At 39.0% G+C, this 461,373-nt stretch carries 420 protein-coding genes, 1 other RNA gene, 14 pseudogenes and 4 riboswitches (1 of these 439 running past the window's edge); of the genes and pseudogenes, 297 read left to right on the top strand and 138 right to left on the bottom strand.

Annotation, left to right across the window (positions count from 1 at the left end):
* From ACYP5M_RS05450 to ACYP5M_RS05425, 6 genes and pseudogenes are all read left to right on the top strand, one after another.
* Nucleotides 1-595: the final stretch of a xylulokinase gene (locus ACYP5M_RS05450; protein WP_459734759.1), read on the top strand. 1,016 nt of this gene lie to the left of the window's left edge; only the last 595 of its 1,611 coding nucleotides appear in the window; the start codon falls outside the window, past its left edge; the stop codon is at nucleotides 593-595.
* 22 nt (nucleotides 596-617) lie between these two features.
* The gene (locus tag ACYP5M_RS05445) at nucleotides 618-1,313 is read left to right on the top strand and encodes an L-ribulose-5-phosphate 4-epimerase (RefSeq protein WP_101225142.1); all 696 of its coding nucleotides are present in this window, start codon (nucleotides 618-620) and stop codon (nucleotides 1,311-1,313) included.
* Between the two features lie 52 nt (nucleotides 1,314-1,365).
* Entirely contained in the window at nucleotides 1,366-2,790 is a 1,425-nt protein-coding gene (araA, locus tag ACYP5M_RS05440) for an L-arabinose isomerase (protein WP_434167109.1), read from the top strand.
* A gap of 316 nt (nucleotides 2,791-3,106) precedes the next feature.
* Nucleotides 3,107-4,501, top strand: a complete 1,395-nt coding sequence (locus tag ACYP5M_RS05435; protein ID WP_459734758.1) for a sugar porter family MFS transporter — start codon at nucleotides 3,107-3,109, stop codon at nucleotides 4,499-4,501.
* Nucleotides 4,502-4,786: 285 nt separating this feature from the next.
* Nucleotides 4,787-5,830: an aldose epimerase family protein gene (locus ACYP5M_RS05430; RefSeq protein ID WP_427574434.1), complete on the top strand. Its 1,044-nt coding sequence runs from the start codon at nucleotides 4,787-4,789 to the stop codon at nucleotides 5,828-5,830.
* A 531-nt stretch (nucleotides 5,831-6,361) separates the two neighbouring features.
* Nucleotides 6,362-6,769 (top strand): annotated as a pseudogene (locus ACYP5M_RS05425) (FMN-binding negative transcriptional regulator); the annotation flags it as partial.
* Nucleotides 6,770-6,962: 193 nt separating this feature from the next.
* Here the strand turns inward: ACYP5M_RS05425 and ACYP5M_RS05420 are convergent.
* Together ACYP5M_RS05420 and pdxR (ACYP5M_RS05415) are read right to left on the bottom strand one after the other, a co-directional pair.
* Nucleotides 6,963-7,133: an SMR family transporter gene (locus tag ACYP5M_RS05420; RefSeq protein ID WP_452445157.1), complete on the bottom strand. Its 171-nt coding sequence runs from the start codon at nucleotides 7,131-7,133 to the stop codon at nucleotides 6,963-6,965.
* A gap of 44 nt (nucleotides 7,134-7,177) precedes the next feature.
* A complete protein-coding gene (pdxR, locus tag ACYP5M_RS05415) occupies nucleotides 7,178-8,563 on the bottom strand; it encodes a MocR-like pyridoxine biosynthesis transcription factor PdxR (protein WP_459734757.1) in 1,386 nt (461 codons plus the stop codon).
* A gap of 118 nt (nucleotides 8,564-8,681) precedes the next feature.
* Here pdxR (ACYP5M_RS05415) and ACYP5M_RS05410 point away from each other — a divergent pair, with 118 nt between their 5' ends.
* Nucleotides 8,682-9,314, top strand: coding sequence for an FMN-binding negative transcriptional regulator (locus ACYP5M_RS05410; protein WP_459734756.1), 633 nt, complete (start codon nucleotides 8,682-8,684; stop codon nucleotides 9,312-9,314).
* Nucleotides 9,315-9,580: 266 nt separating this feature from the next.
* Nucleotides 9,581-10,219: a LysE family translocator gene (locus ACYP5M_RS05405; protein ID WP_434167106.1), complete on the top strand. Its 639-nt coding sequence runs from the start codon at nucleotides 9,581-9,583 to the stop codon at nucleotides 10,217-10,219.
* 587 nt (nucleotides 10,220-10,806) lie between these two features.
* Here ACYP5M_RS05405 and ACYP5M_RS05400 read toward each other — a convergent pair.
* On the bottom strand, nucleotides 10,807-11,079 hold the full coding sequence (locus ACYP5M_RS05400) for a hypothetical protein (RefSeq protein WP_034307327.1): 273 nt from the start codon (nucleotides 11,077-11,079) through the stop codon (nucleotides 10,807-10,809).
* A gap of 198 nt (nucleotides 11,080-11,277) precedes the next feature.
* Nucleotides 11,278-12,897 (bottom strand): ABC-F family ATP-binding cassette domain-containing protein, encoded by a 1,620-nt coding sequence (locus tag ACYP5M_RS05395; protein ID WP_095394509.1) that lies wholly within the window; start codon nucleotides 12,895-12,897, stop codon nucleotides 11,278-11,280.
* Nucleotides 12,898-13,240: 343 nt separating this feature from the next.
* Between ACYP5M_RS05395 and ACYP5M_RS05390 the strand changes: the two genes are divergently transcribed.
* Entirely contained in the window at nucleotides 13,241-13,642 is a 402-nt protein-coding gene (locus ACYP5M_RS05390) for an RDD family protein (RefSeq protein WP_101225130.1), read from the top strand.
* Nucleotides 13,643-13,825: 183 nt separating this feature from the next.
* On the opposite strand, the gene ACYP5M_RS05385 is transcribed toward ACYP5M_RS05390, so the two are convergent.
* Nucleotides 13,826-14,065: a hypothetical protein gene (locus tag ACYP5M_RS05385; protein WP_101225129.1), complete on the bottom strand. Its 240-nt coding sequence runs from the start codon at nucleotides 14,063-14,065 to the stop codon at nucleotides 13,826-13,828.
* Between the two features lie 320 nt (nucleotides 14,066-14,385).
* Between ACYP5M_RS05385 and ACYP5M_RS05380 the strand changes: the two genes are divergently transcribed.
* Nucleotides 14,386-16,644, top strand: a complete 2,259-nt coding sequence (locus ACYP5M_RS05380; protein WP_434167105.1) for a HelD family protein — start codon at nucleotides 14,386-14,388, stop codon at nucleotides 16,642-16,644.
* 40 nt (nucleotides 16,645-16,684) lie between these two features.
* On the opposite strand, the gene ACYP5M_RS05375 is transcribed toward ACYP5M_RS05380, so the two are convergent.
* Nucleotides 16,685-17,206 carry a GNAT family N-acetyltransferase gene (locus ACYP5M_RS05375; RefSeq protein WP_434167104.1) on the bottom strand — a complete coding sequence of 174 codons (522 nt, stop codon included), beginning with the start codon at nucleotides 17,204-17,206 and terminating at the stop codon, nucleotides 16,685-16,687.
* A gap of 141 nt (nucleotides 17,207-17,347) precedes the next feature.
* Between ACYP5M_RS05375 and ACYP5M_RS05370 the strand changes: the two genes are divergently transcribed.
* Nucleotides 17,348-17,539 (top strand): hypothetical protein, encoded by a 192-nt coding sequence (locus ACYP5M_RS05370; protein ID WP_034307314.1) that lies wholly within the window; start codon nucleotides 17,348-17,350, stop codon nucleotides 17,537-17,539.
* Between the two features lie 77 nt (nucleotides 17,540-17,616).
* Entirely contained in the window at nucleotides 17,617-18,033 is a 417-nt protein-coding gene (locus ACYP5M_RS05365) for a hypothetical protein (protein ID WP_452445152.1), read from the top strand.
* A 358-nt stretch (nucleotides 18,034-18,391) separates the two neighbouring features.
* On the opposite strand, the gene ACYP5M_RS05360 is transcribed toward ACYP5M_RS05365, so the two are convergent.
* A complete protein-coding gene (locus ACYP5M_RS05360; RefSeq protein WP_459734755.1) occupies nucleotides 18,392-19,582 on the bottom strand; it encodes an alanyl-tRNA editing protein in 1,191 nt (396 codons plus the stop codon).
* 346 nt (nucleotides 19,583-19,928) lie between these two features.
* Between ACYP5M_RS05360 and ACYP5M_RS05355 the strand changes: the two genes are divergently transcribed.
* The 3 genes from ACYP5M_RS05355 (at nucleotide 19,929) to ACYP5M_RS05345 (ending at nucleotide 21,578) form a co-directional block, all read left to right on the top strand.
* Nucleotides 19,929-20,288, top strand: a complete 360-nt coding sequence (locus ACYP5M_RS05355) for a diguanylate cyclase (protein ID WP_101225123.1) — start codon at nucleotides 19,929-19,931, stop codon at nucleotides 20,286-20,288.
* A 20-nt stretch (nucleotides 20,289-20,308) separates the two neighbouring features.
* A complete protein-coding gene (locus ACYP5M_RS05350) occupies nucleotides 20,309-20,584 on the top strand; it encodes a hypothetical protein (protein WP_459734903.1) in 276 nt (91 codons plus the stop codon).
* A 121-nt stretch (nucleotides 20,585-20,705) separates the two neighbouring features.
* The gene (locus ACYP5M_RS05345) at nucleotides 20,706-21,578 is read left to right on the top strand and encodes a CvfB family protein (protein WP_452445147.1); all 873 of its coding nucleotides are present in this window, start codon (nucleotides 20,706-20,708) and stop codon (nucleotides 21,576-21,578) included.
* Between the two features lie 45 nt (nucleotides 21,579-21,623).
* Here the strand turns inward: ACYP5M_RS05345 and cotJC are convergent, their stop codons facing one another.
* The 3 genes from cotJC to ACYP5M_RS05330 are packed head-to-tail and all read right to left on the bottom strand — an operon-like array spanning nucleotide 21,624 to nucleotide 22,706.
* A complete protein-coding gene (cotJC, locus tag ACYP5M_RS05340) occupies nucleotides 21,624-22,193 on the bottom strand; it encodes a spore coat protein CotJC (RefSeq protein ID WP_101225121.1) in 570 nt (189 codons plus the stop codon).
* Nucleotides 22,194-22,205: 12 nt separating this feature from the next.
* Nucleotides 22,206-22,472 (bottom strand): spore coat protein CotJB, encoded by a 267-nt coding sequence (locus ACYP5M_RS05335; protein ID WP_063234474.1) that lies wholly within the window; start codon nucleotides 22,470-22,472, stop codon nucleotides 22,206-22,208.
* The gene (locus ACYP5M_RS05330; protein WP_063234475.1) at nucleotides 22,473-22,706 is read right to left on the bottom strand and encodes a spore coat associated protein CotJA; all 234 of its coding nucleotides are present in this window, start codon (nucleotides 22,704-22,706) and stop codon (nucleotides 22,473-22,475) included. It abuts the gene before it with no gap.
* 257 nt (nucleotides 22,707-22,963) lie between these two features.
* Between ACYP5M_RS05330 and ACYP5M_RS05325 the strand changes: the two genes are divergently transcribed.
* The 4 genes from ACYP5M_RS05325 to ACYP5M_RS05310 all read left to right on the top strand — a co-directional run bounded on the left by ACYP5M_RS05325 (nucleotide 22,964) and on the right by ACYP5M_RS05310 (nucleotide 27,432).
* The gene (locus tag ACYP5M_RS05325) at nucleotides 22,964-23,779 is read left to right on the top strand and encodes a 3D domain-containing protein (protein ID WP_459734754.1); all 816 of its coding nucleotides are present in this window, start codon (nucleotides 22,964-22,966) and stop codon (nucleotides 23,777-23,779) included.
* Nucleotides 23,780-23,935: 156 nt separating this feature from the next.
* Nucleotides 23,936-26,062 carry a DNA helicase RecQ gene (gene recQ, locus ACYP5M_RS05320; RefSeq protein WP_459734902.1) on the top strand — a complete coding sequence of 709 codons (2,127 nt, stop codon included), beginning with the start codon at nucleotides 23,936-23,938 and terminating at the stop codon, nucleotides 26,060-26,062.
* Between the two features lie 126 nt (nucleotides 26,063-26,188).
* Nucleotides 26,189-26,395: a cold-inducible protein YdjO-related protein gene (locus ACYP5M_RS05315; protein ID WP_061463486.1), complete on the top strand. Its 207-nt coding sequence runs from the start codon at nucleotides 26,189-26,191 to the stop codon at nucleotides 26,393-26,395.
* An 842-nt stretch (nucleotides 26,396-27,237) separates the two neighbouring features.
* Complete coding sequence (locus ACYP5M_RS05310) at nucleotides 27,238-27,432, top strand: cold-shock protein (RefSeq protein WP_034307294.1); 195 nt, start codon at nucleotides 27,238-27,240, stop codon at nucleotides 27,430-27,432.
* Nucleotides 27,433-27,517: 85 nt separating this feature from the next.
* On the opposite strand, the gene ACYP5M_RS05305 is transcribed toward ACYP5M_RS05310, so the two are convergent.
* Nucleotides 27,518-28,390: a YitT family protein gene (locus ACYP5M_RS05305; protein WP_397315077.1), complete on the bottom strand. Its 873-nt coding sequence runs from the start codon at nucleotides 28,388-28,390 to the stop codon at nucleotides 27,518-27,520.
* A gap of 416 nt (nucleotides 28,391-28,806) precedes the next feature.
* Here ACYP5M_RS05305 and ACYP5M_RS05300 point away from each other — a divergent pair, with 416 nt between their 5' ends.
* The 7 genes from ACYP5M_RS05300 (at nucleotide 28,807) to ACYP5M_RS05270 (ending at nucleotide 37,155) form a co-directional block, all read left to right on the top strand.
* Nucleotides 28,807-30,939, top strand: coding sequence for a PAS domain S-box protein (locus ACYP5M_RS05300; protein WP_434167099.1), 2,133 nt, complete (start codon nucleotides 28,807-28,809; stop codon nucleotides 30,937-30,939).
* Between the two features lie 68 nt (nucleotides 30,940-31,007).
* Nucleotides 31,008-32,204, top strand: coding sequence for an MFS transporter (locus ACYP5M_RS05295; RefSeq protein WP_434167098.1), 1,197 nt, complete (start codon nucleotides 31,008-31,010; stop codon nucleotides 32,202-32,204).
* A gap of 391 nt (nucleotides 32,205-32,595) precedes the next feature.
* Complete coding sequence (locus ACYP5M_RS05290; protein ID WP_434167097.1) at nucleotides 32,596-33,387, top strand: SGNH/GDSL hydrolase family protein; 792 nt, start codon at nucleotides 32,596-32,598, stop codon at nucleotides 33,385-33,387.
* Nucleotides 33,384-34,298, top strand: a complete 915-nt coding sequence (locus ACYP5M_RS05285) for an ABC transporter ATP-binding protein (RefSeq protein ID WP_230175807.1) — start codon at nucleotides 33,384-33,386, stop codon at nucleotides 34,296-34,298. Before ACYP5M_RS05290 ends, ACYP5M_RS05285 begins: the two co-directional genes overlap by 4 nt.
* Nucleotides 34,291-35,271 (top strand): ABC transporter permease, encoded by a 981-nt coding sequence (locus ACYP5M_RS05280; RefSeq protein WP_459734753.1) that lies wholly within the window; start codon nucleotides 34,291-34,293, stop codon nucleotides 35,269-35,271. The genes ACYP5M_RS05285 and ACYP5M_RS05280 overlap by 8 nt, the downstream gene beginning before the upstream one ends.
* Nucleotides 35,272-35,806: 535 nt before the next feature.
* Nucleotides 35,807-36,643, top strand: coding sequence for an MBL fold metallo-hydrolase (locus tag ACYP5M_RS05275; protein ID WP_434167096.1), 837 nt, complete (start codon nucleotides 35,807-35,809; stop codon nucleotides 36,641-36,643).
* 80 nt (nucleotides 36,644-36,723) lie between these two features.
* On the top strand, nucleotides 36,724-37,155 hold the full coding sequence (locus ACYP5M_RS05270) for a CBS domain-containing protein (protein WP_101225112.1): 432 nt from the start codon (nucleotides 36,724-36,726) through the stop codon (nucleotides 37,153-37,155).
* A 42-nt stretch (nucleotides 37,156-37,197) separates the two neighbouring features.
* On the opposite strand, the gene ACYP5M_RS05265 is transcribed toward ACYP5M_RS05270, so the two are convergent.
* Both ACYP5M_RS05265 and ACYP5M_RS05260 read right to left on the bottom strand, forming a co-directional pair.
* Nucleotides 37,198-39,171 carry a S9 family peptidase gene (locus ACYP5M_RS05265; protein ID WP_230175809.1) on the bottom strand — a complete coding sequence of 658 codons (1,974 nt, stop codon included), beginning with the start codon at nucleotides 39,169-39,171 and terminating at the stop codon, nucleotides 37,198-37,200.
* 170 nt (nucleotides 39,172-39,341) lie between these two features.
* A complete protein-coding gene (locus tag ACYP5M_RS05260) occupies nucleotides 39,342-39,662 on the bottom strand; it encodes a YckD family protein (RefSeq protein WP_101225110.1) in 321 nt (106 codons plus the stop codon).
* 237 nt (nucleotides 39,663-39,899) lie between these two features.
* Between ACYP5M_RS05260 and ACYP5M_RS05255 the strand changes: the two genes are divergently transcribed.
* Nucleotides 39,900-40,046: a lmo0937 family membrane protein gene (locus ACYP5M_RS05255; RefSeq protein WP_459734752.1), complete on the top strand. Its 147-nt coding sequence runs from the start codon at nucleotides 39,900-39,902 to the stop codon at nucleotides 40,044-40,046.
* Nucleotides 40,047-40,138: 92 nt separating this feature from the next.
* Here the strand turns inward: ACYP5M_RS05255 and ACYP5M_RS05250 are convergent, their stop codons facing one another.
* Together ACYP5M_RS05250 and ACYP5M_RS05245 are read right to left on the bottom strand one after the other, a co-directional pair.
* Nucleotides 40,139-41,056: an NAD(P)/FAD-dependent oxidoreductase gene (locus ACYP5M_RS05250; RefSeq protein WP_459734751.1), complete on the bottom strand. Its 918-nt coding sequence runs from the start codon at nucleotides 41,054-41,056 to the stop codon at nucleotides 40,139-40,141.
* A 141-nt stretch (nucleotides 41,057-41,197) separates the two neighbouring features.
* A complete protein-coding gene (locus ACYP5M_RS05245; protein ID WP_101225109.1) occupies nucleotides 41,198-41,521 on the bottom strand; it encodes a winged helix-turn-helix transcriptional regulator in 324 nt (107 codons plus the stop codon).
* Nucleotides 41,522-41,783: 262 nt separating this feature from the next.
* On the opposite strand from ACYP5M_RS05245, the gene ACYP5M_RS05240 reads away from it, so the two are divergent.
* The 3 genes from ACYP5M_RS05240 to ACYP5M_RS05230 all read left to right on the top strand — a co-directional run bounded on the left by ACYP5M_RS05240 (nucleotide 41,784) and on the right by ACYP5M_RS05230 (nucleotide 44,459).
* Nucleotides 41,784-42,863, top strand: coding sequence for a nitric oxide synthase oxygenase (locus ACYP5M_RS05240; RefSeq protein ID WP_459734750.1), 1,080 nt, complete (start codon nucleotides 41,784-41,786; stop codon nucleotides 42,861-42,863).
* A gap of 61 nt (nucleotides 42,864-42,924) precedes the next feature.
* Nucleotides 42,925-43,197 (top strand): hypothetical protein, encoded by a 273-nt coding sequence (locus tag ACYP5M_RS05235; RefSeq protein ID WP_434167091.1) that lies wholly within the window; start codon nucleotides 42,925-42,927, stop codon nucleotides 43,195-43,197.
* Between the two features lie 323 nt (nucleotides 43,198-43,520).
* On the top strand, nucleotides 43,521-44,459 hold the full coding sequence (locus tag ACYP5M_RS05230; RefSeq protein ID WP_101225107.1) for a magnesium transporter CorA family protein: 939 nt from the start codon (nucleotides 43,521-43,523) through the stop codon (nucleotides 44,457-44,459).
* 248 nt (nucleotides 44,460-44,707) lie between these two features.
* Here ACYP5M_RS05230 and ACYP5M_RS05225 read toward each other — a convergent pair whose 3' ends face one another.
* Complete coding sequence (locus ACYP5M_RS05225; RefSeq protein WP_101225106.1) at nucleotides 44,708-44,899, bottom strand: hypothetical protein; 192 nt, start codon at nucleotides 44,897-44,899, stop codon at nucleotides 44,708-44,710.
* A 97-nt stretch (nucleotides 44,900-44,996) separates the two neighbouring features.
* Between ACYP5M_RS05225 and ACYP5M_RS05220 the strand changes: the two genes are divergently transcribed.
* Nucleotides 44,997-45,158, top strand: coding sequence for a hypothetical protein (locus ACYP5M_RS05220; protein ID WP_452445145.1), 162 nt, complete (start codon nucleotides 44,997-44,999; stop codon nucleotides 45,156-45,158).
* An 89-nt stretch (nucleotides 45,159-45,247) separates the two neighbouring features.
* On the opposite strand, the gene ACYP5M_RS05215 is transcribed toward ACYP5M_RS05220, so the two are convergent.
* A complete protein-coding gene (locus tag ACYP5M_RS05215; RefSeq protein WP_101225105.1) occupies nucleotides 45,248-45,382 on the bottom strand; it encodes a YuzL family protein in 135 nt (44 codons plus the stop codon).
* A gap of 98 nt (nucleotides 45,383-45,480) precedes the next feature.
* Here ACYP5M_RS05215 and ACYP5M_RS05210 point away from each other — a divergent pair, with 98 nt between their 5' ends.
* A complete protein-coding gene (locus ACYP5M_RS05210; RefSeq protein WP_434167089.1) occupies nucleotides 45,481-45,732 on the top strand; it encodes a YkuS family protein in 252 nt (83 codons plus the stop codon).
* A gap of 51 nt (nucleotides 45,733-45,783) precedes the next feature.
* Here ACYP5M_RS05210 and ACYP5M_RS05205 read toward each other — a convergent pair whose 3' ends face one another.
* Nucleotides 45,784-46,233: an OsmC family protein gene (locus ACYP5M_RS05205; RefSeq protein ID WP_459734749.1), complete on the bottom strand. Its 450-nt coding sequence runs from the start codon at nucleotides 46,231-46,233 to the stop codon at nucleotides 45,784-45,786.
* A 313-nt stretch (nucleotides 46,234-46,546) separates the two neighbouring features.
* Between ACYP5M_RS05205 and ACYP5M_RS05200 the strand changes: the two genes are divergently transcribed.
* Genes ACYP5M_RS05200 through ACYP5M_RS05190 form a run of 3 tightly spaced genes read left to right on the top strand, consistent with a single transcriptional unit; the run spans nucleotide 46,547 to nucleotide 48,884 of the window.
* Entirely contained in the window at nucleotides 46,547-47,308 is a 762-nt protein-coding gene (locus ACYP5M_RS05200; RefSeq protein WP_106027420.1) for an SDR family oxidoreductase, read from the top strand.
* A 27-nt stretch (nucleotides 47,309-47,335) separates the two neighbouring features.
* The gene (locus tag ACYP5M_RS05195; protein WP_434167088.1) at nucleotides 47,336-47,839 is read left to right on the top strand and encodes a hypothetical protein; all 504 of its coding nucleotides are present in this window, start codon (nucleotides 47,336-47,338) and stop codon (nucleotides 47,837-47,839) included.
* Nucleotides 47,832-48,884, top strand: a complete 1,053-nt coding sequence (locus ACYP5M_RS05190; RefSeq protein ID WP_434167087.1) for an alpha/beta fold hydrolase — start codon at nucleotides 47,832-47,834, stop codon at nucleotides 48,882-48,884. Before ACYP5M_RS05195 ends, ACYP5M_RS05190 begins: the two co-directional genes overlap by 8 nt.
* Before the next feature lie 182 nt (nucleotides 48,885-49,066).
* Here the strand turns inward: ACYP5M_RS05190 and ACYP5M_RS05185 are convergent, their stop codons facing one another.
* Nucleotides 49,067-49,666, bottom strand: a complete 600-nt coding sequence (locus ACYP5M_RS05185) for a nitroreductase family protein (RefSeq protein WP_230175816.1) — start codon at nucleotides 49,664-49,666, stop codon at nucleotides 49,067-49,069.
* Between the two features lie 250 nt (nucleotides 49,667-49,916).
* Here ACYP5M_RS05185 and ACYP5M_RS05180 point away from each other — a divergent pair, with 250 nt between their 5' ends.
* From ACYP5M_RS05180 to ACYP5M_RS05150, 7 genes are all read left to right on the top strand, one after another.
* The gene (locus tag ACYP5M_RS05180) at nucleotides 49,917-50,894 is read left to right on the top strand and encodes a ring-cleaving dioxygenase (protein ID WP_459734748.1); all 978 of its coding nucleotides are present in this window, start codon (nucleotides 49,917-49,919) and stop codon (nucleotides 50,892-50,894) included.
* A gap of 24 nt (nucleotides 50,895-50,918) precedes the next feature.
* Entirely contained in the window at nucleotides 50,919-51,866 is a 948-nt protein-coding gene (locus tag ACYP5M_RS05175; RefSeq protein ID WP_459734747.1) for a ring-cleaving dioxygenase, read from the top strand.
* Nucleotides 51,866-52,474, top strand: a complete 609-nt coding sequence (locus tag ACYP5M_RS05170; RefSeq protein WP_459734746.1) for an alpha/beta hydrolase — start codon at nucleotides 51,866-51,868, stop codon at nucleotides 52,472-52,474. The genes ACYP5M_RS05175 and ACYP5M_RS05170 overlap by 1 nt, the downstream gene beginning before the upstream one ends.
* A 17-nt stretch (nucleotides 52,475-52,491) precedes the next feature.
* Nucleotides 52,492-53,100: a flavin reductase family protein gene (locus tag ACYP5M_RS05165; protein ID WP_459734745.1), complete on the top strand. Its 609-nt coding sequence runs from the start codon at nucleotides 52,492-52,494 to the stop codon at nucleotides 53,098-53,100.
* A 224-nt stretch (nucleotides 53,101-53,324) separates the two neighbouring features.
* Nucleotides 53,325-53,427: riboswitch (SAM riboswitch) on the top strand.
* 83 nt (nucleotides 53,428-53,510) lie between these two features.
* Nucleotides 53,511-54,899: an S-methylmethionine permease gene (mmuP, locus tag ACYP5M_RS05160; protein WP_434167084.1), complete on the top strand. Its 1,389-nt coding sequence runs from the start codon at nucleotides 53,511-53,513 to the stop codon at nucleotides 54,897-54,899.
* Entirely contained in the window at nucleotides 54,896-55,858 is a 963-nt protein-coding gene (mmuM, locus tag ACYP5M_RS05155) for a homocysteine S-methyltransferase (RefSeq protein WP_434167083.1), read from the top strand. The genes mmuP and mmuM overlap by 4 nt, the downstream gene beginning before the upstream one ends.
* A 231-nt stretch (nucleotides 55,859-56,089) precedes the next feature.
* Nucleotides 56,090-56,257 carry a hypothetical protein gene (locus ACYP5M_RS05150; RefSeq protein ID WP_162878727.1) on the top strand — a complete coding sequence of 56 codons (168 nt, stop codon included), beginning with the start codon at nucleotides 56,090-56,092 and terminating at the stop codon, nucleotides 56,255-56,257.
* 431 nt (nucleotides 56,258-56,688) lie between these two features.
* Here ACYP5M_RS05150 and ACYP5M_RS05145 read toward each other — a convergent pair whose 3' ends face one another.
* Nucleotides 56,689-57,063: a helix-turn-helix domain-containing protein gene (locus ACYP5M_RS05145; RefSeq protein ID WP_101225092.1), complete on the bottom strand. Its 375-nt coding sequence runs from the start codon at nucleotides 57,061-57,063 to the stop codon at nucleotides 56,689-56,691.
* 229 nt (nucleotides 57,064-57,292) lie between these two features.
* On the opposite strand from ACYP5M_RS05145, the gene ACYP5M_RS05140 reads away from it, so the two are divergent.
* The 8 genes from ACYP5M_RS05140 to ACYP5M_RS05105 all read left to right on the top strand — a co-directional run bounded on the left by ACYP5M_RS05140 (nucleotide 57,293) and on the right by ACYP5M_RS05105 (nucleotide 65,957).
* Nucleotides 57,293-58,282, top strand: coding sequence for an asparaginase (locus ACYP5M_RS05140; protein WP_402940056.1), 990 nt, complete (start codon nucleotides 57,293-57,295; stop codon nucleotides 58,280-58,282).
* Between the two features lie 23 nt (nucleotides 58,283-58,305).
* Nucleotides 58,306-59,736: an aspartate ammonia-lyase gene (gene aspA, locus ACYP5M_RS05135; RefSeq protein ID WP_101225091.1), complete on the top strand. Its 1,431-nt coding sequence runs from the start codon at nucleotides 58,306-58,308 to the stop codon at nucleotides 59,734-59,736.
* A gap of 467 nt (nucleotides 59,737-60,203) precedes the next feature.
* Nucleotides 60,204-60,731: a DUF4309 domain-containing protein gene (locus ACYP5M_RS05130; RefSeq protein ID WP_434169678.1), complete on the top strand. Its 528-nt coding sequence runs from the start codon at nucleotides 60,204-60,206 to the stop codon at nucleotides 60,729-60,731.
* Nucleotides 60,732-60,885: 154 nt separating this feature from the next.
* Nucleotides 60,886-61,329, top strand: coding sequence for a CoxG family protein (locus ACYP5M_RS05125; RefSeq protein ID WP_434167082.1), 444 nt, complete (start codon nucleotides 60,886-60,888; stop codon nucleotides 61,327-61,329).
* A 171-nt stretch (nucleotides 61,330-61,500) separates the two neighbouring features.
* Nucleotides 61,501-61,764, top strand: coding sequence for a metal-sensitive transcriptional regulator (locus ACYP5M_RS05120; protein WP_054395644.1), 264 nt, complete (start codon nucleotides 61,501-61,503; stop codon nucleotides 61,762-61,764).
* Between the two features lie 207 nt (nucleotides 61,765-61,971).
* Nucleotides 61,972-63,429, top strand: coding sequence for a cardiolipin synthase (gene cls / locus ACYP5M_RS05115; protein ID WP_101225088.1), 1,458 nt, complete (start codon nucleotides 61,972-61,974; stop codon nucleotides 63,427-63,429).
* A 339-nt stretch (nucleotides 63,430-63,768) separates the two neighbouring features.
* Nucleotides 63,769-64,518, top strand: a complete 750-nt coding sequence (locus tag ACYP5M_RS05110; RefSeq protein WP_434167080.1) for a (S)-benzoin forming benzil reductase — start codon at nucleotides 63,769-63,771, stop codon at nucleotides 64,516-64,518.
* 176 nt (nucleotides 64,519-64,694) lie between these two features.
* Entirely contained in the window at nucleotides 64,695-65,957 is a 1,263-nt protein-coding gene (locus tag ACYP5M_RS05105; protein WP_434167079.1) for a LysM peptidoglycan-binding domain-containing protein, read from the top strand.
* Nucleotides 65,958-66,164: 207 nt separating this feature from the next.
* On the opposite strand, the gene ACYP5M_RS05100 is transcribed toward ACYP5M_RS05105, so the two are convergent.
* Nucleotides 66,165-67,391: an MFS transporter gene (locus tag ACYP5M_RS05100; protein WP_434167078.1), complete on the bottom strand. Its 1,227-nt coding sequence runs from the start codon at nucleotides 67,389-67,391 to the stop codon at nucleotides 66,165-66,167.
* A 220-nt stretch (nucleotides 67,392-67,611) separates the two neighbouring features.
* Between ACYP5M_RS05100 and ACYP5M_RS05095 the strand changes: the two genes are divergently transcribed.
* The 4 genes from ACYP5M_RS05095 to ACYP5M_RS05080 all read left to right on the top strand — a co-directional run bounded on the left by ACYP5M_RS05095 (nucleotide 67,612) and on the right by ACYP5M_RS05080 (nucleotide 72,634).
* Nucleotides 67,612-69,327 carry an ABC transporter ATP-binding protein gene (locus ACYP5M_RS05095; RefSeq protein WP_101225321.1) on the top strand — a complete coding sequence of 572 codons (1,716 nt, stop codon included), beginning with the start codon at nucleotides 67,612-67,614 and terminating at the stop codon, nucleotides 69,325-69,327.
* A 386-nt stretch (nucleotides 69,328-69,713) separates the two neighbouring features.
* Nucleotides 69,714-70,805 (top strand): non-hydrolyzing UDP-N-acetylglucosamine 2-epimerase, encoded by a 1,092-nt coding sequence (gene wecB, locus ACYP5M_RS05090; protein WP_459734744.1) that lies wholly within the window; start codon nucleotides 69,714-69,716, stop codon nucleotides 70,803-70,805.
* Nucleotides 70,798-71,784: a polysaccharide biosynthesis protein gene (locus tag ACYP5M_RS05085; RefSeq protein WP_434167076.1), complete on the top strand. Its 987-nt coding sequence runs from the start codon at nucleotides 70,798-70,800 to the stop codon at nucleotides 71,782-71,784. The genes wecB and ACYP5M_RS05085 overlap by 8 nt, the downstream gene beginning before the upstream one ends.
* A 1-nt stretch (nucleotide 71,785) precedes the next feature.
* Entirely contained in the window at nucleotides 71,786-72,634 is an 849-nt protein-coding gene (locus tag ACYP5M_RS05080) for a dTDP-4-dehydrorhamnose reductase family protein (RefSeq protein WP_434167075.1), read from the top strand.
* 538 nt (nucleotides 72,635-73,172) lie between these two features.
* Here ACYP5M_RS05080 and ACYP5M_RS05075 read toward each other — a convergent pair.
* The 3 genes from ACYP5M_RS05075 to ACYP5M_RS05065 all read right to left on the bottom strand — a co-directional run bounded on the left by ACYP5M_RS05075 (nucleotide 73,173) and on the right by ACYP5M_RS05065 (nucleotide 76,126).
* Nucleotides 73,173-74,087, bottom strand: coding sequence for an NAD-dependent epimerase/dehydratase family protein (locus tag ACYP5M_RS05075; RefSeq protein ID WP_101225080.1), 915 nt, complete (start codon nucleotides 74,085-74,087; stop codon nucleotides 73,173-73,175).
* 144 nt (nucleotides 74,088-74,231) lie between these two features.
* Nucleotides 74,232-75,452: a glycosyltransferase family 4 protein gene (locus tag ACYP5M_RS05070; RefSeq protein ID WP_459734743.1), complete on the bottom strand. Its 1,221-nt coding sequence runs from the start codon at nucleotides 75,450-75,452 to the stop codon at nucleotides 74,232-74,234.
* A gap of 233 nt (nucleotides 75,453-75,685) precedes the next feature.
* The gene (locus tag ACYP5M_RS05065; protein ID WP_101225078.1) at nucleotides 75,686-76,126 is read right to left on the bottom strand and encodes a hypothetical protein; all 441 of its coding nucleotides are present in this window, start codon (nucleotides 76,124-76,126) and stop codon (nucleotides 75,686-75,688) included.
* Between the two features lie 539 nt (nucleotides 76,127-76,665).
* Between ACYP5M_RS05065 and ACYP5M_RS05060 the strand changes: the two genes are divergently transcribed.
* Genes ACYP5M_RS05060 through ACYP5M_RS05050 form a run of 3 tightly spaced genes read left to right on the top strand, consistent with a single transcriptional unit; the run spans nucleotide 76,666 to nucleotide 79,103 of the window.
* Nucleotides 76,666-77,571 carry an NAD-dependent epimerase/dehydratase family protein gene (locus tag ACYP5M_RS05060; RefSeq protein WP_434167073.1) on the top strand — a complete coding sequence of 302 codons (906 nt, stop codon included), beginning with the start codon at nucleotides 76,666-76,668 and terminating at the stop codon, nucleotides 77,569-77,571.
* 57 nt (nucleotides 77,572-77,628) lie between these two features.
* Nucleotides 77,629-78,342, top strand: coding sequence for a glycosyltransferase family 2 protein (locus tag ACYP5M_RS05055; RefSeq protein ID WP_459734742.1), 714 nt, complete (start codon nucleotides 77,629-77,631; stop codon nucleotides 78,340-78,342).
* 35 nt (nucleotides 78,343-78,377) lie between these two features.
* Entirely contained in the window at nucleotides 78,378-79,103 is a 726-nt protein-coding gene (locus tag ACYP5M_RS05050; RefSeq protein WP_459734741.1) for a sulfotransferase family 2 domain-containing protein, read from the top strand.
* Between the two features lie 60 nt (nucleotides 79,104-79,163).
* Here the strand turns inward: ACYP5M_RS05050 and ACYP5M_RS05045 are convergent, their stop codons facing one another.
* A complete protein-coding gene (locus ACYP5M_RS05045; protein WP_434167071.1) occupies nucleotides 79,164-80,243 on the bottom strand; it encodes a glycosyltransferase family 4 protein in 1,080 nt (359 codons plus the stop codon).
* A gap of 300 nt (nucleotides 80,244-80,543) precedes the next feature.
* On the opposite strand from ACYP5M_RS05045, the gene ACYP5M_RS05040 reads away from it, so the two are divergent.
* The 12 genes and pseudogenes from ACYP5M_RS05040 to ACYP5M_RS04985 all read left to right on the top strand — a co-directional run.
* Nucleotides 80,544-81,263: a glycosyltransferase family 2 protein gene (locus ACYP5M_RS05040; RefSeq protein ID WP_434167070.1), complete on the top strand. Its 720-nt coding sequence runs from the start codon at nucleotides 80,544-80,546 to the stop codon at nucleotides 81,261-81,263.
* Between the two features lie 330 nt (nucleotides 81,264-81,593).
* Nucleotides 81,594-82,466, top strand: coding sequence for a sulfite exporter TauE/SafE family protein (locus ACYP5M_RS05035; RefSeq protein WP_434167069.1), 873 nt, complete (start codon nucleotides 81,594-81,596; stop codon nucleotides 82,464-82,466).
* A gap of 12 nt (nucleotides 82,467-82,478) precedes the next feature.
* Entirely contained in the window at nucleotides 82,479-83,075 is a 597-nt protein-coding gene (gene cysC, locus ACYP5M_RS05030) for an adenylyl-sulfate kinase (protein WP_101225071.1), read from the top strand.
* Between the two features lie 68 nt (nucleotides 83,076-83,143).
* Nucleotides 83,144-84,322: a sulfate adenylyltransferase gene (gene sat, locus ACYP5M_RS05025; RefSeq protein ID WP_459734740.1), complete on the top strand. Its 1,179-nt coding sequence runs from the start codon at nucleotides 83,144-83,146 to the stop codon at nucleotides 84,320-84,322.
* 29 nt (nucleotides 84,323-84,351) lie between these two features.
* Nucleotides 84,352-84,648: pseudogene (locus tag ACYP5M_RS05020) on the top strand (zinc-binding dehydrogenase); the annotation flags it as partial.
* Between the two features lie 183 nt (nucleotides 84,649-84,831).
* The gene (locus tag ACYP5M_RS05015) at nucleotides 84,832-85,365 is read left to right on the top strand and encodes a GNAT family N-acetyltransferase (protein ID WP_459734739.1); all 534 of its coding nucleotides are present in this window, start codon (nucleotides 84,832-84,834) and stop codon (nucleotides 85,363-85,365) included.
* Nucleotides 85,366-85,558: 193 nt separating this feature from the next.
* A complete protein-coding gene (locus tag ACYP5M_RS05010) occupies nucleotides 85,559-86,119 on the top strand; it encodes an HPP family protein (protein ID WP_260357799.1) in 561 nt (186 codons plus the stop codon).
* A gap of 222 nt (nucleotides 86,120-86,341) precedes the next feature.
* Nucleotides 86,342-88,660 (top strand): helix-turn-helix domain-containing protein, encoded by a 2,319-nt coding sequence (locus ACYP5M_RS05005; RefSeq protein ID WP_459734738.1) that lies wholly within the window; start codon nucleotides 86,342-86,344, stop codon nucleotides 88,658-88,660.
* 162 nt (nucleotides 88,661-88,822) lie between these two features.
* On the top strand, nucleotides 88,823-90,058 hold the full coding sequence (locus ACYP5M_RS05000; protein WP_459734737.1) for an MFS transporter: 1,236 nt from the start codon (nucleotides 88,823-88,825) through the stop codon (nucleotides 90,056-90,058).
* 14 nt (nucleotides 90,059-90,072) lie between these two features.
* The gene (locus ACYP5M_RS04995; RefSeq protein ID WP_434169677.1) at nucleotides 90,073-91,254 is read left to right on the top strand and encodes an amidohydrolase; all 1,182 of its coding nucleotides are present in this window, start codon (nucleotides 90,073-90,075) and stop codon (nucleotides 91,252-91,254) included.
* 69 nt (nucleotides 91,255-91,323) lie between these two features.
* Nucleotides 91,324-92,886 (top strand): L-serine ammonia-lyase, iron-sulfur-dependent, subunit alpha, encoded by a 1,563-nt coding sequence (gene sdaAA / locus ACYP5M_RS04990; protein WP_459734736.1) that lies wholly within the window; start codon nucleotides 91,324-91,326, stop codon nucleotides 92,884-92,886.
* A 230-nt stretch (nucleotides 92,887-93,116) separates the two neighbouring features.
* Nucleotides 93,117-93,394: pseudogene (locus ACYP5M_RS04985) on the top strand (DNA alkylation repair protein); the annotation flags it as partial.
* A 136-nt stretch (nucleotides 93,395-93,530) separates the two neighbouring features.
* On the opposite strand, the gene ACYP5M_RS04980 reads toward ACYP5M_RS04985, so the two are convergent.
* Nucleotides 93,531-94,445, bottom strand: coding sequence for a DMT family transporter (locus ACYP5M_RS04980; RefSeq protein ID WP_434167064.1), 915 nt, complete (start codon nucleotides 94,443-94,445; stop codon nucleotides 93,531-93,533).
* A gap of 251 nt (nucleotides 94,446-94,696) precedes the next feature.
* Here ACYP5M_RS04980 and ACYP5M_RS04975 point away from each other — a divergent pair, with 251 nt between their 5' ends.
* The gene (locus ACYP5M_RS04975) at nucleotides 94,697-95,188 is read left to right on the top strand and encodes an Lrp/AsnC family transcriptional regulator (RefSeq protein ID WP_230175854.1); all 492 of its coding nucleotides are present in this window, start codon (nucleotides 94,697-94,699) and stop codon (nucleotides 95,186-95,188) included.
* 437 nt (nucleotides 95,189-95,625) lie between these two features.
* On the opposite strand, the gene dapA is transcribed toward ACYP5M_RS04975, so the two are convergent.
* On the bottom strand, nucleotides 95,626-96,522 hold the full coding sequence (gene dapA / locus ACYP5M_RS04970; protein WP_101225060.1) for a 4-hydroxy-tetrahydrodipicolinate synthase: 897 nt from the start codon (nucleotides 96,520-96,522) through the stop codon (nucleotides 95,626-95,628).
* Between the two features lie 133 nt (nucleotides 96,523-96,655).
* Nucleotides 96,656-96,834, bottom strand: a riboswitch (Lysine riboswitch).
* Between the two features lie 727 nt (nucleotides 96,835-97,561).
* On the opposite strand from dapA, the gene ACYP5M_RS04965 reads away from it, so the two are divergent.
* From ACYP5M_RS04965 to ACYP5M_RS04945, 5 genes are all read left to right on the top strand, one after another.
* Nucleotides 97,562-99,820, top strand: coding sequence for a metallophosphoesterase (locus tag ACYP5M_RS04965; RefSeq protein WP_459734735.1), 2,259 nt, complete (start codon nucleotides 97,562-97,564; stop codon nucleotides 99,818-99,820).
* Between the two features lie 615 nt (nucleotides 99,821-100,435).
* Nucleotides 100,436-101,884 carry a sensor histidine kinase gene (locus tag ACYP5M_RS04960; protein WP_402937268.1) on the top strand — a complete coding sequence of 483 codons (1,449 nt, stop codon included), beginning with the start codon at nucleotides 100,436-100,438 and terminating at the stop codon, nucleotides 101,882-101,884.
* Nucleotides 101,881-102,567, top strand: a complete 687-nt coding sequence (locus ACYP5M_RS04955; RefSeq protein WP_434167062.1) for a response regulator transcription factor — start codon at nucleotides 101,881-101,883, stop codon at nucleotides 102,565-102,567. The genes ACYP5M_RS04960 and ACYP5M_RS04955 overlap by 4 nt, the downstream gene beginning before the upstream one ends.
* A 270-nt stretch (nucleotides 102,568-102,837) precedes the next feature.
* Nucleotides 102,838-103,539 (top strand): ankyrin repeat domain-containing protein, encoded by a 702-nt coding sequence (locus tag ACYP5M_RS04950; protein WP_434167061.1) that lies wholly within the window; start codon nucleotides 102,838-102,840, stop codon nucleotides 103,537-103,539.
* 75 nt (nucleotides 103,540-103,614) lie between these two features.
* Nucleotides 103,615-104,574: a DUF4822 domain-containing protein gene (locus ACYP5M_RS04945; protein ID WP_101225053.1), complete on the top strand. Its 960-nt coding sequence runs from the start codon at nucleotides 103,615-103,617 to the stop codon at nucleotides 104,572-104,574.
* 72 nt (nucleotides 104,575-104,646) lie between these two features.
* Here the strand turns inward: ACYP5M_RS04945 and ACYP5M_RS04940 are convergent, their stop codons facing one another.
* A complete protein-coding gene (locus ACYP5M_RS04940; protein WP_459734734.1) occupies nucleotides 104,647-105,612 on the bottom strand; it encodes a methyl-accepting chemotaxis protein in 966 nt (321 codons plus the stop codon).
* A 49-nt stretch (nucleotides 105,613-105,661) separates the two neighbouring features.
* Nucleotides 105,662-106,384 carry a hypothetical protein gene (locus tag ACYP5M_RS04935; protein WP_459734733.1) on the bottom strand — a complete coding sequence of 241 codons (723 nt, stop codon included), beginning with the start codon at nucleotides 106,382-106,384 and terminating at the stop codon, nucleotides 105,662-105,664.
* Between the two features lie 856 nt (nucleotides 106,385-107,240).
* On the opposite strand from ACYP5M_RS04935, the gene ACYP5M_RS04930 reads away from it, so the two are divergent.
* The 23 genes from ACYP5M_RS04930 to ACYP5M_RS04820 all read left to right on the top strand — a co-directional run bounded on the left by ACYP5M_RS04930 (nucleotide 107,241) and on the right by ACYP5M_RS04820 (nucleotide 129,897).
* The gene (locus tag ACYP5M_RS04930; protein ID WP_459734732.1) at nucleotides 107,241-108,269 is read left to right on the top strand and encodes a TRAP transporter substrate-binding protein; all 1,029 of its coding nucleotides are present in this window, start codon (nucleotides 107,241-107,243) and stop codon (nucleotides 108,267-108,269) included.
* 36 nt (nucleotides 108,270-108,305) lie between these two features.
* The gene (locus ACYP5M_RS04925; protein WP_434167058.1) at nucleotides 108,306-108,878 is read left to right on the top strand and encodes a TRAP transporter small permease; all 573 of its coding nucleotides are present in this window, start codon (nucleotides 108,306-108,308) and stop codon (nucleotides 108,876-108,878) included.
* Nucleotides 108,875-110,152 (top strand): TRAP transporter large permease, encoded by a 1,278-nt coding sequence (locus ACYP5M_RS04920; RefSeq protein WP_101225474.1) that lies wholly within the window; start codon nucleotides 108,875-108,877, stop codon nucleotides 110,150-110,152. The genes ACYP5M_RS04925 and ACYP5M_RS04920 overlap by 4 nt, the downstream gene beginning before the upstream one ends.
* 60 nt (nucleotides 110,153-110,212) lie before the next feature.
* On the top strand, nucleotides 110,213-111,256 hold the full coding sequence (locus ACYP5M_RS04915) for a TRAP transporter substrate-binding protein (RefSeq protein WP_230175860.1): 1,044 nt from the start codon (nucleotides 110,213-110,215) through the stop codon (nucleotides 111,254-111,256).
* 24 nt (nucleotides 111,257-111,280) lie between these two features.
* Nucleotides 111,281-112,531 carry a nickel pincer cofactor-dependent isomerase, group 22 gene (locus ACYP5M_RS04910; protein ID WP_459734731.1) on the top strand — a complete coding sequence of 417 codons (1,251 nt, stop codon included), beginning with the start codon at nucleotides 111,281-111,283 and terminating at the stop codon, nucleotides 112,529-112,531.
* A gap of 64 nt (nucleotides 112,532-112,595) precedes the next feature.
* A complete protein-coding gene (locus ACYP5M_RS04905) occupies nucleotides 112,596-114,800 on the top strand; it encodes a dihydroxy-acid dehydratase domain-containing protein (RefSeq protein ID WP_459734730.1) in 2,205 nt (734 codons plus the stop codon).
* 63 nt (nucleotides 114,801-114,863) lie between these two features.
* The gene (locus tag ACYP5M_RS04900; protein WP_101225470.1) at nucleotides 114,864-115,631 is read left to right on the top strand and encodes an IclR family transcriptional regulator; all 768 of its coding nucleotides are present in this window, start codon (nucleotides 114,864-114,866) and stop codon (nucleotides 115,629-115,631) included.
* Nucleotides 115,632-115,662: 31 nt separating this feature from the next.
* The gene (locus ACYP5M_RS04895; protein ID WP_101225469.1) at nucleotides 115,663-116,550 is read left to right on the top strand and encodes a fumarylacetoacetate hydrolase family protein; all 888 of its coding nucleotides are present in this window, start codon (nucleotides 115,663-115,665) and stop codon (nucleotides 116,548-116,550) included.
* Nucleotides 116,551-116,561: 11 nt separating this feature from the next.
* On the top strand, nucleotides 116,562-116,861 hold the full coding sequence (locus ACYP5M_RS04890; protein ID WP_230175863.1) for a UxaA family hydrolase: 300 nt from the start codon (nucleotides 116,562-116,564) through the stop codon (nucleotides 116,859-116,861).
* Between the two features lie 4 nt (nucleotides 116,862-116,865).
* Nucleotides 116,866-118,023, top strand: a complete 1,158-nt coding sequence (locus tag ACYP5M_RS04885; RefSeq protein WP_459734901.1) for a UxaA family hydrolase — start codon at nucleotides 116,866-116,868, stop codon at nucleotides 118,021-118,023.
* A 22-nt stretch (nucleotides 118,024-118,045) separates the two neighbouring features.
* Nucleotides 118,046-119,515: an alpha-ketoglutaric semialdehyde dehydrogenase GucD gene (gene gucD, locus ACYP5M_RS04880; RefSeq protein WP_275732616.1), complete on the top strand. Its 1,470-nt coding sequence runs from the start codon at nucleotides 118,046-118,048 to the stop codon at nucleotides 119,513-119,515.
* 67 nt (nucleotides 119,516-119,582) lie between these two features.
* On the top strand, nucleotides 119,583-120,731 hold the full coding sequence (dgoD, locus tag ACYP5M_RS04875; RefSeq protein WP_230175865.1) for a galactonate dehydratase: 1,149 nt from the start codon (nucleotides 119,583-119,585) through the stop codon (nucleotides 120,729-120,731).
* A gap of 17 nt (nucleotides 120,732-120,748) precedes the next feature.
* On the top strand, nucleotides 120,749-121,660 hold the full coding sequence (locus ACYP5M_RS04870; RefSeq protein WP_434167055.1) for a dihydrodipicolinate synthase family protein: 912 nt from the start codon (nucleotides 120,749-120,751) through the stop codon (nucleotides 121,658-121,660).
* On the top strand, nucleotides 121,657-122,604 hold the full coding sequence (locus ACYP5M_RS04865; protein WP_230175867.1) for a U32 family peptidase: 948 nt from the start codon (nucleotides 121,657-121,659) through the stop codon (nucleotides 122,602-122,604). The genes ACYP5M_RS04870 and ACYP5M_RS04865 overlap by 4 nt, the downstream gene beginning before the upstream one ends.
* Before the next feature lie 34 nt (nucleotides 122,605-122,638).
* Complete coding sequence (locus ACYP5M_RS04860; RefSeq protein WP_459734729.1) at nucleotides 122,639-123,598, top strand: C-terminal binding protein; 960 nt, start codon at nucleotides 122,639-122,641, stop codon at nucleotides 123,596-123,598.
* A gap of 14 nt (nucleotides 123,599-123,612) precedes the next feature.
* Nucleotides 123,613-124,476: a fumarylacetoacetate hydrolase family protein gene (locus tag ACYP5M_RS04855; protein WP_459734728.1), complete on the top strand. Its 864-nt coding sequence runs from the start codon at nucleotides 123,613-123,615 to the stop codon at nucleotides 124,474-124,476.
* A 21-nt stretch (nucleotides 124,477-124,497) separates the two neighbouring features.
* A complete protein-coding gene (locus ACYP5M_RS04850) occupies nucleotides 124,498-125,454 on the top strand; it encodes a sugar kinase (RefSeq protein WP_434167052.1) in 957 nt (318 codons plus the stop codon).
* Between the two features lie 13 nt (nucleotides 125,455-125,467).
* The gene (locus tag ACYP5M_RS04845) at nucleotides 125,468-126,100 is read left to right on the top strand and encodes a bifunctional 4-hydroxy-2-oxoglutarate aldolase/2-dehydro-3-deoxy-phosphogluconate aldolase (protein WP_101225487.1); all 633 of its coding nucleotides are present in this window, start codon (nucleotides 125,468-125,470) and stop codon (nucleotides 126,098-126,100) included.
* A gap of 175 nt (nucleotides 126,101-126,275) precedes the next feature.
* The gene (gene larE, locus ACYP5M_RS04840) at nucleotides 126,276-127,091 is read left to right on the top strand and encodes an ATP-dependent sacrificial sulfur transferase LarE (RefSeq protein WP_137017608.1); all 816 of its coding nucleotides are present in this window, start codon (nucleotides 126,276-126,278) and stop codon (nucleotides 127,089-127,091) included.
* A complete protein-coding gene (larB, locus tag ACYP5M_RS04835) occupies nucleotides 127,088-127,858 on the top strand; it encodes a nickel pincer cofactor biosynthesis protein LarB (protein ID WP_063593702.1) in 771 nt (256 codons plus the stop codon). Before larE ends, larB begins: the two co-directional genes overlap by 4 nt.
* Nucleotides 127,839-128,789, top strand: coding sequence for a nickel pincer cofactor biosynthesis protein LarC (larC, locus tag ACYP5M_RS04830; RefSeq protein ID WP_459734727.1), 951 nt, complete (start codon nucleotides 127,839-127,841; stop codon nucleotides 128,787-128,789). The genes larB and larC overlap by 20 nt, the downstream gene beginning before the upstream one ends.
* The gene (larC2, locus tag ACYP5M_RS04825) at nucleotides 128,786-129,262 is read left to right on the top strand and encodes a nickel pincer cofactor biosynthesis protein LarC2 (RefSeq protein ID WP_137017611.1); all 477 of its coding nucleotides are present in this window, start codon (nucleotides 128,786-128,788) and stop codon (nucleotides 129,260-129,262) included. Before larC ends, larC2 begins: the two co-directional genes overlap by 4 nt.
* A complete protein-coding gene (locus ACYP5M_RS04820; RefSeq protein WP_459734726.1) occupies nucleotides 129,259-129,897 on the top strand; it encodes an urease accessory protein UreH in 639 nt (212 codons plus the stop codon). The genes larC2 and ACYP5M_RS04820 overlap by 4 nt, the downstream gene beginning before the upstream one ends.
* A 386-nt stretch (nucleotides 129,898-130,283) precedes the next feature.
* On the opposite strand, the gene ACYP5M_RS04815 is transcribed toward ACYP5M_RS04820, so the two are convergent.
* A complete protein-coding gene (locus tag ACYP5M_RS04815; protein WP_101225455.1) occupies nucleotides 130,284-131,201 on the bottom strand; it encodes a DMT family transporter in 918 nt (305 codons plus the stop codon).
* Between the two features lie 392 nt (nucleotides 131,202-131,593).
* Here ACYP5M_RS04815 and ACYP5M_RS04810 point away from each other — a divergent pair, with 392 nt between their 5' ends.
* The 8 genes from ACYP5M_RS04810 to ACYP5M_RS04775 all read left to right on the top strand — a co-directional run bounded on the left by ACYP5M_RS04810 (nucleotide 131,594) and on the right by ACYP5M_RS04775 (nucleotide 139,760).
* Nucleotides 131,594-132,550, top strand: coding sequence for a sugar kinase (locus ACYP5M_RS04810; protein WP_101225454.1), 957 nt, complete (start codon nucleotides 131,594-131,596; stop codon nucleotides 132,548-132,550).
* 26 nt (nucleotides 132,551-132,576) lie between these two features.
* Entirely contained in the window at nucleotides 132,577-133,587 is a 1,011-nt protein-coding gene (allD, locus tag ACYP5M_RS04805) for an ureidoglycolate dehydrogenase (RefSeq protein WP_101225453.1), read from the top strand.
* Between the two features lie 8 nt (nucleotides 133,588-133,595).
* Nucleotides 133,596-134,615, top strand: a complete 1,020-nt coding sequence (locus tag ACYP5M_RS04800; RefSeq protein WP_434167049.1) for a zinc-binding alcohol dehydrogenase family protein — start codon at nucleotides 133,596-133,598, stop codon at nucleotides 134,613-134,615.
* A 13-nt stretch (nucleotides 134,616-134,628) separates the two neighbouring features.
* The gene (locus tag ACYP5M_RS04795; RefSeq protein WP_459734725.1) at nucleotides 134,629-135,249 is read left to right on the top strand and encodes a bifunctional 2-keto-4-hydroxyglutarate aldolase/2-keto-3-deoxy-6-phosphogluconate aldolase; all 621 of its coding nucleotides are present in this window, start codon (nucleotides 134,629-134,631) and stop codon (nucleotides 135,247-135,249) included.
* A 12-nt stretch (nucleotides 135,250-135,261) separates the two neighbouring features.
* Nucleotides 135,262-136,338, top strand: a complete 1,077-nt coding sequence (gene uxuA / locus ACYP5M_RS04790) for a mannonate dehydratase (RefSeq protein WP_101225450.1) — start codon at nucleotides 135,262-135,264, stop codon at nucleotides 136,336-136,338.
* Complete coding sequence (locus tag ACYP5M_RS04785) at nucleotides 136,335-137,171, top strand: SDR family oxidoreductase (protein WP_459734724.1); 837 nt, start codon at nucleotides 136,335-136,337, stop codon at nucleotides 137,169-137,171. The genes uxuA and ACYP5M_RS04785 overlap by 4 nt, the downstream gene beginning before the upstream one ends.
* Before the next feature lie 186 nt (nucleotides 137,172-137,357).
* Complete coding sequence (locus tag ACYP5M_RS04780) at nucleotides 137,358-138,359, top strand: LacI family DNA-binding transcriptional regulator (protein ID WP_101225448.1); 1,002 nt, start codon at nucleotides 137,358-137,360, stop codon at nucleotides 138,357-138,359.
* A 159-nt stretch (nucleotides 138,360-138,518) separates the two neighbouring features.
* Entirely contained in the window at nucleotides 138,519-139,760 is a 1,242-nt protein-coding gene (locus ACYP5M_RS04775; protein ID WP_101225447.1) for an MFS transporter, read from the top strand.
* A gap of 68 nt (nucleotides 139,761-139,828) precedes the next feature.
* On the opposite strand, the gene ACYP5M_RS04770 is transcribed toward ACYP5M_RS04775, so the two are convergent.
* Entirely contained in the window at nucleotides 139,829-140,695 is an 867-nt protein-coding gene (locus ACYP5M_RS04770) for a helix-turn-helix domain-containing protein (protein ID WP_459734723.1), read from the bottom strand.
* Nucleotides 140,696-140,889: 194 nt separating this feature from the next.
* On the opposite strand from ACYP5M_RS04770, the gene ACYP5M_RS04765 reads away from it, so the two are divergent.
* The 4 genes from ACYP5M_RS04765 (at nucleotide 140,890) to ACYP5M_RS04750 (ending at nucleotide 146,049) form a co-directional block, all read left to right on the top strand.
* On the top strand, nucleotides 140,890-142,395 hold the full coding sequence (locus ACYP5M_RS04765) for a UxaA family hydrolase (RefSeq protein ID WP_459734722.1): 1,506 nt from the start codon (nucleotides 140,890-140,892) through the stop codon (nucleotides 142,393-142,395).
* A 45-nt stretch (nucleotides 142,396-142,440) separates the two neighbouring features.
* Nucleotides 142,441-143,454: a zinc-binding alcohol dehydrogenase family protein gene (locus ACYP5M_RS04760; protein WP_101225444.1), complete on the top strand. Its 1,014-nt coding sequence runs from the start codon at nucleotides 142,441-142,443 to the stop codon at nucleotides 143,452-143,454.
* A gap of 80 nt (nucleotides 143,455-143,534) precedes the next feature.
* The gene (locus ACYP5M_RS04755; RefSeq protein ID WP_459734721.1) at nucleotides 143,535-145,022 is read left to right on the top strand and encodes a tagaturonate reductase; all 1,488 of its coding nucleotides are present in this window, start codon (nucleotides 143,535-143,537) and stop codon (nucleotides 145,020-145,022) included.
* 322 nt (nucleotides 145,023-145,344) lie between these two features.
* Nucleotides 145,345-146,049, top strand: coding sequence for a TerC family protein (locus ACYP5M_RS04750; protein ID WP_101225442.1), 705 nt, complete (start codon nucleotides 145,345-145,347; stop codon nucleotides 146,047-146,049).
* Nucleotides 146,050-146,238: 189 nt separating this feature from the next.
* Here ACYP5M_RS04750 and ACYP5M_RS04745 read toward each other — a convergent pair whose 3' ends face one another.
* Nucleotides 146,239-147,720: an aldehyde dehydrogenase family protein gene (locus ACYP5M_RS04745; RefSeq protein ID WP_241590872.1), complete on the bottom strand. Its 1,482-nt coding sequence runs from the start codon at nucleotides 147,718-147,720 to the stop codon at nucleotides 146,239-146,241.
* 510 nt (nucleotides 147,721-148,230) lie between these two features.
* Here ACYP5M_RS04745 and ACYP5M_RS04740 point away from each other — a divergent pair.
* From ACYP5M_RS04740 to ACYP5M_RS04705, 8 genes are all read left to right on the top strand, one after another.
* Nucleotides 148,231-150,063, top strand: a complete 1,833-nt coding sequence (locus ACYP5M_RS04740; RefSeq protein ID WP_459734720.1) for a sigma-54-dependent Fis family transcriptional regulator — start codon at nucleotides 148,231-148,233, stop codon at nucleotides 150,061-150,063.
* Between the two features lie 243 nt (nucleotides 150,064-150,306).
* A complete protein-coding gene (locus ACYP5M_RS04735; RefSeq protein WP_459734719.1) occupies nucleotides 150,307-151,437 on the top strand; it encodes a histidine kinase N-terminal domain-containing protein in 1,131 nt (376 codons plus the stop codon).
* A gap of 814 nt (nucleotides 151,438-152,251) precedes the next feature.
* Nucleotides 152,252-153,670, top strand: a complete 1,419-nt coding sequence (locus ACYP5M_RS04730) for an amino acid permease (protein WP_459734900.1) — start codon at nucleotides 152,252-152,254, stop codon at nucleotides 153,668-153,670.
* Between the two features lie 674 nt (nucleotides 153,671-154,344).
* Nucleotides 154,345-155,097 (top strand): hypothetical protein, encoded by a 753-nt coding sequence (locus tag ACYP5M_RS04725; RefSeq protein WP_230175878.1) that lies wholly within the window; start codon nucleotides 154,345-154,347, stop codon nucleotides 155,095-155,097.
* Between the two features lie 286 nt (nucleotides 155,098-155,383).
* On the top strand, nucleotides 155,384-156,379 hold the full coding sequence (locus ACYP5M_RS04720; protein WP_434167039.1) for a cation diffusion facilitator family transporter: 996 nt from the start codon (nucleotides 155,384-155,386) through the stop codon (nucleotides 156,377-156,379).
* A gap of 162 nt (nucleotides 156,380-156,541) precedes the next feature.
* Entirely contained in the window at nucleotides 156,542-157,291 is a 750-nt protein-coding gene (locus ACYP5M_RS04715) for a Cof-type HAD-IIB family hydrolase (RefSeq protein ID WP_260357994.1), read from the top strand.
* Between the two features lie 172 nt (nucleotides 157,292-157,463).
* Entirely contained in the window at nucleotides 157,464-158,462 is a 999-nt protein-coding gene (locus ACYP5M_RS04710; RefSeq protein ID WP_137017632.1) for an NAD(P)H-dependent flavin oxidoreductase, read from the top strand.
* 406 nt (nucleotides 158,463-158,868) lie between these two features.
* A complete protein-coding gene (locus tag ACYP5M_RS04705; RefSeq protein WP_459734718.1) occupies nucleotides 158,869-161,265 on the top strand; it encodes a YhgE/Pip family protein in 2,397 nt (798 codons plus the stop codon).
* Between the two features lie 196 nt (nucleotides 161,266-161,461).
* On the opposite strand, the gene ACYP5M_RS04700 is transcribed toward ACYP5M_RS04705, so the two are convergent.
* The 4 genes and pseudogenes from ACYP5M_RS04700 to ACYP5M_RS04685 form a co-directional block, all read right to left on the bottom strand.
* Nucleotides 161,462-162,061, bottom strand: coding sequence for an exonuclease domain-containing protein (locus ACYP5M_RS04700; protein WP_459734717.1), 600 nt, complete (start codon nucleotides 162,059-162,061; stop codon nucleotides 161,462-161,464).
* Nucleotides 162,062-162,130: 69 nt separating this feature from the next.
* Nucleotides 162,131-162,370 (bottom strand): annotated as a pseudogene (locus ACYP5M_RS04695) (transposase); the annotation flags it as partial.
* 590 nt (nucleotides 162,371-162,960) lie between these two features.
* Nucleotides 162,961-163,578: a helix-turn-helix domain-containing protein gene (locus tag ACYP5M_RS04690; RefSeq protein WP_459734716.1), complete on the bottom strand. Its 618-nt coding sequence runs from the start codon at nucleotides 163,576-163,578 to the stop codon at nucleotides 162,961-162,963.
* 282 nt (nucleotides 163,579-163,860) lie between these two features.
* Entirely contained in the window at nucleotides 163,861-164,487 is a 627-nt protein-coding gene (locus ACYP5M_RS04685) for a CAP domain-containing protein (protein ID WP_101225430.1), read from the bottom strand.
* 337 nt (nucleotides 164,488-164,824) lie between these two features.
* On the opposite strand from ACYP5M_RS04685, the gene ACYP5M_RS04680 reads away from it, so the two are divergent.
* From ACYP5M_RS04680 to ACYP5M_RS04640, 9 genes are all read left to right on the top strand, one after another.
* A complete protein-coding gene (locus tag ACYP5M_RS04680; protein ID WP_434167034.1) occupies nucleotides 164,825-166,057 on the top strand; it encodes an NAD(P)/FAD-dependent oxidoreductase in 1,233 nt (410 codons plus the stop codon).
* A 64-nt stretch (nucleotides 166,058-166,121) separates the two neighbouring features.
* The gene (locus ACYP5M_RS04675) at nucleotides 166,122-166,700 is read left to right on the top strand and encodes a GNAT family N-acetyltransferase (RefSeq protein ID WP_459734715.1); all 579 of its coding nucleotides are present in this window, start codon (nucleotides 166,122-166,124) and stop codon (nucleotides 166,698-166,700) included.
* Nucleotides 166,701-166,854: 154 nt separating this feature from the next.
* Nucleotides 166,855-167,289, top strand: a complete 435-nt coding sequence (locus tag ACYP5M_RS04670; RefSeq protein WP_137017639.1) for a DMT family transporter — start codon at nucleotides 166,855-166,857, stop codon at nucleotides 167,287-167,289.
* A 695-nt stretch (nucleotides 167,290-167,984) separates the two neighbouring features.
* Nucleotides 167,985-169,619, top strand: coding sequence for a peptide ABC transporter substrate-binding protein (locus ACYP5M_RS04665; protein ID WP_230175882.1), 1,635 nt, complete (start codon nucleotides 167,985-167,987; stop codon nucleotides 169,617-169,619).
* 133 nt (nucleotides 169,620-169,752) lie between these two features.
* The gene (locus ACYP5M_RS04660) at nucleotides 169,753-170,682 is read left to right on the top strand and encodes an ABC transporter permease (RefSeq protein WP_034311122.1); all 930 of its coding nucleotides are present in this window, start codon (nucleotides 169,753-169,755) and stop codon (nucleotides 170,680-170,682) included.
* On the top strand, nucleotides 170,682-171,611 hold the full coding sequence (locus tag ACYP5M_RS04655) for an ABC transporter permease (RefSeq protein WP_076369602.1): 930 nt from the start codon (nucleotides 170,682-170,684) through the stop codon (nucleotides 171,609-171,611). The genes ACYP5M_RS04660 and ACYP5M_RS04655 overlap by 1 nt, the downstream gene beginning before the upstream one ends.
* 49 nt (nucleotides 171,612-171,660) lie before the next feature.
* On the top strand, nucleotides 171,661-172,674 hold the full coding sequence (locus ACYP5M_RS04650) for an ABC transporter ATP-binding protein (protein WP_350298954.1): 1,014 nt from the start codon (nucleotides 171,661-171,663) through the stop codon (nucleotides 172,672-172,674).
* Between the two features lie 13 nt (nucleotides 172,675-172,687).
* Entirely contained in the window at nucleotides 172,688-173,680 is a 993-nt protein-coding gene (locus ACYP5M_RS04645) for an ABC transporter ATP-binding protein (RefSeq protein ID WP_048679436.1), read from the top strand.
* A 205-nt stretch (nucleotides 173,681-173,885) separates the two neighbouring features.
* Nucleotides 173,886-174,740, top strand: a complete 855-nt coding sequence (locus ACYP5M_RS04640; RefSeq protein WP_202190653.1) for a crotonase/enoyl-CoA hydratase family protein — start codon at nucleotides 173,886-173,888, stop codon at nucleotides 174,738-174,740.
* Between the two features lie 219 nt (nucleotides 174,741-174,959).
* Here the strand turns inward: ACYP5M_RS04640 and ACYP5M_RS04635 are convergent, their stop codons facing one another.
* The gene (locus tag ACYP5M_RS04635; RefSeq protein ID WP_029714163.1) at nucleotides 174,960-175,160 is read right to left on the bottom strand and encodes a cold-shock protein; all 201 of its coding nucleotides are present in this window, start codon (nucleotides 175,158-175,160) and stop codon (nucleotides 174,960-174,962) included.
* Nucleotides 175,161-175,344: 184 nt separating this feature from the next.
* Nucleotides 175,345-176,301: a D-2-hydroxyacid dehydrogenase gene (locus tag ACYP5M_RS04630; RefSeq protein ID WP_452445348.1), complete on the bottom strand. Its 957-nt coding sequence runs from the start codon at nucleotides 176,299-176,301 to the stop codon at nucleotides 175,345-175,347.
* 121 nt (nucleotides 176,302-176,422) lie between these two features.
* Here ACYP5M_RS04630 and ACYP5M_RS04625 point away from each other — a divergent pair, with 121 nt between their 5' ends.
* The 5 genes from ACYP5M_RS04625 (at nucleotide 176,423) to ACYP5M_RS04605 (ending at nucleotide 181,828) form a co-directional block, all read left to right on the top strand.
* Entirely contained in the window at nucleotides 176,423-176,971 is a 549-nt protein-coding gene (locus ACYP5M_RS04625; RefSeq protein WP_459734714.1) for a GNAT family N-acetyltransferase, read from the top strand.
* Between the two features lie 195 nt (nucleotides 176,972-177,166).
* Nucleotides 177,167-178,624 carry a CoA-acylating methylmalonate-semialdehyde dehydrogenase gene (locus ACYP5M_RS04620; RefSeq protein ID WP_459734713.1) on the top strand — a complete coding sequence of 486 codons (1,458 nt, stop codon included), beginning with the start codon at nucleotides 177,167-177,169 and terminating at the stop codon, nucleotides 178,622-178,624.
* A gap of 71 nt (nucleotides 178,625-178,695) precedes the next feature.
* On the top strand, nucleotides 178,696-180,036 hold the full coding sequence (locus ACYP5M_RS04615) for an aspartate aminotransferase family protein (protein ID WP_452445350.1): 1,341 nt from the start codon (nucleotides 178,696-178,698) through the stop codon (nucleotides 180,034-180,036).
* Between the two features lie 285 nt (nucleotides 180,037-180,321).
* Entirely contained in the window at nucleotides 180,322-180,936 is a 615-nt protein-coding gene (locus ACYP5M_RS04610) for an NUDIX hydrolase (protein ID WP_101225421.1), read from the top strand.
* Nucleotides 180,937-181,030: 94 nt separating this feature from the next.
* Nucleotides 181,031-181,828 (top strand): endonuclease I family protein, encoded by a 798-nt coding sequence (locus tag ACYP5M_RS04605; protein WP_459734712.1) that lies wholly within the window; start codon nucleotides 181,031-181,033, stop codon nucleotides 181,826-181,828.
* Nucleotides 181,829-181,887: 59 nt separating this feature from the next.
* Here ACYP5M_RS04605 and ACYP5M_RS04600 read toward each other — a convergent pair whose 3' ends face one another.
* The 3 genes from ACYP5M_RS04600 to ACYP5M_RS04590 all read right to left on the bottom strand — a co-directional run bounded on the left by ACYP5M_RS04600 (nucleotide 181,888) and on the right by ACYP5M_RS04590 (nucleotide 185,331).
* Nucleotides 181,888-182,946, bottom strand: a complete 1,059-nt coding sequence (locus ACYP5M_RS04600) for a lactonase family protein (protein WP_459734711.1) — start codon at nucleotides 182,944-182,946, stop codon at nucleotides 181,888-181,890.
* Between the two features lie 149 nt (nucleotides 182,947-183,095).
* The gene (ade, locus tag ACYP5M_RS04595; protein ID WP_459734710.1) at nucleotides 183,096-184,847 is read right to left on the bottom strand and encodes an adenine deaminase; all 1,752 of its coding nucleotides are present in this window, start codon (nucleotides 184,845-184,847) and stop codon (nucleotides 183,096-183,098) included.
* A gap of 31 nt (nucleotides 184,848-184,878) precedes the next feature.
* Nucleotides 184,879-185,331, bottom strand: coding sequence for a nucleoside deaminase (locus ACYP5M_RS04590; RefSeq protein WP_101225484.1), 453 nt, complete (start codon nucleotides 185,329-185,331; stop codon nucleotides 184,879-184,881).
* A gap of 255 nt (nucleotides 185,332-185,586) precedes the next feature.
* Here ACYP5M_RS04590 and ACYP5M_RS04585 point away from each other — a divergent pair, with 255 nt between their 5' ends.
* From ACYP5M_RS04585 to ACYP5M_RS04535, 11 genes are all read left to right on the top strand, one after another.
* Nucleotides 185,587-186,489 carry an AEC family transporter gene (locus ACYP5M_RS04585; RefSeq protein WP_101225417.1) on the top strand — a complete coding sequence of 301 codons (903 nt, stop codon included), beginning with the start codon at nucleotides 185,587-185,589 and terminating at the stop codon, nucleotides 186,487-186,489.
* Between the two features lie 234 nt (nucleotides 186,490-186,723).
* Nucleotides 186,724-187,134, top strand: a complete 411-nt coding sequence (locus ACYP5M_RS04580; protein WP_101225416.1) for a hypothetical protein — start codon at nucleotides 186,724-186,726, stop codon at nucleotides 187,132-187,134.
* A gap of 422 nt (nucleotides 187,135-187,556) precedes the next feature.
* On the top strand, nucleotides 187,557-188,285 hold the full coding sequence (locus ACYP5M_RS04575; RefSeq protein WP_048687119.1) for an amino acid ABC transporter ATP-binding protein: 729 nt from the start codon (nucleotides 187,557-187,559) through the stop codon (nucleotides 188,283-188,285).
* Nucleotides 188,286-188,304: 19 nt separating this feature from the next.
* Entirely contained in the window at nucleotides 188,305-189,132 is an 828-nt protein-coding gene (locus tag ACYP5M_RS04570; RefSeq protein ID WP_101225415.1) for a transporter substrate-binding domain-containing protein, read from the top strand.
* A gap of 106 nt (nucleotides 189,133-189,238) precedes the next feature.
* Nucleotides 189,239-189,877: an amino acid ABC transporter permease gene (locus ACYP5M_RS04565; protein WP_048687123.1), complete on the top strand. Its 639-nt coding sequence runs from the start codon at nucleotides 189,239-189,241 to the stop codon at nucleotides 189,875-189,877.
* Between the two features lie 14 nt (nucleotides 189,878-189,891).
* Nucleotides 189,892-190,542 (top strand): amino acid ABC transporter permease, encoded by a 651-nt coding sequence (locus tag ACYP5M_RS04560; protein WP_459734709.1) that lies wholly within the window; start codon nucleotides 189,892-189,894, stop codon nucleotides 190,540-190,542.
* 15 nt (nucleotides 190,543-190,557) lie between these two features.
* Nucleotides 190,558-190,806, top strand: coding sequence for a hypothetical protein (locus ACYP5M_RS04555; protein ID WP_452445010.1), 249 nt, complete (start codon nucleotides 190,558-190,560; stop codon nucleotides 190,804-190,806).
* A gap of 67 nt (nucleotides 190,807-190,873) precedes the next feature.
* Nucleotides 190,874-191,155, top strand: coding sequence for a DUF4190 domain-containing protein (locus ACYP5M_RS04550; protein WP_459734708.1), 282 nt, complete (start codon nucleotides 190,874-190,876; stop codon nucleotides 191,153-191,155).
* Between the two features lie 110 nt (nucleotides 191,156-191,265).
* Nucleotides 191,266-191,586 (top strand): hypothetical protein, encoded by a 321-nt coding sequence (locus tag ACYP5M_RS04545; RefSeq protein WP_137020179.1) that lies wholly within the window; start codon nucleotides 191,266-191,268, stop codon nucleotides 191,584-191,586.
* 625 nt (nucleotides 191,587-192,211) lie between these two features.
* Nucleotides 192,212-192,634 carry a nucleoside 2-deoxyribosyltransferase gene (locus ACYP5M_RS04540; RefSeq protein ID WP_157831145.1) on the top strand — a complete coding sequence of 141 codons (423 nt, stop codon included), beginning with the start codon at nucleotides 192,212-192,214 and terminating at the stop codon, nucleotides 192,632-192,634.
* A 110-nt stretch (nucleotides 192,635-192,744) separates the two neighbouring features.
* Nucleotides 192,745-192,867, top strand: coding sequence for a hypothetical protein (locus ACYP5M_RS04535; RefSeq protein WP_272492815.1), 123 nt, complete (start codon nucleotides 192,745-192,747; stop codon nucleotides 192,865-192,867).
* A 400-nt stretch (nucleotides 192,868-193,267) separates the two neighbouring features.
* Here ACYP5M_RS04535 and ACYP5M_RS04530 read toward each other — a convergent pair whose 3' ends face one another.
* Nucleotides 193,268-194,011, bottom strand: a complete 744-nt coding sequence (locus ACYP5M_RS04530; protein ID WP_452445008.1) for a L,D-transpeptidase family protein — start codon at nucleotides 194,009-194,011, stop codon at nucleotides 193,268-193,270.
* Between the two features lie 220 nt (nucleotides 194,012-194,231).
* Here ACYP5M_RS04530 and ACYP5M_RS04525 point away from each other — a divergent pair, with 220 nt between their 5' ends.
* Nucleotides 194,232-194,684 (top strand): YueI family protein, encoded by a 453-nt coding sequence (locus tag ACYP5M_RS04525; RefSeq protein WP_452445007.1) that lies wholly within the window; start codon nucleotides 194,232-194,234, stop codon nucleotides 194,682-194,684.
* A gap of 243 nt (nucleotides 194,685-194,927) precedes the next feature.
* Here the strand turns inward: ACYP5M_RS04525 and ACYP5M_RS04520 are convergent, their stop codons facing one another.
* Entirely contained in the window at nucleotides 194,928-195,995 is a 1,068-nt protein-coding gene (locus ACYP5M_RS04520; protein ID WP_101225409.1) for an AI-2E family transporter, read from the bottom strand.
* A 501-nt stretch (nucleotides 195,996-196,496) separates the two neighbouring features.
* Entirely contained in the window at nucleotides 196,497-197,765 is a 1,269-nt protein-coding gene (locus ACYP5M_RS04515; RefSeq protein WP_230175891.1) for an L-lactate MFS transporter, read from the bottom strand.
* Nucleotides 197,766-198,409: 644 nt separating this feature from the next.
* Here ACYP5M_RS04515 and ACYP5M_RS04510 point away from each other — a divergent pair.
* Nucleotides 198,410-199,498 carry a branched-chain amino acid aminotransferase gene (locus tag ACYP5M_RS04510; protein ID WP_101225407.1) on the top strand — a complete coding sequence of 363 codons (1,089 nt, stop codon included), beginning with the start codon at nucleotides 198,410-198,412 and terminating at the stop codon, nucleotides 199,496-199,498.
* 348 nt (nucleotides 199,499-199,846) lie between these two features.
* On the opposite strand, the gene ACYP5M_RS04505 is transcribed toward ACYP5M_RS04510, so the two are convergent.
* Nucleotides 199,847-200,533 (bottom strand): response regulator transcription factor, encoded by a 687-nt coding sequence (locus tag ACYP5M_RS04505; protein WP_101225406.1) that lies wholly within the window; start codon nucleotides 200,531-200,533, stop codon nucleotides 199,847-199,849.
* Nucleotides 200,534-200,670: 137 nt separating this feature from the next.
* On the opposite strand from ACYP5M_RS04505, the gene ACYP5M_RS04500 reads away from it, so the two are divergent.
* Both ACYP5M_RS04500 and ACYP5M_RS04495 read left to right on the top strand, forming a co-directional pair.
* Nucleotides 200,671-201,558, top strand: a complete 888-nt coding sequence (locus ACYP5M_RS04500) for a R2-like ligand-binding oxidase (protein ID WP_434167021.1) — start codon at nucleotides 200,671-200,673, stop codon at nucleotides 201,556-201,558.
* A gap of 125 nt (nucleotides 201,559-201,683) precedes the next feature.
* Nucleotides 201,684-202,895 (top strand): iron-containing alcohol dehydrogenase, encoded by a 1,212-nt coding sequence (locus ACYP5M_RS04495; protein WP_459734707.1) that lies wholly within the window; start codon nucleotides 201,684-201,686, stop codon nucleotides 202,893-202,895.
* A gap of 122 nt (nucleotides 202,896-203,017) precedes the next feature.
* Here the strand turns inward: ACYP5M_RS04495 and ACYP5M_RS04490 are convergent, their stop codons facing one another.
* On the bottom strand, nucleotides 203,018-203,272 hold the full coding sequence (locus tag ACYP5M_RS04490; protein ID WP_434167019.1) for a small, acid-soluble spore protein, alpha/beta type: 255 nt from the start codon (nucleotides 203,270-203,272) through the stop codon (nucleotides 203,018-203,020).
* A gap of 212 nt (nucleotides 203,273-203,484) precedes the next feature.
* Here ACYP5M_RS04490 and ACYP5M_RS04485 point away from each other — a divergent pair, with 212 nt between their 5' ends.
* The 8 genes from ACYP5M_RS04485 to ACYP5M_RS04450 all read left to right on the top strand — a co-directional run bounded on the left by ACYP5M_RS04485 (nucleotide 203,485) and on the right by ACYP5M_RS04450 (nucleotide 215,124).
* Nucleotides 203,485-204,219, top strand: coding sequence for a YqcI/YcgG family protein (locus tag ACYP5M_RS04485; RefSeq protein ID WP_101225402.1), 735 nt, complete (start codon nucleotides 203,485-203,487; stop codon nucleotides 204,217-204,219).
* Between the two features lie 163 nt (nucleotides 204,220-204,382).
* Nucleotides 204,383-205,057 carry an FMN-dependent NADH-azoreductase gene (locus ACYP5M_RS04480; RefSeq protein WP_452445005.1) on the top strand — a complete coding sequence of 225 codons (675 nt, stop codon included), beginning with the start codon at nucleotides 204,383-204,385 and terminating at the stop codon, nucleotides 205,055-205,057.
* A gap of 117 nt (nucleotides 205,058-205,174) precedes the next feature.
* Nucleotides 205,175-206,971 carry an oligoendopeptidase F gene (gene pepF, locus ACYP5M_RS04475; protein WP_452445004.1) on the top strand — a complete coding sequence of 599 codons (1,797 nt, stop codon included), beginning with the start codon at nucleotides 205,175-205,177 and terminating at the stop codon, nucleotides 206,969-206,971.
* 230 nt (nucleotides 206,972-207,201) lie between these two features.
* Nucleotides 207,202-209,448 carry an AAA domain-containing protein gene (locus ACYP5M_RS04470; protein ID WP_101225400.1) on the top strand — a complete coding sequence of 749 codons (2,247 nt, stop codon included), beginning with the start codon at nucleotides 207,202-207,204 and terminating at the stop codon, nucleotides 209,446-209,448.
* 287 nt (nucleotides 209,449-209,735) lie between these two features.
* The gene (locus tag ACYP5M_RS04465) at nucleotides 209,736-210,734 is read left to right on the top strand and encodes an LLM class flavin-dependent oxidoreductase (RefSeq protein ID WP_434167016.1); all 999 of its coding nucleotides are present in this window, start codon (nucleotides 209,736-209,738) and stop codon (nucleotides 210,732-210,734) included.
* A gap of 93 nt (nucleotides 210,735-210,827) precedes the next feature.
* Nucleotides 210,828-211,850 carry an LLM class flavin-dependent oxidoreductase gene (locus tag ACYP5M_RS04460; protein ID WP_230175897.1) on the top strand — a complete coding sequence of 341 codons (1,023 nt, stop codon included), beginning with the start codon at nucleotides 210,828-210,830 and terminating at the stop codon, nucleotides 211,848-211,850.
* A gap of 92 nt (nucleotides 211,851-211,942) precedes the next feature.
* A complete protein-coding gene (gene pabB / locus ACYP5M_RS04455) occupies nucleotides 211,943-213,691 on the top strand; it encodes an aminodeoxychorismate synthase component I (RefSeq protein ID WP_459734706.1) in 1,749 nt (582 codons plus the stop codon).
* Between the two features lie 101 nt (nucleotides 213,692-213,792).
* Entirely contained in the window at nucleotides 213,793-215,124 is a 1,332-nt protein-coding gene (locus tag ACYP5M_RS04450) for a D-serine ammonia-lyase (protein WP_459734899.1), read from the top strand.
* 487 nt (nucleotides 215,125-215,611) lie between these two features.
* Here ACYP5M_RS04450 and pdxR (ACYP5M_RS04445) read toward each other — a convergent pair whose 3' ends face one another.
* On the bottom strand, nucleotides 215,612-217,006 hold the full coding sequence (gene pdxR, locus ACYP5M_RS04445) for a MocR-like pyridoxine biosynthesis transcription factor PdxR (protein WP_434167014.1): 1,395 nt from the start codon (nucleotides 217,004-217,006) through the stop codon (nucleotides 215,612-215,614).
* 135 nt (nucleotides 217,007-217,141) lie between these two features.
* On the opposite strand from pdxR (ACYP5M_RS04445), the gene pdxS reads away from it, so the two are divergent.
* From pdxS to ACYP5M_RS04370, 15 genes are all read left to right on the top strand, one after another.
* Nucleotides 217,142-218,029, top strand: coding sequence for a pyridoxal 5'-phosphate synthase lyase subunit PdxS (pdxS, locus tag ACYP5M_RS04440; RefSeq protein ID WP_101225395.1), 888 nt, complete (start codon nucleotides 217,142-217,144; stop codon nucleotides 218,027-218,029).
* A 1-nt stretch (nucleotide 218,030) separates the two neighbouring features.
* Nucleotides 218,031-218,630, top strand: coding sequence for a pyridoxal 5'-phosphate synthase glutaminase subunit PdxT (gene pdxT, locus ACYP5M_RS04435; protein WP_260357991.1), 600 nt, complete (start codon nucleotides 218,031-218,033; stop codon nucleotides 218,628-218,630).
* Nucleotides 218,631-218,783: 153 nt separating this feature from the next.
* A complete protein-coding gene (locus ACYP5M_RS04430) occupies nucleotides 218,784-219,530 on the top strand; it encodes an SDR family NAD(P)-dependent oxidoreductase (RefSeq protein WP_434167013.1) in 747 nt (248 codons plus the stop codon).
* A gap of 174 nt (nucleotides 219,531-219,704) precedes the next feature.
* Complete coding sequence (locus tag ACYP5M_RS04425) at nucleotides 219,705-220,292, top strand: TetR/AcrR family transcriptional regulator (protein ID WP_101225392.1); 588 nt, start codon at nucleotides 219,705-219,707, stop codon at nucleotides 220,290-220,292.
* A 190-nt stretch (nucleotides 220,293-220,482) separates the two neighbouring features.
* Entirely contained in the window at nucleotides 220,483-221,016 is a 534-nt protein-coding gene (gene ssuE / locus ACYP5M_RS04420) for an NADPH-dependent FMN reductase (protein WP_434167012.1), read from the top strand.
* Between the two features lie 281 nt (nucleotides 221,017-221,297).
* Nucleotides 221,298-221,406: riboswitch (SAM riboswitch) on the top strand.
* A gap of 170 nt (nucleotides 221,407-221,576) precedes the next feature.
* Nucleotides 221,577-221,720: a YezD family protein gene (locus ACYP5M_RS04415; protein WP_072273036.1), complete on the top strand. Its 144-nt coding sequence runs from the start codon at nucleotides 221,577-221,579 to the stop codon at nucleotides 221,718-221,720.
* Nucleotides 221,721-221,901: 181 nt separating this feature from the next.
* The gene (locus ACYP5M_RS04410; RefSeq protein ID WP_434169672.1) at nucleotides 221,902-222,606 is read left to right on the top strand and encodes a phosphoadenylyl-sulfate reductase; all 705 of its coding nucleotides are present in this window, start codon (nucleotides 221,902-221,904) and stop codon (nucleotides 222,604-222,606) included.
* Between the two features lie 29 nt (nucleotides 222,607-222,635).
* Entirely contained in the window at nucleotides 222,636-223,784 is a 1,149-nt protein-coding gene (gene sat / locus ACYP5M_RS04405) for a sulfate adenylyltransferase (RefSeq protein WP_101225389.1), read from the top strand.
* 42 nt (nucleotides 223,785-223,826) lie between these two features.
* Complete coding sequence (gene cysC / locus ACYP5M_RS04400) at nucleotides 223,827-224,426, top strand: adenylyl-sulfate kinase (RefSeq protein WP_230175904.1); 600 nt, start codon at nucleotides 223,827-223,829, stop codon at nucleotides 224,424-224,426.
* 16 nt (nucleotides 224,427-224,442) lie between these two features.
* On the top strand, nucleotides 224,443-226,068 hold the full coding sequence (locus ACYP5M_RS04395) for a nitrite/sulfite reductase (protein ID WP_459734705.1): 1,626 nt from the start codon (nucleotides 224,443-224,445) through the stop codon (nucleotides 226,066-226,068).
* Nucleotides 226,069-226,088: 20 nt separating this feature from the next.
* Nucleotides 226,089-226,304 carry a DUF3906 family protein gene (locus ACYP5M_RS04390; protein ID WP_101225386.1) on the top strand — a complete coding sequence of 72 codons (216 nt, stop codon included), beginning with the start codon at nucleotides 226,089-226,091 and terminating at the stop codon, nucleotides 226,302-226,304.
* 19 nt (nucleotides 226,305-226,323) lie between these two features.
* Nucleotides 226,324-227,100 (top strand): uroporphyrinogen-III C-methyltransferase, encoded by a 777-nt coding sequence (gene cobA / locus ACYP5M_RS04385; RefSeq protein ID WP_402937146.1) that lies wholly within the window; start codon nucleotides 226,324-226,326, stop codon nucleotides 227,098-227,100.
* Nucleotides 227,100-227,861, top strand: a complete 762-nt coding sequence (locus tag ACYP5M_RS04380; RefSeq protein WP_434167010.1) for a sirohydrochlorin chelatase — start codon at nucleotides 227,100-227,102, stop codon at nucleotides 227,859-227,861. The genes cobA (ACYP5M_RS04385) and ACYP5M_RS04380 overlap by 1 nt, the downstream gene beginning before the upstream one ends.
* Nucleotides 227,842-228,456, top strand: coding sequence for an NAD(P)-binding protein (locus ACYP5M_RS04375; RefSeq protein WP_434167009.1), 615 nt, complete (start codon nucleotides 227,842-227,844; stop codon nucleotides 228,454-228,456). Before ACYP5M_RS04380 ends, ACYP5M_RS04375 begins: the two co-directional genes overlap by 20 nt.
* Nucleotides 228,457-228,616: 160 nt before the next feature.
* Nucleotides 228,617-229,516, top strand: a complete 900-nt coding sequence (locus ACYP5M_RS04370; RefSeq protein ID WP_260357738.1) for a sulfite exporter TauE/SafE family protein — start codon at nucleotides 228,617-228,619, stop codon at nucleotides 229,514-229,516.
* 278 nt (nucleotides 229,517-229,794) lie between these two features.
* Here the strand turns inward: ACYP5M_RS04370 and ACYP5M_RS04365 are convergent, their stop codons facing one another.
* A complete protein-coding gene (locus ACYP5M_RS04365) occupies nucleotides 229,795-230,940 on the bottom strand; it encodes a glycosyltransferase (protein WP_434167008.1) in 1,146 nt (381 codons plus the stop codon).
* Nucleotides 230,937-231,224 (bottom strand): hypothetical protein, encoded by a 288-nt coding sequence (locus ACYP5M_RS04360; RefSeq protein ID WP_402937141.1) that lies wholly within the window; start codon nucleotides 231,222-231,224, stop codon nucleotides 230,937-230,939. Before ACYP5M_RS04360 ends, ACYP5M_RS04365 begins: the two co-directional genes overlap by 4 nt.
* A 449-nt stretch (nucleotides 231,225-231,673) precedes the next feature.
* Here ACYP5M_RS04360 and ACYP5M_RS04355 point away from each other — a divergent pair, with 449 nt between their 5' ends.
* From ACYP5M_RS04355 to ACYP5M_RS04290, 14 genes and pseudogenes are all read left to right on the top strand, one after another.
* Nucleotides 231,674-232,048, top strand: a complete 375-nt coding sequence (locus ACYP5M_RS04355; protein WP_434167007.1) for a hypothetical protein — start codon at nucleotides 231,674-231,676, stop codon at nucleotides 232,046-232,048.
* A 13-nt stretch (nucleotides 232,049-232,061) separates the two neighbouring features.
* On the top strand, nucleotides 232,062-232,277 hold the full coding sequence (locus ACYP5M_RS04350; RefSeq protein ID WP_434167006.1) for an LSm family protein: 216 nt from the start codon (nucleotides 232,062-232,064) through the stop codon (nucleotides 232,275-232,277).
* Between the two features lie 243 nt (nucleotides 232,278-232,520).
* The gene (locus tag ACYP5M_RS04345; protein ID WP_434167005.1) at nucleotides 232,521-233,039 is read left to right on the top strand and encodes a mismatch-specific DNA-glycosylase; all 519 of its coding nucleotides are present in this window, start codon (nucleotides 232,521-232,523) and stop codon (nucleotides 233,037-233,039) included.
* A gap of 137 nt (nucleotides 233,040-233,176) precedes the next feature.
* Nucleotides 233,177-233,326: pseudogene (locus ACYP5M_RS04340) on the top strand (AzlC family ABC transporter permease); the annotation flags it as partial.
* A 62-nt stretch (nucleotides 233,327-233,388) separates the two neighbouring features.
* A complete protein-coding gene (locus ACYP5M_RS04335) occupies nucleotides 233,389-233,550 on the top strand; it encodes a hypothetical protein (RefSeq protein WP_434167004.1) in 162 nt (53 codons plus the stop codon).
* A 773-nt stretch (nucleotides 233,551-234,323) separates the two neighbouring features.
* Nucleotides 234,324-235,337, top strand: a complete 1,014-nt coding sequence (locus ACYP5M_RS04330) for a glycoside hydrolase family 15 protein (RefSeq protein ID WP_434167003.1) — start codon at nucleotides 234,324-234,326, stop codon at nucleotides 235,335-235,337.
* A gap of 258 nt (nucleotides 235,338-235,595) precedes the next feature.
* Nucleotides 235,596-237,524 carry a 1,4-alpha-glucan branching protein GlgB gene (glgB, locus tag ACYP5M_RS04325; protein WP_434169671.1) on the top strand — a complete coding sequence of 643 codons (1,929 nt, stop codon included), beginning with the start codon at nucleotides 235,596-235,598 and terminating at the stop codon, nucleotides 237,522-237,524.
* Nucleotides 237,524-238,690, top strand: a complete 1,167-nt coding sequence (locus ACYP5M_RS04320; RefSeq protein WP_311735942.1) for a glucose-1-phosphate adenylyltransferase — start codon at nucleotides 237,524-237,526, stop codon at nucleotides 238,688-238,690. The genes glgB and ACYP5M_RS04320 overlap by 1 nt, the downstream gene beginning before the upstream one ends.
* 18 nt (nucleotides 238,691-238,708) lie before the next feature.
* Complete coding sequence (glgD, locus tag ACYP5M_RS04315; RefSeq protein WP_260357730.1) at nucleotides 238,709-239,815, top strand: glucose-1-phosphate adenylyltransferase subunit GlgD; 1,107 nt, start codon at nucleotides 238,709-238,711, stop codon at nucleotides 239,813-239,815.
* A gap of 16 nt (nucleotides 239,816-239,831) precedes the next feature.
* On the top strand, nucleotides 239,832-241,268 hold the full coding sequence (gene glgA / locus ACYP5M_RS04310; protein ID WP_459734704.1) for a glycogen synthase GlgA: 1,437 nt from the start codon (nucleotides 239,832-239,834) through the stop codon (nucleotides 241,266-241,268).
* A 127-nt stretch (nucleotides 241,269-241,395) separates the two neighbouring features.
* Nucleotides 241,396-242,901 (top strand): cardiolipin synthase, encoded by a 1,506-nt coding sequence (cls, locus tag ACYP5M_RS04305; protein WP_459734703.1) that lies wholly within the window; start codon nucleotides 241,396-241,398, stop codon nucleotides 242,899-242,901.
* A gap of 75 nt (nucleotides 242,902-242,976) precedes the next feature.
* A complete protein-coding gene (locus ACYP5M_RS04300; protein ID WP_452444999.1) occupies nucleotides 242,977-243,732 on the top strand; it encodes an exodeoxyribonuclease III in 756 nt (251 codons plus the stop codon).
* Nucleotides 243,733-243,795: 63 nt separating this feature from the next.
* Nucleotides 243,796-244,200, top strand: a complete 405-nt coding sequence (locus tag ACYP5M_RS04295) for a cytosolic protein (protein ID WP_459734702.1) — start codon at nucleotides 243,796-243,798, stop codon at nucleotides 244,198-244,200.
* Between the two features lie 15 nt (nucleotides 244,201-244,215).
* Complete coding sequence (locus tag ACYP5M_RS04290) at nucleotides 244,216-244,494, top strand: HNH endonuclease (protein WP_459734701.1); 279 nt, start codon at nucleotides 244,216-244,218, stop codon at nucleotides 244,492-244,494.
* A gap of 42 nt (nucleotides 244,495-244,536) precedes the next feature.
* On the opposite strand, the gene ACYP5M_RS04285 is transcribed toward ACYP5M_RS04290, so the two are convergent.
* A complete protein-coding gene (locus ACYP5M_RS04285; RefSeq protein WP_101225365.1) occupies nucleotides 244,537-245,058 on the bottom strand; it encodes a DUF2179 domain-containing protein in 522 nt (173 codons plus the stop codon).
* Between the two features lie 241 nt (nucleotides 245,059-245,299).
* Between ACYP5M_RS04285 and ACYP5M_RS04280 the strand changes: the two genes are divergently transcribed.
* The 8 genes from ACYP5M_RS04280 (at nucleotide 245,300) to ACYP5M_RS04245 (ending at nucleotide 251,566) form a co-directional block, all read left to right on the top strand.
* Nucleotides 245,300-245,644 (top strand): n-acetylglutamate synthase, encoded by a 345-nt coding sequence (locus tag ACYP5M_RS04280; protein WP_101225364.1) that lies wholly within the window; start codon nucleotides 245,300-245,302, stop codon nucleotides 245,642-245,644.
* A 27-nt stretch (nucleotides 245,645-245,671) separates the two neighbouring features.
* Nucleotides 245,672-246,244 (top strand): histidine phosphatase family protein, encoded by a 573-nt coding sequence (locus tag ACYP5M_RS04275; RefSeq protein WP_434169670.1) that lies wholly within the window; start codon nucleotides 245,672-245,674, stop codon nucleotides 246,242-246,244.
* A 41-nt stretch (nucleotides 246,245-246,285) separates the two neighbouring features.
* On the top strand, nucleotides 246,286-246,957 hold the full coding sequence (locus ACYP5M_RS04270) for an oxidoreductase (protein ID WP_459734700.1): 672 nt from the start codon (nucleotides 246,286-246,288) through the stop codon (nucleotides 246,955-246,957).
* A gap of 333 nt (nucleotides 246,958-247,290) precedes the next feature.
* Entirely contained in the window at nucleotides 247,291-247,707 is a 417-nt protein-coding gene (locus tag ACYP5M_RS04265; RefSeq protein WP_101225362.1) for a BlaI/MecI/CopY family transcriptional regulator, read from the top strand.
* Complete coding sequence (locus tag ACYP5M_RS04260; protein ID WP_459734699.1) at nucleotides 247,707-248,558, top strand: M56 family metallopeptidase; 852 nt, start codon at nucleotides 247,707-247,709, stop codon at nucleotides 248,556-248,558. Before ACYP5M_RS04265 ends, ACYP5M_RS04260 begins: the two co-directional genes overlap by 1 nt.
* Before the next feature lie 71 nt (nucleotides 248,559-248,629).
* Nucleotides 248,630-249,058: a DoxX family protein gene (locus tag ACYP5M_RS04255; RefSeq protein WP_101225360.1), complete on the top strand. Its 429-nt coding sequence runs from the start codon at nucleotides 248,630-248,632 to the stop codon at nucleotides 249,056-249,058.
* 412 nt (nucleotides 249,059-249,470) lie between these two features.
* Nucleotides 249,471-250,079 carry a ClpP family protease gene (locus tag ACYP5M_RS04250; protein ID WP_101225359.1) on the top strand — a complete coding sequence of 203 codons (609 nt, stop codon included), beginning with the start codon at nucleotides 249,471-249,473 and terminating at the stop codon, nucleotides 250,077-250,079.
* A gap of 1,061 nt (nucleotides 250,080-251,140) precedes the next feature.
* Nucleotides 251,141-251,566, top strand: coding sequence for a VOC family protein (locus ACYP5M_RS04245; RefSeq protein ID WP_260357723.1), 426 nt, complete (start codon nucleotides 251,141-251,143; stop codon nucleotides 251,564-251,566).
* A 216-nt stretch (nucleotides 251,567-251,782) separates the two neighbouring features.
* Here the strand turns inward: ACYP5M_RS04245 and ACYP5M_RS04240 are convergent.
* Nucleotides 251,783-251,875 (bottom strand): annotated as a pseudogene (locus ACYP5M_RS04240) (hypothetical protein); the annotation flags it as partial.
* 225 nt (nucleotides 251,876-252,100) lie between these two features.
* Between ACYP5M_RS04240 and ACYP5M_RS04235 the strand changes: the two are divergent.
* Nucleotides 252,101-252,880, top strand: coding sequence for a hypothetical protein (locus ACYP5M_RS04235; RefSeq protein ID WP_452444997.1), 780 nt, complete (start codon nucleotides 252,101-252,103; stop codon nucleotides 252,878-252,880).
* A gap of 248 nt (nucleotides 252,881-253,128) precedes the next feature.
* On the opposite strand, the gene ACYP5M_RS04230 is transcribed toward ACYP5M_RS04235, so the two are convergent.
* Nucleotides 253,129-253,761: a 2OG-Fe(II) oxygenase gene (locus tag ACYP5M_RS04230; protein WP_101225356.1), complete on the bottom strand. Its 633-nt coding sequence runs from the start codon at nucleotides 253,759-253,761 to the stop codon at nucleotides 253,129-253,131.
* Between the two features lie 481 nt (nucleotides 253,762-254,242).
* Between ACYP5M_RS04230 and ACYP5M_RS04225 the strand changes: the two genes are divergently transcribed.
* From ACYP5M_RS04225 to speD (ACYP5M_RS04200), 6 genes are all read left to right on the top strand, one after another.
* Nucleotides 254,243-255,418 (top strand): acyl-CoA dehydrogenase family protein, encoded by a 1,176-nt coding sequence (locus ACYP5M_RS04225; protein WP_459734698.1) that lies wholly within the window; start codon nucleotides 254,243-254,245, stop codon nucleotides 255,416-255,418.
* A 208-nt stretch (nucleotides 255,419-255,626) separates the two neighbouring features.
* Complete coding sequence (locus ACYP5M_RS04220; RefSeq protein ID WP_427574284.1) at nucleotides 255,627-256,781, top strand: betaine/proline/choline family ABC transporter ATP-binding protein; 1,155 nt, start codon at nucleotides 255,627-255,629, stop codon at nucleotides 256,779-256,781.
* Between the two features lie 12 nt (nucleotides 256,782-256,793).
* Nucleotides 256,794-257,447: an ABC transporter permease gene (locus ACYP5M_RS04215; RefSeq protein ID WP_133346510.1), complete on the top strand. Its 654-nt coding sequence runs from the start codon at nucleotides 256,794-256,796 to the stop codon at nucleotides 257,445-257,447.
* An 11-nt stretch (nucleotides 257,448-257,458) separates the two neighbouring features.
* Complete coding sequence (locus tag ACYP5M_RS04210) at nucleotides 257,459-258,376, top strand: osmoprotectant ABC transporter substrate-binding protein (protein WP_286141459.1); 918 nt, start codon at nucleotides 257,459-257,461, stop codon at nucleotides 258,374-258,376.
* Nucleotides 258,377-258,393: 17 nt separating this feature from the next.
* Nucleotides 258,394-259,056, top strand: a complete 663-nt coding sequence (locus tag ACYP5M_RS04205; protein ID WP_434166994.1) for an ABC transporter permease — start codon at nucleotides 258,394-258,396, stop codon at nucleotides 259,054-259,056.
* A 161-nt stretch (nucleotides 259,057-259,217) separates the two neighbouring features.
* A complete protein-coding gene (gene speD / locus ACYP5M_RS04200; protein ID WP_260357721.1) occupies nucleotides 259,218-260,054 on the top strand; it encodes an adenosylmethionine decarboxylase in 837 nt (278 codons plus the stop codon).
* 23 nt (nucleotides 260,055-260,077) lie between these two features.
* Here the strand turns inward: speD (ACYP5M_RS04200) and ACYP5M_RS04195 are convergent, their stop codons facing one another.
* A complete protein-coding gene (locus ACYP5M_RS04195) occupies nucleotides 260,078-261,103 on the bottom strand; it encodes a YeiH family protein (protein ID WP_459734898.1) in 1,026 nt (341 codons plus the stop codon).
* A gap of 133 nt (nucleotides 261,104-261,236) precedes the next feature.
* Here ACYP5M_RS04195 and ACYP5M_RS04190 point away from each other — a divergent pair, with 133 nt between their 5' ends.
* The 13 genes and pseudogenes from ACYP5M_RS04190 to uvsE all read left to right on the top strand — a co-directional run bounded on the left by ACYP5M_RS04190 (nucleotide 261,237) and on the right by uvsE (nucleotide 280,220).
* Nucleotides 261,237-262,130 carry a selenium metabolism-associated LysR family transcriptional regulator gene (locus tag ACYP5M_RS04190; RefSeq protein ID WP_434166993.1) on the top strand — a complete coding sequence of 298 codons (894 nt, stop codon included), beginning with the start codon at nucleotides 261,237-261,239 and terminating at the stop codon, nucleotides 262,128-262,130.
* Between the two features lie 239 nt (nucleotides 262,131-262,369).
* Complete coding sequence (locus tag ACYP5M_RS04185) at nucleotides 262,370-263,275, top strand: hypothetical protein (protein ID WP_459734697.1); 906 nt, start codon at nucleotides 262,370-262,372, stop codon at nucleotides 263,273-263,275.
* A gap of 498 nt (nucleotides 263,276-263,773) precedes the next feature.
* Nucleotides 263,774-264,400, top strand: coding sequence for a metal-dependent hydrolase (locus tag ACYP5M_RS04180; RefSeq protein WP_459734696.1), 627 nt, complete (start codon nucleotides 263,774-263,776; stop codon nucleotides 264,398-264,400).
* A 222-nt stretch (nucleotides 264,401-264,622) separates the two neighbouring features.
* Nucleotides 264,623-265,066 (top strand): C40 family peptidase, encoded by a 444-nt coding sequence (locus tag ACYP5M_RS04175; protein WP_230175920.1) that lies wholly within the window; start codon nucleotides 264,623-264,625, stop codon nucleotides 265,064-265,066.
* A gap of 763 nt (nucleotides 265,067-265,829) precedes the next feature.
* Complete coding sequence (locus tag ACYP5M_RS04170; protein WP_459734695.1) at nucleotides 265,830-267,959, top strand: ATP-dependent Clp protease ATP-binding subunit; 2,130 nt, start codon at nucleotides 265,830-265,832, stop codon at nucleotides 267,957-267,959.
* 386 nt (nucleotides 267,960-268,345) lie between these two features.
* Nucleotides 268,346-270,232 (top strand): annotated as a pseudogene (gene pulA / locus ACYP5M_RS04165) (type I pullulanase); the annotation flags it as partial.
* Between the two features lie 176 nt (nucleotides 270,233-270,408).
* Nucleotides 270,409-273,372, top strand: coding sequence for a formate dehydrogenase subunit alpha (gene fdhF, locus ACYP5M_RS04160; protein WP_459734694.1), 2,964 nt, complete (start codon nucleotides 270,409-270,411; stop codon nucleotides 273,370-273,372).
* Nucleotides 273,365-273,886, top strand: a pseudogene (locus ACYP5M_RS04155) (helical membrane plugin domain-containing protein); the annotation flags it as partial. The gene fdhF and the pseudogene ACYP5M_RS04155, both read left to right, overlap by 8 nt.
* Nucleotides 273,887-274,319: 433 nt before the next feature.
* Nucleotides 274,320-275,807, top strand: coding sequence for a spore germination protein (locus tag ACYP5M_RS04150; protein ID WP_459734693.1), 1,488 nt, complete (start codon nucleotides 274,320-274,322; stop codon nucleotides 275,805-275,807).
* Between the two features lie 26 nt (nucleotides 275,808-275,833).
* Nucleotides 275,834-277,027 (top strand): Ger(x)C family spore germination protein, encoded by a 1,194-nt coding sequence (locus ACYP5M_RS04145; protein WP_452444992.1) that lies wholly within the window; start codon nucleotides 275,834-275,836, stop codon nucleotides 277,025-277,027.
* A gap of 22 nt (nucleotides 277,028-277,049) precedes the next feature.
* Nucleotides 277,050-278,153: a GerAB/ArcD/ProY family transporter gene (locus ACYP5M_RS04140; protein WP_452444991.1), complete on the top strand. Its 1,104-nt coding sequence runs from the start codon at nucleotides 277,050-277,052 to the stop codon at nucleotides 278,151-278,153.
* 415 nt (nucleotides 278,154-278,568) lie between these two features.
* The gene (locus ACYP5M_RS04135) at nucleotides 278,569-279,072 is read left to right on the top strand and encodes a PCYCGC motif-containing (lipo)protein (RefSeq protein WP_452444990.1); all 504 of its coding nucleotides are present in this window, start codon (nucleotides 278,569-278,571) and stop codon (nucleotides 279,070-279,072) included.
* A 176-nt stretch (nucleotides 279,073-279,248) separates the two neighbouring features.
* Complete coding sequence (gene uvsE / locus ACYP5M_RS04130) at nucleotides 279,249-280,220, top strand: UV DNA damage repair endonuclease UvsE (RefSeq protein ID WP_452444989.1); 972 nt, start codon at nucleotides 279,249-279,251, stop codon at nucleotides 280,218-280,220.
* Nucleotides 280,221-280,472: 252 nt separating this feature from the next.
* Here uvsE and ACYP5M_RS04125 read toward each other — a convergent pair whose 3' ends face one another.
* Nucleotides 280,473-281,024, bottom strand: a complete 552-nt coding sequence (locus ACYP5M_RS04125; RefSeq protein WP_434166983.1) for a helix-turn-helix domain-containing protein — start codon at nucleotides 281,022-281,024, stop codon at nucleotides 280,473-280,475.
* A gap of 310 nt (nucleotides 281,025-281,334) precedes the next feature.
* Between ACYP5M_RS04125 and ACYP5M_RS04120 the strand changes: the two genes are divergently transcribed.
* The 14 genes and pseudogenes from ACYP5M_RS04120 to ACYP5M_RS04055 all read left to right on the top strand — a co-directional run bounded on the left by ACYP5M_RS04120 (nucleotide 281,335) and on the right by ACYP5M_RS04055 (nucleotide 294,251).
* Nucleotides 281,335-281,463: a hypothetical protein gene (locus ACYP5M_RS04120; RefSeq protein WP_434166982.1), complete on the top strand. Its 129-nt coding sequence runs from the start codon at nucleotides 281,335-281,337 to the stop codon at nucleotides 281,461-281,463.
* Between the two features lie 165 nt (nucleotides 281,464-281,628).
* A complete protein-coding gene (locus tag ACYP5M_RS04115) occupies nucleotides 281,629-282,060 on the top strand; it encodes a hotdog family protein (protein ID WP_459734692.1) in 432 nt (143 codons plus the stop codon).
* A 5-nt stretch (nucleotides 282,061-282,065) separates the two neighbouring features.
* Nucleotides 282,066-283,376, top strand: a complete 1,311-nt coding sequence (locus tag ACYP5M_RS04110) for a sigma-54 interaction domain-containing protein (RefSeq protein ID WP_434166981.1) — start codon at nucleotides 282,066-282,068, stop codon at nucleotides 283,374-283,376.
* Nucleotides 283,377-283,811: 435 nt separating this feature from the next.
* Nucleotides 283,812-284,966 carry an acyl-CoA dehydrogenase family protein gene (locus tag ACYP5M_RS04105; RefSeq protein ID WP_434166980.1) on the top strand — a complete coding sequence of 385 codons (1,155 nt, stop codon included), beginning with the start codon at nucleotides 283,812-283,814 and terminating at the stop codon, nucleotides 284,964-284,966.
* 209 nt (nucleotides 284,967-285,175) lie between these two features.
* Nucleotides 285,176-286,018, top strand: coding sequence for a 1,4-dihydroxy-2-naphthoyl-CoA synthase (menB, locus tag ACYP5M_RS04100; RefSeq protein ID WP_434166979.1), 843 nt, complete (start codon nucleotides 285,176-285,178; stop codon nucleotides 286,016-286,018).
* 17 nt (nucleotides 286,019-286,035) lie between these two features.
* Nucleotides 286,036-287,673: an AMP-binding protein gene (locus ACYP5M_RS04095; protein WP_434166978.1), complete on the top strand. Its 1,638-nt coding sequence runs from the start codon at nucleotides 286,036-286,038 to the stop codon at nucleotides 287,671-287,673.
* Between the two features lie 52 nt (nucleotides 287,674-287,725).
* Nucleotides 287,726-288,472, top strand: a complete 747-nt coding sequence (locus ACYP5M_RS04090) for an SDR family NAD(P)-dependent oxidoreductase (protein ID WP_452444987.1) — start codon at nucleotides 287,726-287,728, stop codon at nucleotides 288,470-288,472.
* Nucleotides 288,473-288,676: 204 nt separating this feature from the next.
* The gene (locus tag ACYP5M_RS04085) at nucleotides 288,677-288,805 is read left to right on the top strand and encodes a hypothetical protein (RefSeq protein WP_452444986.1); all 129 of its coding nucleotides are present in this window, start codon (nucleotides 288,677-288,679) and stop codon (nucleotides 288,803-288,805) included.
* Nucleotides 288,787-288,925, top strand: a pseudogene (locus ACYP5M_RS04080) (3-hydroxyacyl-CoA dehydrogenase family protein); the annotation flags it as partial. The gene ACYP5M_RS04085 and the pseudogene ACYP5M_RS04080, both read left to right, overlap by 19 nt.
* A 94-nt stretch (nucleotides 288,926-289,019) precedes the next feature.
* The gene (locus ACYP5M_RS04075) at nucleotides 289,020-290,168 is read left to right on the top strand and encodes an acyl-CoA dehydrogenase family protein (protein ID WP_434166976.1); all 1,149 of its coding nucleotides are present in this window, start codon (nucleotides 289,020-289,022) and stop codon (nucleotides 290,166-290,168) included.
* A gap of 14 nt (nucleotides 290,169-290,182) precedes the next feature.
* Nucleotides 290,183-290,962: an enoyl-CoA hydratase/isomerase family protein gene (locus ACYP5M_RS04070; protein ID WP_434166975.1), complete on the top strand. Its 780-nt coding sequence runs from the start codon at nucleotides 290,183-290,185 to the stop codon at nucleotides 290,960-290,962.
* Between the two features lie 62 nt (nucleotides 290,963-291,024).
* Nucleotides 291,025-291,267: an SDR family NAD(P)-dependent oxidoreductase gene (locus ACYP5M_RS04065; RefSeq protein ID WP_434166974.1), complete on the top strand. Its 243-nt coding sequence runs from the start codon at nucleotides 291,025-291,027 to the stop codon at nucleotides 291,265-291,267.
* A 152-nt stretch (nucleotides 291,268-291,419) separates the two neighbouring features.
* Nucleotides 291,420-293,507, top strand: a complete 2,088-nt coding sequence (locus ACYP5M_RS04060) for a (Fe-S)-binding protein (protein ID WP_459734691.1) — start codon at nucleotides 291,420-291,422, stop codon at nucleotides 293,505-293,507.
* A gap of 216 nt (nucleotides 293,508-293,723) precedes the next feature.
* Complete coding sequence (locus tag ACYP5M_RS04055) at nucleotides 293,724-294,251, top strand: acyl-CoA thioesterase (RefSeq protein ID WP_459734690.1); 528 nt, start codon at nucleotides 293,724-293,726, stop codon at nucleotides 294,249-294,251.
* A gap of 577 nt (nucleotides 294,252-294,828) precedes the next feature.
* On the opposite strand, the gene ACYP5M_RS04050 is transcribed toward ACYP5M_RS04055, so the two are convergent.
* The gene (locus ACYP5M_RS04050; RefSeq protein WP_459734689.1) at nucleotides 294,829-294,990 is read right to left on the bottom strand and encodes a hypothetical protein; all 162 of its coding nucleotides are present in this window, start codon (nucleotides 294,988-294,990) and stop codon (nucleotides 294,829-294,831) included.
* A 402-nt stretch (nucleotides 294,991-295,392) separates the two neighbouring features.
* Here ACYP5M_RS04050 and ACYP5M_RS04045 point away from each other — a divergent pair, with 402 nt between their 5' ends.
* Nucleotides 295,393-295,965 carry a tyrosine-type recombinase/integrase gene (locus tag ACYP5M_RS04045; protein ID WP_206665233.1) on the top strand — a complete coding sequence of 191 codons (573 nt, stop codon included), beginning with the start codon at nucleotides 295,393-295,395 and terminating at the stop codon, nucleotides 295,963-295,965.
* Nucleotides 295,966-296,556: 591 nt separating this feature from the next.
* Here the strand turns inward: ACYP5M_RS04045 and ACYP5M_RS04040 are convergent.
* Together ACYP5M_RS04040 and ACYP5M_RS04035 are read right to left on the bottom strand one after the other, a co-directional pair.
* Nucleotides 296,557-297,267, bottom strand: coding sequence for a Dph6-related ATP pyrophosphatase (locus ACYP5M_RS04040; RefSeq protein ID WP_452444985.1), 711 nt, complete (start codon nucleotides 297,265-297,267; stop codon nucleotides 296,557-296,559).
* A 323-nt stretch (nucleotides 297,268-297,590) separates the two neighbouring features.
* Nucleotides 297,591-297,986 carry a GyrI-like domain-containing protein gene (locus ACYP5M_RS04035; protein ID WP_434166970.1) on the bottom strand — a complete coding sequence of 132 codons (396 nt, stop codon included), beginning with the start codon at nucleotides 297,984-297,986 and terminating at the stop codon, nucleotides 297,591-297,593.
* Nucleotides 297,987-298,276: 290 nt separating this feature from the next.
* Here ACYP5M_RS04035 and ACYP5M_RS04030 point away from each other — a divergent pair, with 290 nt between their 5' ends.
* The 6 genes from ACYP5M_RS04030 to ACYP5M_RS04005 all read left to right on the top strand — a co-directional run bounded on the left by ACYP5M_RS04030 (nucleotide 298,277) and on the right by ACYP5M_RS04005 (nucleotide 302,930).
* Nucleotides 298,277-298,951, top strand: a complete 675-nt coding sequence (locus ACYP5M_RS04030) for a GntR family transcriptional regulator (protein WP_063233736.1) — start codon at nucleotides 298,277-298,279, stop codon at nucleotides 298,949-298,951.
* A gap of 14 nt (nucleotides 298,952-298,965) precedes the next feature.
* On the top strand, nucleotides 298,966-300,183 hold the full coding sequence (lhgO, locus tag ACYP5M_RS04025) for an L-2-hydroxyglutarate oxidase (RefSeq protein WP_459734688.1): 1,218 nt from the start codon (nucleotides 298,966-298,968) through the stop codon (nucleotides 300,181-300,183).
* 27 nt (nucleotides 300,184-300,210) lie between these two features.
* Complete coding sequence (locus ACYP5M_RS04020; protein WP_459734687.1) at nucleotides 300,211-300,540, top strand: DUF3870 domain-containing protein; 330 nt, start codon at nucleotides 300,211-300,213, stop codon at nucleotides 300,538-300,540.
* A gap of 340 nt (nucleotides 300,541-300,880) precedes the next feature.
* Nucleotides 300,881-301,819 (top strand): glutarate dioxygenase GlaH, encoded by a 939-nt coding sequence (glaH, locus tag ACYP5M_RS04015; protein WP_434166968.1) that lies wholly within the window; start codon nucleotides 300,881-300,883, stop codon nucleotides 301,817-301,819.
* Nucleotides 301,820-302,169: 350 nt separating this feature from the next.
* Nucleotides 302,170-302,685: a hypothetical protein gene (locus tag ACYP5M_RS04010; protein WP_459734686.1), complete on the top strand. Its 516-nt coding sequence runs from the start codon at nucleotides 302,170-302,172 to the stop codon at nucleotides 302,683-302,685.
* Nucleotides 302,685-302,930, top strand: a complete 246-nt coding sequence (locus tag ACYP5M_RS04005; RefSeq protein WP_459734685.1) for a hypothetical protein — start codon at nucleotides 302,685-302,687, stop codon at nucleotides 302,928-302,930. Before ACYP5M_RS04010 ends, ACYP5M_RS04005 begins: the two co-directional genes overlap by 1 nt.
* A 237-nt stretch (nucleotides 302,931-303,167) precedes the next feature.
* Here the strand turns inward: ACYP5M_RS04005 and ACYP5M_RS04000 are convergent.
* Nucleotides 303,168-303,482: pseudogene (locus tag ACYP5M_RS04000) on the bottom strand (transposase); the annotation flags it as partial.
* A gap of 396 nt (nucleotides 303,483-303,878) precedes the next feature.
* On the bottom strand, nucleotides 303,879-304,991 hold the full coding sequence (locus ACYP5M_RS03995; RefSeq protein ID WP_459734684.1) for an NAD(P)/FAD-dependent oxidoreductase: 1,113 nt from the start codon (nucleotides 304,989-304,991) through the stop codon (nucleotides 303,879-303,881).
* Between the two features lie 173 nt (nucleotides 304,992-305,164).
* Between ACYP5M_RS03995 and ACYP5M_RS03990 the strand changes: the two genes are divergently transcribed.
* A complete protein-coding gene (locus tag ACYP5M_RS03990; RefSeq protein WP_434166965.1) occupies nucleotides 305,165-305,758 on the top strand; it encodes a branched-chain amino acid aminotransferase in 594 nt (197 codons plus the stop codon).
* A 239-nt stretch (nucleotides 305,759-305,997) separates the two neighbouring features.
* Entirely contained in the window at nucleotides 305,998-306,936 is a 939-nt protein-coding gene (locus ACYP5M_RS03985) for an MBL fold metallo-hydrolase (protein ID WP_459734683.1), read from the top strand.
* 221 nt (nucleotides 306,937-307,157) lie between these two features.
* Here the strand turns inward: ACYP5M_RS03985 and ACYP5M_RS03980 are convergent, their stop codons facing one another.
* Nucleotides 307,158-308,765, bottom strand: coding sequence for an FMN-binding glutamate synthase family protein (locus tag ACYP5M_RS03980; RefSeq protein ID WP_101222205.1), 1,608 nt, complete (start codon nucleotides 308,763-308,765; stop codon nucleotides 307,158-307,160).
* A 144-nt stretch (nucleotides 308,766-308,909) separates the two neighbouring features.
* Nucleotides 308,910-310,004, bottom strand: a complete 1,095-nt coding sequence (locus tag ACYP5M_RS03975) for a CdaR family transcriptional regulator (protein WP_434166963.1) — start codon at nucleotides 310,002-310,004, stop codon at nucleotides 308,910-308,912.
* 301 nt (nucleotides 310,005-310,305) lie between these two features.
* Between ACYP5M_RS03975 and ACYP5M_RS03970 the strand changes: the two genes are divergently transcribed.
* The 4 genes from ACYP5M_RS03970 to ACYP5M_RS03955 all read left to right on the top strand — a co-directional run bounded on the left by ACYP5M_RS03970 (nucleotide 310,306) and on the right by ACYP5M_RS03955 (nucleotide 314,291).
* Nucleotides 310,306-311,451 carry a glycerate kinase gene (locus tag ACYP5M_RS03970; protein ID WP_434166962.1) on the top strand — a complete coding sequence of 382 codons (1,146 nt, stop codon included), beginning with the start codon at nucleotides 310,306-310,308 and terminating at the stop codon, nucleotides 311,449-311,451.
* A gap of 6 nt (nucleotides 311,452-311,457) precedes the next feature.
* Nucleotides 311,458-312,804, top strand: coding sequence for a GntP family permease (locus ACYP5M_RS03965; RefSeq protein ID WP_101222202.1), 1,347 nt, complete (start codon nucleotides 311,458-311,460; stop codon nucleotides 312,802-312,804).
* Nucleotides 312,805-312,964: 160 nt separating this feature from the next.
* Nucleotides 312,965-313,312 carry a PadR family transcriptional regulator gene (locus ACYP5M_RS03960; RefSeq protein WP_034306796.1) on the top strand — a complete coding sequence of 116 codons (348 nt, stop codon included), beginning with the start codon at nucleotides 312,965-312,967 and terminating at the stop codon, nucleotides 313,310-313,312.
* Nucleotides 313,299-314,291, top strand: a complete 993-nt coding sequence (locus ACYP5M_RS03955) for an HAAS signaling domain-containing protein (RefSeq protein ID WP_434166961.1) — start codon at nucleotides 313,299-313,301, stop codon at nucleotides 314,289-314,291. Before ACYP5M_RS03960 ends, ACYP5M_RS03955 begins: the two co-directional genes overlap by 14 nt.
* Nucleotides 314,292-314,424: 133 nt before the next feature.
* Here the strand turns inward: ACYP5M_RS03955 and ACYP5M_RS03950 are convergent, their stop codons facing one another.
* The gene (locus ACYP5M_RS03950) at nucleotides 314,425-314,955 is read right to left on the bottom strand and encodes an IseA DL-endopeptidase inhibitor family protein (RefSeq protein ID WP_230175935.1); all 531 of its coding nucleotides are present in this window, start codon (nucleotides 314,953-314,955) and stop codon (nucleotides 314,425-314,427) included.
* Nucleotides 314,956-315,620: 665 nt separating this feature from the next.
* Here ACYP5M_RS03950 and ACYP5M_RS03945 point away from each other — a divergent pair.
* The 5 genes from ACYP5M_RS03945 (at nucleotide 315,621) to ssrS (ending at nucleotide 320,825) form a co-directional block, all read left to right on the top strand.
* Nucleotides 315,621-316,013 (top strand): sporulation protein, encoded by a 393-nt coding sequence (locus tag ACYP5M_RS03945; RefSeq protein WP_230175936.1) that lies wholly within the window; start codon nucleotides 315,621-315,623, stop codon nucleotides 316,011-316,013.
* Between the two features lie 22 nt (nucleotides 316,014-316,035).
* Entirely contained in the window at nucleotides 316,036-316,917 is an 882-nt protein-coding gene (locus tag ACYP5M_RS03940) for a mechanosensitive ion channel family protein (RefSeq protein ID WP_434166960.1), read from the top strand.
* 650 nt (nucleotides 316,918-317,567) lie between these two features.
* Nucleotides 317,568-318,821: an MFS transporter gene (locus ACYP5M_RS03935; protein WP_101222199.1), complete on the top strand. Its 1,254-nt coding sequence runs from the start codon at nucleotides 317,568-317,570 to the stop codon at nucleotides 318,819-318,821.
* Between the two features lie 212 nt (nucleotides 318,822-319,033).
* Nucleotides 319,034-320,515, top strand: coding sequence for a UDP-N-acetylmuramoyl-L-alanyl-D-glutamate--2,6-diaminopimelate ligase (locus ACYP5M_RS03930; RefSeq protein WP_459734682.1), 1,482 nt, complete (start codon nucleotides 319,034-319,036; stop codon nucleotides 320,513-320,515).
* A 123-nt stretch (nucleotides 320,516-320,638) separates the two neighbouring features.
* Nucleotides 320,639-320,825, top strand: a non-coding RNA gene (ssrS, locus tag ACYP5M_RS03925) — 6S RNA.
* A 145-nt stretch (nucleotides 320,826-320,970) separates the two neighbouring features.
* Here the strand turns inward: ssrS and ACYP5M_RS03920 are convergent.
* Nucleotides 320,971-321,513 carry a ribonuclease H-like YkuK family protein gene (locus ACYP5M_RS03920; protein WP_230175939.1) on the bottom strand — a complete coding sequence of 181 codons (543 nt, stop codon included), beginning with the start codon at nucleotides 321,511-321,513 and terminating at the stop codon, nucleotides 320,971-320,973.
* Nucleotides 321,514-322,209: 696 nt separating this feature from the next.
* Here ACYP5M_RS03920 and ACYP5M_RS03915 point away from each other — a divergent pair.
* From ACYP5M_RS03915 to cobA (ACYP5M_RS03900), 4 genes are all read left to right on the top strand, one after another.
* Nucleotides 322,210-323,415, top strand: a complete 1,206-nt coding sequence (locus tag ACYP5M_RS03915) for a nitrate/nitrite transporter (protein ID WP_459734681.1) — start codon at nucleotides 322,210-322,212, stop codon at nucleotides 323,413-323,415.
* 54 nt (nucleotides 323,416-323,469) lie between these two features.
* The gene (gene nirB / locus ACYP5M_RS03910) at nucleotides 323,470-325,791 is read left to right on the top strand and encodes a nitrite reductase large subunit NirB (RefSeq protein ID WP_459734680.1); all 2,322 of its coding nucleotides are present in this window, start codon (nucleotides 323,470-323,472) and stop codon (nucleotides 325,789-325,791) included.
* A gap of 87 nt (nucleotides 325,792-325,878) precedes the next feature.
* Entirely contained in the window at nucleotides 325,879-328,029 is a 2,151-nt protein-coding gene (nasC, locus tag ACYP5M_RS03905) for an assimilatory nitrate reductase catalytic subunit NasC (protein ID WP_459734679.1), read from the top strand.
* 110 nt (nucleotides 328,030-328,139) lie between these two features.
* Nucleotides 328,140-328,910 carry a uroporphyrinogen-III C-methyltransferase gene (gene cobA, locus ACYP5M_RS03900; RefSeq protein WP_459734678.1) on the top strand — a complete coding sequence of 257 codons (771 nt, stop codon included), beginning with the start codon at nucleotides 328,140-328,142 and terminating at the stop codon, nucleotides 328,908-328,910.
* 180 nt (nucleotides 328,911-329,090) lie between these two features.
* Here cobA (ACYP5M_RS03900) and ACYP5M_RS03895 read toward each other — a convergent pair whose 3' ends face one another.
* Entirely contained in the window at nucleotides 329,091-329,417 is a 327-nt protein-coding gene (locus tag ACYP5M_RS03895; protein ID WP_101222264.1) for a MerR family transcriptional regulator, read from the bottom strand.
* A gap of 204 nt (nucleotides 329,418-329,621) precedes the next feature.
* Here ACYP5M_RS03895 and nirB (ACYP5M_RS03890) point away from each other — a divergent pair, with 204 nt between their 5' ends.
* The 16 genes and pseudogenes from nirB (ACYP5M_RS03890) (at nucleotide 329,622) to ACYP5M_RS03815 (ending at nucleotide 348,840) form a co-directional block, all read left to right on the top strand.
* Entirely contained in the window at nucleotides 329,622-332,036 is a 2,415-nt protein-coding gene (nirB, locus tag ACYP5M_RS03890; protein ID WP_459734677.1) for a nitrite reductase large subunit NirB, read from the top strand.
* A gap of 17 nt (nucleotides 332,037-332,053) precedes the next feature.
* Nucleotides 332,054-332,371, top strand: coding sequence for a nitrite reductase small subunit NirD (nirD, locus tag ACYP5M_RS03885; RefSeq protein WP_101222192.1), 318 nt, complete (start codon nucleotides 332,054-332,056; stop codon nucleotides 332,369-332,371).
* 445 nt (nucleotides 332,372-332,816) lie between these two features.
* Nucleotides 332,817-334,433, top strand: a complete 1,617-nt coding sequence (locus ACYP5M_RS03880) for a family 14 glycosylhydrolase (protein WP_459734676.1) — start codon at nucleotides 332,817-332,819, stop codon at nucleotides 334,431-334,433.
* 668 nt (nucleotides 334,434-335,101) lie between these two features.
* Entirely contained in the window at nucleotides 335,102-335,527 is a 426-nt protein-coding gene (locus ACYP5M_RS03875) for an OsmC family protein (RefSeq protein ID WP_101222189.1), read from the top strand.
* Between the two features lie 355 nt (nucleotides 335,528-335,882).
* Nucleotides 335,883-336,203, top strand: coding sequence for a hypothetical protein (locus ACYP5M_RS03870; protein WP_063593579.1), 321 nt, complete (start codon nucleotides 335,883-335,885; stop codon nucleotides 336,201-336,203).
* A 723-nt stretch (nucleotides 336,204-336,926) separates the two neighbouring features.
* Nucleotides 336,927-337,379 carry a hypothetical protein gene (locus ACYP5M_RS03865; protein WP_434166953.1) on the top strand — a complete coding sequence of 151 codons (453 nt, stop codon included), beginning with the start codon at nucleotides 336,927-336,929 and terminating at the stop codon, nucleotides 337,377-337,379.
* 753 nt (nucleotides 337,380-338,132) lie between these two features.
* Nucleotides 338,133-338,459 (top strand): annotated as a pseudogene (locus tag ACYP5M_RS03860) (ArsR/SmtB family transcription factor); the annotation flags it as partial.
* Nucleotides 338,460-338,852 carry an SRPBCC family protein gene (locus ACYP5M_RS03855; RefSeq protein WP_230176014.1) on the top strand — a complete coding sequence of 131 codons (393 nt, stop codon included), beginning with the start codon at nucleotides 338,460-338,462 and terminating at the stop codon, nucleotides 338,850-338,852.
* A gap of 81 nt (nucleotides 338,853-338,933) precedes the next feature.
* Nucleotides 338,934-339,527 (top strand): YdeI/OmpD-associated family protein, encoded by a 594-nt coding sequence (locus ACYP5M_RS03850; RefSeq protein WP_427574229.1) that lies wholly within the window; start codon nucleotides 338,934-338,936, stop codon nucleotides 339,525-339,527.
* A 785-nt stretch (nucleotides 339,528-340,312) separates the two neighbouring features.
* A complete protein-coding gene (locus ACYP5M_RS03845) occupies nucleotides 340,313-342,256 on the top strand; it encodes a transporter substrate-binding domain-containing protein (RefSeq protein WP_434166952.1) in 1,944 nt (647 codons plus the stop codon).
* Between the two features lie 24 nt (nucleotides 342,257-342,280).
* Nucleotides 342,281-343,657: a sigma-54-dependent transcriptional regulator gene (locus ACYP5M_RS03840; RefSeq protein WP_434166951.1), complete on the top strand. Its 1,377-nt coding sequence runs from the start codon at nucleotides 342,281-342,283 to the stop codon at nucleotides 343,655-343,657.
* 162 nt (nucleotides 343,658-343,819) lie between these two features.
* Nucleotides 343,820-344,827: a TAXI family TRAP transporter solute-binding subunit gene (locus ACYP5M_RS03835; RefSeq protein WP_260357689.1), complete on the top strand. Its 1,008-nt coding sequence runs from the start codon at nucleotides 343,820-343,822 to the stop codon at nucleotides 344,825-344,827.
* Nucleotides 344,828-344,846: 19 nt separating this feature from the next.
* Nucleotides 344,847-345,947 (top strand): ABC transporter substrate-binding protein, encoded by a 1,101-nt coding sequence (locus ACYP5M_RS03830; RefSeq protein WP_101222183.1) that lies wholly within the window; start codon nucleotides 344,847-344,849, stop codon nucleotides 345,945-345,947.
* 18 nt (nucleotides 345,948-345,965) lie between these two features.
* Nucleotides 345,966-347,126 carry an ABC transporter ATP-binding protein gene (locus tag ACYP5M_RS03825; protein WP_459734675.1) on the top strand — a complete coding sequence of 387 codons (1,161 nt, stop codon included), beginning with the start codon at nucleotides 345,966-345,968 and terminating at the stop codon, nucleotides 347,124-347,126.
* Entirely contained in the window at nucleotides 347,090-348,034 is a 945-nt protein-coding gene (locus ACYP5M_RS03820; RefSeq protein WP_260357687.1) for an ABC transporter permease, read from the top strand. Before ACYP5M_RS03825 ends, ACYP5M_RS03820 begins: the two co-directional genes overlap by 37 nt.
* On the top strand, nucleotides 348,034-348,840 hold the full coding sequence (locus ACYP5M_RS03815; RefSeq protein WP_434169668.1) for an ABC transporter permease: 807 nt from the start codon (nucleotides 348,034-348,036) through the stop codon (nucleotides 348,838-348,840). The genes ACYP5M_RS03820 and ACYP5M_RS03815 overlap by 1 nt, the downstream gene beginning before the upstream one ends.
* A 64-nt stretch (nucleotides 348,841-348,904) precedes the next feature.
* Here ACYP5M_RS03815 and ACYP5M_RS03810 read toward each other — a convergent pair whose 3' ends face one another.
* Nucleotides 348,905-349,546, bottom strand: coding sequence for a hypothetical protein (locus ACYP5M_RS03810; RefSeq protein WP_452444982.1), 642 nt, complete (start codon nucleotides 349,544-349,546; stop codon nucleotides 348,905-348,907).
* A 111-nt stretch (nucleotides 349,547-349,657) separates the two neighbouring features.
* Here ACYP5M_RS03810 and ACYP5M_RS03805 point away from each other — a divergent pair, with 111 nt between their 5' ends.
* Nucleotides 349,658-351,064 carry an FAD-binding oxidoreductase gene (locus ACYP5M_RS03805; RefSeq protein ID WP_434166948.1) on the top strand — a complete coding sequence of 469 codons (1,407 nt, stop codon included), beginning with the start codon at nucleotides 349,658-349,660 and terminating at the stop codon, nucleotides 351,062-351,064.
* Complete coding sequence (locus tag ACYP5M_RS03800) at nucleotides 351,061-352,392, top strand: (Fe-S)-binding protein (protein WP_434166947.1); 1,332 nt, start codon at nucleotides 351,061-351,063, stop codon at nucleotides 352,390-352,392. The genes ACYP5M_RS03805 and ACYP5M_RS03800 overlap by 4 nt, the downstream gene beginning before the upstream one ends.
* Nucleotides 352,393-352,694: 302 nt before the next feature.
* Here the strand turns inward: ACYP5M_RS03800 and ACYP5M_RS03795 are convergent, their stop codons facing one another.
* Nucleotides 352,695-353,324 carry a homoserine/threonine efflux transporter gene (locus tag ACYP5M_RS03795; protein WP_434166946.1) on the bottom strand — a complete coding sequence of 210 codons (630 nt, stop codon included), beginning with the start codon at nucleotides 353,322-353,324 and terminating at the stop codon, nucleotides 352,695-352,697.
* A gap of 140 nt (nucleotides 353,325-353,464) precedes the next feature.
* On the opposite strand from ACYP5M_RS03795, the gene ACYP5M_RS03790 reads away from it, so the two are divergent.
* The 8 genes from ACYP5M_RS03790 to speD (ACYP5M_RS03755) all read left to right on the top strand — a co-directional run bounded on the left by ACYP5M_RS03790 (nucleotide 353,465) and on the right by speD (ACYP5M_RS03755) (nucleotide 360,853).
* A complete protein-coding gene (locus ACYP5M_RS03790; RefSeq protein ID WP_459734674.1) occupies nucleotides 353,465-354,292 on the top strand; it encodes a TrmB family transcriptional regulator in 828 nt (275 codons plus the stop codon).
* Between the two features lie 304 nt (nucleotides 354,293-354,596).
* A complete protein-coding gene (locus tag ACYP5M_RS03785; RefSeq protein ID WP_101222175.1) occupies nucleotides 354,597-355,052 on the top strand; it encodes a HEAT repeat domain-containing protein in 456 nt (151 codons plus the stop codon).
* A gap of 172 nt (nucleotides 355,053-355,224) precedes the next feature.
* The gene (locus tag ACYP5M_RS03780; RefSeq protein ID WP_459734673.1) at nucleotides 355,225-356,043 is read left to right on the top strand and encodes a class I SAM-dependent methyltransferase; all 819 of its coding nucleotides are present in this window, start codon (nucleotides 355,225-355,227) and stop codon (nucleotides 356,041-356,043) included.
* 691 nt (nucleotides 356,044-356,734) lie between these two features.
* Entirely contained in the window at nucleotides 356,735-357,430 is a 696-nt protein-coding gene (locus ACYP5M_RS03775) for a GntR family transcriptional regulator (RefSeq protein WP_434169586.1), read from the top strand.
* Nucleotides 357,423-358,340: a DMT family transporter gene (locus tag ACYP5M_RS03770; protein WP_459734672.1), complete on the top strand. Its 918-nt coding sequence runs from the start codon at nucleotides 357,423-357,425 to the stop codon at nucleotides 358,338-358,340. Before ACYP5M_RS03775 ends, ACYP5M_RS03770 begins: the two co-directional genes overlap by 8 nt.
* A 103-nt stretch (nucleotides 358,341-358,443) precedes the next feature.
* A complete protein-coding gene (locus tag ACYP5M_RS03765; protein ID WP_459734897.1) occupies nucleotides 358,444-358,989 on the top strand; it encodes a family 4 glycosyl hydrolase in 546 nt (181 codons plus the stop codon).
* A 279-nt stretch (nucleotides 358,990-359,268) separates the two neighbouring features.
* On the top strand, nucleotides 359,269-360,195 hold the full coding sequence (locus ACYP5M_RS03760) for a spermine/spermidine synthase domain-containing protein (RefSeq protein ID WP_434169584.1): 927 nt from the start codon (nucleotides 359,269-359,271) through the stop codon (nucleotides 360,193-360,195).
* A gap of 268 nt (nucleotides 360,196-360,463) precedes the next feature.
* Nucleotides 360,464-360,853: an adenosylmethionine decarboxylase gene (gene speD / locus ACYP5M_RS03755; RefSeq protein WP_157830986.1), complete on the top strand. Its 390-nt coding sequence runs from the start codon at nucleotides 360,464-360,466 to the stop codon at nucleotides 360,851-360,853.
* Nucleotides 360,854-361,239: 386 nt separating this feature from the next.
* Here speD (ACYP5M_RS03755) and ACYP5M_RS03750 read toward each other — a convergent pair whose 3' ends face one another.
* Complete coding sequence (locus tag ACYP5M_RS03750) at nucleotides 361,240-361,611, bottom strand: cyclic-phosphate processing receiver domain-containing protein (RefSeq protein ID WP_096339513.1); 372 nt, start codon at nucleotides 361,609-361,611, stop codon at nucleotides 361,240-361,242.
* A gap of 268 nt (nucleotides 361,612-361,879) precedes the next feature.
* Here ACYP5M_RS03750 and ACYP5M_RS03745 point away from each other — a divergent pair, with 268 nt between their 5' ends.
* A complete protein-coding gene (locus tag ACYP5M_RS03745) occupies nucleotides 361,880-362,059 on the top strand; it encodes a hypothetical protein (RefSeq protein WP_101222167.1) in 180 nt (59 codons plus the stop codon).
* 159 nt (nucleotides 362,060-362,218) lie between these two features.
* Here the strand turns inward: ACYP5M_RS03745 and ACYP5M_RS03740 are convergent, their stop codons facing one another.
* Nucleotides 362,219-363,007 carry a FadR/GntR family transcriptional regulator gene (locus tag ACYP5M_RS03740; protein WP_459734671.1) on the bottom strand — a complete coding sequence of 263 codons (789 nt, stop codon included), beginning with the start codon at nucleotides 363,005-363,007 and terminating at the stop codon, nucleotides 362,219-362,221.
* A 524-nt stretch (nucleotides 363,008-363,531) separates the two neighbouring features.
* On the opposite strand from ACYP5M_RS03740, the gene ACYP5M_RS03735 reads away from it, so the two are divergent.
* The 3 genes and pseudogenes from ACYP5M_RS03735 to ACYP5M_RS03725 all read left to right on the top strand — a co-directional run bounded on the left by ACYP5M_RS03735 (nucleotide 363,532) and on the right by ACYP5M_RS03725 (nucleotide 367,150).
* Nucleotides 363,532-364,920, top strand: a complete 1,389-nt coding sequence (locus ACYP5M_RS03735; RefSeq protein ID WP_101222165.1) for an FAD-binding oxidoreductase — start codon at nucleotides 363,532-363,534, stop codon at nucleotides 364,918-364,920.
* 4 nt (nucleotides 364,921-364,924) lie between these two features.
* The gene (locus ACYP5M_RS03730; protein WP_101222164.1) at nucleotides 364,925-365,902 is read left to right on the top strand and encodes a bile acid:sodium symporter family protein; all 978 of its coding nucleotides are present in this window, start codon (nucleotides 364,925-364,927) and stop codon (nucleotides 365,900-365,902) included.
* Between the two features lie 628 nt (nucleotides 365,903-366,530).
* Nucleotides 366,531-367,150: pseudogene (locus tag ACYP5M_RS03725) on the top strand (glycosyltransferase).
* A 483-nt stretch (nucleotides 367,151-367,633) separates the two neighbouring features.
* Here ACYP5M_RS03725 and ACYP5M_RS03720 read toward each other — a convergent pair.
* The gene (locus tag ACYP5M_RS03720; protein WP_459734670.1) at nucleotides 367,634-368,665 is read right to left on the bottom strand and encodes an acyltransferase; all 1,032 of its coding nucleotides are present in this window, start codon (nucleotides 368,663-368,665) and stop codon (nucleotides 367,634-367,636) included.
* 938 nt (nucleotides 368,666-369,603) lie between these two features.
* On the opposite strand from ACYP5M_RS03720, the gene ACYP5M_RS03715 reads away from it, so the two are divergent.
* Nucleotides 369,604-370,191 carry an SET domain-containing protein gene (locus ACYP5M_RS03715; protein ID WP_459734669.1) on the top strand — a complete coding sequence of 196 codons (588 nt, stop codon included), beginning with the start codon at nucleotides 369,604-369,606 and terminating at the stop codon, nucleotides 370,189-370,191.
* An 867-nt stretch (nucleotides 370,192-371,058) separates the two neighbouring features.
* Here ACYP5M_RS03715 and ACYP5M_RS03710 read toward each other — a convergent pair.
* The 26 genes and pseudogenes from ACYP5M_RS03710 to cdaS all read right to left on the bottom strand — a co-directional run bounded on the left by ACYP5M_RS03710 (nucleotide 371,059) and on the right by cdaS (nucleotide 398,055).
* A complete protein-coding gene (locus ACYP5M_RS03710) occupies nucleotides 371,059-371,751 on the bottom strand; it encodes an ABC transporter permease (protein WP_459734668.1) in 693 nt (230 codons plus the stop codon).
* A complete protein-coding gene (locus ACYP5M_RS03705; RefSeq protein ID WP_459734667.1) occupies nucleotides 371,735-372,658 on the bottom strand; it encodes an ABC transporter ATP-binding protein in 924 nt (307 codons plus the stop codon). Before ACYP5M_RS03705 ends, ACYP5M_RS03710 begins: the two co-directional genes overlap by 17 nt.
* A gap of 168 nt (nucleotides 372,659-372,826) precedes the next feature.
* Nucleotides 372,827-373,762, bottom strand: a complete 936-nt coding sequence (locus ACYP5M_RS03700) for a sensor histidine kinase (RefSeq protein WP_459734666.1) — start codon at nucleotides 373,760-373,762, stop codon at nucleotides 372,827-372,829.
* A gap of 3 nt (nucleotides 373,763-373,765) precedes the next feature.
* Complete coding sequence (locus tag ACYP5M_RS03695) at nucleotides 373,766-374,452, bottom strand: response regulator transcription factor (protein WP_434169580.1); 687 nt, start codon at nucleotides 374,450-374,452, stop codon at nucleotides 373,766-373,768.
* A 140-nt stretch (nucleotides 374,453-374,592) separates the two neighbouring features.
* Nucleotides 374,593-374,943: a hypothetical protein gene (locus ACYP5M_RS03690; protein WP_101222156.1), complete on the bottom strand. Its 351-nt coding sequence runs from the start codon at nucleotides 374,941-374,943 to the stop codon at nucleotides 374,593-374,595.
* An 894-nt stretch (nucleotides 374,944-375,837) separates the two neighbouring features.
* Nucleotides 375,838-376,815 carry an NAD(P)H-dependent flavin oxidoreductase gene (locus ACYP5M_RS03685; RefSeq protein ID WP_459734665.1) on the bottom strand — a complete coding sequence of 326 codons (978 nt, stop codon included), beginning with the start codon at nucleotides 376,813-376,815 and terminating at the stop codon, nucleotides 375,838-375,840.
* Between the two features lie 71 nt (nucleotides 376,816-376,886).
* Nucleotides 376,887-378,773, bottom strand: coding sequence for a sigma-54-dependent Fis family transcriptional regulator (locus tag ACYP5M_RS03680; RefSeq protein WP_459734664.1), 1,887 nt, complete (start codon nucleotides 378,771-378,773; stop codon nucleotides 376,887-376,889).
* A 204-nt stretch (nucleotides 378,774-378,977) separates the two neighbouring features.
* Nucleotides 378,978-379,724 (bottom strand): annotated as a pseudogene (locus ACYP5M_RS03675) (acetoin reductase); the annotation flags it as partial.
* A 48-nt stretch (nucleotides 379,725-379,772) separates the two neighbouring features.
* A complete protein-coding gene (lpdA, locus tag ACYP5M_RS03670; RefSeq protein ID WP_459734663.1) occupies nucleotides 379,773-381,155 on the bottom strand; it encodes a dihydrolipoyl dehydrogenase in 1,383 nt (460 codons plus the stop codon).
* Nucleotides 381,156-381,171: 16 nt separating this feature from the next.
* A complete protein-coding gene (locus tag ACYP5M_RS03665) occupies nucleotides 381,172-382,395 on the bottom strand; it encodes a dihydrolipoamide acetyltransferase family protein (RefSeq protein ID WP_452444979.1) in 1,224 nt (407 codons plus the stop codon).
* Between the two features lie 103 nt (nucleotides 382,396-382,498).
* Nucleotides 382,499-383,533, bottom strand: coding sequence for an alpha-ketoacid dehydrogenase subunit beta (locus ACYP5M_RS03660; RefSeq protein ID WP_101222150.1), 1,035 nt, complete (start codon nucleotides 383,531-383,533; stop codon nucleotides 382,499-382,501).
* A 21-nt stretch (nucleotides 383,534-383,554) separates the two neighbouring features.
* Nucleotides 383,555-384,547: a thiamine pyrophosphate-dependent dehydrogenase E1 component subunit alpha gene (locus ACYP5M_RS03655; RefSeq protein WP_459734662.1), complete on the bottom strand. Its 993-nt coding sequence runs from the start codon at nucleotides 384,545-384,547 to the stop codon at nucleotides 383,555-383,557.
* Nucleotides 384,548-384,880: 333 nt separating this feature from the next.
* Nucleotides 384,881-385,423, bottom strand: a complete 543-nt coding sequence (locus tag ACYP5M_RS03650; protein WP_459734661.1) for an NADPH-dependent FMN reductase — start codon at nucleotides 385,421-385,423, stop codon at nucleotides 384,881-384,883.
* 65 nt (nucleotides 385,424-385,488) lie between these two features.
* Nucleotides 385,489-385,812, bottom strand: a complete 324-nt coding sequence (locus tag ACYP5M_RS03645; RefSeq protein WP_459734660.1) for an antibiotic biosynthesis monooxygenase family protein — start codon at nucleotides 385,810-385,812, stop codon at nucleotides 385,489-385,491.
* A 110-nt stretch (nucleotides 385,813-385,922) separates the two neighbouring features.
* A complete protein-coding gene (locus ACYP5M_RS03640) occupies nucleotides 385,923-386,516 on the bottom strand; it encodes a TetR/AcrR family transcriptional regulator (protein WP_101222124.1) in 594 nt (197 codons plus the stop codon).
* A 213-nt stretch (nucleotides 386,517-386,729) separates the two neighbouring features.
* Nucleotides 386,730-388,718, bottom strand: coding sequence for an acetoacetate--CoA ligase (locus tag ACYP5M_RS03635; RefSeq protein WP_434169574.1), 1,989 nt, complete (start codon nucleotides 388,716-388,718; stop codon nucleotides 386,730-386,732).
* 106 nt (nucleotides 388,719-388,824) lie between these two features.
* Nucleotides 388,825-390,015: an ATP-binding protein gene (locus ACYP5M_RS03630; protein WP_459734659.1), complete on the bottom strand. Its 1,191-nt coding sequence runs from the start codon at nucleotides 390,013-390,015 to the stop codon at nucleotides 388,825-388,827.
* Nucleotides 390,016-390,301: 286 nt separating this feature from the next.
* Nucleotides 390,302-390,376 (bottom strand): annotated as a pseudogene (locus ACYP5M_RS03625) (Lrp/AsnC family transcriptional regulator); the annotation flags it as partial.
* 162 nt (nucleotides 390,377-390,538) lie between these two features.
* Entirely contained in the window at nucleotides 390,539-390,871 is a 333-nt protein-coding gene (locus ACYP5M_RS03620) for a (2Fe-2S) ferredoxin domain-containing protein (protein ID WP_260357624.1), read from the bottom strand.
* 152 nt (nucleotides 390,872-391,023) lie between these two features.
* The gene (locus ACYP5M_RS03615) at nucleotides 391,024-391,179 is read right to left on the bottom strand and encodes a cation transporter (protein WP_434169664.1); all 156 of its coding nucleotides are present in this window, start codon (nucleotides 391,177-391,179) and stop codon (nucleotides 391,024-391,026) included.
* 340 nt (nucleotides 391,180-391,519) lie between these two features.
* Nucleotides 391,520-392,194, bottom strand: coding sequence for a C40 family peptidase (locus ACYP5M_RS03610; RefSeq protein WP_459734658.1), 675 nt, complete (start codon nucleotides 392,192-392,194; stop codon nucleotides 391,520-391,522).
* A 623-nt stretch (nucleotides 392,195-392,817) separates the two neighbouring features.
* The gene (locus tag ACYP5M_RS03605; RefSeq protein ID WP_434169663.1) at nucleotides 392,818-393,960 is read right to left on the bottom strand and encodes an acyl-CoA dehydrogenase family protein; all 1,143 of its coding nucleotides are present in this window, start codon (nucleotides 393,958-393,960) and stop codon (nucleotides 392,818-392,820) included.
* Between the two features lie 116 nt (nucleotides 393,961-394,076).
* The gene (locus ACYP5M_RS03600) at nucleotides 394,077-395,324 is read right to left on the bottom strand and encodes a GTPase family protein (RefSeq protein ID WP_452444973.1); all 1,248 of its coding nucleotides are present in this window, start codon (nucleotides 395,322-395,324) and stop codon (nucleotides 394,077-394,079) included.
* 112 nt (nucleotides 395,325-395,436) lie between these two features.
* Nucleotides 395,437-396,189, bottom strand: coding sequence for a helix-turn-helix transcriptional regulator (locus ACYP5M_RS03595; RefSeq protein ID WP_260357622.1), 753 nt, complete (start codon nucleotides 396,187-396,189; stop codon nucleotides 395,437-395,439).
* Between the two features lie 245 nt (nucleotides 396,190-396,434).
* On the bottom strand, nucleotides 396,435-397,181 hold the full coding sequence (gene map / locus ACYP5M_RS03590; protein ID WP_101222117.1) for a type I methionyl aminopeptidase: 747 nt from the start codon (nucleotides 397,179-397,181) through the stop codon (nucleotides 396,435-396,437).
* Nucleotides 397,182-397,434: 253 nt separating this feature from the next.
* Nucleotides 397,435-398,055 carry a sporulation-specific diadenylate cyclase CdaS gene (gene cdaS / locus ACYP5M_RS03585; RefSeq protein ID WP_402942814.1) on the bottom strand — a complete coding sequence of 207 codons (621 nt, stop codon included), beginning with the start codon at nucleotides 398,053-398,055 and terminating at the stop codon, nucleotides 397,435-397,437.
* 275 nt (nucleotides 398,056-398,330) lie between these two features.
* Here cdaS and ACYP5M_RS03580 point away from each other — a divergent pair, with 275 nt between their 5' ends.
* A complete protein-coding gene (locus ACYP5M_RS03580; protein ID WP_101222115.1) occupies nucleotides 398,331-398,651 on the top strand; it encodes a 2Fe-2S iron-sulfur cluster-binding protein in 321 nt (106 codons plus the stop codon).
* Between the two features lie 81 nt (nucleotides 398,652-398,732).
* Here the strand turns inward: ACYP5M_RS03580 and ACYP5M_RS03575 are convergent, their stop codons facing one another.
* Together ACYP5M_RS03575 and ACYP5M_RS03570 are read right to left on the bottom strand one after the other, a co-directional pair.
* Nucleotides 398,733-399,113, bottom strand: coding sequence for a VOC family protein (locus ACYP5M_RS03575; protein WP_459734657.1), 381 nt, complete (start codon nucleotides 399,111-399,113; stop codon nucleotides 398,733-398,735).
* Nucleotides 399,114-399,299: 186 nt separating this feature from the next.
* Complete coding sequence (locus ACYP5M_RS03570; protein WP_434169569.1) at nucleotides 399,300-399,701, bottom strand: hypothetical protein; 402 nt, start codon at nucleotides 399,699-399,701, stop codon at nucleotides 399,300-399,302.
* Nucleotides 399,702-399,927: 226 nt separating this feature from the next.
* On the opposite strand from ACYP5M_RS03570, the gene ACYP5M_RS03565 reads away from it, so the two are divergent.
* The 4 genes from ACYP5M_RS03565 to ACYP5M_RS03550 all read left to right on the top strand — a co-directional run bounded on the left by ACYP5M_RS03565 (nucleotide 399,928) and on the right by ACYP5M_RS03550 (nucleotide 402,428).
* Entirely contained in the window at nucleotides 399,928-400,395 is a 468-nt protein-coding gene (locus tag ACYP5M_RS03565; protein WP_434169568.1) for a DinB family protein, read from the top strand.
* A gap of 62 nt (nucleotides 400,396-400,457) precedes the next feature.
* On the top strand, nucleotides 400,458-400,871 hold the full coding sequence (locus tag ACYP5M_RS03560; protein ID WP_459734656.1) for a VOC family protein: 414 nt from the start codon (nucleotides 400,458-400,460) through the stop codon (nucleotides 400,869-400,871).
* Between the two features lie 268 nt (nucleotides 400,872-401,139).
* Nucleotides 401,140-401,640 carry a VOC family protein gene (locus ACYP5M_RS03555; protein ID WP_434169566.1) on the top strand — a complete coding sequence of 167 codons (501 nt, stop codon included), beginning with the start codon at nucleotides 401,140-401,142 and terminating at the stop codon, nucleotides 401,638-401,640.
* Between the two features lie 236 nt (nucleotides 401,641-401,876).
* Complete coding sequence (locus ACYP5M_RS03550; RefSeq protein WP_434169563.1) at nucleotides 401,877-402,428, top strand: DUF402 domain-containing protein; 552 nt, start codon at nucleotides 401,877-401,879, stop codon at nucleotides 402,426-402,428.
* Between the two features lie 43 nt (nucleotides 402,429-402,471).
* Here ACYP5M_RS03550 and ACYP5M_RS03545 read toward each other — a convergent pair whose 3' ends face one another.
* Nucleotides 402,472-403,119, bottom strand: coding sequence for a lysozyme family protein (locus tag ACYP5M_RS03545; RefSeq protein ID WP_434169562.1), 648 nt, complete (start codon nucleotides 403,117-403,119; stop codon nucleotides 402,472-402,474).
* Nucleotides 403,120-403,350: 231 nt separating this feature from the next.
* On the opposite strand from ACYP5M_RS03545, the gene ACYP5M_RS03540 reads away from it, so the two are divergent.
* A complete protein-coding gene (locus tag ACYP5M_RS03540; protein WP_434169561.1) occupies nucleotides 403,351-403,506 on the top strand; it encodes a DUF4021 domain-containing protein in 156 nt (51 codons plus the stop codon).
* A gap of 221 nt (nucleotides 403,507-403,727) precedes the next feature.
* On the opposite strand, the gene ACYP5M_RS03535 is transcribed toward ACYP5M_RS03540, so the two are convergent.
* From ACYP5M_RS03535 to ACYP5M_RS03515, 5 genes are all read right to left on the bottom strand, one after another.
* Nucleotides 403,728-404,513 (bottom strand): glucose 1-dehydrogenase, encoded by a 786-nt coding sequence (locus ACYP5M_RS03535; protein ID WP_459734655.1) that lies wholly within the window; start codon nucleotides 404,511-404,513, stop codon nucleotides 403,728-403,730.
* Between the two features lie 52 nt (nucleotides 404,514-404,565).
* Nucleotides 404,566-405,318 (bottom strand): SDR family NAD(P)-dependent oxidoreductase, encoded by a 753-nt coding sequence (locus ACYP5M_RS03530; protein WP_459734654.1) that lies wholly within the window; start codon nucleotides 405,316-405,318, stop codon nucleotides 404,566-404,568.
* Nucleotides 405,319-405,352: 34 nt separating this feature from the next.
* A complete protein-coding gene (locus tag ACYP5M_RS03525) occupies nucleotides 405,353-406,141 on the bottom strand; it encodes an SDR family NAD(P)-dependent oxidoreductase (RefSeq protein ID WP_101222105.1) in 789 nt (262 codons plus the stop codon).
* A 113-nt stretch (nucleotides 406,142-406,254) separates the two neighbouring features.
* Nucleotides 406,255-406,905 carry a GntR family transcriptional regulator gene (locus tag ACYP5M_RS03520; RefSeq protein WP_459734653.1) on the bottom strand — a complete coding sequence of 217 codons (651 nt, stop codon included), beginning with the start codon at nucleotides 406,903-406,905 and terminating at the stop codon, nucleotides 406,255-406,257.
* Nucleotides 406,906-407,146: 241 nt separating this feature from the next.
* Nucleotides 407,147-407,944 (bottom strand): DUF2935 domain-containing protein, encoded by a 798-nt coding sequence (locus tag ACYP5M_RS03515; RefSeq protein WP_459734652.1) that lies wholly within the window; start codon nucleotides 407,942-407,944, stop codon nucleotides 407,147-407,149.
* A 298-nt stretch (nucleotides 407,945-408,242) separates the two neighbouring features.
* On the opposite strand from ACYP5M_RS03515, the gene ACYP5M_RS03510 reads away from it, so the two are divergent.
* Nucleotides 408,243-408,881, top strand: a complete 639-nt coding sequence (locus ACYP5M_RS03510) for a formylglycine-generating enzyme family protein (RefSeq protein WP_459734896.1) — start codon at nucleotides 408,243-408,245, stop codon at nucleotides 408,879-408,881.
* A 152-nt stretch (nucleotides 408,882-409,033) separates the two neighbouring features.
* Here the strand turns inward: ACYP5M_RS03510 and ACYP5M_RS03505 are convergent, their stop codons facing one another.
* Nucleotides 409,034-409,294: a hypothetical protein gene (locus ACYP5M_RS03505; RefSeq protein ID WP_459734651.1), complete on the bottom strand. Its 261-nt coding sequence runs from the start codon at nucleotides 409,292-409,294 to the stop codon at nucleotides 409,034-409,036.
* A gap of 164 nt (nucleotides 409,295-409,458) precedes the next feature.
* Between ACYP5M_RS03505 and ACYP5M_RS03500 the strand changes: the two genes are divergently transcribed.
* The gene (locus ACYP5M_RS03500; RefSeq protein WP_434169557.1) at nucleotides 409,459-410,172 is read left to right on the top strand and encodes a class I SAM-dependent methyltransferase; all 714 of its coding nucleotides are present in this window, start codon (nucleotides 409,459-409,461) and stop codon (nucleotides 410,170-410,172) included.
* A gap of 99 nt (nucleotides 410,173-410,271) precedes the next feature.
* Here ACYP5M_RS03500 and ACYP5M_RS03495 read toward each other — a convergent pair whose 3' ends face one another.
* From ACYP5M_RS03495 to ACYP5M_RS03465, 7 genes are all read right to left on the bottom strand, one after another.
* Complete coding sequence (locus ACYP5M_RS03495) at nucleotides 410,272-411,822, bottom strand: histidine kinase N-terminal 7TM domain-containing diguanylate cyclase (protein ID WP_434169556.1); 1,551 nt, start codon at nucleotides 411,820-411,822, stop codon at nucleotides 410,272-410,274.
* Nucleotides 411,823-412,058: 236 nt separating this feature from the next.
* A complete protein-coding gene (locus tag ACYP5M_RS03490) occupies nucleotides 412,059-413,858 on the bottom strand; it encodes a S9 family peptidase (protein ID WP_459734895.1) in 1,800 nt (599 codons plus the stop codon).
* Nucleotides 413,859-413,994: 136 nt separating this feature from the next.
* Nucleotides 413,995-416,310: a histidine kinase gene (locus ACYP5M_RS03485; RefSeq protein ID WP_459734650.1), complete on the bottom strand. Its 2,316-nt coding sequence runs from the start codon at nucleotides 416,308-416,310 to the stop codon at nucleotides 413,995-413,997.
* 57 nt (nucleotides 416,311-416,367) lie between these two features.
* On the bottom strand, nucleotides 416,368-416,925 hold the full coding sequence (kdpC, locus tag ACYP5M_RS03480; RefSeq protein WP_452444965.1) for a potassium-transporting ATPase subunit KdpC: 558 nt from the start codon (nucleotides 416,923-416,925) through the stop codon (nucleotides 416,368-416,370).
* A gap of 29 nt (nucleotides 416,926-416,954) precedes the next feature.
* Nucleotides 416,955-418,994 (bottom strand): potassium-transporting ATPase subunit KdpB, encoded by a 2,040-nt coding sequence (kdpB, locus tag ACYP5M_RS03475; protein WP_459734649.1) that lies wholly within the window; start codon nucleotides 418,992-418,994, stop codon nucleotides 416,955-416,957.
* Nucleotides 418,995-419,016: 22 nt separating this feature from the next.
* A complete protein-coding gene (gene kdpA, locus ACYP5M_RS03470; protein ID WP_459734648.1) occupies nucleotides 419,017-420,690 on the bottom strand; it encodes a potassium-transporting ATPase subunit KdpA in 1,674 nt (557 codons plus the stop codon).
* A gap of 24 nt (nucleotides 420,691-420,714) precedes the next feature.
* Nucleotides 420,715-420,789 (bottom strand): potassium-transporting ATPase subunit F, encoded by a 75-nt coding sequence (locus ACYP5M_RS03465; RefSeq protein WP_350302869.1) that lies wholly within the window; start codon nucleotides 420,787-420,789, stop codon nucleotides 420,715-420,717.
* 507 nt (nucleotides 420,790-421,296) lie between these two features.
* Nucleotides 421,297-421,438, bottom strand: a riboswitch (cyclic di-AMP (ydaO/yuaA leader).
* Nucleotides 421,439-421,682: 244 nt separating this feature from the next.
* Between ACYP5M_RS03465 and ACYP5M_RS03460 the strand changes: the two genes are divergently transcribed.
* Entirely contained in the window at nucleotides 421,683-422,057 is a 375-nt protein-coding gene (locus ACYP5M_RS03460; protein WP_434169550.1) for a Na-translocating system protein MpsC family protein, read from the top strand.
* 363 nt (nucleotides 422,058-422,420) lie between these two features.
* On the opposite strand, the gene ACYP5M_RS03455 is transcribed toward ACYP5M_RS03460, so the two are convergent.
* From ACYP5M_RS03455 to ACYP5M_RS03410, 10 genes are all read right to left on the bottom strand, one after another.
* Nucleotides 422,421-423,422 (bottom strand): C40 family peptidase, encoded by a 1,002-nt coding sequence (locus ACYP5M_RS03455; RefSeq protein WP_452445336.1) that lies wholly within the window; start codon nucleotides 423,420-423,422, stop codon nucleotides 422,421-422,423.
* A 25-nt stretch (nucleotides 423,423-423,447) separates the two neighbouring features.
* Nucleotides 423,448-424,530 (bottom strand): dipeptide epimerase, encoded by a 1,083-nt coding sequence (locus ACYP5M_RS03450; RefSeq protein WP_101222097.1) that lies wholly within the window; start codon nucleotides 424,528-424,530, stop codon nucleotides 423,448-423,450.
* Nucleotides 424,531-424,545: 15 nt separating this feature from the next.
* A complete protein-coding gene (locus tag ACYP5M_RS03445; protein WP_459734647.1) occupies nucleotides 424,546-425,706 on the bottom strand; it encodes a DUF819 family protein in 1,161 nt (386 codons plus the stop codon).
* 168 nt (nucleotides 425,707-425,874) lie between these two features.
* Nucleotides 425,875-426,192, bottom strand: coding sequence for a DUF3870 domain-containing protein (locus tag ACYP5M_RS03440; protein WP_434169548.1), 318 nt, complete (start codon nucleotides 426,190-426,192; stop codon nucleotides 425,875-425,877).
* Between the two features lie 259 nt (nucleotides 426,193-426,451).
* The gene (locus ACYP5M_RS03435; protein ID WP_459734646.1) at nucleotides 426,452-427,318 is read right to left on the bottom strand and encodes a nitrilase-related carbon-nitrogen hydrolase; all 867 of its coding nucleotides are present in this window, start codon (nucleotides 427,316-427,318) and stop codon (nucleotides 426,452-426,454) included.
* A gap of 58 nt (nucleotides 427,319-427,376) precedes the next feature.
* On the bottom strand, nucleotides 427,377-428,861 hold the full coding sequence (locus tag ACYP5M_RS03430; RefSeq protein ID WP_459734645.1) for a sodium:solute symporter family protein: 1,485 nt from the start codon (nucleotides 428,859-428,861) through the stop codon (nucleotides 427,377-427,379).
* The gene (locus tag ACYP5M_RS03425) at nucleotides 428,858-429,058 is read right to left on the bottom strand and encodes a DUF3311 domain-containing protein (RefSeq protein WP_095393819.1); all 201 of its coding nucleotides are present in this window, start codon (nucleotides 429,056-429,058) and stop codon (nucleotides 428,858-428,860) included. Before ACYP5M_RS03425 ends, ACYP5M_RS03430 begins: the two co-directional genes overlap by 4 nt.
* A 136-nt stretch (nucleotides 429,059-429,194) precedes the next feature.
* Complete coding sequence (locus ACYP5M_RS03420; protein ID WP_459734644.1) at nucleotides 429,195-430,427, bottom strand: allantoate amidohydrolase; 1,233 nt, start codon at nucleotides 430,425-430,427, stop codon at nucleotides 429,195-429,197.
* A 105-nt stretch (nucleotides 430,428-430,532) separates the two neighbouring features.
* Nucleotides 430,533-432,152, bottom strand: a complete 1,620-nt coding sequence (locus ACYP5M_RS03415) for an amidohydrolase (RefSeq protein WP_459734643.1) — start codon at nucleotides 432,150-432,152, stop codon at nucleotides 430,533-430,535.
* A gap of 276 nt (nucleotides 432,153-432,428) precedes the next feature.
* Complete coding sequence (locus ACYP5M_RS03410; protein WP_459734642.1) at nucleotides 432,429-433,313, bottom strand: hypothetical protein; 885 nt, start codon at nucleotides 433,311-433,313, stop codon at nucleotides 432,429-432,431.
* Between the two features lie 164 nt (nucleotides 433,314-433,477).
* On the opposite strand from ACYP5M_RS03410, the gene ACYP5M_RS03405 reads away from it, so the two are divergent.
* Nucleotides 433,478-434,209, top strand: a complete 732-nt coding sequence (locus ACYP5M_RS03405; protein WP_459734641.1) for a hypothetical protein — start codon at nucleotides 433,478-433,480, stop codon at nucleotides 434,207-434,209.
* Between the two features lie 114 nt (nucleotides 434,210-434,323).
* On the opposite strand, the gene ACYP5M_RS03400 is transcribed toward ACYP5M_RS03405, so the two are convergent.
* The 10 genes from ACYP5M_RS03400 to ACYP5M_RS03355 form a co-directional block, all read right to left on the bottom strand.
* Nucleotides 434,324-435,601: an MFS transporter gene (locus tag ACYP5M_RS03400; protein ID WP_459734640.1), complete on the bottom strand. Its 1,278-nt coding sequence runs from the start codon at nucleotides 435,599-435,601 to the stop codon at nucleotides 434,324-434,326.
* A 56-nt stretch (nucleotides 435,602-435,657) separates the two neighbouring features.
* Nucleotides 435,658-437,133, bottom strand: a complete 1,476-nt coding sequence (locus ACYP5M_RS03395; protein WP_260357605.1) for an aldehyde dehydrogenase family protein — start codon at nucleotides 437,131-437,133, stop codon at nucleotides 435,658-435,660.
* 55 nt (nucleotides 437,134-437,188) lie between these two features.
* Nucleotides 437,189-438,331, bottom strand: coding sequence for an acyl-CoA dehydrogenase family protein (locus ACYP5M_RS03390; RefSeq protein WP_427671462.1), 1,143 nt, complete (start codon nucleotides 438,329-438,331; stop codon nucleotides 437,189-437,191).
* Between the two features lie 14 nt (nucleotides 438,332-438,345).
* Nucleotides 438,346-439,542, bottom strand: coding sequence for an acyl-CoA dehydrogenase family protein (locus ACYP5M_RS03385; RefSeq protein ID WP_459734639.1), 1,197 nt, complete (start codon nucleotides 439,540-439,542; stop codon nucleotides 438,346-438,348).
* Nucleotides 439,543-439,579: 37 nt separating this feature from the next.
* On the bottom strand, nucleotides 439,580-439,996 hold the full coding sequence (locus tag ACYP5M_RS03380) for a Zn-ribbon domain-containing OB-fold protein (protein WP_459734638.1): 417 nt from the start codon (nucleotides 439,994-439,996) through the stop codon (nucleotides 439,580-439,582).
* An 11-nt stretch (nucleotides 439,997-440,007) separates the two neighbouring features.
* Nucleotides 440,008-441,171 (bottom strand): thiolase C-terminal domain-containing protein, encoded by a 1,164-nt coding sequence (locus tag ACYP5M_RS03375; RefSeq protein ID WP_063593502.1) that lies wholly within the window; start codon nucleotides 441,169-441,171, stop codon nucleotides 440,008-440,010.
* Nucleotides 441,172-441,206: 35 nt separating this feature from the next.
* Nucleotides 441,207-441,623, bottom strand: a complete 417-nt coding sequence (locus ACYP5M_RS03370) for a MaoC/PaaZ C-terminal domain-containing protein (protein ID WP_101222084.1) — start codon at nucleotides 441,621-441,623, stop codon at nucleotides 441,207-441,209.
* Between the two features lie 76 nt (nucleotides 441,624-441,699).
* Nucleotides 441,700-442,158 (bottom strand): MaoC family dehydratase N-terminal domain-containing protein, encoded by a 459-nt coding sequence (locus ACYP5M_RS03365; protein ID WP_063593500.1) that lies wholly within the window; start codon nucleotides 442,156-442,158, stop codon nucleotides 441,700-441,702.
* Between the two features lie 7 nt (nucleotides 442,159-442,165).
* The gene (locus ACYP5M_RS03360) at nucleotides 442,166-444,349 is read right to left on the bottom strand and encodes an acetate--CoA ligase family protein (RefSeq protein WP_459734637.1); all 2,184 of its coding nucleotides are present in this window, start codon (nucleotides 444,347-444,349) and stop codon (nucleotides 442,166-442,168) included.
* A 307-nt stretch (nucleotides 444,350-444,656) separates the two neighbouring features.
* The gene (locus ACYP5M_RS03355; protein WP_459734636.1) at nucleotides 444,657-446,723 is read right to left on the bottom strand and encodes a helix-turn-helix domain-containing protein; all 2,067 of its coding nucleotides are present in this window, start codon (nucleotides 446,721-446,723) and stop codon (nucleotides 444,657-444,659) included.
* 482 nt (nucleotides 446,724-447,205) lie between these two features.
* Between ACYP5M_RS03355 and rocF the strand changes: the two genes are divergently transcribed.
* Nucleotides 447,206-448,156 (top strand): arginase, encoded by a 951-nt coding sequence (rocF, locus tag ACYP5M_RS03350; protein WP_101222081.1) that lies wholly within the window; start codon nucleotides 447,206-447,208, stop codon nucleotides 448,154-448,156.
* 371 nt (nucleotides 448,157-448,527) lie between these two features.
* The gene (locus tag ACYP5M_RS03345; protein WP_096339573.1) at nucleotides 448,528-449,964 is read left to right on the top strand and encodes an amino acid permease; all 1,437 of its coding nucleotides are present in this window, start codon (nucleotides 448,528-448,530) and stop codon (nucleotides 449,962-449,964) included.
* Nucleotides 449,965-450,247: 283 nt separating this feature from the next.
* Here the strand turns inward: ACYP5M_RS03345 and ACYP5M_RS03340 are convergent, their stop codons facing one another.
* Nucleotides 450,248-450,526, bottom strand: coding sequence for a hypothetical protein (locus tag ACYP5M_RS03340; protein ID WP_157830982.1), 279 nt, complete (start codon nucleotides 450,524-450,526; stop codon nucleotides 450,248-450,250).
* A gap of 378 nt (nucleotides 450,527-450,904) precedes the next feature.
* Here ACYP5M_RS03340 and ACYP5M_RS03335 point away from each other — a divergent pair, with 378 nt between their 5' ends.
* Both ACYP5M_RS03335 and ACYP5M_RS03330 read left to right on the top strand, forming a co-directional pair.
* On the top strand, nucleotides 450,905-452,236 hold the full coding sequence (locus ACYP5M_RS03335) for an oligosaccharide flippase family protein (RefSeq protein ID WP_101222079.1): 1,332 nt from the start codon (nucleotides 450,905-450,907) through the stop codon (nucleotides 452,234-452,236).
* Between the two features lie 172 nt (nucleotides 452,237-452,408).
* A complete protein-coding gene (locus ACYP5M_RS03330) occupies nucleotides 452,409-452,600 on the top strand; it encodes a DUF3934 family protein (RefSeq protein ID WP_101222078.1) in 192 nt (63 codons plus the stop codon).
* Nucleotides 452,601-452,793: 193 nt separating this feature from the next.
* Here ACYP5M_RS03330 and ACYP5M_RS03325 read toward each other — a convergent pair whose 3' ends face one another.
* Nucleotides 452,794-453,159, bottom strand: a complete 366-nt coding sequence (locus tag ACYP5M_RS03325) for a DUF948 domain-containing protein (protein ID WP_459734635.1) — start codon at nucleotides 453,157-453,159, stop codon at nucleotides 452,794-452,796.
* Between the two features lie 92 nt (nucleotides 453,160-453,251).
* On the bottom strand, nucleotides 453,252-453,641 hold the full coding sequence (locus tag ACYP5M_RS03320; RefSeq protein WP_101222076.1) for a DUF948 domain-containing protein: 390 nt from the start codon (nucleotides 453,639-453,641) through the stop codon (nucleotides 453,252-453,254).
* 173 nt (nucleotides 453,642-453,814) lie between these two features.
* Here ACYP5M_RS03320 and ACYP5M_RS03315 point away from each other — a divergent pair, with 173 nt between their 5' ends.
* Entirely contained in the window at nucleotides 453,815-454,144 is a 330-nt protein-coding gene (locus tag ACYP5M_RS03315; RefSeq protein ID WP_459734634.1) for a four-helix bundle copper-binding protein, read from the top strand.
* 213 nt (nucleotides 454,145-454,357) lie between these two features.
* On the top strand, nucleotides 454,358-454,669 hold the full coding sequence (locus ACYP5M_RS03310; protein ID WP_434169533.1) for a hypothetical protein: 312 nt from the start codon (nucleotides 454,358-454,360) through the stop codon (nucleotides 454,667-454,669).
* Between the two features lie 116 nt (nucleotides 454,670-454,785).
* On the opposite strand, the gene ACYP5M_RS03305 is transcribed toward ACYP5M_RS03310, so the two are convergent.
* Complete coding sequence (locus ACYP5M_RS03305; RefSeq protein WP_101222259.1) at nucleotides 454,786-455,457, bottom strand: hypothetical protein; 672 nt, start codon at nucleotides 455,455-455,457, stop codon at nucleotides 454,786-454,788.
* Nucleotides 455,458-455,754: 297 nt separating this feature from the next.
* On the opposite strand from ACYP5M_RS03305, the gene ACYP5M_RS03300 reads away from it, so the two are divergent.
* Entirely contained in the window at nucleotides 455,755-455,964 is a 210-nt protein-coding gene (locus tag ACYP5M_RS03300; RefSeq protein ID WP_101222258.1) for a YqaE/Pmp3 family membrane protein, read from the top strand.
* Between the two features lie 76 nt (nucleotides 455,965-456,040).
* Here ACYP5M_RS03300 and ACYP5M_RS03295 read toward each other — a convergent pair whose 3' ends face one another.
* Entirely contained in the window at nucleotides 456,041-458,611 is a 2,571-nt protein-coding gene (locus tag ACYP5M_RS03295; protein ID WP_452445324.1) for a helicase-related protein, read from the bottom strand.
* A 555-nt stretch (nucleotides 458,612-459,166) separates the two neighbouring features.
* Between ACYP5M_RS03295 and ACYP5M_RS03290 the strand changes: the two genes are divergently transcribed.
* Entirely contained in the window at nucleotides 459,167-460,126 is a 960-nt protein-coding gene (locus ACYP5M_RS03290) for a sensor domain-containing diguanylate cyclase (RefSeq protein ID WP_260357590.1), read from the top strand.
* 276 nt (nucleotides 460,127-460,402) lie between these two features.
* Here the strand turns inward: ACYP5M_RS03290 and ACYP5M_RS03285 are convergent, their stop codons facing one another.
* Together ACYP5M_RS03285 and ACYP5M_RS03280 are read right to left on the bottom strand one after the other, a co-directional pair.
* A complete protein-coding gene (locus ACYP5M_RS03285) occupies nucleotides 460,403-460,582 on the bottom strand; it encodes a hypothetical protein (protein WP_230176330.1) in 180 nt (59 codons plus the stop codon).
* Nucleotides 460,579-461,325 (bottom strand): type II toxin-antitoxin system SpoIISA family toxin, encoded by a 747-nt coding sequence (locus ACYP5M_RS03280; protein ID WP_230176571.1) that lies wholly within the window; start codon nucleotides 461,323-461,325, stop codon nucleotides 460,579-460,581. The genes ACYP5M_RS03285 and ACYP5M_RS03280 overlap by 4 nt, the downstream gene beginning before the upstream one ends.
* Nucleotides 461,326-461,373: the final 48 nt, after the last annotated feature.

Raw genomic sequence — 461,373 nt, 5'->3', positions numbered from 1 at the left:
AATGGGACAAAAGGTTGATAAAAATAAATTATTTGAAGTAATGTTGAATAAGGCTTTGGAAGCGGATCCAGATGGTGGCGGTTTGCTTAGCTACGGTTATTTCTCTGGTGAAAATATCACAGGATTAGAAAAAGGGCGACCATTATTTGTCCGCTCACCTGAGAGTCAATTCAATTTAGCAAACTTTATGCGGACTCACCTTTTTACTGCTTTCGGTGCTTTGAAAATCGGAATGGGTATTTTGAAAAAAGAAGAAAATGTTGCAATTGATCGTATTTTGGCTCACGGTGGTTTATTTAAAACCCCTCTTGTTGGACAAAAAATTGTTGCGGCTGCAATGAATACTCCAGTATCAGTTATGTCAACGGCAGGAGAAGGCGGCGCGTGGGGAATGGCGATTCTTGCATCTTACATGATGAATAAAGATCAAAAAGAAAGTTTAGAAGACTTCCTCGACAAAAAAGTATTCGAAGAGGTTGATGGACAAGAAATTTATCCTGATCAAGTAGATGTTAAAGGATTTGAAGCATTTATTGAAAGATACAGGAAGGGTTTAGTGATTGAGCAGGCCGCTGTAGACAATTTGATGTTATGAGTGGAAAACTGGAGGGATTGACGTGTTAGAACAACTGAAAGAAGAGGTATTTCAAGCAAATTTGGACTTGCCTAAATATGGACTCGTGAAATATACATGGGGAAATGCAAGTGCAATTGATCGTGAAAGCGGTTTATTTGTTATCAAACCTAGTGGTGTTGATTACGAAACGATGAAAGCCAGTGATATGGTCGTTGTTGATTTAGATGGCGATGTTGTTGAAGGAGAGTTGAGGCCTTCATCAGATACAGCTACTCACGCAGTACTTTATAAGTATTACCAAGAAATCGGGGGCATTGTACACACTCATTCAACTTGGGCGACAATCTGGGCTCAAGCAGGCCTTGATGTTCCAGCGATGGGGACCACTCATGCAGACACATTTTACGGATCCGTCCCATGTGCCCGCTACCTAACACAAGAGGAGATTGATCGTGGGTACGAAGTGGAGACTGGGAAGTTAATCATCGAAACATTTGAAGAGCGTGGGTTAGACATTTTAGCCGTTCCTGGTGTCTTACTTCATGGTCATGGTCCGTTTACTTGGGGCAAAGATGCAAAATCCGCCGTAATGAATAGTGTGGTGTTGGATGAAGTTTCGAAAATGAATTTATTTACACGGGATTTAAATCATTTTGCAAAAGAATTACCACAAAATATTTTGGATAAACACTATTTACGAAAACATGGAAAATATGCTTATTACGGTCAAAAGTAAGATCAACTCTATTAAATTATCAAACCATTAGAATTAAGAAAAGAGGATTATTATGTTAACAACAGAAAAAAAGGAATTTTGGTTCGTCGTAGGATCACAACATCTATATGGGGAAGAAGCGTTAGCAAAGGTCAAGGCGCATGCACAAACGATAACCGATGCATTAAATGAAAGCGGTATTTTACCTTATCCACTTGTATTGCAAGATTTAGCTGTTAGTGCAGATAGAATCACAAGCATCATGAAAGAAGTCAACTATCGTGACGAAGTTGCCGGTGTCATCACTTGGATGCATACTTTCTCACCTGCAAAAATGTGGATTCGTGGAACGAAACTATTACAAAAACCATTGCTTCATTTAGCTACACAATTCAATGAAAGCATTCCTTGGGCAACGATTGATATGGACTTTATGAACCTGAACCAATCCGCTCATGGTGACCGTGAATATGGTTTTATCAATGCCCGTTTGAAAAAACAAAATAAAGTTGTTGTAGGTTATTGGGAGCGCCCTGAAGTGCAAAAGCAAATTGCACAATGGATGGACGTAGCGGTTGCTTATAACGAAAGCTTCAACATTAAGGTCGCTCGCTTTGGAGACAACATGCGTAACGTTGGAGTAACCGAAGGGGATAAGGTTGAAGCGCAAATCCAATTTGGGTGGACAGTTGACTATTTTGGAATCGGAGACCTTGTTCAATATGTAAATGCGGTTACTGATGAAGAAATTGATGCTTTATTTTCAGAATACGAAGGCCTTTATGAATTTGATTATGGTACAAACAGTAGGGAAGATTGGGAGAAAAGCGTAAAGGTACAGGTAAGCTATGAAATTGCGATTAAACGTTTCCTTGATGATGGTGGTTACACGGCCTTCACAACGAACTTCGAAGATTTATATGGGATGAAACAACTTCCTGGTCTTGCCGTCCAACGTTTGATGGCACAAGGATATGGCTTTGCGGGTGAAGGAGATTGGAAGACGGCAGCACTCGATCGCTTACTGAAAGTGATGAGCCATAACCAATCAACTGGCTTTATGGAAGATTACACATATGAATTAGCTGCTGGACAAGAATCAATCCTTCAATCACATATGCTTGAAGTCGACCCATCTTTAGCAAGTAACAAACCAAAAATTGTCGTATCTCCATTAGGTATAGGTGATCGTGAAGATCCAGCACGTTTAGTATTCGACGGCAAAGCAGGAGACGGTGTCGTTGTTTCCATGGCTGACTTTGGTACAAACTATAAACTTTTGATTAATGAAGTTTCTGCATTTGAGCCAACTGTTCCAGCACCAAACCTTCCAGTGGCCCGTGTACTTTGGGAAGTGAAGCCAAACTTCCAAGATGGAGTGAAAGCTTGGCTTGAGAATGGTGGCGGTCACCATACAGTTGTTTCATTGAACTTAACAACAGACCAAATCATAACCTATGCAAAACTTGTTGGCTTGGAATACGTAGTTATTAAGTAATGTTTCTTCCCTCCAAGGAGGCTCTGCTTCCTTGGAGGGAAGAAATAGGTACTCCAGAGGTTGTAGTCTGGAAATAGTAACCATTAGTATGATCACTTTTTTTGTAAGCGTGTTCGTGGTTTTCCGGAAAAAGATGAAAGCGTTTTAATAGCATAATAACGACACAGAATTCATCCTAATCAATAATTTTCAAGATGATTCTACTAGCATATATTTGTAGCTTGAAAACACTATTATTATTTTCTTTAAAGCAATCAATATTTTTAGTAGTGGGATTTTAAAAATATAATCTTAAAACCTTGAGGAGGGAATTTTAATGGTTAATGAAAAGAAAATCTCAAGTGGATTCATTTATTTTTTTGGGGCTTTTGGAGGCATTCTCTTCGGTTATGATATCGGCGTTATGACGGGTGCATTACCTTTTCTGCAACATGATTGGAACCTTCAAAACAACCCTGGTGCCATTGGCTGGATTACCTCTTCGCTGATGTTTGGAGCTATTTTTGGAGGTGCCCTGGCCGGACAACTTTCCGATCGTTTAGGACGGCGCAAAATGATTTTAATATCTTCTATCATTTTTGCTGTTGGCTCCATTTTGGCAGGATTATCCCCTCATAAAGGGCTCATTTTTATGATTGTTGCCCGGATTTTATTAGGGTTGGCTGTAGGTGCTGCTTCTGCGTTGGTCCCAGCCTATATGTCGGAAATGGCGCCGGCACGTTTACGTGGACGTCTGTCAGGAATTAATCAAACAATGATTGTCTCTGGTATGTTGCTTTCGTACATTGTCGCTTATTTATTGAAAGACTTACCAGGAACTATGGCATGGCGGTTGATGCTTAGTTTGGCTGCCGTACCTGCTTTGATCTTATTTATTGGAGTGTCAAGGTTACCCGAATCACCACGTTTTTTAATTAAGAACAATAAAATTGATGAAGCTCGTAAGGTGTTGGGCTTTATTCGCTCTAACAAAGAACAAATTGACTCTGAAATAATACAAATTCAAGAAACTGTTAAAGAGGAAGCAAAGGTAAATCAAAAAGCATCTTGGGGTACACTTTTAAGTAATAAATACCGTTATTTAGTAATTGCTGGTGTGGGTGTTGCTGCGTTTCAACAATTCCAGGGCGCAAACGCAATTTTTTATTATATACCTATGATTGTGGAAAAAGCAACAGGGCATGAAGCCAGCTCAGTATTGATGTGGCCAATTATTCAAGGGGTTATTCTCGTACTAGGTTCATTAATATTCCTTATGATTGCTGATAAATTTAATCGCCGTACTTTATTAACAATAGGCGGAACTATTATGGGACTATCCTTTATTTTGCCGGCAATATTGAATATATTAATTCCTAATGCAAATCCGATGATGATGGTTGTTTTTTTAAGTATCTATGTAGCACTTTATTCATTCACGTGGGCTCCTTTAACCTGGGTCATAGTTGGAGAAATTTTCCCGCTGGTAATTCGCGGGCGTGCATCAGGAATAGCTTCATCATTTAACTGGATTGGTTCTTTCTTGGTTGGATTGCTATTTCCAATCATGACCGCTTCGATGTCTCAAGAAGCTGTTTTTGCAATCTTTGGTGCTATTTGTTTACTCGGTGTTTTATTTATCCGGACATGCGTTCCTGAAACTCGAGGTCATACTTTGGAGGAAATTGAAAAAATTGGAGAAAGCAAACAAGCTAAGGGAAAAAGTGCTTAAATTAGACCTATGAGATTTGGAGCAGAATTCAAAGAAGCTATACGCAAATAGAAGAGTTAAGCATGCATTTTAAATCAGGGGGTCATAAGGGAAAATACTTCTGTAATTATGATCTACACACACATCATGAACATGTTGATTTACTCATATGATTCCCTTATCTTAAGGCCGAAGTTGCTACTTCGGCTTTTCACCATTAAAATGTTTGCTGAACTTTTTGTGCAATTCATGGTGTTTTAGCTTTTATTTAAATGAAGGAATTTAATAGGGAAGGAGCCGAAAAAAATGAAAACATCACAAAGCTCGTTTGGAAATGAAGTCTTGCTGTTTACAATAGAAAATGAACATGGAGTAAGAATGGAAGTTACAAACTTTGGTGCAAGAATCGTCAATCTGTTCGTCCTAACGGAAACGGGACGTAATAATATCGTATTGGGATTTGACTCGATTGAGGATTACAAAAAAGAAACATATTATGGAGCAACAATAGGAAGAGTCGCTGGAAGAATAAAAAATGGTCAATTTTCGATTGGTGAATCACGTTACCAAACATCTGTAAATCAATTAGGGAATACATTACACGGTGGCAGCCCTGGATTCGATGAAAAAATCTGGGATTATGAAGTGAAGGAGACGGATGAAAGTGCATCAATCATCTTTTCAACCCACTCACCTGATGGCGAGAATGGTTTTCCGGGGAATTTGAAAGTAAGTGTGACTTACACATTAGACAACTTAAATATTTGGTCAGTCAGCTATCAAGCAACTAGTGATAAAGACACAATTTTTAACCCGACCAATCACGTCTATTTTAACTTAACAGGGCATCCCAGCAATCCAATCGATGATCATTTCTTACAAATCTTTTCTGAAGAATTTGCACCAGTAAATGACGATACCACGGTAACTGGGGAAAAGCGAAGCACAATTGGCACGCCTTATGATTTTCGAACCCCAAAGAAATTAAAATCAACCTTTGAAGCAATTGACGCAGAAGTTAAAAAGGTTCAAGGAATCGATCATCCATTCTTCCTAACGTGCTCAGGACTTCATCAAACTGCAGCAAAATTAATTAGTCCTGACCAGAAAATATCAGTCGAGGTATACACAGAAGAGCCTGCGGTTGTCATTTACACTGCAAACTTTGTGGAAGGTGTGCCACTCATGCACGGAGAAAAATTAATTCAACACGGCGGTATAACGTTTGAAACCCAAGCTGCACCAGGAGCAATTGAATTTGAGGATTTTGGAGATATTCTTCTTTTAGCAGGCGAAAATTATACTTCCCAAACAAAATACAAAATTGAGGTCAGGACCCGACTCAGCTGAAGTTTCCAGTTAGTGTGTTAAAGTGTCGGATAGGTGGATTTGGTTTCGGTATTTTCTCATCGATTCGGCTGCTAGTTTGGGTAGGCATTCGGTGCCTGTCAGAGCGTTCGAGCATAGGTCGTTACATATATCGGGTGGGATTCCCGCCGAATAAGAGTTAACCACTCACTGGAACTGAGTTTTGGAGGAGAGAGGATAACTTATATCTAAGCGTAAACACTTGGATAGTGGGTTGCAAACTATGGTTAAAGGAAAGCCACCATTTAAACAGCGCATATTAAATACGTAGCACCTCCTGGTACGATACTTGTATCAATAAAAGGAGGTGCTTATCCTATGCCGCAACAAAAATTAACGATTGTCCCCGTTACATTATATGAAGGAATTTAATAACCGTTGAATCTCCTGTTGCTATTAACTTCCTACCACGATTCGCTGTTACGTTGTGCATTTTTGTACCCTATTCTTTCCATGGTGAATGCAAAATACAATCACAGAAATTTTTATTTTTATATTCAGGTCTAAAATATTCAATATCTTGCGGTTTTCCAAGGTCCTCACTGTTATATTTCTCCGTCTTGGTATGAAACAACGATGGCAGTTCCTACTTGGAATTATGTGTCTATAAATTTATATGGAAATATGGAGATTGTCGAAGATCAAAAAGTCATATTCGATTCTCTAAATGATATGGTAAACAAATATGAAAGTCCAGATAGCCCATACAATTTAAACGATGTAGATTCCAGATTTATCGAAGGAATGAGTAAAGGGATTGTAGCATTTAAAATAAAAATCACAAAAATTGAAGCGAAAGCTAAATTAAGTCAAAATCACCCTTTGGAGCGTCAAGAATTAATTATTAAGCATCTAGAAAACACTTCTCAACAAGATAATATACAAGTAGCATCTCTTATGAAGAAAAATCTACAAAATTAAAAGATATCCGACTTTGTCTTATTAAATTACTGTGGTAGATTTGTTAAAAAATTAAGCCTAATTTCAGATGGAAATTAGGCTTAAAATTATCCTTCAATTTATCTATTAAGAAACAAGTTTTAGACCTAAAGTAGCACTTAATTTCTTCCTAATAAAAACTAACTATTCCAATATTCGGATTATCCGTATAAAATCATTCCAAATGATGCTCTACCTGACGCACCAATTCTCGTCCATATTCATAAGCTGTCCCCATAGGAAGTGTGTCCATTGCATATGATAAAAATGTGAAGCTGGCTTCAAATCCAATAACTAATAATGCTAGAAAGGTTCCTATGAAGATTATTTTTGCAACACCAAACATTCAAATAGAATTGCTACATTTCGTTTATTCAAAGAATTATCGAGTTATTCTTTTATCCATGCCTTCTTTAAGAGTTTCACACCCACATCAATTTCATCGTCAGAAAGATTACTGAAACCTAGTTTAACCATTGGTCCGTCGGTGTTATTTTTAATGAAGTAGAGGGACGTAGGATACACCGTAACGCCATGAAAGGAAGCTTGTTGAATTAACCAATCTTCTGAATGCTTCAGATGTACCTTGACTAATACATACAAACCGGATTGTTCACCAATAATTGATATATTTTGAGCGAATTGCTCTTTTAATGCGGATACTAAGTGCTGCATTTTTCTTTTATAAACAAGGCGCATTCGTTTAATATGTCGACTCCATTCTCCCTCTTCCATAAGTTTAGCCATTGTAAGCTGGCTAAGCAGGGAGGTGGTAGCTTCAAAATGAAGAAACTGATTTTTAAAACGATTTAATAATGGCTGTGGCAAGACCATATAACTTAAACGAATTCCTGGAAGAAAGGACTTCGAGAAATTCCCTAAATAAATGACTCTTGCTGAATCAATGGAGGCAAGAGCAGGAAATGGTTTTTGTGTATAGCGAAATTCACTATCATAATCGTCTTCGATAATATATCCACGAACCTTGTTAACCCAATGAATAAGCATTTGCCGTTGTTGAATAGACATGCTTACTCCAATTGGACTTTGATGGGAAGGGGTTACATAGATTAATCGTGATTTCATTTGTTCTAATTGGGAAAGTTCAGCACCTGTTTCATAAACCGGCAAAGTTTCAAGCATAAATCGATGGAATTGAAAAGCTTCCCTAGCACCGTCGTAACCAGGGTCTTCAACTATAATACTCTGGAATTCATCCTTCAGTATATGCCCAAGGTATACAAGCATTTGTTGGGTACTGCTTCCGATAATAATTGCATTTGCATTTGTTTTCACTCCGCGTGATTGGAATAAATATGTGGAGATTTGTTCGCGTAGGCATTCTTCCCCAAATGGTTCCCCGTATCGAAAGCTATCCTGTAATGTTAATACTTGGTTAGCAATTCTCCTCCAAATTTTCAGTGGGAAATGTGTTTGATCAACGGCATCTGCCCTGAAATTAACTACCGGAGGTTTCTTGGACTCAGCCTGCTTTTTATTATAAGAGATTAATGGCTGCTGAAATATTAGGGGTTCTAACTCATTTGCAAAGTAACCTTTTCTGCCCTCTCCACGAATATACCCTTCAGCAACAAGTTGTTCATATGCCAGTAAAGTTGTATTACGGCTTACATGTAAGGAATCTGCAAGTTGACGAATGGAGGGTAATTGCTCATTCGCCAAAATGTCTCCTTGTTCAATATATGATTTAAATTTTTCGTAGATTTGTTTGTATTTTGGGGAGTTATCATTAAAAGTAAAAATGGTATTATTCATTTGCATTCCCTCTGACATGTATATTTGTTTATTATTGTACCTTTTTTCATGTCAATGTGTATAATACTATTTTTTTATCGGATATTCATTTTTAAAAACTCTAATGCAAGTTGAAAGGATGATTAATGTGTACATTCCTAAGCAATATCGTATGAAAAATGAAGAGGCTGTTCAAATTATGAAGTCTAACCCGTTTGCCTTATTGATTACTGTTGATAAACATCGTCCCATGGCTACGCATATTCCTTTGGAAATTCGGGAAGATGGAGGGAAAATCTATGCGACTGGCCACATTGCATACGGAAACATGCAGAAAAAAACTTTAGACAATAATAGTGATGTGTTACTGATTTTTCAAGGGCAGCACGCTTACATTTCATCAAGTTGGTATAAGTGCGAAGAGGTTCCTACATGGGACTATCTAGCTGTACATGCGTATGGATCAGCTCGTGTAATCACTGAGGACGAGCTGATTTCCTCCTTGGATACTATGCTTAATCACTATGAGTCGCATCGAGAAAATGGTCGGACCTGGGAAACGTTTGATCCAGAGTTGCTTAAGAGTGAAATGAAAGGAATAGTTGGCTTTGAAATTGAAATCACATCTATTCAAGCTGCAGCCAAAATGAGTCAAAATCGTAATGACACTGATTACAAAGCGATTATTACAGAGCTTGAAAAATCAAATGAACAAGGGGAAATTCAGGTTGCGCAATGGATGCGTGAGCAACGGAAAGGGTTAATTGAATGATTGGCATATTACTAGGGTTTGCTGGTGGCACCCCTAAAAGCAAAAATGGTGTTTATCACTTTTTAAGGGAAAGCAAAGGTAAGTCAAAGCCATTCCTTACAGACAAGAGCTCATTTTAAAACAGTTTGAACAGATTCCTTTTCTAAATGAGCAACAAATTGCCTCCTTGATGAAAGCGAACCTTAAAAAAAGTGTAAACTAGCTTTCACCAATCAAGGAGGAGCCCAATAAAGCGTGTGCAAAAATACAACAAGGAGTTGCTTTTTATGGAGTTTTCAAATATTTGGCTATTTGTAATTACTGCTGCTACATTGTTAATAATACCTGGACCGGCTGTGTTGTATATTATGGCAAGAAGCATTGATCAAGGGAAGAAAGCGGGCATAGTATCAGTTCTGGGTGTATCTCTTGGTGGTTCTGTTCACGTTTTAGCTGGAGCAATAGGAGTTTCGGCAATCCTTATGACATCAGCAACAGCCTTTAATATCGTTAAATACTTAGGTGCTGCATATCTTATCTATCTGGGGTGTAAGACTTTACTTTCTACATCCGATCGAACGACATCAGAAATTCTAAAAGCCCCTCGCAAAAGGTTATTAAAGATATTTTACGAATCAGCGCTCGTAGAAGTAATGAATCCTAAGACAGCACTCTTTTTTTTAGCCTTCTTTCCGCAATTCATATCACCTTCTGCTGGATCAGTCACAATTCAATTTTTGCTTTTAGGAATTATATTTATTATCCTAGCTTTTATTAGTGATGGTCTGTATGCAGTTCTTGCAGCAAGTATTAGAAAGCGGATTCTGGGTAGTGAAGTGAATTCTAAGTTGCAGAATCGGATAACTGGTTATTTATATATAGTTCTAGGGGTATTCTCCGCCTTTGCGAGCCCCTCCAAATCATAAGAGTATAGATAACGGTAAATGATATGACTATGAACTCCTATGACTTCTAGAGCATTCGTGAGATAGTTTTTAGTTTATTTAGGGAGTTTATTTGCATAAGGAACCAGATAGCTATAAAAAAGCAAACTCACCAAAACTGAGCGAGTTTGCTTTTTTATTTGAAAACGAAGTCAAAAAACATCTTTCATATGGGTTCGTAATTTCAAAAAAACACATCAAAAATACACCCTTTATAAGCTGAATAGAATCATGTTTAGAAAGCATCCTCATTACACAAGTATTAATAATTCTATTTTAAAACAATAAAGACATTAGGCAAAAGGTTCTATCTAATAGTTAAACCAATTGATTGGAGCGGGTGTGTGAGACCCCGCAGGCGTAAAGGCGACGAGGGCGGGCCGCCCGTGTAAAGCGAGTTTCTGGAGCGGAAATCAACGTCTAAATTATAACTCATAAAAAACTGTAGGCAAACTCGATTTTCATCGAGTTTGCCTACAGTCCGAGGTAAGAGCTACTTGTATGCTCTTACCTTTTTTGAATGGTTTTCGCTAATAAGAGGCAGGATCAGTTTATCTGGACTTTTATACTTAACAAATATGTTCGTCATACTCGGTTTTCAAGTAATTCATCATCCTTTGTTTTTGGTGGGAATAATGAAAGCAATTAAAGTAATAGGAAAAGTCGTCAAAAAAGAGAGGGTTTTTATCATCAAAGCCATAAGAATTTAAAAAATCCGAGATTACTTTTTCTTGTTCCACTACATCGAACAATCCGGATATATAAAAATGATAACTGAATTTATCATATAAAAAAAGGTATCCTGTATCATCAAAAATATTTTTCACAGTATGACCATCCAATTCTAACTCACTCCTTCCTTACCAATATACCTTTTTATCGATGAATTTATTCAGTGCTCATCTTTCAGGGAATATTATTATATTTATTGCAGCGTGTTTTTTATACCTTCAATACATTAAAGGTATGAAATAAATGCAGGCAGCAAGAATCGGGAACGAAAAAAGCACATCCAATAAGGATGTGCTTTCATAAAGGTATTATTTGTACATTTCAGCCACTTGTTTTTGCAATTCGCCATTTTCAAGGTACTCATCATAACTCATTTGCTTATCGACTGTACCTTTTGGAGTAAGTTCAATGATTCGGTTCGCTATAGTTTGGATGAACTGATGATCATGTGAAGAGAAGATCATAGATCCTTTAAAGCTGATTAAACCGTTGTTTAATGCCGTAATCGACTCTAAGTCCAGATGGTTAGTAGGTTCATCAAGCATCAGGACGTTCGAACCGCTTAACATCATTTTGGAAAGCATACAGCGGACTTTTTCGCCCCCTGAAAGTACACTTGCCTTTTTCGTGACTTCATCGCCAGAGAATAACATTCTGCCCAAGAAACCGCGCAGGAAGCTTTCGCTCTGGTCATTAGGAGAATATTGACGGAGCCAATCGACAAGATTTAAATCGACACCTTCAAAGAATTCAGCATTATCCTTAGGGAAGTATGCCTGAGAGGTCGTAACGCCCCATTTGAATGAGCCGCTATCCGGTTCAATTTCACCTGCCAAGATTTTGAACATTGTTGTTTTAGCAATCTCATCTTTACCGACAAATGCAATTTTGTCGCCTTTATTCATCGTGAAGCTGACATTATCCAATATTTTTACGCCATCGATCGTTTTCGAGATTCCATCTACACGAAGCAGGTCGTTCCCGATTTCACGTTCAGGAGTAAAGCCGACATATGGATAGCGGCGTGAAGAAGGCTCGATGTCATCCAAGCTGATTTTGTCCAATAATTTCTTACGGGATGTCGCTTGGCTCGATTTGGATGCATTGGCACTGAAACGCGCGATGAAATTTTGAAGCTCTTTGATTTTTTCTTCTTTTTTCTTATTGGCATCTTGAGTCAGTTTAAGGGCAAGCTGGCTTGATTCATACCAGAAGTCATAGTTACCGATATAAACTTTGATTTTACCGAAATCAAGATCCGCGATATGTGTACAAACTTTGTTAAGGAAGTAACGGTCATGGGAAACTACGATAACAGTGTTTTCAAAGTTGATTAGGAATTCTTCCAGCCATTTGATCGCTTTTAAGTCCAAGTGGTTGGTAGGCTCATCCAATAAAAGAACATCCGGTTTACCGAATAATGCCTGGGCAAGCAATACTTTAACTTTGTCGCCACCGTTTAATTCAGCCATTTTCTTTGTATGCAGGTCTTCCGTGATGCCAAGGCCTTTTAAGAGGATTGAAGCTTCAGGTTCAGCTTCCCAGCCGTTTAATTCGGCAAATTCTCCTTCAAGTTCGGCCGCTTTCATTCCGTCCTCGTCGGTGAAGTTTTCCTTCATATAGATGGCATCTTTTTCTTGCATGACTTCATATAATCTTTCATGTCCCATAATGACAACTTTAAGGACTTCTTCCTCTTCATAAGCGAAGTGATCTTGCTTTAGAACGGCAAGGCGTTCGCCAGGACCCATATGGACATCACCGGATTGCGCTTCAATTTCACCTGAAAGGATTTTTAAGAAAGTGGATTTACCCGCACCATTCGCGCCAATCAGGCCATAGCAGTTACCAGGAGTGAATTTTATATTAACATCTTCAAACAGTTTACGATCGCCATAACGTAAACCAACATTATTTACTGTAATCATTTATTTACATTCCTCCAAAATACTTTTGTTTCAACGTGTCCAACACTTTGTTTCATTAGTTTTACGCTGATTCATACAAACAGCAGTTTACGATCTTGTATGTTTTAAACTGTGCATCATTTAAATTGTATCTTATTTCTTAGGAAAATTAAAGGCAGATTAGCAAAAACAAACGTTTATAAGCAAAAATTACACAGAGATTTAATTTTGCTTATAAATTGTCACCAATTATGTAAGTTTTATTTTTTTGTTAAAAAATTCGGCGGGTACAAAGACTCATTACGCACCATCCTTATTATTGGTAATATAGGTAACTGTAACTAACACAACTGGAGGATTTTAAATGAGCGATTCAGTAGGTTTTTGGAAACGTCTTTTTGCAGGATTTTTGGATGGCATAATAGTGTCTTTTCCATTAGCGATTATTTTCGGGTTGATTACCGGTGATTGGGAAAATGAAAACTTTTCAACGTTTTTCAACTTTCTTTACATGCTGATTGTCCCGATATTATGGTATGGCTATACAGTGGGTAAAAGGATTATGGGAATACGCATAGTACGGGTGGACGGAAGGAAATTAGGCATAGGCACAATGCTATTGAGGTATTTAGTTGCTGCTTTGGTTTATGCCATTACATTTGGGATAGGGTTTATTGTCAGTGCGTTCATGGTTGGCATAAGGAAAGATCATAGAGCGATACATGATTTCATAGCAGGTACGTACGTGACATCTATTAAACCATGATTAATTGTAAAGCAGTTTAATAGCTGCTTTTTTTTATGAAAATCTACAATTCCGAATAAGAAATGATTTTTCGGTGGGGAAATTACAAATTAAGATATAAATATTACATTGGAAACCACGTTAGAATATCTATTCCATTAATACAGTGGCAGTTAGGAACCAAAAAGCACTTAACCTCTATGGTCAAGTGCTTTTGTTATTCAGAACCTCTTTATTTTGATTAATGATGATTTTATTTCTTAAGATCATTTCCTTATTATTAAGTCCAACATTGAGTTCTTTGGTATTATTCACTTTTTCCAGCAATGATACTACAGATATTTCCAATAATTCAGAAACAGGCATATTTGTTTTGGATGATAAAATTTCAAGTTCATGGATTAATTTAGGGGATAGCATTGGTTGTTTTTCATTTATTTCCATGACAGTACCCACTTTCTTAAGAAAATTATGTAATTGTAATTTAAGTATATAATGTGAGTTTCCGATAAAACATTAAATTAGCATTATTTATGTTAAGAATTGATGACAACAGCAGCAGTTCATAAGTCAACGTATTATTTCTAAATCAACGAATATATAGTGTATTCTTCGAATTATATGAAATATAAGGGAAGGGGTAAATTTCAACTATATAATTCTATGTCTCCAGATTTGTCAACCATTGGCTTTTCTGATAGTATAAATGTCCATTTCGTATTAGCATCGGCATTTTAAGTTTGATAAATACACAAGGAAGGGGAATGATTTTATTGGGAAATCACCCTGATTTTGAAAAGGAACGACAGCGGCTGGATTTTACGAAACGTTATATCGATGTAGTCATCAAAACATCAGAAACAAGCAAAGATCAATTTCAGAGGAATATGCAAGAAGCTTTTGGCGATGCCGATTGGTCTGAATCAGCCTTATATTCACAGCTGCTGACGACGGCCAACTTTTTTGAGATGTCCAAAACCGAACTTGAAAGTTTACGCAAAGCAAGTAAAAAACCCTACTTTGCAAGAGTGGATTTTGAAAGGAATGACGGTGATAGAGGCGAAGTCCTTTATTTCGGAAAAGCATCGCTTTATCAGAGGGAAAGCCAGGAACAGATTATTGTCGATTGGCGTTCACCGATTGCAAACCTGTATTATGAGGGGCGGATTGGTGAAATAGAATATGAAGCGGAAGGGGAGACATTCAGCGGGAACATTACTTTAAAAAGACAGCTAATGATAGAAGAAGGTATCCTGGAGGAGATAAGGGACATTGATTTGACAACAACCGATGAATTGTTGCAGGAATCCCTTTCCAAAAGTTCCAGCAATCGATTGACAGATATCATTACCACGATCCAGGAAGAACAAAATAAAATCATTCGGGCAGATTTGAATAAACCTATCATTGTTCAGGGCGCAGCGGGCAGTGGTAAAACCACAATTGCTTTACATAGGATCTCCTATTTCATTTATCACTATAAAGACTTGTTCGATCCGCGTCAATTGATGATTCTTGCTCCGAGCCGGGTTTTCATTGATTACATATCTGAAGCTTTACCTGAATTGGGAGTCGAAAAGGTAAAACAATTTACATTTTCGGAATATGTTCAGACAGCGATAGGAAAGCAAGTGAAGCTTATCGCGGATGATAAATTAACTCGATTGCTGGAAAATGATGATGAAGAAATTAATTCAGCCGTCTGGATATCAGGTCTGAAGGGTTCCCCTGCCTTTAAATATATATTGGACGAATATGTAAAGGATATTTTCAGGGGCTTTCATCCAGATGCTGATTTTTATTGTGATAAATATCGCCTCTATTCCGCTAAGAAGTTCATTAGATTATTGGAAGAGGATTATTGGTATTTACCGTTATACAGCAGGCTGGACAAACTGAAGGCCATACTACAAAATGAAGTGAAATTGAAAAAGAAAACAATCCTTGAACGTGTAGTTGATTTTTATGATGCCAAAATTGAGAAAGCTCTTAATAAGAATATCGATCCAGTCATTCGCAAGGACTTTGTTACAAAATGCCTCGATAAGAAAGAGGAAAGGATGGGGCAGGTCCAAAAGGCGATCCGTACTTCGGTAAAAGGGTATTTTAAGCAATTCAAAAGTAAAGATCTCCTGGATTACTATCAGGAATTATACCAAGATCCCGAGCGTCTCGCCTCGTACAGTAACGGTAAACTTACTGTTGAAGATGCCAGTGTTTTATGTGAGTATAATCATAAATTATTCTCTGCTAAAAGTTATGAGATGGAGGACTTAGGAGCATTATTATATCTTCATGAGCGGCTTTTTGGTGTCGATAAAGAAAACAAAGCAAAAAATGTCGTCATTGATGAGGCACAGGATTATAGCTTCATGCAGTTACAGGCATTAAAGACGGCAGTGGATACCGATATGTTCACACTAGTAGGAGATCTTGCGCAAGGCATCCATTCATATCGCGGACTTCAAACGTGGGACGAGGTTCACAGTCGTATTTTCCCTCGGGCGACTTATACTGAATTACAAAAAAGCTACAGAACAACTGTTGAAATAATGAAAAGAGCTAATGGAATACTTCAGATGTTAACATACGATTTCCCGGAAGTTGAACCTGTAGTTCGTCATGGCAAGGAACCAGAATTCATTTCCATTGAAAAGGAAGGTTGGGAAGAAGAGCTGATCGATCTTATCGCAAGCCTTAAAGGAGAAGGTTTTAAAACGTTTGCCGTTATTGCCAAAACGATGAAAGATTGCAAACTGGCAAACGAGAAACTAAGTGGATTTCATCAAGGCTTTCATTTAATAGATGAAGCGGGAAATATCCCAAAAGATAAAACGTTGATTGTTCCATCCTATCAAGCCAAAGGTCTCGAATTCGATGTCGTATTTGCAATATCCCTCGAAGAAATGTATTGCCATGGAAATGAACTTGATATCAAATTGCTGTACGTAACAATGACAAGGCCATTGCACCGGCTTTATTTTTTAGGTAATGAGAAAAAAGCCTTCCTTATCGAGACATGAGAGGGGGAGGGTGGAGAGTAACCACCCTCCTCGGGAATGCTTACAAATGCAAAAGGATATCATGAATATCTTCCCACCCGAAACCGACTTCGATAAGCTCGATGCCTGCCATTTTAACGGTTTTTTCAGCTATCACTTGACCGCCAAGTGCTCTGTAAAAACCGCATGAAGGATTATCCTTTAATGCCCATATTATTAAATTCTGATGTTCCATTTTCATAAGCTCATGTATGACCGCTTTTATCATTTTTCGGCCGAGTCCCTGTCGTTGATATTCTTGTAAAAAATAAATGGCATATACTTCACCTTGAATATGCGGATCATTCGTTTGTTCAGGGCCGCCAGCAGCGAAACCGATGATTTCCCCATTGGCGTTTTCCGCTACAAAGGTGGCATTATGCAGCATCTTTAAATTTCTAATCCAGTTTTTCTTTTTGGCTTCCAGATTCATGGAAGACAAATATTGATCCGGGAGGATTCCTTTATAAGTCGTTTTCCAGCTGTTTATATGTACATTTGCTATTCCACGTACATCTTGTTCCATGGCTTTCCTTATCTTCATAAAAACACCTTCTGAATATCGTATTTTCCCCTAGAATATCATGGAAAAAGCGAATAAGCATTTTATTTATGTTTATAAATGCATGAGAAAGGATATGAAATAAAAGAGTGATTCAACCAGACGAAGGGAAGGATGAGAAAGATGAAATTGAAAGTTGGCTTTTATTTTCCGGGCGGCAAAGAACTAGAGCATGAGGTAGAAGGCGATGACTCAACTCAAATGATTTCAAACATTCAAAAGCACCGTTATTATAATCTAGTTAAAGGCGATTGCCATTATGTAGTAGATACGGAAAAAGCAGCTTATTTTTCTGTAACGGAAATATTGGATTGAGATAAACCGCATTGGACTTTTGTTCCATTGCGGTTTATTCTTTTTGTTGTAAGGAAACAGGAAAAGGAGTATCGACAATGAAAATCAATTTTACCAAGAAACAGTATGAAACATTATTCAAAATGGTTCAGTACGGATATTGGGTTGCTTCCGATATTGAAGATAATAAAGAAGAATTTAGTGAGATGGAACAGTATATTAATTCCTTTGCCAAAGATTTCGGCGTGGAAGGAGTACAGTTTGTGAAGGAATATGAAATTTATGATTTGACTCGGGAATTGGAGGATCAACTTCAAACAGTCATAAATGAGTATGAAGAAGGAGTGTTCAGGGATAAGCTTGCCTATCATTTGGCTAGAAAAGAGTTTGCCGAGGAGTCGGAAAACCATGAATATAATCAGGAGGAAGCGTTTATCCGTATCATGGAGCTCGAGGAAAAATACCATCTACATATTGAAGAACGCGGGTTAGGGAAATTGAAAATGGAAGAATAAAAAGAGAGAGGACTTTATTTGTCCTCTCTTCAGACTGTAGACAAATTGGATATTTATTATGATTGCCTACATTTTTTTGAAGGAGTGTCAGAATATGAACGTTGATTTCCACTCCAGGCACTCGCTTTCCGCGGGCGGTCCGGGAGCCTCCTCGGCGCTCTTGGCGCCTGTGGGGTCTCCCTTGGACGCGCTTTTCCTGCAGGAGTCTCGTACCTTCCGTTCTAATCAACTTTGTTTAATAATTCAGATGGAAGCCCTTTTGTCTACAAGAGAGAGGAATTAATTTGTCCTCTCTATTCTCAATCGGAGAAGTCATGATTTCCGTGTTCACCACGTATGCCATCATTACGGAACGGTTTTATACACCAGGATTATGGCCTAAATTTTTAACTGTGTATTGGAAAAATGCGATTAAGTCATTTTGTGATGTAAAACCTGCTTGTGCAGTCTGTTCGTTCCCTCCGCCTTTCCCATTATACGAACTGAGTTCAGCTTTAAAATATTGTCCGCAATGAAAGGGGATGTCCCCACTGTGTGAAAGGATGACCTTTTGCTCCTTACGTGATGCTAATAATACGGTAACCTTTTCCTTTTTTACAATCGTACTTGCAAGGTAAAGCAGTTCTTTCATTGAGCTATCTTCGAAAATATGAGAGATGAATCCCCCTCCATTTTCTGCAAGCAGGGAGTCAGCAAGAAAATTTGCATTTTCAAGTTTTAAGTTTTCGTTTGCCGATAGCAGCTGCTTATAGTCATTTTCCAATTTTTCCACCCTATTCAGTATCTCTGTACGTCCGGTATTGAACATATTCGATAATGCTGAAAGAATTCCTAGGCTTTCGGAATAATCGTTCAATGCCCTGTTGCCGCACTTAAAATAGAGACGGGTATGTTCTTTCTGCTTCTCAGCTTTGAAAAATTTTATTAAGCCAATCTCACCAGTACGCCCTACATGGGTTCCGCCGCAAGGGTTATATTCAATCCCTTCTATCTCAACTATACGGATATTCTCTGAAACTTTAGGCATTTTGACGACAGGAAGTGTCTGTAATTGCTCGTTTGTCACGTAATAGATAAGTATTTCGCGATTCTCGATAATATATTGATTAACTAGCTTTTCAGCAGCAGCCGTATGTACTTCAGTCCATTGGAATCCTGTCATTATATCAATCGTTATATATTCCTTCCCAAGGTGAAAGCTGACTGTATTAGAGTCGAACAGTTCCCTGCAGACGGCAGAGAGTAAATGCTGGCCGCTATGCTGTTGCATATGATCAAAGCGGCGGGACCAATCAAGTTCACAGTGAACGATCTCTGAATCTGGCCGTCTCTCCACCTTATGAAGAATCTTTCCATCATTGTCTTTTATAACGTCAAGAACGGTGATTCCTTCTATTTTACCAGTATCTGCAGGCTGACCGCCCCCTTCGGGATAAAAAGCGGTTTCTTCAAGAGTGATATAGTAAAAGCCATTTTCTTCAATGGTCTCCCGAATTTTGGTATCCCATTGGGAAGTCTTGGTGGACGTGTAATACAATTTTTTTGTCATGTATGATTTCATTTTCCTTTCAGTTGATCCTTAAATTATATCACCGAAATACCAGAGTTTGAAATCGCGGGTTTAGAAGATTAGTTAAGTAAATAAGTAAACTTTATGACAAATCCTAAATAAATTGTGCAAGATGGTAATTATCTATGTTGATTTTATAGAAAGATTTATTGGAGGATAAGGGGTGGATGGTCATAATGAATGCCGACCCCTTCAAAGCGTCAAATCAATATTCTGAAATGCAGCCGGATTGCCTTATTCTTGATATTCAGTTGCCTGCAAAGGATGGTTTTCAAATTTTCAGGAGATTCATCTTAATAACGAAAAATATGTCATACCGAAGATCATGAACAGTATTCAGAACGATAAACATAAACGGATAAAAGCATTCAGGATGGGTGCGGATGATTTTATTGGTAAGCCGATTGATATCGATGAGTTTATTGTAAAGATAGTAAGGCATATACAGCGGAAGAAAATCTTTGATCAATCGGTCCTTATTGATGAGTTGACACAGGTATATAATAGAAGATTTCTTGAAGATACACTGAAGCGGTCAGGGCGTCATTTTACGATAAGCATCATTGATCTTGAACACTTTAAAAGGGTGAATGATCAATACGGACACTCGGTGGGGGATCTTGTACTGGTTGAGTTTGCACAATTCATTAAAAGCAATATCAGCAGTTCGGACTTAATCAGCTAAAAAGCTCACCTCCTGATGCCATTGTACTGGATATCCTTCTTGAAGAGGGAGAGCTGGACGGCTGGACGAACTTGAGGGAATTAAAAGGTTCCGCTGATTTGAATGAGATTCCCGTTTTTGTATCGACCGCACTTGACGAAAGGGAGAAGGGAATTTCATTGGGAGCAAAGGATTATTTAGTTAAACCGTATAAACCGAGCCAATTATCCAAAGTGATCATGCATACTTTATTAAGTAACGGTAAACAAGGGCATATTCTGGTTCCGCAGGCATTCCATGAAGAAAGCAAGTGTTAAAAAATAAAAAACCGTAATAGGTATACAGAACAACAAAAAAATGATAAATTCAAATATGTTGGAAATATAAATAATTGGGTACAATTGTAGGTAAAGGTAAGTTACAGGAGGATTTTTATACATGCAAAAAATTCAGGCCGGCATGGCTGTAGAGTTAGAAGTGGAACGTAAGGCTGATTTCGGATGGTTTTTAACAGATGGTTCAGAAGATGTCTTACTTCATCATAATGAAATGAATGAAGGAACGGAACTTGAGATTGGCGATGAAGTAACTGTGTTCATCTACCATGACAAACAAGCAAGGCTAACAGCGACAATGAAGATACCCGAAATCCAGATTGATCAGTATGGCTGGGCGGAAGTTGTCAATGTGAAAAGGAAACTGGGTGTTTTTGTTGACATCGGTCTTTCCAAAGATATTCTTGTATCACTGGACGACCTTCCGAATATAGATCGATTATGGCCCGAGGTTGGTGATCGTCTATATGTATCCCTGAAGACAGATCGTAATGACCGCCTGTTTGGTAAACTTGCAACGGAAGATGTAATTCAGGAGATTGCAGTGCCAGCTCCTTTAAAAGGAGTACGAAACACCAGTATTAAGGGAAATGTCTATCGTTTGCTTATGGTTGGGTCTTTCTTTATTTCACAAGAAGGATACCGCTGTTTCATTCACGAAAGTGAACGCAATGAAGAGCCCCGTCTTGGTGAATTAGTTGAAGGGCGCGTCATTGATAGTAAAGAAGATGGAACGCTTAACGTTTCTTTAATCCCCTTTAAACAAGATTTAATGGGGGGAGATGCTGATGTCATTTTCACTTATTTAATGAATCGCGGCGGTGCAATGCCTTATGGCGACAAAACGCCACCTGATGATATCAAGTTTCACTTCGGTTTAAGCAAGGGAGCGTTCAAGCGTGCTCTCGGTAAACTGATGAAAGAAGAAAAGATTTATCAGGAAGATGGTTGGACATATTCTTCAGACCGTAAATGAAAAAGGCAGCGGATTTTCTCCGCTGCTTTTTTTATGTGAATTTCATTAAAAAAACTTCTTTTTACCTTTTTCTTCTTTTAAAATCTCCACAGCTTCTCTGAACCTCATCGAATGGATAATTTCCCTCTCACGCAAAAACCTGAGTGAATCATTGATATCAGGATCATCCGAGATATCGATCAACCATTGGTAGGTTGCTCTGGCCTTCTCTTCAGCGGCGATGTCTTCATATAAATCTGCAATGGGGTCGCCTTTGGCTTGGATATATGTGGCAGTAAATGGATTTCCTGCTGCGTCATGATAAAAAAGGGCACTATCATGATTGGCATAATGGTCACCTAGACCAGCTGCAGCCATCTGCTGAGGGGTGGCGTCTTTTGTAAGCTTATAAATCATCGTGGCGATCATTTCGAGATGGGCAAATTCTTCCGTTCCGATATCCGTAAGCAGGCCAATCACTTTATCAGGAATTGTATATCGTTGATTTAAGTATCGGAGTGCTGCAGCCAACTCGCCATCAGCACCCCCGTATTGTTCTATTAAATATTTTGCCAATTGAGGATTACAGTCTCTTACTTTAACTGGATATTGCAGCTTCTTTTCATAAACCCACATAGATATCTCTCCTTATACCTGCCATGGCCAAGGGCCTTGGCCCCATTCCCATTTATTTTCACCGCCTGGACTGTTTCCAAAACCCAATAATGGACCATATTTAGGCTCAAAAACTGATTTCAATTGTTTGGAGTATTCATGAAATTGATTGAATTGCTGTAATGCTTGCTGATCGTTAGGATGTGTATCCAAATAAAGAGTCAACTCGACAAGTACGAAATCGGCAGCCTGTATTTGTTCAAGCAACTGATAATATTCATCATCCAGTTTCTTATTCATTTATGTCTCCCTTTCACGATATGGATTATCATAAAAATCATAAAAGAATTTCCAAAGTGTACCGTATTTCAAAGCTTCCTCCGGTGTGAACTGTTCCAAATTCGGCGGTTGGAAATTAATATACAAATTAGGAGGTGTCCTGTAGTACTTTCTCCCAATAGGCGGGCACGGATCGAATTTACTATGGAAAGGTTTATATGACTTAACTAAGGTAAAAGTCTTTTCGCGAGTCAAAAAAATACCTCCTTTGTAAAGATATAGCCTTTAAATTTTTATGCCTGGGTAATGCATAATATGACTTCCCTGGTCTGGAAAGGAAATTATCTGGAAAATGATGTTTTTTCAGAATATTATAAAATCTTGTTATGGTCCCGTTATCTTACTGTGATGTTTGTCATCTATTCTTTATCTGTTTGTTCTTTGTATAGAAAAAAACTATGTTAAGATTTAACTCGTAGCTTATAAAGCAGCTCACAAGGAGGTAACAACATATGAAAAAATCAATCTTATCGTTAGCGGCAGCCGCTGCAATATCCGGTGCATTTACAATTCCGGTACAAGCAGAGGATGTCAAAGTGAAAGATGGAGACACATTATGGGGGATATCTCAAACATATAAAGTATTAATAGAAGATATTAAGTCTTGGAACGATTTGTCTTCTGACGCTATTTATGCCGGAGAAACCATACATATTTCTCAAGAAAAGCATTATAAAGTAAAGTCAGGGGACACATTATCGGGAATTGCACACAAATATGATGTAGCGGTAAATGATATTAAATCTTGGAACGGTTTAAATTCAGATACAATCCATCCTGATCAAGAGCTGGTCATTAAACCAGCAGCTAACAAAGTCGAAGCTGCAAGTGTAGAGCCTGCACAGAAATCAGAGCAAGCTCCACAAGCAGAGCAAGCTGCACCAGCAGAACAATCCAAGCCAGCAGAACAAACGAAGCCGGATGAACAATCGGAACCAGCAGACACCAACAATGAATCCCAAGATCAAGCAGAAGCTGGAAAAGAGATTACTGTTAGTGCAACAGCCTATACGGCTGATTGTCAAGGCTGCAGCGGAACAACAGCCACAGGAGTGGACTTGAAAGCTAATCCTGATGCAAAGGTAATTGCCGTGGACCCTTCAGTCATTCCACTAGGATCAAAGGTTTATGTTGAAGGTTATGGCTACGCAACGGCAGCCGATACAGGCGGTGCCATCAAAGGGAATAGAGTGGACATATTTGTTCCAAACCAACAGGATGCCGTGAATTGGGGCGTTAAAAACGTTAAAGTGCAAATCCTGAATTAATTTAACCATGCAAAACATGTTTATATATTTAAAAAGCAGACACAGGCATAATGTGTCTGCTTTTTTTGTCCTTTAGGTTGTCGGGAAAAGCAGGTACAATGGAAGAAGTAGATCCTTATAAATCCTTAGAAGGTAAATAGGAGGAATAGTGAATTGATGGAAAAAGCACGTGAATATTTACAAGAATACTTTGGTTATGAGTCATTCCGAAAAGGTCAGGAACAGATTATCGAACAGGTATTGGGAGGAATAAACACGGCGGGAATCATGCCTACCGGCGGAGGTAAATCAATATGTTACCAAATTCCAGCCCTTCTGTTACCAGGTGTAACACTCGTTATATCCCCACTAATTTCCTTGATGAAGGATCAAGTAGATGCCCTCGAACAAACTGGGATTGATGCCACGTTTCTTAATAGCTCCATTTCTGGGTTGGAATCATCCAATAGAATGAACGATATTAAACACGGAAGATATAAGTTGGTTTATTTGGCGCCAGAACGATTGGAAAATCCTGCATTTCAACAGGATTTATTTAATGTGGATATTTCATTGGTAGCCATCGATGAGGCCCACTGTATATCTCAATGGGGTCATGACTTCAGACCAAGCTATTTAAAAATCAAAACCTTATTGAAAAACATGCCATCAGCTCCGACAGTACTGGCATTAACCGCAACAGCCACACCGCATGTGACGGAAGATATATGTCAGTCGCTCGGAATAACAGAGCAGCATACAATATCAACGGGATTTTCCAGAGATAACCTGTTCTTTTCCGTAGTGAAAGAAGAAAATCGCGGCCGGTTTTTAATGCGCTATTTAGAGAAAAACAAAAATGAATCGGGTATCATCTATGCAGCCACTAGGAAAGAAGTCGATTCCTTGTATGCGAAGCTTATAAAAGCGGGATTCAAAACAGGTCGATACCATGCTGGAATGAATGAAAAAGACCGTTCGGAACAGCAAGATCAATTCATTCGTGATGACATACCCTTGATGGTAGCGACATCTGCCTTTGGTATGGGTATCGATAAATCGAATGTTAGATACGTCATCCATTACCAGACTCCAAAGAACATGGAGAGTTATTACCAGGAAGCGGGCCGTGCAGGGAGGGATGGTTTGGATAGTGAATGTATCCTTTTATATTCCCCTCAAGATATGCAGATACAGCGTTTCTTAATTGATCAATCAAATCCCTCGCAGGAGTGGCAAGCCCAGGAATTGAAGAAATTGAACAGAATGAAGGATTATTGTTTTACCGAAGGGTGTTTGCAAGCCTTCATTCTGCGATACTTTGGAGAAGAAAACCCTGAAGATTGCGGTCATTGCGAAAATTGTACAGATAAACGTGACTCTGTTGAAGTAACTATACAGGCACAGATGGTCCTTTCATGCATGTTGAGAATGGGTGAGCGATTCGGTAAAACGATGATTTCCCAAGTTCTTACGGGATCACGCAATAAGAAAATTGAAGAGTTCGGATTCCAGAAGCTCTCAACCTATGGAATCATCAATGATCAATCAGCGAAGGATGTAGGTGATTTCATTGATTTCCTGACAGCAAAACAGTATATCGAAATGACGGGCGGACAGTTTCCGGTTCTTAAAGTTACCAATGCTGGCAGGGAAGTGCTTTTGGGACAGAAAAAAGTACTGCGTAAGGAAATAAAAAAAGTAAGCAGCATCAGTGCTGATCATGGGCTGTTTGAAGAGTTGAGGCAGTTAAGAAAAGAATTGGCAAGTACGGAAAATGTACCTCCATTCATTATTTTTTCCGATGCATCCCTGAAAGATATGGCCGTCAAACTGCCGAGGACGGAAGAGGAATTCCTGGAAGTGAAAGGGGTGGGGGTGCAGAAATTCGAACGCTTCGGAGCTGCGTTTTTACAAGTGATTTCCGAGTATGTACAGGCACATCCTGAATTAGAAACGAATACTATGGTTACAAAGGAAACGGTAAAGAGATCAACTAAACCATCTCACTTAGAAAGCTATCGCTTATATCAGGAAGGTAAATCAATCAAGGAAATAGGGACATTGAGAGAATTGTCTGCCATTTCAATTGAAAATCATTTATTAAAGTGTGCAGAAGAACACTTGGATATCAATTGGGATGAGATTTTCTTGGAGAAAGATTTTAATCTTGTTTTGGAAACTGCGAAACAATTGGATTCTGACAAATTGAAACCATTAAAAGAAGCCCTGCCTGAGCATATTTCCTACTTTATGATTAAGGCAATCTTGGTTAAAGCAGGACTGGAAAACGAAAGGTGTTAAGGTTTTTTGGATAATTTCTTCATTGAATAAATAAGAATATGGTTTAATGCGTATACTAGGAATGATAAAAAGGTGAAATTTCGCGCCTTTAATCAGATTCTTTATATAAAAAAGAGGAGGTTGCTCATGTATTTTGGTAAAAAGAATTCAGAGGAACCAGAAATCGTTATGGAAGATACGATAGTATATGCGTGCGGATCAGCAGATTGTAATGGTTGGATGAGAAAAGATTTTGCCTCGGAAAACTATGATTGCCCAATGTGTGGAAGTCAATTAGTTGAGGAAGTCAGGGAACTTCCTAAAATTGAAAATGAATATAATGCGTTTAAATAAAAGAGGTGAATCTTAGCCTCTTTATTTTTTATTTTAAAATGAAGTAGGGCGGAGTGGTTTTATTCTGGATTAATGCTTTACATATAAAAATATGTGTGGTATCATTAAATTTCAGTGTTATGAAAAGAAAGCACTGGAGGGTAATTTAAAGTAACATTTTTATTAATAAAATAATTTTTCATCATTTTCATGATGAAGTAGAATCAAGTTAAACATATCTAGAAAAAAGAAATACATGTAATCACCAAGTATTTTCCTCGATCCATTTCTGTTCTTCATTAACTTACTTCTATGTACCATTTGTCTTTTGGAATTTAATCTACCCAATTGGAATTACGGACGGTTTTAATTAATAAACATGTACTTACAAGCTTTTATCTGATTCTCGCAGGCACGGTCTAGGAACCGTATGGATGGGAGAGAGGCAGGGCTTTCATTGTTTTAGGTTTTGGCATTAAAAATTACTCTCATGCTCGATGTTCCATCGAACGAGCAGGAAGAACCATATGAAATGGATTCTTAAACAGCGCAGTCTCGATTATCTTGAAGGGTAAGTCAGGGACTGTGTTTCATTTTGGGGACTACTTTCTTTTTTAGAATCTTTCCTCAAATATATAAAGCATATATATGTTATAATGGATATGAGATATGAAAAATTCATGTCGTAATCTCAAGTTCTTACCATTCAAAAAGTTTGGTTGAAAGAACAATGATCATACTTAGATTTGCGAATGGGTATTTACTCACAATTTAGATTAAACGCCATCTATTCTTCTTTTATCTTTATGGCTTGTGATCTGTTATGCAGGACGGAGTCAATTCAATTCTAAGGAGTGAGATATATGTATAGAAGAAATAATACGGAAGAAATCATTCCTGAAGAAACAAAGGTGTGGGAATGTACATCAGAAGATTGCAAAGGTTGGATTCGCGATAACTTTACAAGTAATGATGAACACGTTTGTCCGTTATGTAGCAGCGAGATGAAACCCGGCACCAGAATGCTTCAAGCAATCAACAATCCAAGAAACTATTAAGGTCATAAAAAAAGCTGAAGGGGATTCTCCCTTCAGCTTTTTTTATCTTTTTGCCAATTGGATCAAGCAAAAAGCAGGTGAATGATTAGTGGATATCTTTTTTCTTGAATCGACCGCCTCGAACTTCCGCGATATCCCCAACGGCAAGAAATGCAGATGGATCGAAACTTTTGACTATCTCTTTAAGTTTAGCTTCCTCAAGCCTGTTTATTACACAAAAGATGACTTTTTTATCATCACCAGAATATGCACCTTCACCAGCTAAAAAGGTTACGCCCCGTCCAAGGCGATTCATTATGGCATCACCGATATCATTAAATTCATCACTGATAATCCAAACAAATTTGGATTCGTCCAAACCTGCGATGACGATATCCATCGTTTTATATGCCACGAAGTAAGCAATGATCGAATACATGGCACGATCCCACGAGAATACGAAGCCCGCACTGCCAAGGATGAATAAATTAAAAAACATGACGATCTCCCCAACGGAAAAAGGGAGCTTCTTGCTAGCGAGTATGGCAAGTATTTCTGTACCATCCAATGAGCCGCCATATCGAATGACCATTCCAACACCAATGCCAAGAATCATTCCGCCGAAAGCGGACGCTAGGAGGATATCTTGAGTGAAAGCTGGTACATGATGAAGCAATGTAGTGGTAATGGAAAGGACTAAAATTCCATAAAGGGTAGATAATGCGAAGGTTTTGCCGATTTGTTTATAACCGATAAAAAAGAAAGGAAGATTCAAAATGAATAGAAAGATTCCGAGCTTCCATCCAGTAATGTAAGATAACATAATCGATATACCCGTTATGCCCCCGTCGATTACGTTATTCGGCACTAAAAAAATCTCGAGGCCGACAGCCATCAAAACCGCACCGATTGTAATTAGTAGACCTCTTTGTAAAACTTGTCTCAGTGTTAATTTTTTATGCTGGGTCTTCTTATGCATAATTTCTGTTGTACTTGCACCTGCCAGGTCTGACATAATCATGCCACCCACTCCTTCTCTCTATATAGGTTCTATTTAATTATAAACCTATAGGTATAATTAAATAAAGAAATTAACATTCTTGATTAATATATTCTCGAATAATTATTTCTGTTATTGATAATGTCCTGCAATGATGAAACAGGGTTGAAAATGCTTGTCAATACCATGTAATCCTATTCTACTCCTTACAAAACAATAGTATTTCTAATTTTTATGATTTTATGATGGAATCCAGCATTTTCTTGAGATATAAGGAGCGCCGAAATAGTCAGTGTGTAAATATATAGGAGTAAGGAAATAAAAAACCTTTGAGGTACTATGGATTTCCATTACAATATAGGAGAATAGAACGTTTGAGGTGGTCAAGTAAAAAAATGGAACAATCAATAGTGGCATCAAATCCTGTCCTCTTTATGATTGCAGTACTTTTGATAATAATGGCGTGCTATACGGCGTTGGATTTACTGACAACATTACTGACGATAGAGAAATATAAACGCCTGGTGTATATTGGGAGCAGCTGCTCTATGGGAGTGGCTATTTGGACTCTTAATTTTGTGGTCATATTCACCCTTGATAATTCAGGAATGGCAGCATACAACATTGCTACAATAATTTTTTCGTTAGCATTGGCGATAGCTCTCGCAGGAGTTGGGTTATTGGCCATATCGTATAAGACACAAGTGTTGCAAATCGTTTTTTGCGGCTTCATGTTTACGATGGCCATTTTATCCAATTATATAATGGGAACATCTTCTTTAAACCATTCTTTGCACTTTAGTCCATTGTCGGTCTTCAGTACGCTTTTAAGTATCTTTAGTTTATTTGTAGCAGCACTTGCAATATTATTTTATTTTAATAAATTAAGTCAATCCTCGCTAAAGCCAATCAGTACTCTCTTGATGAGCGGGGCAATCATTGAAGGCTATTATCTTTTTTTAAGAGTGTTACCGATGAACACGAAAAATGAAACGGGTGAATTTGTTCCACTCACCCCATTTATGCTTTATCTTACATGCTTCGTTTCATTATTCATCCTTGCCAGCTTGATCGCTTCAAGTACGATAGTTGGCCGGCGGTTGGCAAAAAGCGACAATACTGTGAGCGATATCCGTTCTGCTTTAGATCAATCGGCGATAGTCGCCATCACGGATGCAAAAGGAATCATTACATATGTTAACGAAAAATTCCTGGAAATATCACAATATGAAAAACATGAACTAGTAGGGAAAAATCATTCCATCATCAATTCTGGTTATCATACAAAAGAATTTTTCGCTGACCTATGGCTAACGATCAGCCAAGGGAAAACATGGCATGGTGAAATATGCAACCGGGCTAAAGACGGTAATTTTTATTGGGTGGATACAACTATCGTTCCCTTTATGAAAAAAGGTAAGCCATATCAATATATTTCGATCCGTTCAGATATTTCCAGTCGTAAAAAAGCAGAAAATGCACTAAAGGGGTCAATCAAGGAACTGGAGGATATGCAATATGCAATCAACCAATCCTTGATTGTGGCGATTACCGATGATAAAGGAGTCATTATCGAAGTGAATGATAAGTTCTCCGAGGTTTCCGGTTATGGGAGAGATGAACTGCTAGGCCATACACATAAGATAGTTAATTCTGGATACCATTCAAAGGAATTCTTTGAACATATGTGGAAAACCGTCCATGAACGGAAAGTTTGGCATGGTGAAATTAGAAACAAGGCGAAAGACGGCAGTTTTTATTGGGTCGATACAACAATTGTTCCATTTTTCAGCGAAGAAGGAAAGCCATTTCAGTTTCTGGCACTTAGATATGATATAACTGAGCGTAAACAATCGGAAGAGATGCTCCATCGGCAGGATAAATTAGCCGCTGTCGGTCAGCTTGCTGCTGGAGTGGCACATGAAATACGAAATCCGCTGACCTCCATGAAAGGGTATACGGAATTTTTGCAATTAGATGAAACGGACGAAAATAAACTGGAATATCTGGAAATAATCATGGACGAAATCAATCGTGTGAATGAGATAGTTGAAGAGTTCTTGCAATTGGCCAAACCACAGGCCTTGATATTGGAATCGAAGAATCTTGTGCCGATCATTCAAAACGTCGTATCTTTGACGGATTTTGAAGCCAGGAAGAAGAACATCACGCTAATTTCGGATTTCAATGAAGAAGAGATCCTCGTTCGTTGTGATGAGAATCGATTAAAACAAGTCATTTTGAACTTCATTAAAAATGGTATGGAGGCTATGCCTGACGGTGGGGTCATAAAAGTCATGACTGAACTTAAAGAGGATAAAGTGCATATATCCATTACCGACACAGGAATTGGGATGCCGCCAGAGCAGCTTAAGAGACTGGGAGAACCATTCTTCACAACGAAAAAAACTGGTAATGGGTTAGGTCTCATGATCAGCTTTAAAATCATAGAAAGCCATTTGGGAAATGTCTTTGTCGAGAGTGAGGTCAATAAAGGTACAGTCTTTAATATCGTGCTCCCTATTTAATATCCATAATAGGAAGCAATGATTGAAATCAACAACTTTAAGAAGCTGTCTGCGTGGGGGAACTGGATTTGGATAAACAAAAGCATGTCAATATTATTAGCTTGAAGGTATTTTACTTATTTTCTTTTTTTGCAGTGGGAAGTTTAACACCGCTATTAAGCGTTTATTTGGCCAATGAGGCTGGTTTGTCCGGTATTGAAATAGGTACGATCATGTCTGTTGGACCGATAGTGATGATCGTTTTTCAACCTTTTTGGGGAATTGTCTGTGATTGGAGCGGGAGACCAGCAAAAATACTGGCAATTACATCGTTGCTTGCTGGTGTATTCGGTTTAGGCTACCTACTGTTCGAGCACTATTTACTTATCGTATCCGTCGCAATCGCTTTGGCTATCTTTCAAAGTGCGATAATACCGGTTTCAGATAGCATCACCCTTCAATATACAACAAAAATCAAATCGAATTATGGGAAAATCCGTTTATTCGGTTCACTTGGTTACGGTGTGGCCGTTTTTGTAATGGGAAGGCTATCTGAATCCTTCATGGGTCCTTCAGTGATATTTTATGCCTTTTTCTTCGGTCTTTTGATTGCGGCTAGTCTAGCTCTTCGTTTGCCTGAAGAGCCACCTGGTGAAAAGGTGAAGCTTTTCGGTGGAATGAAAGAATTGATCACCATGAAACGGTTTCTTATCTTTCTTGCCATAACGTTCCTGCTATTTGGTCCTAATCTCGCAAATAATGTATACTATGGTTTGTTTGTAGAGGCAAGGGGAGGGACATATACAGGAATTGGCATTGCTTTCCTTTTAGCTGTATTATCGGAAATCCCCTTTATGAGAATCGCAGGTACCTGGATTCATAAAATAGGCCTGCTGCCAATTACCTTATTGGCTGGAACGGCCTCATTGGTTCGCTGGGTTTTGTACTTCACCGAACCAAGCTTGGCTACCGTATATGTGACTTCGATCATTCAAGGGTTTTCACTTGGCTTATTCATTCCTGCAGCTTTACAATATATCAGGGAAGTTGTCCCTGCACGAATAACAGTAACTGCAATAACGCTTTATTCCGCCATTGGCAATGGATTGGGTAACTGGTTCAGTACCTTCAGCGGCGGGATAATATTGGAGAAATCTGGAATATATGCTGTCTATTTATTTTATGGTTTACTCACGCTGATCGGGATGCTGCTTACAATATGGCTCATGAGGTTAGATATAAAATTAAAAGTATTGGGAAAACCCATAGGTAAAATAGAAAAATGATGAAAAATATATCGAGGGACCTCTTAACCTTTCATGGTGAAGAGGTCTTTTTACTTGTCTCTCAACAAGTTTGAGAGAATGCCTGCTAAATGATCAAGCAGAAAACGCGAATGGGATTCATCCAATCCCTCAGACTGTATACAAACTTGATTAAAAGTTTTTTTTAGGATGTTTAACCGTTGATAGGAACCTAGGGCACTCGCTCCAATCAACTTTCTTATAAAATTTAGATAGAATCCCCTTTGTAACCCCTTTCAGCCTTTTTTTACTGGTAATTTTAAAAAGGAAAGGCTTTTATTAATTGGAATTTTTAACCAGAACAATCAGTTTTTTATTTTTGGAAATAATATGATTTAATGGAAGGTAGAGAATGAATGGAAGGATGAGTGTTTTGAGCAAACCAAAAGTGTTGGCTGCTACCATCGTATCAGCTCTTATCGGCCTGTTTTTTTTATTTTGCCTTGGATGGGCGATTACTGACCATTATGGAAAAGGAACTTCCGATAGAGAAGTAATGGAAGAAACTCCCATTAAAAATGATCTTCCTGATGATTTTACGGTAGTGGCATTAGGCGATTCATTGACACGCGGCACAGGTGATGAAACAGGGAAAGGCTACGTTGGACTTGTTGTTGAAGATTTGAAGAGCGAGTACAATAGAAAACCAATCATTCATAACCTCGGAATTAATGGACAAGTGTCTAAAGAATTGGTGCAGCAAGTGAAACAACCGGAAGTGAAGCGCCAAATCCAGGCAGCTGATGTTATTTTAGTTACAATCGGGGGTAACGATTTATTTCAAAAAGGCCAGACCCTGCTTGAATATGATCGTGAAGCTATATCTTTATCACAAAAGAATTTCTTGGGAAATTTAGATGAAATTTTTAAAGAATTCAATAAAGTCAATGATACAGCTACCATTTTATTGCTTGGGCTATATAATCCGTTTATAGATTTGGATGAAGACTTTGATACGAACCGCATTGTTCGTGACTGGAATAATGAAACGGCAGAAGTTGTGGCTCTTTATAAAAATGCAATTTTCGTTCCAACATTTGATTTATTTCAATTGTCGGTAAATGATTATTTGTATTCGGATAAATTTCACCCTAATAAGAAGGGGTACCGTTTAATTGCTGATAGAGTTGCTCCTTTAATAAAATGGGAGGGTGTGAAACGATGAAACAGGTGACATTGTCTGTCAGGGACTTGAGAAAAAGGATTGGCAAAAGGGAAATTATTAAAGGAATAGATTTTGAGCTGAATGAAGGTGAGGTTTTCGGCTTTTTAGGACCGAACGGAGCAGGCAAGACGACGACGATCCGCATGTTGGTCGGTTTGATTAAGCCATCCTCAGGTTCCATCCATATATGCGGATATGATGTCCGTCAGGAATTTACGAAGGCTATGAAGCAAATGGGCTGCATCGTTGAAAATCCAGAGTTGTATCCTTTTTTGAGCGGATGGGATAATTTGCTCCACTTTGCAAGAATGTTACCTGAAGTTGATGAAACAAGAATGATCGAGGTTGTTGAACTCGTCGGTCTGCAAGCGAGAATTCACGATAAAGTGAAGACTTATTCGTTAGGTATGAGGCAGCGCTTAGGAATCGCGCAGGCAATGCTGAACAGCCCTAAGCTCTTGATTTTGGATGAACCGACCAACGGTCTAGATCCTGCTGGAATCCGTGAAATGCGGCAATTCATCAGAAAGTTGGCTGAAGAAGAAGGTATGAGCGTTCTGGTTTCTTCACACTTATTAGGTGAAATACAGCAACTTTGTGACCGGGTTGCAATTATTAAAGGGGGGGAAATTATTAAAACGGATACGGTGGAAAGCTTATTATCCACGCAGGAGCGGATATTTTGGCGGGTGGAACCTATACAAAAGGGAGCGGAAATTCTTAGCAGCTTCACCGAAATTACCATAGATCAAAAATATATCATTACAGCCTATGATGAACTCAGAACACCCGAATGGAATGCTGCACTTAACCAAGCAGGGGTGAGGGTGCATGAAATGAATCGAAAGCTCCCGGGATTGGAAGAATTGTTTTTGCAAGTTACCGGTGTCGGAGGTGCAGGCATTGAATAACTTGATTCAAAATGAAATGATGAAGTTGTTGGCAAAGAAACGGTTAATCATAATCGGTATCATCGTGGGAATTTTAGTTCTGATGTTTACATATGCCCAATACAAACAAGTGGAAGAGCAGCGGAAGAAGTTGGGAACTGATGATTGGCGTTCAGCTCTTCAGCAGCAAATCATTGATACTCAAAATCGTTTGGGCTCGAATAGGATGCTCGATGAGTGGCGTGAACAGCTGCAAGTTAGTCTGAAGCAGCAGCAATATTATCTAGATCATGATATCAATCCCTCAGAACCAGGCGCAGCCACCTTTACACGCATGTTTTTGGAAAATGCAATCGATTTGTTCATTCCGCTGTTGATCATGATTGTGGCTAGTGATATGGTTTCCTCCGAAAGCAGTCAAGGGACAATCAAGCTTTTGCTGACTAGGCCAGTGGAGCGCTGGAAAATCTTATTGAGCAAATATGTAACATTATTATTATCAGTTTCGATTATCGTCGCGATGACAGCCATTTTATCTTACCTTTTATCAGGTATCGTTTTCGGATATCAAGGATGGGGGGCTCCTGTAATAACCGGATTCGAATTGAATGGGGCTGACGTGGATGTCAGTCAAGTAAGGTTAGTGGAACAATGGAAATTCCTATTGATGGATTTGGGACTTGTCTGGCTGGTGGCGGTTGTTGTAGGAACCCTTTCTTTCATGCTTTCGGTTTTAGTGAGAAGCACCCCTGCAGGCATGGGCATCATGCTGGCTGCATTAATTTCCGGGGCTATATTGAACAATATGGTTTCATCATGGGAATCAGCGAAATACTTTTTTATGGTGAATTTGAAATTGACCGCTTACATCAGCGGTACGGCTCCACCGATTGAAGGGATGACTTTATTATCCTCCGTCATTACTCTGCTCGTTTGGTGGGCGCTTGCTTTAATCGTATCTTTTACAGTATTTACCCGGCGGGATGTATACTGAGAAACAGCCTAACAAATTATAGGCTGTTTCAGTTTGTTGACATAGATGGTTCGGGAGTTTCGCACCCCGAACATGATTATAAAAGAAGACTCGGTTTAACTGGCTAGCCGAGACCCCCTATAGATGCTTGGCACACAGTCGGCGGAAAGGAGCGGATTTAAAGCGGGGATTGCAAAATAACAGCTCCATATTCCGAATAATGAAGTGAAGGTCGAAAAAATTCGTGGACGGTCGAATAAAGTGCAGGGAAGGACGAATAACTTGCGTGGACGGTCGAATAAAGTGCGGGGAAGGTCGAATAACTGAGTGGACGGTCGAATAAAGTGTGGTGAAGGCCGAAAAACTCATGTTCGGTCGAAAAAAGGTGCCTTGACTGTCGAAAAAAGTCATCTGCAACTTTTTTAAAGAACTGTAGGCAAACTCGCTGTCGAATCTTTCTTACTGTCTGAAACAGCCTATATAAATTATAGGTTGTTTTTTATTTTCTCGTACAGGGTATCCTTTAAAAAACATGTTCAAATTAGGAGGATTATAAATGGATGATAATCATTTGAATAAAAAATTCATGCCAATGACTTCAGTTTCCAGTGGAGATGTACAGATAATAACTGAGGATATTTATTGTCTGTCCGTCCAAATCGTTAATGTAATTTTTATAGGGTCACCCAAAGATGATGAATGGGTATTGATAGATGCAGGCATGCCGCGTTCAGCAGAGGTAATAAAGAAAACTGCTGAAGAAATATACGGACCGCAAAATCCACCTGCCGCGATTATTTTGACACATGGGCATTTCGATCATGTTGGTGCATTGATTGAGTTAATGGAGTATTGGAATGCTCCTGTCTATGCCCACATTAAAGAAATGCCTTATTTAACGGGACAGGAAAATTACCCCGAACCTGATCCTACTGTTGAAGGGGGGATGGTCGCTAAAATTTCATGGGTATTTCCGAATGAGGGAATCAACCTTGATGAAAAAGTTCAGCCATTGCCTGATGATCATAGTGTTCCCGGGCTTCACGATTGGAAATGGGTTCACACCCCTGGCCATTCGAAAGGACATATATCACTTTTCCGTGAAAGTGACCGAAGTTTGATTGCAGGAGATGCTTTTGTGAATGTCAGGCAAGATTCCCTATACAAGGTTATCACTCAGGAGAAAGAAATAGCAGGCCCGCCGCGGTATTTGACAACCGATTGGGAGGCTGCCAAGGAATCGGTAAGGTTATTGGAAAGTCTGAAGCCGACTGTTGCCATAACGGGACATGGTTATCCTGTAGAAGGGAAAGAACTGGAAATGGGTTTAGCGAAGCTTGCAAAGGAATTCGATTCATTAGCTAAACCGGATCACGGGAAATATGTGGAATGAAGCGTGAACGAGTTCCATGAATAATTTCTCTTCAGAAGTCAAAAATAAACAAGCAACTTATGAAAAATGGAGGGATTTCCGTGACTAATTTAAGAGATATCATGACAACAGACGTGGACTGTTGCACTGCGGAAGATAATATATATGAAGCAGCAGTCAAAATGAAGAATGATGATGTTGGTGTCATTCCTGTATTGGAGAATAACCATTTAATTGGTGTTATAACAGACAGGGATATTGTCATTCGCTGTGTTGCCGAGAAAAAGCCGAATTCGACTAGAATTACCGATGTCATTACCACCAATCTTGTAACAGGCACGCCTGATATGTCAGTGGAGGAAGCTGAGGAGTTAATGGCTACCGAACAAATCAGAAGGCTCCCTATCATTGAGAATGACAAGCTGGTCGGAGTCGTGGCATTAGGTGATCTTGCTGTACACCAACAGACAAATTCAATGGCGGGAAATGCTTTAAGTTCAATTTCCGAAGACAGAGACCAAATTCAACACTAAAAACAAAAACTCTGTTAGCTTTTGCTAACAGAGTTTTTATTTTTAAAGATATTTATTGAACCATCCTTTGATTTCCTCAACATGTTGCAAGCGCATTTTTGGAGATCCGCTTCGGGATACTTCATGAGTTTCATCTGGGAAAGAAACAAGTACCGCTTCTTTATTTTGACGTTTTAAGGCGACAAAAAATTGCTCGCTCTGTTCAATGGGACAGCGGAAGTCCTTATCACCGTGAAGTAAAAGTAAAGGGGTATTCACATTGGAGACATATTTTAATGGCGAGTGCTGCCATAATTTTTCAGCAGAGTTAACGATATCGCCGCCAACTTCCCACTCTGTAAAATAATAGCCAATGTCACTGACCCCATAAAAACTTAGCCAGTTACTTATGCAACGCTGAGTCACAGCGGCCTTGAAGCGGTTGGTATGTCCGATGATCCAATTTGTCATGAACCCTCCATAACTTCCTCCGGATACCCCTAAATTTTCATGGTCTATAAAATCATACGTAGCTAAAACGTGATCAACTCCAGCCATTAAGTCTTTATAATCCATGCCTCCATAATCGCCCCGGCAGGCATTTACGAAGTCTTGGCCATATCCTATACTCCCGCGCGGGTTAGTGAACAATACAGTATACCCTTCATTAGCCAAGGTCTGGAATTCATGAACATAGGTATTGGCATACATCATATGCGGTCCGCCGTGGATTTCTAAAATGAGCGGATATTTTTGATTACCATCAAAATCGGTCGGTCTCATGATCCAGCCGTGGATGGTAAGTCCATCAACGGATTGGAATGTTATTGGTTCAGCCGTGGACAAATGTTTATCCTTCAAAAAATCCTCATTAACAAAACTGATTTGTTCCTTATCGCCATTGGTAAGGTTATAGGCAAAGAGATCGCCGGGATGAACAGGTGTGCTGATGGCCACGACGGCACGGTGGCTTTCGGGATCTATAGTCAGGCCGTATATATGCTGCGGGTCAAGGATTGATGGGTACATGGCTCCTTCAATCGAACCATAATATACCCCGGTATTTCCATAATCACTTATTAAAAAGTAAAAACCTTGGCTATCGTTTGTCCACAATATACCTGGGTCGACGGCTCCGATTTGGAAATCCCCAATTGCGGAATCTCCTATTTGGACGTCCCATCCATCGGTCAAACATTGAGTCGTTTGATCGAAAATGGAATATAACCAGATATTTGAAAAGGTGGCACCGGCAAATTCTTTATTATGGCCAATGAAAGATAGATGCTCGCCATTTGGAGACCATTTCGGATCTCTAAAGAAACCTGTACTATCCGTTATCTTCTCTAAAGATTTCGTTTCAAGGTCCATGATGAAAATATCGGAAAAAAGTTCATCATCACTTCTTTCTGCATCCCCGCTTATGAATGCAATATGCTGTCCGTCTGGGGACCATGCATTCGGTTGATGATCCACATTGTTTTCCGTTAGCAGTGTGGATTCTCCCTTAAAAATGTCTACTATAACTAGCTGCTGATATAACTGATCAAAATAGCCTCTTCCATCCCATTTATACTTAATCCGGTCATACCTATTAACTTTTTTGGTCAAATCATTTTCCTTATCCGTATTAAGGTTTTCGTCTTCCTTTAACCCGGTAGAAAGCAGTAACTTGGTGGAACAAGGAGACCAAATAGGTTTTGATGCGCCGTTAACGAAATGGGTCAACTGGCGAGCTTCCCCACCAATGCTCCCAATAATGTGGACTTGTTTTTTCCCTGATCTGTCTGAAATAAAGGCGATATGCTTGCCGTCTGGGGACCAGGCTGGTGATGTATCACGATTATCCCCAAACGTCCATTGCTTTGTTTCATTCGTAATCAGGCTGAACATAAACAGATTGGAAATGTATTTTTCCGTTTTTTCATCGATTCTGGTTTGGACATAAACCGCCATACTGCCATCCGGTGATAGCTTTGGATCGGTCACTGATTTCAAGTGAAATAAGTCTCTTGCTGTTATACCTATTTTGTTCATCCTTTTCACCCTTTCATTTCTCATAGTTATGTATTTCGCTAAAGAGAAATATAAATCCTTTAGTAAATGGTAAACGCGTAAGGTTTATTTATCAAGGACGAAAGAAATGAAAAAAATCCGGCCTTTTCGTCAGGTCGGATCATCAGGATATATAGGCGAAAAACTTACAATTACTTATGCATGTGTCGTGTATGTGGGCGGTGCGGCGGTATTTGGAAATTATGTTCTTCCATCATTTTATAATGTTGTTCGAAATGTGAAACCATTTTATCGGCTTCTTCTTTTGATAGCGCGCCATACTCGACATATTTTTGGATCAATATCTTTTTGTCAGCGAGTATCTGCTTTTGGATCTTGGCGATTTCAGATTTTTGAGCATCAGTGAATTGTACACGTTCCGTTTTTGCTTTATTTTCCTCTGCAGCTGGGTGATTCAGGTTGACTAAGAATAGGGAACAGGCTGTTAAACAGATGACTAAAAACTTTTTCATGAATGAACGACTCCTTCTTTTGTTTTTTTGTCTTTTGAAGAATTGAAGAGCATTTAAAACCTGAAAGTCTCTTCCTTGTAAATGTTTTTCTTTATGGAAGATTCCTTATTCTTTATTATCATTTACAGCATTTACAGTTTTATGTAAAAAAATAGGTAAGGGTTTGTTAAAGAAAGATATGGGTAATTTAAATGTAAGCACAAAATTTTGATGTAACTTCGAAGAAAGGGGGGGATTATGATCTGGACGATTATTGGTGTAATAATATTATTATGGGTTCTTGGTCTGGTTTTTAAAGTGGCTGCAGGCTTTATACATATCTTGCTTATCATCGCGGTCATTCTCATTTTGGTTAAAGTTTTTAAGGGAAGGGATCGAGTGTAGATGTGTATCAAAGGCTAACGTGGAAAAGTTTAAAACAACAATTTGAAAGGCGGCCTGGTGAGCAGGCCGCCTTTTAATTTTCCGTTATGCTGTCAATCGTAAGGAAGTGGCTGGCCTAACAGCCTCTTATGAATCCATATCGCTGCTTGGGTGCCATCCCCCATTGAAATGGTGACTTGTTCTGAATGTGCAACGAGGTCACCGCCTGCCCAGACTCCTTTAATATTCGTTTCTTTAGTCCGGGGATGAATCAAGACATGTTTGTTTTCATTGACTTGCACACCTAATTGTAGGGCTAGGTCATTATTTAGTTTGTTCCCTTTAAACGCCGTGAATGCTTTTTCAGCCTCGATTATTTTACCGGAGACCAATTGTATGCCCGTTAGCTGCTGTTTGTCGTCGACATGAACCTCACAAACTTCTTCTTCGATTACGGGAACCTGATTTTCCTTCAATTTTTCCTTATAATCATCATCAATTTTTGATTTCAAATGATTTACGTAAATGATATCCTTTGACCAATATAAAAGTGTAAGGGCCATGCCCGCACCCGTATTTCCGCCTCCAAGAACAACGGTTTTCTTATCCATGATCTCATACCCATCACAGTCAGGGCATATATATGTGGATGTCCCAAGAGTTGGATAGATGTTTTTGATTGGAGGAATGTTATCGGTAATGCCGGTACCGAGAAAAATCATTTTTGCTTGATATTGCCTGTCATTCTTTGTTTGGATAAAAAACTTGTCCTGTTTTTTTTCTAGAGCTGTCACTGTATCATCCAAGAATTCGACACCGAATTTTTCAGCGTGCTGTCTGCCAAGCGTCCTTAATTGTTTACCGCTTACCCCATCCGGCCATCCAAGAATGTTATGGTAAGCCTTGGCAATGGAGGAGCGGCCTTGAGAAGAATCAATGACGATAATATTATGTTTATATCTTCCGAGCTGTATAGCTGCCTGAATACCGGCTATACCTCCACCAATAATAATGCAATCTGCTTGTTTCATGAATTCACCGCCCATAAATTTGGAATAAACCTAGTGTTATTCTATCTGTAAAAAATATACCACTAGTCGCTGGCGCCTAAACAAAAAAAGGAGGAAGTCCGCCAGCTGGCGGACCTTCCTCCTTTTCAGTTAATGCCTGTATCATTGTTCCTGTATTGGTTCGAGCCATTCTTGTGCCCAATTTTGAATTTCGTTCATTACCGGTGCAAGAGCCTTGCCTTTTTCAGTTAAAGAATATTCAATCCTGACCGGTGTCTCTGGATATACATCCCTTTTAACAATACCTTCAATTTCCAAGTCCTTTAAACGTTCGGAAAGAATCCTGCCGCTTATCGGGAATGCAGATTCAATATTACAAAACCGTTGAGGGCCATTAAGTAATTGATTGACAATCAATCCAGTCCAGCGTTTACTCAAGATTTGCATTCCTTTTTCAAATCGTGGACAAAGTGTCGTATTATTCATCTTATCACCTCATTATTAATATATTATAATGCATTTACCTCATATGTAACAACTTTACCGATAATTATTTAGTTACTAGAGATGTTAAAGTATAAGAAAATTATGAGCTTACTTTAAGTATCATGAAAAGAAATTCGCCTCATAATTGCCACATTTTAAAAAAATGCGCTTTTAAAAAATGTGTTCTTTAGGGATACCGAGAAAAATATGTTATTTTAATATTGAAGTCAAAGTTTTACAAATGGAAGGGTTCGTGGGAAAGATGAGTGATTTACTGCAAGAGGCCGTATCCTTTATCAGGACAAGTTATCCGGAAATATCGAAAACGGAAGAGGACATGGATGGCAGGATTAAACAAATCAAAAAGGAAATAGATGAAACAGGCAGATATGAACATACATATGAAGAATTGGTTTATGGTGCTAAATTAGCTTGGCGTAATAGCAATCGTTGCATAGGGCGCTTTTTTTGGGAGTCGCTGAGGGTGATTGATAAAAGGATGATTCAAAGCGAAGAAGAAATTGTATCGGCACTCTTTGAGCATATCGAATATGCAACGAATAATGGGAGCATCAGACCTGTGATTACAATTTTCAAACAAAAAGATCATGATCGAAAAGTGGATATTTGGAATCATCAGCTTATTCGATATGCAGGATATGAGACGGAGCATGGCGTAATCGGCGATTCAAGTTCAATAGCATTCACCAAGCAATGTATGGCAATGGGATGGGAAGGGAAATTCGGACGTTTCGATATTTTACCACTTGTAGTCCAATTGGACGGAAAAACCCCTAGTTTACATGTCATACCTGAAAGCCTCGTTAAAGAAGTTCAAATCACCCACCCTGAACTGACATGGTTCAAAGATCTTCAAATCAAATGGTATGCAGTTCCAATCATATCTGGAATGAGGCTGGAAATTGGCGGTATTACGTATTCAGCTGCACCATTTAATGGGTGGTACATGGGAACGGAAATCGGTGCCAGGAACCTTGCTGATGAAGAACGCTACAATATGCTACCGGTAATCGGGGAGAGGATGGGCTTGGATATTAAACGTGATTCAAGTTTATGGAAAGATCGAGCCCTTATCGAACTGAATGAAGCAGTCCTTTATTCGTATAAAAAACACGGAGTCAGCATTGTTGATCACCATACAGCAGCTAAACAATTCAAGAAATTCGAAGAAAAAGAAACCACTTGTAACCGGAAAGTTACGGGGGACTGGACCTGGTTAATTCCGCCTGTTTCTCCAGCCACAACCCACGTTTTTCATCAGCCATATAATAATGAAATAATGAAACCTAATTTCTTTTATCAAATTCCTCCATATAAATAAAGGTTTACATTTATTGGCGTTGGGTATATATATAGCAAGCCAATAAATAAGGGGGAAGGTAATGATGGCATTAGGAAGAAACGTGGTATTACTAGGAGTCGGAGTTGCCGGAGTCTCATTTTTATCGAATAAAACGAACAGAGGAAAAGTGAAGGACATATGGTCCAATGCAAAAGCAAAAACATTAGGCTTTTGGAATAGGACGGCTTCAGAGCTAGATCCTGTAATTGAAAAGGCAGGTCACCCTGATCCATATGATCATGACGACAATAAAATGGTGGATGAAGGCGCCATGTATGGTGTTCACTATTATAATAATGCTAAGCATGGATAAAATTATCAGACGCTTGGGGAGACCTAAGCGTTTTTTTTGTGATAGTTTTTATTATATTTTCCAACCTTTAAAAACTGATAACTAATTGCGAATTTAAAACAGGGAACCAAGGTATTAAATTCGTTATTGTGCTTTAAAAGAATAAGGATTAAGATTAAAGAATCGAAAGGAAGTGGATACGAGTGAGCAGCAGTTCTTATGATCCTGAACCCAGAAAGCAAGAGGAAGCCAATATGATGCTAGAAGTCGAGACTGTTATTCTCCCTGAGTATCTGCTCGAAGAAGGTAAATAAGGCTTTCTCTATAGAAGAGGAGGTCAAGAAATGATTGAAATCTACAAGACGGATGAAAACCGACACCTAAACAAGATCGAGGAAATGACAAAAGGTTCCTGGGTGAACATTGTCGCGCCCACAGAATCTGAAATAGATTATATATGCACGACTTTGAAGTTACCGATCAATTTCATGAAAGATCCGTTGGATGATGAGGAAAGGCCTCGAATTGAAAAAGAGGATGATAATGTTTTAATTATTGTCGACTTCCCATATTTGACAAGGGACGAAGCCGACTTACCGATTTTTGAAACAATACCTATAGGGATGATTTTTACCAAAGACTGTTTCATTACGGTATCTTTGAAAGAAACACCGATATTGGCGAATTTCAAAAACAATAAGATAAAAGGCTTTTTCACCAATAAGAAAACAAGGTTTGCCTTACAATTACTATTTGAGATTTCATCCTATTATTTACGTTACCTGAAACAGATTAACAAGATGACTAATGAAGCGGAACGTGAATTGCATCAGTCCATGAAAAATAAAGAATTATACACTTTCCTGGCTTTGGAAAAAAGCTTGGTTTATTTTACGACATCATTAAAATCCAATCGCGTAGTACTTGATAAGATCCTCCGTTTTAATTATTTGAAAATGTATGAAGAAGATAAAGAATTGCTTGAGGATGTAATTATCGAAAATGCTCAGGCAATTGAAATGGCAGAAGTGTATCTATCCATTCTTAGCGGTATGATGGATGCATTCGCTTCAATCATTTCCAATAATGTCAATAATGCGATGAAGTTTCTAACCTCCGTGACCATTATTTTGACGCTTCCGACGATGGTGGCAAGTTTTTACGGAATGAATGTGGAACTGCCGTTTGAACATAATCGGTTTGCATTCATATTTACATTATTAATTGCCATAACATTGGCGGGGACGACTGCATTCATTTTTTGGAAGAAAAAATATTTTTAAAATTAACCGGCTTATTAAGCCGGTTTTAGACTGTAGACAAATTCGATGTAAATCGAGATTGTCTACAGTTTTTATTAGGGTTTGTGCAATTTGAGCATGATTTTTCCACTCCAGGCACTCGCTTTTCCCGCAAGAGTCTCGTACACCCGCTCCAATCAACTTTGTTCTAACTTTTATATAGAACCCTTACGGCCCTTACCTACGAACCAGTTGGTTCGTAAAATTGAGTCTGCAAAGCCGGTTTTATCTTATTCCTCAAAAAAATCAGCAAATCCTTCACTGTTAATTCGATCGGAATAAGGGTTCTCATCTTTTACATTCTTTGCGTCCAAATTTGTTTTAATCACTAAACGGGGACTCTGTGATGCTTCTCTAATGATACGGTCGTTCAACTCTTTAAAATCCGGTACATTCTTATTGCCGGGTCTGTTTGGTTCCAATTAAACCACCTCCATTTGTATCATGGCAATAAAGGATGGGGTGTATTCATGAATATTATTAGGATTGGGAAGGATAAGGACTGAGGAGGAGATCATTATGACCAAATGGAACGAGCAAGCAGCTCGCAATAATAATTTAAGGGCAAGTGATTTAAACCCGGCTGGAGCCGATAAAGCAAAAATGGATCCAAAAACAATTGATAGTGATCGATTGAATGATCTAAAGATTCAACGGGAAATCATAAAGCAAAATATATAAGGGAAGCCCGATTGTCATGGAATTCCGTCTTCATGATACGCAAAAAAAACGCTTGGTTTATCCGCCAAGCGTTTTCCACTGCATTCTTATCAAGAACGCTTTTGCTTTTTAAGTGAAGAGGGTTGAGTGAAGGACCCGGTTTCTTTCGTAGTGGTGCCTTGCCCCTCTACCTGAGAAGACCCTAAACGGGTTTGAGAAGCATCTTTTTTGTTTTTTCCATTCATGTTTATCACCTCGATATTACTTTCCCTTTTTCCTTTGCATCCTATACATATATTTAAGGTGAAAAGGACAGGTTAGAAGGTAGAGGAGGTGTGTGTTGATGTCAAAAATCGGTGTTGAAGAATCATTAACGAATATTCAGGAAGCACTTCGTGAAAAAGGTTTTGATGTTGTGGAGATTAAACAAGAAGCTGACGCAAATAACGTGGATTGTTGTGTGGTAACAGGTTTGGATAGTAATGTAATGGGTATAAGCGATACTTCATTAAAAGCGTCTATCATTGAGGCAAATGGTTTAACTGCTGATGAAGTGTGCCGCGAGGTTGAAAATAAAATGAACGCCATTCAATAGTTCAAAAAGTGCCTAAACCGATATAGGGTTAGGCACTTTTTTTGTTCAAGGCTACTGTGCTATGGAAATTGCCGCATTCAATTCCACCGCTACATTCCCTTTGATCGCCCTGGAAATCATACATGAAGCTTCAGCTTTTTCAGCAAGTTTCCTCGCTTTTTCAACCACTTTTTCTGAAGTGCCCGGTACTAATATAAGTTTAGGGAGATGAATGATTTTCTTGTAGGTGAATACTCCATTCGTAACATCCACTAACGCTTCGGATTGCATGGTCAAGCTCACCTTTTCTATATGGGCTCGCTCTAACATGGCAGCATAGGTAATGATATAGCAGGTCGATGCCGCCCCAAGCAGCATTTCATCGGGATTAGTGCCGATACCTGGTCCCTCCATTTCAGTAGGAATACTTATCTGTGTTAGTAGATTCCCTGAATGAATTGTGCCGATATCATTTCTGCCGCCTGGCCACTCTGCAGTTAAATGAAAGTGATGTATCGTCATTTTTTTAACCTCCTTACCATTTCTATAGTGTAAACGATTAAACAGGTTAAGTATTCGATTTTGCTCACTCGGGGGATTAATCATAACAGCAGTGGGTCGAATTAAGTTTTTCAGTATGCCAATTCAAAGCCGACCGTAGCGGTCGAAAGGATAGGTATTATTAATATAAAGGATACTGTTGATGAAACAAAGGCAGAGGCATCAGGCTATTTTAAGCACAATATTGGATAGGCCTTCCTATAATGATATAGACGGTTTTATATAAATAATACTTCATTAAGGAAGGGCTGAAAAGTTGACTACATTGAGTAATATGTTCGATTTGACTAATAAAACGGCTATCATTACCGGCGGCGGCAGAGGACTGGGCAAACAGATCGCCATGGCGTTGGGAGAGGCTGGCGCAAATATAGTCATTGCTTCACGAAATCTGCCTGTATGTAAGGAGGTATGTGAAGACTTGCAATCGATGGGTGTTAATGCCGTTGCCTTTGAATGTGATATCACCGATGTGAGCGCCATTGACCATGTCGTTCAGGAAACGGTTGCTCAATTCGGCACGATTGATATTCTTGTCAATAATAGCGGTACGTCTTGGTCAGGTCCGCTTTTGGATCTTCCCAAGGACAAGTGGGAAAAAGTATTGAATGTTAACGTTACAGGTACATTCCTGTTTTCACAGGCTGTAGCGAAGGTCATGAAGCAGCAAAATTCCGGAAAAATCATAAATATTGCATCGGTGTCAGGTCTTGGCGGGACGTTTCCTGAGCTTTTGGATACGATAGCTTATAACACCAGTAAGGGTGCCATCATTACAATGACCAAGGATTTAGGAGTTAAACTTGCTAGATACGGCATTCAAGTCAATGCAATTGCACCTGGATTTTTCCCGACTAAAATCACAAAGAAAATTCTTGAAAAGTCTAACTATGACATATTAGGTAAAACTCCGGCTGGCAGGTTTGGCGATGAAGATGATTTAAAGGGTGCCGCCGTTTTTTTAGCCTCACAGGCTTCTGACTATATGGTGGGTCATATTTTGATCATTGACGGTGGAATATCAGCATTAGTATAAACGGAGGAGAAAGGAAGGAAGAAATATATGGCGGAAAAATCCAATTTTTATAAAGGGCTTAAATTACTGGGCACACAAAAAGAGCAACAGCTGAATAGTAAAATTCAAAATCTGCTGAATAATCGCGAATTAATCGAAAGAGTGAGCAATAATGCGCAAATGCAGGTACCAAGAATAAATAGTCTTCAGGAAGCCTCAGAAAGAATGTCCATCATCATGAATTATCCAACAAAAAAAGATGTGGCGAGTTTAGCGAAATTAGTCATCCAACTCGAAGAAAAAATTGATGGGTTGGAAGAATTGGTCTCTATACTTGTTGAGAATAGGGGCGGGAATGTCGGGGGTAATTCTTCAATTCGCAATAAAGGCAATGCCAATTCATCCCGCAGCATCAAAAAGAAATCAAGATTGGCATCCAATGAAATGGAAGGGAGTAAAAAAAGGTTATCTGATTTTATAAATAACTCCTTATTTTTAAGCTCACAGCTGCCTGAGTTCAATTCAGTTGGTCAGGAGAATTCAAATGGCTAAGCGGAAAGTGCCCAAAAATCAATCTGAACCCAAAACTAAATGGCAACATTTATTGGATATTCCCAATCAGCCAATGCCTGAAATGGGACTGACTCCGAAAATAGCGGTGTGGAAAAAAAACAAATCAACGCTTTGGTTTTATCCCTCAGCACAAAAAAAATATGATGTACCGGTTTTTCTTATATATTCACTAATAAATACTCCTTTGATTCTTGATTTATCTCCGGGGAATAGTTTAATAGAATCTTTTGTAAATGAAGGTTTTGATGTGTATTTGCTTGATTTTGGAAGCCCGGGCTTTGAAGATGGTGACATATCGATCGAAGATTATATCGTCGATTATATTCAAAAAGGAGTGCAGCGTGCATTACGTCACTCTGGAGCATCAGAAATTTCAGTCATGGGGTTTTGCCTCGGAGGTACAATAGCCGCAATATATGCTGCCATTGCAGACGAGCCCATCAAGAATTTGATACTTTCCGTGACCCCGGTGGATTTCAGTGCCTCGGAATATTTTGATCAATGGCAGGAAGCGTTAAAAGAAGGAACAGCGGATTTTGACGAGACAATAGATATTTATCAAACGATTCCAGCCAGTGCTGTTAAATATGGAATCCGTTTAATTACATCACCTATCTATATATCACCGTATTTATCGTTATTGAATCAAGCGGATGATGAGGAATACGTTAAGAATTGGCGCCGCTTCAATGCGTGGGCAAATGGGCATGTGCCTCTATCCGGCGCAGCTGCCAAACAAATAACCAAAGACCTCTTGATAAAAAATCGCTTGGTTAATGGTGGTTTTGAGGTAAGGGGGAAAAAAGCGAAGCTATCGAAAATTAATGCTAGTGTTTTGGTCATTGCAAGTAAGTATGATCGATTGGTCCCACAGGAAATGATTTATCCGGTAATGGAGCATTTAACATGTAAGGATAAGACATATAGCCTACTGGAAAGTGGACATGCTGCTAAACAATATTCCGGTGAACTTCCATATTATTTGAAGGAATGGCTACCTGGGCGTTCTTCACCAATTCAATAGGTTAGTGGGGGGAAGTGAAATGTACATGTTTAACGCCAGTGAGGAAATCAAAATCATGCCGGTTGTAGAATATATAGGCTTTGCGGCATTTATATTTTCAAGATTTTTTGCAACATTTCCGGATTACTAAAGTGAAATAAATGAAAGGGCTGGCTTGGTATTTAGAGCCAGCCCCTATTGTCTCATTCATAATATTTCACTCGTTCTTCTAGTGGTGAGAAGTCTTTATCGCCAGGCTCTGCAGTGGGTTTTCCAAAGGGCATCTGAGCGATGAGTTTCCAATCGCGTGATATATCCCATGTCTTTCTCACTTCGTCATCGATTAAAGGATTATAATGCTGAAGGCTTGCACCAAACCCCTCAATTTCCAAGGAAGTCCATACGACAAATTGTAAAATGGCAGACGATTGGTTCGACCAAATCGGAAAGTTTTCGGCATACGTTTTGAATTGTTCTTGAAGCCTTGTTATAATGGCCTGGTCTTCAAAGAATAAAACCGTACCATAACCATTTATAAATGACTTCATTTTTTCTTCCGTTTTTTCGAAATCTTTGTCACCGACAGCTTTTCTTAATGTGTTTTTCGTGATATCCCATAATTGGTCGTGGCTTTGACCAGTTAAAACAATCACTCTTGCACTTTGGGAATTGAAAGCGGAAGGGGAATATTGAACGGCATGATCGATAACTTCTTTAATCCTTTTATTAGGGACAACATGTTCCTTGCTAAGGGAATAATAAGAGCGTCTATCTTCAATTGCGCTAAAAAAGTCTTTAGCCATACATCATACCTCCATTCATTATACCGACTTATTTTGACCTGATTTTATTATTTTATGAAAAGTGAATACGGGTGAAATTATTTGTCTGAAAATGGTTGACAAATTTATCGTTATCATTTATCTTTAAATCAAGATATTTGTATTAAAAGTATTATATGTTTAGTTAAATATCTCGATTTCGAGATATTGTTTACGGATTAATTCCTCTCCTTAAGGGGAGATTTATAAAGAAAAGATAGGAGTGGTACGGATGGAATTAAAAGGATTACATCATGTTTCGGCGATTACAGCTAAAGCGGGAAATAACTTTGATTTCTACACAAAAGTCTTAGGGATGCGATTAATCAAAAAAACGGTGAATCAAGATGATGTTCGTGTGTATCACTTATTTTATGGAGATCAAATTGGTTCTCCGGGTACGGAATTGACGTTTTTTGAAATTCCCAATGCTGCCCGCACTCATCAGGGAAACAATAGCATTTCTGAAATTTCTTTAAGGGTGAGAGATGATGAAGCTCTAGGATATTGGAAAAAACGGTTTGTGGAATTCAATGTTGAGCATGATGAAATATCGAACCGTTTTGAAAGGAAGGTGCTTTCTTTTAAAGATCCTGAAGGGCAGAGGCTACTTCTGGTTTCCGATCAGGATAATAACGGTGTTCAAGGGGGATCACCATGGGATGGAAGCCCGGTACCGCAAGAGTTTTCCATCCTTGGATTAGGACCGGTAAAACTTACTGTACCTAATATTGAACTAACAGAAAGTGTTCTCTCCGAGGTATTGGGGTTCAGGAAAACAGGCACATACCCATCTGCAATTAGGGGGCAAAATCCAATTGTCGTTTATGAGACAGGTGAGGGAGGAACAGGAGCGGAACTTCATATTGAAGAAAGGAATGACATTCCTCGGGAAAGGTTGGGGAGGGGTGGAGTACACCATGTTGCCTTTCGGGTGGATAATGAAGAAGAACTTAGAAAATGGATAGAAAAAATTAGTGAATCAAAATTCGTGAACTCTGGATATGTGGACCGCTTTTATTTTCGTTCACTTTATTTTAGGGAGCCGAATGGAATATTATTTGAACTAGCTACTGATGGACCTGGATTTGCAGTTGATGAAGCAGAGCAGCACCTAGGTGAGAACCTTGCCCTGCCGCCATTTTTAGAATCAAAAAGAAAAGATATTGAATCGAATTTAAAACCACTGAATACAAAATCAACTAATTAATCAAGGGGAAAGGAAGGAATCGGCATGCAAAAGCAAAATGCAGGAATACATCATATAACCGCAATTGTAGGCAATCCTCAAGAGAATTTGGATTTTTATGCTGGAGTGCTGGGAATGCGTATGGTGAAGAAAACCGTTAATTTTGATGATCCAGGCACCTATCATTTATATTTCGGAGATGAATCAGGTTCACCGGGCACTATCATCACTTTCTTTCCTTGGCCTGGGGCATACCGAGGGACAATTGGCTCCGGACAAGTGGGGATAACAACATATGCCATTCCGGAAGGTTCATTGGGCTTCTGGGAAACGCGCTTGGGTAAATTTAATATTGACTTTGAAAAGATCTCACGCTTCGGCGAGGATTATCTGGGATTTCAGGACCCACATGGATTGCAACTTGAACTGGTTGAGCGTAAAGAAGGTAAAAATAGCGAGTGGTCATTCGGCGGTGTACCAGCTGATAAGGCAATCAAGGGATTCGGCGGTGCTGTATTATTGACGTCTAAACCGATCAAAACGATGGAACTTTTAGAGGAAGTGATGGGTTTGCAAAAGATGGGGGAAGAGGGCGATTTCATTCGCTTCAAATCCACATCGGACATCGGAAATTTGATAGATGTTAAAAAAACGGTTTTGCCAAATGGGAAAATCGGAGTGGGAACTGTTCATCATCTTGCATGGCGTGCAAGCGATAATGAAGATCATAAAGAATGGAGGGAACATATCGCAAACCATGGCTATGGCGTGACACCCTTTAAAGACCGCCAATACTTCGATGCCATTTATTTCAGGGAAGATGGAGGCATACTCTTTGAAGTTGCCACAGATCCACCTGGCTTTGCTCATGATGAAACGAAGGAAACGATGGGTAGTAAATTAATGCTGCCGCCATGGCTTGAAGAAAAAAGGGAAATTATGGAGAAAACGTTACTGCCGGCAGTGCCGAGGGTACTAGAGGAGGATAAATGATGAAGCATATTTTTCAAAAAGGAAGTAATCCAGATGCACCGTTGCTTTTGCTTTTACATGGCACTGGGGGAACGGAAACGGATCTTTTGCCATTATCGGAGATGGTTTCACCGGGATCATCCGTACTCAGCGTACGGGGAAATGTACTTGAAAACGGAATGCCCCGTTATTTCCGCCGGCTGGCTGAAGGAGTTTTTGATGAAGAAGATTTGATTTTCCGTACGAAGGAGCTTTATGACTTCTTGGAATCAGCGTCCGGACAATATGACTTCGATCGTGACAGAGTGGTGGCATTAGGTTATTCTAATGGTGCAAACATAGCAGCAAGTTTGATGTTCCATTTCGAAGGGGCATTAAAAGGAGCGATTCTTCATCATCCAATGGTGCCTAGACGCGGGATTGCTTTGCCGTCCCTATCGGATATACCTGTATTCATTGCTGCAGGTAAAAACGATCCGATATGCCCCGCAGCAGAAACTGATGAACTTAATCGGATTTTACTGCAAGCGGGTGCTGCGGTGGACGTTCACTGGGAAAATTACGGTCATCAGTTAACACGTACAGAGGTTGATGCAGCAAGTTCATGGTTTCAAAAGAACTTTTTATAAGAATGAGAGGGATGAAGATGATTTCAGTAAATCCTGAAAGTCTTACAGAACGGGAAAATTATAAGTTTTTGACTGGAAGCATCATACCGAGACCAATAGCCCTGGTCACGACACAATCCGAAACCGGTACAATCAATATAGCGCCGTTCAGTTTTTTTAACATAGTCAGTTCCAATCCTCCGATGATTTCCATTTCTGTTCAACGGAAAGAAGGAGTTTTTAAGGACACGGCCCGAAATGCAATTCAAACAGGTGAATTCGTTGTTCATATCACTGATGAAGACAATGTTGCTGATGCAAATCGAACGGCCAAGGAACTCCCGTCTGACGAAAGTGAATTGGGTCTTACCAATTTCACTCAGGCTGTTAGTGATAAGGTGTCGGTACCAGGATTGCAAGAAGCGAAGGTACGCTTTGAATGCACATTGGAGCATGCGATACCTTTGGCAGGTTCCAAGAATAAACCTGGTTGTGATTTATTGATAGGGAAAATAGTCTGCTATCATATAGAGCAGGAGATTTACCATAATGGCCGAATTGACCAGAAGCGGCTAAAACCAGTAGCAAGATTAGCGGGTCATACTTATACAAAACTAGGAGAATTATTTGAAATTGAAAGACCTTAAGGAATATAAGAAAAATGGCGTCATCTTTTAAGGTGTCGTCATTTTTTAAAAATTATTCCCGGTTAGCATTATTTACAATTCTATAATGTAAGCGACTGTTCCAAAAACAAGTTCATATCTATGCCAAAGGTGCGTTGATCGTTTGGATTTTAAAGGAAGTCTTTACAAACCGAAACAAAACTTGACAATTTTTTCATAGATTGATAAAGTTATAAAAAAATAATTTCTTATCCAGAGAGGTGGAGGGACTGGCCCTATGAAACCTCAGCAACAGGTCTGCAATGACACTGTGCTAATTCCAGGGGGTGAAACCTTGATAGATAAGACCGTACGTGTTTATTTGTCAGTAACGCACTCTTTTTTAGAGTGCGTTTTCGTTTTTTCTGGATGCAAGATAAAGGAGAGTAAGAATGGAGAACAAAAGGAAGCATGATTTTCAAAGGAAAATGCAGGCACGGCATATAATAATGCTATCGCTTGGCGGGGTGATTGGAACAGGTTTATTCTTAAGTTCGGGTTATACGATTCAACAGGCAGGCCCGTTTGGCACCATCCTTTCGTATCTGATTGGGGCATTAGTGGTTTATCTAGTCATGCTATGTCTAGGGGAACTGGCAGTACATATGCCCGAGACAGGTGCGTTTCATAGCTACTCAGCTAAATACATAGGTCCTGGGACAGGGTATACAGTAGCCTGGTTGTATTGGCTAACTTGGACAGTTGCACTTGGTTCGGAATTCACGGCTGCAGGATTGTTGATGCAGAGATGGTTTCCATCAATCAATGTCTGGATATGGAGTGCACTATTTGCCATATTGGTTTTGGCATTAAATGCGTGGACCGTTAAATTTTTCGCTGAATCCGAATTCTGGTTTGCGTCTATAAAGGTATTTGCCATTGTGATTTTCATTATTTTGGGAGCAGCGGCAATGCTAGGTTTCATTCCAATAATTCATTCACAATCCGCTCCGTTATTCTCCAATTTTACAAGTGAAGGTTTATTTCCGAATGGTGCTTTTGCCATTATAATGACGATGCTTGCGGTGAATTTCGCATTCTCTGGAACTGAATTAATTGGAATTGCAGCTGGAGAAACTGTGAATCCAGAAAAAACGATACCAAAGGCAATCCGTATGACATTATGGAGATTGATTATCTTTTTTGTAGGAACCATCGTTGTATTATCCGCATTATTGCCTATTTCGGATGCAAGCGTATTAGAAAGCCCCTTTGTGGCAGTTCTTGAACGGATTGGTGTGCCATATGCAGCGGATATTATGAACTTTGTTATATTAACTGCCATTTTGTCTGCTGCAAACTCAGGACTGTATGCGGCATCCAGAATGCTTTGGTCACTTGCAGATAAGGAAACTATATCACCAATATTTGCAAAATTGACAAAACGGGGAGTTCCGATAAATGCAGTCCTTTTCAGTATGTTGGGCGGCTGCTTAGCCCTGTTTTCGAGTATTATTGCACCGGATACTGTTTACATAGTGCTTGTATCCATTTCTGGACTAGCCGTTGTTGTAGTTTGGATGAGTATTAGCATGTCGCAATTTCTATTTCGCAGACGATATATAAACGAAGGAAATTCAGTAAATGACTTAGCTTATCGAACGCCATTATATCCACTCGTACCAATCGTTTCTTTTATGCTATGCCTAGCTTCTTGCATAGGAATTGCATTTGATCCTACACAACGAATTGCACTATATTGTGGCATTCCATTTATTTTGTTTTGCTATGGAAGTTATTATCTGACACAAAACCATAAAGAAAAGAGGAGTAGATCATGAACATTAAAACTAACCCAATTGACGCTATTTTACGAGATCATTCAGTCATGATTTTAGACGGAGCTTTAGCTACAGAGCTAGAGAGGCATGGATGTGATTTGGACGACCCGCTCTGGTCTGCACGTGTATTACTTGAAAATCCAGAAGTGATTTATCAAGTGCATTCTGACTATTTTCGTGCTGGAGCGGATTGTGCGATTACGGCTAGCTACCAAGCCACTGTTGAAGGTTTCGCCCTCCGCGGAATACAAGAAAAAGAGGCTTTGGAGCTAATCAGGAAAACGGTTTTACTCGCAAGAAAAGCAAGAGATGATTTTTGGAAGGAAGAAAATCAAACGCTTAGGCCTAAGCCATTGGTTGCTGCATCTGTTGGGCCTTATGGGGCTTATCTTGCAGATGGTTCAGAGTATGTAGGAAACTATGGTGTTTCGGATGAAACTTTAATTGCATTCCATAGCTCACGAATATCAGCGTTGATTGAAGCTGGAGCTGACCTTTTAGCATTTGAAACGATTCCTTCCCTGCAAGAAGCAAAAGTATTATATTCATTATTGAAGGATTATCCAGAAGTGTATGCTTGGCTATCCTTTTCATTGAAAAATGAAAAAGCGATAAGTGATGGTACTTCACTCGAGGAGTGTACAAGATTGTTTGGGGACAGTGAGCAAATTGCAGCAATTGGCATCAACTGTGCGCCAGTTTCAAGTATCACGGAAGCCATCCAGGTGCTGCGTGCAAACACGGATAAACCAATCATTGTTTATCCGAATTCAGGTGAAACATATAATCCGGAAACTAAAACATGGCATGGGCAAGAATCATGTAACAGGCTCGACCTGAAATCTGAAGAATGGCAACATGCAGGGGCGCGTTTAATTGGAGGATGCTGCAGAACGGCACCACATCATATTGAAGACATTTCAAGAAAGTGGCGACCTTCCGTGGTGGTATCCTCCTAGCCCTTGTACTGTTTTAAAGTATGTATGATATAGACCCTAACTAAAGGAACAGGAAGCGTCATAATCGGGCGGTTCCTGTTCTTTTTGAATTCATTATTCAAATTCGAGTTATCATATCTCTTAGGCTGAAAAAGAAACCGCTTCAAAAACAGGAATAGGAGAAATTAAATCATAATATTTGTGTGCTTGGGAAAACTAAACAAACAATGAATAGAAAGGAGAGAAATGAGTATGAGCCGTGGTAAAAATTTTAATCACAAAGAAAAAGGCCATCCGGGAAATTTACCTAATAATAGAATTAGCGAAGAGAAGGAACACAGCCGGCAGTATGAACAAATCGAGGATATTGTCACACATGAAGCTTTTAAAAATCGGGAAAAAGAAGACGAGATGCCTTAAATATTTCATGTATATACGGGGGGAAAACCATGAGCTTTTGCTATGGTTTTTTCTTTCATTACTAATAAATCAGGAGGGGAACAGATATCTATCATACCTTGTTGGAAAAGGAAGTAAGCTAAATAATAAGCCGACTTTCTTCTATATAAATAATAAAACTTAAATTTCTCAGCTTGGCGCATCACGCATCATTAGTATTAGTCTTAAGTCACTAAGAAGGAAGTATAACCTGCATTGTCATCCAGAAATAATTAAGGGTAACGTCTAAAAAGGGCGAACTTAATTAATCGGAACCGGCTACCCTAACTGGTTAAAACCCTGGAATTTTTTACAGTTTTAGATATAAATCATGCCAGGTACATCGTGAATATTATAAGTACCTGATGAAGTACGGTTCGTTCCCCATATACAAGTCTTAAGCCCAATTTCTGCTATGTTTCATTTTGTTTATCGCGATTTATTTCCACTTCTCGTTTTGCTCTAATAAAAGCGATAAATTGAATCGTCTCCTCTTCAGAAAGAGAGATTCCATCAACGGCTAGCTCCATATTTGGTAAATCCGTTAATTCCATGACTTGAGGTGACTCTGTGGTAATATCTTTAGCTGGATGATCTACCCGACCTAGAATGTAATCAGTGGATGTATCATATAGGCCTGCCAATAAATTAATCGTTTCTAATGAAGGGCGGCGGTGGCCCGATTCATAACCTGCATAGGTACTCTTGGCGATTCCAAGTCTGTCAGCGGTATATTGTAAAGACCATCTTTTGGCCTTCCTTAATGATGTCAATCTATTTAAAATCATTCTTATTACTCTCCTTTTATATAAATCCATTATAACATCAAATTGAAATAAGTGTACGCGTAATGAATAATTTTAGCTTGATTTCACTATGAAACATGACTATAATAACATGTGGTGTACGCGTAACATGTACATTTGCAGCGAAACATCCTTTTCTGAAATGATAAGAATGATTGTGAAACAGGGAGGCTATATAGGGGGTAGTATATTGGAGAAGTTGAAGTCAAAAATCAAGAAGTTGATGTTGATTACTACAGGTGGTACAATTGCATCGTTAGAAGGAAAAAATGGACTTGTTCCAGAGATGAAAGCTGACGACATTTTAGGTCACCTACCGGGATTGGATTTACTATGCAAGATTGATAGTAAGCCTTTGATGAATATTGATAGTACAAATATGCAGCCGGAAGATTGGACAGAAATGGCACAATCCATCCATGAGCACTACCATGATTACGATGGCTTTGTGATTACCCATGGAACAGATACAATGGCTTACACTTCAGCTGCGCTCTCATATATGTTACAAGATTTAGGGAAACCAATCGTCATTACAGGTTCTCAGATCCCAATTGCCTTTAAAAAGACAGATGCCAAAAGAAATATCTCTGATGCAATTCGGTTTGCTTGTGAAGATATTGGAGGAGTATATGTTGTTTTTGATGGTAGAGTCATCCAGGGCACGAGAGCCATTAAATTGAGAACGAAAAGCTATGATTCATTTGAAAGTATTAACTATCCTTATATTGCTACCATATTCAAAGATAAAATTGAGTATCTAAAGCCAGTTCATTCACCAAAGAATAAGGAAGCTAAGTTAGATGCTTCCCTATGTACTGATGTTGCTTTGGTTAAGCTGCATCCCGGTATTAAGCCTGAATTCTTTGATTTCCTGAAAAATCAATGTCGGGGAATCGTAATTGAAAGTTATGGAAGCGGTGGTATTCCCTTTCAAGGAAGAAATATTTTAGAAAAATTGAATGAGTTAGTACAATGCGGAATATCCGTAGTCATTACTACCCAATGTTTAGAAGAAGGGGAAGATATGGATATTTACGAAGTTGGACGAAAAGTGAACAAGAATGTCATCATTCGTTCCAGAAATATGAATACAGAAGCCATCATTCCGAAGTTGATGTGGATTTTAGCCAAGACACGGGATCCTAAAAAAGTGAAGGAAATGATGGAAACACCGATTGCAGAGGACATCACATTCTAGAACAAACAAAGGGGCAAGAGGAAATGTTGATAGAAGAGAGAACATACCGAATCGAGAAAGACTTTCTTGGGGAAAAGGAAATTCCGGCAGATGTTTATTATGGAATACAAACTCTACGCGCTGTAGAGAATTTTCCGATTACCGGTTACAAAGTCAATGAAGAAATGATTCGTGCACTAGCGATGATTAAAAAAGCAGCCGCTTTAGCAAATATGGATACCAAAAGGTTATATGATGGTATTGGAAGCGCTATCGTCAAAGCTTCTGAAGAAGTGATTGATGGAAAGTGGCATGAATATTTCATCGTTGACCCAATTCAAGGCGGCGCAGGGACATCGATGAATATGAACATTAATGAAATCGTTGCCAACCGTGCGTTAGAACTTATGGGACACAATAAAGGTGATTATGCACATGTTAGTCCAAATAGCCATGTTAACATGTCGCAATCAACCAATGACGTATTCCCTACTGCCATTCATTTATCAACACTACGACTTTTAGAGCAATTGTTGCAAACAATGACCAAGATGAGTACGGTCTTAAAGAATAAAGCAAAACAATTTGATCATGTTATCAAAATGGGACGCACACATCTTCAGGACGCAGTGCCAATTCGCCTTGGTCAAGAATTTGAGGCTTACAGTCGTGTGTTGGATCGCGATATAAAACGAATCAGTCAATCACGTCAACATTTATATGAAGTGAATATGGGAGCAACAGCAGTGGGAACGGGATTGAACGCAGATCCGCGTTACATTGAAAATGTTGTTACATATTTAGCTGAGATCAGTAACTTGCCGCTTGTAGGAGCAGAACATTTAGTAGATGCAACTCAAAATACGGATGCTTATACTGAAGTGTCAGCTTCATTGAAAGTATGTATGATGAATATGTCTAAAATTGCTAATGATTTACGTTTGATGGCTTCAGGACCAAGAGCGGGATTAGGGGAAATCACACTTCCAGCTCGTCAACCAGGTTCATCCATCATGCCAGGAAAAGTAAATCCAGTAATGCCAGAATTGATTAACCAAGTCGCTTTCCAAGTGATCGGGAACGATAATACGATTTGCTTAGCATCAGAAGCAGGACAACTCGAGTTGAATGTAATGGAGCCAGTGCTTGTATTCAACTTATTGCAGTCAATCAGCATTATGAACAATGCTTTCAATGTCTTTACAGATTATTGTTTAGAAGGCATCGAAGCAAATGAGCAACATTTAAAAGATTATGTCGAACAAAGTGTTGGAGTGATTACAGCAGTCAATCCGCACCTTGGATACGAAGTGGTTTCACGTATTGCGCGGGAAGCGATATTAAAAGGCAAATCAGTTCGCGAACTTTGTTTACAATATGATGTACTGACAGAGGAAGAATTGGATCTGATTCTAAATCCTTATGAGATGACAAAGCCCGGCATAGCGGGAGCTTCTCTTTTTGATCGGCAATAACCAGTATATTAGTAGAATGCATTAATCTATCTTATTTTTGATGTAATGACTATGCCTTTAGGACCGTTGGTTTTAAGGCATAGTCATTTATTACATACATATGAAATGTTACCTAATCAGTTTGTCAACTCTGCTTGCGAGTATTGAAAACTGAATATTCGGTTATTTTTTTGATCGTCTATCTAAATCTTTTAGGTGTTTAACTATTCATAAAAAAACCATCTCCCTTAGAATACCTATGGGGGATGGGGAAGTTTTAAATCAGGAGAATTTATTTTAAAAAATGTGGCTCACTTGAAATGGCTTAATCGGTTTTAATATTTCATTTAAAGACTTTTTTTGAACGAAGGGTATGTGTCCAAAGTTCCGTTGAATATTAATCGTAAATGTAAAACCAAATGAAATGACATACGTATATAATGTAATCAGTCATTTCCAGGTGAAAAAGGAGGGTAACTTTGAAACAAGTGAATCGTTTTATCCGAAGCGTTACATTTCTAATGCTCGCATTTCTCATGTTTAGTGGGCAGGCTGCATTTGCTTCATCAGATTCAATTTCATCGCAATCCACGCCAGACCTTTTGATTAGGCAGATCATGGGTTTAGCCTACGAATCCCAACAATCCATTAGCAGTGGACCATTTTCTGTAGGTGATTCGTTGAAGAAAGTGGAAAAAGCCTGGGGGGCACCGGAAGATTTAAGTACCGTTGCAGCCAATTATTGGAGCCGTAATGTTCGATTCCTCTATGACGGTTCAACAGGTAGAAAGACGATTACAGCCATTGATGACTTTGATCCGAAATTGCAAACCATCCATTTATCCATGCTGAAGGAATTGATTGGTGAACCTGTAAGTGAAGTGGAGCAAGAAGGGATGTACTATGTTACTTATACCGATTTCGCAAATTATAAAGTGGTCTTCGTGTTTGAAAGCGCCTGGATTAACCCAGATCCAAGCTTGAATATGTATACGGTTGAATTTGCGTCAGATTAATAAGTAAAAAAAGGATCGTCCCTTTATTGCAGAGGGGCGATTCTTTGCTACCACCGGGAGAATTTTGTTTAAGAATCTAAACTTACCGTTCTATTCAATATTGTTCAGCCATACATTAAAAAGATGTAAGTAGAATGATTAAGGGGGATTTGCTTTGTCAGAAGGTGTGCATAGTATCATTTTACCTGTTTCAATAAAAACAGTATGGGGATTTGTAAGTAGCATAGACCGTTGGGCACCTCTTGTCCCAGGATATATCAATCATGAGATGATAAGTGAGGAGACACTTATTTGGGAGTTTAAAAGCGATTTGGGATTAATGAAGAAGAAAATTAAACTTGAAGTGAATATATTGGAATGGATTGAACCTGACAAGGTAACATTTAATCTTAAGGGATTAAATGAAAAATTTGAGGGACACGGTTATTTTTTAGCGGAACAGTGCGAAATTGGACAGACTAAAATGACAGGCTGCCTTGCGATTACGGCAAAAGGGGCCAAAGCCCCCATCGTCAATGCTTTGTTAAAAACCTACGTTCCCCAAATGACGATCGAGTTTTCTGAGGCAGTTGCACAAAGTCTCCTTGTACAAAAATAGAAATTACATATTGCAGCTGTCATTTTTGGATATTGGCACTTGACAATTATACCTTAGTGGTATGTATTATAAATTGTAATATTCTTTATAAAGCCTTTGATCAATTGAATGGTTTTTATAATGGATATCTGGATACGATTCATAAGTAATAGGCGGGGCAGGAGGCATCACATGGAGTATGATAAGCAGGTTAAAAATAGAGTGAAGCGAATTGAAGGACAGCTTCGTGGGATATTGAAGATGATGGAGGAAAACAAAGATTGCAGAGATGTAGTAACGCAGTTATCTGCCACTAGATCGGCAATCGATAGGACAATTGGGGTAATAGTAAGTTCCAATCTTGTAGAATGCGTCCGGGAGGCTAATGAATCCGGAGAAAAGAATCCCGAAGAGCTAGTTAAAGAAGCAGTGAATTTATTAGTGAAAAGCCGGTAGTGTAATTTTTAGGACGATGATGATAAGACAACCTGACCAATCTGAGAAATTTAAGTGTCCGGGGTGGATGTATTTTTTAAAATGGGCCTCTACAAGAAGAGGTCCATTTTTGTGAATTCTCTGTTTTCATTTCTGATAAGCAAATCCTTTGATATAAAGAATTTGCATGGTATCCTTAAAGGGATAAAAATTGAGTGAGGGTATGCTATGGAATTTACGCATGTTACATCGGTTTTGCTCGGCCTCGTCATCATTCTAAATATTTTATTTGCCACGATTGTCATATTTTTTGAAAGAAGAGAAGCGAGCACGACCTGGGCTTGGTTATTGGTGTTATATTTTCTGCCTGTAGTCGGTTTTATTTTATATCTCCTTTTTGGAACAAGTTTAAGGCACGCCCACTTATTCCAATGGGAGGACAAGAAGAAGATCGGGATTGAAGAGATCCTTGATAAACAGATGGAAGAGCTTTCAACGGATCATTTCCCATTTCGAAATGCTTCTTCAAGTAATTATCGTGATTTGATTTATATGCATCTCCGGAATAATGATGCCGTGCTTACTGAAGATAATCAAGTCGATATTTTTACGGAAGGGAAAAATAAGTTTGACCAGCTTTTTAAAGATATTGAAGCGGCCGAAAACCATATACATATACAATATTACATCATTCAAAGGGACGGCTTGGGTAAACGATTCATTGAAGCATTGACTAAAAAAGCGAATGAAGGCGTCAAAGTTCGGCTGCTTTATGACGAGCTGGGTTCCAGAGGGATGACTAAACGTTTCTTCAAGGAATTTAGGCAGGCTGGAGGACGAGTGGAGGCATTCTTTCCATCCAAATTAAAATTTATAAATTTACGCCTGAATTTCCGTAACCATCGAAAGCTCGTCATCATAGATGGGAAAATTGGGTATGTTGGAGGCTTTAATGTTGGAGATGAGTATTTAGGGCTTAATCCGAAATTTGGTTTTTGGCGTGATACACACCTTCGAATAAAGGGGTCGGCTGTCAAAGCCATTCAAACCCGTTTCATCTTGGATTGGAATCAGGCATCAAAGCACCATGATATAACGTATCAACCTCATTATTTCCCTATTGTAAAGCCTCAAGGAAATATAGATTTGCAAATAGTGACAAGTGGGCCGGATTCTGAATGGGAACAAATTAAAAATGGCTATATTAAATTAATTTCTTCAGCAAAAAAATCGATTCTCATTCAAACACCCTACTTCATACCGGATGCAAGTTTATTGGATGCACTCAGGATTGCCAGCTTATCAGGATTAGATGTGAAAATCATGATTCCGAATAAACCTGATCACCTTTTCGTTTATTGGGCAACAACTTTCAATGCAGGGCAGTTATTAAGAGCGGGAGCTAAGATATACATCTATGATAACGGCTTTATTCATGCGAAGATGATCGTGGTGGACGAAGAGGTCTCCTCGGTGGGGACAGCTAACATTGATGTCCGTAGTTTTAAATTGAACTTTGAAGTCAATGCCTTCATTTATGATGAAGGAATGGCAGAAACACTGACAAGGATTTTTTATAAGGATGTCGAAGTTTGCAGGCAGCTTACAATTGAAGAGTTTGAAAAGCGTTCCAAGTGGATTCGTTTTAAAGAGTCCATTGCAAGGCTAGTATCACCGATATTATAATTTTTAAACTAAACGGACCATTACTACATGGTCTGCTCAGACTGTAGACAAATTCGAAGAAAAGCGAGTTTGCCTGCAGTTTTTTTTTTTATGAAATGTTCCAGTTGTTCAGAAATCCGCTCCCTTTCAGCCGACTGTCAGCTATGCATCATCAAAGCAAGGGCCTGTGGCGTCTCGGCTAGCCATTGTTTAGGAGGAATGTAATTTCTTCAATCCATTCATAAAACCAGAAAAAACATTAAGAATCACAAGTCTTGCCTTAATGTCATGGTTCGGGATAAGCCCCTTCCGAACTCTATTTTGGTACAATAGTTTATATCCATAAAAGGGGGAAAAGTCATGAAAACGTTTATAATCACAGGAGCTTCAAAAGGTTTAGGTGCTGCCATCGCCAAAGGATGTTTGCAGACGAGTGATCATTGCATTTTAGTTTCCCGTACAGCCAATCCTGAAATGCAGCGGCTGGCTGACCTATCAGGGAAGAAACTTACATTTATTTCGATGGACTTGAATGAAACTGAAAAGTTACCTTCCTTAGTCAATGAGATTCTTGCTGCTATCGATGATACAAGTGACATTTACTTCATTAATAATGCAGGCATTATTGAACCGATAAAGACGGTAGGAGAGCTTGGTATGGTAAATTTGGAAACAAGCATGCGGGTGAATTTCATGGCACCCATCGTATTGGCTGATGAATTCATTAAACAGACAAAGGACTGGAACAGAAAGAAGGTAATGGTGAACATATCATCAGGTGCAGCAAAAAATCCTTATCATGGCTGGGCAGCCTATTGCAGTACTAAGGCGGGGCTAGAAATGTTTACACGGGTTGCAGGGGTGGAGCAGGATAAAGCGTCTTTCCCTACGTCCCTCATATCTTTTTCACCTGGAGTAATGGATACGGCGATGCAAGGGACAATCCGGTCAGCAGACGAACGGGACTTTTCCGATCGAGACAAATTTCATGAATATAAAGAGAAGGGCATGTTAAGAAGCCCCGAATTTGTGGCAGATAAACTTTTGCAGCTTCTTGAATCGGAAGATTTGGAGAATGGGAAGTTCTACGATATTAAGAATTTTCTTTAATGAATGGAAGCGTGTGAAACGAAAATAGCGTGGGGTTGTCCGTTTGGACAGCCTCTTTTTTAAGTGATCCTTTATTATATAAAAAAGCAGGATATCTTCAAGGAAATATGATAATTCGTTCTATCCAATTACCTGAATAACATAAACTTTTTTGGAGGGAGTTTGGAGGGTTATGAATGACGATCATTATTGTGAAAAAAGGTGACAGCCTTTGGGAAATTGCCAGAAAAAATAAAATTGAACCATCGAGGATAATTGAAGTCAACGGTTTGGAATCAACAGCTTTGGTTCCTGGCCTGGCATTGTATATACCTGAGGAAAAAGCGGTGGGTCGAAGGTATCTAATTAAAAGTCAGGATACCCTTACTAGAATCGGCAGTCGTTTTGGAACGAGTGCAGCGGCAATCATGGAAGCCAATCCAGGAATCGCTGCAAACTCGCTTAAAGTCGGCACGGTAATTTTGATTCCGTCCCCTTACAAAAATCAATTGATTACACTGGGTTTTGCCTTTCCGACTTCAGGTGGAATAGTATTTGAAACACTTGAGGAGAATGGTGATAAATTATCCTATTTAGCCATTGTAGCTTATTCGTTTACAAGGGAAGGAAATGCATACGTTGATGGTGATGATCTCCCGCTTATCGCGAAATGCGAGCAAACCGGGGTGACACCCCTATTGATGATCCGGAACTTTCAAGATGGTGATTTTGATGCTGATTTGGCGGGTGATGTCCTTGCTAATACAGTATACAGAGCGAATTTAATCAATAGTATGCTGAAATTCGTTAGGGAGAAAGGGTATGGGGGTGTCAGTATGGACATCGAATTCATACCACCTGCTCGGCGTTCCGATTATGTGCTTTTTTTAAAAGAATTAAAGGAGGGATTGAACGAACTGATCCTTCATGTGAACGTACACGCAAAAACAGCGGATAATCCTGATAATCGAATTGTAGGCGGCCATGATTATCGGGGGATCGGAGAGGTAGCCGATCTTGTTGCCGTAATGACCATTGACTATGGGTATCCTACTGGCCCGCCTGAACCAATTTCCCCACTTTGGTGGATGGGCGAGGTTCTTCGTTATGCTTTGACGAATATTCCTGAATATAAATTGCAGTCGGCATTTCCTATGTATGGATACGATTGGGTAGTACCAAGCCACGAGACGAAAGCCTTATCAGCTCAAAATGCCCAAAATCTTGCTATTGCAACTGGCGCTGAAATAACTTTTGACACGTCTGCGGCATCACCTAACTATGCTTATCAAAGAGAAAATTCGAATCATGTGGTTTGGTTTGAAGATATTCGATCGATAAGCGCGAAATATGAAATGATTGATGCCTATGAACTGATAGGTGCAACTTATTGGCAGATTGGTTTGGAATTCCCTCAGAATTGGGCGTTTATAGAAAAGAATATTTTGATTATTAAATAGATGAATGGGTGCAGGCGGTGAATAGAAGTGTTATATTTTTCCCTTGTTTGGTTGTGCAACTTTTATCAGGGCAAGCCAATCACATCTAGAAGAATTAAAGGGAGCCAATATCGTTCGAATGGCTATGAACCAATAAAAAGGAGCCAGGGAAAACCAAGGCTCCTTTACTTTAACGGTTAACCGAATGGAATGCATCATCCAGGAATATTATGACTGATTTGGTATCGAATGCTCATGTTTTTTTCCCTGTAAGTCTTTCTTTTTAAAAATTGCATAAAGAAAGGCAAGGAATATCAGGGTGGAAGAAAATTGGAACGTTGTTTTTACACTGTATGTTTCCGTTATATAGCCTAATAGTAAGACAGAGCCGGCAAATGTAAGATTGATGACTGCTCCCCAAACTGCATGAATTTTTGCAAGAGTCTTTTCAGAAGCATGGTCTTGGAATAGCTTGGTGTAGATCACTTCCCGGATTTGTTCCGGGATACCGTACAGGCATGCCAGCAGTAAAGCCAAAGCAGGAATACTGGTAGTTCCAAAAAGCAGGGTTAGCATTGAACTGAGAAATATCCCGAAAGTGATGAAGAACCCTATATATTTTTCTAGTAACTTGGCAAAACGGATGACGATCAATCCACTGAATATCATGCCGACAAAGTAGCTTGTGTTAATATATCCCCACCACTCCTCACCTAGTTCCAGGTTCTGTTCAACATATACATATATAACGGCAGCCATCCACACGCTTGAAGCCAAAGTAGTTATAAAATCAATGGAAATGAGTGTACGGATAGTTGGGATTTGTCGAATCGAAACCCATCCGGATTTAATCGAACCCCAGTTTGACGGAACAACAGAGTCGGTCGTTCGTTCTGAGACTTCTATTTTCATTGTATAGATCGTTGAAACGGCAAAAAGCATGACCGTAAGCCAAATGATGAAACTGCTGTTGGTACTTATCAATAAGACGGAACCTAGTGGCCATCCTGCTACAAAGATGGTCTGGGTGATCATATTCAAGAAACCATTTGCTTTCATCCGTTCTTCTTTCGGAACTAATTGAGGAACCAAAGCTGCGCTGACCGGGGCAGCGACTCCATCCAATAATGAAATGGAGGCAATGAAGCAAATGACGACAACAGCAAAACCATGATTGAAATTTGTTATATAGATTCCTAGGCCAACGAGTAAGATGAACTTCCACCATTGAGATTGTACAAGGATTCTTTTTAAAGGAAACCTGTCGATAATAAGGGGGGAGAGTAAACTGCTGATAAACCGAAAAATCGTTGTAGTGAACGGAAGCAAGCTCAAATAAAAAGCAGATCCCGTCAAAGTATATAATAATGAAATCAACCCGACTACATAAAATATATCACCTAGATTTGCAAACGACTGACCGATCCAAAGGTATCGAAAAGATGAGTTTTTCATATATACCATCCTTTTGCGAAAATAAAGTTCATGGATATTTAGAATGGTTATAATTTTTACACTGGATTCACTCCTTAATTTACTAGATTGCATGAGCCGGGTTGGCCTGTTTTATATAGATGATTTTACCATAATATGAACAAGGGGGTTCTCAAATGCTTGCTGAATATTGAATATGGAATTATACTCCTTAATATATGTAAAAAAGGAGAAAAATTTGATGATTCGACGTTTTGCTTCATATTACCTGCCGCATAAGCGGTTATTCATTATTGACTTCTTCAGTGCAGTGGTCGTTGCTGTACTAGAACTTGCATTTCCGCTAGCTGTTCAGTGGTTCATAGATACACTGCTGCCTGGCGATGACTGGTCTGCAATTGTTTCGGTAAGTGCCGGTTTGTTCCTCCTTTATATCATTAGTACCTTCTTACAGTTCATCGTAGGGTATTGGGGGCACAAATTGGGTATCAATATCGAGACTGATATGCGTGAAGAATTATTTGAGCATGTGCAGAAACAATCTTTTCGTTTTTTTGATAACACGAAAACCGGCCATATCATGAGCCGCATAACCAATGACCTTTTCGATATTGGGGAACTTGCTCACCATGGTCCCGAAGATTTATTCATTGCCTTCATGACTTTTATAGGCGCATTTTGGATTATGTTGACAATCAATGTGAAACTGGCACTCGTATCGGTTTGTATTTTACCGTTCCTCGTTTTATTAATTGTCATAAGTAATTTAAAGATGAATAAAGCCTGGAAGAAAATGTATACAGAAGTTGCGGATGTAAATGCCCGTGTGGAAGATAGCGTCTCAGGAGTGAGGGTTGTACAATCCTTTACTAATGAAACATATGAAATGAAAAGATTTGCTACTAATAATCGCCGATTCCGTAAAGCGAAACTTCTTGGATATAAGGTTATGTCCTTTAGCTTATCGGGCATATACATGATGACGAGGTTTATGACCCTTGCCGTGTTGGTGCTTGGTGCTTGGCTAACATTTCATGGGCAGCTCTCTTATGGTGAACTGGTTGCATTCGTCTTATATGTTAACGTATTGTTTAAGCCGATCGACAAAATCAGTGCGTTGATGGAACTCTATCCAAAAGGGATGGCCGGCTTTAAGCGTTTTACGGAACTTCTGGATGTAGCGCCAGATGTCGTCGATAAAAAGGATGCAATAGAGGTAACCACCCTTTTAGGCGATATTTCCTTTAAAGACGTTTCTTTTAACTATGAAGACAAAAAGCCAGTTTTAAAAGGTATTGATCTTACAATTAAGGCTGGTGAGACCATTGCTTTTGTCGGGCCTTCGGGAGCTGGGAAAACGACCATATGTTCATTGATCCCAAGATTTTATGATGTTAAGGCCGGTTCAATATCCATTGATGGAATTGATATTCGTGAGATGACGAAAAAATCATTGCGCTCACAAATTGGCATAGTCCAGCAAGACGTGTTTCTTTTCACAGGAACAGTAAAAGAGAACATTGCGTACGGAATGCTTGGAGCATCGGATGAACAAATTCAAGATGCTGCAAGGAAAGCCCATTTGGAGACTTTCATTGAAGGACTTCCAGAAGGCTATGAAACTCAAATAGGTGAACGTGGCTTGAAATTATCTGGAGGACAAAAACAACGAATTGCAATAGCGAGGATGTTTTTGAAGAATCCGCCAATATTAATTCTCGATGAGGCAACCTCTGCACTCGATACTGAGACGGAAAGAATAATTCAGCAGGCTCTTACAGAACTAGCTGAAAACAGAACTACGTTAATTATCGCACACCGATTGGCAACCATTCGAAATGCTGACAAGATCGTGGTTGTTACGGAAGAAGGAATTGCTGAAGAGGGCGGTCACGATGACTTACTTGAGCAGGGGGGCATTTTTGCCAATCTGCATCAATTACAATTCCAAAAATGATAAAAATGCTATATGTCCCCATAAGGACATATAGCATTTTTAATAGATTGGAGTGGAATTCAATTCAGAATGATTTCCCATAATTCCATAGGGTAACAAACAAGGTTTTGAAAAATGGATGAAACATTTACCTAATAAGGATGATAATGCTTCAGTGTACTAAGGCAGATGTTCTACCAAAAAAGACTTGGAGTCATTCCTGTCTTTTTTTTAAAAGTCTATAAACGGGTCTTGGCCCGAGTTGGAAGTGCTGTCTATAAACGCGGTTATATGTTTTAAATAGACCGAAATCTAATAGGTTAGCCTATAACAATAGGATTGGCAGTGCATACAATAAAGGGTAGAAGGAGAGGCCATATACCAGAAAAGAGTAAGGAGTGCAAATCGTGAAAGTAATGACCATCTTAGGGACTCGACCTGAAATCATCAGATTAAGTCTCATTATAAAGAAATTGGATCAGTATGCCGATTCACATATTCTAGTACACACCGGACAAAATTTCACTACATCCTTAAGCGAAATATTCTTCCAACAGTTACAGGTAAGGAAACCCGATTACGTCTTGCTGAATCAACAGAAAACACTCGGCGAACAGTTATCGGCGATCTTTAAGAATTTAGAGACAATCCTATTAAAAGAAAAGCCAGACAAAGTATTAGTGTTGGGGGATACGAACTCCGGGCTCAGCTCCATCTTAGCAGAAAGACTGGGAATACCCGTCATTCATATGGAAGCAGGAAACCGTTGCTTTGACCTGGAAGTGCCTGAGGAGAAAAATCGAAAGATCATTGATGCTGTATCAAGCTTGAATTTACCTTACACTCCTCAAAGTAAAGAGAATCTTCTGAAAGAAGGTATCCCCAGCAAAAGGATATATTTATCGGGAAACCCTATTTACGAAGTTTTGAATCATTACAACAATGAGATCGAGCAAAGTGGAATTTTGGACAAAATGAATTTGAAAAAGGAGGATTATTTCCTCGTAACTGCCCATCGAGCCGAAAATGTTGATTATGAAGACCGTTTGGCGGAAATTATGAAAGGCATTAATTTGGTTGCCGAAACCTATCAAAAAAGAATCATATGCAGCTTACATCCCCGGACAAAATCTCGCATTGAACTCAGTCCCAATTTAGATGTACATCCACTAATTGAATTCCATGAGCCATTTGGTTTCTTCGACTTCGTTAAGCTTGAAAAAAGCGCTTTTTGTGTGCTGACCGATAGCGGAACCGTCCAAGAGGAATGTTGCTTGTTCCATGTTCCTGCGGTTACGATACGAAAAACTACGGAAAGGCCTGAAACAATTGAGTCAGGCAGCAATATGTTATCGGGAATTAATGCTGAACAAATCGTCAATTGTGTGAAGATTATGGTTAACCAGCAAAAAGACTGGACCTTTCCAGAAGGCTACGACCATAAAAACGTTTCAGATAAAGTGCTTAAAATAATACTGGGAGGCCATGAAATTGATTAAGAATCGAACAATTTTGGTAACGGGCGGTACAGGCTCATGGGGATATGAATTGGTAAGGCAACTACTGGATTTTGAACCGCGTGAAATACGAATTTTCTCAAGAAATGAATCCAATCAATTCACAATGAAACAAGAGTTTGATAATAATCCGAAATTGCATTTTATTATCGGAGACATAAAAGAGAAGGAAGCTTTATTGGAAGCTTGCCAAGGTGTTGATTATATTTTCCACTTGGCTGCATTAAAGCATGTTCCTGTTTGTGAAGATCAGCCCATTGAAGCATTAAAGACGAATGTAATCGGAACACAGAATGTAATAGAGGCAGCTATAAGCTGTAATGTGCATTCTGTTGTGAATATATCTACCGACAAGGCTTCGAATCCATCCAATTTTTATGGTCTATCAAAAGCAATGGCGGAAAGACTGATCATACACGCTAATACATTAAACACGAAAACTAGATTCGTATGTATCCGCGGAGGAAATGTCATGGGTACGAATGGAAGCGTCATTCATGTATTCAAAAAGCAAATCAAGGAAAAGGGGAAAATCGGGATAACGGACTTGAATATGACAAGGTTCTTTCTAACCATTCAAGAAGCGATAAAATTGGTATTCAAGGCTACTTTTGAAAGTGTCGGCGGAGAAATATTCGTGATGAAAATGCCTTCCTGTAAAATTATTGACTTAGCTGAAGTGTTGATAGAAACATCCGGGAAAACAAATGTAGGTGTAGATGTCCTGGGCATCCGTCCTGGTGAAAAACTCCATGAGATCCTGCTTTCAGAATATGAAAGCACAACAGCGATTGCCTATGACGATGAGTATTATGTCATATTGCCGGCCATTCACATAGATGGGATAAAAGAACATTATTCTAAATACCAGCCGGTTAGTTTAGAAGACTATAACTCTGGCACAGGACTTATGGATAAAGCCCAGATCGAGGAAATGTTAAAGAACGGGGGCTTTATTTAACATGAAGGTATTAGTCCTTGGTGGACAAGGGATGGCAGGCCATGTAATAAAGGAGTATTTCACACAGGACCCGAAGTATCAGGTGACCTATACGTCAAGGGATCCGAATGATAATAAGGGACTATATCTGGATGTAACCGATGTAACGAGTCTAGAGGAAATCATGGATAAAGTTAAACCTGACATTACGATTAATTGTATCGGCATTTTAAATGAGCATGCTAGTGATAATACGAAACTCGCTTTTCAGGTTAATAGTGTTTTTCCCCATCAGCTTGTTAAATTGACTGAACGCAATAATGGAAAATTGATTCATATCAGTACAGATTGTGTATTTTCAGGGTCAAAAGGTGATTATACTGAGAATGATGTACCCGACAGCTCCACAATTTATGGCCAATCAAAACATTTGGGTGAAATCATTAGTGAAAAACATTTGACTATACGAACCTCCATAATCGGCCCGGAGCTAAAAGAAAATGGAATTGGTTTATTTCTTTGGTTCATGAAGCAAAAGGGAGAAATAAAAGGATACGAAAAAGTGCTATGGAATGGTGTAACGACTCTCGAGCTGGCTAAGGCACTGGACACGATGATCCAAAAGAACATTACTGGGTTATATCATCTTGGCTCAGATGAAAAGATCTCAAAAGCGGCCTTATTGACATTGATACAGCAAATCTTCAAGAAAACCGATGTGGAAATCATTCCTGATTCATTTATTAATTTAGATCGAACCATTAAAAATACAAGAAATGATTTTCAATACAAACTGCCTACTTACGAAGAAATGCTGGTGGAATTAAGAGATTGGATGAGGAAAAATGAAGAAAACAAGTCGATTGGTTGAATGGTTTAATCCATTCGTGACCAAAAAACTAGATTTCGTTCAGGCTGAAAATGGTCATGTTATGTAAAAATCTCTTCGTGTAGGAAACTTCGCATCGCTTTGATGAAAAAGTTAACTATCCGAGGGGTCTTTTTCTTTAAAACAAAAATGTAAAGTTGATATTATATAAACCCGAGGGGAATATAAGTGGCGAAAGTCGTTGAGTTTTTGAGTGTAAAGGTGAAATTTTTATGAAAGCGCTACCATTTTAGTTGATAAATAGAGTAATGCTTTAGAAATTGTTCAACTTATGAATACTATACGAAGGATTTTAAAAAAACATCGTTTTCGATGGCACCCTTTTTATAAACGATCCTAAAAATGACCACTGATATTCTCCCGAAAATTTGGGTTTTCGGGAGAAATGATAGATTGAAAACGTAACCCTTTTTAGTGCGTCTTTAATTTTGAATGTAGCAGCGGTATGAGGTGTAAAGGTAGAGATCCATACAAGATGTGGTAGTGGTCTTAAAGGGGAGCATGGGGGATATCATTTTAACTACTTCTTACTCGAGAAGGAATAGGTTTCGGATAACCCTTTGAAAATATCAGTCTTTGGATACCAATTCAGCGATTGCCGTGCTTTCCTGTTATCGAGGCAGCTGTGTTTGATATCTCCTGTTCTTGCGGCTGAATGGAGTGTACTCACTTTTGAACCATGAATTTGTGCTAGCATTTCCAATAGTTGATTTACTGATGTTTTCTGTGCAGTGCTGACCTGGATCGTTTCTTGATTACCACGATTCACCGAAGCGATGTTAGCATGCACTATATCTTTCACATATATAAAATCACGAGTTTGTTCACCATCACCGTGAATGCTTAAAGGCATCCCTTTTTTGAGTTTTTCCAAAAAGACTGCGACGACTCCGCCTTCGCCTTTTGCTGTTTGTCTCGGCCCATAAACGTTTCCATAACGAAGAATCGTATAGGGGAGCCCATATAACTGATGAAACAGGCGGATATATGATTCGGCAGTCAGTTTTGATAATCCATAATAAGAAATGGGGCCTGTCGGGTCGTCTTCGGAAATCAGTTCTTTCTGTAAATTGCCATAAACTCCTGAGGTGGAGGAAAAGATCAGTTTACTTACAGAAGATTCATGACAAGCCCGAAGAATATTAATTGTTCCATTAATGTTCACATCAGCATCATATTGGGGTTCAAGTATGGAACGGCTCACATCAGCTTGTGCTGCCAAATGGAAAACGACATCCGGCTTTTCCCTCGCGATGATTTGGACAGCTGCCTCACTGCATATATCTTCAGTATGGATGATGGCATTTGGATGTACATATTCTTTGTGTCCGGATATCATGTTATCCAATACATGTACCTCGGCACCATTTAAGATAAGTTCTTCAACGAGATGGGAACCGATGAACCCAGCCCCTCCTGTCACGATAGCCTTCATGCATCATACTCCTCTTATATGTTTTTAGTATTGTATGTAATACGTTCAAAAATGTCTTAAACAGGTACCTAGCATTGCCAAAAAAGAAAGGAAAATGAAAAAAAGTGCTGACGCAATAAGTGGTTAGCACCTTTCTTGTAGACATCATTTATTTCTCTTTTTGCAAAGTGCGTTTTCATATACACCTAGCACCTTTTGGACGGCTTTATCGGGTGACCAATGTTCCAGCCCCCATTTTTGGGCATTTAAACCAAGGGTTTTCATATAGGACTCATTCTCTAATAAATAATTGATATGCATGGTTAACATCTGTTCATCCCCCGCAGGTGATAATACACCTGTAATTCCATGTTCGATGATTTCTGGTACTCCTCCTACATCACTGGCAATGACAGCTTTTCCGGTGATTTGTGCTTCAATTACAGACAACGGCTGATTTTCCATCAATGTTGGAAGAACGAAGATATCCGAAAGAGATAACAAAAAAGGAACATCATCCCGCCTTCCCATAAAAATCACATCACTTTCCAATCCCTCCGCTTTGCTTTTGTTTTTCAACTCCAATTCTTTGGGACCATCCCCAACAATCCAGCAAACCCAATCACTTCTAGTCTTTTTTAATTCCTTGAGTGCGCTTATCAAATGATGTACTCCTTTAAACTCATTCAGGCGACCAGTATAGATAATCACTTTCTTATCATTTGGGCGTTGGATCTCGGTTTTTTCGTTCATTCGCTTCAAGAAGGATTCGATATCATATCCATAGTGAAAAACGCTAAGTTGCTCTTTCGGCACTTGAAATTCATCCGTTAAAATATTTCTCATCCATTCATTGGCTACGATCGTATAGTCAGCCGAGGTCGCACCTTCATATTCGAGTCGGTTAAAATAATCACAACCTTGTTTTGCATAGCTTTTCTTTTGCGTATTGGAGCTGTAGTACGCGCTCCTTAGCTCGTGAGCGACACAACCATGAAGGGTAGCGACCAGAGCAGTTTTTTCGGTTCGTATCCGGTTAATGCAGACGGTCGAAAATATATCTTGTGTATGAATGACATCATATTTTTCCAATCCTAAATTATTAGCGGCAAACTGAAAAAAATCACACTTTGAGGCATAATAAGCAATCACTGGATCACTATGGAGGGATGAATCTTGTTGTTCCATTAATACTTCTTGAGGCAGTGAATCCATATCTATTCTACGATTTTCGTTAATGATATGAACATATTCATGGTTTTCACCATAGCTTAGGAAATCGACCTCATGACCAAGAGTTTCAAGCTTTTCCTTTAATTGCTGCATATAGTTCCATACACCGCCAATATGTGGTGTTACCCAAAAAGTGGCAAGTAATATTTTCACGGTAATCTCCCCTTATCATGCTTTTGATACGCCATTTTAAGTTATCTCTTTATAACTATTCGGGGAAAAAATGATGCTATAGACGAATCACATGGGTTTATGTAGCTTATTTAAGGGATTCCCATATTTTTGAATTTCATTTCATGAAAAAACGAGTACTTGTCCAATCAAGAAGCACTCGCCACCATTATAAACAAGGTAAATCTAATATTCGTCATTGCCCTTAGAAGTATTTAGTTGGAAAATGCAGCTGCGAAAAAGCTTTCTGGGCCAGTACGAGTCGGTGCGATGACAATTCCGCCAGGTATACTTATGAACGATTGATATACTAAAAAGTTATTAGGGGATGGTGGATTGAAGTCCGCTCCTGCTAGGGTGATGATCGTTTCGGAGGCAACACCTAAACCTGCAACGGGTAATGTTAGTTGTGCTGAATAAACCAGTACGCGTCCTACGCCTGTCCCTCTATAAATTTCAATGTTGACGGGAGTTAATATGGCAGCTAGAGAGCTAAGAGTTGCGGTGAAAGTGAATTCGACCCTGATATTCGGTCCTGCACCAGTAGTGTTTAGGCCCAATGAGCCGAAGAGTGCAGGTGTAGTGGTGACCGGTATCGAGATGGAGTCACGATAACTGGCATTCTGTGAAGTTTGTGCATCTAAAAATTTTCCCAAATTATAACACCTCTTTTATTGGAATACTCTAACATATTAATTTGAGAAGGTTTTTGTATAGACAAGTTATTCATAATATGAATATTTTCATCTAAAAATATGTTTGGCATTTTCCTGTCGCAGCATATTGACCCATTATGTACAACCCTCCTGAAAAATCCACTTCCAAAATATCCTTATATATGGAAACGAATATTCCCACAATTTTCAGCTCAAAAAAAGTTCAGCATTTAAGATATTGTTCATCCTTAAGTGAAAGCCCTTTTGACGGTAGATGTGAGAACAGCCCATAGCAATAGAGGGGTTTAAACATAGTGTAATAAGAGACTGTGTTTATGATTACTATGGATTTGTAAATAGCTGCTAATGGTGATTTATAGAACAATAACGTTTTGATGTGTTACGAGCGATTGTTCATGCTGACCCAGTGTGTCAGGAAAATACCATTATATCCGGAATCCTTTTATCAATGAATATTTGGATAACCTTGAGTCGATTAAAGCGGTTATTAACATCAATAATGATTGGATGAGAAATCAATGAATCAACAAGGAAAATTAATGATCACAGGGGCTAGTGGGTTTACAGGCAGGCATGCATGCGCACACTTCCTGAAATCAGGATTTGATATTACGGCGGTTTCAAGAAAAAAGATGAATTTCGAAGGTAGGATACATGCAGAATGCTGTGACCTGACAAATGAAACCGATGTAAAGAACCTTATCAAAAGGACCAAACCTCAGTACCTTCTTCATTTAGCCGGACAAAACCATGTTGGGGAGTCATGGTCGGAACCTGTATCGACTCTGGAGGCAAATACCATGTCCACTGCATATTTAATTGATGCAATTCGCAAAGAAAGTCCAACCTGTAAAATGGTGATAGTTGGCTCAGCTCTTCAAATTGATCCTGGGTCGATCTCTTCCATTCCACATCCTTATAGTTTAAGTAAAACACTTCAAGTACTTATAGCACAATCATGGGCGGTTTTATATGACATGGACATCATCATTGCAAAACCAGCCAATCTAATTGGACCTGGATTTTCAAATGGGGTATGTTCCATATTTGCGAAAAAAATTGCAGATATGGAAAGGAAGGGAATGGAAATGGTCCTTGAAGTCGATAATCCGAATGACCAACGTGATTTTCTGGATGTAAGAGATGCAGTGAGAGCATATGATTTTCTTTTGAGAAAGGGGCAGTCTGGAGAAACGTATGATGTTGCTTCAGGTAATAATCGTTCTTTAGAAGAAATCATAGAAGGCTATAGGTCGGTAACGACAGGTGATATCAAGGTCAATTCAAAACGAAATGATTTAATCGAAAATAAAGCGGCAATCGATCCTATTAAGCTAGTGAATTTAGGATGGAAGCCTAATATCCCACTTGAATCATCTTTAATGGACATCCTTGCCTTTCATCGTGAATTAAAGGAAAAGTGATAAATCAATTGTAGGCAGTCGGAAAAATACGCTATAAATTCTTCAGGAGGGTAGGCAATGGAGCCGAAAGTATCAATCATTATTCCATTTTATAATTGTCCCTATATAGATCACGCCATTCAAAGTGCGCTTGATCAAACATATAAGAATGTAGAGGTCATTGTCGTCGACGATGGATCGACAATTTATACTGAAAAAATCGAGCCGTTCTTGGAACAAATCCGTTATTTAAGAAAAGAGAACGGGGGAACTGCTACTGCATTGAATCATGGGATACATGCTGCTACGGGAGAATATATCGCATGGTTAAGCTCGGATGATTATTTTCTTCCTGAAAAGGTGTCACTGCAAATTTCGTTTATGCTCGAACATAATGCAAAGGTGAGTTTTACGAATTTTGATAGTATAGACAAAAATGATGAAGTCATTCTATCTTGGACCGGCGAACGCTTTTCAGATATTGAAAACGGAGTGTACCATGCTTTTTTACTTCGTAATGCCGTGAATGGCTGTACTGTCGTTTTGAAGAAAGATGTATTCGAGGCGGTTGGTTACTTCAATCCATATCATCGTTATACCCATGATTATGAAATGTGGCTTCGTTTATTGGTAAATGGTTATAAAATGTATTATTTGGATGAAGTCTTAACGAAGTTCAGAATACATGAAGAATCGGGTACAAGCAGATTCCAACCTGAGATGTTAAAAGATATTCTTACGATTGAAACCCATTACCGGCCCATTCTCAAAAAAAATTTAAAGAACTTATAGTGCACGATTTTTATAACTAGAATGGAGGAATCATTATGTCTGAAGGTCTTCTCGATATATTTATGCATATCCCCAAAACTGGTGGAACGACTTTAAATGAAATATTTAAAAAACAATACAAGCTTAACGAAATATTTGATCATGACTCTTTTGAAATGAAGATGATGAAAATGGATGAATTAACGGAAGCGGAAAAGAGGAATATCAAAGCGATTACAGGTCATTATTTCTATGGGATACATCAGGAGTTTTCACGGCCATTCAATTATTTTACGATGTTACGTGACCCGGTAGACCGTGTCATTTCTTCCTATTATTTTTTGAAGGATTATCCTGGCTATGAAATGGTTAAAGACATGACCTTAGAGGAGTTTGTAGTCAAAGGGCCTGAAGCACCCAATTTACAAACATTGATGGTATGCGGCAGCCAGGAGATCCCTGACATTGAAAAAGCCAAGGAAAACCTAAATTCATTTTCTGTGGTGGGAGTCACTGAGTTGTTCAATGAAACACTTTTTTGCCTGAAAAAGGAATATGCCTGGGGGGATATCCATTATACAAGAAAAAATATTACTAAAAATCGCTTGGCCAAAAAAGAAGTGCCATCGGACTTAATAAACTTGATTAGAAAATATAACGCATTGGATTTGGAATTATATGATTTTGCCAAAAAACTTCTTTACGAAAAACTTCAATCACTTACAGTAGACGAGCAAAAGCAATTGGAAAATTTCAAAATGGAACAAAGCGCCTCAAACTAGTTCCTAATATGATAGTCAATTAAGAAACCGCCGGAATGAAAAAATTCCGGCGGTTTCTTTTCACTTGGAATCTATTCCTAATGACTCCAGCATATTGATGAAGTTTTGTGCATACAAATCAGGACTAAAATGAGTTTTGACGTGCTCAAGGGCATTTGACCGGATGCTTTCCCTTAGTGTCTGGTTATTCATTAATTCCTTTGCCTCTCTGACTGCATTATCGATATTTCCTAAAGAGTAAAACTTTCCCGTTCGATTATGAATGATTGAGCTCCTTACCCCATCTGAATCCGTCGTCAGCACAGGGCATCTGCAACTCATCGCTTCAAGGAGTGCGTAAGGGGCACCTTCAACTTTTGAAGTGGAGCATAAAAAGCCTCCGGAATCCCCAATTTCAGAGAAAAAATCAGCCATTTGGGAATTTGGGACATTTGAATGCAAAGTAAGCTTTGAGCTTAAATTTAACCGTTTTATTAATTTATTGAATTTATCTCTTTCGTTAGGGTCACTTAAGGTGGGATCTTCGAACATAAGTAATTGTATTTTCGGATTATGATTGTTAATTAGTTGATAACCGATCTTCAGGAATTCACTCCAATTTTTATTATCTTCGATCCTTCCTATCCAAGCCACTTTTCTATAGCCATCTAAAGGTGTTGGTTTGTAGCAGAATTGACTTGTATCAAAGCAATTATTAAAACTGAACTTTGGGAACGTTGGGTAAAGTTCATCTAATAATTGCATGATATGAGGAGTCTTTGGGTTAAGGAATCCATCTGCATGGGCATTGACATCTGGGATTGCATTTGAAAGAGCCGATCTTGCCACATGTTTTGGACCGTAACCCTGGATTTCGATAATCATTTTTCCTTTATACCCCATGGACCTGAATCTCGGTAAAGTTTTGAAATCTGAAACGACCACGATAGCGGAATAATCTCCCTTTTCCAATATTTTTTGAATTTCAGCATCATCGTTCGTAATAAAAGTTGGGGCACTGTGGTCATTCAAGAAATTCCTTCTGTTATCATAATATAGATAATGAGCATCGATACCGTATTCTTTTAGTGCGGCAAATCGTTGCCGATTTAATGTTTCCACTCCACCACTTGGAACATAAAAAACAAACAATATATTCATTATTCCCCTCCTTAAAAATAATGGAGCAACAGATCTCATATTTAGGTTGGACTTTACCTTTCAAAACAAAAGTTAGCACAAATCATCCATTTTGAACGGATGTGACAAAGAGCTATGTAATATACGTATGATTCACAAATTGGATTTATAGCCGTTTTAATTTGGGATGACTCGATTGGGAATGATTCATATCTTAATTAGTGTGAAATAAATATTAATATGAAAAATGGTTTTTTTTATAAAACGGATAGCCCTGATGCTCACGAAATACATGGTAATCAATTGAAAGGCGGTTCATAAATGTCTAAAGTATCGATTGTTGTTCCATTCTATAATTGTCCATATATCGATAAAGCTTTGGAGAGCTTGTTCAACCAAACCTACAAAAATATTGAGATTATCGTAGTCAATGATGGCTCTACATTATATTCAGAAAGAATCGATCCGTTTCTAGATAAAATAACATATATCAAAAAGGAAAATGGGGGAACGGCCAGTGCATTGAATACCGGCATCAAAAATGCAACAGGCGATTATGTATGCTGGCTTAGTTCAGATGATATCTTTTACCCTGAGAAGACAGAGATCCAGTTGGAAGCAATGGTAAGGGAAGATGCACGATTCAGTTATACTAGTTATTACTGCATTGATGATAATGGCGAAATCATTACTCCGATTATAGGGATATACCCACCTAATCAGCTTGAACTTATTAAAGCAATGATCAGAGGAAATATTATTAATGGCTGCTCGGTCATGATTCACAGGAAGGTATTTGAGCTAATTGGAATATTTGATGAGTCGCTTCTATATACACACGATTATGATTTATGGTTGCGGATCTTGCAAAATTTCAAGTTTCTCTTTGTGCCTCAACCGCTATTACTATATAGGATTCATACAGAAATGGGCTCTAAAAAGCATGAAGGCTGCATCAAAAGGGAAAATAGGCTGGTGGTTAATCGACATCATGCCAAAATGAAAAAATTATTGGTAAATGAACTTAGGAAACAACAATAGGTGAGCAAGATGTAAAGGAGGTCCCTGTTTTTATAAATAGGGACCTCCTTTAGTTGTTGAAAGGGCTTGACTTTCATCACGGGTCCTCGAGGGTGGCCAAATGAAATTTCCTAATTTTTATATGAGTCTATAACATACATAAAGCTCATTGCATATCTTATAGAAATCATTCATTTTCCTTAATAATAGGGGACTGTCACGAATTAAAGCTTTTGTCAGGAAGGGCTTCATTGCGTTAATCGACAGTGGACGAGCGTAAGTGCATTGGTTGATACAGTACAAGGGACAACAGGTACGATATAAAAAAGGAATGCTTTGTAGGAGGAGAAAATGAGAAAACTCATTATATTTGCGTTTATCGGATTTCTGGCTCAGCTGATCGATGGTTCATTAGGCATGGCATATGGGGTTACATCCACATCGATGTTGCTGACATTCGGAATCGCACCGGCAGTGGCCTCTGCATCCGTTCATCTATCAGAAGTCGTGACGACCGCCGCATCAGGCATTTCACATATGAAGTTCGGGAATGTCGACCGCCAGGCACTTTACAAATTAATCATACCTGGATCTATCGGGGCATTTGCAGGAGCGTGCTTTTTAAGTAACTTACCTGGTGATCTGATAAAGCCATACATTTCGATATTTCTGCTGATTCTTGGTGTGTATGTCCTTTTCCGCTTTTTAAAAACGTCTAAGACAAAAAGTGAAAAGAAATCAATTGATCTTTCAAGAAAAAAATCGATCACCTTGGGATTGATAGCGGGCTTCGCAGATGCAACGGGTGGGGGCGGTTGGGGTCCTATCACAACTCCAGTCCTATTATCCCAAGACGGTGTTCCTGCCAGAAAAGTGGTCGGTACAGTTGACACTAGTGAGTTTGCAATTGCTGTTTCCGCAACCTTGGGGTTTCTCATTGCATTAGGTTGGCAGGAAGTGAACTGGTTTTGGGTAACCTCCCTGATGGTAGGGGGGATTATTGCTGCTCCGATTGCTGCATGGATCGTTACGAAATTGCCATCTTATTTATTGGGAGTCCTTGTCGGGGGTTTTATCATTTTGACGAATGCTCGAACGCTGCTTGGCACATGGTCTCTTCAGGATCATTGGGTCCCCGTTATATATATGCTGATATTGATCGGATGGGCAGGTTCTTTGGTATTTGTCATCCGGAACAACAAAAAGGGGCTCCATAAAAATTAAAGGGGAGATAGTGTGAGTAAACAAGAGAATATCCATCAACATTCTTTTTCCATTACGAAAGAGCTAAGGCAAGCTCAGCACGGACATAAAAGCTATATTCTTTGGTTTACTGGTTTATCAGGGTCAGGTAAGTCCACCATTGCCAACATGGTCGAGGGAAGACTGCATGCGATGGGAATTTCGACATATATTTTAGATGGAGACAATCTACGGAATGGATTAAATGAAGACCTTGGTTTCAGCTCTGGTGACCGTAAAGAGAATATAAGGCGAATCGGAGAAGTCTCCAAACTATTTGTGGATAGCGGAATAGTGGTGTTGGCCACTTTCATTTCGCCTTATGCGAGTGACAGGGAGGAAGTAAGAAAAAAAGTACAACAGGATGAGTTTATTGAGATTTATGTAAAGTGTCCCATCGAAGCCTGCGAAAAACGGGATCCCAAAGGATTGTACAAGAAAGCTAGAAGTGGGGAAATCACCTCATTCACAGGCGTTTCGGCTCCATATGAAGAACCGGAAAATCCGGAGGTACTAATTGAAACCAGTCAATACACCATTGAAGAATGTGTGCAGCAGGTCATGAATTATTTAAAGGACAATGGTCTTTAACATCGACTTGGCCGAATTAGAATAAAAGAATATGAAACAAACCAAATCAAATGATTGAGGGGTTATAAATGAAGGTTCAAAGAACCAGTATCGATCCACATGGCGGGAAACTGATTCAACGTGAAATATCAAGAAATGACCGTGTGGAATACTTGGAAAAGTGTAAATCCTTATCGTCCCTGACCATCTCGAAATGGAATGTTTCCGATCTGGAAATGATTTCAAACGGAGCGTTCAGCCCGCTTATAGGATTCATGGGAAAAGAAGATTACCGAAGTGTCATTAAAGATATGCATCTGGCAAATGGCTTGCCATGGACGATACCGATCACTCTTCCTGTCACGAAGGAAGAGGCAAACCGGCTGAACATCGGCGATGAGGTCGCTTTATACAGTGATGACGGAGAACTTGCTGGTATCATACAGGTGGAAGAAACGTTTGAATACGATAAACTGGAGGAAGCAAAACTCGTATACAAAACAGACGATCCCAATCACCCTGGGGTTAAAAAGCTGTTTGGACAAGGGGATATCTATGTTGCGGGACCAATTTATTTAATAAATAGGTCATCGCATGAGCCATTCGGGGAATTTCATATGAGCCCTTCCGAAACGAGAAAGATGTTCACGGATTTAGGTTGGAATACTGTTGTCGGTTTTCAAACGAGAAACCCAGTACACCGTGCACATGAATACTTGCAAAAAACTGCATTGGAAACCGTTGATGGACTATTATTGCATCCTCTTGTCGGTGAAACGAAAAAAGATGATATACCTGCGGATGTTCGGATGGAAAGCTATCAAGCCTTACTAAAAGGCTACTATCCAATGGATAGGGTTTTACTTGCCATATACCCAGCAGCAATGCGCTATGCTGGGCCCAGGGAAGCAGTATTTCATGCAATTGTCCGAAAGAATTATGGGTGCACGCATTTCATTGTCGGCCGAGATCATGCGGGTGTAGGCAACTATTATGGGACATATGATGCCCATGAAATTTTTAGCCAGTTTGATCCGCTGAAAATTGGCATTAAACCTCTATTCTATGAACATAGCTTTTACTGCAAAAAATGTTTGAATATGGCTTCCCTGAAAACATGTCCCCACAAAGATGAAGATAGGTTTATATTAAGTGGGACCAAAGTCAGGGAAATGCTCCGGAACGGCCTTGTCCCGCCACTTGAGTTTACACGTCCTGAAGTGGCTGAAGTTCTTATTAGAGGCATGAAGATAAATGAAGGCGAGTAAGCTATTGTAAACGCGGTGAGACCTACGCTTGTATAAAATCGAAGAAGAAGGACGGAACTTATCTAAATGTTGCCAAGCCGTTACCCGGTGTACGAATGCTATGGACTAAATTGACAACAGGCAAGAAGCTGATATTGAGTCAAAATTCACCTGAAACTCCCGAAGCTCTAAACTTCCTCAAAAAACTTGTTGAAGCGGGGAAGTTAGTAGTGGTCATTGACAGATATTATGAGTTTGAAGAAATAGTTCAAGCCCATAAATATGTAGAGGAAGGACACAAGAAGGGAAATATCGCCATGAAACTGGAGCATAGTGGCAAATCCTAATAAATGAAACAGGTAAGTTTTTATAAAGCTAAGGGATGCGTTAATCATAAGGTTAGCCGGTGTATACCTGGCTGACCTTTTTTAAAAATGGAAGTCTGATATATGTCAGGGTAGTACGTACGGTGTTAACGAGGTGTGCCTCTGGAACGATATAGATATAGTTTTAGCAAAGGGAGTGGAAAAATGTTTCCAATATTAGAGACAAAACGATTGGTCTTGAGAGAATTGGCTGAAGGGGATGCACTGGATTTAAAAAAATGTTTTTCCAATCCAGATGTATTACGATATTATGGGCAACCTCCATTAACAAATATAGATCAGGTGAAGCAAATCATTACGAATTTTCCAAAGAATTTTGTTGAAAAACGTGGTATTAAATGGGGAATTGAATTGAAAGGAACGGATGGCATTATTGGAACGATTGGATTTCAAGAATGGTTCCATGAACATAAGAGAGCAGAACTGAGCTATGCACTTTTCCCAAATTATTGGGGCAAAGGTTATGCAACAGAAGCTGTCAGTAAAGTGATTTCCTATGGTTTTATAGAGCTTGACTTAACGCGTATTGGAGCAATTGTTTTTATTGAAAATAAAGCATCCAATAAGTTGCTGACAAATTTAGGCTTCAAAAAAGAAGGGATATTGAGAGATTATATGTACCAAAATGATGTTTCTTTTGATACTAATCTATACTCTTTATTATCGGTAAAGCCTTAATGAATTAACAAAGTACTAGGAACACTCGCGCAATGCTTACAGATATAAGGGAAGTTGTTAACTGTTTTATGGAAAACAAAAAATGAAAATTAAGATATATATTTTAAAATTCATTGTTTTCCTGTAAGATAACAATATAAAAAACCCTGTCGACTTGTCGACTTATTTAGAAAACGCGAGGAAAACATAAATTATGGAATTAGAAAAAAGTCTTGAAAAAAGTTGGAGCAATCAACAAAACATAGGTTTAACAGCATACTTAAAGAAAATGAAGGGCGAAGCTAGGGAAAAAGACAGAATAGATTATATGGATTCCTTTGTTTCAGCTATAGGTGGACTCATTGCTATTATCATTATTAGTTTTATAGCTTTCCATTTAGGATACCCTATGGCATTAGCTCCTCTTGGGGCTAGCTGTGTTATTGTTTTTGGTGCGCATAAAAGTCTCTTGTCTCAACCACGCAATGTTATTGGAGGACATATTATCTCTACTACATCAGCTCTTATCATTTGGAGCTTCTTTGGTAAAAGCCTGCTCATTATCGGTCTAACATTGGCTATTGTATTGATTATAATGACTTGCACAAAGACTGTTCATCCCCCCGCAGCGGCAAGTGCCCTTGTTTCTATTAATTCTCAAGCTGGTTGGGGATTCCTGATTTCAATTGTAATAGGTACCTTATTATTAGTTTTTATATCGATGATCTATAATAACTTATTTCAAACAAGACAATATCCAAAGCACTGGTTTTGAAAAATTAATATATTAACCAAACGGATGCTTCATTTGTGACTGTATTATAGCTCCTCACTTATTTGCTAACTGCTTTACTTCAATAAGCGGGGAGCTGCGCTTTTTCTTACTAATAGAATTAAAAACCTTACTTACCATCACATTACATAAAATAACGTATGATAATGATTTGCTAAAGCTTGATGGGGAGTGGTAAAATCCCATTAAAAAAGGTGAATGTTCATGTCTGAACCAACATTAGGAGATTCTTATCAAATCAGTTTGCAAAATATTCGCCATCACTCACAGCATATCCATTTAGGAATAGAAATTCTTTTCGTAATTCGGGGAGAAGTTGAAGTTATCGTCAATCAAGATTCCTGGCATTTGGCGGAAAATGATCTCCTGCTAATTAATGCTAATGATGTTCATACCGTTAAGGGGCACGAAGATAATGTAGTATTATTGCTGCAAATTCCCCTAAATTCCATCGAGCAGCTTTATCAGGATATTCATGTGTGTTATTTCGACTGCCATTCATCAAAAGAGGATAATGGGTTATATCTTCTGTTTGATCAGATCCGTCAACTCTTGGCTGAAATTTTGATCGCACATTACCAAGAGCAGGATGGAAGTGAACTTGAAATCAACAGCCTGATTTACAAGTTAGTTACACTCCTTATCCGAAATTTCAAAACCACACATCTCGGGCAGAATCGATTTATCGAAATGAAGGATGAAAGAATTAGGGGAATCCTTACTTTTATTGAAAAAAATTATCGTAAACAAGTGTCTTTAGAAGAGATTGCCAAACGGCAATATTTATCCCTATACTATTTGTCCCGTTATTTCAAGCAGGCTGTTGGTGTCAGCTTTTCACAATATGTAAAACAAATCCGCTTGAAATCAGCTGTTCATGAGCTGTTATATACCGATCATACCATTATGAAAGTCTCGTTAAATAATGGTTTTCCAAATGTGAAAGCTTTTAACAAGGCTTTTAAGGAAATGTACAATCAAACACCTGCAGAATATCGTGGTCTACATAAAAAAGAACCTTTCCAGGAAGTAAATAATATAAGCGAACAATATACTCTGGTGAATTCGCCGCACTTTTTAATTGAATTGAGCAAGTATATTTCGCAAAAGGACCAAAATGTTACGGTGAAAGAATCGGGGGTTTCTGCGGTACATATTAATCTTCCGCAAGAGCCTATTCTTGTCCGGGATAAAGCCCAGCGATTACTGGTGATTGGACAGCTGGAATATGCATTAAATGAAGAAGTCCAAGCAGAATTAAAGCTTGTTCAGGAGCAGCTTCATTTTGAATATGCCTATTTCACGAACCTATTATCTCCCGCTTTTACGACAATGGACCCGTTTTTGCAAATAGGAGGGCCTTATTATAAGATTGATGCGTTATTTAACGAATTTCAAAGGCTGGGTTTAATTCCATTCATTAGCGTTGAGATTGAAAAGGAAGTCGTAAGCAGCCCCGATTATATAAGGATGTTAGATGATTTTTTACAGCACGCCGTCAGTTATTTTGGAGATGACTTTGTCGGGAAGTGGCAATTTGAATTGGTGTTCTCCAAGTGGGATCAAAAAGCCCGGACTTTTTATCAAGAATACCTTCAAACTGTTAAAAAGAGGGCTTCCACCGCAAAAGTTGGAATTCATGTACCATTTTCCTTAGAAAAAGGATTATCAGTCCCTGTTACTGAATTTTTAAAGCAAATGGATCAAATTGACCTGGTGTGCTTCAGCTGCAATCCAAATGAACAAGTGGACTTTACCGATATGGATAACAGTTCCTTCAAGGGAGTAAAAGATTATATAAAAAAGTCGTGTATTGAATTAAAAGCAAACCTATCTTCAGCTGGCTTGGCTGGCACACCAATTTACTTGACAAACTGGAATACACTTTACGGTAATACAGTAAATTTAAGTGGAACTTTTTTTCGATCAGCACTCATTTTTAAAGACATGCTTGATGTTATAAAAGAGATTTCCGGTTTGGGATTTTGGATTGATACCCATTCATTAGAAAATAGTAATATGAATAATGATAATATTGCAATGAATGGAATTGCCCTCCTTTATTATTATCAAATAAAACGTCCGGCGTTTTTTAACATGCAATTAGTCGCAAAAATTGGGCAAGAAATTTTTGCCGAAGGTGAGGACTTTATACTGACGAAGGGGAAACAAGGGTACCAATTAGCTATATATAACAATTCCTATGTTAATCCCACTTATTCTGTCGAAAGCTTCTTTTTGAGCTCCTTAACAAAGGAAAAGAAAATCATGATTTCAGGGCTGCCTTCTGGCACTTATCAAATTCGCAAATACATTCTCGATAGAAATAATGGTGCATTTTACTTTAATTGGCTCAATCTCAATCAGCAGTATATCTATGATCAAGAGATCATTACGTATCTCAAGCAGCGAGCCTATCCAGATTTGCAAATCTATGAGGAAAACATTGCCTCGGAGCTCTTATTACAATCCACTTTGACGTTAAATGCCATTCATCTCTTTGAAATTAGGCCATTAGGTTAAAACTTAATGGTCTTTTTTTGTTGTTTGAATAAGCCAAGTAATGAAAAAGGGCAAATGATGGAGTGTGTTTTCGACAATGATTGGAATGTTTTCAATAGTTAAAAAATTTATAATGAAGACAAGAAAGCGATTACATAAATATTAATTCGGAGGTAGCCTTTTATGTCTGTTTCTCAAGGAACGATTAAGAAGCACAGCGATGCAAAACTTTCGGTATCAAAGGAAAAGAATACCGGTGGAGTTTTGTTGACTACAGCTTTAATGGCTGGTTATTCCATGATTTACATGGACAAAAACATGATTTCGACTGCAATTATCCCAATTGCTGAACAATTCCATCTAACAACAAGTCAAACCGGTTTGATAATGAGTTTATTTTTCTTGGGTTATTCGTTAATGCAGATACCTGGGGGATGGCTCGCAGATAGGATTGGATATAAAAAGGTACTGATGCTTTCGCTTTCGCTCATTACGATATTTTCATTTGCATTTGGCCTTGCTGGAAGCTTATTGATGTTTATTTTGATTCGTTTCTTGGCTGGTATTGGCCATGCAGGCTATCCTCCAAGCTGTTCAAAAGGAATTGCCGAAAATTTCCCGAAAACAAGACGAACTTTTATTCAATCGCTCATTTTGTCAACGAGTGGAATTGGCGGAATTTTTGCGTTTGTAATCGGGGCACGGCTGATTGACTTAAATTGGCACTATGCCTACTATGCACTGGGGACATTTTTTGCCATTGCTTTACTTATGGTTGCTTTATTGGTACCTAATAGCCAACCAACTGCCAAAACGAAGATTGAAAAGAAACAAGTTAGTTTTAAGTCAGTGATTTCTAATAGAAATGTAATTATTTTATTCGTTGCCATGCTGCTGGCGAATGTGGCTTTTTACGGAAATATGTCATGGCTGCCAACTTTCCTAAAGACAAAATTTTCACTATCCATTAGTACGGTAGGGATAATTCTGGCAGTGAACGCTATTGGAGGAACATTAGCCTCCATATTTGCAGGTGTATTGTTGACAAAATATTTCGCTGGCAAGGAAAAGTTACTGTTAATGGTATGTTCAGTCCTTTCATCCTTGTTGTTTCTTGGTTTAGTATTCTCAAATTCCTTGGCCCTTTCCATTGCTTTCTTATATGTGCTCACATTTTTACTAACCACGATTTTTGTGGGAATTTTCTCTTGGCCGCACAAAATTTTGCCTGAGAAAGTAATTGGGTCATCTATTGGGATCGTCAATACGGGTGGAACGCTTGGGGGCTTTATTGCACCAATGGCATTCGGTGCTTTAATTTCCATGGCTGGTGGATCGTTCTCTATCGTTTTTATCACCTTGGCAATAGCCGTAGTAATATGCGGTCTAGTTTTACTTACCGTTAAAACAGAAAAATAATAGGAGGGAAAATGATGCTAGATCAATTAATGCAAAAACTTGAAGAGAAAAAAGAAAGAATGATTGAAATACGCAGATATCTCCATCAACATCCTGAATTATCTTTTAAAGAAGAAAAAACGGCCCAATATATTGCTGATTTTTATAAAGATAAAAATGTAATAATACGGACAAATGTTGGCGGATATGGAGTGGTAGTTAAAATCGAAGGCGGACTGGCAGGTAAAACGGTTGCCCTGCGTGCTGATTTTGATGGACTGCCCATTATGGAAGAGGCAGATGTACCTTTTAAATCGGTTAATCCAGGTGTTATGCATGCATGTGGTCATGATGGACACACTGCCTATTTAATGATATTAGCCGAAGCATTAATCGAAATGAAAGACCAATTAAGAGGAAACGTCGTTATCTTGCATCAGCCTGCGGAAGAAACGCCTCCTGGTGGAGCGATTGCCATGATTGAAGATGGATGTTTGGAAGGTGTGGATAGTATTTTCGGTATTCACCTAATGTCCCCGTCGGTGACCGGGGAAGTCTACTATCGTTCTGGAGAAATGCAGGCCGGACGCTCATATTTCAAAGTGAAAATCCAAGGAAAAGGCGGACATGGTTCGATGCCGCATACAAGCAATGACAGTATTGTCGCAGCAAGCCATTTTGTTGTAGCAGCCCAGACGATTGTCAGTCGCCGAATCAATCCTTTTGATATGGCGACGGTAACGATTGGCTCGTTTGATGGAAAGGGATCATTTAATGTCATAAAGGACAGCGTGGAACTTGAAGGAGACGTTAGAACCATGTCCAGTGAAGTTCGTGCTAAAGTGGAAACGGAATTCAAGCGAATCCTAGCGGGGCTTGCTCAAGAATTTGACATTACCTATGACTTAATATATTCGCATGATTACCCTGTTTTGGTGAATGATAATGCCATGACTGAACTGGTTGTAAATGGGATTAAAAAGGCTGGAATTCCTGAAATCAAAGCATTAATGGAAACACCGCCAATGTCCGGTTCAGAGGATTTTGCTTACTATTTGCAAAGAATTCCTGGCAGTATGTTTTATGTTGGAGCAAAGCCGGAGAATGGACCAGCTTATCCTCACCATCATCCTAAATTTGTCATTAATGAGGACAGCCTTATCATCGCGGCAAAAGCAATGGCAGCAGTGGTTGCGGAATATTTTGGACAGAAGTAAAAAAAGGGAAAAAGGGGACGGTTCTTATGCCTGCGGCGTGGGAACCTTCTTCTTTATAGGAGTGATCACATGTCTTTTACTAATTTAAAAGAGTTAATTGAACAAGCAGAGCAGGAAAACTCAACTATTTCGGAATTGATGATCAAAACAGAGGTACAACAGAAAGGCTGTTCGAGGGAAACGATTATCGAAAAAATGTCAGAACAATTTACTGTAATGGAGGAGGCTGTCCGCAGAGGTACAATGAGTCCAGTCATGTCGCGTACTGGTTTGACTGGTGGGGATGGAAACCGTCTTTATCAGTATGCCCAAAACGGTAATTCATTTGTCAATCCTAAAACATTGAATGCTGCAGCAAATGCGCTCGCGGTATCAGAAGTAAATGCTGCAATGGGGCGGATTGTGGCAACGCCAACAGCTGGTTCAGCGGGAATCTTGCCAGCTGTCCTTGTTCACGCACTTGACAGCGGGAAATTTACCCGAGAGCAGCTTGTACAGACAATATTCACTGCCTCTGCTCTCGGCTTAGTTGTTGCCAATAAAGCTTCGATATCAGGGGCAGCCGGCGGGTGCCAAGCTGAAATAGGATCAGCAACCGCAATGGCAGCCGGCACCCTGGTAGAGCTTGCCGGTGGAACACCAATGCAGGTTGGAAATGCCGTCGGAATTGCTTTAAAAAATTCACTGGGTTTGGTTTGTGACCCGGTTGCTGGGCTGGTGGAAATCCCGTGCATCATCCGCAACGGTTTACATGCACTTACCGCCCAAGCTGCTGCGGATATGGCTTTAGCCGGGATAGCCTCGGTCATCCCGCCGGATGAAGTGATCCATGTGATGCATGAAGTCGGACAGCAAATGCCCGAATCGTTGAGAGAAACCGGGATAGGCGGTCTTGCCGGAACTCCGACCGGGCAAAAATTAAAGAAGCAGATTTTAAATGAAAAAACTAGTGGCTGTGGGCCGGCAAAATACCAAAGTGCGTATGAAATCATCGGTCCCGTAATGGTTGGCCCTTCGAGTTCCCATACAGCAGGGGCTGTCCGGATCGGGAATATTGCCCGCCAGCTACTAAATGAAAATCCAGTATATGCAAAGTTCTCGCTGATGGGCTCTTTCGCAGAAACCTATCAAGGCCATGGAACAGACCTAGCTCTTTTAGCCGGTGTGCTCGGGTTATCTACCATGGATGACGGCATTCCAAATTCAAAGGAAATTGCTGAGGAAAATGGCTTACAATATGAATTCACGAAACGGGTGCTTGGAAGCTACCATCCAAATACGGTTCTCGTAGAATTGACAGGGTTCACACGTACTGTAAAGGTTTTGGCCAGCTCTTTAGGCGGTGGTAAAGTGGAGGTTCAGGAATTCGATGAGTATCCATTTAAATTTTCAGGTGAAAGGCCAACACTTGTTATTCGTCATTCTGACCAAAAAGGGGTTATTGCTGAATTATCGGAAATTCTATATCAAAAAGGGTTCAATATAGCCCGTATGGCCAATGAACGTTCCAAAATCAATGGTGATGCAATAACAATTTGTGAAATCGACAATACAATCGAAGACACTCTCTTATCTTTATTAAAAAGAGAGATTCCGACTATTGACGAAATTGTATTGGTTCAAACTAAGTAGTTACCTATAAATTCATCAATTAAGCTCGTAAATGTATTTTGCTGATGCAAGAAAGCATGATATGCGGATGAAATTCATAAAAGGCATTTGGAATGAATTCGTTCCGAATGCCTTTTGTCTATATTGTGATGCCAATCTTAAGGGCAAAATTTAATAGGGGAAATTCCAATGCCTGCATAGGACATAGCACCGTAAGTCCTCGTGCAATAAAGCTCTTCAGCTAGACGGTGCTTTCAGGGAATCAACTAGACGTTGAATTTTCAGAAAGCAAGATTTCCAATATGCTTGACCTTGTGAAAAATACAATTCACGATTCGCCAGAACGAAATCAGCTATGAATAATTTTCTATACACTGTGGGGATTGCATATTTGCCGCTCCATGAAAAGGCAGTCGAGACCGCAAAGGCTGACAAGAAAAAAAGCAGCTTTCTAAAAGCTTACGAAAGTATTCAAAAAGAAGTCGAAACAGGAAGGATTGGTTTTAAACGCAAGTATGTAAGATGTTAAAATTAGCACTTTTTTATTATTCCTTATCCGTAAAGTTTTTGAACAAATGAGCCTGTATCCACCTTGGATCAGGCTTTCTTGTATATATTGAAAAGTAATCACGAGAGATATTATGTTTTTAGACTTTGAAAAAATATCATGCTTGAATCTGCGATTGTCTAGAATTCTTTTTGAAAATCACCTTCGCTTTAAAATGTGAGAACAAATAACAGCCTATAATCACAATACCACTACCAATTCCTTGTATCCACGTCATTTTTTCACCTAATAATAAAAAAGCTAAAATTGCAGTAAAAATAGGATTAAAATTCAAGAAAATACCTGAAGTTGTTGTACCTAATTTTTGTACACCAATATTCCAAAGTACCATACATGCTACAGTTGAGATAACGCCTGTATATAAAATAGATTGTATGAAGGAAGTATTTATATTAGACACTGTAAAATTGGAAAAATTAAACGGTAGAAGAACTATAATTCCAAATATACCAGAATATAATGTAGACATCATGGGTGTTGTCGTTACCATTGCCCATTTGCTACAGACGGAATATATTCCCCAAACGCATACAGCAGCCATCATATATAAATCACCTGTATTAAATCGTAATGAAAGGAAAAGATCAATATTTCCTTTTGAAAGTACAAGTATTACGCCAATAAGCGAAAAAAACATAGAAAACATTTGTAGAATATTAATTCTTTCTTTTAAAAAGAAAAATGAAAAAATAGCAATTGAAATCATGTTTAATGTTGATATTAATCCAACATTAGTCGCGGATGTTTTCTCTAATGCTACAAATTGCAATAGGTTAAATAGAACCACACCCGTAATTCCCATCAAAAATAAAGGAAGGATTGCACTTCGAGGAGGAAATATCTTTTTTTCTTTCCACCATACAATTGGCAAAAGACAACTAACAGCAATGATCCACCTTAAACTCGTCAATGTCATCGGAGAAGCATGTTCGACAAGCGACTTTCCAACGACAAAGTTTCCACCCCATAACAAACTTGTTAAAAGTAATAACGAAAAATAATAATATTGCATTTCATTTTGCTCCTTTACATCTTTCACTGTTTAAGTAAAAGGATCGAAGCCATTGTGCACAATGACATTTCAATTTTTACAATTATTTATTAATAATTTTAACATTTTAGATCGTTACTTAATATATTATTTTGTATAATAGAAGATACTTAAAATAATATTAATAAATATTGCCGATAAACAGAATTAAATTAAGTTTTAGCTATTAGATGATACCGTTTTTGGAACATTTGTAAAAGGAGTGACTATAAGTGGAATCTATCGTAAGCAAGGTTCTAGATAATGTTGATATTCAAATTTTAGATTTACTGCAAAAGGATGCACAGTTAAGTAATACTGAGCTCGCAAAGCGTGTCAAGTTATCTCCCCCAGCTATACATTCAAGGATAAAACGTTTGGAAAATGAAGGGTTTATTAATGGACAAGTAGCAATTTTAAACCAGGAGAAGCTAGGTTTTGATTTATTATGTTTCATTTTTATTAGTACAAATATACATCAAGCTGAAGAACTGGAAGTTTTGGAAAAGGCATTAGCTTCTATGTCAGAAGTATTAGAGTGTCATTGTTTAACAGGTGAGTATGATTATCTTCTAAAAGTGGCTAATAAAGATCGGAAGGAATTAGAAATATTTATTAGAAAGTTAAATAAACTAGGCATAACAAAAATTCAAACTAGCCTAGCTCTTAGAGAAATTAAATATTCAACTGTTTTACCTATATGGGAAGAAAAGTCCCGTTCGTAAAAGAACACTTTATCGAACGTGTTTTATAGAACAAGAGAGAGAGAAAAGGTAGAAGAAGAAATAAAAAAATGAAGTCCTTTATAGATTGGATCCCAAGGAACGAGTCATTTAAGATTATTCTTATCACTTCAAGAGAATTGGGCAGGTACACTATGTCTTTCAATAATTACATCTCAACATCACTAGAAATACAAGCTTATGATCGATCCCGATAAAATCATTGCGTTAGAAATTTGAAATTTATAATGCCAACTGTATGCCATATATTTTTTCTTGAAAATGGATTGCTCAACCAGTTTAAGCACTGAGCCGTGGATCGATTAAAAAGCAGTGCACTCTTTATGAGTTGCACTGCTTTTTAAAATTTAATCCCGTTTATTATGGTCTTTAATTAGAAAAACGGTATTAAAGTATGCTGAATGAATCATTATCTTTATTTATTTATTTAACAAAACAGCTTCTTCGTTTCTAGGTTGTAGAGCCATTTGTAGTGCTCTTTTTTCTTCATCGTTTAAAGGGACCAATGGTAACCGGACACCTCCAACATTTAACCCCCGCATATTTAATGCTGATTTTACTGGTGCGGGGCTTGGTGCAGCAAATAATGCTTTCATGATTGGAAGAAGGTTACGATGTGTAGCGGCAGCACCATGGACATCACCATTTTTAAAGCTATTTATCATTTCTTGCATTTCATTACCAATTATGTGTGAAGAAACCGAAACAATTCCTGTTCCACCGATGGCTAAAACCGGTAATGTTAACCCATCATCGCCGCTGTACAATGTAAAATCACCAGTTGTTTTGCTTATGATTTGTGCCATGGCATCTAAGTCACCACTTGCCTCTTTTACAGCCACAATATTGTTGATTCTTGAGAGGTTAACAATCGTCTCTACTGACATATTTACAACACTTCGTCCTGGAATATTATAGAGCATTACCGGTAAAGATGTTGATTGGGCAATAGCCTTAAAGTGCTGAAATAATCCTTCTTGAGACGGCTTGTTATAGTATGGGGTAACGAGCATTATTCCGTCGACTCCTGCTGCCTCAGCTTGCCTTGTTAAGTTGATGGAAGCTTTCGTGTTATTTGAGCCAGTTCCAGCTATGACTGGAACTCTTCCATCAACAACCTCAACAACAATTTTGAATAAATCCAGTTTCTCTTCTGTTGTTAATGTAGGGGACTCTCCAGTTGTACCAGCTATTACTAATCCATCAGAGCCATTAGCAATTAAATAGTTTACTAAAGTTCTCGTAGCATTAAAATCAACCTCATCATTATGATTGAACGGGGTAACCATTGCGGTTAAAACTTGGCCAAAATTCATAACTTCACACCCTTTTGTATGATTTTTTAAAAATATTCAGAGGTGGTGGGCCATTCAGGAGTAAACGCAAAAAAGCAACAACGAGGATTCGCTGCTGCAGTAGAAACAATATTTATCAAAAAAATGTTTCCGCGCATAAGATAGCCCTCCATATAGTTTCCTATATGACAGTCCTGTATTTATTCAATAGCAGAACCAGCTTCAAGAACATGAGATTCTTTCGGCTTCGGCAAATTCCCCTTTCCACAATAGTCATAGGATCTCATTCTCCTCAAAATGTGTACTAATGGTTTTTGCTCCTCTATCCTCACTTCAAAAGTATGAAGTAAGAAAATATTTAATTGACTGTAATATAACAAGGAATCCTTTCTATTGCAAGGCAATTTAGAAAATTTTTTTAAGAATACATGAATAATCAATGAAAATGGATACGGTATAGGGCTGGATTCATCTTTTTTAGATTATGTAATCTCAACATTAATAGTTTTATAGATATATTCTGTTTCATAGGTGATTGGGCTTTTAGAAGCACAACCTGACGAATAAGGGTTTGTATTATCGTAGGACAATGCTAATGCTTTATTCATCGGTGCAATCGCAAAAAACAGTCCAAAGACAAGAGTTATTACCATCACAATATTTAATAATTTTTTATAATAACCTCTCTCCTTTCCTTCTTCTAGACTTTACCATATGAAAATTGGTATTTCTATGTACTGTGGAATCATTTACCATCTGTATAAATATTACCATTTTACGGGTAACTACGTAGTTGAGGGATAGTAGGGATAGTACCCCATTCCCATTAAGAAATGGAAAATCAATACCAAAAACGAAACAAAAGTGAATGGAACGAATACTGGCCTTAGTCCTTTTCTGATTATTAATATATAAATTACATTGGTCTTATATTTTATTAATAATGTAAAGTTACTATTTTAATTGGTAAACACCTTAAAAATTTATAAACAAGGAGGATGGTTGTTGATCTGTTTAAAAAATACATAATTAGCTAAACGATAAATAGGAGGTATTGATTTTGAAAGGGAAAAATAAATTTGCAGCAATGCTGACAGTTGTAACGGTAGGATTAACAACTTCTTTATCAAGTGTACAAGCATTCTCGGAATCTTCAAATTCAGATAATAAACGTAAACCTGAGCTCGTTTTTCCAGTAATCAGTGATGTGCATATTGATGATGGATCAACAGCTGATATGAACAAGTTCAGAACAGCCATGGATCAATTAAATAAAGCTGCGCCTAGACAGGATGCTTTTGTTGTCGTTGGGGATTTAACGGACTATGGATACGCTTCTGAATATGATAAGTTCTTCTCCATTTATAATGAGAAGAAACAAGGTGGTGTCCAATCCATGTTTACAATGGGGAACCATGATTATTGGAATGGACTTTCCGTTGAAAAGGCACAAGATCGTTTTCTCGAGAAAACAGGAATGGATTCTCTTTACTATCATAAAAAAGTAAATGGATATGATTTTATTACGTTAAGTCCGGAAAATGGTAATACGCATGGTTTATATTCCGTTAATCAAATTAACTGGCTAGGTGAAAAGTTAGCTGCAGCAGAAAAAGAGAATCCGGACCAACCAATCTTTGTTTTTCTTCATCAACACATTAAAGACACTGTGTATGGAAGTGACTTGTGGGGAACTCAGGAAAATAAAGAACTTTTATATGATACTTTAAAGAAACATCCACAGGTTATTACATTTTCAGGCCATTCTCATTATCCACTCGAAGACCCGAGAACGATTCATCAAAAAGACTTTACGTCAGTTGGCACGTCTTCTGTAAGTTATTTGGAATTGGAGCCAGGCAAACTTCAAGGGTTCCATCCAGAAGGATATCGGGATATTAGTCAAGGAATGATTGTAGAAGTTTATAATAATAAAGTTGTCATTAAAAAACGTGACTTTCATAAAGACGATTGGACAGGAAAACCATGGGTAATAAAAAATCCTTCTAAAAAAAATAAATTTAAATATACAGACGATCGAGATCAGTTACCACCGGTTTTTGCAGTTAAAGATAAGGCTTCGATTGTAGAAGAAAAATCTACACTAAGAAGTTTGAATGTAACATTTCCACAGGCAAAAGATAACGCACTCGTACATTCATATCACATTACAGCCAAAAACAAGGAAACAGGGGAGATGGACGCAGATTTCACCGCATTTTCTGAATTCTATTATGATCCTGTACCAAAGAATTTAGAGTTCCCTGTTGCTGGACTTAAGCCAGGTACTGATTATGAAATTAAGGTACAAGCACTAGATTCATTTAACAATAGCAGTAAAAAGGTGTTACTGGCTGAAGGTCAGACAAAAGCCCTGGAAATGGTCTCGACACAAGCTTCTCCTTCTTTAGTAACAGAAGGTGAATCGACTGCACTCCAAGTGAAGGTGAAAAATTATGGAAGTAAAAGTATGAACGGGAAAATTAAAGTTGATGCACCTGAAGGTTGGAGTTTGGAGCACAATGAACTTGAGTATGTGCTATCAGGAACAGAAGAAAAAATGTTGACAATAAAAGCTACACCTAGCAAGGAGATATCGGGTTCATCACAATTCAAGATTACTGCTTACGAGGAAGGCCAAATAATTGGCTCCAAGAATATAAATGTATTCGTCAACATGATGCTTGGAGAAAGTTTTGACCAATTAGAGTCTGCATTAAAGCCAGCAGTGAATGAAAACATTCCAAGTTCCATTCTCGGTTGGAGCCATACAGCTCCTAATGGCTGGTCGGTTACGAATAGCTCGAATATGCCAGCTGGTACAGAAGAGTGGCAAGGTTGGAGCTTCACAACAAAGGACTTTTGGACAAAAGCAGAAGACCAGGAGCGTAACAAATTTGAACTTGGTCAAGGTGTTATAGCAGTAGCGGATCCTGATGAATGGGATGATAATGGTTCACCAGCAGCAAAAGGCTATTTTGATAGTACATTAACTTCACCTACTGTAAAAGTTGATGATGCCAAAGAGCTATACTTAGGATTTGCATCCCACTATAAACAAGAAGGAACGCAAACAGCTGAAGTGACTGCTGTCTTTGATAATGGGGAAAAACAACAAGTTCTCGTTTATGACAATAAAGCTGCTTCGGATAATAAAAATGGACATGTTTTGAATAAGTATGAAGTTAAATCGATTAATGTTCCTGAAGATGCTGCCTCTATGAAATTACAATGGAGAATGCATAATGCTAAAAATAATTGGTTTTGGTCGATTGACGATATTAGATTGGATGACCAAATGATCGTTTCACCAAAGTAAAGAGAAGAACAGATGAACTTTTCTTGATATTTGTAAAATGCGGACTTTCCTTAAGGGGAAGTTCGCTTTTTCTCTATGTCTCACAAACTCTGGACAAATAAAAAATATTTTAACAAAAAACAAGCTAGCCGGAACCCCGCTGGAAGCTTGATAAACAGTCGGCGGAAAGTGAGCGGATTTCTGAAATCAAGCTGGAACGTTTTTAAATAAAGAAACTGCAGGCAAAACTAAATAAGGACTTGGTTATACTGCATGATTTTTTTGTTTTTTATGAACTGCAAACCCAATGGATTGAAGGAATATGCGACACTCCTGCCGAAAAACTGGCTAGCCTAGACCCCACAGACGCTTGCGTCGAGTAGGCTTGGCAGACAGTCGGCGGAAAGTGAGCGGATTTCTGAAATCAAGCTGGAACGTTTTTCAAATAAAAAAACTGTAAACTGACAATAGAATAGGATTTTTTATATGTATTTTAGAAAATTTTAAGATTTGTGTGATATGTTTTTTTTAGTACTAAAAAAAGTTATCGTGGGCAACATTTTTTTATGCAAGAACAGCAGATAAACAACTTTTCTATAAATGAGTAAACGAAAGATCGAAGCGGGGTGAAAATATTTGTCAATTAAAATGAGATTTCTGTTGTCCTACGTTGGCGTAATCCTTATTTCCATCACTTTGTTTTTAACAGCTGGATTTTTACTTATTTTTGCGATAACAGGTGATGTAAAAGCGATAGAACATTTATACAAAAAATCTTATCTCCAAAAACCTTTGACTGCAGTAGAGGAAAGTGTGTTTCTCGATTTAAAGCTTTTGGCAAAAAATAACCCTGAGCAGCTGCTAAATGAAGAACAGCTGAAGAAGATTGAACATGGAGATATTAAGATTGTCGTTAGAAAAGGTAAAAACATTGATTATGCGTCCCAAACACTAGATAAGCCAGGCTTGATACAATCACTTCCCAAGTTCGAAGAAACGAATATCAATACGCGGGACACAATCAAAATGAAAGACTTTTTTTTCACTTATGTGAAGTTTGATTTTTATTTTTCAGATAAAAGTGAAGGAAGTATTTTTGTATTGAGAAAGGCAAGTTCATATGCCGAGCTGACTCGAGAGCTCTTTCCCATTTTATTCGCTCTATTGTTATTACTGTTTGTAATGATTATTGGACTATTAAATTATTTAGTTTCACGTAGCATCATCAAACCGATCTCAATTCTTAAAGAAGGCGCAGAGCGGATAAAATCAGGAGATTTAAACTTTGAAATCAAGGCGACTTCGAATGATGAAATCGGGCAATTGAATAGAGCTTTTGAGGAAATGAGAAAAAAGTTAAAAGAGTCCGTAAACATTCAGCTTCAGTATGAGGAAAATCGCAAAGAGCTTCTCTCTAATATTTCCCATGACTTGAAAACACCGATCACTTCGATTATGGGGTATGTTGAGGGGATTAAAGACGGAGTAGCAAACACCCCACAGAAAATGGACAAGTATTTATCGACTGTATACCTAAAAGCAAGAGATATGGATTCATTGATAGATGAATTATTTTTATTTTCCAAGTTGGATTTGAAAAAAGAACCATTCACTTTTGAAACGGTCAGGTTAGATAAGTATTTAAAAGACTACGTAGAAGAACTTCAACTGGATTTACTTCAACTAGGGATCCAGATTGAACTTCATCAGGTGAATAAGCCGATATACGTGACAGCTGATAGAGAGAAACTGAAACGCGTATTGGCCAACCTGATCAGCAATTGTGTAAAGTATATGAATAAAGATGAAAAACACATTTCCATTTCTCTGCATGAAGGACTATATGATGTTGTTGTACAAGTAACTGATAATGGCTATGGAATAGAATCTTCTGCTTTGCCTTATATATTTAACCGCTTTTATCGTGCTGAGGAATCTAGAAATTCCCGGACAGGTGGAAGTGGTTTAGGACTTGCGATTGCAAAAAAAATTATCGGCGAGCATGGTGGAGATATTTGGGCTACTAGCGAGATAGGAAAAGGTACAAGTGTCTTTTTTTCCATAAAGAAAGGTGAGGAAATGTGAAAAAGATATTACTTATTGAAGACGAAGTCAGTATTGCTGAATTGCAAAGGGACTATTTGGAAATTAATGATTTTAGTGTCGATATTCAACATACTGGTGATGCAGGTCTCCAACAGGCCCTTCAAGGAAATTATCATTTAATCATTTTGGATATCATGCTTCCAGGGTTGAATGGATTTGAGATATGCAAACAAATACGTGCTGTCATGAATATCCCGATTTTGCTTGTATCCGCCAAAAAGGAAGATATTGATAAAATTCGGGGGCTTGGTCTAGGGGCAGATGATTATATTACAAAGCCATTTAGTCCAAGTGAACTAGTTGCAAGAGTGAAAGCGCATATAGCGCGGTATGAACGTTTATCAGGAAGTCACCCCAAATCTAATTCAATCTATGTTCATGGGATTTCAATAGATAAGTCAGCGCGCAGAGTTCACATAAACGGAGAAGTGGTGCCGTTTACAACAAAGGAATTCGATACTTTGGTGTTTTTTGTCATGCATCCGAATCAAGTATTAAGCAAAGAGCAGCTTTATGAAAATATTTGGGGATTGGAATCGGCTGCGGATGTTTCGACTGTCACCGTCCATATCAGGAAACTACGTGAAAAAATTGAAAGAAATCCTGCACATCCTAAATTTTTGGAAACCGTTTGGGGAGCAGGGTATCGCTTTAATGTTTAAATAGCATGTTAAGGACCCGTCACGAAGTGGCGGTTTTTTTTATAAACATTAAGAAATTTTATTAATAAGTTAATCATTATTTAAGAGATTGTTTAGAGGGAGTTTAAGGTTAAGCATTAACATAATGAAGACGGAATAAGTAAGCAACTAAAAATAAAAGGGAGAAAAAAACATCATGAAACCTAAAGAACATGTCAATTTGCTACATAAGAATGACGGGAAATCCATTTGCGGCTGTGAAGTACAAACAGGGAAAGGATGGTGTGTTTCATGTGGAGATGGCTAACGATTGTCATCGGAAGCCTTTTCATCCTTCAAGGCTGTGTCTTGGATAATGAAGTAGAGCTAAATAAACAAGAAAAGGAGACAGGAAAGGGAATGAATGTACAATTTATTCAAGCCGTAGAACGTAAAGAAACGGAAAGAATAAGAAGCTTGATTGAGCAAGGTGCAGAAATAAATACACAGGACTCGGAAGGGCGAACCGCCACAATGATTGCGACTTATAACAATGATGTAGAGACGGCAAAAATCCTTATTGAAGCGGGTGCAGACGTCAACATTCAGGATGACATGAAAAATAGCCCCTTCTTGTATGCCGGTGCTGAAGGTTATGTAGATATACTTAAACTTGCGATTGAAGCGGGTGCAGACCCCTCTATAACCAACCGTTATGGTGGAACGGCTTTAATCCCTGCTTCGGAACATGGTTATGTTGAGGTTATTAAAGAACTTCTTACTAAAACTGATATTGATGTGAATCATGTGAATGATCTCGGTTGGACCGCTTTGCTAGAAGCAATCATTTTGAATGATGGAGATGGAAAACAGCAGCAAACAGTTCAATTGCTAATAGATCATGGGGCAGATGTCAACATCCCCGATAATAACAGTATGACACCTTTACAACATGCCCGCGAGAAAGGGTTTAAGGAAATCGAACAAATTTTACTTAAGGCAGGAGCAAAATAACCAGATCGCTATACTTTTAATTTGTAATATCAATTGCACTACAAAAAAAACACAATATGATGAGGAGACGAAAAAATGAATAAAAAAGCAATAATTTCATCAGCTATACTACTTGGGATAACGTTGGCAATAACAGGATGTAACACAAACGCACAAGAAAATAAAAGCGCTCAGAAGCAGGAACAAACTGCAAAACAGAGTAAACAAGAAAAAAAGTTAACCGCAGGAGAGGAAATGACTAAAATTCTTACTAGCACGAATTGGCAAGGAACAAAAGTTTATGATAAAAATAATAATGACTTAACAAAGGAGAATGCAAGCTTCATTGGTCTAGCTAAATATGATGATGAAGCATCGAGATATGAATTTTTTGATAAAAATACTAAAAAAAGTCGAGGTGATAAAGGAACTTTCTTTATCACGAATGGGAAGATTAGAGTGTTAATTTCAGAATCAATGGGTTACCAAGCCGTTGTTGAAATAACTGAACTGAATAAGGATATGTTTACTTATAAAAGAATGGGCAAAGATGCAAAAGGTAACGAAGTAGAAGTGTTTGTCGATCATATTCCCTATACTGAAACAGAACTTTCCTTTACTGATCCAGACAAAAATTTGGAAACTTATACAGGAGATGTAGTTACAGACGTTGATGGAGACAAAGTTTTATCAAGCACCACATGGAAAGGTACAGTGGCATTGGATGAAAAGGGAAATGATGTATCAAGCTATAACTCGAATTATTTAGGTCTGGCAAAATATGATGATAAAACAAATAAGTATGAATTTTTTGATGCTAAAACCGGTGAAAGCCGTGGTGATTACGGCTATTACGATGTTGTTCATGGAAATAAGATTAGAGCCCATGTTTCACAAGGGGAAAATAAGTATGGTGCAGTTCTTGAACTTACGGAGCTTAATGAAAATAAATTCACTTATAAACGAATCGGTAAAGATAAAGAGGGCAAAGATATAACGATAACAGTTGAACATATACCTTATGAAGGTGATTTGAAGCTAAAATCAACTAAGTAAATAAAAAAAGGGATTTTGCATTAATAGCAAAATCCCTTTCTTGATATAGTAATAGAATGTAGTTCAATTTTTTTACGCGTTAAACTGTTCAACAGATGTTTCCAGGTCATTAGCGAGCCTTACCATCGAAGAGGTGGAGAAGGAGATGTCCTCCATGGATTTCGCTTGTTGATCGGTTGATTGGGCAACTTGCTTTGAAGCCACTGCCGTTTCCCTTGTTAACCCTGCAAAATCTTCTATCGAAGCATTGATTTCTTGAGAACTTGCTGCCATTTGCTCTGTAATGGCGGATATTTCTTGAATCTGATCACTAACATGCTCAAAGGATTTTATGGTCTGTTTAAATGTTTCTCTTGTATTCAGGACAAATTTTGTCCCTTCCTCTACCTCTTTAGTACCGGTTTCCATCATTTTCACTGATTCATTTATGATGGATTTAAAATGAAGTAGGGACTCTTGTATATTGATTGCAGATTCCTTGGTGCCTACTGCCAATTTCCGTACTTCGTTCGATACCACCGCAAAACCTTTACCCTGTTCACCGGCTCTAGCAGCTTCAATGGCCGCATTTAATGACAGCAGGTTGGTTTGCTCGGCAATTCCCGTAATTAAATGTACAATATTCACAATTTCATTTGCTTGTTCGTCCAATTTCTTTATTTCTGAACTTGTTTGCAGCATAACATCTTTTACTTGCAGAATTTGATTTGAGAGTTCATTTATATCTTTATTTCCGATGGACATTCTAGCTGAAACATGATTTGTCTGTTCGCTGACTTCAGAAGAAGCTTCGGCAATTTTTTGTATCCCTATGGTCATTTCCTCGATGACCCTTGATGATTCTTCACTTCTGTGCAATTGTACTTCCGCAGCCCCTGCAACTTGCTGAATGCCTTTAACAATATGTTGTGTGGAAGTATCCATTTCTTTGATTTTGTGTTCGATATCACTTGATGATTCCAATAGCTGGTATGATGAGTTTTTCATGGAGTTGACAATAATGGTTGTATTGGTGATCATTTCTTCAAAGGATTTCACTAAAACCTTTATTTCGTCGTTTCCTTTAACCCTTGTGTTGCTAATCAGTTTATTGGCTGATAATTAATTTTCCATTTGAGATTTCCTTTGCAGCCATGCTGACCTTGAGAAGGGGGCTTAACTTTCTAGTCAAGAACCATATTAATGCACCTACAACGATTGCCATTAAGATTACATTGATTATTATCATCAGGGGAAGGATGCCACCCAGTACTTTGCCGGTCGTAGCATCGACTTTACTGGCATCAATATCCACCCCTAGTATTCCAATGACCTCGTCCCCTTTCTTTATGGGAACAAAAACGGATAAATAGTCACCATATTCAGGATCATGAACGATGGAAGTGGTAGAAACCTTTCCCTTCATGACGCTTTCTACATCCTGATATGAAGTTACGGTTGTGGGGGTTGAAATGGGAGATGCTTTTTTATCTTCCTTACCCATTCCATCTATAAGAATATGGACTTTTTCGCTACTTTCGTCAATCCCCAATGTATAGACATATAATGCTCCAGTTTTTTGTTTATAATCGTCTAACTGTTCGCGTATCTCCCAATATGTAGAGGTTTCGGATTGATTACTTAAAAAATCGGCATAATATGTTGGATTTATTCCTTGAGCGATGTTGCTTGCGATGTCTAAGCTGCTCATAGCGATTGTTTTCTCAACCGTATCATTTGTACTTTTATACATCAATAGTAAACTTCCAATTAATGTAATGGCCATACCTGTTAAAAGAACAAAACCTATTTTCGTACTGAGTTTATTCATCTTTGTTTATTCCTTCCCCGTGTTATATATTAACCATGTTTTATATATCGGTAATAATTGAATATATTTAATGAGCCTTTAAAAGCTTCGGGTATAGTTTTTTTTCCCTTTAGTCTTTAACCTGTTGGAGAGAGGTTCATAATGAAATGATCTCAATATAAATAATGGATTGTAACTTTTCAAAAGAGAAAAAAGTATAAATCTTTATACAAGGAAAATAACTTCTGTATGAAAGACACGGGTTAAAATATACAAACGATTACCACTTTGATGAAACGCAAGGTCAAAAAAGAAAAAAGTTCTTAAAGACAGTTTTTTCAGAAGGAAAAACAAAATTCCAAACTTAAAAGCTCAATAAAGGAGAGGAATGTATTATAAGGGAAACCTATAGTTATGTTCGATTCTCTATTCTATAAATATCTTAGTATTGAAAAATTCATCTTTCCCATTCTGATTCTATAAATCTTGACTGAAAAGGATATGATTAATAAATGTTGATTCTCTAAATATTAATTAGTGAAAAATAGAGGTTTTGTTAAATTGTTATAAAATTCAAAAAATGGTTTGACATTAGTAAAATTGGAAGCTTATAATCAACGTAAGATTTCAAATTTAAAAACCGAGTTTTATAATGTAGAACAAATTAACCTTCATGTTATTAAAAGTAATTGTTTAAAATGTCATGAATCAACTTGAAACGCAACTAGAAGTGAAGTGTTTTCCTTACTCCGAATAAAACAAAACGGAGTTTTATAATATAAAACAATTTAACTTTGGCTTATACAAGGGTGAGGAGAAGTTCTTAAAATCAGTCATAAATGATAACGCTTACAAAAAACTTTTGGGAGGGTTTTTATTGAAAAAAAGAATGCCTTTTGTATTCTCCACAAGCTTAACTCTTGCAGCAGCTTTACTTTTATCAGGATGTGGTGGAGGTGAGGGTGAAAAAGCCAGTGGATCTGGCGTTGAAAAGAAAACGATAAAAGTGGCGAATTATTTTGCTGAAAATCACCCTCAAAACATTGCCTTGAGAGAAAAATTTGAAAAAATAGTAGAAAAAGAGAGTAATGGTGAACTAGAGGTTCGGATTTATGCGAACAGTACTTTAGGTGCAGAAAAAGAATTTTATGACGGCGTCAGAAACGGAACGATTGAAATGGGTGTTCCAGGACTAATTATGCAGTCGGACATTCCGAAAATGGGTGTTCCGGAATGGCCCTTCCTATTTCGGGATTACGATCATGTAAAGAAGGTATTGAATGGACCTATCGGAGAAGAATTGACAGAAGAACTTGATCCAAAGCATGGAGTGACACCGCTCGCATGGAGTGCAAATGGATTTAGGATGTTTTCGAGTAATCGTCCAATTAAGAGTATGAAAGATTTTGATGGACTTCGACTCAGAATGCCGAACATTCCGAATTACATAAAACTAGGTGAATCATTGGAGGCAAATGTTAGTCCATTACCAATTTCAGAAGTTTTTACCGCACTTGAACAAAAGGTAGTGGATGCTCAAGATAATCCCATTGCCACGTTGAGATCCTCGGGGTGGAATGAAGTTCAAAGTGATGTACTAGAATCCAAGCATATGTTCAGCCCCAATATTTACATTATCAATAGCAAATTCTATAAAGGGCTGACAAAGGAGCAACAAACCATCATTCAAAAAGCAGCAAAAGAGTCGGCAGCATATGAGTTTGATTTGATGGAAAAAAGTTATGAAGATGACAAAGCATATCTTAAGGATAATGGAATCAAATTCACTAAGCCTGACGAAGATTTTGCACAAAAAATGTTAAAAGCATCTCAACCTGTTTATGATGAAGTTTTTGAGGAAAATGACTGGGCGGAAGAGCTTGTAGGAAAAATAAAAGCAGAATGAAGCAGGCGCTTTAGATAGGAAGGGGGAGATGTATAGGTGAAAAAAATTTCCAAAACCCTAGAAAATTCGTTGAACATTATTATGGCAGCAGCTTTAGCAATTATGGTCGTACTCGTGTTTGGTAATGTAGTACTTCGTTATTTCTTTAATTCAGGGATTACTTGGTCAGAAGAAATGTCAAGGTATCTCTTTATTTGGTTGACGTTCCTCGGCGCCATCGGAGCTTTCAAAAACAAAGAACACTTAGGTGTCGACATGGTCATCAAACGGCTCCCGAATAAGATGAAAAAAGTGGTTCTTGTTATTAGTGATTTGATGATGTTATTCGTTCTTCTCCTGATCCTGGATGGCAGCTGGAAAATGACATTGATAAACATTGATAGTACTGCACCAGCCACAGGCATGCCACTGGCATTTGTATATGGGACAGGTATTCTTGTGAGTGTTTCAATGGGCAGCATGATCATTTTCAATTTATATCGGATTTTCTTCAATAAAATTAAAGACGAAGAATTGGTGATGATAAGTGAGTCAGAAGAGCTAATTTCTCTCCATACTGATGAATTTGCTTCAGATATTAGGATTGTCAAGGAGGAGAAACAGGGATGATAGGTGTATTTGTCGGATCTTTACTGGGAGCCATGGGACTTGGAATACCTATTGCCTTTGCCTTACTTGTGAGTAGTGTAGTGTTAATGTATTTCCTTGGTATTTTTGATAGTCAAATAATCGCACAAAATCTAATCAGTGGCGCTGATAACTTCCCTCTAATGGCCATACCGTTCTTTATGCTTGCAGGAGAGGCGATGAATAGGGGCGGATTATCACGGCGTATCGTTGAGATGGCAATGAACTTGGTTGGCCATATCAAGGGAGGCCTTGGCTATGTTGCGATCATTGCGAGTGTGTTGTTTGCAAGTTTATCAGGATCTGCCGTTGCCGATACAGCAGCGCTTGGGGCTATATTAATTCCAATGATGGTGAAGTCAGGGTATGATGTGAACCGGTCAAGTGGGTTGATTGCATCCGGTGGTATCATTGCCCCGATCATTCCGCCAAGTATTGGCTTTATCATTTTCGGTGTCGCAAGTGGAGTGTCCATTACAAAGCTGTTTATGGCAGGAATCGTTCCTGGTATTTTACTAGCGGTTGGACTAACGGTTACCTGGGCCATTGTTGCACGAAAAGATAAAGTCGCCGTTAACCCCCGAGCTTCAACAAAAGAAATTCTTACTTCTCTTCGTCAAGGAGTTTGGGCTCTATTCCTGCCCATCATTATCATTGGTGGATTGAAATTCGGTTTATTCACACCGACTGAAGCGGCAGTGGTGGCTGCAGTCTACGCCATATTTGTCGGTCTTGTAATCTACCGAGAAATGAAAATGAAAGATTTGTATGAGGTCTTTGTTCATGCAGGAAAAATGACGAGTGTTGTCATGTTTCTGGTCGCCGCGGCACTCGTGTCATCCTGGCTGATAACGGTAGCCGATTTACCTGGTCAGGTGATTGGATTGCTGGAGCCATTTATGGATCATCCATTCCTTCTATTAATAATGATAAACTTATTGGTCATCGTAGTTGGAACTGCTATGGATATGACGCCGACAATCCTTATTCTAACACCTGTATTGATGCCATTGGTGGTCGCTGCAGGTATTGATCCAGTTTACTTTGGTGTCCTGTTTATCCTGAATAACGCCATCGGTTTACTTACACCACCGGTCGGAACCGTATTAAATGTCATGTGCGGCATAAGTAAAATCAGTATGGAAGATATCATGAAGGGGATTTGGCCTTTCTTGCTCGTGGAAGTAATTGTATTGATCTTGTTGATTCTGTTCCCTTCCTTAGTGCTGGTTCCTCTAGGATGGTTTACCTCCTAACGGAATTAAACTAGTAATTCGGTTTGTATGCTGATATTCATCTTAATTAATAGGAGGAAAATGATAATGAATAATCTGTTCAAGCGTTTGGCGGTGGGGGTTTTACTGCCAGCCGTATTGCTATTAAGTGCTTGCGGAAACCAAAATGAAAGCGCTTCAGCTGACGGTATTCAAAAAAGAACAATCAAAGCAGGAATCGGGAATAGTAAAATGCATCCACAAGGGCAAGGAATGGAGAAATTTAAAGAACTGGTTGAAGAAAAAAGCGGGGGAAAAATGAAGGTCCAAAACTTTTTTGATGCCACCCTCGGGGATGATCAGAAAATGACAGAAGCACTTCAAGGTGGTTTACAGGAAGTAACTGTTCCTTCAACCTCTCCACTTGTGGGAATGATTAAGGAATTTGGAATTTATGACTTCCCGTTTGTCTTTAATAATGAAGAAGAAGCTTATTCCGTACTTGATGGTGCAATAGGCAAAAAACTTTTGGATAAATTACCGGAACATGATTTAGTAGGTCTGGGATATTGGGAAAATGGTTTCCGAAACTTAACCAACAGTAAACACCCTGTTAAAACGGTTGAGGATTTCAAAGGCCTTAAAATTCGTACCATGCAAAATGAAGTGCATTTAGATGCTTTTTCAAAGTTGGGTGCTAATCCATCGCCGATGGCCTTCTCTGAAGTATTTACTGCACTGGAAACCGGCACTGTTGATGGGCAGGAGAACCCACTCGCAACAATTCAAACGCAAAAATATAATGAAGTGCAAGACTACTTAAGTCTTACAAATCATGTTTATACACCATTTGTATTCCTTGTAAGTAAAAAGTTCTGGGACGACCTATCAGAAGAAGAGCAAAAAATCATGAGTGAGGCCGCACAAGAGGCTGGAAAGTATCAACGGGAAGTTAACCAAAAAGAAAATGAAAAGGCACTTAAGTATCTAAAAGAAGAAGGAATGAAAATCAATGAAGTAGAGCCGGAAGAAATGGAAAAAATGAAGAAAGCCATCCAACCAGTGACGGACGAATATGCCCAGAAATTCGGGCCGGATCTTGTAGAGGAAATGATGAGCGAAGTTGAAAAAGTACGCGGTAAATAATCCAGACTGTTTGGAGGATAGAAAATGGATATTATCTCTGAACTTTTACGTGAAATCCAATTACCGAAAATGGTCAAAGTGAGGCAGAAGTTTCTTACACCTCATATAGCTGATGTAGCTGGTGAGGTGAAGAAGACGATAAAAGAAGCAGGTGTCTTATCAAGAATAAATGAAGATGACAGGGTGGCAATTGCAGTAGGAAGCAGAGGGGTGGCGGACCTTCCTACTATTGTAAGAGAAACGGTGGCTGCCGTTAAGGAGGCTGGCGGTAATCCTTTTATAGTCCCTGCAATGGGAAGCCATGGGGGTGCTACAGGGGATGGACAAATTGATGTGTTGCTTCAACTGGGTATTTCAGAAGAATCGGTTGGAGCGTCAATACTGTCATCGATGGAAGTTATTAAACTGGATGAATTGCCAAATGGGCTCCCTGTCTATATTGATAAGTTTGCATATGAATCAGATAAAATCATTGTCATTAATCGGATAAAACCACATACGGCATTTCGCGGACCAGTTGAAAGCGGACTAATGAAAATGATTACAATCGGTTTAGGCAAGCAAAAGGGAGCCGAAGCTGCACATGCATACAGCTTTAAGTATATGGCGGAACATGTCCCTGAAATGGCAAAAATTTCTTTAGCGAAAGCTCCTATCATATTTGGTCTTGCGACTATTGAAAATGCCTATGATAAACCAGCGAAAATCGTCGCAGTCCCAGCAGAGGAATTGGAGGAAGTGGAACCGGGACTATTGCTTGAAGCAAAATCATTGATGCCAAGAATCCATTTCGATTCGATCGACGTACTTATTGTAAATGAACTCGGAAAGGATATTTCAGGGGATGGAATGGATCCGAATATTACGGGTAACTTCGCCACTCCATATGCTACCGGTGGGCCAGAGGTTAAACGGACCGTTGTACTTGGACTTACTGAAAAAACTCACGGTAATGCAAACGGCATCGGCATGGCTGATATGACGACGAAGGCCGTCATGAATGAAATCGAATGGGAAAAAGGCTATGCCAATGCACTCACAAGCACAGTGACAGATGTAGTAAAGCTCCCGATGTTTTTAGATACGCAGGAATTAGCTGTTAAAGCTGCTATCAAAACGTGCAATGCCTTCAATTTGAATAAAGTGAGAGTCGTAAGAATAAAAAATACGCTTGAAATCGGTGAAATTTGGATTTCTGAAAGCATGATGGAAGAAGCTTTAAAAAACAAAAATTTAGAAATCCTGTCAGAACCAGAAGAATTGGCACTAGACTAAAAACCTTGGTTAATATTTTTAGAGAATGGAAGAATTCATTTGAAATCAGAAAAGGAGTGCTGAAATGACACACCTATATCCACTAATTGATAACGGGATAAACCCTTACCGCGATAATGTACAGGGAAAAGCAAATGAACCCATTACGGTTGCAGGTTTGTTGGACCGTTCGAAGCTGACGCTTGGCTCCACATATGAAGGGGGCAAGCCTGATTGGACGCTTGAAGAAATTTATATGCGGCTAGAGAGGAATGCCCCGCGTATCGCAATAATCGGTGGTTCGTCCGATCATCCGGCCCATATAATGGATTACCAAACGTCAGCACGGGCAGCAATCCGCATTTGGCAAAACGGCGGTGTGCCGTTTCATTTCTCGACACCGGTGATGTGTGATGGCACTGCGCAAAACAATCAAGGGATGAGTTACTCTCTCCAGAGCCGAAACGCGGTTGCACAAATGGTTGTCAACCAGCTAGAAGCTCACAGTTATCATGGTGCATTCGTAATTCAAGGGTGTGATAAGCAGCCTCTTGGTGTTGTAAGTGCACTCGCACATGTTGATCGTGTTCGCCGAAACCGTGGTGAAGCACCCTTTTTCGCAACATTCGCACCTGCTCACGTATTGGAAGGCGGTTCGATTCCAGCTGACGTGATTGAAGAATTGGAAACTCTTGCGAAAAAAGCGGAAAGTAAGGGAGCTACTGATGTAGCCGTTGATTTACGAGATACGATGGCATATATATTGCAATGTTCATCGAATACTGCATTTCAGGGTGTATTTGAACGGGCCTATGAACGAGGAATATTGACGAAGGAACAGCATAAATACTTTGAAATGAGACTTGCTGTTGCAACATGTGACGGGCAGGGAGGTGTATGTGCCTTTAATGGTACGGGGAATAGTTCACGTCATTTAGTGGCAGGCATGGGTCTCGTTCATCCAGCAGTGGAGCTGTTGACCGATCCACCAACACAACGCCAGATTAATTCGGTGCTTGATAGCTTTGCCGGCATGATAAACGAAGAGCGCTACGGCGTGGCCAACATTGTCGCTGCGAACATAAAAAATGCAATCCGTATTCACAGCGCTTCGGGTGGTTCTACTAACTTAATGATGCATATTGTTGCAGGCATGCTTTATGCAGGATACAAATTCAGTTTATGGGACCTTGACCGCATTCATCATTCACATCCAATTCCTGACTTATTTGATTACAGTTTGACAGAAGGAAGGGACATTTATTCACTTGCGATGCAGTGTTGCAGCGGGAACAGCAGAGGAATGGAAACACTTTTTCATGAACTTATTGAGAATGGTGTACCAATGGATCAGGATGCGCCGACTGTCGCAGCAAAAACCTGGAAAGAACGACTTTCGATCACAAGTAGCCTAAAAGCGGTTAATGTAAAAGAAAATCAGGTCATTTTATCCAATCCACGCCGTGGATTCAGCGGTGTTGATGTATTAAAAGGAAACTTCTTTGAAAGCGCCGTTGTAAAAATCAGCGGTATGCCGACACCACAGCTTGACCAATTCGATGATAAGCTTGCATTTGTCCTTTATTACGAAAATGAAGATGATGCAAATAAAAGCCTGCTCGATTCAAATCTGCTTTCAAAAATAAAAGAGCAAAAGCTTTTCGAACATAATCTATTGCTAGAATCTCTTAAATACAACAATGAGCCGGAATGGTCTCTTCTAAAAACCGCTACCTATGGGGAGCTATTTGACAGGATGGTTGAAGCAGGCACATTGAAAATTGCGGTTATTATCTCAGGGCAGGGGCCAGTGGCATTCGGAATGCCTGAAATGTTTACACCAATGCAACACATCAATGCAAATCGTGTTATGAAAAAAATCGCTACAATCATTAGCGATGGCCGCTATTCAGGAGTCACATATGGTGCTGCCATAGGACATATGACACCGGAAGCGTATGAAGGTGGCGGCATTGGTTTACTTAAATCAGGGGATGTAATTCACCTTCAGCTTCGTGAACGACGGATTGATTTTGTAGATTCTACTCAACTTCATTCTGGAAAGGTTATTCATGATTTTGCGGATCATTTTAAAGAAGAAAGACAATCATTGGCAGCTGAACGCAAGCAGCGGATGAAAGTTAGACAAAAAATGGTTGCGGCTAGCAACAGGATGTTTGGACATACAGATGCAGCAAATGGTGTTGTTCCAATCGCTGTCATTGAGGATGCGGTGCTTGATTATGAACAAGATATTGTAATCCAGGAAAAAAAAGTAGAAATAAAGTGAGGTATGCTCGTCGTAAATCCGATAAGATAAAGGTAGACAGAATGATAAAAGGAGTGAGGAACGATGCCTATCATCCAATCGGTGGAGCGTGCCTTGAAAATATTGGATTTATTTGATGAGCGTGAGCGTGAACTAACTATAACAGAGATAAGCAAACGAATGAATTTACATAAAAGTACGGTTCATTCACTATTAAAAACCTTACAGGAGCATCACTATATTTCACAAGGCGAAGAAAATGGAAAATACTCGCTAGGATTAAAGCTATTGGAGAGGGGAAGCGTTGTCGTGACCCATCTCGATTTGCGCAATGTGGCAAGAAAACATCTTGAATGGCTTTCAGCAACAACGAATTTGACGCTGCACCTTGTCATATTAGACGGGCAGGAAGGTGTCTATGTCGATAAAGTGGAGGGCACTGGGGTAACGGTCCTCTATTCCCGTATTGGCCGGCGTGTTCCGATTCATACGAGTGCAGTTGGCAAATCTCTTGTTGCAACCAAAACGGATAGTGAACTGGATTTACTCTTGGACGGCTATGATTATACAGGACCGACCGATAGATCGATTAGATCCAAGGACCAATTTTTAGCGGAAATCGAAAAAGCACGCATTAATGGATATTCAATGGATAATGAAGAAAACGAACCGGGCATTTTCTGTCTGGCAGTACCGATAAAAGATTATTCAGGCAAGGTAATCGCTGCAATGAGTGTATCGATGCCTGCTTCTAAAGTAAATGAAGAAACACATGAGTATTATGTACGTCTCTTAAAGGAATGCAGCAGTAAAATTTCGCAGGAGCTCGGCTATGAATATCAAAAAATATAAATGAGGCCTGCCAATTAGGAGGAACTAGAAAATGAGAATTATTCGCTATGTAAAAGAAAGTAAAAAACAACTTGCTGCCGTGACAAACGAAAACAATGTGGTGGACCTTCCATTTACGGATTTTATGTCGTTGATTACAACGGCACGTCATGATAACAGAACAGCGTTTGATATTGTAAAACAAATTGCCGCCGAAGGGGAACTGCAGCCACTGGAAGGTCTTCAATTAACAACTCCTATCGACGCACCTGAAGTATGGGCATCTGGCGTTACCTATAAAAAAAGCAAGGAAGCACGTAACTACGAAGCTACGCAAGGAAAGCTGGACCGCCAAACATTCTATGACAAAGTTTATGATGCAGTGCGTCCTGAGATTTTCTTTAAATCGACTGCAGCAAGAACTGTGGGCCCGAATGATCCGGTATACTTGCGTTCAGATTCAAAATGGCAAATTCCTGAGCCGGAGCTTGGTCTGGTCATCGATAAAGAGGGAACGGTACTCGGATATATCGCGGGTAATGACATGAGCTGCCGAGATATTGAAGGTGAAAATCCGCTTTATCTTCCACAGGCAAAGGTATGGAAAAATTCTTGCTCCATTGGACCGGCAATATTGTTAAAAGAGGCTGTTACGGATCCATATGAGCTTAAAATCATGTGCCGTATTTATCGAAATGAAGAAAAAGTATTTGAAGGTGAAGCGAAAGTAAACCAACTGAAACGAAAATTGGAAGAGCTTGTCGACTATTTAGTCTTAGATAATACTGTTTTTGACGGATCAGTTTTACTTACTGGTACATGTGTGGTTCCGCCAAATGAATTTACATTGAAAGGCGATGACCGAATTGAAATCGAAATACCAGGGATTGGAGTATTGAACAACCCGGTTATCCAAAGTAAAGCAGTTCAAACAATTTAAGGGGTGACAAAATGAGCGAATATAAAACACTTTACTTAAGTGCGAAAGATAGTGTAGCTGTCGCTTTATCCGAAATCCCTGAAAACACATCAGTAGTTGTGAAGAAAGGCATGGAAGAACTTGTCGTATCCATTCTTGAACCGATTCGTTTTGGACATAAGTTCGCAGTCAAAGCCATCGAACAAGGAGCAGACATAATTAAATATGGGGAAGTCATAGGTGCAGCCTCAGCTTTTATTCCCGCTGGTGCACATGTTCATGTACACAATTTAGAAGGTAAAAGAGGAAGGGGTGACAAAATTGCTGAATGAAAAAATGCAGTTTTGGGGCTACCGCCGTCCGGATGGACGCGTCGGTGTCCGGAATCATGTACTGATTTTGCCAACGATAACATGCGCAACACAAACAGCGCAGCGAGTAACAGAGCTGGTGAGCGGAACCGTCACATTCATTCATCAGCATGGCTGTGCGCAAGTGGGCTCTGATTATGATCAAACGGCCCGAACCTATGCGGGAATGGGCATGAATCCAAATGTATATGGTGTCATAGTACTCGGACTTGGCTGTGAAACACATCAGGCGCACCGTATTGGAGATGAAATTGCCAAATGTGGTAAACCAGTGGAAACGGTATCGATTCAGGAACATGGCGGCACTCTTCAAACCATTGCCGAAGTAGCTAAAATTGCGGTCAAAATGGTCCAGGATGCCTCGATGGTGCAGCGGGAATTATGTGATTTTAGCGAGCTGATTGTCGGCACAGAATGCGGTGGGTCGGATGCATGCTCCGGCTTATCGGCTAACCCGGCAGTCGGACGTACAAGCGATTTGGTTGTTCAGCAGGGGGGAACCGCAATATTAGCGGAAACGACTGAACTCATCGGTGCGGAGCATTTGATCGCTAAACGGGCGGTAAACGATCAGGTAGCCAAAAAAGCTTATGCGGTTATTAAAATGATGGAGGACCGCTCGATACAAATGGGCGTAGATATCCGCACCGGAAATCCGAGTCCGGGAAACATTGAGGGAGGTCTCAGCTCACTCGAGGAAAAATCACTGGGGGCAGCGACAAAATCAGGCACAACCAGACTTGAAGAGGTCGTTGATTATGCCCAGGTGCCCACAAAAAAAGGGCTCGTATGGATGGATACGCCTGGCCACGACATTGAGCAATTGACGGGAATGGTCGCAGGCGGTGCCCAAATCGTTCTCTTTACAAGTGGAAGAGGCACGCCGACGGGTTCTCCTATTTCACCCGTCATAAAAATCTCGACTAATACACCAATGTTTGACAGGATGAATGAAAATATGGATTTAAATGCTGGTACGATTGTCGATGGTTTAGAAACCGTTGATGAAGTGGGCAGGCGCATCATGGAAGAAATTCAACATGTTTCAAACGGAAAACTAACAAAAGCGGAGATATTAAAGCAGCATGACTTTGGTATATGGAGAATTGGACCGACATTCTAAAACGAAAAAGGAGCTAAAGACTATGATATCAACTACATTTGCAACGAAAACATATAAAAATTTCATTAATAATGAGTGGGTGAATGCATCTTCTGGAAATACAATCGAAAGCATTAATCCTGCGGACAAAGAACCGGTTGGTTATGTTCAAAGCTCAACGGTAGATGACTTGAACAAGGCTGTAGCTTCTGCGCATAAAGCAAAGAGGGATTGGCGTAGGATCGGGCAGTCTGCACGTGGACAAATCCTTTTCAAAACGGCCAATATATTGGAAGAAAATCTAGATGAAATTGCCGAAACGATGACTCGCGAAATGGGTAAAACGTTACCTGAAGCAAAAGGTGAAACGGCACGGGGGGTTGCAATTCTGCGTTACTATGCTGGGGAAGGGATGCGGAAAGACGGCGATGTTATTCCATCATCCGATAAAGATGCCCTAATGTTTACGAAACGTAGCCCACTTGGTGTTGTCGGGATAATCACGCCATGGAACTTCCCGGTTGCAATTCCCATCTGGAAAATGGCTCCTGCTCTTGTATATGGCAACTCAATCGTATGGAAACCGGCTACGGAGGGAGCCGTTACTGCAGCGAAAGTGATGGAATGCTTCACAAAAGCAGGCTTCCCGGAGGGCGTAGTGAACTTCATTACCGGTAAGGGGTCGATCATCGGTCAAGGACTCATAGATCATCCGCTTTTAAATGCGATCACATTTACCGGTTCTGAAAGTGTCGGTCAGAGCGTCGCAAAATCAGCTTCCGCACGCGGCATAAAATATCAGCTTGAAATGGGTGGCAAGAACCCAGTCATCGTAACGAAAGATGCAAACATCGACCAAGCTGTCGAGGCGGTCATCAGCGGTGGATTTCGTTCTTCCGGCCAGAAATGCACAGCTTCAAGTCGTGTAGTCGTTGAATCGTCCGTCTATGATGAATTCAAACAAAAACTGGTAAAGGCAGCAGCGGAAATTACAGTAGGCAACGGTCTTCAAGAGGGTATTTGGATGGGTCCGTGTGCAAGCGAAAGCCAGTTCAAAACGGTCACAGAGTACATTGAAAAAGGCAAGCAGGAAGGCGCAAAACTCATACATGGCGGGGAGATATTAACTGGCGGAGACTATGATAGGGGCTTTTTCATCACACCAGCGATTTTTGAAGACGTGACGTCCGAAATGGAGATTGCACAGGCAGAAATTTTTGGACCAGTTATCGCGCTTATGAAAGCAACCGATCTTGTCGAAGCGATTGACTTGGCAAATAATACGAAGTACGGATTGAGTGCATCAATCTTCACATCAAATATTAGCTCAATTTTGGAGTTCATTGATGAAATTGAAGCAGGTCTTGTCCGCATTAACGCAGAAAGCGCGGGCGTAGAGTTGCAAGCCCCATTCGGAGGCATGAAGGCATCAAGTACAGGTTCGCGAGAGCAAGGTGAAGCGGCGAAAGAATTTTATACAGCCATAAAAACGGTTTTTATTAAAGGTTCTTAACAAGTGCAAGGGAGGTTTCCATTTTTGAAAATCTCTCTTTCTTAAAAAAAACATTGCGAGGTGCTTGATGAAAATCATAAAAATTTCTTTATACAAAGTTCCGCCCCGCTGGCTGTTTTTAAAAATCGATACGGATGAAGGCATTTCTGGATGGGGAGAGCCTGTCGTGGAAGGCCGTGCTGAAACTGTTAAAGCAGCAGTTAACGAACTGACTGATTATTTGATCGGGAGAAATCCGAACGATATTGAAGATATCTGGCAAACGCTTTATCGAGGTGGATTTTATCGCGGGGGCCCAATTTTAATGAGCGCCATTTCCGGCATTGAGCAGGCACTATGGGATATAAAAGGAAAATACTTCGATATTCCTGTATACCAAATGCTCGGCGGCAAAGCACGTCAAAAAATTAAAGTCTACTCATGGGTCGGAGGAGATAGACCGGTGGATGTAGTTGCTGCCGCAATAGAAAAACAGAAAGAAGGCTTCCTTGCTGTCAAAATGAACGCATCAGAAGAAATGAATTACATAGATAGCTTTTCGAAAGTAGAAGCGGTCATCGAACGCGTTGCTTCAATCAGGGAAGCGGTTGGCAAGGACTTTGGGATCGGTGTGGATTTTCACGGGAGGATTCATAAAACGATGGCAAAGGTGATTGTGAAAGAACTCGAACCATACCGTCCAATGTTCATTGAAGAACCGGTGCTCCCGGAAAACAATGAAGCACTTCGTGAGATTGCCTGGCATACAACGTGTCCGATTGCGACGGGAGAGAGAATGTATACGCGTTGGGGCTTTAAGCAGCTACTACAAGATGGTTATGTCGATATAATTCAGCCGGATCTGTCTCATACAGGTGGTATTTTAGAAGGGAAAAAAATTGCCGCAATGGCAGAAGCGTATGATGTAGCAATTGCGCCGCACTGCCCGCTCGGTCCGATGACTCTTGCTTCATCCATTCATTTGGACGCAACGACACCGAATTTCATTATTCAGGAGCAAAGCCTTGGTATTCATTACAACGAAGGCATGGACATTCTCGATTATATGAAAAATCCAGAATTATTCGATTATGAAAATGGCTATGTGAACATTCCGGATAAACCGGGTCTTGGAGTGGAAATTGATGAAGAAAAAGTGAAGCAGGCAGCAGAGACCGGACATAATTGGAAAAACCCAATTTGGCGTAATGAAGACGGGAGTATCGCTGAATGGTAATAAAAGGAGGAAAAATAATGGACTTTCATGGCATCGTTCCACCGGTAGTCACCTTATTTGATGAAACGGGGAACTTGGATTTGGAGTTGAACAGAAGGTATATCGACCTATTAATCTCACGGAATATTGACGGTATTTTGTTGATGGGTAGTTCAGGTGAGTTCTCCTCACTTACGACTGAAGAAAGGAAATTATATGTACGCGAAATGTTAAAGCACATTAACGGAAGAGTGCCAGTTATGGTCGGAGTCGGGCATACCGTATTAAAAGAGGTGCATGAACTGACTTCTTATGCAGAAGAGCATGGAGCGAACGGCGTTCTTGTAGTAAACCCATATTACTGGAAGCTGTCTGACGAGCAATTATATCGACATTTTTCCAGCGTAGCGAATCATACTAATCTGCAAGTTTTCATTTATAACATCCCGCTCTTGACCGGACAAAATTTATCAATCGAATTGATTAAAAAATTAGCCCAAGATCATCCCAACATAGCAGGTATTAAAGAGACGGTCAGTGATTTCGGGCACCTTCGTCAAGTGCTCGCGGAAGTGAAGAAAGTTCGCAGTGATTTCAAAGTCTTCTCCGCGTTTGACGAGCATTTGCTTCCGGCTCAAATGATTGGTGCAGCTGGAAGCATTAATGGAAGCGCTGTCTTTGCCCCGGAAATATCCGTACATTTATATGAATCGTATCATAAAGGGGATCTCGCTGAAGCCCAGAAAAATCATCAAGTGATTTCAAAACTGATGGATGTGTACAATTACGGTCCGACATTTTTTACAGCCATGAAAGAAGCTGTTCATCAGCGCTGGTTTGACGTTGCGGCTGGACACCGTGCCCCATGCGATGTATACCCTGCTGATTTGAGTGACAAAGTAGCTGCTCTCTTAAAAAATATAGATATGAAAGAAGGCGTCCAAAAATGAAAGAATCACGCGACTTGCTCGAACAATTAGGCTACCCATCTACTGATCTTAAAGAACTTCCTACATCAACGAAAACATTTCCGGATGGAGCTCAATACCGCATTGAACTACCAAGTGTAGAAGGTCCAGCTGCCCTAAAAGAAACATTGAAAGAAATTGACCGACTCGGTTTGACTATTCACCGGATATCCCAGGGCAGCGGCATCATGCTTCAAACGGATGAAGAAATTAAAGAAATGTGTGAAATGACAGCAGAGCGCGGCATGGAGCTCAGTTTGTTTGTCGGTCCCAGGGGTTCATGGGATGTCAGTGCGGGACCGCTTACGCCAGGAGGTAAATCTCAGGGAATCCGCCATGAAGGATCGGACCAGCTTGTTTATGCGATGGAAGACTTGAAAAGAGGAGCTGCACTTGGTCTTCGCGGTGCGTTAGTTGCGGATGAAGGACTCCTACTTTTAACGAAAGAAATGAAAAAATACGGACAGCTTCCGGAAGACTTTGTTGTTAAAGTATCGGTTCAAATGGGTTCAGCCAATCCAGTATCCGTTAAATTAATGGAAGACATCGGAGCGGATACCTACAACGTGCCACCTGCATTAACGCTGTCTAAACTTGCAGCGATTCGACAATCAATAAACATTCCAATTGATTTATATGTTGAAGTTCCGGATACCTTTGGAGGCTTTCTTCGCTATTATGAAATACCGGAAATTATCCGTGTATTGGCGCCTGTATACATTAAATTTGGTTTGCGTAATCATCCTGATGTATACCCTTCAGGGAAACAATGGGAAAGTACGAACATCTCACTCGCTCAAGAACGTGTACGCCGTGCCGCAATTGGTATTCAAATGATCGAACGATACTATCCTGAAGCAAAAACATCGAAACTTGGTGCAGAAGGGCTCGGTATTGCAAAAATTGAAAAGGCAGCAGCGAAATAGATGTCTGGTATTACAATAAAGGAGTTGAGCCCGAATGACCTTTAAAATATTATTAACGGATTACGAATTTGAACATTTGAAATATGAAGAAGAGATTTTTCAAGAAAGCGGTCTGGATATCAATTTCATCAAAGCGCAATGCAAAACTGAAGAACAAGTTATGGAGCAGGCAAAAGAAGCGGATGCAATTTTAAATCAATATGCTCCTATCTCACGCCGAGTCATTGAGTCGCTTGAAAACACGAAAATCATTTCCCGCTATGGTGTTGGCGTCAATACAATTGATCTCAATGCGGCTAAAGAAAAGGGGATCACTGTCGCCAATGTACCGGATTATGGCATGGAAGAAGTATCGAATCATGCATTGGCACTTTTACTTTCGTCGGCGCGGAAAGTGACACTGTTAAACAAGGAAGTGAAAAAAGGTAACTGGGACTTTAAAGCGTGTGTCCCGATTCACCGTTTTAACGAACAAACGGTTGGGGTTCTCGGCTTTGGCCGGATTCCGCGCCGTTTCATTGAAAAGGTGAAACCGCTCGGCTTTAAAACCGCTGCTTATGACCCTTTCGTATCGGCGGCAGACATGGCTGCTGTCGGGGTTCAAAAAATGGATCTCGACGAAATTATAGGTGAAGCCGATTATTTGTCGATCCATGTGCCCTTAATTGATGATACATACCACCTGATCAATGAGGAGCGCCTTAAACAAATGAAGAGTAACGCGGTCATCATTAACACGGCACGTGGACCGATAATCGATGAAAAAGCACTTTCCTATGCACTTGAAAAAGGGATAATTGCAGGTGCTGCACTTGATGTGACAGAAAATGAGCCGGTCCGAATCGATAGCCCGCTACTCACAATGGACAATGTCATCATTACGCCGCACAGCGCCTGGTATTCTGAGGAAGCGATGGTTGAACTTCGTCAAAAAGCAGCAAGAAATATCGTTCAGGTCTTAAAAGGGGAAAAAACACCATACGCATTAACCTAAGAAAGGGGAAAAATATGAAAATAGCAACTTTTTCCGTGCAAACCGAACAGCACATCGGTCTTGTTAAAGATGATCAAATTATCAGCTTAACGGCTCTCGGTCCAGAAGAATTTCCTGCTTGCATGAAAAAATTTATAGAACGAGGAAGCGAGTTGCGTTCACGTGCTGAACAGTTAATCGAGCAACGGGTAAATGACGATGCAATATTCAAACTCTCAGAAGTAAATATCCTGCCGCCAATCGCAAAGCCGGATAAAATCATTTGCGTAGGACTTAACTATTTTGATCATTGCAAGGAAACCGGGATGAAGCCTCCTGAATCACCGGTCATTTTTTCGAAATATGCTAATGCTATTGCCGGACATAATGATGCGATTGAAATCCCGATTAATTCAACCGAGGTCGACTTTGAAGCAGAGCTTGCGTTTGTCATTGGTAGAGAAGCGAAACATGTGTCAGAAGAAGCGGCGGATGACTACGTCTTTGGCTACACGATTATGAATGATATCAGCGCCCGAGATTTGCAATTTCAGGACGGTCAGTGGTCAAGGGGCAAAACGGCGGATACATTTGCTCCATTTGGTCCTGTTATCGTGACAAAAGATGAAGTGGGTGACCCCCACAATCTAGCGATTTCGCTCGAATTAAACGGTGAAATTATGCAGGATTCAAATACAAGCAACCTAATTTTTACGGTTCCGAAAATCATTTCATTTTTATCACAGTCCATGACGCTAATGCCAGGTGATTTGATTGCAACTGGCACGCCACCAGGCGTTGGAATGGGAAGGAATCCGAAAATCTGGTTGAAAAACGGTGACCGGATGAACGTCAGCATTGAGAAGATCGGTACGCTTTCTAATCACGTAATAGCATGATAAGAGAAAGAAGATGATGACATGGATGTTGTAACCATCGGAGAAACAATGACAGTGTTTACCCCGAATGAAGAAGGACCGCTTCGCCACGCCAGATCTTTTTCGATGAAGTTTGGCGGTGCGGAATCCAATGTAGCGATCGGGTTAAGCCGACTCGGTCATAGCTCACGCTGGATTAGCCGTCTCGGTGAGGATGAATTTGGCGATGCCATGCAATCGTTCATTCGCGGAGAAGGTGTTGATGTCTCTTATGTAACAAGAGACCCTGATGCTCCTACCGGAGTCTTTTTTAAAGAATTCAGACGGCTGAATGATACTCGAGTTTATTATTACCGGAAAGATTCGGCAGCTAGTAAAATGACGGCGGAATTACTAACTGATCTTGCCATCCAAGGCGCCGCTTATCTCCATATTACGGGAATTACCCCTGCACTAGGGAATTCTTGTCAGTCGCTCTTGGATAAAGCGATCCGCATTGCTAAGGAAAACGGAACAAAAATCGTCTTCGATCCGAATATTCGCTTGAAAATATGGGGTGATGAAAATGAAGCACGTCACATCATAACAAAGTACGCCTCGAAAAGTGATATCGTCATGCCTGGGGTGGGCGAAGCCGAATTTTTATTCGGCTCCCATACTCCTGAAAAATTTGCAGATCATTTTCATGAACTCGGTGTCGAAACAGTTTTACTTAAAATGGGCAAAGAAGGCTCTTTAATTTCAGCCCCGTCTGTACCGAAAACATACGTTCCTGGATTCTATGTGGAAAGGGTCGTGGATCCCATCGGTGCTGGTGATGCTTTTGCATCCGGTGTACTTTCCGGTCTGCTTGATGGACTGCCGCTAGATGAAGCTGCAAGGCGTGGAAATGCCATGGGAGCAATGGCAACGATGGTAAATGGCGATGTTGAGGGTTTGCCGGCCCGTGCCGACCTCGCTTTGTTCATGAGTGGCGGCGCTGATGATGTGAAGAGGTAGAAAGGTGGAAAAAATGACTAAACTTGAAGAGCTTAAACATGGGAAGCTGGTCGCTGTCATTCGCGGTGCACGCCCCAATCAAATTATACCAATCGCCCGGGCCCTGAAAGAGGGCGGCATCCGAACGCTAGAAATAACAGTGGAAACTCCCAAAGTGTGCCATTTGATTGAAAGAGTGAAAGAGGAGTTCGGTGATGATATCATAGCGGGTGCCGGTACAGTATTGGATCCTGAAACGGCCCGTGCGGTAATAATGGCAGGGGCGGAATTTATCTTTTCTCCAACCGTCAATGTCAAAACGATTAAAATGGCGAAGCGCTATGGCGTTATTAGCATCCCAGGTGCGCTCACACCAACCGAAATATTGACTGCTTACGAGAATGGAGCTGACATTATCAAAGTTTTCCCGGCAGATGCATTGGGTGTTAGTTACTTTAAAAATCTTAAAGGGCCGCTTCCTCACATCCCTCTAATGCCAACTGGCGGTGTCAACCTTGACAACCTTGCTTCGTTTTTTAAGGCAGGGGCCATCGCTGCGGGAGTTGGCGGTTCATTGATCAATCCTGCGAAATTGATTACAGGTGAAGATTACACCAGGCTGACAGAAACGGCAAAAAAATTCTCGGCTATCGTACAAAAAAGCTAATGCAGTCCTACGCTTATATTCATATCAATTCAATAGGCGCTGGAAATGAAAGTATGACTGTATGTTATTTCCTCCATTCCTACCAATTTGATGTATCCGTTAAATTTCCATCAAGGGTGGCATTGCTGATGGACAGTAGATAAATTAAAGACAAACCAGAAAGGGGAAAAGTGCTATGTTACTAGAAAAGTACAGTAATCTGCAGGGTATTCTCCAAAAAATGGAGTCGGTTGTGGTCGCTTTTTCAGGAGGGGTGGATAGCACGTTTTTGCTAAAAGTCGCTATTGATACTCTGGGTTATGATAATGTGTTAGCCATTACAGCAGATTCGGAAACCTATCCGTCGAGTGAATTGAATGAAGCCATTATGCTAACAAAATGGATTGGTGCCAACCATCGTGTCATTCAAACTTCGGAGTTGGCCATTCCTGGATATAAAGAAAACAATCAGAATCGCTGTTACTTTTGTAAAAGTAGTTTATTTGACCATCTGCTTCCTATTCTTGAAGAATATGAATTTAATAATATTATTTATGGAGTTATCGCTGATGATGCTAACGAATTTCGTCCAGGCATGAAAGCAGCTAAAGAAAAAGGAATCAGGGGACCTCTTCTAGAAGCCGATTTATTCAAAGAAGAAATAAGGGTATTGTCCAAGCAAGCCGGATTGCCAACCTGGGATAAACCGTCATTTGCTTGCTTATCCTCACGAATAGCATATGGCGATATCATTACGAAGGAAAAATTGACCAAAGTTGATAAATCAGAGGCTTACATAAAATCACTGGATATTCATCAGGTAAGAGTCAGGACCCATGAGGATACTGCCCGAATTGAAGTTGAACCCGATGATATGCCGCGAGTGCTTCAATACCATGTGGCGATCACGAAACGGCTGAAGCAATTTGGTTATAAGTATGTATCAATGGATCTCACGGGCTATACAAGCGGAAGTATGAATATGGCGCTTAAAAAGGAAGAAATGTTATGATTGACGATATTTTGGAGCAGGTTCAAAAGGGTTCATTGACAGTTGCGGAAGCGAAGGGAAAACTTGCATCCTATGAAAATTTAGGGTTTGTAAAAATCGATCATCATCGTAAAAGGAGACAAGGCTTTCCCGAAATTGTGTTTGGGGAAGGGAAAACAGCTGAACAAATTTTAACGATTGTCCAATCGCTGCGGACAAGGAATGATTCTGTGCTTGTGACTCGTATTTCTCGGGAAAAAGCGGTATTTGTACAAAAAGAATGTAGTGATTTTGAGTATAACGAGATTGCACGGACACTTGCTTGGGTTAAAGAAAAGCCGAAATCCGTTGATTCATATATTGCAATTGTGTGCGCCGGGACATCAGATTTGTCCGTTGCTGAAGAAGCTGCCGTGACGGCCGAAACTCTAGGTATTCCAGTCAGGCGTATATACGATGTAGGTGTTGCTGGACTGCACCGCCTTCTTGATAATATTGACGAGATACGAGGGGCTACGGTATCAGTTTGTGTTGCGGGGATGGAAGGGGCACTTCCAAGTGTGTTAGGAGGCCTTGTCACGAATCCAATTATTGCTGTGCCGACAAGTATTGGTTACGGTGCTAATTTTAACGGTTTATCGGCACTTTTATCGATGCTCAATTCATGCGCATCGGGTGTAAGTGTGGTGAACATAGATAATGGATTTGGTGCAGCCTACAATGCAGCCATTATATACAAACTCGTACATAAAAAGGAGGTCAATTGTGATGAGGACTTTATATTTTGACTGCTTTTCCGGCATAAGCGGAGATATGGTTATTGGTGCGTTGATTGATGCAGGTGCAGACCCTGTACAAATGGAAGAAGAGTTAAAAAAACTGAACATAGATGAAGAATATAATCTGTCATGGGGGAAGGTCGTCAAAAATGGCATTACGAGTACTAAATTTGATGTCTTTCTTACCAGTAAATCAGAGCAAACACATGAACATAGCCACAGCCATGGACAAGAACACCGTCATGGACATGAACAAAGTCATGGACACAGTCACAGTCACAGTCACAGTCACAGTCACAGTCATGGACATGAGCACAACCATGGACAAGAACACAACCATGGACAAGAACACAACCATAGCCATGAACATGAACACAGTCATGGACATGAACACAACCATAGCCATGTACCTCACAACCATCACGGCAGCCGTACCTACAAACAAATTGTAGAAGCTATCAATGAGGCGAACTTTAATGAATCGGTAACAAACATGTCACTCGCCATTTTTAAGAAGATTGGTGAAGCGGAAGGGCACATACACGGGCTTCCTCTTGATAAAGTTCACTTTCACGAGGTGGGAGCGGTAGACTCAATAATAGATATAATCGGGGCTGCAATTTTAATCGATCAGCTAGGTATTGAATCAGTTCAGTCATCAGCCATTCCAACGGGATCTGGACATATACATATTGATCACGGAATATATCCTGTTCCTGCACCTGCCACTCTTGAAATATTAAAGGGGGTACCGATTGCCTCAAACGATATTCGTTCTGAATTAGCAACGCCGACCGGTGCTGCCATCGCTGCGGTTTTAGCTGAAAATTTCGGCTCGCTTCCACCCATGACTGTCGAATCGATTGGCTATGGTGCGGGAACAAAAACATTCGAAAATCATCCGAATGTCCTACGCATTATTATAGGGGAGATCCAATGAAGCGCCCACCTGATCATGAGCATCTTGATGAACAAATGGTGAAAATGGAAGTGAATCTAGATGATATTTCCGGTGAATGGCTTGGGCATGTAATGGATTTGTTGTTTGAATCAGGAGCAAATGATGTATTTTATACACCAATCTTTATGAAAAAAAATCGACCGGGGGTGTTATTGCAACTTCTCTGTTCACAGCAGGTGATTTCGAAAATGAAGAAGATATTATTTGCTGAAACGACGACTCTCGGTATTCGCTACTACCCTCTTACCGTGCACCGGCTTGAGCGCTCTTTTTTCAATGTGAATACTCAATGGGGGGAAGTGACGATGAAGAGAGGGATTCATGAGGGGTTGACCTTGCAGCAGGCCCCTGAATATGAAGATTGCCGTAAAATTGCCGTACAGAACAATATACCTCTTAAAAGGGTGTATGAAGAAGTATGGAAGTGTCTCGGGGAGGTGGTAGAGAAATGAGTTTGGTGTCGATTCTTACATTTGGATTCATATTAGGGATAAAGCATTCGTTAGAGCCGGATCATGTTATTGCGGTAGCAACCACGGCAGGAAATACGAAAAAATTATCGCGTTCCACTCTAACGGGGGTGTATTGGGGTATAGGCCATACATGTACGCTGTTTCTTATAGGTATGATGTTCATTTGGATGAAAGGGGAGATTCCAGAGTCGTTAAGCATGACGCTGGAATTCGGTGTTGGCATTATGCTTGTTATGCTAGGGGTGAAAAGTTTATTTAAAGCTAGCCCTAATATCACGAACGACAAAGATAGATTTCGCCCTTTTTTGGTGTCTGCTTTAATTGGGTTCGTCCATGGTCTCGCGGGCAGTGCCGCAATGGTCATTCTAACGATGTCGACAGTTACCGGAATAGGCCAAGGGTCCATCTATATAATAATATTTGGCGCTGGAACCATTATTGGCATGCTGTGCTTTACAACTTTACTAGGCATACCGTTTGCTTTGAATGGAAAGGACATCGTTTTAAACCGAATCTTCATCAAGCTGGCGGGAGCTATAAGTTTTTCATTCGGACTTTATTATATATACAAATTGGGTGTAACAGAAGGTTTGTTTGCGCTCTGGGCTAATTGATTTATTTTATAAGGATGACTGAAATCTCAGGCTGTCTGTAACCCATGGACAGTCTCTTTTATTTTTATTAATTCATCAAAACCAATATTAAGTAGACAAAATGTCTTCTAGGAGGTTTCTCAGAAAGAAAAGGGCCACAACTGACAAAAAGGCTTGTCTTAATGGGCACACTTCAATGGACATGTCCAAGCAAATTTATGGGTATATTGTAACGGATATGAATCTCCAATTATTATTCTGAAATTATTTGTAGTTGGAAGAAGGGATGGACAATAAAAATAAGACCCCATGACACTGCTAAGCCATTTTTTTAAGAATGGCAGTGTCGTAGGATCTGTTAGTATTTTTATATAGAAAGTCACGAAATCTAGGTTTTGCTGTAGCCGTTAGGCAGATATGCGTTTATTTTTCCGTTGAAGAATCCATATTTCTATTGCACCGGAGCCAAGCAATACTCCTGAAACAATGAATATAAGCCCAATGAAATGTGCAGGAACTATGGCTTCATTAAGGAAAAATGCTGCCCCTAACAAAGAGAATAAGGTGTTTAAGTTAAGAAATATCGATGATTCGGCTGCGCCTACCTTACCAATGGCATAATTATAGCTCATGTGCCCAAGGGCAGTGGCAAAAATAGCGGAGAACAAGAAAGCTCCCCAGATGGATGGCGGTGCCGTTGCCAGTGAAGATAAGCCCTCTGGTTCCTTCCATAAGCTGATGGCAAAAAGAATAAAAGACCCGATAAGCATCATGTAGCCGGTTAATAATCGTGGATCCATTGTTTTTGAGGCTTTATTAATGAGTATGAAACTCAGTGCCTGTGAAAGAATGGAAAGGAGAATATCCACATCTCCCAGATTAATGGAATGAAGTCCTCCACTTCCTGCCATAACGGTAAAACTCACGCCCAGAGCACCGCATATAAAGCCAAGAAGTCGGATTAAAGTGGGCTTTTTACGAAAGAATATCATGGTCAAGATGACAGTCAATATTGGCCCCATGCCCAGAATCAGTCCAGCATTCGAGGCTGAAGTCTTCGTCAATCCCTCAGCTAAAAAATAATGATGAAAAACGACACTCAAAAGTGCTCCTCCAAAAACGTAAAGAAGTTCACTTTTTTTAGGAAGACGTATTAATCCAAAGAAGAAAAGAATAATAATGACGATAAGAGAAGCAGTAAAAATTCTCAATGAAGTGATCGTTACTGGCTGCGTATGCGCAACTAAAATTTTAATAACTGAGACATTTAACCCCCACGTGATCATTATTCCGGTAAGTAAGATGTATATTTTCAAAAAACTCATTCCAAACAACCTTTCAAACTTATTTAACAATTGATATATTATACAACTTTCACTAAATTAATAGCAAAGAGTAAAATTTGATTAAAAGCCCAAGGATGAAAAATCAGAAGCTCTTAATCATTAAAAAAGAGGGAAGAAATAACCCCTTCCGCTTTACCTTAATATGGTTTTTTATCATAAATTTAGCTGAAATATAATCAAATAAAAATAAAATTACAAATTATCTAACTTTTCTATTGTTTTTGGTAGGGTTTTCATTTACAATTTCTTTATGATTTACCAAACCGGTTTAGTAATTAACTAAATCGATTTAGCAATAAAGCTTAATGAAAGTGATATGATCAAATGTTTTTCTTTTTATTTGTGATTGTTCGAAAGAAGGAGGTACTGTATTGTCATCAAAATATGGTGTTTTAACGCTGGGCGACGCCATGATTACGCTAAATCCGGAAGAAACAGGACCTTTAAGATTCGTAACCCGTTTTGAGCGAAAAGTAGGAGGCGCAGAACTGAATTTTGCAATTGGCTGTGCAAGGCTAGGCATGCGGGCAAAATGGATAAGTCGTTTAGGCAAGGACGAGTTCGGCAGAGTTATCTATAATTTCGCTCGTGGGGAAGGCGTGGACATGAGTGATGTTGCCTTTGTAAATGGTTATCCAACATCCCTTAACTTTAAAGAAATCCGGGAAGATGGTTCCGGAAAGACATTTTATTACCGCTATCAATCTCCGATTTTAACTTTAAAACCGGAAGATATAACAGAAAAGATGTTTGAAGAGATTGATATAGTCCATCTTACTGGAGTATTTTTGGCTATAGATCCCCAAAATGTGGATATTGCCAAGAGGGTAATGGACATTGCAAAACAAAAAAATATACCTGTTTCCTTTGATCCGAATATTCGCTTAAAGCTATGGTCAATCGAGGAAGCAAGATCAGTTTATTATGATATTTTTCCATATGTTGATATTTTGCTTACAGGTTTGGATGAAATAAGATTGATCATCGGAACTGACTCAAAAGAATCTTTGGCAAAATTCGCGAAGGTGAATGACATTGATCAACTTGTCATCAAGGACGGGAAACATGGTTCAAAACTATATACCAAAAATGAATGGCATGAAAAAGAAGCCTTCCCTGTTATACCCCTGGACACTGTTGGAGCGGGAGATGGTTATGATGCCGGCTATATTTACGGATATCTTCATGGCTTATCCATTGATGAAAGATTGACATTCGCAAATGGTGTAGGAGCTCTTGTCACAACTGTTGCTGGGGACAATGAAGGATTACCGTATTTGGATGAAGTAATGCCTTTCATACAGAATGAGGCCGTTATAGAAAGATAGATGACTGAAAGAAACGAGGGAATGAAATGGCAACAGTAACGATTCAAGCGGAGGAAGCAAAACGATTAGTCATACAACAGCTGACCAAAGTGGGTTTAAATGAAGAAAATGCCGGGAAAATCGCGGAAGTATTGGTTCATGCCGATCTTAGAAATGTCAATTCCCATGGTGTTTTACGAACAGAGCATTATGTGAACCGTTTACAGGCAGGAGGAATAAATCCCGATGCACAGATTTCCTTTCAAAAGACAGGACCCGTTACCGGTGTAGTTGATGGAGATGATGGATTTGGTCATGTGATCAGCGACGTGGCCATGGACCATGCGATCGAAATGGCCAGAGATAATGGCGTGGGCATGGTGACTGTTTTTAATAGCAGCCATTGCGGAGCACTAAGCTATTTCGTTCAAAAAGCCGCTGAAGCAAAGTTGATTGGAATCGCAATGTCACATACCGATAAAATTGTGGTCCCATTCGGAGGGAAAACTTCTTTTCTTGGTACCAACCCAATCGCTTACGGAGTTCCTGCCAAAACGAAGAAACCCTTTATTCTTGATATGGCAACTTCCAATGTTGCACTGGGGAAAATCCTCCAGGCACGGGAAGAGGGAAAGGAAATCCCTGAAGGATGGGGAGTGGATGAAAATGGAGCTACGGTCACAGACCCGAATAAAGTCGTTTCCCTTTCCACTTTCGGAGGCCCGAAAGGCTATGGCCTATCCGTAATTGTAGATGTGTTTTCTGGATTATTGGCCGGTGCGGCATTTGGCCCGCACATTGGGAAAATGTATGACGATCTTGATAAGAAACGGAAGCTGGGACATTATTTTTGTGTAATTAATCCTTCGTTCTTTACGGATACTGATATATTTCTAGAGCAAATGGATCAAATGATCGAAGAGCTGCAACAGGTTGAACCTGCTCCAGGGTTCGATCGCGTATATGTACCGGGTGAGATTGAACAAATCAATGAAGAAAAAAACCTGAAACAAGGTATTACGATAGCATCAAGTGTTTATGAATTTCTTACAAAGTAGGTGGGGAAATGAAAGCGGTTCAAGTACGTAAAGCTCATGAACTTATCATTCAAGAAGTTGAAAAACCACGGATTTCGAACTCGACGGATGTCCTTGTAAAAGTAAAAAGCGTCGGGATTTGCGGATCGGATATGCATATTTACCATGGCACCAATCCTCTTGCAACTTTGCCGCGGGTCGTTGGGCATGAAGTAGCGGGAGAAGTTGTGGAGATAGGTCAAGGCGTCGCGGGCATAAAAGTTGGGGACCACGTTGTTATTGAGCCCATCAGTTATTGCGGTGAGTGTTACGCCTGCCGCAAAGGACGCCAAAATGTTTGTGAAAAACTTTCCGTTTTTGGCGTGCATGAAGATGGTGGGTTGAGGGAATGGTTCGTCCTTCCCGAGAAACAATTACATGTTGTGGATTCCGCTTTAGCTTGGGATGAAATAGTATTGGCGGAGCCATACACAATTGGAGCACAGGCCGTTTGGAGAGGCGAAGTCGAGGAAGGGGAAACCGTGCTAATCCAGGGAGCTGGACCTATTGGGATATGCATTTTAAAGATGGCAAAGCTTCAAGGAGCATCTGTGATGATCACGGATTTAAGTGATGAGCGTTTGGAATTCGCTAAAGAAAGCGGCGCTGATATCACTGTACATGCGGGAAAGGAAGATGTTCAAAAACGAGTGGAAGAATGGACGAATGGGGAAGGGGCCAACGTCGTCATTGATGCAGTATGCTTGCCGATGACCTTTGAATTGTCCTTTGATGTAGTGTCAACGGCCGGGCGGATTGTCGTACTCGGTTTTGATGAACGTCCTTCAGCTATTTCCCAGCTTCCAATCACTAAAAAGGAAGTATCTGTGAAAGGATCTAGATTGCAAACCGACCAGTTTCCAAAAGTGGTTAAGCTTTTGAATGAAGGCAAACTCAGACATGAAGGTTTAGTCACCCATACATTTTCGCTCAATGATATCCAGGAAGCATTTAATTTTGTGGAAAATCATCCCGAACAAGTTCGAAAAGCGATCATCGTTTTTAATTAAGGGGGTAGGAGTCATGGATAAACACTCAATCATACATCAAATAACGGAAACGAAAGTTGTAGCTGTTATCCGGGGACAGGATGCAAAAGAGGCGGTACAGCTGTCTAACGCTGCTGTAGAAGGAGGTGTTCGGGCAATCGAATTGACTTATACAACACCGGGAATTGAAGAAGCTTTCAAAGAACTGCAAAATACGGAAGCACTCTTAGGGGCAGGCTCGGTACTTGATTCTGAAACGGCACGACATGCGATTTTAGCTGGCGCCAATTTTATCGTCAGTCCCTATTTTGTCAATGGAGTAGCCGAACTATGTAATCGATACGGCATTCCCTATATGCCTGGTTGCATGACAATTAGAGAAATGGCTACATCATTGGAAGCAGGTTGTGATGTTTTAAAGTTATTTCCGGCAAACCATTTCGAACCTTCTTTCATCAAGTCGGTTAATGGACCACTGCCCAATGTAAGTATCATGCCAACAGGCGGAATAAATTTAGATAACATGAAGGACTGGCTTAATGCAGGCGCGGTAGCAATCGGTATCGGCAGTGACTTGAACAAAGCCTATCAGAATGGCGGCTATGAGGCCGCAGTGGAGTTAAGCAGAAAATACATGCAGAAAATTGCGGAATGACGGAGGTGCATGATGAACATTACATTTAGATGGTACGGGAAAGACAATGATACCGTTTCATTGGAGCACATTAAACAGATTCCTGGAGTGAAAGGGATCGTCTGGGCACTTCACCAAAAACCTGTTGGTGAGGTATGGGAAAAGGAAGAAATTAAAAAAGAAATCGAGTATATCCAATCATTTGGTTTTCACACGGATGTCGTAGAAAGTGTAAATGTCCATGAATCGATTAAATTGGGTAACGAAGATCGCATGATATATATAGAGAAATACAAAGAAACGATCCGGAATCTTTCGGAAGCTGGAGTGAAAGTCATTTGTTATAACTTCATGCCGATCTTTGATTGGACTCGGACTGAGATGTTCCATCCTTTGGAAGATGGCTCAACTGCCCTGTTTTATGAAAAGGCAAAAGTGGATACGTTAGATCCACAAGATTTAATTCGTACGGTAACGGAAGCCTCAGATTTAACTTTACCAGGTTGGGAACCAGAAAAAATGGATCAAATCTCTGAATTATTCGAAGCTTACAAAACTGTGGACGAAGAGCAGCTGTGGGCGAATCTTGAAATATTCCTAAAAGAAATATTACCTGTTGCCGAGGCTTGCGGTATAAAAATGGCAATACACCCGGATGATCCGCCATGGTCCATTTTTGGCTTGCCAAGAATCATCACCGGAGAGTCGAGCTATGAAAAACTGATCTCGATTTCGGATTCACCGTCGAATGCGTTCACCATGTGTACAGGCTCGATGGGGGCAAACCCTGAAAATGATATGGTCCAAGTGGCTAAAAAGTATGCAAACCGTTCGCCTTTCTCCCATATAAGAAATGTGAAGATTTATGAAAATGGCGACTTTGTGGAAACATCCCATCATACCCAGGATGGATCCATCAATATACAGGGCGTCGTGGAAGAATTGAATAAGCAAAATTATACTGGTTATGTCAGACCGGATCATGGCCGCCATATATGGGGTGAAGATTGCCGCCCTGGATACGGTTTATATGACCGAGCATTGGGAATCATGTATTTGCTCGGATTATGGGATGCATATGAAGCTGGTAAATCAGGTGGGGAATCATGATCCCCATACATGAAAACTTAACGAACAGGGTGGCAGTCATCACTGGGGGCAGCGGTGTTTTATGTTCCAAAATGGCTGTGGAATTGGCCCGTCATGGTGTCAAGATAGCTATATTGAACAGAACGGCAGAAAAAGGTCAAGAAGTGGTCGAGCTCATTGAACAAGCAGGGGGAACTGCGATATCAATCGCGGCAGACGTTTTGAATAGAACCTCATTGGAGGATGCAAGAGGGAAAATAATTGATACGTTCGGAAGAGTGGATCTATTAATAAATGGAGCGGGTGGCAATCATCCTGATGCCATTACTGCTCCAGAGAAATATGGGGAAGAAGCAGAAGGAAAATCATTTTTTGATCTGGATGAAGATGGTTTCTCCCAAGTTTTTGCCAGTAATTTTACCGGTACATTTTTGGCAAGTCAGGTTTTTGGAAAAGAATTATTGCAAGTGGAAGCACCAGTTATCGTAAATATATCTTCCATGAGCGCCTACGCTCCAATGACTAAAGTACCAGCATATAGTGCCGCCAAAGCTTCGATAAATAATTTTACCATGTGGATGGCTGTTCATTTTGCCGAAGAAGGTTTACGGGTGAATGCCATTGCTCCAGGTTTCTTTTTGACGAAGCAAAATCGGGAGCTTTTGCTTAATGAAGATGGCAGTCTGACGGCAAGGTCTGATAAAATCATTACTTCAACACCCATGAAGCGTTTCGGGCAGCCTGAAGATTTACTTGGTACATTGCTTTGGCTCGTTGATGAATCCTATTCGGGCTTTGTCACAGGAATTACGGTACCGGTCGATGGGGGCTTCATGGCATACTCGGGCGTCTGAAGCCAGGTCCAATAAAAAGGCGAACAAGTTAAAGTTTAAATTAGTTCAACGGGTTGGGAAATTGTCTTTTTACTGCATCAGATGGTGATTGTAAAGCTTTACTTATTATAATAGAATATTCCTTATATATAAGCCATTTTGGTATTAGGCAGAAAAAATTGAAATCACACGACAGGAATGAATGAAATGAAAACCATTACAATTACTGATGTCGCCAATCACGCGAAAGTATCAAAAAGCACAGTTTCCCAATACCTGAACAAACGCTATGAATATATGAGTGAAAAAACAAGGAAAAAGATTGAAGAAACAATAGAAGAGTTAAACTATCAGCCTAATATAATAGCGCGCAGTTTAAAACAAAAATCCACTTTTACCGTTGGGGTAGTGGTTGCCAATATCCTTCACACGTTTTCAACGCAAGTTATTAGAGCTATAGAAAACTACTTTTATGAACAAGGGTTCCACATTATCGTTTGCAATGCAGATGACAATCCTGAAAAGGAAAAGAATTATATTGAAATGCTAAGGGCTAAACAAGTGGATGGGATCATCATTTTCCCCACAGGGGACAACCTTGATTTATATCAACGTATGAAGAGTGATCAATTCCCGATTGTTTTCATGGATAGGACGATCGAAGAATTGAATATTGCTACAGTCATGCTCGATAATCACCTTGCTTCCAAGTTAGCGGTCGATCGGTTTATTGAAAAGGGTTTTGAAAACATTGCAATCATAACCACTTCAATAATACGCGATATCAGTCCTCGAATCGAACGGATCAAAGGGTACAAGGATTCGCTCGCGTCACATGGGATACCATTCAATTCAGAATATATTAAAACTGTGAATGCAGATGAAATTCCGGTTGCGCTTTCAGAATTTTTCGAATTGGAAAAGCCGCCTCAAGCCATTTTGGCAGGAAATGATATCGTACTTAATGAAGTATTGCGTTATATGAAACAGCACGAAATCAATATACCTGATGACATAGCGGTCATAGGAATCGATGATGTTCCTTATGCCAGTTTCTATACACCGACCATCACAACGGTTAATCAGCCGGCCATTGAAATGGCAAACTTGGCAGCAGAGTTACTGCTTAGTCAAATCAATAAATCAGGAAAAGAGGATACAAGCGTCCATCGCTTGAAACCGACTTTGCTTTCAAGGAATTCTTGCTAGATTCGGATGTAAGAATTCCTGTGAAAAAGAAAGCGCTTTTTTTACGGGGATTCTAAACCGATTTAGTTTTTGGGTCATATAGGTTTTACTCTTGGTTATTAAATGGAAACGTTTCCAAAAATGCTGCTGCATTTATAGAAACGTATAGGGGGGTTCTTTATGTTTTCAAATGGTAGAGGAATGGTTATCGTTTTCTTGTTCTTGGCAGGGGTAATAAATTATCTGGACCGATCTGCACTATCCATTGCAGCTCCGTTCATCCAAGATGATTTATCCCTAACAGCAACACAGATGGGAATTATCTTTAGTAGCTTTTCAGTTGGTTATGCCGTATTTAACTTCCTTGGAGGCATGGCGTCCGATAAATGGGGAGCAAAGCTTACGCTTTTCGTGGCAATGATCGTTTGGTCATTATTCAGTGGTGCACTTGTGCTTGCTGTCGGTTTTGCCAGTATGATAGTCATCCGCATCTTGTTTGGGATGGGCGAAGGCCCTCTTTCAGCAACCATCAATAAAATGGTGAATAACTGGTTCCCGTCAAATCAACGGGCATCTGTCGTTGGTCTGACGAATAGCGGGACTCCGCTTGGTGGCGCAATCGCAGGTCCAATAGTTGGATTCATTGCCATCTCATATGGATGGAGAGTTTCTTTCATTGCCATAATGATAATTGGTCTTATTTGGGCGATTTGCTGGTGGAAGTTCGTTAAAGAAAAACCACAAGAGTCAAAAGAACAGAAACATACAGGAAAATCTTATGTAGCGGCAACATCGGAAGGAAAGGTGAAATTCACCTTTTATTTAAAACAAAAAACTGTTTTATTTACAGCTCTAGCCTTTTTCTCCTACAACTATATTCTCTTCTTTTTCTTAACTTGGTTCCCAAGCTATTTGGTGGATGCACGCGGCCTAAGTGTGGAAAATATGAGTATCATTACAGTGATTCCTTGGATTTTTGGATTCATCGGACTTGCTTTGGGTGGATTCGTGTCGGATTTCTTCTTTAAAAAATTCGCTCAAAAAGGTGTTTTATTCTCACGTAAACTCGTGCTTGTAACATGCTTGTTCTTATCGGCAGTATGTATCGGTTTTGCCGGACTTGTATCCACGACGGTCAGTGCGGTAACGCTTGTAGCACTTTCCGTCTTCTTCCTATATTTGACTGGTGCCATTTACTGGGCAATCGTCAACGATGTCGTAGACCCTGGTAATGTTGGATCTGTTGGAGGTTTTATGCATTTCTTGGCAAATACAGCAGGAATCATCGGACCGACGTTAACAGGATACATTGTCGATACCTCAGGCACATACACAGTTGCATTCTTGCTTGCTGGTGGATTGGCCATCGTTGCATCGCTTGCAGTCATCCGTTTTGTACGACCGATAGTAAAGCCTGCGTAATAGATTGTTAGAATGGAAGTGTCTCCCAAAGGGAAGACACTTCCATTTTTCATTTGTATTAGGCACGCCTAGCGAATCCGATTTTCTTTTCGAAATGTAGCTGGTGTCTTTTCATTGTATTTCTTAAAGGTACGATAAAATTGGGGAATGCTTTCAAAACCACACATTTCAGCAATATGGGCAATGGTGTGATTCGTTTCCAGCAAAAGTTCCTTTGCCCTGATGATTCTTTTCGTGTTTAGATACACGATTAAGCCAATTCCAGTCGTTTCCTTAAAAACTCTGCTGAAGTGAGCGGGACTGACCAAAGCTTTTTGTGCAAGTGCCGTCAGTGTTAATGGTTCATCAATATGTTCATTAATATAGATTAAAATATCTTTGATCCATTCTGAGCTATAGCTGCCCTCGGATAAATCCTCTTTGCCATTTATCCGGGTACGGTATAAATCAAGTATGATCTGATGAACGATCAGCAAACAAGCATGCCTCGAGCCTATTAATTGGCTAGTTGTTTCTTGCAGGATGAGCTGTAGCTGTTCCTCCAACTTTACTTGCTCCTTCTGCGGCAATGATATTTTGTAATTCTTACTCTTTTTTGTCAGATCAAACAAGTGTAAATATGAAAAAGAATCATCAACCACATCTTTATATATTAATGTGGGACTGAAAAAGATAATGGTGGAGGTGACAGGGTCGTCCTTATTCGGTAATGCCCTATGAATGGTATTATTCGGGATCAGAAATACATCCCCTTGCTGCATATCATAAAACACATCACCGATAAAAAAGGTCCCTTTACCGTTATAAACATAAACAATTTCATAATAGTCATGCATATGATCGGACAATTCATTCTGGGGACTTTTCGTATCTTGATAGACAAATGAGAATGGGAAGAGTAAATCATGGTTTAATGCATTATGAATTTTTTTCATTTGTTCATCTCCTGAAAGTATAATACAACAAGAATGAGTATATTTATAGCAAAAAACGCAATTTATATCTCGTAAATTGATGTTAAAATTAAAATAGATTTAAAAATTAAAAAATTCAAGGGAAAAATGAAAGGGCTTTCGAAATGAATTGACGTTTGGTTCTGAACGTCTTACTCATGATAAGGAGGGACAAAATGAATAAATATGTTCAATTGCATTCAAATGATGATGTTGTTATTTCCTTGGAGGGAATTCATAAAGGACAGAGCTTCCAGATTCAAACAGAAGACAGTGGAATGATCCATATCAAGGCAAATGACGACATTCCTAAAGGGCATAAAATGTTAGTGAAACCGGTTAAACGAGGGGAGGACGTAATCAAATTTGGCTACTCGATCGGAAAAGCTAAAGAAGATATCTCCATTGGCGATTGGGTTCACACCCATAATTTAGCATCCGGTTTGCAAGGTATATTGGATTATTCCTATCAACCTAGCATTCAAGATACAAATGAGCCAAGTCAAAATCATACCTTCCAAGGATATATCCGTGAAAATGGGGAAGTGGGTATCCGGAATGAAATCTGGATCATCAATACGGTAGGCTGCATCAATAAAACATGTGAACTTCTCGCTAAAATGGGCAATGAGCAGTTTAAAGATCGTCAAATCGATGGGATTCATCACTTTTCCCACCCCTACGGTTGTTCTCAATTGGGAGATGATTTGACCCATACGCAGAAACTGTTGGCAGCCTTGGCTCAACATCCAAATGCAGCAGGGGTTTTAGTTGTAGGATTAGGGTGTGAGAACAATCAAATCGAAGCATTTAAAGAAGCCATAGGCGAATTTCCTCCTCATCGGATTAAATTTTTAAAAGCCCAGGAGGTTCAAGATGAATTGGAGAGCGGCTTAAGTTTAATGGGGGAATTAGTGGAATATGCGGAAAGGTTCGTACGCCAGACCGTACCAGTTTCAAAGTTGAAAATAGGCTTGAAGTGCGGTGGTTCCGATGGTTTTTCAGGCATTACCGCTAATCCATTGGTTGGTGCGGTTTCCGACTTAATAGTGGAAAATGGCGGGACCACGATATTGACAGAGGTTCCTGAGATGTTTGGAGCGGAAACGATATTGATGAACAGGGCAAGGGATGAAGAAACCTTTAAGAAAATCGTTGGCCTTATTAATGATTTCAAACAGTATTTCATTCGCCATGATCAGGAAATTTATGAAAACCCTTCACCTGGAAACAAGGAAGGCGGCATAAGTACACTGGAGGAAAAATCACTTGGATGTACACAAAAAGGGGGCCATGCCACTGTAGTGGATGTAAGCCCATATGGACAACGAGTAGAGAAGCATGGTTTGAATTTAATCAATTCTCCTGGCAATGACCTGATTTCGGTGACGGCTTTGGCAGCAGCCGGCGCACATATCGTTCTATTCACTACGGGAAGGGGAACGCCGTTTGGGGGACCGGTGCCTACTGTAAAAATAGCTACGAATTCGGATTTAGCCGATCGTAAAAAGCACTGGATTGATTATAATGCCGGGCGGTTGATAGAAGGTCAAAAGATCGATGAATTAAAGGACGATTTATTCCATTACATTCTGGAGCTTTCAACAGGTAAAAAGAAAACGAATAATGAAAAATTCGGATATAGGGAGATAAGCATCTTTAAAGAAGGAGTCATTCTCTAATACATACACAATTTCTATCAAGTTATTAAAAAGGAGTGTTATTCAGTGAAAAGTATCGTTTGTGAACAACCTTTTGAATTTAAGATGATACAGTCGGAAAAACCAGTTCCAAACTCAGGGGAAGCTTTGATTCGTGTGCGGCGCATAGGTATATGCGGAACGGATATTCATGCCTATGGAGGCAATCAACCCTTTTTTAGCTATCCTCGAATACTTGGCCATGAATTATCCGGTTTTATTGAGTCGATACCGGAAAATGAATCTGGGCTTAATGTCGGGGATCAAGTATCGATCATCCCCTATATGGAATGTGGAGAATGCCTGGCTTGCAGAAGTGGAAAAACGAATTGCTGTACGGATATGAAAGTGTTGGGTGTACATGCTGAAGGCGGCATGAGTGAGTGGATTACGGTTCCTTATAATCATTTGGTGAGAACCGAGGGTCTCACACTTGACCAATCCGCAATGATAGAGCCTTTAAGTATAGGGGCTCACGCAGTTAGGCGCGCTGCTATTCATAAAGGGGAATTTGCACTTGTAATTGGTGCTGGGCCAATTGGCTTGGGAGTCATGGCATTCGCTAAAGAACAGGGTGCTAAGGTGATCGCAATGGATGTAAATGATGAACGCCTTGCGTTTGCCGGCAAATGGGCAAATGCCGATTATACTTTGAATGTTTTGGAGAATCCAATGGAGAAATTAGCCCAATTGACGAATGGAGATATGCCAAGCGTGGTATTTGATGCGACAGGTAATGCTAAGTCAATGATGGATTCATTTAAATACCCTGCTCACGGCGGAAGATTGATTTATGTAGGTTTAGTTAAAGCGGATATTTCCTTTAATGATCCTGAATTCCATAGTAAAGAGCTTACATTAATGGGAAGCCGCAATGCAACAAGGGATGACTTTGATTATGTCGTGAATACGCTGAAAAATGATTTGTTGGATATGAGCCAGTATATTACCCACCGCACACATTTGGATGAAATGATCAATCAGTTTGAAGGTTGGTTAACTCCTGAAGCTAAAGTGATCAAGGCCATTGTCGAAATATGAACATTAGTACGCTGTCATAAGGAAACCACATAAAACGCAATCCGAATTGGATATTTCTATTAGAAAGGAGTTCCTTGATCATGAACCTAAATAAAAGTCAACTGAAGCATCTGAGTAAAGATACAAACGCTGCCCAATATTCACATATGATGGAACTTCCCATGAAAGTATTGCAAATAGGGGAGGGGAATTTTCTTCGAGGCTTCTTTGATTGGATGATTCATGAATGTAATAAACAAGGACATTTCATGGGAAGTATTGCAGTTACCCAGCCCCGCCCCGCCGGAAAAGGGAAAATAGAGGAAGTAAAGCGGCAAGATGGAATGTATACATTAATGTTACGTGGTTTTCACCAAGGCGGGAAAGTGGAACATACAGAGATCATTTCCGTTTTTTCAAAGGTAATTGATCCATATGAAGAATGGATGGAATTTTTAGCACTATCAGAAAATCCTGAATTGGAATTTGTAGTTTCCAACACGACTGAAGCAGGACTCAAATACCAGCCGATTCCTTTGGAAGAAGGAAAGCCGATTGAATCTTTTCCAGGAAAGCTGACTGCTTTTTTGTATCATCGCTATCTGCATTTCAACGGGGATGCGAAAAAGGGACTGATCATGCTTCCATGTGAGCTTTTAGAGAGAAATGGTGATTCATTGAAGCAATATGTTCTTAAGCATAGCAGGGATTGGGGTTTACCAAAGCCATTCATGGAGTGGGTGGACCGGGACAACCTATTCCTAAACTCGCTTGTAGACCGTATCGTTACAGGATTTCCAGCCAATGAGTCGGACAACCTATTTGCTGAATGGGGATACAAGGATACTCTGCTAAATACGGCAGAACCCTACCATTTATGGGCTATTGAAGGTGACCCTTGTATTGATCAACGTCTTCCTTTACAACAATCCGGCTTAAATGTGCATTGGGTAAAAGATTTGACACCTTATCAAATGAGGAAGGTAAGGATACTTAATGGTTCACATACCTTGTTGGCTCCTTTAGGCATTTTATCTGGATTGGAAGAAGTAAAACAGGCAATCGATCATCCGGAATTCAGCCAATTTCTGAGCAATGCCATCGAAAAGGAAATAATTCCTTCATTACCTTTTGATCAAAATGAGATGATGCAATATGGGGAAAGTGTTCTTGAGCGATTTAAGAATCCTTTTGTACATCACCTCCTGGCCGATATCTCGCTGAACAGTATTTCGAAGTTCAAGGCTCGTCTCCTGCCTACATTGGAGGAATATCATAAGGCGAAAGGCAGGCTGCCCGACTGTATCATAAAAGGCTTTTCGGGCCTGATCCGATTTTATAGGGTTAACGAAACCAAGGGGAGTTATATTGGTAAAAGCTTTGCGGGTAAAGTCTATGTCGTTAGAGATGATTTAAAGGCAATTGAATTTTTCAGGGAACAATGGCTTCGTTATGAGAGGGAAGAAATCCCGCTTAGACAATTGGTAGAGGCAACGTTGAGTAATCAATATCTATGGGGGAAGGATTTGAGCGGTATCCCTAACCTTGGAAACGAATTATGCCAATATCTAGAAGGGATGATTGACTGAAATTATCCGTTGAAAGGATTTGGACAAGGTTAAGTTCATGAATAACATTACTATCTATTATTTTTTTCTTTATTTTATTTGTATTTTTGGTATACTGAATTAGTGATATTTTTTCTTGGTAGTTTCCTAATGGAAAGATATTAAAAGAATTACATATTCTTTATTCCCGTGAAGGGGAGTAGCGTCAGGGATAACCTGAAATAAAGTCGTCATTACGTGGGAATCCCACCGGCTTTATTGGCCTAATTCATTTAGTGCTTAGCGAGACCTTTGCCATTTATGGCAGAGGTCTCTTTATTTTTGTAAAAAGGAGGAATTTATGTTGGATTTTTTAACAGGTGAATTCATTTCAGGACTTTTAGCGATCATTATGATAGATTTGGTTCTAGCCGGTGATAATGCGATCCTTATTGGATTGGCTGCAAGAAAGCTTCCAAAAGAACAGCAAAAAAAGGTGATAATATGGGGAGCGGTCGGCGCAATTGTGATAAGGATCATTGCAACGCTGCTGGTTGTTTGGCTATTAGAGGTGCCGGGACTGCATTTAATAGGGGGATTACTTCTTGTATGGATTGCTTATAAGCTCCTTATCGATGAAGAAGAACATGATGTGAAGCCTGCAGACTCTATGTGGGCTGCTATAAAAACCATTATTATTGCAGATGCATTGATGGGATTGGACAATGTCCTAGCGGTTGCAGGTGCTTCTCATGGTAACTTCACTTTAGTGGTGATCGGTTTACTTGTATCAATTCCAGTAGTGATGTATGGAAGCACTTTGATCCTGAAACTGATCGAACGCTTCCCATTCATCATAATAATTGGTGCGGGAATACTAGGCTGGACAGCTTCTAAAATGATCGTAGCTGAACCTTTCATGCACGACTACTTTGCAAATCCCTTCATTAAATATGGATTTGAAGCAATAGTGGTAATTGGAATCCTGGTAGCCGGGATTTCAAGACAGAAAAATATCGAAAAAGAAAAAGCAAACAGAGAAAAAATGCAAATCGAACGTAATGGATAATTGATACAAAGAGACCTTTCGAAATGAAAGGTCTCTTCTTTTTGTCTATGCCATATAAGTACAAAACAAGAAAAAGGATGTACCAAAGTCCGCACTTTGGTATATCCTTTTGCGAATTAGCAAACGATAACATGCACTTCAATCATGATATCTTAGCCAAATGAGCATATGGAGCATTCACCCTATTTATTAGTTTAAGTTAATCCATACACTTTTGACTTCCGTATAATTATCCAAAGCATAACTGCCCATTTCCCGACCGATTCCACTTTGTTTATAACCGCCAAATGGGGAAGCTGCATCAAATGCGTTATAGCAGTTTACCCAAACTGTACCTGCTTTTAATTCATTAGCCACATAATGGGCTTTTTTTACATCCTGTGTCCATAAACCTGCAGCCAATCCATATTCTGAGTTATTTGCACGGTTTATCACATCATCCAAATCGTCAAAAGGCATCGCAGCTACAACAGGACCGAAGATTTCCTCTTTAGCGATTGTCATTTCGTCTTCAACGCCTGCAAATATTGTAGGAGTTACAAAATAACCTTCTCCTTGTCCGTAATTACCCCCGGTAACCACTTCAGCTCCTTCAGACTTTCCTTTTTCAATATAACCTCCGACTCTTTCCATTTGTTCACTGGATACCAAAGGACCTATCTGGGTAGATGGATCAAGACCGGCCCCTTGTTTAATGTTTTTTGCGTGGGACACTAAGTCAGCTACCACGTTATCATAGGATTTCTTTTGAATGTACAGGCGGGAACCGGCACAGCAAACTTGTCCTTGATTAAACATGATGCCCATTAAAGCTCCAGGAATGGCTTTACTCATATCTGCATCCGGTAAAATGATATTAGGTGATTTCCCGCCTAATTCCAACGAGATTTTTTTTACGGTTCCCGAAGCTTGGCGCATGATCATTTTCCCTACTGAGGTTGAACCAGTAAAGGCAATTTTATCGACATCAGGATGATCTACAAGCGGTGACCCTGCTGTTTCACCAAATCCAGGTATAACATTGAGAACGCCAGGAGGAAAACCTGCTTCAAGCGCCAATTGACCTAAATATAATGCTGAAAGCGGCGTTTGCTCCGCTGGTTTTAAAACGATCGTACATCCCGTTGCAAGGGCTGCGCCTAATTTCCATGCGGCCATAAGTAAAGGGAAATTCCAAGGGATGATCTGCCCTACCACCCCGACTGCTTCATGACGGGTATAATTGAAGTAATTCCCAGCAACAGGTATTGTTTGTCCCACTATCTTAGTGGTCCATCCAGCATAATAACGGAAGTGATCAATTGCAAGGGGGACATCGGCATTGGTGGTTTCGCCAATCGGCTTGCCATTATCCAGGGTATCCAATTGTGCTAACGCTTCTTTATGTTCCTCCATGAGGTCCGCTAATTTATAAATGAGGCGACTGCGTTCCGATGCACTCATTTTTTTCCATGGACCGTTGTCGAAAGCCTTACGGGCTGCTTTGACTGCTTTATCTACATCTTCCGGACCTGCTTCACTCACAACCGCTAAAACCTTGCCGTTTGAAGGATCGAGGGTCTCAAAGGTTTTTCCTGAAGCAGCTTCCACCAATTCCCCATTAATCAAAAGCTTTTTAGTGCCCTTCAAGAATTCCTGCACTCTCGGATTAAGTTTAATAGTTTGTTCCATGTATAATACCCCTTTTCATTTGGATTTTAAGTTCGATATTTGTTCGGACAATGGCGTTCCTCTAAGTAAAAGGATCAGGCATAATCTTATGTTTTTGATACTATTCTCATTGACTGACTTGCAGCAAGTCTGAATATCTTTAAAAACTGGATTACTTGAATTCTTACCCCCCTTATCATAAGGAATCAATTTCTCGACATGTAATTATGCAAGACTTATGCCATAACAAAAAACCAATGAAACCAGCTAAAGAAGATGCTGGAGGGACATGGGAAGGTGGCAAACTGTTCCATATTGGAACAGGAAGTTGTACCAATATGGAACAAAAAAGTTTAGAAGTTGGCATAATGCGTTTTCATTTTGGTGGGTATCTGAATTTTCTGTTATAATTAAACTGAATGAACGAACCCTAAATGCTCTGAAACTTTGGATTACATAGAGTTTCATTAATGAAATTGAATAAAAAACAGTGGCCGATTTACTGGATTATACATACGGGAGGATTATTCAATGTCTGTTAATATAAGCTCGGATAAAGGAACCGTACCGGCATTTATTCAAGAATCATGGCAGCGGTGCATTTCGAAGGGACTTCAGCCAAGCATGATGGATAGGGAAGATATGCTTGGTGCATTCGAGTTGGCCGAATACCACGATCGATATGCGGAACTCCTGTACCATTCTTCTCCCATTTTAGAAGAAGTTTATCGCTCGATTAATGGTTTGGAGTCCATTTTATTACTTGCTGCTCCTGAAGGATATATCATTGAAACAGTTGGGGATCCAGCTTTCATTAGGCATGCAGATAATGTTTCCCTAAGAAAAGGGGCTAATTGGCTAGAGGAATCAAAAGGAACAAATGCGATAGGAACAGCCATAGTAGAGAAAAACCCTGTACTAATTCATGGCAGTCAACACTTTCATCAGGATAACCATTTCCTTACTTGTGCCGCATCGCCCATTTATCACCCTGAGGGGCATCTGCTTGGTGTTCTGAATTTAAGCAGTCATCAACAGAATTATCATCCTTTTTCCATTAGTTTAGTTCAGAGGGTGGCTGATAGCATCAAACAAGCACTCTTATTGTCACATACACAAAAAAGGGAGAAAAACCTTTATTTTATATATGATTCATACCCTGATCCGTTAATTACCCTTGATAAAGAGGGAAAAGTTACAGATCTCAATATAGCGGCGTCACATGTTATCGGCACAATGGAAAAACCAGTATCGAATATAATATCAGGTACAGACCCACTTGTTTTAGAACAGAAGGTTTCAATTAAGGACCAGGAATTCCTGGTTCAAACCCTTGGTAAAAATATAGAACATCAATCCTCCGTGATCGTAAGGTTAAAAAAACAAAAATTGATTGATGGTTTAAAAACTAATCGTTATCAATTTACCGATATAATAAGTAATGATCCGCAAATGAATCAAACCATATCCATTGCTAAAAGAGCTGCAGCGCTTGATATCAGCCTGCTAATCACTGGGGAGAGCGGAACGGGAAAAGAACTGTTCGCTCAATCCATTCATGGGGTTAGCTTAAGAAGTGATAAACCATTCATCGCCATCAATTGCAGCGCAATTCCCGAAAACTTATTGGAAAGTGAGTTATTTGGATATGAAAAGGGTGCCTTTACTGGCGCAAAAAGCGGCGGGCATAAGGGGAAATTCGAAGCTGCAGATGGCGGTACCCTGTTTTTGGATGAAATCGGGGACATGCCGCTTAAAGCTCAAGCGACTCTGCTCCGTGTGCTTCAGGAACGATGTGTGACGCGCGTCGGAGGACATGCTTCCATTCCAATCGATGTAAGGGTCATTGCCGCCACCAACAAAGACTTACAAAAAGGAATTGAAGCTGGGGAATTCCGTGCAGATCTATTTTTCCGTCTTTGTGGATTGTCTTTAAAACTTCCAAATCTAAGGAGTCGTAAAGATTTATTGCTGTTAGCAGAATATATTTTAACGGATTTACCTTATAAGAGCGAACATACCGAACTAACTGACGAAGCTAAAACATTCATTTTGGAATATTCGTGGTCAGGTAATTTCCGTGAATTGCAAAATGTGCTGGGACAGGCTGCATTCCTAGCTGATAATGGCCCGATTACAAGGGAATTGGTTGAGGCACTTTGTCCTGCTTCTTCCATGACGCATGAGGAAGGGGCAAATGCCGATCGAGAACCAAGAAACTTTCAAGAACAAGAAACCCTACTTATAAGGAATGCATTGGAACGAACAAATGGGAATATCAGTAACGCAGCGAAACAACTCGACATCGGCCGTAATACGCTATATAGAAAAATGAAAAAGTATGGAATCAACTTTCAAAAGTAAGAGACTCACAGTATATAAAAAAATATGAAGGATCTTTTTATGACAATTTCAGATTCCCGACCTGATTTGGTCGGTTCTTTGTTATCGCAAGTAACTATATGCGGACTAGCATACCTGTCTCCTTATAAGCAACATTTCACCTAAAAAACAATAAATAATGAAGTGCAGGATATCAAAATCTCATATAGAATGATGTTATTGATGTAGTAACTAAATTCCGCAAGGGGATGTGTGGTCAATAGTATGGAGTTGTCATCTGAACATAAGAAGTATAAACATATATTGATTCAATATTTGGAAGAAAATGAATCTGTGTTTTTAAATGAATGGAACGAGACTATTAAGATCAATGAAATAGACCCCTACAAAGATAGAATTAAGGAAAATGGTTATGGGATGTACTCACTGGTCATCCAAACGTTCAAGGAGGTATTGTCTGATGATGTGCTGATAAAATTGGCGTACCAAGTTGCAAAAGAACGTCTTGAAGCAAATATCAACATTGGGGATTTTCTATATAATATCAATTTGGGAAGAAATATCATAATCAGAAATGTTTTTGGCGCCAATATCCCAATTAAATATATGCAGAGATTCATTAATGACATTAACCTGCACTTTGATACGTTCAGCTACCATGCAGTAACTAGATATACGAATCTTACAAATGAAGTGATTGAGGAAAAAAAGTCTTATATTAGTGAAAACCACAAAGATAAATTAGCGGTACTGGGTCAAATATCATCAAGCTTTGTACATGAGTTCCGTAACCCTCTTACAGCTATAATGGGGTTCAATAAATTATTGAAGAGGGAGAATCCTGACTTGAAATATTTGGATATCATTGATTATGAGTTAAACCAGTTGAATTTCAGGATAACCCAATTCCTCCATACCTCTAAATCTGATTTTAATGAAGAACAAAGAGAGGAAATTGCCGTATTAAAGTTAATTGAAGAAATACAAGAATTGACATATGCAAATATTGTGGATGCCAGCGTTAATGTGGAAATAGATATTTATCCAAACTTCGTCATGACAGCGAGCAAGGATGGGTTAAAACAAGTGTTCTTGAATCTTTTTATTAATTCCATTGATGCCTTAAAGGATAAGGAACATCCTAGAATTTTGAGGATAAACTCTTTATTTGAGGCGAATGAAAGAATAATTCGAATTTCAAATAATGGACCGGCCATTGCCAGTGAATTGATCGAATCTATTTTTGAGCCCTTTGTCACAACGAAAGAATTAGGAACGGGAATTGGATTATATGTATGTAAAAAGATCATTGAAAGTAATGATGGATATATGAATTGTGTCTCCAATGAAAATTTAACCACATTCAGCATCCATTTCCCCGAAGTTCAGTACTGAATCATAAGGGTTTCATACATATCAGTAGGGTAATTTACATACAGCATTATATACATATTGAATTTTTTCGAAGCTTGTAAACATAGAGTTTTAATTATTAGAAGGAGGGGCATACCGGTTCTGCCGGTGTTTTACATATAATCATTCTCAGTGAAAATAAATTTATTTGGAAGATGCCAAGAAATCATAATTAGGATTTTAGCATCTTCTTTTTTATCCCTGTATTTTTCAGTATATATGTGTCGAAATAATAAAAGAAAACAAATAAATTGTCATTTTTTGATTCGTTTATGAATCGAAAAGGGTCGATAATTAATGTATGAATCGAAAATTGAAATAATAATTCAATATTGAATCGTTTTAAATACATAAAAGCGTTAAACCCTAATAAAATAACTATCCTTTTTTTGGCATGGATATTGCTTTTATTATATATGTATAAAATTTTAGTGAGAGAGGGTGCTTTTATTAAAAAGGAAGTGTAAGGAAAGAAAGGGTAGAGCGGGATACCTATATTTTTACATAAAAGGACTTCACTCAACATAAAGTGCAAAAACAGCAAGGTTCTTTGTACTTTCAGTTGAGGTGCTGATGTTAGTAAAGAGGGAATATAAATCGAAAAGCGGTTACGGTTAATAGAGTATATGCTGTGCAATATACATATAACGATCGTGAATTTGGCCTCATTAAAACTAATGATGAAACGGGAATAGGACTGCACTGTAAACATCGTTTTGAATGAAAGATTTCTACTAAGGTACCCATGAGCAATGGTTTACTGTACAAAACGGAAATTAGACAGTTTTAAAGGATGGTGACAATAGTGGCACTTCAAACAAATGAATTGAAACATGGTCTTAAGACCAGGCATGTCACAATGATTTCTATTGGCGGGGTAATTGGGGCAGGACTATTTATCGGAAGCGGAACAATAATAGATTCAGCTGGGCCTGGTGCTATTTTATCCTATATAATCGCTGGATTGATGATCGTGCTTATAATGCGTATGCTGGGTGAAATGGCTGTGGTAAATCCTGATAGCGGATCCTTTTCAACATATGCGCATCAAGCATTTGGTCCCTGGGCCGGATACACGATCGGCTGGTTATACTGGTTCAACTGGGTTATCATCATTGCTATAGAAACTACGTTATTGGGTACTATGATTCATGATTGGTTTCCTGGTATACCCATGTGGGCTGCTAGTCTATCCTTCCCTATATTAATGACGATTACGAATATCTATTCAGTCAAAGCTTATGGGGAATTTGAATACTGGTTAGCTTTCATGAAAGTGGCTGCCATTGTAATATTCCTCTTCCTGGGTGCCGCCATGATTTTCGGATTTGTTCCGGGATTTGATTCACCAGGCCTTTCAAACATTACTGGAGATGGAGGATTTTTACCAAAAGGGTTTCTGCCTGTCCTTCTTAGTGTGATTTTCATTACTTTCTCTTTATCGGGAAGTGAGGTAGCTGCCATTGCTGCAGGAGAGTCTGAAAACCCTGAAAAAAATATTATTAGAGCCATAAACAGTGTTGTATGGCGTCTCCTTCTTTTCTTTGTTGGTTCAGTGACCGTGTTGGTTCTCGTAATCCCCCAAGGGGCTGAAGATTTACTGAAAACCCCCTATGCCAGCGTATTTGACATGGCAGGCCTGCCGGCAGCGGGTCAAATCATGAATATCGTAATCTTCACTTCATTGCTTTCTGTTTTGAATTCAGGCCTTTATACAAGCTCTCGTATGCTATATTCTTTATCAAAAAAAGGTGATGCACCGAAAATTCTTTCCCGAGTGAATAAGCGGGGAATCCCGATTTGGGCGTTAATGGCAAGTGTTTTCTTTGCTTACGTGTTCACGACATTTAAATTTGTTTCTCCTGATAAATTGTTTGCTTTCCTCGCAAACAGCTCTGGAGGAGTCACTATGATCATGTATATCTTTATCGCCTTTTCTCATCTATATTTACGGAAAAAGACGGAAAAAGAAAATCCCGGGACACTCAAAGTGAAAATGTGGCTATTCCCTTATTTAACCTACGTGACCATTGCCGTATTATTTATTATATTCGTTGCTCAGGCGTTCATTGATTCCATGAGATTGCAATTCTTTCTTACAACTCTTCTCACTATTCTAGTAATTGGGTCATACTTTCTGTTTTATCATAAGAAAAAGCTAATTACTCCTGAACAAGATGCAAAACTAAAAAACATTCACGTTAAGGAAGGGTAATGGATACAGTAGTTTTATCAATTAAAGAAAGAAAACTTGATTATCCTTCATGGTTTTTACTTTTTTGGGGGTACACTTTGAACGTTGATTTTCACTCCAGGCACTCGCTTTCCGCGGGCAGTCCGGGAGCCTCCTCGGCGCTCTTTGCGCCTGTGGGGTCTCCCTTGGACGCGCTTTTCTAAGCGGGAGTCTCGAACACCCGCTCCAATCAACTGAATTGTATTTTAAGAAAAAAACTGTAGGCTGGTCTCATCCCGAACCATGTTAAAGACTAGTTTTTCTTTATGGTCTTTACGGTTTGATGAAACCCTCCTCACTGGATAGAAGGGGTTTTCAACAATTCTAACGAGTTACTGACCCCACAGGCGCTTAGGTGCTTGGTTTGATGTGACATGGCAGACAGTCGGCGGAAAATGGAGCGGATTTCAGAGATACTGGAACGTTTTTCAAATAAAAAACTGCAGGCAAAGGCTCTTTTGAATTTGTCACAGTCTGGGCTGCTCTTAGTGGGCAGCTTTTTTTCTGGTTACAAAAATGATCGCATTCATTTCATGGTAAAGATTTAAGCGAGTTGGGGATTATGACTGCAATCAACCATTACGATACTCATTCATTTGCAACTTTGAAATCCTTTGCTAGAATATAATCTATAGAAAAGATTAGGAGTGGTTACTGTGGCTGAAACTCCAGCTGAAGATTTGATTCATTATATCGCACCAAAAGGAGAATTTATCCCTTTTTTAGATGATACGGACTATATCGCTAAAGGATTGGAATGGAAATTATTCACTGCCCGTTCGGTAAAAAGAGAACTAGTATATAAAAGCGGAAGTTTTCAAGCAAAGGTCAAATTAGCAGGTTATGAACAATACGGCAACGGACTTGACACTGTAGTCGTTCAATTTGAAAATGGTAAGCTTAGTTGCATTAACCCTTCCTATTTAAAGGAAATGCAAAGCTCCAGTTTCGGAAAAGAATTGTTGAGTGGCCCGGTTTCCGAAACAGCCGCAGTTCCAAGTGAAACTGAGCAGGTGATGGAAGCGCCAATTACGGAAAACTCCGATCAGCTAAGTGAAGAACCAAAACAAGCAAAAACCAAAACTAAAAAAACGACAGCAAAACCTAAGTTGGACTTACCTGGGGAAAAAGTGCATTTCACAGCGACCGTCAAGGAGTTCACGGCGAAAATGAACCATTTTACTGGTGAAGAAGATGAAGTCATACTCTTGGAGAATGTCAAAGTGACAACGGAACCTGAATTGACCATCGGCGATGCTTGGTGTGGATATAGCAAGACATTGAAAAAAGCTGAACTCGAAGAAGGTGACGAAATCGAATTTGATGGAAAAGTGGTCGACAAAAAATATAATAAAGAAATACGCTATAAAGTAAATAATCCATCTAAGTTAGTGAAAAAGGAAGGATAAACGCTTGAAGTTCTTGATAAGGAGTAAGCCGCCGCTTACTCCTTTTTTTGATGCATTAATCAGCCTTCAAAAGAAGTGGATGCGTTCATTGTGAACTTATTAGAATAGATGAGTCCGATTCTGGAATATATTCGTTTGTGGGAGATACAACTTAAAAACCAAAGTGATGCAAATTATTCGCAAATCGTATAGTTAAGGGTTTCGCTTTTGTGGTTTCATATATTCCAGTGTTGGGGATAATACATTATGAAAATGGATTTATAAAAAGATTAGGGGGGATTTTTAAATGAAAGAATTATTTCAGTTATTGAAACATGGTAATAAATCGGCTTTCATTGCTGCCTGTGTGAATAGTATCATCGCTGTGCTAAAGGGGATTGCTTACTTCATGACAGGGAATGTCGCTATGTTTGCTGAAACTTTACATACTTTGGGCGATGCTGCGAATCAGTTTTTCGTCTTCATTGGTTCCGCACTAAGTAAAAAGGCACCAACTGATCGATTCCCTGATGGTTTTGGACGTTTGGTTAACCTAGTATTATTAGGGGCAGTATTGATTGTCGGAATCATGTCTTATGAAACGATTAAAGAAGGGTTTCATCACATTTTGCACCCTGCAGAATCAACTGGTATCCTTATTAACTTGTCCGTCCTTTTCTTAGCGGTTGTGTTGGAATCATATGTATTATTTAAAGCGATGAAAGAAGTGGTGCATGAGACTGGAATCGAAGCTAAAGGAGCAGCCGTCATATTTAAGAGCTTCACTGGTTTAAAAAGAGCAAAACCAGCGACGAAATTAGTATTCATGGAAGATATGGTAGCGACCGGTGGCGGGGTGCTTGCGATAATTGCCATTTTATTAGCAAACTTCACGCCTTTCATTCAAGCGGAAGGAGTTGCTTCCGTCATGATCGGTCTCGGTATGTTCTATGTGGTTGGAAGGGTTTTTCTTGATAATGCTGCAGGGGCTCTTGGGGAAGCCGATATTGAAATGCGACAAAAAATCGGGACGATGGTCATGGATGATCCAGACGTAAGGGATATACAGAAACTGGCGGTATTAAAAGAAGGGGAAGACTTCCATGTAGAACTTGAAGTCGAACTTGATCCCCATATTTCAATCGCCCAAGCGGATGACATTAAAGATCGGCTATTTAATGAGATATTCAAGGAAAGAGGGGTAACGGATGTCATTATAGAATTCGATGAAAATGATGGTGTCCCAAAATGGGAAGGTCAAATAAAAAAAGAATTGAATGAAATTAAAAAAGACAGGGAGTAGAAAGAATGGCAGAATACAAAGTGTCATGATAAGAAATTTGCTTGATTATAAATATCACGACACTACTTATAATGCCTGTTCAATTATTCACGTACTTTCCATGCGTATGCATTATAAGCTATCATGGACTTAGTTACATAAAGAAGGATTATGAAAGGGTGAATAAGATTGGAGAAACAAGATATTAAGCTAGTTGCACTTGATATGGATGGCACGCTTCTCAATAAGGCAGGAGAGATATCTGAAGAAAATCGCAGAGCGATAAAAGAAGCCGAAAATCAAGGGGTTTTTGTGGTATTGAGCACAGGAAGATCCTATGCTACATGCAGTGATTTTGCAAAGTCAATGGAACTTCAATCATTTCTCATTACGGTAAACGGAAGCGAAATTTACGATAATCAAGGAAAACTAGTGGAAAGGAATATAGTCGATAGTGATTCCATACAATGGATGTGGGAATTAAGCCAAAAACATGGTACACATTTCTGGGCAATAAGCTGCGATAATATTTACAGGGCTGAAATGCCTGAGAAAATCCATGATTCGCAATGGCTTAAATTCGGATTTGATACAGATGATGAAAGCATCCGCAAAATCATCATGGATGAACTGGTGTCAAAAGGAAACTTTGAAATAAGCAATTCAAGCCCGACGAATATTGAAGTGAATGCCATGGGCGTAAATAAAGCGAAAGCGATAAAGCTCGTATGTTCATTGCTCGATATTACTATGGATAATGTTATGGCAGTGGGTGACAGCCTTAATGACCTTGCAATGATTTCTGAAGCAAAAGTGGGTGTGGCAATGGGAAACGCCCAAGAAATTGTGAAAGAAAAAGCAGATTGGATTACAGCGACAAACGAAGAAGATGGTGTGGCTAAGGCAATTCGTAAATGGGCGCTTTCAAATTGAATCGAAACTGTATATGGGACGTATCCATATACAGTTTTTTTATTGAAATGGCGCTGCCGAAAATGAAATTTTTGCTGCTAAATTAAATTTCTTGAAAATTGTGTATTTTAGAAGTATGATAATCTTGTAGTGTTATATTTTGGTAATATATTAATAATGGGAGGTTTAATGGATGACTAGAAGTTTGCCTGAACAGTGGTGGAATCAATTATCTTTACCAGTTATCTCAGCACCTATGTTTTTAATATCCGGTCCTGAGTTAGTGAAAGAATGCTGTTTGAATGGGGTGATCGGCTCTTTTCCAGCACCGAATGCGCGTCCGATAGAGGTACTGGATCAATGGATGGGTGACATAAACGACACATTGATTGCAGCAAAGGATAAAGAACCAGGCTCAAAGATTGCTCCATGGGCAATGAATATGGTTGTCCACCGTACATATAGCCGGCTTGAAGAAGAGTTGGAATTGGTCAAAAAGCATCAGCCTCCCATCGTCATTACATCATTAGGTTCACCCAAACATGTGGTGGATGTCGTACATAGCTATGGCGGCTTGGTCTTTTCGGATGTCAGTTCTGTGGATTTTGCAAAAAAAGCTGCGGAGTCAGGTGTGGACGGATTGATCTTGGTTGCCGCGGGAGCCGGTGGTCATGCGGGTGAGATAAATAGCTTTGCTTTCGTGGACAGCGTAAGGACTTTCTGGGACGGAATCATTTTGCTTGCCGGATCCATCAGTACTGGTCACAGTATTTTGGCAGCTCAGGCAGCTGGAGCGGATCTTGCATATATGGGTACACGTTTTATCGTGGCGAAAGAGAGCAGGGCAAATGATGAATATCGTGAAATGCTTGTCGATTGTGATCATGATGACATCATCTTGACTGATGCATTTTCAGGTGTTAATTGTAATATGCTGAAACCGAGCATCAGAAAGGAAGGCATGGACCCGGAACAATTAGCCAAAAAAGAAAAAGTCGATTTTGACAGCATGTCCAAACCATCTGAATCTAAAGCGTGGCGTGATATTTGGTCAGCGGGTCATGGTGTAGGGGCAATTAAAAAAATAGATACCGCTGCCGGCATCATTAAACAATTGGAAAAAGAGTATCAGGAGTCTTTGAAGAAATTGACCGGGCAGGCCGAAAAATTAAAAGGAATTATATCAAAATGATATGAAAGCGCTTTATTAATTATGCTAATATAGCTAACAAAAAGGGTATCCATTATGGATATCCTTTTTTGCTATATAATGTCAGACATAATTCATGATAAGGTCTCAATCAGCTAAAAAGGCAATCAAAATAGGATATAAAGAGAAAAGCAGTAAATATACGAGGTAAGATTGTGAAAAAATATTGATAAAAAGAAGGATAAATGTTATATTATTTTCGTGATACTGACCAAATGAACAATATGGTCAGTAATTATTGATTGTTTAAAAATTATATATATTAAGGTGAAGAAGAATTTAAATTTATATTGCAGAAGCAAATGACTTAATTATGCATTCTTCAATCAGTTTTCACCTAGATAGATTAATAAACGGCATATTCGTCGTATAGGAGGGCTTGGTAGGCGTGTTTAAATCTTTAAAGGGTGAATTTTTAGCCATAATAAAACATCCTATGATACTCATTTCCATAATAGGGATCATACTGATTCCTTTATTATATAGCGGCACGTTCCTGTGGGCATTTTGGGATCCATATGGTAAGGTCGACCAATTGCCTGTTGCCATTGTCAATATGGATGAGGGTGCGGAGTTCAATGAATCGGAACTTACAATAGGAAAAGATTTAGTCAAGGAATTAAAGGAAAAGAAGGATTTCGATTGGCATTTCGTTAGTCAAAAAGAAGCCAATGAAGGTCTTGAAAATCAAGATTATTACATGAAAATAGAAATCCCGAAAAACTTTTCGAAGAATGCAACGACCTTACAGGAGGACAATCCGGAAAAACTTGATTTGATTTATACGTCCAATGAAGGGTTCAACTATATATCGACTAAAATAGGTGACGCAGCTTCGGAGAGAATTAAAGGGGAGGTATCGTCAGCCGTTACGAAAACCTATGCAGAGTCAATGTTCGATAATTTGAACGAAGTGTCTGACGGACTCAAAAGTGCCAGTGATGGAGCTGGGGAATTGAAAGATGGGACAGATACAGTGAAGAACGGATCCAGTGAACTTGGTGAAGGGATTAACTCAGCCAAAGAAGGGTCCAAAAAAGTGGATGAAGGAATTGATTCCCTTCATTCAGGTTCTGTCGAGATCCATGAAAACTTGGAAAAATTAGCTGAAAAATCATTGACCTTTTCGAATGGGGTCGGTTCGGCAGCTGCAGGATCGAAAGAACTCAATCAAGGGTTACAACAGTTCAGCTCTGGTGTTGGACAAATGAAAGATGGGCAATCCGAGCTTTTGCAAGGAGCCAAGAAATCTGAAGCGGGAACTGGTGAATTGGCCTCTGGACTGCAGCAGTCATTAGAGGGCTTCAATCAAATAGAAGAAAAGCTGCCCGCTTTGACTGAGGGAGCAAATGGTGTAGCGGCTGGTGCTGCCCGGCTTTCAGGTTCATTGTCTGATTGGAGCGCAGCATCGAACGAAGCAAAAGCGGGGGCATCTGAAGTGTCGGCAGGATTGGATGAGGTTATTTCCGGATTGAAACAACAATCTGAAGCTGCGGATGATCCTGCAGAAAAAGCGCGTTTGGAGGAAGTGATTTCTTCTCTAACCCGAATCAGTGAAGGTAGTAAAGGAGTTTCTGAAGGAGTAGGGAAACTATCAGCCAGTGCAACTGAAATTGCTAAAGGCTCAAATAGCCTTAGTGATGGTGCAAATCAGTTAGGTGAAGGTACAAGTGCATTAAGCGGAGGTTTCACTCAATTAAAGCAAGCTCAGGATAAACTCGCCAATGGGGCGAATGAACTGAAAAATGGTCAAGGTCAATTGGTGTCTGGTTTGACAACATTTGGCGATAGTATAGATTCCGCTCAGAGTGGGCTAGGACAGTTAACCGAAGGCAGCAATAACTTGGTAAGCGGGCTTGATCAGCTTGAAGATGGCTCCAAGCAATTATCAAGTGGAACCTCACAGCTTTCCGAAGGTTCGAAAGGTCTGGTTACGGGAACGGATAAGTTGAAGGAGGGTTCATCCAGCCTTACTAGCGGTATGGGAGAACTGGCGAATGGTGCCATAAAGTTACAAGATGGAATCGCCAAACTTTCAGATGGATCTGCAGAATTACATGAGGAATTGAATGACGGGGCAAACGAAGCAGGTAAGATAAAATCCAATGAAGAAGTATATGACATGTTTGCAAGCCCAGTTAAAGTCGATAAATTACCAATTAATAATGTACCGAACTATGGAACAAGTTTTGCACCATATTTAATTTCATTAAGTTTATTTATCGGGGCTATCGTTCTGACAATCATTTTCCCGTTAAGAGACCCTGCTGTTAAACCGGCGAGTGGATTTAGCTGGTTTATTAGTAAATACAGCGTCATGGCTCTCATAGGAATCTGTCAAGCCATATTGGTGGACTCGATTTTAATTTTAGGCCTTGGAATCAATGTTACGAGCCTGCCGCTATTTTTTGCAGTAAGTATTCTTGCTAGCTGCACATTCATGGCAATCATTCAGTTCCTTGGTTCGGCCTTTGACAATCCTGGCCGGTTCATAGCATTATTGATTTTGATTCTTCAACTGACAAGCAGTGGCGGAACATTCCCAAATGAATTGGTTCCAGGCTTCCTGCAAGGATTCACACCGTTCTTACCGATGACTTACTCTATTAATGCTTTTCGGGCAGTGATTTCAACAGGAGATTATAGCTTCATGTGGCATAATCTTGGCATATTGGCCATATTCCTCGTTGCGGCATTAATATTATCACTTCTTTACTTTATGTATCGGCATAAGAAATTGAACGGCGCATTAAATGAACAACAGGAAAAAGCAACTGTACAATGATCAAAAAACAGCGACCCGTCATGGGTCGCTGTTTTTTGATAAATATCAGGTAATAAGTGAAATGCAGGAAAATAAAAGTGCCCCTAAAATAACACCAATCGTAAAGAAATGTATTCATTTTCTAACGGAATTGGCAACGGTTTGTTTGTGACTAAACATTGGTGCAGCCTGAACAATGAAGTAATTATTGAAACGGCTATACCCTTGTCTTTTGAGTTGCAGGTGCATATTTCTTCATCGGATTTTTTGCAATGACATCCTTTAAATAAGGATGGCCAGAAGGACCTGGTTTTCTCATAAGTTCCATTAGATAAGCAATATCGTCCATAGCCCTGTGTGTTTGAAAATTGGTGATATTATGTGCCTGCAGTAATGTTAAGAGTTTACTATTCTCAAATCCATATTGCTTCCAAGGTACATTCCGCATCGTACAGAACCATTTTTGATCATTGATTTCCGGATACATTTGGTAGAGAAAACTTCTATCGAAAGAAGCATTATGTGCGAAAATAGAATCGGTACGGGCAATGAAGGATCTAATTTTTTCATCGTGAAAACTTTTTCCTTCGACGGAGCTGTATGGAATCCCATGAATTCTGTATGCTTGATCATAATTCCTTCTTGCCCCATAGGAAAGAGGCTCCCTCAAAAATGATTTTTGATCAACAAGATTAATGATTTCCCCTGTTTCACTGCTGTATGTAAAGAGTATAAGGGCAAGCTCGATAATTTCATCTGAAGAGGGACGTAAACCAGTTGTTTCTACGTCGAGTACTAAACCTAATCTATTAGTCAATTTTTTTTCCTCCAGTTTGGTTACATTCTTCTATTATAGCTGACATAGAATAGCTATTGAAAGTGTAATGATCGTTTTACGCATGGAACGAATACCGAAGGTATATTGAATGAATGTCAGTTTAACTAAAATAACTGAATCAATACTTGGGCGTCCTACCTCTGAATACATATCTTTCACCAAGTCATAAATGAAAGTGAAGTCAATGGAAGCCTCAATTATACGAACCAAATGATTCGCCGGCACCAGTTGATCTAAAGTAATCATTTCAAGTTGGTCTCGCTGAATAGAATTATGTTTCGAAAGCATCCTCATCACCTCAAGTATTAATAGTTCTATTTTAAAACAAAAAAGATTATAGGCAAAAGGAGTTCCATCTAAAATTTTAAACATAGTTGATTGGAGGGAGTGTGCGAGACTCCTGCGGGAATAGCGAGTCCAAGGGAGACCCCACAGGCGCAAGTGCGCCGAGGAGGCTCCCGGACCGCCCGCGGAAAGCGTGTGCCTGAAGTGGAAATCAACGTCAAAATTTGTAAAACCAAAAAAAACTGTAGACAAACTCGATTTTCATCGAGTTTGTCTACAGTCTGAGATAGAGATTTTAAGCAATCTCTATCTTTTTTTATCCATTGAAGTTCATAAGCATTGCAAAATGCTTTCCAATTCATGTTCGGCAATTTGTACGAATTCTTCGTTTTTTTGAAGGCTGAAAATGTTCTTGGATTGCTTTATATAGTGCAGTCCTTCTTCAGGTTGTTGAAGATGAACCAGATTTTTACCAGTTAAAAGATGGAGTTCCGCATATAAATATAATGATTCTATCGAATTGCAAATGTTGATCCCTTTAAGAGTATAATTTAATGATTCCTGATAATAATGAAGTTCAGTCAATGTTTGTGCTAATCCATGAATGATCTTACGATAATGGTACCTTCTTGATTCACATGGGGAATATTCTCGATAAATTCCAGTGCTTCATTGAAGATGGCGATGGCCTCTTCATAATTCTTCGTTTTAAAATGGATGATCCCGATACTATTTAAAACTTCTATTTCCTGTTGATGAAGAATGACTCGTTTACCCATGGTAATATGAATGGCCTCATTCAATAATTCTATAGCCTTTTGTTTGTCATTGTATAAATAAAAAAAAGAGATACCTTCATGCCATTTTAAGAATTGATAAAATGATATCGATTTTTCCGGTGCAGTTGCCATTTCTTTTTGGACGATTTCATAGATTGCTTCATAATTACGAGTTCGTTTGTATTTGTTAATCAAAAGTTTTATCGTTTCTATGTAATTATAAATCGGTTCATTTTTGGTAGTGAAGAAATACGGCAGGTCAACTTTAAGTTTATCCGCAAAAAGTGCCAATTCATCAATGGTTGGAGAAGTGATGCTTCTTTCATAATCTGACAGGGCATTAGGTTCACATATATCCTTAGCCAGTTCTTCCCTTGTAAGATTTTGTTTTATTCGTAATTCGTTGATAACAGAGCCAACCTCTATTTTCATTACAATTGCCCCTTTGTACCTATGTCTAGAATTCTATTTTAACATAATTTAATTTTTATCAGTAAGATAATGAAAGATGGTTCGAAATAACTGCTTTACGTGTTTTCCAAGGTATCCCTACAACAAAAATTATGAATTGCGTTTTATTATTGAAGTGAGCAAACTAATATGACGTCTTTTCAATATAAAGTGAGAAAAGTATATATTCACGGATAATAGCAAGCATTAAATTTAAAATATAAGGATAAAAAAAGAGGCGGCAACCTGCCGCCTCTAACGTTATTAATTTCCAATGAATTGCTGGGTCCAATAGTGGGCGTATTTCCCTCCTGTCACATGCCCAATTCCAATATGTGTATAGTTCTTGTTCAGGATATTGGCCTTATGTCCGGGGCTGTTCATCCATGATTTCATGACAGCATCCGCACTAGGTTGACCTGCTGCGATATTTTCCCCTGCGTACTCGTAACTGATCCCAAAGGATTTCATCATATCGAAAGGCGATCCATAACTCGGGCTTGTATGATTGAAATAATTATTATCACGCATATCCTCAGATTTCAGAATTGCTACGTTGGAAACGTCTGTATCCATTTCAAGGGGAGAGAGGCCAGCTTTTGAACGTTCTTCGTTAACCAAACTAAGAACCCGCTGTTCAACTGATTGACTTTCTTTTTGATTTACTGTTGTGTTGGATGCCGGAAGATTAATGATTTGTCCGATTCGAATTTGATTTGCATCCTTTATAGCAGAGTTCGTTTTGAGTAATTCGTCAATGCTGACATCATATTCAGAAGCAATTTTCGTTAAGGTATCTCCTTTTGCCACCTCGTATGTATTGGCTCCCATTGCAACTTTTGGAGATAGTAGGGATAGAGACAGTGCTGATAAAATGATGATTTTCTTCATTTTGATTCCTCCTAGTAGAATATCTGGATTGGAAGTATAGTATGCTATAAAAATAGTTTTGTGTAAAATTAGCTCATTAACATTCTTTATTGGAATGGGAAAAAGGTATCGAATAAGAACATACAAAATACGGGTCCATATAACTTGGGAGAGTATATGGTAAATCAAAATCATAGGGCTTTTTGATAAATTGGTAGGATCATTACATGTAGATAAAGAATCATTTTACGTTTGCAGGCCGTGTTTGTCAGGGTAAACAATAAGAACATCAAAACGATATAGTTATATGTAACTAAATATGATTGAACTAATAAATTATCCTAAGGGTGGAACTTGTATGGATTTAAAGGCAGGCAAATTGTTTTGGAAAGATACATTTGAAGCAAAAGAATACCCAATGCTGGAAGAGGATCTTTCATGTGATGTTTGTATAGTGGGGAGTGGTTCATCGGGGGCGCACTGTGCCTATTTTTTGGCAGAGACGGGTCTGGATGTGGTTCTGATCGATAAACGGGATATAAGTGAAGGGAGTACGGTTGCGAATACTGGACTCTTACAGTATTCAAATGATAAAACATTAACATCCCTCATTCATAGTTTTGGAGAAGAAGCTGGGACGCGGCATGTTCTGCGTTGTTTGGACGCCATTCGGATACTTGAAAAAGAGGTTGTTCCAAGTTTAAAGGAAAACCCGGATTTTAAAATTAGAAAAAGCTTATACTATGCATCCAATCCCAAGGATGTTTCTATGCTTAAAGAAGAATATAATAATCTGAAATCCCGCAATTTCCCTGTTGAATATTATACTGAAAAAGAGATTAACCGGAAATTTTCATTTCCGAAAGCAGGAGCGCTGGTTACAGATAATGATGCTGAAATCAATCCTTATAAACATGCACATTTATTGATTGAAAAGGCAGTTTCGAAAGGCGTACGTGTCTATTCAAAAACAAAAATCAATGGGAAGATATTAAAAGAGAATCAAACCCAGTTATTTACCCAAACCGGACATACGATACATGCACAGACGGTCATCTTCGCAACTGGGTATGAAGCCCAAGAAGAGGTGAAGGATAAAAATGCAGTGATTCTCAGTTCGTATGCCATCGCAACCAATCAAATAGCAGATCAAGCTAAATGGCATGATAATATGATGATATGGGAAACGGCACGGCCTTATTTATATGCAAGAAAAACTCCTGACAATCGAATTATCATTGGTGGTCTTGATGAATCGACCGGTTATCTGGATAAAAGGGATTCAATGATTTTGAACAAAAGAGATAAATTATTAAAGCGGCTTGTCAATTTGTTTCCAGAATTAGAGAATCGGATTTCGGCTGATTATTATTGGGGAGCTTTTTTTGGTGAGACCCATGATGGCTTACCGACAATAGGAATGTATCCTGACCATCCTAATTGCTACTTCTTATTGGGTTATGGCGGGAATGGAACGGTTTACAGTGTCATCCTTTCCCAAATCATCAGGGATTTGATTACAAAGGGTGGACATGAGGACTCGGCATTGTACGTTAAGGAAAGGAATTTTTCAAAAAGTATTGTCCATTAAAACAGGTATCTCTTATTCATGAATAGAAATAAGTAGACAGCTGAATATACGGAGGGATTCTTCGATGTGGTTTAAGGAATTGGAAACAGAAAGGCTGCGTTTAATCGAAATAGGTTACCATCATGCTGAGAGTCTATTTGAAATCCTCTCTAAAGATGAAGTGACTAAATATGATGGGATAGAAAGTTTAACTCTATTAGAAGATGCCCGTCGCTTAATCGACTCGTTTAAAAGTGCCTATATAAACAAACGTGGGATGCGATGGGGAGTCATTTTAAAGGATTCAGGCAAATTCATCGGTACCGTTGGCCTGAATCAATTGAGCCTAGCCAACAAACGCGCCGAAATAGGATATGAAATCCATCCTGAATATTGGAGGAAACACCTTGCGTCTGAAGCTGTCGACGAAGTATTGCGCTATTGCTTTGAAGAATTGAAACTACAAAGAATCGCCGCTTTAACTTTCAAGGATAATATTGCATCCAGAAACCTATTGAAGAAATTTGGATTCAAAGAGGAAGGCAGCCTCCGAAGTTATCTATTTCTTCGTGAACAATCGCATGATGCCCTTGTGTTTTCCTTGTTAAGCACAGAGTATTGCCAGTTACGGCAACAAAGTGTTCAGGGATCAAATAGATTTTAGTTTAATATAGAAGATTGCAGCTGGCCCAAGTGCCAGTTTTTTATTTGCAGATGATTTTATATTAGTAATGGACAATATACATATTTTTCATGTTAAAATGGAATGCGAATTCATTTAATCAGTCCGGGTGGACATAAAAAGGAGCAAAATCATTGTGAAGATACTATTTCCGTTGCTTGCGGTCCTAGGTGGCATCACCATTGCCATACAAGGACAAATCAATGGTGGATTAGGGAAAAAAGTGGGGGTCATTGAGGCTTCTTTCATTTCGTTTGGAATCGGGACACTCGCTTTATTATTTATTGTTTTGTTTGCAGGAAATGGAAATATTTCTGCGGTAGCTTCTGTACCAAAATGGCAATTGATAGGCGGACTGTTAGGGGCTATTTATGTCATTGTTATTATATTGGTTGTCCCTCAGATTGGAGTGGCACCTGCATTGGTCGGGGTTATCGCAGGCCAGATACTAATCGGGGCTGTCATTGACCATTTCGGTTTATTTGGAGGGGTTCGCATCCCATTGGACGCGAAAAAGGTGGCAGGCATATGTTTACTTTTCGTGTCATTATATTTATTTAATCATAAATGAAGAAGGGTCATTTTTCATTGAAACGACGGGTACATATAGGGGAGAATGAAGGGATATTTCTATTCTACTATAGTTATTAACTATTATTTGAATATCGATTAAAAAGAACTAAATATTTTAATGAAGTAATGCATTATCCTACTAAAATATATTATTTGAGAGTGGATGGTTTGCTAGGAAGGTGGTCTTAGTAACCAACCTAACATTAATTATTAGAATATTTAGAAATAAATAGACAAGAGAACCTATATGAATACTGATTTAGAGGTGTTTGGAAAAACACCTGGAAGTCGGAAGTCCTTTCAGGTGATCATTTCTATTTACCTAGTATCTAGATCGAATTGATTAGCAATTAATTACTATATTGTGAAAAAGTACTCACTGGTTTATTGATTTTTTGATTTATTCGTAATATACTTAAAATTCAACATCTTTAATTCGAGGTATAGTATCCTTAGCGAGGTTAAAAAGAGGGTGATTTTTAACTAGTAAACTGCATTAATTGCTTTTATAGGTAGAAATACAGATTTATGCAAACGGTTCGCTAGTTGTTTTTTGGTGAATTCCTGTAATGAATGCTTCTAACTTTCCTCGCTGACATTATTTGTACTATACGAAAGATTAATAGGTGTTAGAAGGATAATCTCTTAAATGTGATTATTCTAAGAAAGATTAAAGATGAGGGGGAATATTTTTTGAAAAAGTCTAAATTTTCAGTGCTTGCTCTTCTTATGGCCATCATGCTTATGCTTGCGGCATGCAATGGCGGTTCGAAGGAAACTTCGAATGAAAAAGAAGGTGGCTCGGGTGACTCATCCGGATCAAAGGTATTAAATGTAAACAATTCGAGTGAACCTGGTTCGCTTCACCCTGCAAATGCACAAGGCACTCATGAATCATGGATCCTTGAACATACGTTTGAGGGACTGACAAAGAAAACGGAAGAAGGCAAAATCGTACCTGGTTCTGCAGAATCATGGGAAATCAGTGAAGATGGATTAACTTGGACATTCAAATTGAAAGATGGTTTGAAATGGTCAAATGGAGATCCGCTTACAGCCAATGACTTCGAATATGCTTGGAAATATGCTTTGAAACCGGAAACGGCTGCTGACTATGCTTACCAACTTTATTATCTTAAAGGCGGGGAAGCTTACAACAGTAAGAAAGGGAAGGAAGAGGACGTAGGGGTTAAAGCGACAGACGAACATACATTAGTCGTTACTTTGGAACAGCCTACACCGTATTTCCTTGACTTGACTTCTTTCTATACTTTCTATCCAATCAATAAAAAGGTACAGGAAGAAAATCCGAAATGGGCTTTGGATGCAAAAACTCACGTTTCAAACGGGCCGTTCAAATTAACGGAATGGAAACATAAAGAAAGCCTGAAAATCGAAAAGAATGAAAATTACTACGATAAAGATAAAATCAAATTGGATGCGGTTAACTTTGCTCTAATTGAAGATGAAAATACAGCATGGCAAATGTATCAGAGTGGCGAATTGGACCTCGCTTATCCACTGCCAGTGGATATTCAAGGTCAAATGGTCAATTCTGATGATAAAGAATTCAAAATGGGCAAAGAACTTGCCGTTTACTATTACAACTTTAATACAGAAGTGAAACCTTTCAATAATGCTAAAGTAAGGAAAGCGCTTTCAATGGCCATCGAGCGTCAAAAAATCACCGAAAATGTTGCTCAAGGCGGACAAAAGCCTGCTTTCGGCGTAGTCCCTCCGGGTATTCCTGATGCATCTGGAGATTTCCAGGAAAATACAGGTAACCTATTTAAGGAAGATGTTACCGAAGCTAAGAAATTGTTAAAAGAAGGACTTGCTGAAGAAGGCATGAAAGAATTACCTGAGTTTTCAATTTTGTATAACACTTTAGATTCACACAAGAAAATTGCTGAAGCGGTTCAAGGAATGTGGCGTGATAACCTGGGTGTTGAAGTGACACTTGAAAATGCAGAATTCCAAGTTAAGCTTGACCGTGAAAAAGCTGGTGACTTTGAAATTTCCCGTGCAGGATGGGTTGGTGACTATGTTGACCCGATGACATTCATGCTTTGGGAAACGGACGGCGCCTATAATGATGCAGGTTGGTCAAACAAAGAATATGATAATTTATTAAAAGAAGCAAAATCTACAATGGATCCAAAAGAACGCATGGATGCTTTGCATAAAGCAGAGAAAGTCATGATTGACGAAATGCCGATCCTTCCGGTTTACTTCTATACAAAACCATATATGGTTAAATCGAATGTTACTGGAGTTTTTGCTCCGATTAACGCTTATCCGAACTTTATTTACGCGGATAAAAAATAATAGAAGGATAATAGTGAAATGGGAGGTATGTCCGATTAAGGACATACCCCATTTTTCAATTGCGAATTTGAATATTTCATGCATTCATTTCCGTTTTCAACTTCTTAGAAAATCGATGATTGGGGTGATTACCATGTTGAGATATACATTAAACCGTTTTAAATGGGCGATTATTACTTTATGGGCTGTTATTACATTAACGTTCATCATAATGCATACGATTCCGGGAAATCCATTTGCAAAAGAAGGAGCCATGCCTCCTGCTGTTTATGAAAACCTTCAAGTCCACTATGGATTGGACAAGCCGTTGTTGACCCAATATGGGAATTATTTATTGGAAGTCGTTCAATTTGATTTTGGTCCTTCATTGAAATCTTCATCCATTTCCGTGAATGATTACATTTTGAAGGGGTTTCCGGTGTCCTTGCACTTAGGGGCACAAGCTTTGGTGATTGCCATCTTCTTTGGGCTCATTTTGGGTGTCGTGGCATCACTGAAAAGAAATAAATGGCCCGACTATTTATCAATGATCATTGCCATCGTAGGGATTTCCGTTCCTAACTTTATCCTGGCGACTATTTTAATCAATTATTTTGCAATTAAATGGAATATATTCCCTGTTGCTACATGGGCGACATGGCAGCATACCATTTTACCATCCATTGCCCTTTCCATGATGCCGCTTGCTTTCATCGCGAGACTGATGCGGACAAGCATGCTTGAAGTAATGGGGCAGGATTACATTTTGACAGCAAAAGCCAAAGGATTGAAACGGAGCGGTGTCATAATCAAACATGCGATTCGGAATGCGTTATTGCCGATTATCACGGTTCTGGGCATCCTTACGGCTAATATCGTGACAGGAAGCTTCATCATTGAACGTATTTTTGGTATTCCTGGCATGGGAGATATGTTCGTAAAGGGAATATCCAACAGGGACTACCCGGTGATTCTTGGTTCCACAATTGTGTATAGTGCGGTGCTTATTCTATTGATATTCATCGTTGATATAGCCTATACGTTGATTGATCCTAGAATTAAAGTGACGGGGGAGAAGAAATAATGGCAGATAAAGTGCATTTAACCGAAGATATGTTCCAACCCGCCGAAGGCAACTTTAAGGAAGCTGAAAAAATAGCAAGACCTACAGTTTCATATTGGTCTGACGTCTGGCGTCGATTTAAAGAAAATAAGCTGGCCATGACTGGATTTATTCTTATAATCCTCTTGGTCTTGATGGCGATTTTTGGTCCGTACATTAACGGATATACTTATTATGGACAAGATTTCGAGAAAAAGAATCTTAGCCCAAATAGCGAGCATTGGTTTGGAACGGATTCATCAGGAAGGGATCTATTTACGCGAGCTTGGTATGGTGCGAGGATATCTTTGTTCATTGGATTGATGGCCGCGTTGATTGACTTTTTAATTGGTGTCCTTTATGGCGGGATTTCAGCCATTCGCGGTGGACGCACGGATAATATCATGATGCGTTTCGCTGAGGTGATCTATGCGATTCCCTACCTATTGATGGTTATTTTAATGATGGTCGTATTAAAACCTGGTATTCTGCCAATCATCATTGCGATGTCGATTACGGGGTGGATTCCAATGGCGCGACTGGTACGGGGACAGGTTTTACAACTGAAAGAGAATGAATATATCCATGCTGCAACAATCTCTGGAGCCAATACGAGCTGGACTTTAAGAAAACACATGATTCCAAATACAATGGGACCGATCCTTGTCAATTTAACGTTGACTGTACCTACTGCCATTTTTGCCGAAGCTACACTTAGCTTTTTGGGACTGGGAGTTCCGGCACCTCAGGCTAGCTGGGGAACATTGACAAGTGATGCACTGGGAAGCATTCTGGTAGGGAATTTCTATCAACTTTTAATCCCGGCAATATTGATTTCCTTAACGATGTTCGCGTTCAATGTGGCTGGTGACGGATTGCAGGATGCCTTAGATCCAAAACTACGGAAATAAATGAGTCCTAACATAATGATGTGATATTACTAGAATAGGAGGGACGATGATGGAGAACCTATTAGAAGTCAACGATTTACAAATCACCTTCCATACTTATGCAGGAAAAGTGCAAGCGGTTCGCGGTGTGAATTTTGACGTGAAAAAAGGGGAAGCCGTTGCGATTGTTGGGGAGTCCGGATGCGGCAAAAGTGTTACAGCGAAATCTATCATGAGATTATTGGAAACACCCCCAGCAGAGTATGGAAAAGGGTCGATAAACTTTGGCGGTAAAGACCTTCTTAAAATGAGTGAAAAGGAAATGCAGAAGATTCGCGGAAATGAAATCAGCATGATTTTCCAGGATCCGATGACTTCGCTCAATCCAACGACAAAAATCGGCAGCCAGATCATGGAAGGCATTTTAAAGCATAATAAAAACATGTCCCGAAATGATGCATACGAACGGGCGTTGGAAACACTGAAACTAGTAGGTATTCCACAGCCGGAAAAAAGGATGCAGCAATATCCGCATGAGTTTTCAGGTGGTATGCGCCAAAGGGCAATGATAGCGATGGCCCTTGCTTGTGAACCGAAATTACTGATTGCCGATGAACCTACAACTGCATTGGATGTAACGATACAAGCGCAAATTTTGGAACTGATGAAAGATATCCAACGAAGAATGGATACTTCCATCATTTTAATCACTCATGATTTAGGTGTGGTTGCGGAAACTTGTGAACGGGTAGTCGTCATGTATGCAGGCAAGGTTGTTGAGACGGGTACGGTAGAGGCTATATTTTCAAACCCGCAGCATCCTTATACGAGAGGTTTGCTTAAAACGGTGCCAAGGCTGGATATGGAAAAAACGGCTCCGTTGGTTCCGATTATCGGATCACCACCGGATTTATTGGATCCGCCAAAAGGATGCCCATTTTACCCAAGATGTGAATCAGCAATGAAAGTGTGCAAAGACCATGATCCGGAGCTTGAAGTAGTGGAAGAAGGTCAGACAGCCGCATGCTGGCTGCACCACCCGATGGCCAAGGCAGCACAGGTACAAGCACCGACTAATGTATAAAGGAGGAGAACCAATGGTTTCACTGAAAAATAAGGCCGTAAAAGAAAAGACATACAACGAAAATTCTCCTCTTGTTGAAATAAAGAATCTGAAGAAGCATTTTCCTATCGGTTCTCAATCGCTTAAAGCGGTAGACGGTTTGGATCTCAAAATCTATCCAGGGGAAACTGTCGGTCTTGTTGGGGAAAGCGGTTGCGGTAAGTCGACTGCAGGTCGTACAATCACTCGATTATATGAACCGACTGATGGAGAAGTTCTTTTTCAGGGGAAAAATATTTTCGATTACAAACCCGGGGAAATGTCACATATCCGCCGTGAAATACAAATGATTTTCCAAGATCCTTACGCATCCTTGAACCCAAGGATGAAGGTGGAGGAATTGATTGGGGAACCACTTGCCATTCATGGGATATCAAAAGGTAAAGAGCGAAGAAAACGGGTGGAAGACCTGTTAAAGCTGGTTGGTTTAAGTCCGGAACATATCACTCGTTTTCCGCATGAATTCAGTGGCGGACAACGCCAGCGTATTGGAATTGCAAGGGCATTGGCTTTAAATCCTAAATTCATCGTTTGTGATGAACCAATCTCTGCCTTGGATGTTTCGATACAGGCCCAAGTGGTCAACTTATTAAAAGAACTGCAAAAAGAAATGGGATTGACTTATTTATTCATCGCGCATGATTTATCGATGGTCAAGTATATTTCAGATCGCATTTTAGTCATGTACCTTGGAAGAATGATGGAACTTTCGGATAGTGATTCTTTAACGAAAGATCCGCTACACCCATACACACAGGCCTTGCTATCCGCAGTGCCGATACCAGACCCGACTATTAAACGGGAAAGGATCGTCCTTAAAGGCGATGTACCAAGTCCAATCAATCCGCCGAGCGGCTGTGTATTTCGGACGCGCTGTCCTAAGGCGATGGAGATATGCTCCAGTGCTGTACCTGAATGGAAAGAACAAAAACCAGGGCATTTCGTTGCTTGTCATTTATATTGGTAAACAAAAAAACCAGTTGCATTTGCGACTGGTCTTTTTTTACACATTTATGTAAAATATTTTTAGAATAGAAACGATTATCAAATTATTTATCAGCATGTCAAAATAAAAAACTAGGAATCTGAAAATAAAACATATAAAATGTAATTATATGTAAATATAAAATTCTGTTGAATGTTTCAATTTGTGAGAGAAGGAGGGACTGTTATTGTATTCCACGATAACTAGTGAGATCGTCGATCGTGTCATGATTGTTACTCTTAATCGTCCAGAGAGAATGAATGCTTTCAATGAAAAGATGTGTGAGGAGATGATTCGCGCTTTTAATGAAGCGGATGAAAATGATGACGTAAGAGCCGTCATATTAACTGGCGCTGGGGATGCTTTTTGTGCTGGAATGGATTTGGAAAAAGGTGCAGAAACGTTTATGGATCACACTCCTTTGGTTGAATACCGCGATGCAGGAGGAATGTTGTCATTACGGATTTTCGAGATGAAGAAACCTATGATTGCTGCCATTAATGGAGCGGCAGTCGGGATTGGGATAACAATGACTTTGCCCATGGACATTAGAATCGCTTCAACAGATGCAAATATGGGCTTTGTATTTGCGAGGCGGGGGATAACGATGGAGGCATGCAGCGGCTGGTTCTTACCCAGGCTTGTCGGAATGGGCAAAGCTTCCGAATGGATTTTTACCGGCAGGATGATTTCGGCCAGTGAAGCATATGAGGGAAGGTTGGTAAACAAGATCGTCGAGCCAGAAGAATTGATGTCTGCTGCTATGGAAATTGCAACAGACATTGCGGAAAATACATCTTCCGTTTCTGTGACGTTATCCCGGCAATTAATGTGGACCATGCTCGGTGCAAACCATCCTGTTGAATCACACAAAATAGAATCGAAAATGATTCATTGGACCGGAAAACAAGCGGATGCACTAGAAGGGATCGAAGCTTTCCTCGAAAAAAGGAAAGCTGATTTCAAGATGAAAAGCAGTAGTGATATGCCTCCGTTTTATCCTTGGGGAACGGATCGAACATATGAAGTGGATAAGAAATGATTGAATGGAATGGCCCAGGGAAACCAGGGGAAGTGCGTGATAATTTTTACTTTTCGGATAAATTAGGGTTTCTATTCTTAGTGTGTTATACTGGGTTTACCATTTACTAAACTTGTTTCATGTTCCCTATTCCCCGTGAATAGGGTTTTTTTATGATTGCTTTTTTAATCAAAAAAAACAGACCCTACAAGTAGGGTCCGTTATATATTGTATTTAAAATTATGCTTTTTGAACGTTAGTAGCTTGTGGTCCACGTTGACCTTGCTCAACTTCAAAAGTAACTTCTTGACCTTCGTCTAATGATTTGAATCCTTCGCTTTGGATAGCTGAGAAATGTACGAATACATCGTCTCCGTTTTCGCGTTCGATGAAGCCAAATCCTTTTTCTGCGTTAAACCATTTTACTTTACCTTGTTCCATTGTTGTTGCCTCCTAGTGTGAATCCACACATTGTGTTACTACCCTTGCTCAATCATTAGACGAAAAGTTTTTCACTTATCAATCTTCCCGAACAAAAATAATTCTTTTTAAATATAACAGATAATGTCGGAATCTGCAAGCTAACATGGGAAGATTATTTATGTACACATTCGGTGAACAATTTTTAATACCCTTTTTTGTAATCAAGTAAATTTATTGAAGGTTTTTTACCATTTAGATAGTTCTTTAAATTCGGCATGAAAATATCATGAATGAGCCTTTGGTCGTAAAATTCCGTATTTCCGGATGTGTGCGGCGTGATGATTGCATTGTCCAACTCCCATAGTGGGCTATTCTCAGGAAGTGGCTCCGTTTCAAACACATCAAGTCCAGCACCCGCAATTTCTTTGTCCATAAGCGCTTGAACCAAATCGTTTTGAATGACGAGATTTCCCCTTCCTATATTAATGAAAAAAGCGGAGCGCTTCATTAACTTGAATTCCTTTTTCCCGAACATATACCTTGTTTCTGGGGTCAAAGGTAATGTCACGACAATATAATCACATCTTGGAAGAAGATCATTCAATTGTTTTTGTGTGAACATCTCATCGACAAATTCTTCTGATTTATTCGAATGGCGCATTCCTAACACTGTCATGCCAAAAGCCTTGGCAATTTTTGCGGTTTCCTTTCCGATTTTTCCGACACCGATGATTCCGATGGTCTTTTCATGAATTTCCTGCTTCATATGTGCGTGATGCCAAGTCTTTGTCTGCTGTTGTTTAATATATGTATCTACTTTTCTTGTTAAGGCAAGCATTAACGCGAAAATAGTCTCTGAAATGGGATACGCATGAACACCGTTTGCAGTTGTAATCTGAACATTCCTTTGTTCTAAATTTTCCAGGGGTAAAGCATTCACTCCGGCGCTCCATGTCTGGATCCATTTTACTTCGCTTGCATCAATCGATACAGACATTTCCGCTTTCCAGCCTGCGATCACTTCAGCATCGGCTATATGATTTCTCCATATTTCCGGAGATCTTCCGGTGATAACCGTCCAATCGGGAACCAATTCTTTAATTTTCTGTAGTAAGAGCTCATTCAAATTTTGGCTTATTATTAGTTTTCTTTTTGGCATAACTAACCTCCTGTATCTTTTTTTCTGAATTATACGTAAGTTTTGAAAATCTTTCAATCGGGAAAGCGAATGCTTAACAATCTTGCTATAATACTAATAATCAATGGAATGGGGTGTATTCATGAACGTGAAAGACATATATGGACAGCTGCCTATTATAGAATCAAAACGTTTGATCATGAGGAAAGTCACCATGAATGATGCCGGAGACATGTTCGCTTATGCATCCAACAGTGAAGTTTCCCGTTACGTCACATGGGAAGCTCATCGTTCCCTATGTGATACAAAAGATTTTATCAGGTTTATCCTGCAAAATTATGAGGATAAGAAAATCGCTCCATGGGGCATAGAACACAAGGAAAGTGGTAAGTTGATTGGTACTATTGATTTTGTTTCATGGCAGGTTGATCATCATAGTGCAGAAATCGGGTATGTGCTTGCACCCGAATATTGGGGGAATGGCTTGATGACGGAGGCAGCGCAAAAGATAATCGCCTTTGGCTTTGAAAATATGAACCTAGTTCGTATACAAGCAAGGTGCTTCGTTGAAAATATGGGTTCAGAACGCGTCATGCAAAAGGCTGGTATGTCTATTGAGGGAATCATTAGAAAAGGAATGTTTGTAAAGGGAAAGCATCAAGACTTAAAGCTATATTCCATTATAAAATGATGGCTTTGGAGTCTGCTGATTAAAGAAGAAATAAGGAAAAATACATCGGTTTTGAAATTATAAATATTGGAAAATCAAAAACAAACAATATGTGCAAATATTGAATCAAAAACTATACAAAACGTCTAATGTAAAAAGTCCGTTTGAAAAATATAATGAAACTATAAAATCGTGTTGAAATGGAGGGTTTCTTTAATGGCAGTAATAAATGAAGTAAAAACGTTGAAAAATTATATCGGTGGCAAATGGGTGGATTCCACAACATCGAAACATGAACAAGTGCCTAATCCGGCAACAGGAGAAGTTTTGGCGATCGTTCCCCTTTCAACAAAGGAAGATGTAAACCAAGCGGTGCAGGTTGCTAAAAAGGCGTATAAAGAATGGAAAAAGATCGCCGTTCCAAAAAGAGCCCGCTTCTTATTCCGTTATCAGCAATTATTGATAGAACACTGGGATGAGCTTGCAAAGCTGGTCACAATCGAAAATGGAAAAAGCTATACAGAAGCATATGGTGAGGTTCAGCGGGGGATTGAATGCGTGGAATTCGCAGCAGGTGCGCCTACCTTGATGATGGGCAGCCAGCTTCCTGATATTTCTCCAGGTATTGAATCTGGCATGTATCGTTATCCAATGGGTGTCGTTGCAGGGATTACGCCGTTTAATTTCCCGATGATGGTACCATGTTGGATGTTCCCGCTGGCAATAGCTTGTGGAAATACGTTTATCTTAAAACCTTCAGAACGGACACCGCTATTGGCCAACCGTCTTGTGGAATTATTGACAGAAGCAGGTGTTCCGGATGGAGTTGTCAATATTGTCCATGGTGCCCACGATGTCGTGAATGGGATATTGGAACATGAAGACATTAAAGCGGTATCATTTGTTGGATCCCAGCCTGTCGCAGAGTATGTATACAAAACGGCAGCTGCCAATAAAAAACGTGTCCAGGCTTTATCAGGAGCGAAAAATCATTCAATCGTCATGCCTGATGCGGATTTGGATAATGCGGTAACGAACATTACGAATGCCGCTTTCGGATCTGCAGGCGAGCGCTGCATGGCTGCGTCAGTGGTTGTTGCGGTGGGAGAAGTGGGAGATACGCTCGTTGAGAGATTAAAGGCTGCAGCGGATGACATCAAGATAGGAAATGGAATGGATAAGGACGTTTTCTTGGGGCCTGTGATTCGTGATACTCATAAAAAGAGAACAGAACAATATATTGAAATCGGGGAGAAAGAAGGAGCTGTCCTCCTTCGTGATGGCAGGAATGAAGGCGATCAGGAAAATGGCTATTACGTTGGACCGACATTATTTGATCATGTAAAAACAAACATGAAAATATGGAGTGATGAAATTTTTGCTCCTGTCTTATCCATAGTACGGGTCAATACACTTGAAGAAGCAATCGAATTGACCAATCAATCAGAATTTGCCAATGGTGCCTGCCTCTATACTGATAGTGCAAAAGCCATCAGGGAATTTCGCGAAGAAATTGATGCAGGGATGCTTGGCATTAATCTTGGGGTACCCGCGCCAATGGCATTCTTTCCATTTTCCGGCTATAAAAGTTCCTTTTATGGAGACCTTCATGCCAATGGGAAAGACGGAGTGGAATTTTACACTAGAAAGAAAATGTTAACGGCAAGATACTGATAGGAAAAAGGGGGTCGGCTCAAATTGTGGTCGGCCTTCCTTTATACATCTTTTTAGGAGGAGTGTAGCTTATGCAGGTTGAAAAGCAGGGTCAGGATCTTAAAGCGATGGATGGTAAATATGTGTGGCATCATATGAAAGGGGCTGAACCCACCCCTGGGGCAATGGTGATAAAAAAAGGGCAAGGAGCATGGATTACGGATGTTGATGGGAATCGATTCCTGGATGGGATGTCAGGTTTATGGTGTGTCAACGTTGGTTATGGCCGCACGGAACTGGCTGAAGCCGCTTACGAGCAACTGAAGGAACTTCCTTATGCCCCTTTAACGAATAGCCACATTCCGGCTATTAAGCTAGCAGAGAAATTAAATGAATGGCTTGGTGGGGATTATGTGATTTTCTTCTCTAACAGCGGTTCAGAAGCAAATGAGACTGCCTTTAAAATTGCGCGGCAGTATCATCAGCAAAAAGGTGAACATGGACGCTATAAATTCATTTCGCGTTATCGCGGCTATCATGGCAATTCAATGGGTGCCCTGTCAGCGACCGGGCAGGCGCAGCGAAAATACAAATATGAACCGCTGGCCCCAGGATTTCTTCATGTAGCACCGCCGGATTCTTACAGAAATCCAGAGGATGAAAGCGGTGAAAAAAGTGCAGCGGAAATTGAACGTACCATTACATGGGAGCTGAGCGAAACGGTTGCTGCGGTCATCATGGAACCAATCATCACTGGGGGCGGAATTTTAATGCCACCTGATGGTTATATGAAACGTGTCAAAGAAATTTGTGAGAAAAATGGTGTCCTTCTCATTTCGGATGAGGTCATTTGCGGGTTTGGCCGTACTGGTAAGAGATTCGGATTTATGAACTATGATGTAAAACCAGACATCGTAACAATGGCTAAAGGAATCACGAGCGCTTATCTGCCATTATCCGCTACAGCCGTCAAACGTGAAATTTATGAAGCGTATATTGGCTCAGATGTATATGACCGCTTTCGGCATGTAAATACATTTGGCGGCAATCCGGCTGCATGTGCCGTCGCTTTGAAGAATATTGAAATATATGAAAATGAAAAACTTATAGAACGGTCTAAGGAGTTAGGGTTACGTTTTCTGCAAGAGTTTGAAGAAATTAAAACTCATCCCAATGTTGGGGATGTGCGAGGGAAAGGTTTGTTGGTAGGGATTGAACTAGTGGAAGATAAACTGACAAAACAACCGATCGAACTTTCCAAAATCAATAAAGTGATTGCATCATGTAAAGAAAAGGGGCTGATCATAGGTAAAAATGGTGATACTGTAGCGGGTTTCAATAATGTCCTGACTCTTGCTCCCCCACTTAGTATAACTGAAGAGGATTTTTCATTCATCATAACGACGGTAAAGCGAACGCTAGCTGAACTATGAAAATAAATAGAAAAACCTGAATATTCAATTAAGTTTACGCGTGTACTGTTGATAGACAAACATGCTTTTTAAATGAGACTGATGCGTTTAGTTTTAGCACCGTTTTAGAACTTTGAACGGTGCTTTTGTCTATGATCAAGGAAGAATAAGAGGAAAAGGAATCTAGTAGAAATTATAGGCAATATTTTGGAATCGTTTTCCTTGCTTAGTTATAGCAGATGTTCGAAAATGGAATGATAAGGAGTGGTAGAAACTCAATATTAACCGTCAGAAGAGGTGAGGGACATGAATAATGAAGATATAACAAAAAAACTAACATTACATATCCCTGAAATTTTAGGGAGTGGGAATTTTTCAAAGTATGCTGTATTGGTACCGCTTCTAGAGAAAGAAGATGGAATTCATGTTCTTTTCGAAGAACGTTCACACAAACTGAGGAGGCAGCCAGGGGATATATGTTTTCCCGGCGGAAAAATAGACAAGCTGGACCATGATGAACAGGCGGCGGCCCTAAGGGAAACATATGAGGAACTTAATTTGAGAAAAGAAGATATAGATAATGTCTTTCCTATCGATTATTTGGTATCTCCATTTGGGATGATCGTCTATCCTTATGCAGGGTTTGTTCGTAACCATCAACGGATAATACCTAATCCAGCTGAGGTAGAAACCATTTTTACGGTCCCGCTATCCTTTTTCATGGAAAAACCGCCAGAAATTTACCATGTGGAATATAAAGTGGAACCGCATGAAAACTTCCCCCACGATTTAGTCGTTGGCGGGGAGAATTATAAATGGCAGCCGAAACAGATGGAAGAATATTTTTACTTATATAATGGTCGGGTAATCTGGGGAATGACGGCGAAAATCCTTACCCATTTTATTGAAATTCTTCGTTAGACACTTCTAAAGCACCTTTTTTTTTCAGTCTTTTTCTATTAAGCTTTAATTATGGTAAATGTTAGGTTTTTAATAGAAGCGGGGGGATGAGTGGATGATGTATAGTTTTGAAGTACTTGAAAAAGAACGGGAAATGGCAATGGCTGCACTAGTCAACTTCAATGAAAACCGCGAATACTATGATGAAACCAAAGATCAGGAACTTAAGCTAGCATACTACAAAGATGGTTCCTTGGACCGGGAAGGATTGAAGGACCTACTTGTGGCAACCCATAAAAACCAGCTGAACTACTCACCACATCGTCATGTTTACCCATGGGTGGACTTACAGGAAAATGGCCAGCTGAAAAGTCTGTATTCCGGTAAAGGGATGGATCCTGTACAAGTGATTGAGGAAGATATCCGTATACTGGAAGTGTTGTCAAGAGGTATTGAATCAATAAATTCGGAGAACATTCTCGTTAATTGTGAACATGTAGTACCTCAATCATGGTTCGATAAAAAAGAACCGATGAGGGGGGATTTGCATCATCTGTTCGCTTGTGAACCAACGTGTAATAGCAGCCGGAGTAACTATCCATACCATGATTTTGAGGATTATATCCCTGAGAGATCGGCTGCCGGTATAAAAGCGGGTTGCGGAAAATCAGACGAAAGTAAATTCGAGCCTGAATACGGAAAAGGGATCGTGGCGAGGGCAACTTTGTATTTTTTACTCAGATATGAAGGAATCATCGATAGCAGCAAAATCGACCTGGCACTGCTTTTGGAATGGCATCAGCTTTTTCCAGTCAGCACTTATGAAAAACATAGAAACCAGGCTATACATGAAATGCAGGGTAATCGTAACCCATATATAGATTTTCCCGAAATGGCGGAGAAATGGAATTAAAGAAGAATATAAAAAAGAGGATTGAAGCTGTAGTACAAGCTTCAATCCTTTTTTTAAGATTATAAGAATTTTACGCAAACAGGGAAGGGAACTTGAACATCCTTTTGCAATAATGTTAATTTTCCGTCATGCTCATTCCGTGCATATAGTGTCAGGTTTCCTGATTGTTCATTAGAAGCGATCAGGAATTTTCCGCTAGGATCCAATGAAAAATCACGTGGCCAGTGACCTTCGGTAGAAACCAGTTCCACGAATGCCAGTTTGCCTGTTTCTTGATTGATTTGGAAAACGGCAATACTGTCATGTCCGCGGTTTGCAGCATATATGAATTGCCCGTCAACAGAAATATGAATGGCACTTCCTTGGTTATTTTCCTTGAAATCTTCCGGGACGGTCCGAACCGTTTGTAATTCAGAAAAACTTCCAGTTTGACTATCGAAGCTCAAAACAATGACTTCTGGTACCAATTCTGCCATAACATACGCAAATTTTCCGTTTGGGTGGAAGGTCAGATGCCGTGGTCCGCTGCCGGGAGCAACAGATAAGCTGTTTACTTCTTCCAAAATCCCACTATGTATTTTATAGGTTATCACTTTATCTATCCCGAGGTCGACTACAGCAATGAACCTTTCATCTGGTGTGAAACCAGCAAAGTGAGTGTGTGCTTTTTCCTGACGTTCTTCATTCGGTCCTTGACCTTTATGTTGAACAGTTGATGATACAGGCAAAGGGGTCGCATCGTCATGAAGCGGATATGATTCAATCACGCCTTCACCATAACTGGAAGTGACCAAGACCTGTTTCTTGCTGTCAACACTAATATGGCAGGAAGAACCGTTTGGTGTCAGTTGTTTCCCCAAGAAGGTAAGCTCACCTGAATCTTCATTAATCGAATAGGCTGAAACACCTCCACTGCCCGATTCTTTTAAAATGGCGTAGAGATTCTTTTTGTCCTGGCTGATGGCGACATAAGTCGGATCGGTCAATTCTGCTGCAAGAACCGGTGTGCTGAGTTTTCCTTCTGCTGTATCTAAAGTAAATCGGTAAACACCTTTGCTGTTTCCTTTTGTGTAAGTGCCTATGTATCCAATAATGTTCTGTTGGTCATGTTTTACCATATTTATCTCCTCCAAGAAAGATTTGTGTTTATTTTTATTTTAACATAGATGATACCTTATATCCTTTTCCCGTATTCTGTTGATTTGGAACCTTTTTATTTTGGAGGTTTTTGGGTGCGAAGAAAAAAACCCCGACTAGGGGGTCAAATTTAATCGACTGGCTTTGAGGCTTCGATAGGAATATGCCTAAACTCAGAAACGGAAAATAAACCCTGATCCGTCAGTTTGATTTCAGGGATGACAGGTAACGCCAAGAAGGCAAGTGTAAGAAAAGGGTTAAAATGCCTGTTAGCACCGAGTTTCAATAGGGCCTCATCGATTTTATTCAATGAATGGACCACATCCATATAATCACATTCACTCATCAATCCAGCTATTGGCAGGGGAAGGGAAGCGAGTATTTCCCCATTTTGGATTACGGTCAATCCACCCTGCATTTTTTTGATTTCCTTTGCTGCCAGCAGCATATCCTGATCATTCGTTCCGGCAATGATCAAATTATGTGAATCATGGGCTACTGTAGTGGCAATTGCACCTGATTTCAACCCAAGTCCTTTGACGATTCCAAGACCTAATTGTTTGGTCAGATGATGCCTTTCAATAACAGCAAGTTTTAAATGATCAACATGTTCGGAGAAATGGAATAGTCCATCATGATTAAGTGTGACCGGTTCAATCGAATGCTTTGTAATCAAGCTGTTTGGAGTTATCTCAATAATATTAGCGAACTCATTTTTAAAAGGTATCGCCAAATCATCTTCGGTTATTTCATGAAAATGAACGGAGTGCGTCAACCCGTCATCAATAACCTGTTTCCTATCATCTGGAAAGTTAAGTAAATGATTATTTTGAACGATAAGCTTTCCATCTTTAAAAACCGAGTGGATGGTGATGGAATCAAGATCATCCAATAGAAGGAAGTCTGCCTTGTATCCAGGTGCAATTGCACCATGTTCCTTTAAACCAAAGCATTCTGCTGCATTAATGGTCGCCATTTGTATGGCGGTAATTGGCGGGACACCTGTATCTATGGAAAGTCGAACGTTGTGATCGATACTTCCCTCATATACAATATCATCTAGGTGCCGGTCATCGGTGACGAATAAACAACGGCGGGAGTTCTTCTCGTTAATAACTGGAATCAGGTTTATTAAGTCTTTGGCAACCGTGCCTTCCCTGATCATAAGATACATACCTTTACGCAGTCTTTCTTTTGCCTCTTCCGCAGTAGTGCATTCATGATCCGTTTTTATGCCTGCACTCATATAAACATCGAGCTGTTGTCCGGATAATCCGGCTGCATGGCCATCGATGCTTTTGCCTAGTCTATTTGCATCATATATTTTTTGCAGCATATCCTCCTCCGTATGTGAAACGGCAGGGAAATTCATGACTTCGGCTAAACCAAGCACTCTCGGGTTTTGATAAAAGGAAATTAAATCTTCACTTCTTAAGACAGCACCAGAATGTTCAAACTCCGTAGCAGGTACACAAGAGGGCATCATGACGTAAAAGTCAAAAGGAAGTTGAGCGGATTGTTCAATCATATATTCCATGCCCTTTTTGCCAGAAACATTGGCAATTTCATGAGGGTCTGCAACGATGCAGGTCACACCATGTAAAAGGAGGATTTTTGCAAGTTCATATGGCCTGACCATCGATGATTCTATATGAACATGGCCATCAATGAAGGAAGGGCATACGAATTTTCCTGCAGCATCGATTTGTGAAATACCATCATAATGCCCAATTCCAGCAAAGTAACCATCGACGATCGCAATGTCGCCTGTATAGATATCCCCATTGAAAACATCTATGATTTGCCCGTTTTTAATGACGCAATCTGCTGGTGTTCTTCCTGCTGCAACGTCAATTCTCCTTTTAAGCAATTTTTTTTTCATATTCGTAACCCCTTTGGCGAAATATATCCGATTAATATTTCACTTTTTCCGTATTGGTTTCCCATGTGCGGAATGGTAAATCATGGTCATTAAAAGACAATTGTTTCATTTCAATCGTGCGATTTTCCATTGGCAGGGCAAGTTCTTTGTATATAAAGTGATCATCAAAGCCGATAATTGCAGCGTCTTCTTTAGTGCATGCGTAATAAATGGCTTTTGGACGTGCCCAATAAATAGCACCGATGCACATGGGGCATGGTTCGCAGCTAGTGTATATTTCACAATCTGTAAGCTGGAAGCTGTCGAGATTCCTGCATGCATCACGAATCGCCTGTACTTCGGCGTGAGCAGTAGGATCGTTGGCCGTTGTCACATTATTACATCCTCTGCCTACGACTTTGCCATCTTTTACGATTATAGCACCGAAAGGTCCTCCGTTCTTCGCCAATACATTTTCATATGCAAGCTGAACAGCCATCTCCATGAATTTTACATCCACTAAAAACACCCCTTCATATATATTTATAACCTAAATTACTGATGTTACGTTTATTAACGTAAATATAATAAACAATATACCATATGCATAGGAAATGGAATATTGTTTTCTGAAAATAAAGAAAAATCGGTTTGTTAGAATATATGACGTGCAATCAAAATGGTTTAAAAGAATTTTTACAAATAATAATAAAACTGATATTGTTAAAAGAAAATCATTAAGATTATGAAGGTGAAGTGCATGGGGTTTTTGGGAGTTCTTTTACCGATATTCGGTATTTTTGTTTTAGGGTTCATCGGTCAGAAAAAGTTCAAACTTGATACAAAATCGATTTCCACGATGGCATTATATTTAATGTCACCTTTTCTTGTGTTCCGGACTTTTTATTCCGCAGAATTTACGATTAATTATTTCTACCTGTTCTTATTCACGATAGTACTTTGTCTTTCTCTTATACTGGTAGTCTACATCATATCTTATTTTCGCAATTATACAGTCACTGAGACAAGCGGCATGATATTGGCATCTGCATTCATGAATAACGGAAATTACGGAACACCCGTCATTTTCCTGTTATTCGGAGCCGCAGGACTCGATTATGCAATCATCCTTATGGTGGGACAGCAGTTAGTGATGTGCACGATCGGCATTTATTTCGCAGCGAAGGGCAGCCCGGAAGGTAACGGAGTTCAAACGGCGATTAAAGCAGTATGTCGAATGCCAATTGTTTATGGAGCCATTGCCGGTACAGTATTTCAGTTCGTTAACGTACCTTTAAGCAATTCGGTTATGGAAGCTATTAACCTTGTTGCAAATGCAGCGATTCCCACAATAATGATTACACTGGGAATGCAGCTGGCCAACATTTCGCTGAAAAAAATAGCCTATCGGAAGCTATCAGTTTCGCTGCTCCTTAAACTTGCCGTGTCACCGGCCATTGCCTTCCTGCTATCTCTTGCCTTGCCAGTGGGTGATATGGTCAGGCATATCATGATCATCGTAGCTGCAATGCCAACGGCGGCCAACACTACGATGTATGCGCTCCAATTCAATACGGAGCCTGAATTCGTATCAAGTGCTACGTTCATAAGTACATCATTAAGCCTGATTACGCTTCCAATCATCTTTTTCTTTGTATTATAGGAGATTATCATTCTAATTATGTGGGCAAACTTATTATATACAAGAAGCGGAAGAATCCTGGCTAATTAAAAGAGGGATCCGGAAAGATTATATGAATTACCTTTGACCTCGCGGTTAGTGAACGACTTGTGGACTTGGATTTAGGTCCAAAACATTTTCATTTAAAATTAAAGGGCAAGCTTGTTAAACTGGTGTTTACTTTTTTTAATGCCTGTATTTGATTGGAGGGGTTTTATGTTCCAGACTAAAATTGAACTGACTAATACTGGAAAGATTGATGCCATTTTAAAGGGAATCGTTCTGAAAACCTATGAAGAGTCACTGGAAGAAAAACTCTTGCTATGCATGGAGTGCGGTGATGTCGATTTTTATATCGCGTATTCAAATAATGAGGAACTTCAGGATGCGATAAATGAAAACTTTGAAATTGATGAATATGGCGAAATCGTGAAAATAGATGAACATCAGGAACTTATGGATGATTTATACGATTATTTCTTGATCATACATAAGGAAAGTGATTTGTTTGATTTTTTTCCAGTAGGTCCATATACTCACGGAGGGGAAACCCGTGAATCGGATACGGATATGCTGGCGCCAAGGGGTTTATATTCAGCGCCATTTGAAGACGCGATAAAGGAATGATGAAAAAGGCAGCGATAGCTGTCTTTTTGTGTTTTTAAGAGCGTATTAAGCCTTCGGGAAATAAATGCATTTTTACAAAAAGAGGGAATTTTTTTTATGGATATCAGTTTAAATTTATCAGTTTTATGAAATATAGCAATAATATCATGAAATATAATATCGTTTTTAACAATTTAAAGTTTATATGGTAATTTTAAGAAATATTATATATAATAAAAAATGTGAATATTGAATATATTATTTGAATTACTAGTTTAAAATAACAATAAAAATGGACTTTTCACGATGAATTATGAAATATTGGGAAATAATTTTTGAAGAAAGGATTATACATAAGATTTGTTTCGAGTTAAGAGAGTGATATATTACGCTTTTAGAATTCTGATTATTATAAATTTTCAGTTTTGGGCAGGGGGCTAATTATGATAGTTTTTGACCGAGTGAATAAGTATTATGGCGATTTCCATGTATTGAAAGAAATTAATCTTACAATTAAGAAGGGGGAGGTGGTAGTGGTCATCGGACCTTCGGGTTCAGGGAAAAGTACACTGCTTCGATGCATTAATCGTCTAGAGACCATTTCGCAAGGTTCCCTTTCAATAAATGGTCTAAATGTAGCGGATAAAAAGACGGACATAAACAAACTTCGTCGGAATATCGGTATGGTTTTCCAGCATTTTCACTTATATCCTCATAAAACAGTGCTCGAGAATATCATGCTTGCTCCCAGGAAAGTTCTAGGGCAATCCGAAGAGGAAGCGAAAAAGATTGCACTGAAGTATCTGGACAAAGTGGGGATTGGAGATAAAGCGAATTCATTTCCTTCTCAGCTTTCAGGTGGACAGCAGCAACGGGTAGCGATTGCCAGAGGTTTGGCAATGGGACCTGAAATCATGCTATTTGATGAACCTACCTCAGCCTTGGATCCAGAAATGATTGGCGAGGTACTGGATGTAATGAAAGCACTTGCCCATGAAGGTATGACGATGGTGGTGGTCACGCACGAAATGGGATTTGCCCGTGAAGTAGCGGATCGAATCGTATTCATGGACGAAGGCAGGGTTTTAGAAGAGGCATCACCGGCTGAGTTTTACGCCAATCCTCGTGAAGAGAGGGCTCGTTTATTCCTTAGCCGTATATTAAATCATTAAAAAAACAGGGGTGAATTACATGTTGAAGAAAAAGAAATGGTTAAAATTATCTTTGCTATCCTTACTGGCTGTCATTTTATTAGCTGGATGCGGCGGGGGGAACGATTCAGACAAAGCTGAAGAGGGTGGAGGCAAAGACAAAGAAAAAGATGTTCTCGCACAAGTGAAGGAAAAGGATAAGATCGTTTTTGGGGTGAAAAATGATACAAGACTATTCGGATTGAAGAATCCTAGTACTGGAGAGGTTGAAGGCTTTGATATTGATATTGCCAAAGCTCTTGCAGCAGAAATCCTTGGTGATGAGAATAAAGTTGAATTTAAAGAAGTGACTTCTAAAACCAGGATGGCATTATTGAATAATGGTGATATCGATGCGATTGTAGCGACCATGACAATCACGGAAGATCGTAAAAAAGAAGTAGACTTCACTGATGTTTATTTCGACGCAGGACAATCTTTATTAGTCAAAAAGGGCAGCGATATCAAGGGTATTGATAGTTTAAAAGGGAAAAAGGTATTGGCTGTCAAGGGCTCTACTTCTTCCATAAATATCCGTGAAAAAGCTCCTGAAGCACAAGTGCTTGAATTTGAAAACTATTCCGAAGCGTTCGCTGCACTTAAATCCGGACAAGGGGATGCATTGACCACGGATGATTCCATCCTTTATGGAATGGCAGATGAAGATCCAAGTTATGAGCTTGTTGGCGGTACATTTACGGAAGAACCTTATGGTATTGCCGTGAAAAAAGGAAATGCTGAATTTGTTGAAGAGTTGAATAAAGCCCTTAAGTCTCTTAAAGATTCAGGCAAGTACGATGAAATCCATGATAAATGGATTAAACATTAAACATTTTAGCAAATGGATAAGGGAAGCTGACCTTAAATAACATTTGAACATTTGTCTATGAGGATGAGCGTTTTGCTCATCCTTACTAGTTAAAGGAGTGTATGCCGTGCTTGATTTCTCCATTTTAACAGAGAATCTGGATATGTATTTATTAGGCTTTAAAAATACGATCATGTCGAGTTTGGTCGCGTTGATAGCCAGTTTGATTCTTGGTGTGCTAATTGCCATCATGCGGATTGCACCATTAAAGCCACTAAACTGGCTGGGTACCGCCTATGTCGAGTTCATTCGGAACATTCCGTTATTGATCATAACCTTTTTCTTCTTTCTCGGTCTTAAACTAAGCGGACTATACGCCGGGACATTAGCCTTGACCATTTACACTTCATCTTTCATAGCTGAGGCAATTCGAGCAGGCATACTTTCTGTGCCAAAGGGTCAAATGGAAGCTGCCCGTTCATCAGGTCTGACTTATGGACAGGCAATGAGGCTCGTCATTCTGCCGCAGGCCGTTAAAATAGTCATTCCTCCTTTAGGAAACCAATTTATCAATCTAGTAAAGAATTCTTCCATTTTAGCCGTTGTTGCAGGACTCGATCTTATGTACCACGGTGATTTGATTTCTTCAAGGACTTTTGTTGTATTTGATGTGTACATTTTCGTTGCAGCGTTTTACTTAATTCTTACCATTCCTTTAAGTTTTGGCGTTGGTTATTTGGAAAAACGTCTGGCTAAGAGTAATTGAGGGAGGTATAAGATATGGATTTTGCAGGTGCCTATACACCAGATAATCTTAAGTTTTTATTAGAAGGATTTTGGGTAACGCTCCAGGTAGCTTTTATATCCATTATTCTAAGTTTCATTATTGGCGGTCTTGTAGGTATAATCCGATACGCAAAAGTGCCGGTGTTATCACAAATATTAGCTTTGATTGTAGAAACGGTGCGTAATTTGCCTCTGTTATTAATAATATTTTTTACCTATTTTGCTTTGCCGGAGATACGGATTAAACTGGAAATCATTCCAGCAGCCATAGTTGCCTTGACAATTTTTGAGTCAGCCATGATTTCTGAAGTCATTCGAAGTGGGCTAAAATCCATTGATAAAGGCCAAATGGAAGCTGCCCGTTCATCAGGTTTGAGCTATACACAGGCATTGATACATATTATTCTGCCCCAAGCGCTGCGCCGCATGGTTCCTCCCATTGTCAGCCAATTCATTTCTTTATTAAAGGATACCTCTTTAGCGGTTGTCATCTCTTTGCCGGAGCTGACCCATCATGGTCAAATCATATATGGACAAAGTCAAAAGTATTTAATACCGATTTTGATCCTGGTGGCTCTCATGTACTTCATTGTGAATTATAGCCTTTCTTTGGTAGCCCAGAGACTTGAATTGAAACGAACCTAAAAAAACGGCTCAGAAATGAGTCGTTTTCTACTTGTCTACGAGGTTCGGAAGTGTCTCACCCCTAACTATGATTATAAAACTATACTTGGTTATCCTTCATGTAATTTCCTTGTGAACCCCAATAGATTGAAGAAATTTGCGACACTCCTGCCGAATAACTGGCTAGCCGGGACCCCACAGGCGCTTGCTTTGATGAGGCTTGGCATACAGTCGGCGGAAAAGGCGTGGATTTCTGGAATCGACTGGAATAATAGTGATGAATGAATACACAAAAAATGAATCTTTTGCTTTTAATAACCGTATATATAATGGAAGAAAGAAGGTGGAATATATGTCGGAAATTAAAAGAAGCAATAGCAAAGCGATTGTATCATTGATCATGGGTGTATTATCTTTGTTTATTCCATTCATAGGCATCATATTAGGTATTCTCGGTTTAATATTTGCATCGAAGAGTAAACAAGAAATTAAGCTTACTGGTGAATCTGGAGAAGGATTAGTGACAGCTGGAAAAGTGTGCAGCATTGTTGGAATAATCTTGAATGTTCTCATGATTCTGATTTTCCTGGTGTTTTTTTATTTCGCAGTGAATACGGACATAACAACCTATTGAGTGCTAAAATAAACTTGACAAACAAAGAAAAGTAAATTAATCCTATATAAAATGGAAATTCATGTTATAATTAATATAAAAACCTAAATTTTGTATGAAGGGATGATATTTTGACCATTCAAATCTTTGAGTACCCAGCCGTATTCTATTATGAAAAACACCCGTTGATTATCGACTCTTTTTCCGTTCAGGTTTGTTTCCCGGATTTTAGGCGAGAAGGAATTATTTCTTCCGTTAGCGGTAGGAATCGGGTAGATGCCTTAGCTTGTGCTCAAGAACTGCTGGAATCCATGGTCGAACATTTTATTCACGATAAAAAAAGAATCCCGGATGCAAGTGAAATGGAAAAGGTAAATCTGGATAGGGGAATCAATATTTGTGAGGCTGCACCCTTCAGGATTGAAATAGAAAATATCACATATGAAAAATAAAAAACCTTGCCGGTTAAAGGACAAGGTTTTTATTTTGCATTTCTTGAGATTCAATGAAAATTTTGTAACCCGGATTGTCAGGCACTTAATACATACATAGAATATTATTTTTTGTATAAGGTGAACTCGACAGTGACCACTGCATAAAATACTCCGGAGTGGCTTCACTTTCCTTTCTGATTTGGTAAAAAATATGTTTTCAGAGTAGGACGCCCAAGTATTTATCCAGTAGAAAGCATCCCCATCTCCTCAAGTTTTAATCATTCTATTTAAAACAATGAAGACTTTTGGCAATAGGGGTCTATCTAAAAGTAAACAAAGTTGATTGGAGCGGGTGTGCAAGACTCCTGCGGGAAAAGCGAGAGCCTGGTGGAGAGGAAATTAACGTTTAAATTGCACAAACCCCTAAAAAAACAGTAGGCAAACTCGATTTTCATAGGGTATGTCTTCAGTCTGTAACCATCATGACCTGTAGAGGAATGATGGTTTTTTGTTTCGTTTGAAATTTCGATTTAATTATTTTTTAATTTTGGGGAAAGGATATTGCGTTCTTTATAACGAATATGTATAGTATAGGTAACGTAGGTAAAAAGTATCAATAGTTATATATTTTGGAGGTGTATGTGTGAAATATTATATAGCATCAGACGAAAAAAATTTGAAGCAAGTCAAATCATTGATCAAGAAATTGACTTCAAAAGGGTTTACATGTGTGAATGACTTGAATTTAATTACGAATGATGAGAAAAACCAAATAACGGACGGCATTGGAGAATATGAGAAAAAGGGGATTGAGGAAGCCGATTTCATGCTGATCTTCCTAACCGCAGGAAAAGGTAATCTATATGAGCTTGGCTATGCTTTATCTTTAAATAAGAAAATAATTGTGTATTCGCCTGAGAAAGACAATTATCATATTAATAAAAAATCAATATTTCATAATCTGCCCGAGGTAACAATCTGCAGCGGGACCTTTTATAAGCTGGTTAAATTGATACATACGCTTTCTCCGGAAGGATCTGAACAAGATTCACTGCATCTTAAATAAATGTCGAATGTAAAATTTTAAGGATACCCTCTAATAAAATTTCTTTTGAACGAATTGTTTAAAGTATTAAAAATGAGGGTAAAGACAATTAAAAAAGGGAGAGGACTGTTTTGGCCATTATCGATATCGACCAATTATTGTTAGCCACTGAAGCGATAGCAGAAGAGTCAGTTCCATTCCATCTTGATACATTTGACATCGATCAACTTTTAGATAAAACGGATAATTGGTAAGGAAAAGCATGCCCAGAGAGGATATGCTTTTTTTCTGACTAAAAATAACCTGAGTACCGGTATGAAAAAAATACAAGTAATCAGGCAAGTGAGGATATTTTAAAGAATTGGATAAAGTTAAAACCGGCGTCCTTTTACGAATCCTAATATCACAAACATCGAGATGGTGCCAATAACAAAAATTGCTTTAATGGAATTAACGAGAATTTCATCGTACATTTGTATTACCTCCTTTTATGTAATGACAGTGCGATTATGATTAGCTGTTGATGTATAAATTATAACATAAAGTCAATAACCGGTGGTGGGAAATTAAAGACGATATGGGTAATAATGTATAGGTTGGAAAGTTGAAGCACAAAAAAAGATATCCTCTAAAAGTGGATATCGGCAATGAAAATTATTTAAGTCCAAGCGCTTTTTTCGTTTTTGGTCCGACGATCCCATCAGAAGTAAGCTTTTTAGAGCTTTGGAATTTTTTTACAGCCGTTTCGGTGTTTTTTCCAAATGACCCATCCACTCCTTTAGTGCTGAATCCAAGTTTAGTTAATCTTTTTTGCAGTTCAATTACATGGGGGCCACTGCTTCCTTTTTTTAGGGTGGAGTTGGTATTTACAGGTAGGCTCACAGATCCGCTCACTTTATATCCATTCGTGGCAGCTATGGTGGCAAATGATCTATTCGAACTGGCAATCAAGACTACAGTGTTCATTCTCACCCTATCGTACAGCCACTGAACTTCATTGTTATACATCCGAATACAACCGGCACTTATATATTTCCCAATGGTTGTAGAATCATTATTGCCATGTATTGCGTACGTATTTCCTGGTGTATTCCTTGCATTGATCCCCAGCCATCTTTTACCTAGAGGGTTTTTTGGGTCTCCGCCTCTAATGTTGCCTTTATAATAGGGACGATTCACAATCTTTGTCACTACCTTGAACTTTCCTTCAGGAGTGTAGGAGGCTTTCTTTCCTGTCGCTACGATGAATACCCTCACCAACTTATCATTTTCGTAATAGGCAAGCTGATTATTGGCTTTATTGATGATAATCAGTTGTCTTGCTGCCGCACCTGAAGTATTACTGAACCCAACAAAAGTAAAGGCGAATATCAATATAAATACAATTAATTTCCTCATGTTTTTCCCCGTCCCTCATTTAAGCAACCTACTTTTACACATATACTATCCTATGCATGAAGTGGGGCTAAAGTGACAATTTTTTAAAGTGGGGGTAAACTAACAATGGGTATTTTAAACCCAGAGTACTTTCTGATTGTTTGCATACCTAAAGAATGATGGGCACTATTTTTGGCCATATTACATACATTATTGAAGTGAAAGCGGAGGTGGAAAAGAATTGTCACGCCTAAATGTGGAGGACTATCTAGAACAAGGAATCCATGGTCCAAAAGAAATAAAGCCTGGTGAACGAAGGGAATTTCTGGGCACATTACGGGAGCGCGTCGTCATCGTACTAAAAAAAAGCCAAGTCTTTGAAACGAATGTATATCCGGAGATAGAGCAGATGATGAAGCAGTATCCCCGTTCAAATTTGTTTTTAAATGGTCAGATGGACTATCAATATTTAGGGAAATATATTAAATTGGCAATGAGTCATAATATTCCTTATAAAATTGTCCTAAACAAAGATCACAACTCCGATTTGGGTCTGGTATTGGCAGAAAATAATGCCATAAACAAAGAGGAAATTCATATCGAGAAGAAATTTCATGCCCAGCAAGTTATCAAAAAGAAAAGCTTCAAAGCGTTTTTCAAGCGCTTTGTTAAAAAATTATTAAACAAACGTTGATAGAATTATCAACGTTTTTAGTTTGTCTATAAAAAGAGGCACGAAAGAGATTTAAAATCAAGAATAGGTTATCCTTCTTGTTTTTTACTGTTATATGTGGATGAACTGGAACGTTTTGAAAATCAAAAAACTGCAGGCAAACTCGCTTATCCTAAAGTTTGTCTACAGTTTGAAAAGTTGATGAATGATTTTTGTTTTATTTTTCAAGCGTCTTTAATTAAATGTGTAGACAACCATTCCTGATTATGCAACCCTTTTCCGTAAGCTATAAAACTTCCTGAAATTCCCTATGATTGTTTTTACTACGGAATACGTGGGGATAGCGATTAAAATGCCAATGAAACCGTATATTGATCCTGCAGCAAGCAGCAATAAGATAATGGTAAGTGGGTGAATGTTAAGACGTTTTCCCATAACATTCGGTGTAACCAAGTGCCCTTCGACCTGTTGAACAACGGTAAGGACAATGAGTACTTTCACTGCCAACCCAATGTCTTGCTGTAAGGCAATGAAGAGGGCAGGGATGATGCTTATTAATGGACCAAGGAATGGTACAACGGTAAAAATCATGGCGAATAGGGCTAGTACAAGTGCATAATCGAGACCGATAATAAGGTAGCCAATATACATCAAAGTTCCAATGACGATTGATATGATGAATTGACCGATAATATAAGTTGAAAGGGTTTTATCGACGTCTTTTAAAATCGTGTTTCCCTCTGATTCTACATCGGTCGGAATATATTTTAATAGAAATGGTCTTAATTTATCTCCATCCTTCAAGAAATAGAATAAAATGAATGGTGTAATGACCAATACTGTTAAAACACTAGTGATCGTGGAAAAAATGGTATTGACATTCACTATGAGTTTTTCGGAGTAATCTTTCAAATGTGTGACCGCTTTTTCTTTCAATTCTTCCATATTGACCATGCCAAAATCATTTTTTTCAATCATGACTTCAGATTCTTTAGACAATGCCTTGACTTTGCTGGGGAGGTTTTCAGATAATTTTTGAAATTGGTCAACGATTACAGGACTGCCAAAGTAACCTACCATCCCAATCATACTAAATATAATTAAAAAAACGGTAAAGATGCTAGCTGACCTCGGGATAAATTCAGTTAAAAAGTTAACGACCGGACGTAATATATAGTATAAAAGCCCAGCCACAATAATAGGGAAAAACATCGCAGCAATGATTTTTTGTAGCGGCTGCAGAACATAATCAATCTTACCTAGTAAAAAAATAATCAAAATGATCAAAATGATCGCGCATGCATATTTGAAAAACGGTTTATTGATCCACAAGACAATCCCCCCTAATTCCATCTCTTACTTGATTCCCTGATTTAGCTTAATGTTAAACTAAATAACTTGTTCTAATTGTTTGGTGTAAAATGATCATTCAACTTTTTTCGATATAGCTGACCAGAATTAAATGGGAATACAGTCTGTTAATATAGCGGCAAGCAAACAAAAACAGACTTTCACTGAAATATGAAAGTCAACTTTAAAAAATATTTGGTCATTTTGACTTTTACCTGTCCTCACGTTCATAAGTCGATATGCCCAATGAATGCATTTCCCTAGACTACTGCGGTTAAGTTTAAGCAATGCGCAAAACTGCACCAGCAAGAAATCCTGCTGGGATGATAAATCGTAAAAAGTTCCAAAAAGACATCGATCCGGAAGATATCCGTAAATTTTTTAAAAGCAGCCGCCGGTTAGGCCAAAACAAAAAAGGCATCATCAAAGGTAAATTCCGGTTATGGAACTTTACTTGATAATGCCTTTTTACTAGGTTTTAAATTAGGATATTTTACTGAATGTGTTCGTTACTCCTTGTTTCTGTTCTGTTTGCATTTTTTTAATGTCCAGACGCAACCAGATGGAGATGGCAAATGCTATCGCAATTAATGCTGCGAAAACATAGAATACTGGGATGTAACTGTTCGTACTTTCCCTGATTGCGGTAACTAACATAGGTCCGCAAACCCCGCCTAGAGACCATGTAGTTAAAAGGTAACCGTGGATGGCCCCAATTTCCTTAGTTCCAAATAAATCCCCGGCAAATGCTGGGAGATTTGAAAATCCTCCTCCATAACAACTCACGACCAGCAAGATGAGTCCTTGGAATAATAGTGTATTTGTAGTGGTAGGAAGTAAAAGGAACGCTCCGATTTGAATGATGAAGAAAATGACGAAAACATTTGGACGTCCAATATAATCCGATGCTGCTGCCCAGCCAAGTCTTCCTCCGCCATTAAAGATTCCCATAATACCGACTAATGTTGCTGCACCTGCTACAGACAGACCAACAACGTCTTGAGCCATAGGTGAAGCTACCGATATCATCATGATCCCTGCACTTGTATTTATCAGTTTCATGGACCATAACATCCAGAAGTGTTTAGTTTTAACCGCTTCTTTTGCAGTTAATTGCCTTAGGTCTTTCTTCAGTTCTTTCTTACCGGACTCAATATCTTTCTTCATTCCTTCAGGTAGCCAGTTGGCCTTTGGAGGTGCAATATAGGATGCTCCTAAGAACATCAATATGAAATAGCCTGCGCCTAAAATATAATATGTAGTATAAATGCCAACGGATTCCATAAGGCTTGCAGCTACTGGGGCTGTAATGAGTGCTCCGGCACCGAAACCTAATACTGCCATTCCTGTTGCCAATCCCCTGCGATCTGGGAACCATTTGACTAAAGTGGATACTGGTGAAATGTACCCAATCCCCATACCAAGTCCACTTAAAACCCCATATGTCATTAGGTAAAGCGGAAGTGAATCGACCATTACTGCTAAACCGGAACCAGCTTGACCTAAACCGAATAATACGGCAGCGACCATTGCTGACTTCCTTGGACCATTTTTTTCTACGAATTTGCCAAAGAAGGCAGCAGAAGTTCCTGCAAGCGCCATCATTATTGTGAATGCTAACGTTACTTCAGTTTCTGACCACCCCATAGTCTCGACTAATGGTTTTTTGTAAACGCTATATGCGTATGCACCACCAATGGAAAGGTGAATGGCGATAGCGGATAAAGCGATTAACCATCTGTTTTTTGTCATGTTGTTACCCCTTTTCGTTAAAAAATAAGAAAGTTGCATGCGTTTTATCTATAATATATCGTTTTGCATGCGTTTTATCTATCTTGTGGGATAAGTATATAAGAATATTATTTAGTAGTAAACTACTAAATTGAATTTCAAGTAAAATTTTCCTCTGTGCTTAGAGTTGGGAAAAAACACTTTATGGATTCGGATTAAAAATGTTATATATTCTAAGGATTTTAATATACATATAAGGTTTGCAGGTATTAGCTTTGGTGTTTTATTCACGAATCTGCCAAAAGTCTTTTCATTTATCGATTTTCCTGGTTACAAAAAGGGAAACGATTGAATTTACTCTTAAGTTGCGATGAAACAGAATTATTCTCATTGGCTTTATAGTGATTATTTTGATAAAATTAATCTAATATTCAAGACATCTTAGCGTACCACCCGGAATTGATATTTTTAGTGGTTTCAGGAATAATTGATTCTTTTTTCAGGAATCATAGTCTGGAAATCAAAGAAAAACCCATTTATTTTAAAAAATTCCGAAAATTTCGTCTTAAAGGCTTGAACTATGATTCCTTATAGGAGTAAACTAATTAAAGATAGATTTTATGGAAGTGAAATCTTGTAAATTTAATCAACAAGGGGTTTTGGTAATGAAGGAACATGACATGCAAATCACGCTTAGTACAACAAAGAAAGAAAAACCACAAGCGGACCAGCTTGAGTTCGGTAAGCAGTTTACCGATCATATGTTTATTATGGATTACACACAAGGGCAAGGGTGGCATGATCCAAGAATTGTTCCTTATCAACCGCTCTCATTGGAGCCGTCAGCTATGATTTTTCACTATGGTCAATCCGTTTTTGAAGGATTGAAGGCATATGCAACACCAGAGGATGAAATTATCTTATTCCGTCCGGAAAAGAATTTCCAACGCTTAAATAGTTCGAATAGCCGATTATGCATACCGGATGTCGACGTTGATTTCGCGTTGAAGGCCTTAAAGACTTTAATTAGCGTTGATAAGGATTGGGTTCCCCAGGTAGAAGGGACATCTTTATATATCAGACCATTCATTATAGCTACTGAGCCTTATCTTGGAGTATCTCCATCGAATAAGTATCAGTTCATCATCATCATGTCACCAGTAGGTTCGTATTATAAAGAAGGCATCCATCCAGTTAAAATTGCAGTGGAGTCAGCTTTTACACGTGCAGTTAATGGAGGTACAGGTGAAGCCAAAACGGGCGGTAATTATGCATCGAGCCTAAAAGCCCAGGAAGTATCAGAAAAGATGGGTTATGCCCAAGTTCTTTGGTTAGACGGAGTGGAGAAAAAGTATATCGAAGAAGTTGGAAGCATGAATGTTTTCTTCAAAATTAATGGTGAAATCATCACCCCTGCTTTAAATGGAAGCATCCTTCCGGGTATTACTCGTGATTCCATTATAGAATTGCTGAAACATTGGGGTCTTCCCGTGTCGGAAAGACGCATTTCGATGGAGGAAGTCCATGAAGCCCATAAATTAGGTCACTTGGAAGAGGCCTTTGGAACGGGAACAGCCGCGGTCATATCACCAATTGGTGAATTTTTGTGGAATGGTGAAGAAATGATTGTTCAAAGCGGGGAAACTGGCGAACTTTCCAGAAAGCTTTATGATACACTGACAGGTGTCCAAACAGGTAAAGTCGCAGACGAGTTGAATTGGACTACGAAAGTAGAAGAAAAAGTGACTCAATGAGACTTAAACAAAAGGGGTTCGGAATTTAAAAATTCCGAACCCCCTTTTGAAATTCCCTTTGAATTTTGGCCTAAAATTATGTATTGAGGCTCAACGAGACCTCCGTGTTTTCGCTGAATAGAATCATGTTTTAGAAAGCATCCTCATCACCTCAAATGAAGACTTTAGGCAAAAGGGTTCTATTTAAAAGTTAAAACAAAGTTGATTGGAACGGAGGGTACGAGACGCCTGCGGGAAAAGTGAGTGCCTGGAGAGGAAATCAACGTTCAAATTGTACAAACCGTAAAAAAATTCGATTTTATAGAGTTTGTTTACAGTCTGAAACCTTCTTTGAAGTTTTTTTTTGTTTCACATAATCATTTTGTGCCTTATGGCAACAGCGACGGCCTCGGTCCGGTGATTCACTCCCAATTTCCTGATAGCAGAAGAAATATGATCTCTGACTGTAAATTCACTAACGCTCATCTTTGGTGCCATTTGCTTTAATCCCAATCCATTGGCTAAATATTGAAGGACCTCCACTTCACGTTTGCTTAGAAGGTAAGTGGGAGGGGCGGAATCCAATGTCGAACCGACGGCCAATTTTAAATAATGGGAAAGCTTCATTAAATCATTCTTGGTAACAGGCTCGTTAGCGTGAATGGGATCAACCAACACTAAACCGATGGCCATGTCATTCACAATTACCGGAATGATAGCCAATGAAGAGATGGAAAACCTTTTAACGTATTTTGCGGGGATGGAGGATTTCGCATGTTGGATGGTTAAGTATATGGGTTTGTTATGGATGACTGCTTGGTGGATGGGATATATATCATGAATATTTTCTTTAACATTATGTAATGAAAAGGTATCTTCACTCGTACATGCACATATTCCTTCACCCATTCCTGTTAAACATGAGTAACTGAATAAAGAAGCGCGTTGAAATGAAAAAAAATCCACACAGCCCTTTAAGATCATTTGTGCTTTATTTGCCATATCTTTTTGATGGGAAATCTTTTTTACATGATTCATCATAGTTTCCTCAAGCATTCGACTTTATTCCTCCCTACATTTTCAGTGCTAGGATAAATGCTACTAATATCTTACAATATAATGAAAACTCTTACAAATTTAATAAATCCTTGGATACAAAAGTTTAAAGTTCTTAATTTTAAGGAGGCATTACCATGAAAAGAAAGAATTTAACGACCACCAGCCGGAGTTTTAGAGAAGATACCCTGCCATTTAAACTTTATCAAAAGGCCAAAAGATTCGGTATATGGAATCCTCGTGACATTGATTTCAGCCAGGATAAAGAAGATTGGAAGTCATTTACTGATATTGAAAGGCAAGTGTTATTACGGATCATTTCACTTTTTCAAGGCGGGGAAGAAGCAGTGACTTTGGATTTGCTGCCTCTCATTATGACGATAGCCAAAGAAGGCAGGATTGAAGAAGAAATGTACTTAACGACATTTCTGTTCGAGGAAGCGAAGCATATGGAGTTCTTTCGTTATACATTAGATCAGGTTGGTGAAACGGGTGATTTGACAGTTTATCATTCAGACACTTATAAATCGATTTTTTACGAAATATTGCCTGAAGCGATGGAGAAACTTTTATCCGACCAATCCCCTGAAGCATTGGCAGAAGCAGCCACTGTTTATAATATGTTTACCGAGGGTGTTCTTGCAGAAACTGGATATTTCGGTTTTTATCAAACGCTTGAAGCTAATAAAATGATGCCTGGTTTATTAAAAGGCGTGGGTCTTTTGAAGAAGGATGAATCACGCCATATTGCTTATGGGACCTTCCTGCTGCAGAGAATCATCAGTGAACATCCACATATCTTTAAACAGGTTGAAAAGAGAATGGAGGAACTTTCTCCTCTGGCCATCGCGTTAAATACGGAGGGATATGATCGGTTAGGAAATCCATTTGGCAATGACCAACAAGCTATATTGAATTTTACCATGAAACAATTAACGGTGCGGATGGAGATTTTAGCCAGGGCAAAAGGGAAGGGGATTGAAGAAATCTATCAAAGTAACGAAAAGGAATATGGGGTTTTGTAAAGCCGGTAAAAGATACAAGCTTACTATTTAGTATGTTTGTTAATGAATGGCCATCAGGAACTTTGAGATAGGGTATAAACAATCCTTAACTATGAATATAAACTTATATATCTGAGGTGATCTGTATGAAAGTAAACGCTCATTCGAATTTTTGGCTAAGGACTTCGGTTTACAGTGGCACTAACACTCGTTCACTCATCCCAAACCTTTTCAATGGTCTCGGGGCCAAAAGGATTCTACTCGTAAGTGATGCGGGCTTGGAAAATGCAGGTGTCGTTAATAAAGTTGCCGAAACTTTTGATCAGGAGAATTTAGGTGCCAGAGCTGAAATAGTTGGACAGTTTCTGGGTGTTACACAAGACGCAGCGAGTGAATGTGTAAATGAAGCATTGAAATATGCACGCGAAGTGAATGCCGATGCCATACTTGCCATCGGTGGAGGGAGTGTCATTGATACCGCAAAGGCATTGAAATTCGGATTATACAAAGGAATTACGGATATTAAAGATGCAATTCCAAGCGGCTATCTGTATGAGGGTTTTCCAAAAGCCCAATCCATGAATATCCCGCATATTTCCGTAGCCACAACAGCAGGAACCGGTTCTGAAGTATCTCCGATAGCAGTCATATATAATGAACATAAAAAAGTGAAAATGAATATATACAATGTTTTTTTAAGTTCGGATGTTGCCATTCTAGATCCTGAGTTAACAGTCGGACTGCCGAGTGACATTACGGCGTTTACTGGTGCAGATGCATTGACACATGCAATGGAAGCGATCGTTTCACCTGCGGCTACATCAATAACCGATGCTTATGCATTTCAGGCCATCCGAGTTATTGATAGAAATTTACCGGGGGCCGTAAAGGACGGAACAAATATTGAGGCCAGAATGGAAATGCTTCATGGAAGCATGATGGGAATCACTGCATTTTGTAGTGCATTGAATGCGATCCCGGTTCATAACTTTGCCCACGCATATGGGGCGTTATTCCGTATTCCTCATGGATTGGCCAATGCTGTGTTATTACCGGTCGTATTGGAATCAACCCCGGATTTATATCTTCCAAAGGCCCATTTGATAGCCGAAGCCTTTAGTGTGAAAATCCATGATGAAGATTCAAAAAGAACCTTAGTGAAAGTGGTGGAAAAGCTCCGTGTTTTCCTATCCGATCTTGGGCTGCCCTCTGACTTCAGCGCCTATGAAATTAACCAATCCGATATGGAAAGAATTCTTAAAGCAGTAAGGACGGATCCAGCTGCCACTAATTACCCGATGTCGGAGGAATTAATAATGTCAGTAGTTTCAAGAGTTTCACCCGTGAGAATTAGTTAATTTTAAAAAAGCCAGCCCGTTAAGGTTGGCTTTTTTATGGTTTAATGCCATCCAACGTGTTAAGTCCAGTTTCTATATATGAGCTTTTAAAGGGGAGCACTAACAAACGGGATCGAATCTTGTTAATGTTTTTTCCGTAAGTTTTCCTGTGCCATCTTTACAAGTTCCTTGACCATGCCTCCGCCTAATTTTCCGCCTATTTTTCCATTCTGCTTGGATGTCAGTTCACCGTTATAGTCTTTTTTCAGTGGTACGCCAATTTCCTTTGCCACTTCAAACTTTGCTTCTTCGGGATTCTTTGTACCAGCAACTTTGGCTTTTAAATCATCTAGTCCTTTTCTCGCTTCAGATACTAGAATTTTCCTTCTCCTTGCCATTAAGCACCACTCCTATTTTTTTCTTAGGTTATCCTATTGTAAAGAAAATGATTAACATGCAGATCGAATGTTTTTAATTGAATTCCGATGAACCTGGAGGAAGTCATAATCCCTTAAATAAAGAAGTAATTATATAGGGTGCACAGGTACGTAGAAGTTTTAGTTTATTTAAAGCGGGTAACATATAATAAAACGATTTAAGGAGAAAAATGATGCTGACTGCTAATTCAAGTTTGTTAACAAAAGAAGATATGACAAATCCCGATCGAGTGCCGCAATGGCTAATTAAGGAATATCAAACATTCCATAATACAGTGACCGATAAAACCTTTCCTTGTTATTTTGGTATGAAAGCTGAAAATAAAGGGGAACTTCGGTATGCTTATATCACACAGAAAGATTGGTCCAATCTCCCAAAAGCAGTGGAAAGTTTTCTTGATTTATTTCAGGAACCACCATATATCAGGCACGGTCTTTTCGTCTTTATGGAGCCTGAATCAATAGAGGGTGATATAGAATTTTACCGTAAAAGGTTTTGGGATATCCTGCAATACTTACATAAAGCGGATGAAAAGCCTTGGCCAATTGAAAAGCCGAAAGATCCCGAGCATTATTTATGGGACTATCATTTTGCAGGGGAACCAATCTTTGTCTTTGGTAATGCACCTGCTTATAAACAGCGTAAAACGCGTGATTTAGGAAATAGCCTTGTACTTGGATTCCAACCCCGGATGATCTTTGAGGGCTTGGAGGGAACGGAAAAAGGGGGAATCATGTCACGTGAAAAGGTTCGTGAACGAGTGGAGAAATGGGATAACCTTCCTAAACATCCGGATATCAGTCACTTTGGAGATGTAAATCATAATGAATGGAAACAATTTTTCATAGGGGATGATATAGAACCGATAAAAGGTAAGTGCCCCTTCCATCATAAAGAGTTAACTTAACCGAGGGCAAATTGCTCTCGGTTTTTTTCGCGTCCTGCTTAGAAAGCCTCGGGATAAAAAAATAAAGGCGCGCAAAATAAAAAACATATTTCTTGCCTTATAAGATTTTCAGATTTATAATGTGAAAGTAGCAATTGCAGTTAATTCGAGATATATGGATTAAATGCTATTTTTAAAAAAACAAACAATAATAACAATTGGGGGAACAAAAATGTCTAAAGTATTATTTGTTAAATCAAATGACCGTCCAGCGGATCAAGCAATCAGTGTCAAAATGTATGAAACGTTTTTGAACACATATAAGGAAGCAAATAGTAACGATGAAATAACTGAATTGGATTTATTTAAACTGAACTTACCTTACTACGGAAATACAGCGATCACTGCCCTATATAAACGCAACCAAGGCATGGAATTGACTGAAGAAGAAGTGGAGATTGCCGATATCGTGCAACAATACTTGAATCAATTCCTTGCTGCCGACAAAGTGGTATTTGCCTTCCCGCTATGGAACGCAACGGTTCCGGCACCATTGGTAACTTATATCTCTTATCTTGCTCAAGCGGGAACAACATTCAAATATACAGCTGAAGGCCCAGTCGGTTTAGCTGGTGGTAAAAAAGTGGCGTTACTTAATGCACGCGGATCAGATTATGCATTGCCTGGAATGGATGCTGCTGAAATGGCAGAGAAATACGTAACGATGAATTTAAACTTATGGGGCATAACAAACCCAGAAACAGTTGTAATCGAGGGACATAATCAATATCCAGATCGCTCTCAGGATATCGTTGCAGAAGGATTGGCGAAAGTTGCTGAAACTGCAGCAAAATTCTAATTGTAAAAAGAAAAACCAGTATGTATTTTTAGCATACTGGTTTTTCTATGCAGATTTTTCTGAAAGTCGATTATAATAAAGGGTAAGCTATTAAGGATGAAAGGAAGTGCAGATAATATGCAAACGTTTAAATCACGTGACGAAATAAAAATAGAAGAAACATGGAACTTAGAGGATATTTACGATGATCAAACTATCTGGGAAAAAGATTATCAAGAAGTCCTGAAGATGGCAGAAAAATTAAAAACTTATGATGGTCGGATTCAGTCAGCTCAAGATTTGTTCGATTATTTACGATTAAGTGAGGAACTTGGGTACATTTATAACAAGCTATATGTATTTGCCATGCTGCAAGCTGATTTGGATACTCGGGTAACCTCATCACAAGCATTATTGGATCGGGCTGGTAAGTTAGGGCAGAAAATCAGTAATGCTTCTGCATTTTTCATGCCGTTTCTTTTGAGCCTGGAAGAACACACATTAAAAGGGTACATAAATGAAATCGAGGGTTTGAAATATTTTGAGGAGGATTTACTTGATTCCTTCCGCTATAAAGCCCATGTGTTAACGAAAGAACAAGAAGAGGTACTTTCCCAAATAGGCGAAGCCTTTTCAGCACCTCAAAAAACGTTCGGGATGATAAACAATGCTGATATAAAATTTGGGGAAGTTACAAATGAAGACGGCGAGAGGGTAGAGCTGACAAGGGGAATGTATTCCAAATTGATTGAAGACGATGATCGCGATAAAAGAAAAGAGGCTTATTTCGCCTATTATCAGCCATATGTACAATTGAAGAATACAATCGCTTCCACACTTTCCACTGCAATCAAGAATAATGTGAATCTTTCAAAACTAAGAAATTATCCATCAGCCTTGGAAAAATCTCTATTTGGAGATCAAGTTCCAAAAGAGGTTTATGATAATTTGATTATGTCTACTAAACAAAATATCGGGCCCATGCATAAATATATTCATTTAAGAAAAAAATTGCTTGGTGTAGAGGAATTGCGTGCCTATGATTTAAGTGTGCCATTAGTCGAAGGCGCTAAAGAGGAGATTTCTTACGATGATGGTTTTTCTTTGATGGTTGAAGCACTGAAACCTCTTGGCGAAGAATATATCACAATCCTGAAAACCTTTAAGGAAAAAAGATATATCGACGTAAGGGAAACACCTGGAAAACGGTCAGGTGCTTACAATTTAGGACTTTATGGTGTTCATCCTTTCATTTTATTAAATCACCGTGATGATTTAGACAGTGTGTTTACACTTGCACATGAATCTGGACATGGAATGCATTCATACTATAGTTCAAAATATCAACCGCAAATAAGTGCTGGGTATTCCATTTTTGTCGCTGAAGTTGCTTCCACTGTGAATGAAATCCTTTTGATTCGCCATTTGATTAAGACTACAAAAGACGTGCAGAAGAAAAAACACTTACTTAACCATTTCATAGATAGTTTTAAAGGAACATTCTTCACACAGGTAATGTTTGCGGAGTTCGAAAAGGTCGTACATGAAAAAGCTGAAAATGATGAACCTCTAAATGCCGAGGTTTTTAATACAGCCTATGAATCAATATTTCGTGCTTATAATGGAGATGAAATAATTTTCGATGAAGAAGTGAAGTATGGCTGGTCACGTATCCCACACTTTTATCGTCCATTTTATGTCTACAAATATGCTACTGGTTACGTTTCAGCCATCACCATCGCTGATAAAATCCTCTCAGGGGACCAAAAAACACTTGAAAGTTATTTGACCTTCTTGAAAAGCGGGAGTTCCGATTTCCCATTGGAGCTGCTTAAGAAAACAGGCGTAGATTTAACTAAACCTGATCCAATCGAAAACGCAATGAAGATTTTCAGCAATCTTGTCGACCAATTCACTGAGTTGACAGAAGGCTAATCTAAACCATTTCTTCCAAAAGAGCCCATGGTATGATTTTATGAAAAATGCTATAGTTAAAACATTGGCGTAGGAGAGGCCCAATCTATTGATTGGGCCTTATTTTATATGCTTAAGAAACAGGTATCGCGCAAAAAGTCTTGGTAACAGCGTTATTTTCTACTTCGGAGCCTAGCCAATGGGCCAGTTTCTTTGTACTTCAATGGCATATTTTGTGAGGAAAGTGAAAAATGAATTCGACAGTTAATTATATAAAAGAATGGCAGCAGGCGCTTCAACTTGAAATCCTGCATTTGAAAAAATATGGCAGCACAAAATACCTGATTTCGAACGGCCATCTGCTTACAGGTGGCGATTCTTTCAACTATTATTTCGAAACAGGTTCATCGATAAAAATCCCTGTCGGTTCCCTCGTTCGACTGGAATGGGGAGGGATTAAGCAAGAGGGGAGAATCCTCTCATCGGAAGGGAAAAGTATAATCATTGTTTTTGATCGTTCGCTAGGCGATATGATCGATGAAGCCTTTTTATACCACGACCCTTGGGAATTGCTTGAGCAATTGATCATCCGCCTGGATGAAATCAAGAGAAGCAAAAGGAAAAGGCTTAGGATCAAGCGCCTGATGGATCCGTCCATGCCGCAAAAACATCCTTTAATTGAAAAACAAAGCAGCGTAAAAGAATTATATGCCCGCTCGAAATTCAACCCTGTCACTTTTGTTTGGGGACCCCCTGGAACAGGAAAAACCTATACATTGGCTCGTACAGTAGCCAATCATTATTTACAGGATAAAAAAGTTCTGGTTTTGTCCCATAGCAACCAGGCTGTCGATGTTTTGATGGCTGAAATTTCGTCATTCATTAAAAAGAAAGATCGTTTCAAAGAAGGCGATGTGCTTCGCTATGGATCTCAAATCGGTGAATCACTAGCCATCCATGATGATATTGTTACAGGGCAATTATTAGGTAAACATGAACCGACATTAGTTAAAGAAAAAGAAGAGCTTGGCGAAGAGAAACGTCTGTTAAAGCATGACTTGGCAGGGTCCTTCAGTAAAAGGGATACAGATCAATTAATTGAGATAGAGAAAAAGCTGGCCAAAGTCTTGGAGAAAATCCGCCAAAAAGAGATTCAATTCGTAAAAGAAGCAAAAGTCATCGGAACGACCTTGGCTAAAGCCGCAAATGATGAAACGGTTTATCAAAAGGAGTATGATCTGGTCATTTTGGACGAAGCGAGTATGGCATACGTACCTCAGGTGGCTTTTGCTGCAGCGTTAGCCAAGCATATTATCGTTTGTGGTGATTTCAAACAATTGCCACCTATTGCTTCGGCTCGTGATTCCCTAGTGAAACTTTGGCTGAAGGAAGACATTTTTCATCGCGCTGGTGTCGCCCAGTCTGTTGAAGAAGGAGAACTTCATCCCCATTTATTCCTATTAAAGGAACAGCGCCGCATGCATCCGGATATTTCAGCATTCACTAATCGTGTCGTCTATAACAATTTTGTTGGCGATCATAAAAGTGTTGCGACCAGCAGGGAGGGAATAATGCTGGCGGAACCATTTGCCAATAAGGCAGCGGCACTGCTCGATACTAGCTTAGCAGGGGAATATTGCATCACTGAACGGACATCCCACTCGAGAATGAATATATGGCAATTGCTTTTATCTTTTCAACTGATTCATGAAGCTTATGTGGGCGGGGCAAGGTCAATCGGTTATGTCGCCCCATATCGTGCCCAGGCAGATTTGATGGAAAAACTATTGGATGACTTATATGACAAAGAACGGCAAACGGCGGATATCATCGCTGCAACTGTACACCGTTTCCAGGGAAGTGAACGGGAGATGATGATTTTTGACACAGTTGATAGTTATCCGCAAAACAGGGCTGGAATGTTATTGACAGGGAGAGAAAGTGAAAGGCTCATTAACGTGGCCATAACAAGGACTAAGGGTAAGTTCGTACATGTATGTGACACTTCATTTGTTAACAAACACGTTTATCGCAGCAAAACACTTCGTCAGCTTGTCGATCATCAAATTCAAAATGATCAGATTGTATCAAAGAAAGACATTGGAAAATGGGTAAAACATCAGCATCCGAAATTACAATGGATGCATGCCCGTAAATTGGGGGACTTTCAGGAAGATATTGAATCAACAAAACTAGAGATGGTTTTTGCTGTTCCGGATTTGAACAGTTTGTCAGAAGAATGGCAGCAATATTTAATGAAACGAAACCCTGCAGTGAAATTGACGATCATTTCAGCAAAAAGAAACCCTGATATCCACTCTGATCAATTTATTTGTTCACCTGTTTCCTTTTCGTTTATCATCTTGGATAAACGAGTTGTCTGGCTAGGGCTGCCCGTAGAGTCCAATAATCGGGTCCAGCCTCCATATATAGCGGCTCGTTTGGATTCAAAAATCATGGCAGATGAATTACTATCTCAATTCAAAAAAAGTGAATAGCTCGGGAAAGGCCCTTAATAAGGGCTTTTCTTCATTTACATATATATACTTAAAAATACCTCGATAGAATAAAGTGATAAGTCCTTGATCTACCTGCCGTCAATAATATATTAAAGCAAACACCTCGTTAGAATATATAATAGCTCCATACTCCCCAATTTGAATTCAACTCCTTATATTTTTTGCTAAAGGCTGCAAACTAAAATAACAAAGCAAGCATTTCAGGGGACTTTCGAATAGTTATGATTTACCATTAAGCTACGAAAGACAAGAAAGGAGGTAATAAAATGAAACTTAGCATTTTGGATCAATCACCAATTGCATCAGGACAATCAGCACAAGAAGCCTTGCAAGCTTCACTGCAACTCGCACAAGAAGGAGATAGACTTGGTTATAGCAGAATCTGGTTAACTGAACATCATGATCTCCCGGGATTGGCATGTTCCGTTCCAGAGGTTTTGATAAGCTATATTGGTGCACAAACAAAAAATATCCGGATTGGTTCAGGGGCGGTGCTGCTTCCACATTATAAGCCATACCGTATAGCAGAGAATTATAATATGCTAGCTACTCTTTTTCCTGGCCGGATTGATATGGGAATCGGTCGTGCTCCTGGTGGATCTGCCGAAGCAACGATGGCATTATCCGATAATTTTCTGCAGAATGTTTACAAAATGCCTGAACTAGTTCAAGAACTGTTGAATTTTCTAAAAGATGAATTTCCGAATGAACATCCATTTTCAAATGTCTCTGCTGCTCCTATCCCAAAGGTGCCGCCTGAACCATGGATTTTGGGAACAAGCGGGAAAAGTGCAAAACTTGCGGCTGAGAATGGAACTGCATACGCATTTGGTGAATTCATGAGTGAAAATGATGGAGTTCAAAGCTTTCATCAGTACCGTGAACACTTTCAAACAAAAGGGTTTGTTAAAGAACCTAAAACTATTGTTACAGTTTCGGCCATTTGCGCAGAAACGGAGGAACATGCGAAAGAAATCGCCCTTAGCAACATACTATGGAAAATTCAAAGTGGACATGGTGAAAGAAAGCAGGTTCCAAGCATAGAAGAGGTAAGGAACCATGATTGGACTGAAAAAGAAAAAGCACTGATGGAAACCATGCATGAAAAACTGATTTTTGGTACCCCTTCACAAGTAAGGTATCGTCTTTTGGAGATTCAGGAGAAATATCAAGCAGATGAAATCATGCTGATAACCATCACTCATAAGTTGGAGGATAGGCTTAATTCGTTTCGTTTGATTGCCAAGGAAATTCTTAACAGTTAACTCCTTCGAGCATTTTGTGTGCATTTTGTGTGCATTTTCTATATGATGGCTTTGCGTCCAATTTATCATAATTGAAAGAAAGAAGATGAAGATATGAATGCTGATCAACATGCAAAAAAACTTAGCGACATTTCTTTTTCCGTTCTGGACCTAGCTTCTATTGTTGAAGGTGGTACAGTTTCGGGAGCTTTTAAAAATACAGTAGAATTAGCCAAGCATGTGGAGCAATGGAATTATAATCGTTTCTGGGTTGCAGAACACCATAGCATGCCAGGAATCGCAAGCTCTGCAACGTCAGTGCTTATAGGCTATGTGGCAGGAAAGACGGAAAGAATTCGTGTCGGTTCTGGAGGCATTATGCTGCCGAATCATGCACCGCTCGTTATCGCAGAACAATTTGGTACATTGGAAGCTATGTATCCTGGTAGAATAGATTTAGGACTGGGCCGTGCACCGGGAAGCGACCAATATACAGCCATGGCACTCAGGGGTGATGTACGTAATAACGGTCAGGATTTTCCTGAACAATTGGCGCAGCTCCGTAGTTATTTGGATGCGGATTCCAAACATAACCGTGTTCGCGCCATCCCTGGCGAAGGACAGGATATTCCGATTTGGCTACTTGGTTCAAGCGGCTTCAGTGCAGCATTATCAGCACAGCTGGGATTGCCATTTTCATTTGCAAGCCATTTTTCCCCTGAAAATACTCAACCGGCTTTAGCCCGTTACCGCAATAATTTCCAGCCATCCGACGTTCTTGATAAACCTTATGTCATGGTTGGTGTCAATGTATTTGCAGCTGATACTACAGAAGAAGCGCAAAGGATTGCTACTTCTTATCAACAGCAGTTCTTGAATTTAATACGTAACACGCCCGGTCAACTTGCTCCTCCAGTTGATACAATGGAAGGCCTTTGGACAGAATATGAAAAGGCCATTGTCATGAAGCAGCTGAACGCTTCCATCATAGGAAATCCAAAAGAGGTAAAAGAGCAGTTGCAGGCATTTTTAAATGAAACACAGGCGGACGAAATGATTATAAACTCTGCCATTTATGATCAGGATGCACGCCTTCGTTCTTATGAAATCATTGCAGAAGTTACTGGAATGAAATAAGTGTCAAAGAATGAGCTTGCAGATTCCGTGTCTGCAAGCTTTTTTATAAAATACATACCGATTTACTTCATAAACAAAGTCAGGAGAGAGTAATGAAACGAGAAGATCCTTTATCCTTAATATTTCACTTCACAGATAAACAAGGTGACAGCAGGCCTCTATATTTTATGAACCCGAAAAAAGTGTTCATCGCCCATACAATTGAGGATGTCATTCCCCAATTCCAAAAAGTCCAGGAAGCGATAGAACAGGGGCATTATGCAGCGGGATACGTTTCCTATGAAGCGGCACCTGCTTTTGAAAAATCTTTTAAAGTAAAAGATGGAGCCAAAATGCCATTATTATGGTTCGGGATTTTCGATAAACCTGAAGAAGAATTACCTGAAAAAATGACAGGGGCTTTTAATTTAGCTGAATGGCAATCAGAAACGGACTCACATAACTATCATTCCGGGTTTCAAAGGATAAAATCGGAAATCGAGAAAGGCAATACATATCAAGTCAATTACACGATGCGTTTACAATCCAGGTTCGAAGGAGATGACTTCGCTTTCTTTGATCGCTTGAAGAGAGCTCAACGCTCGAACTATAGTGCATATTTGAATGTGGGGACACATCGAATCCTATCGGCTTCACCCGAATTGTTTTTCCGTTGGGAAGATGGTCAGCTGATTACTCGGCCAATGAAGGGAACGGTAAAGCGGGGAACGACACTGAAAATGGATCAGCTTAATGCAGACTGGTTAGCAGCCTCGGAAAAGAATCAAGCTGAAAACTACATGATTGTTGACCTGCTCAGAAATGATTTGGGAATGATTGCAGAACCAGGAAGCGTCAAGGTTCCACAGCTAAAGGCAATTGAAAAATATCCGACTGTTTGGCAAATGACATCCACGATTACGGCCGATACGAATCCAGGAACAACAATCATCGATATATTCAAGGCCCTTTTCCCTTGTGGATCGATAACAGGGGCACCTAAAATTAAAACGATGGAAATCATCGCTGATATCGAGAATTCACCACGTGATGTTTATTGCGGTGCAATCGGGTTCATCACACCTGAATCCGAAGCAATCTTTAATGTGCCGATTCGTACGGTCGTGATCGATAACGAAACTGGAAAAGCCGAGTATGGGGTAGGCGGGGGAATCACTTGGGATTCCGAGCTATCGGAAGAATATGACGAAGCGTTTTTAAAAGCCAAATTATTGACGGTGGAAAGGCCAGCTTACAAACTATTGGAATCGATGAAGCTCAGCGATGGCGAATATTATTTGTTGAGTGATCATATCGATCGGATGAAACAATCCGCTGATTACTTCGATTACCGGTTCCCTGAATTGAATCTTAGAGATCAACTCCAAAAGTATGCGGATATGAATCAAGGGACGTTACAAAAGGTGAGGGTATTACTTCATGAAAATGGTGAAATTGAAGTCTCTGGACAAGCAATCAAGCCCCTTGATTCAGAATTTATGGCCATCTTGGCTGAAACTCCAATATCAAGCGCAAATCCATTTCTATTTCATAAGACCACCAATCGTGATGTATATGAAGGCTTTCAAATGAATAATCCTGACTTCCATGATGTTTTGCTTTGGAATGAAGAAGGATTCATAACGGAATTCACGAACGGAAATGTAGTGGTGAAGATAAATGGTGACCTCTATACCCCTCCGGTGGAAGCTGGTCTGCTTGCTGGAACATTTCGTCAAGACCTGATCAGGAAGAAGGAGATCAAGGAAAAGCCCATTTCAAAAGCTGACCTTAATAACGCTGAGGAAATTTGGTTTATTAATAGTGTGCGTGGGAAATTAAAGGTGAATTTGACTTTCTAAGCTGATTATTCGTAAAAAAGTGAAAATTGTAATCTTTATTGCTGTTTGTTGAGTTATAGTAGATGATGAAAACTACATTTCCGGGAGGGACTGCTGTGGAGATGCATAAAATCGCAGGCTTATCGATCATGGATTGGAAAGCGAAGGATCCTATACTTAATAATGTGATAAAGATGAACGAAGTCTTCTGGACGAATCCAGATTACGGTAACAAGCAAGAAAACCCAATCGTCCAAGCTGAACAAGTTAAATCTGCTGAAGAAAGATTAAATAGATTTGCCGATTATATAATTAAAGCCTTTCCAGAAACCGAACCACTGGAGGGGATCATTGAATCACCACTAGTCGAGATTCCTTCCATGCAAAAAAACTTGGAAAAATCCTATGGAACTAAAATGGCTGGGAATCTTTTGCTAAAATGTGACAGTCATTTACCAATATCAGGTTCCATCAAGGCTCGCGGAGGTATTTATGAGGTCTTAAAACGTGCTGAGGAAATAGCAATGAAGCATGGTGGATTAAAACGGACTGATAATTATGGGATACTTGCAAGTGATGAATACAAAGAGCTTTTTTCAAAATATTCAATTGCAGTTGGTTCAACCGGCAATTTAGGAATGAGTATTGGAATAATAAGCGCTAAGCTGGGATTTAAAGTAACGGTCCATATGTCGGCAGATGCCAAACAGTGGAAAAAGGATAAATTAACAAGTCTTGGAGTCATTGTAAAGGAATATGATGATGATTATAGTAAAGCTGTAGAAGAAGGCCGTAATGAAGCATCACTTGATCCCGATTGCCATTTTATTGATGATGAAAATTCAATGGATCTACTGCTAGGTTATGCGACAGCTGCAACGCGCCTGAAGAAACAACTGAAAGATATGTCCATACCAGTAGACGAAGATCACCCTTTGTTTGTGTACTTGCCATGCGGAGTCGGCGGCGGGCCCGGTGGTATTACATATGGGCTCAAGCTAGCCTTTGAAGATAATGTACATTGTTTTTTTGCAGAGCCGACACATTCACCATGCATGACGCTCGGATTGATGACAGGCCTTCATGACAAAATCTCGGTGCAGGACTTTGGCATCGATAATAAGACGGAAGCGGATGGTCTTGCTGTCGGAAGGCCTTCAGCATTGGTTTCCCGTATGATGACGACCATGTTAAGCGGTAGCTATACCATAGAGGATAAAAGGTTATTTGATCTGCTCAGGGGAATGGCAGAGACGGAAGGTCATTATTTAGAGCCATCTGCCCTCGCAGGAGCATTCGGTCCGATACAACTTTTTAAAGCTGCAGAAGGAAAGAAATATCTCATGGACCAAAAACTGGTGGATAAAATGAACCAGTCCACACATATCATCTGGGCGACCGGCGGGAGCATGGTACCAAAGGATATGATGGACCAGTATTTATCTAAAAGTTAAAGATTCACTAGAGTTAATTAATCAAACTGTAGACAAACTCGAATAAAAGCGAGTTTGTCTGCAGTTTTTTTAGCCAAAGCAGTTTATTCGACCGTTCAGGTAGTTTATTCGACCTACACCGCAGTTATTCGACCGTTCACGCAATATATTCGACCGTTCACGCAATATATTCGTCCTACACCGCAGTTATTCAACCTACACAGTGCATTATTCGACCTACACGCAATATATTCGACCTTCACCACACATTATTCGACCGTCAACGCATTTTGCGGACCATATATTGAAACCGATCCCTTCCGCCAACTTCCTGCCCAGCCTCCTCGCGGCTAACCAGTCATTCGGCAAGAGTGTGTTCAATCCATTATGGTTTCATTCCAAATAAAAGTCTTGTTTAAAATCATGAAAGGAACCAGAATGAGACCTTTCCGAATCCCATTTTATCGACAAGCTTAAAGAAGCTCACGAAAGTGAGCTTCTTTTTTCTTTATAAACCCCATGAGTTCAATAAAAGGTGAATGGCTTTTTCCAATTCGGATTCAGGGATCCCTGCAAAGCCCAATATAATTTTTGGAGGATGTTCGTCAATTTTCTCGATTGAATATGTTGATAATCCATAAATTTTAATATGGTCTTCGTTTGCCTTTTGAATAAGTGTCTGTTCATCCATGCCGTTCTTAACGATGAGGACTATATGCAATCCTGACCGCTCTCCAATGATTTTTATTTGTTGATGGGGTTTAAATAGATCAATCACTTTATCCAACTTCCGACGGTACACTTTCCTCATCCGATTTAAATGCTTTTCAAAATCCCCTTCCTTCATGAACTGTGTCAACACATGCTGATCAATCCGTGAAACGGTTGAATGGTAAAAAGATAATTCCTGTTGATGCATTTGTAACAATGGAGCGGGAAGAACCATATAACTGATCCGAATTGATGGCATCAATGATTTTGAAAATGACCCTAAATAAATCACCTTATCACCAGCATCCATACTTTGTAAGGAAGGAATTGTTTTTCCACTATAACGAAATTCACTATCATAATCGTCTTCGATAATATAGCGGTTTGCTGCCCCTTGAGCCCAGTTCAACAATCGCGTCCGTCTGTTAACGGATAGGATTGTCCCATTAGGGAAGTGATGTGAGGGAGTGACATACACAACGTCGATGTTTGAATCTTCAATTGGGTTAACCTTTACGCCTTCTTCATCAATTTGCAGTGGATGTACTTCATTTGGGTAGCTGCGTAAAATCCGATGAATCAAGTGATACCCGGGATCTTCAACACCATAGATGGCATTTTTATCGAATAGAAGGACAAGCTGCTGTAATAAAATTTCCATTCCTGCACCAATGATGATCTGTTCTGGAACACATTGTACACCACGTGCATGGTACAAATAATGGGCAATTTCACATCGTAATTCATATTCCCCTTGAGAATCCCCAAGTAATAGAAGATCTTGATGTGATTCATCGATTTTGCTTTTCATGTATTTTCTCCATTTTTCAAATGGGAAATGTTCCGTGTCAATTTGGCTGGGATGAAAATGATATAGCAATTCCCCTTCTTTATGATTGATTTGTTCCACTGATACTTGGTTAGTTTGTGTATACTCTAAATCCTCGAATGTTTGAATATAGTACCCTTTTCTTGGTATGACTTCAACGTATCCTTCAGCAGTCAATTGTTCATATGCAGTCTCCACAGTATTTTGACTTATTTGAAGGAACTCTGCCAATTTCCGTTTGGAAGGCAGTTTTGTGCCGTAAAGAAGACGGCCTTCAATGATTTCTTTTTTAATATATGAATATAATTGTTCGTACAAAGGTACTTCACTTAACCGATTTAAATCGCAAGAAAGCATATTCATTTTGTTGCCACCTTTTTGATATATTTTTACTGACCCCATTAAATTTATTAAAACTGACACTTTCAATGCGGTCAACTCTTTTTTATACTAAGCCTAACAAATCTAAAAAATGCAAATATTAGGGGGAAGAAAAAAATGGAAAAATTATTAGGAACTGACACAGTAAAAAGAGGAATGGCACAAATGCAAAAGGGTGGCGTGATCATGGACGTCATTAACGCAGAACAAGCAAAAATCGCAGAAGCATCTGGTGCTGTCGCTGTCATGGCATTGGAAAGGGTTCCTTCTGACATCCGTGCGGCTGGCGGCGTAGCAAGAATGGCAGATCCGCGAATTGTCGAGGAAGTAATGAATGCAGTGTCCATCCCGGTCATGGCTAAAGCAAGGATTGGCCATATCGTTGAATCAAGGGTCCTGGAATCAATGGGAGTGGATTATATCGATGAAAGTGAAGTGCTGACTCCTGCGGATGAAGAATATCATATTCTAAAAAGTGATTTCACAGTACCTTTCGTTTGTGGCTGCCGTGATTTAGGCGAAGCTGCGCGCCGTATTGGTGAAGGAGCATCAATGCTTCGTACAAAAGGAGAACCAGGAACAGGTAATATTGTGGAAGCTGTGCGTCATATGAGAAAGGTACAGTCACAAATTCGCAAAGTGAGCATCATGAGTGATGATGAATTAATGACAGAGGCAAAAAATCTTGGAGCCCCTTATGAAATTTTAAGAGAAATCAAACGCACAGGTAAATTGCCTGTAGTTAACTTTGCAGCCGGCGGAATTGCCACTCCAGCAGATGCTGCATTGATGATGGAATTGGGAGCAGATGGCGTTTTCGTTGGGTCTGGTATTTTTAAATCTGAAACTCCAGAAAAATTCGCCTCAGCAATCGTTCAAGCGACTACATATTTCACGGATTATGAATTGATTGGCCGGTTGTCCAAAGAGTTAGGAAGTGCAATGAAAGGAATTGATATTTCCAAACTAGCTCCAGCAGAACGGATGCAGGAACGTGGATGGTAATATGATAACTATCGGTGTTTTGGGATTACAAGGAGCGGTTGAAGAACACTTGAATCAAATCAAAGCTGCCGGCGAACAAGCAGTTATAGTAAAAAAGCCGGAGCAGTTGCTGGAAATCGATGGTTTGATCATTCCGGGCGGAGAAAGCACGACGATGAGGAAGCTAATGGATCGTTATGGATTTATGGAACCGGTCAAAACTTTCTTCGAAGATAAAAAGCCAATTTTCGGTACATGTGCTGGGATGGTATTGGCGGCCAATGAATTGACTGGCGATGAGAAGGCCTATCTTGGACTAATGGACATTTCCGTGAAAAGGAACGGATTTGGACGTCAAAAGGATAGTTTCGAGGCTGAACTATCAATCAAAGGAATGGAAACTCCTTATAAGGCAGTTTTCATCCGGGCGCCATTTGCTGATGGAATTGGAGAAGGTGTAGAAGTATTGGCTGTTTATGAAGAGAATGTAGTGGCTGCGAGACAAGACCATGTCCTCGTTAGTGCGTTTCATCCAGAATTAACAGGTGATGATCGTTTTATGCAGCTTTTCATTGAAATGGTGAAGACATCCATAAGTAAGGCCGAATTGAAAACCTGTTAAAAAATGAAGCTGTCCTATTAATAGGACAGCTTTACTTTTGAAAGCTCAAAACCCTATATAAATACATATTGCTTGAATTATATATTCCTTACTTTTATAATAAAAAAAGTAAGTAAACACTCACTAAATTTTGGTGTTGAAAGGGGAATGTATATGACAGCAAGAGTTGCAGTTATTACAGGAGGAGCAAGCGGTATTGGCCGAGCCACATGCTTGAAATTAGCAGCAAAAGGGGACAAGGTCGTTGTTGCGGATTTTAATGAAGAAATGGGACAGGAAACCGTTGAACAGATAACAGCGGATGGCGGAGAGGCCATTTTTGTAAAAACGGATGTTTCTAAGCAGGAAGATGTTGAATCCTTAATCAATAAAGCAGCGGAAACATTCGGAAGGATCGATATCATGTTTAATAATGCCGGCATCGGTGCAGGCGGTATGATCCTCGATCAAGATATGGAGGGTTACTTCAAAACGATTGGAGTGAACCAACACGGAGTTGCCTTTGGAATCATGGCAGCAGGACGGAAAATGAAGGAGCTAGGTAACAAGGGGGTCATTATTAATACCGCTTCTGTGTTTGGCTACTTAGCTTCCCACGGAACCTTTGCCTATCAGGCGACTAAAGGAGCTGTAAGAATGATGACACAGACCGCCGCTTTGGAATTGGGTGCTTATGGCATACGGGTAGTGGGCATTGCGCCAGGCGGGGTTGACACTCCTATCATTCAAGGCTATAAAGATATGGGAATCATCGATAAATTGAATGCAAGTCAAATGCGCGGTAAATTAATTAAGCCAGAAGCCGTTGCAAATGCCGTCTATCTATTATCGTTAGAGGAAGCTGATGCGATCAATGGAAGTGTAGTCATGGTCGATGATGGCTATGCATCCTTTAAGTGATTTTCTGTAAAAGAAAACTTCGTCCCAATTTAGACGATGTTTTCTATTTATGATATATGGGAATATTGAATTCTAATGAATCAAAGGTAATATTGACCGATTGATACCATCGGGATATCATGGAAAATAGATTGGTGACACCGGTCTTATCATCATAAAAGAAGGTTGATATTTTTGAAAAAAGGGCAGCAAACGAAAGAACGAATCATAAATGTAGCCCGGACTCTTTTTGCCACTAAAGGTTTTGACATGACAAGAACGAATGAAATTGCCTCTGCATGCAATGTTTCCGAAGCTACTATTTACAAATACTTTGACAGCAAAAAAGATTTGCTATTAGCAACAATTACCCCTGATGAGAAAGAGGAAACTGAAGATGGGACTAGCCATCTATCCACGGATGATCTAGTGGAGAATCATGTTTGCACCATGATAAATAAAATTCTTGATAATAAAGAACAATTTTCGATACTATTCAGGGAAACACAATTCGATCAAGATATTTCGAAGCAATATGTAGATCAGATTTTCAAGCCGAATGCCAGGCATATTGAAATACAGAAGAGAATAGATAGTGGAGAGATACAATATATCTCTGATATTATCCTATTTAATGTAGGGATCATTTCTTTCACATTGGCATTATCTACACATTATGAGATCCACCAGCAGAAAAAGGAGCCATATTTTACTTCTGAACGAATTAAGAGCATTGCTCAACTTTTGGTATATGGTATTCATGGCAAACAAAAACATACATAATGAAACGGTCATATTTAAGGGCATGAGCATCAAGCCGTAAATATGACCGTTTCTTTTTTCATTCAGAGTAGATGTCCAGAGTGTAAGATTTGACTTATATTTTTCAGACTATTACGATAAATACATACTGTACGAAATGCTTTACGAAGATTTTATCTGGCAATCATGTAATATTGGAGGGGTATATTAAATGAGCGATATCGTAATTTTATCAGGAAGTCCGGCTATTCCGTCCAGAACGGACATTTCACTAAAACATATTCAATCATTAGTCGAAAACGAAGGATTTACCACAGCTTATTTCTCAATCACGGATTTCTCAGCAGATGATTTATTCAAAGGCAAATATAATAGCGAAGATATCTTAAAGCTTTCAGAGAAAATTCAAGCAGCTAGAGGTGTCATTATTGGTTCACCGGTTTATAAGGCTTCTTATACAGGTGTATTGAAGGCCTTGATTGATTTGCTGCCAGAAGGTGCTTTTAAGGGTAAGCCAGTACTGCCAATCATGATTGGCGGAAGTAACAGGCATCTATTGGCGATTGACTATGCACTTAAACCATTAATTTCAATATTAAAAGGCGAGCCGCTGCAGGGCATTTATTTTGTTGATAAGGAAATAGATAAACAGAATTCAGAAAAACCGATAAATGATTTGAATTTAATTGATCGGGTCCAGAGTCAAGTTCAAGAATTTGTAGAAGCGATACAGTTAAGAAATTAATGAATTCGAGTAATCCCTTCGTTTAAAAGGACTGGAATTCGAGAAATTATTTTTTCAGATGATGACTGGCGCCAATTATAGGCTTGTTAATGAAAATAGACTCATTTTTTTGGAGGCTTTATCTAAAAAGACGAGTCTATTTTCATATTTACATGAACATAAAATCATAATCGGAATAGTGTGTATAAAAATAACAGTTCATCCATAATATTAAACCAAGTTATTTTATAAGAAAACTCCATTGACAAGGATTAAATATATGTTAATATTTAAAATAATAAAACTTATCCAGAGCGACGGAGGGAATTGGCCCTTTGAAGTCCAGCAACCTGCATGGTCGATGCAAGGTGCTACCTCCAACAAAATGTTGATCATTTTGGAAGATAAGGTAAAGATATTTACCTTGGGATCTTTCCATCATGGAAAGATTTTTGTTTTTTGGAAAGTTGTAGGCAAACCATAACAATGTAAGGTTGTTTGGAATTATATAAATCTAAGAAATTCATTTGATCAGCGGTGAAAATAAGAAATTCGCGGATTTTCTTAAAGGAGGAACAGGCTTGGATAAAGAGAATCAGCTTGAAGAAATATTTGAACGACTTCAAGAAATGCTTAATTCTATGAAATATGGGTCCATTACACTTATTGTCCAGGATGGTAAAATCATTCAAATGGAAAGAAATGAAAAATTAAGAATTAAATAAGGTATCTGCTGACTAGAAAAACTAGAGGCGGGTTTAACTGATATAAAGAGAGTATTGGTTAGATTCGTCTCTTTTTTTCTAGAGTCAAACAAACTGGAGAATATTACAACGGGTATTGATCAACAGTTACTCTAACCTGATACAGCAAGTTTTAGAGGGGGCTACTAAGTTGGCTGCATTAATAAACTATGAAAATTTCAACACTGGGGATTTCCCTGTATTTCCCGAAGACAGTGAGACAAAAGGTGCTTTGGAAGTTCTGCAATGGGCGAATGACCATTATGGAAACGAACTGATTTATGCTTGCAGTTTTGGCATTGAAGGCATCGTGCTTACGGATTTATTGGCGAAGGTCAATCCTTCTGCCAAAATAGTTTTCCTTGATACAGATGTTCATTTTGAGGAAACTTATCAATTGATCGAGCAAGTGAAAAAGCGATATCCAAAGCTTTCGATAGAAATGAAGAAACCTGCCTTGACGCTTGAGGAACAAGCAGCGGAATTTGGGGATGAATTATGGGTTAGAGATTCAAATAAGTGCTGTAACATCCGTAAAATCATTCCGCTTACCGATGTGCTTTCAACGGCAACAGCATGGCTTTCGGGACTGCGGAGGGAGCAATCCGAGACAAGGGCTTCGACCGAGTATATCAATAAGGATAATAAGTTCAAGTCAGTTAAAATATGTCCACTCATACATTGGACATGGAAAGATGTTTGGCGCTATGCCCATAAAAACGGACTTCCATATAATATCCTGCATGATAATGGATATCCGAGCATTGGATGTAAAACATGTACAGCACCAGCCTTCAATGCAGATGATTTACGCTCTGGCCGTTGGCAAGGAGCTCAAAAAACGGAATGCGGATTGCATTTATCTTAAATAAATAGAAACCATAGGGGGAAATTAGCATGACAATCAGTTTACCGCACGGAGGAACACTAATCGATCTTTGGGAACCAAATTATGATATTAGTAAAATAACAAAGTCGATCGAAATCGATGAAATTGCTTTAAGTGATCTTGAATTGATAGGCACTGGTGCCTACAGTCCAATTAAAGGATTCTTTACAAAAAGTGACTATGAGACAGTAGTCAAGGATATGAGGCTTAGCAGCGGTCATGTATGGAGCATCCCGATTACGCTGCCTTTGACCGAAGAAACTGCCGAAACCCTTACTATAGGTGAAGAAGTAACGTTGACTCATGAAGGTGAAACATACGGGGTTCTCTCCGTTTCCGATATATACACACCAGATAAGCAATTGGAAGCGACATTAGTTTATCAAACGGATGATGAGAAGCATCCAGGAGTGAAAAATTTATATAACCGCGGTGATGTATATGCCGGCGGGGAAATAAAGTTGATCAAGAGAATAGAGCGTCCGCAGTTTCAAGCTAATTATTTGGACCCGGTCGAGACAAGGAAAGCTTTTGCTGAAAAGGGCTGGGAAACGGTTGTCGGCTTCCAAACGAGGAACCCTGTTCACCGTGCACATGAATACATTCAAAAGACAGCATTGGAGATTGTCGACGGCTTATTCTTAAATCCTCTCGTAGGTGCCACTAAATCAGATGACATTCCGGCAGATGTAAGAATGGAAAGCTATAAAGTGCTGCTTGAAAAATATTATCCTAAGGATCGCGTCTCCCTTGCAGTTTTCCCTGCTGCCATGCGTTATGCAGGACCTAGAGAAGCCATTTTCCATGCCATGGTCCGTAAAAATTATGGTTGCACCCATTTTATCGTCGGACGAGATCATGCGGGTGTGGGCGATTATTATGGCACATATGATGCTCAAAAAATCTTTGGGAATTTCAACGCAGATGAGTTAGGGATCACGCTATTATTCTTTGAACATAGTTTTTATTGTAAAGAATGTGGCAATATGGCTTCCGCTAAAACTTGTCCTCATGGCAAGGAAGACCATGTCATCCTGTCTGGAACGAAAGTAAGGGAAATGCTGCGTAACGGAGAAATTCCTCCAGCTACCTTTAGCCGTAAAGAAGTCATCGAGGTATTGATCGAAGGTCTAAAAAAGAATGAAGTTTATAACTGATCGGACATAAATTGAAGGACCACATGAAGAGGGGGATTATTAATGAGTAAAAGTACGAATGTCACTTGGCATGAAACGTCATTGACCAAGGAGCTCCGCCGGAAGCAAAACGGCCATGAAAGCACAGTTCTTTGGTTCACTGGTCTCTCGGGCTCCGGAAAATCAACGATTGCGAACGCGGTCGCTAAAGAGTTATATAATCGGAATATTCGAAGTTATGTTTTGGATGGTGATAATATCCGCCACGGATTAAATAAAGATTTAGGTTTTTCTGAAGAAGATCGAACCGAGAATATTAGACGAATCGGTGAGGTTTCCAAGTTATTCGTGGATAGTGGGCAGTTCGTATTGACCGCCTTCATATCACCTTTCAGGGCAGATCGGCAGATTGTACGTGATTTACTCGATGAAGGGGAGTTTATTGAAGTATACATAAAGTGTCCGATCGAAGAGTGCGAAGTGCGTGATCCAAAAGGTCTTTATGACAAGGCGCGTAAAGGAATCATTAAAGATTTTACCGGAATCGACTCTCCATACGAAGAACCTGAACAACCGGAAATCACTTTAGAATCCGACCAATACAGCATTGAAGAGTGCGTTGAACAGGTAATCGGCTATTTGACAGCAAAGAAAGCGATCTAATCAAGGAGGAAATGTAATGGTTTACGAGAAATTTTGGTCGGAAAATCCACTAATCGCTAAAAATAAAACGGAAATCTGGAAATTGGAAAAAGATGGATTGAAGATATTCGATGATATTCCACATTACGCTGTAAATGGTTTTGATTCCATCCCTAAAGAGAATTGGGATATGTTCAAGTGGGCAGGTCTATACCTGCAACGGCCAAAAGAAGCAGGTTACTGGATGATGCGTGTCGTTATTCCCGGAGGTATCCTGACTTATGATCAACAGATAACTCTTGCTAACATCGCTAAAGATTATGGGAGGGGTGTATATGACATTACAACCCGTCAAGCCGTTCAATTCCACTGGCTGACCATCGAACAAGTCCCGGATATATTAAACCGTTTGGAAAAGGTCGGAATGACTACGGCCGGTGCATGTGGTGATATCACACGTAATATCATCGGTAATGCATTGGCAGGCATCGATCCTGACGAACTTTTTGATACACGCGAGGTACTTTATGATGTATTTGAGTATTTCCGCCTTAACGAAGACTATTCAAACCTTCCGAGGAAATATAAAATGTCCATAAGTGCTAATATCCATAATGCCTCAAATGCTGAAATCAACTGTGTTTCATTCAATCCGGCTACTAAAGTAATTGATGGAGTAACGGAAGTTGGTTTTCACGTAAAAGTAGGCGGTGGGCTATCCTCCGTTCCGATGCTGGCAGAAGAACTTGACTTATTCATTTTACCTGAAAAAACAGTCGAAGTAGCGGCCGCCATCACGACGATATTCCGTGACTTTGGGTACCGTGAAAAACGTCATCGCTCGCGTTTGAAATTCCTTGTAGCTGATTGGGGTCCTGAACAATTCAAGGAAAAATTGCTGGAGTACACCGGTCCGCTTCCTGAAAAGGGTGATAGTGCGGTGAAGGAATGGAATGCAGGTTATTTCTACGGCATCCATAAACAAAAACAAGATGGTCTGAACTATGTTGGAGTCAATATACCAGTTGGTCGTCTAAATCCAGACGAAGTGATTGAGTTTGCCGAACTTGCGAAGAAATATGGAAATGGTGAAATCCGCAACTGTAATTCTCAAAATCTTATCATTCCAAATGTGCCGGATGCAAAACTTGAGGAATTAAAACAGGAATCCATCTTTGAAAGGTTTCCATACCACCCAAAAAAATTCATTGGTTATTCCGTTTCTTGTACAGGCATCGAGTATTGCAACCTGGCACTCGTTGAAACAAAAGAACGAATGAGGACCATTTCTGAATCATTGGACAAGGAAATAGATCTCGATGTTCCTGTAAGGATGCATATGGTGGGCTGTCCGAATAATTGCGGTCAAAGAGCCATCGCCGAAATTGGACTGCAAGGCATAAAAATGAAAAACCAGGACAAAAAGATGGTCGAAGCTTTTGAGATATACGTCGGGGGAACGCTGAATGAAGGCGGTAAGTTCAATGAAAAGCTTAAAGGGAAAGTGGAATCTGAACAGCTCTATCATGTTCTGAAAGAACTGATCCTATTTTTCAAACAAACAAAACTTCTATCCGAAACCTTTCTTGATTTTGTGGAAAGGGTAGGGATATCCCAGTTACAAAGTAAGCTAGATGATATATTAACGGAAGTGGCCGTTTAATAGGGGAAGGTAAGCAATCCATGAATCTATACCGTTTCGAAGTCACTATCAAGGAAAAACCAATCCATGTCATCATTGTTGCCGATTCGGATGAAAAGGCGTTTGACCTTGTTGATATCGAGCTGGAAAAACATTTTTTGAAAATGCCTGAAGTGGATGACATCTCATTATATGAAAAAAGGAAAATTAAAAATGGAGCAGGTTTCGTTTTATCGGAATTCGAAACGATTCTCTAAGGGAAGGCAGGTTGCATAAATGGGGAAAGTATATCTAGTAGGAGCCGGTCCCGGAGATCCAGATTTAATTACATTAAAAGGATTAAAATGCATTCAAGAAGCTGATGTCATTTTATATGATCGACTTGTCAATAAAGAACTTTTGAATCATGCAAAAGATGGTGTAGAGCTGATTAATTGCGGTAAACTGCCGGATTATCATTTATTGCAGCAGGATACCATCAATCGGTTCCTGGTCAAATATGCAAAAAAGGGAAAAGTGGTCACCCGTTTGAAAGGCGGAGATCCATTCGTCTTTGGGAGAGGCGGGGAGGAAGCGGAAGCCCTTGCCAAAAGTGGCGTGAGTTTTGAAATCGTTCCAGGAATTACGGCTGGAATCGCCGCTACAGCTTATGCGGGAATCCCAGTTACACACAGGGACCACGCTTCATCTTTTGCAATTGTTACCGGCCATCGGAAAAAGGATGAAGAGGATAATATCAAATGGGAATCCCTTGCAAAAGGAATCGATACATTAGCCATTTACATGGGTGTTAAAAACCTGCCCTATATTCAAGGGAAACTTTTGGAGCATGGAAAAAATCCAGAGACTCCGGTAGCCCTTATCCATTGGGGGACATTAAAAACACAAAGAACAGCTGTCAGTACGTTGGCTAATGTAGTGGAAACCGCCAATAACGAACAGATTTCCAATCCTTGCATGATAGTCGTGGGCGATGTCGTTAATTTACGGGAAAAAATCAAATGGTTTGAAGGAAAACAAACCGAAAATTTGTTGGCGAATGAGGCCTTTTAATGGAAGCCATTTTATATATTTGCCATGGAAGCCGCGTTAAAGAAGCTTCAGCCCAAGCCATTGATTTTATTAAAGTTTGTATGCAAGCACAGCCGAATTCCATTCAGGAGTATTGCTTCCTGGAATTGGAAACTCCTACGATAGAAGAGGCCTACGACCGATGCGTACAAAAAGGTGCGACGAGAATCATTGCCATTCCAGTTCTATTGCTAACGGCTGTACATGCAAAACATGATATTCCAGTCATATTGAACCAAATGAAAGAACGGTACCCTGCCGTTGAATTGAAATACGGAAGGCCGATTGGTGTCAGTGATAAAATGGTTGACATTTTAGTGGAACGGTTGGAGGAAACAAATGTAAGGGTTACGGAGGATTCCTTGGTTTTATTGGTTGGAAGGGGCAGCAGTGATCCCGACGTGAAAAGGGATTTGTCTAGACTGGCCGATTTGCTAAGGAACAGGTTTCCTAAAATCCGAGTGCAAGAATGTTATTTGACAGCTGCCACTCCAAGCTTTGGAGAAGCATTGGAATTAGCAGGGGAATCTCGATCAAACCAAGTATTTATCATTCCTTACCTATTGTTTACCGGTCTCTTAATGCAGTCGATTGAAAATAGTATAAAAAAGCTCCAAAAAAAGGGGAAGCAAAAAATCATTCTTTGCCGATATCTAGGTTATCATCCAAAGATCGAACAAGCAATATCTGAACGAATTCAAGAAGTGAGTGGGGAGGGAGCCTATGTATCCAATTACGCTTAATATTGAGAACAGAAAGTGTGTCATCATCGGCGGTGGTAAAATAGGTTACTTTAAAGCGGGCCCCTTATTGGAAGCTGGTGCCGAAGTGACCGTCGTAAGCCCCGAGATATGCACGGATTTTCAGCTGTTGGAGAAAGAAGGTAAGATTCGAGTCTTACTTAAAGAAGTGGAAGAAACTGACTATAAAGATGCGTTTTTAATCATTGTTGCAACGAATTCTACGGAAGTTAATGAACGAGTGTACGAGAATGCATCCCAAAGTCAGCTGGTGAACGTAATCAGCAATCATGAGCTGGGTAACTTTCATATACCGGCCACATTGAATAGAGGCATGCTTTCCATTAGTGTTTCTACAAATGGAGCAAGTCCAACTCTCGCTAAAAAAATTCGGAATGACCTAGGTAAAGTATATGATGAATCTTATGAAGATTATCTTGAATTCCTTTTCGAAGCAAGGATGATCATTAAAAGTGGTTCCTTTTCAAAAGAAGAAAAATCTAAGTTATTGAAAGATTCAATAGAGGATATTTATAAATATTCCCTAAAAGAAAGATATCGTTTCTTAGCTAGGCTTATGCCAGTAGAAGCTGAATAAAAAAATCATGGGCTGATCAGAAAAACTGAAGGCACCTAACCAACATGTTATTTCATTTTGGTTAGGTGCCTCTTTGTGTCTTAAAGATCAAACTGATCTATACAGGCAAACGGTGGTCGATGTTATCTAGGTTCTATTTTAGTTGAAAAAGGGGAATGTCATGAAAAAGTTAATCGTTTTAGCCTTTATCGGGTTTTTAGCCCAATTAATCGATGGTTCGCTTGGAATGGGGTATGGAGTGAGTTCCACCTCCTTATTGTTGACATTCGGAATTGCCCCTGCAGTAGCATCAGCATCCGTACATTTATCGGAAGTAGTGACCACAGCAGTTTCAGGAGCTTCACATATAAAGTTTGGGAACGTGGATAAAAATATGGTCTATCGCTTGATCATTCCAGGTTCAGTTGGTGCATTTGTAGGTGCATGTTTCCTGAGCAACCTGCCAGCCGAATTAGCTAAACCGTATATTGCCATATTTTTATTTGGCCTTGGTGTATACGTTTTATTCCGCTTTTTATTTATTTTTAAACCGTCAAAGGACACTGAAACCGTAAGGCCATTGACCGCAAAACAATCCATACCGTTAGGCCTTTTTGCAGGCTTTTGTGATGCAACAGGCGGAGGCGGTTGGGGACCTATTGCAACGCCTGTTTTATTGTCAAAAAAAGGAATGACAGCGAGAAAAGCCGTAGGGACTGTTGATACGAGTGAATTTGCCATTGCTTTCTTCGGAAGTCTTGGTTTTATCATTTCGCTTGGATGGGAAGCAGTCAATTGGCTTTGGGTCGTAGCGTTGATAATTGGTGGGGTGGTTGCTGCACCAATTGCAGCCTGGTTAGTCCGGATGCTTCCTGCTCAATTAATGGGTGTTTTAGTCGGTGGTTTCATTATCTTGATTAATGTACGAACATTATTAGCTACATGGATTCCGATTGAAGCACACATATATATTTATACAGGCATCGTGATTATATGGCTTTCTGGAATACTTCTTACCATCAATAAGATGTCCAATGCGAGAAAACATGATCATATCGAACAACGGCAGAATGTTTCCTGAACCCCGAGTTTGATAGAATCGAATTTGCGATACGTAACATAAAAACTCGTAGGTACATAAATACCTACGAGTTAAGCCATTTGACAAATGGGAGCGCCTTTAAATTTTAATAAGGTTCTAAACTCTATTTAATAGATTCATTCATTTTCTAGAATCATTTATTGGCTGTTATTAATCGAGAGATCTATGCCTCCAATTTCTATGTAGTTTATTCCCCTAATAAAGAATTAATAGAACCCTTGATGGCCATCGGGAGAGATTGAATAGCAGCAGAACCATTAATTTATGGCCTGCTGCTGTTCAAATGATTGAATTGTACTTTCATATAATTCAATTAGCGGTAATATATTTTTTTTACTATCGAATTGTTTCAATACCAATTTCCTTAAATCCCTGCCTGTTTGAACCCCGGCGTTTGATTGATGAAGGTTGCGTAAGTCACGATAAAGAATGGCTTGGCTGCAAGTCTGTTTTGCAGCGTGATCCCCAAAGTAGCATTCCCAGGCTTGTTGAAAGTTTTTCTTATTCACTTCCCCAAAATACCCTAGATTTCCACATGAAATAACGGGTCTTTCACATGCCATTGCCTCCAAAGCAACCCTGCCCGTACCTACAACATAGTCTGCAAGTGCATAATAGTCTCTCACATTCTTTTGTTCCCCAGTGAAATGAATGAACTCTTCTTTATATAAAGATTGGATGCTCACAGCCACATTCTTAATGTCCTTGAGCTGGCTGCCGTTACCGATGATGATTACATGAAGGTTGGGGATATCCTTTAATTTTAAATCCCTGCAAGCTTTGATTAAAAGCATGCAGATTTTTGCTTTATGCCGTGTTATCCTGCTGCAGTATAGAATTACTTTTGCATCAAGGGGAATATTCATTTTTTTTCTTAATTCCAATGAAGGGGAAGGGGAAAAATCGGCTGTATCAATTCCATTTGCAATGACTGAAATATTCTTAGGGAAAAATGGCTGAATATGTTCTTTTACCGGTTCACTAACTGCAACCGTAGCATCTGTAAACTGTAACACACTTTTTATATCCGATTTCTGGAAGTATGTCCCATGCAGGGTGAAGACGAAGGGAATATTGTAGAGCTTAGCTGCCTTTGCAGAGAGGTAGCCGGATATAATTTGGTGCCCGTGCACTAGTGTAATCTGTTCTTTTCGTAACAATTCTACCAAGCTATTCAATAATGGAGATTCCTCATTCGAGTTAATCGTCAATGTTTTAGGGAAATTCATTTGGTGAACTTTACATCCCGTTTCTCGTAACCGGCTAATCATGCTGCCTTTTCCAGTAACAACTGCTGTATATATTCCTTTAGACTGTAATTCCTTCACAAGACTCAATACATGCGTTTCCGTTCCGCTTACATCCATTGTATCTAACACCATCAGGACTCTTATTGATTTCATGCTGCCTTACCTCTTTGGGAAAATTCATCAGATCCAGTAACTGTATGATGATGAATTTTATTTGAATTTAATGGTGAAAGTAACAATTTAATGTGGGAACCTGGCTCATTTATTGATGCACAACAATTAGTATCGTCCGCTTCAGAAAAACCTTTATTAATAGGAAGTGAACAATTGAAAAAAGGGGATTTTGCTTGTTCCATACGTTCTGCTTTTAATGCAGACTTTTTGTGACATGAAGGGATTACAATGCCTATGTAATCCTTTTTTTGTTTGTTCGTCATAGTTATCACCTCAACCGTATCATATTCATTCATTAGAGAAATGGACATGATTTCGTAAAACCTTCAAAAAAAAGTAAAGTAATTTAAAAAAAGGTTGATTAGTCCAAGCCGAAAACATCAGTCATAAATATACTACTTTTGAAGCGATATAGAAGCAGCAGCAAATTGTCAAGATCCTCAAAGGAATCAAATGTATCTGGTGGATCAATGAATTCAGGGGAAATCGAATCAAGGCAAAAATATTAGCAAGGTCGAAAATTCATTTTCGGTTTGAACCATACCAGGATTCACATTATCGATCGACAACGAGTTCAGTGCTGCATGAAAGATAAGAAGGGGGGACCGTTTCAAAAAGGAGAAGGTAAAGAAATGAGAGCATGGGGATGAAGGAAAAAAGAAGAGAACCATGACGAAGGTAATAAAATAGACAATATAAAGGTGGTAAAATAATGAGCACTGAGAAGCAAAGTGGGAAGCAAAGTGGGAAGCAAAGTGAGAATCAAAGTGTGAATCAAAGTGAGAATCAAAGTGTGAATCAAAGTGAGAAGCCATGTAAAAAGAATAGTTACGACTATCTCTACTATAAATGGCTTGTTGAAAATGGTAAACCAAGACCAGGAACACCTGACACTTCAGGAGATCCTGATTTAAGAGGTGCTTTAGCAGCATTACTAGGAAGAACGGTAACGGCTTCAACTGATTTTGCCCCGGTAACGGGAATATTGAGTTCAATTCAAAAAAATTATATCGTAATTACTGAAGCTGCGGGAACTGTAGTATTTGTTCCGTTCAATTCCATCAATTCTGTTAGAGAGCCTATATAAGGAGGAGAATGCATTGTTAGCTAGTATTTTTTATGTACAATTAAGACATTACATTGGGAACACGGTCGAAGTGGCAACGAGCAGTGATTTATTCGAGGGAGTGTTATTTGAAGTAACAGATGATACTTGTCAATTAACAGAAACCTCTCCAGGTTATGAAGGCAATCTTGATATCATAACCATTCCACTAAGTCAAATAAGCTTTGTTCGCGTTAGTCACGCACAATAAGATATATGAAGAAGCAGCCATCTATAAGGTGGCTGTTTCTTTTTGAACGTGTAAAATGCTTGTAATTTAAAGCGGAATCATATGTCATCAATATTAGAGTTATTAATTTGAAACAATCATCCCACATTCTACAAGAAACGTGTTTAAATTTTGGATATATGTTGTGAAAATGGCGGAAAAGGTAGTTAATTATTTTTCAGTTTTGTACAATTATTAAATATGAATTTGAAAAGGAGTTTTAAAATGGAAGGCATCTCTGATCATTTAAGGGGAAATTTGGATGTTTTGTTCGTAGGTTTCAATCCAAGCATCCGTTCAGGCGAGACTGGCCATCATTATGCGAATCCAAACAACCGCTTTTGGAAAATCCTCTTCGAGTCCGGGCTGACACCAAGGAAATATGCTCCAACCGAAGACTCATCATTACTGGATTTAGGTTATGGTTTTACCAATATCGTTTCCAGGCCTACAAAAGGTGCGCAAGATATCACTAAAGAAGAGTACATAATAGGAAGGCAGCAATTAAAAAGGAAAATTGAAAAGTATGAACCTAGACTTGTCTGTTTTGTAGGCAAGGGTGTTTATCAGGAATACCGTCAATTACGAAAAATCTCTTGGGGACTGCAAGAAGAACCTTCATCGAATCAATCCATGGAATTCGTTGCCCCTTCTTCCAGCGGCTTAGTTAGAATGCCGATAGATGAGATCATCGAAATATATAGTGAGTTGCCAATTCTGCTTGGCAAGCTGAAAAGCAATTAAAGGCACTTATTAATATAAGGGTGGATTGGAAAAACGATGACTTTTCCGATGATGGGGATGGCTTTTGGCAAGGAGTAAAGGATTGTATACCTAAGTATCGGTTTTGCTGAAGGGGTCGCGAAAGAAAGTCAGGATTAAGTATGATTGAAGTGGCACTTATGTCGCTTTTACTCTATGCAGGGTTTGGACAATTCATGGCGGCATGGATTATGGCCTCAAGTCATCCGGTCTCGGCCATGATTTTTACGTATATTTTTGTTAACAGTCGTCATCTATTGCTGCATTAGCTCCTTAATTCAGGCAGCAAGGTTGGAAAACAAAAACTGATAACTTGGAGACTTACTAACGGATGAAACATTTGGAGTTGGCGGCCACAACGGCACAGAAGAGGAAACGGTTTGATTTTAGTATGCTTGGTCACAATCTTGAAGCCGATATAAATTGGTTACTAGCAAAAGCGGTTTCTGGCCTGACAGCCTTGTTTACCGGCCTTCTTAGTTTTGAATATTGAGTAAAAAAGACTTTTTTATAGATCTTGCAGTCGTTTTTTGGCAGCATATTAATCGTTGTTGCATTAGGGTTTCTTCTTTCCTGGCAGTACTGGCGTCATAGTTGCAACGGTTATAGCTTCAGTGATAGGGGATGGTGATTGACAGATGGAAATAAGCAGGTATATCCTTGGGGCTTCGATTGTGACTTTCATACCTAGAATCGTTCATTTGATGCTGATTAGTAATATGCAGATTCCAAGGGCATAGATTGGCTAAAGCATGTGCGGTGGCCGTAATGGAGGCGTCATTGGTTCAAGAACTTCTATTATCGGAACAGGTTTTTTAAATAATGGGTAATGCTTTAAAATTGGCCTCAGCTTTTACCAGCTTTCCTGGTTGCCATGTTTACGAGAAGTATATGGAGTACGCTAATGATTGGCATGCTTTCATTGATGATACGATTATTCTTTTAATAACTACTAAAGATTTGAATGATAGGCCGATATATCCAGTAATGGATTGCCATTACTGGTTTTTTATTTTCCAAAGAACATATTTCATAAAAGCAACTTCATTACGGGTAGGCAAATGACGCTTTTTTATTGAACATTGGAAGCTTGATTATCAAAAACGGCAGTGATTACATAAACTGTGGTGAATGAACTTCTGAAAAAGTCGTTATGGCTAGCTGAATTGAAAGCGCTTTTAATTGAAAAATGAAACAACCAACGTTTAGAAAATGGGAGTCTGTCAACAATGGGAATAAGCAAATAACTATGGAGGTGTTCAATTAATGAATGTAAATGGTGCCCTAGAGGTTCTTGATCGCATGCGGCTTCCTAATGGCGCATATACTGCAAGTGTTTCCGATGATTATAATTATGTCTGGATAAGGGATGTCGTTTATACAGTATTACCTTTTATAAATGATCCGTCCAATCGTTACGAGAAAGCATATCATGCTTTATTTGACTTATTTCAATCCTATGAGTGGAAGATAGATATTCATACGGAACAGAAACCCCAGTTTCTATTTGAACATATCCATGCACGGTATTCCACTGAGCTTAAAGAACTGCCCGATGAGTGGGGCCATGCCCAAAATGATGCGATAGGTGCCTTTTTATGGGGGGTCGGTGAAGGATATAGGCATGGGAAAAAGGTGATAAGAAATCAACGTGATTTAATGATCGTTCAAAAGTTGGTCAGTTACTTGGAATGCCTGCAATATTGGCAAGCGGAAGATAACGGGATGTGGGAAGAGAATATCGAAATCCATGCTTCGAGCATAGGTGCATGTGTTGCTGGTTTGAATTCAGTCAAAATGCTGGTAAACGTCAAGGAAGAACTGATTAAAAAAGGAGAAGAAACACTTCGTTTCCTGCTTCCAAGGGAAAGTTATTCAAAAGAGACGGATTTAGCCCTTCTATCCTTGATTTATCCTTATCGGCTGGTAGACCGTGAAATAGCACTAAAAATATTGAAAAATGTCACAGAGCGCCTAGAAAGAACAAATGGTTGCATTAGATATGAAAAGGACCTTTATTATAATGACGGTCAAGAAGCGGAATGGTGTTTCGGGCTTCCGTGGTTGGGCTTATGCTACCTTGAACTTGGCATGATGAACAAAGTAAAGGAATATATAGATAAAACGAAAATGATCATTCCGGAAAATTGGGAAGTTCCTGAATTATATATAGGAGGCAGTAATATTCCAAACAGGAATACTCCTTTGGCATGGTCAGTCTCATTATCGTATTTATTCTTGACGAAGACTCAGATGATTCGAACTGAACAAATAAAATGAAGAATTCATACATGATAACATAAAGCTCTTCCCAAAAAATGGGGAGAGCTTTTATTGGAATAATAATATTTTTACAATAAATGGCTATTTTTCGCGAAAAGATGTTTTATTTATTAAAAAAACGGGCATTTATTACAATATATTCACCTCCATTTGAAGGATTAATACCATTTTTACCGAATATATATAATAACTGGGGAAGGATGGGTAAAATACTATCGAGTTAATACTGATGGAGGGGTTTTATTGAGTACAATTATGGACCAGCTGCAAGAGAATTATCCAAGCGATTTCGATTTATATTTGTTTCATGAAGGCACCCTTTATGAAAGCTATAAAATGCTTGGGGCACACATTGTAACATCATTAGGTATTGAAGGAGTACGCTTCACCGTTTGGGCCCCCCATGCCAAGCAAGTTTCAGTTGTCGGTAATTTTAATAATTGGGACGGAAAAGATCATGCGATGAAACGGATCGAGCGTTCAGGTATCTGGGTGTTGTTCGTACCAGGACTACAAGAAGGGGAACTCTATAAATACGAAATACATACACCTGGAAATAAACGTATCCTAAAAGCCGATCCATATGCCTTTTATTCGGAAGTCAGACCAAATACAGCCTCGGTCATTAAAAGGCTGGATAATTTTGAATGGCAAGATTCGAAGTGGATAGCCGATAGGAAAAAGGAAAATATTTATCATAAGCCCATGTCCATTTATGAAGTGCACCCCGGAACATGGAAACAAAAAGAAGATGGCGAATTTTATTCGTACCGTGAATTGGCTGATAGATTAGTTGATTATGTGATTGATAATAGTTTTACACATATTGAAATCATGGCCATAATGGAACACCCATTTGATAAATCGTGGGGATATCAGGTCACGGGCTATTATTCCGTAACCAGCCGTTACGGTTCACCGGAAGATTTTAAATATCTAATTAACCTTTGTCACCAAAAGGGCATAGGAGTAATCCTTGACTGGGTTCCCGCCCATTTTTGTAAAGATGCGCATGGACTTTCCCGTTTCGATGGTACGCCTCTCTATGAACCAATTGATCATACTAGAGCAGATCGCCCGTTATGGGGGACATACAATTTTGACTTTACCAAACCGGAAGTAGTCAGTTTCCTTATATCAAATGTAATGTTTTGGATGGATGTATACCATATTGATGGGGTTCGTGTCGATGCGGTTTCGTCAATGGTTTATTTAAATCATGATAATCCATTGCCGGTCAAGCTGAAAAACCAGTTTGGCGGTGAGGAAAACCTGGAAGCCATACAATTTTTACAAAAACTTAACGAAGTGGTATTCAAAAAATATCCAAATGCATTAATGATGGCTGAAGAAGCAACAGACCGGCCGCTCATAACTTCTCCTACCGATATAGGCGGACTGGGCTTTAATTACAAATGGAATATGGGATGGACTAATGATATCCTTCGTTATATGAAACTTGAAACACATGAAAGGCCATATCATCATAACCTCTTAACATTTTCATTTTTCTATGCTTTTTCAGAAAATTTCGTCTTGCCCTTTTCACATGATGAAGTGGTTCATGGCAAGAAGTCATTACTGAATAAGATGCCAGGTGACTACTGGCAGAAATTCGCAAATTTACGGTTACTCTTTGGGTATTTCATGACGCATCCTGGCAAGAAGCTTCTATTTATGGGCAGTGAATTTGGCCAATTCATAGAATGGAAAGATGAGGAACAATTGGATTGGCTGCTTTTGGAATATGAATCACACGACAAGCTGGCCCATTACTTCCGAACTCTCCAGGATTTTTATCGGCAAACTTCCTCACTATGGAGATTGGATCATGTCCCGGAGGGTTTTGAATGGATAGATCCGAACAATAGTAATCAGAGTGTCATTACCTTTATGAGAAAAGGTAAACGGAAAGGCGATTATTGCATTGTTGTCTGTAATTTTTCTGCGCAGGCTCATGCTCAATATCAAATAGGTGTACCATCCCAAGGCAAATATATTGAGGTTTTCAGCAGTGATTCAGCAGCTTTCGGAGGATCGGGTCAGATCAATGAAGAACCCATTAATGTCAAAAAGGATCCATACCATAATCAACCATACAGCATGGAAATAACTGTACCTCCATTAGGCATTTCTATTTTTATGAAGCAAACAAAAAAAAGACGGGGGAGAGTGAACGAATAATGGGAGCAAAAAAATGGATAGCAATGTTATTGGCAGGAGGCCAGGGTTCAAGGTTAGGTGAATTGACAATCGGTTTGGCAAAACCAGCTGTTCCCTTTGGCGGTAAATATAGAATCATCGATTTTCCATTAAGTAACTGCACTCATTCTGGTATTGATACGGTTGGGGTACTGACCCAATACCAGCCATTGATTCTAAATGATTATGTTGGTAATGGGAAAGTTTGGGACCTTGATCTTGATGTTGGCGGAGTTTCCGTACTTCCTCCTTATCAAGGGAAAGAAGGCGGTGAATGGTATAAAGGGACGGCAAACGCTGTTTATCAAAATATCCAATACATTGATAACTATGATCCGGAACATGTATTGATTCTCTCTGGTGACCATATCTACAAGATGGATTACAGTAAGATGCTGGATTATCACATCGAAAAAAATGCCGAGGCGACCATAGCTGTCATTCAAGTACCGTGGCAGGAAGCAAGTCGTTTCGGAATCATGAATACCAATGATGATGATAAAGTCACTCAATTCGATGAAAAACCAAAGTATCCAAAGAGTAATCTTGCTTCCATGGGAGTTTACCTTTTCAATTGGAAAACCTTAAGACGTTATTTAATAAATGATGAAAAAGATAAAAATTCTTCCAACGATTTCGGCAGCAACATCATTCCAAAGATGCTTGAAGACCGAAAAAAGCTATATGCCTATCGTTTTAATGATTATTGGAAAGATGTTGGAACGGTCGAAAGCCTTTGGCAGGCCCATATGGACTTATTGGAGGATACGCCAAATTTCCAGTTGGATGATCAGCAATGGAAAATTTTTGCCCGAAATGCAAATCACCCGCCGCAATATATATCACCGGATGCCAAGGTCAGTCAGTCGCTTATCAATGAAGGGTGCATGATTCATGGGAACATTGAACATTCGGTTTTATCCTATAATGTACAGGTGGGCTATGGGTCAACCATAAAAGATTCAGTCATCATGCCTAATGTTACGATTGGTGAAAATGTTCATATAGAAAGAAGCATCATAGCCAGCAATTGTGTTATTGAAGATGGTGCCGTAGTTGGCAATTCAGCGGTTACATCAGATATTACCTTAATTGGTGAAAATCAGACCATTATCAATCCAAACAAAAAAAAGATCACTCTTAACTAGAAAAAGGGGAAGATGGCTATGGAAAATGTGTTGGGTATTATTAATTTAATCAATGAAAGACAACATTTAAAAGATCTGACTGCTCACCGTAATGTAGCATCTGTGCCATTTGGCGGACGCTACCGTTTGATTGACTTTACGATGTCGAATCTCATTAATGCAGATGTATCAAAAGTAGCCGTTTTTCCAAAAGAAAAGTATCTTTCAGTTATGGATCATCTTGGCTCAGGTAAAGAATGGAACTTGGATCGGCGGTCAGGAGGCTTATATATCTTGCCCCCTATCCATCCGGATGAAACAGTAACGGGCGATATGAAGCAATTCTATGATCATCTCAGCTTTTTCGAACGTGCACAGGCAGATACTGTCATCATCTCCCCTGGAAGCCATGTATGCAAATTGGATTTTAATGAAGTGCTTGATTATCACAAAAAACATAAAGCGGATATCACGGTCGTATATAAGGATTATGTAGGGGAATTGATTGAGAAACCAATCTATCACACCTGCTCGGTAGATTCGGATGAAGACATTACTGACATTAGCTTTTATACCATCCCTAGACCTGGTGACCATGTTTGCCTGGAAACATTCATCATAAGTAAAACTCTATTGGTGAACTTGATCAAAAGCTGTGTTGCCAGTGGAGAATATGACTTTTTGAAAGACGCAGTGAAAGCCAATCTTCATCGTTTTACCGTCAAAGGCTACAATTTTACTGGAGATATGCCATTCATCCATTCCATTGAAAGCTTTCATTCCAGTAATATGAATTTCCTGAATCCTTCGGTAATCCGTTCTTTCTTCGGGGATACTTGGGATGTTTATACAAAAATCAAACATGAGGCACCGACCAAATATTCAAGTTCTTCGAAGGTTACCAATTCATTGATAGCCAACGGGTGTGATATTGAAGGGACTGTGGAAAACAGTATACTTTTCCGTGGGGTAAAGGTGAAAAAGGGTGCCATTATAAGAAATAGCATCATCATGCAAAAAGGCGTGATTGAAGAAGGAGCTATCGTTGAAAATACCATAACTGATAAAGAAGTGAGAATTACTAGTGAAAAATCAGTTATTGGTTTAAAACAGCCTACTGTAATAAAAAAAGCGGAAGTAATTTAATAGAGGAGGTGCGGCAATGAATGTTGTATTTGCTGCTTCAGAATGCGCCCCTTTTATAAAAACGGGAGGGCTCGGAGACGTTATAGGCGCGCTCCCGAAAGCGCTGAAAAAACAGGGAGTCCATGTAAGTGTCATCCTTCCTAAATACGGGGATCTACCTAACCGATTCAAACAGGAATTGGAACATATGACGAGTATTGAAGTTCCTGTCGGTTGGCGCCAGCAATTTTGCGGCATCGAAAAACTTGTTGCTAACGGAATTACATATTATTTTCTGGATAATGAATATTATTTCAAAAGACATGGCAGTTATGGTTTCTTTGATGATGGCGAAAGGTTCGCCTTTTTTTCCCGTGCAGTTTTAGAGGCTTTACCTTATTTAGAAGTAAAACCGGATGTCATACACTGTCATGATTGGCAAACGGGCCTTGTCAGCGTTTTGCTGAAAGCTCATTATCATAACCATCCATTCTATCAGGATATTAAAACGATATTTACCATACATAATTTACGTTATCAAGGAGTTTATCCTAAAGCTGTTTTAGCGGAATTACTCGATTTGAGTGAGTTATATTTTAATATCGATGGTCTTGAATTCCATGGGAATGTCAGTTATTTGAAAGCCGGCCTAGCATTCTCTAACATAGTCACAACTGTAAGCCCAAGTTATGCGGAAGAAATTCAGAGTGCTTATTTTGGGGAAAATCTTGATGGGTTTTTACGTAAAAGAAATGGTGACCTTAAAGGAATCATTAACGGAATCGATTATGAGGAATATAATCCTGCGGCAGATGAACATCTTGCAGTTCCATTCGATTCCTATGACGGTAAAATGGAGAATAAACGTCAGCTACAGGAAACGCTGGATCTTCCTGTCAATGATGGGGTCCCGGTTCTATCCATGGTGACCAGGCTTGTTGATCAAAAAGGAATAGATCTTATTCTCCATGTTTTTCATGAAATAATGAATCAAGGAGTTCAATTCATCCTTTTAGGTACGGGTGAAGAGAAATATGAATCGGCATTTCGCCATTTAGCTGACCAATATCCAAATCAGGTATCAGTCAATACATATTTTGATGAGGGGCTAGCAAGACAGATATATGCTGGTTCTGATATATTCCTGATGCCGTCCCAATTCGAACCATGTGGCATTGGCCAGCTATTGGCACTCCGTTATGGTACACTGCCTTTAGTGAGGGAAACTGGCGGACTTCGTGATACGGTCATCCCGTTTAATCAATTTACTGGTGAAGGCAATGGCTTCAGTTTTACGAATTATAATGCACACGATATGCTTCATACAATTGAGCAATCTGTTGGCCTGTACAAATTCCAGCCGAAAAGATGGAGGAAAATGGCCGAAAGTGCAATGAAGTTAGACTTCAGTTGGACATCATCTTCCAGAAAGTATATTGAGCTATATGAAAGTTTGATTCCTGTCATGAAGTGATAATTGGATAGGTAATACACAAAAAACACTTACGAATATTGTTTTCGTAAGTGTTTTGTTTCTTTTACCATCAAATATGGGTATATGTTTAGATATATAAAATATTGCTGTGTAGGAGAATGAAACGATGAAAAGAAGAAGAATGGAATTTGTATTTTTATTTATTTTGATTGCTGCAGTTTATATGATCCTGTTCACTCATGTTAGCTTCGACGTGAAGCTATTTTTTATTGGATTGTATATTTTTGTGATGTTTATTACCATGTTTTCACTCATGCTGGAAAATAGATTTGCACACGAGACCCTTTTATGGATGTATGTACTTTTGTTTTTCCCGGTATTTGGATATGTGTTTTATCTATTTTCAGGTCAGCTCTATTTAAAAGGGTATTTATTTCGAAGTAAAAGGAAAAAAGATCGCGAAGAATGGAAGAGTCTTGTTACACATGTATCATCGCCAAATCTATCGTTCTTGAATAATCACCAGCAATCATTCGCAGCTTTTGCCAAAAATGCATCAGAGACCACCATTAGTACATCATCGCAAACGGAAGTGTTGAAAAATGGTAACGAAACGTTTACCGAAATCATTAAACAGTTAAAAAAAGCTGAAAAGTTCATTCATATAGAATATTATATTTTTCGTTCCGACAGGCTTGGTACTGAAATTATAGATATCCTTATTGAAAAAGCGAAAAATGGTGTTGAAGTTTTATTCATTTTTGATGCTGCCGGTAGTTTAAGCCTTTCAAATAATGAAGTTAAACGGATGAAAAATGCAGGGATAAAGGCTTATCCATTTTCACCACTGAAACATGGTTTTTTTAATCAAAAGTTTAATTTTAGGAATCACCGGAAAATAATCATCATTGATGGGGAAGTTGGCTTTGTTGGAGGTTTAAACGTAGGAGAGGAATACTTAGGGCGAAATAAAACGATTGGATTTTGGAGAGATACACATATGGTCCTTAAAGGTGAAGCGGTATATATGCTTCATACTGTTTTCCTTTTGGATTGGGAATATGTCAGTGGGGAAGATGTATTAGAAGAACGTCCAGAATTCAACAATATATTGGAACAAGGGGATGGAGCTGTCCAGGTGGTGGCCAGCGGACCTGATACACAACAGGGAATCATGAGTGATTTTTACTATTCACTTATTACTAGCGCCACAAAATCAATCTGGATTGCAAGTCCATACTTCGTACCAAATCAAGCGATTAAAGCAGCAATTAAACATGCTGCAATTAAGGGGATACAAGTTAGGCTTATGGTTCCGGCAGTAAATGATGGGTTTTTAACCCAATACGGCAGTCGCTCCTATTTCGGGGAGCTGCTTCAATTCGGTGTAGAGGTATACACGTATAAAAAAGGTTTTCTACATCAGAAACTTATTATCGTAGATGGTGATATGGCTTCCATAGGGACGGCAAACATGGATATGAGGAGTTTTCATCTGAATTTTGAAGTGAATGTCTTTCTAATGGGCAGTCGTTCCATTGAAGATCTCATCACTCACTACAAAGAGGATATGATGGATAGTGACAAACTAGATCCTATTAGGTATAACAATCGGGGGTTGCTGGAACGTTCAAAAGAATCATTTGCCAGATTGTTTTCGAATGTACTCTAATGGGAAAAATAGCAGATAAATAGTATAGTTGAAATGTAAAGAAATTAATTGGCCATAAGGAGAATTTAAGAGAATATGAAATTGGTTTCCTGGAATGTGAATGGAATTAGAGCTTGTGTTAAAAAAGGATTTTTAGATTACTTTAAAGATGTGGATGCAGATATTTTTTGTCTGCAAGAAACTAAGCTTCAAGAAGGACAAATTACACTTGAGTTGGAAGGGTACCATCAATATTGGAATTATGCACTGAAAAAAGGATATTCAGGTACAGCCATTTTCACGAAGGAAAAACCGCTTTCCGTGAAATATGGTGTAGGGGAGCTGGACGAGGAGCCGGAAGGCAGGATCATAACACTTGAATTCGAAAATTTCTATATGGTGAACGTTTATACCCCAAATGCTAAAAGGGATTTATCAAGGCTTGATTACCGTCTCGAATGGGAAAATGGGATGATAGATTATCTTAGTGAACTGGACTTGGTGAAGCCGGTTATCTTTTGTGGGGACCTCAATGTTGCACATCGGGAAATCGACTTAAAAAACCCAAAATCCAATATTGGAAATTCCGGTTTCACTAATGAAGAGCGTGGAAAGATGACTGAATTACTTGATGCAGGGTTTATCGATACATTTCGCCATTTTTATCCAGACCAGGAAGGGGCCTACTCTTGGTGGTCATATATGGCAAAAGTTAGGGAGCGGAATATAGGGTGGAGAATCGATTATTTCATTGTTTCAAAACGTCTGGCGGAATCTTTAATAGAGGCTAATATTCACTGCGATGTCATGGGCAGCGATCATTGCCCGGTCGTCTTGGAAACAAATCTATAAATGGAATAAATTCGGTTGAATGGGGATACTAATGGTTATCCATATTCAACAGGAGGTTTGATTATGAACACATTTATCGTGGGCTTTCATCAAGAAGATAATGTAGACAGCATGCAAGTGCAAAAATTGTCGGCGGCTGAGTTTGAAAAAGCAACATCACGCGGTTTTCGCAGACTATTTGAACTGGATACAAATATCGGATATTTTGTATTTTTTGATGCTGAAGATGATGAGGGTGATTTATCTCATCTAGTTTTACAGTATGAAGAAGATAATCAGGATCCAAGTGATTGTTACTCTTTTACTAAAAATGATTTTTATGAGTTCATGGCACTTTATTTACAAGGCGTGGATGAAGTGGAAGTGGAAGATGAAGAAGATGATGCCAATGAAGAGTATGGACCAATCCATCATCTTGCCCATTTGATGTTTCATATTGTTGAAGAAGGAAAATCCGTTAAGCCTTAACGGCCGATCAATGAGATGAAAGGTACTTGTGAGCTTTGTGACAGGGGTGAGATAGAACTGACCATCCATCATTTAACACCTAGAGAATTAGGTGGCAGCTATTTACCCATTGCCTATCTCTGTAAATCTTGTCACAAACAGATTCACGCACTGTATTCAAACCGAGAGCTGGCCATCCGACTATATACCGTGCCTATGTTAAAAGATGATGAAGCACTAAAAAAATACTTAAAGTGGATCAAAAAACAGCCGGTAACGAGGGCAGTGAGAATTAGAAAATCAAAAACGAAATAATGCAAAAGCCCATCATAACAAGATGGGCTTTTGCATTTCGGTTCAGCTTGCTTTATTTTTCAACCGGTCCAATAAAAAACCACCTTTAAAATAACGTGGTTCATATGAAATGATGAAAGCCTTAGGTTCAAACTTTTCAACGGTTGCTATCAATTCTTGTTCCCGATTGCGTTTTGTCAAGATTTCCATCCGGTAACGGTTGCTATCCCTGCCCTCGCCCGTATAAAGAGTTACACCAAATCCGTTATTCCTCAATGTATCTACCAAAAGTTCATTTTTGGTTTGAGTATTAACGGTTACATTAATAAAACCGATGGCAAGTTTTTGCTCAATTTTCGTACCAAAAATTATTCCGATTCCAAAACCGACTGCATATACAACCATGGCGAGTATGCTTTGGTCACCGCCAAATACTAAGGATAATCCAAAAACGTATATTAACATTTCTGCGATACCCAGTATCGAGGCAAGTATGGTAATATTTTTTACTAAGAAAATGGTTCGCAACGTATAAATCGGAACATAAATAAGTTGTAATAGTAGAATCAGAAGTATTTCTTTCACTTGAGCACCTCACCAACATCTTCCAGTTTGATTAGACGTTTCACCTTGGAAATTGTTCATTCCATAAGTAACATCTTCCATAATCTAACCACATCATAATAGGGGAATTCAATGGGGAATATTATGTATTTTTTGTGTCATTTTCTGGACACAGAATTAACAATCCTATAAGATTTTTGAATATTCATTTTTCGGTTAATTTGGTATCATTATCCTTATTAATTCATATGGAGGAATGATGATGTTTAATTATGATGGTAGGATTTTCAAAGCTCTAGTCAATTCTGAAAATGGAGAAGTATCGGGAAATACTTCCTTCCACTATTCACAAGAAGGCTCAATTCTTTCAGCAAGTTATCATGGTGGTGAGATTGTTAAAGGAACTTTAATAGGGCTTGTCAATATGGATGGTTCCTTGGAATTCAGGTATAATCATATCAATGAAAAAGGTGAAATTAGAGGAGGCAGCTGTCTTTCCACTCCTGAATTATTGCCAGATGGCAGGATACGCTTGCATGAAAAATGGAAATGGTCAGATCTAGATCAGACTGAAGGACACTCCATCATTGAAGAAGTGAAAAAATAACAATCTACATAGAAGGGTTTGAGGACAATTACTACTATCTGTTTAGTGCGGCATGGTCAAACAGATTGGAATGCACTAGGGAAACTGCAGGGGCAGACTGATATTCCTTTAAATGAACTAGGAAAGATACAGGCACGGCAATGTGGTGAATTCTTGTCAAAAGAGGCTTCTTGGGATGTGATTATTTCGAGCCCTCTAAAAAGGGCAAGGGAAACGGCAGATATCATTTCGCATTATATTGAAGTCCCGGTCATTGAAAAAAAGGAATTCATTGAAAAAAACTTTGGCGTTGCCGAAGGAATGACAGCAGCTGAAAGGGCGTCAGCATTCATTGATAAAGAATATCCTGGTCAGGAAAATCAGGAATCTTTACGAAACAGGCTGATGAATGGGCTTCAGGGAATTCATAAGAAGTATCCTGAGAAAAAAGTTATACTTGTTGCACATGGTGCAGTCATACATTTTATTTTACGCTTGATGTCAAACGAGTCAATCGTATCAAATGAAATGCGCTTGTTCAATGCATGTTTGAGTACGATAAGATTTGAAGTCGATTCTTGGATAATTGATGATTTCAATCAAGTGCATCATTTATCTTAGTCCTATATTATTCAGCAGCTAATGAAGGAAAGTGGGAAATCATGACTAATAAGACGGCATTGATTTTAGGCGCTACAGGTGTGGTAGGCACTCAGTTGGTTAAACAGCTAAGCAACAGCAAAATCTATAGTGAAATCCATTTGCTGACAAGAAGGGAAATGAAATTCACGGAGCCCAAGTGCACAGGACATGTTGTGGATTTCGATAATTTGTCCCAGTATGCCTATTTATTCAACGTCACCGATGTTTTCATTTGTTTGGGTACAACGATCAAAAAGGCTAAATCGAAGGAAGCTTTTCGTAAAGTTGATTATGACTATATAATCGAAGCAGCTAAAATGGCAAAGACATCGAATGTTGAAAAATTACTCGTCATTACGGCCATGGGAGCCAATTCCAAATCAAAGTTTTTTTACAGTCGTGTTAAGGGAGATGTTGAAGGAACACTACAACGCTTGGAAATGAATACTGTACATATATTCCGCCCTTCCTTACTTCTAGGAGAACGTGAGGAATTCAGGGCAGGTGAAAAGATTTCTGGGCTGCTAAGTACATTTGTGAAATTTGTCTTTGTAGGCCCTTTACGTCCATATCGTGCAATAGAAGCAAACAAAGTAGCTGCTGCAATGTACGCTACAGCCCAAACGACGGCAAAAGGATATCATTTTTATAATTCTCATGAAATAGAGAAACTTGCACAAAGGGTTAACTAGTGAAACGAGCCTGCAAAAGGCTCGTTTTTTAATCTAAAACGCTTAAAAGGAAAAACGAACGGAAGAACATTGCTACAGAAAAAAGGTAGTGGAGGGTAATAGAGGTGGTTAACCAGAAGAAACAGCAAGGTCAAAAAATTTGAGGAAATGGAGGACAAAGGATTACTATTAATTATTGAAACGTGCCTGTATAAGGCTCGTTTCAGACTGTAGTCAAACTCGAAGAAAAACCAGTTTGCCTACTGTTTTTATTTATAAACGTTCAAATCTTCCAGATGAAACTTGATTGTAACAGTGATATCCACTACAATTTGTAGTGGGAGGTGGTAAAGGATGAATATTAAAAATTTTAAATATGATGAAGTTGGACTGAATCGTTTCTTTGGTCCATTGGAAGCAAATATCATGGAATATTTATGGGATAAAGATGAACAGAGCATCAAAGCGGTTCAGCAATCATTGGAACTTGACAAACCTATCAATTTCAACACGGTAATGACCGTCATGAATCGATTAGTCGAAAAAGGCATTCTTGAAAAGAGGTCTGAAGGAAGGCTCTCATTATTTCGCCCAGTTCAATCCAAAGCGGAGTTTTTAGAAGAGCAGTCAAAGAAACTGACTGAGAATTTGCTGGATGAATTTGGTGGAGCGGTCATAAGCCATATGCTGGATGCCATGAAAGATGCTGACCAAGGTTTAATTGAAAAATTGGAACAAAAAATTCAATCGTTAAAAAAGGATAAATTATAATGTGGAAGAGTAAGTCTTATTTTGTGATAAGCCTGAGTCTTTTAATTGCCTGTGTAGTATGGTGCCAAATGGGAGCGTTTTTGGTACATATCTTTTTTGGTGTGAATATTAAAGCCAACTTTTTTAAATTTTGCTTTAGTCTGTTCAAGGAAGATTCAGTATACTATTTTGTAGTCGTCACCCTGCTCAGTATAATAATATCCTATAGCATATTGAGCTCCCTTTTCAAAATTGCAGAGCAATATTTCTTATCCAGAAGGTTTAAACAAAAGCTTTTTCTTTCCAAAAATTTTGAAAAGACAAGGTTTATAAATGAAACATTCAACCGGGTCAACAATGATATCTTAGTTGTGAATGCTGATCAGCCTCTTGCGTTTACGCTTGGTTTTTGTCGGCCATTCATTGTGTTTAGTTCTGGTTTAATTAAATTATTGGACCAGGATGAGCTAGAAGCGGTAGTAGAGCATGAAGCATTTCACCAAAAAAAATTCCATCCGCTGGTAATATTTATTTTACAGTTGATATCAGATGCTTTATGGTTTGTCCCACTTACAAAATGGTGTCATAAAAATTACAAAATAATAAGTGAATTATCAGCCGATGAAAATGCGATAAATAAAATGGGGACTGAATTAGGCATAAGTACTGCTTTGTTGAAGTTAATTAAACATGGTTACACTGATAAATCCTCGCCCGTTCTTGTCCACTTCTCCAATGAATCAGTTAACTATAGACTTCAGCAATTAATCGATCCCCATAAAAAAATTCCTTTGAGGGCTGAAACTACTACGATTTTTGTTTCTATTTATGTTTTGCTTATACTTTTGGGAATGACTATAGTGATTGTCTGATGACTTTCACTTGATTTTTTTACCACTCTGCACTACACTTTGTAGTGTGAAATAAAAAAAGGAGATGTGACATGAATAAACAAGAGATCGGTACCTTTTTATTAAGAGTTATGTTGGGAATTTCATTTTTGTTACATGGATTATCAAAATTCCAAGGTGGGTTGGAGAACACATCAGGATGGTTTCAAAGTATAGGCATTCCGGGATTTATGGCCTATGTAGTAGGTGTTATTGAATTGTTTGGAGGAATTGCTTTAATATTAGGTCTTGGAACAAGAATAATATCTGCCCTCCTTGTATTCATCATGGCTGGTGCAATTGTTTATGTGAAATTCCCTGCAGGTTTTATGGGGAATGGAGAAGCTTCAGGGTACGAACTGGATCTCGTTCTTATGATTATTGCACTTCATTTAGTTTTAAATGGAAGTCGATTCCTATCGATAGATTCTAAGTTACCTAATCTTAAAAGAGGACAAGATTCAGAAATGAAAGCAAGTTAATAAAAATAAACAATATCACAGTGTTAAGTTTATAGCTCACCAAATTGAAACGAATAGACTAAAGTCAAAAAGGACCTAATCGATTAGGTCCTTTTTTTTGATGGAGCGATATTCTGTTGAAATGCACCAGAACCTTTGATTTTTTCTACTATTGTATGCAAATAATCAATAAAGAAAATCGAGTCAGGGTTTAATGGTTTGGAATTTCAAAATTGGGCTATTGTGTTTTTCCCTTTGTAAAAGGTTCTACATTCTCATTTCACTTTTCTATGTTCTAAAAAATAATGGACTTTAAAATGATGATGAATGCTGTTGCGAAGATTGTACTTGCTGAATAAATTAATAAATAGATATGCTTGTGTATTACACTTTTTCTTCCTATAACACAGCATATTATTAAGGAGGATTTATAATGAAAAAAGTTGAATTCAATAATGAATATTTGGAAATAATAGGGAATTTACCTGATTCTCTTGAGGAGTATCAGTTTTACCTTGGACTGAAAGAACGGAAAATTTATTATAATTATGATGTGGATACAACCATTGTAAATAAAATTGTTTATTGGATTCAAGAATGGAATCGAGAAGATGAAGAGTTAAATATTCCAATAGATAAAAGAAAGACAATACAAATTTATGTAACATCTGATGGTGGAGATGTAGTGGCTGGTTTTTCTGCCATTGATGCAATTAAATCAAGTAAAACGAAAGTTGAAACCATTGGTGTAGGATCTTGTGTTTCTATGGGTGCGTTACTGTTGATTAGTGGACATTATAGAAAAGCATATCCCAATACAATAATTCTTATTCATGATGGAAGTATGTCTGTTCAATCAACTTCTAAGAAGGCTAAAAATACAATGAATTTCTATGACCGTTTAGATAATCGTATTAAGAAGTTTGTTGTGGAAAATACCAACATTTCAGAAGAATTGTATGCTGAAAAGGAAGATGAAGAATGGTACATGTTTGCAAATGACGAAGGTTTGAGTTTAGGAATTGTACATGAAATAATTTAATACTTATAGTTAAATGGGAAGTGAGATTGGTTATAATTCTTCTATTATTTTTAGAAGAAAAAGTTAATTTTTTTCGGTTATATAGTTAAATCTGTACTACAAACAATAAATATCTTATTTTTTCAAGATTAATTACCTCTTATATCAACATTCTATAGCTATTTTCCATCTTTTTTAGAACGTGAGAATTTAAATGAGATGGGTAACTTATATAATAGTGGGATACAAATTTAGTCTGAGAGCCATTAATCAACCAGGGGCAAATTAGCATGATTCTAAGCTACAAAAGATAAAAGACTAGACAAACTTTCAAAAATTCAGGAATGAAAAGAACTGATAGTCCGAATATAGACTGACTACTCAGTATTTAAGTAAACGTCAAGTAGCCCCAAATATACTACATAAGTGGTGTATTTCGGGGCTACTTTTTGTTCGCTACATTTTTTTATCGGTACTCTGCATATGGTAGGCAAAGTGCAGGAGAGAAAATCTACCATGTACCGGGCGGGGAATTTTAAGACGAATCGGCTGCGGAAGAAAAAGAATTGATTGGTCTATGCAATCCATCAGGTTCCTTTTTTAGTTAAGTAAGGCTAAAAGAGAAACACTGAAGGATTTTTCTATTAGTCCAGCAATGAGATTCAAGAACTTCCATATTAAACGTAATTGGGTGTTATGATCATTAGGCTTGATAAGGACCGTGGTTTCTCCTGCTTCTATAGCTTTTATGAATAACAAACAAAAAATAGATTATTTTAATGCAAAAGCATCTGTTGGTGTTTAATCGAAGAAAATTCCAAGGTGAATGGTTCAGTTTTTGTAACAATGTGGTCATGAACAAAACAAACACTTTAAGCTAGTGGGATAATCATTTAATATTTTATTTAAACCAGTCTGTCACCTGAAAAATTGTTAGTATTCAAGTGATTTTCGTTGACGAACACACGTTCTTAGTTATAAAATACAGTCATGGGTAATAATGGTTATTGTCCACAACTTCAAAAAGAGGCTTGGAAGTTACTCATGCTTTCTAACAAAAATTAGAACAAAAGGAGCTATTTATGACCATGCGACTGTCCCCCTATTTAATGATGAACGGAAATGCAAAAGAAGCGATTCAATTTTACGAAAAAGCACTTGATGCGAAAGTCCTTTTTAATCAAACTTTTGGAGAAATGCCTGAAAACCCGGAATTTCCTTTGCCAGAAGAAGCAAAAAATCTTGTGGCACACGCAATGTTAAGGGTTGGGGAAACGGATCTCATGTTTTCCGATACGTTTCCAGGTCAACCTAGTCACTCTGGAGATCAAGTCACGATCTGTATTTCAATAAACGATATTGAAAAATCAAAAAGAATCTTTGAAACATTGTCTCAAGGCGGAGAAGTGACAATGCCGCTGCAGGAAGCTTTTTTCAGCCCTGCATATGGAATTGTAACAGACAAATTCGGTGTAACCTTTCAAGTGTATACAGAGGGTAAACAATAATCTCTAGTTAACTAATAGCAGCTGCTTTGGTGACTTAGTTGCAAACCCAATTTCTCAATTATATATCACTGAGAGATTGGGCTTTTTAATATTGGCATATCCTTAACATTGTATCCACGTGTTGCTTGCGGTACTCCTTATGGAATTATAGGTATGATACCTATCGCTTTTCTATGCTGTCTAAGTTCATTCCGCCCCTTCAGAAAGATTCAAAAATAAAACACTTTTCCTCCGGGTCAATTCACGTGCTTTCTTCACTGCCATACGGGGTCTTGCTGTCATTTTCCCTTTATCTACAATTTTACGGGCCATTTTCTGGCCCCACTTTTAAGTTTGATACCTTATCGTTATCTCTCTGTGATATTCGTCATATATTCTTCATCTGTTTGTTCTTTGTTTAGAAAATGGCTATGCTATCATTTAAAACATTGGCATATTAATTAGCCGCATTGTTTGCAAAATATATTCCTTTTAATAGGCTAATATCAATCGAAGTAATATTACGTTGCGTAATAAGGGGGAAGGGGGAACAACGTGAACACAGATCAAGCTTTCGACCTGTTAAAGGACGCAGGAGTAACAGAAAGCAGCAGTATACAAACTGTTAGACGCTGGCTCCGTGAAGGTAAGATTAAATATGAGGGAGGAAACGGGATTAGAGAAACTGGATACATATTGGATGACACAGATCAAGCATTTGAAATGTTAAAAGATGCAGGAATAAAAGAAAGTAATAGCATACAAACTGTTAGGCGCTGGCTTCGTGAAGGTAAAATTAAAAATGCGGGAAACGGAAAGAGGAACACTGGATACATAAGCGATGAAACTGCTTCAAAGCTGGCCATAAATGATTTCATAGATCAAAATAAGGACGAAATCATACATCGATTAAAATTGAAAATACAAACTCAAGATAAGCATATAGAAGGAATCGAAGAACTTCATGAAACTGCAAAAAGAATATTGATTCAGCAAAGGGATATGTTCAAAAAGGAAGTTGCCATACTAAAGAATGAGAAAAGTGAATTACAAAATGAAACAAAGGATTTATTAAAAGAAAATATTGAATTACGTAATGAATTGATAAAATTAAAAGAAAACATAAGAAATAATTACAATATTGATTCCACTGCTCAATCAAATGATTTTAGTAAAAAATTAGGGCTTTCTAAAATGGCGAGCAATAAAGAAGTGTTAGCAGAATATAAAGGGTTATTAAAAATAACTCATCCTGACCATAATGGCAACGCGAAGGTATTTCATTACATTAAGACTGATTACGATAATTTTAGAAAGAGCAACAAAGGTAAATGAGAGCGTTTTTAAAAAAGTATAATTAAATCAAACTTAACGAGAATTCCAGGGAAAAAGTATGTTTTGAAACGAATCAATTGTTTAGGATCAAGAAAGCTATGAAGTTCAAGGGAACATTATTTTTTTGATTCAATTCGTTTGGTCATTTTAAGTAAACAGTTTCCAAATGAACAAATAGGTGCCTTAGATCATTTGGCACCTAAAATTGAGGTATTTATAGTCCAGCGTTTACATTATCAAGCTGCAGACTATTTTTTTTGTCGCCTCATCCATTGTGTTGCAACCCATTTTTCACCAGTGATAACTGGCGCTCCACTGTGTAAAGTTAGTTCGTTTAGGTTTTTATCGTTATAGAAATATTCGAAATACACAGCCATTCCTTTTCGCGGTGACACTGAAAAATTCAGTTTAGGAAAAAAAGTTTCCCCTCCATGCTCCACATCATTTAAATACATGATGATTGTGCTAATTCTATTATTTTTTGCTGCCAGACTTGTAGATGTGAAAAAATCAAAATGAGCTTTATATTCTTGACCAGGAGTATATTTAAGAATTTGAATACCATCTCCATGTTCAATGGGGATACTCATGATGGATGATATTCTTTTTTCAATTTTAGTTATGACGTCATATTCTTTTTCTTGAAAAAACATGCTACTGCTTGTTCTTATTTCATTTACCTCGTGTGTAACTCCAATTTTGGAACGGTGCATTTTGTCTTTTGACAATCTAATAAGTTCGTCACATTCATCGTCACTTAAAACATTTCCTAAAACTACAATTAAAGGTTCTTCTAATCTAGCAATTACGTTAATTTCTCGATCTTCTGTTATAATTTTATTTCCAATATGATTAAAGATGGTTTGTTCTTTAACTGTCAACTTTCATCGACTCCTAGAAGAATGAATTTTCCGAACAATTAGTTTCTCTTTCTTTGTAAACGTTTTCTCTGTTAATTATACCATAAACGTTGTTATATAACTGTTTCTTATTCTGCTAACCTCCATATTGAGTTAATTAAAACGAACATTTTGACGAAAAAAAGGGATAATTGATTTTTACAAAAGAAGTCGTTTTATTGTAATCCCGACAATATTCCAAAAATAACCTCGATAGAATATATGGCAAACCCATATTCAAAAGCAGTTAAGTAATACATAATTAAAATGGTAAAAAATAGATTTGTTAAAGGGAATTCAATACTTTTGTTGAACATGAATATTGAGGAACATTTTTACTGTTTGATGTTTAATTATTGTAATCGCTTACATCAAGGCGTTTAACATATTTTCATGGAAGGGATTATAAGTTATTTTGACATTGATGTATTTAATAAAACCATTAGCGAATGGAGGTTAACCTATGGTTAGCACGCTGGCAATCAATAAAGATGATTCCCGTTCCTTCCTAACGGAAGAACACTTATTATTTAAACAATCAATTCGTGAATTTCTCGCAAAGGAGGCTGTCCCCTTTTATGATCAGTGGGAAAAAGAGGGGGGGATACCTCGCTCCTTTTGGAAAAAGATTGGAGATAATGGATTTTTATGTCCCTGGCTTGATGTGGAATTCGGTGGAATGGGAGCGGACTTTGGATATTCAGTTGTGCTGGCAGAGGAATTGGAAATGGTTGGTTCAGCTTTAGGTGGAATATCCATTCATTCGGATGTTGTAGCCCCTTATATAGCTACATTCGGAACAATAGATCAACAACAAAGGTATTTACCAAAGTTCTTTACAGGAGAAATGATTTCCGCCTTTGCGTTCACAGAGCCGGGAATGGGTTCGGAAATAGCGGATATTCAAACCACTGCCATCAAGAAAGATGGATATTATAATGTTAATGGAGCTAAAACGTTTGTCATAAATGGCTTTACAGCTGATTTCATGATAGTAGCATGCAAAACTGATCTTAATGCTTTTCCTTCTAAGGACGGAATCAGTTTGCTGCTCATTGATAAAGATACGCCAGGATTTTCGCGAGGAAGAAAGCTTGGTAATGCAGGACAGGGAAGTTCAGGCATAGCCGAGCTATTTTTCGATGATGCTTTAGTACCTGTTGGCAACCTCCTTGGTGAGGAAGGGAAGGGTCTTTCATATATCATGCAAAAACTGCAACAGGAAAAACTAATGTGTGCGATTGGGTCTTTAATAGCAGCGAAGGACATGCTTCACTTAACGATGAATTTTATAAAGGGACAAAAAGCATTTGAAAAGAAAATAAGTAAATTTAAAAATGCACAGTTTACCATTGCTGAAATAGCGACCGATATTCAACTGGGAAGGACGTTTGTTGATGGGGTGATCTGTAAACATATGACTGGGGAGAATATCATAACTGAAGTATCGATGGCTAAATATTGGATAACAGAGATGTCTAAGCGAATATCTGAAAAGTGCATGCAGTTACATGATGGATACGGACATATGGAAGACGATAATATTACCCGGCGTCACCGGGACATTCCTTTTTCAAAATTCTTTACAGGGACAGATGAAACCGTAAAAATTCTGATTGCTAAAAATATCGGGTTTTAATTCATTATTAATACTTTAAATCAATCAACTGCCTCAATTAATATGAGGTAGTTTTTTTATGACATTTTTTCAATATAATTACATATGACTAGTTTTTTAAATAAAAAGGTTTATACAGCTTATCTAATGGGTACAAGAGACTGTGCATATGAAAAAATAATATATTTGTAAAATTTGTAATTGTATGCGAATGATGGAGGTGCTTGTTATGTTAAAAATCGAAAATGTATCGAAAATCTATAAGGGAGGAAAGAAAGCTGTAAAGAATATATCTTTGGATATTAAAAAAGGGGAGTTCATTTGCTTCATTGGTCCGAGTGGATGTGGTAAGACAACGACAATGAAAATGATTAACCGCCTTATCGAACCATCGGAAGGCAAAATACTTATTAATGGTGAAAATATCATGGATAAAGATCCAGTCGAGCTAAGAAGACAGATTGGGTACGTTATCCAGCAAATCGGACTTTTCCCTCACATGACGATTCTTGAAAATATCACCCTCGTTCCAAAACTTCTAAAATGGAATGAACAGAAGAAAAAGGAACGCGCACTGGAATTGCTTAAGCTTGTCGATATGGGGCCTGAATACCTGGAAAGGTATCCTTATGAATTGAGCGGCGGGCAGCAACAAAGGATAGGCGTTCTCAGAGCACTTGCTTCCAATCCTCCACTCATTTTAATGGATGAACCTTTTGGCGCATTAGATCCAATCACCCGCGATGCTCTTCAGGAGGAATTTAAAAATTTGCAGCGCACACTTGATAAAACGATTGTTTTTGTTACCCATGATATGGATGAAGCCATTAAGCTAGCCGACCGGATCGTCATCTTAAAGGCTGGTGAAATCGTCCAAGTGGGAACACCGGATGAAATCCTCAGAAACCCAGCCAATGAGTTCGTGGAAGAATTTATCGGAAAAGATCGTTTGCTTCAAACAAGACCGAATGTTGAGTTGGTCGAACAAATCATGAGTCGAAATCCAATATCCATTACAGAAGAAAAATCCCTTACCGATGCAATTACAATAATGCGAGATAAAAGGGTCGATTCTTTACTTGTGGTTAATGAGCAAAATATTTTGAAAGGGTTCGTTGATGTTGAAACGATCAGTGAATATCGAAAAAAAGCTAAATTTATCAGTGAAGTCATCAATACTGAAGTCTACTCAGTCAAACAGGATACTTTAATTCGTGATTCCGTTCAGAAGATTTTAAAGCGAGGGTTCAAATATGTGCCGGTGGTTGACCAGAATAAACATTTGGTCGGAATTGTCACTAGGGCAACATTGGTCGACATCGTATATGACAGCATCTGGGGAGAGGAAGAAAATCAAATGGCAGAAATGGCAGAAATGTTTTAGGAGGTGAATCAGATGGAAGCTTTGCTCAATTTTTTACAAACGAACTGGCAAGAATTGATTTATAAGGCTTGGGAGCACTTATATATATCCATGATCGCTGTTTTCCTCGGAATAATAGTTGCCGTGCCACTAGGAATTATGTTGACCCGAATGAAAAGGAGCGCTTCGATAATAATCGGAATTGCAAACATAATGCAGACACTGCCGAGCCTTGCAGTCCTGGCCTTTTTCATTCCTTTCCTCGGTGTTGGGAAAACTCCCGCAATCATTGCGTTATTTTTCTACTCTGTTTTACCCATACTCAGGAATACATATACAGGCATTAAAGGCGTGAATGAAAATCTACTTGAATCCGGCCGCGGCATCGGGATGACAAGCTGGGAGAGGATTCGTCTGGTAGAATTTCCGCTGGCACTTTCAGTCATTATGGCTGGTATCCGTACGGCTTCCGTCTATTTGATCGGGTGGGCCACCTTGGCTTCCTTTATTGGAGGCGGAGGACTTGGAGATTACATTTTTATCGGTTTGAATTTATACCAAACAGAATATATCATCGCAGGTGCAGTTCCGGTAATCATCATGGCTATCCTTGTGGATTATGTATTCTCGATCATTGAACGAAAAGTCGTTCCAAAAGGATTGAAAGGTATGAAGGAAGTTGCTTGAGGAGGATTACCATGTATAAAAAAATGAGACGTACAATTTTAATGGCCCTTTTAGTTTGTTCATTAATGATCACCGGCTGTTCTTTGCCTGGTTTAGGGTCATCTTCTGAAACTACTGTAAAGATCGGTGCCCAAAGCATGACCGAATCCGAAATACTTGCGAACATGATTGCTCAACTCCTTGAAAGGAATACGGAACTTGATACGAAAATCATCAAAAATCTAGGTTCCAATTTCGTTCAGCAAAAAGCGATGGAGACCGGTGATATAGACATAGCAGCAACTCGATATACAGGGACGGATTTAACGAGTGTCCTGGGACAGGAAATCGAAAAGGATCCAGTAAAGGCGTTGGAAATTGTTCAAAGGGAATTCAAAGAACAATATGGGTTCAAATTTTTTGATTCCTATGGGTTCGATAACACGTATGCCTTTACGATTTCAAATGAATTGGCTGAGGAAAAAGGGTATCAGAAAATATCTGACCTAGAAAAGGATGCAGATAATTTAAGGTTAGGTGTAGATAGTGCTTGGCTGAAAAGAAAAGGGGATGGTTATAGAGGGTTCGTCGATACATATGGATTGGAATTTGGAGAAACTTATCCGATGCAGATTGGCCTGGTATACGATGCAGTCAAAAATGGACAGATGGATATTGTTCTTGCATACTCATCAGATGGACGGATTAAGGTTAATGATTTGAAGCTTTTAGAAGATGATAAAAAATATTTTCCACCATATGACTGTTCACCGGTCGTTACCGAAGAATTATTGGAGCGATATCCTGAAATTGAAGATGAACTTAATAAGTTAATTGGCGAAATCACTACTGAAACCATGCAGGAACTGAACTATGAAGTTGATGGGAACTTGAAGGAGCCATCGGTCGTAGCTTCAGAATTCCTTAAAGCACATAAATATTTTGAATAAATGGGAGGTGCAAACTTATGGAAACCTTGCAACAGCTGGGAACTTATTATACACAGAATTGGATGTATGTACTTACTGAATTTTATCGCCATTTTTTAATGTCAGCTTATGGGGTTTTATTTGCAGCAATTGTAGCCATCCCGATAGGCATTTTCATTGCAAAACATAAGAAATTGAGTAATTGGGTATTTTCGATAACGAATGTCATACAAACCACACCAGCATTGGCTATGCTCGCACTCTTGATGCTAGTAATGGGGTTAGGAACAAACACAGTAATCTTATCATTGTTTTTATATTCCTTACTGCCGATCCTGAGGAACACTTATGTCGGTATTACAAGTATAGATCATGCTTATTTGGAATCTGGAAAGGCAATGGGGATGACGAAGCTGCAGTTACTTAGAATGGTCGAACTGCCATTATCTCTGTCTGTCATCATGGCTGGCTTACGTACAGCGCTTGTCGTTGCAATTGGAGTAACTGCTGTCGGTACATTCGTAGGGGCAGGCGGACTGGGGGATATCATTGTCAGGGGAACGAATGCCTCAAATGGAACGGCAATCATACTTGCAGGAGCAATCCCGACGGCATTGATGGCCATTCTTTCAGATCTTGTACTCGGATGGCTGGAACGAATTCTTTCACCGATAAAAAAGAAAAAAATTCATACTGCATAGAACAAATCAGGATAATAAAAAAGCCGTTGCATGTTAATGCAATGGCTTTTTCTTGGCTTATCGATAAAAAGGCAGAAGCTTAGGCTCGCAGACTTAGTTTTTTATTTCAGAAAAAGGGTAACTATAAGGATAGTCCTAAAAAAATATAAGGGGAATCAATCATGAAACTTACACCAGAGCAGCGTATTGAACTTCATGGCTTTAATAATCTTACGAAATCTTTAAGCTTTAATATGTATGATATTTGTTACACAAAAACCAGGGAAGAGAGGGAGGCATACCTGGATTATATCGATGAACAATATAATGCAGAGCGGCTTTCGAAGATCTTGCACAACGTTTCTGATTTAATAGGGGCACATGTTTTAAATACGGCCAAACAGGATTATGTCCCTCAAGGCGCCAGTGTAACCATTCTTGTTTCAGAAGGTCCTGTCGTCGAGGTACCTATGGGGACTTATGAGGAATCACCAGGGCCTTTACCTGATAATGTGGTCATGCAACTGGATAAAAGCCATATTACCGTACATACATACCCTGAATACCATCCAAATGAAGGCATTAGCACATTCAGAGCCGATATCGATGTCTCTACTTGTGGGGAAATATCACCACTTAAAGCCCTTAATTATCTCATTCATTCCTTCGATACCGACATTATCACGATCGATTACCGAGTGAGGGGCTTTACACGAGATAAAGATGGGCAAAAATTGTTCATTGACCATGATATTAATTCCATTCAAAACTATATTCCTGATGAAGTAAAGGGTTTATATGACATGATTGATGTGAATGTATACCAGGAAAATATATTCCATACAAAATGTAAGCTGAAAAGGTTCGATATTAATAATTACTTATTCGGTTATACAGAGGAAAAGCTGAATAAAGAGGAAAGGCAAGAAATTATAGAAAGACTTCAAACGGAGATGGATGAAATTTTTTATGGTGCCAATGTTCCGCATCCAATAGTAAAAAACAAGCATGCCGATTAAGGGATGCTTGTTTTTTTGAAAAGTTAATTTAAATGGAATGCCTGCACCAATACATACCCGAGGCATGTCAATAAGATAGAGCCGATCAGTCCAGCTAAAAAAGGTTTACCGCCATATTTTCTAAAAGTTACAAGGTCAATATTCAATCCTAGTCCTGCCATGGCCATAGCCATGAGGATATAGGAAAGCATAACAAGTTTATCAGCTAAAGGTTCGGGAACTGCACCAGTAGAGTAAATGGCACTCATTAATAAAAATCCAAAAATGAACCACGGTATCTGAATGGACTTCCAGGAAAATTTCTTTTCGGTAACTGTTGATCGGTCTTTCCAATTCATGATGAACCCAATCAAAATGGCGACGGGAATGAGCAGGGCCACCCTTGTCAATTTGACCACCACTGCCAAGTCGACTGCCTCATTTCCCCCTGGTGCTGCAGCAGCGATGACATGAGCAATTTCATGAAGTGTCGCACCTGAAAAAATACCATATCCTTGATCGGATAACTCCAATAATGGATATAGGATCGTATATCCGAAAGTGAAGGTTGTGCCTAAAACAGCAACCGTCGCTACAGCTATTGCTGTATCTCTTTCCTTTGCTTTTATTTGGGAGGAAATTGCCAGGATGGCAGCAGCTCCGCAAATACCCGTTCCGCAAGCTGTCAATATGCCTAGCTTTTTCTCGACTTTAAATATGCGGGTCATTCCATAAACTACTAATATAGCAAATACCAGACTAATGGCACCAACTGCAAATGTTTTCGGACCGGCATTAAAAATATCCTTTAGGTTCAAGCGCATGCCCAATAAGATAATGCCCACTCTCAAAAGGACTTTACTTGAATAATTTGTCCCTGCAATGGCGTAGGCTGGGACGCCAATCAGTGATTTCCAAACAACACCAATCAGTATCGCAATGACTAACTGTCCCATTATATGAAGGAATGGAAGCTCTGCTAAGTATTTTGCTGCAAGGGCAATTAGCAAAGTCAATGCTATCCCTTTTGTAAAACCGAGTTTTTTAGTTTCAACGTTTGTTTGTTCCAGTGTGATCACTCCATCTATGTTGATGGCTTAACTTTAAAGCTAAATTAAAAATAAGTGAAATATATTTTTGCTATTTCAATGATTACTTCTACTTATGATAAAATGAAAGGCATAGGTAAATAGGGAGGTAACCATGGATCCATTAAAAGTATTCGTAACCGTAATCGAACAGAAAAACTTTTCAAGGGCAGGGGACATTCTGAACCTGTCGCAGCCAGGAGTCAGTCTTCACATAAGGAATCTGGAAAATGAGTTAGGAACAAAATTAATTTATCGTTCTCCCAAACAAGTTCAAATAACAGAGCCGGGAAAAATTTTGTATAGACATGCAAAGCAAATGCTTAATCATTATGAGACAGCAAAAAGAGAAATAAATGAATTTAATAACGTGGTTAGCGGAACGATGAAAATAGGAGCAAGCTTCACGATAGGGGAATATTACCTTCCAAAAGTATTAGCAGAATTTGCGGCTCAATATCCGATGGTGGACATACAAATCATCATCTCGAATTCAAATGATGTCATTCAAGGAATACGTTCGAATAAGCTTGATATAGGCTTGATTGAAGGTGAAACGGATTATAAAGATATAGATGTCAGGCCATTCATGAATGACGAGATGATCGTTGTCGTTCCCCCGGATCATCCACTTTCACAAATGGATCTCATCGAGGGCAATATGCTCCAAAACCAAACATGGGTACTTAGGGAGCAAGGATCGGGGACCCGTACATATTCCGATAAACTTCTAAGCAGTCTGGAGCTAAACATAAAGAAAACCTTTATTTTCACCAGTATTCAAGGAGTGAAAGAAGCGGTGATGGCTGGGCTTGGCATTGCCCTTCTATCCCGATTGACTGTACAAAAAGAATTGAAGTCCAATGAATTGAAAACCTTTCATTTGAAAAATGAACCCATTATAAGACCTTTTTCGATCGTGAAAAAGTTGGACTTCGAAGCATCAAAAGCCATGGAGTTGTTTTTAAGGAAGGTCGAAGAATTTGCGATAAAGGGCATTCCTAAATAAAACCCTAAACATTTGCTCAACCTTTCATTTTCAATGAAGAGGTTGGGCATTTTTAACGGCGAAATATTATTAATTTTAATGAAAACGTCGAAAGTAAATTGGAATATGTCAATGATTAAACGAATTTTACGTATTTTAACATAATAGCAAACATATAAATTTAATAGGCAGTCACCAGGAAGTTTTTAAGTCCCTGTAGACTTTTCCTGATATTAATAATCTTAAAAGGAGCAACCACATTGGCTATAGAGGAGCAGAAAGATAAACGGGTTTCTGTTTTCGACAGGATTATTGGATTCATGCCAAAATTTTATGTGATTGGAACAATTTTAATTTTTGTTTATACACTAGTTGCGATGGCTCATTTAGGTATCCAAACTTTGAAAAAGCCAGAGGAAACCGTTGTACCTGCGCCACCTGTTTCTCAGGGCTTTGAACATACATTGATATCGTTAATCATCGAACCGATCGTAACGTCTGAATTTTATCAAATCATCTTTAACACGTTATTTCTTTACCTAGTTTGGATATTGCTTTTCCTATTGGCACCGATTGCTTTTTACCGTTTAAAACACTTTAAATTTTTTAATATCGAAATTGAAATTGAAAAACAAGATGCAGCCGTTTATGAAGTATTCAGCATGAGCAGTTCAAAGATGAAATTCGCTGCGTATTTAACATCCGAGGAATTTCAATTGGAGATATCAGAGGAAATTGCCAACAGCAAGGATTTTAAAACACCATTAATCTATACATTGGACTGTGCCGTGGATTTTTATTCCAATCAATTAGGACTTTCCTTTACCTATGATATCTATACCCTGAACCAGTTCAAAAAAGCAAAGCTGCCTAAATCCATCAAAGCGATGCTTGATAAGTCCATTCACACCGGCGATCCGTGCATTACGAATAAAAGCAACAGCGATAGTGAATATTACAAGAATTTCCTTCTCTTTTATTTCGAAAACATGGAAGGTAAATTCGTCACTGTCTTAAATAGTTATCAAACTGAATTCGATACATTCGATAAATCCCTGCTTAAAATCCTGCAAAACGTCATTTACGATTACTATTTACAATATAACTATATTTACGAAGCGAGCGAGAAGTTGGAAAAGAATGAAACCATTTCCCATAATAATTAAAAAAACCACCCTACAAGTGGTTATTTTTTTTGGAAAGGTGATTGTTAATTATATTCTGGACAATTTCATTGTTCCCAATGAGCTCAGACGATTTATTTACATGCTGTTCCCGAAAATCCATGTTCTTTATTTTCTTAGACTTTTTCCCTTTTTTAAAATTATTGAAGGCATTTAAAAAAGCTATCTGAATCACTCCCCTTATAGATTAGTATATTCATATGATGGATAAAATTTCATGAAAAACGTCAATTTAGAGAAAAATATTTTGCGGATTTAAAGTGTGGAAATTACCTAAACAAAGCAATTATAGAAATTTAGAAGAATTGTTTTTAATGTATAACTAAGAGTATTTTTTTGCTCCAATTATTGGTTATCCTGGCTTTTTTACAAGAATTAAAGAAATTTCCCCCAAAATATTGTATAGTTAGAATGTAGGGATTCGAACAAACATTCGTTTCTTGGGAACAAATTACTTCTTTGAGGGACAGGAGAGAGACAGTGAACGGTACAGCACACATGGCTATAGGGGCCACAGTTGGATTCTTGACGGCAAACACACTTCAAACAGATCCGACCACCACTTTATTCTTGGTTGGCATTGGGGGTGTTTCTGGTCTTATGCCCGATATGGATATTGATGGGAAGTTAAGTAATAGGATTACTTTTTCACATAAGTTTATCCGAACGATAGCACAAACGATTGGGATATTAATGATCATTTATAGTCTATTGGAAGGCACAAATACGGAAAAGTGGATCGGTGTAGGAGCAGGAATCGGAATCATCATTATTTCATCATTCATTAGACAAAGGCATATGCTGACCCTGTCTGGATTAGCGGTTTTAGGTGGCGGTTTATCTTTGCAGGAAAGCTGGTTATGGATGTTAGGCGTCTATATTATCCTGGCATCCTTTACACCACATAGAAGTTATACCCATTCGATTGCCGGTATCGCTTTCTTTGGTATCATTGCCTTTCAATTCGAAGCCTTTTTGGGGATTGACGGAATTTTCGCCACTTGTTCATTAGGATACATAAGTCATTTAATTGCAGATTTGAAATGTTTACCTTTTAATAAACGTGGGGTGAAATTATTTCTTCCATTTTTCTCAAAAGAATTTTAATAGTGGTTTTTTACCGCTGTTTTTTTGAAGAAAAAGATAGTTTTATTAAAGGTGCTTTTCAATAAGTTGAATGGACACTTGATTCGACTTATTTCTATGTTTTATATGGTCATTCTTCCTAAATCTACTAAATGTAACATATTTGTAAAGATCCTGTGATGCGAGTGATATACCTTTTCTAGTATATTAGGTTTAGCAAATCACATCAGGGGGTAAAATAATTTGTTTAAGAAAATTGTCGTCGGATTGTCATTGGCTATTACACTTGTAACCGCATCCTTTGCTGGAGACCAAGTGGAAGCTGCTTCATATCATACAAAAGCGATTAAAGTGGCTAAAAGTGAATTGGGTACTAAATATAAAATGGGTGGCATTTCTTCTTCAGGTTTTGATTGTTCCGGTTTAGTGAAGTATTCATATCAAAAAGCTGGTAAGAATTTACCAAGAACTGCTGCTGACATATATAAAAAAGGTAAGAAAGTTAAAAGCCTGCAAAAAGGTGACTTAATGTTTTTTGCACCAAATAAAGCGAAAAAACCTACACATGTGGCTATATACATAGGAAACAATGAATTCATTCACTCTTCATCATCTAAAGGAGTGTCATACGCTAAAACCAATAATACCTATTGGAAGCCAAAGTATATTGGTGCGAAACGTATATAATAGAAGAAAATCAATCTTAATATATAAAAGCTAAGAGACTTAATGAAGTCTCTTTCAATTTGTAGACAAAAAGGTTTCGGAAGGTTTCATTCCGAAACCTTTTTGATTTTTTATTGGAATTGAAGCTGCTATAGCGGAAAGGAAAGCATGGCATGGGTTGAACAACGAGGGGACTTTTAAGAAAGTATCGATATCACCTCAAGTATTAATACTACTTAAAACAAAAAAGACTGTAGGCAAAAGTGTTCTATCTTAAAATTAAAACAAAGATGATTGGAACGGAAGGTGCGAGACTCCTGCGGGAAAAGCGCGTCAAGGGGAGACCCCACAGGTGCGAAGACGCCGAGGAGGCTCCCCGACCGCCCGCGGAAAGCGAGTACCTGGAGTGGAAATCCAACATTTAAAAATTGTACTAACCTTAAAGAGACTTAATAAAGTCTTTTTTTGTTTTAAAAAATAAGAGTGAATGAGGCACATGGACAAGAGAATTGGCGTTTTGTTAATAGTTTAAGGTTATGGTGAGTCCTGAAGTGGGTAATCAATACTAACTGAATATTCTAAGGGGCATACATAGAATCTTTTTATTTGACTGAAAATCGATAGTTTAATATGCTTAGCAAACCAATTCAAGGTAATTTCTTTTTTATCAAAAAAATTCCCAAACAAAATTATTGAAAGTCAAAGAAGGTCAATGTATAATAAAGTCAGAAAGTCAAAGAAGGTCAAAGTTTTTTAAATTCATTTTTTAAAGGAGGAGTACCACATGCTTTGTGAAAAATGCCATGTAAACCAAGCTAATATTCAAGTTCACCTAAATATGAATGGTCAGGAGCATGATGTGAAACTGTGCTCCACTTGTTATAAAGAAGAGCGAAACAAACTTGGAGCAGCTATGGGCGGGATGGATATAGGGAAATTCCAATTTAACGGAACTCCAAATTCATTCAATCCATTTAATTATAATGGTGTACCAAAACCGGATTCAGCTGAACATGGCGATGACGGAGGATTGCTTGAGGAGTATGGCCGAAATTTGACCGATGCTGCTAAAGCAGGACTTATAGATCCGGTTATCGGACGAAGTGAAGAAATTAAACGCGTCATTGAAGTTTTAAATAGACGCAATAAAAATAATCCAGTTTTAATCGGTGAACCTGGTGTCGGTAAAACAGCCATTGCTGAAGGTCTTGCTTTAGCGATTGTTGAAGGTTCAGTGCCAGTTAAATTACGTAATAAGCTTGTATATATGCTTGATGTAGCGTCCCTTGTGTCGAATACTGGAATTAGAGGGCAATTCGAAGAACGTATGAAGCAATTGATCAGCGAATTACAGGAAAGAAAAAATGTCATACTATTCATCGATGAAATTCATCAACTTGTGGGAGCTGGTTCGGCAGAAGGATCAATGGATGCAGGAAATATCCTGAAGCCTGCACTTGCACGCGGCGAACTTCAGCTTGTCGGAGCAACCACTTTATCAGAATATAGGAAAATTGAAAAAGATGGTGCCCTTGAAAGGCGCTTCCAGCCTGTACACGTTAATGAGCCGACAACGGCTGAGGCACTTGTCATCTTAAGGGGATTAAAGGATAGTTACGAATCTTATCATGGTGTGACATATAGTGAGGAAGCCCTTAAAGCGGCTGTTGAACTTTCGAACCGCTACATTCAAGACCGCTTCCTGCCTGATAAGGCAATAGACTTAATGGATGAAGCTGGTTCAAAATTGAACTTGACCATCGAAGACGGCCAAGTAGAAAACATGAAAGAACGTTTGGCTCAAATCTATAAAGAAAAAGAAATGGCCTTAAAAGAAGAAGCATATGAAAAAGCTGCTATTCTTCGTGATGAAGAAGAAAAACTGGAAAAGTCATTGCAGGCTGGGGAAGATGCAATTAAGCCAACCGTTACTGTTGAAGACATTCAAAACATCATCGAACAAAAGACTGGTATACCTGTAGGTAAGCTCCAAGAAGATGAGCAAGAAAGGATGGTTCACCTCCAAGCGGAGCTTATGAAAAAAGTAATCGGGCAGGAGGAGGCTGTCAAAAAGGTTTCCAAGGCCGTTCGAAGAAGTCGTGCCGGGTTAAAATCAAAAAACCGTCCTACCGGTTCTTTCCTTTTCGTTGGTCCGACAGGAGTAGGTAAAACCGAATTGGCAAAAACTCTTGCTGAGGAGTTATTCGGGGACAAGGAAGCGATGATTCGTCTTGACATGAGTGAATTCATGGAGAAACACAGTGTTTCTAAATTAATTGGTTCTCCTCCTGGATATGTAGGACATGAGGAAGCTGGACAATTGACGGAAAAAGTTCGCCGCAAGCCTTACAGCATCATCTTATTGGATGAAATCGAAAAGGCACATCCGGATGTAATGCATATGTTCCTGCAAATCATGGAAGATGGCCGCTTAACCGACAGTCAAGGACGGACCGTTACTTTTAAAGATACCGTGATCATCATGACGAGTAATGCTGGAGTCGGTGAGAAACAAAAAGTAATGGGATTCGGTACAAGTTCAGCTGTGGAGGAAGCATCAATCCTACAATCTTTAGGCAGCTTCTTCAAACCGGAATTCCTGAACCGATTCGATAGCATCATTGAATTCTCGGCTTTGAAGAAAGAAGATCTTCTGCAAATCGTTGATATCATGATTCACGAGCTTGACGAAACACTTGCTGCAAATGGTTTATCGTTAGATGTAACTAATGAAGCGAAACAAAGGCTAATTGAACTCGGATATCACCCAACTTTCGGAGCGAGACCGCTTCGCCGTGTTCTACAAGAACAGCTCGAAGACGGCATCACTGACTTTATCTTTGAGCAACCTGAAATTAAGAACTTCACTGCAATTGTTGAAGATAACTCTGTGAAAATTATTAAAACACCATAAAGAGTACTAGAAATGCCTCCAAGACCGTAAAACTGTTATGGAGGCATTTTTTTATCTTTTTTGGCTTCGTTTTCATAAAAAGATAGGTAAGGTTCAGCTAAATGACCTACAGCTTTCGCTCAAAATATAGATTTCTGAATTTTCGACATAATTTGCCGATCGAATGTTTTGATGGGTAATGCCTGTGGAATCATAACATAAGGGAAAATTCGCTCATGATTATAAAAATTAATAATTCCTGTTCTAAAATGGGAATTTCAATGGAGGAATGACCTATTAAAGATTCACTTTCTTATTTTGAAGAGGAAAATAAAAATAATCGAAAACCTACGGGTAATGAAACGGAAAATCAGTTGGAATCCCTGCCGATTGCAAATATTAATCCAGTAAACCCGTCGGAATTGGATGAACTATATTTCTATGAAGGCAAAGATTTAGGAAATTCCTATCTTAAAGATAAAACGGCATTCCGGTTATGGGCACCACTTGCATCTGAAGCTAAGCTAGTTACTTATAAACATTGGGATGATTCAGATGGAATAGAGATTCCGATGGTGCGTTCGGAAAAAGGTACCTGGACGATTGAGTTGAACGGTGATCAGGATGGATTGATTTATACATATAAAGTGAGAGTGGGAGAAAACTGGAGTGAAGCCGTCGATCCATATGTTCGTGCAGTTACTGTTAATGGTATTAAAGGAGTCGTGATAGATATAACAGATACGAACCCTGAAAGGTGGACACGAGATAAACCACCTCTCGAAAAAGCTGAGGACATAGTCATTTATGAATTGCATACACGGGATTTATCTATTCATCCTGAAAGCGGAATCCATCATAAAGGTAAATTCTTAGGAGTGATTGAAGCCGGAACCAAAGGTCCAGAAGGAGTGAAAACGGGTCTTGATCATATTAAAGATCTAGGCGTTACCCATGTTCAGTTTATCCCGATATTCGACTTTGCCACAGTCAATGAAATGAAATTGAATGAACCACAATATAACTGGGGATATGATCCACAGAATTATAACGCTCCCGAGGGCTCTTATTCGTCTGATCCGTATCAACCAAAAGTCAGGATTCGTGAGTTAAAGGAAATGATTCAAGGTTTACATGATCACGGTTTACGAGTAATCATGGATGTTGTCTATAATCACGTTTATTCTGTGGAGCACTCAAACTTCCATAAACTCGTTCCCACTTACTTTTTTCGCTATAACGCTGATGGCTCCTTATCTAATGGAACTGGTGTAGGAAATGACACCGCGTCTGAACGTAAAATGATGCGCAAATTCATTGTTGAATCCGTAACCTATTGGGCGAAGGAATTTAACCTTGATGGTTTCCGTTTCGATTTAATGGGGATTCATGATGTGGAAACGATGAATGAAGTGAAAAAGGCACTGGCAGAAATTGATCCGACCCTCATTGTTTTGGGTGAAGGCTGGGATATGGATACCCGCTTGGCCCAAGAGCTGAAAGCAAATCAAAAGAATGCTTTTAAAATGCCTGGAATCGCTCACTTTAATGATGCGATCCGTGATGGTTTAAAAGGGTTTGTAATGAATGAACATGATAAAGGCTTCGTGAATGGAAAACCAGGAATGGAAGATATTATAAAAAAAGGAATTGCTGGTGGTTTGAAATATGATGATGATATCGCAACATATCAAAGACCAGATCAAGTGATCAATTATGTTGAAGCACATGATAATTATACTCTATGGGATAAGCTTCTCATCACTAATCCAGATGCGACGGAAGAAAAACGGAAACAGATGCATAAATTAGCTTCGGCAATTGTCTTACTGTCACAGGGGATTCCAATGATACATGCTGGACAAGAGTTCATGCGCACGAAGGATGGAGATGAAAATAGCTATCAATCTTCTGATTGGATTAACCGATTGGATTGGAAAAGAAGAATGGAGTTCGATCGGGAAGTGGAGTATATGAAAGGGCTAATTTCGCTCAGGAAAAATCATTCTGTTTTTAGGTTAAGCACACCCGAAGAAATAGAAAAGCATTTACAATTCTTTGATGCTCCGCCAAATGTGGTTGCATTCTCTTTAATAACTGAAGATTCAACAATTGCAGTGATTCATAATGCAAATTGGGACGCGATTACGATTTCTCTTCCCCACGAAGATAATTGGACCGTTTTAGTGGATGGGCAGCGGGCTGGCCTGGAAGAAATAGAAAGGATTAAAGGGAGTCAGATAACCGTTGCCCCTTTAAGTTCGTTTGTATTGAAAGCAAAATCTAACCAATGACGATAAAGTCGAAGTGAGTGAATACTATATCTCACTTCGACTTTGTTCATTGCTGATATGAAATTGGTTAAAAGGTATCTTCCATTTTTTACTTTCGCAAGTTTGAGAAAAAATGTACGGGGGTAGAAAATATAAAATGATGAATTTTTTCGTTGTGTAAGAGGGGAGCGATTAGTTTGCCAGAGAAAGTGCATATAAAAATCAATGGTGCAGAGACCAGTCTTGAAGGTAATCAAACAATATTACAAATGCTGACGGATAGCTCCATTGAAGTCCCGAATGTTTGTTACCATCCTAGCCTAGGTCCTATCGAAACATGTGATACATGCTTAGTGAGCGTTAATGGAGAACTTGTAAGGTCTTGTTCCACCAAGATCAACGATGGTGATGTAATTGATACAGTTGCACCTGATGTAAAAGAAGCACAGGTCATGGCGATGGACAAGATATTGTATAACCATGAGCTTTATTGTACGGTTTGCGATTATAATAATGGCGGCTGTGAAATACACAATACGGTTAAGGAAATGAAGGTAAATCATCAAAGTGTTCCTTTTGATCAAAAACCATATGAAGTGGATCGGTCGAATCCATTCTATCGATATGATCCTGATCAATGCATCCTTTGCGGCCGTTGTGTTGAAGCGTGTCAAGATGTACAGGTCACCGAAACATTGACCATTGATTGGGAAGCAAAACGCCCGCGTGTCATTTGGGATGATAATGTTCCGATCAATGAATCTTCATGTGTGTCATGTGGACACTGTTCAACTGTATGTCCGTGTAATGCAATGATGGAAAAAGGAATGGAGGGGGAAGCCGGATTTTTAACCGGCATTGCCAAACAAACACTTCGACCAATGATAGAAATCACGAAAAATGTTGAAACAGGTTATGGTTCGATTTTAGCGATTTCAGATATGGAATCCGCCATGAGGGATGCAAGGATCAAGAAGACAAAAACGGTTTGTACATACTGTGGGGTAGGATGCAGCTTTGACGTTTGGACCAAAGATCGTAAAATCCTTAAGATAGAACCGCAAGTGGAGGCACCTGCAAATGGAATTTCGACTTGTGTAAAAGGGAAATTCGGATGGGATTTCGTGAATAGTGAAGAAAGACTCACAAAACCATTAATTAGGGAAGGGGATGCGTTCAGGGAAGCTGAATGGGAAGAAGCCCTTGAATTGATTTCTCGTAAATTCACTGAAATCAAAGATTCTCACGGTCCGGATTCGATGGCTTTCATAACGTCTTCCAAATGCACCAATGAAGAGTCCTATTTAATGCAAAAGCTGGCTAGGGGAATCATTGGCACCAATAATGTGGATAACTGTTCCCGGTATTGTCAGACACCGGCTACTTTAGGACTATTCAGAACGGTTGGATATGGCGGAGATACAGGGGGCATAAAGGATATCGAAAAGTCCGAACTTGTATTGATCATAGGCTCCAATACATCCGAATCACACCCCGTGTTGGCTACAAGAATCAAACGTTCCCATAAACTAGGTAAACAGAAGCTGATAGTGGCGGACATCAGAAAGCATGAAATGGCTGAACGCTCCGACCTCTTCATCCAGCCTGCTCCGGGAACGGATATCATTTGGCTGTCGGCCGTGTCTAAATATATCGTCGACAAAGGATGGGCAGATACAGACTTCATCAAAAATCGTGTAAATGGAATGGAAGAATACATCAAGACTTTGGAACCTTACACAATGGAATATGCAGAAAAAGTAACAGGTATAGCTAAGGAAGATTTAATTACGTTGGCAGAGGCCATTCATGATGCGGAAAGTGTTGCAACGCTTTGGGCCATGGGAGTTACCCAGCATGGAGGAGGAAGCGATACAAGTACTGCAATTTCCAATCTAATGCTAATAACAGGCAACTACGGTAAACCTGGAACAGGTACTTACCCATTACGCGGCCATAATAATGTTCAAGGAGCCAGCGATTTTGGCAGTATGCCGGATCGCCTGCCAGGTTATGAAAAAGTAACAGATGAAAAGGTCCGCTTGAAATATGAAAACACCTGGGGTGCAAAAATACCAGAAAACCCTGGCCTGAATAATCATGAAATGGTCGAAGGGATACATGCCGGTACCATCAAAGCAATGTACTTAAAGGGTGAAGATATGGGTCTGGTCGATTCGAATATCAATCATGTCCATAAAGCATTTGAAAAACTGGACTTCTTTGTGGTACAAGATATCTTCTTATCAAGAACGGCTGAATTCGCGGATGTCGTCCTTCCCGCAAGCCCAAGCTTTGAAAAAGAAGGTACTTTCACGAATACTGAACGCCGTATTCAACGTCTTTATCAAGTCTTTGAACCGCTTGGCGACTCAAAGCCTGATTGGCAAATCATAATGAATGTCGCTAATTCGTTAGGAGCCGGCTGGAATTATGAGCATCCAAGTGAAATTATGGAAGAAGCCGCTAAACTATCACCGTTATATACAGGAGTAAGGTATGAACGCTTGGAGGGTTATAACAGTCTTCAATGGCCAGTGACGCCAGATGGTAAAGATACGCCACTGTTATTCACGGAAGCTTTTCCTTTCCCTGATGGAAAAGCAAGGTTATTTCCAGTCGAATGGACCAAACCGATTGACTTTGGGGATGAGTTCGATATCCATGTGAATAATGGCCGTTTATTGGAACATTTCCATGAAGGAAACATGACCTATAAAACAAAAGGCATTACTTCCAAAACGCCAAAAGTCTTCCTTGAGGTATCCCGGGAATTGGCAAAAGATAGAGGGCTTGAGGATGGCACTCTTGTTCGGCTTATTTCACCATATGGACATGCAAAAGTGCAATGCCTGATTACGGATCGTGTAAAAGGTAAAGAAGTTTATCTGCCAATGAACGATTCAGGTGACGGGGCAATCAACCAATTGACAAGCAGCCATTCAGATAAAGATACTGATACTCCTGCCTATAAGGAAGTTCAAGTAAAAATGGAAGTGCTCAGGGTTAAAGGAGACAATCCATTGCCGAGTATCAACCATCGTAATGGTAATCCAAAACCGCAGATAGGTGTACAAGTACAAAAAAAATGGGCTCGCGAAGATTATATATTCCCTGGTGACCTCTTGAAGATCAAAAAGGAGGAGAGGAACCGTGGCTAAAGCGACAAAAGTGATCAATCGAATCTCCATTAGCGATGAAGAAAGAAAAAGAATTGAACTCGAGGATATCGAGCGTACCCTTTTGGAAAATAAAGAAGTGATTAAAGAAACGTTTGAAGTCATGAAGGGTATGCAGGATCGTGGGATTTTATCAATGGTTAACAGCTTGTTGAAGGAAGGGGACAAAGTGCTGAACATTCTTGTCAAGACAGCAGACACCCCAGAAACGGCAAATACGCTAAAAAATCTGCTTCTCATACTTGGCACGTTAGGAACACTTAATGTTCAGCAGCTTGAACCGCTTATCCTCAAGGTCAATTCAGGGATTGCCCGTGTGGCAGAGTCTGATAAAATTCCGGAAAAGCCAAGCTACCTATCATTGCTGCGTTCCTTGAATGACCAAGAAGTCAAACAAGCTATGACTTTTCTGATGACCTTTCTTAAAGGAATGGGAGAAGATACAAGCGATTTGGAAAGAACAACTCAATTACCAGAGAATCAGCATTTGCATAAAGCGAATGAAACAGCGGACATAGAACGGCCGACCTCCAGAAAATCATACGGATCGAGTATACCCAGTAAAAGCGGAAGCGAAAAAAAACGAAACACCAGCTTGTTTTGGATCGCAGCAGGAGTTTCTCTTGTAACCATTCCGCTAGCCTTATCTAAAAGTAAGAAATAAAGTAGCTCGTTAATATTATTGAAACGGACGAAAATCGTCTGCGAAGAAATTACTTTGACTTGAGAGATGGTGAATAATTCCCACCAAAATATTAAAGCCGATGATTCCCTTATAAGGAACATCGGCTTTTTTCAATGAAAAGTGCTATCAAAATTTTTCTCACTAGCCTTTTATTACATATATTTATATAAGATACAAATAATAAAGTCAATCATAAGTGAAACGAACATATACACACACTTCTTAATCAGTAAGGGGCGGAAAAGTGAGGATAGGACGTTCTCTTAAAAGAGCTAAAGAAAAATCTACAACCAATGGCACCTTATCCTACGAGGTAAATGAAAATGTAAAGAGATTGAAGAACGTGCTTGGGGACAGTTCAGATTTGTCTGTTCGAATGATTGAATCTCCACACGATAAATCGATAAGTGCAGCTGTAATCCACCTTGATGGTTTGGCTGATGCTACCATCATTAATGAAAATATAATTGAACCATTAATAGATTGGTTTAAAGAAAATAAACAAATATTTACAGAGATAGAAGAACGAACTAGCCATATTCTAACGGTATCCCAATTAACCGTTAAAGAAAGTTGGCAGGAATTCATATCAGCGGTTTTGACAGGAGATACGGTTGTATTGTTGAATGGCAGTGCAAAAGCATTCATCGCCAGTACGAAAAGTCAACCATCCCGTGCGATAACCGAGCCTACAAGCCAAACTGTCATTAGAGGACCAAAAGATAGTTTTACTGAGAATTTAAGAACCAATACGTCATTAATTCGTGCTAGGGTTCAACATCCTGATGTACGCTTAGAAAGCTTGAAAGTCGGAAGTGTCACTCAAACGGATATTGGAATCATGTACATTCAGGGAATTGCGGATGAGAGTATTGTGAAGGAAGTCAAAAAACGCGTACAAGGCATTGATATTGATGGAGTACTTGAATCTAATTACATTGAGGAATTAATTAGGGATGAAGGATCGACGATTTTTCCCCTTCTTTTGAATACGGAACGACCTGATGCAGTTGTTGGGAATTTATTGGAAGGGCGAATCGCCATCATCATTCAAGGAACTCCTTTTGTTTTAATCGTCCCAGCGTTGTTTTCGCAATTTTTTCAATCTCCGGAGGACTATTATCAAAATCAATATATCGGCTCCTTTTTAAGAATGTTAAGATTCGGAGCCTTTTTTCTGTCGATGTATGCATCCGCTATTTATTTGGCACTAGTTACTCATCACCAGGGTCTTATCCCTACAACTTTAATCGTTAGTCTAATGGCTCAAAGGGAAAATGTCCCATTTCCAGCAATTGTCGAAATACTGGTAATGGAAATGGCCTTCGAGATTTTACGGGAGGCAGGAATTCGAATGCCAAGGGCGATCGGGCCAGCCGTATCCATTGTAGGAGCACTTATTCTAGGGCAGGCAGCTGTTGAAGCGGGATTTGTGGGAGCTGCAGTGGTTATCATTGTAGCCATTTCTGCAATAAGCAGTTTTACACTGCCGAATACCAGTCTAGTCAATGTGACTCGCGGAATTCGATTTTTTATGATGTTGATTTCAGCATTCATAGGCTTATATGGCATATTGCTTTTCACTTTATGTATCTGGCTTCATATGAGCAGCCTGAGGTCTTTTGGTGTACCCTATTTTGCCCCATTTGCTCCATTTCGTTTCAAGGAGCAAAAAGATGGTTTTTTTCGTTTCCCTCTACCATCAATTTTGAAAAAAACATCAAGAAAATAAAACTCGGCTGAAACGGGGGACTAAAAATGAAAATTAATATTTCACTTTTATCGATCGCCGCCATTTGCTTATTGATTTCTGGTTGTTCAAATTATCGGGAATTGAACGAGCTTGGGGTCATTATAGCGATGGGAATAGACCATAACGATGATCCAGACAATCCATACAAGGTAACCTATCAAGTCATTAATCCAAGCGGGCTAGCACAAACCAGTACTTCCGGCGATAAAGGCCTTGCTGTCATCAACTATACGGTAACGGCTAAAACGCTCGTTGAGGCATTCGGAAAGGCTTCCGCCATTATTCCTAGAGAAAACAATATTTCACATCTATCGATGATCATTATAGGGGAAAAGTTAGCGCGAAATGGACTTGATTTATTATTTGATACTGTAGATAGAGGTAAAAATCAAAGGGTAAGTGTCCCGATTTATATTGCCCGCGGGAAAACTGCCGAGTATATGCTTGGTGTAATAGAACCACTTGAAAACACGCCAGGTAAAAATATTATTAGTACGACTAAAAGTGAGCAAAACGATTATGGAACCACTAATGACGCGTTACTATATGAAGTCATTTCAGCACTTATGAGTGAAGGGAAGGATGTATCACTGCCAGGAATCAGTATAAGGAATGATTCAAAAAAGGCAAAGGAAATAAGTAATTTTGAGACGACAGCACCAGCTTATGTAGAGGCAAAAGGATTGGCTCTATTTAGAAAAGGGAAAATGGTTAAATGGCTTGATGGTGAATCGGCCCGAGGTGTCCAGTTTGTCACATCGGAACTGAAAAGAACAGAAGTTGTGATGCCTTGCAGTGAGAAGGGAAGTGCCACGATTACGGTAATCAGAGCAAAAAGCAAAATGAAAACCAAAATTAAAAATGAAAAACCAGTCATTCAAAGTAATTTGAATGTAATGGGAGAAATGATGCAAACATCATGTGAACTCGATTTGAGCGATCCGAAATTGTTAATAGAGTTCGAAAAAAAAGTGGAAAATGATTTAAAAAAACAAATTAAAAAAACGATTAGCATCACTCAAAAAGAAAGGTCGGACATTTTCGGTTTTGGGGATGCATTATCTCGAACAAATCCGGATTATTGGCGTAAGCATAAAAATAATTGGGATGACCTATTTTCAGAAGCGGAAATATCGATGAAAGTTAACGTTGACATTATTAATTCTGGAATGCGAATGGAACCTTATAAGCCGAAATAAATGTATGAGGAGGTGAGGAGAATTGCCTAAAATAAAAATTGATGGATTTCAGTTATTTTGCATGATGGTCATTTTTATGTTTGGCAGTAATTTACTGCTTGATATAGGAAAGGGGGCCAAGCAGGACGTCTGGATTGTGAATCTCTTATCAACCCTTTTTGGGTGTTTACTGTATTTCGTGTATTTTTCATTATTTAATAAATACCCTGACTTACCGATGACCGGCTATGTCCGGAAAATTTGGGGTAAATATATCGGCGGTGTATTCAGTTTTTGCTATATAATCTATTTTATTTATCTGGCTTCAAGAGTGTTAAGAGATTTTGAAGAAATATTAATTAGCTCAACTTATAGGCGTACTTCCATTATAACGCTGGGGATATGCATGATACTTGTTTTAATTTATGGAGTTCATCTAGGAGTGGAAGCATTTGCACGCGTTGCATGCTTATGCTTTGGCATTATTATCATAAGCCTTTTGATTCTGAACATTATGTTTGTATTGGGAGGATATACAAAATTGGAAAACCTTCAGCCTGTATTAGGCAACGGTTGGGGAATGGTATGGAAAGAGTTGATTCCTACTGGTATCACTGTACCTTTTGGAGAATTGATTACGTTTACGATGATCCTTCCGTATTTGAATAATAAGGGTTCTGCTGTTAAAGTTGGTCTCTGGGCGATAATTCTAGGTGGAGTTTCTTTAACCATTAATTCGATCGTTCTTTTGTCCGTATTAGGTCCAGAGGCGGTATTAAGGTCTAATTTCCCGGCTCTTACAGCTGTCAGTTATATTAATATCGCTGATTTTATTGAAAGACTGGATTCGTTCATTCTAGTTTTAATGATCATTTTAGGCTTCATTAAGATATCGATCTTTTTCTTTTGTGCCATTATTGGCTCAGCGGACTTATTTCAAATGAAACCTTCCCCTGCATTCATTTATCTGGTTGGCGGTACTATTTTCTTCTCTTCGCTAATGATTGCCCCTAGCTATCAGGCTCATATAGATGAAGGGTTAAAAGTCGTCCCCTACCTTTTGCACCTACCATTGCTCATCGGGATTCCCATTTTATTATTGTTTACTGCATATATTAAACAAAAATTCAAACCAGCAGTTTCATGAAGAGGGAGGCTGCCGGTTTTTTTTGTTTGAGAATACGATCAAACAAAGAAAGATTATTGTTAATGAAATTAGCAGAAAGTAATCTTCACCACGAGCCACTATCAAATATTGTTTGATGCTATAGAAAGAGTGCAATATATTCAAGCCCTGCAGGTTGTCGAGGAGTATAATAAGTAAATACGTGCCTAACAAAATTAACAATGATGGTAGCATCCTCACAACAATATCACCTCATTCTTTTTTCTTAAAGTGTGGTTAATGCTCTATAAATATGCACGAAGTCGTACCAAACATACATTTAGTATATGTCATGAAAACTTGTCATTTTAAATCCTTATAATTAAGGAAACTTATGCTTGTAGAAAAACCTTGCGTGCCATAAAATGGGAGTATAAAAAGATCAAGGAGTGTATAAATGAAGCTAAAATTAATGACCGTCACTTTGGGAATCTGTTCTTCAATAATACTTTCAGGCTGTTCAAGTGAAGAGGAAAGTGTTGTACAAAAAGAAAGCAGTCATGAAGGACATTCAGAGCATTCGGTATCCGGAGATCTTCAGGAGGAGACCAGCAGTAAGGAAATAGCACCGGATTTCTTAACTGAAAAACCAGAGGAAATGAAGACAATCTATTTAGCTGTTGCACAAAATAAAGATTTACTAGAAAAAATACCTTGTTACTGCGGTTGCGGAGAGTCAGCTAACCATAAAAATAATTACGATTGTTTTATCCATGAGAATAAAAAAAATGGTGAAGTGGTTTGGGATGACCACGGGACAAGATGCGGAGTTTGCTTAGAAATTGCTGCGCAATCCATATTGGACTTGAATGACGGCATGAGCGTCAAAGAGATCCGGAATAAAGTCGATGAAAAATATAAAAGCGGATATGCCAAACCAACTCCTACCCCTGAAGTGTAAGTAAAAAAAATTCATGAAATTCTAGCTAAAAAATAATAATTTAGAAAAATGGTTTTTTCCCGGTATTCATTCGGAAAAGGCCATTTTTTTGTAGTCATGGAATCTTTCACATATATAATATTGGTCAAAAAGGGGAATACTTCCATTAAACATTCAACGGGAAAGGAGCTATCACTTTGACATTAATTCGCCTTGGTTATGTAGCCATGAGTAATCATGTGCCAAACTGTTCACCATCCCAAACGATGACTTTTGCGCAGTTTTCTAAAATTAAGGACAAAGATGCAGCGATAAGGAAGCTTGAACGCATTTCAATATCCAATCTTCATAATTGCTGGCGTTTACTGATTCATAACGAAGCTAATGATATTCAGTTCTTTAGGCTTTCTTCAAAACTTATCCCTTTAGCCAACCATCCAGAAATTCCAGAATGGGATTACATAGATCCTATTTCAGAAGAACTGGCTAAATTAAAAACATTCATAAAGAATCACCCAAAAATGAGAATAGATTTTCACCCAGATCATTTTGTCATCTTGAATAGCTCAAATATCGATATACTGAAGACATCCTTAAAAACATTAAGGATGCACTTTACTTTATTAAAAAAAATAGGAGTGGATCCCGAGCACCGCTGTGTTTTGCATGTTGGCGGCGGTTATGGCGAGCATGTACAGGCATTAGAGCAGTTTATCCATAATTGGGGTTTGATTCCGGAATCGATTCAAAGAATGGTCATTCTTGAGAATGATGATACTACCTATACGTTGTCGGAAACACTTTATTTATGTGAAAAATTAGGCATTCCAATGGTGTTTGATTATCACCATCACCTCGCACATCAGTTACCAAATGAAGATTGGAAAGATCATTGGGACCGAATATTGAATACCTGGAGTAATTCCAAGCTACCTCCTAAAATGCATATTTCAAGTCCAAGGTCCGATAAAGAATTTCGAGCACATGCTGATTTTGTGGATACTGGAATGTTCATGGAATTTTTGCAACAAATAAAGGGAAGCTTACCACAGCTGGATTGCATGATTGAAGCAAAACAGAAGGATGGAGCTCTTTTCCAGTTGATGGATGAGCTGAAAAGTCACAAAGACATAGAGATCATTGATGATGCCAGTTTTTATATACATTGATTCGCTGTATAATAAAAAATTGATAAAGAGAGTTGGATTAGATTCTTTATCAATGAAATTAGTTTACATAACATTATTATTGTTGAGTTAATAGGGTGATTTTTCAAAGGAAGTGGGAGTAAGGGTTAGGCGATCTTGCATTAATAATTTCTCGTAAAAACTAAATACTATTGTATTCCTATTCACAATATGTTTACACCCACAATCCTCAAAATTTATTTCAATGTACATATAAGTTACTCTATTTTTTATTCAGTGGATGGTATAAAAGACTACCTGATTACATTCACACACTTCATCACCTAGATTTTGATATACCTGATTAGTATCAGGAGAGAAAGAGATGGCATCTCCTTTCTGTAAGGTGCAACTTTCCCCGCCTATTTCTATGGTTAAAGTGCCAGAATGTACTGTTATTGATTTTAGTCCTTCTATAGGAGAGGACAAATGTGTACAACCTGGTAGCAGGCGAATACGATATGTTTCAAACGGCACTCCTGGTGAGGCAAATGTATTATGCGCTTCAAAAAGATCGTTATATTCTTGAAACTTTGGTTGTTCCCCTTCTCGAAGAATTTTAATCGAAGGATTTCTTACAAGAAATGAACCGAATGGAATTTGTAGTCCAGCAGCTATTTTCCACAGTATAGCCACAGTTGGATTTGAGCTGCCCCGTTCAATTTGCCCTAGCATAGGTTTACTAACACCAGTCAGTCCAGCAAGGTCGTCCAAGGATAATTGACGTTGTTGGCGATAAAAACGTAATCGTTGACCAATTTGAATTGATAAAGTTTTTTTTTCCATATATATAGCCCTCCGCGTCTTGATAGGTATTGTTTGTATGTTATATGATATATTAAAGATGTTATAAAATACAAAATGAAAGGTCATTCAATATTAGCTTTATATAGCTTAGCATAAGCACCACCACTATTATAAGATAATCTATTTTAACTGTGATTGGTTACGAAACGAAGTAATGAAGTCGGTTATTAATTATCGCAAAATTCAATCAATAATTTGTGCTTATGTTGTCATTTCGGTGACAGCAAATCACCATGATTCATGGCCTTTTGTGTAAGTTTACATTAGTTAAAATAGAGGAGACCAAATAATGAACACATATTTAATTGCAGGCAAGCAAGGTATGATAGCTAAAAATGTATGCGCTCCCATAATAATTACATTTGAACTAGACTTTAAGTACGGAATCATTATAGTTCGTGGTAAAGCAGGCCGTTAATATAAGTGCCCTGAAAGATGCATTGGACAGTTCGATATAAAATGAAATCGAATAGATCTTTGCCGAAGACACCCGGTATGTCTTTTCTGCATGGGAGTGTATTCTAGCATTTATCCCTTTAATATAAAAAAATTCGGGATATATGAACGAGGGAGGGTATGAACCGTGAGTTATACAATTACGGAGTTGTTTACAGGACAAATTGCGCGTTTGCAGCGAACATTTACTGAACAGGACGTAAGATTTTGCAAGGAATTAAATAGAGACTATAGCCCAGTATACGGACTGAATGAAGATATATGGAAAAGTTACTATAGTCAACCAATTGTGCCGGGCTTGTTGACAGAAGGGTTAATTACTCAAGTCATTAGTGAAAAACTCCCTGGAAGTGCCTGTATTTTGCTACAAAAGGAATTGGTTTTTTATCATCCCGTGTATGTAGGAGACGTTATTACTGTGGAGTTGGAGATTATTGATTTAAATTTGAAGAGGAACTGGGTTACCCAAAAGGTTACCTGTTACAATCAGGCTGGTAATGAAGTAATCAAAGGACAAGTTGTCATTTTTGTTTTATCCAATGAGAAAATGGATAGGTGATCAAAATGAAGAAACTTAATCTGATAGACCAAACCGAAGACTGGGGCTTTATTGAAGTTGATGAGGGCGGATTATTGATCGATATTAGTTCGGATTTTTGTGAAAATTTTCTGATTGATAAAAAAGATTGGTTAGGAGCTTATGCAAAGGAAGTTATCCAAGGAACCCATTACCGTAAGCATGCGAAGGTATTATTTGGAGTCGTTTTTGGCTATTCATGTTTAATTAGAGTAATGAAAATGAAAGAACATAAGATTTATCGGGTGATTGTCCGTCAAGAAGATGTTGATCATTATGAAATGGCTTCGTTTATGAATTCTCTGGATATCTCAAAAAGGAAGAAAAAGTCAACAGGTCAGAATCGATATAGTTTTGAAGAGATTATCGGTGAAGGTTCGGCGATTGAGGAGATTAAAGAGTTGGCAGCCCGTATCGCAACAAGTAATTCTACTGTTTTATTGACGGGAGAAAGCGGAACAGGGAAGGAATTGTTTGCTCAAGCGATACACGGATTAAGCACGAGAAAAAATAATCCTTTTGTGGCGGTGAATTGTGCTGCTATCCCGGATGAATTATTTGAATCGGAAGTTTTTGGATATGAGCCAGGAGCGTTCAGTGGTGCGAAAAAGGAAGGCAAACCAGGGAAAATCGAGATGGCCCAGCATGGTACTCTTTTTCTGGATGAAATATCAGAACTCCCATACCAAGCCCAAGGAAAACTTCTTCGTGTATTACAGGAAAGAGAAGTGGAACGACTCGGTGGAACAGGGAGTAAAAATGTCGATATTCGGATTATCGCTGCAACGAACCGGGATTTGAGAACGCTTGTTCAGGAAGGGGAGTTCAGGCAAGATTTATTTTATCGATTATACGTCTTTGATTTGAAAATTCCTTCACTTCAGCAAAGAAAAGAGGATATTATTCCATTAGCCCACTTTTTCATCGAATATTTTAATGAGAAATTTGGTGTTCACGTAAAATTCATCGATTCTAAGCTACAAGAGAGGTTATTAAGTTATGAGTGGCCTGGTAATGTACGTGAATTAAAAGCCTATATTGAACGCGGAATGAATTTGGTCTTGGGAGATACTCTCACGATAGACGATTTACACATTTCACCTAATGTGTCTTCAGATGTAATAAAAAGAACGCCGACTCCCATTCAAAGTTTAGAAGAGGAAGTAAAGTGCACGGAAATCAACGCAATTCAACGTGCATTACAAGAAGCGAATGGTGACCGAACTTTGGCTGCACAAAAACTAAAAATACATCTTGCTAGCCTTTACCGTAAAATTGCAAAGTACAATCTAAAATAATACGTTTAAGAGGATGCAAACGGTATAAAAAACACATGCGTTATTCATTCTCCTGAAAGGACCTGGTATGAAATCCAGTAAAATCAAAGGATTTCGTAACGGTTCTTTTCATTTTTTTGTGATCGATTTGAGTCTTATGGGACAGTCTTTTTGTATTTGTGGTTGTAGTTATAACCATAAATAGTTTGCTTTTACAATCTGTAAATGTCTGAATGTTCTAAATTACTAAGGGTGGAGGGATATGAAAACCTAATAATGATAGAAGTGTCACGTTACCTTCTATATTGTGCTTGTTGATATCTTTTCGCAAATGTACTTCGCAAATTTGCGAACGATATCACTTTTGCGAATTCGAACGAGGAAGGAATGCTATTTTTCCAGGGAAACAAGTTGGCATGAAACTTGCAATAATAGTAAGAGAAGGGAGGAATTACATTGTTAAACTTTTCATTTACAGAAGAACAGGATTATTTTCGAAAGATGCTAAAAGAATTTGCAAAGGAGGAGCTGCTTCCTAATTATACAAAGTGGGACAGAGAGGGGATTACGCCAAGGCATTTATGGAAGAAGCTTGGTGAGTTAGGTGTCAATGGTCTTCGAATTCCGGAAGAGTATGGTGGAACCGGTGCAGATTGCGTGACAACTGGAATAGCTGCCGAAGAAATTGGAAGAGGTGATTTCAACCTTACTTATGCTGTTATGTTGAATGGATTAATTGGAGAAATTATCAATAATCATGCACGTGAAGAGCTTAAGCAAGAATGGCTTCCAAAAATTGCGAGTGGTGAAAAAATTGTCGGTATTGCTATAACTGAACCATCGGCAGGTACTGATGCTGGAGGAATAAAGACAACAGCAGTACATAAAGACGGCGTGTATGTTCTGAATGGAGAAAAATCTGGAATTAGCGTTGCGACTGTTGGTGATGCATTTCTTACCTTTGCAAAAACAAATCCTGAACTAGGGAACAGAGGAATTAGTGCATTTATCATTCCAGCAGATCTTCCCGGTGTTGAATGTAAAGCTTATGAGGATATGGGAAATATTCCAATAGGCAGGGGATCTGTTTATTTAAATGAAGTTAAAGTACCCGAAGAAAACTTAATCGGCATGGAAAATAAAGGTTTCTCTCAAGTGATGAATGGATTTGATTTAAGTCGGTTGTTAATCGGATTGCAATGTGTGGGTGCTGCAAGCCAAAGTTTAGACGAGACGATCGAACACGTGAAAATGAGACATTCTTTTGGCAAACCTTTAGCAACCTACCAAGGGGTATCATTTCCAATCGTTACGCACTTTACACAATTAGAACTAATAAAGTGGCAGGCATATAGGGGTCTCTGGCTTCGTGATCAAGGGTTAAATCACTCAAAGGAATCAGCATCTGTCAAATGGTTAGGACCAAAATATAGTGCGGATGCAATTCATGAATGTTTATTGTTAAATGGACATTATGCTTATACGAAAGAGATGCCGCATGAGCAACGGTTGCGTGATGTAATTGGCCTAGAAATTGGTGATGGAACAGCACAAGCTAATCAAATGGTCATTGCAAAAGATATCATTGGAAAAGAATTTCGTTCCTATTAATCTAGGGCCGCTTATTTGATAAAAACAATAGATTGCAATTCTATCTTCCAAAGACTAAAAAGGGAATTTACAAGGGCTGAAGTAAAAAATGGAGTTTATTGTAAAAAAGATTGGATCATGGAAAAGGTTCGCTGTATAAATGAACAGGGTGATGAGGTCATTAAAGGAAAAATTATTCTTAAACTACTTTAATAATGGAGGGATTCAAAATGAAACAAACAGATACTCTATCTGAAAAAACAGATGGAATTGGCAAATTGACAGATATTATCTACAAAAAAAGCAATGGAATTGCAAAGATTACAATCAATAGACCGAACGTTTATAATGCCTTTCGGGCAAGAACGATTAAAGAGTTAATTTGGTCGTTCCGTGATGCATGGGACGATAACCGAATTGGTGTGGTTGTCTTAACTGGAGCAGGAGAAAAGGCATTTTGTGTCGGTGGGGATCAAAAAGAAAAAGGAGATGAAGGTGGATACGATTATTCTGGAGGTTTAGGCGGTGGAATGGGCTTAGAAATTGAAACATTACATCAAACGATTCGCAATATACCGAAGCCGGTTATTGCTGCTGTTAATGGATTTGCGATTGGCGGTGGACATGTCTTGCATGTGATTTGCGATTTGACTATTGCTTCAGAATCAGCAAAGTTTGGACAAAGCGGACCGAAAGTAGGCAGCTATGATGCTGGATTTGGTTCTGCCTATTTAGCAAGGGTTGTTGGGGAAAAGAAAGCAAGGGAGATCTGGTATTTATGTGAACAATATACGGCACATGAAGCAAAAGAAATGGGTCTAGTCAATAAAATCGTTCCTGCTGAACAATTGCAGCAAGCAGCAGAAGAATGGGCTGGAAAAATTCTCGAAAAAAGTCCGACAGCACTTAAAATGCTTAAATACTCATTTAATGCGGATAGTGCCAACATCCAAGGGATTTCACAGTTATCGATGGGTAGTTTAGCGATGTTTTATAACACAGCAGAATCAGAAGAAGGAAAAAATGCTTTTCTTGAAAAAAGACCAGTAGATTTTAAAAAGTTCCGAAGATAAAGAGGGGGCTAGATGCTGTGAAATTGGAAACGATTTTGAGTCAGGAGTATATCGAAAAATATCAATCTATTTGGCCAAATAGAACGATTATCGATTATTTAAATGATGCAATAGCAAAAGATCCAGAGAAAATGGCCATAATTGATAAAAAGAGCCGCTATACGTATAGGGAGCTTGGTAAACTTGTGGATCGGGTGGCATTAGGCTTGCTTGAAATTGGTATAGAAAAAAGAGATGTCATCTCGTTCCAACTGCCTAATTGGAGCGAGTTCATTATTCTGCATTATGCGGTAACAAAAATTGGTGCCATTAGCAACCCTCTCATTCCGATTTACCGTGACCGGGAAATTGGCTACACGGTCGGCATGGCAGAGTCGAAAATGATTGTTGTTCCAGGTGAATTTCGTGGGTTTGATTACCCGGCGATGATTGAAAGGTTAAAACATCAGTGGCCAAGTATGCAACATGTTTATGTGGTTGGGGATAACGTACCAAAAGAAATGAAACCGTTTTCTGAATTGATTGATCAACCGTGGGAAGAGAGAAAAGATCCTGCTATTCTAGACAAAATCACCCATGATCCGAATGACGTGACGGAAATAATCTTTACGTCTGGAACGACTGGAAATCCAAAGGGAGTGATGCATACACATAATACACTCTGTGTTTCCACGAATTATTGGATTGATCGCTTACGCTTAACATCTGATGATATCATGTTCATGGCGTCGACATTTGCCCATCAAACTGGATTCGGTTATGGCGTGAGGTTGCCGACACATATTGGTGGAACAGGGGTTTACCAAGATATTTGGAATCCAAGTGAATTTCTTAATTTGATAGAAAAGGAGAATATTACATTTACAGCTGGTGCGACACCATTCCTGCAAGATACAGTTCAACTTAAGAATCTTGATCAATACAAGATTGATTCACTTCGTATCTTTGTTGCATTAGGAGCACCGATACCACGAAATTTGGTAAAAGAGGCGACCGAAAAAACCTCCATTAAAATTTTGTCTGGCTGGGGACAAACCGAAGATGGCTTGGTCACTTTGACAAGAATTGAAGATCCAGAAGAAAAGCTGATTGAAACGGATGGTATTCCTTTTCCAGGTATGGAGTTAAAAGTAGTTGATAGAAAAGGGGAAATTTGTGAACCACATAAAGAAGGCGATTTGCTTGCAAGAGGTCCTTCCTTGTTTGTTGGCTACTTAAAACGATTACAGGAAACCCTTTCGGAATATCATGAGGGCTGGTTTATGACAGGTGACCGCGCAGCGATGGATGAAGATGGTTATATCCGAATTTGTGGACGGAGTAAAGATATCATCATCCGTGGTGGGGAAAATATTCCGGTCATGTATATCGAAAATGTCCTGTATGAGCATCCAGATATATCTGATGCCCAAATTGTTGCCGTTCCAGATCCGCGTCTTCAAGAAAAAGCATGTGCATGCATTACCATGAAACCAGGGAAAACGCAATTGACAATGGAAACCATGAAGGAATTCCTTTCAGAAAAAGGGATCGCAAAACAATATTGGCCAGAACATCTCGAAATTTTCGAGGATTTCCCTCGTACAATGAGTGGGAAAATTCAGAAATTCCATCTCCGGAAAATGATGGACGAGAAGTTAAAAGAAAAGATCTAAGCAAGATATCGACAGAAATGAATCAAAATTGAATAAGTCGGGAGGAAAAATGATGAGGCAACGAGTAGCATTTATTACCGGTGCAGGTAGAGGGATTGGAAAAGAGATCGCGATAACATTAGCTTCAAAGTCCAATAAAATAATCGTTACAGACATCAATATTGAAAATGCTCGAGAAACGGTTTCTATTTTAGAAAGCGAAGGGGCGGAAGCACTTGCTGTCTATTGCGACGTCACGAAGTTAGAAAGCGTACAAGAAGCAGTCAAAGCATCTATTGATTGTTTTGGACGAATTGATATTTTGGTAAATAACGCAGGATGGGATAAGATTGAACCTTTCTTAAAAAGCGAACCAAGCACATGGAAAACAATTATTGACATTAATTTGATGGGTCAAATTCATACATGTAAAGAAATATTGCCGATCATGATTGAGAATGGTTATGGGAAAGTCGTAAATATCGCTTCAGATTCAGGACGAGTCGGTTCAAGTGGTGAAGGAGTATATTCAGCCGCAAAAGGCGGGGTGATTGCTTTAACAAAAACATTAGCTAGAGAAATGGCGAGACATAAATTAAATGTCAATTGTATTTCACCAGGCCCAAGTAATACACCATTGATTCAGGAAATTGGCTCGTATAATGAGGGCATTGTTTCAGCGTTAGAAAAAGCCATACCATTCAGGCGATTGGCAGAACCAAGTGATCTAGCAAATGCGGTAGCGTTTTTCACTTCAGAGGAAGCAGATTATATTACAGGACAAACGCTCTCCGTTAATGGTGGATTAGCGATGTGTTAATCGCTTTCTAGAGGTATAGATCTTTTTTACAATTAACATTTCAAAAATGCCTTGTATCAATATCAATAGAAAGCCTCAACAGGCAAATAACACGAATGAATTTTCAATACTATTTTTGCTTATTGGGGCTAAACCAGGATAAAAGTTTTATCATATGGAGGAAGATCATGAATCCGGTATATTCAGTCAGAGCCCGATTGGAAAATGGGTGGTACTTTAACGGATGTGCCAGTAGACTACCTAGCAGCAAAGGTTATTCAAGCGGTAGTTGATCGATCATATATCAAGAAGTACGAGATTAATGAAGTGATTTTGCTGAAGACATCGATATAGCGATTAAACTTGGATTAAATCATCCTATAGGTCCCCTGGAAATGGCTGATCTTGTTTGATTTAGACAGCCGTCTCCGAAATATGGAGTATCTTTATCACAGTTTAGGGGATAGGTATCGACTATAAGCATTAGCTTGTTAAATACATGAAAGCAGCGTTTGGTCAGGAAGTCAGGGAAGGGATTTTAGCCATATAATCGAGAGGACGTGAAGGTATGAATTTCGAACTAACAGAGGATGTAAAATTATTAAAACAAGGAATTCGGAACTTTATTGATAATGAAGTAGATCCGCAGGCGATGTTAATTGAAGAAAGTAATGAAATTCCAGGAAGTATTATGGAAAAGTCAAAGCAAATGGGTTTATTTGGACTTCATATTCCAGAAGAATATGGCGGGCTGGGACTCGATATGGTAGGGAAGTGTGCTGCACTTGAAGAATTGGGAAGAACACATAATGGATATACAACAGTCATTGGTGGGCATACCGGCATTGGGGGTGTTGGCATTGTTGATATGGGAAATGATGAACAAAGACGCAAATATTTACCCGACATGGCAACCGGAGATAGAATTGGTGCATTTGCCTTAACAGAACCAAGTGCAGGCTCACATGCTACTAATCTGAAAACAACGGCCGTAAAAAAAGGGGATAAATATATTCTGAATGGAAGTAAGCATTATATTACTAACGCACCGATTGCCGATATTTTTACCGTAATGGCGGTGACCGACCCTTCTAAAGGCTCAAAAGGCATCACTTCTTTTATAATTGAAAAGGATTTCCCAGGGTTTCAAATTGGAAGCATTGAAAAAAAAATGGGCCTTCACGGGTCACATTCATCGGAAATATTCTTAGAAGATTGTGAAGTTCCGGCTGAAAATGTTTTGGGCGAAGAGGGACAAGGCTATGTAAACGCATTAAAGATTCTGGCAAATGGACGTGCAGGAATGGCTGCGCGAAATTTAGGATCAAGTGATAAATTACTCGAAATGTCGTTAGATTTTTCTCATATGAGAATCCAGTTTGGAAAGCCGATTTTCGAGCAACAAATTATTCAACATTATTTGGCAGATATGGCAATGGAAATAGAAGCATTGCGGTCTATGACCTACAGAATAGCATGGATGGTGGATCAAAATATGAAAGTGATTAAAGAAGCAGCCATGGTTAAATTATTAGGTTCTGAAACGTATAATCGGGTTGCAGATAAAGCTGTACAAATTCATGGGGGAATTGGTTATATATCAGAATACCCAATTGAAAGATTTTACCGTGATGCCCGAATTACAAGAATTTACGAAGGAACGTCTGAGATTCAGAAGAATATTATTGCTGCTCAGTTGCATCGCAAATATCAATAAAGGGGGAGTTATAAGTGAACTATCAAAATATTGTGCTTGAAAGAGTTGACCGGATAGGTTTTATCACCATTAACCGTCCTGAAGTGCGAAATGCGTTAAATGATTTAACTGTATCCGAAATCCTGTCAGCATTTGAAGAATTAGAAAATGATCAAGTTATTGGCGTAATTGTATTTACAGGTGCAGGGGAGAAGTCATTTGCCGCAGGAGCGGATATTAATCAGGTAACAAACAGGAACTCTCTTGATGCATTTGCTGCTAAAAATATGTCTGATGTGTATCGCTGTATAGAAAAAAGTAAGAAAGCAACTATTGCAGCCATTAATGGATTTGCACTTGGAGGTGGGTGTGAGCTGGCCATGTCGTGTGATATACGAATGGCTTCTGAAAATGCTAAAATCGGCCTCCCTGAATTAAATTTGTCGGTTATTCCCGGCGCTGGTGGAACGCAGCGATTAGCGCGAATCATCGGTAAAGGCAGAGCCATGAATATGATATTAAGTGGGGATCTCATGACAGCGAAAGAGGCGATAGAGATCGGTTTAGTGTCATCTGTAGTTCCTTTAGAGAATTTACGGGCTGCTGTACAAGAAAAGGCTGAAAAAATATTAGCTAAAGGACCATTATCCGTACAAATGGCAAAGCTAGTAGTCAATCGTGGATTTGATGTTGATATTGATACGGGATTGCTGATTGAAAGCTTGGCACAAGCTGTTTTATATGGAACGAGTGACAAGAGGGAAGGAACACAGGCTTTTCTCGAAAAAAGAGAAGCATCGTTTACAGGAAGTTAATAATTTAATCAAATTGCATGATAATTATTCTGAATTTTCTGTATTTACATGGAGGTAACTAGATGAATATCGGTTTCAAAGGAAAAAACATCCTAATTACAGGTGCCGCAAAAGGAATCGGAAGAGGAATAGCATTAGCTGCTGCTGCTGAAGGAGCAAATATTGGATTGCACTATCGTGAATCTGAAGCGGCGGCATTACAAGTTGCTAAGGAAATTAGTGATTATGGTGTGAAAGTGGCCCTTATGATGAAAGAAACACTTGATCACGATCTTGTGCCAATGCTAACAAAAAAGCATGATTGATGCGGAATTCTAGAGTTTAAATGGGAGGAATCTACTTTTACGTTCTCCCATTTAGTTAAAAGTTTTCAAAATAGTTGAAAATAATATTATCGATATTTTTGGTCCCATCAAAAGGAAACTAATTAAGAAACAACCATGAGGGGATGAAAAGGATGTTATCATTGCTGAATTTACTTGCTTTTTTAGCCTTGGCTGGATATGCAGTATATTTGTTTGTCAATCTTGTATACACCCGGTATTTGTTTATAAAGCTTGGCAAAAAAGCTGAGTTTGAACTAAACCTTAAAGAACGAATCAATCTGCTATTAATCAACGGCTTCGGTCAGTCAAAATTATTCAAAGACAAGAAAAGCGGTCTGATGCATTTAGTATTATTTTATGGCTTTTTTATCATCCAAATAGGACTTATAGAACTAATCATAAAGGGATTTATTAAAAGTTATGAATTCCCCTTAGGTGAAGCGCATAAATATTTCAATCTTCTACAGGAATGGGCTACGTTCCTCATGATGTTGGCAGTAGTATATGCATTTTACCGTCGTTATATTGAAAAACTAAAGCGGTTGCAATGGAAGCGTGATGGGAAATCCGCCTTCGTCATTATCGCCTTATTCATTCTAACTTTGTCGATCCTGCTTACATTGGGATTTGAAGCAATTATGTTAAGTCATGAACCAGATCTCATATATGCTCCATTCTCTGGTGCCATTGCGTTGATGTTTTCCGGCATCGGAACAACGGCAGGAACTGTGTTGTACCACGTATTTTGGTGGGTTCATATGTTGACTGTATTCTCCTTTCTGGTGTTTGTACCACAGTCAAAGCAATTTCATGAGTTATTTGCCATGGTTAATATCTTCTTTAAGAAAAGCGGCCCTGTTGGAAAATTGAGGAAAATAGATTTTGAGGATGAAACAGCTGAAGAATTCGGTGTCGGGAAAATTGAGGATTTTACCCAACATCAGTTGATTGATCTTTACGCATGTGTAGAATGCGGACGATGCACAAATATGTGCCCTGCTTCAGGAACTGGAAAAACGTTATCCCCGATGGATCTCATTGTCAAGATGAGAAAACATTTGACAGAAAAAGGAGAAGCGGTAACCTCCAGACAGCCGTGGGCGCCTTCCTTTGTTATAAAAAATACTAAGGACAATCAATTAGCGCTAGCGGGGGCAGGTTCCAAAGAAGTAGCAGCAACAACCGAAAATGTTAGTTTAATAGGGGATGTCGTGACAGAAGAAGAAATTTGGGCGTGTACGACTTGCCGTAACTGTGAGGATCAATGTCCTGTAATGAATGAGCATGTTGACAAAATCATCGACTTACGCCGTTACCTTGTCCTAACAGAAGGAAAAATAAATCCGGATGCCCAACGTGCGATGACGAATATTGAACGTCAAGGAAATCCATGGGGGATGAATCGTAAGGAACGGGCGAATTGGCGTGATGAATTAGAGAAAATTACGATTCCAACAGCAAAAGAACTGAAAAAAGCGGGAGAAGAATTTGATTTTCTTTTCTTTGTCGGGTCCATGGGTTCTTATGATAACCGCAGTCAAAAAATCACAAGATCCTTCACGCGCTTAATGCATCATGCAGGAGTGAAGATGGCGATACTAGGGAATGAAGAAAAGAACTCTGGTGATACACCTCGACGTCTTGGAAATGAGTTTTTATTCCAAGAACTAGTGAATGCTAATATTGAAGTCTTTAAAAAGTATGATGTGAAGAAAATTGTCACAATAGATCCCCATGCTTATAACACACTAAACAATGAATACCCTGAATTTGGTTTAGAAGCAAAAGTTTATCATCATACGGAATTGCTTGCAACATTAATAAAAGAAGGAAAGTTAACACCAAAGAATACTGTGAATGAAGTCATTACTTACCATGATTCCTGCTATTTAGGACGCTACAATGATGGGTATGATGCTCCTCGTGACATTTTAAAAGCTATTCCAGGTGTTATGGTTGTAGAACCTGAGCGGAAACGTGAAACAGCTATGTGTTGCGGTGCTGGAGGAGGTCTAATGTGGATGGAGGAAGCTACAGGAATCCGTATCAATGTTTCTAGAACCGAACAGCTTCTAAAAACAAATCCAACCATCATCAGTACAGGTTGTCCATACTGCTTAACGATGATCAGCGATGGGACAAAGACAAAGGAAGTGGAGGAAAAAGTACAAACGTTGGATGTCGTAGAAATATTAGAGAAATCGATAATTCGGCAATAGAATGAGATTCTAATAGTTTAGTATGAAGGAAACGGGGACGAAACTACATTAATTAAACCGTCTTGTTGAAAGCTAATTTACTCTTAAACATAGATTTAAGAGCTTGGCTCACCACGTCCTTTTGAATGGATTTGTCCTATAAACTTCGAATTCCTTCATATTAAATTGTAGCCTATAACCGTTATATCAGATTTATATAAATAGAAGGAGGTAAGCATGAAAGCAAAATATTGTAGAGAATCAAGAGTTGTTCGAACAAGTCGCGTATTTCAAAATGATGTAAATAGTCATAATACATTATTTGGTGGTCGATTAATGAGCGATATAGATCAAGTTGCTTCCATTACCGCATTACGACATAGCCGCACAGATTGTGTAACTGCCTCAACAGATTCGGTAGACTTTTTATATCCAATCCGAACAACAGATGCAGTCTGTTTTGAATCGTATGTAACATGGGCAGGTACATCATCTATTGAAGTGTTTGTTAAAGTTATTGCCGAAGATTTAAAAAGTGGTGAGCGTAAAATGGCAGCGACTGCGCTTTTAACTTTTGTTGCATTAGATAAAGAACAATGTCCAACTCGTGTTCCAGACGTCATTCCTGAAACGGATGAAGAGAAAAAATTAAATGAAACTGCACCAGAGCGAGCTAGAATGCGTAAAGAAAGGAAAGAAAAAAGTAAAGAATTATCCGTGTTTTATACAACAACTATCCCTGGGATTGATAAGGTATACAGTTAATATAGGTTTTGCTAAATAATAATTTTAAATAAAAGAAAAACCCAATTGCCTGGCCGGGACTTGCCATTGGAAAACTATATATGTGGCTACTGATAAATAAAGAGAGAAGCCCTGCATATTAGGAATTAATTTATAGCCATAAATAGTGACTACAAAACAAAGGATATTTAATATTAAGATGCTAAAGGTTTGTGCAGCAAGCAAAACACTTCTCACGAAAAAGCTTAAAGAAACGAACATAAATGAGAAACAAGGGGAAAATGGTTTCGTCTATTGCTTTTTGGAAAGTACAAAAATTATAGATCGAGTAGTTTTTAATATCAGTGAAGCGCTACTTACTTTACTCGAACTTGTGCCTGTGTTAGGAGGCTTATTTTCGACAATTCCTGTTAGTATAGGGAGTGATGTCTTATTTATGGCCAATTTACAATTATCCGGAAACGCTCTGTGTAATATTCAAAGTATTCAATATAACTTAAAGAATTATCCTCCAAATACTTTTGGGTATCTGTAGTGTTCAATACGTTTCCTATGTTTTATTGGTCCCCTTAAAAGTAATGTCTGTTAATAAGTTTACTTATAGCTCTGGCTCTTTAATATTTTGAGGATTTTTAAAAATATGAATGGTTGGAATCAAGGTACTAGCTGCATTCAATAATAATAAAAGCCGATGATTCCTTAACACAGAGAATATCGGCTTTTTTAAATTGAAATAACTCTTCGTGTATGTTTTCCGCATTTCATATGACCCCTCAATAAATGGGTCATGCAAACATTATAAATAATGAGATAAATATAGAGAATATTCATATGCCATGTTTTCGTAAAAAAGTAGAAAAGACAAAAAAACGAGCTTCATATTTGGCTTTTAAAGAGGTTAATTTAAATTACTAGAGTAATTGGTCTGGATTGCGTTAAAACGTCTCAATTGACCCTTTAGGAAGGTCATTTGATGTTGGTATATTTTTGTATTAGCACGACTAATACTAACTGAATATTCCGAATGTAACAAAGGGCCTCTATTGATACATTCAAAAACGCATTAAATCAAGGTTTATAAGGGTATCAAAATTTATAAAACTTGCCTTTTTTTCACCTGTTCACGTACAATGAAAGAAGGGGAAAGGAGAATGAGCCATTCATGCAAGCAGCCTCTCAAAGAATTAAAAATGTCCAGCCGATACGCCGGTTGGATCACATAGAAAAAATGAAAAAGTCACTATTAAAATATTGCAGCTACAGGGATTATATGATGTTTTCAATCGGGATAAACATCGGGTTACGTATAGGCGATCTTTTACAATTGAGAGTGAAAGACATTCTTGAGGGTACGCATATTGTCATTGTGGAGCAAAAAACAGATAAAATTAAGCGGTTCCTTGTCAATCCTCAACTTCGTAAAGAAGTTAGGAAGTATGTCCGGAAATCGAACCTGAAAAATGATCAGTATTTATTTCCAAGTCGAAAGGGTAATGGTCCAATCACCAGGGTACAGGCCTATCGAGTTCTGAACAAAGCGGCTGAAATGGCAGACATTCCGGATGTCGGTACACATACCCTTCGAAAAACCTTCGGCTACTTACATTACCAAAAATTCAAGGATATCGCTTTACTGCAGCAAATCCTTAATCATTCCAATCCAAAAGATACGATGATTTACATAGGACTCACACAGGATTTAATGGACGAAACATTAATGGATTTCTATTATTAACTGAAAGGACGAAGTACAACTCCTGTAGTACTCATTATTTTTTATATGGATATCATATTCCTTCAATGGGGAGTTATTTCAGAGTAAACATTATTTCGATATATCTTAATGGGTAGATAAAACTAGAATCATTGGTGTGGATAGGTGAAAGGGCACTCGGAATGAGATACGCGCCCCTTTTGCTAGGAAAATCGACTTCACTGAGGATTTTGAAAATTATAAGAGTTTTGGCCAGGTAATGGATAGAGTTTTAAATCAACCGAATGACTTCTCAAAAAAGACTAGGATATATAGTCTTTTTTTTCTTGATATCACTGTTCTGATTTTTATAAAGAATCACTTGATTTAGTATATTAGAAATATTTATTTTTCTGAGATTCTGTTATTTTCCTGTTTAAAAAATAATGAAACAGAAAGTTATCAGTAATGAATGGTTGCTAAAAATGAAGTTTCTATAATAATATTATGTTAACTAAATCTCGGCATTTTCCTACTGTCAAAGGACTCGAACTGCACCTCAATCGTTATAGAAAATCTCATAATTGGGGTGCAGTATGGAGTGGTTACCACTAAAATAGGTAATTAGTTCGGTTATAAGGTACTCATATTCGTCATCTTATCTAGCTCCAAAGGCAAAAAAGCATATTCTCCGTCCTTGATTATCTCACATTTACGAACGGTAATTGGCTGTTTAAAAATGGGCCCGTCTATTACGGTCGTATGGAACTCTCCGCCTTCTCCGCAGGGGTCAATACCGCGAGCTTCAAGTTCCTTCACGTATTCATGGGTTAACGTTCGCCCTAAATCATCCTCTGTCATTCCCAATGATAAATTAACGGTTACGATGATAGTTACAAATCCTAGATTCATGAACTCTTCGACAGCTTCACGATGATTCATTTCCCATAAAGGCATTCCAAGCTTCAACCCGGCATTCTTCGTAACCTTATCATGCCAACAGCCATGGGCAGGCATATCCAAGTCTCCTGTTATTAAAACTTCTGCTCCTTGATTTTTAGCATTTTCTAAAAGGTGCATAAATACTTTTTCATAATCAGTCCAACTGGCAGCTGCAGTATATACAGGCAATCCTATTGATTCAGCTTGGGCATGTATGAGTTCCGGAGGCATTCCATGGGATCTGGAACGTTTTCCTTCTTCCTCCAGCATGACGATAAGTCCTACAGCTTCTCCAATCTTCATTGCTTTATAAAGGGCTAAGACACTATCCTTTCCTCCGCTAAAAGATGCTATGAACTTATGACCGCGAGCACTATTTTTCCAATCGATTAATTCTGACATTCATATTTTCCCCTTTATTCTAATGACTTTTTGCCAATTTCCTATTTTATAGATGAATTATGATAACTATATTTGTTTGATTTTATCACGGTTGAAGCCTTCAGATAAGATATTAATGCATCCTGATACAAAAAACTTGATTTAAAGGGAAGTTCTTCCCGAAAAAACTACTCTATAATGAACTGAACAATATAAGGTGATTAATCCCTAGGGTACAAAGCTGAAATAAAAAGGCATGAGTTTCGGTGGGGGACCGATTCATGCCCTTAAGGCTAGCTAAATTGTATAGCTATTATGGATTTATTTCACATAGTAGCTTCTTTTTATAAAACCGCAATATGTATTTCCACTTTTCCATCAGGGTAATATTTTTCAAAATCCAGGCTATATTTTCTGTTCATTTTTTTCTCTTCCTCCAGCTTCCATATCTTTTTCCAGGTTTCACCTATGGAATGTTCATCTTGTAAACACTCAAACACCGCGTATTCTTGATCTGGAATGACAAAATTTTCATTCGATACGGGGGTTTCGGTGGCTATAGCTAATGTATAATCTCCACGATAGTTACTTTCGTACTGATGGTATATCCCATATTTCATATCATTTTCAATATTATAATCATTTGTTTTGCTCCAAAGGGATCCGATTTTCTCGAAAAGATTTTTATCGGTGAAATTATTAGTCCTTATTTCGCCAATCATGTAGACTTCTTTACTCATTAACTAGCAACCCCTTATTTAAATAAATTTGGATACCACAATAATGATATCATAATGATGAAATTTTTTGGAAAGTTTTGGCATTAGTTCCTGGTTTGGATTTTGTGAATTGAAGTTAAATATAAATGGGGAACCAATTTATATTCAGATGGAAATTAGTTATTTTACCCTGTGTATTGTATCCAGTGTTATTTAGATTGGATACAATATATTAAAAATTTAGTATTGTAATCGCTTTATATAGTTGATATAGTTTAAATTGTATCCAATATCGAAAGGTGGACGCTGAATTGGATAATGCTAATTCTAAAAGAGATAAATCTACAATCGTAAAAAATGTAACGAAAAGTCTTAGGAAGGCGATTTTGAATGGGACGTTGAAAAAAGGGGAGCGACTCATTCAAGAGGAGTGGGCAGATCGCCTGGAAGTAAGCAGAATGCCCATTCGTGAAGCCCTTACACAACTTCAAATGGAGGGGTTGGTGGAAATGGTTCCTCATAAAGGAGCAATCGTCACACCGATTACCCGGGATGATATTGAAGAAATTTATCATACCAGGTCTCTGCTTGAAGGCCTTGCTGTAGAAAAGTCGCTTCCTTATTTAACAAAGGAGGATAAAGAAAAATTAAAGGGAATTTTGATTGAAATGGAAGGGATTCAGTTATCTGATGAAACCAATGAACATTATATCCTTTTGAATGCGGCTTTTCATGAAACCCTCCGAAAAGGGTGCCCGTGGCCAAGAGTTCAAAAAATGGTAGAAACGTTGGGTATCTCACCCATTGCGCCGAATTTGCTGATTGATTATTACCCAGAAACGCAACGGGAACACCGGATGATTTATGAAGCGGCACTAAGAGGGGATCCTGCAGAACTAAGGGCAGCAGTAGAATTTCACATCTTACGGACTAAGAACAATTTAATTACGTATATGGAGTTGCTGAATACTAAAAATCATCAATAAAAGGAGTGTTAATTGTGTATGATTTCGCAATTGTTGGCGGGGGAATTGTAGGTTTATCGACGGGAATGGCACTTTATCAGCGTTTTCCTAATGCTAAAGTGGTAGTCATTGAAAAAGAGGCTGTTGTTGCAGATCATCAAACGGGGCATAACAGCGGCGTCATCCATTCAGGTATTTATTATAAACCAGGCAGTTTCAAGGCACGGTTTGCCCGTCAAGGAAGCAAATCAATGACGGAATTCTGTAGGATGCATGGAATTGATCATGATATTTGCGGTAAGGTCATTGTTGCAACAAAGCCAGAAGAGTTGCCCCTTCTAGATGATTTATTTTCACGCGGTTTGCAAAATGAGCTAGCTATCCAAAGAATCGGTGTGGATGAGTTAAAGGAAATTGAACCACATGTTAATGGACTTGGTGCGATTCGCGTCCCGCAAGCCGGCATCGTCAATTATCGTCAGGTAAGTGAAAAGATGGCGGATATCATCCGAGGCAACGGCGGTGAAATCAAGCTGAATACAAAGGTGGAGAAGATTGACGAGGATTCTGATGAAGTCATCATCGCTACGAACAACGGTACAATAAAAGCAAGGATAGTCATTAATTGCGCTGGATTGCACAGTGACCGTATCGCAGCAGCCGCGGGGTATAAAACTGATATGAAAATTGTCCCGTTTCGCGGTGAATATTTTAAATTGAAGCCCGAAAAGCGCTTTCTTGTCAATCATTTAATTTATCCGGTACCTAACCCTAAGTTTCCATTTCTAGGAGTTCATTTCACACGGATGATTAGCGGCGAAGTAGATGCTGGCCCAAATGCTGTACTAAGTTTCAAACGTGAAGGTTATAAAAAAACTGACTTCAATGCGAAGGATTTAACTGAAGTTTTAAGCTATAAAGGTTTTTGGAAACTGGCCAGTAAATTCATGAAGGAAGGGATGGATGAATATGTCCGTTCTTTTAGTAAAAAGCAATTTACGAAAAGCCTGCAGGAATTGATTCCGGAAATTCAAGAAGATGATTTAATCCCTGCACCTGCCGGAGTCCGGGCACAGGCGTTACAGGATGATGGTAATATGGTGGATGATTTTCATATTATAATGGGGAAACGGACCATTCATGTTTGTAATGCACCGTCACCTGCAGCAACAGCATCAATTGAAATTGGAAAAGAGGTTGTTAACCGCATTCCGGAACAATCACACTTATTGGAAGCGGCATTTACAAAATAAAATTCGTTAAAGAGAGGAAGAGGCCTCATGTTCAATGGTAAAACAATTTTTATTGCAGGTCATGCACGTTTACCTCAAGGGATGGCAGCGAAAAGTGTCTTTGAAACATTGACCATCACCGCGGAAGTCGATGCTAAATATGGGGTTGTCCTGGAAGCCTCCTGTACTCTGGCAACAGAGCATGGACGGGAATTTATTGGGCGTTTATTAAAAGGGATTAGTTTAAATGATGGTGTTGATGAAGCGATAGAATCGATTCAATCTTATTATCGGGGGAAAGCCGCTAATGCATTGATTGCTGCCTTGAAGGACCTGGATCTCCATTTTCAGCAAATTAAAGCGGCAGAAAAAACGTAACTACCAAGTTAGTAAAATGATTTATCAGAATAATTTGTAAAAGATGTTGACATTTTTACGGAAAAACGTTTTAATGTAATTAAGCCAATATTATGACATTAACACCTTTTGGAAAATACCTTTTCAGAATCGTGTAAAGATCTTAATGATTGGAAACAGGAAAAATAAATCATACATAAACTGCATATTCGCTGTGACTCTATTTGCATAGAGCAGTGAAGTGAATATAAGCCAGTTGTACAGTTGGATTCCCATTTTATTTGGGGATCATGTGCGACTGGCTTTTTATATTTCCTGTTAACTTTGTCACCTATATTACAAATAACAGGAGGAATCATTCATGAACATTGCAGAAAAAAAGAGAGCAAAGTTTGAAAGGAAAACAGAAAAATACGAGGTGAAAGTCCACCCTCAATCCAGCCGTTTATATCATATTGAAATTTCAAAAGAGGCGATTGCCGCTTTTTTAGAAAACGTATCGAAGGATAATCAGTCTGTTCAGCATTTGGAATACACACCATATGCACGACTCATCATTGCTTCATACCTTCTGGATCAAGTGGGTGAAGACTTTGGTGAATTGCTTCGGAACATCGTTCATGATCGGGAATCCGGCGGCTTCACCCTCGGCTTGGAGGGTGTCACGGAGAATACAGATGAATATGTCATTTTTGCAACGGCTATTTCATACTTGCTCGGAACTCCAAACCATGATGCCATGTCAGGAAAATATTATGCCCGTTTTAGTGTTCAAGACACGGATAGCAGTGATTCATATTTGCGACAGGCCTATCGTTTATTTACACTTCATACGGACGGAACCTTTGTTGATGAACCAACGGACTGGTTACTGATGATGAAGATGATCGAACAAAATGCCCGCGGTGGCGAATCACGCTTATTGCACCTAGACGATTGGAAAGAGCTTGATATGTATGTAAATCATCCATTATCAAGCCAGAAATTCACGTATAAGGCACCGAAAAGCAAGAACATTGATCAGGAAATTGAAAGATTGACATTCTTCAATCATAATAACAAACCTGGTATATGTTTTATCGATCAATTTGTTTATCCTGATTCGATTGAACAAGCCAAATACTTACGCGATTTATCCAATTCATTAGAAAACGATGAAAGTGTACTTGAACTGGAACTGCCAGTTGGAGATTTAGTTGTCGTCAACAATATATTTTGGCTTCACGGCCGCGCTGCATTTGAAAAAGATCCGAACCTGAATCGTGAATTGCTTCGCCAGCGCGGAAGATTCAATCAATAGTTTCATTTTGTAAACCCAATTTTTTTTCATCCCCAAATACCATTTTTAAGATAAATTCTTTTCAACCCAAGGGTTGGAAGCAATTTATCTTTTTTTTTGAAAAGGTTCATTCTTTTAACTTTATCTCGTCTGAGTAAAACTTTTTAAGTACGGTACCATCAGGCATACTACATTACGTTATTATCATGATGGAGAGATCAAACAACACTTTACAAACGACTAGTATTTTCAATTTCCGTTAAGGAATATACGGATTCAAAAAGATTCATGATGCTCCAATGTTCGGTGCGAAACTGAATTTCTGATATACTGATATGGCCAAAATATATAGAAAGATGGGATAGTACTTTATGGGGATCGCTAATTTTTCTAATTTTACGCAATTTAAAAACTTAATTAATGCTTTACCTGCTGCCTATACAGATGAAATGATACTGAGCGAGCAATTTTTGCTTGAAAGAGATGAAAAGAAGAAGCTCGAAATCTATTACGCACCTTTTGAATATGTAAATGAACGGGCCAAAGTGGTGATTGTCGGAATCACTCCTGGATTACATCAAATGAAAAAATCTTATTCTACAGTAATTAATGCAAAAGGGCACATACATAGTGATGAAGAGATCCTGAACGAAGTAAAAAAGAATTCCAGTTTTGAAGGAACGATGAGAAAAAATTTGATTCAAATGTTAGATGAGCTTGGATTACACACATACTTAAACATATCGTCCGCACTGGATCTTTTTAACGAAGCAAATCACCTCGTTCATACTACCTCTGTTTTAACCTATCCAGTTTTTTATAACGGTAAAAACTACAGTGGAACAACTCCGAACATATTAAAGACCGAGTTGTTTAAAAAAATATAATGGAGGGATTTGCTGCCGAAATAGGTACGATTGAAAGCCCGCTTATTATTCCTTTAGGCGTTAATGTTTCCAAGGTCTTAAATTATTTAGCAGGTCAGAATTATTTGGATGCTAACGACATGCTTCTAGGATTTCCTCATCCATCTGGAGGAAATGGTCATCGTCATAAGCAATTTGCAGCAAATAAAGAGCAAATGAAAATGATGTTACAGCACTATTTTTCAAAGGGAATGACCGTTGGTTAAATAGGGGGCTGTATGCTCAATAGTAAAATTAACTATTTACTAGTGATATTTTAGAGATTATAATAAGAACAAATGTTCTTTATTATAGGAGGCATTAACATGGATGAACTAGAGGAATTTTTAAAATCACTTACTATTGAAGAGTTAAAAGTTATTTATGAAGAAGTAAGTGAATCAGATATTAATAAATAAATGAAATAAATTGAAATTGAAGATTCTTATTTTTCAAAGAACAGCATGATTTTTTCCGAACGTGGAGTAGGAGGTACTTTATCATGAAAACCATAGCCTAAGAACCAGCGGTAAGCCATATTAATCGTTTACCCAGGGAACTAATACCGAATGTACATTGAATAAATGTAAATTCAACTAAAATACTGGATTAATACTTGGGCGTCCTAACTTTGAATACATATCTTTCACCAAGTCATAAATGAAAGTGAAGTCAATGGAAGCCTCCATTTTACGAACTAAATGGTTCGCCGGCACCAGTCGATCTAAAGTAATCATTTCAAGTTGATCTTGCTGAATAGAATCATGTTTAGAAAGCATCTTCATCACCTCAAGTTTTAATACTTCTATTTTAAAACAAAAATGACCCTAGGCAAAAGTGTTCTATCTAAGAGTTAAAGCAAAGTTGATTGGAACGGAAGGTACGAGACTCCTGCGGGAAAAGCGCGTCTAGGGGAGACCCCGCAGGCGAAAGCCGAGGAGGCTCCCCAACCGCCCGCGGAAAGCGAGTGCCTTGAGTGTAAATTAACGTCCAAATTGTACAAGCCATAAAAATAGACAAGCTCGATTTTCCTCGAGTTTGTCTACAGTCTGAATCAAGGACTCATTAAAGGTCCTTGATTTTTCTTATGAAAAGGACCATTTGAAAAAAACTGATCTAGTAATTTTCAGATCAGTCGAAGTTCATACAGCAAGTTAGGTAATTGGAAGCTAAATTTATAGAGCACCTCTGACATCATAATTTTCTATATCGATTTCAATTTTTCTATCAAGTGCGAGATTTGCCAATAGTGAGCCTATATATGGGCCCATTGTTAAACCGGATGCTCCAAGACCATTGGCTACGATTATTCCTTCCCAGTCAGGCAAAGGACCAATGACCGGAAGGAATCCCGGCGTGAATGGACGAAATCCGACCCTTGCTTCAACAAACGTACTATCTGTCAAACCGGGAGCGGTTTGCAAGGCTTTATCGAAAACCTCCTGGAGTCCTCCTGCGGTCATTCGAGTATCGAAAACTTCCGTATTTTCGTGAGTCGCCCCAGCAACGATTTTATTATTATCGAAAGCCAAAATATATTGATCACTGGGAGGCATGACTACAGGCCAGTCATTAGTATTGTCATTTGGCGTTTCCAGATGAATGATTTGAGCCTTTTGGAAGGTGACTTGAAAATTCACGCCGAGTGGCTTCAGTAATTGCGGTGCCCAAGCGCCAGCACAAACAATCACTTTATCGGCAGATATGAATTCATCTCCAAGTGTTACACCTGTCACTTGTGCACCGTTATATGTAAGTATGGCCTCACCATACATAAGTTTTGCACCGTTTTTTTGTGATGCCCGCAATAAGGAATCACGTAGTGCTCGTCCATCCACCCGGGCGGCACCACTCACGTGAACGGCTGCATATTCACTGGAAAGAGGCGGAAATAAGGCACGTGTTTCCTCTGCAGAAAGTATTGTGATCGTCCCGATCTCCGGTGCTTCTTCTTTCCGTTTTGCAGCCCGGTTCTTCATGGCATTCAGTTTATCTTCATCGGTATGTAAACTTATAGCTCCGACCTGGGCATACCCAGTCTCGGTTTCCCCGTCCCGTTCAAGTTCTTCAATTAAACCCGGATAAAAAGCCGCACCATTTTTGGCAAGGAGATACCAAGCTTGGTTGCGTCTTTGTGAAATCCAAGGGCAAACGATTCCTGCAGCTGCAGATGTTGCCTGACCGATATCTTGTCGGTCAATAATGATCACTTCAACCCCATTTTTAGCCAACTGATAGGCAGTGGAAGCTCCCAAAATTCCTGCACCAACTACAATGATTTTTTGCATGATTCAACATCTCATTTCTCTCATATGTATAAACGCTTACCACTACTATATCGAAGACACGAAATGATTGCCACAACTGATATTGTAATTTCTTTCACAAAGTTATTTTATCTATAGTGAATATGCTATGATTGATATTGCGAAAGCTTGAAAAGATACTAGGAGGACATATCATGCTAAAAAAACAAATGGAATCATACATATCAAAATCCGTAATCGAAAACAAGGTTGAGTTATTTAAAGAAGAAAAGGATTATGTCGAAAAGCATAAATTAATCGCCGATGATATCATTTTAGTGGAAAAAGAAAATGCATCCCGTTTTACAGATGCTTATATGGAGCGAAGTAATAAAGAGAGCGAAGAGTTAATCTCTGAAGAGAACTCTGAATTTTTATCACAACCGATCGAGTATTTGAAAAATAACAAAGATGAGTTCCTTTACTTTGAATCACAATGGTTCGAATTAATCGGTGTTGAGGCACTTTCTTTAGAAGTCGATGATGTTTTTGGTACGTATAACGCGATGTTCGGATTGAAATTCCAGAAAAAAATGGGAGAAGTTTTAAAAACGTATTTAACTAAGGAACTTCAAGCTGAAATAGGTTCGTTCAGTTTAATGTTTAACCAGGGCGACGGGCTATGGGATGTGAATTTAGCCTTGGATAACATAAAAGGATTCCGAGAAGACATGACATTAGAGGAAGCTTTTAATTTAATCTATCATTTTCTTTTTATCCTTGTTCAAACAATCGAGGAAAATATGTAAAACGAGGTGCCGCCATAAATTTTAATGGCGGTTTTTTTATTTCTTGATTTAACCAATGCCCCTAGGCTTTGCTTCTGGATTTTAATCACTGGCTCTGGATATTGATAACAGGAAATTGAAAAAATTCGTCGAATTGATTAATGATATACATTTATTTAATAAACTTAAATGTTTTGTTTTTAGCAATTTCGATTTTTTGTTTTATGTAAATGAAGTTACATCGGAAGGGGAAGTTATACTTGCTGAATGAACTGAAAGTAACTCAAGTTACCATTCCATTGCCTTTTAGGTTGGATCATGTCCATTGTTTCCTAGCGGAAGGTGAAAAAGGGTGGACAATCATTGATTCGGGATTAAATAACAAAACGACAAGGGATTTATGGAACCCGATTATCGAAAAACACGATATTACCGATATTATAATCACCCATTATCACCCTGATCATTTCGGGTATGCAGGGACATTACAACAATTGACCGGTGCGGATGTTTGGATGACACAAGTGGATGAACATGCGGGAACTACGTATTGGGAAGCGGATTCGCTGAATCTGCTTAAAGAAAATTATAAAGCATGTGGTATGGAAGACGATTTATCCGTGGCCTTATCCAGTGACGAAAGCGGATTCATGCCACAAGTAAAACCCTATCCTACCGTAAATCATCATCTTGAAGAAGGAATGAAACTGCACTTTGGCAAATATGAGTATGAAGTGATTTTCACGCCGGGGCATTCTGATGGCCTGATATCCTTATACAATAAGGAAAAAAGTGTCCTTTTTTCGACAGATCATATATTGCCCAGGATATCTCCAAATATTTCTTATTGGTTTAAAGGTTTCAGCAACCCATTGGAAGAGTTTTTTAATTCTTTGAAAAAAATACAAAAGCTGGACGTTGAATATGTCATCCCTTCACATGGGAAACCGTTTCAAAATGCCAATAAAAGAATTTTTGAATTGTTGGAACACCATCAGGACCGTTTGCATATTATTCATGAAAACATGAAAGAGCCGATTTCAGTAAATAGTGCTTGCCAGATCTTATTTAGAAATCTTTCCATTCACGAGACCAGGTTTGCAGTTGGTGAAACATTGGCACACCTAGAATACCTTCTTTTAAATGACCAATGCAGAAAGTTTAAACGTGATGGCAAATGGTATTATCAATCCATTTGATATTTTAGATGACAAAGTATCGAAACTGATTTTAGCTCATGTCATCTAAAACTGCTTAAATTGCTGCAGCTAATGTTTATTATCGCCATGGGGAGCTAATGGGGAAGGGAAAAGTGGAGATATTCCCATTACATGCCTGATACATTTTTGCAGCCTATAATGGCTTCATTCAATTGTTTTCAAGAAAAATCCACCGCCCATCAACATGAGCGGTGGATTTTTCATTGCCTGACACCTATTTGTCCCTTAACTTCATTCATAATATCTTCAAGGGATGTGACAATTCCTTTATCGTCCTTATAGCTAATGTGCTTAGGTTGAAAATGGATAGGCGAATCTAAACCAGCAGCGGCTGAGATTCGAAATAGTCCTTTTCTAAGGGTTACAAGAAAGTTAACAACGCGGTATTTCTTTTCATCGATGACAAGCGCTTTTTGCAATTCCGGATCAGTGGTGGCTACTCCGACAGGACAAGCATTGGAATGGCATTTCATCGTCTGTATACATCCTATCGCAATCATGAAACCTCGAGCTATGTTTACAAGGTCTGCTCCCATGGCTAGGGCTATCGCAATTCTATCAGGCGTGAACAATTTACCGGAGGCGATGATTTTAACGCGATTGCGTACACCGTATTTTTCCAATGTCGATACTAAAATCGGCAAAGCGGATTTTATCGGCAAGCCTACGCTATCGATCAATTCCTGATAAGATGCACCCGTGCCGCCTTCACCGCCATCCAATGAAATGAAATCCGGACCTTTTCCTGTTTCTTTCATGTAGCTAGCAAGCTCTTCAACACTGTCAGTGCCGCCGATGACCATTTTGATGCCGACCGGGATTCCTGTATGTTCCCTGATTTTTTCGATAAAATCGCACATGGATTTTACGTCATGGTATTGATGAAACCGATTCGGACTATCAATTGCTTTATACGGAATGACCTTACGGATTTCAGCGATTTCCGGATTCACTTTTTCAGCATCGATATGCCCTCCGCGAGTTTTGGCACCTTGAGCCAATTTGATTTCAAAAGCTTTGATTTGGGGTATTTCACTTTTTCTTTTTAACTCATCCCAATCCATTTCGCCGTTACTATCACGAACTCCAAACATGGCTGGACCGATTTGCATGATTATATCGACACCGCCGATTAGATGATAAGGAGACAGTCCGCCTTCACCTGTATTCATCCAGGTGCCTTTTGCTGCAGCCAAACCCTCAGAAAGTGCAGTGATTGCGTTCTTACCCAAAGAGCCATAACTCATGGCGGACATGCCGATAAGACCTTTTAGTCGAAAGGGATTCTTAGTGTTTGGGCCGATGATCACGGCGTCCTCATCATCCAATAAGAATGCAGAGGATATTTCATCTTCCCATTTTTCTTCTCGTTGTGAGAAAAGCGGGTCTTTCAATAGAATGTATCTTTTCGTCGTCACTTTAGTTTCACGATCATATTTTTCTTCTTCGGCCAATTTTGGAAACATGCTATTTTTAACAAAGAAGCCTTCTTCATCAAAATCCCGTTTTGAGCCAAAACCTATGACATCCCGTAAATATTTTGAACTTTTTACCATATGTTCATAGTCATCGCGGGAAAATGGTTTTCCTTCGTTATCACTGTTAAACCAATATTGCCGCATCTCAGGTCCGATTTTTTCCAGAAAGTATCGTATTCTCCCAAGGACCGGGTAATTCCTTAAAATTGCATGATGCTTCTGCATGCGATCAAAGAAAATCATATAAAGTAATAGTAAGACCAAAACGATGATAATGATGAAAACTACGGTAAATCCAAGGATAATTAAAAGATTTGCGATGCCACTCATTCAATCCCTCCTGATATGCAAAAAAAATCATGTATTTTTAATCTACTCGGTAATTCGATCAATTATACAGAATTCCAACGCAAGGTTTTTATAGGGATGGAACGAAAATAATTTAAATAGGCAATATTGTTCTCACAATTTCTTTCAACTTCTCCTTTTCGATTGGCTTACCCAAATGGCTAACTGTAAAGTTATGGCATCATGCAGCACCTGTGGATTATATCCGGTAATGTCCTTGATTTTTTTTAATCGGTATATAAGGGAATTACGATGGATATACATTCTTTTTGCACATTCCCCAATATTTAAGTTACTAAGAAAAAATTGTTGCAGAGTCTCAATCAACTTTTCGGATAAGCTGCCTAAAATTCTTTTCTGAAATTGCTGTTTGGTCCGCTCATCTATCCTTTCCAACAGTGCTTTTGTTTCCACATCAGTATATCTAGTTAAAGCTTGATCGGCTTCACCTAGTAAAAGTGCCGCTTCAGCTTCGCGGAAAGAGTGGACGATGTATGATTCCTTATCCACAATAGAGCCCAAACCGATTCGTATAACGAAGCCTTTTGCTTTAAATTTTTTGATGGCTGAATCCAGGCATTTGTCAATGTTATTTCCGCTAAGCGCCGTAGTGAGAATGAAAACCCGATTCACATTCAGGAACCCAACAAGGGCTTGATGGGAACCAAAAACAGTTTCAGTCATTTGAATCAGCTCATTCTTATTTAACGGATTTAATTTCATTTCCATTACCCCCACTTGATAGGGAGGTTCTAATTTCATTCCAATCAGTTCAAGTCTCTGATCAATCGAATGCTGATTGATATCTTCCTTTAATAAGTCTTCAAATACCAATTCTTTCAAGTGTTGTTTCCATTCGAGTTGTTCCGCCATAAAAGCTTGATGAAGCATCATTTCCGTTATCATTTTCACCAATTCGCCGAATTCCAAAAGTTCAGTCGGATCTCCGGTGATCCCGATGACTCCTATAATTACATTTTGAAAATTAATAGGCAAATTAATTCCAGGAAGGACACCTACCCATTGATGACGATCAGTTTCGGGAATGATTAACGGCTTTCCCGTTTTCAGTACTTCCATTGCTCCTAAATGCAATTGGTCGATGCGTTCATGATTTCCGGAAGCGATGATGATTCCTTTATCATCCATAATATTAATATTTCTGTTAAGTCTATTGGTGGTTTGTTTGACAATTTCCATTGCAATTTCTTGGGTCAGCATTCAAGTCATCCTTCTAGAGTTTTTTTATTTGCTAACAGAATGGTGATCATATTTCATGCAAACAAGCTATGATTTTTCATGTAAAGGGGGATTGTCGATAGTTTAAACCTTTAGCTATCTTATACTTTAGGAAAATGGGAAAATAACAGAAAACTTTCCAGAAAGATCATTTTTTATATATAGTATAGCCAAAAAAATCCAATATGTCATACTAATTTTCGTTTAGAATGAACGATGATTAAAATATTTCTGAAGATTATAATTAAATTGATATAAAAATATATTCAAAGGGGAACTGAGCATGAAAATTGTTATTGCACCAGATTCCTATAAAGGAAGTTTATCAGCAACAGAAGCTTCAAAAGCTATTGAGCGAGGAGTCAGGAAGGCACTGCCGGATGCGGAGACAGAATTGGTTCCTGCGGCGGATGGCGGGGAAGGTACGCTGGATAGTCTTGTTGCAGCTACAAAAGGACGAAAAGTTGAAGTGACCGTTAAAGGACCTTTACTTGAAGATGTTCAGGCAGCATATGCAATCCTGGGCGATCAAAAAACTTGTGTGATTGAAATGGCTAATGCATCTGGTCTTTGCCTTGTCAATCCAGCTGAGTTGAACCCATTGATCACTACTTCATACGGGACAGGGGAGCTTATTCAAAAAGCATTGAATGATGGCTGTCGAAAGTTCATTTTAGCGATTGGTGGAAGCGCTACCAACGATGGCGGTGTCGGTATGCTCCAGGCTTTGGGAATGAAGGTGTTTGATGAAGAAGGTAAAACTCTGGGATACGGAGGTGCCGAATTATCACGGATATCAGACATTAATACAGAGGATTTTGATTCCAGAGTAGCGGATTCCGAATTTTTGATTGCCTCGGATGTCCAAAATCCGTTAGTCGGTCCAGATGGGGCATCAAGGGTATTCGGACCTCAAAAAGGGGCGACTCCTGACATGGTTGAAATGCTTGATAAAGCTTTATCATCATGGGCTGATTTGGTGGAAATCAAAACAGGCATACACTTGCATGATAAAGCAGGTGCTGGTGCTGCAGGAGGAATTGGAGGTGCATTTCAAGCCTTTTTCCGTGCAGAAACAAAAAGGGGCATAGATATTGTCATGGAGTATACGAAACTGGGTGAAAAATTGTTCGGTGCCGATTGTGTCTTTACCGGTGAGGGCCAAATCGATTACCAGACTGCTTCAGGCAAAACACCCATGGGAGTAGCACAAGAAGCCAAAAAGCATGGTATTCCCGTATTTGTTTTGGCTGGATCGATCGGAACAGGTATTGAAGTTTTATATGACCACGGAATAACGAGTGTTCATAGTTTGGTGAACGCTCCCATGCCATTAAAGGAAGCTATGGAAAGAGGAGCTGAATTGTTGGAATTTTCAGCCGAACAAGTAATGCGGGCTTTTTTGGCAGCGATCAAAAATAGGGGGTAATTTTTTATGTTATTTATTGTTTTGGCCATCGGCGTGTTCTTAATTGTTTTTGCTACAACTAAATTCAAGCTGCATCCGTTCTTATCGCTTCTATTGGGTACTTTATTTGTTGGTTTTGCTTCCGGAATGCCTCTGGATCAGATCGTTGAGAATATCAACGGCGGTTTTGGCGGATTGATGACGAGCATTGGACTTGTAATCGTTTTCGGTACAATAATCGGAACCATTTTGGAAAAGGCCGGGGCCGCATTGCGAATGGCCGAAGTCGTATTGAGGATTGTCGGTCCTAAAAGACCGCAGCTTGCCATGAGTATGATTGGCTTTATCGTATCCATACCCGTTTTTTGTGATTCAGGTTTCGTTATTTTATCGAGCTTAAGAAAAGCATTGGCAAGACGCGCAAAAGTGGCGGTTGCTTCCATGTCAGTTGCGCTTGCAACTGGTTTGTATGCGACACATACACTTGTACCCCCAACTCCGGGGCCAATTGCGGCAGCCGGGAATATCGGAGCGGACGGATACTTGGGGACCGTCATTTTAATAGGTCTTATTACCGCCATTCCAGCTGCACTTGCTGGTTATATATGGTCAATGAAAGTAGCGACCAAGATAGAAGTTGAAGATGACCGAAGTGACCTGGATTACGATTATGATGAAATTGTCCGTTCATTCGGCAAGATGCCTTCTGCCTTACAATCATTTTTACCGATCGTTTTACCGATTGTCCTGATTGGAGCCAGTTCTGTATTAACGCTATTTGGGACGGAAGGGGGGATTGCCGCATTTTTCGTATTCTTGGGCCAGCCGGTCATCGCATTGCTCGTCGGAGTAATTTCCGCTTTGACATTGCTGCCTAAGTATGATGAAGAAACATTAACAAACTGGATAGGAGCCGCCTTATTGGATGCTGCGCCAATTTTATTGATTACCGGGGCGGGCGGAGCATTTGGTACCGTCATTAAAAATACGGGGATTGCAGACATCATCCAAAGTTGGGATATGGGCAGCATCTTTAGTGGTTCCTTGTTCCTGTTGGTCCCGTTCCTAATTGCTGCTGGGCTGAAAACGGCCCAGGGTTCTTCGACAGCATCACTGGTCATCACTTCATCTTTGATTGCACCCATGCTTCCAACGTTGGGTATTGAAGGGGCTGTTCCTCTTGCATTGGTAGTCATGGCTGTTGGAGCAGGTGCGATGACAGTAAGCCATGTAAATGATAGCTTCTTCTGGGTGGTCACCCAATTTAGCGGGATGAAAGTGACGGATGCCTATAAAGCTCAAACAATGGCAACCTTAATACAAGGAGTGGTCACGATTATCACGACGATGATATTGTGGGTCATTCTTGTGTAATATTAATATTTGCAAAAAGGAGAGGCGTGAAACGCTTCTCTTTTTTATGCTTTAAATTAAATATATTTTAATTTTTATGGTGTTGTAAGAACTAAAATAGTGTATGATGCATAGTATAAGGTATGGTGTACGTCACATAGTATAGGGAAGAGGTGATTGGATGAGCACTTTACTGAATTCATTAACCACTGAGCTGCGCAGAGGCACTTTGACGTTAGCTGTTCTGAGTCAGCTCAAAACCCCTCAGTATGGGTACTCGCTTGTCCAGCGTTTAGAGAAGTCGGGAATTACCATTGATCAAAGTACTTTATATCCTTTACTTCGACGCCTGGAAAAACAAGAATTGGTGACCAGCAGCTGGGATACTTCTGAAAGTAGACCGCGCAAGTACTATTCTTTAAGTGATTATGGGGGAGAAATCTTCACTCAGTTAAAGGAAGAATGGGAAAAAACTTCTCAAGAGCTTTATATATTATTAAAAGGAGAGGGAGAAGATGGAGCTGATTGAACTTTATATTCAGGAAGTGACCCGCAGGCTGCCTGAAAAAAACCGGGAGGATATTGGGCTTGAACTTCAATCTACAATCGCAGATATGCTTCCGGAGGATCCCACGGAGCAAGACGTGAAAGCTGTTCTATTAAAATTAGGAGATCCGGTTACACTGGCAAGTGGTTATCGCGATCGGCCGATGCATCTGATTGGACCGCGTTATTATGATTTTTATATCAGTCTGTTGAAAATGATTTTACCAATTGCTGCAGTCATTTCACTGATTGGATTAGTAGGGGATAACCCGTTTCGGGAAATGGGTGATAATACGGTTATGGATGCGGTTTTCACCATAATCGGGAAAGCGATATCAGGTATCATCAGTACAGGTATCCAAGTGTTTTTCTGGCTGACGCTCTCATTTGTCATTTTAGAACGCATGGATACTTCAAAAGATCAGTCCCCTTTAACCAAAGACTTGAAACCATGGACACCGGAAAACCTAAAAGATATACCGAACATTTCAAAGCAAAAAGCGATTTCCATGATCGAGATATTTGCAAGTTTGTTAGGTCTTTCTGTATTCGCGGCCCTTTATTTCAATGCAGCAAACCTGTTAGGCGTCTATGAAAAAAGAAATGACAGTCTCATTTTCGTGACACCTTCTTTTAATCAAGAGGTATTGAATACCTATTGGCTGCCGGTATCTTGCGTCGTTATCATTGGGGTTCTCTTGACAATTTATAAATTATTTTTAAGACAATGGACCCTGAAATTAGCTTTATTCCATGCTATATACCAGCTGTTGTCCACTCTGATTTTCATCATCATCATCAGTAATCCTAATTTATTGAACCCCGAATTCATTGCATACCAAAAAACACTATTTTCAATCGATGATTGGAAAACCTCGATTTACTGGGGTCTCATACTCATCACAATCTTTTTTGCCGCCTATGATTCCTATCAAGGCTTTCGAAAGGCAAAAATCCGTTAAGGCACAGCAACCTAGCTGTGTTTTTTTGTTTTTAAAGTTCCATGATGTGAAAAGATTTCTCAAGATAAAAGGGAAAACAGAAAAACACCTCATATGGAATAGGCATATGAGGCGTTACATTTAAATCAACTATTTATTGAACTGCATCGAACTGATTGACTTTCCAAGTGGATCCGGATTTATAAAAGGTAACCGTTCTTTTTACTGACTCACCGTCGACTGTAGGTACAGTTAAGTTGTAGGACCTAACGTTCAGTTTTTGATAAACCAATTTAATTTTTGCTTTTCTCCACTCCAACATGCTGAAGCCGTCTCCGATTGGACGGGCTAATTTCCCTTTATGGGTAATGTAATTATATTTGGTCAGACCCTTTTCAACTGCATTATTAGTAAATGTCTCTGCTAAGTAGGTAGTCAATTTATCTTTTGTATTAAACTCTTGGCAAAGGTATGAATACTCTGTCCCTTTATAATTGAAAGTTTTTTGTGAACATGAACGGGTTTTATATCCATGTAAAGCATTCCAAAAATGTTTGCTGGCATTATCGGCTATCTTTAATGCATTTGCATCAGACAAATTCTGTGATGTCGTTTTTGCGGTAACCTGACCACTTAGAGTGAAAAATAAAATAATGGATAATAGCATACCTAAAAATTTTTTCATAATTAATCTCCCCAATCCCTAATAGGATACTTATGTAACGAAAGTTTAATAAATATTACAATTGTTACATTTATATTACAACATGATTGGCGCAAGTAAAAGAGAAATCTTGTTAATTTTTAAATATAATTTTAGTTTTCCATTAAATATACATAGTTTGTTCATTTTATTCTTTTTGAAAACGGCGTTTTAAATAGAAGGTCACTGCTGTTACATACTTCATATTCCACGAACTGGCCTATTTAAAACCCAGAAGTTCATTCTTTTTCAATAACGGGACAAGTTGATTCATTATATTTTCATTAATATCAAGTTATGTACAAAGAATTCGAATTTCCCGGGAAGCGCCTAAAAAAAATAAAATATAAAGGTTTGACAAACTTTCTAATCCTACCGTATTATAAATTATATACTTGAATACATTCTCCAAAGGGGAGTAGCTTTTACAACAACGTCGTCATTACGGGGCTCTTTGCTCTCGGTGTTGTTGGCAGCATATTGTTGTTAGCCAGACCTTACCTATTGGTAAAGGTCTATTTTCTTTTAGTAAACCTTTACCAAAATGGTAAAGGTTTTTTTGTAGTCCAGATCAGGCTGCCCTTACGGAAATGTATAAACATGAGGGTTTAGTAGAAAAACAAATAAATATAAATGGAGTGTATTAGTTGATACTGAGAAAATCTTTGTTACTTTTAGGAATAGGTTCTGCACAAATAGATTTAATCCTTCCGAAAAATACGTATAAATCTGGTGAATGCATAAATGGGTATTTCTTGATTAAGGGTGGTACCCTTGCGCAAAGAATAAGGAGGATTGAATGTGATTTGATCATGGATACTCATTCTACCGGATTGGAAGAGATCCTTAAAACGAGCACCATTTTGTCTTCAAGGGAGATAAATTCAGGGGAAAGCAATGAAATTCCTTTTAACTTTTGTCTTCCTATATTGAAGGAGCCTTATAAACGAGGGGTTTCCTACCGTCTTAAAACAAGACTTATCCTTGATAAAGGGATAATAGGCAAGGATGATGACTGGATTTTAATTGATTCTGAATAAAAGTGAAATTGGAGTTGGGAACATGAATGTCTTGAAATTTACAGAGCGGGCTATGGATTATTTGCAAGAATTTTTGTTATTGAGGCTTTTTATATTGGCTTTACTTTTATTGGCCGTTTATTATATTTTGAATAAAATGGTTGAATGGTTCTTTAAAAGATCTAATTTTTTTGTGGAAGAAGTTGAAAGAACGATACAGGGAGTTACCCGGTCTGCTCTTAGATACGGCATAGCAGGACTTTTCCTCATTTATCTGATTGGACAGTTTATAGACATAAAGGGAATCATGGCTGGAGCTGGAATTGTAGGGGTCGTTATCGGATTTGCGGCTCAGCAAATGCTTAAGGATATCTTATTGGGATTTGTAAGGCTTTCAGATAATGAATTCCGGGTGGGGAATTTCGTTACATTCAATGGGACAAGTTCAGGGACAATTGAAGAAATAGGTATCCGGTTCATGCAGATCAGGGAATGGTCAGGAAAATTGCTGACAATCCCTCACAGTGAAATCAGGACAATTCAAAATTTTAATAAAGGGAGAATGCGAATCATTGAGCGTATCACTGTAAGCTACCAAGAAAGTCCAGAAAAGGTAAAACGGCTGTTGGAGGATATATGCCTTATCTGTAATGAGAAGTATGGTGAGACCCTTCTAAGGCTAGAGGATGGTACACCTGAAGAGGATTTTAGATACATCGGCATTACGGATTTAAATCCGAATCTTAAATATGTTGGATATGAACTATGCATTGTGGGACTTGTGAAACCTGATGATTACTTTGAAACATCAAGGAGTGTGAGGTTTGAAATGATGACTGCTCTTCATGAGCATAAAATTCTAATGCCATCTTCCCATTTACTTGTACAGGGAAGTCCTAAACAAGAACATATATTGGAGAATTAAAAGAAGAAACACAATTGCCTGAGGTATTCCGGGACTTATCATGAACTAATGATGGTGAGTGTAAGAAAGGACCGAAATTAGTGATAGTACCCGGGAACTTAAGGATATTAAACGCCTTCTTATAAAGAAAGTATTCGAACGTTGATTGGACCGTATAGCATTCGCTTTCCGCGGGCGGTCCGCCCTTTGCGCCTGTGAGGTCTCCTTTGGACCGCTTTTCCCACAGTAGTCTCGAACTCCCGATCAATAAACTGGAACTTTTTTAAATGAAAAATCTGAAGGCAATCTTGCTTTTTTCGAGTTGTCTCCAATCTGTGGCTTTCTTTTAAAGGGAGCCTTTTTTTATGAGGGGAATTGCACAAACTTTTCTGAAAAATGTTTTTGTTTATAAATTTCACCTTGATTTATCAGATTAAATAGATTATTATCAAATTAGCATAAAATGGAAGGGTGACCTTTAAACAATGATCATTTAATCCTATTCTTTAAGAGAAAAAATGCGTGCTAAATACGAACTTTTTTTCTGGATAGGATTAGTCTGTACTAAAATACAAACAAAGATCATTGTGTTCCGTCCAATAGGGATCTTTTAGTTTGTTAATTTTGTATTGTACTGCCTCCTGTCCAGAAATCTCACAGGAGGTTTTTATATGGAAAAAAACACATCCGTAACATTAAGTAATAAGGAACCTAACATTTTTAAAAATCGTGTATTCCGGGCCATTATCTTTTCTGGCCTGTTTTTACAAATAGGGATATGGGTACGGAATTTTGCAGTTTTGTTATTCGTCATGGAAAAGACAAACGGGGATGCTTTTGCCATTTCCATGATATCAGTAGCGGAATTTGCTCCCATCTTTATTTTTTCATTCATTGGAGGGACGTTTGCGGACCGCTGGAGTCCGAAAAAAACGATGGTTTGGTGTGATATATTAAGTGCAATATCTGTATTTGCTGTGCTAATCTCGCTTATCTTTGGCAGTTGGAAAATGGTATTCTTCGCAACTTTGATTTCGGCGATACTTTCTCAATTTTCTCAGCCATCAGGCATGAAGCTATTTAAGATGCATTTGCCTGAAAGTCAAATTCAGACAGGGATGTCCGTTTATCAGACCGTCTTCGCAGTATTTATGGTTTTAGGTCCGATTCTCGGTACATTTGCCTTCCAATCATTCGGGATAAACATCTCGATTGCGATTACTGGCCTGGCGTTTTTACTTTCAGCTGGAGCACTCGCCTTTCTTCCAAAAGATCGAAAACTGAATGAAGAGACAGCAAAAACAACGTTATGGCAGGAAATGAAAAGCGGAGTGAGCTATGTGTTGCGAAAAAAAGAACTAAGTTTGCTTGGATTATGTTTTCTGGCAGCCGGGCTTGGACTGGGCTTCATTCAGCCACTTTCTATATTTCTCGTTACCGAACAACTGGAACTTCCTAAGGAAAATTTGCAATGGTTATTTATGGTGAATGGGTTTGGTATGATTTTAGGCGGAGCTGGGGTGATGATTTTTGCCAAAAAAGTGGCACCTCAGAGATTATTAGCATTCGGAATGCTTGTGAATGCCATTGGATTAGCGGTAATGGGACTTTCGACAAATCTTTGGATTACACTTACTGCCGAGTTCTTTAATGGACTAATGCTGCCTTGTATCCAAATCGGCATCAATACATTGATATTGCAGAGGACCGAAGGCGAGTTCATCGGAAGGGTCAATGGAATTTTAAGCCCATTATTCACTGGATCGATGGTTTTGACCATGAGTGCGGCAGGCGTGCTGAAAGAGCAATTTTCACTCGTCGCCATATTTGAAACCGCCGCTTTCTTTTTTATTATAGGAATGTTTTTCATTTTGCCATTGTACAATCAAAAGGCCGAATCCAAACCACTGGAAATCCAATCGTAAGTATCCTGCGGTGTGCCCACACCTCTATACAGCAATAGCCAAGAAAAGCAGCCTTATCGGCTGCTTTTCTTTTTACTGTTCAACTAACAAATTCTGGTTTAACAATTATTTTTAGAGTACTGGTAAATACTAAAAATGGCATGTTGGAACTTATGCATTTCATTTTCAAAAAAAGTTAGGTGAATAGCTTAAATGAAAAAGGAGAAAAGTTAATGATCCTTAAAGACATATTGAAAGATGCGATCAACTGGGATTTGCCGAAGGACGTTGAACATATATCCATCGCAGGTGTAACCGATAACTCTAAAGAAATAAAAAAGGGATACCTTTTTGTTGCCGTAACCGGATATAAGTCAGATGGCCATAATTACATTAAAGATGCAATTCGTTTAGGGGCATCAGCTGTGATTGGTGATCGCGATATTAAGGGTTTGGAAATTCCTTTTTTACGAGTGGAGAACAGCCGTAAAGCATTAGGGCTAATCGCCAAAAGGTTTTATGGAGATCCAAGCAAGCAAAAAATAATGATAGGAATTACAGGTACCAATGGAAAAACCACAACGAGTTATATGCTTCAGCAAATATTGAAAGAAAATGGGGTAACCTGTTCCGTCATTGGTACGATACAGCATATTATCAATGGAAACAAAGTCGATTCCCATAATACGACTCCTGGTAGCATGGAGTTGAATTCCTTACTGGCTGCAAGTGGGGACATGGTTGTCATAATGGAAGTGTCTTCACATGGATTAGCTCAATACCGTTTAGAAGGAATTGAATTTGATTTCTGTGTCTTCACGAATTTGTATCATGACCATCTCGACTTCCACGGTACGATGGAGGATTATTTCCTGGCAAAATTACTTCTATTTGCAAAATTGAAACCTAATGGTCTTGCGATCATCAATGGGGATGATTTCTGGGGAGAAAGACTACAAGAATACTTACGGGAAAAGAACGTCAGTGCCTTTGTCTTTGGAAAATCCAATCGCTTCGATTTAACAATCACCAATTATAATACTGCAACAAATCCCTTTATTTTATTGAATGAGAATCATGACTTTGTGAAAATTGAGTTACCTTTACCTGGACTTCATAATTTATATAACGCAACTGCCGCCTATTCCGTAGCGAAGATGTTTCCAATTTCAAAAAAGGAAATTCTCACATCATTGAAACAATTTTCCGGTGTGCCTGGAAGGTTTGAAATGTATAAGAAAGAATATGGACCGACAATCGTCATCGATTATGCACATACTGCAGATGCCATACATCACATGCTTCAAACTGCCAAAGAATGCGGGGCCAAAAAAATTTATCATATCTTTGGTTTCCGAGGTGGACGAGATACAACCAAAAGGGCTGAAATGGTTAAAGTATCATCGGAACATAGTGATGTTTCCATTTTGACGATGGATGATCTGAATTCGGAGGGAATGGAGGGGATGGAATCGTCACTAAATAAACTGAAAAGCGATTACTCTGCTGGAAATGGGAAGGTTATTCCTGATAGAACACTTGCTATACAGGAGGCGATACAAGCTGGAAAGGAAGGGGATTGGATTATAATTACAGGTAAAGGAATTGAGAGGTATGAACAAAATTTTGGACTGCCTACTATTTCTGACAAAGAAACGGTATTATATCTGCAAAATAAAGACGAAGGGGATTTTATCGGTTATTTTGATCAATAGTTTGATTGTAACGAATGCTATTATAAAGGGCTAATACGACGTCCATTCCCTTAGTCAGCCATAGGTTATTAATATGGTGATAATTAACATTGTAACATATGAGGAATTCAAGTATTATAACAATACAAGCTGCACTGTTCGTAATGATAATAAAGTTTTAACCTTTAAGCTGTAATAGGGAGTTTTATATTGAAACAGGAATGTTATGCCTCGTCACTGACTTGGACAACAGGATTATTTCTGCAAACACCCACTTTGAGGAGTGGTGGTTTAAAACTTTCTTACTGAATACGGCAATGGCGGCTTATATCTTTGAATGTTGAAGCCGGTCTCGGTCTGAGGCCGGTTTTTTGCTGTTTTCAAATACCGTACAATAAGAATTGTCTTGATTTATTTTCACAGCCCTTTACAAATTCAGTGTAGGTTGATTTGGAATATTACATTTTCTAAAGACATTACTCTTGTTTTGTATATCGGTTGGCATAACTTGAAGCGACGAAAGCATTGGGTTTGATTTTCGGTTCCACGCCCATGGATTCCATCCTGGCTACCATTTCTTTTACAAACTCACTGGTTTTGTTCCGCTTTCCAATCCCGATATCAATATGCCCCTCCATCGTGAACGTTGCCCCTTGGTATACAGCAGGCAGGACAATATCGATTAATTGGTTTTTTCTTTCTTCTGTGAACAGTGACACGATCTCCTCCGTTAAAGACAATTCTTGGGAAATACGTTCATGTAAATGCAGCATCCTTCTAGGAATCATCACTTTTCTTATACAACCCCATACACCTTTTCCGACCTGCCGTATCACGATGCCCGTAATGAAAACAGTATGTTTTTTATGTACTTGCGAATCTGTACCGACCATTAATCGATAGTTACCGGAAGGGTTCAATTTCATGAACTCAACAATATGAACGAATACCTCTTCAAATGACATGTCTTTTTTCTGAAGATTTTGAAATGGGATGTTATGAAATGGATATTGCTTCATATTATTGCACCCAACCTTTCCCCGGATATAATCAGATTATTAAATCTCATGCCGCTCATAACACATCATATGAAAAAGTTCCTTATTTCGTGCTGTGTGAAGAACCCGCCTTCTAATGAAGATTCAATCATCATTTAAAGCTAATCTCGCTGAATAGATATCACCCCTAGTTTTATTTCTTCTATTTTAAACAAAAAAGACTGTAGGCAAAAGGAGTTCTATCATAATAGTTATAACAAAGTTGATTGGAGCGTGTGTTCGAGACCCCTGCGGGGAAAATGTGGTGTGCCTGGAGTGGAAATTAACGGACAAATATTAAAACTGTAAACAAACTCAATTAAATAGTCGTGTTTATCTACAGTCTGGAAGAGAAGCTTAAGCATTAGGCTTCTCTTTTTTTGTATGGAGAAAATTGAAAAGTTATTGGAGGTATCTTTGGTATATCTCCTGCAATAACTGAAAAGTTAAACAAGCTTGGGACTACACGTCACCTAAGTAAACCACATTATCATTCGATTTATATAGGAAAAACGAAATGAAATTATTAAATTTTAACCAATAACGACTTCAAAGTATTCACATTTTATAACTTACAAAAAAAGTGTGTAATGTTTTCTGACATAAACAAAGAAATCTTGCTTTTATAAGAGTAAAATAAACGAATATTCAATTAATAAAGTATTGGAGAGATGAAAAGTGAAAATATCTGAATTGAAAAAAAGCGGTCATGCTCCGTCATTATTAGCTTCATTCCTTTATTTTGATATCAGTTTTATGATTTGGGTATTATTAGGTGCACTTGGTGTCTATATTACAAGGGATTTCGGGCTTTCCCCAGCTGAAAAAGGCTTGATTGTGGCTATTCCGATTTTGGGAGGCTCGTTTTTTCGAATCGTCCTAGGTTTTTTGACTGATCGCATCGGCCCGCGGAAAACAGCGATCGGCGGGATGCTTGTTACGATGATTCCGCTTTTTTGGGGTTGGTTATTCGGAGAAAGTTTAGCCGAGCTTTATATAATTGGGATTTTGCTCGGAGTGGCAGGTGCAAGTTTTGCTGCAGCACTTCCAATGGCCAGCCGCTGGTACCCCCCGCATTTGCAGGGTCTAGCTATGGGCATTGCGGGAGCCGGTAACAGCGGAACTCTTTTTGCGACATTGTTTGGACCGCTTATTGCAGAGTCTCTTGGCTGGCATAATGTTATGGGATTAGCTTTGATTCCTTTAACCATCGTGTTTGTCATTTATATTTTAATCGCAAAAGACGCACCATCTCAACCGCCTGCAAAACCGCTCAAGGAATATTTCAATGTATTTAAAATAAGGGATACCTGGTATTTCTGTATTCTTTACAGTGTGACTTTTGGGGGCTTTGTCGGGTTTACCAGCTTTTTAAGCATCTTTTTTGTTGATGAGTATGGGCTAACACGAATTAGGGCTGGGGAATTTGTTACATTATGTGTCATCGCTGGAAGCTTCTTTCGTCCCGTCGGAGGATATATTGCCGATAAAATAGGTGGAGTTAAGCTGCTTATGTTTTTATTTATTGGACTCACATTATGTATGTTTGGGATTAGTTTTCTTTATTCCCTTACTGTCGTTACGATTCTGTTGTTCATCGGAATGCTATTTCTCGGTATGGGCAACGGGGCTGTCTTTCAGTTAGTTCCACAGCGATTTTCAAAAGAAATTGGTTTTATCACAGGAATTGTAGGAGCTGCCGGAGGTGTTGGCGGATTCTTGGTTCCAAACATACTAGGAACGTTAAAACAGATTACTGGCACATATGCTACAGGATTTTTAGTATTTTCCGCAGTTGGAATCGCGGCGTTGCTTATCCTGGGTCTAGCTCAGCTTTCATGGAAAAAAACGTGGGTACTCGGAAAGAATTCAGTTAAGATTTAGAACTTTGTTTACTAATTATATCGGCTTGTTTCAGTACTTATTTGGGGGGATAAAATGTTTAAACAAAAACTGGTCCTTATAGGGAACGGAATGGCGGGATTACGCTGTGTTGAATCAATTATCAGGAATGATCCGGCTGCTTTTGAGATTACTGTTTTCGGCAGTGAACCACACGTCAACTATAACCGAATCTTATTGTCGACTGTGCTCCAAGGCAACACTTCTTTTGAAGATATTACGATAAATGATCGAAACTGGTATACGAAGAACAATATCCAATTGTTCACAGGGGAAACGGTTGTAAAAATTGATAAAGAGACTCGGAAGTTAAAAACGGACAAGGAACGGGAAGTTTACTACGATAAGCTGATAATTGCCACAGGTTCTGTCCCGTTTATTCTTCCTGTTACCGGTGTTGATAAAGAAGGCGTCATTGCATTTCGGACGATTGAAGATTGCCAAAAGATGATTGAAACTTCACGCAAATATAAAAAAGCTGTCGTTATTGGAGGGGGTTTATTAGGTTTAGAAGCAGCGAGAGGGCTGTTAAACCTTGGTATGGAAGTGCATGTCGTTCATATTGCTGACCATTTAATGGAAAGGCAGCTTGATTCAAAGGCATCACTTTTGCTGCAAAAAGAGTTGGAAAACCAGGGAATGAACTTTCTTTTGAAAAAGGAAACACAGGAGTTAATCGGCAACGAACGTGTAGAGCGCGTCCGTTTTAAAGACGGAACGGAGCTGGAAGCAGATTTGGTCGTTATGGCTGTGGGAGTCAGACCGAATATTCAGTTGGCCAAAGAAAGCGGAATTGATACAAATCGTGCCATTATTGTAAACGATTATTTAGAAACCAGCATCCCAAATATTTATGCGGTTGGTGAATGTGCTGAACATCAAGGCATTGTTTATGGACTGGTGAAACCTCTATATGAACAAGGTGAAGTGCTGGCAAAGCATATTTGTGAGATGAAATGCAATGGATACCAAGGCTCGGTCCTGTCCACCCAGTTGAAAATATCAGGAGTTGAGTTATTCTCTGTTGGAGATTTCATTGGTGATGTAACAACGAAATCAATCACAACTATTGATGAATTAGATGGTGTTTATAAAAAGGTGGTTTTTCAAGGGAAAAAAATAATAGGTGCTGTGCTGTATGGAGATACAAACATCAGCTCGCGATTACTCGATATGATTTTAAAGCGCCAAGTAGTATCATCAGGGGAAAAGCGTGCACTGTTCCAATCACCAAGTACGGGTGAGGGAATAATCGCTTCGATGGCAAACCATGAAATCATGTGCAATTGTAATGCTGTTTCAAAAGGTGCAATCATTGAAGCGGTTCAAAAAAAGGGATTAACAACAGTGGAACAAGTTAAACAATGCACAAAGGCTACCGGTTCTTGTGGTGGATGTAAGCCGGCAGTTACCGAGCTTTTGACCTATATTCAAAGTAATCTCTCTACTCAGGATGAGAAACAAACTGCGTTTTGCTCATGTACGACATTAACGGAAGATGAAGTCGTGTATAAAATGCAGCTCCAAGACTTAAAAACTGTCGAAGAAGCGATGGATGTTCTTCAATGGGGAAATGACGGAGGCTGTTCAACTTGCCGGCCGGCCCTTAGCTATTATTTAGGGATGATTCACCCAGAATACGAGATCAGGCAGCAAACCCTATTCATAAATGAAAAAAAGAATGCAACAGTTCAAAGTGATAATCGATACTCTATTATCCCGCAAATGTACGGCGGGATGACGAATGCGAAAGACTTGCGAAAAATTGCAAATGTTGCAGATAAATATGATATATCTCATGTGGCGGTAACAAGTGAACAAAGGATTCATTTAATGGGTGTGAAAAAAGAAGACCTTCCAGGTGTGTGGGCTGATTTAGACATGCCGTTAAGTTCGAAATATGGTAACACCGTTCAAAACGTCAAAACATGTATCGGTGAGAATGTTTGCTCTTGTGAAAAACAGCAATCCCTTTTACTTGCTGTAGATTTGGAAAAAAGATTGGAGCATGTATCAACACCTTATCGTATTAAGATGGGCATATCTGCTTGTATGCATAACGGTGCAGGATCAACAACGAAAGATATAGGTGTCATGGGCGTTGACAGGGGCTGGGAAATATATGTGGGCGGAAGCAGCGGACGTAATATTCGTGCCGGTGAACTGTTATGTATAGCCGGGACAAATGATGAAGCAATTGAAATCATCATCGGCTTTATTCAATATTATCGTGAAACAGCCAATTACTTAGAACGGACTTGGCAATGGATTGAACGAGTGGGTTTAATTCATGTTAGAGAAGTTTTGTTTGATAATGAACTTAGCCAGCAACTATCCCAACGATTGGAAATGGCGTAGATGAGTGAATGAACTAAGTGGAAATACCTTTAGATAAACGGATAATGTTTGTACCAGAAGAAATCAAAGAGTAAAGGGGGAGCAGCCTTGACTGAATTATTATTAAAATATTTCCGCACGAAGCAACAAGAGGTCCAATCAGAAAAACGGTATGAAACACAATGTCCATTTTGCAGTATGCAATGTAAGATGCAGCTATTGGAACAAACAATAGTGACAAGAAAAAAGTATATGACGATTGGAAAAGATAATCCAACCTCAGAGGGGCGCTTATGCATTAAAGGAATGAATGCACACCAACATGCATTGCATAACGACCGAATCAAATACCCATTACTTAAAAAAAATGGTGAATTTATTCGAATATCTTGGGAGGAGGCATTAAATCACATTAAGGAGAATTTCACAAGAATTCAAGCGGAAGATGGTGTAAATGCCTTATCTGTATATGGGAGTGCATCCATTTCAAATGAAGAAGCATATTTGCTTGGAAAATTTGCAAGAGTAGCTTTAAAAACAAAGTATATAGATTATAATGGCCGATTGTGCATGTCCGCAGCTGCTTCGGCAGCAAGCCAAACGTTTGGTATGGACAGGGGCCTTACCAACAGCTTATCAGAGGTTCCGTTTACAAAGTGCATTATCTTGGCGGGCACGAATATTGCGGAATGCCAGCCGACAATCATGCCTTACTTCGAAAAAGCGAAACAAAATGGGGCATATATCATTGCTGTAGATCCAAGAGAAACAGCAACAACGAAAATGGCCGACTTACATCTAAAAGTAAAACCAGGGATGGATGCCGCCTTGGCAAACGGATTATTGAAAGTGATCATTGAAGAAGGTTTTACTGATGAAGCATTTATCCGGGACCGTGCAAATGGCTACAACGAAGTTAAAGAGTATGTTACATCTTTAAAGTTGGAGGAAATTGCAGAAATGACAGGGGTGCCTATCGACCAAATTCAAAAAGCGGCTGCAATGTTCGGTAAAGAAGAATCAGGAATGATTTTTACAGCAAGGGGAGTTGAACAGCAAACAGATGGTTCAGCCGCCGTTCGTAATTTTCTTAATATTCTTATTGCTACAGGGAAAATAGGGAAAATGAATTCGGGTTATGGAGCTATCACTGGACAGGGAAATGGGCAGGGAGCAAGAGAACATGGCCAAAAGGCAGACCAGCTGCCGGGGTATCGTATGATTGAAAATGAGGAACATAGATTACATATTGCAAGAATATGGGGAATTGATGAAGCTGATTTGCCGCGTAAAGGTGTATCGGCATACGAGATGATAGAGAAGATAAATGAAGGTGAAATTACAGGCATGTTTTTAATGTGTTCCAATCCAATTGTTTCAAATCCCAATGCTAACTTTGTCAAAAAGGCTTTGAAAAAATTAAAGTTTCTTGTCGCAGTAGACATGTTCGTTTCTGAAACTGCTAGATTGGCAGATTTAATTTTACCTACTTCGTCTTATTTAGAGGATGAAGGAACGATGACAAATTTAGAAGGACGGGTGACCTTGCGGGAAGCCAGTTTTTCCTCCCCTGGGGAAGTGAAGCATGATTGGCAAATCATTTGTGATATAGCAAAAGCTCTTGGAAAAGAGGAGTATTTCCCCTTTCAATCTGCGAAAGAGATTTTCGAAGAATTGAGAGTGGCAAGCCGCGGGGGGACCGCTGATTATTATGGTATAACATATGATCGATTAAGAAAAGAAGGAGGCATATTGTGGCCATGCCCAACCATTGACCATAAAGGGACAAAAAGGTTATTCGAAAAGTCCTTTGCCCATCCGGATGGAAAGGCGGCCATGGTTGTGGTTAATAATGTGCCTCTTGTTCCAAAAGAACAGCCATGTACGGATTTTCCCCTTTATTTAACAACAGGGAGAATCATGTCACATTATTTAACGGGAGTACAAACGAGAAAAAGCTCATCATTAGCCGCCAGAAATTTCGAATCATATATGGAAATCCATCCGGAAACAGCAAAGAAATATCATATTCCAGACAATACATTGGTGAAAATCGAATCAAGGCGGGGAAGTATTGCTGTAAGAAGCAAATGGTCAGCAACCATTCGCCATGATACAATTTTCGTTCCTTTTCATTGGGCAGACTCACAAAATGTCAATCGCCTCGTTTCACAGGATTTAGACCCGACATGCAAAATGCCTGGCTTCAAAGTCAGTGCTGTAAAAGTTCATCCAATAGTTGAGTTAACGTCTCATTAAGGGAGGTTTTCTTCCCGTTCATCATAATGTATTTTTGGTTTTATCATAATTGAACAGCAGAGCCTGATTACACAGGGCTTTCATGACTAAACAACAAAAGGGGAAAAAGGATGCAAAAAGGTAAGGTCTATATTGTTGGTGCCGGACCTGGTGATCCGGACTTAATTACTGTCAAGGCAATCAAATGCATCGCGGAAGCGGATGTCATCTTGTATGATCGATTGGTAAATCGTGAATTGCTTTTATACGGTAAACCTGAAGCTGAATATATTTATTGCGGTAAAGCGCCTGGTAAACATTATGTCCCTCAAGAGGACATTCACCAATTGTTAATTAGTAAATCAATGGAGGGAAAAACGATTGTTCGTCTAAAAGGGGGAGATCCTTTCATCTTTGGACGAGGCGGTGAGGAAGCAGAAGTACTAGTAAAGCACGGAATTCAATTTGAAATAGTTCCTGGAATCACGTCTGGAATCGCTGCGCCAGCTTATGCTGGAATTCCCGTGACTCACAGGGAACGGGGGAGTTCCTTCGCAATTGTCACGGGACACTGCGTGACCGGCAAACCTGATAACATCAATTGGCATCATTTGGCACATGGTGTTGACACCATTGCAATTTATATGGGTATTAAAAACCTGCCATATATCTGTAAACAATTACAATCCTGCGGAAAGAAGCCTGAAACCGCCATCGCTGTCATTGAACAAGGAACGACAGGTTTTCAACGAACTTTTACAGGAACAATCGACTCAATAGTGGGGATTATTACAAGAGAGCAGGTTGCCAATCCCGCAATGATTGTAATAGGAGAAGTGGTGAAATTATCCGAGAAGCTATCATGGTTTTCAGAGAAGACAAAAGATAAGGAGTTCGCTTAGAAGAGGAATGATTAGCCCAAAAACTTTTACTGTAGTGAAAATAAAAACTGGACATGAAAGTCATCATGTCCAGTTTTTATAGATGTAAAGTGAATTTGTTACCTGGCTAATCGAAGTTTGAAATATGCATAGTTACGGTATGTAGTGAATCGGCTTATAATTGCGGTTGCTTAGCGAAAATCAATTGCGTAGGCCAAAGTGTGCATTTAATTGGCCCTGCAGCATTTTTTTTCGCATTTTTTCCTGTTCAATTTTTCTGTTCTCTTTTAATTTTTCCTGCCTAATTTCATTGGTTTGCACTCCATCCTCTATTTTATCGGCAATTTCCACTAATGCCTTAACGTCGGAAAAAGAGTATTTACGGTTACCCCCCTTAGATCTTTCGGGGAAAACGAGTTTTCTTTCTTCATAGTAACGGATTTGTCTATCGGATAGTCCGGTTAATTCTCTGACAACCCCTATGGAAATTACTTTTCTGTCTAAATAAGTTTCTTTTTGCTGGACGATGAAAATCACCTCATTTTGGATTTATGCTAGATCAATAAGGATATTATATCCTAATTTTCTGAATATTTGTAATAAAAACTAACATTAATTATTAATTTTTAAAAACTATGTAAGATTTCATTACACACTTGTGGCGATAAAAAGTGACGTCACCTATAATCAATCATATCATCCTTTCAAAAAAATCTTATTGGAGGACAAAACATGGCTAAGCAGAAATTGGCACTCATTGGGAATGGTATGGCTGGAGTAAGATGTATAGAAGAAATTTTGAAAATTCAACCGGAAAGGTTTGAGGTGACTGTCTTCGGAAGTGAGCCGCATCCGAATTATGATCGAATCCAACTATCGAATGTATTGCAAGGGGCTACGACGATAGATGATATAACAATAAATGATTGGAACTGGTACAAAGAAAACAATATTACACTTTTTTCAGGTGAAACTGTCACGAACATCGACACCACTAAGCAAATCATATATTCAGATGCAAATCGTGAAGTCGCATATGATCGATTAATTTTAGCTACCGGATCAATCCCATTCATTTTACCGATAAACGGAGCTGATAAAAAAGGAGTGACAGCATTTCGAAATATTGAAGACTGTGAAAAAATGATCGAATATTCAAAAAACAACAAAAAGGCTGCTGTCATTGGTGGAGGATTACTGGGTCTTGAAGCAGCCAGGGGTCTTTTGAATCTAGGTATGCAGGTAGATGTTATTCACCTTTCGGAATATTTGATGGATAGACAGTTAGATCCAGCAGCAGGAAAAATGCTGCAAAGGGAACTTGAAAGCCAGGGGATGAATTTTTATCTTGGGAAACAGACTCAGGAGGTTTTAGGTGAAATTGATGTCAAAGGATTGCGCTTTAGTGATGGCGAGGAAATCAGCGCCGATTTAGTGGTCATGGCCGTTGGGATTAAGCCAAATGTTGCTATGGCCCAAGATTGCGGCATCCCTGTCAATCGAGGAATTATCGTGAACGATTATATGGAGACAAGAATCCCGAATATTTTTGCAGTCGGTGAATGTGCGGAACACCGTGAAATGGTATATGGTTTGGTCGCTCCCCTATATGAACAGGGCAAAGTATTGGCCAAAAGGATTTGCGGCCTCGAAGACAAAGCTTACGAGGGTTCAGTGCTGTCTACTAAGTTAAAAATATCTGGTGTTGATGTATTTTCGGCTGGAGAAATTTTCGAGGATGAACAAGCTAAATCAATCAAGGAATTTAATGAATGGAATGGCACTTACAAAAAAGTAATGATTCGAAATGGAAAAATATCTGGTGCGGTATTATTCGGGGATACAAAGGAAAGCAATAACCTATTGAGCATGATCAATAAAAATGCCGAGGTTTCCGAATATTTAAACGCTGGAACGAGTGAAACTAGTGTTAGTCTTGTCACTGCGATGTCAAATGAGGAAATCATCTGTGGTTGTAATGGAGTAACCAAGGGCGATATTATGACGGCTATCGAATCTAATGGGTTAACAAGTATTGAGGAAGTAAAAGGCTGCACAAGTGCTTCGAGATCATGCGGAGGGTGTAAGCCGTTAGTCGGTGATATTCTCGGGCTGACATTAGGCGCTGAATTCAGTAAGTCAAACCAGAAGGAATCCATATGCACGTGCACCACATTATCCAGAGATGAGGTTGTTGCTGAAATACGCGAAAAAAATCTGACCCATACTCGGGAAGTCATGAATGTTCTCGGCTGGAATACAAGTGATGGTTGCTCGAAGTGTAAACCGGCACTGAACTATTACTTAGGCATGATCCATCCTGTTGAATATGAAGATGAAAAAGAATCCCGCTATGTCAATGAAAGGCTACATGCAAATATTCAAAAGGATGGTACATTTTCCGTTGTGCCAAGAATGTATGGAGGCGTCACTAATCCTGATCAATTACGGAAAATAGCAAATGTTGCCGATAAGTATAATGTTAAGTTACTTAAGGTTACAGGCGGGCAAAGAATAGATTTGTTCGGCGTTGAAAAAGAAGACCTTCCAAAAGTATGGGCTGACCTGGATATGCCTTCTGGATATGCTTATGGAAAAACCCTTCGAACTGTGAAAACATGCGTCGGTGAAAACTTTTGCCGCTTTGGCACCCAAGATTCAATTGGGCTGGGCGTTGCCCTGGAGAAGAAATTTGAACGTGTAGGCACACCGCATAAGGTTAAGATGGCTGTGTCGGCATGTCCTCGTAATTGTGCTGAATCCGGTATCAAAGATCTTGGTGTTGTCGGAGTGGACGGTGCATGGGAAATTTATATTGGCGGCAACGGCGGAACCCATTTAAGAGCTGCTGAATTATTATGCAAAGTGAAAACAAGTGATGAGGTAATTGAAATTACGGGTGCATACATCCAACATTATCGAGAGACTGCCAATTATTTAGAAAGAACATCTGTCTGGGTTGAGCGTGTAGGGTTCGATACCATTAAGGCGATTATTGGTGATAAGCAAAAAAGGATGGAGCTTAATCAACGCTTGGATGAGGCCTTATCCGTATTGCAAGAACCGTGGAAAGAAATCATTGAGAGCAATGCAATCCAAACCGGTTTATTCCAAAAAGTGAAAATTCCAGCTATATCAAATAAATGAATATGGGGGCAGCCTAAATGGGGAAAACTCTTCAAAAGATAAAGGTTTCAACAGTAAATGAGATGCCAAAAAACCTGGGGAAAACAGTAACCATAGGCTCTCATGAAATTGCACTTTTTCATTTGGCAAATGGTGAATTCCGGGCCATTGAAAATCGTTGCCCACATAAAGGTGGGGTTCTAGTGGAAGGCATTGTAAGTGGTGATCACGTCTTTTGCCCGATGCATGACTGGAAAATCAGTGTCAAGAATGGAGAAGTCCAAAAACCTGATAATGGTTGCGTAAGGACATTCAATGTTGAAATAGAAGATGATAATGTTTATATCGTTTTATAACCAGCTGCGATGGATAGTCTCTTAGACTATCCATCTTGTAGACAAAAGGGTTCTATCTAAAAGTTAAAACAAGTTGATTGGATCGGGTGTTCGAGACTCCTGCGGGCTAAGCACGTCCAGGGGAGACCCCGCGCAAAGGCGCCGAGGAGGCTCCCGGACCGCCCGCAGAAAGCGAGTGCCTGGAGGCAACATTCATTGCACAAACCATAAAAAAACTAAAGACAGACTCGATTTTCATTGAGTTTGTCTACAGTCTGCTGGATAGTCTCTTAGACTATCCATTTTTTCTTTGCGGTGTTTTGAACTAAATTTCCCTGGCAGAATAATTGATAAATATTTCCAAAGGCAATATACTTTCTAGTATAGGGATTCCTTTATTAAAACGAATGAATGTAAGCGAATTCGATGAAAAAATGAATAAAGTTATAGGGAAGGTTGGCGTTTTATGAACAAATTATCTGTTGGCGTTTTTACCTTTATGCTGTATTTTGTTCCTTTATCAAATACACCTGGAATAGCAGAAGTAAAACCAGATTACAAGCTTTATGTAATGGCCCCATTGGGTGAAATAACAGATTGGGAGGCATTTGAAGCACAGTTAACCCAGTTGAAGGAAAATGGAGTATATGCAATAACGACAGATATTTGGTGGGGATTAGTCGAGAGTAAAAAAGATAATCAGTTTGATTGGACTTATTATAAAAAATACGCGGAAACCGTGAAGGCTTCCGGTTTAAAATGGGTGCCCATTTTGTCTACACATCAATGCGGCGGTAATGTGGGGGATGATTGCAACTATCCCATCCCGAGTTGGCTCTGGAATAAAGACACTCTAGAAAACATGGCATTCAAGAGTGAAAGTGGTTTCTGGAATAAGGAAGTACTTGCTCCTTGGTGGGAAGGTACAGCCGATCAGTACAACGAATTGTATAAATCCTTTGCAGTGAACTTTGCTGATAAGAAGGATTTAATAGCTAAAATATATTTAAGTGCAGGGCCAGCTGGGGAACTAAGATACCCCTCCTATCAAAATGCTGATGGCTGGGAATATCCTGAAAGGGGACAGCTCCAAGCTTATACAGAAGGAGCGAAACGTGATTTCAGGCTTAACATGAGAGAAAAATATTCAACAATAAAAAAATTAAATGCTGCCTGGGGCAAAACGTATAAAAACTGGAAAGAGGTTCAGCCGCCAGGAAATGGGGATGAATTTTTCACCAGGGGCGGAGCAATCGACACTCAATTTGGATACGACTTTATGCAGTGGTATCAAGGTGCACTCGAAAAGCATCTTGCAAAAATCTCTAAATTTGCCCATAAACATTTTGATGAAGTCTTTGGCGTTCCAATTGGAGCTAAAATCTCAGGAGTCCATTGGAAAATGAATGATCCAGTACTGCCGCATTCAGCAGAGTATAGTGCAGGGTATTATAACTACTCCCAATTATTGAATCAATTTAAAAAATCGAAGATGGCCCTCACGTTCACCTGTTTGGAAATGGGAGATCAAGATGCACATACTGCGCCTTCATATAGCGCTCCTAAGACGTTGGTGACCCATATTGCTTCTTTGGCTAACGAAAAAGGAATTTCATTAAACGGGGAAAATGCACTCCCGCTGATCAACAATGAAGCGGGCTTTGACAATATAGCAGAAATGGTTTTTAACCATGATTTTGAGGGATTTACCTTGCTAAGGATGTCCTATTTATTCGACGATGAAGGAAATCCAACAAATGAGTTCAGGATGTTGGCTGATAAATTGAAAGGCATGTCCATTCCAGTTACATTCACAGTTGAAAATGTACCTGCCACACATGGAGTTTACTTAATTGGGGATAGAGGAGAAATAGGCAGATGGAATCCTGAGGATTACGAATATAAACTCACTCAAAGCACAGAAGGCAGCTGGAGTGGAACATTTCTATTAGCCGAAAATCGATTTTATGAATTCAAGTTCGTCCTAAAAGATGAAAATGGCAATATCACATGGCAAGATGGGGAAAATAATAGTTATAAAACTCCTTTGAGTGGAGAAGGAAACTATAAAACTGCTTGGTAATTGAAGAAATGATGTCTTTCATTTTGCAAGCTTAAACTGTTTCTATCGAAATTTTAAAACCATTATTTCCAAAAATGGCGGTTCGAAAAGCTCTCACAACCATGTTCTATAGGTAAACTTAGTTATCCATCTTGTTTTTACACATAAATATATGGATGAACCCCTGAATAGATTGAAGAAATTTGCGACACTCCTGCCGAAAAGCTGGCTAGCCGAGACCCCACAGAGGCTTGCGTCGAGAAGGCTTGGCAGGCAGTCAGCGGAAAGGTAGCGGATTTCTTAAATCACCTGGAATGTTTTTTTGAGTGTTTCAATCTAAAATTTAATACAAAGTCGATTGGAACCAGTGTTCGAGACTCCTGCGGGAAGGGCGCGTCCAGAGGCGCACTGGGCGCAAGACCACCCATGGAAAGCGAGTGCCTTAAGGCAATGTTCAAATTTTACAGTATGACTAACTAATTAGGTATTGTGGGAAGAATATAAGGTATGGAAAGTCATCAAAAGTTAGAGTATAAGAAATCCAGAAGCCCAGTGCACTGTATATTTACGCACTGACCCCATTGGGGAAATATTTTTAAATAATAAAATGATATGCATTTACGTTAAATGGAAATACGGACTATTTTTAGAACAGAACAAAACAACAAGAAAGGGAGGAATTGAAATATATGAAGACAATGATTACATGGACAGGGGAACTGGCATTTTCTGGCACAACTCCGTCGGGACATGAAATTAAGATGGATGCTGCCGAAGAAGCAGGAGGAAAAAATAGCGGAGCCAGACCCACGGAGTTACTTTTACATTCTCTTGCTGGGTGCACAGGTATTGATATTGTAATGATATTAAAAAAAATGCGATTTGAAACAAAGGCCTTTCAAATAGAAATAGAAGGGGCACGATCGGAAAATCATCCTAAACGGTTTACCGATTTTCATATTCACTATTTATTAGAGGGTGATCTGCCTGAAGATAAAGTGGTCCGTGCAATTCAATTATCCAAAAATACGTACTGTTCAGTATATCACTCATTAAATGCCAACATTAAAATCAGCTATTCGATAAATGGTGTTAAAGGAAAACAAGAATTATAATTTAATGGCTTTAACTGAAAGTAGTTTATACATTTTTCATATAAGAAAAACAGCCTTCATTTCATAAGCAAATGGAGGCTGTTTTCGACTGAAATGAACATCCTTGTTTCACGGATAATCATCCATACCAAAACGTGCAAATCTCAGAAAATAATCCCTCTACATGTTAATCCTAGTCGTATTCTAAAAAAAAATCATTCTCCAATTTATTTTCAAGGTAACATAACTCCATTTTTCGAAGAAAAGGGTTTATTTAGTCAGCAAGTAATCAAATTGTAATGGTTTGTCATTGGAATGCCCTTGATGTTATGAGTTTATCCATATAAACTTTAGATACTATTGAGGAGTGGTTAAGTTGAAAGAGATAACAATTGACAAATTAATTTTTAAAAATCATTTATCGATGATTGAACAATATTCATTGAAAGATTTCATGTTTAAGTGGCTCGGCAGCCCTGAAGAAGGATTAGATGATCTTCTTCCGCTTACATACACAGATCAAGTTTTTGCAAAAATGGAAACGACATTGGAGACAAAAATAAAGATTCACGGCGAAGAAACCTTCAGATATGTCACCATTACGGAAGATAATCAAATTGTAATAGGGGGCTTAGACTCGAATCAAGAGTTAAAGTTTAGAATTGTGTCCCTGGAGGAGCGATTGAAAAGCTACTAAAACTTTAGACTTAGCATTTTCAGACAGATAAATATTTTAGGCCGTTCCTTTTTATTTAAGGAATGGCCTTCAAACTGTCGACAAACTCGATAAAATTCGAGTTTGTCGACAGTTTTTTTTACGGTTTTTACAATTTGAACGCTGATTTCCTCTCCAGGCACTCGCTTTCCGCGGGCGGTCCGTGAGCCTTCTCGGCGCCTTTGCGCCTACGGGATCTCCCCTGGACTAGCTTTTCCCGCAGAAGTCTCGCACACCCGCTCCAATCAACTTTGTTTTAAACTTTTAGATAGAACCATTTTGCCTAAAGTCTTCATTGTTAAAAATGGAATTACTAATACTTGAGGTGATGAGGATGCTTTCTAAACATTATTCCATTCAGCTAGTCAACTGGAAGTGATTACTTTATATCAACTGATGCCAGCTAACCATTTAGTTCGTAAAATTGAGGCTGCCAGTGACTTCTCTTTGAATTTATTAATTCCGAAGTCCTTTTGTCTACAAACTGAAGGCCGTTCCTTTTTATTTTTTTTTTCACGTTTAGAGCAGCGTTAAATTCCATTTAAGGTTCATAACTGCACTAAAAGTAAAAGGAAAATCCATACCTAGAGTAAATCTTTAAATTTCTGGAATTTTGGATTAATTTAACAAAAATAAACGATTATAGATTTGTCTTAGTGTATTATAAAGTAATGAAGTCGATTAAATTAATTGGGGGGATTTGAGATGAGCGAGACGTTGAAAAGTTCGATAAAAATGCTTTTGAAAGAAACGTTTGAAGGACCGGGAAATGATGGGAGCTATTATACTGATTCAAGACCGAATACAGGGATTTTTGGGACACTTGATGGTTTAACCGCAGAAGACGCTTCACGTTCCATAAATGGATCAACCATTGCTGCTCACTCAGACCACACACGGTATTATTTATGGGTAATCCGAACAATGATTAGTGGCACAGACTTTGAAAAAGACTGGGACGCAAGCTGGACCATTGCTCAAGTTGATGAGGTGAAATGGGCGGAAATAAGGGAGGGATTACATAAGGAATATGTAACTCTTTTCAAAGAAATCGATACAATCGATTTAGGAAAATGGCTGACAAATGTAAATGCGACCATTGCCCACTCAGCTTATCATCTTGGAGCATTACGTCAAATGTTAAAAGTCTTGAAATAGACAAATAATTTATTATATCGAGGGTTTGTAATTGATTTCCTCTTCAGGCACTCGCTTTCCGCGGGCGGTCCGGGAGCCCCCTCGGCGCTCTTGCGCCTACGGGGTCTCCTTGGACACGCTTTTCCCGCAGGAGTCTCGCACACCCGATCCAATCAATATGAAAGCAGAATTTAAAATTTGTCCACCATTAATTCCCCCGTATCACCCTCACCCTCTGGATTTCCTCCTATCAAATGTGTCTCATATCTGCTTTCGAATATCGGGGGATATACTTCCTTTCTCGAATGATACGATCATAATCTCTGCCCAATTTGTCTAGTGAATCAAGGAATAATAAACCTCCGCCCTCGCGAATGATTAAGAGCATTGCCTGATATTGAGGCCGGTTAAATTCTTTCCACTTTGCTTATCAATGAGGATATATCGCTGCTTACTTCCAAGCTTACGAAGTTTTTTAGGATGCCCGTTTTCGATTCTGATCTTTTGCAAAAAAAGCGGCTAACAATTGGTTATTTATGTATAAGTGTTAGTTTCTTAACAAATGTACTGTATCAAACAGGGAAATTTAGTTGTAAAAGGATCTAATAAGGTTGAAGCTTAATCTTTTGAACAACTAGAAAATAAGGAACCTATATACTTGATGATAGGAGAATAAAACAAATACCATGTGTCAATACTAAAATTGACAGGACACCGATTGGTGTCATATAATAAAAGACACCAATCGGTGTCCAATTAAAAGGGGGGGTGATTTTGAACGAGAAAAATCAAGAGCGTGATATTTATGCAGCCATCGCTGACCCAACAAGACGTAAATTGCTACGTTTGTTGGCGGACGTGGAAGAATTGCCACTCAATGAGTTGACTATACATTTTGAAATGGGCCGTACTGCGGTTTCAAAGCATTTGACAATCCTTAAAGAGGCTGGTCTCGTAATCAGCAGAAAGATCGGCAGGGAAACGCGTTATCGGCTGAATGCTGCCCCGTTGAGGGAAATTGAGGATTGGGTATCGTTTTACAGGAAATTCTGGAGTGAAAGAATGCTGCTTTTAAACCAAATATTAGAGGAGGAACAAAAGATGAATTTAACAGTATCACAAGATTTTAATTTTAAGAGCCCAATCGAGAAGGTATGGCTCGCCTTAACGGATGCAAATACTCTTGCGAAGTGGGTAATGGCTAATGATATTAAACCTGTCGTCGGACATAAATTTCAGTTCCGGAATGAACAGTGGAATTTAGTTATCGATTCCGAAGTTCTTGAAGTTGAGGAGCCTTATAGATTATCTTACACTTGGGTAGGTAGCGGGATAAACACTACAGTCACATGGACATTAAAGCACGAGGATGGAACAACCTATTTACATCTTGAACAATCAGGATTCGAAAAAGAAGATCAAGCGTTCAATGGTGCGAAATATGGTTGGGCGAAAATGGGCGAAGATCTTAATAAATTGTTAGAGGAAATGTAAGATCAAATCTCTGAACCTGTTTTTTAGTTTTTAGCTAACGCATAAGAAAAGCAAACTGCTCGGAAAGAGGAGTGTTCCGTGATGTCAAATAGTAGAATGAATCCTAAGGTTGATGAATTTTTAGGTAAAGCTAAAAAGTGGAAGGAAGAATATGAGACGCTGAGAAATATCGTTCTTGACTGTGGGCTGACCGAAGAATTTAAGTGGATGCATCCTTGTTACACGTTTGAGAAAAAAAACATCGTTTTAATACATGGATTTAAAGAATATTGTGCGCTTCTGTTTCACAAAGGTGCCTTGTTAAAGGATACCCATGGGATTCTAATCCAACAAACGGAGAATGTACAGGGGGCGCGCCAGATTCGGTTCACCAATCTTCAAGAAATAGTTGCAACGGAAACCATTCTGAAAGCCTATATTCATGAGGCCATTGAAGTTGAAAAAGCCGGTTTGGAAGTGAATTTTAAAAAGAACGAAGAATTCATAATTCCTGATGAGCTTCAAAACAAATTCGATGAAATCCCTGCCTTGAAAACGGCTTTTGAAGCATTGACCCCGGGACGGCAAAGAGCATACATTCTTCATTTTTCTCAACCGAAACAATCTAAAACTCGAGAGTCAAGAGTTGAAAAATGTATGCAGAATATTCTCAATGGAAAGGGATTAAAGGATTAGTATATTCGATAAGAAAAAAAGTAATGATCCTTAAAGAAACTAAGTAATGAAAATAATGTGTTATTCCATTATAGGGTTCTTTTATCGAGTAACAAAAAAGCCCAATTTCTCAATTTAATACTGGGAAATTGGGCTTTTTTTGAAATTTCGATTTAGGAAAATGGCTGACAAATGAAAATGCGACCACTGCCCACTCAGCTTATCTTCTTGGAGCGTTACGGCAAATGTTAATAAGCCTTGAAATTGAAATTACTTTAACATAAAAATGCCAATGTATCTATATGTTCCGAAGTGTCTCAATGCCAACCATGATTTTAAAGAAAGACATGTTTATCCTTCATTTTTTTAGAATGAAACCCCCATTAGATTGAAGAAATATGCGACACTCCTGCCCGAATAACTGGCTAGCAGAGTCTAAACAGACGCTTGCTTCGAGGAGGCTTGGCAGACAGGCGGCGGAAAGGGAGCGAAATTCTGAAATCAACTGGATTTTTAAAAAAAGCAAACTGGCTCTTCTTCTAATTTAAAATAAGAAGTCTATCTCTAACCTAAACCCCAGCAAAGGTTGCTGGGGTTAAATTTATTTGTTAAGACAGAATAACACAACTTTTTGTAGGAAATTGTTAGATTGTGTCAAGAATTCTTTGCATTTTAAAGGGTTCAAGCCCTTATTGGAGAAGTATATTATCATGGTGTTTTAGCCGAGAAACACTGACTGCAAGGATTTAGACACAGAAGGAGGGCTCTTAATTAAAAAGCAGCTGTTTAAACTAAGTATATTTTGCATGATAGTCTATGTTCAAACGCTTTGGTCTCCCGCTGTTTTTGCTGAACAAAAGACTTTTATAATTGCTGGAGAAAGTGCTCTTCCTCCATTTTCATTTGAAAATGAAGCTGGTGAGCTGACAGGCATCAATATTGATTTAATGGAGGAAATAGCAAAATATAATGGCGTAGATTTCAAATATATTCCGATGAGGATGGAAGAAGCCGAAAAAGCCTTGAGTAACGGAACAATTGATGCCATTGTTGGAAGTACCTATAATACCGAAAAAGATTACCGACTTGATTTCACTCAATCCTATTTTACAATGTCCCAATCAATAATCATTCCTAGTAAAAGGAAACAGGAAATTCATACGTTAACGGATCTACGTGATTCACATGTTGTCCTTGACCATAACACTCCAGTAATCAGTACTTTTCTCAATATGAGGAATACAAATTTAACGACCGTTTCGAATCAATACTCGGGTATTTTAACATTATTGAACAACCGTGCAGATGTATTCATCGGAAACAAATGGACTGCTGATTTCTATTTAAAAAAATTCCGCCAAGAAAAGAATTACATCATTCTTGATGAAGTCATTGAACCGGCGGATTATACGATTGCAGTAAAAAAAGGGAATCAATCGCTTCTTTTCATGATGGATAATACACTGACAGAACTTAAAGCAAACCGGAATATCAATGGGATAATTGATAAATGGGTCATGCCACAATCCAATCAAAAAATTGCTAGGCTGGAGCAATTCATATTCTGGTTGATTATCAGCTTAACTGCAGTAGCCCTTATCCTACTATTCATTTACATATGGAATCAAAAGCTAAAAAAATCCGTTCATAACCAGACGTTAAAATTACATTTATTAAATAAGGATTTAGAGAAACAAAGGCAAAACATCGCTAACGCTGAAGCATTCAAAGATCAAATCTTAAACAATATCAATAATGGAATCATCACATTCAATCTCGATTTCGTGATTACCAGCTGCAATGCAAAGGCATCGGACATTCTCAACATTTCCAAGGAAATGATTCTGAATCTTATGAATCATTCACAATTAATGAAGAATTTCGAAGCTTTACATCAAGAACAAAGGGAGAATAATCGCACGGGTTCTTTTCGGATCTTGGTACTTAATGAGGAAAATGAACAGAAGATGATTTCATATTCGATGCATAAGATGTTCAATTCTGAAGATATACAAACCGGATATTTGCTTTCCATGAGTGATGAGACGGAAAAGAAAACATTGGAGAAAAAATTGGTCACACAAGAAAAGCTGCACGCTCTTGGTCAACTCGTTGCAGGCGTCGCACATGAAATAAGGAATCCTTTGACATCGATAAAAACATTCATTGATTTACTTCCGAGTAAATATGATAATCCTCAATTCCGACAAGTTCTAATGGAACACTTGCCTACAGAAGTTAATCGTTTGAATGCGATTGTTACCGATTTAATTGAATATGCACGTCCGCGCCCTCCAAATATCACCAATTGTCACGCTCATGAACTTATATCATTACTTGCTTTTCATAAGGTGACAATGGAAAAAAACCAAATAAATTTCGAGCAGACGATTGAGGAGGACCTTATTTTTTATATAGATTTACAACAAATTCAACAAGTACTTCTTAACTTGGTGTTGAATTCGATTCATGCCGTTGAAGAAACAAAGGAAAAGACCATTAATATCACCATTGATAAAGAGAACGAAAAGACAGGGCGGATTACCATATCCGATACAGGAAAAGGGATGAAACAGGAGGAACTGAACCATATTTTCGAACCTTTTTTCACAAATAAAGAAAAGGGAGTCGGTTTGGGACTTACGTTATCGTATAGGCTAATTAAAGAGAATAACGGAGATATCCATGTGAAGAGTTATCCTAATTCAGGAACGAAATTCACCATTTTACTACCTTTATATATCGAATAGAAGCCTGGAAAGAGGAGGAGTAATATGAAAATGCATGTATTGGTGATTGACGATGAACCTGCTATTTGCACCGCTCTTAGCTTTGCATTGGAAGATTCCTATCAAGTCGTAACAACTACTGACCCCGATGAGGGTCTTCGAAAGATCGAGAATCAGCACTTTGATATTGTGTTACTTGATTTGAGAATAGGGAATAAAAGTGGACTTGATGTCCTACAGAAAACCAAACAAATAGCACCTAACGTGACAGTCATCATGATGACTGCCTATTCATCCATTGAAACTTCCATCGAGGCTATAAAAAAAGGAGCCTACTACTATATTGAAAAGCCAATTAATATAGAAGAGCTTTCTTTGCTCTTGATGAGGGCAGCCGAATTCAAACAGATTTCCAATCAATTGGAGACATTGCATGAAGAATTAGAGATTCAAAAGAGATTTGGTAACTTCCTTGGTAACAGCAAGGCGATGCAGCGTATTTTCTCAATGATAGAAAGAGTGAAAGATATTGATTCCAGTGTTCTTATCACGGGTGAGAGTGGTACTGGTAAGGAGCTTGTAGCCCGTAACATCCATACGCTGGGAAGAAGGAAAAACAATCCCATGCAGATTGTCAATTGTGCAGCAATTCCTGAGATGCTGCTGGAATCTGAATTATTCGGTTACGAGAAGGGAGCATTTTCCGGTGCAACTCAGAGGAAGGAAGGGAAATTCGTTGCTGCTAATGGAGGCATCCTTTTTCTGGATGAGATTAGTGAAATGCCCCTTCCTCTTCAAGCTAAATTATTAAGGGTATTGCAGGAACGGGAAGTGACGCCACTGGGATCCAATACAAAAATCTCATTGGATGTCCGGATTATAAGTGCAGCCAATAAAAACCTGGAGCAAATGGTGATGGAAGGGGAATTTAGGGAGGATTTGTATTTCAGGCTAAATGTCATTCCCATCTCGATGCCGCCTTTAAGAGATAGAAAAGAAGATTTACCGATCCTTATGGATTATTTTTTAAAAAAGCACGCTAAGGATATGAATCGTGAAGAAAAGACATTCTCGGCAACCGCACGTCGAATTTTACTGGATTATCATTACCCTGGGAATGTCCGTGAGCTTGGTAACATTATAGAATATGCTGTGGCCCTATCAAACTCGAAAAGAATGGAAGAAACCGATTTGCCCCAATATGTACAAGAACAGAAGTTCATTCTCCAGCCGGATGGCAATGACGACGATTTTAACAGTTTTAGGATTCCCATTGGCATTTCCATGAAAGAGATAGAAGAAAAGGTCATAACGGCCACTCTTCAATATTGTAAAAACCATCGACAAAAAACAGCTCAAATCTTAAAAATTTCCGAAAGAAGCCTTCGTGATAAAATCAAGCTCATTTCAAAAGGAGAATAACAGGATTATCGTGTTAACCGGCATTTTTTTCTGTGTAACCGGAAAAAATTGCCGGTTTATACTTGAGTAATACCCAAAAAATCGGCAGGATTTGCGTATTAAAGCAGAAAATCGACTTGGCATGATATTTGCATCTAAATTCATTAAGAAAGGAGGGCCAAGATGAAGAATGGAGCACTCTTTATAAAAGTCGCTTTGTTATTTTGTTTCATGACAGGATGTTCTTTTATGAATGAGCAGCAGGAAATTTCTAAACCTGCTTCTACCTTGATTCAGAGTCAACTAACTTCTGAAGGACAGGATTTAAATAATAGGATGCTAATCATTGGGACTGGAGATATGACAGGTGTTTATTTTTCATTAGGACAAAGATTATCAAATATGTATGAAAAATATAATGGAGCTGTGTCAGGAACCCAGGTAACCGATGCTTCCATCGAAAATACTGAATTGGTTAGCCGCCATCGGGCAGAAATTGGTTTTACCACAGTGGATGTACTGGATTTGCCAGAGACGGATAAATCCAAGTTAAGAGCTTTAACGGCCCTATATTCCAATTATGTTCAAATTGTTACTGCTAAACAAAATGATATGGATTCCTTAGAAGATTTAGTTGGTAAACGCATTAGTGTGGGAACGGCAGGAAGCGGTACAAGACTTATTGCAGAGCGGGTATTGTTAGAATCTGATTTACCGACTGATCAATTGAATTTATCTTATCTTTCTTTTTCACAATCCGCAGAAGCATTACGAAATGGTACCATTGATGCGGCTTTCTTTTCTTCGGGAATTCCGAATAATGAAATCGCTTTCATATCCAAACAAATGGAGCTATCTTTCATTCCAATACCAGGAGACATCATTGAACGTCTTCAGAAACAATATGGAGTTTATACTCATGATGAAATTCCTAGAGATACATACAGGGGAATGAAGAAAAATGTCCAAACTATTTCAATTAAAAACGTCTTGGTAACCTACAAGGAAATGTCTGACCCTCATGCATACAATCTTGTGAAAACATTATATGAACATCTGCCTGAACTGCAGCATACACATCCGGCTGCTTCTGATATTTCAATAGAGGAAGCAACCAAACAAGTTCCACTCGATTTTCATCCAGGAGCCATGAATTATTTTACCGAACAAGGAATTATTGAAAATCAATGAAAAACGGGAGGCAATGACAATGAAAAAACTGATGAGTCTATTATCGATAATAGTATTGATCGCTCTTGCGGGTTGTGGTAACCCCACTCCTCAAAAACCGGGGGAATCCGTACAAACAAGTGCAGGGGAAAAAGGAGAGAAGAAAATTACGATAGCCGGTAATGGCGGTGTCATTGAAAGTGCCATCCGAGATGTGATTGCACCAAAGTTCAAAGAAGAAACGGGAATCACTGTTAATTATATTTCCGGTTTATCAGGTGAAATCCTATCCAAAGTGGAATTACAGAAAAACGCTCCGCAAATAGATGTTGCCCTTTTTGTACCGGTTGATGTAATTCGCGCTCAGGAGAAGGAACTGATCGTACCAATTGATGAGTCCAATGTTCCCAATATGAAATCGGTGGACCCGCGTTTCATTCCGGTTGAAAAGGCGGCCGCACCAGCATTCGGTTTAGTCATTGCACCAGCTTATAATACGGAAACCTTCAAAAAGAAAGGGTTAAAATCAATTGAATCCTGGAATGATCTTGTTTCTCCTGAGTACGAGGGTAAAACGGCATTTTCAGATATTACGAATGATTGGGGCTTCAATACCCTTAATGGTCTGGCGATATCAAACGGCGGCAGTACGGAAGATATGGAGCCGGGTCTAGAAAAGGCTAAAGATCTTGCAGCGTATTCCAATACATTTTATAAAAACTCAACGCAAATGATGCCAGCAATCCAACAAGGAGCTGCTGACGTAACGGTCATGGGAAGTTATTCCATAGGTGAACTAGCCGTTTCAGGCATTCCGATTAAGATGGCCGTGCCTAAAGAAGGCGTGCCGCTTCAAGCCTTCAGCGCAGGTCTAGTGAAAAATACGCCTAATAGCAAAGAAGCCCTTGAATTCATCAACTATGTAATCAGTGAAGAAGCTCAAGCATTAATTTCCGAAAAAGGATTTTATCCTACGGTAGAAGGCATGAAAATCCCAGAGAAATATGAAGAGTCAATCGGTCTTGAAGCAAGTGATAAAACATTCAAACCTGATTTCGCCAAGTTTGCCGAAATCCGTGCCGAGGTGTCAGACAGATGGGCGAAAGAGGTTACTCCTGAATTAGGGAAAAAACTCAAATAAAAGGAGCGTGTTGATCACATGGAAGTATTAAAAAAAGATGTGGAAATTAATAGGCAGCACCTGGAGGCAGTTCAGGGGTTCGGTTCAAATAAAAATGATGTAGAGATAAAAGGCGCGTTTAAACAATTTGGAGCGAATGTTGTCCTCAATGGCATTGACCTGGAGGTGAAACAAGGAGAGTTACTCACTCTTCTTGGGCCTTCCGGGTGCGGAAAGTCAACAACCTTGAACCTCATTGCAGGGTTCCTCGATGCAGATCGGGGCGAGGTTCATATTAAGGGCAATAATGTTACGAAGGTTCCGCCTTATAAGCGAGATTTAGGAATGGTTTTTCAAACTTATTCGCTTTTTCCTCATATGACTGTCTATGAAAATCTTAGTTTTGGCTTGAAGCTGCGCAAGGTCGGTAAAGCTGAGCAAAAAAAGAAAATAAGTAAAGCGCTTGAATTAGTGAAAATGTCAGGATTGGAAAATCGTTATCCACGGGAATTATCTGGAGGGCAGCGTCAGCGTGTTGCGATTTCCAGGGCACTTGTAGTTGAACCGGAGCTCCTTTTGCTTGACGAACCGCTTTCAAACCTTGATGCAAAGCTGCGCCATGAACTCAGGGCCGAGATAAAGCGTTTACAAAAGGAAATTGGCGTAACGACCATTTTTGTGACTCATGATCAAGAAGAAGCTCTTTCCATGTCTGATCGGGTCGTGGTCATGAATGCAGGGAAAATTGAACAAATCAGTACACCGACTGAGATTTACAATCATCCTAAGACAGAATTCGTCTTTCAATTCATCGGGAAATCGAATTGTTTTGAAGGGAATGTGTCTGCTGTGGATAAGCGGAAAGTTTCAGTCAAGATAGGGCCTGATATCACTCATGTTGATGCAAATAACATCATGGGAAATGATAGTGATTTGAAAACCGGGGATGAGGTGAAGCTTTATATTAGACCAGAAAAACTGCAAATTGTTTCTCTTGATGAAAAAACTACATCTCCTTTGGATTTCCACCGTGCTAAGATCAGCCAAATTAATTATCTTGGTACCTCATGGGAAATCAATGTTCTATTACAGGGGAAAAGTATTCAAGTATTGACTTCCGCTTTCGATTCATCATGGCAAAATGGAAGTGAGGTGTTGATTGGATGGAGCCCATCAGAAGTTATGCTAGTCAAGAAATAGAAAAGGATACGAATCCTATTGAGCCGCAAAAGAAACCTAAAATCAAGAAAAGGAAAGTATGGGTGCCAGGATTACTCCTTTTAACGCCTATTCTACTTTTCATATTCGGTTTCTTTGTCATCCCGATGTTATACATTTTATATTTAAGCTTCATATCCACAGATAATCTGGGAGGAGCGGAGGCAGTTTATAGCCTGAAAAACTATACACAATTATTTTCCGATAGCTATTACTTATCTTCTTTATGGCTGACAGTGAAGATCAGTTTATATTCGGTCTTGGTTGCTTTATTTCTTGGATATCCGGTAGCCTTGACGATGGCCAAAAGTTCAGCGCGGGTCAGAGGGTATATCACTCTCTTGATCGTGTCACCGCTCTTGGTAAGTATTGTTGTCCGTAATTTTGGCTGGTACCTCCTGCTATTGCCTAACGGAACGATTAATCAAACCTTGATGGCCCTTGGCATAATAGATGCACCATTGAAACTATTGTTTTCGGAAATCGGAGTTGTGATCGGGCTTTCCAATGCATATCTTCCTTTCATGATCTTATCCATCGTTGCGAGTCTTTATAATATCGATCCTTCTCTCGATAAGGCAGGAGCCATACTTGGGGCAAGCCCATTCAGAAGGTTCTTTTCGATTACATTGCCGCTAAGTATCCCTGGTATCGTATCTGGCTGCATTCTCGTATTCAGTTTGTCAATGAGTGCTTATGTAACCCCTGCACTGATGGGGGGAGCCAATGTGCCAGTGATGCCTGTTGTCATCTATGATCAAATAAATAACCTGCTGCATTGGACTTTCGGATCTGCACTTTCTTATATTCTATTAGCAACCACTGTCATATCAGTAGCCGTATTTACCAGAGCGTTTGAAAAAGGGAAATTCAAGGAGGTATTCCGATGATGAAAACGTTTGGCGGCCTGCGGATTGCTGTTGCCGTGTTGGCCATTATCTATATCTTGATACCGCTCATTGTCGTTATTCCCGCTTCTTTTACAAGTGCCAATTATCCAAGTTTTCCGGCTGAAGGCTTCTCACTTCAATGGTATGTCAAAATTTTGGAGCGTCCTGAATTTTTGGAAGCATTTTTGAACAGTGCGAAGTTCGCAGCATTAGCTGCCCTTTTCTCCGTCATATTCGGAACTTTGGGTGCCCTTGGCATTGCAAAGTATGATATACCTGGAAAATCGTATATTACGGCCCTATTAACTTCACCATTAAGTGTGCCGCAATTAGTCTTAGGGATTGCACTTTTAATGTACTTTACACCAATGATGCTTGCCGGTACGTCTACGGGGTTTTTAATTGCCCATATCGTCATTTGCATACCTTATGTTATGCGGCTCGTCTTAACCGGTTTAAGTGGATTTGATTACAATCTCGAACGGGCTGCTGCCATTCTAGGAGCGAATCCATTAACAGTATTCATGAAAGTGACTCTGCCGCTAATTGGATCCGCGGCCATCTCAGGGGGATTATTCGCATTTTTGACATCATTTGATAATGTAACGGTCTCTCTCTTTATGGTATCACCGGAAATGAGAACGCTGCCGATCGAGATTTTCTCGCAAATGCAGGATGCCTACAATCCAATCGTTGCATCCGTGTCAAGCGTGGTTATTTTCATATCAGTCCTTCTAATCGTAATACTTGAAAAAATTCAAGGTGTCGGGAAAGTTTTTGGCGGTTCCCATCATACAAACGGTTAAAAACGATATATAAGATGTGACAAACGATCATGCTTGCTAAGCTCTGATTTTTTTCGAAGAAAACTCAACTGTACGTTCCATTCAAATGATCGAAACACCTTTTGGCAGCCAATAGAGGTGCCGTTAGGACAGGGACAGAAGGATTAACCTGCTTTGCAATATGCTCCATACTATATTGTGAAAGCAAAATCACTTCTGTCTTTCCATCCAATTGTTCCACCATCTTTTTAACCCGATCATCATGTTCCTTTCTTTTTCCTTGTGATAATAAATGGATGATCCCTGGATCGACCAATGACTCGATCATACATTCCGGATTCTTATTTAATAAGTAATTTTGAAGGGCGATCGGTGTTTCTTTTACGGTTGAAACCAGGCCGATGCTAGTGTAGCGAAGTGCTTCATCAAGCATGGCTTCATCTGAACGAAATAACTTTACAGGATATAGAGGTTGTAAAATTGCAGTGATGTCATTAAAGGCGGAGCAAGTAAGTTGGATGCATGAAACGTCAGACCCATAGGCTATATTCACTAATGAAGAAAAGCGGCGGGTGATTTCCGGAGTTAACTTGCCGCTCTTTTCCATCAAGGGGAGAAGACCCGTGTCCATGAAATGAAGGAGTTCAATGTTCGGAGCAACTGTCCGAAAGGCCACTTCTATTGGTTTTAGTGCAGTAGTGGTTGCGTGAATCAATGCAATTTTCAAAAAAATAACCTCCTTTTTTTCATCATTATATCTAGCAGGATCATAAAATTCCATTATATTACATACAAATAGTTCTTTTCCAACTTACTATTAAGAAAGGAAGTGAAAAGCATGGAGAAAGAAGCCTTGGACGATCTTAGTCAGGTAATACCAGGTGACAGAATGTTCCTTGATTTGGCAGAAAGGTATTGTTATAGCTATGACGCTTCTTTTGGGGAATATTTACCTGAAATCGTTATACAGCCAAAAAATGCGGAGGAAATCAGTAAAGTGGTTAAATTGGCTAATACTCACAAAATACCTGTTTACCCTAGAGGATCTGGAACTTCGCTAAGTGGCGGCCCTTTACCTGTTAAAGGGGGGATGGTTCTTGATATGACCCTTTTACGGGATAAATTGATCATTGATCGGGAAAATATGCTTGCCATTGTCTCTCCAGGTGTAATTACGGCAAATATTCATAAAAAGGCTGAAGAAGCCGGCTTGTTCTATCCGCCGGATCCAAGCAGCTCCAATGTAGCCACTATAGGCGGGAATCTATTAGAAAACTCCAGCGGGCCAAAGGGATTGAAATACGGAACGACAAAAGAATATGTGATAGGCCTGGAGGTGGTAACCCCGACGGGAGAAATCATTCGTACTGGCGGAAAGACCGTAAAAAATGTAACAGGGTATGATTTGACCCGATTGATCGTGGGATCGGAAGGTACTTTGGGCATCGTTACTGAGGCAATCATCCGCTTAATACCAAAACCTCAATCTAAACAAACATTTGTCGCCCATTTCAATCATTTGATAGACTCTGGCCATGCCATTACCAGCATTTTATCGTCAGGAATTCTACCATCTGCACTGGAATTGATGGATAATGCTTGCATCCGTGCAGTTGAAAGCTATCGGCCTTCCGGTTTGCCTCTTCAGGCAGAAGCCATTTTGATCATAGAAATAGATGGTCACCCATTGGCGATTGAGGAAGAAATCAATAAATGCGCCAATATATGCAGGGCGGAAGGTGCTTCCTATGTCAAGATAGCGGAGACAGAGGAGGAACGACAAACGATTTGGAGTGCGCGTAAATTGGTCTCCCCGGCCATTACACAAATGGGTCCTACAAAAATTTCTGAAGACGCGACCGTTCCACGCAGTCAAATACCGGCGATGATGGAGAGATTAAACAATATCCGGGAGAAATACGGGTTGAACTTGGTTGTATTCGGCCATGCAGGAGATGGCAATTTACATCCTAACATCATTACTGATAAACGAAATATTACGGAAATGAAAAAAGTGGAGCTTGCAGTCAGTGAAATTTTTGAAGCAGCAATCGAACTAGGCGGAACCCTTTCCGGGGAACATGGCATCGGTACTTTAAAGTCACCATATATGGAAATGGAATTAGGAATAACAGGGGTGAATATGATGAAAAAAATAAAAGAAGCATGGGATCCCAATAATATCCTGAATCCAGGTAAGATTTTTCCTGATAAAGGCCAGACAAGGGTCGTGTTGGTTACATGAATCTACCTGTCAAAGCGAACGAGACAAATGCAGCGCTCCAAAATTTATATTCTAATGCCTATGATTGGACAAACCAATGCGTAAAATGCGGTTACTGTTTACCAGCATGTCCTACATATGAATCAATGGGTGTAGAATCCGCCTCTCCACGCGGTCGAATCAATCTAGTGAAAATGGCAGCCGAAGGAAAAATAGATTTCCAAAAAGATTTAGCTGAACCGATCGACCTATGCTTGGGCTGTCGTGCTTGTGAAACAGCATGTCCTGTCGGTGTGCCATACGGACATATACTGGAAGCGGCAAAAGAAGCCATTGAAAACTCCCCATCAGCAAACCAAAAAAATAATATGACCAAGATCAAAAAAATGGCATTGGTTCATCTTTTTCCATATCCAAAACGAATGAATAGGATTGGAAGTGCAGTACATCTCTATCAAAAAACAGGCTTATCCAAGCTTATCCGTTCAACAAATGTACTGCAAAAGGTTTCCCCTGCCCTTGCACATTTAGAACAAGCACTACCAGCCATCGAGCCGTCCTCCAAACGAATCCGGACAGGTATGATAATGCCAGCAAAAGGGGAAACGAAATTAAAGGTGGCTTTTTTTACTGGGTGTATCATGGATTCCATGATGTCACGAATAAACCGCCTTACCATTGAGTTGCTCACCTTAGCGGGTTGTGAGGTCATTCTCCCTGAAAATCAGAATTGCTGCGGTGCCCTGCATTCCCATCAAGGTGAAATAAAACAAGCGAAAGCGTTGGCAAAGAGGAATATCCAGGCCTTCATGAAAACAGATGCGGATGTCATTGTAAATAACGCAGGAGGCTGCGGCGCCACGCTTCTTGAATATGGACATCTATTGTCAGATGATCGCGAATGGGCTGGGGCGGCAAGGGTTTTTTCGGAAAAATCAAAAGATATCAGTCAAGTTCTTCATCAATTGGGGCCGCTTCCCTTTACTGAAGAATGGCAAGGCATCGTATCTTATCAAGATTCATGTCATTTACGCAATGTTCAAAAGGTCCAAAAGGAACCTCGTTTATTATTGCAATCCATACCAGGGGTTTCCTATGTGGAAATGGAAGGGTTTGACCGCTGCTGTGCATCAGGAGGAATTTACAATCTTCTCCACTTTGATGAATCCATGAAAATTCTTGATGAGAAAATGAAGAACTTAAAAGAAACCAAAGCAACAACCGTAGTGACGGTTAACCCTGGCTGCCAAATGCAAATGAACATTGGCATCCAGAGGGAGGGAGCGGCGAACCAAATGAAAAGTATGCACCTTGTTGAAATACTTGCCAAGGCTTGTGGCTTGGATTGAAAGGATGCTTAAACTTCATAGTAGGGATTACTTGTCAGTATTTTCTTCTCTTATGAGAAAATACTGACGTTTTTATGTTAGGAACTTGATCATTCTCCATTGATGATGTAAGGCGAAAAATGTCTTTGCAGATCAATATTGCAGCGCCATATATACGGATGGAAGATTGTAAGGAAGCTTTTTCTTTAAAACTATCGGTGCAGGTTAGTTTACAGTATGTTAGCTGTACGTTACATACTTATAAAAAATCCGTTCAATTTTCTGAACGGATGGAATCAAATAAGATGTTTTGGTAAATGAAATTAAATTCCTGTTTTTATGCCAAAACCAATTAATATTAAGCCTGTTGATTTTTGGAATGCTTTTTGGAATTTGGAGTTGTTCATCCATTTTTTTGCATAATCAATTAGATAAACAAGAAATAGAAACCACAATACAGCGAGTAAGGTTAATATGAAAGCTAATATAATCAATTGCTGGTTTACATTTCCGTTCAAATTGATAAATTGCGGCATGATTGTAATATAAACTAAAACGGTCTTTGGATTAAGAATATTATTAAGTAATGCTTGCATAAAGGAATCTTTATTATGCCGATTTGAATGCTTTGCAGGTGTATTTGCTTGTGCTTGAATTTCCTTTAAAGAAAAGACGCTTTTAGAAAAAAAACTTTTTATTCCTAAATAAATTAAATAGGCGGCTCCCAAATATTTGATTGCACTGAAAAGAATCACAGACTTTGCAATCACAACAGATAGTCCAAGGATTGCAATAAGCGTCCAAAAAGAAAGTCCCGTTGCCATTCCGAGAACCGTATACCGTCCCGCTTTTGTACCATGGCTAAGCGTGTTTTTCACTAAGAGCATAGTATCTGCTCCTGGTATAATAACCATCATTGCAACAATTGATATGTATGTAAGTAAGCTATCCATACTATTTCTCCCTTACTTCTTATTAGTTGCTACTTAAGTAACTACTTATGTAAGTATATTAGATGAAAATGGAAAGCGTCAACAGATTTTGTTAAAATATTAGTTACAAAGGTAGCGACTAAGGTTGTTTTGGAGGGATTATGAAAGAAAACATTTTAGAAACATTAAAAAATCTAAACTTTACCGAATATGAAGCGAAAGCATATCTTACCTTATTGGAAGAATCGCCATTAACAGGCTATGCAGTCGCAAAAAACTCCGGTGTACCACGTTCAAGAATATATGAAATTCTGGACAGTCTCGCAATAAGAGGAGATATTCTGGTTAGTCCTGGAAACACACCTCAATATACGCCTGTACCTGCAAAGGAGCTAATAAAAAACCGTCGGATAAAAGCAGAAGAGAATTTTGAACGGGCAGAAAAATCATTAGCGGAGTTTGAACGTTCTGCAAATGACCGTGAAAATATATGGAATATCATGGGGCGCAATGAAATACTCGATAAGGTAAAAGCTTGTATATTATCTGCTAAAAAAAGAATACTTTTAGAGATATGGGAAGACGAATTCGAAGAATTAGAGTATGAACTGAGACAGGCAGCAAATAAAGGAGTCAATGTAACAATTATTGCCTATGGGGAAATCGTCTGTGATTTTGCTAATGTTTACCTCCATTATATGGGCTATGCAATTACAGAAGAGTATGGCGGACGATGGCTTGTTATCAGTGGAGATGATTCAGAAGTAGTAGCAGGCATTGTTTCGCTTGGCAAAGATAGCCGTGCAGCATGGACCATGCATGTAGGATTAGTGATGCCCATTACAGAAGTTATGATCCATGATTTGTATCTGATGGAAATCATGGAGAAGCATAGAGAACTATTAGAAGGAAGTTTTGGTGAAAACCTCGCCGATTTACGTAAAAAGTTTTCTATCCATCCAGATTATAAAAAACATTACGTGGACTAGATTTGTGCTATTAATATCTGCATACTTCATAGTCAACTATAGGGGCATGAATCCAGGCAGGATTTATGCCTTTTACTGTTGAAGCTACTTATTGAGCTATAGGTGCAGGTAAGTTTGTAGAAGCAAAGCATCGCACCCCCGGCACCCGGCTGATTGAGGATACAACAGATGAATAACAAATTTAACTATATTAAAATATAGAAAAGGGTATAATAAGGAATGTAATAAACCATTCCTGGTAATGGGATTATTGTAGTATCGGATTAACATTTTTGATATCCGGATTACTAAGACAGAAGGAGAAATGATTCATTTGAACAACAAAGAAACAAAGGGTATCGAGTTACCTGCCAACTATGAGGAATTAAAAAAATCTGCCAATCGCAAATCTAATTGGAGAGAACGTTTAGATGCGATCGAAGAATTAGGTCAGTCAAAAAATAAACAAGTAATCGACATTCTCACAAATATCATGAGTAATGATTCTGTATATAAAGTTCAAGAGGCCGCCTACCGTCAATTGAAAAGTTTAGGTGAAAATGTTCAATTGCCAGCAAGGAAAAAAGGCGAGTTGGTTAAAGGTTTGACCAAAATCTTAGTCAGGATCAAGAAGAGTTTACCAGAAAATCACACATATACTGAATTCAAAGAGAAACTCCAGAAGATGAGAATGGATATATATGATACATATGAGGGTGAAAAAGGAGCTGACTTTGATAAATGGCTTGAAAATACGTGGTCAGCTTTATCGAAAAGATAAAAGTATAAACAAATAAGCAATAGTTGAAAAAGGAGCAAAGTTTTTGCTCCTTTTTCTTATGTGTAAAACAAAGTTTTAGCTATAGTATGCTAATATATTTAAAAGAGGAAGTATTTGGCTGTTTGCTTTAATTTGAAAACCGATAAATACATACGAATTCAGGGGAGAAAAGATGACAGATTATATTGAACTTTGGAAACAGGCGATGGCAGATCATACAGGAAACATACCTAACAGGCTAAAGGATGATGCTGCAGAAGAAGCTTTTTGGGCTTCCAAGGTTGCAGCGAAAAAACAACATAAAGCTGACCCTTATGCAAAACTTGTGCAGCAAGAGTTATTGGCATTATTAAAACAGGATGATCATGTATTGGAAATCGGACCTGGATGGGGTAATTATACATTTGAAATTGCAAAAGAAGTCAGGAAGCTAACTTGTATAGATAGTTCCAAAAGCATTATTAATTTTTTGGAATCCCAGGCGAACGAAAAAGGTTTCGAAAACATGGAGTTGATTCATGATAAGTGGGAAAGTGAGACAAAAAAAGTCAAATATGATGTAGTATTTGGTTTTAACTGTTATTACCGTATGACAGAAATCGGTCAAACCTTATTAAAAATGAATGATTCTGCAGCTCGATTAGTGATAGTAGGTATGACAACCGGACCAGAAAAACCTCATTATATGGAATTGAAGAAACGAGGATATACGATCAATTTAAGAAAACGGGATTACATACACATCTTGAATGTTTTGTATCAACTTGGAATACTGGCGGACTGTAAGATCGTTAAATTGAAAAGTAAAAAAATCTATTCCACCTATGAAGAAGTGATCCGAGATAATACAACAAAAATTCTTGATGATCATTTTTCTTATGATGAAGTAAAAACGATCCTAAATAAATATGTGGTGGAAAAAGAGGGAGTTTTCGAATACGAATATCCGTTTCATGCAGCTTTGATGTATTGGAATCCAAGGTTAAATTAACAATTTGAGTACCTTTTTCACTGAGTTCTTTACCTTCTTTTTGAGGTACTTCAGGAAAAAGGTATTTTTTCTGTTGGATATTCGCAAAATAATATTAACAAGGCTACAAAAATTGATGATAAAACGGAGTGTGAATGATAAATGAAAGAAATATCCGAAAAGAGATTTTGTGAAACTTGTAAAAAAGAGACAGTTCATACAGTAACTGAAGATGCATTGGAAATAGAATATTCATGTAATGTGTGCGGTCAGCACCAAGACATTTTCAAGACATTTTTTTAGAAACACCGAATTTCACATGAAATGGTCAGTAAATTGAAGAAGTATTCATTTCATTTGCGAAAACTATCTAATCTTTGTGAGTTCCAGGAGCATTAAACTAAAATGCCGTAAGTCTCAGTCTAGTGTTCTAAGAATTTAAAAATACATACTATGGATATTCAGAAAAATAGAACTTTTTTTCAGTGAATCGTTGTAAATCTTAAAGCTCGAGGACTCATGGTAGAAGGATTACTTTCATCATTCCAAAAGAAATGTTTTTACTATGGAAGGATTCCCTTTTATCATGTGAAAATGTGCTTGATGTTTTAAGAAAGGATCAAAGATTTAAATTTTCTATAATTTCTTTCTACGGCACGCAATATGTGATATATTGCATATTATATATCTGTATTTTAAGGAGGGATAGCCGTTGAAGCATACAAATTCATCTCAAAAAATAAAACGTACTTCTGTACGTGAAGAAGCATACATGATCTTGCGGGATTGGATTGTGCAGGGAATCCTAACGCCAGGCCAGCAATTACGCGATAAAGAATTAGCCGAGCAGTTGGGAGTAAGCAGAACCCCAATAAGAGAAGCACTATTAAGGCTTGAGGATGAGGGATTTGTCGAGACCAAGCCGAGCCGTTCAACTATTGTTTCCCCTATTAGATTCGATGGGGTATTAGACATATACTCCATTGTTTGGACACTGGAAAAGCTGGCTATGGAACAGGCTTTTGATTTCATTGAAGAAAAACACTTAATAGAAATGGAAGCCATCAATCATGAAGTGAAAAAAGCAATCGACGAAGGAAATCAAATAGTCGCCGTTCAGAAAGATAATGACTTTCATTCCATTTACATCAATCTTTCTACAAATGATGAATTGAAGCGGATTCTATCGGGACTTAAACAAAAACTTATACGAATGGAACTGTTTTATTTCAATCAGGTAAGTGATGTTCACTTTTCCGTTGATGAGCATGCACAGATTATACAGGCATTAAGGAATGAAAATCTCACTATGGTGCTTAAGGTGATAGAAAAGAATTGGAAAGAAAGTTATTTAAGAATTCAAGCCCATACGGAACGTGTAAAAAGCGGGGTAGAAAAAAATGAGTAATGATACTTTAGTTGCTATATCACCTTCAAGAAACAAAGGGATTGCACTAGTACTGACTGGCGCTGCGTTATGGGGAGTGTCAGGGACGGCAGCTCAATATCTGTTTCAGCAGCAAGGTTTCAGTCCTGAGTGGCTCACTGTTGTACGCTTGTTGCTATCTGGAATCATCTTATTGGGTGTCGCTTATAAGAATGAAAGGCTGAAAGTTTTTGAGATTTGGAGAACCAAAAAAGAGGCGCTTCATATTATCCTTTTTGCCATTCTGGGAATGCTCGCTGTTCAATACACATATTTTGCAGCGATTGAACATGGCAACGCAGCCACTGCCACTGTCCTTCAATATTTGGCACCGGCCCTGATCACTTGTTATTTAGCCATTCGCTCCAAACGTTTTCCAAGCATTACAGTGAGTGTAGCTGTGATCATAGCGATTTTAGGCACCTTTTTGCTTGTGACGGGAGGAAGCATACGTACATTATCCATTTCCGGGTGGGCAGTATTTTGGGGAGTAACATCAGCCTTTGCATTGGCATTCTATACATTGCAGCCGTATAAACTCCTTTCTAGATGGGGAGCGATGATTGTTGTGGGATGGGGCATGTTGATTGGAGGCATATGCTTTAGCATCATCCATCCCCCATGGGCATTTGAAGGCAATTGGACGTTACCTTCATTTTCAGCGGTTTTATTCATCATCATTTTTGGTACGATCATTGCTTTTTATTTTTATTTGGAAAGTACCAAATTCATCTCGGCTGCTGAGGTAAGTTTATTTGCTTCGGTTGAACCATTATCCGCAACCTTAATATCCGTTTTCTGGCTGAATGTAACATTTGGCTTTGCCGAGTGGCTTGGCACGCTTTGCATTATTAGCACCATTACGATTTTATCGATCGTAAAAAACAAGTAATGTCAGATCTAATTAAACTAGGCGAAAAAAATTAATAATCCACCGTGTGAGTGGATGAAGCACGAACATATATTTCTTAAAAAAGCAATTACACTTCATGTGAATTGCTTTTTTTGTATTTTACGAGTATTACGCAACATTTGGCTATTCAAAGGCCGTTATCGAAGAAAAGGAATCTTCAGCAATAAATGGGACGCAGGCTGAGGTCATTCAACAACTGAAAATGGACCTATTTGAATTGTATAGAGATCCTGGACTTAATGTTAAACCGGCTCAACTAGAAAAGCGCGGTGGAGCGTATTACAGCGAAGCGGCCTGCAGTCTCATCAATTCGATTTACAATGATAAGCGGGATATTCAGCCAGTCAATATACGCAATTACGGGGCGATAGCGAGTATTCCAGATGAATCAGCCAATGAATCTGGTCACCAAAGAAGGGCCAAGACCAATCAGCATTGGCGATCTGCCAGTAGCAGTCCGGGATTGGTCCAGCAAATTAATTCTTTTGAAAGGATCGCTGCTGAAGCTGTCACAGGAGATTATCATAAAGCTTTAGTGGCGATGACCATAAATCCTATAGTACCATCAGACACCATTGCCAAAAAATACTGGATGAAATGCTCGAAGCGCATAAAGGAGACCTGCTGAAATTTTAATGAAGTGAAATCATGACTTAAATCAACACTTATGGCTTTTGGACCAAAATAGATCACTCCCTGTTAGATTCTGATCCGGTAGTGATCTATTTTATTAAGGATTCATTCTATCTGCACTACTGATTTCCCAAGTGAGTCATTATATTAAGATTCATGGACAGTAACTATCTCCCAATAAAATTAATGGGACAATTGTGCAAACGTTCTAGCAAGGGCCTTCATATACTAGCCTTAACGGAGACATTACATCAAAGATAAAGAGGAGATTAAAATGAATAATAAGAATGGGATGCAAGACGAAAGCCGAACGTTTAACGGCGGAGATATCTGGGACCAAATTGGTCTCAGGGAAATTAAGGCACTCAAGCATAAAGTCCTTCATGAAGGGATTAGCAAATATCAGGATATCAATGTAGTGGAAGCTAAAGATATAAGAATGTATCTCAATGAACAACTGCAGTTCTCATCATTGGATGAACGCATCTATCATGAGGCACTCGTTCATCCTGCGATGGCTCTGTCTAAAAAACGGACACGCGTCTTAATTTTAGGGGGAGGAGATGGACTAGCCCTTCGAGAAGTCCTCAAGTACAGTGATGTCAAACGTGTTGATCTTGTTGACATCGATTCGGAAATCATTAAAGTAGCAAAGAAAGTTCGCAAGATTGTAGAGCTTAACGAGGGATCATTCCTTGATAAACGTGTAAAAGTTCATATCCAGGACGCCCAGAAATACGTTTCGTCAAATACTCGCAAATATAATGTGATCATTGTGGATTTCCCGGACCCAGCAAATGAAATCTTAGCCAAATTATACACAAAAGAGCTTTTTAGCCATCTATACAGTTTCCTTGCAGATGAAGGCGTACTCGTCTGTCAATCCAATTCACCGGATGATGCCCCGCTCGTTTATTGGAGTATAGGACAGACAATCGGGAGTGTTGGGTTCGATGTCATGAGTTACCACACAATCGTTCCATCTTTTGGTGACTGGGGCTTTCATATAGCTGCAAAGAAATTCAGGACGAAACGCATGGATAAACTTTCAATTAATGTCCCCTATGGAACTCTTCCAAAAGATTTATCTTCTTTGTTTCAATTTAAGAATTATCACTTTTATGGGCGTATCTATGCCAAAGTAAATACACTTGATCAACTCACACTTCATAGCTTTTATCAGCAGGAAATGGATAATTGAAATCTATTTTAGGGATTCGCCAACTTTTATTTATTATGTTGGCGATATTTTTTGAATAATTTTAAAGATATCTCCAAATGTTATACATACTCCCGTAAGTAAATAAATGACTTAATTATTTGTGATTTTGCGGATTTTTAAAAAGGTTGTCCAACCGCAATCACTCATACATGCATAAACTGTAATAATTAAATAGTAATGGAGTGTGCCACACTTATGGATATAAGTGATTTGGGCCCATTGATTGATAGAGAAGGGGGAACAAACATTGGAAACTAAAGGATTCCATGTCATTATTGATGCGTTTAACTGTAAATCTAGTATTCTTGATGACGCAAAGGAACTAGAAAAACAATTGAATCATACAGCAGAGCGGTTGGAAATGATTGTCTTGAATCGCAGCTTTCATAAATTTGAACCATATGGTGTTACAGGAACGCTAATACTATCCACCTCACATATGTCCATTCATACATGGCCAGAGAAGAATTATGCTGCCATTGATATTTATACTTGCGGAAAAAAGAATCCATTTCATGAGATACAAAATATTCTACAATATTTAGGTGCTGAATACGCAGTCGTATATAATGTTTCCAGAGGAGCGGAGTATATGGCAGAGCAGTCTGTCCGCATAATCCGAAATGAAAAAAACTAGTCACAAACCGTGAAAAACCTCACCAGCTCAAAAGTAATATTAGTGTTGGAACGGATTATAACGAATCCCTTGTTGTGATTATTTCAAGCGAGGGGAGAGGGTGAATGTTTTTCCCTTTCCCAAATACATAAAAATGTTTGCGGCGATAGGCGTAAACTGCAGGAAACTTGTTGTATTCATGTACTAGTAATCTATCTACTAGAGTGAACTCCATCATGATAAATGGCAACGACTTATAAAATAAAGTTGCTGCCATTAAAGGTCTTATTTTATTAGGGAGGACTTGGAATTCCTTCTAAGATATTGTTATTTGGAAAGCTTTCCTACCCCTACTAACAAATTTAATAAAATCATTACGAAACATTGAGATTGAGTTTTAGAAGGGTTTATCGTATATCTATATAATGCTGCAGTACCTTTGACGGGAAGAATTTGAGGGGCAATGGTCGTAAGGATACAATAATGGCAGGGGGCATAGTTAAATTCTGTTGTGCTTGCTTTAAACAGTTGTACATTGCTTTACCGCCAACTGAATTGGCAGAGTGAATAGTAATGCGATTGGCAAATAGTTTTTCTTTGACCATCTTTTGAACAAGCATAAAACCATTCCTGGTTTTATTTAATAAGTCATGGTCCAAAGAGAGATGTTCAATATCAAAGTTTTGCAATAGCTCTATACATTCGTCAATAGTCTCGACTAACACATAGCCATCGGGTGCTTTCCGATAGTCATCCAGAAAAACGCTGATTTTCTCCATTTAATGCACTCCTTTCCTAATACATGTGTGACTAAGAAAAGTCAATTAAACCCAAGAAAATATGGTTTTATCTATTAAGTCTAACACAACAAAGTAAGAAGGGGGCATATTCGACGTTAAAGACTAATATACGACAGGTTTCCAATAAAAAACTTATTGTCCAACTCCAGCTAAATATCCTTTGTTAAATATGGTACAAAACATCTAAAAGTTAATGGTTGTAATAATTTGGGTAAAAGGTAATATCTTGACTAAAAGGAGAAGTGATATGTTACATCCAGACGAGATTTACCTTGTACTTAGGGACAAAACGCTGCTGTTGGAGTTAAAGGAACAAATTAATGACTATCATATTTCCTACTTATCAATGATTAATGATCAGCTTATATTGATTGATGATGCACTAAAAGAATGTAACGTTGATTACTACACTATGTCAAAAGGATAAAAACAACATTTACTTATATAGGGGATCAATTTTTTAACTATAATAAAACCAGCTTAGCGCCCTCTGAGAAAGGCGCTTTTTTAATGTCAAATTTAATTGGTCACCTAAAAAGATCAGGTATACCGCCATGTTCTGGTTAGTTATATCGCGAGCGGACGCTTATTTATCACCTTCAGCATTACGTTGATGGTCTTTTTCATTTTGATAAGCAGCAATTTTGGCGTCATCTCCAATGCTTTCAAGTGTAGCCGTGGCCATCTGTTCTCTAATGCGAAGGATATGGGCATCCATTAATTGCTTGGCTTTGTCCGCTTCTTTTAGTGCGATAGAATGGTAGATTTCTTTATGTTCTTGAAGCGTTTCTTGAAAATGACCCGGTTTTGCGAAACGATGTCGCCTGGTGGCACGGATAGTATCTTTCATTTGATCACTAAGGGTATGGACCAATCCAGCAAATATGGAATTGTTTGTGGCTTGTGCGATACTATAGTGGAAATGTAAATCTGCTCGCAAACCTAATTCTTCATCATGTTCCGACCGTGCCATTTCTTCTAGAGCTTTAAGGATATTTTGTAAATCAAGAGAGTTTGCTCTCTGTGCAGCAAGAAAAGCACATTCGGTTTCAATTACTCGACGGACTTCAAGCATTTCATAGACCATGTTGTCTTCAGCTTTGATGATTGAGGTGGATAGCTGTTCGATCAGTGACTGAACATCAGATTTTCTGATAAATGTCCCATCACCTGGTCTGACCTCAATGACTCCGTTAATTTCCAATACTCGAAGGGCCTCTCTGATTGATGTTCGACTCACTTTAAAACGGTTGGACAACTCCCGTTCAGGGGGTAATTTATCTCCTGGTTTCAATTCACCGCTAATAAAAGATTCCCTAATTTGATTGAAGATGATTTCGTACACTTTTGGGGATTTAATTGGTATAGAATCCATTACTTCCTTCACATCCTTCAACATCAACCCTAAAATCATGTTGGTACGACTAATAGTCGAATAATTTTAACAAGCATTCTTTTATGAATCAAGGGGAAGCGCAATTTTATAACAAAACAAATAATTATTTTAAAAAATCAAACATTAAAATTGGTTAGACCAATAATAGATATAGTTTCAGTCATTCTCGTTCATTTGGAAATTACAGGTGATTTCATTTTGCTAATACGGGTGGGGAACCATCTATAATCACTAACATTATAAGCATTTGTGCATGGAGAATTCTAATAAAAGGATAATTGTTGAAAAAGTCAAAAAATTTAGTATAATGAAAATTGGTTAGACCAATTATGTAATGATAAAGAATGGTTCGACATGGACCATTCATAAATGGAAGCGATATCAATTTAAGTTAGTAAGGAGGGGGAAACCATTTATTAATACAATACTAATTCTTGGTATGGAGCGACCAAAACTTTTAATAGGACAAAAATAGAGGTCATAGCAGAAAGAAGGAGAATTGAATGGAAGCGGCTAGTGTAAATTTGATTAAAGCTTTAAAGGAAGTTCTTTCGGAAAATCAAGTGACAGAAAACCAGACTGTGAGAGAATTACACGGAAGAGATGAGTCATATCATGCTGTAAGTCTTCCTGATATTGTTGTATTTCCAGAAACAACACAGCAAGTAAGTGAAATTGTGAAATTAGCAAATATGTTCAAAATCCCGATGGTTCCTTTTGGTTTGGGATCAAGCCTCGAGGGGCATGTCATACCTTACCATCAAGGCATAACCATTGATTTTTCACTAATGAATAAAATCCTTGAAGTGCGTGAAAACGATTTTCTCGTTAAGGTTCAGCCTGGCGTAACGCGATCGCAACTAAACAAAGAACTGAAAAAATACGGTTTGTTTTTTTCAGTGGATCCGGGTGCTGATGCAACTCTTGGCGGAATGGCTGCAACAAATGCCAGTGGAACGACATCAGTTAAATATGGTGTGATGCGTGACCAAGTCCGCGATCTTGAAGTGGTTCTTGCAGATGGTTCCATTATTCATACTGGCAATTTGGCCGCTAAATCTTCATCTGGTTACCATCTAAACGGTCTTTTTGTTGGATCTGAGGGAACGCTAGGCTGCTTTACGGAATTGACGTTGAGAGTTTACGGAATTCCTGAACACGTTATGGCGGCAAGAGCATCATTTCCGGAATTGACCAATGCGGTAGAAGCTGTTGTTTCCATTTTGCAGTCAGGTGTTCCAATCGCAAGGGTGGAGCTTGTCGATGAACCATCAATGAAGCAGGTTAACCTCTATAGTGATACAAGCTATAACGAAGCGCCTACACTATTTTTGGAGTTTCATGGTAATGAAGCAGGTTTGAAGCAAGATGTAGAGTTCACTAAAGAAATAGTAGCAGAACATAATTGTCTCGATATTGAATTTGAGACAGATAATGCTGCCAGGAACCGCCTATGGGAAGCTCGCCATAATCTTGCCTATGCTTATATTCAAGGCAATCCTGGAAAAAAACTGATGGTGACTGATGTCTGCCTTCCGATTTCAGAGCTATCTGGTGCAATTCACCATGCAAGGGAAGCTGTTGATTTACTAGGCCTTACCGGTGGGATCGTCGGCCATGTAGGCGATGGTAACTATCACGTGCTCTTAATGATCGATAACAAAAATCAGGAAGAATTTAAAAGAGCTGAACAGCTAAATGAACAAATTGTCCTATATGCCCTTGAGCGTAAGGGAACATGCACTGGTGAACATGGAGTTGGGGTCGGTAAACAAAAATATCAGAAAAAAGAACATGGGAACTCTCTGTTTGTGATGGAAAAAATTAAAGAAGCCCTTGATCCAGATAATTTATTAAATCCTAGTAAAATATTCATGCAAGAAAGAGTGTGATGAAATGAAAGTATTGGAAGCATTCAGTGCATTAGCAGGCAAATATTTTGCTGTCTGGGTTATCTTAATTTCCGTCATTGCCTTTATTTTTCCAGAGCCATTTTTGGGATTGGGGGGATATATTACAATATTGCTTGGCGTTGTAATGTTTGGTATGGGGCTTACATTGAAGGCCGTTGATTTTAAAATCATCATTACTAAACCACTGCCCGTGATAATTGGGGTTTGCGCCCAGTTTATCATCATGCCATCTGTGGCATTCCTTATTGCGAAACTCATGAATTTACCAGCAGAATTAGCTGCAGGACTGGTTTTGCTCGGATGTGTACCAGGCGGAACAGCCTCTAACGTTATGGTTTATCTGGCAAAAGGCAATGTACCTTTGTCGATAGCTATGACTTCGGTATCAACTTTACTGGCTCCAATCATGACGCCACTGCTTCTGCTTTTGCTCGCAGGACAATGGATGCCTGTTGATTTTTTTGATATGTTTAAGTCCATTATCCAAGTCATCCTTCTTCCGATTGTTTTAGGTTTGGCCATTAAGCGGTTTTTCCCTGTAATAGTTGAAAAAAGCTTAACCGTTTTACCGCTTATTTCGGTAGCAGCTATCATTACGATTGTAAGCGCAGTAGTCTCAGGCAATGCAACTAGCATTGCTGCATCCGGGTTCCTAATTTTCACTGCCGTAATGCTTCACAACGGATTTGGGCTGCTGTTCGGTTACTTAGCAGCGAAAGTGCTTGGACTTGATGAAGTGAATAGAAGAGCAATTTCGATTGAGGTAGGCATGCAGAACTCAGGGTTGGGCGTTGCGCTTGCTACTGCACATTTCGGTCCTCTAGCGGCACTTCCAAGTGTCCTGGCTGCTGCATGGCACAACATATCCGGACCAATTCTCGCGACTTACTGGTCTAAAAAGTCTGCTGACGACAGTAGTATAGAGGAAGCGCCAGTTCATCCGGTAGAGAACAAACTTTAATTATATTTAAGTTAAAAAAGATCCTATGCTTCCAGCTGGGATTTTTTTTGCTGCTGCAATTTTGTCCAGGAAGGCATGTGAAGGGCAAAAAATCATGCTGAATTCTAGAATTCATCAATGAATAAGAGAGCCATTCTGTTCAAACTCTCCTATATCAAGCATGTAGTAAATAGTTTTAACAGGCAGAATACAAATATCAATAAAAAAAAATTAATGAAGTACTAGAACAAAATTATCTTTTATAGGAAGTTCCAAGTGACAGAATCAATCAAAAAGACATTAAGATATTGAGAAGAAGGGGGAGTCTAATTCCCTTTTACTCTAACTAAAACTCGTTTGATTTTCTATATTAACTTGCTCCCATATTAAATCCACTATTTCTTGGCACCTCATTCTTGAAGTTTCAATTAATTTAAACATTAATTCATCATATTTTAAGTGCAAATTGCGACGTTGTAGTGTCCGTGTATTAATACTTTTATAGAAAAACAGCTTACATAGGACGATGTGAGCTCATCTAAGTCCAATTTACCGTTCAACAGGGTAAGTAGAACCATTATCATGAATATTAAAATCCCATATATCAATAATAAAAAGGTGTTTTTAATCTTTGGAAGGAGATGGTGTTATGAAAAAATTATTGTTGATGGGTTTCATTTTTTTATTTCCTCTAAACATGGTGTCTGGAACAACCAGTGCATACGCTAAACCGCAGGTACAAAGTGTTAGTCAATCTGAGGTAAAGTTCGCAAATGAATTCAGGAAACTTTGGATTGATCATGTATTGTGGACAAGTAATTACATTACAAGTGCAACGACAGCTGGAGCGGAGGATCAAAAACAGGTATTGACCAGGCTTCTGAAAAATCAGGAGGATATTGGAAATGCTATAAAGCCAGTATACGGAGAGAAAGCCGGGAACAAACTTACGGATTTGCTTAAGGAACATATTGTTATTGCGGGAAAGATTGTAGATGCGGCTAAAAGCGGAAATGAGGTCTTGGTGAAACAGCTAAATAAAGAATGGTATAGAAATGCTGATGAAATAGCAGCTTTCCTTAGCGGTGCCAACCCCTATTTGAAAAATGAAGATCTAAAAAATTTACTTTATATGCATTTGAAATTAGCTTAGCAAAAAATTGGAACGAAAGAATCGTTTCAATTGACGAAGGGGTCACACATATAATCCTAATGGCAGATACTATCTCTGCGGGAGTTGTAAAGCAGTTTCCGGATAAGTTTAAATGATAATGAAAAGACCTCCAGCATTCTGTTGGAGGTCTTTTCATTATGAGAGGCATTTACCTTTGTTTATATAACTGGTTCAAGCAAATACCGCATAGTTGATATGGGATAGTATCCTATGCATATCAACTAAACAATATCTATTAGATGGATCGTATACTAGCGTTTACGATAATCTGTCTTTAGTGGAGTAGAAGGAAAACAAATAATAAAATAAAGTAGGGGTTGCAAAGGATCATATTTATTTTTTTTTGAACAAACGGGTATGTTAATTCAGTAAAATTTCATCCAGGACTAAAACGGCAGTGTTGTTAGTTTGTTAGTATATTTCCAAAGAACAAGCGTCAAAAAGTGTGCTTTTTTTATACGCCAACGCGTAAGTATACTCGTATTAAGAAAGCGTGGACCTATGGTTTTTCAAGCGTAAATATTAAGAAGAAGCATCGGACTTCAGGACTCATGCTCCTTTATCGTTGTAACTTTTCACTATCTGTTTGTTATCAATTTGCTTAAACTCCTTTTGAAATATTGAAGTAGGTCATAAGATATGTACGACATAGAAATTATAAGGAGTGTCTCAAATAGTTTTAACAATAAATTGTCGGATATATGATCCATTTTTGCTGCCGATATAATTAAATCAAAAATATCGATGAAGACTACATGAACAATGTATATACCCAGGGCTCTTCCTCCTACTTTAGTAATGAACAAATCCTTCCCCAATGTTTTATTATTTAATGCAAATAAAAAAAGAAATGCAGTTAAAAAGATGGTAGAAATAAAATATTCCCCATGACTTCCTGATAATATCTTTTCTAATAAGTATCCTTCTACCACTTGGATAGTAAAGAAGATCAAAATTAATAACAAATTGGTTTTGGCTGTTATTGCTCTTGACTTTTTAAAGAATTTATCATACCCAAAGAAGAATCCCAAAGTTGTATAAAAAAGACCAATGAATAAAGCATCCCTTGTACTTAGAGGAAGATCATAGAACACCGTATATGATTGTCCGAAAAGACCTAACAAGTTGAATAATAGGCTAATGGTTAAAAGAAGCCTTGCTTTATTTAACTTAAAAAAACCGAATAGAATGATAACACTCCAAATTAATGCGGTTAAAAACCACAATTGGTATCCGCTAGTCCCAGTTCCGTAATATATAAGGTCAAGAAATGAAAATTGATTAATGTATTGCGCAAATTCCTTTGGTACATCGGCAGCAGCTTTATAAAGAATAAGAACATCATACATCATATAAAAGAAGAGCCAGCACAAATACAGTTTTAAGATTTTTATAATGTACCTTTTAAAATAATCTATGGAATCCCTTGTGTGTATTATCTTTTTACCGAACAAATAACCAGAAGCCGTAAAGAAGAATGGCACCGCAAACCTTGAGAAGTTATCGAGAATAAAAAGACCAATTTGGCTATCCCTTGGGAATACATGAATGACTACAACAGAAAAAATTGCAAAAAATTTAATAAAGTCAATCGCGCTATTTCTTTCCATTTGTTCACCCTTTTCATAACACTTTTACTATCATTGGTTATTCCCTATATTATGTACACCAAAGAAAAATTTATTTTACTCTTTCTGAATCCAATCCCGAGATACTGTAAGACTTAATTAATGAACAGCTAATCGTTCAGGAGCGTTGACTGTTTGTAATATTAGCTTCATCATTCGGATAGTAATCATATGAATGTCTATGTTCGTGTTAATCTGGCTATATCAGCAAAAAATCATGTAATCGAGCTTTTGACAAAGGGAATTGTGGGGGACTTTCTGATTGTAAATTGATATTAATTATCGCTGCCTGTAGCTTTGTATAAACGCTGGACTAAACTTTTAGAAAGTTTAGTCCAGCTGATATTGAAGAACAACGGAGAGCGGATTTTTTAAATTATAAAAGCGGATTACTGTATGTTTTTGCTGCTCTAAAGAATTGCTTAATAGTCTTGAATTAACGGAAAGACAATGGGATGAAGGGGAGGGAAGCGTTCTTTTCTCTTTTTCCTCGATCTAAAATCGTTTGATTTGCTAAATTAACTTTCCCCATCATTAATTCACTAGTTATTAACGTCGGATCATATTTAGGTATTAATTTGTAAGCTCCTGTAAGGTCACCAAATTAGAGAATTCTCCTTATTAAGATTTAAGTACCATCTTTTTTTGTAGATGCTTACTGCAAACTTTTTATCCTCGAATTTTTCAAAAGATGATCTATGATGATGAATTACAAATGAAGTTTTGATGAAAGTTATCATGCATCATTTTTTCTGTTTATTTTTAAATTTCTGTGGTTTTTCCATTAAAGCGACCAATTTCATTTTTCCAGAAGAAAATTCCGCTGATTGAACTTGGAGAAAATACACTAATGAACAGTCAATTAAACGAATCTTCTATATATTGTAATAGTAAGTTTTGAGAAAGGGTGAACAGAATCAATGATACATCCAGATACTGAGATTCGGTTTGTCAATGAAAAGATTGGTGTGGGCGTTTTTGCCACAAAAATGATTCCCAAAGGAACGATCATCTGGGCATTAGATGATTTGGACATCATCCTCGAGGAAGATGAGATTGAATCGCTTGAGCTAATGAGAAGGGAAATCGTCTATAAATATGCCTACCTCAACGATGACGATCGCTACGTGCTGTGCTGGGATCATGCCAGATACTTAAATCACAGCTTCAGTCCAAATGTGGTATCGACTGTCTATGAGATTGAATTAGCGTCGAGGGATATTCTCCCCGGAGAGCAAATCACATGCGACTATGCTACACTCGGGTTAGACGAACCGTTTGAGTGTGAACCGGAGGAAGGGACGTCTAGCACCGTAGTGATGCCGGATGATTATCTGCATCGCTACAAGGAATGGGATGATTTGGCTCGGGAGGCATTCAAACGATTGAATCAAGTAGACCAGCCTCTGCGTCATCTGATTCTACCGGAATTCGTCGACAGGGTAAACACGATCGCAGAGGGACGTGCCGAGCCGGATTCCTTTCTTACGCTCTATGAAGAGGAGTAAAGGCAATAAACAACTATCAGGACAGACAGATCTGTTCTCAATTCATTCAACCAGCTTTTTTCGATTCAGCAAGATAGAACATGAATCATCAATGTAAGGGTTTTAAACCCCAGAAAAGACCGCCCCTCTGAACTTTATATCGTTTACCTAGAATGGAAAGTTTTATCCAGCGAGGAGGTATAGGTTGAAAGGGCAACACACATACCACCGTTCATTAATTTATGAACGGTGGTATGTGTGTTTACAGTTAAATTGATTGTATTGTTTATAATGTACTCGATTTTGTATATCAAAACAGATATAGTGAAGTAGTGAGGTTTTAAGTGGATTAATAACACTATGTACTCAAATTAATGACCCAAATGAATGTATTAAACTTTGTGTCTGTGTACAAAAGAGGAATATGAAGATGTGATCATTTTGTATAATTCTTTATTCTAGTTTACATAATATATATTATAGGAAGTTATATTTTTAATGTTAATTTCGTCTCATATCTTAAGAATACTTAACTTAGTGAGACAAAATGCAAATTTTTATATTTAATCATGGTTATTATTTATCTATAATCTTTTTATCTAATTACAGATACATTTATCGGCATACAGTTTTTCTTGGATTTAAATTAATTTGTTTTGCACTTATTTTCATACTTACTGATTAAAAATAATATTGGATAATACATATTGATGATTATTAATATGTATTATCCTTTACGTGTTTTCAATGTTGCTTTAAAATCCACTTTCAACAAAAAAACAGTCATTCCTTTATTCTCCTTCTTAATCACCTAATTAATGTATGATCCAACTATCTATGAATCCGAATAATACCAGGCTTTAATCAATTTGTGACGAGTTGGCAAAACTAAATGTCCCCCACTCTGTCCACCATTTTAATCGAGAGATAAACACTAACTACTCCTAATAAACATAGCACTGTGTTCACAATATTGGTATTAAGATTGACATTCAGTAGAAAAGAGAAATTTTGAAATTGCATTAGAAATATTGCACAAAGAACTGTCGGTATCGTTTCTCTTTTCCAAATACCAAAGAAAAAGAGCGGTATTAAACTAATAAGCGTAACAATTAAAGAATGAACAATCATCTTACTAAAATATGTGGTAATATCTTCAGCAGTCGGTTGCCCGTTAATGATATGAAATGCCTGATCAAGTAAATAAGTTGTCACTCCAGATAACAAAAAGGATACTATCGTACAAAGGAAAACAAAAAGTGAGATAAAAAGAGCCTTTGCCATAACTAATTTTTTTCGACTAATCGGATATCCGAATGAAAGAGATATTGTTTTATTTTTATATTCATCGATTACAACCTGATTAATAAGAGAAGCTCCGAAAAGGACAAATCCCAGCTGCATTGACATCATAAGCTGGATGATGGTTGAATAACTTTGACCGAATTCCGCACTGACCATTTTAATAAAAAACATGGGCAAAAACATCAATATACCCCAATATATAATCAGCTCACTAAGGATCATTTTTCGCTTTAACTTTCTCCACTCCAACTCCATTAATTTAACCAACTTTTCCACCTCCATGAATTTGTTGATAAAAATAATCTTCTAAAGTACTTGTATGCTTTTGTATTTCCTCGATATCTACATCATGCATAATTAGTTTTTTTGATATTTCGCTTTGCGGCAAAGTGAGATCATATATTCGAATCCTATTATCCTGCACAATTTTCATATTGGAAATTTGGAGTTCATACTCAAGTAAATAGATTGATTTCTCCACATCTTTTGTGACAATTTCAATATAGTCTGTCCGTTGCTTACTAATATCCGCTAAAGTCACTTCGTTCACGAGCTTTCCATCCTTAATGACACCAATTCTGTCAGCTACTTTTTCAATTTCCCCTAAGATGTGACTGGATAGAAGGAAAGTAATTCCATATTCCTTATTTAACATTCGAATTAGATCTCTTATATCTTTTATACCAATTGGATCAAGGCCGTTTGTAGGTTCATCTAATATAATCAGTTCGGGCTTCGTAATAATTGCTCTTACAATTCCCAGTCGCTGCTTCATCCCAAGCGAAAAATCGCTCACCATTTTATCTTCAATCCCAGTTAGATGAACCATCTCCAACGCTTGTGTAATTGCCTTTTTATCATAAAAACCTAAGTATTCACAATGAAGCTGAAGATTTTCCATCGCAGTTAAATGTTCAAAAAAGATTGGGTACTCAATAATACTTCCGACCCGTTTCAAGCCAGACTTCTCGGTTTTCGTTAACTTCTGGCCAAACAATTCAATCTCTCCTGTGGTTGAACTTATTATTCCTGTTAGCATTTTCATGATTGTCGTTTTCCCTGCACCATTTTGACCAAGGAAACCATAAATTTCACCCTTTTTTATATGAAGATTCACATTAGATACGAGCAATTTCCCTTTTACCTTTTTTGTTAAGCTATTTGTTTTAACAACATAATCCATCATCTTTGCCTCCCTTATTGCTATCTACTTCTATCTTAGTCAGAGAAAGTATCTTTTTTCTTTCTCAATCCTTACATGTTCCTTAAGTTTAGAAAAATGACGTAAGAGCTCATATCAATCCCGAAGCTAAAAAAGAGCTGTTCCGTTAGAACATCTCTTAAAGAAGTTTTAATAGGTTATTTGTTTGAAAATGCAGGTAAAGCTCGTTTTTTCATAAGGCTTACTGTATAAATGGATGGTACCCTTCATCTCTTCTGTTAAGCGTTTTGATATGCTTAGACCCAATCCGCTCCCTTGAAATTTTGGATTTCTGGCATCATCTAATGTATATAACCGGTCAAACACCCTATCTTGATGGATTTCGGCAATACCCTTACCTCTATCCCAAATCTCTACAGAAACAGCTCCATCACCCTCTCGAAGTGTTAATCCGAAGACCCCTCCATCACTGCCATATCGAATTGAATTTGAAATAAGGTTATTAAAGATACGATTTAAGGCTTCCTCATTACCTAAGATGTAAAGATGCTGATCTGGGATATCAACTTCTACCTGAAGTCCTTTTGCGAGCAGTAAATCATAAAACTCCAATACATTTTTTCTGCAAACCTCATTGAGTGAAAGTTTACTTAAAGGAATCACATAATCGTCTGATTCTATTTTTACCAGATCAAAAAACTGATTAAGTAAACCAGTTAAGTTCAATACTTTTTCATGCAGCCTTACCATTAATACCTTCTTTTCCTCTTCAGTAATCATTTCATTCAGTTTCAATTTTTCTACATAACCTAAAATAACCGTAAGTGGTGTTTTTAAATCATGAGACATATTGGATATTAATTTTCTTAAGCTATCTTTTGTTTTTACATAATCCGCAATAACTTTTTGATTGAAATCCAATAGCCTGTTTATTTGAATGAGTAATTGCTGAATGGCTTGCTGATCGGTCGGCATCAATACTTTTTCAGATGTTTCATATTGGATGATATCGCTTAATTTCCCACTTATTTCATAAAGGTTTTGCTTAAGTTTTCTTCGGGACAAATACTGAAAGACATTTATGATTACTAAAAAAATAATCATTGAAAAAAGAATGGTTATCATGAGCTACACACCTAATTTATAACCAATCCCCCATATCGTTCTAATATATTGTGGGTTGGATGGGTCCTTTTCAATTTTTTCACGAAGTCTCCTTATATGTACGTTAATGACATTTTCATTCCCGTAATAATCATCTTCCCAAATAAAGTGGTATATTTGTTCCTTTGTAAATACTCTGCTTTGATTGGTCATAAACAACTTTAATATGTGAAACTCCTTTGATGTCAGTTGGACAGTTCTCCCTCTAACATTTACAGTAAATGAATTTAAGTCAAGGGTGAGCCCTTCATAATGAAGGGTGGAGTTGCTTTCGGATGTATGATATTGCGTTGCCCTGCGAATGGCAGCATGAATTCTAGCTGTTAATTCAATCATCGAAAATGGCTTGCTTATATAATCATCGGCGCCAAATCCAAGACCAAGCGCTTTGTCGAGATCACTTCCTTTTGCAGAAATAATTAATATAGGAACCATGCTCGTTTCTCTTACTTTTTTCAATAAATCCATACCAGTCAATTTAGGAATCATTAAGTCAAGGAGAAGCAAATCGGGTTCTTTATCATGAAAGAGCGCTAGAGCCTCTTCCCCGTCAAACGCGGCATGTACTGTATAATTCTCCTGCAATAGGGCACTTACTATTAATTGACTAATTTCTACATCATCCTCAATTAGCAGAATACTCTTCTGCATACTTCCACTTCCTTCTGAGTGTTGAATTGTAAATGTACCTTATTTCTATATACGCACTATAAATTTTAAAAAGCACACAAAATAGTTATTGGTTCGATTATTCAATTAATACAATTTAGTTGACTTATTATTTATCATTCTTAGTCATTTACTCTAAGAATCTCTAATTGGTTTGTTGTAGTAAGCAAATCTATTGTATTATTTCCCTTCGTGTAAAAAACGGAAGCCCCTTCACTTTTCCCCTTTTTCCATCCATTCGCTTTAAGGGCTAAGTCATATCCATATGGTATGCCATTTTCTTCAGAAGCCCTTGACCATTCATATCGATTCCCTTGCTCATTTATCTGAACCAATTCAGCTTTTCTAGGTACAGGGAATTCGTATAAATCTTCTGTAGTTGTGTATGAAGAAGAAATGAAGTAATAAATGATTGCCCCGCCTATTATTGATAAAGCAGCTATGGTGAGTGCCCCACTAATCCTTTTCTTCATTTGCTTATCCTTTCCTAAAGACATAGTTATAAAAGCGTTATCTAATAATTCTGTAGTAATCTAAATTAATCCTGCTTAACTGACTTGATCTACCGATTTTGTTATTCTGATATATAAAATAAATGGCAAAATGAGAAAAATCACGGGGTAACACTTTCGTAAAATTATATAAATATAATTTATCTCGATGGCAATTCAAAGGGTTTTATCATGAAAGTTCCGCTTTCTTCCTGAGATTGATGATAGATCCTCTGTTTAACCACGTATCTCACCTATAAGACATATTCACTTAACTTATAGCATCATTATGCTTTGACCGCTTTCATAAGTGCAACAACATGCTGAGAATCAGTAGGTAGCTGCTAAGAGTTATAAGGTAAATCTTTAAAAAGAATTTGATTAGAAACACTGCCTACCTTCAGCAATCAGTTCTTGGGTATCATGAGTGCAATTCATTTATATGTAAATCGTAAAACTCGATTTTTACATATTATAAAAAAGTATTTAATAAATTTCTAAAATCATTGAGAAATGCCAAATCACATTTAAAGGGTTTAAAGATCTAAGGTAGTCTGATTAAGCGGAACACTAATCACGAAATGTTGATTACCTATTTCTTTGGTTTCATTACATGTGAATGTCTTTATTAAGAAGTTGCTGAAAGTTGGTTAGCAAGTCATTGATGAGAAATTACCTTTTTTTCTGTCTTGAGATGGCTTTTCACATTAGAGTTGCGAAAAAACCAGTCTTTCCTTCAACCTTCTGTTATAAAGAAGGGTAATGCACTTTAAAAAAAAGCCTATCCTTGGGCACCTATGGAACTTAATGTCCAATAGATAAAAAGGAACAAGAAATCGCACTTGATCTCTTGTTCCTTTTTGTAAGATAGGCTATTTATGTTCGAATGGATTCGATACGGCTTTGGATGAATTCGAACGAGGTTTTTGCTTCTTGGACGATTTGGTTTATTAATTCATTGACGGTCAATATTTCTTTTATCAGTCCTACGGATTGACCGCATGACCAGATGCCTCCGTCTAAATTTCCTTCAAAGTATACTTTCTTGCTCCTTTGTCCCGTAATTAGCGGAATCAATTCCTCTATAGTGGCACCTTCATTTTCAAGTTTATCCACTTCTTTACTGACGGCATTTAATGCTACACGCGACGGACTGCCTATATTCCGTTGGATGACAACGGTATCCGTTTCATTGGCCGATACCATCCAATGCTTCACATTATCATGAATCGGCGCTTCTTGCGTTGCCATAAAGCGAGTCCCCATGACGATACCTTCAGCACCGAGTGACAAGGCACTGATAAGGCCTCTGCCATCCGAAAATCCCCCGCCTGCTATTACTGGTATAGTAACGGAGTCAACCGCTCGAGGGAGCATGACAAGTGTTCCTACATCACCCATGCCGGGATGTCCGCCTGTTTCATTCCCTACAATAATAATGGCATCGACCCCTAATTTCTCTGCCGACATTGCGTTTTTGACGTTCGCTACCTTATGTATCACGGTAAAGCCGTGCTCTTTAAGTCTGGGCATTAAACTTTCTGGGCTTCGGCCACTCGTTTCAACAATTTTTACATCTTCGTCAATTAAAATATCGATGAACTCATCATTAGGGGTTGCCGTTTGACTTGGGAACAGGTTCAGGTTGACAGCAAAGGGTTTCTTGGTCAAAGTTTTCACTTTCCTTATTTCATCACGGAGACCTTCTGGTGTCACCTGTGTTTTTGAAGTGATGATGCCGAGTCCCCCCGCTTCTGAAACAGCGGCTGCGAGCGGGGCTCGGCCAACATGAAACATCCCGCCGCATATAATCGGATATTCAATCCCCAATAATTCAGTAATTCTCGTTTTCATTTGCCATACCCCTTTCATTTTTCAAGGATTTCTATAAGTCTGCTTTTCTTACATAATGTACACACGCATGTCTAAATACCATACTTATGGAGCCGCTTGTAAAATGTACTTCTTGGTATATCCATAAGCTTTGCTGCAGCAGTGACATTCCCTCTTGATTTTTGTAATGCCTCTATCATCAGATCACGTTGAATTTTTTCACGGATCGTCAGTTCATTTCCCTTGATCCCATTTTTACCCGGTTCTTCCCATGCAGGAAAATCATCATGCCGTGTAACGGGCTGGGAATGCATGGAATTCAACACTTTAACATAATCAAGAGGTCCTTCTGCAAGTAAGATGGTAAATCGCTGAAGTACATTCTGCAGCTCTCTAATATTGCCTGGCCAATTGTACTCCTTTAAACGGTTCAATAATTCTTCAGTTAATGGAATATTCCAATTATTCTTCGAACACAAGTAGTTGACTAAATAAGGAATGTCTTCAACCCTTTCCCTTAAGGGAGGTACATGAATGGGGTAAACGTTCAGCCGATAGTATAAATCCTTACGAAAGGACCCTTCATTGACAAGCTCTTCAAGATTACGGTGTGTTGCAGTGATAATGCGAATATCCAATGAAATGCTTTTTGTGCCGCCGATCGGAACGATTTTTCTTTCTTGAAGAACACGCAGTAAGGCAACCTGCATCGCTGAAGGGATTTCACCGATTTCATCGAGAAAAATGGTCCCTCCATTTGCCTGCTCGAACTTCCCTTTGTGCCCTTGCCGTTTAGCCCCAGTAAAAGCGCCATCAACATACCCGAATAATTCACTTTCCATTAAATCTTTAGGTATGGCTCCGCAATTTATCGTGACGAATGGTCCTTTTTTGCGCATGCCATTTTCATGAATAGCCTTGGCAATAAGCTCTTTCCCGACCCCTGTTTCACCGGATATATACACATTTGCTTCTGTCGGTGCAACAAGCTTCACTTTATTTAATGTGTTATGAAAGGACTCACTAATCCCTCCTTCCCCTTTGAAGGCAAACCTTTCTAAAGGCATTGAAGCAGGAAAAAGCCTATTGGTTTCATGACCATAATTCTCTGATAAGAATAAACACTTACCGGAAATCCTATTATCCTCTTTGGATAGAAGCGGATTCTCCTTTACGATTCGATATCCATGATTTAACAGATCGACCAATGCCATACCAATGGATTGAGGAATTTTTTTGCGAACCTGTTTACTGGCGGAGATAATCATTTCTTTGTGATTACAGACGATAAAAGGCAGATCTGGATAGGTTTCTGCAAGTTCTATCGAGTGCTGGGTCAGTGCCAGCTCCTTTTTATAGGAACGGACCCCCATTTCCTGTTCGATCGTATAAGCCAAATTGGCTACCATACCCAGCATGGATGGATGGAAATATTCTACTGGACATGATATATCCAAAACTCCCAATATCTTACCGTCTTCATTTAAAATAGGCATCGCAGAGCAACTCCATTTGTGTGAGGCAATTGAATAATGCTCGGTCCCTTGAATCATTACGGCTTCACCCGTTTTCAACGCTGTTCCAATTGCGTTCGTTCCGACTTCACCCTCCGTCCAGCATACGCCCTCCACAAAATTTATTTTGCCTGCCTCATCGAGTATTTTCTCGTTTCCGGAAAGTGAAAGGACATATCCATCCGGATCGACCAATAAAGCCATCATTCCCGATTCTTCTATCGATTGATTCATCCTGGATAATTGGGGGGATGCCACTTCTAATAGAAACGAGTTTTTTTCTCTTTGAATGTCCAATAATTCATTCGTCAAAATGTGTTTGCCTTTATTAAGGTATGGATTGACTTGATCTTTTTTGCAGCGATGCCAGGATTCCATTATTCGCTTGTTCAGACGATTTGAATCGAGAACGCCTTCACTGACAAAGCGTTCCCAAGTACGTAGATAACAACTAGTGGATAGCATATAATCCTCCTCTAATCATTTGGTTTAAACCTTCACTTGACCAGTCTATCTAGAGGAAAAATACCATGGAGTATAAAATAGGATGTTAATCGAGGTCTTTTTAATTATAGTAGATTATGTATTCGCTTACAATATATAGATTGAGTTTGCAAAAAAAGCATCATGTGATCATTCACATGATGCTTCTCCATTGAACAATATAGTTTATGAGAAAATAACTCCTCCATCAATCATGATGGATTGCCCTGTCATATAATCCGAATCCGGTGATGCAAGATAAGAGACGAATTTCGCCACATCTTCTGGGGTTTCGGAGCGTCCTAAGGTTATGGAATCTGTAAACTTTTTAAATGTTTCCCCTTTAGCAAGATTCATATATTGACCCATTTTTTCATCGATTAAATCCCACATTTGCGTCCCGACAATTCCTGGACAGTATGCATTCACCGTAATGCCAAACTGGGCTAATTCCTGTGCTGCCGCTTGTGTAATTCCTCTTACGGCAAATTTCGTGGCCGAGTATGTACCTAGTAAGCTAAATCCTTTATAACTGGCGATGCTGGCAGCATTTATGATTTTCCCGCCTTCTTGCTTTTTCATTTGTTCAGCCGCGGCTTGCAGACAAAAGAGGACACCATTTACATTTATATTGAAAATCTGTTCAAGATCCTCTTGAGTTACTTCCAATAGAGGCTTTATTTGTGCAATTCCTGCATTTGAAACCATAACATCCAGTTGTCCAAAACGTTCTACAACTTGCTTCACCATTTCGAATACTTCCCGTCTATTGCTTACATCCGCTTTAACGGCAAAGCTTTCACGTCCAAGTTCCCTAATCTCATTCACGACCGATTCAGCCGTATCCAGATTGACGTCATTAATGACCACATTCAACCCATCTTGAGCCAATCTTATTGCAATGGCACGTCCGATACCACGACCTGCACCAGTGCTATCGCCATCCGTTGACCGCTAGCCATACAAATTCCCCCTTCAGTTTTAGCAATGCACAGCTTGACCTACAACATTTAAAAGAGCTTCATGTATGGATTCCGACAAGGTTGGATGTCCTGCTACTAAATCTTCTATCATATCTGCCGTTATTTCTGCATGCAGCATGACCGTTCCTTGACCAATCAATTCTGTTGCATGCTGACCAACAATGGAAAAACCTAAAATTTCATTATATTGTGGGTTAACAAGGACTTTGACCTTTCCTACCGGTTTATTGGAAAGGACCGCTTTCCCGTTTGCAGAAAAAGCGAATTCACCAACCTTAATCTCTCCATATTTATTACGCGCTTCTTTTTCGGTCAAGCCTACACTGGCAATCTCCGGGGAGGTATAAATGCAGCGAGGAATTGCCCGGTAATTCACTTGTGCAAATTGACCGCAGGCATTCAGAGCCGCCACCCGTCCTTCATGAAAAGCTACATGGGCAAGTTGTATGCCCCCTATCACATCACCACAGGCATAAATCGATGGATTGCTTGTTTGCATTCGATCATCCACCGAGATGCCAAGTCGGGAAAAATCAATATCGTTTCCCTCTAAGCCCATTCCGTTCACTCTTGGTTTTCTCCCTATTGATACGAGTACGTAATCAGCATGCATTTCATCCAATTTGCCATCGCTATTCTCTAAATATACCGTCTTACTGGTTGCATTGATGTTTTTGACAGATGTGGAGGTATGGACTGTAACGCCTTGGTTTTTCAATTCGTCATGCAGAATCCTTGTGATATCATCATCTTCCCCTGGAAGCAGCTTTTCCCCCATTTCGATAACGGTGACCTTGGTGCCCATCCTGCTATAAATACTGGCAAATTCACATCCAATGACACCACCTCCGACAATTATCAGCGAATCGGGAATGGCAGGAAGTGACATGGCATGGCCGCTGTGGATGATCCATTCACCATCAAACGGCGCAAAAGGTAGTGGAATCGGTTCTGACCCCGTTGAAATGATGATCTTACTTGCCTCGATTACTTCATTTTTATTTCCGTTCTCGATCAGCAGTCGATTGCTTGAAAGGATGGAAGCCCTTCCCTGAATGACTTTTATTTTATTCTTACTCATTAAATATCGAATGCCGTTCACTAGTTTAGATATGACCTCTCTCTTTCGTTCCTGTACGGTATCCCAATCGACTTCAATCGAATTGGAGGGAAGGCGAATTCCCATTTGCCCGGCATTTTTCACCAAGTCATACGTATCGGCACTTTTCAATAATGACTTCGTTGGCATGCAGCCTTCATTTAAACAGGTGCCCCCCAATGGCCCATCCACTACCAATATGACTTCGTTATCCTGCTGGGCAGCAGTGATTGCCGCTACATACCCTGCAGGACCTCCGCCTATAATTGCTATACGATTCAAGAGTTTCACTCCTTTTCTATAAAATCACGGTGATCGGCTCTTCTAAATACCGTTTTAGTGTTTGTAAAAAGGCAGCCGCGGGTGCCCCGTCGAGTACACGGTGATCAAAAGTTAAACTGAGTGGCAGGATCGTTCTCTTCTCCAAACCTTCGCCAATATAAAGCGGGGTATCGTAAGCAGAGCCAATTCCGAGTATCCCCGTTTCCGGTGTATTGAGAATAGGTGTGAAGTGCTCAACTCCATATGCCCCGAGGTTACTGATAGTAAAAGTGGACCCTTGCATGTCTTCAATAGGCAATTGAGAGTCACGTGCACATCGCGCCAATTCCTTCCCCTTATTCGATAACTGTCTTAAGGTATAATTTTCGGCATTTTTTATGACGGGAACAACGAGTCCATTCTCCAAGGCCACCGCTAATCCAAGATGGATATGCTCATACAAAATGATGTTATCTTCAATATAAGCACTATTCATTTTAGGATGCTCTTTAAGTGAAAGCACGACTGCCTTCGCAACAAAGTCCGTTATAGTCAATTTAGTTGATTCATGTTTTTGCAGTGTTTCAGCAGTCTGTTTTTGCAAAATGACTAGATCAGTGACATCAGCTTTCATCGCTATAGTTAATTGGGCACTGCTTTGCAAGCTCTCCTTCATACGTTTAGCGATGATGTTCCTCATTCCGGTCACAGGAATCTGCTGCGGTCTCTCTAAAGTAGGTTGGGGTGGGGGAACTATGCTTTTTTCTGTATTTACCGGCATCAAATCCCTTTTCTCGATTACTTTCTGTACATCTTCTTTTGTGATTCTTCCGCCTGGCCCGGTACCTTGTAGCGTCTCGATGTCAAGATTCGCTGCCTGTGCCATTTTTCGTGCAACCGGGGTGATCATCAATCGATCTCCCATTGGCAAAATGGGTGACTCTATTGTTTTCGGCTTTTCTTGTACAGCAATTTTCGACTGTGTTTCTTCAGCAACAGGTTCATCGATCTTTATTTTTTCATTCGGATTTCCAATATGACAGATAACGGTTCCTGGAGGTACTCCTTGTCCTTCTTGAACAGCTATATTCAAAATCGTACCTTCAGCTGGAGATTCAATTTCCATTTCTATTTTCTCTGAATTGATGCTGGCTATTGCTTCACCTTTTTCGACTGCATCCCCAACAGCCTTACTCCATAATGAAACAGTACCTTCTTTCATTGCCATGCCCAATTTCGGCATTACCACTTCGACAGCCATATCTTATTTCTCCCTTCAGAATGGTTTGTTTGTCCATCATTGGTTTTGTTGCTCCAACTTTTTCAGTTCTATAAAAGCTGGAGCATGCATCATATGGATTTATTTACACCCCTAGGATGGAAGGCTCCCCCAATAATTCTGAAACGACTTGTATCACTTTTTCTGATGTAGGAAGGTAAATATCTTCAAGCGGTGGAGAAAAAGGTACAGGTGTATGTGGTGCCGTAATCCTCTTAATTGGCGCATCGAGCGTGTCAAATCCCTTATCCGCCACCAGTGCTGCAATATCCGTTGCGACGCTGCATCTTGGGTTCGCTTCATCGATCACGATCAAACGATTTGTTTTTGCCACAGAGGAGAGAATCGATTCTTCATCCAGTGGTGACAAGCTCCGCGGGTCAACAATCTCAACTTCAATGCCTTTCGCTGTGAGTTTTTCAGCAGCCTCCATCGCGGTGTGAACTTGTTTACCGATGGCAACGACCGTCAAATCCGAGCCTTTCCTTTTAATTTCAGCTTTGCCGATTGGGATTGTATAGTAGCCTTCCGGAACCTCTCCTACCATGTTGTATAGCGTTTTATCTTCAAAAAAGATGACAGGGTCATTATCTTCAATGGCTGAAAGTAAGAGCCCTTTTGCGTCATAGGGGGAAGAGGGAACGACGACCTTCAATCCTGGAATGCTAGTGAACAAGGCATAGAGACTTTGTGAATGCTGAGCTGCAGCCCTGAACCCTGCACCATGCATCGTACGGATCGTCACGGGAACCTGTGCTTTACCGCCAAACATATAGCGGAACTTCGCACCTTGATTCAATACTTCATCCAAACAGCTGCCAATGAAATCGTTGAACATTAACTCGGCAATCGGTCGCAAGCCTGTCGAAGCGGCTGCCATTGCCGCTCCCATATATCCTGCTTCCGCAATGGGTGTATCAAGAATTCTATCCCGGCCAAACTCTTGAACCAATCCTTTTGTGACACCTAAGACACCACCCCATGCTTCGTCATCCTGCAAATGATCAACTTCTGCACCGCCGGCTACATCTTCTCCCATAAGGATGACATTTTCATCTTTTCTCATTGCCATGGCCATTGCTTCATTTATTGCTTGTGACATACTGATTTTTCTACTCATCTCAATTCCTCCTTTTATAGTTTAATAGGATACATAAACATCGTTTAATAAATCGGATGCCTCTGGATACGGGCTATCTTCACTGAACTTGACTGCTTGTTTAATAGATTCCTCAACGGCATTCTCAAGAGAAATCAGTTCTTTTTCCGCCAGCAGATTCTGATTCAGCAAGTAATTCCTAAATAGGGCAATCGCATCTTTCTCTTGTTTATGCTCTTTTTTGTCTTGTTCTTTTTTATACTTCTGTGCATCTCCCTCGAAGTGGCCATAATTACGATAAGTAACACATTCGATCAATGATGGGCCTTCTCCCCTGCGAGCTCTCTGAACGGCTTCTTCAGCAGCCTTATACACAGCCAATACATCTTTCCCATCCACCCGGACACCCGGGATATTGTAGCTTATCGCCCGATCGGCTATCGTTTTGCAGCTTGAAGCATAGTTAAAAGGCGTGGCTTCCCCGTACCCATTATTTTCAGCGATGAATATAACGGGCAGCTTCCAGATTGCCGCCAGATTTATCCCTTCATGGAATGTTCCATGATTGTTGGCACCATCACCAAAAAAACAAACACTAACATGATCGGTCTTTTTATATTTGGCAGTTAATGCTGCACCGCATGCGAGCGGAAAGCCACCACCGACTATCCCGTTCGCGCCTAACATCCCTTTATCCAAATCGGCAATATGCATGGAACCGCCTTTTCCCTTGCAAATCCCTGTCACTTTCCCATATATTTCAGCCATCATCCCGTTAAGATCACATTCTTTTGCTATACAATGACCATGCCCCCTGTGAGTGCTTGTAATGCTGTCTTTTTCGGATAGGTGAGCACATACTCCGACAGCTACCGCTTCTTCCCCAGCATACAAATGGACAAACCCTGGCAATATCCCCTTTGCAAAAGATTCATGAACCTGGTCTTCAAATTTTCTGATTTCCAGCATTTTATTGTACATCCAATAAGCCTTGTCCTGAGATAACTTTATTTCATTCGATTGAACCGTTTCCATTTTTCAGCCCCCAATCATTAATAATGAGTCAATTTAATATATTGCAATTGCCGTGCCAAAATAGGAGGCGGTAAATTGGGACTTTAACTATTTTCAGCAGAAACAAAACGAGACAAAATGAGATTGTTGTCTCGTTTTGTCTCGTTTTGTTTAAAATATACGATCCGAATTCACTTATAACTGAAGTTCAAAGATGGTTTGAATGTGGAAAGCAGCCTGCTTAATCTTAAGGAATAAGCTCTTTATGCACCTTTTATTTAGGTTTCAGTACTTACTAACATGAATTTTGTTAAATAGTTAGAGAGGAAGGACCTAGCTATTAAACTATCAAGCTTACCGTAAATTTTTTAGTGCACCGCTCCATGCAATCGTTTGATCTAACATTGCATTTACATTCCCAAGGTGTAAATCAGCTGGTTTAAACGTCTTGAAGTTTTCAAAGTCTGTAAATAGCGATAATGTTGGATTTACCCGAACGTCCGCAACTAGTAATTCCCCTAAGATGCCACGCAAATGTTCAGCTGCACGGGCTCCGCCAGTTGAACCATAGCTCACGATGCCCGCAGCTTTGTTGTTCCATTCATCACGTGCGGAATCAAGTGCGTTTTTTAGGGCCCCTGTAATACTGTGATTGTATTCTTGTACGATAAACACAAAACCATCCAAGCCAGAAAGTTTTTCTGACCAAGCTAATAATCCTGGTTCTATACCAGTGCCTTCTCCAACAAATGGCAAGTTAAAATCTATGATATCGACGATTTCATAATTTGCGTCTTTTCGTTCATCAGCTATTTCTTTTACCCAACTTCCTACTTGTGGACTTACGCGTCCTATACGTGTGCTTCCTAAGATAATTCCGATATTTAATTTTCCCAATGTTTTCTCCTCCTCGTTAATGACTGGCAAATAAATTGGTTAAGAATAAAGACCACATAATTTGATTACATATTTTCTATCTCTTCCACTAACGTGTAGTACCCACCTTCTGTTTCTTCAATGAGATGGTTTATTTTTTTAAGATGTTCTCTAAATTCACTTTTTTCTAACCAATTTTTATGAAAATCAATACTCTCAAAGGTAGTTACCATAATTGCCTTGTTATTTTCTACAGAACGATGCCAACGGCTGCTGATCCAACCAGGAACACCTTGTGATCCCTTCTTAAAATTGAGTAGTTCTTCAGCTTGGATAGCAACCAATTCATCTAGTTTGCCTGGTTTAGCTGTAAATACATTAATCCATACTATTGTATTACTTGATTTCATATTCATAATCTCCTGTCATTTAACATATTTTTTTCAATTCATTAATAATTGGCATCTCCTTTTATCATTAAAGGGTGTCAGTGCTAACTGTCATTATTTTTAATAAAAAACTAGGGAGTTAAAGCCCTAGTAAATATTTGCACACTCTCAGTTATAAATGCCTCCAGGGATACGGTTGGATAGTTTTCATCGGCATCCAGGTTGTTCATAAAGGCTCCAAAATTCATCATCATGAACGACAGTGCCTGAAGCTCTGGTTCAGTGTGAATAAGCTTTCCTTTCTCATACATCGTGTTAAAATAGTTTGTTAAAATTTTCAGTAACTGTCGAGGGTGCTTTTGTGTTTTTTCTCGAAACCCAGGTAAATTGCCTTCCTCCTTGATACTTATCATAATCATTTTACGGTTACGATTCATGATTTCATGATATGTTCGACTGATCAGTTGTAAGTCTGAATGTAAGTCCCACACGATTTGCTCTTCATTAAAAAGTATTGTCATCTCTTCGGCATAATGATATCGATCAAATGCTGTTTCTAGAAGATTTAGCTTGCTTCCAAACCGACGAAACAGTGTTTTTTCACTCAAACCTGCGGCACCAGCAATTTCCTGAGTAGTAACAGCATTGTATCCCTTCTCTGCGATTAGATCGATTGCCGCCAACAGCAGCTTATCATCGGTACTTAGCTTATTACTGCTGCTCATGCTCTCACTTCCCCTGAATAGACTGTCAGTACTTACTGACTATATATTTTATTCTATTCAGCTGTTTTAAAATTGTCAAGGGAATATTTCCAGCAATACATATTCTTTTTAAGACGGTAGGCCAATCTAAATGATAGAAACTTATTGGGGAATTAACACCAAGCCCATTCAGGAAAACTAATAATAGACGGAGCATTTTGCTCCGCCTGATTGCTAGAATATTTTTTTCTCATTCAACTCGAGCGCTAATTCTTTAAAGAACTGTAGCGATTCTGGATTTCCCATGGAGTCTGCATTCACTACTTTATCAAACTCGAAACCTAATAACACTTTACGTATCGGGACTTCCATTTTCTTTCCGTTCAACGTTTTAGGTATTTGTTCAACGACATGGATTTGGTCAGGGATAAAGCGAGGGGACACATGCCCTCTGATTTGTTCCTTGATTTTTGCCGTCAATGCTGTATCCAGGCCATTACCGGGTTTAAGGACAACGAACAGCAGCAGTGAGGAACCGCGGCCAAGCACTTCCCTATCAATGACAAGGCTTTCCATCACCTCGTCGATCGCTTCGACGACCCGGTAGATATCACTAGTTCCCATCCGAACACCAGAACGGTTGATGGTCGAGTCGGAACGACCATAAATGATACAGCTGCCCTTGTCGTCAATCTTTATCCAATCACCATGTTTCCATATGCCAGGATACGTATCGAAATAACTCTCGTAGTATCTTGTCCCGTCATGATCATTCCAGAAGTATAGCGGCATGGATGGCATCGGTTTGGTAATTACCAATTCACCGACTTCATTAATCAATGTTTGACCATGCTCATCAAAAGCTTCCGCACAAACACCCAATGCTCTTCCCTGTATCTCTCCGATTCTTACGGGCAATGTAGGAACGCCACCTACAAATCCGGCACAAACATCGGTTCCGCCACTGGATGAACTGAGCCAGATATCCTTCTTGACATTCTCATACACCCATTTATAACCGTCGCCAGACAATGGAGCCCCAGTTGAAAAAAGAGCCTTCAATTTCGATAAATCATATTTTCCCATTGGCTTGTTTTCTAACTTCATGGAATTCGTAAGGAATGGTGCACTTGTTCCAAAGAAAGTCATGCCTGTATCTTCAGCCAATTCCCAAAGGGCATCCATATTCGGAAAAGAAGGACTGCCGTCATAAAGGACGATGGTCCCTTCATTAAGCAAACCGCCCATAAGGAGATTCCACATCATCCAGCCTGTCGTCGTAAACCAGAATACAGTATCCTCGGAAGTCATGCCTTGATGGATTCTTGTTGATTTTAAATGCTCCAATAATATACCGCCATGCCCTTGTACAATTGGTTTTGGCATTCCGGTTGTGCCTGATGAATAGAGAATCCAAAGCGGATGATCGAACGGAACATTTTCAAAAGATAATTCTGTCTTTTCTTTTAAAAGGTCATCCCAAGGAATCGTATCTGCCAGATTCACTTCCAAAATCTTTTTTTCTATGTAAGGTACCAGAACGGTATGCTTTACAGTGATCAATTCCTGTTTAAGCTGGGAGACGACTGATGTTTTATCATATACATTTCCATTGTACTGATATCCATCAACAGCCAGTAATACAACCGGTTCAATCTGTTTGAAACGATCTATGACGCTTCTTGCCCCAAAGTCAGGTGAACAACTGGACCAAATGGCACCTATGCTTGCTGTTGCCAAGAAAGCTATGACAGCTTCAGGTATGTTTGGCATATAGGCAACAACACGGTCACCGGATTTCACACCAAGTTGCCTTAATGAATGGGCGACAGAAGCTACTTTTTCTTTCAGCTCTTTCCAGCTGACTTCCTGCTGCCTGATATGTTCGGAACGGAAAAAAATCGCCGTTTTCTCTTCTTGCTCATTCCATAATGCATTTTCAGCATAATTAAGCCTTGCCCCCTCGAACCATTTCGCACCTGGCATTGATTGCTCCGCTAAAACCCTGTCATATTTCCTGGCTGCTTTTACATCACAATAATCCCAAATTGAAGCCCAAAATTCCTCCAGTTCATCTACCGACCATTTCCATAATTCATGATAATCATGAAACGTTAAACCTTTCTTTTCTTTTAACCATTTCACATATTGAGTCAATACCGTTTGCTCGATTTGTTCCTTTGTCGGTTCCCAAATGATTTGTCCATCTGTAAGCGATTTCATACAATCATCTCCCTTAGGTATCAAATGCGTCATTGAATCATTTCATAATATTGGTAGTTTACTTAAATTGTAATCTATGTGTATAAAACCGTCAATTTACACTAAACTAAATAGGCTCGTATTTATGTATGGGCAGGTTAATAGAGAAACATGTCCCTTTCCCTTGTACACTTGACACATGCACCGTTCCTTCCATGCTTTTGATAACGCTATATGAAACCATCATTCCTAATCCCGTCCCTTTATTCTTTGTCGTGAAGTAAGGTTCACCTAAACGGTATATCTGTTCCTGTGTCATTCCAATTCCCTGATCTTGGATCTTAATTTGGATGGTGGAGGCAGCATGAATTAAATCTATGAATATTTCGCCAGCATGGTCCATCGATTCTATCCCATTCTTTAAGATATTGAACAAGCACTGCTGGAATTTCTTCCTTTCCCCCATGATATAATAAGCTCCATCTTCGAATAAGGATAATTTCAATTCTGTTCCATTATTGCTAGCCAAGGGTTTTATGCTGTTCACGACATGCTGAATTTCTTCTGATACCCTTAATCGCTCCGTGTTTTCAGGGCTTATGGCAGCAAACGTCAAATAATCATTAATGACATCCGTGGCCCGATCCAATTCCTTCAGTGCAATATTTGCATACTTGACCTTTGTATGGGAAGACACGTCTTCACTTAACATTTGAATATATCCCCTGGTAACTGTAAGGGGATTTCTGACTTCATGAGATATGCTTGCAGCCAGATGACTAACGATCTGCAATTTTTCCGCTTTCACTAATTTTTCGAGAACCTGAAAATTAGTGAGGATGACCTCCCATAGTAAGATTACAACAACGATTCCAATGACTTGGATCGTGAAGTATTGTTTCCATATGCTTATGCCGATAGTAAGTTCAAATACGACTGTTGAAATAAACTGCGTAAGAATATGGACAATGAATATTAATGATATGCCAATAAGGATTTTTTTACTGACAGACATTTTTAGATAGTACTTAGATATAAAAAACAGGGAAATTCCCATTAGTGGAAAAGTGATGCATGATATATAAAATCCATTATCCCCCCCTGATAAATAGCGGATAACAAGAGTGATGACTATCAATATGATTCCTAACCGGTAGCCTCCATATAAACCGCCTAATAGAAAAGGGATCCATCTAAGATCCCAAACAAAATCCCTTTCTATAACAACGGGAAATAACATGCATAGAACAAGTGAAAGAATAGGGAAAATCGATAGGAAGGATCCTTTTAATGCATCTAAACGGTATACGTACTTCACTAGATAGCTCATTTGCAATAAAAAGATCGGAAAAAGGATAATTAAAAAGTTAATCAGTAAATCTTTTGTCATAAGATTCATTTTTACACCGAACTTTCGATATTTTTCGAAGATTTAGACAGGTATATCAATCTTAACAAGATAGAGAATAATAAGCTAGTGAAATTAACATGAAGGAATTAAAAGTTTCCTCTTCCGCCATCCAGGAAAATACCCGTTCGTAAAGTGTACTTTTACGAACGGGTATTTTTCCCTCAGATTGGTAAAAATATTGAATTTTCTACTACTCACCTGTTAAACAATGAAACTCCAATACTTCTGGCATAGACGCTAATGCTCTTTCCAAAACTTCCATTTTTTCTAATAGACCAATTTTCAATTAGTATTAATGGGAAGAAGAAACGCTATTGATGGAAATATGGGCTGATTGGTATAAATGATCAGTCCATTGAATATCGCAATTTTTTCCAGAAAAGCTCCTTGTACAGAAACCCTTTTAGATATAGAAGTAAGATGTTACAGTTCATTCACTCTCATGGTTCTTGTATGTTTTCCCATCATGGTAATAAAGTTCTGAACCTAAATGAACATTTTCATTTTCTTTCAATTGACGAATAAGTTCTTTACTTTTTGTTTTATTCATTTCTTTATACCAGGTTCCTTGTGGATATAGAACAGTGATCGGCCCATGCTTGCATTGGCCGTTGCATAATGTTTTTGTTGTGTGAATCTTTTTTTGTAGTTCTAAGTTTTTCAATTCCCCTCTAATGGTCTCTGTTACTTCTTCTGCTCCATTTTTCGTGCATGTTTTCCCGTTGCAAATTAATAGATGTTTGCTAACCCCATCTAAGTTCATATGAAATCCCCTTTTTCCTTTTTATTTGACCTCTTTGACTTTACATCAAATTTCATTTCAATAGGATGTTAGGAAACAATTAGCGACCAGGGTTATAATAAACCATACCCCGGTAAAGTATATGTTATTCTAAACGAAATCGTGATTCAATATTAAATGTTATTGCACATGTCTGGATTAAATTCCACTTCAACAGTTCCTGAATCCAAGTTTTCTTTCACAGTGTTAACTCCAGGCAATTTCTCTACACTGCCTTCAATCGCTTTAATGCAATGCCCACAAGACAAAAAAGCCAAGCACCGATTCAGAGACTTTCTATTACTAGGAGTTATTTTAGTTGCACGGGTTGGCGGATTCTCTCCGATTTCGAGTGCTTTGTTTCTCGGTATTGGCAAGGGGCCATACTTCAAGTAATTTATGTAAAACCAAAAATGCTCATTAAAGATCATATAAAACATTAAAGCATCTGTTTCATGGTTAAACCTTTTCGGATTGGGGCAGAAGGTTCCTTAATAATAAAGAAAAGAAGTGTGGTTATCATCTTCATAGGACTTCTCGATATAATAACCTATTTGTAGATTAATGAAAAAAAGCCAGTCCTTGAAAAAGAACTGGGCTTATTGTTATAAAAGTTAAAAGTCAACCCTATCAATTATATGTTTTTGCACCTAAATATCTTTCTGACCAATAGCTATTATTCATCGAAGTAATACTTACACCTTTTGAGGAGGAACTATGAATGAATTGGTTCCCTCCAATATAAATGCCCGCATGAGAGGGGCCAGGTTTATAGGTTTCAAAAAAAACAAGATCCCCAACTTTTGGTGAAGAAACCTTTTTCCCCTTCTTATACATTTCAGCAACAGTTCTAGGCAAAGTCACATCGGTACTTTTTTCGAAAACATATTTTAAAAATCCGCTGCAATCAAAACCTTTTGGTGTACTCCCTCCCCATACATAGGGTACACCCAAATACTTTTTAGCGTTACTTACCAGATTAGTAGATGAATTACCGTTTGACTTTTGAGCAGTTTTTTTCGTAATCCCCAAAGCCTTATATGTATTCGGACCTACAATACCGTCAGCTTTCAAGCCCTTCTTTTTTTGAAATTTCACTACCGAACTTTTAGTGACTGTGCCAAAATATGTAGTAGTGTTTTTATTAGTGAAGTACCCTTTATTCTTTAAAACCCCTTGTAATTGTTTTACTTCGGTATGAGTCATTCCACTTTTTAACGTACGGTCTCCTAATGCAGCATTACTTACCAAAGGATTCGAAAGTAACAATCCCGTCACTACTACTGAAGCAATAATTTTTTTCATTTACTATTTCCCCCGATAAAATCTCTTTTTTATAATTTTATCATCCTTAAGTGACACACATATTTTCCTTAATTTACATTATCATTACAAAATTATGCAGTATTTGAGCAGAAGTGACAAAATATCTATAATACCCCAAATATCTTCCGGAAATTGATATGTTCTTTGGTAGATTTTAAATTACTAACAGAACTTAAAATTGTGGGTATCTTATGAAAATTATCCATACTTTAATCCATCAAAAAATTGAATCCAAAATGGTTCTATGAGTTAGCTTTCAACTAATATTTGGGTGGCAGGGCACCTTCCCTTTGATTCGGTGTGAATAGTATTTTTCCTGACTCTTTTTATTTTGCATTTAGAATCCATTAAATTCGTTCAGATGTTTGTTCTTAAGTTTGTGAATACCTGGCTTTTCCAACCATAACTTTATAAATGTTTTGTTCTAATTTTCCCCACACTCTAGAAGTGGTACATGTGTACAAAAAAAGACTCACCTAATAGGTACTAGCTCCCTCCTAAAAACTGCACTTGCAACGAAAACACAAAATAATATTAGAAAAAGAATAGCAAAAAACACTGAAAACGACGAAGTCATTTCAGTGCCATATTCGAATATGAACTTAATAAAGAGCGGATTTTGCGAGCATCGTTATAGTCGCATCATCCATCGGAGGATTATGGAGACCTGCGCGTACATCCCTATAATAGCGTTGCAGGGGATTGTTTCGTTGTAAACTTTTGGCTCCGACGACTCTCATCGCTTTATCGACGATGGAAATCGATTTATTGACGACCGATAACTTAACAGCACCCAATTGCTTCGATAGTTCATCATGATCTTCAGGCTGCCGCACCCATTTTTCTGCGACAGAGTAGAGGAAATGATGTGCTTCGCCCAATTCCAGTTCCATCTCCCCAATTGTACGTTGAACATTCGGAAGGTCCCTGATTGGTCCTGGTAAGCTATTGGGAGAATAGGTTTTCGCAAATTCGACTGCGTAATTTCTGGCAGCCACTGCAATTCCCAAGTAGCAAGCCGGTATATGTAATAGCCACGCTTCAGGTTTTCTTTTTTCACCAGGATTGCTTTTCATGACATAATACTTTTCAGGCAGGCTGACATCAGTTAACACCATATCATGACTTCCTGTTCCTTGCATGGAGATCATATCCCAAGTTTCTTCTATACTTACACCCGTTACATCACGATGAACTAAAAAAGTGCCTAAACACTCATCTTCGGGTACCCATGCCGTTACAAGAAAAATATCAAGGATGGGAGAGAGTGTAGTAAAAGTCTTTCTTCCATTCAAATTCCATTGTTTACCCTTTTTGATAGCGATCGTTTCCGGTCTGCCACCGCGCGTCGGGCTTCCCGTTCCAGTCTCAGATGCTGCCGTATTGATTAGAGCACCCTTCGACACTTCATCAAACAACTCTTTCATGACTTCTTTTTCCCACGGTCTCTTCTCCGTTAAGGAGAGGACGGTTCCGACATGCCAGCCTATTCCTAAGGCTGTTGGGCCGCAATATTGAGCTATTTTTTCTTGGCATAGGAGAAAATCATATAAGGAACCGCCGTACCCTCCATCCTCTTTTGCTAACGTTAATCGGGGATATCCGAATTCCTTTAACTCCTGAATGTTTTCAAAAGGAAATCCCTTTGAATCATCAAGTGCCTCAGATCGGCCGGAAAACGACTGAATCGCTTCCTCTAATTTTTGTATATATTCTTTTTGCTTCTGTGATTGAAAAAACGACATGAAGATCACCCCTCCTGTAGTAAACAAAAATCCTGGACCATCCAGCAGCAGAAACAGAACTGCTAACTCCACTTTATCATATCACCTTAGTGTAGTTTATGGTTCGAATCTGCCCATTAAGAGTCGATGTCTTCATTTTTATATTCTTTGTTCGCGTTCTTGTAAGCTTCCTTAGCCTGATCAATATTTTTGTTTTCGAGAAAGTAAGCTATCGCTGCCTGCCCGATTCCATATGTGACTGCGCCCGCTACCGCACCCGAAACGGCTAGGCCGGCTCCTGGGATGAAACGGACTGCAGCCCTGACACCTTCCCTGACTAGGAGACCGATTCCGACATTGATCCCTAATGCAGCAATGAATTCACTTGCGGTTTTTGTATTGATTTCTTTATCCGCGATAAAACCAATCACCACAATCATCAAACCTTGAATGCCGGTCAAAATGGGAAAATCGGCAAAAGGTATTGGCTCTGCACCGATTAAACCTGCGATTGCCGTAAACGTTCCCACTATCGTCCGCGCGAATTTTTTCTTTACGAATTGGCTCTGCATCGCTTTGGCTGTCTTCAGCTTCGCTTCACTGGGTAAGGCCTCAATTAAGTAATCAGACAGCAAATCTATGTTCCAACGCATATCATATTCAATATTTCCACTTTCATCAAAATCAATATACGAACAAGTAGGAATGATGTTCAAAAGTGGTATTTCACTCTCTTTAAATCTTTTTGACATCAAAGCGATGGCTTCATCAATATTCTGTTTTTTCTTAGGATTGGCATCAAAAGGTGCTTGTTTATAATGAGGCGGATCTAATTCATCCACTTGGGTGACCACACAAATGACGGGTACATCATAATGGTGATTCTCTTTAACGATCTTGCGCAGCTTATTCAATTCTTGTAAATCTTCTTCAATCCGTGAATCCGTTTCTTTTGCTTTAATCAAGAAAAGAAACACATCAGGCTGTTCTTCTGTTACCGCTTTTATCAATTCACCCAATGGTGTTTCTTCTTCGAAATCTTCCGTAGGAGCTTCACTCTCACCCAGCCCGCGGGAGTCCAGCAAACGAATCTTGGGCTCGGCATCACTCGGGTACCATAGCCATTTTCCCTTACCCGTTCCGGATTTAACGGAACTGACATATTGGAGCTCCTGACCAAACATCGCATTGATCAGTGATGATTTTCCGGAACCGCGCCTGCCGACAAGAGCAATTCGCGGTTCCCTTGCATCAACTGTCATCGTTTTAAGCTTTAAGAGCTGGTCGAGCATTTTGTTCTTTTTTGATTGTGAAATGGGCAGCTTATCTACCTGGCCTTTAATGAAACTGAATATGCTTCCCATTTCATCATGTTTTTCCACCATCACTCATTCCCCCTTGTTAAGAAGTGTTTTAAGTAACATTTACCCTTGAACGATTCAATTTAAGCATGTAACTTCATTCTCCTTGCAAAATTAAGGGGCTCCATATATCCATTTAACTCTTTTCTTTTAAGAACATAATGACACTGGCCATGTATTTTTGGATTTCCTGAACTTGAAATGCTGCAGAATCCGCAATCTGTTTGTAATGATGCTGTCCTTCATCGGTGATTCGTAAATAGCGTTTAGTTCGTTTTTCACTTTCCCACCTGCCGACAAGAAGCCCGTTCTCTTCCATTTCATGAGATAAATCGTATAAATAACCGTTAGAAGCGATCCAACCGAACTGATTCTTAAGCAGATCGCCAATTTCCCCCATGTAAATGGGCTTCTTAGTGAAAGCGGCTTTTAAGGTTACATAACGGACTAGATCCTTCACCGATATTATTTTCGAGAAATACGACCTGTATTCTTCAGGAAGCTCATTAACAACCGGTGGGTTTTCACCAGATCCCCTTAAATCGAACATGAAGCGATCGATGACCTTTTTCACTTCGGAGAACCGTTCCAGGAAATTTTCTTGGTACCATATGTAAAGCTCTTTGCCTTTTTCCGTTATTTGATAATAATTTCTTCCCTTATTCGTATATAAGGATAAATGATTGGAATCGACTAGCGTATTGGATATTTTACATAAATAGTCATAGCTATGTACTTTGCCAGTGAACGTATTTTTCAGGTCTTGATGAATCGCCCTTGGATAATTCGCTTTTATCCTCAAAGAGTGAAGTAAGAAAATCGTTAAAAATTCCCGCTGGCTCAACCCAACCGTTTCAACCGTTGCAGACAGTTTTTCCCCTTTCTTCACTGTCAAAACCCCCTTTATTTACTGTTTATATAACATATCATCTAAATATTTCTTCCTTCCCCTTATTATCCTGTGCTGCCACATAATAGTAAAGTTTTTAATGCCTAACTGCCTAGTACTAATTTTTCGGATTCTATCTAATGTTGGATGGGTGGATTCTGAATATTCTGTCGAGGTTTATTATGAAATAGTGTAAAAAATAAAAAGAAGAAACGGCCCATGTTAAGGCCGTTTCTTCTATAGGTTTACTGTTCCGTTAAAATGATCGGTTCACCTTTTGTAATGACAAGGGTATGTTCATATTGCGCGGAAAGCTTTCCATCTGCCGTTCTCGCCGTCCAGCCGTCTTGATCCATTTTCATATGCCATGTTCCTGCATTTAGCATTGGCTCGATCGTGATGACCATACCTTCTTTTAGACGGGCACCTTTACCTGGCTTACCATAATGTAGGACTGTTGGGTCCTCGTGCATGGTTTTACCAATTCCGTGGCCTGTAAAATCGCGAACAACAGAAAACTTTTCACCTTCTGCATATGACTGGATTGCATGCCCGATGTCCCCGAGACGATTTCCTGCACGTGCGACTTCGATGCCCCTGTATAAAGCATTTTTGGTTACATCCATTAAACGCTGAGCTTCATCGGAAACTTCACCGACCGCATATGTCCAAGCGGAATCCGCCAAACCACCGTTAAGGTTCACCACCATATCAATCGTAACGATGTCTCCCTCTTTTAGGGCTTTCTTTTGCGGAAAGCCGTGACAAATAACATCATTCACTGAAGCACACGTTGCATATTTGTATCCGTTATAGCCCTTTTGTTCTGGTGTAGCACCATGCTCTGCCAAGTACTTATCGACAAATTCTTCGATTTCCCAAGTCGTGATGCCCGGTTTTATCATTTTTGCAATTTCTCTATGCGTCGCAGCAAGAAGTTTGCCCGCTTCATGCATCAAATTTATTTCTCGTTCACTTTTAATGGTTATCATTTAAAATCCTCTTTCGTTTTATAACTTTTCTGATTGAGACTCCTTGTTTATCATATGCCTTTTTTTATATAAAAAGCAACCAAAAACCCGGTAAAAATCACCGGGTTAATTAATTCATGGCCTTTTTTGTACCAGTAATTCCGAGAAAAATAAAAATGGAAGCCAGCGTTTACGTTTTTTACACAAATGAATATTCCAGGTGAGAATTACCTAGAATTTTTAATCACGATTGGACTTAATTGTCTCAAAAATTTTATATAGGTCCATGTGTATTAACCGGGTACAGATTTCCATCTAACGCAAATGAAACTCTTCCTGTTTCTTCTGATACTACCAATACCAGGGCATCACTTCGTTCAGATAAACCTAATGCAGAGCGGTGGCGTGTTCCAAGTTTTTTTTCCCCTGTTGATCTGTCTGAAAGCGGAAGGACATTTGCTGCGGAAACAATCTGATTTTTATTAACCAAAACGGCACCATCATGCAGTGGATTTCCAGGGAAAAAAATTGATTCGAGTAAAGAATGGGTTAACTCCGCGCCTATTGAAATACCGGGTTGAATCAATGAATCAATAGGGTCTCCCCGTTGAATCACAATTAAGCCGCCGTGTCTCAAATTCGACAAATTTTGTACGCAAGTTGATAACTCTGGATATTTGTCCGTAAACGGTGACAAATAACAATTCAAATAAAATGTAGCTGCTTTCATATCGATGTATATAAATTTATCCTTTATTTTCTCGAAATTTCCAAGAAGACAATAATTTTCATCACCCATTGCTTCTAAGTTATCCTGTAATGCTGATATTACTTGTCGTAAATCCTCTTTTAACATTTGTTTCATTGGTGAAAAATCACAATTGCCATGATTCACAGTCATGCACCTCCCCTTTATTATTTCACTCTCTTTCTTTCAATAAATCTTAATTGGCCTCGCAAAGACCAATCTTATTTTTCGTAGCTCTAGTTATGCCTAGTTAAATTTATAATTATGAATGTACTTAAAGTTTGTCTTCACGATAATTAATTATTCATCTTTACTATCAATTAAGTAATGACTTCACATTTTTTTATGTCATATGGACAAGGTAAAAGAATAGATATGTTAATGACCTGTTGAAAGATATTCTATATAAGAGGTGGTATTGGATGCCTTATGTAACCGTATTTGACCAAGGAACGTTTGAAGTTGAAATGGGAAAAAAATTAGTATTAGCATTGGAAGATAACGGTATAAATATTCTCCACCGATGCGGCGGGAAGGCTAAATGTACAACTTGCAGAGTTGAAATATTGGCGGGTGATTTTTTGGAGGTCACACATAAAGAAAAAAAGATCTTTGAGGAAAAAGGAATGGAAGATCATTTACGTTTATCTTGTCAAATTTACGTGAATGGAGACATTACCGTTCGGCCGATCAAGACGGTAGAAAACTCTGGAATTCCTGCTGGGCCAAGGCCTGCCGACTGAATAGTTTCGTAAGTGTCGCAGTTTAATCAAAAAACATCAAAACAATTGTTTTGATGTTTTTTTAATCTTTAGCCAAATGAATTACTTCTTTTCCATGACCGCAAAATAATTATCTTCATTATCGGCAAAATTGAAGACTCTTCCAGATGGCATAGTTACAAGCTCTCCCACTTTGATATTCTTCTCTGAAAAGTCTTTATATAATTCATCAAGATTATCCGAGTAAAACATTAACGAAGGTGTATTAAGATTTAATTCAGGCTGCATTTTAGAAATGAATTCTTTATTATGCAGGATGATACTCGTTTCTGCTACCTTTGTTGGGGCTATTTCAATCCACCTTAGCCCTTGGCCATTATCTTCTTCAGAAATTACGCTAAAACCGAAATTTTCCGTCCAAAATTTCAATGACTCGTCTTGATCATTTACATATAACATAATTTGCCCGACTTTGTTAATCATTTGCTTCTCTCCCTTTCTGCTGGTTCCGTTATTAATTGAATCATTTATGTATAAGCATCATGTTGGTTGGAAATATATAACTGATTAAATCGTATTATATATGCTAGATTTAATCAATATTTACCAAAAATGAATTTTTGGGAGGTTTTTGAACCTGCACGATTGCTTAAGAAAAGCAGTTATCTTTTACGAATTTTGCTTAATTGTTTCTTCTACGTATTTCAAGAAATCTGTATATGTTGAATTCCCTTCCAGATTTTGCGCTACCACAGTTAAAGGAACTATAACTCTATCTCTCTTTTTAGAGTAAAGAACCGTTTCTGTTTTAATGCCCCTATGCACCCCATCAAGTGCAGAAGAAAAATGATATACAGAATCATATTCATACCATTTAAAATCTTGATTTATATTCCTTTTTATAATTTCTCCAATATAGGCACCTATTCTTATCACAAAATTATCAAAATGATTCTTTAAAAGTTCACTACCCATTTGAGTAGTACATAATCTTTTCGTATAAGCATCTATATAGCGAATGCTTTCAATAGTGAAATCTAAATTTCTCTTTGTTAGGTTCTTTTGATACATCCTGATACATTAATTTCGCAATGCTTTTTAAATCATTTTTTATTAATTTTGTTCTATTTAAGGAACCGAACATATGACATTTCCCCTTTATTAATTATTTAAGTGTTACTTATAAGTCTACACCGGTAGATAAAAAAAGCTATGCAATCTTTAAATACAGTAATTAGCAGGACTTTTTGATTTTTCACAGAACTTCTATACAGAGTATTTCTCAAAGGAGAGTGAAATGGTGGTTCTATCGAAAGAGGGTTTGTTAAATATATTGGAAGGCAACAGGAGCTTGACGTTGAGGGTGGTTGAAGCTTTCCCTGAAGAGGAATTGTTTAATTATGCACCGGCCAAGGAGCTTCGCCCTTTCGTAGAGATGGTTAAAGAAATCATGAACATTGAAACTGCATATATGCGTGGAATTGCACTGGATGTTTGGGAGTTTCCAGATTCGTTTGCCGGAATTTCTACCAAAGAAGAACTTGTATCAGCATGCGAAGCAGTAAGGGATGATACGAGGAAGCTGTGGGAGGAAATGACCGAGGAAACGCTTGGAGTGGTCGAAAAGGATCCTTTTTTCGGTCCCTCACAAAGCCACTTTGATAGACTTCAATATGCCTTGGAAAACGAAATCCACCATAGGGGCCAGGGTTATATCTACCTTAGAACACTCGGAATTGAACCGCCGGAATTTTTCGTAAGGTAATAATGCATTATGTAATAAATTGGGAGCATTGAATAACAAATAAAAAAGTAGGAGTGAAAGAAATGTCAGTTGATGCATATCTTAATTTTAATGGGAATTGTCGACAAGCAGTAGAGTTCTACGCAGAGGTTTTTGGAACGGAACAACCAAATATCATGACCTTTGGGGAAACACCGCCTAATCCGGATTTTACTCTTCCAGAAGAAGCGAAAGATTTAGTCATGCATACAAGGCTAAATATAAATGGAAGCAATATCATGTTTTCAGATACTTTTCCTGGAATGCCTTTTGTTGAAGGAAACAATATCAGCCTGGCTTATGTCAGTAATGATTTGGATGAAATTGAATCGATTTTTAACAAACTAAGTGAAGGCGGTACGGTTGGTGTAGAGCTCCAAGAAACATTCTGGAGTAAAATTTACGGTCAGTTAACCGATAAATTCGGAATCAAATGGCAATTTAACTTCGAGAGCTGAGAAATGGAATTTGGATATAGTGCTTTTCATTGGTGAAAAGTTTCTATATCCTTTTGTGTTTCAGGCAAGGATATTGTAACTAGCAAAGGATTAACGCGATTAGTTTAATGATCGGTTGGAATACACAAATGGCACCCTAACCCTTACAATAGGTCATGATAAATGGTATATAGTAATAGGGTACCTTCAAGGTATTTAATCTTATCGAATAATTTCGCATTTCCATGATTTCCTGGCTAAACTTGAGAACAATAAAGGAGAAAAAATTATGAAAAATAAGATTCAAAAGATCACAACCAACTTGTGGTTTGATACACAAGCTGAAGAGGCGGCGAAGTTATACACTTCCATATTCGAAAATTCTAAGATAGGAAGAATCACTCGCTATGGTAATGCAGGAAATCAAATCCACGGGAAACCAGAGGGATCAGTGATGACCGTGGAGTTTGAACTGGACGGACAAGCATTCGTAGCATTAAATGGCGGTCCGCAATTCAAATTTACCGAGGCAATATCATTTATCATCAATTGCGAGAATCAAGAAGAGGTGGATTATTATTGGGAAAAACTCTCTGAAGGTGGAGATGAAAAGGCGCAAGTGTGCGGTTGGCTGAAAGATCGATTTGGTGTGTCATGGCAAATTGTCCCTGAATATCTAACCGAGATGGTAAACGACTCCGCCACTGAAAAATCGGAAAGAGTTATGAAAGCGCTGCTCCAAATGAAGAAAATTGACATTAAAACTTTAAAGCAGGCGTATATGGGTTAGGTTCCTAAGAAACATCTATCTAGTAAAGTTGAATTCATTCCTGAAAATCATACGATTTTGAAGTAACTAAAACCTAGTTTCTCGGTATTGCAGGTGTGAAATTAGGTTTTGATATTTGAATTTCCTAAAAGTTTAAATCCGCAGTTTCCTGGCGATAACCCCTATTAGTAAGAATAAACTTTCTTAAGTATATTATCATAAATGATCTAAATGGTTTTAAGGGAGAAATAGATACAATGGAAAATATATTTATACCAGCACTACAACATGGCGATGAAATCATAGAAAGAAAAATCCGTTACGACTCCATAGTTGTAGAACATAACTGTTTGCTGTTAAAAGAACAAAATCACCATGTCGTGCTTTTTCATGAAATCATGGATTCGTTCACGATGGAAGCGGGTTCTATAAAATTAACCATTCCTGTAAGCAGTTATACAATTGCTTATTATTGGAAAGACCGTCCTTATAATTTATACATTTGGAGAGATAACGACGGAATTTATTTAGGATCCTATTTTAATATTGTAAGAAATACATATATGGCTGATAAGTTGGTATCCTTTGAGGATTTGATTATAGATATATTGGTGTTTCCGGGTGGGGAATATTTTATTTTAGACGAGGAAGAGTTACCTGTGCCATTAGAGCAATTTGAGAGTGGTTCTGTTAAACAAGCCCTAATCTCTTTACTTGATTCCATTGATATTCTTCTTTCACAAACCATTTCAGAATCCGAGAAGCTCTATAAACATAAAGACCTCCTTCCATGGCTGAACAACAAATGACATACAAAAAGCCTACTTCATTCAGTAGGCTTTTTGTTCTCCCTCACTCACTATCAGCTTGAGCCGATATACTGTCGCCAAGCTCCTCAATGTTCTTAGATACCTTCGCACTGTATGTGTAGTCACCGTAGCAATATGGATATCGAAAATTATCTTTGTCACCGCCGCAATCATAGAGCGTAGGGTTTTTTTCGACCTGAAGCATGGAGAACTTCTTTGCAAGCTTTTCATTATGCTTGCCCCCTTCATTCGCAACGAAATCAATATAACCAATTCCCATGTTATATGCTTGAAGGATCGTGGCAAAATCCACGCCCTTTTCATTGCCATATTCATTGATCCGCTTAAAATGTTTCACTCCATACTTAATGCTTTCCGTTGGATCAGTGATTGTATTTGGATCAAGGCCCGCTGACTCAGATGCCTGCATTGGGTCACCGCCCCGCCCTCGGCTTTCCTGCTGCATCAAAGCAATCAATGTCGAAGTATGCTCCTCAAGTCCGTATTTAGTCAACTCGTCTTGCAGAAGTGAACTATACTTTTTCACGTTCGCAAAGGAATCAAGCGTATTTACTGATGTAGTAACATTTTCGGAATATGGGGTTTGCATGATCTCCTTAATGAGCAAAAATACGAAAATCAGGATGAAAATGGTAAAAATTTTCTTTGATTTCTTACGTTTCTTCTTCACATTCTCTCTCCGTTATCTCTAAGTTAATATATTTATATCTTAACAAATTGTAAGAGTAATAACTATTTAGAATACCCAATTAAATGTTCTGCAAACAGGATTAGCATTAATTGTAATTAGTGTATTTTCTCAACCACTTAACTTAGCCGCCGCAAAATCTTAAAAGGAACAGAGTCACACAGTGCATATTTTTAGGACAATGAGACACCCTACTGGTTGGAGGTGATATGTATGGACAAGAAGAGTGAAAAAGAAGAAATCCTTGATGAAAAAAAGGGGAAATATAGAAACGAATTTGGGGCAGATCCAGATGAACAAGAAATGAATGGTCTATATGGTATGTTGGAAACTGAATATGAAGATAAGCTACACGATAAAGAAAAGTAACGATGGGGTTTCTTGAATATTTGTAAATCGCCTTTTATGGCGTTTTTCTATGTGTTCAAATTCTAAAGGATCGTATATAGTTTCATATGAACTGATTTTTGAATATGCAAAAAAACGAAAACCGAAAAAGTCTTCGTTTTGTCCAAATTTAAATTCGTTTGCTCATTAACTAAAAGGATACAATTAAAAAGGGAGTGACCTACTGTCACTCCCTTTCTCAATTAGTATTGTGAAGATTGTCCGCCATCAATCGGAATGACTACACCGTTGATGAACTCTGATTCCCCTGATAATAGGAAAGCGACTAAACGGCCGACCTCTTCAGGTTTACCGAAGCGTTTCTTAGGATTCACACTGACGAATTCCGCCATTGCTTCTTCCCAATTCTCTCCGCCTATTTGCCTGAATGATCCCTCTACCATCGCTGTTAAGATTACTCCTGGTGCAATGGCATTTATGCTGATACCATATTGGCCATATTCTATGGCAGCTGTTTTTGTTAAGCCTGCTACAGCATGTTTACTTGCAACGTACGCAGCTTGGTTAAGCACAGCACGAATTCCGCCTACAGAAGCCACGTTCACCACTGCCCCTGATCCTTGTTCTTTCATGATTGGCAGAATGTATTTCATACCATAGAAAACACCATTGATATTGATGTCCGTTACTTTGTTGAAAACGTTGCTATCGTATTCAGCCATAGGGGCCTGTTTACCTTCAATACCCGCATTATTATAGAATCCATCGACTCTGCCATATTTGCTGACTGTTTGGTCTACATAGTTCTTTACTGCTTCTTCATCCGATACATCTGCAGTGACCAGAAGCACTTCCGAGTTTGGTGCCATGTCTAAGATTAATTTTTTTGTCCCTTCCAAAGATGCGTCGTTTAAATCAACTAATGAAAGTTTAGCTCCTTCTTTAGCCATTTCCAATGCGGCTGCTTGACCTAAACCTGATCCTGCCCCTGTAATGATTACAACTTTGCCATCGAATCTTTCGCTCATATGTCAAAACTCCCCTTTTAAGTTATCTTGAAAATTTATTTAATTATACTGATTACCCCTTAAAGCTTAAGAATCCATCATCAACTGGAATGACTTGTCCATTAATGGCATCCGCTTTTTCAGAGAACAAGAACGTTACAACTTCAGCAACTTTTTCTGGCTGAATCAATTTTCTCCTCATATGAAGTTGAGCCAAACTGTCCAGGAACTCTTGATCTTCACCAATGATTGGCGTTTCGATAAATCCTGGTGCCACTCCGACAACACGAATCCCATATTGCGCAAGTTCAATTGCACCGGATTTAGTCATCGCGATGACTGCTGCTTTTGCAGCATGGTAATTAAAGCTGCCAATAGAAACCATCGTCCCGTATATTGAAGCTGTATTAACGATCGTTGCGCCTGTTACACCAAGCTCGACCATCTTCCTTGCTGCATAATACATGCCATAATAAACGCCGTGTTGGTCAACATCAACTACTCTGTGGTATGATTCTGGATCCATCTCCAAAAATGGTTTTACTAGTCCAATTCCAGCATTGTTGAAAATGCCATTGATGGTGCCATGATTGGCAATTGCAGCTTCGACCATCGCTTCCACTTCTTCCGCGTTAGCTACATCCACTTTCACGAAAGATGCCGTGCCTCCCTTTTGTTGAATAGCTTCAGCCGTTTCTTTAGCGGCAACATCATTGTAGTCAGCCGCTACGACAATAGCTCCGTGATCAGCTAATTTAAATGCCGTTTCCTTTCCAATTCCGCTGCCTGCTCCTGTAATAATTATGACCTTTCCTTGTAAACTCATGTATTCGTCCCCCTTTAACAAAGTTTGTTGCTTATCAGATTAAAATGGCCCCTCCGTCGATTACAAGTTCTTGACCCGTAATGTGGCTGGAAAGATCGGATACTAAGTACATCATTAGATTTGCAATTTCCTGCGGCTCAGCATACCGGCCATCCGGAGTCGTTGCTTCCAACTGTTTTCTAGCCGCTTCAGCTGCCGCGGAATCTCCTTGACCAAATCCGCTTTCAATCGACCGCATCATAGCCGTGTTGACGACACCTGGGCAGACGGCATTCACCCGGACACCATGTGGAGCTACTTCGACACCAGCTGTTTTCGTCATTCCTAGAACCGCATGTTTACTAGCGCCATACGCCACCATGTTTGGCGTTGCCAGTAAACCAGCTCCAGAAGCTGTATTCACGACCGCCCCGCTTTTTTGTTCAATCATATGGGGCAATACATGTTTCATGCCCAAGAAAACACCTCGTACATTTATTGACATTAATTGATCGAAAACCTCAGCAGGATAGTCGATAAGAGGCATTATTTTGCCTTCCCAACCTGCATTATTCAAGAAAATATCGATTTTTCCATAGAAATCTATCGTTTTTTGAACATAATTTTTTATATCGTCTTCCTTTGTAACATCGGCTTTAACGAATTTGGCTTCGCCGCCTTTTTCTTTGATTTCATTTACCGTTAGCATGCCAGCCTCTTCGGAAAGGTCTACAACAACCACTTTGGCACCATTTTCTGAAAGTGTAATAGAAGCTGCCCGGCCGATACCCCCGCCGCCACCGGTAACAATTGCTACTTTTTCTGTAAAATCAAATGCTTGCATAATATTCTCCCTTTCTCCCTTTGATCTTGGTGATAATATTCTTGCTTGAATACGATTACATAATAACATTCTTTTTGTCGATTGTCGACAATTTGGTTTTAGAGTCAAAGACTCTACATCACTCCACGATTCAAGGCTTCATGCATTTCATTTTTTGCTTTAACTAAATCCTCTTCTAGAATGGCCTCAATAGACATCTTTAATCTGAAATGGAAACTTTCCATCGTTTCCGTATTCCATTGACTTTGGGCAAAAACCATGAGGATATGACTGGCTTCTTCAAAAAATCTTGCTAATGCTTTGTTATTAGCGATTGAAAAAATATATCGAAATATCTGTGTTGCCCTTTTTTGATACTCGATAACATTACCTTTTTCACACTCATCGGTTGCACTTTCCAAATGCTTTCGTAATGATTGCTTATTTTCTGAGTGCCAATTCCCTTGGGAAAATTCAATGCCCATCTGGATCAGTCCAATCGTAACATCATTATATTCAATGATTTCCCTTTGTGAAAATGGCTTGACGATCGTTCCCCGCCTAGGTATTCTCTCAACAATACCGTCAACCTGCAGTAAATAAAGGGCTTCGCGTACTGGTGCACGGCTAGTATTCAATTCTTTGGAAATGTCTTCTTCCACGATTTTCTCACCAGCTTCTATTTCACCTTCAATTATTTTTTTTAAAATGTGTTTAGCGATTTGTTGTGGTAACGATTCTCCAAAATAAATGCCATCTGTCAAATTGGAAGTATTTCCAAACATCTTTCAGCACTCCTATACTTCTATAATTAATTGTGGTTTTTTTAGTATAACATATGGATAGGAATTAACTTCCTTTAATGCTAACCAGCCAAGAAAAACGTATTTTCCTATATGGAAAAAGCTCAAAAAGGCTTAATGTCAGATCGCTTCTTCTAAATGTTTTCCATATTCTACTGATTTTGGCGGTAAAAATGCAACAGATCTAGAGCACCTTTTATATAAAGGGCTCCATGTGTATTTTTTAATCAACTAGCCTCGGTTTCGCTGGATCGCAGTTTGGCTTTTCCGTGTCTGTCGATTCAGCGAGTTTCGTTAAATAATAACATTCTTCTCGCCACATATGATCTGCCATTAATGGCGAAAGCGTTCCAAGAGCCTGCGCACTAAGGTCAAGCTCCTCCAATTCAAGCAGGAAGTGCTGGAAGAATTTAATTTCCAATGTGACGTCGGCATTCATTTTTTCCAATGCTGGGAATGTTGACAGATTGGTTCGTAAAAATCCAGCCATTTCAACAGCTTTTAAATAAAAATCATTAATATGTTTTTTATATTGGTCACTTTTCTCTTTTAATCTTTTTTCAACGTCATCCATATTGGATGATATTGCACCTGCATGTCCTGCTGCATCTAACAGCCAAACTAAATGGTGATGAAGTTCATGAAAAACCGGCGGCATTTGATCTGAATAGAAATATTTCAATAATCTTAAATATTCTTCTAATTCGTTCACCATATGATTAATGAATGAAGGTGAAAGATGTATTTTTATTTTACCTACCAGATGTTCTTTAATTAGGCTTAGCTTAAACTCCCGAAATCTTAATGTCTCTTCTTCTGCGATGGCAGTAAGTTGCGAGATCTCTTCCGAATTGGCTTGACCAAGGAGAGCATCAAAAACTTGAATGAATTCAGAGGCAATTTCAATGTTTTCCACTTCAACCGGCGCTAAAGACTCATGGATGAACCTGGCATGGTCTCCTAAGATTTGCAGCCAAAACCGATGCTCGAATCTAGCTGTTTTCTCCAAAAACTCGTTCATCTTCTCTCCCCCATAATTTAAAGTATAAGAAACTCACTTATAATTTGTATTCCTAAACCTACAAACATATTAATATAAATTAAATGGGGCTTAATGAAGCCTAAGCTTGATCCTATACCTTCAGATTAAATTAATGGGGTCTTTGAGTCGCTTTAAAAACGGTCATTTTAATACAAATTTAAACCAACCTTATATTTATATTGATTTAATCGTTTTGGAAGTGGTGAAACTTTTAAATTAAGGTCGGTAGGAGGAAGGTAGATTGTCAAAGGAAATAATGAGTTACATTGACTATTCAATGGAGAAAATTCCAGGGGGCGAAATAGAATTAAGGGACGATAGAATTAAAAGCAAATGGAAAGCTGAAATAAGACCGTTCCTTCTTGCACGTTATCCTGTTACTATGGATTTCTACTATGCCATTACAAATAAATCACCTAATTCTTTTGATCGGGATCTAAAACCTGTTGTGAATATCTCTTGGAATGATGCAATTTCTTTTTGTAATCTGCTTTCACAGAAAGCTGGGCTGGGAGAGTGTTATTCTAAAAATGGGGAAAACATTGTTTGTGATCGGGAATCAAGCGGTTTTCGACTTCCTTCAGAAGCGGAGTGGCAATATGCATGTAAAGCCGGGACTCCTGGTTATAGATACGGAGAGCTGAATGAGATTGCCTGGTATAACGAAAATTCAGGGGGCACGATCCATGAAGTAGGAACAAAGGAACCGAATCCATGGGGGCTGCATGATATGTTAGGGAATGTTTGGGAATGGTGCTGGGACTTATATGATGAACAAGTGTACGGCACCTACCGTATTTTTCGAGGGGGGAGCTGGGCTGAGGATGCTAGAGGTTGTGGAGCTTCATGTCGCCGGCGCAGCCATCCGACATTTTGTATAGACGACCTAGGATTCCGTCTTGCCCGGTCTTTTTAACCTTAGCAAACAAGCCAAATCCATTCAAAACTCAAAGCTTTATCTTAGTTGTACATCTATTCATATTTATTACCAGTTTCTTGGTAGAATTCCGATGGGAACAAAATAAAAACCTGAAAAATTTTCAGGTTTTTTATAATTTCTTCATTCGATTACCAGAGAAATGCGAGAAAAACTAAAGATGAAATTGCACCAAATGCAAATCCATTTGCGGCCCCCCAGCCATATCCTGCATTAAAACCTCCATAACCAAAACCCCCAAGGTTTCCGCCTCCGTCAAATGGGCGAATATATACACGGTTCGGTGTAACCCGGTGTATGATTCCCCGATGTACGGTTCCTCTGCTTGTACGAATTTCAACCGGTCTTCCCACACCTTGCCTGCATTTATGATAATAATTATGATATCCCATTTTGCACTCCCCTTATCAGTCGATTTTACATCGTATGCATTCAGGGACTAGCATGCATGGATTAAATACCCACCAATCATTTAAAAGTCTTTCCCATTTTCCTTATCACTCCTTGAAACCAAAGCATAAAATACATTTATACATGTACCAAAGGAGATTATGCCATGAACCACTCATACCAAGACGCACTAGCCATACTTGGAATTGAAGGGGCACACCCTGGTGGATTTGAACTGACTAAGCAGATCTTGAAAAATGAAAAAATCGATCATACGTCAATAATCCTTGATGCCGGATGCGGGACAGGGCAAACCTCATCTTACTTGGCAAAAACGTTTCTTTGCCAAGTATCCGCGCTTGATAATCACCCTGAGATGGTGAAACATGCAAAAAAAGGATTCCAAAAAGCTAACTTAAGCATTGACCTATATAAGTCTTCAATAGAAGAACTGCCTTTTGACAATAATTCTTTTGATTTTATCATAGCCGAATCAACGACTGCATTCACGGATATACAAAAATCACTCCGAGAATTTTACAGGGTTCTTAAACTAGAAGGAACTTTGTTATCCATTGATATGACAGCGGAAACAAGCCTTGATCCTGTCTCAAAAAAAGAAATCATTAACTTTTATAATTTAAGGGAATTATTGACGCAATCCGAATGGTTAAAGGCCTTCCAACAAAACGGATTTACAGATTTAAAAATCTTGAAATCAAGTACCGTCTTAGACGAATTAATGAATTCTTCAGCAACAAATAGATCCATTCAGCCTTTGAATGGATCCTTGGAACGAGTCATGGACGCACATTACCGCCTCATTTTATCTTACGGAAACAGCCTCGGTTATAGAGTATACAGAGCAAGTAAAAAATAGGGCATTCATCATGAATAAGGCAGCTTAATATGTGTCTGGAATCTTGAACACAATGATAAAAACCTGGAACAAGTTCAAGGTTTAAAGGGATGGTCCTATTTAGACGATGATCTGTACACAATTTCGGCCATTCTTCTTTGCGGCATATAAGGCTTGGTCGGCCCGTGGCATCAATGTTTTGATGGAAATGCTTCGGTCACCAGCTTCAATTAATGCAGTAGTCACCCCGAAACTGCAGGTAACGGAAATCATCTCTTCATTAACCACTGCAATACTTTCAGAAACCTTTTCCCTTATCATATCGGCCAACTCATATGCAGCGGGTAAAGCGGTATTCGGCAAACATATGATAAATTCTTCACCGCCATAACGCCCCAACAAATCTCCTTCCCGAATGTTTTCCTTTGCAATATTCGCTACAAGCGTTATGGCCGCATCCCCTGCTTCATGTCCAAAAGTATCATTTACATTTTTGAAATGATCGATATCAAACATGATGACTGAAACATTGCCGCCTTCCATGCTTAGAGCATCAAATAAAATTTCCGATTTTTTGATGAAAAATGTTCTATTCAATATTTGGGTTAATCCGTCCAAGCTGGCAAGTTGCTTCATCTTTTCCAGCATGAGTACTCTTTCAGTTACATCGGCGAAGGTAATGATCTGTCCGATAGACAGGTTGTTTTTGTTGAACACGGGTGAAAAACCAATATGGTAATGTACCATATCACCATTTATGCTGCAATTAAAGTCACTGTCCTGTTTAAGGTCGATTATTCCCCTAAGAAGTTGATTCCCATTTAGCACACTTGTAATCGATTTACCAATGGAATGTTCATCCAACATGGGCAAAAATTTGCGCATTCCACGGTTATAGTCGACAATCAACCCCTGTTGATTTAAAACGATTACTCCCTCTTTCATACTTTCAAAGACGGTTTCCCGAGCGATCGGGGCTACATTGAACATTTGAAAAGTCAAAAGTGCCGCACCATGAAAGATAAACGTGATACTCATGGATACAGGACCAAGATCGATACCATATGAGCTTAGTCCATTTATATAAAAATAATTTGCTATTATAGGAATAAGAAGACCTGCCACCATCATTGATATTTGCATCCTGAATCTGAATGAAGATTTTTTCACCTGTTTTAGCAATATTATTATACTTATCATCACACATAAAAAAAGAAACAGGGAGTGTACGTAAAACCAAGGGCCGCCCACCAGTTTAATAATTGGAAAAGGACTATCGCTTCTCAATTCCATTGATTTGTAATATAAGTGATGAAGGTCATTTGTAAAATGCATGAAAATGGTGATGAACGGTATGATGAAGAGTGCATATTGCCAGACCTTCTTAATTCTCTGACCTACATATTCAATGCACATCAACAAAAGGAATACTGGGATGAATGGTAATGCCAAGTACTCGACCCTTAACCAGAATATGATTTGTTCTAACGATGTACTGGAAAGTTCGAAAGCATAGGAAAAAGTAAAGATGGAAGACAATAATGTCACGAGAATATAGGCTTTTGCTCCAGGTGCATCCTTGATCTTTAACTGTGCAAATAAACACAGAAACAAGCTTGAAGCACCTGCTATTATAAGTACGAGTATGTATAACAATAACTCCCGTGGCAATGCGAATCAACTCCGTTTAACAAAAAAATAGTTTTCCGTATATTATATAGCACTTTATGACTAGGTGACTAGAGTTTATTCAGGGAATTCTGAATTTTAAATCCCTTATTTACTTACACCCCAAACCGCCGAATAAAATAAACATCCAGTTTTACAACATGAAAAACCCTGCTTCATCACCTTGAACGTGAGTGGCAGGGGTGATAATTCAAATAAATGAAGTATTTAGGTACGGATTATACCTTCTCTGTTACTGCTGTGAATCGCTTTAAGAATGAAAGTATTTTTTGGTAGACCGCAATTTCATTTTCTTTTTTGGAAAATCCATGTCCCTCATCTTCCAGAAGCATATAATCGACATCTCTTCCTTTACCCTTCAAGGCTTGAACGATTTGATCTGATTCCTCTTTGACGACACGGGGATCGTTTGCTCCTTGAATGACGAGCATTGGCTTTATCATCGATTCTAAATAGGTGATAGGCGAATACTCGATTAGTTTTTCTTTATCTTTTTCCGGATTTCCTACCCACTGATCCATGATTGGCTTCCAGTCTTCTGGAACGGAATTGATAAATGAGAAGAGGTTGGATGGACCGAAAATATCGACAACTGCCTTAAAATAATCTGCATGTCTTCCGTGGAGCAGAAGTGCCATATACCCTCCGAAGCTTCCCCCCATCAATAAGATGTTACCTTTTTGTGCATGTCCTTGGTCTATTAGCCAATCAAGGCCGGCTACATTATCATGTCGTGGCCCATTTCCCCAATCTCCCTCTACCATTTTCGTGAATTCCAAACCATAACCAGTAGAACCGCGGAAGTTTGGCGCAAAAATACTGTAACCGTGATTCAGGAAAAATTGAAATGAAGCTCTGAAGGACTTCCGTTCTGCCGCTTGAGGTCCTCCATGAGGCCAAAAAATGACTTCACCATTGTCATTTTCCTTTTTTGCCCTAAAAAATAACGACTCGATCTCCAGGCCATCAAAGGAAGTGTATGTAATGATGTCGGGTTCAACCAATTCATCAGAATCGACGCCAGGAACAGTATATTTAGTTAATGATACCCACTCATCACCTGTATTTTTATAGATATTATGAGGCTTTGTTGCACCCATGCCAAATAAGTAAAGCGTGCCTGATACAGCAACCTGAAGCTTATTAATGACGCTGCATGGCACGGGGATGTTTCTCCAATTTTCATTTTGCAGATTGAATTCATATAATTGATCCTCTACACCCTTTTGACTGGTTATATATAAAAGTTGATTCTCTTTACTATAATTAATGGCAGTAAAACTCTCATTCTCCAATTCTTTAACTTTACAGAATTTGTTTGTTTCAAGGTTGTATGAAGCCAAATAGGTAAAGTCCGAATCATAATCAGTCAATATATATATCATCGAATCCGAAACAAAAACACCATCATTCACTGTATGCTGTTTCTCAGTGGGCGGAGTGAGCAGGATATCTTCGTTCCCTTTTTTTGCATAGAGAAGGGTATTCGTATTGGAAAAGTGTTTATAGTAAAGCAAGGTTTCTTCATCAGGGCTAAAGCCAAATAAATAGGTGGCTGCATCCTTCCCCTCCAATACCAGCTTTTCCTGTCCTGATTCTAAATCTAAACAATAGGCATTTAGAAAAGAAGCATTTCCTCTGGATGTCGTGTAATAGAGCTTTTTACTGTCATTGGATAATTTCGGCATGAAATTTCGTGTATTTTCATGATGAACGATTTCCTTCATTGTCCCGCCATTCAAAGGAACCCCGTAAAACTGGGTATTTTCATTACCGTCTTGGTCGAAACCAGCAATTATGAACCGGCTCTTCTTATCATATATCAGTGCTTGGCAGCTTTGATCAATGGATGTAAGCGGATAAGGAAAGGAGTTTGGCAAATCCATTCCCCATAAATTGTACTTACCGCTCAAATTGGTACTGAAAACCAGATGTTTTTCATCTGGACTTACGGCAAAATCAGCAATGGAAAAAGTTCGTAAAAATTGCTCCACATCAGGTTTTGGAAAAGTGATCATCATTGGCAACCCCTTACATTTATAATATTAAGAAATATCCGTAAATAATTATACCATATTTTTCCTTGTAACTGCAGGTAAAATGAACTCCAGAATTTCACATCCCATTTCTAAAAAATACTGCCTGATATATGAATTAATCAGCTACGATCAAAACATCAAGATGTCTCACTTCTCTTAGAAGACGAGATACAATAGATCCACCCATAATTTCTTGCCATCTCGTTCTTGCTGATTGTCCTAAAATGACTTGTGTTGCTTTTTTGGTCTGTAATTGTTTCTTGATCTCCTTGAACAAAGATCGTCTATCCCTCGTTGTATATATTTCAAAAATGCCTCCTAAGCGATGTGTAAGGCTTACCAGTTTATCAAGTATCAACTTTTCATCAGTTTGCAGTTCATATTGATGTTTGACGAAAATAACAAACCACTCCGCTTTAAGTCGGTAGGCTATGCGGAACCCCCTTCTAATTAAACGCTCAGAATCCGCTCTAAGGTTGACACAGACAAAAATCACTTCATCTTTTCTCCATGGCCCCCTTACTCCTTCCTTACGTTTCATTGATTCTAATCTGTCATCCACATCATCCGCCAATTCACGGAGCGCAAGTTCTCTCAACGCTATGAGATTCTGTGTCTTGAAGAAATGGCTAAGGGACTGTTCCACTTTATCCATGGCATATATATTACCTTCCTCCATCCTTTTTCTGAGCGCATTTGGTGAAATATCGATCAACTCAAGTTCATCAGATAATTGGATAATGTTGTCAGGTACTGTTTCTCTTACAGAAACACCTGTAATTTGCTTTACACTATCTTTCAAGCTTTCTATATGTTGAATATTCATCGTGGAAATAACCGAAATTCCAACGTCCAAAATGGTCATTACATCTTGATATCTTTTTTGATTTTTGTTACCCGGTAGGTTCGTATGTGCTAATTCATCTATTAAGACCACTTCAGGATTCCGAATGATAATGTTATCTAGATCCATTTCCTCCAATAATACGTTTTTATATCGAATTAGTTTTTTAGGCAGGATTTCCAAATTTCCCACTTGGGCAATTGTCTCTTTTCGACCGTGGGTCTCCAGTAGTCCAATCACTACATCAATTTCGTTTTCCTTCAATTGATTTGCTTCCCTTAGCATTGTATAGGTTTTACCAACACCAGGAGCAGCTCCGAGATAAATCTTAAATGTCCCTTTTTTCACCCGTTCCACTTTATCGTGCATTTCATCAGGGGAGAGTCTGCGATAAGGATTTTCCTTCTTTTTTTCCGTCTTGATTGCGGGGATGATCCTCTCACCAAATGCTTTTACACGGTCTGCCATAATATATACATCGATGCTCTTAGACTTTCTCATTATTTTATTGACTATTGAACCGTTGACCACATCTTTCCATACTGGATTTTTTGATTGCCCCAAGATAATTCGTGTTATTTGATTCTGCATGGAAAATCCGACTATTTCTTCTGCTATTTCGTCCCCATTCATTGTAATCTCAAAAAAACTCCCATTTAATTTATTGACCAGTTTTTGCATGGAGCTTTTAAAGATTTCTTCCTCTTTTGATAGTTTTTTTGATAGTGGGATAAAGCTGGCGATTAAAAATTCACCGCCCAACCGCTTGGCAATTTGATCTCCTCTTCTAATTAATATGGAGCCATTCCAATGATATTGTACACAGACCAATATTCGTTCCGTAGCACCAGAAGGCCCCAATAGCCCTTCTTGTTCCCTGTGTTCAGTCAGGTCCTCTTCCACTTCTTCCGCTAAAAACCGAAGTGACAATTCCCTAAGAGTGGCTAGATTACCATTGTTGTAAAACTGTAATGGGCCTACGTCTTTTTCACTTATTTCCCCTTTTTGCAGACGTTTTAATATGGCTTCAGGGGTGACGTCCAATAAACGTACTTCATCAGCCTTTGTCAATGTATCTTCTGGGAGCGTAACCTCTACATGAAGTGAAAGATTCAGTAATTGCTCTGCGACTTTCTTCACTCCTTTCAACTCATAAATATTTATGGTCGTAATGACACTGATCTCATTATTAATTAATTCCTTAACATCGTCCAAACGGGTGGCGTTTTTTGCATTTATATGGTTTTCATGTGCCAATCGATCAACTAAAACAACTTCGGGATTCCGTTTATAAATCTTATCTAAATCAATGTCCTGTTCTATGTGTCCATTTTGCTCCCATTCTATAGTGGGAATAAGTTCAAGACTGCCTAATTGTTTAAGTGTTCCAGGACTACAGGACTTGTTGACCACACCGACAACTACATCAATCCCACGTTTCTTCAATTCATTCCCTTCAAGCAGCATATGGTAGGTCTTGCCTGAACCGCTTACCGCACCAAGTATGATTTTGAGCCTTCCCCTTTTGATATTGGAAATCGACTCTAGAATTTCATCTGGTGTTTTCCTTCGAAATTGTTCCGACATATAAGCCCTCCAATTACTATATTAAAAGGAGAGTCTACTAAACTCTCCAGATCATAATTATTTCAATTCATCCAATGCCATATTCAACTCCAAAACATTAATTCGGGGTTCACCAAAAATTCCAAGTGATCGGCTGCTCGTATGTTTTTCCACTAGAAGATATACTGTTTTTTCAGATAATCCCCTTTCAAGAGCAATACGAGGAACCTGTACCTTCGCACCATTAGGGGAAATATTGGGATCAAGTCCTGAACCCGAATTCGTCATTAAGTCAGATGGTATATCCGCCTTATCGATAGCAGGGTTTTCTTTTAAAAACTTTGAAATGTCTTTTTTTGTCCGATTTATGAATTCCTCATTTGAAGAAGCAAAGTTCGGCGTACCTGAACCAGCCGCATCATATTCAATAGAAGAAACACGGCCATGAAAATACCCAGAATCTTTAAAAGATTGACCGATCATTTCCGAACCGATCCATTCACCAGATTCATTTTTAATTAAACTGCCCTCTGCTTTTGCGGGCATCATCAACTGTGCCATTCCCGTCATCAAAATCGGATATGCCATCCCACAAATGATTAGAAGCACCAAAACCAATCTGATATTTTTCAACATGGATTTCCACCCACCCATAATTTATATTTTCAAGCCACTTTTAAGACAACAAGAAGCAAATCAATTAATTTAATTCCCAAGAATGGGACTAACACTCCTCCTAATCCATACAAGAACAAATTCCTGGTCAATAATCTTGTTGCGCTCATAGGAACATATTTAACACCTTTCATTGCCAAAGGGATAAGCAAGGGAATGATGATGGCGTTAAATATTAAAGCTGATAATATGGAACTTTGGGGTGTCGCCAATCCCATAATGTTCAGGGCTTTCATTTGAGGTATCGCCAGCATGAACATGGCTGGGATTATCGCAAAATATTTAGCTACATCATTAGCGATGCTAAAGGTTGTCAACGCCCCCCGGGTCATGAGCAGCTGTTTGCCAATGGCTACCACTTCAATGATTTTGGTGGGATCTGAATCTAAATCCACCATATTAGCGGCTTCCTTCGCCGCGTTTGTCCCTGTATTCATCGCCAATCCCACATCTGCCTGCGCCAATGCTGGCGCATCGTTTGTACCGTCTCCAGTCATGGCAACAAGCTTGCCATCCGCTTGTTCCCGCTTGATGACAGAGATTTTATCTTCAGGCTTAGCCTCGGCGATAAAATCATCGACACCTGCTTCTTTGGCGATTGTTTCAGCTGTTAACGGGTTATCCCCTGTGCACATTATGGTTTTAATACCCATTTTTCTTAATTCATCAAAACGTTCCTTCATGCCTGGTTTCACTGTATCTTTCAAATATATAGTGCCAAGTATACGGCATCCCTCTGTGACAACCAATGGAGTGCCGCCTTTTTTGGCCACTTCATCACAAGTGTCTTTCAAACCGATAGGCACTTTCCCTCCCTGATGTACTATATATTTCATTATCGTATCAACTGCACCCTTTCTGACCCTTTTCCCGTCAGGAAAGTCCGTTCCGCTCATTCTGGTTTCCGCCGTAAATTCAATACCTTCCGTACCGTTTTTATCCAGCCATTTTTTAGGTAATCCATTTTTTTGGGCTAATTCCAAAACAGACCGACCCTCAGGGGTTTCATCATGTAAAGATGCATATACGGCATATTGGTTAAGCTCTTCCTGACTAATGCCGATAGCCGGTATTAAGGCAGATGCCATGCGGTTACCATGTGTTATTGTTCCTGTTTTATCAAGGATGATCGTATTGATATCACCTGCGGCTTCCACCGATTTTCCAGACTTTGCAATTACATTGAATTGAGTTACCCTATCCATACCTGCTATTCCTATCGCCGAGAGTAAGCCCCCGATTGTTGTGGGGATCAGGCAAACCAGCAAAGCTACCAGGGTAGCGGTTGGAAGGGTAACTTGAATATATGACGCAATCGGTACCAGAGTGGTACATACAAGTAAAAAGATGATGGTTAAGCTAATCAGTAATGTACCAAGTGCGATTTCATTCGGTGTTTTTTGCCTTTTTGCTCCTTCGACCAAATTGATCATGCGATCAAGGAAGGATTCACCAGGGTCTGCACCGACTTTAACTTTGATAAAATCACTGATGACTTTTGTACCTCCTGTTACAGAACTGAAATCTCCCCCAGGTTCTTTTATTACGGATGCCGATTCACCCGTGATCGCTGATTCATCGATAGCGGCCACTCCTTCAATGATTTCTCCATCCACCGGTATTAAATCGTTTGCCTTCACTAAAACCATATCGCCTTTGCGTAATTGCAAGGCATCGACTATCATTACGGAACCATCTTTCTGAATCAACCTAGCTTTAGCATCCTGCTTTGTCTTTTTGAGACTATTGGCTTGTGCTTTTCCACGTCCCTCTGCTAGAGATTCGGCGAAATTAGAAAAAATGATCGTTACGAATAAAATGATGGTTACTGCAACGTTATACCCCCTATTAGACACTCCGCCAAGAAGCGCAGGAAATATTGATAGAAGAAGCGTAATGGCAAACCCTACTTCTACTACAAACATGACTGGATTGCGTGCCATAACTTTTGGATTCATTTTTTTGAGTGCATCTTTACCAGCCTCGTAAACAATGTTCTTATTTACATTCGCTATTCCCTCTATTCTCATTTGTAATGCCCCTTTTCAACATTTATCTTATCGTAAGCCACTCAGCAACTGGTCCAAGTGCAATTATTGGAAAGAATGTCAAAGCTCCAATAATCAAAACTGAAGCTAAGAGAATGACAAAGAACGTACCATTATCCGTTTTGAACGTTCCAATAGTCTCAGGAACACGCTTCTTTACCAGTAATGATCCTGCGACTGCAATCATGGCAATCATGGAAAAATAACGTCCGGATAACATGACTAAACCAGTGGAGACATTCCAAAAAGGGGTATTGTCTCCTAGTCCTTCAAAACCCGAACCATTATTTGCTGCTGAGGAGGTAAACTCATAAACTACTTGAGTAATACCATGAAAGCCCGGGTTTGATATAGCTGCTGAACCCATTTGTGTCGCTAAAGCGATGGCAGATGGAACTAATATGATCAATGGGTGGATCAGAATCGTTATAGCTATTAACTTCATCTCCCGGCCTTCAATTTTCTTACCCAAAAACTCAGGTGTACGTCCCACCATAAGTCCGGCAAGAAATACAGCCAATATTGAGTACATGAGAATATTGACCGTACCCACACCATCGCCGCCAAATACACAGTTCAGCATCATCATTGCAAATGGAGCTATACTTCCCAGCGGTGTTAAGGTATCATGCATATTATTTACCGATCCTGTAGTTGCAGCTGTAGTTATACTGGTGAATAATGCACTCTGAGCCACCCCGAAGCGCACCTCTTTCCCCTCCATACTCCCCTCCGTTTGTGAGAGGCCAATTTGCTCCAAAGCTGGATTACCATTTTTCTCATTAATATACGTAATGCTTAAGAAGAGAAATAACATGAATGCCATCGCTGAAAATAGGATCCAGCCTAGCTTCTTATTCCTCGCCATATATCCAAAAGTCAACGGAAGGGCAGCGGGTATAAGAAACATGGATAATATTTCTAAGACATTCGTGAAACCATTAGGATTTTCAAATGGATGGGCTGAGTTGACCCCAAAGAACCCTCCCCCATTTGTGCCTAAGTGCTTAATGGATTCTAATGCCGCTACAGGTCCCCTTGCTATATTTTGGGTGTCTCCTTCCAATGTTGTCGCAACAGCCGTTGGGCTAAATGTTTGCGGTACGCCTTGGGATACTAGGACTAAACCAATCAATATCGATAATGGTAGCAGAACTCGGGTAATCGTTCGGATTACATCCACATAGAAGTTTCCTAGACTCCGCTGGCTTGTTAAGCCCCTAAAAAAAGCCATACATAAAGCAATGCCGGTGGCCGGGGTCGTGAACATCAAGAATATGATCACTGCCATTTGAGATAAATAAGAAAGTCCCGATTCTCCACTATAATGCTGTAAATTGGTATTCGTAAGAAAGCTTGCAGCTGTATTCAATGCCAACAATGGCTCCATGTTGTCAATCTTACTGGGGTTGCCAGGTAACTCCCCTTGGAAGCGAATGATAATATAAGAGATTATGAACATCACTAAATTACTTATCAGCAGTGCCTTGGCGTACTGCTGCCATTTCATATCTCCCGTCTTAATGCCGGATAGCTTAAAGATAAACCTTTCCATCCTTCCAAACACGCGATCTTGTTTCGTTAATTCAAGGGAATAAACATCCGTTAAATATATAGCCATTGGTATCGCTAATACAACCGCAATTGCCAATACCACAACGATTTGCAATACATCCATTTACTTCTCCTCCGTAAGTCACCCTTAGTATTTTTCCGGATATATGAGGGCATGTATTAAATACAACGTTACCGCTCCGACGATTATCAATAAGAACATCTCCTACGCTCCCTTTGCAATGACTTTATTACAAAAATGAATGAATCTTAAAAAGAATACTAACGGTATAGCCATTAATAAAATGGCTATATTATCCATTTTTCTCCTCTTCTCCCGCAATAATAAAGCCTATATTCTCCTTCACCTCCTTTAAGATACGTTTCATTAAACTGTTCTTTTGCTCAGAAAGACGTCCTTTAAGGCATAAAAAAATAGACCAATGTTACTTTTCCCCCAGTTTGCAGGCTGCACAAATGCAATCTCCTTCCTACAGCGTCATGAACAATGACGCATCAGAAAAAGAAAGATATACAGAAACAAACATTTTGTTGGAGAAAAAGTAATCATTGGTCTACTTAACGCCCAGCAAGCATTAGCGCCTACTCCACGATCCGTCTTCCAAGAAACCTTTTCAATTATAGGCATAATAAAAAGACCTACGGAAATGTCAGATTGCCATTTTGCTATAGCATAACAAAAAAGCCTCCTGAATCAAGGTGGTCTTATGACCTCCTTCGCTTTAGCCGACGAAGTTAGCTGACGGGTAGGATGGCGAAAGAGTATCTCATCCCTTCTGCAAATGCAGAATTAACCCCATAAATAGTGGGTCCTCCGTTCTCAATCACTTGAGATTTGGCCGGTATCTAATTGTTTTTCATGAGGATTATTGTACGCTCCTCATTCAAGGTTTGTAAACTCATAAAAACCATTAAAAACCTCCATATTTGATTAATTAAGACGATATTCATCCAATTTATCAGCAAGAATACTATATTTCTTCAATTTACTAACTTTTTCACTTTTTTCTAAAGTTTTACAAACAGTTATTGACAGGAACTTAGACGTGGCATTATGATAAATCCCATAAATTCGTCAGATTAACTGGAGGCATTATGTCAAATACAAAGAAAAGGATCGAAGCTGAAATAAGCGAAGCATTCATTAAATTCCAGCGTGAATTGATTGGAAGAGGACCTCAGGAAACTAAAACTTATATAATCAATGATATGTTGATAACCCGTTTCAAGGGTGTCCTTACTGTAGAGGAAAAGCACCTTGTGAGTCACAATTCAGGCAAAAAACTTGTGAAAAAAATGCGTTCACTACTCCGTGAAATGTACACTAAGGATTATGAAAAAATAGTTGAAGATCTTACGGGTTGTAAAGTACTTTCATCTCACAGTGATATAAGCACTAAAACAGGTGAAAGAATCGAAGTTTTCATTATGGATAAGGATTTGGAACGTCTTTTTGAAACCATCAAATAAAAGTTACAATTCTTCCACTTAATATTATATTAAAATAGTTTTTAACAAAACTTATATTAAAACATCAGTGGGGGACAATCATTATTTTCCCCTACTGATGTTTTTTATGGTTAACTTTTCTTTTAACCATCTTTATCATCATACATTCTCCAATTAAACCACCTGCTAGAAAACAAATAAAAGTGGTAGAATAATCTTCTTTTCAAATAAAATCCCAAAAATTATTATACCAATAAAAATTCTTATTTTTCGATTATTGTCAGAATTCACCTCGGATTTTCACGTATTTTTTACTATCAAAACAATAATCTATTTCCATAACATTCCAAATAATATTTTTTGGGGAGTTTATATCATTGAGCATCAATCGATATATCTTCTTGCTCCGGCATATTCCTCTCCGTATCCCGATGTTTTTATTTCATCTATCCTTACATGTGTTGAGCTGTTAGGCGAATGGATCATTTTGCCGTCACCAATATACATACCGACATGATGGACCCTTCCTTTCCCTTTTTCATAGGCAAAAAATAGTAAGTCACCTGGTTGAAGATTTTCTTGTTCTACCTTTTTGCCATGTTGCGACTGAACGGAAGAGTCCCTTGGGATCGTTATTCCATTAGCATGGTACATTGTATAGGTAAATCCCGAACAGTCAAATCCAAAACCGGACATTCCAGCCCATAGGTAAGGAAGCCCTAAAAATCCTTTTCCTGATTCAACGATGTCATTTCCGGTTGGAGCAGCTATTTGTTTGTCATTTTGATAGACTGATACGTCCTGCTTTTCTATCCATTTTGCTCCATTACTCGGTGTCATCACCTTCACTTTATCTTTTTTCACCTGCAATAACGGGAGGCGGGTATCGAAGCTGACCTCCATGAATTTGGACCGAAGTTTCGAATCCGAATAAAGCCAAGTCTTTGGGGCATTTACAAGGGCATATCCTCGTTTAAATTGCTTCTCAAAAGAATTTCCGTCTTTTAATTGTGCCTTTGTCATCCATCCTGGATAACCAATATCATTGCGGGGCGTTGGTTGATTGGCAACGGCTACTTTCACCCATTCACCCCGTTCTTCTAAAATCGTCACTTTAGAACCGTATAATGCTTGTGTTTCCAGGTTACCAACAAGCCACAGCTTGTCTTCATATTTCATCGAGCCGATCCATGCATTCATATCAACGGGATTCGATGCAGAAGGAGCATCGATTTCCCTTAGTAATCCCGGCTCAGTCCAAAGAGTGGCCACGCTTACATCAACATAGGCAATTCTCTCCTTCTCTCTTGAACTAGCTTCATTAGGACTGAATACTAAAATACCAATAGCAAATAAAGACAGCACAAAAACGGTTAACCTTTTCAAAATAATCACCCTTTCGAATTTGTTTTTATTGAGAAAAAGAGGATTTCCTCTTGACTCCCAGTCCAGGTTTATCGGAAATTAGAAGTTGATCTTTCATAAATTGAATGCCTACATATGGCTCATTTTTAATCCATAATGGGGCATCTAAATCAATCTTCGTTATATTTGGGTGGGCGGTTGCCAGATGAGCCGCGGCCGCTACACTCACGGATGATTCCATCATACTCCCGATCATGCATTCCACCCCGGCTGCTTCTGCCATATCGGCAATTTGGAGTGCACGTCTAATTCCGCCTGTTTTCATTAATTTGATATTAAGGAGATCAACAGCATGTTCATTAAGGAGTTTCATGGCGTCACGAGGTGAAAACAAACTTTCATCGGCCATGATCGGCACTTGGACAGACCTCTTTATTTCTTTCAACCCTTCAATATCATGGGCTTTGACGGGTTGTTCCACTAAATCAACATTCAGCTTTCTTTCCTCGAGTTCATGAATAATGGAAATCGCTTGTTTTGTTGTCCACCCTTGATTTGCATCAATCCTGATCATAACCTGGTCGCCAACAGCAGCACGAATGCAGGCAACCCGCTCCACATCACTTTCCCAATCTTTCCCCAGTTTTATCTTCATCGTAGAAAACCCGCCATCAATGAGGGACAATGCCGCCTTTGCCATTTCTTCGGGTTCTCCAACGCTGATTGTCATATCATTTTTAAGGACGTTCGATTTACCGCCAAGATATTGATATAAAGGGAGTTGCCATCGTTTGCTGACTGCGTCGTACATAGCGATTTCAACAGCCGCTTTTGCACTTGTGTTACCTACACAGGATCGTTGGATAAGCTGAGACAATGCATTGATATTCTCGATGTCGTGCCCAATTAGATGTGGTGTGATCACTTCTTCAATGACCGTCATGATTCCTTTTGTAGAGTCACCTGTGATGGCAACCGTAGGGGCTGCAGCCCCCAAACCTTCCGTTCCATCCTCCAACTTTACGGAAACCATGATATTTTCAATTTCCATTGCTGTACGTAATGCAGTCTTGAATGGCTTGACAAGCGGCAAGGTTTCCACTGATACTTGTAATCTTTCAATCTTCATATTAACAACCCTTCCTTAAAAGCTTGAGAGTATATATGATGTAAGAATTCCAAAATAGGTGCCCAGAAGACTGCCCAATACAGCCATCAATATCCCGACCGGTATTAGCGCCCGGTTGAAAGAACCTGCCAATATAGGAGCTGATGCCACACCCCCTATATTGGCCAATGAGGCGACTCCCATTGTAAATAGATCCAATTTAAAGATCTTGGCCAAAATGACCATGATCAATCCATGAAAGAATAGAATCATAAATCCGGATAAAATATATACAGGTGCTTGAAACAGCTGTGAAAAATCGGCATGGGAAGCAATTAAACCAATGACTATATAAAGCATGACTTTGGAAATTTCCATAGAACCGGCAATACGTCCAACCTTTGTGACAGCCAGAATTAAACCTACGGTAGAAGCGATGATGATCGTCCAAGTGGTTCCATTCACAGCGGCACCGAGTACCGGCAGTCTCTCCCCAATTTTTGTTGCCCCTGCTGAAACAATTAATGCCAGCGCCAAGAAACCGATCAATTCCACGAATCCAAATTCCGCCTTGGCGGTTTCACCGGCTTCAAGCTCGGAAGTCATTTGATCAATGAAAGTTGTATCCGCTTTAGTCCAAATGTTGAATTTTCCAGCAAGAGGCACCAGCCAAAACAAGAACATGACCCAAATGGAATAATTGACTGTATCCATGATCAACGCATAGCCAAAAATATTTTCAGGCACATCGAGTATGCCTTGCAAGATCACCATATTGGCAGATCCCCCTGTCCAGCTTGCGCTCAAAGCCGAGAATGCCTTCCAAGTTCCTTCCGCATAAAAGCCATTCATTAAAACGTAAGTAAGTGTGAACCCTCCAATAATGCTGAATGAAGCTGCAAAAAAAGTTAACAGCATCTTTGGGCCAAGTCTGATTATTTTCCGCATATCGCATTGCAAAAGCATCAGCATCAACATGGCAGGCAGCAGGAGTCCTCGTATGGTGCTATATGCACTTTCGACTGACTCACTATCTGAAAAGACCCCAAATGTTTTCATCAGAGCCGCTCCAATATAAATAAGTACAATCCCAGGAACATACTTGAAGAACTTTCCTCCAATCTTTTTTTCCGCTACGGCAATCACGGCAGTAAATGCCAATAAAAAACAGACAAACATCACACCATCTTGAATCATATTCCATACCTCCTTATATTTAGGGATTTAGGGGATTTCATGATAATAAAATCTATTCAAACCCGCCAATGAAGTCTTCATGGCCCTACATAAAAAAATCCAGCTGCCAAAGAGCGCCTACACACTCTTTAACAGCTGGATTTCAATTGCGATTGACAAAAGAAGCAGCTATAACTTATAAAGTTGCTGATATTTAATGCTGGCATTTCTTAGGGCGACGGTCAGTGCTTTTTGAGATGAACCAAAGTACCGTTGCTCAATTTCTTTCTCCAATTCATCGGGCCTAAGAATGGATTTACCAACTAACATGGAATGAATGAAGCGTGATGTAATCGATATCGTGGTCGAGCATTCCGCATCCACTATTTCATGCGTTTCTCGATCAATGACGAACCCGATAAAAAAGCAGTTGAATTGCTGTGTAATTGGATTATTGGATGCCGCCTTCGATTCGCCGACTATATATACTGTATTCTCCTGAAACATACTTATTGTGCCTCCTGCCATTACAGACATCATAACAGGTATAAATAGGGTGACTATCTATATTATTACAATATGAAATGGTTACATATATTCTAATATATATAGCCAGCATTTGACAATATATTTCGTATATTAAGTCAATTACCGTTTTCTGCACAATAGGGTTATGATTCGACTTCCCCCGCACTTTATTCGGCCGTTCATGGATTAATTCGGCCTTCACAATCATTATTCGGGCTATGGTTCGGGATCCAACAGATCATTTCAGCCCTTCATACGGCTTATATTTCGCATACAACTCTTTTCGGCGATTGCGATCCTCGAAAGTGGTTGCTGCACCACTTTTTCTATTCTCATAAAGCTCGTCCATATCGACTGTACCGGTTATGATCGTATGTTCATTCATTACCGCCTCGGCTACTATTCCATTTGCTGGCCAAGCGCTGTCACAGGGGCTAAGAATACTGGCCCTGCCATACCCGTTCGGCAGGGGTGCCCCTGGTTCACCAACAGTGGGGCAATGAACAAAATATACCTGATTCTCGATTGCACGCGCATGAGCGCAATGACGAACTCGCCAAAAACCAGCCTCTGTAAATGTGTATGATGGGCAAAAAATGATGTCGGCCCCATTCACTGATAAAATCCTTGAAATTTCAGGTATCTCCGCTTCATAACATACCGCTATCCCTATCTTAACCGGACCCACGGAATAAACTTCCAAATCATCACCTTCAGAAGTATGCCAATTCGCTTCAGCGGGAAAGATATGAGTTTTTTTATGCTCAACGACTGATCCGTCTTTATCAAAAATGTATGCAATATTGAAATATTCATTTTCACGTCGTTCCAGATGCGTGCCGGCAATGATGACCTGTTTTCTTTTTCTTGAGAGTGACCTGAAAAGATCTTTATATTGATTGGTATATTCATCAATCCTGGTAAGGGACGAAGCATCCTGTTCTCCAAAGGCCGCTGATAACCCTATGGTTAACAGTTCAGGAAAAATGATATAATCCGAGTTTTCGGGAACTTGGGTAATCAACTCTTCTACTTGTTCCTGAAATTCATTGAAGGCTGACACCTTTCCTACACGAAATTGACAAGCCGTTATTTTAATTTTCACAAAAGCCCTCCCAAATCATGCTTTTATCCGTACTTCGATTAGTCTTGTTAAAAAGAAATCAGGATATCTTATCCAGATCATTCATTTCGGTCTGTTGCATAGAGATATGTTTAGTCAGTGCACTTACAATGAATGTTACTAGTATATTAATCAATAAAGCTATGACGCCTGTACTGATATCATTAATTACATGTGGGGTATCCGGCAGGAATGTAGCAACCTTCACATCTGCAATTGTCGCATATAAAACAATCAGGACGCCTGCCAGTATTCCTGCCATTGCACCATACTTATTGATAATATTTGTTTTTGGCAAGCTGCAAAACAAGGAAGGTGCCAGTTGGGTAATTAAACTGTATGACATGATATTCAAGATGGCCAAAGCCTCGCCCCCCGTTACCGTTACAATTAAAGCAATGATTGAGATACCAATAATAATGATTCTTGAGACAATCAATTGATGTGTTTCAGTTGCAGCGGGAACCAGAACTTTATAAAAGCTATTTGTCAGACCTACCGATGCAGCCATTAGCATGACTGAAGCCGGCACAAGCGCCGTCAATAAACCTGCAGCTCCGATAACCCCAATCACCCATGGATCGAATGTTTGGATCGCCAGCCTTAAAAGTGAGAGATCCCCATCAGCTCCTTGCAAACCCGGGATTTCCAAGATGGCTGTAAACCCAATGAAAAAAACGAAAAGCAATAACAATGTGTATAACGGTAAAGCAATCGCATTTTTGCGAAGGGTCCTTTCCCCATTAGACGATAAAACGACCATGAATGTTTGTGGCAGCAAATAAAATCCTAGTGCATTTAGCAAAACGGTGGACACAAACCAGGACTGACTCAATCCCTGATCTGCCAAAACCAACATTTCCGGTTTAGCAGCCTGCACGGTCTCGAACATTGGCTGTATACCTCCGAAATAATGAAATGGAATGTAAATCCCTAAAAAGATAACGACCACCAAAATCATGAAATCTTTCAGTATGGCTGTCCATGCTGATCCATGAATGCCTGAGATCATCACATAGGTAGTTACAACTACAGCACCGATGACACTTGCAGCAACTGGTGAAATCGCTCCGTAAGACGCTTCGGAAACAATGATACCTAATCCTTTGAGCTGTATGACTATGTACGGCACGAGGGCTAAGCTTCCCAACACAGCAACGATCATTCCCATTGACCTGCTTTTATATTTAGCCGCAAAATACTCTGGCTGAGAGATAATGGAATGACGTTTTGAATATCTCCATATTTTAGGAACGAGCCAATATGATAGGACGTAGGCTAAGAATATATAGGCAGGAACATAATAAGCAGCGGCACCTTTCGAGTAAGCCCACCCACTTCCGCCCAGGAATGTAAAAGTTGTATAAATTTCACCTGCTATCAGCAGAAAAATGAAGAATGTACCGAAGCCCCTGCCTCCTACGGCAAATTGCTCCATGTCCATATCCTTTCCTTTTCTTGCTTTTATCCCTAAATAAAGTGCCAGAACCAAGAAGATGGAAATGATGAGTAATGAGATATTCATTCAGAATCACTTCCTTTATTATCAGGATCGAACTTATAGACAATCATTAAGATAATCGATGCCATCACCATCCAAAATGCAACCCAAAATAACAAAAAAGGCATCCCCAATATGTACGGTTCTATTTTATTTGCGTAGGGCAATAAACCTAAAAACCCTATAAACGGAACAAAAAGCAATAGCTTAATAGCATCCAAATTATACCCTCCCCCATTTAGGTTCCTTACACGGATGCATCACCATCAGTCAAGCTGACTTTCATACTGAACTGATGGTTTGATAGCACCCTTTGTTTACTTTCATTACCTGCTTACAACCGACCATATTTTCGTCTTAAGATGACTGGATGGCCAGGACCGTTTCCAGTATTACATTGACGCCTTTTTCACAATCTTCCCAACTAGTAAGTTCCTCTTCACAATGACTTTTACCGTTGATGCTTGGAACGAAAACCATGGCAGTAGGTATATAACTAGCTATAAACTGTGCATCATGTCCTGCACCGCTTACCATTCTTTTATAGGGTAGGTCTAGATAAATGGTCGATTGCTCAAGCAAATTGCAAATGGATTTGTCGAACCAAACGGTATCCCTGTCCCACAATTTTTTCGCTTGGATGTCGCAGCCGTCTTCTGAACCTGTAGTTATAAGGGTTTTAATGACTTCCTCCACCTTTTCGATGACTTTGGAATCCTTATGTCTTGCCTCTAGCGAAAAAACCACTTTATTCGGGATCACCGTATGGATATTGGGAAACACATTCACCCTGCCCATCGTGAAAACCAAATCGTCATCAAGCATGCCTAGCTTCTGACGAGCCTCCATAATCAAGCTATTCGCAGTGAAGAAAGCATCTTTTCTCATATTCATTGGGGTGGTTCCTGCATGATCGGATTCGCCTGTAACTTCTATCTCATAGCACACCATACCAAGGACACATTCAACGACACCGATCGTGAGGGATTCACGTTCAAGAATGGGCCCTTGTTCAATATGCAACTCTAGAAATGCAGTCGCTTCTTTTAAACGAGACTCTATATCCCCTGCATATCCAATGGCATTCAAAGCACTCTTGAAAGTGGTTCCTTCACTATCCTTCTTTTGCAGCATGATGGATTTTTCGAATTTACCTGAAAGAACTCCCGACGACATCATGGAAGGCTCGAATCTGGCTCCCTCTTCGTTCGTAAAATTGACGATCATTACCGGAATTTTAGGTTGGATATTATTTTCGACCAGAGTCCGAACGACTTCCAAGCCAGCAGCTACACCCAAGATACCATCAAACCGACCGCCTTTTTTTACTGTATCCATATGTGATCCCATTACAATAGGAGGTTTATTTTCAAGTCCCGCCAAAGTAGCGTAAATATTCCCCATATCATCAACCTTAATTGTCATACCCAATTCTTTACAGCAAGCGCAAAAGTAATCACGGACTAATCGATCTTCTTCGGAAAGGGATAGCCTTGTGACTCCGTTGTTTTCTGTTCGTCCAAAATCAGCAAATTTCTCTAGCGTTCGACTCAGCCTCTCACCATTAATTAATAATTTTTGCTTTTTCATAGCGTATATCCCCCTTTTTTAATAACTTGCTAAATCCCACTTACGTTCGCTTAAGCCAAAAAAATGAAAGTGAAGGTCTTGTTGTTTTAGAGTAGTTACGCTAGATTATATTTCTACCAATGTTTCCCTATGATAAAGAATCTCCCCATTCAGAATCGTTGATTCAACTTTCAAATCCTTGATATTTTGGGAATCCACTTTCAATATACTATCATTCAATACTACTAGATCGGCCAGCTTACCTGCCTCCAGGCTGCCTTTGACATCTTCATCGAAACTCGCAAACGCGCCATTCCAAGTGTATAGTTTAATGGCTTCCAATACGCTAATCGATTGAAGCGTACCTATTTTCGTACCTGACCTGCTTGTTCTATTAACTGCAACGTGTATGCCTAATAAAGGGTCGTGATCAGTAACCGGAGCATCGGAACCGCCTGCGGCCAAGATTCCATTATCAATAAAATCACGGGCGGCGTACATGTGGTTGACCCTATTACCGTAATGTTCAATATATATATCACCGAATTCATAAGGAAATGGGGGGTTGGGGATTGGGATGATTTCAAGTTCTTTCATCCTCATTTGTAAATCTGGAGAAGATATTCCGGCATGCTCGATCCTATGTCTATGATCTTTTCTTGGCGATTCATTCAAAGCCTTTTCCACGCAATTTAAATACATCTCTATCGCTTTGTCCCCTTGGGCATGGACTGTGATCTGATAGCCTTTTTTATGTGCTTGACCTAATACTTGATAGATTTCCTCTTCTTTATAATAAAGAATTCCGGAATAACCTGGATCACTCGAATAGGGCTTACGGGTAGCAATTGTCGGACCGGTACTGCTGCCATCCGTAAACAATTTAGCTGGTCCGATTTTGAATCTTTCGTCCCCAGTTCCGGTTATGACTCCCGAATCCACCATTTTATTTACAAATTCATGGGAATTATTCAATGAACCGACCATCGCATAGATTCGGACACGAATATCCTTATTTTTTATGGCCTGCTGCATTAAACGGAAACTTTCAGGACCATGAGCACCTGCTTCATGAATGCTTGTTATGCCTGCTGCTATGAAATGCTCAGATGCTATTTTCACTGCTTTCAACAGTTCACTCTCAGAATAACTTGCTCTGTCGGCCATTATCATATTTGCTGTTTCAATGAGTTTGCCTGTAATTCTTCCCTTCCTATCCTTTTCAATGATCCCTCCAGTTGGATTCTCTGAGTTCTCATCTATTCCGGCAATCTCTAACGCCCTGCTATTCACCACACTAATATGGCTGCATGTACGGGTTACAATAATGGGATGGTCCGTTGAAATAGCATCCAATTCCGCTATTGTAGGATAACGTTTTTCTTTCACAGCAGTCTCATTGAAGCCCCAGGCACGAATCCATTCACCTTTAGGGATTGTCGAAGCTTGCTTCTTCAGATCGACTAACAAATCTTCTACCGATTTGATATGTTCAGCTTTACAACTTACTGCCAATTGATTGACACCGTACAATATAAGATGAATATGAGAATCTATAAATCCAGGTAGTAATGACTTTCCCTGCAAATCAATCACATTTGTTTCATCACCGATAAATACCTTGATTTCCTGATTCGTTCCGACTGCCAAGATACGATCACCTTTAATAGCAAGGGCTTCTGCTACTTCATTTTTTTGATTTACGGTTATGACCTCGCCATTTATGAACACAATATCTGCTTTCAAACAACACACCCCTTCCTTATTGGTCATATTCATTACCACTTCATCATCATTTACTGCGTTCCACTTTCACATATCGGAATATTCTGTTTTTAATAGATTCATTATATCCACACCAGTTAGTGAAATCATTAGACAAATAGTCAAAAATTCCATCGTTTTTTTATACCTTTTATATAATAATGTCTTATTTCCAATGGTTTGCTGGCCCAGTCGCCTAAAGGACAAAAAAAGGATAGATAGCTGCTGATATGCCTATCTATCCCTCCATTTTTCAATTTACAACCCATTCAATCTCCCGATAATGCCAATGGTCAAATACTGTTTGTTAGCATTAAAATCCCATGTCCAGTATCGAAGGCTTAATTCACTTTTTTCCACTTTTTCAATAAACGTTTTTACCCCTATCAATGCTGCCCCGTATCCCACGTTTGAGGCCAATGCAAAGATGGCATTCAGCCCTTCATTAATGGTATCCATATACTCAGGTTCGATTTTTAAGATATCGGACCATATAATACAGAATCCTTTTTGCTTGGCAATTTTAGATATAGAGTGATTCATTGTACGAACGATTTCATCCCTTAAATCTAAAATTCCATTTTTCAGCTCTTCTGCGTCTTTATTCTGATAGTGGTTTGCATGATCAGAAAGCAGTTCCTTGGCCCAATTATAAAATAGTTGGGTATAAATGGCGGAAGTTGCCACGATATCAAAATCATTATAATAATTAGCAAAAACCCTTTCAGAAAGCTGACCTAACCGATTCTCGGTATCCCTTAAATATTGAATAATTCCCTTTGCCGTTTCACCACGATTTAGCATGGAAGATAGGTGGCGATCAAAATCCACTTTATCTAGGCCTGTTACATCGATTGCAACAAGTTGAATTTTCTCCCGGGTACGTTCAGGCAAATTCGCCGTACCCTTTTCCATACTTTCCATATCAATATCAAATAGATATATGGAGTTGCACTTAGTTGCCAGATATTCTAAATCCAAATCATCGCAATTGCCTGCACCAACGATAGCCACTTTATCAACGAACGCTTTTTTCGAAAATACGGCATCGAATAAACCTGTAACTTGTAGACGATGCTGTTTCCAACGCAACTTTCTGTATTCATCCCGATTATGATTCATTTTTCTTTGATAGGTTTCCAAGTTGATCTCCCCCTTTGGGTACTAACCATTTAAATATTGTAACAAAGTATCCCGATATTTTGGAGGTCAGGTAATTTAGATTTCGCATAGTAAAATAAGCGGTAAAAATGTTAGAATAATATGGGAATTATTGAGAAATAGCAGAGATAACAGGAGGGTGTTCCTTGAGCAAAACAAAAAAGATTTTACTGGCTTTACTAGGTGTTTTTTTAATCATCTTGTCCGGTGTGATGCTTCTTATGTTTTCATTCACACAAAGTATGAAAGCAGATCCTGATGAAGAAAAGAAAGTCCGGGATCAAGCTGAACGATATTTAGAGAAAACTTTTGATGAAGGAACCGAAATATATGATGTCTTATACGATAATATGGGAAACTGGGGCCATTTTGAATACGCAGCTAAAGTGAAACATGAAAAATACGGGACTCAATTTCTAGTTTTCTTCAATGATGAAACAGGGGAAATGGAGGATACATTCCTATCTGAAAAATGGCAAGATGATGCAGAAAAAGAAATCCGGCCTTATGTTGAAAAAGAACTGGGTGACGTGTTGATATCCAAGGAACTGGGAGATATTACAGTGAATGAAGATTGGGAGGAGATTCAAGAAGAAATAGGCGATTATAATCAATTACTCTTGGTGTTTGATGAGGGTGTCGGGAAAGAATTGAAGATTGATCCGAATATACCGGCCAGCTATAAAGATTATGATGTTTCCCCAACCATAAGGATTACCCTTTCACGTAAGAAACAGGACGCAGATGAAGACCGTTTTAACGCAGTCATCAATGCCTTAAAAAAAGATAAAGTCCTTAAACATGGAAACATGATTGTAGAATATATCAGTACTAATGGTGTGCCGCTTGAAGATGAGGAATGGAGTGAAAAATTTTAAAACAATCATATAGTTTAACAGTAAGGTAAAGAGCAGCAATCCAGCCTGCCGCTCTTTATCCTGTTTTGTTTAATGGAAAACAAACCCTTCCATATGACTTTTAGCCCTGTCAAACTATCCAATTTTTTGGTCGGAAATATTTTTGATTCTTCTGATCGTCTTTTTTTTCATGCTATTTGCCGCTAGTACACAAACCATACTGAAGATGAATAAACAAAGAAAGAAGATCCAGGCTGCACGGTAGCTTTCTGTCAAATCATAGATTACACCCGAAACGATCACACCCAATGAGCCTGCCGCCACAAAAAAAACTTGCACTATGCCAAAGATGGAGCCGAAGTCCTTCTTTCCAAAGATATCATTTGTCATGAAGGGAGGCCCAAGAGTGGATATCACAATGCTAAAGCCAAAGGCGATGGCGAATAAGAATGCGAATGCCTGTGTCTTCGCTAACAATAGCGCTGCCATAGCAATCGTCATGCAGGCGCCTACATAAATGGCGCCGCCTGCCGTACCGTACTTATCCAAAACAGCTCCTAAAATCAATTTCCCAACCGTATTTGCCAAAGATAGTATTCCAAAAATGGTGCCAGCAAAGATGGCTGGATGCCCTATATCGATCAAGTATGCCGGGATATGCATTTGCACCCCGCCAGCGACTAATGCAAAACAAACGATTCCAAGTACGAAAATCCAAAACATTGCTGTCTTCTTTGCTTCCCCCATCGTTAAGCCATTCTGTTCAGATTCCACATTAGTTTCGGCCATTTCCATTTTGTCAGAGCCCAATGGAACAAGGTCCTTTTCCGCGGGACTTTTCTTTGCAAATAGAAGAACCAAGGGTAATGTTAAGACAATTATCAGTATCCCTGCTATTACGTAGGCCGTTCTCCAACCATAATTTGAGATTAATTTTGTAATGATCGGACTGAGTACCGCTGCTCCAATTCCCGATCCCGCAAATGCCAAACCCATGGCTTTCCCTTTTTTCTCATAAAACCAATTGGTTAACATGATTGATATGGGAATATTGGAAAAGCCTGCAACACAGATGCCAATAACAAAGCCAATGATACTAAAATATACAGCTGAGTTTGCAAGAGAGTATGACATGAATCCTGCTCCGGCCATTACTACGCAAATTGACATGATCAATTTCATATTCCCTTTAGTGAGTAATTTACCCATGATCGGAGAAGCAACGGCCACTCCAAGGCCAGCAATGGAAAGTGCAATGGAAAAAGTGGTTCTGCTTATTCCTAGATCCTCTGTAACCGGGACCATGAACAAACTGTGCAGGGAATTTATTATCGAGAAACCGGCGAACATGATGAAAAAGCCACACAACACTACATACCATCCATAAAAAATGCCTTTAGAATCTTGTGCCATTTACAGTACCCCCAGTCCACTATTTACAGCAAATTCCGTGCTAATCTCATAAGAACTCATCCTATTTCCATATAAACGGTCTTTTCACGGGTATATTCAAGAATGGTATCCGTTCCAAATCCACTGCTTTTTTGGCCTCCGAATGGGAGTTCAGGCCCCACCCTGCGAAACAAGTTCACCCACACATTACCCGATTCCAGTTTGCGGACCATACGGTGTGCCCGATCCAAATTCGAGGTCCATACTCCAGCTCCTAAACCAAAATCACTGTCATTAGCTATGGTGATGGCTTCCTCTTCCGTATCAAAGGGGATAACGGTCGCTACCGGACCGAAGATTTCTTCTTGACAGATACGGAGAGAATTACTATTGACCTTGATCAATGTTGGCTCAACCCAATAGCCGTCAGCTAATTTGGGTTCATCAGGTAATAGGCTTACACCTCCATGACGGCCACCGATGATGATTTCCCCTCCTTCCTTTTGGCCTAATTCTATATATGAGAGGACTTTTTCATATTGAGCAGCGTTAGCGATCGGTCCCATTGAAATGGCTGGATTCATTGGATCACCCAGTTGAATTTGCTGTTCCATCACTTCTTTCATCCTAATGATCATTTCATCGAATATGGACCTTTGAATTAGAATCCTCGATCCGCCTACACATAGTTGGCCTGCGTTGCCGCTAAATATCCCAAAGTTTGTCACCCCTTGTGCTGCTTTTTCAAGGTTTGCATCCGCAAAGACTATGTTTGGCGATTTCCCGCCAAGTTCCAAAATCATGGGCTTAGGATTTCGTGCGGTCGATTGTGCTATCGCCCTTGCCGTTCCTCCAGAACCGGTCAGACTGATTTTGTTCACATCTGGATGGCTTACTAGAGTATCTCCCACTTCCGCTCCAGTTCCTGATACGACATTGAGGATTCCTGGCGGGAGGATTTCATTAATCAGGTCTCCGTATCGTAATGAAGCGACAGAAGCCAATTCAGATGGTTTGATAATGACAGCATTTCCTGCCGCAATCGCATAAGCGGCTTTAATGGTAAAAGTGAAAAGCGGTGAGTTCCATGGAAGGATTCCTACTACTACCCCTAGAGGTTCCCTCAATGAATAACCTACACTTGAAGGTCCCAATTGGACGGTATCTCCCTTACTTCCAATAGCTGTAGCACCTGCTGCATCATACCAAAGGCTTGCTAAACTGGGAATGAGGCCGTGGCTCGTTTCCCTGATCACCCAACCATTGTCTCTTGATTCCAACTCAGCTAGCTCTTCACCATGCTTTACGACCAAGTCACCTATTTTCCTCAGGTAAGCTGCCCGGTCCATAGCTGGTCTCGAAGACCAATCGGCAAAAGCGCTCCGGGCTGCTTCTACCGCCGCTTCAGCATCTTGGGCCATACTGCAAGGAATGGTTGCCCAAACCCTGCCTGTTGACGGATCGTAGCTCTCAATCCGCTTCCCGGAAGAAGCGGGAACCAGATCGCCATTAATCATATTCTGGTACTCTTTCACTTTATATGAAATTTCCAACCTTCATCTCCACCCTTCGGCTTAGTAAGACATGAATGTAACCCCTTCTGCTTTTCTACCAACCTAATGCCGTAGCGGCCTGTTTGTAATATTGTTCAGTGCTTCCTAAATAATTCTCATAGAACCTTGCACGCTTAACAAAAAGGTGACAATCAATTTCCTCTGTAAACCCGATTCCACCATGAATTTGAATATTGTCTGACGAAATACGTATGAATGCTTTCGTGGCAAATATTCGTGCACAGGATATGGCTTGAACTCGATCTTCTGCACCGCTTTCCAATGCCCAGTTAGCATAATAAGCTAAAGATCTGGCTGTTTCGAGATCCATTTTCATATCGACGATCCTATGTTTAATCGCTTGGAATCTCCCTATCGGCTGACCAAACTGTTCACGAATCTTCGCATACTCTGCTGCCATTTCCACCACTTTCTCCATACACCCGACTATTACTGCCGAGAGAGCCGCATTGAAAGAGAGTAATCCTTCTTGGATGGCATCCCACCCTTGATGCATCGATCCAAGTACCTGATCCATTGGAATTTCAACATCATTGAAAGCCAATGCTGCCAATTGTCGGGTTTCGTCAATGTTTTTCTGGCTTTCAAGCGTCAAATTCGTTTCATTTCGATCGACGATAAGTAATGTAATCCCTTCATTTCGGTTACCTTTGCCTGTTCGGACTAACACTATATAATGATCAGCCAACTCAGCATCGGGAACCATTGTTTTCACTCCGCTTAATATCAACTGACCGTTTAGGGATTTTGCCTCCAGGTTGATACCAGAAGGTCCGTAACTCCCACCTGGTTCTAACCAAGCTAGCGAGAATGTTTTTGTACCAGCCGAAATTTCTGCTAAATACCTACCTTTTTGTTCTTCAGTACCGAATTTCTCTAATAATGGCACAGCTAGTGCATTGGTTTCTAAGTATAAACCCGGGAATAAAGAACGGCCGGTTTCTTCAAGTACAGGTATTAAATCAAGGTGACCTAAGCCCATACCCCCGTAATCTTCCGATATATTAATGCTTGTACATCCTAATTCGGCAAGCCCCGAAAATAAGGCCCTTAGAGATCCAGTTTCACCCTCTATGTATGCACGGGCCGTTTTTGTTTGCCCGGCACCATCTAAATATTTCCGGACATATCCGCGGAACATTTCTTGTTCTTGATTTAAAGAAAAATCCACCTTCATTCCCCCTTTTCAACTTAACGTCCCATATCTTTTGGTAGACCTAGAATTCTTTCCCCAATAGTGTTCTTTTGAATTTCGCTCGTTCCACCTCCAATTGTTTGTCCAAAAGAATAAAGATAATTATCCTGCCAATATGAGTTGGAGGTGATTGCATCTTCTTTCCACAGAATACCCTTATGTCCTTGTAATGAAATGGATTGGGACAACAGCTCTTTAGTAAGTTCACTTACCATCAATTTATCCATCGAACCTTCTGCACCAGGATGACCATTTTTTAATGTCTTAGTTAAATTACGATAATAGTTCAAAAGTGAACCGCGTGAGCGAGTATATAAATCTACCATTGAATGACGAACAAGCGGATTATCCATCAATGGCTCTTCATCTTCCTTCAATTCTTTAGCTAACCCTACAAGTTCATTAAATTGTTGCTCCAATGTAAAAACTTGTGCTCCGATTCCCGTTCTTTCATGCATAAGCAATGCAATCGTAACTTTCCAGCCTTCATCTACCTCCCCAACTATTTCAGCATCGTATGCAATCGCATCATTCAGATAGACTTCATTAAAATCATGCTGACCATCCATTTGAATGATGGGCCTTGTTTCCACCCCCGTCTGATTCATATCCAATAGGAAAACCGTTATCCCTTTATGCTTTTTATCAAAACGATTCGTCCGAGCCAGTAAAAAGCATCGATCAGCTAAGTGGCCAAAGCTTGTCCAAACCTTCTGACCATTAATGATCCACCGATCTCCGTCCTTTACGGCGCTTGTTTGAATGGCGGATAAATCGGATCCAGCATTCGGTTCGGAATATCCTTGACACCATACTTCCTCCCCTGTGAGAATTTTTTGGATATATTTTGCTTTTTGTTCGTCCGTTCCAATCTGCATTAGAGTGGGTCCCACCATATGGATGCCTACATAATTCACAAGCGCCGGAGCCTTTACTCTAACCATTTCCTGTTGATAAACTATTTCCTCCATCAACGTCGCTTCTCGTCCGCCGTATTTTTTTGGCCAGGCAATCGCTGCCCAGCCACCTTCATATAATTTCCTTTGCCAATTCCTGAGGAAAACGGCATACTCTCTTTCATCTTTTGAAACATTACTGGTTCCTTCAAGCCAACCTTCAGGTAAATTTCTTTCAAGCCACGCTCTCAATTCAAGACGGAATTCTTCTTCCTTGGTTGTAAACGAAAAATCCATAGATATCTTCCTCCTTTAATGCTTGCAAATTACACTTCTATGACTGAATCCATTGCGGCAGTGACCGTTCATCCGTAATTTCCTTCCAAACCATCTTAACTGGCATACCCATTTCAATATCTTCTGGTGAACAATACAGAATATTTCCGATTAACTTGACCTGGGGCAGAGTATCTAATTCGACTATGGCAATTACAAGCGGTAAATCATCCTGGAATCCAGGTAAGAAGGGCCGATAGGAAACGATATATGAATAGACTTTACCGTTAATATCGCTGCCTTGGCTTTCCCAGCTAAGTTCCGAACTGCCACATTTTGCACAGCTCGGACCGGGAGGATGGGAATATTGATGACAGCAATTGCATTTTTGAAGAATCAGTTCATGACGATCTGCGCCATCCCAATATGGACTATTATCCTGTGTTTTTAGCGGAATAGGTTTTTGGTATTCCATTTTGTTCCCTCCTAATTTCTTAAAATCATGGCACCGGCCATATCCGGTCCAGCCCAGCCAGTACAGATTCCGATTTCACAATTTTCCACTTGCCGATCGGTTCCTTTGTATTCGTGACGAACTTGACGTACGATTTCCAATACGTTATTCATTCCATGTGTATATCCTTCCGATAGCATTCCTCCTGCTGTATTCGAAGGTAATTTCCCGCCGATCCGCAAGTTTCCTTCGGCTACAAAGTCACCGACCTCTCCGCGCGGTGCAAATCCATAAGCCTCCAACTGCCGAAGTACAACCCAGCTATAACAGTCATATATGGATGCAACGTCAATATCTTCAGGTTTTACTCCAGCCATTTTATATACTTCAGGCGCGACATAGTCAGCAGCCACTTCGGTTAAATCATTCCAATAATGTGCATGGGACACACACTGCCTAGCAGATAAACCCATGATGTATACCGGTCTGGACTTGCATCCTTCAGCACGTTCTGCTGAAGTGACAATGATTGCATTTGCTTCATCGGATTCCATGCAGAAATCATGTTTTTTAAATGGATAGCTTAAATAGGGCGTTTTAAGATATTCCTCCATCGTTAATGGTTTACCATAAAAGTATGCTTTAGGATTCCTTTGAGCATGTTCGTAAAAAGCTAAACAGACATGCCCAAGATGTTCCTCTGTCAGCCCGGTTTCATGCATATGTCGCGTCGCAAAAAGTCCGAACCACTGAGCCGGACTGCCAGCACCGTAAGGAATGATGAAGCTTCCGCCTTCTATGGCTGTTTGAAGCATATTTACATCCCATCCGCCTCCGCCCATCCTCACGCCTGAGCGTCCATTCATGGAACGATAAATCAACACCGTATTCAATTGACCTGATTCGATTAATCCAACAGCGTCAGCTATCAGCATTTCGGTACTGCTTCCCCCGCCCAAAATATCCTTAACATATTTGGGACGGACCCCTAAATATGTTGCTAATTGATGAGATGTACAAGAATCGTTTTCCGAATAGCTCATGAACCCATCAATATCTTTCGCTTGAAGCCCAGCATCATTCAATGCAGCTCGAGCAGCGTCCAACGCCAAATGTAACGGGGTTGTACCGGAATTCTTAGAACGCTCACTTTCCCCTACACCGACAATGGCATAGCGATTTTTAATGCTTTCCATAATAAACCCTCCTACTATTTGATAACTTGTAACCTTTATTTAATCCGTAAAACCACTTCACCTGAACCGACAACTTGTTCTGGTTCCTTTTCTGCAATAATGTCCAGCCTTACAAAGCGTTGACCTCTTTCTTCATACAAATTTTTAACGAAAGCAGAACACGTGATCCGATCTCCTGGTACGGTTACAGCACCAAATCTCATTTTAAAATTTGCCGGTACAGCTTGATCACCAGCCAGTTTCATTACATATTCACCGAGAAAGCCCATTACAAGCATTCCATGAGCAATCACACCCTGCATGCCAATCTCTTGTGCGAATGCATCATCGGTATGTAATGGATTAAAATCCCCTGAAGCTCCGGCATATTTAACAAGTTGTACCTTGGTTACAGGTGGCTTGAAGAGAGATTCAAGTCTTTGACCTTCATGTAAACTTTCATAGTTCAACATCCCTGATTCCTCCTGTTTTCAGTTTGCTGGAATTTGATATTGATACTTTAATGCCATTAATTATCATCATGTTTTTTCAGACAGGAGCGTGATCACTCCTAATGGGCCGATAGATGATATTTGTTCGGCTTATGACCACCATTTCACCTGACTCATCTTTCATTTCTGTATCAAGTACCAAGAACTGCATCTTACCTTTTCTTCCTTCCCGTTCGTATACATTTGATACTTTCATCTGACAATGCAATCTATCACCTGGCCTAATGGGGCGGGAATAAATAAACTCCTGTTCACCATGCAGCATTCTCTTTTGTTCGAGGCCCAAGTCAAGGCTTTCGCCGCTATCCTGACCAATGGCAATCGGGAAGGTTGGCGGTGCTATAATGCCACCATATGAAGTTTTCGCAGCATATTCTTCATCCACATATAAGGGATTAAAATCACCAATTGCCTCAGCAAATTGGCGGATATGCCTCTTTTCGACTTCAAATATAAATTCAGCTCCTGTTAATCCGGTCAAATGATCAAGTTCCATTTGCTCTCTACCCCCTAATAACGGTATTATCATCCACATTATTTTTTACAACAATCATGGCATCAGCGGCCTTGATTCCATTTTCATAGACCAGCAATGGATTAATATCCAATTCGTCAATGGAATGTTTATAATCTGTAACTATAGAGGAAACCTTTAATAACACATCAATGATGGCTTCAATATCAACCGGTGCTTTCCCGCGTGCTCCCATTAAAATGTCCTTGCCCTTGATTTCTTCAATCATTTCAAGTGCATCTTGCCTTGACAGTGGAGCAATTCTAAACGAAATATCTTTGTAGATCTCAACGAATATTCCCCCTAGACCAAACATGATAACCGGTCCAAATACAGGATCATCACTTGCACCAATAATGATTTCCACTCCATCAGGTAACATTTCCTGAACGGAAATGCCGTTTAGTGTAGCCTCAGGTTTATAATTTAGTGCATTCCGCTTAATATCTGTGAAAGCTTTTCTGACCTCAAGATCGGTCTTTACATTCAATCGAATGGCATCAGCTTCCGTCTTATGTGGTATATCCGGTGAATCGACCTTTAACACAACCGGATAACCGATACTGTTAGCGATTTGTACTGCATCGTTTTCATTTGCAGCTATAACACGCTTCGTGGTAGCAATCCTGTATCTTTCCAAAACCATACTAGCTTCGAATTCACTTAATGCAGTACCGGGCTTCAGCATGTCCTGTAAGTTTTGTTTCTCTATTTTCTTTGTACTATTGGAAACTTGATTTTCAAGATTTTTTCGATAAAATTCACTGTATTCAACTAGTTTCGCCAGCCCTCTTATCGGATTAAGGTTCCCAGGGATCACCGGTATGCCATTTTTCACGAGCTCATCGGTACCAAGGGGAAGGGTCATGCCGTCTAATGGAAAAGAGGTAATGAAAACAAATTTATCTGAGCTTGTACAAATTTCAATAAACTCTTGAAGCAAAGGGTGCTCGGCAGTCCAATTAAAGGGAAACTCAGTAAAAATGATGTTATCGACATCCGGATCTTCTACAAGTGCCCTCAATGGTGCAAGAAATAACTCAGGATTGGAAACAGATGCGGCCGCTGTTAAATCCACAGGGTTGGAAGCGCTTGCATATTCGGGTATATTACGTTTGATTTCTGTTATTGTCTTTGAGCTCAGTGGGTTGATGGTAAGTCCGTATGATTCACAGCGATCCGCTTCATTTATTCCCCTCCCGCCTGAACTGGTGATAATAACCGTATTGCGTCCATTTGGAAGCTTCTTTGATAGGAATAGCTTTGAAAAAGATATGATATCTTCATAATCATCGGCCCTTACGATGCCAGCTTGCTTAAAAAAGGCATCATATACTTGATCCGATCCCGCAAGTGAACCTGTATGTGAAGCAGCAGCTCTGCTTCCAGCCTTGCTCCTTCCGGTTTTCATGACAATTATGGGTTTATTTCTATCCAATGCCTCTTTTGCCAGGCTTCGTAATTTTTCCGGGTTTTTTGCACCTTCCAAGTAGCCGCTTATCACACTTGTTTTTGAATCATGGATCATATATTCAATGACATCCGAGAATTCAGTTTCCATTTCATTTCCTACACTCACGAAATAATTGAAACTCAATCCATTCTGAGCTGCTGCCATATAAGTCAAAACACCAAACGCACCGCTTTGGGAGACATATCCTACCCCTCTTTGGTCATTTATTGGCACTGATTGAATGGCAGGGGAAAAAGTGCCAATCAAGCCATTCGACAAATTCACTAATCCAACACAGTTGGGACCCACTATCCGTATTCCATTCTTTCTTGCAATATCTGTTAACAATTCCTGTTGCTTGATGCCTTCTTTTCCTGTTTCAGAAAAACCAGCAGCAAAAATGATGGCTGCTTTCACTTTCTTTCGTGCACATTCCTCTAATCCTTGCTGCACCTGATTCGCCCCAAGGCAAAAAATGGCTAAATCAATTTCATTCGGAACATCGGACAAAGATTCATAGCACTTAATCCCTTCAATCTCTTTTGCTTTACGGTTGATTGGGTAAATCTCCCCATTAAATTGACCATCCAAAAGGGCTTTGACCTGTAAATTCCCGATTTTGTATTCACTCTTGGAGGCACCTAGGATTGCGATGGATCTTGGATTGAATAACGGCTCAAGCGTTTCATGAGAATTGTTTGAATGTTTATTTTCTATCATGAATCTTCCCCCTACTTAAAAAAGATATCTTTGAACTAATCTTACATGGAGGGGGTTAATATTCTAGAAATTCATAGTTTGTTAAATTCATTTAAAACATTAGGAAGTTAATTATTTTTAAAAGACGAAATTTCTCATATACAGCAGGGTTAAAAGAATAGAATGGAAAATATGTGTTCTGGATGACCCCGACTTCTTACATTCATAGCCCCGACATTGGAACAAGATAAGCGCCAATGCTTTTTATGTATATGGCAACACAAACAACCCTCCTCCTGATAAAGGAATAGGGTTAATTTGTTCATGATCAATTAATATGTTCCTGTTTTTCCAGCCATTTCTTCATTTTCGTTTGAATTTTCGAGGATGGAATTTTCATCCCTCTCTCAATGTTACTGACATATGGGGCTGATATCTCCAGTTCTTCTGCTAATTGATATAAAGAGAGGTTGAGTTTTTTTCTTGTGATTCTTATTTGCTCACCAATATGATCGCTGCTCTTCAGGTTAGCCGGGTCTTGCTTTGCAAGACGATTGCCAGTGTTTGTTTTTTGTTTCTTTTCTATGGAGCGATATTGCTCTTTTATGATATCAGGCGGTTCTATTAATATCATCGAATTCAGCCAAATACTGGCCCATCCTTTATAATCGGCTATGGATTCATCCCACTTTTCATAATGCCATGATGCAATAACGCCATCATCCAGTAGAACATCCAAAGCTTTCTCGAAACGTTCCCTAGTTCGAGATGGTGTTCGGTCATTTAATTTTTCACCGATCGATTCCAATAGGGTACTGGTTTTATTCGGCTGTAAAAAGTCTCCTTTTCTTGCTTGGGTCCTCCAACGCCAGCTTAGATATCTTGTAAGCCGTTTTTCCCGAAGTTGCCTATATGGATTATATTGAAGTGCTTTTATTGAAAGTAGGGCAACTTGCCGTGCAGAACCATTAAGATATTTGGCGAAAACCTTATCGATCGTGAACGTTATCTTTTTCCTGTCTGCTTCTTCTGATATATCATATTCAACGCCATTACGATCTTTAAAGATAAAAGTCCTCCCTTGTAGTTTTGTCTGAACAGGCTTACCTTTTTCATAGATGGTAGCTTTGTTAATGTTAATCCATATGCTTTGTATATTTGTAAGCGATTTCAAAATTTGAGCACGCTGTTTTGACTCGTAACCACCTCGACGCCCAAACCCACCAAGTTTTGGCTTTAATCCTCGAATTGAAAGGAGGTCATTTAAATAAATTTCCACTGTTTCCTCATTATGAGCAGCCTTTGACAGGAAAAGGCTGCAAAGAGCATCAAAAACATCTACATCCACATCAGATAAAGAGTGGACTCGGTTCCAGGCTTCTTTCACATTCGTCTGCCCATAGGTTATATGATCGTTACCAAAAGGGATTATTTGTATGAAGCCTTCTGTATTACCCTTTAATATTGGGGTTGCAGGCCAAGGAATGTTTCCAATGATTTCGAAATTTTTTTTATAAATTGCATCTCTAACTGACTGATATGGAGCACTATTCATAACAAGCAAATGATCTTGGACGGTAAAGTTGAAAGTAAAATCCCTCATTGTGGATAATAATAAATCTGATGTCTGAAAATCCCTCTTAAAACATAGCAGGTTTTCTATCTTTTCGATCGTATTGTTTTCGATATTAAATTCACTCATGATTTTATCGATCCACTCTTTAATATATTCATTAACGATATCTGTTACTCTCGATAAAAATCCAGTGTTTTCAGTAAAATGTTTTGTGAGATGCTCGTAAAATAACTTATTTAATGCTTGATCATCAAGTCTTTCCATTTCATTAAGGCCTATTGATAAGGCTATTTCTTCAAGGACCCATTCTTTTACTAGCAGTCTAAACCAGCTGTAAAATTCCTCCCAAACCGATCTCTCTGCCAAAAAAGTTTCATTTTTTAATTTTTTTTCCATTTGGTAAATTGAATCTTCCATTAAATGTTTTTCTTTTAAAACAGCATGATTTTTTGTAGAAACCCTTTCATATTCACTTAATAGATAGAATACGACATGTTGGGCAATATGTGACAATGTTTCGTTTCTCGCCGTTAACCTCAGTTTGGCAAATAGCTCTTCATTCTCTTTATATGCTTGTTCCCAAATAACAAAACTTTTATTGTTCAATCCATCTTTAAAGGTTAGAAACCCCTTCGAATTTTTTAATTTGTGTGTTTTGAATTTATTATTGAAATCATGATATTGATTGTTTTGCTCATATATGCAAAGAACCAAAAAATTATTAATTTTGCTTGACCAACGTTTCGATAAATACTTAAGGCTCTCATTCTTTTGGTTCGGTTCCATTTTTCCACTCTGTCTATCATTGCTATTCAACATGAATACCTCCTAGTTCAAACTGCGTCTAAATACAAAGTACTCAGTGTGTTTAGATGAAAAAAAGTCGTGATATTCTAACTGCAACTAAAATATTTTTAGTTTTTTTTATATATTCCATATAAAAATGAAAAATCCTTCCATACATTATAGGTGTAACGGCCCCATTTCCTGAATAAATTTATCTAGTAAATTATATTCAATATCTTCTGAATCACCCTTGGCGAAGGATTCTGATTGGCAGCGCTATCACTTCCATTCCTGGTATAAAAATCTCAACAATTGCAGTTTTTACAAGGAATCATCCATTGTCACTAATACCCCTTAAGGTAATATATTATGTTCATAAAAAATCAATAATAGGAATTTTAACCCAGGACCTTTCCCCTTTTCTCAATCGTATAAATATTCAAAAAAATGTCGAGTTGAGTCATCACTCCTTTTACCCTTATACTAGGGAAGAAAAATCGAAGGAGGAATTACATATGAAGAAGGAAATTTCAATTATTGGTGTGCCGATGGATCTTGGTCAAACTAGAAGAGGAGTAGATATGGGGCCTAGTGCCATTAGATATGCAGGGTTGAGTGAAAGACTTGAAAACATTGGCTATACTGTCCGTGATGAAGGTGATATTAAAGTAGAAATACAGGAAAGAGCACAAAGTGATAGTGACACAAATTTAAAGAATCTGCAGGACGTAGCAGAAGGTAATGAAAAATTAAGTCAAAAAGTGGATGAAGTCATCCAAGCAAATCGTTTTCCTTTAGTTTTAGGTGGAGATCACAGCATTGCTATCGGGACATTAGCCGGTTTAGCGAAGCATTCTGAAAACTTAGGGGTAATATGGTATGATGCACATGGAGATTTAAATACTGCCGAAACATCCCCATCAGGAAACATACATGGTATGTCCCTAGCGGTAAGTTTGGGCCTTGGCCACCCTGCACTGACTAAAATTGGCGGATATTCTCCAAAAGTCAAACCAGAGAACATTGTCATCATTGGTGCCCGTTCTTTAGACCAAGGTGAAAAAGAGTTAATCAGGGAAAAAGGAATTAAAGTCTATACTATGCATGAGATTGATAGAATGGGTATGACAAAAGTGATGGAAGAATCGATTGCCTACCTGAAAGAACGTACGGACCTTGTCCATTTATCACTTGATCTTGATGGTCTTGATCCAGATGATGCACCAGGGGTAGGAACGCCTGTAATGGGAGGTATTAGTTACCGCGAAAGCCATCTTGCCATGGAAATGCTAGCTGAAGCTAATATCATTACATCAGCAGAGTTTGTTGAGATAAACCCAATATTGGACGAGCATAATAAAACGGCTGAAGTTGCTGTCGCATTAATGGGCTCATTGCTTGGGGAAAAATTATTATATGGAGCGGAAGATCATATCACTCCTGATTTATTGGCTCATGTTAAATAATCGGACTCTATGATTTTGATAGAAATATAGAGAGTTCGTTAAAGTGATGCTCCATAGGGAAAAGCCCATACTTCTTTTATGAGCTTCTTCCCATTGGCGGATGATCGACATGAATCAATTTACATCCCTAGTTTCCTGACGCTTGGCTTCTCTTTCTTTATTAAGCGGCGCTTTCGAAATTAATTCTGCATAGGTACCTATGTTCATTGAATCATGCTTCTTTAATGCAGAAGTAATCTCTTTTCGGAGGGAATTCGACATCATCTAAGAATCAAAATCAAAAGCTATTAGACTTGTAAGAACACAAATTCCCTAATAACGTCCCAACATAAATGAAACCGTTTGCACCCATCAGGTAAAGGAGTTTTTCAATGAAAACAGCAGAAAATCAACCAAATGAATTAAAACGGAGCATGAAAGCAAGACATTTATTTATGATTTCAATAGGGGGATGTATTGGTACGGGCTTTTTCATCGGTTCAGGCTATACCATTCATGAAGCAGGAGCCTTCGGTGCCATCCTCTCTTACATAGTCGGCGGCTTCATCATGTATTTAACGATGCTTTGCCTAGGTGAACTATCCGTTGCCATGCCTGTTTCCGGTTCGTTTCAGACATATGCGACTAAGTTCATCGGTCCAGGAACCGGGTTTGCCATCGGATGGCTATACTGGTTAGGTTGGGCCGTTACAGTCGCCTTAGAGTTTCTGGCAGCAGGACAGCTAATGCAAAGATGGTTTCCTGAATCACCCGTATGGATGTGGTGTGCAATCTTTGCTTTTCTCATCTTTTCACTAAACGCCTTATCAGCAAAGGCATTTGGCGAATCGGAGTTTGTTTTTTCCAGCATAAAAGTATTGGCCATCATTCTTTTCATCATCGTTGGCGGTGCTGCTATGTTTGGTATGATTGATATGAAAGGTGGACAAGAAGCTCCATTTTTCTCAAACTTTTTCGCTGAGGGTCTTTTCCCCAATGGGATATCGGCCCTGCTAATCACAATGATTACAGTGAACTTTTCCTTCCAGGGCACTGAATTAATCGGAATAGCCGCTGGAGAAAGTGAAAACCCGGAAAAGGTCATACCAAAATCCATCAAACAAACCGTTTGGAGAACCCTTTTCTTCTTTGTTCTTTCTGTCACAGTACTTTCAGCGCTGATTCCAAGGGAAAAAGCCGGTATCTCAGAAAGTCCATTCGTTGTTGTACTTGATAGTCTCGGAGTTCCGTATGCAGCTGACATCATGAACTTCATCATTCTTACAGCACTATTGTCAGTGGCGAACTCCGGTCTTTATGCTGCGACACGTATGCTCTACTCGCTTTCAAGGGAAGGTATGGCAAGTCCGAAGCTCGGTTTGGTGAATAAGAGAGGGATTCCGCTCAATGCCCTGCTCATCACCCTGGCGATTGCCGGTTTGTCTTTACTTTCAAGTGTAGTAGCTGCGGACACAATATTTGTCTTTCTTCTTTCCCTTGCAGGGTTAGGTGCACAAATTGGCTGGATTGCCATTTCGGCTAGTCTTCTTGCTTTTAGAAGATCCTATACCCGCCAAGGCGGAAAGATAGAAGATCTGAAATTTAAAGTTCCGCTATACCCATTCATCCCCATACTTGCATTAATAACAAACTGCATCGTAATGATCAGTTTAGCATTTGTTCCTGAGCAGCGAATGGCCCTTTATTGCGGGGGAGCATTCTTCATTGGATGTTATGCGGTTTATCACTTTAGAGTGAAGAAAATCAAGAAAATTGAAACTCCCAAGCAGGAAGTTGAATTAAATGCCGGTAAAAAAATGGTCATTTGATCCAGAATACCGTGGAGTATAGTTAGTGGTGAAAAGCGATCTTTGGCTTTTCAAAGAAGAAATACCCTGGATGTAATCACACCCAGGGTATTTCTTTTATATAATCACCATTCCCTGCATAGCTAGTCAATTGTAAACCGCTGTAAGAACTCTTCCTTTTCCCTTCCAGCTTTTTTAGTTCCACAAACTATACCCTGACTATAATAATGCGCATATAATAGGAAGTTAAATTTCCAGCTCCATCTAGGCAATAAAAACAAATATCAAAACAAAAAAAATCATCTTAATCGATGATTTTATATTGTGCAAATTCCTTTAATTTAGGCAGGATTGGCTCTAAAATTTCCTTGGCTATGTAATCGGTATCCAATCCAATGAAGCGTTCACTTTCCATGTCGACCGATCTCGCATTTTCCGGGTCATCACAAAAAATGAACGATATGATTCCGTTCTCTTCCGTCATATCTACATACTTAAATGTAATGTCATGTTTCGTAAGACAACTTTCAAACGCAATGCACAATTCATCTATATTTGATTGACTAATAGATGTGAATTTCATATTGATCATCCCCTCTGCTAAAGGATAGCAAAATAAAGCATGAATTTCAAAGCGAAATTCATGTCCCATTCTTATATTCATGATTCATCTGACACTTTTGAAAAGGAAAATGACATAAAAACTTGCCCTTGTTTGTAATTTCACCATATGAAGCCTTTTGATGAAGAAGTATGGGTAAGGATTTCCCCATTATAAATGAATGTAACCAATCGATTTCATACAATTTTCCACCTTTATCCTGATTTAATTTTTAAGCGATTAATAAGGATTGCCATAGGCATAACCGCATTTTGTATCGCCGGGATATGCAGTTCCTCATGAATATTCCATGGCATGTCTCATATCTTTATACAAACACCTTGTTAGGAGTGGTCCAACATGAAGTCTTTTTATAAAGGAACGCTCATTTTGATTGTTGCAGCGTTTTTTGGTGAATGTATCGAATTTTTAGTGAACATGCTCCTAGCCAGGGAATTACACGAAGAGGGCATGGGGCTTTATATGTCCATATTGCCAATTTTCTTTTTGATATATGTGATCGCCAGCCTTGAATTACATATTTCCATTTCAAAATTCGTCGCGGAAAATAAACAGGCAATGCATTATAATCTTATCGTTCATGCACTTAAAATGGCTGCAGTCGTCGTATTGGTAATGTGTGTAGTCATGCCTTTCATACTTTCCTTCTCATCCATAATGGACAAATACCATCCCTATATTAAATGGCTGCTCATCACAGTGATCCCAATAGTTGCCTTTTCGTCGATTGCAAGAGGCTATTTCATGGGTGTCCAGCAAATGGGGAAGATTGCTTTTTCCAACTTTTTGAAGGATATCATTCAATTCGGCTTGCTTTTCCTTATCTTTAACTTATTTCATTTTAACCAGGAAAAGTCATTATTGATGGCCTTTTTTGTTTTGATTGGCAGTGAGTTCCTCGTTTTTCTATACTTGATCAACCTTTTGATTCTTCAAATGCGAATCATGAGGCGCGGTACAAACTCACGGACAACCGGTAAACATGCCCGGCAAAAGTTATTGGCGGTTTCGCTGCCCACCATGGGGTTAAGGATCTTTCATGCGATAACAAATGCGATCCAACCTTTTTTGATCCACACTGCCCTTCTCTCGGCAGGATTCGGTGCGGTAGTGGCTACAGAGCATTTTGGGATGCTTACTGGAGTAGCGATGACGATTGGCTTCTTCCCAGCCTTTATCGCACATTCCTTAATGATCATGCTCATTCCGAATGTTTCGAATGCTTACAAAAGGCAGGATAAGGAAAAATTGAGGGTTTTATTGCAAAAATCGATGTCTTTCACCGTACTGTATGGAGTTCCGGCTGTGATCTTCATTTATTTCTTTGCGGAACCTTTGACCTCCCTCTTTTTTTCTTCAACATCTGCCGCATACTATTTAAAATTATTATGTCCTTATTTCCTTTTTCATTTTTTTGTCATTCCCATGCAAGCCTATCTCATCGGCCTTGGTTTAGTGAAGGATGCTTTCATTCATACCGTATGGTCCCATATTGTTGCCTTTTTAATGATGTATATCCTAGGCTCCCAGGCGTCTCTTAATATGGGAGGAATCATTTTAGGAATGAATACTGGTGCTGTATTATTAACTTTCATGCACTACTTGACAATTTGCAAAAAAATCGGCATAAGCATCTTACTGACGAAATCAAGATCGATATCGATAAAGTGAGGCAAAAACCAAAGCAAAATCTCTTGCTGTTATTGGTATATAAAGATTTAGATTAAAAAAATTGAGCCTTTCCCTGTACATATCACCTTTGTTACTGTATATTTCAACATACTTGGGTAATAATCAAGTAAAATGGTTTAAACTAACCATACAATAGTAATGGAGTGATTTCATGAGTAAAGCTAAGGCTAAGAGCGGAACGGGTAAAGGTACCGGCACAGGAACGGGCAAGAAGGGCTGGAATCGTTGGAAAACAAGTGCCAATAAGAAAAAAAGCGCCAAACCATATGTAAGTAAAGGCGTCAAACATTCCAATGACTCAAAAGCATCCGGTCATGCTGAAGGTGACAAGACAGATAAATAATTGCTTGTCCTAAAGCCCATAATTTTATGTTTGTTCCATATTCTCATACAGGGTGTTAAGTGATCTGTATGAGAGAAATGGGTCTTATATATAACAAACCACGGGCGATATCCATATCACGCCTATTATACATATCATCAAAAAAGACACTCCAATTCCCGGTAGTGTCTTTCACTTTTTTTATATTTTCTTTTTATCTAAATTGGCTTTTGGGTTTGATGGCATTGATTTTTTTCGGGGAAAAATCTGTACGGAAGCCATTAGTGGCTTTTTTAACAGAGTCTGTAACTGAATGTATCGCTTCACCAACATCCTGTGCAGAATCCAATAATGGTTCAATCGTTTTCATTTTAGTTTTTACATCGTCTGTGATTTCATTTGCAGTTTGCAATAGTTGTTTCGATTCGCCGGATAGATCATGAATGGCATTTCTCACTTCAGCCAAGGTTTGATTGGCTTCTCCTATCGTGGCCATTCCCTTTTGTAGGGTACTGATTAAAAATACGACCAACCAAATGAAGGCTAAGGCTATCGCAGCCACACTATATTCAATAATCATGATAAAGCTCCCCCTCTAAAATAAATGATAGAAACGATTGCTTCAAATATGTTAGTGTATCCCGGGGTGCCTGTTTTTTATGTTAAATGGTACTACTTGATTTTGATTTGAACCCCCTCAGCTTCAGTTCGAGTCAAAGGAGCTGTCGGAGCGGATAATTCCTTGTGGCGGCCTTCCAAACTGGCTTCTTTCATGGAATTGGTTACGTTATGAATCATTTCCCCAACATCTTGAGCGGATTCTAGCAATGGATCGACATTTTCCATCTTCCCTTTTACATCCGCTGTAATTTGATTGGCAGAGTGGATCAATTGTTTGGACTCTTGCGTCAATCCATGTACTGCATTCCTTACCTCTTCCAGTGTCTTATTTGTTTCTTCAAGCGTTCCCATTCCTTTACGCAGCGTCTGGTTGACATTATATATCAAATACACGACGGCTCCGGAGACACTGGCAACACTTAATTTAATAAACATTTTCATATATCCACTCCCTTCATTTAAATTTATGCACTGTCCCTTCCATTCATTCCCTAAAGCCCATCACTTGTCCGTTCAGTTTTAATGAACCTTTTACCTTTATCCTAAAAGAAGTTTAAAGGGTAGTTTAAAGGTTAATAGTAAGGGTGAGACCATATTTAGGAGGAGATTTGTTCATGTCACATGAGTATCATCCATCTGTTATCCAAACTTTAAATGATTGTATGACCGCGTGTAATCATTGCTACGACGCATGCTTAAAAGAAGATCATGTAAACATGATGGTGGAATGCATTCGCTTGGATCGGGAATGTGCGGATATTTGCTCTTATTTAGGACAGGCGATCGGGAGAGGAACACCGTTTATTTCAGAGTTGGCTGAAGTGTGTGCCAAGATTTGTGAAAGCTGCGGAAACGAATGTAAAAAACACGATCATGAACATTGTCAAAAATGTGCTGAGGCCTGCTTGAGATGTGCAGAAGAATGCAGAAAATTAGTCGCTTGATGTAAGGAATAGCAATTAAGCAATTCCTTTTATTATCCCCCCCCCTTACCTACCTATTATTTTGTTAGTACTATTAAAGGATGATGATATTAATGATATATTCTAGCGAGGTATATGTTGAAATTTATATACCAAGAAATTTTAACAATACGAAAAACATATATTGAAAACCGCCCTTTTTAGGCACACTAGTATTAAAAACAGGAGGATATTATGACACCTCGGAATGTTCCTGCTAAAGATGATGCAGAAGTGAAAGATACCACGGCTTCACCTGATAAGGAAAGCGAAACAGCCAAACTCAATCGGTTACTAGGTGCGGTCATGCGATATTTATCAGATGATGAGCAAGAAGAAATTGATATAGAGTATCTTCTCGAAAACACCGAAGGACTGCGTGATTGGTGGAGCGAATATAGGGAGCTTGATCGAAAACGGATCGAAGAAGAAATAAAAAATTCCCTGACGAACCTATCCCTTGAAGAACTTGAAAACATCCGTGAACAAATCCGCACAAAGGAATAATAAAAAAATCCCTGGATCGGGATTTAACCTAATCATGCAGGGATTTTTTCTTTCCTATTATATATAAACACATAATTTTTTGTATTTACGATCATGCATGCGACACCAGAAATCCTTTATTCAACACTCAAAGACCTTAGTTCCAGTTGATCGATCATGTAATCCACTAATGCATGTAATGGATTTAAAACTGCCTTTCCTGTCTCAAGCTCATAACTCATAGCTGCTTCGACCATTGACAGTTGAGCCACCGACATCGGTCTTTCTTCGTTATTAAACTTGTAAAGGAAGTTCATGATTTCCTGGTTATATTTCTCTCCCAATCCCTGCATAATCAATTCAAAGGCATTGTCGATAATGATAACTTCAAAATCCACAGCGGCATATTCTTCAGCATGGGCATTTAAACGTTTGATTGTTCCTTCAACAGTTGCTGGGTTCGTGAATAAAATCATTTGCGGTTGCTGCAATTGGCAAATTTGCTCAAAATATGGTTCATCGATTTTAATGATAGGCATGGGTAAGGATAGTTGTTCTTCGTTTAAAAAGGCGATGTAGTTTGTACAAGTTATCAGAATGGCATCCACTTTACATTCGGCAATCCATTCGACTTGTTCTTTTACCCTTTTTTGAGCATCCGAATTGTTAAAAGTTGCATCAGATGACACCCGATGCATCAATCCCGGTTCAACAAAATGAAGCCATTCAATATCAAATTTCGAGAATGCTGCTTCGATGTATTTTATATTTGTATAGTGTGCATGCAAACAGCCTATCTTTTTTTTCATAAATCTCCCGCTTTCATCAGTTAGTATTCTGATTATTCTAACACAAAAAGCGGCGGTACATTGACCGCTGCCGGGAAAAACGATCATTTGCCATAGCCCTCTCCTGCCATTATCGGGGGCAAAAGACTGCTTCTTTGAGCCAGAAGGCTCAGTTGGTATGAATCCTACTCTCGAGCATATATTTATCAAGTCGATAGCAAGAGGTATCATCAGGAAAACAGAATAAAAAAATTATCAAAAAGAGAGAATTAAACTGTAATAGTAGATAAAAAATATTTATATTGGAGAGTGTTCACCATTCTTTATTTAATTGCGATTATTTTCCCTCCATTAGCCGTATTATTAGCTGGTAAACCCGTTCAGGCAGTGCTAAATTTGGTCCTCACACTATTTTTTTATGTACCTGGTTTAATTCATGCAATCTTAGTGGTGCATGATAAGAAAGCTGATAAACGAATGAAGCAGCAAGCAGCAATTATTTCTAAATCGAAACAAACAACTAAGTGATTTAAAACAACCACTAATAACCCGAATGAAGCACCAAGGTGCATCTTATTCGGGTTATTACTATCGAAAGATTCGTTTAATTGAATCTGTGCGTCTTCCTAAGCCCTCTATGATAACAAGCGTCACATATTTGAAAACGCGAGTCATCCGGCAGCCTTTTTCCACAGCGCTTGCATTTTTTTTGATAATTCAACATTTCGTCTTTTAACTGATCATGAACGCCATCACTGATTTCTTCACGGATACGCTCCCAATAAACAGCTTCGGTCCTCTTGCCCATGCGATATAAAAATAATAGATGAAGACCTATCGCTTTATAAGATAGCTCCAATTCCTCCAGATTCCTTGTTTTGATGACCGGTTCAGGAAGGTCACTGTTCTCGGCAATCGCTTCGACAGTCTCCAGCCACTGTCTGATAAGACTTGGTTCTTTTGCGGAAAATGGAATATGCAGGAAACCATATAAATCCATTAATGAAAAACGCGCTTCGATTTCAGTATCCCGTATTAGTTCGTAAAGCTCCCTTTCTTCCGATAGTGATGCCTTTTTCGTGCCTTTAGGGGGCTCAAACCTCTCCCACATTTCGAAAAATGTCCCTAGGTTCCGGTAATATTTTTGAAAACGTTCAAATACAGCAGAAGTTGGGGCGATTGTAAAGGTTTGAACTGGCTCATCAACTTGTTCCAGCAACTTATTCATGATTTTGATATCTGCTGTAAATGCTACCTTTCCAGTGTCATAAATCCCCTTTCTACCCGCTCGACCTGCGATTTGTTTGATTTCTTGAGAAGTCAACCTTCTTCTTCGTGTCCCGTCGAATTTTTCATTTTCAAGAAAGACGATACGGCGTATTGGCAAGTTCAATCCCATTCCAATTGCATCGGTGGCAACCACAACTGATGTTTCACCGCGATTGAATAGCTCTATTTGCCGTTTCCTATTTTCAGGAGGCATACTTCCGTATATCATGCTCACATTATGTCCACTCTCTTTTAGCCGGGACGCGGTCTCGAGTACCTGCCTTCTCGAAAAACAAATAAGCGCATCTCCTTTTTTCGTATACTTCAGACCAAACTCCCTTTGTTCTACCTCAAGCGGTATTTCCCGTCTGTATTCGTGGAGTTCCAAATCAGCTTCATTCAGAAGGTTCAGAAGCATCTTTTTGATATTATTGCTCCCGATAATGTGTACTTCTTTCGCATTAGCTTGCGTGATTGCCCTAAACCATGAAAAGCCTCGATCTTTATCGGCAATCATTTGGGCTTCATCTATGACGATTACTTCGTGGTAGTCTTTTTCATGAAACATTTCAACGGTGCTGGAGACATGTTTAGCACCCGCCACTGCCTTTTCTTCTTCACCTGTTTTTAATGAGCAAGGTACACCGTCAGCATTTAATTTATCAAACACTTCAAGGGCCAGCAGTCTAAGTGGAGCTAGGTACAAACCGCTTTCAGCTTCTTTCATTTTTTCCAGGGCCTTATGCGTCTTCCCGGTATTTGTCTCTCCTATATGCAAAACATATCGAACTTTTTTCCCTAATGATGGAGTATAGGCCTTACCGATGATGTCATCGATCATCCTTTGCTCTTCTGCCAGCTTCCTGGCTTGCTCTGCCAATACTTCAGCTTTTCTTCTCTCTCTGTTCTCCACGTCTTTTTCGTATATTTCTTCGTGCAATGTTTCATTAAAAGGAATTCCTTCCAGCTTCAGTAAATCAGAAAGGTATTCTTCCTGAAGTTCATCAAAACAGGACTGAGACAAATCGGCCAATTCATCGCTTAGTATACCTTGAAGGGCATCAACCGTCAGCCTTTCCCCATATGACTCTAAAAAATCATGATGCAGTGCGGCAGATAGATTGTTCAAGTATTTGTCAGGGGCTAATTTCATTATGAAATCCGAAACTAATCTTTCATACCTGAAGAAGTAATTTTCATATTCATAACGGTTCCTTCCCCAACCGACTAACGAGTGAATATCGCCTGTCAGCTCTTCAAAAAAATCAGTGACCATTAAGTATTCGGCAGCTTGAAAGTCCCCCTCTTCCACCAATTGTTCTTCAAGTAAGTATGGATCGACATATTGGAATTTAGGCTTATTCTTAAGATCTTTTGTCAATATACCGGCAATATAATACCTGGCATGTAAATATAATAGAAGGGAGTTATTTTCGAAAAATGTATTTGCCTCTTCTTGAAGCCTCGCACGTATTTTCCAACGCTGCTTGGCAAGCCGCTGTTCTTCTTGTCGCCTAAAGAATTTTTCCCTTGCATTTTTATATCTCTTTTCCCAATCTTCCTGATTGTCAGCAAAGGTTTTTTTAATCCATGTTAAGCTATCAAACGGACGATACTTCTTTAATTCGTTCCGGAACATGCTATTGATCAGTTTATGATCTGAACCTTCCGTTACAAAGCCCCTTTCGCTTAAAAATGCCTTTTTTTCCTTTCTGGGCACATCATTTGACGCTTTATTTATCCAAACATTTATCCAAATTTGCTCTATAAAGGTCGTCCTGTCCGATATATATGCTGAATAAGAAGGCATTGTCTCTTGATTCTCTAAATAAAAATCCATATCCTGGATTATTTTTTCCTTTGTATTCTCAATCGCAATAGGATATATACTTTCTAATTTTCCCATAATGATCCCCTTTTGAATTATCCAATATGTACTTTAATACTTCCTTTTATCCTCCCCAAATTATTGTTTAAAATGAGCGTGGATATATTCGTTTTATCTATTTAAATTCAAGTGCTCTGTATCATGAGAAGGTTAAGAAATGCCAAATACTATTCTCTCCAAGGTAAATATGCAAAAGCTACCAAATATGTACATCGGAGTTACTCTTACCAATTCATTTAAAGTATAATTCATGAAGAATAGACTGATCATTGATTTGGAATTTTTGGTTTATGCCCATCCCGGAAATGGATACATAGGTTTAGTAATTTTGTAATCAGGTAAATTAAAATTTAATGATATTAAAAAAAAGCCGAAAATAAAGTAAAGGTCAATTTTTAAACTTTCTCGATAACATTATTCATCCATAAAACGAATCCATCCCCTTAATTGAGTTTAGTGGAAATTCGGACAACTGTCACGGTATTGAGATTCCGATTTTGTGTCCTTGGCGTTCAATATGAGAATTAACATCCGGAAATCTAAAAAGACTATAAATAAATGAGGGGCCTGAGAATGATTCAGCAAGATATCAACTATTATAAGAATTTCGATTCCATCGCTAAAGAAGTATTAGCACTATTAGATCAAACCATTGAGGTCAATACATTCTTCGTTTCTATATTGAATCCGATACATAGTTTCATGATCAAATCCTTAAATAGAAATGCAAAGTTAATTTGTGAAGGTGACATCCTTCCTTATAATATGGTTTATTGCAAATTAGTTGCTGAGAATGGCTTGGAACCACTCGTTATCCCGAATTTGGGGGAACATGAATTGACTAGTTGTCACCCCGTAACGAAGCTTATAGGAAATGGGTGTATTATGGGAGCTCCCCTTACTATTGAGGGTGAAATCATTGGAACCTTATGTGCATTCGACATTAAACCTCATGATTTTAAAGAATATGATCTGATCCTCATTAAGTCTATGGCAGCTTTGATTAGTCATACCATCAATCTTGAAAAAGGGATTATCAGGGATCCTTTGTCAGGTCTATATAATCGGAACTTCATTTATAATTATTTTGATTATCATAAAGATAAAACAAACGATGAAATGGCTCTTCTTTACATCGATCTTGATCATTTTAAATTTTTCAATGATTCCTATGGTCATGATACTGGTGATGAAGTTATTAAAAAGGCAGCCGAATGTTTTTTGCAAGCCGTTCCCGAAGGCAGTCATGTGGCTCGAATTGGTGGTGATGAATTCATTGTATTATTACATCCAGCACATTGTGAGGATTTAATGAAAAGCACTCAGCAAAACGCTGAATTAATATTGAACCGTTTATCCACCATGCCCATTACCATTAATGGTAATGATCAATTTGTATCAGCTAGCATAGGGATAAGCTTTTACCCTCATCAAGGTACGGAAATGGACTCACTTTTGAAAAAAGCGGACCGTTCCATGTATATGGCTAAGAAATCCGGCCGTAAGAATATTCAATACTACCACCCGCAGTGATTATCTTAAAAATAAAAAAACCAGTTCTCCTTAGAGACTGGCTTTCTTTTACCTTAAAAAAATCCAACGTTTAGCTTTCAGCCTTTGCAAAAGCTTGAGCAGATCAGCATTTCCCTTATGTATCCGTTTTTCGGATGGTGAAGCGGAGGGGATCGGGATGTTAACTCTCTCGGGTTTTTTGTTCATATTCTGAAAGACCCTTCCTATTCTTTGATTTTGAATAGTATATGCGGGTTTTCCATTAAATATCATAAGGAAAGGAAAAACCCCTTCCCCTTATAAAACATTTTTTAACCGGCTGAAGCGTGCAGCTTTTTCTTTTTGATTCAGGATAATGCGTTCGTTCTGTTTCATCACTTTTTTAGTGTGGGGACTTAAACCTACATCAGGTATTTTCACCTGTGGTTTGATTACGGCAACTGACACATCATTGCCGGCTTTATCATAAATGCTCATTTATCCTCACCACCTGGTTTTTGTTTTATGACCATATCGAACATCATGATTAGTAATGCTATTAATAAACAATCGACTTCTGAAACGAAGCTTTCCGATTTAACGTCAAGGATATAGGGTTCCATCAAAATGCTTACTGGCTGCAAAGCCATTTTTTCTTCATCATTATAATACGTATCTTCTCTTTCCAATGTAGCACGGATGTTACTGCCATTCAAGTTCGGATGCCCATTAATCACCAATTGCTTGTCCTGTTCCGTTTTGAAAGGAAGAATTTTCACGTTCATGCCTTCCTTAGCTGCATATGCTTGAAGGAGAATGCTCAAATATGCCAAGTATTCCTTATTCGATTGATAATACTCAGGTATTCCTTCTTTCTTTAGGAGATGAAACATATTTTTGACCTTTTCCCTATTATCCGTTAAAAGTTTGTCACTTTCCGCAACCGCTTTTGTTGCATAGGACAGCTCGTTATCGCCAATCTTCGATATATACATGCTCAAGAATACAAACATATCAATAAGGATGAATACGATAGCCATAATCAAGAAATTTTTCCACTCATTAAAAATGCTCATCGGATAGAAATTCCAATAAATCAAAGCTCCCAGTACAAAAATGATATACCAGGTTTTTCGAATCGCTTCAATCCTTTTACTTACCTTGTCCTTATATTTCCAAGAAAGTATGACATATGCCAATAAAGCAATAAATACTACCCATACAAAGACTCTGAAAAACATTAACAATCGATTTATCACCCTACCCTTCAGCAGCTACATTCATTATCC

Source organism: Peribacillus sp. N1, from assembly GCF_054600815.1.
The sequence above is the reverse complement of the archived record's forward strand: the minus strand, read 5'-3'. Positions and strand labels throughout refer to the sequence as shown.

Bases quoted from the DNA above. Each gene is read 5' to 3' on its own strand.
- nirD (WP_101222192.1), top strand. From the start codon at position 332,054: ATGGGGAAAACTCTTCAAAAGATAAAGGTTTCAACAGTAAATGAGATG.
- ACYP5M_RS04570 (WP_101225415.1), top strand. From the start codon at position 188,305: ATGTTGAAGAAAAAGAAATGGTTAAAATTATCTTTGCTATCCTTACTG.
- cobA (WP_402937146.1), top strand. From the start codon at position 226,324: ATGGGGAAAGTATATCTAGTAGGAGCCGGTCCCGGAGATCCAGATTTA.
- ACYP5M_RS04035 (WP_434166970.1), bottom strand. From the start codon at position 297,986: ATGAGTAAAGAAGTCTACATGATTGGCGAAATAAGGACTAATAATTTC.
- ACYP5M_RS04935 (WP_459734733.1), bottom strand. From the start codon at position 106,384: ATGAATAAACTCAGTACGAAAATAGGTTTTGTTCTTTTAACAGGTATG.
- ACYP5M_RS04610 (WP_101225421.1), top strand. From the start codon at position 180,322: ATGAATAATGAAGATATAACAAAAAAACTAACATTACATATCCCTGAA.
- larC (WP_459734727.1), top strand. From the start codon at position 127,839: ATGAGGACTTTATATTTTGACTGCTTTTCCGGCATAAGCGGAGATATG.
- ACYP5M_RS03560 (WP_459734656.1), top strand. From the start codon at position 400,458: ATGTCAGTTGATGCATATCTTAATTTTAATGGGAATTGTCGACAAGCA.
- ACYP5M_RS04655 (WP_076369602.1), top strand. From the start codon at position 170,682: ATGGCAGATAAAGTGCATTTAACCGAAGATATGTTCCAACCCGCCGAA.
- ACYP5M_RS04550 (WP_459734708.1), top strand. From the start codon at position 190,874: ATGTCGGAAATTAAAAGAAGCAATAGCAAAGCGATTGTATCATTGATC.
- ACYP5M_RS04075 (WP_434166976.1), top strand. From the start codon at position 289,020: ATGAATTTCGAACTAACAGAGGATGTAAAATTATTAAAACAAGGAATT.
- ACYP5M_RS05170 (WP_459734746.1), top strand. From the start codon at position 51,866: ATGAAGCATATTTTTCAAAAAGGAAGTAATCCAGATGCACCGTTGCTT.
- glgD (WP_260357730.1), top strand. From the start codon at position 238,709: ATGGAAAATGTGTTGGGTATTATTAATTTAATCAATGAAAGACAACAT.
- ACYP5M_RS04920 (WP_101225474.1), top strand. From the start codon at position 108,875: ATGATAGGTGTATTTGTCGGATCTTTACTGGGAGCCATGGGACTTGGA.
- cls (WP_459734703.1), top strand. From the start codon at position 241,396: ATGAAAAGAAGAAGAATGGAATTTGTATTTTTATTTATTTTGATTGCT.
- ACYP5M_RS04630 (WP_452445348.1), bottom strand. From the start codon at position 176,301: ATGCCAAAAAGAAAACTAATAATAAGCCAAAATTTGAATGAGCTCTTA.
- ACYP5M_RS05205 (WP_459734749.1), bottom strand. From the start codon at position 46,233: ATGACGATACATCACTTTCATTTAACTGCAGAGTGGCCAGGCGGCAGA.
- ACYP5M_RS04365 (WP_434167008.1), bottom strand. From the start codon at position 230,940: ATGAAATCAATAAGAGTCCTGATGGTGTTAGATACAATGGATGTAAGC.
- ACYP5M_RS03355 (WP_459734636.1), bottom strand. From the start codon at position 446,723: ATGTTGAATAGCAATGATAGACAGAGTGGAAAAATGGAACCGAACCAA.
- ACYP5M_RS03790 (WP_459734674.1), top strand. From the start codon at position 353,465: ATGAAAGAAAACATTTTAGAAACATTAAAAAATCTAAACTTTACCGAA.
- mmuM (WP_434167083.1), top strand. From the start codon at position 54,896: ATGAACATTAAAACTAACCCAATTGACGCTATTTTACGAGATCATTCA.
- ACYP5M_RS04260 (WP_459734699.1), top strand. From the start codon at position 247,707: ATGTGGAAGAGTAAGTCTTATTTTGTGATAAGCCTGAGTCTTTTAATT.
- ACYP5M_RS03975 (WP_434166963.1), bottom strand. From the start codon at position 310,004: ATGCTGACCCAAGAAATTGCAATGGAAATTGTCAAACAAACCACCAAT.
- ACYP5M_RS04300 (WP_452444999.1), top strand. From the start codon at position 242,977: ATGAAATTGGTTTCCTGGAATGTGAATGGAATTAGAGCTTGTGTTAAA.
- ACYP5M_RS04225 (WP_459734698.1), top strand. From the start codon at position 254,243: ATGGTTAGCACGCTGGCAATCAATAAAGATGATTCCCGTTCCTTCCTA.
- araA (WP_434167109.1), top strand. From the start codon at position 1,366: ATGTTAACAACAGAAAAAAAGGAATTTTGGTTCGTCGTAGGATCACAA.
- ACYP5M_RS03930 (WP_459734682.1), top strand. From the start codon at position 319,034: ATGATCCTTAAAGACATATTGAAAGATGCGATCAACTGGGATTTGCCG.
- ACYP5M_RS03770 (WP_459734672.1), top strand. From the start codon at position 357,423: ATGAGTAATGATACTTTAGTTGCTATATCACCTTCAAGAAACAAAGGG.
- ACYP5M_RS03875 (WP_101222189.1), top strand. From the start codon at position 335,102: ATGAAGACAATGATTACATGGACAGGGGAACTGGCATTTTCTGGCACA.
- ACYP5M_RS04530 (WP_452445008.1), bottom strand. From the start codon at position 194,011: ATGAGGAAATTAATTGTATTTATATTGATATTCGCCTTTACTTTTGTT.
- ACYP5M_RS05300 (WP_434167099.1), top strand. From the start codon at position 28,807: ATGGAACAATCAATAGTGGCATCAAATCCTGTCCTCTTTATGATTGCA.
- ACYP5M_RS03815 (WP_434169668.1), top strand. From the start codon at position 348,034: ATGAAAACGTTTGGCGGCCTGCGGATTGCTGTTGCCGTGTTGGCCATT.
- ACYP5M_RS03340 (WP_157830982.1), bottom strand. From the start codon at position 450,526: ATGAAATTCACATCTATTAGTCAATCAAATATAGATGAATTGTGCATT.
- cls (WP_101225088.1), top strand. From the start codon at position 61,972: ATGGAATTTACGCATGTTACATCGGTTTTGCTCGGCCTCGTCATCATT.
- ACYP5M_RS04050 (WP_459734689.1), bottom strand. From the start codon at position 294,990: ATGCGGAAAACATACACGAAGAGTTATTTCAATTTAAAAAAGCCGATA.
- ACYP5M_RS03315 (WP_459734634.1), top strand. From the start codon at position 453,815: ATGTCACATGAGTATCATCCATCTGTTATCCAAACTTTAAATGATTGT.
- ACYP5M_RS03400 (WP_459734640.1), bottom strand. From the start codon at position 435,601: ATGGCACAAGATTCTAAAGGCATTTTTTATGGATGGTATGTAGTGTTG.
- ACYP5M_RS05410 (WP_459734756.1), top strand. From the start codon at position 8,682: ATGATTAATGTGTACATTCCTAAGCAATATCGTATGAAAAATGAAGAG.
- ACYP5M_RS04470 (WP_101225400.1), top strand. From the start codon at position 207,202: ATGAATTCGACAGTTAATTATATAAAAGAATGGCAGCAGGCGCTTCAA.
- ACYP5M_RS03795 (WP_434166946.1), bottom strand. From the start codon at position 353,324: ATGGATAGCTTACTTACATACATATCAATTGTTGCAATGATGGTTATT.
- gucD (WP_275732616.1), top strand. From the start codon at position 118,046: ATGATATCAACTACATTTGCAACGAAAACATATAAAAATTTCATTAAT.
- ACYP5M_RS04215 (WP_133346510.1), top strand. From the start codon at position 256,794: ATGGAAGCTTTGCTCAATTTTTTACAAACGAACTGGCAAGAATTGATT.
- ACYP5M_RS03310 (WP_434169533.1), top strand. From the start codon at position 454,358: ATGACACCTCGGAATGTTCCTGCTAAAGATGATGCAGAAGTGAAAGAT.
- dapA (WP_101225060.1), bottom strand. From the start codon at position 96,522: ATGAATTTTGGCCAAGTTTTAACCGCAATGGTTACCCCGTTCAATCAT.
- ACYP5M_RS05050 (WP_459734741.1), top strand. From the start codon at position 78,378: ATGTCTGAAGGTCTTCTCGATATATTTATGCATATCCCCAAAACTGGT.
- ACYP5M_RS04710 (WP_137017632.1), top strand. From the start codon at position 157,464: ATGACTAGAAGTTTGCCTGAACAGTGGTGGAATCAATTATCTTTACCA.
- recQ (WP_459734902.1), top strand. From the start codon at position 23,936: ATGGAAAAAGCACGTGAATATTTACAAGAATACTTTGGTTATGAGTCA.
- ACYP5M_RS05230 (WP_101225107.1), top strand. From the start codon at position 43,521: ATGATTGAAATCTACAAGACGGATGAAAACCGACACCTAAACAAGATC.
- ACYP5M_RS03335 (WP_101222079.1), top strand. From the start codon at position 450,905: ATGAAGTCTTTTTATAAAGGAACGCTCATTTTGATTGTTGCAGCGTTT.
- ACYP5M_RS03430 (WP_459734645.1), bottom strand. From the start codon at position 428,861: ATGAATATCTCATTACTCATCATTTCCATCTTCTTGGTTCTGGCACTT.
- ACYP5M_RS05080 (WP_434167075.1), top strand. From the start codon at position 71,786: ATGAAGGTATTAGTCCTTGGTGGACAAGGGATGGCAGGCCATGTAATA.
- ade (WP_459734710.1), bottom strand. From the start codon at position 184,847: ATGAAAAAAAAATTGCTTAAAAGGAGAATTGACGTTGCAGCAGGAAGA.
- ACYP5M_RS04360 (WP_402937141.1), bottom strand. From the start codon at position 231,224: ATGACGAACAAACAAAAAAAGGATTACATAGGCATTGTAATCCCTTCA.
- ACYP5M_RS05185 (WP_230175816.1), bottom strand. From the start codon at position 49,666: ATGGCTAAAGACTTTTTTAGCGCAATTGAAGATAGACGCTCTTATTAT.
- ACYP5M_RS05145 (WP_101225092.1), bottom strand. From the start codon at position 57,063: ATGATTTTAAATAGATTGACATCATTAAGGAAGGCCAAAAGATGGTCT.
- ACYP5M_RS04220 (WP_427574284.1), top strand. From the start codon at position 255,627: ATGTTAAAAATCGAAAATGTATCGAAAATCTATAAGGGAGGAAAGAAA.
- sat (WP_459734740.1), top strand. From the start codon at position 83,144: ATGAAGGTTCAAAGAACCAGTATCGATCCACATGGCGGGAAACTGATT.
- ACYP5M_RS04265 (WP_101225362.1), top strand. From the start codon at position 247,291: ATGAATATTAAAAATTTTAAATATGATGAAGTTGGACTGAATCGTTTC.
- ACYP5M_RS05095 (WP_101225321.1), top strand. From the start codon at position 67,612: ATGATTCGACGTTTTGCTTCATATTACCTGCCGCATAAGCGGTTATTC.
- ACYP5M_RS05380 (WP_434167105.1), top strand. From the start codon at position 14,386: ATGATTTTATTGGGAAATCACCCTGATTTTGAAAAGGAACGACAGCGG.
- ACYP5M_RS04580 (WP_101225416.1), top strand. From the start codon at position 186,724: ATGTTCCAGACTAAAATTGAACTGACTAATACTGGAAAGATTGATGCC.
- cobA (WP_459734678.1), top strand. From the start codon at position 328,140: ATGCAAAAAGGTAAGGTCTATATTGTTGGTGCCGGACCTGGTGATCCG.
- ACYP5M_RS04745 (WP_241590872.1), bottom strand. From the start codon at position 147,720: ATGGAACAAACTATTAAACTTAATCCGAGAGTGCAGGAATTCTTGAAG.
- ACYP5M_RS03950 (WP_230175935.1), bottom strand. From the start codon at position 314,955: ATGAAAAAATTTTTAGGTATGCTATTATCCATTATTTTATTTTTCACT.
- ACYP5M_RS04460 (WP_230175897.1), top strand. From the start codon at position 210,828: ATGAATGCTGATCAACATGCAAAAAAACTTAGCGACATTTCTTTTTCC.
- ACYP5M_RS05175 (WP_459734747.1), top strand. From the start codon at position 50,919: ATGCAAAAGCAAAATGCAGGAATACATCATATAACCGCAATTGTAGGC.
- ACYP5M_RS04675 (WP_459734715.1), top strand. From the start codon at position 166,122: ATGTGGTTTAAGGAATTGGAAACAGAAAGGCTGCGTTTAATCGAAATA.
- ACYP5M_RS04005 (WP_459734685.1), top strand. From the start codon at position 302,685: ATGGAGGGATTTGCTGCCGAAATAGGTACGATTGAAAGCCCGCTTATT.
- dgoD (WP_230175865.1), top strand. From the start codon at position 119,583: ATGAAAATCATAAAAATTTCTTTATACAAAGTTCCGCCCCGCTGGCTG.
- ACYP5M_RS03730 (WP_101222164.1), top strand. From the start codon at position 364,925: ATGAAAGTATTGGAAGCATTCAGTGCATTAGCAGGCAAATATTTTGCT.
- ACYP5M_RS05430 (WP_427574434.1), top strand. From the start codon at position 4,787: ATGAAAACATCACAAAGCTCGTTTGGAAATGAAGTCTTGCTGTTTACA.
- larC2 (WP_137017611.1), top strand. From the start codon at position 128,786: ATGAAGCGCCCACCTGATCATGAGCATCTTGATGAACAAATGGTGAAA.
- ACYP5M_RS04895 (WP_101225469.1), top strand. From the start codon at position 115,663: ATGAGAATTATTCGCTATGTAAAAGAAAGTAAAAAACAACTTGCTGCC.
- ACYP5M_RS05000 (WP_459734737.1), top strand. From the start codon at position 88,823: ATGTCTGTTTCTCAAGGAACGATTAAGAAGCACAGCGATGCAAAACTT.
- ACYP5M_RS03970 (WP_434166962.1), top strand. From the start codon at position 310,306: ATGAAAATTGTTATTGCACCAGATTCCTATAAAGGAAGTTTATCAGCA.
- ACYP5M_RS03965 (WP_101222202.1), top strand. From the start codon at position 311,458: ATGTTATTTATTGTTTTGGCCATCGGCGTGTTCTTAATTGTTTTTGCT.
- cysC (WP_230175904.1), top strand. From the start codon at position 223,827: ATGAGTAAAAGTACGAATGTCACTTGGCATGAAACGTCATTGACCAAG.
- ACYP5M_RS05405 (WP_434167106.1), top strand. From the start codon at position 9,581: ATGGAGTTTTCAAATATTTGGCTATTTGTAATTACTGCTGCTACATTG.
- ACYP5M_RS04370 (WP_260357738.1), top strand. From the start codon at position 228,617: ATGAAAAAGTTAATCGTTTTAGCCTTTATCGGGTTTTTAGCCCAATTA.
- ACYP5M_RS04755 (WP_459734721.1), top strand. From the start codon at position 143,535: ATGAACCTAAATAAAAGTCAACTGAAGCATCTGAGTAAAGATACAAAC.
- ACYP5M_RS03760 (WP_434169584.1), top strand. From the start codon at position 359,269: ATGAATAATAAGAATGGGATGCAAGACGAAAGCCGAACGTTTAACGGC.
- ACYP5M_RS05375 (WP_434167104.1), bottom strand. From the start codon at position 17,206: ATGAAGATAAGGAAAGCCATGGAACAAGATGTACGTGGAATAGCAAAT.
- sdaAA (WP_459734736.1), top strand. From the start codon at position 91,324: ATGTCTTTTACTAATTTAAAAGAGTTAATTGAACAAGCAGAGCAGGAA.
- ACYP5M_RS03750 (WP_096339513.1), bottom strand. From the start codon at position 361,611: ATGGAGAAAATCAGCGTTTTTCTGGATGACTATCGGAAAGCACCCGAT.
- ACYP5M_RS04330 (WP_434167003.1), top strand. From the start codon at position 234,324: ATGAATGTAAATGGTGCCCTAGAGGTTCTTGATCGCATGCGGCTTCCT.
- ACYP5M_RS03745 (WP_101222167.1), top strand. From the start codon at position 361,880: ATGTTACATCCAGACGAGATTTACCTTGTACTTAGGGACAAAACGCTG.
- ACYP5M_RS04320 (WP_311735942.1), top strand. From the start codon at position 237,524: ATGGGAGCAAAAAAATGGATAGCAATGTTATTGGCAGGAGGCCAGGGT.
- ACYP5M_RS04495 (WP_459734707.1), top strand. From the start codon at position 201,684: ATGAAAGTAAACGCTCATTCGAATTTTTGGCTAAGGACTTCGGTTTAC.
- ACYP5M_RS03715 (WP_459734669.1), top strand. From the start codon at position 369,604: ATGATACATCCAGATACTGAGATTCGGTTTGTCAATGAAAAGATTGGT.
- ACYP5M_RS03935 (WP_101222199.1), top strand. From the start codon at position 317,568: ATGGAAAAAAACACATCCGTAACATTAAGTAATAAGGAACCTAACATT.
- ACYP5M_RS04510 (WP_101225407.1), top strand. From the start codon at position 198,410: ATGAAGGAACATGACATGCAAATCACGCTTAGTACAACAAAGAAAGAA.
- ACYP5M_RS04120 (WP_434166982.1), top strand. From the start codon at position 281,335: ATGAACACATATTTAATTGCAGGCAAGCAAGGTATGATAGCTAAAAAT.
- ACYP5M_RS04290 (WP_459734701.1), top strand. From the start codon at position 244,216: ATGAAAGGTACTTGTGAGCTTTGTGACAGGGGTGAGATAGAACTGACC.
- ACYP5M_RS03920 (WP_230175939.1), bottom strand. From the start codon at position 321,513: ATGAAGCAATATCCATTTCATAACATCCCATTTCAAAATCTTCAGAAA.
- ACYP5M_RS03620 (WP_260357624.1), bottom strand. From the start codon at position 390,871: ATGAACTTAGATGGGGTTAGCAAACATCTATTAATTTGCAACGGGAAA.
- ACYP5M_RS04915 (WP_230175860.1), top strand. From the start codon at position 110,213: ATGATAATGAATAATCTGTTCAAGCGTTTGGCGGTGGGGGTTTTACTG.
- ACYP5M_RS04205 (WP_434166994.1), top strand. From the start codon at position 258,394: ATGGAAACCTTGCAACAGCTGGGAACTTATTATACACAGAATTGGATG.
- glgA (WP_459734704.1), top strand. From the start codon at position 239,832: ATGAATGTTGTATTTGCTGCTTCAGAATGCGCCCCTTTTATAAAAACG.
- ACYP5M_RS04145 (WP_452444992.1), top strand. From the start codon at position 275,834: ATGAAAATTAATATTTCACTTTTATCGATCGCCGCCATTTGCTTATTG.
- ACYP5M_RS03365 (WP_063593500.1), bottom strand. From the start codon at position 442,158: ATGGAACTTGATCATTTGACCGGATTAACAGGAGCTGAATTTATATTT.
- ACYP5M_RS04775 (WP_101225447.1), top strand. From the start codon at position 138,519: ATGTTTTCAAATGGTAGAGGAATGGTTATCGTTTTCTTGTTCTTGGCA.
- ACYP5M_RS05420 (WP_452445157.1), bottom strand. From the start codon at position 7,133: ATGTTTGGTGTTGCAAAAATAATCTTCATAGGAACCTTTCTAGCATTA.
- ACYP5M_RS04055 (WP_459734690.1), top strand. From the start codon at position 293,724: ATGAAAGCAAAATATTGTAGAGAATCAAGAGTTGTTCGAACAAGTCGC.
- ACYP5M_RS04585 (WP_101225417.1), top strand. From the start codon at position 185,587: ATGGGGTTTTTGGGAGTTCTTTTACCGATATTCGGTATTTTTGTTTTA.
- ACYP5M_RS04335 (WP_434167004.1), top strand. From the start codon at position 233,389: ATGAAACATTTGGAGTTGGCGGCCACAACGGCACAGAAGAGGAAACGG.
- ACYP5M_RS04885 (WP_459734901.1), top strand. From the start codon at position 116,866: ATGCAGTTTTGGGGCTACCGCCGTCCGGATGGACGCGTCGGTGTCCGG.
- ACYP5M_RS05335 (WP_063234474.1), bottom strand. From the start codon at position 22,472: ATGAATAAGAAACTGGATGATGAATATTATCAGTTGCTTGAACAAATA.
- ACYP5M_RS03535 (WP_459734655.1), bottom strand. From the start codon at position 404,513: ATGAGCGAAAGATTCGATGGCAAAGTTGTAATCATTACAGGGGCAGGA.
- ACYP5M_RS03785 (WP_101222175.1), top strand. From the start codon at position 354,597: ATGATTCATTTGAACAACAAAGAAACAAAGGGTATCGAGTTACCTGCC.
- speD (WP_260357721.1), top strand. From the start codon at position 259,218: ATGAAACTTACACCAGAGCAGCGTATTGAACTTCATGGCTTTAATAAT.
- ACYP5M_RS04110 (WP_434166981.1), top strand. From the start codon at position 282,066: ATGAAGAAACTTAATCTGATAGACCAAACCGAAGACTGGGGCTTTATT.
- ACYP5M_RS05390 (WP_101225130.1), top strand. From the start codon at position 13,241: ATGAGCGATTCAGTAGGTTTTTGGAAACGTCTTTTTGCAGGATTTTTG.
- ACYP5M_RS05310 (WP_034307294.1), top strand. From the start codon at position 27,238: ATGTATAGAAGAAATAATACGGAAGAAATCATTCCTGAAGAAACAAAG.
- ACYP5M_RS03800 (WP_434166947.1), top strand. From the start codon at position 351,061: ATGAATCTACCTGTCAAAGCGAACGAGACAAATGCAGCGCTCCAAAAT.
- ACYP5M_RS04625 (WP_459734714.1), top strand. From the start codon at position 176,423: ATGAACGTGAAAGACATATATGGACAGCTGCCTATTATAGAATCAAAA.
- ACYP5M_RS04690 (WP_459734716.1), bottom strand. From the start codon at position 163,578: ATGAAAATAGAGGTTGGCTCTGTTATCAACGAATTACGAATAAAACAA.
- nirB (WP_459734680.1), top strand. From the start codon at position 323,470: ATGTTTAAACAAAAACTGGTCCTTATAGGGAACGGAATGGCGGGATTA.
- ACYP5M_RS03660 (WP_101222150.1), bottom strand. From the start codon at position 383,533: ATGAGTAGAAAAATCAGTATGTCACAAGCAATAAATGAAGCAATGGCC.
- ACYP5M_RS04645 (WP_048679436.1), top strand. From the start codon at position 172,688: ATGGTTTCACTGAAAAATAAGGCCGTAAAAGAAAAGACATACAACGAA.
- map (WP_101222117.1), bottom strand. From the start codon at position 397,181: ATGATAACCATTAAAAGTGAACGAGAAATAAATTTGATGCATGAAGCG.
- ACYP5M_RS04270 (WP_459734700.1), top strand. From the start codon at position 246,286: ATGACTAATAAGACGGCATTGATTTTAGGCGCTACAGGTGTGGTAGGC.
- ACYP5M_RS04375 (WP_434167009.1), top strand. From the start codon at position 227,842: ATGTATCCAATTACGCTTAATATTGAGAACAGAAAGTGTGTCATCATC.
- ACYP5M_RS04785 (WP_459734724.1), top strand. From the start codon at position 136,335: ATGATCCCCATACATGAAAACTTAACGAACAGGGTGGCAGTCATCACT.
- ACYP5M_RS03665 (WP_452444979.1), bottom strand. From the start codon at position 382,395: ATGGCTGTCGAAGTGGTAATGCCGAAATTGGGCATGGCAATGAAAGAA.
- ACYP5M_RS04980 (WP_434167064.1), bottom strand. From the start codon at position 94,445: ATGCAATATTATTATTTTTCGTTATTACTTTTAACAAGTTTGTTATGG.
- ACYP5M_RS05240 (WP_459734750.1), top strand. From the start codon at position 41,784: ATGAGTGATTTACTGCAAGAGGCCGTATCCTTTATCAGGACAAGTTAT.
- ACYP5M_RS04600 (WP_459734711.1), bottom strand. From the start codon at position 182,946: ATGGTAAAACATGACCAACAGAACATTATTGGATACATAGGCACTTAC.
- ACYP5M_RS04085 (WP_452444986.1), top strand. From the start codon at position 288,677: ATGGGTGGTACTTTAACGGATGTGCCAGTAGACTACCTAGCAGCAAAG.
- ACYP5M_RS03955 (WP_434166961.1), top strand. From the start codon at position 313,299: ATGGAGCTGATTGAACTTTATATTCAGGAAGTGACCCGCAGGCTGCCT.
- ACYP5M_RS04395 (WP_459734705.1), top strand. From the start codon at position 224,443: ATGGTTTACGAGAAATTTTGGTCGGAAAATCCACTAATCGCTAAAAAT.
- ACYP5M_RS03880 (WP_459734676.1), top strand. From the start codon at position 332,817: ATGAACAAATTATCTGTTGGCGTTTTTACCTTTATGCTGTATTTTGTT.
- allD (WP_101225453.1), top strand. From the start codon at position 132,577: ATGGCAACAGTAACGATTCAAGCGGAGGAAGCAAAACGATTAGTCATA.
- ACYP5M_RS05250 (WP_459734751.1), bottom strand. From the start codon at position 41,056: ATGAAACAAGCAGATTGCATTATTATTGGTGGAGGTATAGCCGGTATT.
- ACYP5M_RS04865 (WP_230175867.1), top strand. From the start codon at position 121,657: ATGAAAGAATCACGCGACTTGCTCGAACAATTAGGCTACCCATCTACT.
- ACYP5M_RS05180 (WP_459734748.1), top strand. From the start codon at position 49,917: ATGGAATTAAAAGGATTACATCATGTTTCGGCGATTACAGCTAAAGCG.
- glgB (WP_434169671.1), top strand. From the start codon at position 235,596: ATGGACCAGCTGCAAGAGAATTATCCAAGCGATTTCGATTTATATTTG.
- pabB (WP_459734706.1), top strand. From the start codon at position 211,943: ATGAAACGAGAAGATCCTTTATCCTTAATATTTCACTTCACAGATAAA.
- ACYP5M_RS04505 (WP_101225406.1), bottom strand. From the start codon at position 200,533: ATGCTTGAGGAAACTATGATGAATCATGTAAAAAAGATTTCCCATCAA.
- ACYP5M_RS03555 (WP_434169566.1), top strand. From the start codon at position 401,140: ATGAAAAATAAGATTCAAAAGATCACAACCAACTTGTGGTTTGATACA.
- ACYP5M_RS04855 (WP_459734728.1), top strand. From the start codon at position 123,613: ATGAAAATAGCAACTTTTTCCGTGCAAACCGAACAGCACATCGGTCTT.
- ACYP5M_RS03845 (WP_434166952.1), top strand. From the start codon at position 340,313: ATGATAGTCTATGTTCAAACGCTTTGGTCTCCCGCTGTTTTTGCTGAA.
- ACYP5M_RS05010 (WP_260357799.1), top strand. From the start codon at position 85,559: ATGGAATTAGAAAAAAGTCTTGAAAAAAGTTGGAGCAATCAACAAAAC.
- ACYP5M_RS03780 (WP_459734673.1), top strand. From the start codon at position 355,225: ATGACAGATTATATTGAACTTTGGAAACAGGCGATGGCAGATCATACA.
- ACYP5M_RS05305 (WP_397315077.1), bottom strand. From the start codon at position 28,390: ATGCATAAGAAGACCCAGCATAAAAAATTAACACTGAGACAAGTTTTA.
- ACYP5M_RS04190 (WP_434166993.1), top strand. From the start codon at position 261,237: ATGGATCCATTAAAAGTATTCGTAACCGTAATCGAACAGAAAAACTTT.
- ACYP5M_RS04720 (WP_434167039.1), top strand. From the start codon at position 155,384: ATGAAAGAATTATTTCAGTTATTGAAACATGGTAATAAATCGGCTTTC.
- ACYP5M_RS03570 (WP_434169569.1), bottom strand. From the start codon at position 399,701: ATGTATCAAAAGAACCTAACAAAGAGAAATTTAGATTTCACTATTGAA.
- ACYP5M_RS05360 (WP_459734755.1), bottom strand. From the start codon at position 19,582: ATGACAAAAAAATTGTATTACACGTCCACCAAGACTTCCCAATGGGAT.
- ACYP5M_RS05040 (WP_434167070.1), top strand. From the start codon at position 80,544: ATGTCTAAAGTATCGATTGTTGTTCCATTCTATAATTGTCCATATATC.
- ACYP5M_RS03320 (WP_101222076.1), bottom strand. From the start codon at position 453,641: ATGAAAATGTTTATTAAATTAAGTGTTGCCAGTGTCTCCGGAGCCGTC.
- ACYP5M_RS03610 (WP_459734658.1), bottom strand. From the start codon at position 392,194: ATGAAAAAAATTATTGCTTCAGTAGTAGTGACGGGATTGTTACTTTCG.
- ACYP5M_RS04280 (WP_101225364.1), top strand. From the start codon at position 245,300: ATGTTTAATTATGATGGTAGGATTTTCAAAGCTCTAGTCAATTCTGAA.
- ACYP5M_RS03460 (WP_434169550.1), top strand. From the start codon at position 421,683: ATGTCAAATACAAAGAAAAGGATCGAAGCTGAAATAAGCGAAGCATTC.
- ACYP5M_RS03500 (WP_434169557.1), top strand. From the start codon at position 409,459: ATGAACCACTCATACCAAGACGCACTAGCCATACTTGGAATTGAAGGG.
- ACYP5M_RS05195 (WP_434167088.1), top strand. From the start codon at position 47,336: ATGGCGGAAAAATCCAATTTTTATAAAGGGCTTAAATTACTGGGCACA.
- ACYP5M_RS04065 (WP_434166974.1), top strand. From the start codon at position 291,025: ATGAATATCGGTTTCAAAGGAAAAAACATCCTAATTACAGGTGCCGCA.
- ACYP5M_RS03865 (WP_434166953.1), top strand. From the start codon at position 336,927: ATGAGCGAGACGTTGAAAAGTTCGATAAAAATGCTTTTGAAAGAAACG.
- ACYP5M_RS03295 (WP_452445324.1), bottom strand. From the start codon at position 458,611: ATGGGAAAATTAGAAAGTATATATCCTATTGCGATTGAGAATACAAAG.
- ACYP5M_RS03505 (WP_459734651.1), bottom strand. From the start codon at position 409,294: ATGGGATATCATAATTATTATCATAAATGCAGGCAAGGTGTGGGAAGA.
- ACYP5M_RS04480 (WP_452445005.1), top strand. From the start codon at position 204,383: ATGCTATTTTTAAAAAAACAAACAATAATAACAATTGGGGGAACAAAA.
- ACYP5M_RS05355 (WP_101225123.1), top strand. From the start codon at position 19,929: ATGAACAGTATTCAGAACGATAAACATAAACGGATAAAAGCATTCAGG.
- ACYP5M_RS03550 (WP_434169563.1), top strand. From the start codon at position 401,877: ATGGAAAATATATTTATACCAGCACTACAACATGGCGATGAAATCATA.
- ACYP5M_RS03530 (WP_459734654.1), bottom strand. From the start codon at position 405,318: ATGAGTTTACAAGGAAAGGTCATAATTATTACAGGAGCAGGCAGCGGA.
- ACYP5M_RS05110 (WP_434167080.1), top strand. From the start codon at position 63,769: ATGAAAACGTTTATAATCACAGGAGCTTCAAAAGGTTTAGGTGCTGCC.
- ACYP5M_RS03540 (WP_434169561.1), top strand. From the start codon at position 403,351: ATGGACAAGAAGAGTGAAAAAGAAGAAATCCTTGATGAAAAAAAGGGG.
- ACYP5M_RS03735 (WP_101222165.1), top strand. From the start codon at position 363,532: ATGGAAGCGGCTAGTGTAAATTTGATTAAAGCTTTAAAGGAAGTTCTT.
- pdxT (WP_260357991.1), top strand. From the start codon at position 218,031: ATGATAACTATCGGTGTTTTGGGATTACAAGGAGCGGTTGAAGAACAC.
- ACYP5M_RS05165 (WP_459734745.1), top strand. From the start codon at position 52,492: ATGATTTCAGTAAATCCTGAAAGTCTTACAGAACGGGAAAATTATAAG.
- ACYP5M_RS04950 (WP_434167061.1), top strand. From the start codon at position 102,838: ATGTGGAGATGGCTAACGATTGTCATCGGAAGCCTTTTCATCCTTCAA.
- ACYP5M_RS04870 (WP_434167055.1), top strand. From the start codon at position 120,749: ATGGACTTTCATGGCATCGTTCCACCGGTAGTCACCTTATTTGATGAA.
- ACYP5M_RS05365 (WP_452445152.1), top strand. From the start codon at position 17,617: ATGAAAATCAATTTTACCAAGAAACAGTATGAAACATTATTCAAAATG.
- ACYP5M_RS03855 (WP_230176014.1), top strand. From the start codon at position 338,460: ATGAATTTAACAGTATCACAAGATTTTAATTTTAAGAGCCCAATCGAG.
- ACYP5M_RS04945 (WP_101225053.1), top strand. From the start codon at position 103,615: ATGAATAAAAAAGCAATAATTTCATCAGCTATACTACTTGGGATAACG.
- mmuP (WP_434167084.1), top strand. From the start codon at position 53,511: ATGGAGAACAAAAGGAAGCATGATTTTCAAAGGAAAATGCAGGCACGG.
- larE (WP_137017608.1), top strand. From the start codon at position 126,276: ATGTTACTAGAAAAGTACAGTAATCTGCAGGGTATTCTCCAAAAAATG.
- ACYP5M_RS03420 (WP_459734644.1), bottom strand. From the start codon at position 430,427: ATGAAAAAGCAAAAATTATTAATTAATGGTGAGAGGCTGAGTCGAACG.
- ACYP5M_RS03485 (WP_459734650.1), bottom strand. From the start codon at position 416,310: ATGTCGGAACAATTTCGAAGGAAAACACCAGATGAAATTCTAGAGTCG.
- ACYP5M_RS04800 (WP_434167049.1), top strand. From the start codon at position 133,596: ATGAAAGCGGTTCAAGTACGTAAAGCTCATGAACTTATCATTCAAGAA.
- ACYP5M_RS04890 (WP_230175863.1), top strand. From the start codon at position 116,562: ATGAGCGAATATAAAACACTTTACTTAAGTGCGAAAGATAGTGTAGCT.
- ACYP5M_RS04345 (WP_434167005.1), top strand. From the start codon at position 232,521: ATGGAAGGCATCTCTGATCATTTAAGGGGAAATTTGGATGTTTTGTTC.
- ACYP5M_RS03850 (WP_427574229.1), top strand. From the start codon at position 338,934: ATGTCAAATAGTAGAATGAATCCTAAGGTTGATGAATTTTTAGGTAAA.
- ACYP5M_RS03450 (WP_101222097.1), bottom strand. From the start codon at position 424,530: ATGAAGATTGAAAGATTACAAGTATCAGTGGAAACCTTGCCGCTTGTC.
- kdpB (WP_459734649.1), bottom strand. From the start codon at position 418,994: ATGAGAATAGAGGGAATAGCGAATGTAAATAAGAACATTGTTTACGAG.
- ACYP5M_RS03380 (WP_459734638.1), bottom strand. From the start codon at position 439,996: ATGGAATACCAAAAACCTATTCCGCTAAAAACACAGGATAATAGTCCA.
- ACYP5M_RS03605 (WP_434169663.1), bottom strand. From the start codon at position 393,960: ATGTCGTTTTTTCAATCACAGAAGCAAAAAGAATATATACAAAAATTA.
- ACYP5M_RS05055 (WP_459734742.1), top strand. From the start codon at position 77,629: ATGGAGCCGAAAGTATCAATCATTATTCCATTTTATAATTGTCCCTAT.
- ACYP5M_RS04765 (WP_459734722.1), top strand. From the start codon at position 140,890: ATGAATAAATATGTTCAATTGCATTCAAATGATGATGTTGTTATTTCC.
- ACYP5M_RS05275 (WP_434167096.1), top strand. From the start codon at position 35,807: ATGGATGATAATCATTTGAATAAAAAATTCATGCCAATGACTTCAGTT.
- ACYP5M_RS05235 (WP_434167091.1), top strand. From the start codon at position 42,925: ATGATGGCATTAGGAAGAAACGTGGTATTACTAGGAGTCGGAGTTGCC.
- ACYP5M_RS04685 (WP_101225430.1), bottom strand. From the start codon at position 164,487: ATGAAGAAAATCATCATTTTATCAGCACTGTCTCTATCCCTACTATCT.
- ACYP5M_RS04465 (WP_434167016.1), top strand. From the start codon at position 209,736: ATGAAACTTAGCATTTTGGATCAATCACCAATTGCATCAGGACAATCA.
- ACYP5M_RS03940 (WP_434166960.1), top strand. From the start codon at position 316,036: ATGAATGTCTTGAAATTTACAGAGCGGGCTATGGATTATTTGCAAGAA.
- ACYP5M_RS04615 (WP_452445350.1), top strand. From the start codon at position 178,696: ATGCAGGTTGAAAAGCAGGGTCAGGATCTTAAAGCGATGGATGGTAAA.
- ACYP5M_RS03840 (WP_434166951.1), top strand. From the start codon at position 342,281: ATGAAAATGCATGTATTGGTGATTGACGATGAACCTGCTATTTGCACC.
- cotJC (WP_101225121.1), bottom strand. From the start codon at position 22,193: ATGTGGGTTTATGAAAAGAAGCTGCAATATCCAGTTAAAGTAAGAGAC.
- ACYP5M_RS04815 (WP_101225455.1), bottom strand. From the start codon at position 131,201: ATGAGTTTTTTGAAAATATACATCTTACTTACCGGAATAATGATCACG.
- ACYP5M_RS05045 (WP_434167071.1), bottom strand. From the start codon at position 80,243: ATGAATATATTGTTTGTTTTTTATGTTCCAAGTGGTGGAGTGGAAACA.
- ACYP5M_RS04490 (WP_434167019.1), bottom strand. From the start codon at position 203,272: ATGGCAAGGAGAAGGAAAATTCTAGTATCTGAAGCGAGAAAAGGACTA.
- ACYP5M_RS04250 (WP_101225359.1), top strand. From the start codon at position 249,471: ATGAAAAAAGTTGAATTCAATAATGAATATTTGGAAATAATAGGGAAT.
- aspA (WP_101225091.1), top strand. From the start codon at position 58,306: ATGTTGATAGAAGAGAGAACATACCGAATCGAGAAAGACTTTCTTGGG.
- ACYP5M_RS04650 (WP_350298954.1), top strand. From the start codon at position 171,661: ATGGAGAACCTATTAGAAGTCAACGATTTACAAATCACCTTCCATACT.
- ACYP5M_RS04575 (WP_048687119.1), top strand. From the start codon at position 187,557: ATGATAGTTTTTGACCGAGTGAATAAGTATTATGGCGATTTCCATGTA.
- ACYP5M_RS05395 (WP_095394509.1), bottom strand. From the start codon at position 12,897: ATGATTACAGTAAATAATGTTGGTTTACGTTATGGCGATCGTAAACTG.
- ACYP5M_RS04295 (WP_459734702.1), top strand. From the start codon at position 243,796: ATGAACACATTTATCGTGGGCTTTCATCAAGAAGATAATGTAGACAGC.
- ACYP5M_RS04500 (WP_434167021.1), top strand. From the start codon at position 200,671: ATGAAAAGAAAGAATTTAACGACCACCAGCCGGAGTTTTAGAGAAGAT.
- ACYP5M_RS03635 (WP_434169574.1), bottom strand. From the start codon at position 388,718: ATGAAATCGCTTACAGATGGACAAATCATTTGGGAACCGACAAAGGAA.
- ACYP5M_RS03290 (WP_260357590.1), top strand. From the start codon at position 459,167: ATGATTCAGCAAGATATCAACTATTATAAGAATTTCGATTCCATCGCT.
- ACYP5M_RS05215 (WP_101225105.1), bottom strand. From the start codon at position 45,382: ATGAATGGAAAAAACAAAAAAGATGCTTCTCAAACCCGTTTAGGGTCT.
- ACYP5M_RS05325 (WP_459734754.1), top strand. From the start codon at position 22,964: ATGAAAAAATCAATCTTATCGTTAGCGGCAGCCGCTGCAATATCCGGT.
- ACYP5M_RS05190 (WP_434167087.1), top strand. From the start codon at position 47,832: ATGGCTAAGCGGAAAGTGCCCAAAAATCAATCTGAACCCAAAACTAAA.
- ACYP5M_RS03330 (WP_101222078.1), top strand. From the start codon at position 452,409: ATGAGTAAAGCTAAGGCTAAGAGCGGAACGGGTAAAGGTACCGGCACA.
- ACYP5M_RS04515 (WP_230175891.1), bottom strand. From the start codon at position 197,765: ATGACAAAAAACAGATGGTTAATCGCTTTATCCGCTATCGCCATTCAC.
- ACYP5M_RS03565 (WP_434169568.1), top strand. From the start codon at position 399,928: ATGGTGGTTCTATCGAAAGAGGGTTTGTTAAATATATTGGAAGGCAAC.
- ACYP5M_RS04910 (WP_459734731.1), top strand. From the start codon at position 111,281: ATGGATATTATCTCTGAACTTTTACGTGAAATCCAATTACCGAAAATG.
- ACYP5M_RS04590 (WP_101225484.1), bottom strand. From the start codon at position 185,331: ATGGAGATGGCTGTTCAGCTTGCATATGAAAATGTATTGGCGAAGAAC.
- ACYP5M_RS03705 (WP_459734667.1), bottom strand. From the start codon at position 372,658: ATGGATTATGTTGTTAAAACAAATAGCTTAACAAAAAAGGTAAAAGGG.
- ACYP5M_RS04780 (WP_101225448.1), top strand. From the start codon at position 137,358: ATGAAAACCATTACAATTACTGATGTCGCCAATCACGCGAAAGTATCA.
- ACYP5M_RS03805 (WP_434166948.1), top strand. From the start codon at position 349,658: ATGGAGAAAGAAGCCTTGGACGATCTTAGTCAGGTAATACCAGGTGAC.
- ACYP5M_RS03645 (WP_459734660.1), bottom strand. From the start codon at position 385,812: ATGAAATCAAGTAATACAATAGTATGGATTAATGTATTTACAGCTAAA.
- ACYP5M_RS03685 (WP_459734665.1), bottom strand. From the start codon at position 376,815: ATGAAAACGAGAATTACTGAATTATTGGGGATTGAATATCCGATTATA.
- ACYP5M_RS04210 (WP_286141459.1), top strand. From the start codon at position 257,459: ATGTATAAAAAAATGAGACGTACAATTTTAATGGCCCTTTTAGTTTGT.
- sat (WP_101225389.1), top strand. From the start codon at position 222,636: ATGACAATCAGTTTACCGCACGGAGGAACACTAATCGATCTTTGGGAA.
- ACYP5M_RS05265 (WP_230175809.1), bottom strand. From the start codon at position 39,171: ATGAACAAAATAGGTATAACAGCAAGAGACTTATTTCACTTGAAATCA.
- ACYP5M_RS04040 (WP_452444985.1), bottom strand. From the start codon at position 297,267: ATGTCAGAATTAATCGATTGGAAAAATAGTGCTCGCGGTCATAAGTTC.
- ACYP5M_RS05385 (WP_101225129.1), bottom strand. From the start codon at position 14,065: ATGGAAATAAATGAAAAACAACCAATGCTATCCCCTAAATTAATCCAT.
- ACYP5M_RS04995 (WP_434169677.1), top strand. From the start codon at position 90,073: ATGCTAGATCAATTAATGCAAAAACTTGAAGAGAAAAAAGAAAGAATG.
- ACYP5M_RS03720 (WP_459734670.1), bottom strand. From the start codon at position 368,665: ATGGAAAGAAATAGCGCGATTGACTTTATTAAATTTTTTGCAATTTTT.
- ACYP5M_RS04125 (WP_434166983.1), bottom strand. From the start codon at position 281,024: ATGGAAAAAAAAACTTTATCAATTCAAATTGGTCAACGATTACGTTTT.
- pdxR (WP_459734757.1), bottom strand. From the start codon at position 8,563: ATGAATAATACCATTTTTACTTTTAATGATAACTCCCCAAAATACAAA.
- ACYP5M_RS03835 (WP_260357689.1), top strand. From the start codon at position 343,820: ATGAAGAATGGAGCACTCTTTATAAAAGTCGCTTTGTTATTTTGTTTC.
- ACYP5M_RS03285 (WP_230176330.1), bottom strand. From the start codon at position 460,582: ATGAGCATTTATGATAAAGCCGGCAATGATGTGTCAGTTGCCGTAATC.
- ACYP5M_RS04450 (WP_459734899.1), top strand. From the start codon at position 213,793: ATGCATAAAATCGCAGGCTTATCGATCATGGATTGGAAAGCGAAGGAT.
- ACYP5M_RS04635 (WP_029714163.1), bottom strand. From the start codon at position 175,160: ATGGAACAAGGTAAAGTAAAATGGTTTAACGCAGAAAAAGGATTTGGC.
- ACYP5M_RS04485 (WP_101225402.1), top strand. From the start codon at position 203,485: ATGCTGACTGCTAATTCAAGTTTGTTAACAAAAGAAGATATGACAAAT.
- ACYP5M_RS03445 (WP_459734647.1), bottom strand. From the start codon at position 425,706: ATGATTCAAGATGGTGTGATGTTTGTCTGTTTTTTATTGGCATTTACT.
- ACYP5M_RS03345 (WP_096339573.1), top strand. From the start codon at position 448,528: ATGAAAACAGCAGAAAATCAACCAAATGAATTAAAACGGAGCATGAAA.
- ACYP5M_RS03390 (WP_427671462.1), bottom strand. From the start codon at position 438,331: ATGAAGGTGGATTTTTCTTTAAATCAAGAACAAGAAATGTTCCGCGGA.
- ACYP5M_RS05255 (WP_459734752.1), top strand. From the start codon at position 39,900: ATGATCTGGACGATTATTGGTGTAATAATATTATTATGGGTTCTTGGT.
- ACYP5M_RS05100 (WP_434167078.1), bottom strand. From the start codon at position 67,391: ATGAAAAACTCATCTTTTCGATACCTTTGGATCGGTCAGTCGTTTGCA.
- glaH (WP_434166968.1), top strand. From the start codon at position 300,881: ATGAACATTGCAGAAAAAAAGAGAGCAAAGTTTGAAAGGAAAACAGAA.
- ACYP5M_RS03360 (WP_459734637.1), bottom strand. From the start codon at position 444,349: ATGATAGAAAATAAACATTCAAACAATTCTCATGAAACGCTTGAGCCG.
- ACYP5M_RS03695 (WP_434169580.1), bottom strand. From the start codon at position 374,452: ATGCAGAAGAGTATTCTGCTAATTGAGGATGATGTAGAAATTAGTCAA.
- ACYP5M_RS03510 (WP_459734896.1), top strand. From the start codon at position 408,243: ATGGAGAAAATTCCAGGGGGCGAAATAGAATTAAGGGACGATAGAATT.
- ACYP5M_RS03980 (WP_101222205.1), bottom strand. From the start codon at position 308,765: ATGAGTGGCATCGCAAATCTTTTAATTATCCTTGGATTTACCGTAGTT.
- ACYP5M_RS03575 (WP_459734657.1), bottom strand. From the start codon at position 399,113: ATGATTAACAAAGTCGGGCAAATTATGTTATATGTAAATGATCAAGAC.
- nirB (WP_459734677.1), top strand. From the start codon at position 329,622: ATGGCTAAGCAGAAATTGGCACTCATTGGGAATGGTATGGCTGGAGTA.
- ACYP5M_RS04795 (WP_459734725.1), top strand. From the start codon at position 134,629: ATGGATAAACACTCAATCATACATCAAATAACGGAAACGAAAGTTGTA.
- ACYP5M_RS04605 (WP_459734712.1), top strand. From the start codon at position 181,031: ATGATGTATAGTTTTGAAGTACTTGAAAAAGAACGGGAAATGGCAATG.
- ACYP5M_RS04245 (WP_260357723.1), top strand. From the start codon at position 251,141: ATGACCATGCGACTGTCCCCCTATTTAATGATGAACGGAAATGCAAAA.
- ACYP5M_RS05245 (WP_101225109.1), bottom strand. From the start codon at position 41,521: ATGAATAATACGACACTTTGTCCACGATTTGAAAAAGGAATGCAAATC.
- ACYP5M_RS03580 (WP_101222115.1), top strand. From the start codon at position 398,331: ATGCCTTATGTAACCGTATTTGACCAAGGAACGTTTGAAGTTGAAATG.
- ACYP5M_RS03515 (WP_459734652.1), bottom strand. From the start codon at position 407,944: ATGAACGAGTTTTTGGAGAAAACAGCTAGATTCGAGCATCGGTTTTGG.
- ACYP5M_RS04060 (WP_459734691.1), top strand. From the start codon at position 291,420: ATGTTATCATTGCTGAATTTACTTGCTTTTTTAGCCTTGGCTGGATAT.
- ACYP5M_RS03830 (WP_101222183.1), top strand. From the start codon at position 344,847: ATGAAAAAACTGATGAGTCTATTATCGATAATAGTATTGATCGCTCTT.
- ACYP5M_RS03440 (WP_434169548.1), bottom strand. From the start codon at position 426,192: ATGTTTCAGGAGAATACAGTATATATAGTCGGCGAATCGAAGGCGGCA.
- ACYP5M_RS05035 (WP_434167069.1), top strand. From the start codon at position 81,594: ATGAGAAAACTCATTATATTTGCGTTTATCGGATTTCTGGCTCAGCTG.
- ACYP5M_RS03490 (WP_459734895.1), bottom strand. From the start codon at position 413,858: ATGATCACTTTTCCAAAACCTGATGTGGAGCAATTTTTACGAACTTTT.
- rocF (WP_101222081.1), top strand. From the start codon at position 447,206: ATGAAGAAGGAAATTTCAATTATTGGTGTGCCGATGGATCTTGGTCAA.
- kdpC (WP_452444965.1), bottom strand. From the start codon at position 416,925: ATGTTGAAAAATATCAGATTGGTTTTGGTGCTTCTAATCATTTGTGGG.
- ACYP5M_RS04620 (WP_459734713.1), top strand. From the start codon at position 177,167: ATGGCAGTAATAAATGAAGTAAAAACGTTGAAAAATTATATCGGTGGC.
- ACYP5M_RS05105 (WP_434167079.1), top strand. From the start codon at position 64,695: ATGACGATCATTATTGTGAAAAAAGGTGACAGCCTTTGGGAAATTGCC.
- ACYP5M_RS05005 (WP_459734738.1), top strand. From the start codon at position 86,342: ATGTCTGAACCAACATTAGGAGATTCTTATCAAATCAGTTTGCAAAAT.
- uxuA (WP_101225450.1), top strand. From the start codon at position 135,262: ATGAACATTACATTTAGATGGTACGGGAAAGACAATGATACCGTTTCA.
- ACYP5M_RS04850 (WP_434167052.1), top strand. From the start codon at position 124,498: ATGGATGTTGTAACCATCGGAGAAACAATGACAGTGTTTACCCCGAAT.
- pdxS (WP_101225395.1), top strand. From the start codon at position 217,142: ATGGAAAAATTATTAGGAACTGACACAGTAAAAAGAGGAATGGCACAA.
- ACYP5M_RS04390 (WP_101225386.1), top strand. From the start codon at position 226,089: ATGAATCTATACCGTTTCGAAGTCACTATCAAGGAAAAACCAATCCAT.
- ACYP5M_RS05315 (WP_061463486.1), top strand. From the start codon at position 26,189: ATGTATTTTGGTAAAAAGAATTCAGAGGAACCAGAAATCGTTATGGAA.
- ACYP5M_RS05260 (WP_101225110.1), bottom strand. From the start codon at position 39,662: ATGAAAAAGTTTTTAGTCATCTGTTTAACAGCCTGTTCCCTATTCTTA.
- ACYP5M_RS04860 (WP_459734729.1), top strand. From the start codon at position 122,639: ATGACCTTTAAAATATTATTAACGGATTACGAATTTGAACATTTGAAA.
- ACYP5M_RS04845 (WP_101225487.1), top strand. From the start codon at position 125,468: ATGACTAAACTTGAAGAGCTTAAACATGGGAAGCTGGTCGCTGTCATT.
- ACYP5M_RS04660 (WP_034311122.1), top strand. From the start codon at position 169,753: ATGTTGAGATATACATTAAACCGTTTTAAATGGGCGATTATTACTTTA.
- ACYP5M_RS04680 (WP_434167034.1), top strand. From the start codon at position 164,825: ATGGATTTAAAGGCAGGCAAATTGTTTTGGAAAGATACATTTGAAGCA.
- ACYP5M_RS03305 (WP_101222259.1), bottom strand. From the start codon at position 455,457: ATGAAAAAAAAGATAGGCTGTTTGCATGCACACTATACAAATATAAAA.
- pepF (WP_452445004.1), top strand. From the start codon at position 205,175: ATGCAAACGTTTAAATCACGTGACGAAATAAAAATAGAAGAAACATGG.
- ACYP5M_RS03655 (WP_459734662.1), bottom strand. From the start codon at position 384,547: ATGGAAACGGTTCAATCGAATGAAATAAAGTTATCTCAGGACAAGGCT.
- ACYP5M_RS03740 (WP_459734671.1), bottom strand. From the start codon at position 363,007: ATGGATTCTATACCAATTAAATCCCCAAAAGTGTACGAAATCATCTTC.
- ACYP5M_RS04135 (WP_452444990.1), top strand. From the start codon at position 278,569: ATGAAGCTAAAATTAATGACCGTCACTTTGGGAATCTGTTCTTCAATA.
- ACYP5M_RS05075 (WP_101225080.1), bottom strand. From the start codon at position 74,087: ATGAAGGCTATCGTGACAGGAGGGGCTGGGTTCATCGGTTCCCATCTC.
- ACYP5M_RS05210 (WP_434167089.1), top strand. From the start codon at position 45,481: ATGTCAAAAATCGGTGTTGAAGAATCATTAACGAATATTCAGGAAGCA.
- ACYP5M_RS04430 (WP_434167013.1), top strand. From the start codon at position 218,784: ATGACAGCAAGAGTTGCAGTTATTACAGGAGGAGCAAGCGGTATTGGC.
- ACYP5M_RS04355 (WP_434167007.1), top strand. From the start codon at position 231,674: ATGAGCACTGAGAAGCAAAGTGGGAAGCAAAGTGGGAAGCAAAGTGAG.
- ACYP5M_RS04735 (WP_459734719.1), top strand. From the start codon at position 150,307: ATGGAGTTGTCATCTGAACATAAGAAGTATAAACATATATTGATTCAA.
- ACYP5M_RS05200 (WP_106027420.1), top strand. From the start codon at position 46,547: ATGTTCGATTTGACTAATAAAACGGCTATCATTACCGGCGGCGGCAGA.
- ACYP5M_RS03825 (WP_459734675.1), top strand. From the start codon at position 345,966: ATGGAAGTATTAAAAAAAGATGTGGAAATTAATAGGCAGCACCTGGAG.
- ACYP5M_RS03370 (WP_101222084.1), bottom strand. From the start codon at position 441,623: ATGTTGAACTATGAAAGTTTACATGAAGGTCAAAGACTTGAATCTCTC.
- ACYP5M_RS04020 (WP_459734687.1), top strand. From the start codon at position 300,211: ATGTTCAATGGTAAAACAATTTTTATTGCAGGTCATGCACGTTTACCT.
- ACYP5M_RS05120 (WP_054395644.1), top strand. From the start codon at position 61,501: ATGGAGTATGATAAGCAGGTTAAAAATAGAGTGAAGCGAATTGAAGGA.
- ACYP5M_RS03960 (WP_034306796.1), top strand. From the start codon at position 312,965: ATGAGCACTTTACTGAATTCATTAACCACTGAGCTGCGCAGAGGCACT.
- ACYP5M_RS04560 (WP_459734709.1), top strand. From the start codon at position 189,892: ATGGATTTTGCAGGTGCCTATACACCAGATAATCTTAAGTTTTTATTA.
- ACYP5M_RS03640 (WP_101222124.1), bottom strand. From the start codon at position 386,516: ATGAGCAGCAGTAATAAGCTAAGTACCGATGATAAGCTGCTGTTGGCG.
- ACYP5M_RS05015 (WP_459734739.1), top strand. From the start codon at position 84,832: ATGTTTCCAATATTAGAGACAAAACGATTGGTCTTGAGAGAATTGGCT.
- ssuE (WP_434167012.1), top strand. From the start codon at position 220,483: ATGAGCGATATCGTAATTTTATCAGGAAGTCCGGCTATTCCGTCCAGA.
- ACYP5M_RS05220 (WP_452445145.1), top strand. From the start codon at position 44,997: ATGACCAAATGGAACGAGCAAGCAGCTCGCAATAATAATTTAAGGGCA.
- ACYP5M_RS04255 (WP_101225360.1), top strand. From the start codon at position 248,630: ATGAATAAACAAGAGATCGGTACCTTTTTATTAAGAGTTATGTTGGGA.
- ACYP5M_RS03995 (WP_459734684.1), bottom strand. From the start codon at position 304,991: ATGCAAAAAATCATTGTAGTTGGTGCAGGAATTTTGGGAGCTTCCACT.
- larB (WP_063593702.1), top strand. From the start codon at position 127,088: ATGATTGACGATATTTTGGAGCAGGTTCAAAAGGGTTCATTGACAGTT.
- ACYP5M_RS04090 (WP_452444987.1), top strand. From the start codon at position 287,726: ATGAGGCAACGAGTAGCATTTATTACCGGTGCAGGTAGAGGGATTGGA.
- ACYP5M_RS05285 (WP_230175807.1), top strand. From the start codon at position 33,384: ATGAAACAGGTGACATTGTCTGTCAGGGACTTGAGAAAAAGGATTGGC.
- menB (WP_434166979.1), top strand. From the start codon at position 285,176: ATGAAACAAACAGATACTCTATCTGAAAAAACAGATGGAATTGGCAAA.
- ACYP5M_RS05345 (WP_452445147.1), top strand. From the start codon at position 20,706: ATGCAAAAAATTCAGGCCGGCATGGCTGTAGAGTTAGAAGTGGAACGT.
- pdxR (WP_434167014.1), bottom strand. From the start codon at position 217,006: ATGAATATGCTTTCTTGCGATTTAAATCGGTTAAGTGAAGTACCTTTG.
- ACYP5M_RS03990 (WP_434166965.1), top strand. From the start codon at position 305,165: ATGCTAAAAAAACAAATGGAATCATACATATCAAAATCCGTAATCGAA.
- ACYP5M_RS05435 (WP_459734758.1), top strand. From the start codon at position 3,107: ATGGTTAATGAAAAGAAAATCTCAAGTGGATTCATTTATTTTTTTGGG.
- ACYP5M_RS05370 (WP_034307314.1), top strand. From the start codon at position 17,348: ATGAAATTGAAAGTTGGCTTTTATTTTCCGGGCGGCAAAGAACTAGAG.
- ACYP5M_RS03325 (WP_459734635.1), bottom strand. From the start codon at position 453,159: ATGATTATTGAATATAGTGTGGCTGCGATAGCCTTAGCCTTCATTTGG.
- ACYP5M_RS03525 (WP_101222105.1), bottom strand. From the start codon at position 406,141: ATGCAAGCATTTGATTTTACAGAAAAAGTAGCAATTGTTACCGGTGGC.
- ACYP5M_RS03680 (WP_459734664.1), bottom strand. From the start codon at position 378,773: ATGCTATCCACTAGTTGTTATCTACGTACTTGGGAACGCTTTGTCAGT.
- ACYP5M_RS04380 (WP_434167010.1), top strand. From the start codon at position 227,100: ATGGAAGCCATTTTATATATTTGCCATGGAAGCCGCGTTAAAGAAGCT.
- ACYP5M_RS03280 (WP_230176571.1), bottom strand. From the start codon at position 461,325: ATGTTTTTCAGAGTCTTTGTATGGGTAGTATTTATTGCTTTATTGGCA.
- kdpA (WP_459734648.1), bottom strand. From the start codon at position 420,690: ATGGATGTATTGCAAATCGTTGTGGTATTGGCAATTGCGGTTGTATTA.
- ACYP5M_RS04770 (WP_459734723.1), bottom strand. From the start codon at position 140,695: ATGAAAAAAATTCATAATGCATTAAACCATGATTTACTCTTCCCATTC.
- ACYP5M_RS04045 (WP_206665233.1), top strand. From the start codon at position 295,393: ATGCAAGCAGCCTCTCAAAGAATTAAAAATGTCCAGCCGATACGCCGG.
- ACYP5M_RS03820 (WP_260357687.1), top strand. From the start codon at position 347,090: ATGGAGCCCATCAGAAGTTATGCTAGTCAAGAAATAGAAAAGGATACG.
- ACYP5M_RS04010 (WP_459734686.1), top strand. From the start codon at position 302,170: ATGGGGATCGCTAATTTTTCTAATTTTACGCAATTTAAAAACTTAATT.
- ACYP5M_RS03600 (WP_452444973.1), bottom strand. From the start codon at position 395,324: ATGGTGGAAAAACATGATGAAATGGGAAGCATATTCAGTTTCATTAAA.
- ACYP5M_RS04170 (WP_459734695.1), top strand. From the start codon at position 265,830: ATGCTTTGTGAAAAATGCCATGTAAACCAAGCTAATATTCAAGTTCAC.
- ACYP5M_RS03690 (WP_101222156.1), bottom strand. From the start codon at position 374,943: ATGAAGAAAAGGATTAGTGGGGCACTCACCATAGCTGCTTTATCAATA.
- ACYP5M_RS04820 (WP_459734726.1), top strand. From the start codon at position 129,259: ATGAGTTTGGTGTCGATTCTTACATTTGGATTCATATTAGGGATAAAG.
- ACYP5M_RS04555 (WP_452445010.1), top strand. From the start codon at position 190,558: ATGAGTCGTTTTCTACTTGTCTACGAGGTTCGGAAGTGTCTCACCCCT.
- ACYP5M_RS03700 (WP_459734666.1), bottom strand. From the start codon at position 373,762: ATGATAACCATTCTTTTTTCAATGATTATTTTTTTAGTAATCATAAAT.
- ACYP5M_RS03385 (WP_459734639.1), bottom strand. From the start codon at position 439,542: ATGGATTTTTCGTTTACAACCAAGGAAGAAGAATTCCGTCTTGAATTG.
- ACYP5M_RS03520 (WP_459734653.1), bottom strand. From the start codon at position 406,905: ATGTTTGGAAATACTTCCAATTTGACAGATGGCATTTATTTTGGAGAA.
- ACYP5M_RS04905 (WP_459734730.1), top strand. From the start codon at position 112,596: ATGACACACCTATATCCACTAATTGATAACGGGATAAACCCTTACCGC.
- ACYP5M_RS04740 (WP_459734720.1), top strand. From the start codon at position 148,231: ATGTCTGTTAATATAAGCTCGGATAAAGGAACCGTACCGGCATTTATT.
- ACYP5M_RS03375 (WP_063593502.1), bottom strand. From the start codon at position 441,171: ATGGAAAGCATTAAAAATCGCTATGCCATTGTCGGTGTAGGGGAAAGT.
- ACYP5M_RS05060 (WP_434167073.1), top strand. From the start codon at position 76,666: ATGAATCAACAAGGAAAATTAATGATCACAGGGGCTAGTGGGTTTACA.
- ACYP5M_RS04900 (WP_101225470.1), top strand. From the start codon at position 114,864: ATGCCTATCATCCAATCGGTGGAGCGTGCCTTGAAAATATTGGATTTA.
- ACYP5M_RS05150 (WP_162878727.1), top strand. From the start codon at position 56,090: ATGAGCCGTGGTAAAAATTTTAATCACAAAGAAAAAGGCCATCCGGGA.